Raw genomic sequence first — 456,123 nt, 5'->3', positions numbered from 1 at the left:
GCTGATCCCCGATGAAATCGACTTCAGCCTGCCACAACCCGATCCACCGCCGTTACCAGTACGACCCGGCCGGTGAACTGGTGCGTACCCTCGACAAGCTACGCGGCGAGATCAAGGACGAATACGAAGCCAACGGCCAGTTGCGCAGTCGCGATACCGGCTCGTTGATCGGCAGCGAGGAATTCCGCTACGACCCGGCAGCCAACCGCCTGGACTTCAATGCGCGGCAGTTCGACAAGGTCAAGGACAACCGGATCAAACAGTGGCGCGATCAGGAGTACCGCTACAACCCGTGGGGCAACCTGATCGAGAAGCGCTCGGGGCACAGCAAGCTGCAGCACTTCAGCTATGACTGTGAGAACCGGCTGGTTAAAGCTGAAACGTATGTCGGTGACAGACTGGAGAGCACCGGGCAGTACCGGTATGACAGCCTGGGACGGCGGGTGGCCAAACAGGCTGAAATCAAGGGCGAGGTCGAGCAGAAGCGCTTCCTGTGGCAAGGGCTGAGAATGCTGCGCGAGGAGACGCCTACGCAGAGCATCTTGTACTTGTACGAGCCGGGTCGCTATGCGCCGTTGGCGCGGGTTGATCAGGTTGAAGGGGAAGGGGAAGGGCAGAAGGTCTATTACTTCCATACTGACCAGATTGGTACACCGTTGGAGTTGACGGACAGCGACGGCAAGATCGTTTGGCAGGCGACCTATCGCTCTTGGGGGGGCGATAGAGCATCTACCTGTTAGTAAGGTTGAGCAGAACCTACGCTTCCAAGGCCAGTACTTTGATTATGAATCAGGCCTGCACTACAATACCTTTAGATATTATGATCCGGAAGCTGGGTGCTTTGCTACTCAAGACCCGATTGGATTAGCGGGTGGGCTAAATTTATATTTTTATACGCTCAATCCTATCAATTGGATTGATCCGTGGGGGTGGTCTGGTGTAGACGGTAGTGGCCGTCCGCTATCTGGTTCAAAATATAGCGTATGGACCAGTGTAGAGATGCTGCAAGAAATTCATAGTTTGAACAGGGGGCGCATTTCAAATATGCTAATGGAGAGCTATACAATCGTACGCTACAATACCCTGAGCTTAAGGCTGCTTTACCCGCTGAAGTAGTGGAGCATATTCAACCCGGACCCAGAGGAGGCTTCAGTGACAGAAGCCCACCAAACCACTCTTGGCACCATAATGCTCAGTCTCCTAAAGATATAGAGCTTATTCCGAGAGCGCAACACCAAGCGAAGGGACCGGTGCAAGCCAGTTCACACCCTAATCAAAAGGGTGGATTTAAGGCATTACAAAACACATCGTGCTGAGGTGGCTATGAGAGTTTATAGCATACGGGAAGTTCTAGAGAATCTGGATAAAATGCCGGACTCTTGGTTCTATTTACCAAATAGCAATTGGACCCTGGATACAAAGGGTGCGTTCTCATTAGATAGTCGTGACTTTCCCCCAGATTCGACTGATTATCTCCCGCCGCAGGTGGCTAATGAAGGATGGATCGAAACACTAGACACTCCAATGATACAGGATGTAATTAATTATACGGACCAGCAGCTTCCCTCGGCCACTGTTGAGGATTACTTTGAGGCTTTTAAATACTATATTGAAAATGACGCTTTTTTAGAATTCTAGATTGCAAAGTTTACTAAGGATTGTTTCTAGGCTCTGTACGAAGAGTCTTGAGACGCAGGTCAGGCAAGGCGAAAACAGCCGAGGAAGCGGAGTGTACTGGAGTACATGAGCATTCCGAGGCTGTTTTCAACGCAGCATGAACAAGTATCAAGGCTTTTCGTACAGAGCCTAGGGCAAGAAGTGGCAAAGAGCTTATGTTGAGCGCAAGCCCGACGGCGAAGTGCAGCGCATCAGCCACCCGGACGGCACCACGGAAACCTTCACCTACAACGTCTACGGTCAGGTACTCAGCCACACCGACGGCAAGGGCCAGACCACCCGTCTGATGCGCACGGCCCGCGGCCTGCCGAGCAGCCGCCAGGATGCCAAGGCCTACGGGTTCGGTACGAGTACGACAAGGCCATTCTCTTTACAGGTATGCTTCAAATTCACTTGGCTGGATTGATCCCCTCGGATTGAGCCCTTGTGGTATTAAGTATGGTGAGCTGGATAGCTTGGGTCGCCCAACAGGGGTTCAGGCACGATTAAATTCTAGTCATATTAATAGTGGTACCCATGCTAATCCTAATATTCAACCCCCAGGGTTCATTACCGGGGCGGGCTCTAATAGGGCAAGAGGTCACTTGCTAGGAAGGCATTGGGTGGGGCCGGTGATGACGCGCGAAACCTCATCACAATTCAACAGCGCCCGGCTAACACGCCTGTGATGAGTGCTGTGGAGGGCCGGATAAGAAAAGCTCTAGAGCAAGGTCAAGTCGTTGACGTAAATATTGTGCCAATTTACCATGGGCCTTGCAGGATTCCAGCTGGCATTACAATTAAGGCAGAAGGCTCGGGCGGATTATTTGAAAACCTCACTGTGCTAAGCCCCCAGGAATGTAGATATGGCTATTAATAATTTGACTGCACTAATGCCTTCCCCACAAAGCCCTGTAGACTCGGGAATGGGAAGAAAATGGCCTGAAATAGAGCAGGGTCTACCATTTCCATCCGATTATATTGATTTTATCAATTTTTATGGGGCAGGGCGAGTAGCGGATTTTATACTTATTTTCAATCCATTCAGCAATAACGAAAATATAAATTTTTTCGATCAGTTTAAGTTTGTGTTGGGTGATTTGAAGGAGCTAATAGAGTCCGATCCTGATTATTATAATTATTTAATTTACCCGGCTTCGGGTGGTTTGATTCCTGTGGGCGTGACTGATAATGGTGACTACATATTTTGGACGGTTGATTCTATAGAGGATAGTGACTCTTGGGGAACTGCCATCATTGCGTCTCGGTCTCCTGATGTTGAGTATTTTCAGTCAGACTTGACTACAACTTTGGCGGGTATTCTTTCTGGGGGTGTAAAACCAAATTTTTTCCCTGACTCATTCCCGCCTGGAATGGTTAAGTTTGATGTGTTTTAGTGGATTCAAGAATTATGGCTCTATAAGTTTAGCTGGATCTAAAATTGATTGGATAGCTTTTGTATTTCAAAGTTTCGTCAAGAAGCTACAGCAATATCTGGCTTGGTCAAAGTGGTAGTGTTTGCAGGCTTGTTCTTTAATATTTGATGCCTGAGGCGACTGCCAACATTGTCTCAGTCGTTTCAGTATGCTAACCCTAGGCCCAGGTCGAGCGTTATCAGGACTGCTCGGGCAAGAGCACGTACTACCGCTACGACGAGCGTCAGCACCTGGTGGCGGTGACCGATGCGCTGAACCAGACTACCAGCCTGGAGCGCAAGCCGGAAGGCGAAGTGCTGCGCATCAGCCACCCGGACAGCACCACGGAAACCTTTACCTACAACGTCTACGGTCAGGTGCTCAGCCACACCGACGGCAAGGGCCAGACCACTCGCCTAATGCGCACGGCCCGCGGCCTGCCGAGCAGCCGCCAGGACGCCAAGGGCCAACGGGTTCGCTACGAGTACGACAAGGCCATTCGCCTGACCGCGCTGGTCAACGAAAACAACGCCACATACAGCTTTGCCTACGACGCTTCGGACCGGCTGAGCGAAGAGGTGCGGGTGGATAACCTGACCCGACGTTTCAGCTACAACGTCGGTGGCCATCTCACACGACTGGATGAGATTGCTATGGCGAAAATGCCGAGCGGCCCGAGCGCCATACGCTGTTCGAGCGTGATGCCATTGGGCGTTTGGTTGCCAAGATCAACCGTGATGCGAGCCAGACATTCGCATACGACGACGGTGACCGGTTGCTGAGCATCGAGCGGCAACCGACCGGGATCGGCAAAAGCAGCTAAGATGAACGTGGTCCGATGGCTGAGGTTCTAAGCAGTTTCCATTCTAAGCATGAAAGGGTGGTGCACATATATTCTAACCAGTGGGAGAAAGTTGGGTAGGAAGTGATGGATTAAGACGTCTTTTTAACAGCGCGCCGCCAAGCATGAAGCGCGGTCCATTCAATACTTGGAAGAAATCTTATTGGAAAGCCAGAGCCTTGGATTTTTGAGGATATAAAATGAGCTATATAGATATTATAGAATCTGAAATCAACGCCAGCGGGGAAGAGCCTGCATGCGCAGGGGGGGCATCGGATGAAGCGATAGCAGGCTTTGAGAAAGCTCTTGGTGTTAATTTCCCATTATCATATAAATTGTTTTTGAAGAAATATGGTGCGCTGTCGTTTGCGGGTGATACTTACTATGGTATAACCAAGAGCGGTATTGGTGCAACGTCTGTTCCTAATGTGGTTTTTGCCACAAAAAGTGCTAGAGCTGATGGCGATGCAAATGAGTCGATGATTGTAGTGAAAGCTTCTGGCTATGGTCCGATTTATTCCATAGATGTCTCGACTCTCGGAGGTGCTGGAGAGCCGGTCATAGTTGAAACTCAGCTTTCGTTCAAGCGAACCAAGGAAAAAAATGTAATTTATCAAAGTTTTGAGGAGTTTTTTATTGGCTCGATAAGGCAAGCGATTAGGGAGCTTTGAGTTGTAGTGAATTCATTGTGGATTTTTGTTGGTGTATGTTGGTTGAAAGTTGTTGAATAAGTGGTATGTAATTGTATCGTTGTGCAATTTTTATGAGTTGGGGCAAGGTTTGCTATCTTAGGGCTTAGGGAAACTCCGAACAAGTTGCTCATCAGTCGAAAATGGGCGGCTTAGGGATGCCGAAAAGCCCGATTTTCAGTCGCTGATTATTGGATAACCAAGGCAAAGCCTTGGTTATCTGGACTCACGGCCGCACCTCTCCCGCAACAGGCAATAATTGCCGGCGCACCATCCACAGACTCGACAGGGCAAACAGCGTGGTCAGTTGCGTCGTGTTCTTGGCCAAGCCGCGAAAACGAGTCTTTACATAGCCGAACTGGCGTTTGATCACCCGGAACGGGTGCTCCACCTTCGCACGCACTTGCGCCTTGGCCTTTTCGATCTTTCGTTCGTTGCTGGGCGTTCACCAGCTGAACCGGACGCAGATTTGGCGGCCGGGTACAGCAGCCGTGGCGTAGTTAAAGTACTGACGGGGGCCGGCGGCGCATTGGCGTCCGGCACCCAGGCTTACCTAGATGCGACGGAGGCAAAAAGCATCTCGGAGTTCTTCCAGAAGTCAGCTTACACCCAGCCGACCAATGCATTGGCCGAGTGCGATCCATGAACCCCACCTTCTAAAAGATAGGGCCTCAGCTTACCGTGGTATCTCTGGCGAGCAGTTCCATGGCAGCAAGGCTTCGTAGTCTGAGACCGACGACGCATACGGCAGGCGCTCAAGTACGTGGCGCAGCCACGTATAGGGCTCCTGGCCGTTGACCTTGGCGGTCTCGACCAAGCTGTATATCTGCGCACTTGCCGTGGCGCCCTTGGGCGTGTCACTGAACAGCCAAGCCTTGCGCCCAATGACAAACGGTTTTATCGCACGCTCTGCCAGGTTGTTGTCGATTGGCAAATGGCCCGCTTCGACATACCGTTCCAGGCGGCTCCAGTTGTTTGCCAGGTAATGCACCGCCTTGCCCAATACGCTTTGCGGCGTCACCTGGGCGTACGTCTTGTCCAGCCAGCTTTTCAGCTGACCGAGGATCGGTAAGCTTCTTTCCTGGCGACCGATGAACCGCTGTTCGTCGCTGACCTCCTTGAGGTCGCGCTCGATGTCATACAGCTTATTGATCATCGTCAGCGCCACATCGGCTCGTCCGGTCTTACCCTTGGGCTGCACCTTTTGTGCTTCGACGAACTTGCGGCGCGCGTGAACCATGCATGCCAGTCGCTCGATACCGGGCTGCAACGCCAAAGCGTTGTAACCCGCATAATCGTCGGTCATCACATAGCCGCGATAGCCTTGCAACAGACGCAATGGTACTTCCTGCGCACGGCTGGTGGTGTAGTCGAACAGCACAACTTGTCGATCAGGCGGGCCACTGGCTTGCACCCACATCCAGGATTGGCTGGTCGGGTCTCGATCCGGTTCTTTCAACACCTGGACGCGGGTCTCATCGCAATGAATCACCGGACTTTCCAGCAGCCGATCACGCATCAGATTCAACAGCGGCTGGAAGTATTTACTGCACTGGATCACCCAACGCGCCAGGGTTTGTCGTGGAACCTCGATGCCGTGGCGGGACAGCACACTTTCAAACCTGTGTAGCGGCAAGCCATCGACGTACTTGGTCGTCAGCAGCATGGCCAGCACGCTTGGGCTGGCCATGCTTTTTTCGATTAACTGGGCGGGCTTGTCAGCAGTGACAGGAGCAGTCTCGCAACCACGGCAGCCATAGATCTTGCGCACGTGTTTGAGTACGCGGATCTGCATCGGCACGATATCGAGCTGCTCGCTGGTTTCTTCGCCGATGACATGCTTACGGCAACCGCAGGCGCAGGTCAGTTCGTGTTCGGGCAACTCATGGATAACTTCGATACGTGGCAGATTAGCCGCCAGTGGCTTGCGCTTGCCACGGCGCTTGACCGGGACAACGACTTCTTCATCGGCATCATCGACTACAGCCAGCAGAGGGTCATTTTCCGCTTCATCGAACATGGCCAGTTGCGGCGTTTTGGGATCGACGGTTTGCTCGGACTTGCGGCCAAAGAAACGGTCACGCCATAACTTGATTTGCTCTTTCAGATCGTCAATTTGGACGATGTGGGCCTGATTGACTTCCTGCTCGCGCAAACGGGCAGCATAGCTCTCAAGCAATAATTGCTTGAGCAGGGCAGGATCGTCTGGGAGATTGTCGGGCACGGAAATCATGCCGCGGATTATACCGGGTCAGGCGACGTAGCGCGGAGTCAAAACCTGATGGGGACGGTTGCGCCAAAGGTCGAAACCGTCGAGCAGCCAATTGAGTTCTTGGACGGTCAGGACAATCGCTTCGTCGCTGGGCTCAGGCGACATTTTGAAGCGCTCGGCTTCCAGGCGCTTGAGCCAGAGGCAGAAGCCGTTGCGCTCCCAGTACAACACTTTGATCCGATTACGCGCCTTGTTGAGGAAGACGAAGAGCACGGGGTCGAACACGGCGACTTTGATATCCAGTTCTACCAAGGCAGTAAGGCCGTCGATGGACTTTCGAAAGTCCACAGGCTTGGGGTAGAGGTAGACTTTTTCGACTTTGCTGTCGGGGCGCATCATGCAGGGCTGGCTCCAGAAGGAAATCGGGAGCACAGCATCGGGCATCAGGTAAGCGCTTTGAATGTGGGGTTCATGGAGCACTTACAGAAGCGCTACACCTACGTCACCCCAGTACCGTGAAACCGACTTCAACTTCGTCCAGCGCCTGCTGGAGGAGCTTGCGAAGTTCGGCCTGCTGGTCGTCGTCTTGCTGACGCTGCTCTTGGGGCTTGCTGTAGACCTTGATCCAGGCGTAGAGGCTGTGCACGGACATGCCCAAGCGCTGGGCGACATCGGCGACAGGTTTACCTTTCTCGGTCACTTGCTTGACCGCTTCGATCTTTAATTCTGCGGGGTAACGCTGACGACTCATGGCACCTCCTATTTGGGCCTCATTATGAGGCGTGGAAGTGTCTATGAAACCAGGGGCGATTCAGGTTGATCCCCAGCAGCGTGTTGACAGGGTAGTTTTTGCCGGTGTTTCCTTTGGGCAGTTCTGCCTGCCCGGCATTCGGGAATGTGAACCAGGTCGCATCAAGTTCGATGCATGGTGGCACTTTTCCTGGAGCAGGCCGTCGCATGATCCCGTACAGCTTGCGCGACACGCGCGTCTGCAGGATACGCCCGCACCATCAGAGTTGTAGCTGAGCACCGCGTTAGCGTGCTGGCCGTGTTTTCAAGGAGATTCGCATGATCATGGACCTCGCCTCCGCGCTGCTGTCGCCGCAGAACCGCCGCCTGTTCAAGGTCCACAACCTGGCCAATCCCGAGCGGCAACTGCTGCTAGAAACCTTCAAGGGCGTCGAGGGCCTGTCGCGGGCGTTCAACTACGAACTGGTGCTGGTCTGCGAAGACTCCGGCGTACCACTCAAATCCATGATGGGGCTGCACGTCAGCATCGAAATCGAGTTGTCCGAAGGCGACCCGCGCTACATCACCGGTTACCTCACACGCATCGCCAGCGACGGCGGCATGGCGCGCTACACCGCTACCCTCGACCCGTGGTTCTCGATGCTCAAGAACCGCTTCGACACGCGGATCTTCCAGGGCAACACGGTCGCGGAGGTGGTAACCGAAGTATTCGCCCTGTGCCCGGCGTTCGTCCGTCATGAGTTCCGCCTGACCCGCCCGCAGAAGCGCTATACCTACATTACCCAGTACCGCGAGACCGACTTCAACTTCGTCCAGCGCCTGCTGAAGGAAGAGGGGATGTTCTACTACTTCGAGCACACCGCCGAAGGCCACACCATGATCATCTGCGATGACTCCAGCACGCTGGTGGACATCCCCGAGCAGCCGCACCTTCGATTACCGCCAGCCCAGCATGGGAACATGAGGCTGTCGACCAGTTTAGGCATGTAGGGTCTGACTTGATTAGAGTAATTAAAGGAGTTGATTATGGTAATCAATAGCGGTTCATTGGCGGCGAATCTGGTTGGGTCGTCTGCTTATAGGGAGTTACTTGCGGAGCTAGTCGACGCTACAGGTATTGAGGTTGAGCCGGAATATGAAGAAGTATTCGCTCGTCTCGACTCTGCTAAGATTGTCAAGGCAAAGGTTGATATTGATGACTTGATGTCCATCTTGACAAATAAAATGGATCTTATAAAGCAGTATTCTCTTTCTAAGTTTCAAGCACTTTCAGATGAAGAGGATGAGGAAGGGTATCCCGTTGGCGCGTCGCCTTCTGGCGACGAAAGAAGTAAAACTCTTTCGGTTGGGAAATATTCACAAGGTTTTTTGTTGACCAATCTTATTGAGTTTGCATTGGCGATGTCTGGTCGTGAATGCCTGCTGGTATATATTAAGTTGTGTAGAATCCCACATGCCAAAAAATATACTGATCAAATAATCAAGTTGACAGGTCTTGGGTGGCGCTGACTGTCGCTATGGTTGGTTTTGTTTGAATTCGCTAATGTTGTATTTTTGCGGGCGTCCGTAGCTCTTTAATAACATGTTAGGTAATATTTCGGGGCGAAAGCCCCGATGTCTCTATAAATCCTTAATTCAGAAATTGCGTCTTTCATAGGCAGGGCGCCACCTCTTTGGCAGCACTGCTACAGGTCTGCACCGAAGGTGGCCACTACCGCTGGGAAACCCTCAGCGGCACACGGTGTTCGAGCGCGATACCATTGGCCGTTTGGTCGCCAAGATCAACAGCAATGCAACGCAGACATTTGCTTATGACGATGGCGACCGGTTGTTGAGTATCGAGCGGCAACCAACCGGGACTGGCAAGCAGCTCGGGATCATGGAAGAAAAGCTCGAGTACACTAATGAATAAAAGCGAACCTTGGGATATGGGCCATGAGCCAGGTTACGCGCATTAAAACATGTTAGAAGTACCGAAGAACGAGGCCTTCCCAGGAAAGAGTTTCTTGACGAATTCAATCAAGGCAGTCACTATGTGCAAGAGTTCCCTTTTTTTTGGGGGGGAATTAAATCTGAACTCTATTTTGGTCCATACATGACTATTCCGAGCGAGCAGTGTAAGGCAGTAGCTAGGCACGCCCTGAAAATTTTTGGGGGCGAACTTAAGGTTCAAGCTTATTATGATGATTCTAAAAGTATTTCGGTAGATTTGCTTACTACGCTTGACTCTTTGCATGTGGGTGTTAAGTCTATAGGTACGATAGGGCTGTCAGAAGTTCCACTATTTAGAAGCAGTGGCGAGGAATTTCCTACTCGTATAGAGCTCTGTGCCGGGGCGTTGACTGAAGAGGTTTTCTGGGAAAATGCTTTGGCTTCTGCTGCTTTTTCCATTATAAAACTTCAAAGCTCGGTAATGCCAGGGGATGTGATCGTTGATGTTTTCAAGGATTATATTAAATCGCCAAAAATGCCTCATGTTTATTTGACGGTCCCTTTTATGTGGAACGATGCTTACTTTCCGCAGCTTGAATTTGCTTCGCTTAAAGTGAATTGGTTGCAGTGTGTCGCCATTTATGAAGAAGAGCGCGCCTTCGTCGAAAAGTTCGGCGGAGATGCATTCGATGATTTATTGTCGGATCAAGAAATTAATACGCTTGATTATGATCGGTTGCCTGTTAATTTGACCCGGGTTAAATGATTTTAAGCAGCGTAAGACTAGTAAGCTTGCTATGCGGGATATTGGCTTCGACGCCTGGCATCAGCCGGGAAATCGGCATGCTTGGCCGCGCGCTTTACGAGTAGGGCAACATTGTTGGCTTGGATTTGGGCTCGCCTGGCAGTAAACGACTCAACGGCTAAGCTGGCCTGCGGGTCACCATTATCGACGCGACCTACAAGTCCAAGTACCTGTGGTGGAACGCCCTGGGCCAGGTGGAGCGATACCGGACTGCTCGGGCAAGAGCACGTATTAGCGCTATGACGAGCGCCAGCACCTGGTCGCGGTGACGGACGCGCTGAACCAGACCGCCACGCTGGAGCGCAAGCCCGACGGCGAGGTGCAGCGCATTAGTCACCCGGACGGTATCCCGGAAACATTCACCTACAACGTCTACGGTCGGGTACTCAGCCACACCGACGGCGTATCGCTACGATCCTTGGGGCAACCTGATCGAGCCGCCACTGGCGCAGGTCGATCAGGCTGAAGGGCAGCAGCAAAAGTTTTATTACTTCCATACCGATCAGATCGGTACGCCGCTCGAGCTGACCAATAGCGAGGGCGAGATCGTTTGGCAGGCGACTTATCAGTCTTGGGGAACGATTGAGCAGCTGGCGGTCAATGAAGTCGAGCAGAATCTGAGGTTTTAGTTGCAATACTTTGACGACGAGACCGGGCTGCACTACAACACGGTTCGGTAATACGATCCTGAGGTGGGGCGGTTTTTATCACAGGACCCGATTAGATTATTTGGAGGAAATAATCTTTACCAGTACGCGCCTAATATCTCTTAATAAATCCATGTGCCCAGAAGTGCGCTGATAAGGAGTAAGGTATGACGCCGGATAAAAAATTTGTGTTTGCTGTGTTTGATGAGTTGTATGGGAGTAACTTCGAGAGGTATAAGACGTCTCTAAGTAAACCAGTGAATGATGATGTGGACCCTTATGCGAGGGCGAGAAATTCTTTGGCTGTTTTGAGTGATGCTCAGAGGGCCGATGTGTTTGATTTTTTTAAAATTATTATCGCAGATAGTGCTTCGGTGGTGTTGGGTGCTCTCGACGGGGTGCACTTTCCAAATGATTTAGAGGGGGAGTTTGTTGTTACCTGTGATGGGGGGGAGATCCAAGGTGATTTTATGGATATTTTTATTGAGAAGGCTCAAGAAGAAAATATTTACGGCTAAATTTTTGAGCGATTTCCTCTTTTTCTAGCCTGTGTGAGCACTTTGCGGTACGTCTTTGCTTAGGTCGAGCTTTCCGCGACTGTTCGGGTAAATCAGGGTCTAACACAACTAGCGTCAGCATCTGGTGGCGGGACCGATGGGGGGATAACCTGCCCCGGCGTTTCAGCTACAACGAGGGCGGGCATCTGACCTGCGTTGATGAAATCGGTTATGGCGCAAATGGCGAGCAGCCGCTACGCGAGACGCTGTTCGAGCGCGATGCGGTTGGTCGACTGATTGCCGAGCTCAACCGCGGTTTGTTTAGAGATTTTGAAAAACAAATTGCAAAAGATGTGTTGGAAACTGGGCCGGCGGGACAAGGCCCACTAAGGCTCTCTATAATGTTTTTAAAAAGGGTGATCTAGTTGATGGAGAAATATTTAGCAACTAACTTGCGTGGTGATTTTCGAGATACGTTGTTAGGTTTTATGGCCGCCATGTGCGAGTGGGAGACGTTGGGCTACAAAAAAACTTTGGAAGCTTTTTCGGACGATTCATTAGGAGAAGCCCTTGATCGAAGCATGAAAAGTGATCTTTTGAAAATTTTTAAAAAATATCTCGTAGACGAAGGTCGCAACTATGATCGCGTGGAAAATATAGTATGTGGCAGATATCCTGAATATGATTTAGTTAATGATGAGGTTGAGGTGTGTGAGAGCAATGGAAGTACAGTGTCTGTTATTATCAGGAAGAAAACAGGGCTGTGTGCTTCCTTTAGGTTAACTTTTATCATGGACGGTGAGACATGCAAGGTCAGCAGGCGAGATCTGCAAAATGGGGAGAAGTGGCAGAGAACTTATGTTTAGTGGGCTGCGATAGAGTATCTGACTGTCGGTGAGGTGGAACAGAACCTTCGATTCCAGGGCCAGTACTTGGATAACGAAACGGAACTGCGCTATAACAAGTTTGGCTACTACGATCCGAAAGTCGGTAGATACATAAGTTGTCCAATCATGCAGCAATGCGGGCAGGGGAAGTGAATATTCATACACGAATACGGCAAAAAACGACTGGTCCAAAGCGGATTACCAAAAGGCTATCCACGGAGTCATGGTTGATGAGAGAAAGGGTCTGTGCGCAGGTTAAACGATGCTGAATAAAGGTTCTGTTAGAGGGTCAGATTGTGGCTAAAAACTTTATACTTTCCATTTCAGATGATTATCCTGAGAGTTATTGGCTGAAGATAAAGATGTTGTCAGGTGAAGAGTCTGGGGTTTTTAAAGATGGCGTGGCTGTTAGCAAGGATATAAAAGTCTGCTTCGAGGGATCAAAAAGGGTCAGTGTCTCCAAACTACTGAGCTATGATTTTTTTTACAGTGATGGGCCCAATTTGATTTCGCCACGGCTCTACGAATTAATGAAGGCAGAAAATATTTCTGGTGTTCAGTTTGTGGATGCGAATCTACTGATAGGTGAGGTTTCCTATGCTGGTTACAAAGTGTTAAATGTGACTGGTAAGTCTCCAGTTTTTAACTTGAAAGAGTCCGTTAGCGAACCCTTGCTTAGCTATCTTCCAGATGGTCCTAGATGGTTCAGCAAGATAGTTTTGGATGATGAGACAATACTTTCTAGTGATGTCGTTAGGGCTGAAGAGGAAAGCCCCGTAATTGTGGTGACTGCTCGCGTCAAGTCTATTTTTGAAAGTGCCTCGGTTCGCGGAGTGCAGTTTAAGAATTAGATATCTTGTCTTCGAGTTTTTCGAGAATTACTTTCTGCACAAATTTTGTTGTAAGCGTTTGGTGGCATAATCTTTAACGGTGAAGGATGGTTTTGATAGCGGGGTTTAATAGCGCCTCAGTTCAAGATATTGTTAATAATAAAAGCTGTAGAAATTGCCCTTCGGAACCAGGAGGGAACATGGAACGTTTCCTGTCTCTATAGCGTCGAAGGCAAAAGAATTTGGTTTTACCGCTAAAGAAATTAAGGGGGCGACGGCGCCGACTAGATATGTTACTTTTGTTGGTGTGACAGACAAACATGGTAGTCCTGTACCGGACGACCTGCACCATGATAGTAGAGCGGGAAGGCTGCTCCATAATAATTTAATTAAAGAATTGAATGGCGCGCAAAGCAAGGCCCAAGCGCTTAGCGTAATCGATCCAGATTACAGCAAGTCCATGAAGCCAGGAGCATGCTAAGTGAATTCTTATGATATTGAGCGGTATGAAAAAATTCATGTTTGGATAGGTGTAAATTTCTCTTCGGAGGATGACTACCTAAAGTATTTCGAGTTGGACTATTCTGTGGATTTGGATGATCCGGCATACAAGGTTTGTGGGTTTTGCAGAGATATTGGTGTGAGATGGTATGACGAGGATTTCATCGGGATCATCCCAAGGAAAGCGGAGGAGGTGAGTTTAGATGAAATCTTGATTGAATCTGCGGTTGACTCCAGTTGTATTGAGGATTTAAAGGCAGAGTGCTTGAGGCTTGGTGTTGCTAAGGCTAATGCAATTTTTTGGTACTCCGATGGCGGTACGAATATTTCCAAGCCCCTAAAGTCGAATTATAATGGCTTGAAGTATGCGGGATTATATGAAGGTGAATGATAAGCTCGACATAGGTGCCGAGGTGACAGCCTGGGACGGCGGGTGGCCAAGCGGGCTGAAATCAATGGTGAGGTTGAGCAGAAGCGCTTTCTCTGGCAAGGCATTGCGAATGCTACACGCAGAGACGCCTGGGCAGAACACCTGTACCTGTGCGAGCCGGGTAGCTATGGCCGTTGGCGCGGGTTGATCAGGCTGAAGGGTAAGAACAGAAGGTCTATTACTTCCATACGGATCAGATTGGTACGCCGTTGGAGTTGACGGACAGCAACGGCAAGATCGTTTGGCAGGCAACGTATCGGTCTTGGGGCGCGATAGAAAATTTGTCGATCAAACAGGTCAGACCAGAATCTGAGTTATCCAAGGCAGTACAATGAGGATGAATCCTGACTACATTATAATACCTTTCGGGACTATGACCCCGAGGTGGCGCTATTCATTACGCAAGATCCAATAGGCTTACTAGGTAGTTCAGACCTTTACAATAATGCGCCCAGTTCCTCGGGCTGGCTTGACCCATTAGGTTCGTGTGTCAGGACTAATGGTGTGACAGGGCCGGCAGGTCAACGCATAAAAGCAACCGCAATCATCACTTTAAACGATGTGAATCAAGGTGGTGGAGCAACTAACGCCACGTCCAGAGCGTGGGCTCGAATGATGTGGAACTCTGATGATGATACAGTGCATTTAATTGGCAGGCTTTTAGATGGGGCAGTGGTAATGACGGCGTGCACCCTCTGTTAAAGGGGGCTAATCGTAGCCAATCTAAAGTATTTGAAGCGCAAATTGCTAATGTCATTAAGAAAAAATGGCGTTGTGGATGTAGAGCTAAACTTCGTGTATGGTAATAGTGGCAAGCGATCGACTTTCATAACCTATGACGCACATCGTCAAGGTGAGAATATCCTTGAAGGTGTTTTAGGGAATTAACATGACCAAGGAAAATGTAGTGATGACCCCTCCTGGTGAACTGATAGCTTTCATGAGGGAAATGAACTGCTGGGAGATTGAGTTTTTTGATCAGCGTAAAAAAAATCTGGCTCAGGGAGTAGAAGATCTTGAGCTAAAAGATAAATACGCAAGAAAGCTTGAAGAAATACTTGATAGATATTCAGTCAAGGATAAATTTAACTACGGGCGCCTCATGGATCTTGGGTGCACTAAGCCTGCCACTTATGATCCTGCGACTGATGAGTTAGAGCTTCTGGGTGGTGATGAAAAAATGCTGACAGTTCAAGTGCAGCAAACTAAAGGTGCTGAAACGTGCTCCAAGATGTATTTAGTGTCTAAAGGTGGCTACTGGAAAATAAAGAAAAAAGAAGTTTTAAGCTTTGATGATAGATGGCGTCGTTCTCCGCTGTAAGGATTCGTGCTTTTGGTTTGAAAGAAGTTTTAATTGGTTTGTTTGTTATGTGGTTTCGTTTATGTAATCGCCTGGGGAGAACTATCATCTTCTTGCAAATTCTTATTTTGTATGTGATCTGACTAGCATAACTAATGCGCGTAATCAGACCACCCACGCTGGAGCGCAAGCCCGACGGCGAAGTGCAGCGCATCAGCCACCCGGACGACACCACGGAAACCTTTACCTGCAGCGTCTACAGAGTCGCTACGAGTACGACAGGGCCATTCGCCTGACCGCGTTGTTCAACGAGAACAATTGGTTGTCGATGATGTCGAACTGAACAGGAGAGTGCAATGAATTGGCAGGCATTAGAGAGCACGGCTTTAACCTTGGTGACAAAAGCTCTGCAAGATTTGAGTGTGGAACATCCGGATGAGCAGTTCTACGCTTGCGCGCTTTATACGGATAGTAGCGCTATGACCATGGCGGTTGCGGTTAATTCCGTTGAGGCACTCGAGGAGAAACTTAAGGGGGAAGGTGAAGAAGAGCGTGAAGAGTTGATGCCCTACTATAAGTGGGCTTCTTCAGAATGGAAATACGAGGGGTGGAAGGGGGAGTATTTCAAAGATATTTGTAAGGACCTGAGAGAGGCAAGTGCCCGAAGCGATATCTTACGTTTTAAAGAAAGGCTGCTCTCGCTCATGGTTAATGTTTTAAGCTCTCTGCGTAGGGAAGGTTTCTTTTCATCCTTTAAGATTCAGGAGCCGATGCTATTTGTCACTGTTACGGATGATGATGGTGCAAAAGAGCTTGAAAATAAAACAGCTGAACTGCTCAACTCTTCCGAAGAATATAACTATTTTATCAGAAGATTTGATGGGTGAGCGCTGTTGCTGGGGCGCTTAATGGCGGGCGGGCTACACAAAATCGCGAGCATAGTATCGGGCATCAACATTCGGCTTTGTATTTGGTGAGAGCGCTCACGGCCGGCTGAGCGCGGTGATCAACCGCAACGGCGACCCCGTGCGCAGCTTCAGCAACGCCGAGGGCCTGATGGCGACCCACAACGCCCTGGACCTGGGCTGGCATTATCGCTGGGAAACCCAAGGCGGAAATGCCGAGCGGCCGGAGCTCCACACGCTGTGCGAGCGTGGAACCTGCCGGATGGGCGCAAGGTCAATCAGCCGTACTATGGCAGCGGTCACTTGCACCAGCTGAACCTGGATGGGCAGGTGACCAGTGACATGGAGCGCGACGTCCTGCACCGGGAGGTGTACCTGTCCGAGCCGGGTAGCTATGCGCCGTTGGCGCGGGTTGATCAGGTTGAAGGGGGAAGGGCAGAAGGTCTATTACTTCCATACGGACCAGGTTGGTACGCCGCTGGAACTGACGGACAGAGACGGCACAATCGTTAAGGGCAGTATTTTGATAGTGAAATCAATCTTAACTATAATACTCTTCTTTATTATGGTCCTGAAACTGAGATGTTCATTACTTAGGAACCGATTGGGCTTGAAGGCGGTAGTAATTTTTATAAATATGGGCCGGAACCCACTGGGTGTGTTGATCCGCTAGGGCTGGTAAGCTGCAGGAAAGCCTTGCTGCCGCGCGCCATGACAGATTTGAGGGTTTAAAATGCTGGATTTTCAAAACCTGATTGATGAAATTGGGCGTGCGAACTTTTTTTCTAAGATGGGGGAGGTGGCTGATAAAGTTGAAAATGTTATATATATAGAGAGCGTGTTTAAGGTCTTTGTTGAACCGGTAGAGGCTGAATTTCTTGGTGCTTACGAAGACCTTGAGTGGTTACCGACCACTCCCACTCAAGATGATCCGTTCAAGTTTTTTCCGAAGCCGCCTAAGGATTTGCTTGATCTTAGGCTTGGAGTAAGTAAAGCTGTACTGAAGTCGGTAAGGAATGTTCCCAAAGATAAGTTTTTGTCGGGTGCGCATGACTTTAGTGTGGCTGCTAGAAACGCGGCTTGTTTTGCGTTTCGCCAGTATGTCTCTGAGTGCTACTATGGGGAAGACAGTGTCTGGTTGAAGATGGTTGAGTTATATTGTTCTGGCAGATGGCCCGTTGGATATTCAAAGGATAAATTGATTGTTATCTAGATTGGTTTTTGGAGCGGGCGTTTGTAATGGGGGCTTTAGGTTGCTGGTGTTGGGGTGGGGAACGTTTTCAATAGATACATCCAAGTGTCTATGTTGACCCGCTGGGCTTTCATTTGGATCCGGCAAGGGAACACATAATGCGATTGCAACTTTGTACGACAGCAGCGGCAATGTGAAAGGCCACTGGTGTTTGGCAACGTGGAAATATGACGCCAGATGAGGCAGCAGTAGGGGTTTCAAAGAACACCCTCGCTACTCATGCAGTATCTGGTTCTGGGGCGGTTAGGGATGTAGGGTTCTATGAATAATTTCGTCGCGTCAAGCATCGAGTGCTATGAAGAAAACGATGTTTTAGTGGTTGCTATTGGTGAGGGCGGTGTTGATCCTGTAAATTATCTGATAATGACTCGCTTAGATGATGAAGATAATTTGAGTGTTGATGATGGTATTGGGTTGCAAGTTTCGGGCGTAACCTATGAAATGGCGGGCGCTATAAAAAAATTAGTCTTGGAGGAAAGTGGTCTTAGGGTTGAGGTCAAGCCGCCGTTCATTGATAGCTTGGGTGGTTCAAGCATCCTTGTGAAATTTGATGAAGGAGTTTTAGAGCTGGCAGGGCGGATTTCTTCCTTGCGAGAAGCTTTGCAGGAACTTTTTAATGGTAGCGCAGTTGAGTTGGTTGTTTAGAATGGTTTGTCTTATGTGTTGAGCAACTAAATAGCGGTAAAATTTTGCTGTTAGGAGGTGGTCGTGATTCCTGATAAATTTAAGGATTTGCTTGGGATTTTAAAATCTAAGCTTGATATGGGGCTTTCTGAAAGTACAGGCATGCAGCGCATAACAAGCGAAGAAGTAAAATGGTCTAAGGGGCCAAGCCTTTCTATATTGCCTTATGGGTTGGAACTGGCGGGGGTGACTCCGTCTCCCATGCTAAGCGCTGAGCCAAAGAATAAAAAAAATTGCTTTAAGTTCTATTGTTCTGAACAGCATGGCTTTTATAAGTCTGATATATATGGTGTGAGCTCTACAGCAATAGAGACTGAGATATATCAGGTGGAGGGGCAGTCGACCTATTCAGTCCGCTTTGACGATGAAGGAAAGGCTATTAGGGCGTCTGGGGTCATATTTGAGAATCGAGTCCCAGATATATCATGCCGCCTGGAGGACGATGGTGAATATTGGTGCTATGAATATAGGTGTGAAGCAGCACGGATAGTATCAATGATTGCTTATGCAAGCAATAGTGCTCCTGGTACAGAAATATTCATTGAGCGAGATGGCGAAAGCGTGGTTGGCTTGTATTTTTACGACAAAAATTCAAAAGTGCACCTTTACAAAGTCTAGCTGTCGAATTTATGCGTGATTGTTTGTTGTGTCACAGGTGTAGAAGTGCCATGAAGAGGTTGCGGATGACGTCGCTTAAGGTTTATGAGTGGGAAGAAAGAATAAAAACAAGTTATAAAAAAATAAAAAGCGGGGATATATTTTGCTTCGCATTAGGCTCCAAAAAATATGGGGTTGGTCGCATTATGACCCCAAATAGCCTTGGCCATGTAGTGGAGATTTTTGACAAGGTTCTTAGTGTTCCTGTGGTTGATTCAGTTTCTTTCGAGCGCTTGGGTGACCCTGTCATATTAGATTCTTATTCGCTTTTTGATCGTAAGGCTGAGGGTGACTGGAGAATTGTTGCTTACGAATCGGATTATAGGCCGTCAAATCAAGAGTCGGTGAGGTATGTGTACGGCGTGGCTGATAATGTGAGGCTTGTTGATATTTTTGATAATGAGACCTCTTTGACGGGAAGTAAGCGTGACTACCCGTCCTATTCCCCGATGGGCGACAAAGACGTGAAAGAAATGTTTCGGTATTTTGGCTGAAGATTTAAGTTGGTCTTTAATGGTGTGTGTTCTTCTGACTCTACTGCCTTTAAGTGGGGGCAGCAGAAGCGTTTAATTAAGTCTGTTGAGGGCGCCGTTGTAGGCTTTGTACGAAAAGAGATTCTCCAGAATTTCCCTAATGGTATTTTCGAATGAATAATACTAAGCAACAAGTACCATCCCGGTTGTTCGCTTGAATTGAACAGCGGTAAACTCTCCAGCTGCCTCGGCGTTAACGTCGCTGCTGGTAGTCTATGCTTACGATTCGATCCATCGTCGTCACCAGTACGACCCGACGGATAATCGCAACCTCAACTACTTGTAATACGGCTGCGGGCATCTGCACCAGTTGAACCTGGGTGAACATCGTCCTACCCAATCATGCAAGCATTCACACCAATGCTTATAAGTAGATCGTCTGGACGATATAGATAAGAGTGGTGACTTCTTGAGCGTGTTGGATATGATCGATTCTGAAATTGCCCATGGAATATATTCTGGATTGGACAAAGCATGAATAACTTGAAAGATCTTGAAGGAAGATATTTAAAGATTGAATCTCGAGCAGAGGAGGTCCTGTCTTCTTGTTTGTCTGAGGCTTTATCCAGAGCGAGAAAAATAGTAATAAGCAAGGGGGCGTTATATAACGTCATTCCATATGAGATCGAGCGGGCCGGCTTTAAGAAAGGGAAAGTTTTAAAGAAAATTCCAGTTCATATTAAAAATACTCATCTGTATCATTTGGATGAGTATGACAAGGTGATCTTTGTTGAGATTTATGGGCAGTCTGAAAATATCATCAATAAGGAGTTCTATCGCTATAGTGGCGGATGTATTGAGCGGATCTGTTTTGCCAGTAGCGGAAAGCTCAGGAATGTTTCGACTTCATTGCTTGAAGAGGGCGCGGTGGTGAAAAGCATGAATTGGGGCCAGTACGGATGTAGTGAGTCAAATTATGTCTACGTTGATTCTCGCCTAGAAAAAATACATGTTCGGCAAAAAGAGCATGTTGAATCTGTATTTAGTGACTTCGACGTGAATTTCAAATATGAGTCCGGCGAGTTGGTTAGTATAATAAATGTCTTTCCTAATGGTTATGAAGAACAGCGATTTCCTTGATATAAATGCAAGGCCCAGACCTCACAGTTGCAGTGTACTTCGCGTGAGCAGCCGCCAGAACGCCAAGGGCCAGCGGCTTCGCTACGACTACGACAAGGCCTTGCGCCTGGCCGCACTGGTCAACGAGAACAACGCCACGTACAGCCTTGCCTACGACGCTTCGACCAGCTGAGCGAAGAAGTGCCGGTGGATAACCTGACCCGGCGTTTCAGTTTCAACGTCGGTGGACATCTCGCGCGGCTGTGTGCGCGACGCCTGGTGGAAAGCGCAGCGCCTTGCAACGGCCGCTGGATCAGGCGCCGGTGGAGCGGGTGTCGAGCTTGCACCTGAGCAGCTTGGCGACCACTGTGAGTGAAGTGCAGCGGGCCTTAGCACCATGAGTGCTTCTGCACGGGCCTTTTAACAGCACGAGGCTGCTCCAGACATGGCCACTCTTGGCGCTCGGCAGGGGGGGCGAGAGGTACGACCTGGAGTTCGTGTTTGTGTCGAGACCGGGCGCCGCCCCTGCGGCACTCAGTCTCAAACACATCCCACATCTCAAGCCATACGCTCGATCAGCGCCCACAACGCCGCATCATTGAAATCATCGACAACCAGTCTGGCTCCCGCTGCCAGCAACCGCTCCGGCGTCTGCGTCGTGGCCACGCCCACGGTAAAGATCCCCGCGCTACTGGCCGCGGCCGTCCCCGGCAATGAGTCCTCGAAGGCCAGCGCTTGCCCGGCCTCGGCACCCAGCCGCTGCAGGCCGGTGAGGTAGGGCAGCGGGTCCGGTTTGGGCCGTGCCAGCTCTTCGGCCACCAGCACATGTTCAAAGTGCTGGCCAAGGCCCATGGCGTTCAGCATGTGCTCGGCGTTCAGCCGCGGTGCGTTGGTCACCACACACATGCCGATGTCATGGGCCTGGGCATGCTCCAGCAGGCGCAACAGGCCCGGCATCGGTTCAAGCGACGGCGACATTGCGCGGAACAGCGCTTCCTTGCGGTCGGCCAACGCCTGGCACTGTTCGACACTGGCGCCGCTGAACAGCTCGGCGAACAGCTCGCCGTTGGCGCGGCCGCTGACCTGGGCATCGAACTGCGCCTGGCTCAGCTCGCGGCCATCGTGTTCACGCAGCAGTTGGCGAAAGGCCTGCAGGTGCAGGGTGTCAGTGTCGGTGAGGGTACCGTCAAGGTCGAACAGCAGGGCGGTCAGCATGGGATATCCAGATGAAAAAACACAAGCCAAGGGATCATAACCAAAGCTGACGACGAAGGGGGCTGTTCAGCGTGCTCCGAAAAGAGTACAAATGTGCTCCATGGACACTCTTACCCCCAAACGCCGCGCCATTTTCGAATTCATCCGTGAGCGCATTGCCGAGCATGGTCAGCCGCCGAGCCTGGCGGATATCGCCACGCGCTTCGGTTTTGCCTCGCGCAGCGTTGCACGCAAGCACATCACCGCCCTGTGCCAGGCCGGTTACATCGATGTCACGCCAAACCAGGCCCGGGGCATACGCCTGGCCGAACCACTGCGTCGACCAGAAATCCTCGAAGTACCCGTGCTGGGCCAGGTGGCGGCAGGTGCCCCCATCGGCCCGGACCTGGACATCCACGAGCAGTTGCTGCTCGACCCCAGCCTGTTCCGCCGTACCCCCGACTACCTGCTGAAGGTGCGGGGCGACTCGATGATCGGCGACGGCATCTTTGACGGTGACCTGGTCGGCATCCTGCAACAGGCCGACGCCCGCGACGGGCAAATCGTGGTTGCGCGCCTGGACGGCGAAGTGACCATCAAGCGCCTGCAACGCCAAGGCGGCACTTACCGGCTGTTGCCACGCAACCCAGCCTATGCGCCGATCGATGTGCAGCCCGAACAGGACTTTTTCATCGAAGGCGTGTTTTGCGGCTTGCTGAGGCGTGACTGATGGGCGCCGTGGTCGACCTCGACAGGCTGCTGGAACAGCGCCGGGTATGGCGCGGCCGGCAGGCCCAGGCGCGACCGCTCGGGCTGCAGCCCACCGGCCATGCGGCACTCGACGAACGTTTGCCGGAAGGTGGCTGGCCAGCGGCAGCACTGAGCGAGCTGTTGCTGGCCAACCCCGGCTGTGGCGAATTGCAGTTGCTGTGGCCAACCCTCGCCCGGCTGAGCGCAGAAGCCAGCAGAGTGGTGCTGGTGGCTCCACCTTTCATCCCCTATGCACCGGCCTGGCAGGCAGCGGGGGTGGACCTGCGCTGGCTGGTACAGGTGGATGCCGAGCCTGCCGATGCCCTGTGGGCTGCAGAGCAGTGCCTGCGCTCGGGCAGTTGCGCGGCGGTGCTGTGCTGGCCGGAGCGTGCCGATGACCGCGCCCTGCGGCGCTTGCAGGTAGCGGCCGAAACCGGGCAGGCACTGGCGTTCGCCTGCAGGCCGCAGCAGGCGTCGCACAACCCTTCACCCGCAGCGCTGCGCATTGCAGTCGACACACGCCCGGCGCAATGGCGCGTGCTGAAAAGCCGGGGTGGCATGCCTCCAGCGCTGCCTATTCCCTGCCCGGGGCGGGGCTGATGCACCATGCTCTGGGCCTGCATCCTGCTCCCGCAGCTTGCGCTGGACACCGTCCTGCGTGAGCGTGACGACCCTGACACGCCTTTGGTGCTGATTGGCGGGCCGACCCAGCGTCGCCTGTTGCAGGCAGTCAATCCGGCGGCCGCTGCACTGGGCCTGCGGGCCGGGCAAACCCTGACCGCAGCGCGTGCCTTGGCTGATGGCTTCACCTGTGTCGAAGCCGACCCCAAACGCATCGATCAGGTGCAGCAGCTGTTGGCGGCCTGGGCCTACCGCTTCAGCGCCCAGGTCAGCCTGCATTACCCACGGGCGCTGCTGCTGGAAGTGGGCTCCAGCCTGCAACTATTCGGGCCCTGGCCCTTGTTCGAGGCGCGTCTGCGTCAGGAGCTGGCAGAACTGGGCCTGCGTCAACGCATTGTCCTGGCCAGCAACCCGGTGGCTGCTCGCATGCTCGCCAATGGCCACGATGGCCTGGCCGTGGGCGATGTCGACGCCACCCGAGCGGCGCTGCTTGGCATGCCCATCACGCGCGTCGGCCTGCCGGCAGAGGCGGCCGAAGCGTTTGCCCGCATGGGCTTGCACCAGCTGGGCCAGGTTTTGGCCTTGCCGCGCGATACCTTGGCCAGGCGCTTTGCGGCCCAGGTGCAGCTGCACCTCGATCAGTTGCTCGGCCTGCGCAACCTGGGGCTGGATTTCTACCAGCCACCGGACCGTTTCGAAACCCGGCTGGAACTCAACTTTGACGTCGAGTCGCACCAGGCGCTGTTGTTCCCGCTGCGGCGCATGCTCAACGACCTTGCTGCCTTTCTGGCCGGGCGAGACTGTGGCGTGCAGCGCTTCTGCCTGCATCTGGAGCACGCCGAGGGGCCGGATACCCTGCTCAAGGTGGGCCTGCTGGCGGCGGAACGCGATGCTGCGATGCTGTTCGAGCTGGCCCGCGCGCGCCTTGAGCCGCTGCGCATACCCGCACCGGTGCGCAACCTGCGGCTGGTTGCCGAAGACTTGCCACCCTTCGTGCCACAGCATCAGGCGTTGTTCGACCCGCGGGCGCAACAGGCGCAACCCTGGGCGCAGTTGCGTGAGCGGCTGCGCGCCCGCCTGGGGGATGAGGCCGTCAAGGGGCTTGGCGCAGCAGCCGATCACCGCCCCGAATGCGCCTGGCACTTGGTAGAGCAGGGTGCCCAAGGCAACATGCCGGTTGCACCGGGCAGCCGCCCGGGCTGGCTGTTGTCGGCACCGATCGCGCTGGATGACGCCGCCTACCAGGTGCAGGGCTACGCCGAACGTATCGAATCAGGTTGGTGGGATGGCGGCGATGTGCGGCGCGACTACTACCGCATCGAAACCCGTGACGGCTTGCGCGGCTGGGCCTACCGCGACCTGAGCCAGGCCGGCCCGCTTTGGCTGCAGGGTTGGTTCGCATGAACACCCCGGGTTATGCCGAACTGCATTGCCTTTCCAACTTCAGCTTTCAGCGCGGTGCTTCGAGCGCCGACGAGCTGTTCCGGCGTGCGCGTGAGCAGGGCTACCAGGCGTTGGCGATCACTGACGAATGCACGCTGGCCGGTATCGTGCGCGCCTGGCAGGCAGCCAAGGTGCACCAGTTGCGGCTGATCGTTGGCAGCGAGGTGCAACTGTGCGACGGGCCCAAGCTGGTGCTGCTGGTCGAGAACCTGACCGGCTACCAGAACCTGTGCGCCCTGATCACCCGTGCCCGCCGGCGGGCAGAGAAGGGTGCGTACCAGCTGTTTCGTGAGGACCTGTTGCTGCACCACCAAGGCCTGCTGGCCCTGTGGGTGGCCGCTGACAGTGGCGATACCGCTACCGGCGCGTGGCTGCGCAGTGTGTTCGCTGAGCGCCTGTGGCTGGCCGTGCACCTGCACCGGGGCAGTGACGATGCCATGCGCCTGCAACGGTTGCAGGCGCTGGCGGCTGATGTAGGCATTCGCACCGTGGCCTGTGGCGACGTGCACATGCACGTGCGTGGCCGCCGTGCCTTGCAGGACTGCATGACCGCCATCCGCCAGCATTGCCAGGTGAGCGAGGCCGGGCGCTTTCTGTTTGCCAATGGTGAACGGCACCTGCGCAGCCAGGCGCAACTGGCCGAGCTGTATCCGCTCGACCTGCTGGCCGAGACCCTGGTCATTGCCCGGCGCTGCCAGTTTGACCTGAGCGAACTGAGCTACCAGTACCCACGCGAACTGGTGCCCGAGGGGCATACCCCGGCAAGCTGGCTGCGCGAATTGTGCGAGCAAGGCATGCCGCTGCGCTGGCCAGGCGGGCCAAGTGGCAAAGTGCGGGATGTGCTTGCCAAGGAACTGGGGCTGATCGAAGAGCTGGGCTACGAAAGTTACTTCCTGACAGTGCACGACATTGTCGCCTTCGCCCGCAGCCAGCGCATCCTATGCCAGGGCCGGGGGTCGGCAGCCAACTCGGTGGTGTGCTTCGTGCTGGGCATCACCGAGCTTGACCCCATGAAACACCACCTGCTGTTCGAGCGCTTCCTGTCGCGCGAGCGCAACGAGCCGCCGGACATCGACGTGGACTTCGAACACGACCGGCGCGAGGAGGTGATCCAGTATGTGTTCCGTCGCTATGGCCGGCACCGGGCGGCGCTCACTGCGGTAGTCAACACCTACCATGCCGCCGGTGCGGTGCGGGATGTGGCGCGGGTGCTGGGGCTACCCGCCGACCAGGTGGATGCCCTGGCCAAATGTTGTGGCCGCTGGAGCGATCGCATACCCGATGACCAGCGCCTGGCCGAAGCCGGTTTCGAAGCGGGCAGCCCTTCGTTGCGGCGGGTGCTGGTGCTGGCCGGCGAACTGATCGGCTTCCCTCGGCACCTGTCACAGCACCCGGGCGGTTTTGTCATCTCCCAGCAACCGCTCGACCAGCTGGTGCCGGTGGAGAATGCCGCGATGCCGGAGCGCACGGTGATCCAGTGGGACAAGGATGACCTGGACATGGTCGGCCTGCTCAAGGTCGACGTACTGGCGTTGGGCATGCTCAGCGCCTTGCGCCGCTGCTTCGACCTGCTGCAACACCACCGTGGCCGGCACCTGACCCTGGCGACCATCCCCAGCGAAGACCCGGCCACCTACGCCATGATCAGCCGTGCCGAGACCATGGGCGTGTTCCAGATCGAGTCACGCGCGCAAATGGCCATGTTGCCGCGGCTGCAGCCCCAAAAGTTCTACGACCTGGTCATCGAGGTCGCCATCGTCCGCCCCGGGCCGATTCAGGGTGACATGGTGCACCCGTACCTGCGCCGGCGCTTGAAGCAGGAGCCGGTGACGTATCCGTCGCCGCAACTGAAGGAAGTGTTCGAACGTACCTTGGGCGTGCCGCTGTTCCAGGAGCAGGTGATGGAACTGGCGATGGTCGCGGCCGACTATACCCCGGGCGAGGCTGACCAGTTGCGCCGCAGCATGGCAGCCTGGAAGCGCCACGGCGGGCTGGAACCGCACCGCGAACGGCTGGTGCAGGGCATGTTGCGCAATGGTTACACGCTGGCGTTTGCCGAGCGCATCTTCGAGCAGATCAAGGGGTTTGGCAGCTATGGCTTCCCTGAGTCGCATGCGGCCAGCTTTGCCTTGCTGTGCTATGCCAGCAGTTGGTTGAAGTGCCATGAGCCGGCGATTTTCACCTGTGCGTTGGTCAACAGTTGGCCGATGGGCTTCTACAGCCCTGATCAGCTGCTGCAAGAGGCTCGCCGCCAAGGTATCGAGGTACGGCCTGTTGATGTCTGCCACAGCGACTGGGACTGCACCCTGGAGCCTGATGCTGAAGGCACCCTGGCCATTCGCATGGGGCTGCGGCTGGTGCGTGGCCTGGCCGAAGCCGATGCCAGGCGCGTGCAGCAGGCGAGGGCGCAGCGGCCGTGGCGCAACGTCGAAGACCTGTGCCTGCGCGCCGGCCTGGACGCTCGGGCCCGTGCCCGCCTGGCTGATGGCGGGGCGCTGCGCGCTTTGGCCAGCGATCGGCATCAGGCGCGCTGGCAGGTGGCGGCGGTGCAGCCGCAGCTGCCGTTGTTCGCCGATGTGCAGGCCTTGCCTGAAGAACCGGTGCAATTGCCCGTGCCAACCGTGGGCGAGGACCTGATGGCCGATTATCAAACCCTCGGCACTACGCTTGGCCCACATCCACTGGCCCTGTTGCGCTCTCGTCTGAGGGCCCTGGGGTGTCGCAGCTCCAGTGAATTACAGGGTGTGGAGCATGGCGACAACATTGCCGTGGCCGGGCTGGTGGTGGGCCGGCAACGGCCTCAAACCGCCAGCGGTGTGACCTTCGTTACCCTGGAGGACGAGCATGGCATGGTCAACGTGGTGGTGTGGCGTGCGCTGGCCGAACGGCAGCGGCGGGCGCTGGTGGGTTCGCAGTTGCTCAAGGTCAGTGGGCGGCTGGAGCAGGAGAATGGGGTGCGGCACCTGATTGCTCGGCGGTTGGAGGATGTGAGTTCGCTGCTGCAAGGGCTGGATGTACGCAGCCGGGATTTCCACTGAAACCCCAACGCTCTGTACTTGCGCGGTCCCTGTGGGAGATCACCCAGCCCTTCCGGGCTGCGCTGTCGCGCAGCAAACATGAGGTGTACGGCTTTAGATCCGCAGCGACGCTGACATTTTGAAAAAGAAAAGGCGGTTGGCCCGGTAGGGCCAGCCGCCTTTTGCTTTGTTAGGGTTCGTGTGCGCGGGACAGAGATCGTAGCCAGCACTGGTGTGTGTCCGCACACCCGCGTGGGAGAGTGATCCGCACGGTATCGGCGTGAAGTCCCTGTAGGCATCAGCTGATTCAGCTGTGACCACGTATGAGAGAGTGAACCCTTTCGCCACCGTGTGCCCCGCGCGCCCTTTATCCTGCGAGGATTCATCATGGCGCGCAAGCCTTCCAAGCAACGCTTTACCGTCGTCCATCCCGATTGCGCAGCGATCGATGTCGGTGGTCGAGAGCATTTCGTGGCGGTCGATCCCCGGCACGAAAATCCCGTCCAGTCGTTCACGTCCTTTACTGACGACCTGCTCAAGATGGCTAACTGGCTTGAAAGCCTGGGGATCAAGGTCGTTGCCATGGAATCCACGGGGGTTTATTGGATTCCAATTTACGAGATTCTCAGCGAGCGCGGTTTTGAGGTTTATCTCGTCAATGCCAGAGCAACTCGGCAAATCACGGGCCGTAAATCAGATGTGCTGGATTGCCAGTGGATTTGGCAGCTGATGACTCATGGACTGCTCAGAGGCGCATTCCGCCCCGATGATCTGACCTGCTGCGTCCGGTCATTGGTCAGGCAGCGTGCTTCCAAAGTGAAAGACCAGGCGCAGACGCTGAACCGGATGCAAAAGGCCATGAGCCAAATGAACATCCAGCTGGCCAATGTCATCAGTGATATTTCCGGCGTAACTGGCATGAAGATTTTGCGAGCCATCTGCGCAGGTGAACGGGACCCAGTGCAACTGGCTGAACTGACCGACCGCCGCATCAAGGCAGGCAAGGAGGCTGTCGCTCGGAGTCTTCATGGCAATTGGCGGCGCGAGCATTTGCATGCGCTAACTCAGGAATTGGCTGCCTATGACTTCCTGGAGCAGCAAATTGCTGATTGTGACGACGCCATAAAAGCCGCGTTAGAGCAGTTGCCGGTGCTGCAAAACAAGCCAGAGCCATCCAATAAGCCTTTACGGAGCCCGCACCGAAACGGTGCCCAACAGACTGAACTGCATCAGACATTGTGGAAAGTTCTTGGCGTGGACCTAACCGCAATTCCAACCATTGGGGTGGACACTGCATTAGTGCTGACAGGGGAGATCGGTACAGATCTATCACGCTTCCCGTCCTCACAGCACTTCTGCTCTTGGTTGGGACTGGCTCCCCCTACTCGAATCTCCGGCGGTCATCGACTGGCAAGTGGTGGGCCAAAAATAGTCAATCGAGCAGCTCAAGCACTCAAGCAGGGATCGTGTCCCGGGAAGTGGTGTAACTGAACCAGCCGAAGGCGCCCTGCGGGCGAAAGAGGATGGTCATCGTGGTTCTTGGCTAACGTTGAGTTTGCGAAGACCAAACACTCACCAGAGAAACCACGATGACCAAGCCCACTATCGCATTGACCGAGTTGGTTGAGAAAGGGGCAGACGCTGATCTGCTCAAGCAAATGATCCAGTTCGTTGCCCAGCGCATGATGGAGTTCGACGTCGAAGGCCTGTGCGGCGCGGGCTTCGATGTCAAAAGCCCAGACCGGACAAATAGCCGTAATGGCTACCGCGATCGTCTTTGGCAAACCCGCGCAGGCGACGTCGACCTTAAGATTCCCAAGCTGCGCCAAGGCAGCTATTTCCCTGGTTTCCTTGAACCTCGACGCACCGCTGAGAAAGCCATGGCGGCAGTCATCCAGGAGGCCTACATCCAAGGCGTTTCAACACGCTCAGTGGACGAGCTGGTCAAAGCCATGGGCATGACCGGCATCTCCAAAAGCCAGGTCTCACGGCTAGCTGGTGAGATCGATGAGCGCGTTCACGCCTTCCTTGACCGCCCGCTTGAGGGCGACTGGCCCTATCTCTGGATCGATGCCACCTACGTCAAAGTGCGGGAGGCCGGACGCATCGTCTCGGTCGCCGTAATAATCGCCGTGGCCGTGAACACCGACGGTGGCCGCGAAGTCCTGGGCATGCGGGTTGGGCCGTCAGAGGCTGAGCCGTTCTGGACAGACTTCCTGCGCAGCCTCACGCGACGTGGCTTGCGGGGCGTGAAACTGGTCATCTCCGACGCCCACGAAGGGCTCAAGGCGGCTGTTTCCAAGGTCTTCAACGCGACCTGGCAGCGCTGCCGTGTGCATTTCATGCGTAATGCCATGGCCCACGTCGGCAAAGGTCAGCGCACCATGGTGGCGGCCCTACTGCGCACAGTCTTCGCCCAGGACAGCCGTGCCGAATGCCATCAGCAATGGCGTTTGGTCGCTGATCAGCTACGCGAAAAATACCCCAAGATCGCGACACTCATGGACGGCTGCGAGGATGAAGTGCTGGCTCACATGGCGTTTCCAAAAGCGCACCGACAGCAATTACACAGCACCAATCCACTGGAGCGGCTTAACGCGGAGATCAAACGCCGCACCGACGTCGTAGGCATCTTTCCCAACGATCCTGCAATCACACGGCTGGTAGGCGCGATGCTGCTGGAGCAGAACGACGAGTGGTGCCTGCAACGGCGTTACATGCAGTTGGAGGCCTTTGAGGCAGTCAGCGATAATCCACAGGCCAAGCTGTCGGCCGTGATCAACTAAACGGCGAACTCAGCGGCCAGAACCATGATGAGTTACACCACTTCCCGGGACACGATCCAAGCAGGCTGCATCCAATGCCCGTAACGACAAGGGTTTCATTGGTGCATCGCACCGAGCCAGACTGACTCGAATGGATACCAGCTGCGCCATCAAGGCCACTGCGCATCAGTTGGCACGTCTGGTGTACAACCTTTTAACCAAGAAGCAGGCTTATGTTGAAAAAGGTCTTGAGGAGTTCGAAACCAGAAGCCAGGACCGGCAGGTCCGGGCTTTGCTCCGCAAAGCCCGGAAACTGGGGTATCAGCTGGTGGCCGCTTGAGTGCTTAGAAAACAGTGGGTTGTATTTTGTTTGATGAGAGCGGGCGAGCCCGCGAAGCAGCCACCGCGTTGCAGGGCACCGGCCTTGCCGGTGTTCGCGGGCATGCCCGCTCCCACAAAGGTCGCGTCCTGGGCCAGATTGCGCTTGGCGAACGGCAGCGGCGGGTGGCGCAGTTGCTCAAGGCTTGCTCAACGCTCGGTACTTGCACGGCTACCTGTGGAAGCGGGCGAGCCCGAGCAGCAGCCACCGCGTTGCAGGGCACCGGCATTGCCGGTGTTCGCGGGCATGCCCGCGCCCACAGAGGCCATCTACTGGTCCAGCTTGTGCTCGCCGGTTACACCATCGCCAACCGTTGCTTGTGCGTCGGTGCAGGGAACGCCTTATCGATCGCCCGCAGGTCTTCGCTGGTCAAGGTCAGCGCTCCCGCTGCTGCATTGAGCCGCACGTGCTCGGGCGCCACCGCCTTGGGGATGGCGATCACGCCGTCATCGCGGGTCACCCAGGCCAGGCTGACCTGGGCCGGTGTGGCGCCATGACGCTCTGCGATTTCCGCCAGTACCGGGTGCTGCAACAAGCGCCCGGCCTGAGCCAGCGGGCAGTAGGCCATGGTCGGCAAGCCACGTTTTTCGCACCACGGTAGCAAGTCGAATTCGATGCCACGCTGGGCCGGGTTGTACAACACCTGGTTGGTTGCACAATCAGGGTTGTGCAGTTCGCGCAAGTCGTCGACATCGAAGTTGGACACGCCCCAACGCTTGATCTTGCCTTGCTCGCGCAAGCGCTCGAAGCCTTCGACGGTTTCCTCCAGCGGGTGCTGACCACGCCAGTGCAGCAGGTACAGGTCGATGCAGTCGGTGTCCAGCCGGGTGAGGCTGCGTTCGCAGGCAGCCGCCATGCCGCGCAGGCCGGCATTGTGCGGGTAGACCTTGCTGACCAGAAATACCTGGTCGCGGCGCCCGGCAATGGCTTGGCCAACGACCTCTTCTGCCCCACCTTCGGCATACATCTCGGCGGTGTCGATCAGGTTCAGGCCCAGCTCGATGCCCTGTTGCAGCGCCGCGACTTCGGCAGCCTTGCGACCTGGGTCTTCGCCCATGTACCAGGTGCCCTGGCCGATCGCTGGGACGCTCGTGCCTGCCAGTGTTACGTAACGCATGTCACCTCCGGGATGCGGGTATTGGAAAGAAGAACCTCAAGCAGTGCTTGCGCTGCGGTGGAAAGCTTGTGCTCGCTGAGGGCAATCACGCCGATGCGCCGCTCGACAGTGGGCTCGACCAAGGTTACGCAGCGGGCACCCAGTTCCTGCATCTGGTTGATGCACAGCGCCGGAACGGCACTGACCCCCAGGCCGCTGGCAACCATGCGGCCAATGGTCGTCAGCTGGTGGCTTTCGAACGCGACTGCCAGCTTGCCGTGGCGGGCCGCCACATTCTGCTCCATCAGCAGGCGCACCGCTGAAGGGCGCTGCAGGGCCACGAAATCTTCGGCCATCAGCTGTGCCCAGCTGACCTGGGGCAGCAGTGCCAAGGGTGAGTCGGCGGCCACTACCGCAACGAAGCGGTCCATGTACAACGGATGGAAGTCCAGCCCATCGATGTTATCCGGCTCGAAGCCGATGCCCAGTTCGACGCGACGATGGCGTACCAGTTCCTGTACCTGTTCGTTGATCACGTCGTGCACCGTGACGTTGACCTTGGGGTAGCGCTGGCGAAACACCTTGAGCGAGTGGGGCAACAGGTTGCCGGCAAAAGCCGGCATGGCCGCCACCGACACACGGCCCAATTGCAGGGTAAAGCGCTGGCGCAGCATCTCTTCGGTGTCGTCCCAGTCGGCCAGCAGGCGGCGTGCCAGCGGCAGCAGCACTTCGCCTTCGGCAGTCAGGCTGACGCTGCGCGTGGTGCGGCTGAGCAGGGCGCCGCCGAGGTTTTCTTCCAGCGCCTTGATGGTCAGGCTCAGTGCCGGTTGCGAAACGTGCAGGTGTTCACCGGCCTGGGCAAAGCTCTGGTACTTGGCCACGGCGACAAAGGCGCGCAGTTGTTTGACGTTCATGTCGGGCCTGTCGTTTGTTTTGTAAAAATTATCAATCGATGATGAAAACAAAATTAACAAATCAGTCGCTTGCGGTGAAGATGTCTGCACACGCTCACCGACAGCCTCGTCGGTTAAACAACTACAAAAGGCGGATCAGCATGGCAGGACTGGACAAGCGCGTTGCAACCTATGAACAGGCCCTCGAAGGCCTGAGCGACAACATGACGGTACTGGCCGGTGGTTTCGGCCTGTGCGGCATCCCGGAAAACCTTATCAGCGAAATCAAGCGGCGTGGCGTCAAGGGCCTGACCGTGGTTTCCAACAACTGCGGTGTCGACGGTTTTGGTCTGGGCGTGCTGCTGGAAGACCGACAGATTCGCAAGATGATCGCTTCCTATGTGGGCGAAAACGCCGAGTTCGAACGCCAGTTGCTCAGTGGCGAGCTGGAAGTGGAGCTGACCCCACAGGGCACCCTCGCCGAAAAAATGCGCGCAGGTGGTGCCGGCATCCCGGCGTTCTACACCGCCACTGGCTATGGCACCCCGGTTGCCGACGGCAAGGAAGTCCGCGAGTTCAAGGGCCGCAAGTACATCCTGGAAGAATCCATCACCGGTGACTTCGCCATCGTCAAGGGCTGGAAGGCCGACCACTACGGCAACGTGGTTTACCGCAACACTGCGCAAAACTTCAACCCGCTGGCGGCCACCGCCGGCAAGATCACCGTGGTCGAAGTGGAAGAAATCGTCGAGCCCGGCGTGCTGCTGCCAAGCGAAATCCACACCCCGGGCATCTACGTGGACCGTGTCATCGTCGGCACCTTCGAAAAGCGTATCGAAAAGCGCACCGTCAAGGCCTGAGCGCCATCCAACAGAACAACAAAGAGATCCTGACCATGGCACTGACCCGCGAACAGATGGCGCAACGCGTTGCTCGTGAACTGAAGGACGGTTACTACGTCAATCTGGGCATCGGCATCCCCACTTTGGTGGCCAACTATGTACCCGCCGACATGGATGTGATGCTGCAATCGGAAAACGGCCTGCTCGGCATGGGCGAGTTCCCGACCGAAAGCACCCTCGATGCCGACATGATCAACGCCGGCAAGCAAACTGTCACCGCCCGCCGCGGCGCCTCGATCTTCGATTCGGCACAATCGTTCGCCATGATCCGTGGCGGCCACGTCGACCTGACTGTACTGGGCGCTTTCGAGGTGGACGTGCAGGGCAATATCGCCTCGTGGATGATTCCGGGCAAGCTGGTCAAGGGCATGGGTGGGGCCATGGACCTGGTGGCCGGCGCCGAGAACATCATCGTCACCATGACCCACGCCTCCAAGGACGGCGAGTCCAAGTTGCTGCCGCAGTGCAGCCTGCCGCTGACCGGTGCTGGCTGCATCCGCAAGGTGTTGACCGACCTGGCCTACCTGGAAATCGAAGACGGCGCCTTCATCCTGCGCGAGACCGCACCTGGGGTCAGCGTCGAGGAAATTATCGAGAAAACCGCCGGCAAGCTGATCGTGCCGGATGATGTGAAGGAAATGACCTTCTAAGGCATGACGTGATCTCACCCTGTGGGAACGGGCTTACCCGCGAATGCGTCGGTACATAGACCGCCGCATTCGCGGGTAAGCCCGTTCCCACAGGTTTTTTGCGTTGCCTGGCAATACCGCTTCATCTCATAAAACCAATAAAAGGAATTCACCGTGGCCGCTGAAATTCAAGACAGCCGCTCCGCGCGCTTTGCCTTGCGCTGCTCCAACTGGGCTGAACGCTGGTTCCCCGACTCCTGGGTGTTCGCCGCGTTGGCGGTACTGCTGGTGTGTATTGGCGCACTGGCCATGGGCGCCAAACCGACCGACACCGCCAAGGCTTTTGGCGACGGTTTCTGGAGCCTGATACCGTTCACCATGCAGATGGCCTTCGTGGTCATCGGCGGTTATGTGGTGGCCAGCTCGCCGCCCGCCGCGAGGCTGATCGATCGCCTGGCGCGCATCCCCGGCAATGGGCGCTCGGCAGTGTGCTGGGTAGCACTGATCTCGATGCTGGCCTCCTTGCTCAACTGGGGGCTGTCGCTGGTGTTTGGAGGCTTGTTGGTACGCGCCCTGGCGAGGCGTACCGACCTGAAGATGGATTACCGCGCAGCGGGTGCGGCGGCTTATCTGGGCCTGGGTGCGGTGTGGGCGCTGGGCCTGTCATCCTCGGCGGCGCAGTTGCAGGCCAACCCGGCCAGCCTGCCACCTTCAATCCTGTCGATAACCGGGGTGATTCCGTTTACCGAAACCATCTTTCTCTGGCAGTCCGGCGTGATGCTGGCGGCGCTGGTGGTGGTCTCGCTGGTGATCGCCTACGCCACCGCGCCGGGCCCGAACAGCGCACGTAGCGCCGAAGACTGCGGTGTCGACCCCAGCTTCACAGCGCCACCCGCCACGCAACGCACGCGCCCGGGGGAGTGGCTGGAACACAGCCCGATCCTGATCCTGCTGTTGGTGGCCTTGGCTGCTGGCTGGCTCTATCAGGAGTTTGCGACAAAACCCGCGATTACCGCCATCTCGGGGCTCAACACCTACAACCTGTTGTTCATCATGCTCGGTGCTTTGCTGCACTGGCGCCCACGCAGCTTCCTTGACGCGGTGGCGCGTGCGGTACCGACCACCACCGGTGTGCTGATCCAGTTCCCGCTGTATGGTTCGATCGCCGCCATCCTCACCCAGGTGAAGGGCGTCGATGAACAGACGCTGGCCCACCATATTTCACTGTTCTTCACCCAGATTGCCACCCACGACACGTATGCCGTGCTGATGGGCGTGTATTCCGCGGTGCTGGGCTTCTTCATCCCTTCAGGCGGTGGCAAGTGGATCATCGAAGCCCCTTACGTGATGCTGGTGGCCAACGACCTGCAGTACCACCTGGGGTGGGCGGTGCAGATCTACAACGCGGCCGAAGCCTTGCCGAACCTGATCAACCCGTTCTACATGCTACCGCTGCTGGGCGTGCTGGGGCTCAAGGCGCGCGACCTGATCGGGTTCTCGTTCGTGCAATTGCTGGTGCATGTGCCGTTGGTGCTGGTGTTGCTGTGGGCGTTGGGTACAACGCTGCAGTACGTACCGCCAGTGATGCCTTGATTCAAGGCCTCTGCAGGCTTGGCGTCAGCTATTAGACGCGTATCATGGCTGCCTCAGCCTGGGAAACCCGCGTCACATGTCTATCCGATTGAAACTGCTGCGTAAGAAACTGGGGATGACCCTGGAAATGCTGGCCGAAAAGACTGGCATGACCAAAAGCTACCTGTCCAAGGTCGAGCGGGGCCTCAACACGCCCTCGATCGCTGCGGCGCTGAAACTGGCGAGGGCGCTGAACGTCAATGTCGAAGAGCTGTTCGCCGAAGAACAGGCCGGGCAGAGCCGCTACAGCCTGGTGCGCCATACCGAGCGCCAGGCCTTGGTTGGCGATGGACAAGGGCCGGGGTACGCGGCCCTCACCAGTCAGGTTGGCCAGCGCAGCCTGCTGCCGTTTCTGATCCAGCCGCCGTCCGAGTTCAGCGACCCCACGTTCAAGGAACACCAGGGCGAAGAGTTCCTGTTTGTTCACGCAGGCCAGGTGGAAGTGGATTTCATGAGCGAGCGGGTAATGCTGGAGCAGGGCGACGCCCTGCATTTCAATGCCCAGACGCCGCACCGGCTGCGCTCGGTAGGTGTTACTCCAGCGCAATTACTGGTCGTGGTTCACCACGCGGACGAATGAATACGTGGGGGGGCAGGTATGCCCCCGCGTATTCTCAGCTGTGAAACGCCAGATTCATCGCAGCAGCCCTCCCTTGCATAATCTGCATGTCGTTTTTTTGACGAAAGCACCCATCGCCCATTGAATTTTATTATGGTGTCGGATCATTGACGTAGTGTCATTGTGCCCATAAGCTCAAATCAACAACGAAACAACCCCGCAACACCGCGCCAATAACTAATTGATTTTCCTGTTTTTAGGAGGGGAGTATGCGCTCGACTCTGATAATCAAATCGATGTTCTTGCTGGTGATGCTAAGTGGTGCTGCCCGTGCGGCAGATTCGTATATCAATCAGAACAGTATCATTCCTGTTTCAACTGCAGGCTGGTTCTTTGCCTTTGCTGTCGTCGGTTTTGTTGCTGTTGCCAACCGCAGAAAGATCTGAACCGGACACCTTGTACCCGAAGTGACTGCCCATTGCCGAGAGGCCACAGGCATGGCTTGTGAATTCTCCAACCGTTGCTATATTCCCAGTAGCCCGTAAGGGCCAACGTTTACAGAACGTTGCAGCCCACGTCTACAGCGTCAAGGTAAGGGCCTCCAGGAAGGTCGAGGCCATCGCGGCAGCTGTGCGCCGTGAAGCGGAGCGAGAGTTGGTGTGTTGTTCTCATTCAGTGCTCTTTGTCGGGCCATTTGGCCGGAGGGACCCTCATGGTGCGTTCAATATTTGCCGCTTTGTGCATGCTGACGGTGGGGTCCGGCGCCGCTAACGCCGACCAGAGCGGTGCTCCCTACCTGCTTAGCCCCGGCGATGTGGTGATGGTTTCGGTGTGGCAGGAAGACAGCCTGCGTCAAGAAGCCACCGTACTGCCCGATGGCAGTATTACCTTCCCCCTGGCCGGGCGCATCAATGTTGCCGGGCTGGACGTGACGGCAGTCGAAAAGCAGGTCGCTGCCAAACTCGGAAAATTCCTCCCCGACCCTAACGTCAGCGTTGTCGTCAAAAGCATTGCCGGCAATATGGTCTATGTCCAAGGCAAAGTGATCAAGCCCGGGCCTGTGCAAATGGCAGGCCCCACTGCGGTATTGCAGGCGCTGAGCATGTCAGGTGGCCTGGACAAGTTTGCTGACGAAAGCGAAATCAAGGTGGTCCGCGGCACGGGTGCTTCCCAAAAGATCCTGCCCGTGCGATATAAGGACCTGGTGTCTGGCCGGGACATGTCCACCAACATCCAACTCCAGGCTGGCGATACGCTGGTCGTTCCTTGATCTTGCCTTTTAATAAGAACATTTAATGCCTCTTCTTAGAACAACTCGCATTGCAACGGCAATCTTGGTCTTGCCGTTTACGGACGCGGTACTGGCGGCAAATTGGCAGTCTACGGTGGTGGTACCGACATCCGTCGAATACGACAGCAACCCATTGCTGCTGACCTCGGGGGAAAAGGGCATAACGCGCACGATCATCGCGCCGGATTACACCCTGATCGGCACTTTTGACCGTGACGAATTGAGGTTGGGGCTTGGCATGCATGTGCTGCGCTCGTCCGATACGGATATCGTCGATGACCGTGAAGATCCTGATATCAGCCTGGGCTGGCAGCGCACCACCGAGCGGGGGCGTTTCGGCCTGGTGGCGCGCTACAACGAGAGCTCGACGTTGTCGGGGACAGTACTGGATACCGGGGTGATTACCACCGACGGTACGCAGAAGCTTTACACCTTGACTGGCAACTGGAGCCAGGCGGTGACCGAGCGCAGTACCTTGAGCAACGAAACCACCTACAACCGTGCCCGTTACGACATCAGCACGCTGACGGGCTACGACGAACTGGCGAACGTCTTTACCTGGACTTACGCCTGGAACGAGCGGGCTGATCTGTATACCCGTTTTGGTGCCCGGCGCTATGAGCCCGAACAGGACCTTACCGCGACCGCTTCCAACAGCTACACCCCGGCAGTCGGCGTCAAATACCAGCTTGCCGAAGGCTTTAGCGCCGATGCCCATATTGGCGTCAACCAAGTGTCAGGTGACGGCGGCGGCCGACGCGGGGAGGGTGGGGTTGCGTTGCTGTACACCGGCCCGCGTGCCGATGCCAGCCTCACAGCCGAGCGCAGCACGGTGGCCAGTGCCGAAGGCGGCTTCGCCGAGCTGGACCAGGTGCGGGGTGTGTGGAGCTATGCGTTGACCGAGTTGTCCCGGGTGGGCGCGGACGCCGCGTGGCAAGACAGCAAAGGGCAGTCGCCCAACACGCTGCAGACTTACAGCGTATGGGCCAGCCGCCAGTTTTCGCCTTACTGGGACCTGCGCCTGTCGCTGATGTACAAAGAACGGCAGCAGGACCATGTACCGGATGCGACCGCTACGATCGTTGGTTTGACGTTGACGTACAGGTACCCCGACATCTGAACTTCAAGGTGGCCCTATGAAGTCTGACTACGAGCTCTCCCTCAGAGATTACATCGCCATTATCAAGGACAGGGCCCTGGTGTTAGGGGTGAGTGCCGCAGTCATTCTCGCCGCGACCGTGGCCGTCGCGTTGATGGTGCCGCCGATCTACCAGTCGACCGGCACCATTCTGGTGGAGTCGCAGCAGATTTCACCCGAGCTGGTGTCGACCAACACCACCACTTTTGCCGATGAGCGCATCGAGGTGATCCGCCAACGGGTGATGACCCGCGAAAACCTGCTGCGCATCATCGGCAAGTATGACCTGTTCGCCGACAAGCGCTTCAGCGAAAGCGACAAGATCGACCAGATGCGCAACGCGATCGTGGTCCAAACCCTTACCACCTACGTGCGTGGACGTGGTGAAGCGACCGTGGCGTTCACTGTGTCGTTCGAGCACAAGCAGGCACAAGTGGCCAAGGAAGTCGCCGACGAACTGGTGACGCTGTTCCTCAACGAAAACCTCAAGCAGCGCACCGAGCGGGCCAACGAAACCACCGAATTCCTCACCCAGGAAGCCAACAAGCTGGGCGCCGAGCTGGCCAGCCTGGAAAACCAGTTGGCCGATTTCAAGCAGGCCCACGCCAATGCCTTGCCCGAGCACCAGACCCTGCGCATGAACATGCTGTCGCGTGCGGAGCTGGAATTCCGTGAGGTCGACCGTGACTACAAGGCTGCCCAGGAAGAGCTGCGCTACCTGGAGCTGGAACTGTCTGCGGCCAATGCAGGCCTTGCCACCAAGGCTGCCGAAGGCACCCGATCAACCCGTGCCGACCAGCCCGAGGACCTGCCAAGCCTGAAAGCCGAATACGCCCGGCTGCTGACCCGCTACAAGGACGCCCACCCGGATGTGGTGGCGATCAAACGCAAGATCCAGGCGCTCGAAGCCAGTGGTGGTCGCACTGCGGCAGCGTCCACGGTCAGCCTCGACGTGGCCCGTGTCCGTGCCAAGATGAGCGCCGCCCAGGTGCGTATCGCCTCGCTGGCAGAGCAAAAGCGCGAGCTGACCCGGAAAATGGAAGGGTACGAGGCCGAGATCCTCGAGGCGCCGCAGGTCGAGCGTGGCCTGGTGACCTTGATGCGTGACCACGACAACGCGCGCAAGAAATACGAAGAGATTCGTGCCAAGGAAATGGGCGCAAAAATTACCGAAAGCCTCGAGCAGGAAAACAAGGCTGAACGCTTTGTGCTGCTGGAGCCTCCGCTGTTGCCCGAGAAGCCGATCAAGCCCAACCGCAAGAAAATCGCCGCGCTGGGCCTGGTGCTGGCGCCAGCTGGTGGCGGTGCGCTGGTGATGCTGCTGGAAATGCTCAATCAGCGCGTGCGCGGCGTTGGCGCCCTGGAAAGCCTGCTGGGCAAACGGGTGCTGGTGGCACTGCCCTATATCGATACCCGAGCCGACGTGGCCCGACGCAAGCGCTGGCGCAATCGCCTGATCCTGGCGGCACTGGCGCTGGCAGCTATCATGATAGGGCTGGTGCACGTGTTCTACATGCCACTGGATGTGCTGTTGTACAAAGTCATGTCTCGGTTTGTATAGGGAAAGCAGTGATGGACAGGATCAAGCCGGCTGTTGGCAACAATATTCATCAGGTTACCCCAGGTACTCCCCAGGCACTGTCTCCCGCCCCCGGTACGGCGCTGGCAGAAGTGCCGGGTCAGTTCGATTACGTGAACACCAAGGTGGTACCGCTGCGTGCAGACCACCTGGAGCGCAACCGCATCGTCGCGTACAACAAGAACTCCAACATGAACGGGCCGATCGACCTGTTGCGTACGCAGGTGCTCAGGGCCATGGACGAGAACGGCTGGCGTACCTTGGCCATCACCTCGCCAACGCCTGAAGCGGGCAAGACAATGCTGGCGATCAACCTGGCCATGAGTATTGCCCACCACACCACCAAGACTGCGTTACTGGTGGACTTCGACCTGCGCCGGCCCAAGGTCGGCAGTTACCTGGGGCTGCCCATGGAGCAGGCACTGAACGAGTTTCTGACGGACAAGGCCGAGCTGCAGGACTGCCTGGTCAACCCGACCTTGCCGCGCTTTGTGGTGCTGCCGACGCGGGTACCCGTCCCCCTGTCGACCGAGATGCTGTCCTCGCCCAAGGTGAACAACCTGATTGGCGAGTTGCGCAACCGCTACGAGTCGCGCATCTGCATTTTCGATTTGCCACCGCTGCTCAGCTCGGACGATGCAATCACCGTGATGCCCAAGTTTGATTGTGTATTGCTGGTGGTGGCCAACGGGATGAACAACAAAAAGGAAATCGAGGATTGCCTGCATCACCTGGCCACGGTGAACCTGATCGGGACTGTGTTGAACAAGGCTGACGAACAGCCGCGGACCTATTACTGATACTGAGCCTTCTGGCCGTCCGCCTGTAGGTGCAGCCTTTTGCTGCGCCTACAGGGAGCGAAACCAACTCAGCGCTCCCAGGGATACTGCAACTCCCACTGCCACGCATGCCGCACAATCTCCTCCAGCGAAGCGAACGCCGGGCGCCAGCCCAGCACCTGGATGGCTTTGCTCGCATCCGCCACCAGCCGTGGCGGGTCGCCCGCGCGGCGCGGTGCGTCAAGGGTACTGATCTGCCGCCCGGTCACTGCCCGGGCCGTATCGATCACCTGCTGCACCGAAAAGCCCAGGCCATTGCCCAGGTTGAACGCGGCACGTTCGCCACCGGCCCGTAAATAATCCACCGCCAGCGCATGGGCCGCCGCCAGGTCTGCCACATGCACGTAGTCGCGTATGCAGGTGCCATCCGGTGTGTCGTAGTCACGACCGAACACTGTCACCGCCTCGCGCCGACCCGATGCAGCCTGCAGGATCAATGGGATCAGATGGGTTTCCGGGTCATGACGTTCCCCGAGCTGACCTTCTGGGTCAGCGCCCGCGGCATTGAAATAGCGCAGGCATACCGACTTCAAACCATAGGCCCGGTCAAAGTCCTCAAGAATCTGCTCGACCATCCATTTGCTCAACCCGTACGGGTTGATCGGTACCTTGGTGTGCGCTTCATCGATCGGCACGTACTGTGGGTTGCCATATACGGCGGCACTCGAAGAAAACACCAGGTGCCTGATGCCGGCATTGACCATGGCCTGCAGCAGGGCAAGGGTGGCTGCGACATTGTTCTGGTAGTACTTGCCAGGCGCGGTGACCGACTCGCCCACTTGAATGAACGAGGCGAAGTGAAACACTGCATCGAAGCGACAAACGCCAAACAGCACGTCCAGCGCGGCTTCGTCGGCGATATCGAGCCTGGCCCACTGGATGCCGGGGCCAGGTGAGACCAGGTCCGCCACCAGCACGTCATGGCCGGCGGCGAGCAGGTGCTTGACCATGTGTGAGCCAATGTAGCCCGCACCACCCACAACCAGATATTTCATCCCCACCTCCTGGAATCTGCTGTTTACAGACGCAGTGAACACTCCCTGACACGTGCAGGTGGGATGATCATCTACAGGTGACCTGAGCGTAGATGGCCCTATGCTCTATTTCAAGAATAGCCAGTTGGACATGTAGGTGCCGTCGAAGGTAATGGTGTATTGCCCATCCTTGTAGGCCACCGGCAGCGGTTTCAGCTGCACCTGTGCATCGCGGGCGAACAGTTTCAGGCCGGCAGGTGCCTTGATGTTCAGGCTGCCTTCAAGGGGCTCGACATTGAACGGCGTCTTGTCATCGGCCTTGGGCATCGCACGGGTGCCCAGAGACAGAAGAAGTTCGCGCGACTGGCCCAGTGGCTTACCGTCCAGGCTCTGGACCACCACGCTGGCGTAAGGCGTTTTCGTTTGTATCTGAATGGCACCCAGGTTGATCGGACGGCCACCCAGCCAGCCACTGGCGGCCTGGGTCAATGGCGTGTCGATGGTGTAGATGCCTTGTTGCCAATTGCGCCTGAGCTCGCCTGTATCGGTCACCGACTCGGTGGCATCGGCGGCCAGCAGCGCTTGCCCCGGGTCGTGCAGCACCTGCGCGCCTGCCGGGATGGTCGCGGGTTTTAGCCAGGGCAATTCCGGCGTGTGTGGCAGGGCGATCTGCAGCTGGCCCTTTTCCATGGCCGTGCGCAGCAGCGGTGAGTTACGCGGGGTGATTTCCTGGTTGTACAGAGTGGCAGGTGTCGGTGCGAACACGTAGCGAGTGGTGGCGGGCTTCACGTCGGCACGGCGATAGAGCAGGGCAGCGGCGGGCAGGGTGGCGATCATCGCCGGGTCGTTGTACGCGTGCCAGTTGTCCGCTGTGCGCCAACCCGGGTTGAACGCCTGTTGGCTGTAGGCATATTGCAGCATGGCGTCCCAGCCTTGGTGGCTGGCGGTGCCGGCGATGTAAATCGGCAGCGAGTGACGGTCCGGCAGCGGGAAGGGCTCGGCGTTCCACTCGGTGACAGTCAGCGGTTTGCCGACGACCTGGGCGGCAGCAATCCAGTCGATCATGCCGTCGCTGGTCAGCGGGTTCTTTTCCAGTTGGCCTGCGTCGCCGTAGCTGTGGGCGTCGATGACATCGCCAACGCTCAGTGCCGGAAGCGCGCTAAGCCCATTGCCGCCCCAGGTACTGGTGGTAGCAATGGGCACTTTCACGCCCACGCTGCGCAGGTGGGCGATCATGCCGGCATTGAAGCGCTGTTCCAGCTCGTTGAGCAACAGCTTCGACGGCCCATGCTCCCAGGCACGCCAGGTAAGGTCGACGGGGAGGTCAAACTGTTTGGCAAAGGCCTTGGCTGCGGCCATGTAGCGCGCACTGTGGCGCGGTACATCCTTGTTTGGCATCAGGGCGTTGCCGTAATGCTGGGTCAGGTCATTCTCGTTGGTGATCAGCACGGCGGCGATGGCCGGGTCGTCCTTGTAGGCCAGGCCCGTGTATTCGTTCACATGGGTCAGGTACTGCTCGGCGAAGCGTTTCATCGCTTGCTGGATACTGTCGTTCACGTAGGCGTAACCCTTCAGGTCGACGCGACCGTCCTTCTCGGGAAGCTCCTTGAAGTCTTCGATGTTGTCGTTGGCGGTGAACGCACGCTGCACATGCATGTCCAGCCAGATGTAGATGCCTTCGTCCTTGAGTGACTTGATCCACAGGTCGAGCTTGCGCAGCGATTCGGCGCTGAGCTGCTGGGTATCATGCACCAAGGTGCCGTCGCCAAAGACGTTGGGGCTGACCCAGGGCGAGTCGTGGTGATGCAGACGCACCAGGTTGAAGCCCAGCGCCGAAAGGCGTCTGGCCTGCAGGCGAATTTCTTCGTCAGGGGTTTTGAACAACGAGTAGGCCGACAAGTTGGTGCCCCAGAAGCGCACTGGAGTGTTGTCGGCGAACATCAACTGGTCGCCGACCGCCTTCACGAAGCCACGCTTGCCGGCGGGTTTCTCCGCTGCGTTGAGGAACGACAGGTCCACCGGCGAGGTGCGCCAGTCCAGTTGGTCATCAGGCCAGCTGGCAGGGTCTGCCAGGCCGAAGCGCTCGCTGGGGGTAGGGCCGAGTTCGATGTCGCCGGTCACGTTGAGCACGGCCTTGAGCTGCTGGCGGCCGGCGCTGATCGGGTCCTTGTAGAGGAATGCACGCAGCTCGGACGGGTTGCCGCGCTCGAAATAGACCTTGGCCAGTGGCGGGTCGAAGCGCATTTCGATGCGTCGCCCCTGGTCGGCCTTGCCCCAGGTCCAGCCGCGGTTGTCGGGCAGCAACTGCGGGGCGCCCATGTCGCCGGCGATTTGCGCCGGGTCGAACTGGAACACCAGGCCGCCACCCATGACACCGCTCTGGCGGCTGTGGGCGTCGAGGTCGAAGGCCCAGCTCAGGGTTTGCGCCTGTTCCTTGCGGATGTCAGCTTGCAGGTCGAAGTCCAGTTCCTTGTTCTTGCCCCGCAGCGTGTAGTGGTAAGGGCCATTGACCTTGAAGTCGGTATAGAAACCGGTCCAGCTCCAGTTGGCAGCCCAGAAATCGAATTTGGCCTTCATGACCGGGCCGCCGCCGTGTGTCACGGTAGGCAAGCCATTTTGCTCATCGACACTGACCTGCCAGTCTGAAGCCCAGCTGGCCAGCGGCAGAAGGGCCAGGCCGGCAATGGCCGAAAAGCGCACGTAATGACGCAGGGACAGCCTATTCATGAACATTACCTGGGTTGTAGGTCGGGTTCTGCCAGTTCCATCACCTGGCTGTTGTGCAGCCGGCGAACCATCTGGATGTAGGCCACGCCCAGACCTGCGATAGACCAGTACACCACCGGGATGAAGGTGATGCTGCTGACTGTGAAGATGATGACCAGAATGCCGATCAGCGTTGCCAGCAACACCCGGCCGAGCTGTCGTCGCTCATCATCCTTGTCGGCAAAACTGAGCATGGCCCTGCGGATACCCACCACCACCACGGCAAAGAACGCCACGAACAAGCCTAGCCCGACCAGGCCGGCCCGCAGCGCCAGGTTGATGTAGGTGTTGACGATGTCGATGATGCCTTCGCCCTGGATCATCGACTGCATTTCGGGTGTGTTGCGGAAGTCGAAAGAACCGAACAATGGGTTGCGCTGGATGACGATCCAGGAATTGTCCATCAGCCGCTCGCGGTAGGTGATGTTCTCTTTCTCGAGGTTGCCGATGAACGGCAGCAGGTCCAGCACCTTGTCGCCACCAGGCACGACGGTCAGCAAGGGCAACGCCAGCATGCCAGCCGCCCCCAGCAGTGCCAGGCGCTTGACGGCGCCTTTGCCCAGGGCAATGAACACCACCACGATGACCACGGCGCCGATCCACGGGCCGCGTGACAATGGCGCGAACAGCCCGGCGGCCAGCAGCAGGGCGCCCATGGCCCTGTGCAGCGGGCGTTGCACATAGCCTTGCACGAACAGGAACAGGCCGATGGCCACGCTCATCACGTAACCCAGCACAATCGCCTGGCCGGTGGTGACGCTCGCCCGCAGCGCACCACCGCGGCTCAGGTAGCCGGACATGCTCCATGGCACGCCCATGGCGTCGACCAGAGCGCTGTATAGCAGCCAGTGGCGTACATACTCGGCCACAGCGATCAGCGCCATGACGAAAGAGACAAGTACGAAGGCCAGCAGGGTGTCCTTGAAGTCGCTGATCTGACGCAGGCCACGGCTGGCCACGTAGTACGGCAGGAGTACGTCGACATACAGGTACAGCGCCTGGCGCAGCGTGTCGGTAGGGGTGGTTTCGCGCAAATAGAGCACGCTCAGCAGCAGCAGGCCGGCGGCCAGCAACTTATCGGCCCAGGTGCGGCCAAAGCGAAGGGTGTCACCTTGCCGGCGCAGGTGCAGCGCAGCCGGCAACAGCACGCACAGGCTCAGCAGGCGAATATGGTTCAGGTCGACCAGGTAATTGACCACGCCAAACCCGGGCACCTGGACCGACGCTGGCGGGATCAGGAACAGCAGCATGTAGAACAGCGCCATGGGGTTGTGCTCGCGGCGCCCGGCCAGCAAAAGGACGACCGCACCCACACCCAGATACAGCCAGAAGCTGTGCGAGAGAAAAGCCAGCAGGGTCAGCAGGAACCACAGATTACGCCGGCGCTTGTAGTCGCTGAGCGGAATCAGGTCGGTGGCAGGCCGCCGCGCCATCACGAAGACCACGCTCGCCAAAAACAGGATGACGATCAACGCTCGAAAATGTTCAGGCATCGGCTATGTACACCTTTCCTTCGGTGGGCAACGGCTAGCATCGTGGCTAATTGAAACTATAGTGACTTTTAGCCAATCAGTCAGAGATTGAAGTCATGCCGTCGATTGATGTGTCAGCCGCCGCGAGCCTGCGCAAGCGGGCCCTGAGAGCCGGGTCGTGGAACCTGGTCTCGCAGGTGGCTTCACAGGTGATGCGCCTGGGCGGCAATCTGATCATGGCCCGCTTGCTGCTGCCGGAAATGTTCGGGGTGATGGTCATTGCCACCACTGTTTCGATACTGCTGCATTTGCTTTCCGATGTCGGCCTGCGCCAGAACATCATCCAGAGCCACCGTGGTGACGATCCGGACTTTCTCAATACCGCCTGGACCGTGCAGATCATCCGCGGTTTCCTGCTGTTTGCGCTTACTCTGCTGCTGGCCCTGGGGGCTTGGTTGGCGCAACTGGCCGAGCTGTGGCCGGCAGACTCAACCTATGCCGCACCCATACTGCCGATGGTGCTGGCGGTGACCGGCCTGTCTGCGGCCATCTGGGGGTTCCAGTCCACCAAGATAGATGTGGCGGTACGAACTTTCCAACAAAAGCGCGTGGTGCTGGTCGACCTTGCCTCGCAGGTGGCCGGCCTGGTGGTGATGCTGGTGCTGGGCTTGCTGACCCATTCGATCTGGGCGCTAGTGTTATCAGGCCTGGTTTCGGCGGTGGTCTGGACAGTGCTGGGGCATACCGCCCTGCAGGGGCCCACCAACCACCTGCGCTGGGACCGTTCGGCGCTGACCGAGCTGATTGTGTTTGGCCGCTGGATCCTGCTGTCGTCGATGGTTGGTGTGCTGGCGATGTACGGCGACCGTATGTGGTTTGGCGCCAGCATGTCGGCGGCGCAACTGGGTGTGTATTCGATCGCCGTGCTGATCCTGGGTGCGGTGCAGACCGCGCTCATGAAAATTGTCGGCGCGGTGGCATTGCCTGCCTTCAGTGAAGCGGCCCGGGCCGACGACAAGCAGCGCCTGAAAGCGTTGTATTTCCGCTTTCGGCTGCTGGTCGACCTGCTGGTTCTGTTCATTTGTGGCGGGTTCCTGACCGCCAGCCCATTGCTGATTGGCTGGATGTATGACGATCGCTACCGCGAAGCAGGGCCGATGCTGGCGATTCTCTCGCTATCGTTCATCGTATTGCGCTATACCTTGGCTCATCAGGTGTGGATTGCCTTGGGCCTGACCAAGTACCAGGCCATGGACAACATCATCCGCCTGGTCTCGTTATGGGGACTATTGCCGCTGTTACTGGCGCTTGGCGGGGTGGAGTGGGCTATCTGGGGTGTCGCCCTGCATGCTTTGCCAACGCTGGTGCTGGTTGTGTATGTGAATTGCAAACTGGATATCTTCAGCCTCAAACGTGAGCTGGTGGTACTGCCGATGTTGCTGGTCGGGGCGCTGTGCGGGGCACTGCTGACGGCCTTCTTCAACTGGCTGTAACGCAGTTTGCCAGGTGTAACTTTCATGGCTACAGGTCACGGGATCATGGAGAAGCTCACTTTTTGTACTGCGCAGTTGGGTCGTAGAGGTTTTCTCCAGAGCTGTGTCTTGCTCGGCGTGGGGGGCGCAGTATTCGGCGCCTCGGCGGCCGTTGCTGGCAAGACGGCCGAAAAGCCCGGGTTCGTGATAATCAACGGTTGGGTATTGCCGTCCCGTTACTTCCGGAACGCGTCAGCATGATCAAGGACTTTCAGCAGCAGAAGGCGCTGCGCGACCACTACGATTTCTGCATCATCGGCGCCGGCCCGGCGGGTATAACCTTGGGCTTGCGCCTGGCTGCTGCCGGCTGGAGCGTAATGATCGCCGAAGGTGGGGGGCGCGAATATGCGTCGTACTCGCAAGACTTGTACGCGTGCTCATCCACCGGCCTGGAGCTGTATGCCGAGGAATCCCGCCTGCGTTACCTGGGGGGCACCTCCAATCACTGGGCTGGCCGGTGCCGGCCATTCACTCCTTCGGATTTTGCCGTCGCCCCGCAAGGCGACTTGCCGGGTTGGCCCATTCCCTATTCGGAGATCGAAGGCTTTCTACCGGCAGCGATGGAGATTGTCGATCTGGCGCCTGGCGCGGATTTTCGCGCGATGAATACCAGTCTCGATGGTGGTGACTTCGAGGCGGACCGCTTTCTGCTCAGCACGCCGACACGCTTTGCACAAAAGTACGCAACAGCACTGGAGCAGACCCCAGGCCTGGACGTATTCATCCACTGTAATTGCGTTGACCTGGAGTTCGACAAGGCTTCCGGCCACCTGGCTGCGGTGGTGTTGTCCGACTATCAACGCAATCGTCAGCGCCTGGTAGCAAGCAACTTCATTCTGGCCACGGGTGCCATCGAGAATGCCCGGCAGTTGCTGAACAGCGAGTCCCTGGTGGCCGCAGGTGTGGTGAGCAAGGAAGGGCTGGTGGGCGGGGGGTTCATGGAGCACCTGAACATCGAAATGGGCACTTTCATCCTCAAGTCCGGGCAGGACCCGGAGCCGCGCCAGTACTACACCACCGATGCTTTCATCGACGAGTACAAGGCCGGTAAAGGCAATGTCACCGCTGTTTTACTGGCCGATGTGCAAACCTACGGCCGCACTGCCGAGGTCAAGTATTTTCTCGAGAGCCTGGCCTGCGACATGGGGTTTGCCAGCAAGGTCGCCTTCGTTGCCAAGTTCAGCTGCCCCGGTGACGGCGTGCTCAGCACCATGATCGAGCAGTTCCCCAACCTGCACAGCCGCATTTCGCTGCTGGACGAGAAGGATGCATTGGGCGTGGCCAAGGTCAATGTCAATTGGGTGCTTAGTGCCGATGACCGGCACACCATCAAGTGCATTGGCAGCGAACTGGCCAAGCAGTTCGCTGACATGGGGCTGGGGTTCGTCAAGCTCAACGATTTCGTCTACGACACCTCGATTCCGCTGAAAATGGCACCCCATGCCCATCACATGGGTACCACGCGTATGGCCGCCTCGCCGCAGTTCGGTGTAGTCGATGCCAATTGCAAGGTGTTCGGTACCGAAAACCTGTATGTCGCCGGCAGCAGCATTTTTGCCAAGGGCGGCGCCTCCAACCCGACCATGCCGCTGTTGCAGTTTGCCTTGCGGCTGGCCGACCACCTCGATAACAAGATGAAAGCGGCCAGCAGCGCCGCAGCGTGATGCAGGTTGTACACGGGTGAGAGCGATGCGGTCAGCACCTAGAAGAACGAGACCGGAACGCCTCAGGACACTCCAGATTGTTCAGATCGCGAGGCCAGGCAGTATGAAGGGATGGATACGCAAGGCAGTGGCGCACTACGCCCATGCAACCGGGCGAGGGGGCAAATTCTACAGGAGGTTCTGCAACCCCTCTGGTCTTGAATGGGGGGCCTATCTGGCCCGATGGGGCAACTTTCACTCGGTCGGCAGCAATTTCTTCGTCAATACAGGCTGCAAGTTTCTCGACCCGTCGCTGGTACGTATCGGCAACAGCGTGGGCTTGTCCGACTGCACGTTGATCGGTCATGACGGGGTGGTACTGCTGATCGAGCATCGCTATGGCAAGCACCTGGATTCGGTCGGTTTCATCGACATCAAGGACAACTGCTTCATCGGCCATGGTGCGATCGTGATGCCTCGCGTGACCATCGGGCCTGAATCCATCGTGGCCGCAGGGGCGGTGGTGACCAAGGACGTGCCGCCAGGCACCGTCTATGGTGGCAACCCGGCCGTGTTCATCTGTACCACCGAGCAGTTGATCCAACGGGTCGAGGCACGTTGCGAAGCTTACCCTTGGATCGACCTGGTGAAACAGCGCAACGGGGCCTACGACCCGGAAGTTGAACCGCTGTTGATGGCGCAAAGACGCCAGTATTTCTTCGGGGACAGCTAAAATGGCTAGCAAACCTGTGGATGTCATGGTGGTGAACTTCAATACCGCTGGACTGCTGCAGCCAATGTTCGATGCACTGCGCCGGGCCGACAGCGAGCGGCTGGCCAGTTACCTGGTGGTGGACAATGCCTCGCGCGATGACTCGGTGCAGCGCATGGCCCAGGTGTGCCCCGAGGCACTGCTGCTGAGCAACAAGCAGAACGTGGGTTTCGGCCGGGCCAACAACCAGTTGTTGGCGCACCTCAAGGGCAAGTACGCCTTGCTGCTCAATACCGATGCCTTCGTTGCCGCCGACTCTCTGCAAAAAACACTCGACTACATGGAGGCCCACCCAGAGTGCGGCGTACTGGGGGTGCGCCTGGAGGGGCGCGATGGTGACCTGCAGCCCAGTTGCCGCTACTTCCCCACGCCGCTCAATGTGTTCGTCGGGCGTACCGGGCTGGGGCGGTTCTTCCCAGGGCTGAAGATGGTCGACGAAATGAACTGGGACCACGCCTCGGTGCGCGAGTGTGACTGGTTGCCTGGCTGCTTCTACCTGGTGCGCCGCGAAGTGCTCGACAAGGTGGGGTTGTTCGACCCGCGCTACTTCCTTTATTACGAAGAGGTGGACCACTGCAAGCGGGTTAAGGAAGCGGGCTGGAAAGTGGTGTTTTACCCGCATACCACGGTGGTGCATATCGGTGGCGAAAGCTCCAAGTCGGTGGCGGAACTGGAGGCTGCCAGCCGGCAGATCTCGTCCTACCAGATCGAAAGCGAGTTGCTGTACTTCCGCAAGCATCATGGCGTGACGGGGCTGGCCCTGCACATGCTGCTGGTCACGCTGGGCGACCTGGTGCTGGCACTCAAGGCGCTGTTGAAACGACGCGGCTGGGGCGCCATTCAGGCCTGCTGGCGTCATTGCCGGGCAACCTGGTCATTGCTGTTCAAGACCCGGTACGCCAGCCAACCAACAAGGTAGGTGGAGCCATGTTCGAGAATATTCGCGCCGACCTGAGGGCCCATGGCGGGGACTGGGGCGCCCAGGGCTTCTGGGTATTGCTGGTGTACCGCTTTGGCCGCTGGCGTTATACGTTGCGCCCGGCACTGCTGCGCAAACTGTGTTCGCTCATCTACAAGGTGCTGTTCAAATTCGTCCAGATCATCACCGGTATCGAACTGCCTTGCGAGGTGGTGATCGGGCGCAACTTCGTCATCGATCATTTCGGCGGCATTGTTGTCAGCGGTTATGCCCGCTTCGGCGATGACTGCCGTATCCGCAACGGCGTGGTGGTGGGCCTGAAGAATGTCGACGAGCCGATTGCCCCGGTGTTCGGCAATAACGTCGACATCGGCACCGGGGCCAAGGTGCTGGGCAGTATTCGCATCGGCAACAACGTGATCATCGGCGCCAATGCCGTCGTGCTGGTAGATGTACCTGACAATTCACTGGCAGTGGGGGTGCCGGCCATCATCAAGGCCCGGCAAGCGGCCGCCACGGCATCGGTCGAGTGAGGCCTATGGCAACGGTGATCGGCGTGGTGGTCATCGGCCGCAATGAAGGCCAGCGTCTCGAGCGCTGCCTTTGTTCGTTGGCGCACGGGGCGGACAAAGTCATGTACGTCGACTCGGGTTCCACCGATGGTTCGCTGCAGTTGGCCGCCAACCTTGGCGTGGACGTGCTGGCGCTGGACATGGGTATCCCGTTCACTGCCGCACGCGCCCGCAATGAAGGTTTTGCCGCCTTGCAGCGCCTGTTGCCATCGATGCAACTGGTACAGTTCGTCGATGGCGACTGCGAGGTGAATGCCAGCTGGCTGGCCACTGCGCAGGCTTTTCTTGAGCAGCACCCCGCCGTGGCAGTGGTGTGTGGTCGCCGGCGTGAGCGCTTCCCGCAGCGTTCGGTGTACAACTTGCTGTGCGACCTGGAGTGGGATACCCCGGTCGGTGAGGCCAAGGCCTGTGGCGGCGATGCACTGATGCGGGCAGACGCCTTTGCTGCTGTGGGTGGCTTCCGCCCTGACCTGATAGCCGGAGAAGAGCCCGAACTGTGCGTGCGTTTACGGGCCAACGGCTGGAAAGTCTGGCGACTGGCTGCCGAGATGACCCTGCACGATGCCGGCATGACCCGTTTCAGCCAATGGTGGCGGCGTAGCCTGCGCGCTGGGCATGCCTATGCCGAGGGCGCCTACCTGCATGGCCAGCCACCCGAGCGGCATTGGCTGCGTGAGTCACGTCGGGCCTGGTTGTGGGGCCTGGGCATACCCTTGGTGATCGCACTGGCCTGCCTGCTGCTGGGCGGCTGGGGCTTGCTCTTGCTGTTGATCTACCCATTGCAGGCCTTGCGCCTGGCTCGCCGCGGCAGCAAGTCGACGCGCGAGAACTGGCTGCAGGCTGTGTTTCTGGTGTTGGGCAAATTCCCGGAAATGCTCGGCCAGCTGAAGTTCCTGCGCCACCGCCTTGCGGCTGGCAAATCGGCTTTGATCGAGTACAAGTGAGAAAAACCCATGATGCTCGGCACCCTCGTGAAAAGCGTGTTTACCTTGCAACCGGGTTACTCGTTGCGGGCGATGCACAACAAGTACAAGTTGGCACGGCAGATCGCCAGGCAGTGGCCTGAGCTGAACGGGTTCATGCAGCGCATGACGGCGGCGCTGGGCCCGCATGGTTTGCAGCGGCTGGGTGTGGATTGTATCGGTGTCGTGCAATGGCCTTACATCAGCCGATGCTGGGAGGCGCCACAGCGTCTGGATGTGGTGGCTTCACACTTTGAACGGGTGGCTGGGCAGTTCCCGGCGTTGCTGCTGCTGGGACGCGACGAAAACCTGAGGCTGTGTGACCTGTCCAGCCATTCGCCGGGCTGCTGCCTGGTTCTGGATCGGCCAATCTGGTTCAAGCGCGAAGGCGAGCTGGTGTTGAACCTGTTCCAGGCCGACCTGCGTGTGGCATCCCTGGCCTTCACCCTGGGCCGCAGCCAGGGTGAGACCTGCCTGTTCATCGGTGCGGTGCAGGGCATCCACAAAGGTATCGACAGCGAAACCTCGCTGGCCATCTACCGTGACCTGACCAAGGACTTCGAAGGGCTGCGGCCACGCAGCCTGTTGCTCGAAGCGTTGAAATGCCTGGGCAGAACCCTGGGTGTAACGCAACTGTATGCCGTCAGCGACGCCTGCCGGCACCATCGCCATCCCTATTTTGGCAACGACAAGGGCCAGGACCTGGCGGCCAACTACGACGTTATCTGGCAAGAACACGGCGCCATAGCGTCTGACCGTGAGGATTTTTTTACCCTCCCGTTAGCGCCGGCACAACGGGCGGAAGCCGACATCCCGGCCAAAAAACGGGCGATGTACCGCCGCCGCCAGGCATTGCTTGACGATGTTTTCACCCGTTTGCAGGCAGCATTGCCAAGCAGCAATCACAACCTTGGACTACAAGGAAAACAGGGGGATGCATTTGCTGTGAGTGCATCGGCAGTAGACGGACCGCCCGTAGTCGACAGCCTGAAGTGAAGGTTGCCAGGGAAGGTTGGTCATCAAGCGGGTTTGGATCTGGATTCGTATGCGCATTGCTTACTTCATCAATCAGTACCCGAAAGTCAGCCACAGTTTCATCCGTCGCGAAATTCTGGCGCTGGAGCGTCAGGGGGTTGAGGTACAACGTATAGCCCTGCGTGGGTGGGACGCCGAGGTGCAGGATGCCGAGGACGCAACCGAACGGGGCAAGACCCGCTACGTATTGCAAGGTGGGCTCAAGGGGCTATTCGCACCGACGTGGCAGGTACTGCGTACGCAGCCGCGGCGGTTTTTCCAGGCGCTGTGGCTGGCCATGCGCCTTGGTCTGCGGGCCGACCGTGCCTGGCCCTATCATCTGGTCTACCTGGCCGAGGCCTGCCAAGTGCTGCAGTGGTTGCTGGCAGGGGATGCGACCCATGTGCACGCGCATTTCGGCACCAACTCTACTGAGGTGGTCATGCTGGCCAACGTCCTGGGCGGGCCGGCATACAGCTTTACCGTGCACGGCCCCGAAGAATTCGACAAACCACAGTTTCTGCATCTGGGTGAGAAGGTGCGGCGCGCCGCCTTTGTCGCGGCGGTGAGCTCGTACGGGCGCAGCCAGCTGTACCGTTGGGTGGCGCACGAGCACTGGGGCAAGGTGAAGGTGGTGCATTGTGGCCTGGAGCGTGGGTTTCATGAGGTGGCGCCGGTCAATGTGCCGCCGGCGCCACGGCTGGTGTGTGTCGGGCGCCTGTGCGAGCAGAAGGGCCAGCTGCTGTTGCTGGAAGCGGCGCGCTGTCTCGCTGCCCAATCGATCGCCTTCGAGCTGGTGCTGGCGGGTGACGGTGAAATGCGCGAGCAAATCGAGGCCTTGATTGCCCGGCACGGCTTGCAGCAGCAAGTGCATATCACCGGCTGGATCAGCAGTGCGCAGGTACGCAAGGAAATTCTGGCCGCCCGCGCGCTGGTGCTACCCAGTTTTGCCGAGGGCTTGCCAGTGGTCATCATGGAGGCCATGGCCTTGCGCAGGCCAGTGCTGACCACCTATGTAGCGGGTATCCCCGAGCTGGTGCGGCCTGGCGAGAACGGCTGGCTGTTCCCTGCCGGTGCCGTTGACGAGCTGGCAACAGCCATGGCCGACTGCCTGGCGCAACCGACCGAGGCACTGCAGCACATGGGCGAGGTGGCCTACCAGCGTGTAGTGCAACGGCATGACATCGACACCGAGGCGGCCAGGCTGGCCGGCTATTTCAAGGCATACGCATGATAAGTGTATTGGGTTGGTTACTGGGCCTGTTGGCGATCATCGTCCTGGTACCGGTGTTGGTCCTGGTGCTGCAAGTGTTGTTGGCGTGCCTGCCAGCGCGGGCGAGGCCCAACGGCATTGGTGAGCGCCCGCGAGTGGCGGTGTTGGTGCCCGCCCACGATGAGGCGTTGGTCATTCGTGCGATGCTGGCCAGCGTTACGCCGCAACTGCTGGACGGCGATCGCTTGCTGGTAGTGGCGGACAACTGCTCTGACGACACGGCCCAGTTGGCACACGAGGCTGGTGCCGAAGTGGTAGAGCGCCACGATACGCGGTTGCGCGGCAAAGGGTATGCATTGGACTTCGGCGTGCGCCACCTGGCTCAACGACCGCCCGAGGTTGTAATTGTGGTGGATGCCGACTGTCAGGTAGGCGAAGGGGCGATTGACTGCCTGGCGCGCCGCTGCCACGAACTTGCCCGCCCGGTACAGTCGCTGTACCTGATGCGTGCACCTGCAGGTGCCGGGTTGAAGGTGCAGGTTGCCGAGTTTGCCTGGCGGGTAAAGAACCTGGTGCGGCCGCGCGGTTGGGCGCGCTTGGGCCTGCCATGCCAGCTGATGGGCGCGGGCATGGCGTTCGCCTGGAACGATCTGAGCCTGATCAACCTGGCCAATGGTCATCTGGTCGAGGATGTGAAGCTGGGCTTGGACCTTTGCCAGCAGGGTAAGCCTCCTGCTTTCTGCCCCGAGGCACTTGTCACTAGCCAGTTCCCGCTCAGCGAGCAGGGCCTCAACAGCCAGCGCACCCGCTGGGAGCATGGCCATCTGGGCTTGATGCTCGCCGATGCACCCAAACGGGCGATGGCTGCAATCACCCAGCGCAATGCTAGCCTGGCGGCCTTGACCCTGGACTTGCTGGTGCCACCCCTGGCGTTGCTGGTGCTGGCCTTGCTCGGGCTTAATCTGGTGACCTGGCTGGCGTACCTGCTGTTCGGCCTGGCGGTGCCCGCGCGGCTCGCCTTTACCGGTTTGGCCTTGCTGGCCTTTGCCGTGGTGTTGGCCTGGGCGCGCTTCTGTCGTGAAGTGATACCGTTCTCGGTGTTGCTGTACGCGCCGTTTTACGCGGCCAGGAAGATTCCCTTGTACCTGAGCTTCCTGATCAAGCGCCAGGTTGAATGGGTGCGTTCAAAACGGGATGACGACTGATGGCTCAGTGGCAGAATCGCTGGAAGCGCGTGATCGACCAGATGGAAGTGATCGCTGACGCCGCCGCAGTGCAGCACCTGCTCGATCGCCTGGCTACACCGGATACGGGCACCGTGCTGGGCTTCGTCAATGCCCATGCCATGAACCTGGTGGTGCGCGATGGTGGCTACTGCCAGGCACTGTCGGCCGCAGATGTGCTGCTGCGCGATGGTGCCGGCATGGCGATCCTGTATCGCGGTCTGGGCCTGGAACCCGGGCTCAACATGAATGGCACTGACTTCATTCCCAGGCTCATGGCTACTTACCGAGGGCGCAAAGTCGCCTTCTGGGGCACCCGGCAACCCTACCTGGACCAGGCCGCGCAGCGCTGTAAAGCCGAGTTCGGCATTGTGCCAGTGTCCGTTCACGATGGCTTTGCCAGCGTAGAAACCTACTTACAATTGGCCCGCAGGGAGCAACCCGAGCTGATTGTACTGGGCATGGGCATGCCCAAGCAGGAAGCGGTGGCGGCAAAATTGGCAGCCATTGGCGGGCCATGCCTGATCGTGTGCGGAGGGGCGATCCTGGACTTTCTCGGCGGCAAGGTCAGCCGTGCCCCCGAATGGCTGCGGCGTTTGGGGGGCGAATGGCTGTACCGCCTGCTGCGCGAGCCCAAGCGCCTGTTCATGCGTTATGTGGTGGGCAATCCGCTATTCCTGTTGCGCACCCTGTTGTACCGGCGGTCAGCGGTTTCGGCCAGGCGGGCCCTATGAATCGGCCAAAAATCGCAAATGCGGTGATTCCGGGTACGCCAGCAGCGGGTGGCTGCTACAGTGATATCAATCGCTTGAGGGCGCCACGCGCCTGCTGCACGGTTTTTGCTTAAGTCTGTTTTCAAGGCTTGCTGTTTGATGGAAGGCACTTGCTACGCTCATCTTGATGAGGTCTGAAATGGTTTTCGAACCCAGAAGCAGTCGTTCCTTACTCCAGAGAAGAAGCAGTGTCAGTAACGCCATCCAGGCCGGCCTCGATGGTATTGCCGTCACCGGTATTGCCTGGTACCTGATCTACGACCAGTTCGGCTACATCACATCCGATTACGTGATCATGCTGCTGTTGCTGATTGGTGCACTGGCAGTCATTTATGATCATTACGCGATCTACCGCACCAACGTCGGGTTGTCGATCAAGGCGTTCCGCCTGTTCAAGGCCTGGTCGGCAACATTTTGCTTCCTGGTGGTCATGGCGTTCCTGACCAAACAGAGCGAAACCTATTCACGGCTATTGGTGGTGCAACTGTTCGTCATTGGTTATGTCGCCCAGTTATTCTTGCATTTTGCCGTGCGCGAACTGCAAAAACGCTTTAGCGCGCATGCGCGCCTGGACAATGCCCTGATCATCGGCAACGGTGACCTGGCCAACTTCCTGTATCAGAAAATCAGCAACAACCCATGGTTTGGCGAGCGTGTGCTGGGCTGCGTGCTGCTCGACAAAGGCGATGGGCAGGGGTTGGAGAGTGCCGAGGGCAAGCAGCGCCTGCCAGTGCTGGGGCATATTGGCGACCTCGACGAGCTGGTGGCCCAACACGGCATTCGTACGGTGTACCTGGTGACGCCACTGGGTGGCTCCGAGGTCATCAACGACGTGTATTTCAAGTTGCTCGACAAGTGCATTGCTGTGAACTGGGTGCCGGATATCTTCTCGTTGCGCCTGATCAACCACAGCGTGCGGGAAATTGCCGGCATTCCGGTGCTGACCTTGTCGGAGACACCCTTGACGGGCATGAGCCTGTTCTTGAAAAACCTTGAGGACCGGGTGCTGGCCGCGTTGATTTTGCTGTTTGCATCACCTTTATTGCTGGCTGTAGCGCTGGCCATCAAGATCGATAGCCGCGGGCCGGTGTTCTTCCGCCAGGAACGTACCGGCTGGACAGGCGAGTCGTTCCGTATCTGGAAGTTTCGCAGTATGCATGCTCACCAACCGGAAGAGGGCGTGGTCAAACAGGCGCAGAAGAATGACCCACGGCTGACCCGGGTCGGTGCCTTTATCCGGCGTACAAGCCTTGATGAACTGCCACAATTGTTCAACGTGCTGACCGGTGAAATGTCCCTGGTAGGGCCGCGGCCACACGCCCTGCAACATGACACCTTGTATTCGCAGGATATCGTTGACTACTTTGCCCGCCACAATATCAAGCCAGGCATGACAGGTTTGGCGCAGGTGCGCGGGTTCAGGGGGGAAACCAAGGATATCGAGCAAATGATCCAGCGGGTCGACTCGGACATCGAGTACATCAACAACTGGTCGTTGTGGCTGGACTTTGTGATTCTGGTGCGCACGCTTAATGCCTTTACGGGTAAGCAGGCTTATTGAGCAACGCACGCCCGCATCGACCGTGTACCGCCAGTCAGTCCTTGTTCAACGGATGCAATGCCCTGAACCCCCGCGCTTCTTCCACCAGCCAGTCATGCACCGCCCGCGCACCCGGCTGGTTCAAGCCGCCTGGCGGGTAATGCACCACATAACGCTTGTGGTTGGCGATCGGTACACCAAAGGGCACGATCAGTGCGCCGCGCTCCAGTTCGTCATTGAGCAGCGTGCGCCGGGCAATGGCCACGCCGATCCCGGCAATCGCCGCCTCGATGGTCAGGTGGTTGCGGTTGAAAGTGTGCCCGCGCCGCACATCCAGGCCGGCGGCGCCGATGCCTTCCAGGTAAAACTCCCACTCGGCATATTCCGAACTGCCACGCCAGGCGGTGATGTCATGCAGCAACGGGTAGTGCACCAGATCGCTTGGCCCGTGCAGGGGTGGGCGCCCACGCAGCAGGGCAGGTGAGCACACCGGGAAGATCTGCTCGTCCAGTAGCGGCGTCGAGAGCATGCCTGGGTAGCTGCCATCGTTCAGGTCGATGGCCAGGTCGAAGTCGCCCGGCGTCAGCGCCTGGGCACTGTCTTCAGCCACCAGGCGCAACTCGATGTCCGGGTAGCGTTGTTGAAAACGCGGCAAGCGCGGCGTGAGCCATTTAGCCAGGAACGAGGGGATCGAACGCACACGCAACGTGCCGCGGATTTCCCCTGCGTCCAGCCGCAGCAGCTCGGCCTCGATACTGCCATAGGCCTCGGCCACCGTCTGAGCCAGGCGTTGCCCCTCGGCGCTCAGCTCCACGCCGCGCGCCCGGCGCAGGAACAGCCGGTAGCCCAGGCGCTCTTCCAGCTGGCGCATCTGCTGGCTGACCGCGCCCGGGGTGATGTGCAGCTCTTCGGCACAGCGGGTGAAGGACAAGTGCCGGGCTGCGCAGGCAAATACGTGTAGCCAGACGAACATCTGACCATTGAGTTGTCGTCGCATCGTTTAGTACCACTAAAGCCTTGCTTAGGAAGTTTCGTTGGTCATCCGTGAGCCAGGGCGTCAGTATCGCGCAAAATCGCAATAACGCTCAATTTCTTCAGACAACCCTACCTTGGATGCATGTCAGGGTAGGGTCAGGCATTAGCATGGCTATCAGTGTTTTCGACCTTTTCAAAATTGGCATCGGGCCTTCCAGCTCCCACACCGTCGGCCCGATGCGGGCGGCGGCTACCTTTGCCCAGGCCCTGCGTGAGCAGGGGCTGCTGGCGCGGGTAACGCGTGTGGAAGTGCGGCTGTATGGCTCGCTGTCGGCTACCGGGGTTGGCCATGCCACCGACCGCGCGTGCCTGCTAGGCTTGATGGGCCAGTGGCCAGACCGTATCGACCCGGCCACTATCGAGTCGCGCATTGGCCAGGTGCTGCAGGAACACTGCCTGATGCTCGACGGTAGCCATCCGCTGGCCTTCGACTATGGCCGTGACATGCTGCTGCTCGACGAGAGCCTGCCTTATCACCCCAATGCCATGAGTCTGGAAGCCATCGACGGGCAGCACAGCCTGTTGAGCCAGACCTATTTTTCGGTGGGTGGCGGATTCATCGTCGAGCAAGCCGAAATCGATGCGCCGGCAAGCGAAACGAATGCCGTGATGCTGCCTTATGAATTCGACAGTGGTGTCCAACTGCTGGCCTTGTGCAAAGCCCACAACCTGAGCGTGGCGCAACTGATGATGGCCAACGAATGCGCCTGGCGCCCGGAGGCAGAGGTGCGCGAAGGCTTGCTGCGCATCTGGGCAGCCATGCGTGAGTGCGTAGCGAACGGCCTGCGCAACGAGGGCGTTCTACCGGGTGGCTTGCAGGTCAAGCGCCGCGCCGCGCGGTTGCACCGCAGCCTGCAGGAGTTGGGCAAGCCCAACGTGATCGGCTCAACCCTCAGCGCCATGGAGTGGGTGAACCTGTTCGCCTTGGCGGTCAATGAGGAGAACGCCGCGGGCGGGCGCATGGTTACCGCGCCCACCAACGGTGCCGCTGGCATTATCCCGGCTGTACTGCATTACTACATGAAGTTCAACCCGACCGTTTGCGATGCCGATGTCGTCGATTTCCTGCTGGCGGCTGCGGCGGTCGGTATTTTGTGCAAGAAAAATGCGTCGATCTCGGGGGCTGAGGTAGGCTGCCAGGGCGAGGTGGGTTCGGCCTGCTCGATGGCTGCCGCCGGCTTGGCCCAGGTGCTGGGGGCGACGCCACCGCAGCTGGAAAACGCGGCCGAGATTGCCCTGGAGCACAACCTCGGGCTCACTTGCGACCCCGTGGGTGGCCTGGTGCAGGTGCCCTGCATCGAGCGCAATGCAATTGCTGCGGTGAAAGCGATCAATGCCGTGCAGATGGCGCTGCGGGGGGATGGCGAGCACTTCATTTCGCTCGATCGGGTGATCCGCACCATGCGTGATACCGGGGCGGACATGCATACCAATTACAAGGAAACCTCGCGCGGCGGTTTGGCGGTCGCTTTTGTCGAGTGCTGATGTTAAACGCGATCAACTGGAGCGGCCTTGTGACTCGATGGGCCGCTCCTTCACCAGATCGCGTTGACCTGATGGGTCAGCGCTGACTCATCGGCCTTTCTGCTTCGCTGCCAGGAAGCTCGCACGCATGTCCTTGGCCCAGCCATCGAGCACCGGCTTGACGTCATTCAAGGTCAGCTTCTGCGTGTCGTTCTCCAGTTCCTGGCCCGCGCCCTTGCGGACCACCTGGGCCAGCACCTTCTGGCTGGCACCGTCCAGAAACGCTGCCTCCACACCGACATCCACGTCCTGGTCACGTCCACCCATGGCGGTATTCACACCTGCCGCAATTAGCGCGATAGGGATCACCTCGTAAGGCTTGAGGCCCTCGTTACTTGTGGACACTGCCGTGATCGCCGGGCGTACCACTATCACGCCCGGGCCAGGCCCCTTGGCCAGAGGCATCACGCTGCTCATTTCCCGGCGCAGGGCCTCGTTGAAGTAGCGGGTGATTTCCTGCAGCGTCTGCTGCGAGATAACCGCTGTGGGCTGCGGCTTGGGGTAGAACTGGCTTGGCTCGACGAATACCTGGCTGTACTGGTTGATATTGACCTTAGGATCGATCCAGCGCATCACCGGGTCACCCGAAGGGCTCTTGGCTTCTTGCAGCCGGCTGTAGTCTTTGAGGAAGCCGGAGTAATCCTTGGGGTCCACGCGGTTGCTGGAGCAGGCGGCCACGGCAAGCAGCGCGGCGCACAACAGGGTAATGCGAGGCAATGATTTCATGATGAAAAGGCATCCATGAGAGGTCGGCCTCAACAACGCTAGCAGGTACGAGGCGCTTGGCCAGTGGACGGGGCAATCCTCTTTGAAAAGTACAGAATGCGTGACCGGGACGTGCTCGCCCTGAGTGGCGCTGCAAACGTTGTTGCCCACTCAACCCAGGGCCTCACGCAAGCGGTACCACAACATGCCCAGTGCCAGCAGGGGTGAGCGCAGGGCCTTGCCGCCGGGGAAGGTCAGGTGCGGCACGGCACTGAACACATCCAGGCCCTGGCTATGGCCGAGGGCGATGCTTTCGGCCAGCAGTTTCGCCGTCCAGTGCGTCACGTTCAGCCCGTGCCCGGAATAGCCTTGGGCGTAATACACGTTGGGGTGCTGGCCAAGGCGCCCGACCTGGGGGAAACGGTTGGCGGTGATGCCGATCATGCCACCCCACTGGTAGTCGATGCGCACGTTGGCCAGTTGCGGGAACACCTTCAATACCTTCGGCCGCATGTACGCGCCGATGTCTTTAGGGTCACGCCCGGAATAGTGGCAGGCGCCACCGAACAGCAGGCGGCGGTCTGCAGTGAGACGGTAGTAGTCCAGGCCGACCTTCTGGTCGCACAGCGCCATGTTCTGCGGGATCAGGCTGCTGGCCAGCGCTTCGGGCAAGGGTTCGGTGGCCACCACATAGCTGCCGGCCGGGAGCACCTTGCCACTCAGGCGCGGCTCCAGTTCATCGAGGTGAGCGTTGCAGCCCAGCACCAGGCTGCTTGCACGCACCTTGCCGCGCGCCGTGTACAGCGTCAGCCTGGGCCCGTGCTCAATACGCAGCACCGGGCTTTGTTCGAAAATGCGCACGCCCAGGCTGTGGGCCGCGCGGGCTTCGCCCTGGACCAGATCCAGCGGGTGCAGGTGGCCCGAGCCCATGTCTACCAGGCCGCCAGCGTACTGGTCGCTGGCGACGATCTCGTTCAACTGCCCGGCGCCGACCAGGCGTGTTTCGTGGCGATAGCCCAGGGCGGCCAGGTCGTCCTGTTCATCCTTGAAGGCGGCGAACTGCGCCTCGGTGTTGGCCAGTTCGCAGAAGCCCCAGCGCAGATCGCAGGCAATGCCGTAGCGGGCGATACGGTCGGCCACCAGTTCCACTGAATCGATGCCGGCCTGTTTCAGGTAGCGCACACCTTCCTGGCCGACATGCCGGGCAAAGCCGCTGACATCATGGCCGATGCCGCGAATCAGTTGGCCGCCATTGCGCCCACTGGCGCCCCAGCCGATGCGACGGGCTTCCAGCAGCACCACCGAGAGGCCGCGCTCGGCCAGCTCCAGGGCGGTATTGACCCCGGTCAGCCCGCCGCCGATCACGCAAACGTCGGCCGTCAGTTCACTGTCCAGGCTGGGGTAGGGTGCCGCGTCGCGCGCTGTAGCGGCGTAGTACGAGGCGGTGTGTTGGGTATTGAAAGACATGAGCGTTCTCGACTCAGCGGTTGGATTTGATCTTGCTCCAGGAGCGGGTCATGACGCGCATGATTTTCGGGCTCGGGGTGCTGGAGATGTACAGCTTGTCCAGCACCTCCTGCGGTGGGTAGATCTCGGGGTTGTTCACCAGCGATGCATCCATGTAGGCCTTGGCGTCAGGGTTGGCATTGGCATAGCCGACCGTGGCGCTGACCTTGGCAATCACTTTGGGGTCGAGCAGGTAGTTGATGAACGCCAGGGCCTGCTCGGGGTTGTTGGCGTCCTTGGGGATGGCCAGCAGGTCGAACCACAGGTTGCTGCCTTCCTTGGGAATGCTGTAGGCGACCTTCACGCCGTTTTTCGCCTCTACGGCGCGGTTGGCGGCCTGGAACACGTCGCCAGAGTAGCCGAACGCTACGCAGACATTACCGTTCGCCAGGTCTGAAACGTACTTGGAGGAGTGGAAGTAGGTGATATAGGGGCGCAGTTCGAGCAGGCGGGCCTCAGCCTTGGCGTAATCGCCCGGTTTTTCGCTGCGCGGGTCCAGGCCCAGGTAGTTGAGCACGGCCGGGAACAGCTCGTCGGGTGAGTCCATGAATGCCACGCCGCACTGCTTGAGCTTTTTCAGGTTCTCGGGCTCGAACAGCACTGCCCACGAGTCGATATGGTCCACACCCAGTGCCGCCTTGACCTTGTCGACGTTGTAGCCGATGCCATTGGTGCCCCAGAGGTAAGGCACGGCGTACTGGTTGCCGGGGTCGTTCTGTTCAAGTTGCTTGAGCAGTTTGGGGTCCAGGTGCTGCCAGTTCGGCAGCTTGCTGCGGTCCAGCGGCAGGAAGGCCCCGGCCTGGGCCTGGCGGGCGAGGAAGTGGTTGGACGGTACCACCACGTCATAACCCGTGCGCCCGGCCAACAGCTTGCCTTCAAGGGTTTCGTTGGAGTCGAACACGTCATAGACCACCTTGATTCCGCTGCTGGCCTGGAAATCGGCCAGAGTGGTGTCACCGATGTAGTCGGTCCAGTTGTACACACTGACCGTGGGTGCGGCCTGGGTGGTGGTGGCGAACAGCAGGGTGAATGCAGCGGGGATCAGGGCTTGCAGATGACGCATGGGAACACCTCGTTGGTCTTGTTCTTCGAGTTCGGAGCAGGGTTGCCTGTGCATGGGGTGCAAAGCACCCCCGCGGTGGATCAGACACTCAGCATCAGGAATTCACGCTCCCACGAGCTGATGACGCGCTTGTAGTTCTCGTGTTCGGCGCGCTTGACCGCCACGTAGCCCTGGACGAATTGCTTACCCAGGTACTGCTGCACGGTTTCGCAGTCTTCCATGTGCTGCAGCGCATCTTCGATGGTGATCGGCAGGCGCAGGTTGCGTCGTTCATAGGCACGGCCCTGCACTGCTGCGCTAGGGTCGATCTGCTCGACCATGCCCAGGTAGCCGCACAGCAGGCTGGCAGCGATGGCCAGGTACGGGTTGGCATCGGCGCCCGGCAGGCGGTTTTCCACCCGCATCGCCTCCGGGCTGGACGTAGGCACGCGCAAGCCGGCGGTGCGGTTTTCTACACCCCACTCGACGTTGACCGGTGCCGAAGTATCCGGCAGGAAGCGGCGGAACGAGTTGACGTTGGGCGCGAACATCGGCAGCAGCTTGGGGATGTACTTCTGCAAGCCGCCGATGTGATGCAGGAACAGCGGGCTCATGCTGCCGTCTTCGTTGGCGAAGATCGGTTTGCCCGTAGCGATGTCGACCACGCTCTGGTGCAGGTGCATGGCACTGCCGGGTTCGTCGGTGATCGGCTTGGCCATGAACGTGGCGGCCACGTTGTGTTTGAGCGCTGCCTCGCGCATGGTGCGCTTGAACACGGTGATCTGGTCGGCAAGGTCCAGCGCGTCGCCGTGGCGGAAGTTGATCTCCATCTGCGCCGGGCCGTCTTCGTGGATCAGCGTATCCAGGTCCAGGCCCTGGATCTCGCACCAGTCGTAGACGTCTTCGAACAGCGGGTCGAATTCGTTGGCGGCATCGATCGAGAACGACTGTCGGCCACTTTCAGCACGGCCGGAACGCCCCAGTGGCACCTGCAGTGGCAAGTCCGGGTCTTCGCAGCGCTTGGTCAGGTAGAACTCCATCTCGGGCGCGACGATCGGCTGCCAGCCCTTGTCGGCGTACAGCTTGAGCACCTTCTTCAGCACGTTGCGTGGCGAAAGCTCGATAGGGTTGCCTTGCTTGTCGAAGGTGTCGTGGATCACGATCGCGGTTGGCTCGATCGCCCACGGGATCTGGTAAACGGCGGAGGGGTCGGGGCGGCAGACCATGTCGATGTCGGCGGCGTCGAGCAGGTTGTAATAGATGTCATCGTCGACGTAGTCGCCGGTGACCGTCTGCAGCAGCACGCTTTCTGGCAGGCGCATGCCTCGCTCATGGAGGAACTTGGCGGTGGGCGCAATCTTGCCGCGGGCGATGCCGGTCAAGTCGCTGATCACGCATTCGACTTCGGTGATCCGGTGTTCTTTCAGCCAGGTGGACAGCTGATCGAAGGGGGCGTTCATACAGACCTCTTGGTTGGGTTTTAGTGGGGGAGCGTGGGCGCTTGCGAAAACCGTTGAACAGTTGCGAAGGCGTTACGCTTCCCAGGTGACGCGCTGCAGACTATCTTGGGCGCAGCCCCCCGGGGCAATCTATCCACTTTCTTCAGTATCGAATGCACCAAAAGAGTGCATACAGGACGATGTGTGACAACCGCCAATGCGTTGAAGGTCCAGGCTTTCCACACCACTGACGTCACCGAGCAAGTGCGCGCCACCCCTGGCTGGCAGCAGCAGTACCGGCAGATGTCGCCCGGGTACTTCAGCGGTGAGCTGCGCTGCCTTGGGCTGGATGGCGTGGAGGTGTACGAAGAGCGCCTGAACACCCGGGTGGAACAGTTTTTCCGCGCGCCAAGCGGCGCGTTGGCGTTTTGCTTCGACCGCAGTGAGAACAGCCTGTACCTGCTGAACGAACAAAGCCGCAATATCTGGATTACGCCAGAGAACTACCACGAAGTGGCGGTCGTGTTCGACCAGGCGTTCCTGGCCCGCCATGGGCTAGACCCGCAGCGTCTGGAAGGGTTGTTCATGGTGCCATTGGGTAGCGGCCAGAATGCGCTGTTCGGCAGCTGGCTCAGCGCCACCTTGACCCGGTTGGGCGAGGAGGGTTGCCCGTCGCAAGGGCAGGCCCTGGCTGAGCAGTTGCTGGAGGACTGTCTGTTCATTCTCGACAACGCCAGTCAGCGTTTACAGGGCGTGGCCTTGGGGCGGCGGGACGAGGAAAGGGCGATCATGCACCGGGTCAGCGAATGGGCGGCCGACTGCCCGGAAGAGACCCTGAACCTGCTTGAGCTGGCAGACGTGGCTGGGGTTTCCCTGCGCCAGTTGCAGCAAGCGTTCAAGGCGTTTACCGGCATGCCGCCGGCGCACTGGCTGCGCCTGCGCCGGCTCAACGGTGCGCGGCGTGATCTGTTGCGCGGTGGCGGCGTGACCGTGGCCGAGGTGGCGATGCGCTGGTCTTTCTGGCATTTAGGAAGGTTTTCAGAGAGTTACCGGCAGTTGTTCAAGGAGTTTCCCAGTGAAACATTGAAGCGCTGCAGGGTTTGAGGTGGAGGCGGGGCTGCCGGCCTCTTCGCGGGCTCGCCCGCCCACAGCACCAGCATGGTTTCGTGAATCGCACGTTGCCTAGGGCGCGGGCGGTTCCGCGAAGCGGCCAGCCCAGGCAACACTGAACCCAGCATTCCACGCCAAAAGTTGCTATCGTGCCGCCCTGATTTCACCCGAGGTGCCGATGTTCTACCTGCCTTTGTCCAGCGACCAGGCTGACCGCCTCGCCAGCGCGGCTGTAACCGAATTCTTCACCACTGCCAGTGTGCTCGATGCCGCCGCCGTGCTGTTCGTGCAAAACCTGCCACGTCAGCCTGCCATCGCCTCGGCCGACGCGCAGGAGCGTCGTTTCGCCGAAATCGTGCGCATCGCCAACCAAGTCGAAGGTGTCGCCCCCGGGCGCTTCCAGGGCCAGGTAGCGCAGCACTTCGATCGCGAAGCATTCGCCATGGGCCTGGGCATGCTGGGCGAAAATGGCATTGCACTGCTGTCGGCCGAAGTGGAGTACCAGGCGGACGAGTTGCTGGATGACGAAGGCCAGTGGAACTTCCAGTTCGCCGACCGCTACCGCCAACGGGCCACTCCGCTGCACCCGGTGTACCTGCCATCGCTGGCCAGCGACTTGATGCTCAGCGACCAGCAAAACCGCCTGCTGCGTGAATTCCTCAGTGGCGTCGACGAGTCTGTGGCTGTGCAAGGTTTCGCCGGCACCGGCAAGACCTTCCTGATTCACCAGTTCGCCCGGCTGCTGGAGCCACAGCGCACATTGCTGCTGGCCTTGACTGAAGGCCAGTTGCGCGCGCTGCAGGCGCGGGTCAAGGACGCTGCCGCCTATACCGCGCTGACCTTCGGCCAACTGGCTGACGAACTGCTCAACCGCGACCTCACCAGCAACGGCTGGCGACTGCGCGATCCGTATCGCACCAAGCTGTCCTGGCGCCCCCAGGAAGCGCAAGTGGTGCGCTGGTTGGCCATCCCTGATATCGGCCCGCTCGCAGCGCGTGACGTGGTTGCCTTGTGCATCCGCGCCGTGCGCACGTTCTGCCACAGTGCCGATACCCAGCTTCAACTGCACCACTTGCCCTGGGCCGGGCCTGGCACCTCGCCGCTGGATCAGGAGGTGCTGCTGGAAAAGGCGCGCCTGTACTGGCAAGAGCTGATTCGCCCGTCGGCGCGGGACATTCAGCTGCCGGTGCGTGACTACCACCGGGTCAAGCTGCTGTCGCTGACCGAACATGTGATCGACAGCCGTTACACCCATGTCATCGTCGACGAGGCCCACGAGTTGTCGGCACCGATGCTGGCGGTACTCGATCGCAGTCCGCAGTCGATCATTACCCTGGGTGACGAACTGCAAAACCTCAACGGCCTCAGCCCGCACCATGGCAGCTTCATCCGCCAACGCTGCATTGACCACTCACTGCGCGCCGGGCCGGCAATGGACAATGTGCTCAACCCGCTGATCCAGGCGCACCCGGCCACGATCCAGGCAGCCTTCAGTGGCAATGCCGAGCACTACACCCGGGTCAGCTTCTTCGACACGGTGATGGTGCCGGAACAGCCCACGGCGCTTATCGTCGATGATGAATGGGGCCTGTTTGGCTGGTTCCAGCGCCTGACGCATCAGGGGGTGCCGTTCTTGTTGCTGAAAAGCGCTCGCAAGGACTTTGAACTGTTCGTCGAGGACTGCATCGAGCTGTACCGCTACGGCACGCGGCCGCGCCACCCGATGCTGTTCCGCTATGCCAGCTGGCAGGCGCTGGAGCAGGACAAGGGCGATGACAAAGCGTTCGTCGCCGTGGCCAACATGCTGCGCAAGGGCTACACGCCGGATCACTTTGCCAAGGCCAAGAGCCGTTACCGCTGGGACAAGGCGCCGAAGTTGTTCCTGGGGCGTGTACGGGATGTGAAGAACATGGAGTTTGCCCGGGTGATGGTGTCGCCGGAACTGATGGTAGCGCCACAGGTGGCGGGTAACCGCAATGAACGGGCGCGTATGTTGGCGGGGTTGTATACCGCCTGCTCGCGGGCAAGGCATGAATTGATCGTGCCGGGGGGGATGCTGGACTGGGTCAAGGACCAGGTTCGGGATTGACGCAGATGGGGCTGCAAAGCAGCCCCAGGGTCATGAATCAGTTACGGTCCAGCCACACCGTCTGGGCATTGGTGAACTCGCGCACCCCAAAGTGCGACAGTTCACGGCCGAAACCGCTCTTCTTCACGCCACCAAACGCCACGCGGGGGTCGGAAGCGCAGTAGCCGTTGATGAACACGCCACCGGTATCCAGTGCAGCGGTCATGCGTTCGGCAAGCGCATAGTCGGCTGTGTAGATGGTCGAGGCCAGGCCAAACTCGCTGTCGTTGGCCAGTTCCACGGCATGGTCGGCATCGCTTGCAGTGATGATCGCCGCGACAGGGCCGAACAGCTCCTGCTTGAACGCGGTCATGTCCGGGGTGACATTGGCAAACACGGTCGGCGCGTAGAAGTTGGCCACGCCTTCGACCTTGTTGCCGCCCAGCAGCAACGTGGCGCCTTCGGCCAACGTCGCCTGAACCTGGCCGTCCAACTCGTCGCGCAGGTCGTAGCGGGCCATCGGGCCAATATAGGTGTCGTCCTCCAGCGGGTTGCCGACTTTCAGCTGGCGAGTGGCTTCAACGAATTTGTGGGTGAACGCGTCGACGATGCTGGCTTCCACGATCAGGCGCTTGGCGGCGGCGCACACCTGGCCGGTATTCTGGTAGCGGCCTATCACCGCAGCCTGGACGGCGGCATCCAGGTCGGCGTCGGCCAGGACGATGAACGGGTCAGAGCCACCCAGCTCCAACACGCACTTCTTCAGCGCAGCACCGGCCTGGGCACCAATCGCCATGCCGGCACGCACGCTGCCGGTCAGGGTCACCGCAGCGATGCGCGGATCGTTGATGGCGCGGGTAACGCCATCCGGGGTCACGTTCAGTACTTCGAACACGCCTTCCGGCAGGCCGGCATCCTTGAACAGCTCACCCATCAGGTAGGCGCTGCCCATCACGTTCGGTGCGTGCTTGAGCACGTAGGTGTTACCCGCCAGAATCGCCGGCACGGCACCGCGCAGCACCTGCCAGACCGGGAAGTTCCACGGCATCACCGCCAGGATCGGGCCTAGCGGGCGGTATTCGATACGGGCTTTTTCGACCTGGGTCGGCTCGGCGGCGAGCATGGCCGGGCCGTGCTCGGCGTACCAGCGGCACAGGCCCACACACTTGCTGACTTCACCGCGAGCCTGGGCGATCGGCTTGCCAATTTCGCGGCTGATCATGTGCGCGAAAGCTTCAGCCTTGGCTTCGAGGGTGCCGGCCAGGGCCAGCAGGTACTCGCTGCGCTGACCCAGCGACACCTGGCGCCACTGGCGGTAGCCAACCTTGGCACGTTGCAGCGCCGCTTCCAGTGCGGCGTCGGTGTCGAACGGGTAGGCGCCGATCTGCTCGCCGCTGTATGGGTCGAGGGAGATGGCGTGGGTCAGGCTGCTGATCGCGCTCATGGCGGGACACTCTCGTTGTTGTTAATCAATGAGGCCAGACTAGTGGGCTATGGCTTTAATGAAAACTGAATAATAATGAGCGAAACATTCACGTTTGGAGAATGCCTGTGGACCTGGTGCAACTGGAGATCTTCAAGGCCGTGGCAGAGCAGGGCAGCATCAGCGCCGCCGCGCAGCACATCCATCGGGTGCCGTCGAACCTGACCACGCGCATCAAGCAACTGGAGGAGGACTTGGGGGTAGAGCTGTTCATTCGTGAGAAGAGCCGCCTGCGCCTGTCGCCTGCGGGTTGGAACTTCCTCGAATATACCCGGCGTATCCTCGACCTGGTCCATGAGGCGCGGCTGACCGTGGCGGGTGAAGACCCGCAGGGCACCTTTGCCCTCGGATCGCTGGAAAGCACGGCGGCGGTGCGCATCCCCGCGTTGCTGGCGGCCTATAACCAGCGCTACCCCAAGGTTGACCTTGACCTGTCCACCGGGCCCTCCGGGACCATGCTCGAAGGCGTGCTGTCTGGCCGCCTGGTGGCCGCGTTCGTCGACGGCCCGGTGCTGCACCCGACGCTGGAGGGCATACCGGTGTTCGAGGAAGAGATGATGGTCATTGCGCCGCTCAACCATACACCGGTAACCCGCGCCCAGGACGTGAACGGTGAAAGCATCTACGCCTTCCGCGCCAACTGTTCATACCGCCATCACTTCGAAAACTGGTTCGTAAAAGACCAGGCGGTACCGGGCAAGATCCACGAAATGGAGTCGTACCACGGCATGTTGGCATGCGTCAGCGCTGGCGCCGGCCTGGCCATGCTGCCGCGCAGCATGCTCGACAATATGCCCGGGTGCAGCACCGTCAGCGCCTGGCCAATGTCGGAGGACTTCCGTTACCTGAAAACCTGGCTGGTATGGCGACGGGGTACAGTCTCGCGCAGTTTGAGCATGTTCGTGAAATTGCTTGAAGAAGGTCGTGCAAGCTGATGTTTTCGCTCGATAACCTGATTATCTGAAGTGAATTCATCTACATGACCGGGTATCAGCACGAACACCCCTTCGCTGGGAGGATCAAATAACAGGTAAGCCATCCTCGAAAAGGAGGGTCGTACCATGCGTAACCATCACTATGCGCTCGGCGCTGCCTTGCTGATTACCCTGGCCTTGCCATGGACGCTGGCCGCTGCCGCCGACCTCAATGCCCCCATCGACATGCAGGCCGTGCAGTTGCAACCGCAAGAACAGAATGGCGTGCGCTACCTGCAGGGCGGTATCGGCCAGGACGAGGCCAATGCCCTGCGCAAGACCGCGGGTTATGACCTGCACGTAGAGCTTTCGACCGGTCCGGAAGGCAAGTTCCAGAGCGGGGCTTCGGTCGATATCCAGAATGCCCAGGGCCAGCCCGTACTCAGCGTCAGCGATGCCGGGCCACTGCTGTATGTGCAACTGCCTCCCGGCAAATACAAGGTCATTGGCAATGCCCAAGGTCAGTCGGTGCAGCAGTGGGCGGCCGTGACGGGCAAGGCCCCCACGACCGTTAACCTTAATTGGCGTTGATGAAGAGACGGGGAGGAGTACGGATGTACTCCTCCCTTGGTTAAGATCACGTCTCGCGAATTCCTGTGCCCGGCAGGCACATCTTTACCGAGTGTTTTAGTCAATAGTGGCAATACACTTCCAACTTTCTGATTATCTGGACAATAATCAGAAAAGTATTACTTCGCATGACCGGTCTGGATGCACCGGTCAGCGCATAACGTCGAGGGGCCCAAGCCCCCGCTTGCCGTGTAGACCATCAGGAGAGTCGTAGATGAAAACCCGTCTAGCAGCTTCGCTGGCCGTTGCAGTGCTGGCCTTTGCCGGGGCCGATCTGGTCCAGGCTGCGCAGATATCAGGCGCCGTGGGCGCAACTAGCCAAGGTGACATGACCTACCGTATCGGCATGTCGTTCGACTGGGACAAGAAATGGCTGGAAAGCAGCACCGGCCATGTGAGCGGGTACTGGGATGCGGCCTACACCTATTGGGAAGGTGGCGATGCCAGTGGTGCGCATTCGCTGTCGTTCAGCCCGGTGTTCACGTATGAGTTCAGCGGCTTTACCTACACGCCTTACATCGAGGCAGGTATTGGCCTGGCAGCGTTTTCAAAGACCGACGTAGGGGACCAGCGCCTGGGGTCGTCGGTCAACTTCGAAGACCGCATCGGCTTTGGCCTGAAGTTGCCGGGAGAACAGAAGGTAGGCATCCGTGCCATGCATTACTCCAACGCCGGGATAAAGCAGCCAAACGACGGCATCGAGTCGTACTCGCTGTTCTACAGCACAGCTTTCTGAAATTACGGGGCCGCTGCGCGGCCCCGGCAATTCAGAAGGTATAGGAAACACCGGCCTGCACCGTGCGCGGTGCGCCGGGGTATACGTAGCTGTTGAACGCCCCTTCGTCATACCCCTTGTTGAACACGTTTTTCACGTCCAGATTCAACCGCACATGCTCGTTGACCTTGTAGAAGCTCAACAGGTCGACCACGCTGTAGCGTTCCATCGTGTAAGTGGCTGCCGATGTCTGCCCCGCACGGTCGTCGACATACTTCACGCCTACGCCCAGGCCAAGGCCTTTGGCCAGGCCATCCTGGAACTCGTAGGTGTTCAGCAGGCTGAAGGTGTTGCGCGGGATATTGGCAAGGCGCGTTCCCTTGGGCAGGGTAGTGTCCTTGGTGACTTCGGCGTCCACGTAGGCATAGCCACCGATCACGCGCCATTCGGGGGTGAGGTTGCCGGCGATGTTGATGTCCAGGCCACGGCTGCGCACCTCGCCGGCCGCGATCTTGTAAGTACCAGTAAGGTCGCTCGGGTCGTTGGCCAGTACGTTTTCCTTGACGATGTGGTAGATCGCCGCGTCGACACTCAACTGGCGGTCGAGTGACTCCCATTTCACACCCAGCTCGTAGGACTTGCCTTTCTCTGGGTCGAAACCGCCGCCACTGGCCGGCGTGCCCGTATTGGGCTTGAACGAACGTGCGGTATTGGCGTAGACCGCCAGGGTATCGGTCAGGTCGTAGATCAAGCCAAGGCGGGGTGTAACGCCGTTTTCGCCCTTGCTGAAATCGCCGGCATTGTTCAGCTTGTTGTCATAGTCATGCTCGAAACGCTCGAAGCGCACACCCGCCAGCGCCTTCAATCGCTCGGTCAGCGCTACCTGGTCCTGAATGAAGAACGCCCACGTCTGCAGGTTTTCCTTGTCCCAGGTGGTGGTGCGGTCCAGTGCCGGGCGCGGCTGGCCCAGTACCGGGTTGTAGATGTCGATCGGGTAGGCTGCCGAGGAACGCTGGATGATCGAGTTGTAGTCGTAGTTCTCGTATTCGACACCGGTCAGCAAAGTGTGGCTGAGCGTACCGGTATCGAAATGCCCGGTCAGGTTCAATTGCCAGTCACGGTCGGTCCATTCCAGCTTGCGGTAGTTGAAGTTCCGCTGCAGGGTGCGGCCGTCTGGCAGTAAATTGCTCCCCTCGACTGCATTACCCTTGAGCGAACCATCAAGGAACTGGAACCCGCCTGCCAAAGTCCAGTCGTCATTGAGCAGGTGCTCGAAACGCAGCTGCGCCATGTTGTTGTCGTTATGCAGCAGGTTGTCGCTGCCTTTTTCCCAGATATAGGTATCGCGCGAGGCGCTGCCGGTCTGGGTGGGGTAGCGGGTCAGGCCGCGATCGAGGGGGTGGTTGTTGCGCATGAAATCGCCTTCGAAGGTGATCTTCGTGGCGTCATTGACCTGCCAGCTGATGACCGGGGCGACATCGTAGCGTTCGCTTTCGACATCGTCGCGGAAGCTGTCGCCACCTTCACCCAGTATGTTCAGGCGGTAGGCCAGCGAGCCGTCCTGGCTCAGCGGCCCGGTGGCATCGAGGGTGGCACGGTGCATGCCCTGGTCGTCGAACTGGCTGCCAAGGGTAACCTTGGACTCGGGCAACGGCTGCTTGCTGACCACGTTGAACGTACCGCCAGGGTCGCCACGGCCGTACAGGCTGCTGGCCGGGCCACGGATGACCTCCAGGCGCTCGACGGTGTTGGCATCCGGGGCATTGGGGTAGCCGCGGTTGATCGGAAAGCCGTTGCGGTAGAACTCACCGGTCGTGAAGCCACGCACGGTGAAGGTTGTCAGGCCCTGGCCGCCGAAGTTGTTGGCGCGGCCGACACCACCGGCGTAGTCCAGGCCGTCCTGCAGGCGCGTGGCGCCCGTGTCTACCAACACATCCTTGGGCACCACGCTGACCGATTGCGGGGTTTCGTGCAGCGCCGTGTCGGTGCGGGTGGCACTGGCCGAGCGGCTGGCCTTGTAACCTTCGACCGGGCCGTCCGCACGCTCACTGTCGGCAGTACTGGTGATGCTCAGGGCCTGGAGTTCGATCTGGGCAGGGTCGCTGAGCGGTTCAGGCTCGGCAAAGGCCAGCGGGGAGACAGCATGAAGCACACAAAGCGAAACGAACGTGCGGCGCATCGACGGTACGATCCTTGATTAGGGCGCTGAGGGGCTAGGTCGGTAAATGCCGCGAACATACTACGAATCATTATCAAATGCATTCATTTTTAGTGGCACTGGTGTACCAGAAACCAACGCAGATAACGCGTCAGTGACAACAGTGCCTGCAGGAACTGCGGAGGGGCCGACAGGTTATAAGCTGCTCCGTGGCTGGAAGTGCCTCTTCACATGTACAAGGTTATTCCTGCCCGGCCCCAAGGCAGGCTGCTGAAGCTCAGCGAACAGCCTTGATCGCCAACACATTGCACAGCGGGTGTTCCAGCACATGCGCTGTTGTCCCGCCCAGGAATGTCTGCATGGCGTCATGGCGATGACTGCCCATGACTATTACGTCCACTCGGTTGTGGCCGACGAACTGGGCAATGGCCCTGATCGCGGCCCCTTCGAGGAAGTGCCGGCGCTCCAGCGGAATTTGGTGGTGGTCGCCCAGGCGGTTGAACGCCGCCCGCTGCGCGGTTCGCACGCTGCCATCGAAGCCGGGCATGGTGACCGTACCGGCGCCGAAGTCGGCGATGTGGGTCTTGGCCGCGTCGCACACATGCAGCAGGTGCAGCTCGGCGTTGCACTGCAGGGCCAGGTCATGGGCGCAGTGGATGACCTGCTCGTCCAGGTGTTCGCCAGCGCCGTGGCTGTTCAGGTCCACTGCGGCGGCGATCTGCCGTGGCAGGGGCAGGCGAATGTCACTGACCAGGTGTACGGCGACCGGGCTGTCCTTGAGCAACTGCCAGTCCAGCGGCGTTACCAGCAGGCGTTTGAGTACGGGTTCGTGCTGTACGTCCTTGACCAGCAGGTCGCAGCCCAGCCGTTCGACCCGTTCCAGTACGCTGCCCAGCGGGTCGCGGGTCAACAACAGCTCGGTGGACACGTCCACGCCGGCATCGCTCAGTTGTTCCGCCTCATCCGCCAGCCATTGGCGGTTGTCGCTGAGCAGCCGCTCACGCTCACGACCATCGCTCATCAAGCCAAAGGTGTCGACGTCGTCGACGAACACATTGATATCCAGCAGGGCACCACTGGATTCCGCCAACGCCGCCGCGCGTTGCAGCGCAGGCGTATGACGCATTTGCGGGCCCAGCATGACGAACAGACGTTTGAACTGGCTCATCGCACACCTCCACGTGTGGCAGCCCCCCGGTAACCTGATCATGTTCAGTCTAGACTGCCGCAGCGTACACCGGGGCGATGTGTCGGGTATGATGCGTGCCCCATCATTGTCACGAGGCCCGTCCCATGTCCCTGAGTGCTGAACAGATCGTTGAGTATCGCGCCTTTGCCGAGCAAATGGCCGATGCTGCCGCTGCAGCGATCGCGCCGTACTTCCGCGCCAGCCTGGAAGTCGAGGACAAGGGCGGGCGTCTGTACGACCCGGTGACCGTGGCCGACAAGGCCGCCGAAGACGCCATGCGTGAGCTGATCCAGGCGCGTTATCCCGAACATGGCATTCTCGGTGAAGAGGCCGGTGTTGCAGTGGGCAGCAGTCCGCTGACCTGGGTGCTCGACCCGATCGACGGCACCCGGGCGTTCATTACCGGCTTGCCACTGTGGGGCACCTTGATTGCCCTGAATGACGGCACCCGCCCCGTGCTGGGCGTGATGAACCAGCCGTTCACCGGCGAACGTTTCGTGGGTACCCCGGCAGGCGCCTGGCGCAGTGGCACGCCCCTGAAGACGCGTGCCTGCGCCAGCCTGTCTGCCGCCACACTGATGTGCACCACGCCGGACATGTTCGACACCGCCGAGCGCAAGGCGGCATTCGAAGCGGTCGCCAGCAAGGCGCGGTTGATGCGTTATGGCGGTGATTGCTATGCCTACTGCATGCTGGCCTCGGGCTTTGTCGACGTGATTGTCGAAGCGAGCCTTCAGCCGTATGACGTACAGGCGCTGATGCCGATCATCGAAGGGGCGGGTGGCGTGATCACGGCCTGGGATGGCAGCTCGGCGCAGAATGGCGGGTGTGTGGTGGCCTGCGGTGACCCGGCGCTGCATGCGCAGGTGGTGGAGATGTTGCGCCACGCCATGTGATCCGGGTTCGTCGCTCCTAGCCTCTCGCGGGCGAGTCCCTTCTTGTGGGAGCGGGTTCACCCGCGAAGAGGCCGCCACAGGTTTTTTCCGTTCTCTCCAGCCACCGCACTTTTTCCCATTTTCGGGCTCTATGCTTGGCCAGGCCGCGCTGACTCCCGGCGCAGCCGCCGAATATCGACCCGGTGCCGATGGTTGCAAGCTACTCGAATTTCCTCCCCCGCCTGCTACTGACAGGTGCCCTGGCATGCCTGTGCGCCTGTACTCAGCAGCAAGGCCGTGACATCGTCGGCCAGTTCAGCGACGGCAAACCCAGCGAGCTGTTTCAAACCAGCGTCGACCGCCTGGCCACGCTGTCGATGCGCGACAACTTGCAAAGCCTGTACCTGCTGATGAACAAGCTGTACCTGCGCAACCCCAACCAGTGGAAGGTGTCTGGCTACCTTGATGCCGCCACCGCCGAGCGACAGATCCGCATTGCCATCGAACAACGCCGGCCGCTGCCACAACTGGGCAACCGCCGTGACCTGGCGGCATTGAGCTACGCCCTGAGCCCGGAGTTTCGCGGGGACCGGGTCGGCGCCTTCATCTACGCCATTGGCAGCATGCTGATCACCGCGCATGGCGGGCGTACCGAGTTCTACATGACCGATACCATCGACCCCCTGTTCATCAACAACGCTGCGCGCAATATCGAGAAGGCGACATGGATGCTCAGTCAGCGGCAAGATGCCAACGGGGTGCTGTTGCTGTTCTCGAACGAGATCTCGGAGGAGGGCAGCAACCTGAGTTTTGCCGTTGAGTTCGGCAAGATCGTCGCGCGGCTGGACTTGCTGGCCGAGTTGCTGGATGAGCGTTATCGGCGCATAGGCTTGAACTACGCGCAGAGCCTGTTGCTGATGAACTTCCTGCCGGTGCAGTGAATGACGGTCGTTGCAGGAGCGCTTGGTCCGCCGCCATGTGCAGGCCACGCGAGTACCGCAAGATACTGTTCGATTAACGAACAAGCATGACGCCGGACCTGTCCGCTATCCGCCCAGCCAATCCCATCGTTGCATTGCCCAACCCCCGCCTTTTTGCTGTAGTGTCCCCGTTTGCCGGCTGTCGCCTGCCCCTGCGACACGCAGCCAGCCCGATAGAATGACCGTGATGACCGCAACCACAGCCGACAAGACGGTAGGGCGCGGCGACCAGAACAATAACGATACCGAGTGCCTTGCCTATGGAAAGCCGCCTGCTGAGCGAGCGCAGTAGCGTGTTTCACCACGCCGACCCTTACGCTGTGTCCGATTATGTGAACCAGCATGTAGGCCAGCATTGCATCGGTCTGTCCCGTACCACCCACCCCCAGGCCAGCCTCAGCCATCGCAAGTTCGCCGAGCTCGACCTGTGCCGTATCAGCTATGGCGGCAGTGTTCGCGTGACGTCGCCCGCGCTGGAAACCATCTACCACCTGCAAGTCTTGCTCAATGGCAACTGCCTGTGGCGCGGGCACAAGCGCGAGCAGCACCTGGTACCGGGCGAGCTGCTGCTGATCAACCCAGACGACCCGGTTGACCTGACTTACTCGGAAGACTGCGAGAAGTTCATCCTCAAGGTGCCAACCCGGCTGCTGGATTCGATCTGCGATGAACAGCGCTGGCAGCGGCCTGATGGGGGCGTGCGGTTCTTGCGTAATCATTACCGGCTGGATGAGCTGGATGGCTTCGTGAACCTGCTGGCCATGGTTTGCCATGAGGCGGAAGTGGGCGATTCACTGCCCAGGGTGCAGGGCCATTACAGCCAGATTGTCGCCAGCAAGCTGCTGACCCTGATGAGCACCAATATTCGCCGTGAGAGCCTCAGCTCACCGGGTGCAAGCCTGGAGCGGATCATCGACTACATCGACCGCAACCTTAAGTTCGAACTGACAGCGGAGGCGCTGGCGGAGCAGGCGTGCATGAGCCTGCGCTCGTTGTATGCGCTGTTCGACCGGCACCTGCAGACCACACCCAAGCAGTACGTGCGACAACGCAAGCTGGAACAGGTGCGTGCCTGCCTGGGCGATGCCAGTTGTTCGGTACGTAGCGTGACCGAACTGGCCATGGACTATGGCTTCCTCCACCTCGGGCGCTTTTCCGAGGTGTATCGGCAGCAGTTTGGCGAATTGCCGTCCGAAACCTTGCGCAACCGGCGTTAAGCCGTACCGGTCTCTCGCGGGTGCGCCCGCGAAGAGGCGCTTGAACCTGTCACCTCAACCTGCACAAAACGGATAGCACCCCGCACAAACCGGATATTGCAACCCAATCCCAGCCTCTAACCTGACCAGGTCTAAACAATAACAAGGGAGACCCTGGCCATGTCCCTGGGATTCGACTACCTCAATGCCTTGCTCGAGGACGACCGTGAAAAGGGCATCTACCGCTGCAAGCGCGAGATGTTCACCGACCCACGGCTGTTCGACCTGGAGATGAAACACATCTTCGAGGGCAACTGGATCTACCTGGCCCACGAAAGCCAGATCCCCGAGAAGAATGACTTCCTCACCCTGACCATGGGGCGCCAGCCGATTTTCATCGCGCGCAACAAGGACGGTGAGCTCAATGCCTTCCTCAACGCCTGCAGCCACCGCGGTGCCATGCTGTGCCGGCACAAGCGCGGCAACCGTTCCAGCTATACCTGCCCGTTCCACGGCTGGACGTTCAACAACAGCGGCAAACTGCTGAAGGTGAAAGACCCCAGCAACGCCGGCTACCCCGACAGCTTCAACTGCGACGGCTCCCACGACCTGACCAAGGTGGCACGCTTCGAGTCGTACCGGGGCTTTTTGTTCGGCAGCCTGAACGCCGATGTGAAGCCGCTGGTCGAGCACCTTGGCGAGTCGGCGAAGATCATCGACATGATCGTCGATCAGTCGCCTGAAGGCCTGGAAGTGCTGCGCGGTGCCAGCTCGTACATTTACGAAGGCAACTGGAAGCTCACCGCCGAAAACGGCGCTGACGGCTACCACGTAAGCTCCGTGCACTGGAACTACGCTGCCACCCAGAACCAGCGCAAGCAGCGCGAGGCGGGTGACGAGATCAAGACCATGAGTGCTGGCGCCTGGGCCAAGCAGGGCGGCGGTTTCTATTCCTTCGACCACGGCCACCTGCTGCTGTGGACCCGTTGGGCCAACCCGGAAGACCGCCCGGCCTATGAACGCCGCGACCAATTGGCTGCCGACTTCGGCCAGGCGCGCGCCGACTGGATGATCGAAAATTCGCGCAACCTGTGCCTGTACCCCAACGTGTACCTGATGGATCAGTTCAGCTCGCAGATCCGCGTTGCCCGGCCGATTTCGGTGAACAAGACCGAAATCACCATCTACTGCATCGCGCCGAAAGGCGAGAGCGCCGATGCCCGTGCAAAGCGTATTCGCCAGTACGAAGACTTCTTCAACGTCAGCGGCATGGCCACCCCGGACGACCTGGAAGAATTCCGCTCGTGCCAGACCGGCTACGGCGGCGGTACCGGCTGGAACGACATGTCTCGCGGCGCCAAACACTGGGTCGAAGGTGCCGATGAGGCGGCCAAGGAGATTGAACTCGAACCCCTGCTGTCGGGCGTGCGCACCGAGGACGAAGGCCTGTTCGTGCTGCAGCACAAGTACTGGCAGGACACCATGATCCAGGCCCTCAAGGACGAGCAGCAGCTGATCCCCGTGGAGGCCGTGCAATGAGCCTGTATGAAACCGTGCGCGACTTCCTGTACCGCGAAGCGCGCTACCTGGACGATGCCCAGTGGGACCAGTGGCTGGAACTGTACGCCAGCGATGCCAGCTTCTGGATGCCGAGCTGGGACGATGACGACACCCTCACCGAAGACCCGCAAAGCGAAATCTCACTGATCTGGTACGGCAACCGTGGCGGCCTGGAAGACCGCGTGTTCCGCATCAAGACCGAGCGCTCCAGTGCGACCGTGCCCGACACCCGCACCTCGCACAACATCAGCAACATCGAGATCGTCGAGCAGGGCGAGGGTAGCTGCCAGGTGCGCTTCAACTGGCACACCCTCAGCTTCCGCTACAAGACCACCGACAGTTACTTCGGCACCAGCTTCTACACCCTCGACCTGCGCGGCGAGCAGCCGCTGATCAAGGCCAAGAAGGTGGTGCTGAAGAACGACTACGTCCGCCAGGTCATCGACATCTACCACATCTGATACAGGGTTTTGCGAGCATTGCCCGGTGCGTCTTGTGACGCGCCGTGGCCCGGCTCGCCTGCGAGGTGCAACATGAGCTACCAGATCGCACTGAATTTCGAAGACGGGGTTACCCGCTTCATTGAAGCCACCGGTCAAGAAACCGTGGCCGACGCCGCTTACCGCCAAGGCATAAACATTCCGCTGGACTGCCGTGACGGCGCTTGCGGGACCTGTAAGTGCAAGGCTGAGTCCGGTCGTTATGACCTTGGCGACAACTTCATCGAAGACGCCTTGAGCGAAGACGAAATCGCCGAAGGCTACGTGCTGACGTGCCAGATGCGCGCTGAAAGCGACTGCGTCATCCGCATCCCGGCTTCGTCGCAGTTGTGCAAGACCGAGCAGGCCAGTTTCGAGGCCGCCATCAGCGATGTCCGCCAGCTGTCGGTCAGCACCATTGCCCTGTCGATCAAGGGCGAGGCCCTGAGCCGTCTGGCCTTCCTGCCGGGGCAGTACGTCAACCTCAAGGTGCCGGGCAGCGAGCAGAGCCGGGCCTATTCGTTCAGCTCGCTGCAGAAGGACGGCGAAGTCAGCTTCCTGATCCGCAACGTACCGGGTGGGCTGATGAGCAGCTTCCTGACCAACCTTGCCAAGGCTGGCGACAGCCTGACCCTGGCCGGGCCGTTGGGCAGCTTTTACCTGCGGCCGATCCAGCGCCCGCTGTTGCTGCTGGCCGGTGGTACCGGGCTGGCGCCGTTCACTGCGATGCTGGAGAAGATCGCCGAGCAGGGCAGTGAGCATCCGCTGCACCTGATCTACGGCGTGACCAACGACTTCGACCTGGTCGAACTCGACCGTCTGCAAGCGCTGGCGGCACGTATCCCCAACTTCACCTACAGCGCCTGCGTCGCCAACCCGGACAGCCAGTACCCGCAGAAGGGCTATGTCACCCAGCACATCGAGCCACGCCACCTCAATGACGGCGATGTGGACGTATACCTGTGCGGGCCGCCACCCATGGTGGAAGCGGTCAGCCAGTACGTGCGCGAGCAGGGCATTACCCCGGCCAACTTCTACTACGAGAAGTTTGCGGCTGCGGCCTGACAGCCCCCTCTGATTCAAAGCAATACGCCGACCCTGTGGGAGCGGGCGAGCCCGCGAAGCAGGTTGCGCGGTGGATGGCACGGGCTTCGCCCGTGTTCGCGGGCAAGCCCGCTTCCACAGTGATCGCGCAGCCTTTCAGGCTTTGAGCAAGACAGTTGCAGCCGCAGGGTCTCTCGCGAACTGGAGATTTGCATATGAACAACAGATTCCAAGGCAAGGTCGCCCTGGTCACCGGTGCTGCACAAGGCATCGGCCGTGGCGTGTGCTGGCGGCTGAAGGCCGAAGGTGCGCAAGTGGTGGCCGTAGACCGTTCCGAACTGGTCCACGAGCTGGCGGGTGAAGGCATGCTTACCCTCACCGCCGACCTGGAGCAACACACCGACTGCGCCCGGGTCATGGCCAGCGCGGTGGAAGCCTTTGGGCGCCTCGACATTCTGGTCAACAACGTAGGTGGGACCATTTGGGCCAAGCCCTTCGAGCACTACGATGTCGAGCAGATCGAGGCCGAAGTGCGCCGTTCGCTGTTCCCGACACTGTGGTGCTGCCATGCCGCGCTGCCCTACATGCTTGAACGTGGCAGCGGCGTCATCGTCAACGTTTCTTCCATCGCCACCCGTGGCGTCAACCGTGTGCCCTATGGCGCGGCCAAAGGCGGCGTCAATGCGCTCACCGCCTGCCTGGCCTTCGAAACGGCTGGCCGTGGGATCCGTGTAAACGCCACCGCGCCCGGCGGCACCGAAGCGCCACCCCGGCGGGTACCGCGCAACAGTGCAGCGCAAACCGAGCAGGAAAAGCACTGGTACCAGCAGATCGTCGACCAGACCCTCGACAGCAGTCTGATGCACCGCTACGGCAGTATCGACGAGCAGGTGGGGGCCATTCTGTTCCTCGCGTCCGACGAAGCCTCGTACATCACCGGCGTGACCCTGCCGGTAGGGGGCGGCGATCTCGGCTGAACTGCAACCTCAAGGCAAAAGCTTTCTTTCACAACAAAAACAAGAGCGACAGATGCCATGCGAACCCTTGACGTACACCCGATCATCGACAATGCGCGCTTTACCTCGTTTCACTGGATGGTCATGGCCTGGTGCGGCCTGCTACTGATTTTCGACGGCTATGACCTGTTCATCTACGGTGTGGTACTGCCGGTCATCATGAAAGAGTGGGGGCTGACCCCGTTGCAGGCCGGTGCACTGGGCAGCTATGCGCTGTTCGGCATGATGTTCGGCGCCCTGGCCTTTGGCAGCCTGGCCGACCGTATCGGGCGCAAGAAGGGCATTGCCATCTGTTTCGCCTTGTTTTCGGGGGCGACTATCCTCAACGGCTTTGCCAGCAGCCCGAGCGAGTTTGGCATCTACCGCTTCATCGCCGGCCTGGGCTGTGGCGGCCTGATGCCCAACGCCGTGGCACTGATGAACGAATACGCGCCCAAGCGCCTGCGCAGCACGCTGGTGGCGATCATGTTCAGTGGCTATTCGCTAGGCGGCATGCTTTCGGCAGGTGTCGGCATTTTCATGCTGCCGCGTTTTGGCTGGGAGTCGATGTTCTTTGCCGCCGCTGTGCCACTGCTGCTGTTACCGGTGATTCTTTACTACCTGCCTGAATCCATCGGCTTCCTGGTGCGCCAAGGCCGTATCGAGGAAGCACGCACGCTACTCAAGCGGCTGGACCCGGACTGCGATGTCCAGGCCGATGATGTGCTTCAGGCGGCCGACCGCAAAGGCAGCAGCGCTTCGGTGCTGGAACTGTTCCGCAATGGCCTGGCGATTCGCACCCTGGCGCTGTGGGTTGCGTTCTTCTGCTGCCTGCTGATGGTCTACGCCCTGAGCTCCTGGCTGCCCAAGCTGATGGCCAACGCCGGCTACAGCCTGGGCTCAAGCCTGTCATTCCTGCTGGCACTGAACTTTGGCGGCATGGCCGGGGCAATCCTCGGCGGCTGGCTGGGCGACCGCTACAACCTGGTCAAGGTGAAGGTGGCGTTCTTCATTGCCGCCGCACTGTCGATCAGCCTGCTGGGCGTGAACAGCCCGATGCCGGTGCTGTACCTGCTGATCTTCATTGCCGGCGCCACCACCATTGGTACGCAGATTCTGCTGTATGCAGGCGCTGCGCAGATGTACGGCCTGTCGGTGCGCTCTACCGGTCTGGGCTGGGCCTCGGGCATCGGCCGTAATGGCGCCATCGTCGGCCCGCTGCTGGGCGGTGCGTTGATGGGCATCAACTTGCCACTGCAACTCAATTTCATTGCCTTTGCCATCCCTGGCGCCATCGCCGCGCTGGCCATGGCCGTGCACCTGGCCAGTGGTCGGCGCCACGCCCAGGCCCTGGCGGCGCAGGCCTGAACCGAACAGAACAAGACGAGGTAACCCCCATGACCGTGAACATTTCCCATACTGCCGAGATACAGCAGTTCTTCGAGGAGGCCGCAGGCTTTGGTAATGCGGCCGGCAACCCACGCCTCAAACGCATCGTGCAGCGCCTGCTGCAGGACACCGCGCGGCTGATCGAAGACCTGGACATCAGCGAAGACGAGTTCTGGCACGCCGTCGACTACCTCAACCGCCTGGGCGGTCGCGGCGAGGCCGGGCTGCTGGTGGCGGGGCTGGGCCTCGAACACTTCCTTGACCTGCTGCAGGATGCCAAGGACCACGAGGCAGGGCGGGTTGGCGGTACTCCACGCACCATCGAAGGCCCGTTGTACGTGGCTGGCGCACCGATTGCCCAAGGTGAAGTGCGCATGGACGACGGCAGCGAGGAGGGCGTCGCCACGGTGATGTTCCTGGAAGGCCAGGTGCTGGACCCGCACGGACACCCGCTACCGGGTGCCACGGTCGACCTGTGGCATGCCAACACCCGTGGTACCTATTCGTTCTTCGACCAAAGCCAGTCGGCGTACAACCTGCGTCGGCGCATCGTTACCGATGCTCAGGGGCGCTACCGCGCGCGCTCCATCGTGCCATCGGGCTATGGCTGCGACCCGCAGGGGCCAACCCAGGAATGCCTGGACCTGCTGGGCCGTCATGGCCAGCGCCCGGCGCATGTGCACTTCTTTATATCGGCGCCAGGGTACCGGCACCTGACCACGCAGATAAACCTGTCGGGGGACAAGTACCTGTGGGATGACTTTGCCTATGCCACACGGGACGGGCTGGTCGGGGAGGTGGTGTTCGTCGAAGGGCCGGAGGGTCGGCATGCCGAGCTGAAGTTCGACTTCCAGTTGCAGCAGGCCCAGGGCGGTGCCGATGAGCAGCGCAGCGGGCGGCCGCGGGCTTTGCAGGAGGCCTGATCCACCGAGTGGGCTGTTTCGCGGGCTTGCCCGCTCCCATAACGACTACACAGGCTTCACCTGTGGGAGCGGGCATGCCCGCGAAGCAGCCAACACCCAAACAAGAGCCCGCCACAAAGGCCGGCCGCTGCCTTGCGAGACGCTTCATGAAAACGCTGATCAAGGACTGCTCTGTATCGGCCATTGTCGCCGGCTGCATTGCCACCACGATCTCCTACGCCGGCCCGTTGGTGATCATTTTCCACGCCGCCGAAGCGGCCGGCCTGTCGCACCAGCAGTTGTCATCCTGGGTCTGGGCCGTGTCCATGGGCAGTGCGGTGCTCGGTGCGCTGCTCAGCCTGCGCTACCGCGTGCCGGTAGTGATCGCCTGGTCGATCCCGGGGTCGGCGCTGTTGGTCACCGCCTTGCCGCAACTGGGCCTGGCGCAGGCCGTGGGCGCCTACCTGGTGGCCAACCTGGTCCTGCTGCTGATCGGCATCAGCGGGGCCTTCGACCGCATCATCGCGCGCCTGCCGGGTTCTATCGCTGCCGGTATGCAGGCCGGGATCCTGTTCAGTTTTGGCATCGAGGTGTTCCGCGCCTTGCCGGTGCAACCGCTGCTGGTACTGGCGATGTTCGTCACCTACGTGCTGATGCGTCGGGTGCAGCCGCGCTATGCCGTGGCTGCGGTGCTGGGCGTGGGCATGCTGGTGACCGTGGCCAGCGGTACGTTGCGCAGCGAAGTACTGGTGCTGGAACTGGCCTCACCCCAGTGGATCACCCCCCAGTTCAGCCTGTCGGCGGTATTCAGTCTGGCGCTGCCGATGGTGCTGGTGGCGCTGACCGGGCAATTCATGCCGGGTATGGCGGTACTGCGCAACGCTGGCTACGTCACGCCGGCCAGCCCGCTGATCAGCGCCAGTGCCCTGGCTGGGGCGCTACTGGCGCCGTTCGGTTGCCACGGGCTGAACCTGGCGGCGGTTACCGCCAGCCTGTGCACCGGCCAGGAAGCCCATGAAAACCCCCAACGGCGTTATGTGGCAGCGGTGGCTGGCAGTGTGTTGTATCTGCTGCTGGGCATTGCCGGGGCCACCTTGATGTCGCTGTTCGCCGCCTTTCCCGCCGTACTGATCGCGGCCTTGGCCGGTTTGGCCCTGTATGGCGCCATCAGCGAAGCCTTGGTCCGCAGTCTGGCAGAACCGGCCGAGCGCGACGCCGGGCTGTTCACCTTCCTGGTCACCGCTTCGGGGGTGGCTTTCCTGGGCCTGTCGGCAGCGTTCTGGGGGCTGCTGTTCGGCCTGCTGGCGCACGCGCTGCTGAGGCTGCGCCAACCACGTGCCCGGGAGGTGCTGCGCCGTACCCCATGAACTGCCGTGTTTCCAACGCTTTACCCATAAAAACAAGATCAAGAGAGCTTCGGAATGAACCACACCCCTTGCGTTGCCCTGGGCCTGACATTGCTCAGCCAGCCACTGCTGGCTGCCGAAGGCGGCTTCTTCGAGGATTCGAAGGCCACCCTGAGTGCCCGTAACTACTACTTCAGCCGCGATTTCTCCGACATTGTCGGGGCCAACAAACAGTCCAAGGCCGAGGAGTGGGCCCAGGGTTTCATCCTCGACTTCAAAAGTGGCTACACCCCGGGCCCGGTCGGCTTTGGCGTGGACGCCATGGGCTTGCTGGGGATCAAGCTGGACAGCAGTCCAGACCGCGCCAATACCGGCCTGTTGCCGGTGCATGGCGACGGCCGTGCTGCCGATGAGTACAGCCGCCTGGCGCCGACCTTCAAGGCCCGGATATCAAAAACCGAACTGCGTGCAGGTGAACTGCAACCGAACCTGCCGGTGCTGACCTTCAGTGATATTCGCCTGTTGCCACCCACCTATCAGGGCGTGAGTTTGAGTTCGTCGGAAATCGACGGGCTGACCGTGCAGGCCGGGCACTTGAAAAGCACCCACCTGCGCAACGAAGGCGGCGACGGCAAGATGAACGCGATGCTTGGCCATGTGCCGATGCGGCAGGCCGAAAGCGACGCGTTCAACTATGTGGGTGGGGACTATGCGTTCAATGCCAACCAGAGCAGCCTCAGCCTTTGGTACGGTCAGCTGGAGGACATCTACCAACAAGGCTTCGTTGGCCTGAAGCACAGCAAACCCGTCGGGGACTGGGTACTCAGCGCCAACCTGGGTTATTTCACCGCGCGTGAGCAAGGCGATGCGCTGCTGGGCAACATCGACAACCAGGCGTTCTTCTCGCTGTTCACTGCCCGGCACGGCGGGCACAGCTTCCATGCCGGCTACCAGGGCATTTATGGCGATAGCCCGTTCCCACGGGTATTCGCCAACATCTCGCCGCTGGGCAACGAAGTGCCGACCTATGAGTTTGCCTACACCGACGAACGCTCGTACCAGGTGCGTTACGACTACAACTTCGCCGCCATGGGCGTGCCGGGCCTGACAGCGACCGTGCGCTACATAACCGGTAACAATGTCGATACCGGGCTGGGTTACGAGGGGCGTGATCGCGAGCGTGATCTGGATATCGGCTATGCGGTGCAGAGCGGGGCACTGAAAGGGTTGGGGATTCGGGTGAGGAATGCCATGGCGCGCTCCAACTACCGCAGTGATATCGACGAGAACCGCCTGACGCTGGTGTACACCTGGCAGCTGTTCTGAGCCATTCAGGAGAATTGCGCATCAGGGGTGTATGGGGGTAGCGTGCGGAAACGACTCTTTCAGGAATCCCCACCTTGGACTCCATCACCCAAGCCGTACTTGGCGCGGCGCTGCAAGGGACCGTGCTCGGGCGCATCCAGGGCCGACGCTCGCTGCTGTACGGTGCAGCACTGGGCACGCTGCCGGACCTGGATGTGATCATTCGCTATGCCGACCCGGTGTCGCAGATGACTTATCATCGCGGCTTCTCCCACTCGTTGTTCGTGCTCACCGGCCTGGCCTTGCTGTTGGCCTGGCTGGTCAACAAGCGCTGGCCCGGAAAGGGGTATACCTTGCCCAGGCTTTTTTTGGCGTTCTGGCTGGTATTGGTAACCCATCCGGTGCTCGACGCCTTCACGGTTTACGGCACGCAGTTGTTCTGGCCTTTGCACACCACCCCTGAAAGCTGGGCGGCGGTGTTCATTATCGACCCGGTCTACACCGTGCCGCTGCTGGCTGCGGTGGTCTTCACCCTCATGAAGGGCGTGACCCGCAGGGCTACCCGCCTGCTGACCATGGCCCTGGTGTTCAGTACCTGCTACCTGGGTTTCGGCCTGGCGGGGCGCATGGCTGCCGAGCAGCGTTTCCAGTCGGCACTGGACCAGCAAGGTATCGTCGTGAGCGAGGTGCGTGCCGTGCCGATGGCATTCAACAGCCTGGTCTGGCGGGTGTTGGCCAAGACCCCGGATGGTGATTATTACGAAGGCATCAGCAGCGTGCTCGACCAGCAACCCCCCGAAATGCAACGCTTGTCGCGCAATCTGGAACTGGCGCAAGCACTGAACAATGACCCTTTGCACCAGCGCTTGCGCTGGTTCACCGATGACTGGCTGCGTTATGACCAGATTGGCGACGCACTGGTGGTCACCGACCTGCGCATGGGTATCCCGGGGAATTACACCTTCCGTTTCAACATGGCTCAGCGCGATCATCAAGGGCAGTGGATGGTCGGTGTACCTTCGCCGTGGCGAGGCAGCGGGCCTGGCTCGCTGTTCAACGCTCAAGAGCTGATGCTTATCTGGCGACGCATTGTCGACCAGCAGCCGCCACTGCCGCTGGCTAACTGGACCGATCGCTACCTCGGGCAGACGGAAGCTGCAAGGCAGCCCCACTAGATCAGGAACCTTGCATTGCCTGAAATCGCACCCATCTATGGCGGTTCGATCAGCGTCAGGAAAACACCATGGAACCCAACCGCTTCGGCGACATCGCCGCTTTCGTCAGCGCCGCGAAGGCCGGCAGCTTCACAGCTGCGGCTGCCAGCCTGGGCCTGACGCGTTCAGCGGTGGGCAAGAGCATCGCCCGCCTGGAAGCCCGCATGGCGGTGCGCCTGCTCAACCGCACTACGCGCAAGCTGAGCCTGACCGATGAAGGCCTGGTGGCGTTCGAGCGCTGGCGGCAGATTCTGGATGACCTGGACGAGGTCGAAAGCACCATGGCCCTGCGCCGCGGCAAGCCCACTGGCACCCTGCGCCTGACCGCACCGCTGTCGCTCGGGCAGCGCCATGTATTGCCTATCCTCGACCAGTACCTCAAGCAATGGCCCGAACTGCGGGCGGATATCCGCTTCACCGACCGTTTCGTTGATCTGGTCGAAGAGGGCGTGGACGTGGCCGTGCGCATCGGTGCACCTAAGGAAGACTCGCAATTGCTGACGCGCACCGTCGCCTGGCAGCAGTTCGTGACCTGTGCATCGCCTGCGTATCTGGAGAAGCGCGGTGTGCCGCAGATGCCCGGCGACCTCTATGGCCATGACAAGATTGCCTTCCTGGCGGGCGAGAAGGCCATGCCCTGGCGCTTTCACACAGAAGCGGGGCTGCACCTGTGCGAAGATCCCGGGCGGCTGAACATCGACAGTTCCGAGGCCATGCTTGACGGCGCCCGGGCCGGTTTCGGTCTGATTCACCTGCCTACCTATATCACCGGTGACGACCTGCGCGCTGGCAATCTGGTGGAGGTACTGCACGCCTACCGCCCCCCGGCAGACCCCATTCGCATCGTCTACCCAAGCAAGCGCCACCTGTCCCCTCGGGTACGCGGCTTCATCGACTTGTTGGTGGCCAGCTGGGAGCCGGGCGTGCCTTGGGAATACTGATTGGGGAATGCCAGGCCCCTATGCCGGGCCTGAAACTGGGTTTATCGCTGGCGGCGCAGCATGGAAACTGGCAGCCATTGATAATCCCTCTGGAGACCCCATGACTGCACTGTCCGTACTGGATCTGGTCATGATCGGCGAAGGCAAGACCTTCGCCGATGCGATCGAAGAATCCCGCCAGCTGGCGCGGCATGTCGAGCAACAGCACTACAGCCGCTACTGGATCGCCGAGCACCATGACATGCCGGGCATTGGCTCGGCTGCCACTTCGCTGGTGATCAACGAAATCGCCAATGCCACCCGACACATTCGTGTTGGGGCTGGCGGCATCATGCTGCCCAACCATGCGCCGTTGGTGGTGGCCGAACAGTTTGGCACCCTCGATACATTGCACCCGGGCCGTATCGACCTGGGCCTGGGCCGTGCGCCAGGCACGTCCGGGCCGACCGTGCGTGCATTGCGCGGCGCCGCGCCAGAGCGAGATTTCAGCCAGGACATTGCCGAGCTGCGTGATTACCTGGCGGACAACGGCAAACGCCGGGTGCGAGGCGTACCGGGTGCGCACGATGTGCCGGTGTGGATCCTCGGTTCCAGCCTGTTCGGTGCTGACCTGGCGGCGAAGCTGGGCCTGCCTTATGCCTTCGCCTCGCACTTTGCCCCGCGTTACCTGCTGCAGGCCATTGCCCATTACCGCGCCAACTTCCAGCCTTCCGCGCAACTGGCCAAACCGTATGTGATGGTTGGCATGAACCTGTTCGCCGCTGCCAGCGATGCTGAGGCGGACTACCTGGCCAGCTCCCACCGCAAGTGGATGCTGGACCTGCATGTCGGGCGCTTTGGCTTGCTGCCCAAGCCGCAAGAGGGTTTCATCGAACGCTTGCCGGACCACGAGCGCGCCGTGCTCGAGCAGGTGATGGCCTGCACCGTAGCCGGAGGGCCTGAACGGGTGAGGGAAGGGCTGCGCTCGCTGATTGAGCAGACCGGGGCGGACGAGCTGATGATCGACTGCCGCATCCATGACCCGCTGGCGCGGCAGCGGTCACATGCCTATGCAGCGCAGGCGTTGGCTGAACTGGGCTGACACGAAAAAAAACGGGCGCCCGCAAGAGCGCCCGTTTTTGCATCAAGCCTGCTTCAGGAACGGATAATCCGTATACCCTTCAGGCCCATTGGCATAATCGAACTTCGCCCGGTGCTCATTCAACGGCGCTTGCAGCCGCAGACGCTCCACCAGGTCGGGGTTGGCAATGTAGGCGCGCCCGAACGCCACGGCATCGATCAAACCCCGCCCGATGAGGTCTTCGCCTTTCTCGGCGGTATAGGCACCGGCCGCAATGATCACCCCGGGGTAGGCGGCGCGAATGGCCTGGCGGAACTCGTCACGCAGTGGCTTGCCGCCGGCCCAGTCCGGCTCGGACAGGTGCAGGTAGGCGAGGTTGCGCTTGGCCAGTTCGCGGATCAGGTACAGGCCGGCGGCCTCCTGGTCTTCGCCATTGTCCACACCATTGAAACCACCCAACGGGAACACACGAATACCGACCCGGTCGGCGCTCCAGTTGGCAATGGCCGCGTCCACCGCCTCCAGCACAATGCGCGCACGGTTTTCAACGCTGCCGCCGTAGCGGTCTTCGCGCTGGTTGGCACTGGGGGTGAGGAACTGGTGCAGCAGGTAACCGTGGGCGGCGTGCAACTCGATGAAGTCGAAGCCGGCTTCACAGGCGTTGATCGCGGCCTGGCCAAAGTCGGCGACGATGCCAGCGATCTCCGCTTCGCTGAGTGCCCGGGGTGCGGAGGTTTCCACGCGCGTCAGGTTGCCTTGCGCATCACGCAGGGTGGTGCGTGCGTCCGCCGGCAGCGCCGAAGGGGCCACGGGGGCCTCGCCGCCAGGTTGCAGCGAGGTATGCGACACCCGCCCGGTGTGCCACACCTGCACGGCGCTGTGGCCGCCATCGGCATGGATGCCTTGGTTGATGTGCTTCCAGGCAGCGATCTGTTCGGCGCTGTGAATGCCGGGCGAGCCAGAATAGCCCTTGGCCTGGAAGGAGATTTGCGTGGCTTCAGTGATAATCAGGCCAGCACTGGCGCGCTGACGGTAGTACTCGGCCATCAGCGCGGTGGGTACATCACCCGGCTCCAGGCTGCGCAGGCGGGTGAGGGGGGCCATGAATACACGGTTGGGCAGGGTGAGGGGGCCGATTTGCAGCGGTTGCAAGAGTTTCATTGCAGCTCCAGAGGTGGAAAACCAATGGTGCGCACGATACCGAGGTGATTGGGGAAAGGGGGGACCGGGAGCCCGGCTCAGGGCTCCCCAATGCGTCAGCTGCGCGCCAGCCGCCCACTCACATAATGCGCCACGTCATTGAAGCCCGGCGTGGACGCATGCCCTGGCGTCACCAACGAATCGATGAACGCCTCATCCTCCGCGGTAATCTTCACCGCCAATGCGCCGCCATAGGTATCCCACTGTTCCTCGGTCCGCGGCCCGACAATCGCCGAACTGACCCATTGGTTATTCAACACCCAGGCAATGGCGAATTCGACAATACCCACCCCCTTGGCCTCTGCGTACGTCTGAATCTGCCGGGCAATGGTCAGCGACTCCTGGCGCCACTCCACTTCCATGATGCGTTTGTCCTGCCGCCCTGCGCGGCTGCCGGCGTCCGGCACCGCGCCCGGCGCATACTTGCCGCTGAGCACGCCCCGGGCCAGCGGGCTGAAGGGTACGACGCCCAGACCATGGGCGGCGGCGGCCGTGAGCTGTTCGGGCTCGGCCTGGCGGTTGACGATGTTGTACAGCGGCTGGCTGACTACCGGCCTGGGCACACCAAGGCGCTCGGCAACATGGCAGACCTCGGCAATGCGCCAACCACGGAAATTGGACACCCCCCAGTAGCGGATCTTGCCCTGGCGCAACAAGTCGCCAATGGCCTGCACGGTCTCCTCCAGCGGTACCTTGTGGTCTTCGCGGTGCAGGTAATAGATGTCCAGATAGTCCATGCCCATGCGGGTCAGTGTGGCATCCACGGCATTGAAGATGTGCTTGCGCGACAACCCGCTGCGGTTGGGCAGGCCGTCGGCCGGGCCGAAGCCGACCTTGCTGGCGATGACCCAGTCATGGCGATGGCGCGCCACGGCTTCACCGACGATTTCTTCCGAGCGCCCGGCGTTGTAAACGTCGGCGGTGTCGATGAAGTTGATGCCTTGGTCCCAGGCCTTGTCGATGATGCGCAGGGCATCCTCGGTACGGGTCTGCTCGCCGAACATCATGCTGCCCAGGGTAAGGGCGGAAACCTGCAGGCCACTGTGGCCGAGGGGGCGGTAGATCATGCGCGTGGGTCCTTATGCAGTCAGCTGACCTGCCTGTTTTACACACAACCTGGATGCATTGAAAGGCACCCCTTAGCCAATGAGCGCCAAAGCTTCCTGCAGGCTCAATGGGCGCTTCAGGCGTTGCGACAGCGTCGCCATGGCATCGGAGTAACCCTTGGCGATAACGGCCTCGACGCGTTCATCCACACACTGCAGGGCAACAAAATCGCCGTTTTCCGGCTCACCGACGAATTCGATCCGGTTCCAGTCCCTGGCATGGCCTAGCACTTCATAGGTACGGCCATGCTGGTAGGTCCAGAAAAACGGTACATCGGCATAACGGCGTTGTTCGCCAAGCATGTTGGCGGCGGCGATAACCCCGTGTTGCTGAGCCAGGCGCCAGTGCTCGATGCGCACCGGGCGCCCCGTGAGCGGGAAGGTGGCAATGTCACCTGCGGCCCACAAACCGTCAGCTGCGCGCATTTCAGCGTCGACCCTCACCGATTTGTCTTCGCCAAGCGGCACCCCTTGAAGGAAAGCGGTGGCGGGTTTTACCCCGGTGCCGAACAGCACCAAGGGGGTCTGCAGCCGTTCACCATTGGCCAGTTGCACCACTTCGACCTTGTCCAGGCCTTCGATCCGCTCGACCTCGGTGGGGCCGTGGAAGGTGATGCCTTTTCGTTCATGCAGCGCGCGAATGCAGCGCCCAATACGCTCGCCCAACTGTCGAGCCAGAGGGACTTCGTGGCGCGAGACCACGTGCACCTGCACGCCATACTTGCGCAATGCCGAGGCTGCCTCCAGGCCGATGAAGCCGTCACCGACGATGACCACCGGTTGGCCAGGCTCGGCTGCGTCGAGCAACTGTGCAGCATCTTCCAGTGAGCGGAGGGTGAACACCCCGGGCAGGTCGGCACCGGGAATGTCTGGGCGCAGTGCTTGACCGCCGGTTGCCAGCAGGCAGGCGTCGTAATCGATCTGCTGACCATCGGCGAGGGTGACCTGGCGCTTCTGGCTGTTCAAGGTGCGCACCTTGCCGTGCTTGCGCTGCAGTTGGCCCTTGCGCAGGGCGTCGGCTTCGAGCAGCGCGGGGACCTCATCGGGCGGCATCTGCCCGGCAATCACGAATTTGCTCAGTGCTGTGCGATCGTAGGCCGGCTGGCGCTCCTGATCGATCCATACCAGCCTGCCCGCGAAGCCATGAGCCAGCAGGGTGGCGACGGCGGCGCTGCCGGCGGCACCGGCGCCGACCACCACGAAACAGCGGGCATCGCTGTGCCTGGGCGGTTCGCTTGCCGGCAGGGGCTGGTCATCGACCCAGACTTCATCGCCCTTGATCCACGCCTTGTAGCGGCGCAGGTCGGCGAGTGCAGGCGGCTCACAAACCACGCCATCGTCAACGGCGAACGCAGCTTTGTGCCAAGGGCAGACCAGCAAACCCCCGCAAACCACGCCTTCATCAAGGGGGGCGCCTGCGTGGGGGCAGTTGCCCTGGTAGGCGTGTACCTGATCGCCCTGGCGGATGAGGATGAGTTCTTCGTTGCCGGCCTGGACGCGCAGGGGGCGGTGCTCGTCGAGCTGGGCCAAGCGGGCCACGGCGTACTGGGTCATGGGGCTTCTCCAAAGGGGCCTTTGGAACCATTTGACGCCTGGGGCGGGAAGGGGATGCGTTGAGCTGACGATCGGTGGCGGGTGTGGATTTGGTGCGGCTTGGGTGGGCCTCATTGCAGGCTTGCCCGCGCCCACAGGCTTGAAACTTGTGGGCGTGGGCAAGCCTGCGAATGCCTCAACTCACCCGTGCAGTACTCAGCGAACCCGCTCGCGTTACACGCAAGGCCACCAGGCTACCCAATACGATCAACGCCGCGAGCGAATACAGTGCGGCATCGGTTGAACCGGTCTGGTCCTTGATGAACCCGACCAGGTACGGGCTGAGAAACCCCGCCATCTGGCCTACCGAGTTGATGATCGCCAGACCTGCCACGGCGGCTCCGGCACTGAGCAGCGCAGTCGGCATTGGCCAGAACATCGGCAAACCGGTAAGCGCGCCCATGGTGGCGATCGACAAGCCAAGAATGGCAATGCTCGGGTTGCCGGCGAAGTTCACCGCAATCAGCAGGCCGACGGCGCCCATCAGCATTGGCACCACCAGGTGCCAGCGGCGCTCGTTGCGCAGGTCGGCCGAGCGCCCGCAAAGAATCATGAACACACCTGCCAGCAGGTACGGGATGGCGCTGAGCCAGCCGATCAGCAGCGGGTTGTCGAAGCCCATGCTCTTGATGATCGAGGGTAGCCAGAAGTTGATCGCGTATACGCCGCTCTGGATGCAGAAGTAGACAAAGCCGAAGGTCCAGATCAGCGGGTTGGTCAACACGGCCAGCACGCTGTCGCTGGTGGTGCTCGGTTTGCTTGCAGCATCGGCCTGCAGGTCGGCAGCGATCAGCTGACGTTCAGCCGGGCTCAGCCAGGCGGCTTTCTGGTAGCCGTCACTGAGCAGGAACACCGCCAGTACGCCCAAGGCCACGGTCGGCAGGCCCTGGATCAGGAACATCCACTGCCAGCCGGCCAGGCCGTGCTGGCCGGCGGCGAAATGTTCGAGGATCCAGCCGGAGAACGGCCCGCCAAGCAGGCCCGATACCGGGATCGCCGACATGAAAAGGGCCATGATGCGGCCGCGCCGGGCCGCCGGGAACCAGCGCGAGAGGTACAGCACCACACCCGGGAAGAAGCCGGCTTCGGCAGCGCCGGTGAGCAGGCGCAGGGTGTAGAACTCGGTAGGGGTGGTGACGAACAGCAGGCAGGTGGACAGGCTGCCCCAGGCGATCATCATTAGCGCGATCCAGCGCCGTGGGCCGAAGCGATTGAGGGCCAGGTTGCTTGGCAGGCCACACAGTACATAGCCGATGAAGAAGATGCCGGCGCCAAGGCCGTACACCGTTTCGCTGAATTTAAGGGCGTCGAGCATCTGCAGCTTGGCAAAGCCGACGTTGACGCGGTCCAGGTAGTTGAACAGGTAGCAGATGAAAATGAACGGAATCAGCCGCAAGGTGATGCGCCGGTACAGCGCGTTGCGGGTGGTGTCCGTGCCTTGGTCAGGGGCGGGGCTGTGTGCCATGATCGGGTTCTCTGTTGTTATGGTTTTCGCCGCGTCGCCTGTTCCGGCGCTCGCCCTGACGAGTCTCGGGGACTGCGGCTAGCCTGTCTTTGTGCTTTTGCACAGCGCTTGGCCCAGGCTGCTGTGCCCGAGCCCAAAAGCCAAACACCTAAAGGACCCCGCAATGTTCGAACTCGACCATGACCTGGCGCAGGATATCGTTGACCGGGCAATGGCCATCTTGCCTTGCAACGTCAATGTCATGGACAGCCAAGGGTTGATCCTGGGCAGTGGTGAGCCTGAGCGCATCAACACCCGTCACGAGGGGGCGCAGCTGGTCTTGGCCAATGGCCGGATCGTCGAGCTGGATACCGACGCGGCCAAGTGCCTGAAGGGCGTGCAGCCCGGTGTGAACCTGCCATTGATGCTCGATGGGCGGCTGATGGGCGTGTTGGGCCTGACCGGCGACCCGCAGCAGGTGCGCACCTATGGCGAGCTGGTGCGCATGACCGCCGAAATGCTGCTGGCCCAACGCAATTTACAGGCTGACCAGCAATGGCGAAGGCAGCGCTGTGACGACCTGCTGGCGCTATTGCTCGGCGGCAGCGGTAACGCCCCGCGCTTGCTGGACGAAGCCCGTCAGTTGGGCTTGAAACCTCAGCTGGCGCGGATACCGTGCCTGTTCGAGATTACTTCGGGGCCTCCTGCCGAGGCGCTGGCCGCATGGTTGATGAGCCGTTATCCGGATAGCTGGTGCGTCAGCCCGGCCCGCCAGTCGTTGCTGTGGTGCCGCCCGGCAGGCGTGGCACTGGATGAACTGCGCCTGCTGGAACGCCTGCAACGCCACGGCTGGGACATTGAGCGACTGGCCCTGGGCAGTGAAGCGCAGAGCCTGGAGCAGTTACGCCGTGGTTACCGCCGGGTGCGTGACTTGCTGGCCTATGGCCGCGAAGTATTGCCCCGCGAACGATTGCTCAGCCTGCAGCGCTACCGGCTGCCGGCGCTGCTGTGGCGCCACCGTAACGACGATGCGCTGGACGAGCTGCTGGAGCCGTTGCAGCGCATCCGCGCCAAGGACAGCAGTGGCCAGTTACTCACCACCCTGCGCGCCTGGTGTGCACATGACGGCCAAAGCCAGTCCTGTGCCGATGCCCTGGGCATCCACCGCAACAGCCTGCGCTATCGACTGGAGCGAATAGCCGAGCTGGGTGACGTCGACCCGCTGCGCCTGGAAGGGATGCTTAGCTTGTATCTGGGGTTGCAGCTGTTGCCAGCTGACTGAAGTATTCACTTGCCGGCGATTGGGCCAGAACAGGCAAAAAGGCATCTGCCCAAACAACCCGGCCGGCGTTTTGTGCATTTGACCGAGGCCACCTGGGCAGCCACCTGTCAGCATGCCGCTCATCAGGACAGGAGAAACCCCATGAAAATCGTGATTGCCCCCGACTCGTTCAAGGACAGCCTCGACGCTGCCGGTGTCGCCCGCGCCATCGCTGCGGGCCTGAGCGAAGCGTGGCCCGAGGCTGAACTGGTCGAGTGCCCAATGGCCGACGGTGGCGAAGGCACCATGGAGACGATCCTGGCCGCCAGCCAGGGTGAACTGCGCCGCCAGGCCGTGCGCGGGCCATTGGGGCAGCACGTCGAGGCCGGCTGGGGCTGGTTGCCGCAAAGTCGCACCGCAATCATCGAAATGGCCCAGGCCAGTGGCTTGCAACGGGTGCCAACCGGCCAGCGCGATGCTTGCCGCAGCAGCACCTGGGGGACCGGTGAGCTGATTGCCGCAGCCCTCGACGCCGGCGCTCAGCGTGTGGTGCTGGCCATCGGTGGCAGCGCCACCAACGATGCCGGCAGTGGCATGTTGCGAGCGCTTGGCCTGCGCCTGCTGGATGCTGACGGGCAAGCGCTGGAAGAGGGCGGCCTGGCCTTGGCCAAGCTGGCCCGTATCGACGCCAGCGGTCTCGACCCGCGCCTGGCCGGGGTGCAGTTTGAAGTCGCGGCGGATGTCGACAACCCATTGTGTGGCGCCAACGGCGCATCGGCGATCTTCGGCCCGCAGAAAGGTGCCAACCCGCAGCAAGTGGAGGCGCTGGACCACGCGCTGAATCATTTTGCCGACCATTGTGCGCTGCTGTTGGGCGCGGATGTGCGCGATTACCCTGGTTGTGGTGCGGCCGGTGGCATGGGCTTCGCTGCCCGGGCATTCATGGACGCGCAGTTCCGCCCTGGGGTGGAAGTCGTGGCTGAGCTGGCTGGCCTTGACGCCCTGGCACAAGGGGCAGATCTGGTGGTGACGGGCGAGGGGCGTTTCGATGCCCAGACACTGCGCGGCAAGACGCCGATGGGGGTGGCGCGGGTTGCCAAGCGCCATGGCGTGCCGGTGGTGGTACTGGCCGGGACCTTGGGGGAGGGGTATCAGCAGTTGTATGCCCATGGGGTCGACGCTGCATTTGCACTGGCCAATGGACCGATGAGCCTTGAGCAGGCGTGTGCAAATGCTGCCGAGCTGTTGCAGGCCAGGGCTTGTGATATCGGTCGGCTGTGGCGCTGCGCGAAGCGAGGCTGAACACCCTGTAGAAATGGCCTTATTGTTGTGTCTCGAACATGGCAATGAAGTTGGCCAGCGCTGGCGAAGCATTCTGGGCGTTCCATTTCATGTACAGCCCAAGCCCTGGGGGTGGCTGGTCATCGATAGGGCGGATGGGGCAAAACTGCACGCGTTCGCGCGGGGTCGAGCGAGCGAACGACTCCGGCACCAGGGCCACGCCAAAACCGCAGGCCACCAGGCCAAGCAAGGTATGGATCTGCGCCGCCTCCTGCACGACCTTGGGGTAGAACCCGGCGGATTGGCACAGCGTAACCAACTGCGCGTGGTAGCCGCCGCCCATTGCTTGCGGGGTGAACACGAAGTCCTCATCGGCAAACTCGCGCAAGTCGATGGCCTCGTGCTGCGCCTTGGGATGGCTGGCAGGCAGCGCCATGACGATCTGCTCGTCAAGCAGCAAGCGTGCCTCCAGGGTGCCGGCCGGCAGTGGCAGCCTGCGCATGAAGCCGATATCCGCCTCACCGGCCAGCAAGGCCTTGGCCTGGGAGGCGGATGGCATCTCGCGGATGGTCAGCTGCACGTTCGGATAAGTTTCCCGAAAGCGGCGCAAGCGGTTGAGCAGCGAGTCGTAATAGGCGATGGAAATGGCCGTGATGGTCAATTTGCCGCTGACCCCCGCAGAAACGTTGCGCGCGTACTCGATCCCCTGCTCCAGTTCAGCAAGCGTGCGGTAGGCGGTATCGAGAAACGCTGCACCCGCTGCGGTCAGACGCACTTCGCGCTTGTTACGCAAAAGCAGGCCAAAGCCGAGCTTTTCCTCAAGCCGGTTGATCGCCTGGCTCAGCGGCGGTTGCGCCATGTGCAGGCGCTGGGCGGCCTTGTGAAAGTGCAGCTCTTCGGCCACGGCGATGAACTGCCTGAGCAAACGTGTTTCGATCATCCAGCATTCCTGCAGCGCGGCGACTCGGCGCTGATACCCATGGCATATCAATATTGAACGCTTTTAATATTAAGTCATTGATTTTTTTGTTGATATCGTAAGAAAGGAGAATTGAAGGTAGCCAGAAATGCCCGTTACTCACCTGGCCGGTGCGCTGTGCCATCACACTCAAGAGAGCGATGGCCAGTACACCGCCACGCGGCTCAACAAAAACAGCGGCGTCAGCTACCCTCTTGACCTCGGCCGTGTGCAGGCCAGCGACCTGGCGCAGGTGGCCGAGCGCTGGAACCGCATCAAGGAATGCAATTACGTGCCGGTCAAAGTGGCCAACACGCGCGCGGACCTTGGTGAAAGCCTGGTCTGGGATGAACGCAGTGGCGTGCTGTACTTTGTCGATATCTCTGGCGGGCGCATCAACGGCCTGACACCCGATGGCGAAGTCGATTGCCTTTACGAGTCTGCCGCGCGTATTGGCGCCCTGGCGCTGACCGACCGGGGTAACCTGATTTTCACCGAGGATGCCAGCGTGGCCATCTTCGATGTGCCAACACGCAAGGTCAGCCAGCATTCGGCATCGGTCCATCCGCGCTCGACCTACCGCTTCAACGACGGCGCCTGCGACCCGCAGGGACGCTTCGTCACCGGCCTGATGGACGAGGCCCCCAGTGGCAATACCGGGGCGCTTTTTCGCTTTGACTGGCAATTGAGCGACCAGGTGATCCACGATGACCTGGCCTTGCCCACCGGCCTTGCCTGGTCGCAGGACGGCCACACGGTGTACTTCGTCGATTCGGCGGCGCGTGCGATCTACCGCGCCGAGTACCTCATCGAAGGCCGGCTGGGCGCTGTTACGCTGTTTGCCGAAACCCCCGCCGAACTGGGGCGGCCGGATGGCCTGGCGCTGGACCGCGAAGGCGGGCTGTGGGTGTGCCAGTACCATGGCAGTTGCCTGCTGCGCTACGACCGCCACGGGCACCTGACCGACCAGGTGTTGATGCCAGTACCGTGCCCCACCAGCTGCTGCTTTGGTGGGCCCGGAATGAACACCTTGTTCATCAGCACCGCGCGTTACGACATGACGCCAGAAGACCTGCACCATTATCCGGACGCTGGCGACCTGTATGCCATCCGCCCGGAAACGGGTGGCGTTGCCAGGCACAGCTTCAAGGAATAAGCGGTTGCACCTGACTGGCCGGTAGCACGGCCAGTTCGCCAAAGCGTCGCGCCGAGTCGATGTAGCGCAGCGCCGACTTGGCGTCTTTCCAGCCCGTATAGCACCGGTAAACCCGCCGTGGCGCTCAGTACACGCATGCCTTGTCCTCGACGCCGTTGAAAGGCGGGTAGTGGCACAGCTGCGCCGGCGACAGAGGCCGGCTGAAGTGGTAGCCCTGGGCGATATCGCATCCGGCCAGCTTCAGGTACACCACCTGTTCACGGGTTTCCACACCCTCGGCCACCACTTGCAGGCCCAGGCGCTTGGCCAGGATGATGGTGGAGGACACGATAGGGCTGTCGTCATGGCTGTTGGACAGCGCCGCGATCAGCGAGCGGTCGATCTTCAGCTTGCTCAACGGTAGCGAATGCAGGTGGGCAAAACCGGCGTAGCCACGGCCGAAATCGTCCAGGCTGATGCCCAGGCCCGCCCCGCGCAAGGCATGCAGATGCGTAACCGCCATGCCTTCAGGGTCGAGGATGGTGGTTTCTGTAATTTCCAGCTCCAGCCGCTGTGGTGCGATCCCGTGATGCTGCAACTTGCGCAGCAGCCGGGCAGCGAAGTCAGCCTGACGCAGCTGCAATGCGGAGACATTGACCGCCAGACGTGTTTCCCGACCAGAAGTATCCCAGCTCGACAAGGCTTCACAGGCCAGCCGTAGTACCTCCCAACCCAGTTCGACAATGAAGCCACTGCGCTCGGCCAGGTCGATGAAGCGGTCCGGGTATAGCAGGCCGAACTCGGGGTGGTCCCAGCGCACCAGCGCCTCGTAGCCGAGCACCTGATGGGTGTCGAGGCGAATCTGTGGCTGGTAGTGCAGCACGAACTGGCGTTCGGCCAAGGCGCTGCCGAACGCCTGTTCAAGGGTGAACGCCTGGATATCGGCCAGGTTCAGCGAGGGGTCGAAAAAGCGATACTGCGCGCGCCCTGCCTGCTTGGCTGAGTACATTGCCGCATCGGCACTGCGTATCAGGCTGTCGATGTCCTGGCCGTCGCGCGGGCAGATGCTCACCCCTACGCTGGGGCTGGTGTTGACCTCTTGGCCATCCAGGGCGTAGGTGGCTGACAGTTTCTGCACCAGTTCGTGGACCCAGGCGTTGATCTGCTCCTCGCTGCGCTCGCCGGCCAACAACACCACGAACTCGTCGCCGCCAAAACGCGAAGCCTCATCGCCCGGCTCCAGCAGGCGCTGGATACGCCCGGCCACAGCCTGTAGCAGCAGGTCACCAATCTTGTGCCCGAGCGAGTCGTTGATAGACTTGAAGCGGTCCATGTCGATGAACAGGATCGCCATCAGTCGGCGCTTGCCACGTTGCCGAGTCAACGCCTGGCTGGCCACCTCGACGAACTGGCGGCGGTTGTGCAGGCCGCTGAGGTGGTCGGTGGCGGCGGCGTGGCTGCTGCGCCGGTGTTCGTCCTCCAGGCGCACGATCAGCTGCTGATTGACCTGCTGGGCATGTTCCAGCGCGTCGAAGGCCTCCTGGCGCTTGCGCAGCAGGCGCAAGGTCCATAGCAGGCTGGCCAGGATCATCAGGGTCATGCTCAGGTTCAACCAGAATTGCCGGGAATAGGCCTGCGTCCAGGGTGCGAGGATTTCTGCCTGGCGCTGGCTGACCACCACGCTGAAGCCTCGCTCGGGTACACGGCGGTACAGGCTTTGGTAGGCATCACCCGCTACGTATTGGGTCAGCCTGCCCGCTTCGCTGTCGAATGCCGGCAGCGGGGGCTGCAATAGGTCGCCGGCAATCGCCACGCCGCGGGTATCGACGCGCAGCCGCTCCAGGCCGTCATCCTGCAGCAGACGCACCAGGCCACTGTTGCCCAGGTCGATATGTTGAAACAGCTCCGCCAGGTAGCCGATGTCCAGTTGCACCACCAGAATGGTGTCCATTTCCTGGCCGGTCGAGTTGGTCAACGGCAGCAGGAAGGTCAGGTGCCTGGTGGGCAGGGCCGAGGTTTGGCCAAGGGGCTGAATGCTGGGCAGGAAAGGTTTGAAACCGTAGCGGTCAATGTGCCGCTGCAGCTGGCGCAACCAGTCTGCCGGCAACTCGGCGGCCTCATCGGTATGGTTGGCCGACAGCAGCCGGCCTTGTCGGTCGTACAGGCTCGTGCGCTTGAACACCGGGTCTGCGGCCAGGCTGAAGTTGCCCTTGCGCAGCCCTTTCATATCGTCCTGGGTAACACGGCCCACCGCCTGGGCGCGGTCGACAAGCTGTCGCAGGCTTTCGCCCACGATGTTGGCCAGGTTCAGGTGCTCGGTGGCTTTGGCCAACAGTGCATCCTGGCGAGCGGCGGCTTTTTGCGTGACGTGCAGCCCCCAGAGAAAGGCCAGGGTCGCTGCACAGAGCATCAGGATCAGCACTCGCAGAAGGCTGGAGGAGGAAAGCGAACGGCGAATCACTGCTGATGGTTCCCGACCCTGGGTGATGCTCGAAAAATACGACAGCGAGATGACAGTCTGATGAATGATGGCTAATCGCCTTTAGGGGGTTCCCCTATTTGCCACCGGTGTCTGCAGGCGTGCCGTTTCTTCTTCGAGGTAGCTTATCAATGCGCTGACTTCGGCATCGCCCAAGCGCATGTTGGGCATGGCCAGGCGGTTGTATTGCTCGAACAGCAGCATGGCCAGGGGGTCTTTCTCGGCCAGCATCTGGTCGGGCGCTTTCAGCCAGCGGGTCAGCCAGTTTGCGTCACGCTGACGGGTCACGCCCAGCAGGTCGGGGCCGATGCCTGGCGGGCCTGGCTCGGTATTGCCCACGGTGTGGCAGGACGAGCAACGGGTGCGGAAGATCTGCTCGCCGCTGCTGGGTGCACGCATCTGCGGCGCTTGAGCGTAGTCATTGGTCATGGCGCTGGCCTGCTTCCAGTTGTGCAAGCTGTTGCCGAGGCGGTCGGCGAGGATGTACGGGCTTTCGAAAGGCGAGGCTTTCATCCAGCGGCCGGTGGCCTGGTTGCCGATAATGAGGCTCAGGTTGTGGTCTTTGGAGCGGCCGTTTTCCAGGCCATCGATCCACAGCCCCAGGCTGCGGCGTAGTTGCTCGATATCGTCAGGTTCGCCGGTCAGCAAGGTCCAGCCTGGGCCGATGCCGAACTTTTCGGCATAGCGCTTGAGGGTGGCGGGGGTATCGTTATAGGGGTCGATGCTGATGGAGTAGAGGAAGATATCCTTGCCGACCCGGCCACCGAGGATTTTCTGTACCTGGCGTAGGCGTGCGGTTTCCACTGGGCAGGAATCGGAGCAGCCGGTAAAGATGAAGTTGATGGCAACCACCTTGTCCTTGATAAGGTCGTCGAAGAAATGCACTTTTTCGCCATCCTGGGTGAGCAGGGGGATGTTGGGGAAGTAGTTGGCTCCCCAGGGAGTGGCAGCTGCTTCGGCCACCTTTTGTTGGGGGGGCAGTGGCCAGAACGGAATGCTGGCGGCGAACAACGCAAGTACCAGCAGGAAACGCCATGAGCCGGGCATGATGCGGTCCTCGTGGGTTGGCTGAGCGGGGCCGCATGGCGGCCCCCGCTTTGCACTCACTTGTATTTGACTGGCGCTGTCACCGTCTGGCCCAGTGCCGATTTCACCGTGACCGTTGCTGGCGTGGCAGGGCCAAAGCCGGTGGTGGTCACCGCTACCCGCCAACGGGCCCCCGAAGTCGTGGCAGTCAGCGTCGCGTTCCCCAGGCTTACCGGACCACCGGTGGTTGCTGCAGTCACGCTGATGCTGTTGCCCGTGGCCACCGTAGTAGTCCCCTGCACATCCCAGGTGAAACGGTTGCCGCTGCGTTCCTGCACCGTGGCACTGGTGACCTTGAGTTCGTCGGCCGCCGCTGCTGCGGTTACGGCGATGCTGACCGTGGCCGGGGCCAGCGACTCGGCACCCTTGGTATCACGCGCCGTGTAATTGAAGCTGGCCGTGAATGGCGTGGCGACCGCAGCGGGCGGGCTGTACGTTACGGCGGTACCGTCGGTGCTGACGGCACCCTGGCCGGAGTCCGGCTGGCTGAGGCCGGTTACCGTGAGCGGTACATTGCCGTCCGGGTCGCTGTCGTTGGCCAGCACGTTCAGGGTGATCGGCGTGCCAGCCGTCGTTGCGGCACTGTCATTGGCCGCGACGGGTGGTTTGTTGGCCGGGTCGTCATTGTCGTCGTGGGTTTTGGTGCGGAACGTTGGCAGGCCTACCGAGGCCATGTAATGCACACCATCCCATCCCGGCAGCGGGGTCGGCATCACCTGGAACTGCCCTGGGTGCTCAATATCCCAGCGCAGCAGCATCGAAGAGTCCTCGTGCTGTGTGTTGTGGCAGTGCTCCATGTAGGTGCCAGCAAACTCGCGGAAGCGGATGGCCATTTCCACCTCGATGGACGAATCAGTATCCGGCCCGATTCGGTACACATCCTTGCGCGCCCATTTTTCCCATTCTGGTGGGGCCTTGCCGTCGCGGCTAAGAATCACGCCTTCCTCGAAGTGCACGTGTACCGGGTGGCTCCAGCCATTGCCGCCGTTGACGATTTTCCACACTTCCAGGGTGCCGTCGCCGCTGAAACCAGCGTCGGTGGACTGGTTGGCCAGTTGCGGTGCTGCACTGATGCGGCGTGGGTCCATGCTGTAGCCAAAGCCGCCGTCGGTCTTGATGGTCCACGGGGTGGTGTCCGTACCGTCGGAGCGGCCAAAGATGAACTCGCGGTGGCGGGCATCCTTGAGCTTGGCCTGGTCGGCTGCGGCATCGCGGTCAATTGGCAGGGGCAGCATTTTCAGGCCTGCAGCCTTGCCTGGCTTGGCCGGCTCATAGGCTACCGGGTCCATGCTCAGGTCCTGGCCGGTGTACGGTTGCACCCACAGTTGCAGAAACTTGCCGACAGCCGGGTCGCCGTTGTCCCACTGCGGGCCTTTGCTGGTCTGCTTGATTACCGCCTTGTATTTTTCCGACAGCACGTCGGCCAACGGGATAGCTTGCTTCGGACCTTTGCCGGAGTCGTGCTCCATCAGGTTGACGAAGTACAGCTTGTCGCCTGCCTTGATGCCATTCCTGGCGAAGTTGATGATGATGTCGTAGCGCTCGGCAATGCCCTGCAGTGGCAGGATGCCGTTGTTGTCTTGCAGGTTGCCGTCACCATTGAGGTCCATCGTGCCGTCGAATGGCACCGCGTGTTCCATGATGTTGCCGTCGTTGGCGATCATGTGGAACGGCACCCGCGCATACGACACGTTGGAGCCGGACGGGCCTTTGAACTCGCCACTGTTACCGGCAATTTCCCGCACCACGGCGAACTTGAAGTAGCGTGAAACCGAACCGTTGAGGATACGAAAACGGTAACTGCGCGCACGCACCTTGAGCCTGGGCTGGTACTGCCAGTTGACCAGGATCTGGTCACCGAGGAAGCCGTCAGTGTTGAACGGGTTGAACCACAGCTGGCCGTTTGCATCCCAGGCCTTGTCGGCTATTACCAGGTTGACGTCATAGTCACGGTTACCCCAGGGCATGCCCGAACCGCTTGGGAAACGCAGGTTGACACCGTCCTGCAGGGCCTCGTTGCCGCGGTCCAGGGCGCTGTAGTAGTTCATCATCACGGCGTTGCCTTTGTAGACGTTCTGCGCTGTGAAATCCATCATGTGGTCGTGGAACCAGTGGGTACTCATGGTTTCGCGCCAGTCGCCACGAATCTTGATACTGCCGTTCTCGCAGGTTTTCAGGCCCGGTGTGCCATCGTTGACGAACAAGGTTTCACCCGGCGAGCAGGGGAAAGCTGCTCGCGGGTCCTGGGCACGGGTGTTGATGGTGTCGTAGCCGGCCAGCTGCACCGGCCAGCGGTAGTCGTAGTACTGGCCGGGGAAGAAGTACGCGTTGGCAAAGCCGTCGCTTTCGGCCGGGGAGTGGCCGTTGTGCTCGTGGGTCGAGATGGTATGCAGGCCAAAGCCGCCGTTGGCCGACGGGTCAATCGGCAGGGCGTTGTAATGGCGCATCAGGATTGGCTGGCCGTAGCGCACCATCAGCAGCTTGGGCGGGAAAGTGCCGTCGAAGGTCCACAACGATTTGTGGTTTTGCAGCGGCATGTTCGGGTGGAAGCGTATGTCGATACCCTTGGTGGTGCCCAGCGTGGTCGGAATGTCGGAGGTCTGGTAGTACAGGCCGCCCGGGGCAAATTCACCGACGGCATAGTTGTGCAGTTGCTTACGGTCGCGCAGGCCGAGGTTGATGCGCGCACCGGCCTGGGCGGTCTTGAACGCTGCCTGCGGGTAAAACTCGTTCCAGCGCTGGTGCGACCAGCCTTTTCCTGGTGGCCGGCCTTCAGCGGGCGAGCCGACCGGCTGGCGGTTGAGGAACATCTCGATCTGCGCCTTCCATGGGTTGCGGTCCAGCACGTTGGCGTACTGGGTCGGGAACGGGTACAGGCCGGGTTGCTTGAGGAACGCTTCCAGAGCGCTGCCACTGGGTCCGCTGCGTGCCACCACGTTGGGGTCTTGCGCGGGGGCCGCGCCGAGGGTGGGGACCGGGAAGGTCAGATCGGGCGCCGGCGTGGTCGGGTCGAGCTTCTCTGGCCCGAATTCTTCGAACAGCAACAGTTGCTGGGTGAAAGGTTGCGCCCCGAACAACGGGCTGGGTTTGCCGTTGGTAGGGTACTTGTCCGACGTTTGCAGGGCAGGCGGCAGCACGTTGTCGGTGCGTACCGTGCTGCGGTCGCCATACACGCCATCGGTCAGCTCCAACGAGCCTTCGTTGGCCTCCGGCAAGGTGTTCAGCTCAAGCAAGGCAGGGGTCGGGTCGTCCGGTTGGTCGGTGTAGGCCGACGGGTCGGTCGGCGGTGGCATGCTGTTGTCGTCGAGGGGGGATGCCATGGCCGTGATCAACCCGAGGCTGATCATCAGCGCAGTGACGGAGGACAGATGGAACGCGCGCCTGGACGCGTGGCTCATGGCGGATGTTTTCATTGGCTTAAGCCTCTTTTGCGGCCTTACGGCCTTAAGCCATCAATGGCGTTTTGCCCGTTAAATGGCCATCAGCAACAGCTATGCCAACAGATATTTCAGTAATGCTTTGACATACAAAACCTTGCAGCGCCTGGCGTGCACTAAATGATGGCGCGTCAAGAATGGGGACAGATGCCCATTAGCGGGTCACCATTGCCCACAGTTTGGGGAGCTGGACTAGTGACAGACGTGGCGCCCTCGGGTATACCTGAGCGCCACCAAGGGGAGCCCGGCAATGGGCTGAGAAACCGCTGAACGCTACAGCGCGGTGACCCTTCGAACCTGATCCGGATCATGCCGGCGAAGGGATGGGGCTTGTAACCTGCCTTTTTGCCGGCCTCACTGCGAGGCCAGTCCATGTCAATTGCCACGGTCTCGCTGTCACCCTCATCAAGGACAGCAACATGACCGAACGTTTCAGCCAGTCCCTGCGCCGCCAGTGCGAGCCGACCTGGTCGGCGGCCGTTGGCCACCGTTTCGTGACCCGATTGTGCGACGGCAGCCTGCCTGACCCGATCATGGTCGACTACCTGGTCCAGGACCACCGTTTCCTCGACAGCTTCCTGACCCTGCTGGGCGCGGCCATTGCCACCGCTGATACGTTTGAAGCCCGCCTGCGCTTCGGCCGCTTTGCCGGGATGATCTCCAGTGACGAGAACACCTATTTCCTGCGTGCCTTCGAGGCCCTGGGTGTCAGCCCGGCGCAACGCAGTGAACCGGCCGATACCGCGCCTACCGCAGGTTTCAAGGCGATCATGCGCGAAGCGGCAGCCACCCGTTCCTACGCAGCGGCACTGGCGGTGCTGAACGTCGCCGAAGGGCTGTATCTGGACTGGGCGCTCAAGGCGCCAAAACCGATGCCGGACAACTTCGTCCATGCCGAGTGGATTACCCTGCACGACAACCCGGCGTTCCAGGCATTCGTCGCTTTCCTGCAGGCCGAACTGGACCGCGTCGGCCCGCAGGAGGCCGCATTGGCCAGTGACTTCTACCAGCGCACCGTGGCGCTGGAGCTGGCTTTCTTCGATGCAGTGTATCCGGAGGGCAAATGAGCATGGATATCTTCGAGCGCCTCAAGGCCGCCGCCACGCCACAATGGAACAGCTACGTAGACCATGACTTCGTACGTCAGATGGGCGAGGGTACGCTGAGTGAGGAAGCGTTCCGGACCTACCTTGTGCAGGATTACCTGTTCCTGATCCAGTTCGCCCGCGCCTGGGCGCTGGCCGCCTACAAAAGCCGCCGCCCGGCCGACATTCGCGCGGCGCAGGCCGGGCTGGCGGCGATCCTGGATGAAACAGAGCTGCACTTGCGCCTGTGCGCACGCTGGGGCTTGACCCAGGCAGACATCGAAGCCGCGCCAGAGCACCAGGCCACCGTGGCATACACCCGTTACGTGCTGGACTGCGGCGCTGCCGGCGACCTGCTGGAGCTGCATGTGGCACTGGCACCTTGCGTGATCGGCTATGCCGAAATCGGCCGGACCCTGGCCGAGCGCATTGGTGACTTGAGCAATCACCCCTACCGCGAGTGGATTGGCGAGTATGCCGGGGAGGGCTACCAAGGGGTGGCAGCGGCAGCGCGCAAGCACTTGGATGAACTGGCGGCGCGCAGCATGACCGAGCAGCGGTTCGCCGAACTGGCAGGGATTTTTGGCCAGGCATCGAGCCTGGAGGCTGATTTCTGGCAGATGGGGCTGGACGGAGCTGTGTAAACCGCCGTGGGCTGGGTGATTACTACCCAGCCTGAGCCCGCTTTGGTGCATGAACGCCTCAAAATAAGTCGTCCCGCACACTCCCTATCGTCAGATTGCGGCTTTAATGTGCACAGTGCATATAGATTTCTGGGCGACCAGCCCGATTTTTCCGGGTGGCGGCGCAGTAAAAAAGCGGCCCGCATATTGCTCTTTCAGCTCCCAACTACAAACCCGGAGCCCCCGTGCAATGAGCTCACCCAGCGAATTCCCCCTCAGCGAAGCCCCGCAGTCCGCCCGTAGGGGCCTGTTGCCGATCGCGATGGTCTTGTTCAGCTTCACCTTCTTTACCGGCACGATGTTCGCCGGCGGCAAGCTGGGCATGGCATTCAGTTTTGTCGACATGCTGTGGGTGGCCACCCTCGGCAACAGCCTGCTTGCCTTGTATGCCGCAGTGCTGGCCTTCATCGCCTCGCGCAGCGGGCTGAACACCGTGCTGATGGGGCGCTTCTGTTTTGGTGAAGCGGGGAGCCGGCTCTCGGATTTTCTGCTGGGTTTTGCCGAACTGGGCTGGTATGCCTGGGGCACGGCCACGGTGGCCATCGTGCTGGTCAAGCTGCTGGGGCTGGCGGATGGCTTCGGCATGCCTTTGATGGTGCTGTTCGGGCTGGGTTTCAGCATTACGGCCATCATCGGTTTCAAGGGGCTGGATGTGTTGTCGCGGGTGTCGGTGCCATTGATGTTCGTGCTGCTGTTGGTGTCCATGTACATCGCCACCCGCGATGCCGGTGGCTTTGCCGGCCTGGCTGCCGTTGTACCGCATGAAACCATGACTTTTTCGGCGGCAGTCACCATGGTTTTCGGCACCTTCGCCAGTGGCGCCACCCAGGCCACCAACTGGACACGGCTGGCACGCAGTGGCCGGGTAGCGGTGACCGCCAGCGTGGTGGCATTCCTCCTTGGCAACGGCCTGATGGTGGTGGCCGGCGCGTGGTGCGCGATGGTTTACCAGCAGGCCGATATCGTCGACGTGATGATGCTGCAGGGGCTGTCGTTCGCGGCGGTGGTGATGCTGTGCCTGAACCTGTGGACCATTCAGGGTCCGACCATCTACAACGTGTCGGCCGCCGCCTGCCACTTGTTGCGCAGCGAGCGCCGGCGCACGGCAACGCTGGTGGCAGCCGGGGTTGGCATTGTGCTGGCGATGGGTGGCATGTACGAAATGCTGATCCCGTTCCTGGTGCTGCTGGGGTCGATCATTCCGCCGGTGGGTGGGGTAATCATGGCTGACTTCTGGTATCGCCACCGCGGCAAATACCCGGCGCTGGGTGCGGCAAACCTGCCACGCTACAACCTCACCGGGCTGCTTGCCTATGCCGTGGGCGCTGTACTGGCCTATGCCTCACCGTGGGTCGCGCCGCTGGTGGGCATCGCCGCCTCGGCAGTGTGCTACATCGTCATTCTGGAGCTGGGCGCACGCCGCCGGGCGCCAGGCCAGGCGGGTGTCGAGCCGTGAGCCTGGCGCTGGACGAGATCCTGCATTTGCCCGGCCTGCACGAAATGCATGTGCGGGCCGGGGCGCGCAACCTGCAACGGCGGGTACGCTGGCCTTACGTGGCGGAAAACGAGGGTATCGCTGAATGGGTGATGGGCGGTGAGCTGGTATTCGTCACCGGCATCAACCACCCGCGCGGCGAAGCCAACCTGCTGAGCCTGGTGGAGGATGGCGACGCTGTGGGCATTGCCGGCATGGTAATTCTCACCGGCGGCAGTTTCATCCAGAGCATCCCGGCGTCCGTAATCGCGCGCGCCGAGCAATTGGGCTTACCACTGATCGAGCAACCCTACGCGCTGAAGATGGTGGTGGTCACCCACCTGATCGGCACTGCACTGGTGCAGATGAGCCAGGTGCGCCGCTCGCGCAACGACATCCTTGGCCAACTGCTCACGGGCGACTACCCGAGCCTGGCGATTGCCCGGCAGCGTGCAGCGCACCTGCAACTCGCCCTGGACAAGCCGCAGCGCCTGCTGGCATTGCGCCTGACAGGCGTGGACGGCTTGTTCGAGCGCCACGGGCTCGCACACGGCGAGCGTACCTGGCAAGCCACCCGGCAGGCCCTGGAAGACCAGCTGGAAGCCTGGTGCCGCCAGCGGCCTGACAGTGTGACGGCGCAGCTGCCGGGCGACCTGTTCGTGGTGCTGCTGGCCGATACGCACGACTTACCCGAGACGTTGGGTGCACTGTACCGGCAGTTGCAAGCCGCGACAGGTGAACTGGGCCTTTACATGGGCCTGTCGAGCCTCGCTGACGATTGCGCGCACTACCGCCAGGCCCTCAACGAGGCACGCCAGGCGCTGGATGTGGCGCAGCATCTGCGCCCGGCCAACGGCTATTGCAACTTCAGCGAGCTCGGCGTGTTGCGCCTGCTGCAAGGTATTGTCGACCGCTCGCTGGTTGACGATTTCGTCAGCCGCACCCTCGGCCCGCTGATCGCCCCTGGGCGCAAACACGCCCATGCTTTGGTGCATACCCTCGACGCCTTGCTCATGGAAAATGGCAACGGGCTCAAGGCCGCACAGCGTCTGGGGCTGCACCGCAACACGATCAATCAGCGCATCCAGCGCATCGAACAACTGAGCGGGCAGTCGCTGGACGACCCGCTTTTTCGCATGAATGCTTCGGTCGCCATGCTGGTATGGCGCATGAGCGAAGCCCACGGCAAGGAGTAACAGCATGAACATCATCAACGCACGCCTGCGCGGCAAGCCTGGCCTGTTCCGCGTCGAACTGAACGGCGAGCGCATTGCCGCCATCGTGCCCCAGCCCGACGTCGTGACGCCCGCTACGGTCAATGATCTGGACGCCGGGCAAAACCTGGTGGTCGCGCCTTTTGTCGAGCCGCACATTCATCTTGATGCCACGCTGACCGCGGGCGAGCCGAAGTGGAACATGAGCGGCACGTTGTTCGAAGGCATTGAGCGCTGGTCCGAGCGCAAGGAAATCACCACCCACGACGACATCAAGACCCGTGCGAAAAAAACCATCGGCATGCTGGTGGACCACGGTATCCAGCATGTGCGCACCCACGTCGATGTGACCGACCCGAAACTCACTGCGCTCAAGGCCATGGTCGAGGTACGTGACGAGGTGCGTGAGCTGATCGACCTGCAGATTGTCGCCTTCCCGCAGGAGGGTATCGAGTCGTACGCCAACGGCCGGGCGCTGATGACTGAAGCCGTGGCGATTGGCGCCGACGTCGTCGGCGGCATTCCGCATTTCGAAAATACCCGCGACCAAGGGGTATCGTCGGTGAAGTTCCTGATGGACCTGGCCGAGCGTACCGGCTGCCTGGTGGACGTGCACTGCGACGAGACCGACGACCCGCAATCACGTTTCCTCGAAGTGTTGGCCGAAGAAGCGCGGGTACGCGGCATGGGGGCCCGGGTCACGGCCAGCCACACCGTGGCCATGGGCTCGTATGACAATGCGTATTGCTACAAGCTGTTCCGCCTGCTCAAGCTGTCGGGCATCAACTTTGTGTCGTGCCCGACCGAGAGCATTCACCTGCAAGGGCGCTTTGACAACTACCCGAAACGTCGTGGCGTTACCCGCGTCGCCGAGATCGACCGCGCCGGCATGAACGTGTGCTTCGGCCAGGACTCCATCGTCGACCCGTGGTACCCACTGGGCAATGGCAATATCCTGCGCATTCTCGAAGCCGGCCTGCACATCTGTCACATGCTCGGCTATGAAGACCTGCAGCGCTGCCTGGACCTGATTACCGACAACAGCGCCCGCACCCTGAACCTGGGCGAGCGCTATGGCATCGAGGTGGGTCGGCCGGCGAACCTGTTGCTGCTGTCGGCGCCGGATGATTACGAGATGGTGCGCAGCCAGGGGCACGCGTTGGTGTCGGTACGCAATGGCAAGGTGCTGATGCAGCGCACGCCAGCGCAGGTGCAACGTTTGCGCTGACGCTGTCGATGCCTCAGGTGCACAGGGCTGCCAAGGCGTAGCTTGCAACTTGTGCATCCTGCACTGCCACACCAGTCAGGTCCGCCAAGGTAATCTGGCTGTCGTGCTCACGCCCCTTGGCACGGCCAGCCAGCAGCGTACCCAGCTCGATCAGCTGGTGAGCGTCGATCTGGCCACTGCCGAGGGCATGGGCCACTTCGCCGTACTGGCTGCACTGCGCGATGGCGTCGACGATGATGCGGTCCGCCCTGGCCACCAGTGCCGGGTCCAGTTCCTGCTTGCCGGGCGCATCGGCACCGACGGCGGTGATATGCGTGCCCGGCTGGACCCAATCGCTGTGCAACAGCGCCTGGCGAGAAGGCGTGGTGCAGACGATCAGGTTTGCCGCGCCCGCAACCTCGGCAGCATCCTGCGTGCTGTGCACTGCGAAGCCCAGCTCGCGGGCAAATGCCGTATAGGCCGCAAGCCCGCGTTCATGCCGACCCCAGACAATCACCTGGCGACAATCAGTAACAGCGCGAAGCTGCTCAAGCTGCATCTGCGCCTGCATGCCGGTGCCGAGGATGCCAATGGCCTTGACCTGGGCCGGCGCCAGCAGCCGGGCAGCGATACGCCCGGCCAATGCGGTGCGCATGGCAGTCAGCCAGCCTTGGTCCTGCAGCAGTGCCAGCGGCTGACCGGTGTGTGCAGACAACACAAGCATCAGACCGTCATTGCTCGGCAGGCCCTTGGACGGGTTGTCGTAGAAGCCTGTCGAAAGCTTGACGGTGAAGGTCGGGCTGCCTTCGATGTAGGCCGACTTCACGCAACAGTCACCGTTCGCGCCCTTGAATGCGAAGCCCTGCACGGGCGGCACCTGCACCTTGCCTTCGGAATAGGCGATGAAGCCTTCCTCCAGTTGGCTGACCGCGAGCTCCGGGTTGAAGCGGGCGATGATCTGCGCCTTGCTGAAGACCTTCATTGAACGGCCTCGAGGAACTTTTCCAGCAGGATGTTACGGCCACACAGGATCACCGCGACACGCTTGCCCTGATAGCGCTCGGCGAGCTTTTGCATGCCGGCGACCGCAACCGCTGCAGCGCCTTCGATGATCCAGCGCTCACTGCTGGCGATGTCGCGCATGGCGCAGCGGATTTCGTCCTCGCTGACCAGCACAGTATCGGTGAGCAGCGCCTGGCAAAGCGGGAAGGTGATCGAGCCTGGCTCGACGCCGCCAGCCGTGCCGTCCGACAGCGTTTCGCAGGCATCCAATTCGATGATTTCACCAGCCTTGAGTGATTGCTGCAGCGTTGGGTCATTCGCCGGCCAGCAGCCGATGATCTCAGTGCCCGGCTTGAGGACGCGCAGGGCGGCGCCGATGCCGGAAATCATCCCGCCACCGCCCACGGCAACGAACACCGCGTCCAGGTCTGGCGCCTGCTCGAACAACTCCATGCCGATGGTGCCCTGGCCGGCAATGATTTGCAGGTCGTTGTAGGGGGACACGAAGGGTACGCCGTGGGCCTCGGCTTGCCTGGCTGCTTCCAGCTCTGCACTCAGCGGGTCGGTAGGCAGGCAGACCACTTCGGCGCCCAGCGCGCGCATTGCCTCTATTTTGTATGCCGATGCGCCCGTGGTGGTATAGACCTTCACTGGCACGCCAGCCATCTTGCCGGCCAAGGCCAGTGCCTGCCCATGGTTGCCGGAAGAGGCGGCTATCACCCCCTGCTTGCGCACCTCAGCCGGCAGCAGGCGCACCTTGTTGCTGGCACCGCGAAACTTGAATGAACCGGTGTGCTGCAGGTGTTCGCATTTGAGCAGCACTTCACAGCCGGTCAGTGCCGACAGACGGGCGCTGCGTGTCAGCGGCGTGATGCTGACGGCGGGGCGCAGCGCGCCGTGGGCTTCCCTTATGGACGTGTACAGTGCATCGAGGTATCGGGCATCGACAACGGTCGGTGAAACAGTAGCGACTGGCATGCTGCGCTCCTTGTGGAATATTTATCCACAGTAGAATATCAATCTACTCAAGGCAAGTGGGCGAGGACAATCGCTGGCAACACTCTGACAGGCTGCCAGTTCGGCCAAGCGGCGGGCAGTTAGCCCTTGAGCTCTTTCAGGTACTTGTAAACGGTGGCTCGACCCATGCTCAGAACGTTCGCGACATAGTCAGCACCACTTCGCCCTTCGAACGCGCCTTCAGCGTACAGCGCCTGCACGAGGCTGCGTTTATCCTTCATCTGTAAGGTCTGCAGCGACAAGCTGCGCTCTTGCAGCCAGGCATGCAGGAAGGTGTTGATACGTTCCTGCCAGTCATTGCGGAACAGCGAGTCAGGTTGCGGTACCAGCCGGCTCATCTGGAAGAACGCATCGAGCGCCACGCGGGCTTGCTCCAGTACCGACACGTTCAGATTGATGCACATCAGGTGCTCGGGTTCGCCCTGCGAGTTGCGCAGTACGGTACTGATGGAGCGGATCTTCTGGCCGTTCCAGTTGAGCTTCTCGTAAGGGCCCAGGTTGGTACCGCCAAGCACATCGTCCAGTTCGTGATCGATCGCCGAATCATCGCCCAGCTTGCGCCGGGAAAAGTTGTTGGCGATGTGCACGACCGTCTGGCTGTGCAGTTCATGGACGATGACTTCAGCGTGCGGATACAGCAGCAGGGCGATGCTGTCGGCGATTGCCTTGTAGTTTTCCAGGGTCATTTTCTGTCGGTGATCGGTGCTGGACTTCCATGGTGGCGGCAAAGCGTTACCGACACAAGGTGGCGAGCCTGCAGCTTCCGTTGCCGGTCATCACTTCAGCAATGCCGGTTTCGGTGGCTGCATCGACGGAATCATCGGAGTGTGGGTATGGCGCTGATTTCAACCATTGATGAGTTGTAGCACTTTAGCGGGCTCGAGTATCGGCAGCGGCAAAACGACAGATGCCCAGTAATAATAATGATCGTCCACAATGTCTCTCGCCAGCCAGACGGTAAAAGGGCTAGGTTGGTCAGCGGCAGGGGTGAAAACGCCACTTTTATCGATATTGCCATTCCCTGTGATTCTGACCCATTGGGTATTTTCCGCACTGACTTCAATCGGTTCATCGTGTTCGAAACTTGAGTAGAACAGGGTGAGTTTGACTTTTCCTGAAGAAAGGGATGCTTTAAAAAAGTGGGTCTCCCCGAACAAGGGTGTCAAGAACGTCGACGTCGCGTATTGACTGCCAACTTGCGCCTTGATTACATCGGCGACCAATGGGTATTCAGGCACTGTCGCCGACAACGCTGCGGGGACATTGGTTTTGTTGTTTACCTCAAGTATGACAGCAGGGTCAAGAGGGGCGGGTGGGTAGTAAAACCAGCTTCCGCTCTCTTGTTTCAGCTCACCCAGTGCCTCACCGTCAAAGGTGAATTGGCTATTGGGGGTTGCAGGCTCCAACGTGAGCGCCTGCTTTTCAGCACCCGCATACACTTCCTTCAGTAGTGGGTAGATTGACGCAGGCACTGCAGGTTCAGAGGCGCTATCTGTAGCCTCGAACGCGCTATTCAGCGCGAATTCGGCAGAATAAGCACCGCTCGCTGGATAGTAGGCGCCATTCATGAAATCTATCATTTCCTTCGGCGCGAACAATGACACAGCTGTGTCCCTGTCTCGGGGTGGGTGACCCTGCTTCAGCTCGGGGAAGGCGGTGTCCTGATAGATAATCCCAAACCCCACAGGTCCGGTTAGTCGTTCGCCGTTAACGCTCAAGGTGTCCGGGCTTGAGGGCGTCGAGGGCGCTGGAACCTGGAACAGCATGAGGGGGTCGCCGTCTGTGAACTGGCCGATGGTATCACCCAATAGTATCCCGGTGGGTGGCACGGCAGAGGGTAGTTTAATACCGCGCTCTTGTATGAGGTCGTCCACCATTTCTTTAGGGTAACCACTGCCGTTATGGTGAATTGTAGCCCCAGCGGGCAGCCTAAGCGTAAGGCTTCCTTCATTGTCGATTGTATACTTGAGTGGCGCTGACAAGGTCATCATCACGACAACGTCGGCGTCAGAATACCAAGCCTGATTGATTTCATAAATGCGCTGGGTGATGGTGCCTGAGCGTATTCTTGTGCGAAACCCCATGTACCTCAAGACGCGCTGAACGACCAGTAACAGGTCTTCGCCGAAGCGCATGAAGGCGGTGCCTAGATCGAGCGCTCCAAACTTGTAAATGCCGAAGCCGGCCTCCTCGTCATAGATGATTTTTTCGCTGAGGGTGTTGCGTTTGCGTGACGCATGGCGGTCCCAGTACTCGTTTAAATCTGGCTTGGACAATACCGTCATGATCGAGGGTTGACTCAAGTCCTTGGGGGGCATCGCGATTCACCACTGTTGTGTACTTGTAGCCGATTAACTCCCGAAAGTGGATTGCAGTAAACTGTTAGAAATGACAGTTGACCTGGGGGCATATTTGCGACCAAGGCACCAGGCGCGCACATGCAAAAAAGTGATTATGAGGCGGTAGGAATTATTTGCAGGTGCCATGCGTTATCTCCATAATTGGCATGTCATTACGTGGTACATAACATAGTACGAATTTTTAGGAGCACGCATGGCCCGGGGCGGTATCAACAAGGTGGTAGTGCAGCAAGCGCGTCAGGCGCTGATTGCCCGGGGCGAGAACCCCAGCATTGATGCCATACGTATCGAGCTGGGCAATACCGGTTCCAAGACCACGATTCACCGCTACCTGAAGGAACTGAACGGCCAGCAGCCGATGGCTTCCGAAGGGGGCGCCGCGCTCAGCGATGTGCTTAGTCGGCTGGTCGGGCAACTGGCAACCCAGCTGCAGGACGAGGCCGATCTGAAGATCGAACAGGCCGAGAGCACCTTCACGCAACAGCGCGAGACGCTTGAGGCGCAGCTGGAAATCTCCCAGCAGGCACGGGCTGCAGCGCACCAGCAACACAAGATCGATGCAGCAGCATTGGCTGCAGAGACAGAAAAACTGTTGTCCACGCAGAGCACGCTGCAAGCCGAACAGCTGCGCAGTGCCAGCCTCAACCAGTCGCTGGGTGAGTTGCAGGTGCGCCTGGCTGACAAGGACGAGCAGGTCAAATCGCTGGAAGACAAGCACCGCCATGCCCGTGACGCCTTGGAGCACTACCGCAATGCCAGCCGTGAACAGCGTGAGCAGGAACAGCGCCGCCACGAAGCGCAGTTGCAGCAGATGCAGGTGGAATTACGCCAGTTGCAGCAGGGCATGATCATCAAGCAGGACGAACTTACCCGCTTGCACCGTGACAATGAGCGGTTGCTGGGAGAGCATCGTCAGGCGGCCAGTGAATGCCGGGCGCAGGATGAGTTGCTGGAACAGCGCGATGCGCAGATCCAGGGCCTGCGCACGATCCTGGCCCAGGCACAAGGCGCCAGCGAAGAGATGCGCCGCCAGTTGGATGTGCAAGCCCAGAGTCTGGAAGCCAGACGGGACGTGTGCGCCGAGCAGGCGCGGCAGTTGCAGTGGCTCGAGGAACAGTTGAAGGCACGCGACGAGGCGTTGGCGCAGTGTCGGGCGCAATTGGGCTCGGTTGCAGATTAATCAAACTTTTCCTGGCGGGTGGTTTCTTCCTTAGACACTCACCGGAGACAACGCCATGCCTGGATCTCAACCACCACGTAAAGAGGGGCCTCACTCGACCGAGCAGGCCGATAAAAAGACAGACCTTGGTTTCGACCCCGACTCCCCGGATGTCGAAGACCCTCAAGTCGACCCGCAGGGCCCGGCCAAGCCGCCTAGAGACATTGAGAAAAAGCAGTGAACCACGGCCTTGATGACTGGCCTCATCGCCGGCAAGCCATGCGCTATCCCTCGGGGCGGGCTTGCTGGCGACAAGACCAGACCAGGTAAGTGTCAGCCCTCGGCGCGCCTGGCTGCCTCTACGCCTGCCGCCGACAGCTTGATCGGGTAGTGCACGCTGATCTGATGATCACTGCTTACCGCCACGCTACCGTCGTGAATCAGACCGGCTTCCTGCAGCGTCTTGAGCATGCCGGCCACCGCCTTTTCGCCGCGGTAGTTGTCCAGCACTTCCTTACCCAGCCCTTCGGGGTGGGCATGCAGCAGGCGGGTAAGTACTTCGGTCTTCAATGCATCGTTACTCATGAGGGGCCTCACTTGCCGTGCTGGGACTGAAGAGCCTTGGCCTGCTCCAGGTGCTGTTCGAGTTTGGGCAGCGTTTCGCTGGCAAAGGCTTTCAGCTCGGCCTTGTCGGACGAAGCAGCCTCCTTCTTGAACAGTTCCACCGCTTTTTCGTGAGCGTCGACCTGATTGTTGAGGTACGCCTTGTCGAAGGATTCATCGCGCCATTCCAGGATCATTTTCTTGACCTTGTCGGTCATTGCGGCCTCATCCGGCACGGAAATGTCCAGTTTGACGGCTATGTCGCTGAGTTTCTGGTTGGCCTGGGTGTGGTCGGTGACCATTTGCCGGGCGAATGTCTTGATCTCGGCGTTCTGGCTTTTCTCCTGAGCCAGCTTGCCAGTCACCACTTCGGCAATACCGGCCTCGGTGGCCGCTTCGACGAAATCATCGGAAGTCGCCGCCATTGCGTGTACCGATGCCAGGCCCAGCACCATGGAGAAACCAACGCGTCTGATGAAGAGACTATTCATGCTTCACTCCTTAAACCGTGGTGCGACCTCAGTGTCGCGTACGGTTGAGGGTGAAGGCGTGGCAAAGGTTTAATCTTTTTCGCTGCCGGTTTAGACCGCGCGACACTGAACTATAGGGTGAGAGGCGGCGAAACGCGCAGACGCATTGCACAACGCCCACTGTGACCGTGAGCATGCTCGCTCGCGAGGATGCTCTGGAGTCGTTCGCAAAGCCGGCTTTCCTGAAGCATCTCAAACCCGAAACGTGCATAGAACGGCGCATTCCAAGGCACATCCACAAAGGTGGTCAGTGTCAGCTCACGTACACCGGCGCAGCGCCCTGCATCGACCACTTGCTGCAGCAACTGGCGCCCGACACCTTGCCCTTGGGCCTCCTGGCGCACCGATATTTCATGAAGGTGCAATGCATGATCCGCCAGCCGGGCGCATGCAAAACCCACAATGCACCCAGCCCCGTCCTGCGCCACCCAACTACCACCTGCCTCGACGAAAGCCCTGTGCGCCGAACAGTCCATGACTTCGCCTTGCGCCAGCCAGGCCAGTGCCGGCCAACTGACAAATGCCTGGGCTGCCGAGCGCTCGACGTCCGGCAGCCACTCTATGTCCTGTTCAAGGGTAGGGCGGATAAGCATGAATCACTCCTGTCGTTCTAATCCGTCGCCAGCACCTGCGGCTTTAGTTGCCAGCGCACCGAGCTTACACCTTTCTCCAGGCTGACCCTGCTGACCAGGCGCTCCAGTTGCGCCGGCGCCTGCGCGGTGCCCAACAGCTCCGCGCGCACTTCCAGGCGCGCAGGGTTGTCCAGGTCCTGGCTCTGCAACGACTGCAGGCGCAGTTGTGGGTCGCCCAGGCTATGCAACATCAGGCTACGCACCTGGATCTCATCCTCGCCGCGACAGACGATACGGACTTCGAAATGCTGTTCCACCTCGTTGGCCGGCACCACATCCTGACGGTCGAGGCGCTGGGCGATATCACGCAACAAGATGTTGGCGCAGAGCACCACCAGGCTGCCCAGTGCCGCCTCCATCATCAGCCCGAGGCTGCACAGCACGCCGACCGCAGCCGTGCACCACAAGGTGGCCGCGGTGTTCAGGCCACGTACATTGAAGCCATCGCGCATGATGACACCACCGCCGAGAAAGCCGATGCCCGACACCACATAGGCTGCGACGCGCGACGCATCGGCAGGCGCCATGCCTGGCACCGCCTGGGTCATCAATACGAACAGGCAGGCACCGGTACTGACCAGCGCATTGGTGCGCAGGCCGGTCAGGCGCTGGCGCAATTGCCGCTCGGCACCGATCAGCGCCCCCAGCACCAAGGCAATGCTGACGCGCAGCAGAAATACTTTCCAATCCATAGCAAACCTCTTCCGCAGGCATACGCCCGCATGAACGCCATCAGTTGGCGCGGTTGAAAAACCGAAATTGCGCAGGACCACGAGGAGGGAAGGAGAAGCGGGGTTACAGGAAACCACCGTCTTGCCGGAGCGGCCAGACAGTGCAGAACACTGCCGGGCTAGCGCGCCACGCGGGCCTGTCGCAAGCGACTGGGGCTACTGTCCAAGGCAGGTCTCCTGTTGAGGAAGGCAAAATTGCGTCGCGGACCATACGCCGCGTGGCAGAGCAGGTCAAGGGCAAAAACATGACAATGGCTTCATCCGGGAACGGCCTGCAGCCGGTCACGCCCACATGGAAAAAAACCTGGGCAGCCGGTAACCTTGCGCCTCCCTTTGCCATCACCCGGACCGTTCCATGCTGTTCAATCTCGCCGTATTGTTCGGCACCCTGGTGGCCATGGAGGGCGTTGGTACGCTGGCTCACAAGTACATCATGCATGGCTGGGGCTGGTGGCTGCACCGCTCGCACCATGAGCCACACCTGGGCATGCTCGAAACCAACGACCTGTACCTGGTGGCCCTGGGGCTGATCGCCACGGCGCTGGTGGCACTGGGTAAAAGTGGGTATGCGCCTTTGCAGTGGGTGGGCGGTGGTGTGGCAGGCTATGGGGCGCTGTATGTGCTGGCCCACGACGGCTTCTTTCACCGGCATTGGCCGCGTAAGCCGCGGCCGGTCAATCGCTACCTGAAACGCTTGCACCGTGCGCACCGCTTGCATCATGCGATGAAGGGGCGCACGGGGGGTGTGTCGTTCGGTTTTTTCTATGCGCCGCCGCTGAAGGTGTTGAAGCAGCAACTGCGCAGCAGGCGCAGCCAATCGTGACGCATCCCTGACAGGCCCGGCACCTCCGGGCATTGAGTGACGTCAGTTCACTGGTTCACCCTTGGGGTCTGCCGCCACATGCCCGCGGCTCACCCACCAGCCAAAACCGGCCGCGGTAAAGAACATGATCAAGCTGTACAACGCAGCCGGCACCGCCATGGTCGCGTTGTTCAGCAGCGAAGGGCTCAACGCCAGGGCAATCGCCAAGGTCCCGTTATGGATGCCAATCTCCATACCAATGGCAATCGCCTGACGCTTGGGAATGTTCAACAGCCGCGGCACCCAATAGCCCACCGTCAGGCTCAGCAGGTTGAACAGCAGCGCCGCCAGGCCCACCACCGGTGCGTACTCGACCACCGTCTGCCAGTCCTTGGCCAATGCCAGGACGATGGTGAAGGCCAGGAACAGCGCCGCCACCAGCTTCATCGGTTTTTCCATGCGCGCAGCGAACGCCGGGGCGAAATGGCGAATCAGCATGCCCAGCGCCACCGGCAGCAAGACGATGGCGAACACCTGCATGACCTTGGCGAACTGCAGTGGAATAGCCTGGTCCGAGGCCATGAACCAGCTCAGCGACAGGTTCACCAGCAACGGCATCGTCAGGATCGCGATCAGCGAGTTGACTGCCGTCAGGGTAATGTTCAACGCCACGTCACCATGGGCCAGATGGCTGAACAGGTTGGCAGTGGTACCACCCGGTGAAGCGGCCAGCAGCATCAGCCCCACTGCCAGGGCAGATTCCAGGCCAAAGCCGTTGGCGATCAGGAAGCACACCAGCGGTAACAGCAGGATCTGGCACACCAGGCCCACCACCACGGGCTTTGGGTACTTCACTACGCGAGCGAAGTCAGCCAGGGTCAGTGACAAACCAAGGCCAAGCATGATGATGCCCAAGGCTAGCGGGAGAAACGCAGTAAGCAGGGGCGAGGCGGTCATGAGTGGACTCTCGGGCGAAGGATCTGCAGCAGTGTAGGTCGCCCTTGATTGATAGCTAATTGCAAAGGGCCAGCTCTTGGTAACCGTTTGTTACCAAGCACAGCGGCTGCCGAGGCTGCATGCCGCATTGCAGCAGGCATGCAGGCGAAGTAGCATTCCGCTTTTACCCTAGGATTAGCCTGATATGCCGTTCCAGCAAGGTCTGCTTGCCACCCCGGTGCCGGCCCACGCCCGTCACCTGTTCTTCACCCTGCAGTCGCCCGAGGCGTTGCCTGCCGCGCTGGATGCCTTGCTGCCGCAGGTCGATGGCGAACAACTGTTGCTCGGCATAGGCGCCCCCTTGGTCAAGGCTCTGGGCCGTGAAGTACCAGGCCTGCGCGCTTTCCCGCTGCTGGATGCCGCAGTGGAGAACCCCAGCACCCAACACGCCCTGTGGCTGTGGCTGCGTGGCGACGAACGTGGCGACCTGCTGCTGCGCGCCCAGGCCCTGGAGCAGGCGCTGGCACCCGCCCTGCAGTTGGCCGACAGCGTTGATGGCTTCCTGCACCGCGGTGGCCATGACCTTACCGGTTACGAAGACGGCACCGAAAACCCGGTGGACGAAGATGCCGTACAGGCGGCCATTGCCGCCGATGGTTCCAGCTTTGCCGCGTTCCAGCTGTGGAAGCACGACCTGGAATACTTCAAGTCGCTGCCCCAGGCTGACCAGGACAATATCATCGGCCGCCGCCTGAGCGACAACGAAGAGCTCGACGATGCCCCCGAGTCCGCGCACGTCAAGCGCACTGCCCAGGAAAGCTTTGAACCCGAAGCGTTCATGGTCCGTCGCTCGGTAGCCTGGGCCGACCAGCGCGGCGCCGGCCTGGCCTTCGTCGCCTTGGGCAAGAGTTTCGATGCATTCGAAGTGCAATTGCGGCGCATGAGTGGCCTGGAAGACGGCATCATCGACGGATTGTACCGCTTTAGCCGCCCGCTGACGGGTGGCTACTACTGGTGCCCGCCGATGGGCGAGACGGGGGTTGATCTGGGCCCATTGCTGCATGCCTGATCATTAAACATCCAGATACAGAAACACCCGCAGGCGAGTGACAGAGCGGCTAGCCTTGAAAGTTTCCGGTTCGTGACGGGAGATTTTCCGTGTACGCACGTCGTGATGTCCTACGCGCAGGTGCAGCTTTGGGGTTGCTGGCTGCCGCCAGCCCTTGGCTGCACGCTGCGGTGCCAGCGGGTTTGCTGGCCCGTAAAGTACCGTCCACCGGCGAAGCGTTGCCGGTGATCGGTGCCGGTACTTCCGGCAGTTTCGAGGTAGAAAGCGGCTCCCCCCAATATCTTCAGCTCAAAACCGTGCTGAAGGCGTTCTTCGAAGGCGGCGGCCGGGTGATCGACACCTCGCCCAACTACGGGGGCGCCGACAGCATTCTCGGCCAGTTGCTGGAAGAGGGCGGCTGGCACCGACAGTGCTTCCTTGCCACCAAGATCGCCGCCAATAGCCGGGCTGAAGCCCAGGCGCAGTGGGCCGGCAGCCTCAAGAGCCTGCGTACCGACAAGGTCGACTTGCTGCAGATTCACAACCTGCGTGACTGGCAGACGCAGCTGCCTTATGCCCGCGAGCTGAAGCAGCAGGGCGGGACACGTTATGTCGGCATCACCCATTACCTGAACAGCGGCCACGATGACGTCGCCCGTATCGTGCGCAGCGAGCCGCTTGACTTCATCCAGATCAACTACGCGGTCAACGCCCCCGCCGCCGCCCGTGAACTGCTGCCACTGTGTCAGGACAAGGGTGTTGCGGTACTGATCAACCGGGCCTTCGACGATGGCCGACTATTCGCCCGGGTCAAGGGCCAGGCCTTGCCGGGCTGGGCTGCCGAAGCAGGCATAGGCAGCTGGGCACAGCTATTTCTCAAGTTCGCCATCAGCCACCCGGCAGTGACCACGGTCATACCTGCTACCAGTCGGCCTGATCGCCAGCTCGATCAGCTCAAGGCGGGGCATGGGCCAATGCTCACCCAGGCGCAGCAACAGGCGCTGATCAAACAGTTTGCCTGACACCATGCAAGCCTGGCGGCGGCGCCTGGACCAAGCGCTGAACATCCAGCCTGAGGAGGGGCCGGCGGTAGTCGCCGGTTTGCTGCTGTTCTACCTGCTGTTCACCGGTTACTTCATGCTGCGCCCGGTCCGCGAAACCATGGGCGTTGCCGGTGGCGTGGAAAACCTGCAGTGGTTGTTCACCGGCACCTTCATTGCCACGTTGGCGTGCCTGCCGCTGTTTGGCTGGCTGGCATCCAAGGTGCAGCGCAGGCATATCCTGCCTTGGACCTATGGTTTTTTCGTCAGCAACCTGTTGCTGTTCGCGGCACTGTTGGCCGGTAACCCTGACGATCTCTGGACCGCCCGGGCTTTCTACATCTGGCTGTCGGTGTTCAATTTGCTGACGATCTCGCTGGCCTGGAGCGTGCTCGCCGATCTGTTTTCCACCGCCCAAGGCAAGCGGCTGTTCGGCCTGCTGGCAGCCGGGGCCAGCCTGGGCGGGCTCAGTGGCCCCGTGCTTGGCACCTTGCTGGTGGCGCCGCTCGGCCATGCCGGGTTGCTGGTGCTGGCGGCGCTATTGCTGCTGGGCAGTGTCGGCGCGACACTGTTTCTGCAACGTTGGCGAGCACGCCAGCCCATGCCGATGCAAACCCGGCACCAGGACTCGCGGCCGCTGGGCGGCAACCCGTTTACCGGCGCCACCGCCGTCCTGCGCTCGCCCTATCTGCTAGGCATCGCTTTGTTCGTGGTGTTGCTGGCCAGCGTCAGCACATTCTTGTACTTCGAGCAGGCGCGTATTGTCAGCGAAACCTTCACTGACCGCACCCGGCAGACACAGGTGTTCGGCCTGATCGACACAGTTGTGCAGGCCCTGGCCATCCTTACCCAGGTCTTTGTTACCGGGCGCCTGGCCCGTCGGCTGGGGGTCGGTGTGTTGCTGGTTGCAGTGCCGCTGGTGATGGCTGCCGGTTTCTTGTGGCTGGCACTGGCCCCGGTTTTCGCCCTGTTCGTGGTGGTAATGGTGGTGCGTCGGGCGGGTGAATACGCATTGGTACGGCCGGGGCGGGAGATGCTGTTCACCGTGCTGCCCGCCGAGGACAAGTACAAAGCCAAGAACTTCATCGACACGGTGGTCTACCGTGGCGGCGATGCCCTGAGCGGCTGGGTCAAGCGTGCGCTGGACGTGTTGGGCGAGCACCCGCAATTGGCGATGCTGATCGGTGCGCTGCTTGCCGTGGGCTGGGCCGCGACAGGTGGCTGGCTGGGTCGGCGCCAGGCGCGCATGGATAGCCCGCCGCACCACTGACACGCGCGCCAAATATGGCAATGTCGCTTATTTAATGCCACCGGTCCGAACCTCTCGTAATAAAGCGAATCTGCCGATATCGCCGAACTCCGAATCTGTGTACGGCAGCTTGCCGTGCATTCCGAAGTCATATGAGGTTTGAACACCATGGCCACTAAAGACAACAGCCGCACCGGCAATCAGCAAGGGAGCCAAGGCGGCAACAAGAACCCGGGCAATTTCGCCAATGACCGTGAAAAAGCTTCCGAAGCCGGTCGCAAGGGCGGCCAGTCCTCGGGCGGCAACATGCCCCACGACCGCGAGTCGGGGCACAAGGGCGGCCGTTCGTAACTGTGTTTGTAACTGACCGAGGCGCAGTGCCGGGGCGACCTGGCACTGCAATCATCGAAGGGGGTACCCATGCGACTGACTCCACTGATCATCCTGATGGGCTCGCTGAGCTTGGTCGGCGGCTGTTTCGACCGCGACAATGACCACCCCGGCAAAGATTCCGACCCCAGCAAACCTTCGCTGCAGATGCAGCAACCTGATTCCAAGCCTGCACCGCAGCCTGCGCCCGACCCCGAGCCGATGCCGGGCCAAAAGCCGAGCCAATAAGTAGACAAGGAGCACGGCATGACGGTGATGAACCGCAACACCGCAGGCGCTGCGCAAGTGGCCATCGAATCGACCAGCCTGCGACAACGCTACCAAGCAATGCTCGCAGGCCAGGATGCTGGCAGCGCCTCATGGCTGGAGGAGCAACTGGCGGGTGCAGCGAGCATGCCGGACGACTTGCCCGACACACCGTCCGAGTTGCCGGCCTGGAGCAGGATGCACACTGCCAAGGTTGCCAAGGCCTACACCCATTACCGGGCACAACGCCGTCAAGGCATGCCACGGCGCTACTTTTCCAACCGCGCCCACGCATTGTGGTTCCTGCAACAGGTTGCGCCGACCAAGGCCGTGGACGGCGCCTGGCTGCAGGGCACCCTGTATCACTGGCGCGATCCACGTTATCACGGGCTGATTCGCACCTATCTGGAAGAGCTCGGCAACGGTGATCCACGCTGCAACCATGTGCTGATCTATCAGCGCCTGCTTGGTCGCCTGGGTTGCGTAGAGGCCATGCCCCTGGATGACACACGTTATCTGCAAGGGGGCCTGCAACTTGCCTTGGGGCGGCACTGCGACACTTACCTGCCAGAGTTGGTTGGCTACAACCTCGGTTATGAGCAGCCACCGCTGCATTTGCTGATCACTACGTACGAACTGGCCGAACTGGGCATCGACGCGCAGTATTTTCAGCTGCATGTGACCATCGACAATGCCGCCAGCGGCCACGCCCGCCTGGCAATTCAGGCGCTGAACCAGCTAAGCCCCGCGCATGATACGCAGGCGTTCTACGCCAGGGCGCGCATAGGCTACCGCCTGAATGACCGGGGTATCGCCACGCCAGACCTCATCCGCCAGTTCGACCTGCAAGGCGAACTGTTTGCAGCCCTTGAGCGCAAGCGGGTCTATGGCCAGTTGATGCATGCCGACCATTGCCGCCTGCAGCAGCGCACGATCAATCAATGGCTGGCCGAACCCGGCGCCATGCCCGCATTCGTTGCCGCATTGCAGGCTCAGGGTTGGATCCGCAGAGGGCAGCCGCCAGCAAACAGTCGCTGGTGGACGCTGATCGACGGGCCGACCGCGGCGATGTTCGGGGTGTTCAACGCCTATGAAAAACAGCTATGGCATGATTGGATCGCCGACGATTGGCAGCCGTCCATCCGCCGCGTGTCCCCTGGCAGTTGGGGGCTGCCCGAGGTGCCTGAAGATATACCCAAGGACGCTTTGAATGTGCCCCCCAAGGCCTTGATCCAGAGGATGGCCGGCAACCACCACGCCACGCCGGACGGCTTGTGTGCCACGCGCGCCTACATGCGCGTAACCGGGCTGCGCCAGGAGGAACCACGTTGATGATGCTCGCTCACAGGCAAATCGAGGCAGACCAGGCGTTGCTACAACTGGGACAGCGCCTGCGCGCCGATGGATACCGCTTTACCTGCGTGACACCCGCCACTCACGCGCGCGTCAATGCCCGCGAGGGCTGCGTGCAGGCCAGCACCCTGCGCGATATATTCGGCTGGAGCCGACCTTTCGAGCCAGGTTTGCTGTCGGCAGATCAGTTACTGTTGCTCGAACGTGCGCAGGCGTTGGTTGCACAGGGTGAACGGCTGATCAGCACGGTACGCTGGTCCAGCCTGGATGAATTGCTGTTGCTGCATTCGGCGTATCCAACCGACGCCAGCGATGCCGTGTTCTTTGGCCCGGACAGTTACCGCTTTGCCCAGGTCATTCGCGATCACCTCCAGCACTGCACCGAGCGGGTCGAGCATGCAGTGGATATCGGTTGTGGTAGTGGGGTGGGCGCCTTGCTGATTGCCCGCGCCGCCCAGCACGCGCGGGTCAGCGCCGTTGACATCAACCCTCTGGCGCTGCGCTATACGGCAATCAATGCAGCCTTGGCGGGTGTGAGTAACCTTTCGGTCGAGCCCAGCGACTTGCTGGACGGTATCAGCGGTACGTTCGACCTGATCGTTGCCAACCCGCCCTACATGCTTGACCCCAACGCCCTCATCTACCGTCACGGTGGCGGCGCGCTAGGCGTCGACCTGTCACTGCGTATCGTGGAGCAGGCTCGCGAACGGCTGAGCCGCCACGGTACATTGCTGCTGTACACCGGCGTGGCCATTGTCGAAGGCCGCGACGCCCTGCTCGAAGCCATCCACCTGCGCCTGGCCGGTCCGGATTGGGCTTGGGTGTATCGGGAAATCGACCCCGACGTATTTGGCGAGCAACTGGCTGAGCCAGGCTACGAACAGGTCGAGCGCATCGCCGCCGTGGCGCTCACCGTTACCCGCAGCCGCTGAGGCAGCATGATACGGCCCTGCACGTGCTGCGTCATGGTACCCATGCCGCTCTGCCTGGCACAGGCCAGGGCAGACGGGCTTGGCAAAGGCCAGGCGTTAAGCGCCGTGGTGGCTGCCGGGACTTGCATTTAGCCCGGGTTGACCGACAATGGCCGCGCCCTTTGCAGCCACTCGGAAACACCTGCTCCATGATGCTGATCAAGCAATTCCCCGACATTTCCCTGGATGACACGCTGTTCGTCTTTGCCCTCGAGGCCGAGGCTGGCGATGTCTTTACCGAGGTGAACACCGTGTTCACCGGCATTGGCAAGGTCAATGCCGCTATCGCCCTGACCAAGGCGATCGCAACGCGCAGGCCCAAGCTTATCGTCAACCTGGGCTCGGCTGGCAGCCAGCGTCATGGCAAGGGCGAAGTCGTGTGCTGTAACCGCTTCGTACAACGCGACATGGATGTGACCGCGCTGGGCTTTGCCCGCTATGAAACGCCCTTGTCCGATACCCCGGTGGTACTCGAGCACGGGGCAATAATTCCCGCCCTGGCTGTGGAAACCTGTGGCAGCGGTGACAGCTTCGAGATCAACCATGGCGATGCGCCTTACGACGTGGTCGACATGGAAGCCTACGTGCTGGCATTGATCGCGCGTGACGAAGGTATTCCGTTCGTGTGCCTGAAATACATTTCCGATGATGCGGGCAGCGAAGCCGCGGGGGATTGGGCGGTACAGGTGCACCTGGCGGCCGAAGCGTTCAAGCGGGTGCTGTTCAGCCAGGCGTAACGGTTGCCGCAGGGCAGGGCAGCTAAACCTTTGTCGCCGGGCGCAGTCACTTCTGGTATCAGCAGGCAACCCTGGGAGCACCCTCATGGCTCGGGCAATCTGGAAAGGCGCCATCAGTTTTGGCCTTGTGCACATCCCCGTGGCACTCAATACCGCCGTGCGCACCGAGCGTGTGGATTTCGACTGGCTGGACAAGCGCAGCATGGAGCCGGTCGGCTACAAGCGGGTGAACAAGGTGACCGGCAAGGAAATCGACAAGGACAATATCGTCAAGGGCGTAGAGTTCGAGAAGGGCCGCTACGTGGTGATCAGTGAGGAGGAGATCCGTAAGGCCCGGCCCGAAGCGACCCAGACCATCGATATCTTTTCCTTTTTAGAAGCGGGCGACATTCCGCTGCAGCATTTCGATACGCCTTACTACCTGACACCGGACCGCCGTGGCGGCAAGGTGTATGCCTTGCTGCGCGAGACGCTGGAAAAGACCGGCAAGGTGGCCCTGGCCACCGTGGTATTGCACACCCGGCAGCACCTGGCGCTGCTGCGGCCCCTGGACGATGCGCTCGTGATGATCACCTTGCGCTGGCCTGAGGAGGTGCGAGGGCTGGAAACGCTGGAGCTGGACTCCAGCGTCACCGACAGTAAGGTGGAGAAGCGCGAGCTGGAGATGGCCAAGCGCCTGGTAGAGGACATGAGCGGGCCCTGGAAGCCTGAGGATTATCATGACGCCTTCCGCCAGACGATCATGGACCTGGTGGAAGAGAAAGCTAGCAAGGGCAAGATCGAGGCGGTGGAGAAGGGCGACGCAGGTGGGGCCGAGAAAGGTGCGGACATCCTCGACCTTACCGAACTGCTCAAGCGCAGCCTGGGTGGCAAGAAACCGGTGAAAAAAGCGCGCAAAGCTTCATGAACACTGCCGAAATCCCAGTGATTTCAGGACTGCGCCTGTAACCCGGCCAAATAATCCCCAAACCCCTCGCGGGCGCGGCTATCGCGCCGGCTGCTGGTGGCCACACTATGCCTGGCGGTCCAGACGATCTGGGCACCGCTGGCCTGCAGGTCGCTGACCAGTTGCACATCTTCATGCGCCGCCAGGGGCTGGAAGCCACCTACACGCTCATAAGCATCGGTACATACCCCCAGATTCGCGCCGTGCACATGCCGATGCCCTTCACACGCCTGGTAGCGGCTCTGGTACAGCTTGCGCAGCGCGGCGGTCTGCCAGGGTTGCCAGTAATCGACATGCACGGTGCCGCAAACCACCTCGGCGCTACAGGCCAGCTGCGACAGCAGCCAGTGCGCAGGGACTCGGCTGTCCGCATCAGTGCACGCCAGCCACGTGGCGCCACGCTCGACCATGTGCGCCGCCCCAACACGACGTGCCATGCCGACATTACCGGCATCCACCTCCAGCGTGTGTACACCGAAACGCCGCGCCACGGCGGCGCTGCCGTCGCTGCAGCGGTCCAGCACCACCAGCACTTCCACGCGCAGTCCCGCTTGCTGCGTCTGCCGGGCAGCCACCAGCACCGCCCGCAGGCATCGCCCAAGGCGGCGGGCTTCGTTATGCGCAGGGATGACAACGGCGATCATGGGCACGTCTCATCGAGATCGACAACGCTTGGCTGGCATGACCAGCACTCCAGCAAAAAGTCCGCCTCCTCATGCCGGAACTGCTGATGCAACGGCAAATGCCGGGTCAACATACGGTGCACCTCGCGACCATCCTGCGGGCAACCCGCGATAGGGTGCTTCCAGTGGCAGGCCAGTAGCGTGCCGTCGTAGCCAAGGCTGGCCACCGACTGTTCGATCACCTGCAGCCAGTCGGTGGGATCAAGGTAATAGCCGACCTCGCTGAGCACGATCAGGTCAAAGCGGCCGCCCGGCCAGTCCCCTGGTAGCCGGGCCCGCTCGACCGTAGCATTGTGCAGGTGCGCCAGGCGTTCCCGGGCCAGGCCTACGGCCGTCGGGTCCAGGTCCTGGCATAGCAGGTCAGCGCAGCGCTCGGCCAGCAGCGCACTGAGCTCGCCATTCGCGCAGGCTGGCTCGAACACACGCTGATAGCACTGCCGTGGCAAGCTGGCCATCACCAGCTCGCGTTTGCGCTTCTCATACCAGCGGGTGCGAAAGGCCCAAGGATCTTCATTGGTGGCGTATAGCTCGGCAAAATACTGAGGATCGAGGCTCATGACAGCTCCATTCAAAGGAACACCAGTTCGAAAGGTTGCAGAAGGCAATCCAACAGGTGCGGCGGTAGCACCGGCGGCTGCTCGCCGTCCGGCTGCAGCTGGCTGACGTGAGCGGCCAAAGCTTTGCGCTTGCGTGCCAAATGGCTTTCATCGAGCTGCAGACGGTGCGCACGGGGCCATGGCAGGCGCGGGTCGTCAGGCTCAGCCCAGTGCCAGGCCCAGACCGGTACCTCAGCCAATTGCACCCCACGGGCTGCAGCCGCCTGCGCAGCGGCGCGGCCGACGGCCTCGTGATCGCAATGGCCGTCACTGCGCCAGGTGGCCATCAGCAGATCATTGGGGCGAAGTAACTGCGTGAGGTGACTGGCCAGAAACGCTTCTTCGCGCGGCAACTGGCCGTCCTTCAGATGGAGCCTGCGCCAGTCCAGGCGCTCAAGGTCGAGGTCGAGCTGTTGCAGGGCCTGTCGGCTTTCCTGAGGGCGTTGGCGGCGCAAGCGATGCTCGGTCCAATGGCTGGAGCCGGGGTGGCTGCCTTCGCCGTCGGTGGCGGAGACCAGCACCAGCTCATCCTCGCGCCCTTTGAAGCCTGCCAGCAGGCCGCCGGCCATGAGAATTTCGTCATCCGGATGCGGCGCAATCAATACCAGCCGGCGCCCCGGCGGGCACAGTTGGCGTGCGTCGAGCCAGGTTGCACGCGCCAGGTGCGCGCTATGCTGCCAGGCTGTCCAGGGCGTGCCACCGGCGGACTGGATCAGGTTCTGGTTCATAGCTGCCATACCCCCGCTGGCAAATGGGCCAACTGCTGGCCCAGCATCGCCAGATCGCGCTCGGCATGGCTCTGGCGAAGGAACACCGGCAGGTCGGCGCTCAGCCGGGCAAAATGACTGCTGCGACAGAACGGCGTGGCCCCCAAGGCACGACCGACGTGGCTGATAACCTGCTCTACGGCCTGTTCTACCTGGGCGCGGGTGCGGCGAACTTCGAAACTGGCATCCACGCCGGGCTGTTGATCGATCCAGGCAGCACATTCACGCAGTGATGCACGGGCGCCATGCAACGCAGCGTCCACAGCCCCCAGATGCGCATCGGCATGTGGGTCTGGGCGGGGTTTGCGGCAATGCTCACGCAGGTAATCCGCCAGCGCCTCGGCCGCGCCGTACCAGCAAGCGGCGATACCCGCACCGCCTTGCCAGAAACCAGGACGCGAGAGGTATTGGCCTGGCGTGCCAATGAGCGTGCCTGGAGTATCGTTGAAAGCCACCTCGACACTGGCGGTGGTGGCCATGCCAACGGCCTGCCAGTGTTCGATGTTCAGCCCCTGGCTTGGCTGTGACAGCTCGATTGCCACCAATTGCGGCTGCTCGGCCTCATCCCAGGCGGTAATCAGCGCGCGATCGATCTGCAAGGCACCTGAACACCAGGCTTTGGTGCCGTTCAGGCGCACCTGGTCGCCTTCACGCGCAGTGATGTGGACACGTGCATCGGGCGGCTCTGCCGCCCACACGCCCCAAATGCCGTCGTTGGCGTGGTGCGCTGCGCCACATTCCGCCAGGATCGCCAGGGCATCGGTATGGCCCTCATAGAGCTTGGCCAGCGCCAGGTCGCAACCGGCCACCCGTGCCAAGGTCTGCCAGCGACGCAAGGTGTTGCCTTGCCCCGGCAGCGGCAGCAGGTCGAGGTGATCAGCTTGCAGCGCCTGGATCAGTTGCGGCAATTGGGTATCCAGATTGAGCGGTAACTGGCGTTCGCCAAAGGTGCGTAGAAGGCGGTCAAGGGTGGTCAGATTGAAGTCCTGAACGATGCTCATGGTCGGGCCTCCCGGGTCGTGTCCAATCGCTTGGTCGTCATCATTCGAGCCCTAGCTGCTTGCGCATGCGCGCGGTGATCGACTGGCGTACCTTGCCCATGTCGGCCCAAGGGTCGTCGACCTCCGCCAGGCGCTCGCGCAGGTTGGTGATGTTCCATTGGTTGGCGGCTTTGATGTGCGCCAGCTCATCACGCCAGATAGGCACCGATACAGGCAGCCCCTCACGGGCACGCAGTGAGTAGGCGCACGCCGTGGTGGCGCCCTTGCCGTTGCGCAGGTAGTCGATGAAGATGCGTCCCACGCGATTTTTCGGCCCCGACACCGCGCTCAGGCGCTCCGGAAACAGCTTGGCCAGGTTACCGACGATGGCGTGGCTGAAGTCTTTGACCTCGTCCCAGCCGGCTCGCCGGGTCAAGGGGACAACGACGTGAATACCCTTGCCACCACTGGTTTTCAGGAACACCTTCAGGCCCAGTTCGTCTAGCAGGGTGAGGGTCAGTTGGGTCGCCTCCACCATCGCCTTCCAGGGCAGCGCGGGGTCAGGGTCCAGGTCGAGCACGAAACGGTCCGGTTTGTCGAAATTCTTGTCCGTGGCGTTCCAGGTGTGCAGTTCCAGCATGTTCATTTGCACCGCGCCCAGCAGCGTGTCCGGGCGATTGATGACCATCGCCGCCTGGCCTGCCTCGTCCTTTTCGTAGCTGAGTACGTTGGGTATATGCAGCTGGCCCGCGTTTTTCTGGAAGAACAGCTCTCCGCCCAAGCCGTCCGGGGCGCGCACCAATGCCACCGGGCGGTGCTTGAGCTGGGGCAGGATCCACTGGCTGATGCCGGCGTAATACTCGGCAACCTCGCGCTTGGTCGCCCCAGTTGAAGGATCGATGACCCGGTCGGGGTGGGTCAGCCGCAGTTCACCCAAGTTTTCAGGCGCCTTGGCCTGCTTGTTGCGGTTGGATACAGTCTTGGCGGGCATGGCGCGCTCCAGGTCAATGGCGGTTGCTGCCTTGTCATCGCGCAGGCCGTGGAATACCGAATGGCGCACGATGCCGTCACGGGTCATTTGGGCATAGGCAACTTCGGCCAACAGCTGCGGCCGCAGCCAGTGCACACCACGCGCCTGGGCACCGGCGGGCGGCGAGGGCAGGGCTGGCTTGGCGATTTCCAGGGGCTTGAGCCGCGCGTGGATGCTGGCCAGTGTCGTGGAATTGAAGCCGGTGCCTACCTTCCCGGCATAGCGCAGCTCGCCACTGTCATTGTCGTGCAGGGCCAGCAGCAGGGCCCCAAAGCCGCTCCGGCTGCCTTTGGGGTCGGTGTAACCGACGATCACGAATTCCTGGCGTTGCTTGCACTTGAGCTTGATCCAGTCCGGGCTGCGGCGGCCGCTGTAAACACTGTCAGCACGCTTGCCGATCAGGCCTTCCAGCTTCAGCCGGCAGGCACTTTCGAGCAGTGACTCGACAGGTTCGTCGAAGTCGGCGGAATACTTGATGACGTCGGAATGGTTGTGCTCAAGCAGTTGGCGCAATGTATCGCGGCGATTTTGTAGCGTTAGCTGCCGCAGGTCCTGACCGCCCAGAAATGGCAGGTCGAACAGGTAATAGGTGATGTGTTCGTCGTGCTCGGTATCGAAGGCGTTCTGCAACGCCTGGAAGTCAGCCATGCCATTCTCATCAGCCACCACCATTTCACCGTCGAGCCAGGCCGAGTCGATACCGAGCGCGCGCAGGGCGGCAACCTGCCGGGGCATCTTGCTGCTCCAGTCATGGCCGTTGCGGGTGAACAGGCGGATGTCCTGGCCCTTGATGCGGGCCAGGATACGGTAGCCATCGAACTTGACTTCGTAGCGCCAGTCGCCGCTGGGTGGAGAATCCACTAGCGTGGCCAGCTGCGGCTGCAACTGCGCTGGCAACGGTGCAGTCTGAGCTTTGCCGGGGCGTTTACGACTACTGCGCGGTGTAGCGGCTTTTTTTGCAGCGGGTTTGCGTGGCACCAGCGTGCGCTCGCTGAGCACGCTGTCGGGCAGGGCCTCGACAATGCTGTACTCCGCTTCGCTGCGCGCCTGGGCATCGTGTGACTTGACCAGCATCCATTGCTCTTTCTTGCCGGCCAACTGGGTGCGGAATAGGTTCCACACGCCGCCAAGCTTCTCACCTTGCAGGCGGAAACGCAGCTTGCCTTTGGCGTAGGCTTCATGCGCATCGCCTTCAGGCTCCCAAATGCCACGGTCCCAGACGATCACATCGCCTGCACCATAGTGGCCTTCAGGGATATGCCCCTCGAAATCGGCGTAGTCCAACGGGTGGTCCTCCACATGCACTGCAAGGCGACGCACCTTGGGGTCCAGCGATGGGCCTTTGGGGATCGCCCAGCTTTTCAAGGTGCCATCGAGTTCCAGGCGGAAGTCGTAGTGCAAGTGGCTGGCGTCGTGTTTCTGGATGCAGAACTGCAGCGCATGAGCCCGCTTGCCCCGGATGCGTTTGCCGCTGGGCTCGGGTGTGGCGTTGAAGTTGCGCTTGCGCGTGTATTCCTGCAGGGGCTTGGCCATGGCGGGCTCCGGGCAGATCACAGTCTCTAAGGTGGGAGGCGTCGGCCGAGGCGGTAGTTCAAAAAACTCTGAATCTTCCGTGAGCTGGCGCAGTCGACCGAATGAAGCCAACTGATGGAGAACGCACATGGCCCGACCCGATGAACCTAAGCCGTACACACCCACCGAAATCGATGACACCGAAGACCGCATGGGCAGCGTGCATGAGCTGGATTTCGATGAACGCCTGGATGAGCGTGAAGGGCGTGTGGGCGACGAACGACCGGCCGCCGAAGTCGCCCGTGAGTTTCCCCCCCGACGCGTGGCGCAGAGTGGCATGACCGGCGGCGAGGCGCTGAGTGACAGCCTGCATGAGGACAATGTCACCTACGACGATTTGAGCCCGGACACGCTGCTGGACGAAACCGGTGCCCGCGATCCCCACGAGCCGGGCGGCAGAGGCGGCCCGACAGACCAACGCCTGCGGCAGGTGGATGCCGATGAGATTGGTGGCGGCATTGGCCTGGACGAGGCCGAACTGGCCCGATCCGCGCCGCTGGATGGGGTGCCCTGGACCGATGATGTGATTGACGACGAGGAGAGCAAGCCATGAACGATCAACGCTGCGCGTGCACGCACTGTTCCTGCACGGTGGATGCCAATGCCTTGGAGCGCGACGGCAAGGCATATTGCTGCGAGGCCTGCGCCACCGGCCACCGCAATGGTGAGCCATGCCGGATGCAGGACTGCCATTGTGGTGACAAGCCGGGCGAGAGCGCGGTGGACAATGCGCTGGATGAAACCTTCCCGGCGAGTGATCCGATCTCGCCCTGAAGCCGATAGGCGGACTGCCCTTCCAGGCGATCGCCCATCAGGGGACAAGGTGCTCTGGCACCGGCTTTGCCGGTGCCACGCAACGCGTCACATTTGCCCCAGGGCACATCAGGTCTGAGAGGTCTGAGCAGGCTTGTCGCGCCGGCGCATGGCCTTGGCGCGCTTTTCCAGGATCAGGTAGGTCACCACCGCCAACAGCAGCGGAATCAGGTAGTACAGCGTGCGGTAGCCGAGCAGGGCAGCCACCAGCGTGCCTTGGGCCATCTGCCCGTGCAGCAAGGCCAGAAACACCGCTTCCAGCACACCCAGCCCCGCCGGAATATGCGCCACCACGCCAGCGACGCAGCTGATCAGCAATATGCCCAGAATCGACGGGTAGAACGCTTCGCCCGGCAGCAACCAGAAGATCAGCAGCGCCATCAGTGCCCAGTTGCTGGCACCCAACGCCACCTGGCACAGCGCCAGTCGCAGCGAGGGCAGCGTCACTTCGTGATCGCGCCAGCTCCAGGTGCGCTTCTTGGCAACACCACAGGCTAGCAGGTAGCCGCCCGCAATTGCCAGCAACAGCAGCCCGATCAGGCGCAGGCCTGTAGTGCCTACCGCCCAGTTGCCGGGCATCTCGACCAGGCCCAGGGCAAATACGGTGCCGGCCAGCAGCATATAGCCCATCCAGTTGGTCAACAGCCCCAAGGTGAGGATTCGCGTAATGGTCGCGGTATCCAGGCCCAGTCGGCCATAGAGCCGGTAGCGCAAGGCGACCCCGCCTACCCAGGTTGTGAAGTTGAGGTTGAAGGCATAGCACACGAACGCGACTGGCAATACCTGTCGGGCAGGTAGTGTATGGCCGGTGTAAGCCCGGGCCAGCAGGTCGTAACTGGCGAACGCGAGATAGCTGCACAACGCGATCGCCAAGCCGATGGCCAGGGTGCCAGGTTTGTAGGCCAGCAAAGACTGGCGTACTTCATTCCAGTCCAGATTACGCGCCAGCAGGTACAACAGCACAGGGATCAGGATCAGGAACGCAAGCGTAAACAAGCGTTTGCCCCAGGTTTGCCAGCTTTTGCGCGCCATCAGGAGTTGCCCTCGTGCAGTTTGCCCTGGGGTTCGACCTCCGGCTGCACCGAGCGCAAACGCTGCCGGTGCGCAGGGAACCAGCCCGCAATGCGCGGGAAGTGGCGGATCACGTGGAAGCACGCGAAGATCAACGGTGCCCGCCACCAGTAGCCGCGAATCATGCGCTCCAAGGTGACCGGTTTGCATTGCTCGCTGGCCAGAGCCTGCAAATGCTGGTGCAGTTGCTGGTTGAAGGCCCGATCACGAATGAACAGGTTGGCCTCCAGGTTGAACGACAGGCTCAGAGGATCGAGGTTGCTGGAGCCAACGGTGACCCATTGGTCGTCCACCAGTGCCACCTTGCCGTGCAACGGCCGCTGGCAGTACTCATGAATCATCACGCCGTCGCGCAGCAGGTAGTTGTACAGCAGGCGCGACAATGCCCGTACCCAGCGCATGTCAGGCTGGCCCTGCAAGATCAAGTGAACCTCCACGCCACGCCGGGCCGCGTTACGCAACTCACGCATCAACCGATAGCCTGGAAAGAAGTACGCATTGGCGACCACGATGCGTTGCCTGGCCTTGCGAAAAGCCTGAAGGTAGTGCGCTTCTATATCGTTACTGCGCATCCCGTTGTCGCGCTCGATCAGCACAGCGTCGCTACCCCCGGCAGGCTCGGTAACCGGGCGTACAGCACTGGGGGGCTGCAGCACGGGGGACATCAGGCGCTTGCTGGAGGCATGTACCTGCGCGACCACCGGGCCGGTGACCTCCACGGCATAGTCCTGCTTGGCCATGGCACCAAAGTCGCCCAAATGGTCGGCGCTGTAGTTGATACCGCCGATGAAGGCCCGCTCACCATCGACCACCACGATCTTGCGGTGCAAACGGCGGAACAGGTTGGTGCGCATGCCCAATAACCGGGGTTGTGGATCGAACGCGTGAAAGCTTACGCCCGCGTCGGTCATCGCTGAAATGAAGGCCGCCGGCAGGTCGGCTGTGCCGTAACCGTCCGCGGCCACTTCCACGCGCACCCCGCGTCGGGCAGCGTCGATCAACACCTGCTGCAATTGCTGACCCACCTTGTCGTCGAAGATGATGAAGGTTTCCAGCAGTATTTCTTCCCGCGCCTTGGCCATGGCCTCGAATACGCGGGGGTAGTACTGTTCGCCGTTGATGAGCAACTGCACGCTGTTGCCTTCTACCCAAGGTCGGTTCACAAGTTGATCTCCGCAGCCAGTGGTACGTGGTCGGACAGATGCGACCACGGGTATTTGGACAGCACCTGAGCAGCGCCCGGTATGGCGTTACGCACGTAGATGCGGTCCAGGCGCAACAACGGCAGGCGCGCCGGGAAACTGCGCGCCGGGGTGCCGAAGGCCTCTGTCAGGTGTTCGCTCAGCACCGCGTCCGCCTTCAGCCGCCAGTCGTTGAAATCGCCGGCGATGATGACCGGTGCTTTGGGCGGCAGGCTGGCCAGCAGGTCCAGCATCAGCTTTACCTGGCTCTGCCGGTGGGCCTCCCGCAGGCCCAGGTGTACGCATACCGCATGCACCTCGTCATGGCCCGGCACCTCCAGCTGGCAATGCAGCAGGCCACGCTGTTCATTGCCCTGCACCGAGACATCCAGGTTGTCGAAGCGGCTGATGGGGAATTTTGACAGCAGCGCGTTGCCGTGATCGCCATGGGGATACACGGCATTGCGGCCATAGGCGAACTGCGGCCACATGCTGTCGGCCAGAAACTCGTATTGCGGCGTTTCTGGCCAGGCAGGGTGGCGCAGGGCATGCTGCTGATGACTGCCGTGCACCTCTTGCAAAAACACCAGGTCGGCGCCGGTGGCCCTTACGGCCTCGCGCAACTCGGGCAAGATGAAGCGCCGGTTGAAGAAGGTGAAGCCTTTGTGCACGTTCAGCGTCAACACATTGAGCCGGCGTACAGCGGTTACCTTGTCGATGATGCAGCGTGGGGTGGGCAGGGGCTTGTTCACAAGGCCACCTCCGGCACCATGCCAGGCTCGGTCATCAGCTCATGATCCAACGACAGCTTTTGCAGCAAGCGCCTGGCGTCGTATGGCGCGTGAGCCTTCTGGTCGTTGTCGAAGTAGCAGTATACATCCCGTGCCGCACGCCGAGGCGGCGGCCCCGGCACGACCAGGTGGGCATCGTCCGCCTGGGTACCTTCGCTCCATTGCTGGATACGCTGCTTCCAGCGCCGCAGCGCGCGTGCGGTATATCCGCTGCTGTACAACTCCACATCCCCGTGCAGGCGCATGTAGACGAAGTCGGCGGTCACGTCTTCGACACAGGGCCATTTGCCTGCGCTGTCGGCGACTACCAGCGCTACGCGATGCTTGCGTAAGAGCTTGATGAAGGCTTCGCAGAGGAAACTCTCGTGGCGGATTTCCACGGCGTGACGCAAGCGTGCATTGCCCTTGATGGCAAGGCTGCCATTGCCCTTGAGGCGTTCGGCGCAGCCTTGGGCGCGTTCACGGGCCGCTTTGCGGGTGTGAGGCAGCAGCTCGAAAAACCGGGCAAAACGGTCTTCATCGAACTTCATGCTGGGAGGGAACTGCCACAGGAATGGCCCGAGCTTTTCGCCCAACAGCAGCGGCCCGGAGGCAAAAAAGTTGGCTACTGGCTCTTCGATGTCCTTCAGCCGCCGCACATGGGTGATATAGCGCGGCCCCTTGACCGCGAACACGAAGCCGTCCGGTGTTTGTTCACGCCAGCCCAGATAACGCTCGGGCGTTTGCAGGCTGTAGAACGAGCCATTGATCTCGATGCTGTTCACCGCCCGTGAAGCGAATGCCAGTTCATCGTCCTGCTTCAGGCCTTTGGGGTAGAAATCCTTGCGCCAGGGGCCATAGCGCCACCCGGAGATACCGATGCGAATATCGCTCACGCTGCCGTCCTCACTGCCGGTTCCTTGTTCGGTCGCTCTGAAAGTGCGACCGGCAAGGGCCGGCAAGGGTTCACAACGCTTGACCAACGGAACTGCTGACGCCGAGTTGAACTTTGCGGCAACTGGCGTCTCCACCGCATACCCGCTTCATGGCAGGGTGCCAGGACCAAGTTCGACCGTTTCGCCTTCTGGCAAATGGCCGGGCAGGGTGACGATGTGCAGAAGAACAAGCAATGACCTGCCACCCCTGGAGGCAAGCATGGCCAGACATATCATCCACTTCACCGGACCGATCAATTCGTCCACCTGCGGCAACCTGATCAATACCTGCTCGCGAGCATTGCAACAGGGTGCCGAAACACTGCAACTGAACATCGCCACGATGGGCGGCGAGTGCAGCTATGGGTTTACCCTGTACAACTTTCTGCGGGCGTTACCCGTGGAGGTGCATACCCACAACCTGGGCACGGTGGAATCCATGGGCAATATCCTCTTCCTGGCCGGAGAGCGACGCACGGCTTGCAGTTTCAGCAAGTTTCTTTTCCACCCGTTTCATTGGACCTTGCATGGCTCGGTAGACCATTCGCGGATGTCCGAGTATGCAATGAGCCTGGATTACGACTTGCGTCTGTATGCGCAGATCGTGGCCGAGCGTACAAAAGGCGCGACCGAGGTACTGGATGTAACGCGGTATCTAATGGCCTATCCACGGATACTGGGGCCGCAGGAGGCGCTGGAAGCCGGGATGATCCATACAATCGATGAAATGCCGATCGAGACGGATGCAACTCAATGGAGTGTGCACGCTTAGTTTAACGAACTGACGCCGCAGTGCCCGGGTCACAAGCCAGCAAGGAGCGGATCAGGGACTTGATCTCGCCCTTTACCGTAGCCACCTGGTCCAAGTGAGCAAAGCGGCAATCGGAAATTTCATGCCGGGCCTTGGGTTGCGGTGCGTCGGCAAATTCCGCTGCGAACACGTAATGCATCCGCTCTGGCGTTTCGTGGCGCATCAGCAAAATCAGCGACTCAGCCTGCAGGCCGGTCTCTTCCAGCAACTCCCGCTCAGCGGCCTGCATTGGCGTCTCGCCGGCCTCGATCTTGCCGCCTGGAAGGGTCCAGGGCGCGTTGGGCTTTCTCACCCACAACCATTTATGGCGCTGCTTGCCATGTCGGCAAATGATGGTGGCGCGATGCTTGACTGGCTTCATTCCGGCTCCTGGGCAATTCCTTTATTGCATGAAGTTTCGGCCCTGGCTGGCAATAAACGTTGCGTTGAAGCTGACGAACGGTCACCTCCGTGACGCAAACATCTTGCCTGCGTGTTTTTCGTGCCATCGGTCAGCTGACTGCAAAGGCAATGAGCGCAACGAGGAGCTGGACTCTCGGAACCTAGGCAGGGCACACGTTCGGCCACTGGTACCAAAGGTTCGACAAAATTTTGAATCTTCTGGTCACGGCCCGATCAATCAGAATGTCATCCATGGAGAAGAGGAGGCCCCCTGCGATGCCTAGCCCACAGCTGTACATAATTGATTACAAACTGCATGGCCAGCCGCGCAGTTTCATTATTCGCCTGGAACGCCTGGATAATGCCGAGGCCTGGCATTGGGCAAGTTGTGATGCGGGCATCGGCATCATTCCCAAGTTCGGTCGCGAGAAGATCAGGAAAGTCAGTCGGCCGATGGCCGAGCGTTATGGCGTTACCGCCGTGAGTTGGCGGATTTCGGGGAGCAAGCCCAACCAGTCGGTGGGTGGTCCGGCGGCGGTGGTTTAATACCTCGCCTGCACTTGGAACAGGAAACTGCAGGAGCGGACGTGCCCGCTCCTGCAGGATACGATGATGCTCATGTTGTCATGCGCCGGACTCAGGGTCGCTGGCTGGGACGCCAGGGCGGTTTTCATCGTCATCCGTCACATTGGGGTCGGCATCAGGATCGTCTGCCCGATCGTTGCGTCTATCAGGCTCCAGCTCCGGCCAATCATCTTCAACATTGCCGCCGCCCATTCGCAGTAGGAAATCCATTGTGCAGTCCTCGTTCATGATCCTCATGAATTGTGATCGACAGGTGCACGCCAGAGATCCACTGGGCAATGGCAGTCGCTGACCAACGGTTTCAGTTGCCTGAGTACTTCACTACAACCACGTACGCGCACTTCCCAAGTGCCTTGGGCAGCTACTGGCCTCTTCGCGGGTGAACCCGCTCCTAAGAGGGCGCTGTGCAGTACCGGGCAAAGGCGGCTTGCCCGGGAAGAGGCCGGTAGCTTCAACCCATCATTCTGGCTTTTTCAGCACCAAGGTCAGGATGTCATAGCTGGCCACCAGTTCACCCAGCTGATTGGTTACCTCCACATCCCATGCCACCACCCCCTGCGGCTGCCCCAGCGGGCTGGTCTTGCCCTGGTCGATCTTGCGCTTGCAGGTCAGGCGCGCCTGGATGGTATCGCCAATGCCCACCGGGTTGATGAAGCGCAGGGTGTCCAGCCCATAGTTGGCCAGCACCGGGCCGGCGCCGGGCGACACGAACAGCCCGGCCGCTGCCGACAGTACGAAGTAACCATGGGCAATGCGTTTACCGAACTGCGAGGCCTTGGCGGCGATTTCGTCGAAGTGCATGTAGAAATGGTCGCCTGACAGGCAGCCGAAATTGACCAGGTCAGCTTCTGTCACGGTGCGGCGATGGGTGAGCAGCGACTCGCCGACACGCAGCTGCTCGAAGTAGCGACGGAACGGGTGCACTTCGGTTTCGATCACTTCGCCGCCGCGCACGTACTCGCCGGTGACCGCCGTGAGCATGCTCGGCGAGCCTTGTACTGCGGCGCGCTGCAGGTAGTGCTTGACCGCACGCAGGCCACCCAGCTCTTCACCACCACCGGCGCGGCCCGGGCCACCGTGCTTGAGCTGCGGCAGCGGCGAGCCGTGACCGGTGGACTCCTTGGCGGCCTGGCTATCGAGCACCAGCAGACGGCCATGCCAGGCAGCAGCCACCGGGATAGCCTTGGCGGCCACGCTGCGGTCGGCGGTGACCAGGGTCGCCACCAGGCTGCCTTTGCCACGGGCAGCCAGTGCCAAGGCTTCGTCGAGGTCGTCATAGGCCATCAGCGTACTGACCGGGCCGAACGCTTCGATGTCGTGGGCGCCGCCCTCGGCATGTGGGTCGCGGGCCTGCAACAAGGTCGGGGCAAAGAACGCGCCTTCAGCCACGCCTTCACCACGTGGGGCAAAGCCATCGCTGGCGCCAAACAGTTGATCACAACTCTGCAGCAGGCTGCGCACCCGCTCGCCAACGTCGCGCTGCTGGTCATGTGAGGCCAGGGCCCCCATGCGCACGCCTTCCAGCGACGGGTCGCCAACCACGACCTTGCTCAGGCGCTCGCGCAGGCGGGTGGCAACGGCATCCAGGTGCCTGGCCGGAACGATCGCGCGGCGGATGGCGGTGCATTTCTGCCCGGCTTTAGTGGTCATTTCACGCACCACTTCCTTGATGTACAGGTCGAACTCTTCGCTGTCCGGTGTCACGTCCGGGCCGAGGATGGCGCAGTTGAGCGAGTCGGCCTCGGCAGTGAACGGCACCGAGTTGCGAATCAGGTTGGGCGTCACGCGCAATTTGGCAGCGGTATCGGCAGAACCGGTGAAGGTCACCACGTCCTGGCCTTGCAGGCGATCAAGCAGATCGCCGGTGCTGCCTATCACAAGCTGCAGGCTGCCTTCGGGCAGCAGGCCGGAGGCATTCATCAGGCGCACCACGGCCTCGGTCAAATAGCTGGTCGAGGTCGCCGGCTTGACGATGCAGGGCATACCGGCGAGAAACGTCGGGGCAAACTTTTCCAGCATGCCCCAGATGGGGAAATTGAACGCGTTGATGTGCACCGCAACGCCTGCCCGTGGCACCAGGATGTGACTACCGGCGAAATGGCCTTGTTTGCCCAACGGTATGGCAGGCCCCTCGTGCACCAGGTTACCCGAAGGCAGCTCGCGACTGCCGATGCCGGCATAGGAGAACAGCGTGGCGTTGCCGCCTTCGATGTCGATCCAACTGTCGGCCCGGGTGGCGCCGCTGTGGTGCGACAGGGCGTAGAGCTGCTCCTTGTGCTCGGCCAGGTACAGGGCCAGGGCTTTGAGGCGTTGGGCACGTTGTTGGAAATCCATGCCCATCAGCGAGGCAAGACCGCGTGCACGCGAGTAGTCCACGGCTTCGGCGAAGTCAGGGCGCTCTTCATGGCTGTAGGCCAACACGTGGCCGTCGAGGGCGCTACGCAGGGCCTGGGCGCCGTGCTGGCCGAGCCAACGGCCGGCGATGAAACTTTGCAGAGTAGGGGCGGCAGACATGCTGTTCTCCATGCTGTTCAAAATGTGAGGGGCGCTGTTACCACAGCGCCAGGGTGTAGCCGATGATCAGGCGGTTTTCGTCCACGGCGTTGGTCAGGCCGTTGCCGGAGCGGAAGGTGACATTGCGCCAGCGCAGGCTGACGTCCTTGAGCGGACCGCTCTGAATGACATAAGCGATGTCGGTATCGCGCTCGCGCTCGCGGCCATTGGTCACGGTGGCAGTTTCGGCGTGGCGACCGTCGGTGTAGCGGGTCATGAAACTCAGGCCGGGGAGGCCCATGGCTACGAAGTCGTAGTCGTAGCGCACCTGCCAAGAGTCCAGCCCGGCCCGGGTGAAGGTGTTGTAGGTGACCAGGTTGACGGTGAACGGGTCGCCGCCGTTGACGAACGGGAAGGCGCTGTCACCGGACATCTGCTGCCAGGTGGCGGTGAACTTGTGCGCCCGCACGCCCAGGGTGAACATGGCGTTGAAGTTACGGTTGTCGATATTGCCGGCACGCTCGGCACCGTCGTTGCGGCTGTCGAAGTAGCGCAGGTCACTGCGCAGGCTCACACCTTCTGCCAGTGGGCGGGTATCGATCAGCCCGACAAACTGCTGACGGTAGATGTCCTGAAGCTTGGCGTAGTAATAGCTGACCGTGGTTTGCGGGGTGATGGCGTAGCTGCCACCACCAAAGTCCAGGTGGTCACTGCTGGCTGCGCCATAGCCGATATCATCGCGACCAGAGGAATCGCGCAGATTGGCCTTGGTCAGGCGTCCGGCATTGAAGGTGAGGCCATCAAGGTCCTGACTGGTGAGCAGCCCCCCCTGGAAGGTGGACGCCAGCAGGCGGGTGTCGTTGTACACCACCACCGGCAGGATCGGCTGCAAGGTGCCCAGGCGCAAGGTGCTCTTGGACACACGAACCTTGCCGGTCAGGCCCAGCTCACTGTAGTCGTCGACCGGTTCGTGGCTGTTCGGGCCAAACGGCAGCAGGCCGGTGTTACGACGGTCGCGGCTTGAGTCGAGCTTGATGCCCAACTGGCCCAAGGCGTCCACGCCAAGGCCGACCGGGCCCTCAGTGAAGCCCGACTCCAGCTTGGCGGTAAAGCCCTGGCCCCATTCCTCGGCCTTGGCCTGCGGTGCGTTGCTTTGGCGGAAGTCGCGGTTCAAGTAGTGGTTGCGCAGCTCCAGGCGAGCATGGCTGTCGCCGATGAAGTCGGCCAGCGCGGGCATGGGCAGGGCGAGGGTGGCCAGCCAGGCGGCTGACAGGAAGTGTGTGCGGTTCATTGTTGTTGTTTTACCCGACATGTCTGTTCGTCCTTGAAGTCAGTGTTTGCTGGCGCCAGCTGCGCCGATACCGGTCATGGAGCGGATGAACTGGCCCAGGTAGCGACCACGCTCTTCAACGGCACGTTCGGAGCTGTCGGTAACCGAGAATACCCAGGCACTGAGGAAAGCCAGGCTCATGGAGAACAGCGCCGGGTTGCTGTAGGGGAACAGCGCCGTTTCGTTGTGCAGCACGTTGACCCACACCGCCGGGCCCAGCACCACCAACAGCACCGCCGAGACCAGCCCGGCCATGCTGCCGCACACCGCGCCGCGAGTGGTCAGGCCTTTCCAGAACATCGAAAGGAGCAGCACCGGGAAGTTGACCGAAGCGGCCACCGCCAGTACCAGGCCGGAGAGGAAGGCAATGTTCTGCGACTCGAACATCAGGCCCAGGATCACTGCCAGCAGGCCGATGACCAGTGTGGCAATGCGCGACACGCGCATTTCCTCTTGCTCGGTAGCCTTGCCTTTGCGCATCACGCAGGCATACAGGTCGTGGGACACTGCCGAAGCCCCGGACAGCGCCAGGCCGGCGACCACCGCCAGAATGGTGGCGAAGGCCACGGCAGAGATGAAGCCGAGGAACAGGTTGCCACCCACGGCCTGGGCCAGGTGCACGGCGACCATGTTGCCGCCGCCGATGATTGCGCCGGTGGCGTCGCGGTAGGACGGCTCGGTGCCGACCATGACGATGGCGCCAAAGCCGACAACGATCAGCAGCAGGTAGAAGTAACCAATGAAACCGGTGGCGTAGAACACGCTCTTGCGTGCTTCCTTGGCATCACTGACAGTGAAGAAGCGCATCAGGATATGCGGCAGGCCAGCGGTACCGAACATCATGCCCAGCCCCAGTGAAATAGCGTCCACCGGGTTGGACAACAAGCCGCCTGGGGCCATGATCGCCTGGCCCTTGGCATGCACGGCCACGGCGCTGGCAAACATGGCCTCGGTGCTGAAGCCGAAGTGCTTGAGCACCATGAAAGCCATGAAACTGGTACCCGACAGCAGCAATACCGCCTTGATGATCTGCACCCAGGTGGTGGCGAGCATGCCACCGAAGGTGACATAGGCAACCATCAGCACGCCAACCAGCATCACGGCGTACAGGTAGCTGATGCCGAACAGCAACTCGATCAGCTTGCCGGCACCGACCATTTGCGCCACCAGGTACATCAGCGCCACAACCAGAGTGCCGAAAGCCGAGGTCAAGCGCACCGGGGTTTGCGCCAGCCGGTAGCTGACCACATCGGCAAAGGTGTACTTGCCCAGGTTGCGCAGGCGCTCGGCAATCAGGAACAGGATGATCGGCCAGCCTGCCAGGACACCGAGGGCATACAACAGGCCGTCGTAGCCGTTCATGAACATCATCGCGGAAATGCCCAGGAACGAAGCGGCACTGATCATGTCCCCAGCGATCGCCAGGCCGTTCTGCATGCCGGTCAGGCCGCCGCCGGCGGTGTAGAAGTCGCTGGCCGAGCGGGTACGCAGGGCAGCCCAGCGGGTGACCAGCAGGGTGAAGCAGACAAACACCATGAACATCGAAATGGCTGTCCAATTCATTGTGCGCACTCCTGCTTGACCTTGTCGTTGAGCGGGTCGAGCACGTTGTTGGCGCGGTGCACGTAGATGCCGGTCAGGGCAAAGGACAGCAGCACCATCAGCACGCCCACCAGCATGCCGACCGTGGTCACGCCGCCGCTGAGGGACTGGCCGAGGGTGCTGGGCGAGAACGCGACCAGCAGGACGAAGCCGTAGTAGACCACCAGCATGGCCAGGGTCAGGCTGCCGTTCAGGCGGCGTTTGCGTCGTACCAGGTGCTGGAAATCGGGGTGGTTGGCGATGCTTTCTATGCGTTCGGGTGTCATGGCAAGCGATCTCTTGGTTTTGTAATTGTTTTGTTGAGGTCACGCGGGGTATTGCGTTGTTGCTAAGGCCCTCTTCGCAGGTAGGATGCTGCCCCAAGGCCTTGCGCAGGCCTTGCAGGGGCGGGTTTACCCGCGAAGCAGTCGATTCGGTCTACAACTGGTCGAAGTCAAGCACCACCTTGTCGCTCACCGGGTAGGTCTGGCACGACAGCACATACCCGGCCGCCACTTCGTAATCTTCGAGGGCATGGTTGCTGTCCATCTCCACTTCGCCCTCGATCACCCGGCACTTGCAGGTGGAGCACACACCGGCCTTGCACGAGTACGGCAGCTCGGCGCCAATGGCGTTGCCGGCGTCCAGCACGTTCTGTGTGTTGCGCGGCAGGTCGAAGCTCAGTGCCCGGCCATCGCTGATCACGGTGATATGGCTAAGCGCCGAATCCGCCTGGCGTGCCGCCTCACGGGCTTCGCGGCGGGCCTCGCTGCCGGCGGCGGCGAACAGCTCGAAATGGATGCGTTCCTTGGCCATGCCGTTGGCCTGCAGGCTGTCACGCACGGTCTCGGTCATCGCCTGCGGGCCGCAGATGAATGCTGCGTCCAGGCCGGCAACGTCCAGCCAGCGCGAAAACAGCTGGCCGCATTTGTCGGCGTCGATGCGGCCGTTGTACAGGTCGACGTCCTGCTGTTCGCGGCTGAACACGAAAATCAGGTTCAAGCGGTCGAGGTAACGGTTCTTCAGGTCTTCGAGCTTGTCGCGGAACAGCGCACCCGAACTGGATCGGTTGCCGTACAGCAGGGTGAAACGGCTGCGCGGCTCGCTGGCCAGCGTGGTGGCGATGATCGACAGTATCGGGGTGATGCCGCTGCCGGCAGCCACCCCCAGATAATTGCCCTGGCGAGCCGGGTCCAGAGGCACGAAGAAGCTACCCGATGGCGGCATCACTTCCAGCTGCTGGCCGGCCTTGAGCACTTCATTGGCAAACGCCGAGAAGCGCCCGCCCGGCACGCGCTTGACGGCCACGCGCAGCTCGCCGTCCTGCACGGCGCTGCAGATGGAGTAGGAACGGCGGACTTCTTCGTTGTCCAGCTGGGTACGCATGACCAGGTATTGGCCCTGAGTGAAGCGGAACTGGTCCTGCAGGTGCTCGGGCACATCGAAGGCAATCGATACCGCATCACGGGTCTCATTGCGCACTTGCTTGATGGTCAGGCTGTGAAACTGGCTCATGGTGGTCTCCACGGCTCAAATGCATTTGAAATAGTCGAATGGCTCCAGGCACTCGCGGCAGCGGTACAGCGCCTTGCAGGCCGTGGAGCCGAACTGGCTGAGCAATTCGGTATGGGCGCTGCCGCATTGCGGGCAGCACACCTGGGGCGCTTCGCCGAGCAGGCTGCGCTTGCTGGCGCTGCCTTGCGGCGGCGCAATGCCATAAGCGCGCAGGCGCTCGCGGCCCAGTTCGGTGATCCAGTCAGTGCTCCAGGCCGGGGTCAGCCGGCGCTCCAGGTCTGGCGCGGTGAAACCGGCCTGCTCCAGCGCCTGGCGGATATCCCCTTCGATGACTTCGGTGGCCGGGCAGCCAGAGTAGGTCGGGGTAACCACCAAGTGCAGGTGGCCAGCGCGCCAATCGACATCGCGCACGATCCCCAGGTCGACCACGCTGACCACCGGCACTTCAGGGTCCATGACCTGGCCCAGTACCGCCCAGGCCCGGGTCAGGTCGTCACCTTGCTGTGCCCGCGCGCCGCGGTCACCGGCAATCAGTTCACCAGGTTGCATCGGGGTAGGCCCTTGGCAGGAACTGCATTTCGGCCAGCAGCAGGCCCAGATGCTCGGTGTGCAGGCCTTTGCGGCCATCCAGGTAGAAGTGGCTGGCGGCCTTGGGCAGCGGCAGTTCGACCGAAGCAAAGGTCTCCGTGACCTGCTTCAGCCAGGTGGCGCCGACGGTCGCTGGGTCGGCGGCGATACCGCATTCCGCCAGACGGACTTCGTTGTCGCTGCCAGCAGCGAGTTCGACGGTGAAGCGCCACAGTGCCGGGATAGCGGCGAGCATGCGCTGGCGGCTGACATCGGTACCACCGCCCAGCCGTTGTACCCACTCGCTGGACCGGCGCAGGTGGTAGGTGACTTCCTTCAGGGCCTTGGCGGCAATCCCCGCGATTCGCGCGTCGCTGGACTCGACCAACCCCTGCAGCACGGCGAAGTGCCACGCGTCGTAGAGGAACTGCTTGCTCATGGTCACGGCGAAATCACCGTTGGGTTGCTCGACCAGCAGCAGGTTGCGGTAGGCGCGCTCGTCACGGCGGAACGCCAGGGCATCGGCATCCCGGCCATCGTCGAGCAGCTCGGCGGCATACTCCAGCCAGTTGCGGGCCTGGCCGACCAGATCGAGGCCGACGTTCATCAGGGCCAGCTCTTCCTCGATGGCCGGGGCGCGGCCACACCACTCACAGAGGCGCTGGCCCTGGACCAGGGCGCTGTCGCCGAGCAACAGCAGATAGGGGATTAGGGCTTCTTTATGCATGTCCCACCTCACATGTGTCCGACTTCGTCGGGCAGCTCGTAGAAGCTGGCATGGCGATAGACCTTGTCGTCCGAGGGGGCGAACAGCGGGTCTTTCTCGTCGGGGGAGGAGGCGGTGATCAGCGCCGATGGCACCACCCACAGGCTCACACCTTCGCTACGGCGGGTGTAGAGCTCGCGGGCGTTCTCGATGGCCATGGCGGCATCGGCGGCGTGCACGCTGCCGACATGTTTGTGGTTAAGGCCGTGCTTGCTGCGCACGAACACTTCGTAGAGGGTCCAGACAGACATTTTCGATCTCCGCATCAATCGCCGCTCAGGCGGCGTTCTTGTTCTGTTGCTTGCGCGCATAGGCCACGGCGGCCTCGCGTACCCAGGCGCCATCCTCGATGGCCTTGCGCCGGGTGGCGACACGTTCCAGGTTGCACGGGCCATTGCCCTTGATCACTTCGTAGAACTCGTCCCACTGGATTTCACCGAAGTCGTAGTGGCCGCGCTCGGCGTTCCACTTCAGCTCAGGGTCAGGCGCAGTGCAGCCAAGCAGTTCCAGTTGCGGCACGGTCTGGTCGATGAAGCGCTGGCGCAGTTCGTCGTTGGTCTGGCGTTTGATCTTCCAGGCCATCGACTGGGCGCTGTTGGGCGAGTGTTCATCGCTAGGGCCGAACATCATCAGTGCCGGCCACCACAGGCGGTTGATGGCGTCCTGAACCATGTCGCGCTGGGCTTGGGTGCCCTGGCGCATCATGGTCAGGAGCATTTCGTAGCCCTGGCGCTGGTGGAAGCTCTCTTCCTTGCAAATACGGATCATCGCGCGGGAGTAGGGGCCGTAAGAGGTGCGCTGCAGTACCACCTGGTTGACGATGGCGGCGCCATCCACCAGCCAGCCCACAGCGCCCATGTCGGCCCAGCTGAGGGTGGGGTAGTTGAAGATGCTCGAGTACTTGGCCTTGCCGCTGTGCAGTTTGGCGATTTCTTCGTCGCGGTCAGCCCCCAGGGTTTCCATGGCGCTGTACAGGTACAGGCCATGGCCGGCTTCATCCTGGATCTTGGCCATCAGCTGCAGTTTGCGCTTGAGGCTGGGGGCACGGGTGACCCAGTTGCCTTCGGGCAGCATGCCGACGATTTCAGAGTGGGCGTGCTGGGAGATCTGCCGGATGAGGGTCTGGCGGTAGGCCTCGGGCATCCAGTTCTTGGCTTCGATCTTGATTTCGGCGTCGATCTTTTCCTGGAAGTTGCGTTCCTCGGGGGACATCTCTTCCAGCGACTTGATGCGCTTGACTCCGGTTTCCACTAGCTGTGCGTACATGTGCTGCGACTCCTGCTAAGGCATGAGTCATTTGTAAGCGATACAAAACATAACGTCAAACACATTTATGTGTATCAAGTAAGATTTATGTATCACATTGACAGCCAAGAGGGCTGTCGGGCAGCAGCGTGTGCCCAGCAGAACGCAGGCAAAAAAAAGGCCCCGGACAATGCCGGGGCCGAAAAGGCAGCCGAATGGGTCAGCTGGCCAACCGTCTGTCGAACACGTGGCACGCCTTGCCCTCGGAGCGCTTGAGCGTGCCGCAGGGCTGCAGATGAACCTGGGTGCTGATGCCGATGTAAGTCTTGATCTGTTTGCTCAGCTCGCCGATCACCAGCTTGCGCTGGCCCTCATCGAGGTGCTGACACTCGCCACGCAACTCCACATGCACCTCGACGCTATCCAGGTTGCCGTTGCGATACAGATGAATCTCATAAAGCTCAGATAGCTGTTTTATTTTTAGGACCTGTTCCTCGATCTGGGTCGGAAACACGTTGACCCCGCGAATGATCAGCATGTCGTCACTGCGGCCGGTGATCTTGCCGATCCGCCGCATCGGCCGAGCGGTGCCGGGCAGCAGCCGGGTGAGGTCGCGGGTGCGGTAGCGCACCATCGGCAATGCCTCTTTGCTCAGCGAGGTGAATACCAGCTCGCCCAGTTGGCCATCCGGCAGCACTTCACCGGTAGCAGGGTCGATGATCTCGGGATAGAAGTGGTCTTCCCAGATGGTCGGGCCGTCCTTGGTCTCGATGCACTCCATTGCCACCCCGGGCCCCATGATTTCCGAAAGGCCATAGATATCGAGGGCATCGATACCCAGGCGCTGCTCGATCGAGCGGCGCAGTTCATCAGTCCAGGGCTCGGCACCGAAAATCCCCAGTCGCAGCTTGAGGTGGTGTGGGTCGATGCCCTGGCGCTCGATTTCATCAGCCAGGTTGAGCATGTAGGACGGGGTGACCATGATGATGTCGGGCTGGAAGTCGCGAATCAGCTGCACCTGCTTTTCGGTCTGGCCACCGGACATGGGGATCACGGTGCAACCCAGGCGCTCGGCGCCGTAGTGCGCGCCGAGCCCGCCAGTGAACAGCCCATAGCCGTAGGACACATGCACCTTGTCGCCTTTGCGCCCGCCGGCCGCACGAATGGAACGGGCAACCACATTGGCCCAGGTGTCGATATCGTTCTGGGTGTAGCCGACCACCGTCGGCTTGCCGGTGGTGCCGCTGGAGGCATGCAGGCGTACCACCTCTTCCTGGGGCACGGCAAACATGCCGTAGGGGTAGTTGTCGCGCAGGTCGTTCTTGCCGGTGAAGGGGAACTTCGCCAGGTCTTCCAGGCACTTGAGGTCATCGGGGTGGGCGCCATACTCGGCAAAGCGCTGGCGGTACAGCGGCACATTGTCGTAGGCGTGCTTCAGGCTCCAGCGCAGGCGCTCCAGCTGGTGTTGGCGCAGGGCATCGACGCTGGCGGTTTCCATCGGGTCCAGCAGGGCACGATCGGCATCATGGTACATGTTCATGGCTTCACTCGAATTGTTCTTGTACGCCGCGCGCCAGCGGTTGCAGGCCACGCGGTGAGTGTCATGGAGGCAGCATATACGGCTGCGTTCAGTTCGGTAACAAGCGCAGGGCCTGAACCGCTCAGAGGCGCTCGATGATCATGGCGATGCCTTGGCCTACGCCAATGCACATGGTGCACAGGGCGTAGCGGCCGGCCGTTTCTTCAAGCTCGTGCAAGGCAGTGGTCACCAACCGGGCACCGCTCATGCCCAGTGGATGGCCCAGGGCAATGGCGCCGCCGTTGCGGTTGACTCGCGGGTCGTCGTCGGCCAGGCCCAGCTCGCGCAACACGGCCAGCCCTTGGGCGGCAAAGGCCTCATTGAGTTCGATGACATCCATGTCAGCCAGTGTCAGGCCGGTGAGTGCCAGCACCTTGCGGGTCGCAGGCACCGGACCGATGCCCATCAGCCTGGGCTCGACCCCGGCCACCGCCATGCCGACGATGCGCCCGCGCGCTTTCAAGCCATGGCGGCGGGCTGCGGCGCTGCTGGCCAGCAGCAGGGCGCAAGCGCCGTCATTCACGCCGGAGGCATTACCAGCCGTTACACTGCCGCCTTCACGAAACGGCGTGCCGAGCCGAGCCAACTGCTCCAGCGTGGTGTCGCCGCGTGGGTGCTCGTCATGCGCGACCACTTTGGCCGGGCCTTTGCGTTGCGGGATTTCGACCGGCACGATTTCCTGTGCCAGGCGGCCGCGGGCCTGAGCGGCTGCAGCCTTGTGCTGGCTGCGCAGGGCAAACGCATCCTGGTCGGCGCGCGAGATGCCGAACTGTTCGGCCACGTTTTCGGCGGTTTCCGGCATCGAATCGATGCCGTAGGCGGCCTTCATCAGCGGGTTGACGAAACGCCAGCCTATCGTGGTGTCGAACAGCTCGGCCGCACGGCCGAATGCCTGTTCCGACTTACCCATCACAAACGGTGCACGCGACATGGATTCCACGCCACCGGCCAGCATAAGCCCCGCTTCACCACAGCGCAGGGCGCGCGCCGCATTGCCGATGGCATCCAGGCCGGAACCGCACAGGCGGTTGATCGTGGTCCCTGGTACTTCGAGTGGTAGCCCGGCCAGCAGGCTCGCCATGTGAGCCACGTTGCGGTTGTCTTCGCCGGCCTGGTTGGCACAGCCGAAGATGACGTCATCAATGGCTTTCCAGTCCAGTTCGGGGTGGCGCTGGATCAAGGCTTTGAGCGGGATGGCCGCCAGGTCGTCGGCGCGCACGCTGCTCAGGGCCCCGGCATAGCGGCCAATGGGGGTGCGCACGGCGTCGATGATCAAGGCATCGGCGTGGGTCGGTTCATTCATCTTGCGTCTCCTGCGCCAGCACGGTGCCGCGCACTTTGTAGGATTTGCCATGGAACATCGCCACCAGCTCACCGCGCTGGTTGTCGATGCGCACGTCGTACAGGCCGGTGCGGCCTTTGCGGCTGACTTCGCTGGCGTGGGCGGTGAGCACGTCATCGCGCAGCGCCGGGGCCAGGTAGTCGATGCTGCACCCCAGCGCCACCGTGGCCTGGTCGTAGCTGTTACAGGCGAAGGCAAACGCCGAATCAGCCAAAGCGAACAGGAAACCGCCATGGCAGGTGCCATGGCCCTGGATCATGTCGGCACGCACCGGCATGCGCAGGCTGGCCCGGCCTGGGCCGGCATCCAGCAGGCTGATGCCCAGGCCCTGAGTGGCTGGGTCGCGGGCGTACATGGCGTCGGCACAGGCTTGTGCCAGTTGCACTTCAGTCATGAAGGGTGCCTCCTTTGGCTTCGCAGCGACGTAACAGCAGGGAAGGGCGATAGCGGCTTTCACCGTAGCTGCGCTGCAGGTTGTCGAGCACGCGCAGGGTATGGGCAATACCGATGTTCGCCGCCCACGCCAGCGGGCCGCAGGGGTAATTGACGCCGGCGCGCATGGCCAGGTCGATGTCGGCGGCGCTGCCGACGCCCTGAAGCACCGCATCGGCGGCCTCGTTGGCAAGCATTGCCACGGTACGCAGGACCACTAGGCCGGGCAGGTCGGCGATGCCGGTCACTTTCAGGCCGGCGCGCTGCAACAGGGCTACGGCCTGGTCACGGGCGCTGTCAGTGGTATCGGCGGACCAGCTGATGGCAAGGCGGGTGGCGCTGCTGTAGTCCAGCGCCAGGTCGAGCAGCACAAGGTTGCGCAGGCCGTCTTCGCGGGCGCGCTGGCTGGCCAGACGGCCATCGGACAGGGCCAGGGTGGCATCGCCCACCTGAATAAAGCCACTACCGGCGCGTTGGGTCACGGCAATGCCGCTTTGGCGCAGGCGCTCGACCAGCGGCTGCATCACCCCCAGGTTGCCCTCGACAACGCAGGCCTCTGCGCAGGCGGAGCTGTGCAGTTCGGCCGGCTGCGGACGCTCGACGCCTTCGGCATAGCGGTAGAAGCCTTGGCCGGTCTTGCGCCCCAGGCGACCGGCGTCCACCAGTTCCTTCTGCACCAGCGAAGGCTGGAAGCGGAAATCGCCATAGAAAGCATCGAATACGGAACAGGTGACCGCGTAATTGACGTCATGGCCAATCAGGTCGGTCAGCTCGAACGCCCCCATGCGAAAGCCGCCAGCGTCACGCATCAGCGCATCCAGGCTGGCGCAATCGGCGGCACCTTCCTGCATCAGGCGCAGGCTCTCGGCATAGAACGGCCGCGCTACCCGGTTGACGATGAAACCGGGTGTAGAGCGCGCATGGACCGGCTGCTTGCCCCAGGCCTGGGCAGTGGCGTAGATGCATGCGGCCACTGCCGGGTCGGTTGCCAGGCCCGACACCACCTCGACAAGCGCCATCAGCGGTGCCGGGTTGAAGAAGTGCATACCGACCACGTGCTGCGGGCGTTCAAGGCCAGCGGCGAGGCTGGTGATGGACAGTGACGAAGTGTTGCTGGCAAGGATACAGTCGGCTGCGCACAGGGTTTCGAGCTGGTTGAACAACGCCTGCTTCACCTGCAGGTTTTCGACGATGGCTTCAATCACCAGGCCGGCATCTGCCAAGGATTCGAGTGTATCGACCGGGCACAGGCGGGCATTGATCGTTTCGCGTTCAGCGGCCAGTAACTTTCCTTTGTCCACCAGTCGGGCCAGTTGCCGATCGATACCCGTCACCGCCTGGGCGGCAGCACCCGGGCGGTTGTCGTAGAGTTTGACGGGGTGGCCGGCCTGGGCCGCGACCTGGGCGATACCGGCGCCCATGGCGCCGGCACCGATCACCGCCACCTGCACATTGCTTGCGAGTGCGCCCATGTTCAGCGCCCCTTGAAGGCTGGCGTGCGTTTGTTCATGAAGGCGCTTACGCCTTCGCGGTAGTCCTCGCTGCGCCCGGCCAGGCGCTGCAGGTCGCGCTCCAGCTCCAGCTGCTCCTCGAACCCGTTGTCGAAACTGGCATTGAGGCTGCGCTTGATCAGTGCCAGGCCGTAGGTAGGCTGGGCGGCGAGCTGGCGGGCGAGAGTGAAGGCTTCGTCACGCAGCGCGGCATCATCCACCACACGATGGATCAGCCCCCATTGCTCGGCCTGTTCGGCGCCAAGGCGCTCGCCCAGCATGGCCAGCGCCTTGGCCCGGGCCATGCCGACCAAGCGCGGCAGCAGCCAGGTACCGCCGGAATCCGGCACCAGGCCAATCTTGCAGAAGGCCTGGATGAAACTGGCCGAGCGGGCGGCCAGCACCAGGTCGCAGGCCAACGGAATGTTGGCGCCGGCACCGGCCGCCACGCCGTTGACTGCGCAGATCACCGGCAAAGGCAGATCGCGCAGGGTGCGCACCAGCGGGTTGTAGAACTTGTCGATCGATTGGCCCAGGTCTGGCATTTCGGCGCCTGGGGCAACGTTGCGGTCGGACAGGTCCTGGCCGGCACAGAAACCGCGGCCTTCAGCCGTCAGCAGCAGTACCCGCGCTTCACTGCTCTGGCGCACTTGCCTGAGCGCTTCGCGCACCTCCAGGTGCATGGCCGTATTGAAGCTGTTCAGCTGCTCGGGGCGGTTCAATGAAAGGAAGGCAACGCCGTCCTCGATGGAAAACAGGATGTGCTGGAAAGTCATGACAGACTCGCTCCGTCAGTCGAGAGAATGATGATCAGCGCCCCTGGAAACGGGCCTGGCGCTTTTCCTGGAAGGCGCGGATGCCTTCATCGCGGTCGGCGGTGCCAGCCAGCAGGGTGAAAGCATGGCGCTCGAAGCGCAGGCCGCTGGCCAGGTCGGTATCACCGGCCTTCAGTAACGCCTCCTTGGCCAGGCGAACGGCCAGCGGCGCTTTGGCGGCGATGCTGCGGGCAACCTGCATGGCGCGTTCTACGGTGAGTTCGGGCTGGGTGATTTCGCTGACCAGGCCGGCCTGTTGGGCACGGTGGGCAGTGATGGCTTCCCCCGTCAGTACCATTTGCATGGCCAATGGCTTACCGACGGCACGCATCAAGCGCTGGGTGCCGCCAGCACCAGGGATGATGCCAAGGTTGATTTCCGGCTGGCCGAAACGGGCGTCGGTACTGGCGATGACGATGTCGGCGCACATTGCCAGTTCGCAGCCGCCACCCAGGGCATAGCCGTTGACTGCGGCAATCAGCGGTTTGGCGAATGCGGCGATGCTTTGCCAATGCGCTACGCGCGGGTCATTGAGGATGCCGACCAGGTCGCGATCAGCCATCTCGCGGATGTCGGCGCCTGCGGCGAATGCCTTGGCACTGCCCGTAATCACTACAGCTCGGACAGGCTCGTCGTCCCCGGCAGCCTGCAGCGCAGCAGCCAGTTCTGCCAGTAGCTCGGTGCACAGGGCATTCAAGGCCTCGGGCCGTTGCAGGGTAATGAGCTGAACGCCGTGTTCGGGCGCCTGCACATCGATATATCGCGGCATCTCGGGTTCCTCTGGCTGCACGCACGGCACATCGCGGGGCCGGCATTTCTTGGAATTGTTTGCAGGGGCGTAATGCGGGATCACGACCAGGTGAGGTCAGTATATGCCCCATGTGATACAGCTATGCAAGCCTAAATGCTATTTTACGTATCTCTTTTTCGTTTTCCTGTGATCACGACTCCAGTGCAGTAGTTGCAGAAGAATCGTTTAATCTAGGCGTTTTTGAGTATTTACAGAGGGTTTCTGCCTTACAGTATTGACTCGGCACAAGTGATACACGATTGACGACCAACTAGGTTCTGATACAAGATCGACTGACATTTCAAATCATTTCAAGAGTGTTGCCATGCCTTGCTATCGACTGGACGGCCTGACGCCTGTGGTTCACCCGACAGCCTACGTGCACCCCAGCGCAGTCCTGATCGGCGACGTCATCGTCGGCCCCCGCTGCTACATTGGCCCGCTGGCATCGCTCAGGGGCGATTTCGGCCGCATCGTGCTGGAGGAGGGCGCCAACTTGCAGGACACCTGCGTGATGCATGGTTTCCCGGGGGGCGACACCGTAGTGGAACGTAATGGGCATGTCGGCCATGGCGCCGTGCTGCACGGCTGTCGCGTGGGCGAAGATTCATTGATCGGCATGAACGCCGTGGTGATGGACGGCGCCCATGTAGCACCACGCAGCATCGTCGCGGCCACCGCCTTCGTCAAAGCTGGCTTCGAATGTGCGGCGCAGAGCCTGGTGATGGGGTCGCCAGCCCAGGTCAAACGCCCGCTGACCGATCAGGAACTGGCCTGGAAACAGCGCGGGACGGCGGAGTACCAGCACCTGGCGCAGCGCTGCATGAACAGCATGGTCGAATGTCCGCCGCTGACCGAGGCAGAGCCGGGACGCCCGCGCATGGAAGACACCGGGGTCAGGCCCAAGGGCCAGGCGAGCGCATGAGCCTGGCAGCGACACGCAATGGCCAGGCGGCCCACCGCACAGGTATAGTCGGTGCTTTATCCGCGCACAGTTCGCCCATGAGCAATCTCGCCCCACTGAACCACTTGATCACCCGCTTTCAGGAGCAGACGCCAATCCGCGCCAGCTCCCTGATCATCACGTTGTACGGCGATGCCATCGAGCCGCACGGCGGTACAGTCTGGCTCGGTAGCCTGATCAACCTGCTGGAACCGATAGGCATCAATGAACGGCTGATACGCACGTCGATCTTTCGCCTTACCAAAGAAGGTTGGCTCACTTCAGAAAAGGTGGGGCGGCGCAGTTATTACAGCCTGACAGGCACTGGCCGTCGGCGCTTCGAAAAAGCCTTCAAGCGCGTCTATAGCCCGAGCCAGCCAGCCTGGGACGGGGCCTGGACGCTGGTGTTGCTGTCGCAACTCGAGGCGGGTAAACGCAAGGCCGTGCGTGAAGAGCTGGAGTGGCAGGGCTTTGGTGTCATGGCGCCGAACCTGCTAGGTTGCCCGCGGGCAGACCGTGCCGACCTGGTGGCCACGCTGCGTGACCTTGAGGCCGGCGACGACAGCATCGTCTTCGAAACCCACACCCAGGAGGTACTCGCGTCCAAGGCCATGCGCGCCCAGGTGCGGGAAAGCTGGCGTATCGACGAACTGGGGCAGCAATACAGCGAGTTTATCCAGCTGTTCAGGCCACTGTGGCAAGGTTTGAAAGAGCAGCCGTTGCTTGATGCTCAAGATTGCTTCCTGGCGCGTACGCTGCTGATTCACGAATACCGCCGCCTGCTGCTGCGCGACCCGCAACTACCCGACGAGCTACTGCCAGGGGACTGGGAGGGAAGGGCAGCGCGACAGTTGTGCCGTAACCTCTACCGACTGGTGTTTGCCAAGGCCGAAGAATGGTTGAATGCAGCGCTGGAGACGGCAGACGGTCCATTGCCGGATGTGAGCGAGAGTTTCTACAAGCGTTTTGGCGGTTTGGCCTGAGGGGAGTGCTTGCGTGACAGCGCCGTGGCCAACATCTACGGCGTCGAACCGGGTGCCTTCAGGGGCCCTTGACCTCACATTCACCGCCGCCTTGTTCCAGTGCCATGAGTGCAGGCATATCGAGAATTTCCACCAACCTGCCATGCAGGTCGACGAGACCCAGCGCCCGCAGGTGCGCGATGGATCGGCACACGGTTTCCAGGCGTAATCCCAGGTACGAAGCCATGTCTTCTCGGGACATCCGCAACATGAAGCCATGGGCAGAATAACCGCGGCTGACGAAGCGCCTGGAGAGCCCCACCAGAAAGCTGGCCAGCCGCTGTTCTGCTGTGAGGTTGCACAGCATCAGTACACGCCCGTGCTCACGCACGATCTCCCGGCTCATCAAGCGATTGAGGCTTTGCTGCAGGACCGGAAAGTCACGCGCCAGGGTTTGCAAGCGGCGATAGGGGACTGGGCAGACTTCGCTGTCTTCCAGGGCAATGGCGTCGCAGACATGGTGCTCTGTGGCAATGGCATCGAGGCCGAGTACATCGCCCGGCATCCAGAAGTTGATCACCACGCCTTGCCCCTCAGCGGTGTTCAGGCTGGTCTTGAAACTGCCGCAGCGTACGGCATAGAGCATGGTCAGCGGATCGTTGGCGTTGAATAGCGCGGCGCCCTTGCGAATGCGTATGCGTGGGCCTATCAACGCGTCCAGACAGCTGTTGTCGTGAACCGGCAGGCCGGTGGGGAGGCACAGGCCGCTGACCCGGCAATCCATGCAGTGGGTCGCCAGCGGTTTCAGGTGAATAGGGTTTGCCTTGCACGATTCGTTGGACGAGTCGAGTAGTACGACCTTCAGCTGGCCAGGCATCTTCAGGCCTCCTTTGCACTTCGGAGGCCGCTTTGGGCCCCCGCGCCATTAAGCGCACCGTGCCCGGCGGCATCCCCGGTATGGGGCGACCAATCGGCCAGCATGTCACGCGAGTGGGGGGCATTGAGGCGGATTGTAAGTCGCTCGACAAACCGCTCGGCTTCGGCAGCCGTACTGAAACTCACCCGCCAGTGATCCATGCGCACCCAACAGCGTCCCTGCTCAGTGTTCTTCTCGACGTAAATGTTCATCAGGGCCTCCAAAGCATGTATCGATAGACAATGCAGAATGAAGGCGTCCCTGCCGGCAGCGGAGGTGAAGCTCAGGGCGTTATCGCCATGGCACGCCTGCGGCGCCTGAAGTTGTTGTTGATCTGGGTACAGGGTGCGCCAGCGAAGGGTCGAGACATTGATCTGCGTCAGGTTCTTGCGCCATGGGCAATGCCGTTTGTCAGAAGGCGCTCCAGTTGATAAACATCAAATTCGCAAGACCTGCGTGGCAGATGCTTGAGCTACATATCGCAACCTCAGAGGTGTGCCATGGAAACTCCGCAAAGACTGCTGCTGATTGCCTCCCCCCTGATGCGCCGAACCCCGGTCTATGACAGGGCTGCCGCGCTGGCCAAGGCCAAGGGGATGGCGCTGCACATTGTCGCTTTCGACTACGTGGAAGGGCTTGCAACGGCGGGCCTGGTGAATGACCAGGCGCTGGCAGTCATGCGCGAGGGGTATGTGCAGCAGCACCGCGAGTGGCTGGAAACCCAGGCGACATCGATGCGCCGCAGCGGTGTCATCGTCACAACCGAGGTGGTGTGGGTGCAGCACCCCTTGAACGAGATCCTGGTGCACTTGCGTGAGCAGCCGTTCGCCATGCTGATCAAGGCGTTCGAGCATGAGCCCTGGTGGATGCGCGCAATGTTCACCTCGCTGGATATCCAGTTGCTGCGTGAAACGCGAACCCCCTTGCACTTGGTACACAAGGCCAGCCACGCGTTGCCACGAAGGATTCTTGCGGCGGTGGACCTGTCCAGGCCTGAGGATCAGTTCGAAGGTTTCAACGACCAGATCATCAGCGAAGCGTTGAAACTGACATTGCAGTGCAATGCCCAGATCGAGCTGCTGTATGCCTACGACTTGGGTTCCATGTACCTGGACGCAGGCGGCAGCCGGGAACATTCGTTTCTGTTCGATTCGAACCACGCCCAGACCTTGCATGACGCTCAGAGTGCTGCCTTCCAGGAGCTTGCCGAACGCAACGGGATCGCCGCCGAGCACCGCCATATGCGCATAGGCGACCCGGCAAAGGCCCTGGCGATCTTCATGGATAACAATGATATCGACGTGCTGGTCATGGGCAGTTATCACCACCATGGCATCGGCTGGTTCATCGGCAGTACTGCCGAGCGGGTTTTGCATCGGTTGTCCAGCAGTGTGCTGGTGATTTCTCCGGAGCGCTCCAAAGGCTGAAGCACAAGGCCCGCAAGGGCCTAATGCCAGTCAGTTAAGGTTTCATCCTCATTAACTGGGGCCGCTTTGCGGCCCTTCGCGGGCAAGCCCGCTCCCACAGGTACAGCGCAAGCTTGAGATTTTGCGCAATCCTGTGGGAGCGGGCTTGCCCGCGAAGGGCTGCAAAGCAGCCCCATTTGGCTTAACTGACCGGCATTACGCAAGGGCCTTGTTTTTTCATGGCCGCAGGTCAAGTTCGTGCAGGATCTCGCTCACATCCCCGCCAGGGTATCTTGAAGTGAAGCCCAGAGCCTTGACCAGCCGGTGCATGGCATAGTTGCTGGCCAGATCCCTGGAGACCATGCACTGAAAGCCATTTCGTCGTGCGGCTTCAATCAGGTGTTGCATCAGGCGCTTGCCCAACCCCTTGCGCTGCCAGTCTTCGCTGACCGCTACTGCACATTCGCACCGCTGACTGCCAGGTATGCCTGCATAGCGGCTGACGCCGATTTGTTGCAATTGACCGTCTACATGAACCAAGGCGACATAGGCCATGCGCTGGTGATAGTCCACGGGCATGTCTTGCGTGTCCAAGCTAGGCAAGCCGCCGCTGAGCCCGGCAATGAAACGAAAACGCCGTGATTCATAAGCGATGGTGCTCAGAAAACGCTTGTCCCGTTCGCGGTCTTCTTCGCGCAGTGGGCGGATCAGCACCGCCGAACCGTCCTCGAGGTTTTCGACCCAGTGTTCGCAGGTCTGTGGCTGTGCTGTTTGCTGCCCGTTCATGACGCCTCCCGTTGCTTGATCAGTACCTGGTGCAGCCGTTTTAACGTGGCGGGCCGTTTCGGTTCTGACAATCATCAAGTTCAGCCTGGGTAGCGGTTTTCTGATCTGCATCAAGCAACATCGACCCTGCGCGCGGAACATCGTCAGCATCACATCCACTGACGCAAGCGCGGAGGTTCACCATGGGGCAATATCGACAATTGCTGGTGCTGCTGACCGAGGTAGATCCGCATTCCGCCGCTTTGCGCAGAGCCCTTGCCTTGGCGCATGTCAGCGGCGCCAGCGTGCATGTACTGGGTTTGTTCGAGCCGAGCGATCAGCACCTTCTGCGCGAAGAGCGGCTGAATGAGGCCGATATCAAGCGCCAGTACGAACACTATCGCGTTCAGTTGACGGGATTGGTCGAGCGGCATCGCGGCAGCGGTATAACGCTGACGGTCGACAGCCTGAATGCGGAGGATATCCGCAGCCAGGCGATCGATTACATCAGTGAACTGCAGCCCGATATGGTCATCAAGGACAGCGAGGCCGCATCGGCCCTGGCGCGCGTGTTCGGCACCCCACTGGATTGTGCGCTGATGCGAGGTTTCAAAGGCGTCAGCCATTTCGTGCCGGCGGGGGCCATCTCATTGCCGCGGCGTGTCCTGGTCGCAGTGGATACGGCGTTCAGCGAGACGCCTGCTGTGCAGGCGTGCTTCAACCGTGGACTGATTCGTGCTGCCCAGGCGTTGGCCTTGCAGTGTGACGCGCACCTGCATCTGCTATCGGCCTACAACCTGGCAGGGGTATTCGCCTCGGACATGAATGTCACCCAGGCGTGGATCGACGAGATGCGTGAGGCACTGCAGGAGCCTTTCGAGGCGCTGGCCGATGCCGAAGGCGTCGCGCCGGACCGCCGACATTTCATGGAAGGAGGCCCGGTACAGGTGATCCGTGAACAGGTCGCGGCCTTGGACATCGACGCGGTGGTGATGGGCGTGGTGCAGCCCAAAGGCCTGGACAAACTGTTGGGAGACACCACCGAGCGTATCGTCAGCCGCCCACCGTGCAGCGTGCTCGCAGTTCATCCCCAAATAGCCGAAAGTTGGGAGCCTTGGCCATGCAACTGACTTTTCTTGGCGGTACCGGCACCGTTACCGGCAGCAAATTCCTGTTGACCCGTGACAGCACGCGGATATTGGTCGACTGCGGACTCTTCCAGGGGTTCAAGCAACTGCGCCTGCGCAACTGGCAGCCACTGCCCCCGGCGTTGCGGGCACTCGATGCCGTGGTACTGACCCACGCCCACCTTGACCACAGTGGTTATCTGCCGGTGCTGGTTCGGGAAGGCTACCGCGGGCCGATCTACGCCACGCCGGCGACTTGCGCCCTGGCGGAAATCCTCTTGCTCGACAGTGCGCGGCTGCAGGAGGAGCAGGCCGACCATGCCAATCGCCACGGTTACTCCAAGCATGCACCGGCGCAACCGCTCTATACAGAGCAGGATGCCAAAAGGGTCCTGGCATTGTTTCACCCCGTAGAGTTGCATCAGGTGACCATGATCGCCGAGGGCATGGAGTTGCTGTTGCGTACCGCCGGGCATATTCTGGGGGCGGCCACGGTCCAGATCAGCGCCGAGGGGCAGACCGTGCTGTTTTCGGGTGATCTCGGGCGCCCTCAGGATCCGATCATGCGTGCGCCTGAGCTGGTCAGGACGGCCGACGTGCTGTTGATCGAATCTACCTATGGGGATCGCCAGCATCCCGCCGAATCGACCGAGCAGTATTTGGCCAAGATCATCAACGAAACGCTCCTGCGCCACGGCATTACCCTCGTGCCGTCATTCGCCGTCGGCCGTGCCCAACTGCTCATGTACTACCTGTACACGCTCAAGCGCGACCGGCTGATCCCTGATATCCCGGTCTACCTGAACAGCCCGATGGCCACCGACGCCACCGTCTTGTACCAGCAGTACCGCAGTGAACACCGGCTGACCGCAGCCGAGTGCGCCGCCATGTGCATAGGCACGCACATCATCCGGACGGTCGATGAGTCCAGGCACCTGGACCAACTGCGCGAGCCCGCAGTGATCATCGCCGCCAGTGGTATGGCGACCGGCGGACGGGTGCTTCACCACCTCAAGGCGCTGGCCCCCAACCCACGCAACAGCATTCTGTTCTCGGGCTTTCAAGCCGGGGGTACGCGGGGAGCCGATATTGTAGCGGGTGCCCACAGTGTGCGGTTGCACGGCGAGGATGTGCCCATCCGTGCACAGGTGCATGCGATGGAGAATCTTTCTGCGCACGCCGATGCCGACGAAATCATGGAATGGTTGCGCGGGTTCACCCGGCCGCCCCGTCAGACCTATGTCATTCATGGCGAGCCACACGCTGCCGATACCTTGCGGCGGCGGATCAGCCTCGAACTCGGCTGGCAGGTGTGCGTGCCTGAGTATCAGGAAACGGTTGCCATCGACCCAGTGCGCTAGGGGCTGCTTTCAACGCAGCATCAACGAGTTTCAAGGCTTCTCATACAGAGCCTGGGTCGGCGCGGGAGGTATTCATGAACACACAAGCAAGGGCAAAACTCAGAGCCTGGCTGCATCGTCCAAAGGGCAGCCTGGGTTGGATCGTGGCGATTCTGGTCTTGCTACTCGCCGCATCGGCCTACCACGGGCTGAGCCCGACCTGGCGCCTGCCCATGCACGATCCGGCCGTGATACTGGCCTTGCTGGCCCTGAGTGTGGCGCTAGGCTGGGCGGTGCAGCGAGGCGTGAAGCGCACTGTCGGCAGGGCCATTTTCAACGGCCAGGAGACAGGCTGGCAGGCCAGGCTGGCGTTCCTTCGCTCGGTGGCCCGGGAGTCGAACATCCTGCTGGTGGTGCTGTTGTGCCTGGGGCTGCTGGGCACAGGCGCCTTGTGGTTGGCAGGACGCTCAGTGACGCAGATCGTGGCGAACTGCGAGGCCAACCTGCAGGCTCAAGTGGACGTACCCGAATATGAAAAACTCTCCACACTTGTCGGCAAACCGGTGTGCACGTGTCTGGCACAGACCTTCATGAAGCGCAACGGGGTGCTACGCATGGCTTTGTTCGAAACGCCCATGCAGGAGGTGAGCGGCTTGAAGGTACTCACACCCGATGATGAGCAGCGCTGCCTCAAACAGTTCGACCTGTTGCCCGAGGAGCCTCAGGCAACCATGCCTTGAATCAGATGCTGGCCGCCGCGTCAGGACAAGTCATGCCGCGGCGGCTTTGGTTCAGCTCAGTACAAGCCGGTGGATTACCTGGCTCGGATCATCAGGGTCGGTGGTCGTGGTAAATCCTGCTGCCTTGGCCATGTCACGCATTGCCTGATTGGCGGCGGAATCGATCGAATACATCTGCCGAAATCCTTTTGCCCGTGCATGATCAGTCAGGTGCTTGAGCAGCAAGCGGCCGAGGCCATGGTGTTGCCAGCTGTCGAGGACCGTGACCGCACATTCGCATTCATCCTTGGCGTCACAGGCAGCGTAACGGGAAATGCCCACTTCTTGCAGTTCGCCGTCGACATGCGCGAGGGCGACGAAGGCCGCTTGTCGGTCCTGATCGACCGCCATCAACTGGTCGAGCATGGCTTCACCGGGCTCCTTGATCTGGCACAGGAAGCGAAAGTGCCGTGATTCAGGTGACAACCGTTCGATGAAGGCTCTTTCGCGCTGCCTGTCCTTGGCTTGCAACGGCCTGATCAGTACATGGGTACCATTGTCCAAAGCATCGATCCAATGCTCGCCGGCGGGCACCGGAAATGAGGTGGGGGCAGGTTGAGGGGAGGGGTTGACTGGAGCCATGGCGGTATCCTCACACGTCTGGAATGAACAGTGGAGATACAGTTTCGTTGCGTGGCCTTGCACCGACTTGATAGTTGTCAATTGCTCGGCTGACAACTGGATTTTGCTGTCAATTTGAGGGAAGAGCGGATGTTACCGGTTCGCACAGCCCAATTGGCCGATGGTAAACAGGCAGCCGGCTTGTGGTCACCGCCGCACCCGGTACTCCATTATTTGGCTTTCCAGTACTTCTGCATTTCCAGGAAGAGGAACGAAGCGGTCCAGGTGATCAACACCAGGCCGGTCAATGCCTGCAGGCCAGTAAGGTACTTGAGGTGCCCGCTCGGGGTGATGTCGCCGAAACCAATGGTGGTATAGGTGGTGAAGGAAAAGTACACGCAGTCCAGGAAACTCCCGTCGAAGTTGCCGCTGAGCGTGCCCCAGCCGTCGGCATGGGCCATCAGGTAATACACCAGGGCAAAGCACCAGACCTCAAGCGCATGGGCCAGTAGTGCGCCGAACACGCCCGCTACGATGCGAAACCGGCTCCAGAGTTTGAGCCGTGGTAGCCAGTCATTCAGGCGCAGCAGGCATTCGTAGTGAATGATCACCACCAGGATCACGACCAGCATGTTGATCAGCGTGACAGTGAGCATCGCAGGTACTCCTGCCCTGATTGGCGGTTCATTTCAAGTTGTCGACCAACGCATGGATGGTAGCTCATTGGCCTGCCGCAGCAACGGCAGGAACTCAGCACACGATTGACAAATGTCAGGCTGCTGCAGGCGGCGTTACCGATACTCAGGGTGACTTGGCACGCACGAGGGTATGGACATGCAACGCTATCTGCTTTTGGGGTTGACGAGCCTGTTACTGGCGACGGGGTCAGGCTGCAGCCCTTGGCACACCGAGGAATACGATGCGCGCCTGGCGTCAGCAGAGGACAATGCTGCCACTGCGCGGTTGCGTGCCGATCAGGTGTGCTACCGCATCGATCTGGTAGAGCAGACTGCCAACGAGGCACTGCGCAGGGCGACCCTGGCTCAGGACCAGGTTCAACAACTGCTGCAGCAGTCCAGACGCAAGTAGCCGCCATGGCACAGCGTTGGTTGAACTCCAGCCTGTTGTTGGTGTGTGTGCTGGCTTTGCTGACTGGCGGCTTGGCCTACCTGGCGCAACAGCCCGCTTGGGCGGCGCTGGCCTGGGCGACTGGCGGCGCCTTCATGGCACTGGTACTGGTGGTGGAAATGGCCAGACGCCTGGCCAGGGGGGAGGCGGGCATTGATCTGATAGCCCTGCTGTCGATAGGCGCAGCCTTGATCCTCGAGCAGATGCTGGTCGCCGCGCTGGTTGCGTTCATGCTGGCCACCGGCCGTGCGTTGGAAGCCTTCAGCTTGCGCCACGCCGAGCGCGAATTGCGCGCGCTGATCCAGCGTGCGCCCCAGCGTGCCTGGGTCCAGGAACACGATGGGCTGCGCGAGGTTGCGGTGGATCAGGTTCAGCCTGGGCAGACCCTGCTGGTGCGTCTGGGGGACATCGTGCCGGTCGACGGGCAGTTGAAAAGTGACCAGGCCATCCTGGACGAGGCCGCGCTGACCGGCGAATCGTTACCTGTAACGCGCCATGCTGGCGAACACGTAGCCAGCGGGGTGTGCAACGCCGGCGCGCCGATTTGGCTGCTGGCCACGCACACGGCGGCACAAAGCACTTATGCGGGCATCGTGCGCCTGGCCGAGGCGGCACGCCAGTCACGGGCACCTTTCGTGCGCCTGGCCGACCGCTACGCGCTGGCGCTCATTCCGCTGACGATGCTGGTCGCTGCGCTCGCCTGGTGGATCAGCGGCGACATCCAGCGGGTACTGGCCGTTCTGGTTGTCGCCACGCCATGCCCGCTGATTCTGGCGGTGCCGATTGCCATCTTGTCGGGTATCTCGCGTGCGGCACGGCGGAACATTCTGGTGCGCGATGGTGCAGTGCTGGAAGCGCTCGCCGGGGTTCGCCAGGTGTTTCTCGACAAGACCGGCACCCTGACCAGTGGCCATGCCCGACTGCAATCGATCGAGGTCAAGGGAGAGGGGGTACCGCTGCAGATTCTGCAGCGGGCCGCATCGTTGGCCCAGGCATCCACCCATCCAATTTCACAGGCCATCGTTGAGGCTGCCCGTTCGCGAGGCTTGCCACTATCAACGCCGGAAAACGTCCAGGAAAGCCCGGGCCAGGGGCTTGCCGGGCGAGTTCAGGGCAAAGCCGTGCGCGTGGGCGCGCTGGCTTATGTACAGGATGGCAAGGACGAGGAGGCGTGGGCACGGACACGCTTGCAACAATTGGACTATCTGGCCAGCAGCGGTAGTTTCGTGGCGGTGGACGGTGAATTGAAAGCGCTGTTGCGGCTGGCCGATGATGTGCGCCAGGAAACGCCTCAGACCCTGCGTCGGCTCCGTGCGCGTGGCATCGAGAAGATCGTGATGCTTACGGGCGATCGCCCACAAACGGCCGAAATGATCGCGCTGACGGCAGGCATCGACGAGCTGCATTCAGGCCTCTCGCCTGGGGACAAGATCCGGCTGGTGCAGCAGGGCTGCCGCGAAGGTCAGACCTTGATGGTTGGTGATGGCATCAATGATGCGCCTGCGCTGGCTGCTGCCGATGTCGGGGTTGCCATGGGTGCTGCCGGCGTCACCGCCTCGGCGCAGGCAGCCGGCGTAGTCTTGCTGGTTGACCGCCTGGACCGTTTGATCGAGGCGCTGGACATCGCCCGGCATGCGGTGCACATCGCCCGTCAGGGCGTATGGGTGGGCATGACCCTGTCGTTGCTGGCCATGCTGGCCGCTGCTGCAGGTTACTTGCCAGCGGTGATGGGAGCGCTACTGCAGGAAGGCATTGACTTGCTGGTCATCGTCAATGCGTTACGCGCCCTTGGCCCTTTGGCCGGGGACGGGCGAAACGGGCTTGGGGTAGCGAACCTGGAGCGCATGAGCGACGAACATCGGCAACTGCAGGGGCTTCTGACCGAACTGAGCCAGATGGCCGGGGATTTTTCCAGTCGACCCACCGTGCAGGCCCGGACCGACCTGAATCACCTCGTCGCCGCCCTGCATGAGCTACTGGAGCGTCACGAGCGGGATGATGAACAACGCTTGTATCCATTGTTGAGCCGCTACATGGCTGGTGATGACCCCCTTTCGGCAATGAGCCACTGCCACCGCGAAATTTTCCGTCAGATCCAGTTGCTGTCACGCATGAGCAAAGATTTTGTCCAGGCAGCGGCCAGCCCGAGCGCTGACGATATCCAGCACCAGCTCATCCGTCTGGACACACTTGCGCAATTGCACTTCGACCAGGAAGAAGCGTTGTATCGCTATCTGGACAAGCGCTGAATCAGTGCCTGTCGAAACAGCCCGGCGCGCTTGACGCCGCCCATGGCAATAGAGCAACGCTCAGCACTACCAGGTGCGAGGTGGCGTCTGGGAGCCTTGATATTTATCAAAAACGAACCTGCACCTGCTTCGATAATGACAATCGCATGCAACCCAACAGCCGCGCCGGGGAGGTGTCCCATGAAGCCGTATCGCCGGATTCTGCTAATCATGACCGAGGCCCGTGCCAATGCCGCGCTGCCCCGGGCCATGGCATTGTCTGCGGCGTCGGGGGCGAGCTTGCAAGTACTGGGTATCCACGAATCGGGTGAACTGCGCCTGCGTCATGAATTGCAGGAGGACTCGCTACCTTCGGTCTCATTCGTGCACTTCAGCACCGAACTCAAAGCGCTGCTGGATGAGCATCAATTCGTTGGGGCTCGGCCAGGTTTCGAGGCCGTAGAAACCTCCAATCCGCGCGATGAACTGCCAGCCTGCATTGCCCGCTACGCACCTGATCTGGTGATCAAGGACTGCCCGGGCCATTCCCTGCTCGACCAGATAGCCCGGACCTCGCTAGACCAAGTGTTGCTGCATGGAAGTGAGACGCCGTTGCTGTTCGTACCGGCGGATGCCCCAGCCATCCCCCAGAACATTCTGGTCGCAGTGGATGTCGCCAACCCGTCGCCACACAACGACGCCCTCAACCATGCCTTGGTCGCGGCAGGTCAGCAACTGGCGACTCAATGCAAGGGCCAGTTGCACTTGCTCTCGGCTTACGACCTGCCCATCGCCATGTTGGCCAACCCTGACCTTGCCGGCCCCTGGGCGAACCAGTTACGCGAGTCACTGCAGTTGCCTTTCGATGCGTTGGCCGATGCACATGGCGTTGCCCATACGCAACGGCATTTCAGCGAAGGCGCGCCCCTGCGCGTGATCAAGTCCTACATCGCCACGCTGAAGATCGATGTGGTGGTGGTCGGCGTTGTGCAGGCCAGGCGTTGGGCCAAGGTGATCGGCGATACCACCGAGCGGCTTGTAAGCCATGCACCGTGCAGTATCCTGACGATCAAGCCTGCGCCGGTCAGCTGACTTCATTGTCTCGCTTCTATCGTTTCCGCAGCAGGCTTGAACGCGGGCACCGCGTGCAGGGAAGTGTCATGAGGTCGTTCTCTAGCGTTAAGATGGAATCTGTTTTTGTCTCTAATTCGACAATGGAGCGCTGAGATGTTTGTTGATATGGCTGCCTTCACGCCGTGGTCGGCATTGGCAGGCGGGGCACTGATCGGTTTGGCCGCTGGGCTGTTCGCCGTTGCGAACGGGCGCATCGCGGGCATCAGCGGTTTGCTCGGTTCTCTCCTGCAAAGTGGCGGGGAAGGGCGGGGTGAAAAAGTGTGCTTCTTGTTGGGCCTCATTGCAGCGCCACTTTTATGGCAACTGTTCTCGGCAATGCCTCCGGCTCACTTCAGTATGGCGCCTTGGCTGCTTATAGTCGCGGGAGTTCTGGTAGGTCTCGGTACTCGCTATGGCGGTGGCTGCACCAGTGGCCATGGCGTTTGTGGCCTGTCACGCCTGTCGCCCCGTTCGGCAGTGGCGACTCTGTGCTTCATGGCCGCCGGCTTTGCCACGGTCTTTGTGGTCAGGCATCTTTTTTCAGGAGCGTGAAATGAAGCGGATCAGTGGCTTCATTGCAGGGTTGCTATTCGGCATGGGAATACTGCTATCCGGCATGGCAAACCCCGCCAAGGTGTTAGGTTTTCTCGACATTGCCGGGCAGTGGGACCCGTCGCTTGCACTGGTCATGGTGGGTGCGATAGGTGCCGCACTGTTGCCTATGACTTGGGCGCGGCGTCACACCACTGCTGTGCTGGGAGGTAAGATACAGCTGCCTGCCAGGCGTGACATCGACCGTCGACTTGTCGGCGGGAGCCTCGTCTTTGGCATAGGCTGGGGGCTTACCGGCGTTTGTCCGGGGCCAGCGCTGGTGTTGCTCGCCGGGGGGTACTGGCAAGCCTGGCTGTTCGTGATCGCGATGCTCGTCGGTATGGGGTTGTTCAATGTTGCGGAAAACTTTCGCAGTCGTCAGGGCAGGGTTTGACGATACACAAATTAGTCTTGATCGAACTCATTACCAGGCACTTACTGAGTGCAACTCTACTAAATGAATATTTAGTAGAGTTATTTCTTAAATTCATATTATAAGGGCAGGGTACCAGAGCTTATCCCGCTATGCTATGCGGCCGTTGGCTGTTGCTACCAGCCACAGCTCCAAGCGAAGGTCCACTTAAGACGCCATATGAAGGATGACGTCCCACTGCCCAATACTTGGGTTATAGAGGAAGCCCAGACATTTCTGCAGGCAGCTCAAGTGCTTGAGGTGAGAGCGAAAAGTTCCCCAGATAGAACGCGTTACTGGCCAGCTGTGAGGAATTCGGCGCTCGCTTGAGAGCTGTTTCTCAAGTCGCTTCTGGTTAAGGCTGACCCGCGTTCCCCAGATCTGAATATGATCCTGATGGGCACCTGCGACTGCGCCTGAAGCCACGTGGTAATGGACACTGCTTGTCTGATCTGTAAAACGCAATTCCTAGCGACCTAGCCAGCCAGTTTCGTGCGATTCACAGAGCCTGGCACCAGGCTTTGAGTTGGACAAATGAATAAGTACTGCGTCGAATCTGTTCTCTGGCACGCGGTATCCGTACGAAGCCGATTCAGTTCTAGGCGTAGACTTGGACGTGTTGAACCTCGCGTCGCAACTTGAGGTACTGGGTCAAATGACGCAACGTTGGCCGAAAAGCCAACGGCGACCGTAATTTCGGTGCCCGCGAAAATCGTAGTGCGATCTGGGCTCTGAAGTTTCACCGTGGATTTTTTCACCGTGAAAAACCACCGGCAGAGCTGTCTGCAGCGACTTACTTCGGAGCTGATGCGTGTTGCTGGTAGCAACACCTGAAGCCGGCTGAACTGGTCATTTTTTCGCGTCTGCGAAATTCGCACTGCGAACTGGCTTCCAATCTGGCCAACCCACGGCCCGGTAACTCCATACGCAGGTGCTCATAATGCATATTATGTTAAATAGTATGCCATGTCATAATTACTCACGTGTGTTGTCTGTCTCCACTAACCTACGCAGCTGCTTCCACAAACCCGCGAACCCTTTAAAAATCAGCACCCTCACAATCTCTCGCTCATTCATTCTGTCACCCGTCGTTTAACGCCCCCCCGACCAACCGCTACGAACTTCTTACTTAGTTGATGTCCATGTCGCTTCCTAGTGCAAGGCAGTCTTCCGCTGCCAGTAAAATCAAAAAAACAAACACTCTGCCTAGGCAGGTCTATCGGTCAGGCGGGCTTGCGCGGCGCACGCTTTTTACTCGGCACCGTGCGGGCGGTGCCGAGTTGCTGAGCCAGCGCGTCTGCTCGGGCCGTAGCCGCTGCTGACTGTTCCCGAGAGCTGAGTAAATCCTGCTGAGCCAGTTGCAACTGCTGTTGCAAAGCCTCGATGCGTTGAGTCAAGTCGTCCACTACATGTTGCCGCTGTTCCTGCTCACTCTGCAGGGCTTTAATTTGCGCTTGCGCCATGGCCCGCTGTTCGCGCGTTTCGGTCAGCTCAATCTGACCGGCCAGCAGGGTTTGCTGAAGGCCGTGCTGGCGCTGATTGAGGTCCTTGAGTTGGCCCGCGACCACCTTGTACTCCTCGCGCACCCGATCGATCTCGCGATAGGCTCGGTCCTCCACATCGCGGGTGTACCGCTGCTGCTCTATCCGCGCTTGCTCGGCCTGCTCCCGACTGTTGTGCAACTGCTGCCGGACCTCGACCAGATGCGCGTGGGATTCGTCACGCTGCGCCTGCAACTCGTCGCGTTGGGCGCGCAGATCGTCGATTTGCGCCTGGCGCTGAACCAGCAACTGCTCCAGATCGGCTAGACGGGTTTCCACGCGTTGCCGTGTGGTGACTGCCTCAGCGGTCTGCTGCTGTGCCTGGACTACCTCCAGACGGGCGCGGGCTTCCAGCGCTCCCAGTGCTTCGCGCTCCTCGGCCAGCACCTGCCGCTGGGTATCAAGAGCCTGCTCGGCGACACTTTGCGCCATCAGCGTGGCCTGCTGCCAGATGGCCACGAAGGCTTGCGCCACTTCCGCCGGCAAGCCGGGCAGGCGGGTTTCGCCGCGCAGGCGCCCGGCAAGCTGTTCCCACCACTGATCGAGCAAAGCACCGACCCGCGCCGGGCTGCCGCGCCCTAACTCCAGGCGTACCCGCTCCACCGTAGGCCGCTCTCCACGGGCAAGGACTGCGTCTGCCGCGGCAAAAACATCGTTTTCTGGTACGCCTACTGCCATGCCCTACTCTCCGCCCATTTAGGTCTGATAATTAAATCTTATCCGACCTAAATGGCCAGAAAATGAAATTATAATACGTTAAACGTATTAAATATTACAGTTTTAAGCATTTGCATGTGATAGCCTCACTGGTGCTGGTTTTATCGGCGAATAACCCGCCGTCCGGCCGCCGAGACGTTGGTCGCCACAGATTTTGCGTCGAATACACAAGCCGTCACCATGCGCGAAGGCAAGGTGCAGCCACTGCCATAGCGCCCCCACCAGTAGCCCCGCGACCATGAGTAACCCCGGGGCCGTACTGAAACGCACCGGAGGCACCGCCGAGACCGCTCGCCACAACAGTGGCGCCGCAATAATGCCCAGCAAGAGGAACAGCGTCTCTCCTCGCCCTTCTCCCGTGCGTTGCAACAGCGAGCCGAGCAGACCGCTGATACCGGCAATGCGCCCGTTCGCCACCACGTACAGTCGGGCGACTAGGCCGATCAGTGCGCCGAATTAATCTTAACGCTGTGTTTTACGTTCGATCGCCTGTCACACCCTCATTCCCGAACGCGGCGTCCCATCCTCCGCGCCCCCGGCAATGCACTTAAGCCGTGCAATACCACGCTGAGCAGGACGCACGCGATAGTGCTCGCGATGATCGTGCCACCCTCTTGCAACGGCGCATCCAGTATCAATATCGTGAACACGATGGACGCGAGGCCACGGGGGCCGAACCAGCCGATGAACAAGCGGCTCTCGGCGCTGAGTGTGCTCCCCGCCAGGCTGAGCCAAACAGGTAGCATCCGCACCAGCGACAGGCTCGAAAGTGCGTAGAACCAGACCGAGGGTGCCACTATCTGCGAAGCTTTGGGCGCCACGTAGGCTCCGAACACCACCCAGGTCAGCAGCGACAGCGCCTCACCGCTCGACTCGCCGGTGACGAGCAACGGCTGCGTTTCCCGGTTGAACAGGTAACCTGTCAGCAGCCCTGCGCAGAAGGCGGCGATAAAGCCGCTCCCCCCCAGTGCCTGGGCGCAGGCGAAGCTCAGCAATGCCAGCGCGGGCATTACCAATTGCTGCCAGGCCTCGATCTGCAGGCAATGGCGTTGTGACAGACGTAACAATCCGCCCACCAACAGCGCAAGCGCCGCCCCTGAGAGAACACCGATTCCCAGTTCTTCCAGGAAGAAATAGCCCGCCAAGGCAAAAGGCATCGTCGAGTGGGTCTCCATCAACAATGTCAACAGCAGGAGCAGTACCGGCACGCAAATGCCGTCGTTCAAGCCGCTTTCGACATTCAGGCTCTCGCGTACATTGGCCGGCACCTCGGGGTTGCTCACGACTGCCTTGCCAAGGGCGGCATCGGTCGGGGCCAGGATCGTCGCCAACAACGCCATCTCCAGCCTGGGCATCTGTGGGAACATCAGCCAGGCGGCAAGCCAGCCCGCAATCAATGTCAACGGCAGGCCTAGTGTCAGCAGGCGCAAGGGCAGGCTACGGGATTGCCGCAATTGGGCCAGATCGGCCTTGGCGGCATCATTGAACAGGACGATTGAAAGGGTAAGCTCGGCCAGAAAGCGAAGATCGTTGCGGTCCAGCGAAAGGTTCAACAATCCAAGCCCGGAGGGACCTGTTACCAGGCCCGCCAGCAGAAACAACAGCGGCCCGTTGATAGGTTTGGATTCAAGCGCGCCGGCCAGGCTGGCGTACAGCACCAGCAAGGCGGCCAGAACAGCCAGGTTCTGATACATGGCCACGCCTCGGGATGAAAAGCGTATATACGAACGCTATCACTGCGCGCGCAACGCGACGATCTGAAAGGCGGCAGAAGTTATCCTAGGTCAACAATGCAGGTAATAAAGATCTCACGTGCCGGCAACGGCCATGGCCTGCCTGCGTCTGAGGTGCTGCGCCATTACCGCCCTACCCGATCAAGGACAAGCGCTACGCGGATGACCTCAGCCTCCTGCATGCCCATACTCAACCCACCGAGAACCCTGAATCCGGTTCGTCGGGCACCTCCCGGCGCGGCTGTTGGTTGCCGTACGATTGGCATTATCGTAGCCGTTGCCGGTTCGTTCTTGATAAAAATCAAGGCCCCCAGGCGCCATCGCGGCACCCTACGCGTAAGCCGTCATTGCGACGGCCATCGCTGCGGAGGCCATCATGAACGCTTTGACGCGACTGCTACTCATCTGCCATCCGGACCTGCACCCCTCACCAGCCCTGGCGCGCGCGCAGGCGTTGGCCAAGGCCACAGGGGCCACCTTGCACCTGGTGGTGCTGAGCCAACTACCGTCACGCCTGACCACCCTTGACCAGGTACTGCGCAGCAGCGCCCGCAAACAAGACGCCGAGCATCGCAAGGCATGGCTGAATGAACAGGCACAGGCGCTTGGCAAGCAGGGCATTACCGCCTATGCCGAAACGCTGGATGACGATGATCCACTCAAGGACCTGATCCGCCTGGCGCAGTTACATCGCGTGGAAATGCTGATCAAGGACATCCGCCACGAAACTGTCGTCAGCCGTGCCCTTCTCACGCCGCTGGACTGGCAGTTGCTGCGCCGTTGCCCGATACCGTTACACTTGGTAGCTCAGGCTGAAGCGGCACTGCCTGCGCGGGTGCTGGCGGCCGTGGACCTCGTCGAGCACGACGCTGCGGTGCACAAATGCAACGACCATGTCCTGCAAGCTGCACAGGTGCTGGCGCAACGCTGCAAGGCACAACTGCATGTGCTCCAGGCCTATGAACCGAGCCCTAGCTTCATGGCCTACGCCGCCGCACCAGTGGCATGGACCGATGAGGTGATCGAAGAAGTGACAGGTAGAGCACGGGAACGCCTGACCCGCTTCGCGGACAACTACGGCATCAAGCCGGACCATTTGCACCTGATACGCGGGGCTGCCCGGAGTGTCATCAGCGAATACGCCAACCAGCATGGCTTCGATGTGGTTGTCATGGGCACCCTTTACCATGAAGGCTTGGCCAAGGTCATCGGCAGTACCACCGAGCAGACCTTGTACAAGGTGCAGTCGAGCATCCTGGCAATCCACGGCTGATTGGCCGCCGGTTTGCAATGCTCCGTGCCTTGCAAACCGGCGGCCCGTCTCAATCGCGATGCCAATCGACGCTCAGGTAGCGTTCACTGTCGCTGTAGCGATAGCTGCAGACGCCGTCATAAGCGGCTTCCAGTTCATGTCCAATGCGGTTGGCCAGGTGCGTGCCCGTGGTGGTCGCCAACAGTTCGTCGTCCTTGCAGTCGATGGCGATCAGCCGCTCGAGCACGTGGGTCTGGCGCTCTTGCTGTTCGGCATGCTGCATGAGCTGGCGAATCTCCTGCTCATGGGTCGTGACGAAACGGCCCGACACGCGCACCTGGCCCGCCGCGGCATGGTCCTCAATACGTCGACAGGCGGGGCATACAGTTGACTCCAGTGGCCCGAGGCCGTTTGCTCCGTGCGGGTGCCATTCACCCTCGTGATAGACCGCGCCACATTGCGGGCAAAGCGCGCTGCCGCCCGGGCGAAGGGGTATGGCGTAGGGGTCGAAGGGACGGGTTTTGAACAATTTGTCCTTGTGGCTTTTCTGATACTTGTCCATTGGCGTGCTCGCTATAAGGATTGTGAAAATCGCAGCCCTTGGCATGCGCTGACCTGCACAGTGTCCGTCCATGGGCCAAGCTGCACTTGATAATCGTCAAACCCAGCGCTGCCACGCCGCTTGTGCCATCTGCTGTTCTTCTGTGGCGCTCTCAAGGACGCCGGCGCCAGTCAGGTGACAGCGGTGACGCCCTATCTGTGCTATGAGCGCAAGGACCGCAAGGTGGAATTTCAGGACTCGACCATTACACGCCACGTGGCTCGCCTGATGGAAAGCTGCGGCATCGACCGGGTGGCGCCGGACATGGGCGGCATCAAGCGTGCCGAACAGTTTCGCCAGGCACTGGCCCAGCTGCTCGCGCGCCCGGTTGCCATGGCCATGGTGGAAAAGCACCGGCAACACACGCAGCTCAGCGGGGAGTGCCTGGTGGGTAATGTGGCTGGCAGCACGGTCGTGCTGTTTGACGACATCATCAGTACCGGCCAGACACTGTTGCGGGCCGCACAAGCCTGCCATGGCGCTGGCGCATCCCGCATTCTGGCTGCCGCCGCCCACGGTCTGTTCACCACTGCAGGAGCGCTGTTCGAAAGCGGGATGTTCGAACGCATCCTGGTCGCCGACAGCATCACGCCCTTTCGCCTGCCCGCCGCTTGCCGGGCTCAGCTGGACATCTTCGACACCAGCGCCCTGGTTGCTCAACGCCTTATGCCGTGACGTGGTCAGCCGTACAGCCCTACACCACCAGGATATTGCAAGGCACCTGGTACAACACATGCTCGGTGGTGCTGCCGAACAGACGGTCCAGCCCCCGTGCGATGGGCCGCCCCATGACCAGCACGTCTACCGGCTGTGATTCGACGTATTCGCTGAGCACCGCGACCGGACGGCCCAGCACGAAGTGGCGGCGTTCCGATGGCGCTCCGAAGCGATCGGCCAGTTTTTTGAAATCATCCTCCAACGCTTGGCGCAAAGGCCCGGCAATGTCCCCGATGGCCCAGGCGGCATACCCCATATCGCCCATATAGGCCATCGACAGATCGCAGGCGTGCAGGAGGTCCAGTTGCGCCCCGGTCTGCAAGGCCAATGCACTGGCCTGCTGGACGATACTGTCATTTCGGGCCTGCCCCTCATCCGAGGTATCAGCCACATCCACCGCCGCCACGACCTGGCGTGGCAACGCCGGCAGGCTGGCACCGAGCAAGTAGACCGGGACCGGACAGTGGCGCAACAGCTGCCAGTCAAGCGGGGTGAAGAAGGCGCGCTTGAGCGCAGGCTCATGCTCGACCTGCTTGAGCAGCAGGTTCGGTTGCATCTCCAGCACGTGCTGCAGAATGTCATCCTGCAGGTCGTTGCTCCAGGCCACCTCGGCCGTCACCTGCACGCCAGAGGCACGCAGCACGTTTGCCTGGGCTTCCAACTGTTCCTGCTGAGCCTGCCGGTAAGCCTCCCGCTCCGTTTGATGCTTACCGGACTCCAGCAACCAGAGTTTGTCCAATGATTCGAGCAAGGCGACGATGTGCAGGCTGGCCGATGCAGACCTTGCCAGTGCAACGGCCTGCTCCAGGGCGACCGCCTGGTGCAGCATTGGGCGCATGATCAGCAACAGGCGTTGATAGTGACTCATGATTGCCTCCAACGGTGGGTCGGCCTGATCACTCAGGCATTGGGGGTTGCATCAGGGGTGCGGTCTTTTCCGGGATATCGGTTATGGTGGCTTCGGTCAGCAGCAAAATGCTGGCGACCGAGACCGCATTTTCAAGTGCCAGGCGCACGAAGGGCGCCCGTGACTGGCGTGCCGCCTCGGCCAAGCTCACGATGCCGGCATAAGTGCTTTGTGCCGCAGTCTGCGTGGCCACCAGCACCATCGGCGCGCCAGCGTTGCACACCCCGCTGGCCACCGGCTCGCCGCAATGGCGCGTGACGGGTAACGACTCCCCGGTCAGTGCCGCCTCGTCCAGGGTGGCCTGGGGACTCTGCAGGCGTACCGGCACGGTCTGACCTGGCCTGACCTGATCCACCGCTACCTCGTGCAGCCCGTCTTGTTCCTGCACCCACGCACGTTGCGGCGCTCGGTCGATCAGCGCGCGCAGTTCGCGCTCGGCATGCCGCACGCTGAACGCTTCGAGGGCTCGTCCGGTGGCCAGCATCAGCGCGACCACCGCAGCCAATTGCTGCATCTCGTCCTGAGCCTGGGTTGCCCGTCGTAGCGCCTCGTTGGCGGTCTGCTCGACCAGGTCGATGCGGTAACACACTTGATCGGCGCGCAACCTTGCAGTGGCGGCATTGTTCTCCGCCGATTCCAGGCGCGCATCGTACTCCTCAGCGCGCCACGCCGTGCAGCCGGACGCGGTAATCAGCAGCAGGCTTGCCCACCCGCAAAGCACATAACGTCGCATTTCCATACCCTAGTGCATGCCCAAGACACGCTGAGTATCGATTGCGGCGTGCGCCGCAGCCTGACATTTGTCAACCGCAAGCGGCCTGTTCACCGGGTTTGGCCTTTATCAATCGCGCTGTGGGGTACACGTGTAGAAACAAGGACTCAGGGCACTTCAGCCCCTCCCCTGCCCGCTACCGGAGCCGATCATGAACGACCTTGACTTGCGAGACCTTGTGCTCGAAGAGCTGGAGTTCAAACCCGATATCACGCTGCCAGCATCGGTGTGACGGTGTAGTCACCCTCTCCGGGCACGTCAACAGCTACGCCCAGAAAGTCAGTGCCGAGCGCACGGTCAAGGCCATGAAAGGCGTGCGCGGCCTGGCCGAGGGAATAGAGGTACGCCTGAACAAACTCGAAAAGTGGTCGAGCGTGCGGCCTGGTCGGTGCCGGGCGTCAGCAAGGTCGAAGATTATCTGTTGATCGCCTAGCGCCGCCGCGCCAAGGGGCGATGGCCATGAACAAGGATCAGCCCTGGAAGCTCTACTTACTGGCAGTCGGCCTGGCGGTGCTCGCAGCCGTGCAGTTCGGCCTGTTCAGCCAGCCGGCCGTGCACGCCATCCTTTACAGCCAGTTCCTGCAGTTGCTCGATCAGCAGAAAGTCAGCGACCGGCCCGACCGCAAGGGCCGCCTGGCGATCCTGAAAGTCCACCTGCACAAGATCATCTACAAGAATGACCTGGACTGCGTGTATTTCTCCTTCACCACCTATACCACAATAGGCTTCGGCGACATCGCCCCCACCGGCCATCTCAAGTACCTGACCGGCCTGCAGGCCTTGACGGGCCTGGTACTGATCACCTGGACCGCGTCCTTCCTGTTCCTGGAAATGCAGAAGTACTGGAAGGCCAAGTAGCGCTTGGTCAGGCACCTAGGGGGGAAGTCCATCGCCATTGCGCAACTTCAGGCATGTCTTCGCCATGTTCGATGAGGTAGAGCTTGTGCTTCTCCATCGTTGCCCAATAGCGGGCTCGGGCCTGCTCGAGCTGAGGCTGCAAGCGTGGCACGCGCTCGAACACATCGAGCAGCAACTGGTAGCGGTCCAGGTTGTTGATGACTGCCATGTCGAACGGCGTGGTGGTTGCGCCCTCTTCGCGAAAGCCCCGCACATGAAACCGTTGCGGATTGGCGCGCTTGTAAATCAGGCGATGGATCAACGCCGGGTAGCCGTGGAAGGCGAAGATGACCGGTCGATCTTCGGTGAACAGCCCATTGAAGTCGCTGTCGGACAGCCCATGAGGGTGCTGTTGTGACAGTTGCAGCGCCATGAGGTCAACGACATTCACCACCCTCACGCGCACATCAGGAGCCTGCTCCTGCAGCAGTGTAACTGCCGCCAGCACCTCCAGGGTCGGCACATCGCCCGCGCAGGCAAGCACCACGTCGGGCATCTCGTCATCGTGGGAGGCCCAGCCCCAGCGTCCGATACCTGATTGGCAATGCACGGCGGCCGCTTCGCTATCGAGCCATTGCCACTCCATCTGCTTGCCGGCGACGATCACATTGATGTACCCACGGCTGCGCAGGCAATGCTCAGCCACCGACAGCAGGCAGTTGGCGTCAGGTGGCAGATAGATCCGCGCCAGATTGGCCTTCTTGTTTGCCAGCAGATCGAGCAGACCCGGGTCCTGGTGCGAGAAACCATTATGGTCCTGCCGCCAGACATGCGAAGTCAGGAGGATATTCAATGATGCGATCGGCTTGCGCCACGGCACCTCGGCAGCTGTCTTGAGCCATTTGGCATGTTGGTTGATCATCGAATCGACAATATGGATGAAGGCTTCGTAGCAGGAAAACAGGCCATGGCGACCCGTCAGCAGATACCCCTCCAGCCAGCCCTCGCAGATATGCTCACTGAGGATCTCCATGACTCGCCCTTGTGCCGAAAGGTGTCCATCATCGCTGGCGTGAGCATCCAGCCACACCTTGTCGGTAACCTCGAACACTGCATCCAGCCGGTTGGACGCCGTTTCGTCAGGGCCGAACAGGCGAAAATTCTGCGACGCAAGGCTGTTCTTCATCACATCGCGCACATACCCGCCCAGCACTCTGGTCGACTCGGCCCGCACCTGACCCGGGCCCGGCATCGGCACGCAGTAATCGGCGTAGTGCGGCAAGTCCAGTGCCCGCAACAATAGGCCGCCGTTGGCATGCGGGTTTGCGCTCATGCGCCGCCGGCCAGTCGGGGTCAGTGCGGCCAGCTCAGGCAGCAACGCGCCCTGTGCGTCAAAAAGCTCATGGGGACGGTAACTTTCCAGCCATTGTTGCAGCTGCAGCAGGTGCGGCGGTTTGCCAAGGTCCGACAACGGCAACTGATGGGACCGCCAGGTGCCCTCTACGCGTTGCCCATCCACGTACCTGGGCCCCGTCCACCCTTTTGGGGTACGAAGAATCAGCACCGGCCACAATGGCCTGTCGATCACCTGCGGGTCTTCGGCATGCCGCGCGAGGCGCTGGATCTGGCTGATCTTCTCGTAGATGACTTCCAGCGTCCTGGCCAACGCACGATGGACGTCCATCGGCTCGTCACCCTCGACAAAATAGGGATCATAACCATAGCCATACATGAGGCTGGTCAGTTCCTCCTCGCTGATCATCGACAGCACGCTGGGGTTGGCGATCTTGTAGCCGTTCAGATGCAGGATGGGCAGCACTGCGCCATCGCGGGCGGGGTTGAGGAACTTGTTGCAATGCCAGCTGGCAGCCAGTGGCCCGGTTTCGGCCTCACCATCACCAATGACGCACGCCACGATCAGATGCGGATTGTCCAGGGCGGCACCATAGGCATGGGCCAGCGAATAGCCCAGTTCGCCCCCTTCGTGAATGGAGCCAGGCACATGGGGGCCGACATGGCTGCCTATGCCATAGGGCCAGGAAAACTGCCGAAAGAGCCGGGCCATTCCAAGGGCGTTGCGCCCAACCGATGGGTTGAGCTCGGTGTATGTACCGTCCAGGTACGCCTGAGCGACCAGAGCAGGGCCGCCGTGGCCAGGGCCCGTGACGAACAGCACATCGAGGCTGTACTGGCGAATCAACCGGTTCAGATGGGTATAGATGAGGTTGAGCCCCGGCGAAGTCCCCCAGTGGCCCAGCAGCCGAGGTTTGACATCGGCCAAGGTCAACGGCCTGGTCAGCAAGGCATTGTCCTGCAGATAGATCTGGCCAACGGTGAGGTAGTTTGCCGCCCGCCAATAGGCGTCCAGGCTTTCGAGTTCTTCAGTACCCGGGACATCACTCATGCCAGCCTCCTTTCGTCATCGCGCACGCGGGCGCTCAAAGGTCTTCGCCGCGAAGATCTTCCTCCCGCCGGCTCTGTTGACGGATCAGCAGTGACAGTTCGTGCAGGTGGTCCGACAGCAGGCCCACCAGATCGTCCGCCGTGGCAATGCCGACCAGCAGACCGAAATCATCGACTACCGGAATACGTCGGATATTGGCGCGCCGCATGTTGAGGATGACATCGAACAGGTCCTCGTTCTGGTTCGCGGTGATCAGAGGCCGGGGCAGTACATCGACCGCCTGCAGGTCCTCCTGATCCGGTGGGTTGCGCGCAATGATCCGCAACGCTAGGTCGCGATCGGTGATCAGGCCGATGGGCCGACAACGCTCGCCGTCGACATGTTCGGCCAGCACAAGATCGCCGACATGGTACTGATTCATCATGCGCGCCGCGGCATAGATGGAGATACCGGGTGGTGCGGTGACCACGTCCCGGTTGCAGTATTTGCCAATGGACATCATGTTCTACCTCCACAGGCGGAGCCTCCTTGCTCCTCGATGCAGTGAGGGTGGGTGATCATTTACCGCTCTTGATCGGAATCACCTTTTCCGGATGGATGGCTTCGGCACGCTTGGGCAGGTGCACCAGCAGCACGCCCTTGTTGAACTGGGCGTCGATTTTCTCGGCGTCGACCCCACGGGGCAGCTGGAAAACCCGTTCGAAGCTGCCGTAATGGCGCTCGGACAGGTGATATTCCTTGCGTTTTTCGTCCACTTCCTCCTTTTTCTCGCCGCGGATCAACAGGTTGCCATTGACGAGCTTGATCTCGATATCCTTGGCATCCACGCCAGGCAACTCGGCGCTGATGCGGTACTCCTCGGCCAGCTCGCTGATGTCCATGGCCGGCATGCCGTGGGTGAACAGGTCACGCCGCCAGAACGGTTCGACATCGAACGGTGTGTGGCTGAACGGCATGCGCGTCGGCCGCCATCCAAAATCCTCGAACAGGCTGTCGATCTGACGGCGCAATTGCTGGAAGGGCCGCCACAGCTCTGAAGGTTCTACGCTGGGCGGCGAACCTTCGGTTGGCTGGCTGGCGACGGGGGTAACAGGCACTTTCTTGGCAACGTCTGACATGGAGTTCTCCTCGAATGGGTGAATGAGTATTGCCTCCCAGGGAGACGCCTCGATCATGCGCCGTGGGGCAGCACCCCATTTGATCTTTATCAACAAGGTGAAGTCCCTGCCGCCCGCTGGTTTGATCCTGGTCAAAGTGCCGGATTGGCGACGGCCTAGGCTGATTACAGCAAGCCATCATTACCGTGCGAGGCAGTCATGGACCGGGAGGGTGCCAGCGTCCGCGTGCTCCAGACATTGCCCGGCCTGGGTATCCAGCAATTCGTGCGCCTGGCCCTTTGCAGCCAGCCATGCAGCGAGGCAATGGCTGGCCAGTACTGCGTGCTCAGCGGTCGAACCGAGTGCTGGCCATGCAGTTACGTGACCCTACCTGGCGTGGCCGGGCAATTTATCGTCAGCACTCAGAGTGCGCAGCCCTTGGGACGGGCGGGGGAACTGTTCGACTATTCCGGGCCGCTTGGCAGCGCTTGGCCGTTGCCCCTGCAAAGTACAAGGTTGCTGGCCATCAGTCGCGCCGACGGCCTGCTGTCCTTACTGGGGGCGCTGGATGAGATTCGCTGTTGGCTGCCCTGGATACAATTGCAGCTGTCACATGACGGCATTGCGGCTGAACTGCTGCCAGACGATTGTCGAACCTGGCTGTCGGCTCTGTCGTTACTGCCGCGTGACAGCAGCAGTGGCTGGTGGCAAACCAGGCGCTTGCTGATCACCTTTCACCCGGACACGGTGTACTGTTGCGCACCGCCACAAGTGGCGCGCCAGGTAGCCCAGCTGTGCTGGCAAACAGGCGTAGCACCGCAGCGTATCTGGATACGCACGGATCATGTGCCACGCCCGATCTGGGTGGGGCACTCCGCCGAGAACTGGCCTGTGCAACGCTATGACCGGGTGCTTGCCGCGCTCAAGTGGGCTCCTCCAGATGGGTCAGGTTGACCAGGCCTTGCATGTCGATGAGCCTGACCTCACGCCCGGCGCACAGCACGAGACCTGCATGGACGAAACGGCTGAACAGGCGGCTGACCGTTTCCAGCGTAAGGTCCAGGTAGTTGGCGATATCACCACGGGACATGGGCAGGTTGAACACACCCGCCCGCAACCCCCGCGCCTGGTAACGCGCCGACATGCCCAGCAGGAAGATCGCCAGCCGCTGCTCGGCACGCCCATGGCAGCAGCGCAGGTGCTCGTCCTTGCCCTGGATCCCTAGGCTGAGCATGTGCAGCAACTGATAACGCAACCCCGGAATCTGGCCGGACAGGTCCACCAACTGATCCAGCCTGATGGAGCAGACCAGCGAGAGTTCCAGGACAACGGCAAAGCTTCGGTAATGACTGGCACCAATAGCGTCCAGCCCGAGCATTTCACCCGGCAGGAGGAAGCCGGTCACCCGCTCGGTGCCCTCGGCATCGAGCAGAAAACTCTTGATCGCCCCAGAGCGCAAGGCAAACACGTGCTCCATGGGTTCATTGGCCTTGAACAGGTACTCACCCCGCTTCAATGGCCGGTTACGGCGGACAATCCGCTCCAGTTTGTCCACTTCGTCGGCGCTGAGGCTGGCGGGCAGGCATAGCCGGCTCAACGAGCACGCAAGGCACTTCACATGGGGCCTTGCCCCCATTTCTGCAGAGCCTGACATGACGATGCCTCCGCTTTTTTTGCAGGCGGGCATCTATTCAAGTTAGCGGTCCCACAAAATGTTAGCGGTCTGTCCGACCAAGGGTTGGATGCCACCCAAGGTGACTTGATGAAGATCAAACCGCGCCTTGCGTGCGCCTGCATGCTCAAGCGTCGAACGCTTCGCAGAAGTCCGACTGTATGCCAGGCGCTCTCAGCCAAAAGGTGAAGATCATGGAAATCAGTAGCTTGCTTGTCCTTGCAGCCGACGAAGATCGATACGATCCAGCTATCGAACAGGCGATCGAGCTGGCGACGGCTGTCGGCGCCTTGGTGACCCTCGCCATCCACATAGCACCTGCTACCGAGGCCAGACATCTTGATACCCTGGGCAGACAGAAAGGCCTGGCGAAGGTCTTCCTCGACAGCGGCATCCACCTGGAGCCGGAGGTCATGCGAATCAAACCCACGGCGAAAGCACTGGTCAAACTGGCCAGGGCATGCGCCGCCGACCTGATAATTCTGCAGGCTCAAGCCGACGGGCGTGTCAGTTTCGGCCTCGAACTCATGCGGCTTGCGCCCTGCCCCGTGTTGTTCGCACGGGAACGTTCAGAGCCAGGTCAAGCCAAGCTGTTTGTAGCGGCGCCGGCCAGCTGCGAAGACCTGGACGACGGGGACGCGAATGCCGCAGTCGTCGAGGCCGCGAGGCTCATAACCCATGCGCGCAAGGCGAAGATGCATCTCTTCTGCGTTTATGACCAGGCCGCCCTCCTGCGTCACAGCGAGCACTACAGCCTAGCGGAAATCCCCTCGTATGAATCCGTCGCAAGCGCATTCAAACGCTTCGTCGCGCAACTGGGCATCCCTAACGCCCATCACCAGTTGATCGTCGGATCATGCGCGCACACCCTCTGCGCATACGCCAATCGCTGCGGCTACGACACCGTAGTGATCACCAGCCCTCACCGCGCCTGGCAGTTCGCGACCCTGGAATACCTGCTAAGCAGCCTGAAATGCAACTTGCTCGTGGTACCCGTAAAGCCACGCCAGCAGGAGTTGGCTATCCCTGAATCGGGGGAGCTTTATCTATCGGTTTGACAGCTCATGAGTGACGCATTTGACAACTGTCAAGTCGGCGCAGGGCCCACTGTCGACACTGAACTTCCTTGTTCATTCGACATAGAGGACATTGCCATGGCGCCCGCCGAAACTTCCCGTGTGCACACAACGCCTTCGTTCCCCAAACCTTCGGGTGAATACTGGATCGAAGCCCTTGAAAACGGCGTTCACGTGTTGATCAGGCCCTTGCAAGCCCAGGACCGAGCACGCGCCTTCATCGAACGGCTGTCGCCCGAATCGGGGTTCACCACCGTCGCTGACCCGGATGATGCTAGCCAGGTCATCCACCGGCTCTCCCTGATCTGAACCCTGGGCCGTCGCACCCTGACGGGTCAATGCGCGGCGGCCCGATTATGGGAGGCTCCCCATGAACGGCCCTTCGAAGAAATTGATGGAAAGACTCTACGGCAAGCAGTATCAGGTCGACACTGCCGATATTGCCCCGGTGCTTCATCAGTACGCCGAACCTTTGCCGAACCTCGATACGCCGGCATTCGCAGCGCTGTTCGATCGCTACGCTGACGCGCGCGTCATCCTGCTGGGCGAGGCAAGCCACGGCAGCAGCGAATTCTATCGCGCCCGAGCGGCGATCACCCGGCGCCTGATCGAACAGCATGGCTTCAACATCGTCGCCGTCGAGGCCGACTGGCCGGATGCCGGGCATGTCGATCAGTACGTCCGAGGCTTGGCGCACTCGGCGTGGAAGCGCCATATTTTCAGCCGTTTTCCAACCTGGATGTGGCGCAATAGCGAAGTCAAAGCCTTCGCCCAATGGCTGCACGGGCACAACCGACTGCTGCCCACCGACCACCGCGTGGAATTCCGCGGCCTGGATGTCTACAGCCTGCGCAATTCCATCCATGAAGTCCTGGTGTATCTGGACCGGGTCGATCCGCATCTGGCCCATGAATCCCGTCGCCGCTACGGTTGCCTGACACCTTGGCAGGACGACCCCGCGCTGTACGGGCACTTTGTCGAGCACGGTGGCGTCATGCCATGCGAGCAACCGGTGATCCAGCAACTGAATGCCATGCTCGCCGAGCAATTGTCAGGGCTTGTCCGCAATGACGAAGCTTTTTTCAACGCAACGCAGAATGCCCGTGTAATCATCGCCGCAGAGCAGTACTACCGCGCCATTTACCGAGGTTCGACGGCGTCCTGGAACCTGCGCGACCGGCACATGTTCGATACCTTGCGCGCGCTGCTGGAACACCGTGGCCCCCACGCCAAGGCGGTGGTCTGGGCTCACAACTCCCATATCGGCAATGCCGCAGCCACAGAAATGGGCTGGAAAGGCCAGTTCAACATCGGCCAGCTTTGCCGCAGCGCTTTCGGGCACGACGCGGTGTTGATCGGCATGGCCACCGACCGCGGCCAGGTGGCCGCCGCCGATGACTGGGACGGCGACATGCAGATCAAGGAAATCCGTCCTTCGCGCAGCGACAGCTGGGAGCACCAGTTCCGCCTCGCAGGCGTGCCAGCCTGCCTGAGCGACTGGCGCGACCCACAGCGCAAGGCGTTGCGCCATGTGTTGTCCACGGCGCTACTCGAACGCGCCATCGGCGTCATCTATCGCCCCGAGAGCGAACGGCTGAGCCACTACTTTGAGGCGGTGCTGGCCGAGCAGTTCGATGCGCTGCTCTGGTTCGAACAGACCCAGCCAGTGACTGCCCTGCCCTTGCCGAAACAACAGCATCTTGAGCCAGAGGACGAAACCTATCCATTTGGTGTATGAGCCTCGGCGAAGCCCCATCAGACGGATATGTGCTGCAGGTACTTCACGAACCAGTCACCGGCGAGCGCCGCGGCCTTCGCCAAGGTGCCAGGCTCTTCGAAAAGATGCGTAGCGCCTGGTACCACTTCAAGATGCCGCTCACAGCTCAGCAAGCGGTCCACCTGACGATTGAGCTCAAGGACCAGGACGTCGCAGCTACCTACGATGTGCAAGGTTGGCGCTTGTACACGGTCCAGCATCGGCCCAGCCAGGTCTGTTCTGCCGCCTCTGCTCACCACCGCCGCCACGCGCTCGGGGCGCTGCGCAGCCGCCCACAGGGCCGCAGCGGCCCCCGTGCTTGCACCGAACAAGCCAATGCGCAACGTGCCCAGCTGCGGATCGCTTGCAACCCAATCGATGACATCGATCAAGCGCTTGGCCAGCAAGGCAATGTCAAAGCGCAATTCTCCGGTCTCGTTATCGAGTCGTTGCTCAGCCTCGGTCAGCAGGTCGAAGATTATTGATCCCAGGCCACGTGCCGCGAGAGCGTCTGCTACGTATTGATTACGGGCGCTCAGGCGCCCGCTGCCGCTGCCATGGGCAAAGATGACCAAGGCGCAGGCGTTGGCCGGCTCACGCACGTCCGCGATGAGTTCGACGCCTGCCAGCTTCACCGTCTGTGTGCGAACTTCAACCCTGTGCTCAGTCATGGGGCGCACTCCGGTAAAGCGCTTGCTGATCGGCTTGCCCCATGAGCGTCATCACTTCCTCGTCTGATGTCTGCGGGAAATCCTGATACCAATAGCCAACCGAAACCATCCGCTCAGGCACCAGCGGGCACACCAGCTCATCCACTTCACCGTACAGCGCTTCGAGCGTTTCTGGCGGTGCGACCGGGACGGCGACGACGATCCGCGCCGGTGACTGGGCTCGCGCAGCCTGGATAGCCGCCCTCATCGTGGCGCCAGTCGCCAGGCCATCATCGATGAGAATCACCACCTGGTCCTTGAGCTGCAGGGCTGGCCGCCCTCTCCGGTAGGCCCGTTCGCGCCGCGCCAGCTCCTCGGTTTCCCTGGCAACCACGGCGTCGAACAACGCCGGTTCTACCGGGTAGGCCCGCAGCATGTCGTCATTGAGGACCGTAACGCCGCCGCTGGCTATCGCACCCATGGCGAACTCGGGGTGAAACGGCATGCCGAGCTTGCGCACCACCAGCAGGTCCAGGCGCACATTGAGGGCAGTCGCGACTTCGTAGGCCACTGGAACGCCACCACGCGGCAGTGCGAGCACGATCACGTCGGGCCTGCCGGCGTAGCGGGTCAGTGGCTCGACCAGGCGTCGTCCACCCTGGGTACGGTCGGCAAACAAGGTTGGCAAGGCAAGATCATGGGACATGAATACCTCCCGCGCCGTAATGGGCGCCTGTCATTGCAGAGTCCGATGGGGGCCATTGATCGCTTCAAGGCGTGACTGCACGCCCCTCCTCGGGCAACAGGTCGAACTGCGCGAGGCAATGCTGCTCATCAGCGGGCGTGAGCGCCTTCAGACCGCTCACTTCCTGGGTGGCGTAGATCGGCCCGCTGTAGCCCTCTTGCGCCAGCACCGGAAGATAACCGCTATGGATCTCAGCGCCTTAGCGACAAAGCCCTGACGGGCCTTGTACGGTTACCCCTGTGAATGCTCGGGCGAGATCACCAGCACACTGCTGGACAACCGGTGCATGACACGCTCGGCAGTGCTGCCAATGAACCAGCCGATACCATGGTGGTGATAACTGCCCATCACCAGCACGTCGATGTCATGGCTGTCCATGAACAATCCCAGGACCTTGGCTGGGTCGCCCATGTGCATGTGGCGATGCTCGCTGGCGATGCCATTGCGCTCGGCCAGTGCCTGGAAGGCCTCACTCTGGGCTTCGTGAAGTGTCTGGGCGAGGTTGGAGTCGAGTAAGAACGAATGCTCACGACTACTGCTGGCGTCCAGGTACATCGACCCCAGGTCGTAGACGTAGAGCAAGTCGATCTGGGCATTGCACTGCAAGGCCAGTTTCAGCGCCTCGCTGATGATCTGGTCATTGAAGCCTTCATACTGGTCTTCGGGCCTGGACAGGTCGACGGCCGCCAGTATCCTGCGCGGCAAGGCGTGGCTGGCTTTGTGTACCAGGTGCAACGGTATGCGCGTATCCCGCAACAGCTGGATATCCAGCGACGTGAACATGGCGCGCATCCACCAGGGCTCGTGCTCGAACTCCTTGATCAACATGGCAAACGGTTGCTCGCGCAAATGCACCAGGATCTCGTTCAGCGGATGCAGCACCCAGACCACTTCGGTGGTGACCGTGATGCCAGTGCGCCGCATCGGTAGCGCCTGGCTTTCCAGCCACTCGCGGTGCTGGCGCACATAACCATCGCGCATCACCGCCAGGGCCTGGTCATTGACCAGGCCCGCCGTGGCCAGCCCCTCGACATAGTCGAAAGCGACGATGTGCAACGCCATGCCCTTGGCTTTGGCCAATGCTGCAGCGCGATCATAGACCGGGGTTCGGCGCATCAGGGGCGACGCGATCAACAAGAGTCGTTGCGGGTTGGCCATGGCACACCTCTGTAGTTGGGAAGCGTGCCCCGATCATCTGCCACCGCCCTGCGCGCGACTTGATGTTTGTCAACTCACGCACCGTGCAGACGACCGGTAATTCGGACCGTGCGGAAAATTGACGCCGATCAAGGATCCATGGCGAATCTGACGCACCTAGATCAAGAACAATCACGCAGTGCCTCGGGAGACATGCCATGGCGCTCATGAAAGCGGCTGTTATCGTTGAGAATAACCGTATCGTGCTGGAGGACAAGCCTATCCCCGATATCGGTCCGCTAGATGCGCTGGTGCGCATCACCACCACGATCTGCGGCACCGGTTCGTGATACTCAGTGCTATGTGGTTAGGATTGCTCGCATAAGCTGTGCAGGATGGCCAAGGCTTCTAGTGGTAGATTTAAAGCTGGCAATGGAATTGATAACTGCCCTTTACGATCATGGATGTGGTCATTCCGAAATCTTCGTTATATTAGGTCTGATAAACCACAGGTTATCCGAAACTATTGCAGCGTTGAGCGAGATGAAATTGACAGAGCCGGTACAAATGCCCTCCTCCCAGCCGTTGGTGCTGGCGGAGCTAGCCGACAGCACCCGCGCCGCGGCCGAGGCATTCATCGCGGCAGGCACCGCAGCCAATACCGTGCGCAGCTACCAGAGCGCCCTCACCTACTGGTCTGCGTGGCTGCGATTGCGTTATTGCCGCTCGCTCGGCGACGGCGCGTTGCCTCCCGTGGTCGCCGTGCAATTCATCGTCGATCACTTGGCCAGGCCCGATACTGCTGGTAACTGGACACACCTGCTGCCGCCGGCAGTCGATGCCGCGCTGGTTGCAGCCAAGGTCAAGGGCAGGCCGGGGCCACTGTCGTTCAGCACAGTTAGCCATCGCTTGGCAGTTTTGGCGAAATGGCATCGCGTGCGAAGCTGGGATAACCCAAGTGAGGCTCCTGCGGTGAAGACTCTGCTTCGCGAGGCACGCAAGGCCCAGGCGCGCCAAGGCGTATCCGTGCGGAAGAAAACCGCAGTGGTGTTGGAGCCGCTGCAGGCGATGCTCGCCACCTGCACTGACGGCGTGCGTGGCGTGCGCGATCGCGCCCTGCTGTTGCTGGCCTGGAGCGGCGGTGGCCGGCGCCGCTCGGAAATCGTGGGTTTGCAGATCGAAGACCTGCGCCGTCTGGACGCCGACACCTGGCTATATGCACTTGGGGCAACCAAAACCGACAGTAGTGGCGTGCGTCGGGAAAAACCGCTGCAGGGGCCAGCGGCACAAGCACTTAACGCCTGGCTCGCTGTAGCACCGGCCAGCAACGGCCCCCTGTTTCGCCGTTTGTACAAAGGGGGGCGGGTCGCGACTGTTGGCCTGTCCGGCGACCAGATCGCGCGCATTGTCAAGCGTCGCGCGGCACTGGCAGGCCTCGACGGTGACTGGGCGGCGCACAGCCTCCGCTCGGGCTTCGTCACCGAAGCCGGACGCCAGGGTGTGCCTCTGGGCGAGGTAATGGCGATGACCGAGCACCGCAGTGTCAGCACGGTGATGGGCTACTTTCAGGCCGGTTCGCTGCTGGGCAGTCGTGTCAGCCAGTTATTGACCACTTCTTCACCGGAAAAAGACAACCCTGACGAGGCAGAGGACGGCTAACCCTTGCTTCTGAACACACCCTTGCCGTCATATTGTCGCTCTTCACTACTAAACAGAGATGCTCTATGCAAATAGCGTTCGGTATCACGGTCATGCTGGTCTTGGCCGTCGTTTTTTCTGCTCGGCCTAGCCGAAGCTAACCACATGCTGGTCTTCGGCTTGCTCCTCGCAGTCTTTTCCGCGCTGGTCATCATCGCCTTGGCCGCCACGGCAAAAATTCAGGCCATGCGGGCGACTTTTGTGCCAACGCCAGCGATCGCTGAGAACAAGTCATCCACCTTCACCAACATCACCCCCTGCAGCACTATGCAACCCCCGAGCATCGAGAACTACCGCGTTTCAGCGAGCCTCCCTGAAAACCCACATGCGCCTGTGCTTCGACAACATTCGCTACCACGAGGAAATTACCCTGCCCGCGCGCTGGCAGGTCAGGCCGGAGCCATCATCATCGCTGCTCTGCTGACAACGATCTGCGCCGATCGCCCATTTGACTCCAGCTTGCAGCCGGGCAGTAGGCAACGCCTTGCGCAGCAGTGCACAGACTTGCGCTTCCAGATATTCGGCACGAGTCCGAGCCATTTTCATTTTTACCGTCGGAGCGAGATCATCCAACAGTGCACGCATGCCCCCGTGAATGTGGCTAAGTACCAGATGCGGTATGGGCAGCAAGTACTCGTTCCCGGTATTGATGCACGGTGCCGACCAGATCGGGTTGCCCATAAAAAAGTGCGGGATGGCGTCGGCACTTAAGCTTTCAGGCATAAGTGACAGCTGGTCCAATACCCGCAGCACCATGTCCTTATCACGCCCTGAAACCAGCTCGATACGCTCTGGATCAGCCACCAACAGCCGGACCAGTTGCCGATTAGCGTGAGACCACAAAGCCGTGGCCACTTGTTCGCGACTGACAGAGTCTGGTAAATGCTGCAAAAATTCCTCTGGATCGCCCTCCGCAAAATCGTCCTCGCGATAAAATGCATGCACCATATCGTTCACGGTTTCGCAACGGAATACAGCGAAAAGCCGCTGCAAACGTGCAGAGCTGCGCTGCTCGACATCTACCAGTGCGGCTTTCGCAATGTCGATCACTCGGCAGCAATCTGCTTCTCCAGAGCTGTAATGGCCGCTTTGATCACCAGAGCACTGGAACTGCTTCGCTCAATCGCGATAGAAAGAGCTCCTTGGGATTCCGCAAGCTCTTGGATGTTCTTGGAAATGCTGAAGTCCAGGCGGTTGGCTATCGCGTCATAGCGGAATTCTTCGCTACCCGCCAGTGAGCCGGTATCGCGGCTACGTAACTGGCCGTTAGCTTCGGACTCATACATGATCTCACCTCGCAGCTTGTCGAGCGTGCGCACCAACTCACCGGCCGGGTCGTACTGATGGCGACGATGGATCGGGTTGACTGCTACCAGATACCGGCGCTCGTCGTAGCAGTAGAATCAGCCCAGTTTAAAATAAAATTCAATGAACCTATTAAAGTTACTCCACTGCGGGCGAAGTCGCCCCGCTTTGAAAGCTTCCAATCTCTCACCAAGGGAAATCTCAAGCACCTCTCCAGTCCTGGAATTATAGTAATATCCACTTTCACCCTCAAAGCTATCCAAGGGTATGTAATCAAGACTCAGACCTAGAGTGTCATGGGTGCGTTTCAGCGCAAGATCAAACTTGGTATTTTTAGAAAACCAACCAAGCTGATAGAGTTCATGCCCTCCCGAGGAAAATGTGGGGCCATCTTCAGCATGCAAGTAAAACTCAGCACAGTCCGACCCTATATCAATTCCTAATTTAACTAGTTCAGCCTCATAATCTGCGCTAGCATCATCATACCACCAGCCTTTTTGGCGGCAAAAATTTTTAACTTTATCCGATAGCATTTTTAAATCAGCCACAAGTTAATTTACTTGAACGAATATTTTTCCACCTGCGCTCTCGACATCCAATAACTTTCTCTGTCGCCATTAAAACACGCTCACAGTGCGCGTTTCCACTAAGCCCCGCTCTCGAAAAAGTCAACCACTTACCCATGGTCAACAGCCCTTCCGCCTTCGTTCGCCTTCCCAAATTTCCGTGCGGTCACCTCACGATGCATTTTGCAATGGTCGAGTCAGTTTCCGTCAACGGACGGGTAGATAGCAGAAATATTTCGTTGGTTGGCGCGTATTTTTGGCGACATCCGAACTAATCTGCAAGCTTGCTGTTGTATCACTTGGCTTTTATCAAGCCCACCTCAAGGGGCCCGGGTAGGCTCCCGGACACCGTTATCCAATAAGGAAAAACACCATGAAGCGCCCCGCTCCATCAAGAGTCCGTCTGTATGACGAACACGATCTGGACAGTGTGCTGCGCTCGATGGCCCGGCAGGCCATGGCTTGCCTGCCTACGTCTGAAGTGGCGCTGGTAGGCATTCAGCGGCGTGGTGAGCCGCTGGCGCAGCGCCTGCAACTGCACCTGCAAGCACTGACCGGCGCTGCGCCATTGCCGCTCTACCCGATCAAGGTCAAGCGCTATGCGGACGACCTGAGCCTCCTGCATGCCCATACTCAACTCACCGAGAGCCCTGAACTCGCCAAGCTCGACCTTGCCGAAACCACCTTGCTGGTGGTCGATGACGTGCTCTACGAAGGGCACTCTCTGCTGCGCACCTGCGCCTACCTCGCCGAACTGGGTGCGCGCCACCTCATCAGCGCTGTGCTCGTCGACCGCCACGTCTGCCGCCAACCGGTGCATGCCGATATCGTCGGCATTCATTTGCAGGTCGCGGCGCAAGATATCGTCGAATGTCATGTGCCTCCCTACGAAGGCCAATTCTGCGTGGAGGTGGTGCGCCATGGCCGAACAGGCGATACCGCGTGATTCAACTGCCAGGTAAAGACCTGATCGTCAGGATGCTGCACGGTGTATGGCTGACAAGCCGCTGTGAGGATCGCAGCCTTTGGCATGCGCTGACCTGCACAGTGTCTGCCCATGGCCCACGCTGTATTTGATAATCGTCAAACCCAGCGGTGCCAAGCCGCTTAAGTTGCCGGTAACCACCCAGGGAGCATCGCCCATGAACACCACAGCACCGTTGATGTTTGCATTGCAAGGCAGCGAGGGCTATGGCGATGCCGTTGCCCGACGCCTGGGCCTCTCCCTGTCGGCACATGTAGAGCGAGACTATGAGGACGGCGAGCACAAGTGCTGGCCCCAGGATGCGGTCGAGGGGCGAAACACCGCCGTGTTCCACTCGCTTTATGGCGATATGCACCACAGCGCCCACGACAAACTGTGCCGGCTGCTGTTCTTCTGTGGCGCGCTCAAGGACGCCGGCGCCAGCCAGGTGACAGCGGTGACGCCCTATCTATGCTATGGGCGCAAGGACCGCAAGGTGGAATTTCAGGATTCGACCATTACCCGCCACGTGGCTCGCCTGATGGAAAGCTGTGGCATCGACCGGGTGGTGGCGCTGGATGTGCATAATCCCAGCGCGTTCGACAACGCCTACCGGATACCAGCCTGGAACCTGGACTGCGCGCAGCTGTTTGCCCAGCGCCTGGCGCCGCTGCTTGTTGCGCAGGGCATCACGGTGGTGTCGCCGGACATGGGCGGCATCAAGCGCGCCGAACAGTTTCGCCAGGCACTGGCCCAGATACTGGCGCGCCCGGTCGCCATGGCCATGGTAGAAAAGCACCGGCAACACACGCAGCTCAGCGGTGAGTGTCTGGTGGGTAAGGTGGCGGGCAGCACGGTCGTGCTGTTCGACGACATGATCAGCACCGGCCAGACACTGCTGCGTGCCGCTCAAGCCTGCCATCGAGCCGGCGCTTCACGCATTCTGGCTGCCGCCACCCACGGACTGTTCACCAGCGCAGGGACGCTGTTCGAAAGCGGGATGTTCGAACGCATCCTGGTCGCCGACAGCATCATGCCCTTCCGCCTGCCCGCCCCTTGCCAGGCCCGGCTGGACATCGTCGACACCAGCGCACTGGTCGCTGAGCGCCTCCTGCTGTCGAGATCAAACGGGACTGCCAAGGGCGCCCAACCTGCAGCGTTTACGTAGTCAAGCATTGAACATTAGCCCCCTATTCGGCCACGCGTTGCACGTTGCCGGACCAAGGTTCAAAACATTGAACGCGGCAAGGAGTTTGCGATGGCTGATTCAAGCAAAAAAATGAGCCTGGTCGGGCTCACGACGCTGGTGACAGTCAACATGATGGGTTCGGGGATCATCATGTTGCCTACCAACATGGCTCAACTAGGCGCCGTCTCGCTGTTGTCGTGGCTTTTCACGGCGATCGGCTCGATGGCCATCGCTTATTGTTTTGCCCAGTGCGGCGTCTTCTGCTCACGCTCCGGCGGGTTGTCAGCCTACACAGAAGAAGCTCACGCGAAGTCAGGTTTTTTCCTCTGCTCGTACCTGTACTTCCTGTCTCTGGCCATCGCCAACGTAGCCGTGGCCATTTCTGCGGTGGGCTACATGACCGCCTTCTTGCCCTGGCTGGGTAGTGGTGCCATCCCGTTGTGCATAGGGACCGTCGGGCTAATCTGGCTGACCACCTTCGCCAACTTCGGCGGTCCCGGCATCACCGGCAAGATCGGTGCTTTCACGGTCTGGGGCGTGATCATTCCGGTAGCAGGCCTTTGCATCATCGGCTGGTTCTGGTTCAAGCCCGATGTACTGGTCGCCGCCTGGAACCCTAACGATCTGCCGATTTCCGAGTCCATCGCCAAAGCCATTCCTCTGACCCTGTGGGCGTTCCTGGGCATGGAGTCGGCGGCCCAAGCCACCGATGCCGTGGAAAACCCCAAGCGCAACGTGCCACTGGCCTGCCTGTTCGGCACCTTGGGGGCTGCCGGTGTCTATATACTGTCGACCACCGTCATCCAGGGCATCATTCCCAATGCCGATCTGGCCAAGTCCACGGCCCCCTTCGCGCTGGTCTACGCCACGATGTTCAATCCATTGGTAGGCCATATCGTCATGGCCCTGGCGGTCATGGCGTGTGTCGGCTCGCTGCTGGGGTGGCAATTTACCTTGGCGCAAACTGCCAAGATGACCGCCGACCAGAACCTGTTCCTCAAGTTCTTCAGCAAGGTCAACGCCATGAACGCCCCTGTCGTCGGCATGATCGTCTGTGGCGTGCTGCAAACCTTGATGGCCCTGTCGACCATTTCACCGGATGCCGCCGCCCAGTTCAGCAAGCTGGTCAACCTGGCGGCGGTGACTAACCTCATCCCATATTTAACCGCGCTGACCGGTCTGCTGGTCATCATGTACAAGGCCGGTGTCTCAACGACGATCTACGCGCGCAACCTGGTGGTGCTGCTGGTTGCGGTGACGTACTCCTTGTATGCCCTGTATGCCTGCGGCAAGGAGGCGGTGATGGGCGGCACCTTGGTGCTGGCCTTCGGCTACCTGCTCTATGGTTTCCTCGCGAAGCGTTTCACCGACACGCTGCCAGCCGAACAGGCCGGGGCCGGCAATCCTTAGGCGCGGCAGCCAGGACTGCACAGACATCTGCATACGGGGAAACCTGACATGAACGTACCATTTATCAAAACCACCCGTTTTTTGCTCGCTCTGGCTTTTTTGACGCTGCCTCTGATGGCCAGTGCCTCCACACTTGACCGCGTGCGCAGCAGCCACAGCTTCACCTTGGGCTACGTGCCAGACCTTGCGCCCTTCAGCACACAGGAAGGCGACAAAGCCAGCGGCTATGCCATCGAGCAGTGCCTTAAAGTTGCAGACAAGCTCAAGCGCGAGCTTGGCCTGCCGGACCTGCAAGTGCGCTACCAGCCGGTTACGGTTTACGAGCTGGTCAGTGCGGTCAGCCAGGGGAAAGTCGATATTCTCTGCACGCCGACTCCGCCCACTCTGGAACGGCGCAAGACGATCAGTTACGCCATACCGATCTACACCGCCGGTCTCTCTGTCGTGGTACGTAAGGATGCCCCCGAATCGCTGCTCAATGTACTCAATGGCAAAGTCGCCAATAGCGGACCGACCTGGCGAGCAAGCATCAACAACGGTCTGGCCAACCACACATACGCCACCATTGAGGGCGGTGTAACCGAAGACTGGATTCGCGAAAGGATGCGCCTGCTTGGTGTAATCGCTTCACTGGTTACCGTGGCCAACAACGATGAGGGCATCAAGCTGGTCGCCGACGGCAAGGCGGACGCATTCTTTGCCGAACGCATGTTGCTGAAAAACGATATAGCCAAGGAAGGGGCTCCCAAAAACCTGATGCTCCTGGACCGTATATTCGAGTACTCGCCGGTGGCGATGATGGTGGCGCGCAATGACGACGACTTCCGCTTGCTGGTCGATACGGCCCTGAGCGAAGCCTATCGCTCGGGCTCCATTGAAAAGGACTACGACAAATACTTGGGAGGGACCAACGATATCGTGAAGAAATTTTTCAGGGTGTATGCGTTGCCCGAGTGACATCAATCGCTACAGGCCGTCAGCGGGCAGCCTTCTAACCTTGGCCACAAGCACATACGAGAAACGCCATTTCCTGAGCGTGGCGAGTGTCTGGTAAACCAGGGTCGGCGTGGTGAGGCGACGCTTCTTATCGGTCTTGCCAGCGGTGATGATCAACTCGGCAAGACTCGCTAAAACGTCAGCACGACCTTCACGGACGAGTACGCATAGCGTTCGTGGTGGGACGAGCCGGCCTGGATACCATGCTTGCGGAGCTTGTCCCTGCTCTACCGTTCAGCGGCCTTAATTATTCAATGAGCGTTAGCGGACGCTCGGGTTTTCCAAAGCGAAAGCAACACGCCGCCAATCAGAAGGCCGATTGTTACGCTCAACGATATTTCGGCTGGCACTTTACCCACCACGTCATGAAGGAAAATTTTCGAGCCGATAAAGACAAGCACCAGAGCCAGCGCATATTTAAGGTAAATAAAGCGACTGATCATGGCAGCCAATGCAAAATAGAGCGCTCGCAAGCCGAGAATGGCAAAAATATTCGACGTATAAACGATGAACGGATCCTGTGTGATAGCAAAAATCGCAGGTACGCTGTCAACAGCAAATACCAAATCTGCACACTCAATCAAAATAAGTGCAAGGAAGAGCGGTGTCACCCATAGCATTCTTTTTCCTGACGCGTCAGGCAAGCGAACCAAAAAACGTTGACCGTGCAATTCCTTGGTGATGCGCAGGTGTCTACGTAGGTATTTGACGAAACGGTTGTTTTCCAGGTCAGGCGCATGATCGACGCGAGCGAAGAGCATCTTTACCCCGGTGAACACCAGGAAGGCGCCGAAGCAGTAAAGTATCCAACTGAACTGGGCGATGAGCGCAGCCCCAAGGCCGATCATGATAGCTCTCAAGACGATGACCCCCATGATCCCCCAAAACAATACTCGGTGCTGGAACTCCCGAGGAATGGCCAGGAAACTGAATATCAGGGCAATAACGAAAACGTTATCCATTGACAGGGATTTTTCAATCAAGAAACCCGTCACATAGTCCATGCTGGCATCGCTGCCTTTCTGGAAGTACACCCAGACCGCGAACAAAAGGCCCATACTGATGTAGCCCGCAGACAGCAACAAGCTCTCTTTAACTCCAATCTCCCGATTCCCGCGATGGAGCACACCTAAGTCAAGCGCCAACAGTGTTAGCACAACAGCGAAAAAGGAAAGCCAAAGCCAGAGGTCAGTACCAAGAACGTCTTGATAGAGATACGCACTAAGGGCAGACATGAGCCCCTCCTGTATAGTCGTAGTTGAACAACTATGACTCCGACATGGCGGTATAACCGTCAGAGGGGCCCGGCGTCACGAATAAAGAATTTATCGAGCGCGAGTAGGCTGCAAGTAGAAAACATTTACAAATCGTGTCCATGACAAGCCAAAAGGCTTGCAGTGAAAAACTAACTTCGAACACCTGATTGCACCAGCCTCATGGGTGCCCCGCACGTTATCAACGCCTTCATTGGAGCAAAGCGTCGCTCGCTCGCGTCGACCTGATGCAGCGCCTTCCGTCGCTCAGAAGGCACCCTCACACGCGCGGCAGGCCGAACAAAAGGGTAAACACTATAAAAAGGAGTTTCGCCATGACACCGGCAAAACCTTATACGTTACTGCTCACGCTGTGCCTGGGCTGCGCTTCACCACTTGCTTTGGCCGCCACAGACCTGAACCATCAGCACGCCCCAGGCATGCAATCGAACGACAATGGACAAATGCACGACCAAAGCGGTGCGACTGGCTCGGGAACGCCAGGCGATGGCATGGGTACGGGTGATGGCGGTACTGACGACAATGGTACGGACAATACCGGCGGTGACGGTACCGACAGCGGCTCGGGAACCGGCAGCAATGGCTCTGGTGATAGCGGCGCAAATGCGGGTAGTGGTAGCAATGGCTCAGCCGGAGGTGGATCAGGCGCAGGTTCCGGCAGTTAGCTGAAAGGGCCGATGGCAACGGATCACTTATCCATCGCCCGGTTCGTCGGTTCTACCCGGGTTCAAACCGTTCATGCAACCCACGCAGGAGTAAATACCATGCCACGCGGGGACAAAGACAAGTACACGGACGCGCAGAAACGCAAGGCCGAGCACAAACAAACAATCCGGTGGCGGTGAGAAGCACGGAGGCTCGGGAAGCAGGACATCGTCGCGGGCGAAGAAGACCGCACGCTCGGATTCGGCCAAACGCGCCGCTGAATCTCGCCAGGGGCATTCGCGGATGTCGCACGCGTCGCTGGAATCGCAAAGCAAGGAAAGCCTTATGAAAGAGGCACGCAGCAAAGACATCAAGGGGCGCTCGACCATGACCAAGGCCCAGTTGATTGACGCCCTGCAAAAACACGGGTGACGGCCAGATGTGATCGGCAACTTGGCAAGCGGGCTGAACGTTTAGTCAACCGGCCCGGTCGCACAACAGAGACGCAGCCGACTGCGCAAACCCTGACCGTGAGGACCTTCCATGAGCGCGATCTCTCCCAATGGGGTTGAAGAACACCCCATCTGCCTGACCCTGAATGGTCAGCGCCGAACATTGCAGGTGAATCCCTGGACCACCCTCCTCGACCTTTTGCGTGAGCAGTTGGACCTGGTTGGCACCAAGAAGGGTTGCGACCATGGCCAGTGCGGGGCCTGCACGGTGCTGCGCGATGGCAAGCGCGTCAATGCCTGCCTGACCTTGGCCATCATGTGCAATGGGGCCGAATTGGTGACCATCGAAGGGCTGGCCGTCGGCGACGTTCTGCACCCAATGCAGCGCGCATTCATCACCCACGATGCCTTCCAGTGCGGCTACTGCACCCCGGGGCAGATCTGCTCCGCAGTCGGGCTTGCCCGTGAAGGGCGTGCCGACACCCGCGAGGCCATTCGCGAACAGATGAGTGGCAACCTTTGCAGGTGTGGTGCATACGGCAACATCGTCGCTGCGGTAGAAGAAGCCCTACCGTTGATGACGGACCTGGCCCAGCCTCAACGAGGGCCGAATCCATGACGCCTTTCAGCTACCACAAGCCCGCATCCATCAGCGAAGCCGTGAGCCTGGCAGGCGCCAGCTCGCACTTCATTGCCGGCGGCACCAACCTCGTCGACCTGATGAAAGAAAACGTGGTTCGCCCCAAGCGCCTGATCGACATTTCCGGCCTTGGGCTGAACGGCATCCACCTCACGTTGAACGGTGGCTTGTTGATCGGCGCATTGGTGAGCAATGCCGACCTGGCCTGGCACCCGATGATCGAGCAGCACTATCCATTGCTGTCAGAAGCCATCCTGGCTGGGGCATCACCGCAGCTGAGGAACATGGCCAGCACCGGTGGCAACTTGCTGCAACGTACCCGGTGTTACTACTTCTACGACACCGGCACCCCCTGCAACAAACGTGAGCCCGGCAGCGGATGCCCGGCGCGTACAGGCTCGAACCGTATCCACGCGATTCTCGGCGCCAGTGATGCCTGTGTCGCGACCCATCCCTCGGATATGTGTGTGGCATTGGCAGCGCTCGAAGCCGTGGTGCATGTGCAGGGGCCGCGCGGAGAGCGCCAAATACCTTTTGCGGCGTTCCATCGTCTCCCCGAGGACACCCCGGAGCGAGACAATCAGCTGGCAGTCGATGAACTGGTGGTCGCCATCGAGCTGCCACCCCCGGAGTTCGAAAACCATTACCGTTATCTGAAAATACGCGACCGCGCCTCCTACGCGTTCGCGCTGGTGTCGGTCGCTGCAGCCTTGAAATTCGATGGTGAGGTGATCCAGCAAGCTCGCCTGGCGCTGGGCGGCGTTGCCCACAAGCCGTGGCGAGACCCGGTTGTGGAGCGCATGCTGGCCGGCCAAGCGCCTAGCGAAGCACTGTTCACCCGCGCCGCGCAAACGTTGCTGCAAGACGCAAAACCCCTGAGCCACAACGGGTTCAAGGTCACGCTGGCCCAACGTGCGATTGTGCGGGCACTGAATGACGCGGCCTACGGCGCCGCTTGCTGGAGGGCACGACCATGATCAACTCCACACCAGTAGTTGGCACGCCCCTGGACCGCGTGGACGGCATGGCGAAGGTCACCGGGCAGGCGCGCTACGCGGGCGAATACCCCGAGACAGGCCTGCTCCATGGCAGCGTCGTGTCCAGTACCATCGCCCGCGGTCGGGTACTCAACATCGACAGTGCGCAGGCAATGCGCGTGCCGGGGGTGATCGCCGTGCTCGACCATGCACATCGTCCGCATATTTCCAGTTATGACGACAACTACAGCGACGCCGACTCCGCGAAGGGGGCGCCGTTTAGGCCCTTGTTCAATGAACGAGTCCTCTACAATGGGCAACCGCTGGCGCTGGTGGTTGCCCAAACCCTCGAACTGGCCCGGTATGCGGGTTCGCTGATCAGGATCGAGTATGCCGAGGAGGCCCACCAGACCGACCTGGGCGCATGCCAACAGTCGCATGCAGCACTCACCGAGACACCGGCGCCGCGTGGTGACTTTGCCGCTCAGTTTGCCGGGGCCCCGGTGCAGGTGGATGCCACCTACCTGACAGCCAACGAGTACCACAACCCGATGGAGCCCCATGCGTCAACCGTACTCTACAAAGGCGACGGCACGCTGGAAATCCACGACAAGACCCAAGGCACACAAAACTGCCAGGACTACCTGCACAAGGTGTTTGGCCTGCCCAAGGCAAACATCCGCGTGCGCGCGGCATTCGTCGGCGGTGCCTTCGGCTCGGGCTTGCGTCCGCAGTACCAGTTGCCGCTGGCAGTGATGGCGGCGTTGCACCTGCAGCGTTCGGTGCGCGTCACGCTGACTCGCCAGCAGATGTTCACCTTTGGCTACCGGCCCCGCACCGAGCAGCGCCTGCGCCTGGGTGCTGACGCAAACGGGCAGTTGCTGGCGATCGCCCACGATGCGCTTGGCCAGACCTCCCGCTTCGAGGACTTCACCGAGCACGTGGTGGAATGGAGTGGCATGCTCTACCAGTGCGACAACGTTGCCCTCAGCTATCGCCTGGCCTCGCTCGATGTGTACACCCCGTTGGACATGCGAGCGCCTGGCGCCGCGTCGGGGATGATTGCCCTGGAATGCGCCATGGATGAGCTTGCCTGTGCAGCGCAGATTGACCCGCTCGAGCTGCGCCGCCGCAATTTTGCCGCCAGCAATGCCAACGAGGGCAAGCCCTACTCCAGCAAGGAACTGCTGGCGTGCTACCGGCAAGGTGCCGAACGTTTTGGCTGGCAAAACCGTAATCCGCAACCGCGCAGCATGCACCATGGCAACCAGCTGGTCGGTTGGGGGATGGCCGGCGGCGTCTGGGAAGCCATGCAGATGAAAGCCAGCGCCAAAGCGCGCTTCGATGCCAAAGGCCACCTCACCGTCTGCAGTGCCACCACCGATATCGGGACCGGCACTTATACCGTCATGACGCAGATCGCAGCCGACGCGGCTGGCGCCAGGGTGCAGGATGTCACCTTCGTGCTGGGTGATTCTTCACTGCCCACCGCACCCCTTCAGGGAGGATCGTTCACGGTGTCGTCAGTCGGCTCGGCCGTCCGCCAGGCCTGCCATATACTGCGCACCAAAGTGCTGGAACATGCGCGCAAGATGTACCCCCAAGTGGCCAGCACGGCCCGGGAGCAGATCGTGTTCGCCGATGGCTACCTGCACGCAGGCAGCCATCGCCTGGCCTTGGCGGACATCATCGCCAGCGCCCCCGAAGGTGAGTTCGAAGTGCAAGTCGACGCGGAGCCCGGCGCCAGGCGTGAACCGTTCTCCACCGCCACGCATTCGGCGGTGTTCGTGGAAGTCCACGTCGACGAGGACCTTGGCACGATCAAGGTAGTACGGGTGGTCAGCGCCGTGGCGGCGGGACGGGTAGTCAACCCGAAAACCGCGCGCAGCCAGATCTTGGGAGGCGTTGTGTGGGGCATGGGTATGGCCCTGCACGAAGCCGCGCTCACCGACCATCGGTTGGGTCGCATCGTCAACCACAACCTGGCGGAGTACCACATCCCGGTCAACGCAGACTGCGGGGATATCGAAGTCATCTTCGTTGAAGAGCACGACGACATCATCAATGAACTGGGATCCAAGGGCGTAGGTGAAATCGGCGTCGTCGGGGTGGCAGCCGCGGTAGCCAACGCGGTCTACCATGCCACGGGCAAGCGTGTGAGAGAGTTTCCGATCACGCTCGACAAGGTGCTGTGACTGGGCGAGGGGGCAAGCCCCCATCCCCATTCGAGCCGTCGAGATAACGATGGGAACTGAAGCACCAATCGCAACGCCTGCCCGAGCGTTCTGGAGCGAGTTGTCACTGCAGCGTTCCGGCCTGCACGTTGCTGGCCCCGTGCGGGTGGGGAAATCCTCCACCATCACTACCATTAAGGAGGGTGACCACCCTCCTCCCAATGCGCGATAGGTAGTTACTGCAGCACGGGCCGCCTCTGTTTGCGCGACCGCTCGTGAATCTGAAGCCCAACGCGCTTCAGGTCAGCGTCGATCTTATCCAATAGTTTTTTCTCCCGCGCCAGCAGCCTCAAGCGAAGCGGCTTCCCGCCTCTGCCTGCTCAAGAGTCAGGACGTGATTTGCAACCTGCCCTTATTGTTATGTTATAACTCAGCCAGTAATCTGAAACTGATTCATACCCCTTGCTGCCACGTGCAAGGCTCCCACCACTGGATATAAATGATGAGCTCAGCACTACCCGACGTTTCCGTCACCGACCTGGCCCCCAGCCTCAGCCCGCTGCAATGGGTCGGCATGCAGGGTATCGACCTGCCGGTAAGGATCCAGGAAGCGACCTACCAGCGTGAACTGCACGCCCGGGCGGATGTTCAGGTCGACCTGCCGGCACCGCACGTCAAAGGCATTCACATGTCCAGGCTGTATCGCCTGCTGGACGCATGGGGGCAGGCTGCGGCGGTGTCGCCGGCAAGCCTCTTTGCGCTGTTGCAGGAGATGATCGACAGCCATCAGGATTGCGAAAGCCGCAATGCCAGGTTGCGCCTGGATTTCGACTTGCTGGTTCGCCGCCCTGCACTGGTGACCGAGGGTCTCTCTGGATGGAAGTCGTACCCGGTTCACGTGCTCGCGACGAAGGTCGGCGGGGCGCTGAACCTGAATATTGAGGTCAGGATCGGCTACTCCTCGACCTGCCCATGCTCGGCCGCTCTCTCCCGGCAGTTGATTGAAGACAGCTTCCTGCGAACCTTCAAGGACCAGCCACTGCTTGAAGCCGGCGCCGTCGCGCAGTGGCTGCGCAGCAACGCGTCGCTGGCGACGCCTCACAGCCAACGTAGCGAAGCTCGGGTGCGCGTCGCGGTGCCTGCCGATGCTCCGGATCTCGGGTTGCTGGCCTTGATCGACCAAGTCGAAGGCGCTTTGCGCACGCCGGTTCAGACCGCCGTGAAACGGGCTGACGAACAGGCTTTCGCAGCGCTCAACGGGCAGAACCTGATGTTCGTCGAGGACGCTGCGCGGCGCATACAGGTATGCCTTAGCGCTTATCGCGACACCCAGGTGCACGTCCGCCACCTGGAAAGCCTGCATCCGCACGACGCCTCGGCCTGGTCTACTCCGCAGGCCCCTGGCTAAGCCGGTTTGTCGACGGTTTCGACGAAAGCGCTCGCAGCAATCGTCGTTGCCTGCGAACGCTCCTCGGCAGCTACCATCGGGGCAGCAGGCATCCGGTATTGGTTCTCCCACTTCGCCACAACCAGAGGCGCCAGTGCGTTGCCCAAGACATTCAGCGCCGTGATCGGCATGTCCATCAAGCGATAGACTCCGGCGATGAACGCAATACCTTCCACAGGCAGACCGGCACTGGTCAGCGTAGCGGTCAAGATCACGAACATGGCCCCCGGAACGCCGGCTGCGCCCTTGGAGGTCAGCACCATGATGATGATCAGCATCGCCTGGTCAGCCAGGCTCAGGGGAATTTCATAGAGCTGCGCGATGAACAGCGTGCCGATGCCCACGAAAAGCGATGCGCCATCCAGATTGAAGGAATAACCCGTAGGGATAACCAACGTAGCAATCGAACGCGGCGCACCGTAGGCCTCGACCTTTTCAATCAACTGGGGCATGACAGTCGCCGAGGCGGCAGTACTGAACGCCAGGATCAACTCATCCTTGATCGCCTTGATCAGGTCGAAGATGTTGATCCCTGCAACCTTCGCGATGCCGCCCAGCACGACCACGCCGAACAGAATGACCGCGATGTAGGTGACGGCAATCAGTTTTGCCAGAGGCAGCAATGCGGAAAGCCCGAAGTTGGCGACCGTCACGCCGATCAGGCCAAAAATCCCGATGGGTGAGTAATGCATCACGATATGCGTCACTTTGAACATCGTCGCGGAAATGGCATTGACTACCGCGATCAGCGGCATTTTCTTCTCTTTGTCCAGAGCACTTAGCCCAAAGCCGAACATGACCGAGAAGAACAGGACAGGCAGCAGCTTTCCTTGCGCCATTGCACCGACGATATTGTCCGGGATGATATTGAGGATGACTTGACCAAACCCTGTGCTCTCCGAGGCAGAGGGAAGCGAGAGCGTTTGGGTGTTTGCAAGGGTGGTCAAGTTGGCACCTACGCCCGGCTGCGCAAGATTGCCAACCAGCAGGCCACAAACAATTGCGATGCTGGTCACGACGAAGAAGTAGAACAGGGCTTTCACCCCTACCCGCCCTATCGCCTTGTTATCACCATTGCCTGCGATCGCGCCGACCATGCACGCGAACACGAGGGGTACGACAATCATCTTCATCATCTTGATGAAAATATCGCCGACGGGTTGCAAAAGGTTGCTGGTTATCCAAGCTTTGTACTCGGGAAAGAAATTGAGAAGTGCCCCCACTACAACCCCGAGCACAAGACCTGCAATAATTCTAGTCACTAGACTAGTCTTCGCCATACGTCCTCCAGTTATTATAATTTGGACTGTACATTGGCCGGCAAAAATGCCAAACACATCGTTGGAACCTGTTATTTTTATTGAGTGGCCACTTACCGATACACGCCTCTTACTTCATGCAGACAAAGCGGGGGAGCGTCCCGGACGTTTTTGCCAATCAGGTGGCAAAAACACCTTCAAAGTCCTTGAACCCTTTGATCTCGATCGGGTTGCCACTGGGGTCCAGGAAAAACATCGTTCGCTGCTCCCCAGGTTGGCCAGGGAATCGTACAACCGGCGGTATGTCGAACTGCACACCATGAAACGCCAGGCGGTCTGCCATCGCGAACCAGTCATCCAGATGCAGCACCAAGCCGATATGCGGCATCAGCACTTCATGATCGCCGACTTTGCCGGTACGGGTAGTGGGAAAAGGCACACCTTTGTGAAGCGAAATCTGGTGGCCGAAGAAGTCGTAATCCACATAAGTTTCACTCGTGCGGCCTTCTTTGCAGCCGAGAATGTTACCGTAGAAGTTACGCGATGCTTCGAGATCTGTAACATGATATGAAACATGAAATAACGATTTCATAACTACCCTATTTGGTTTCTGATAGAACTTTTGGGGAGGTTAGCGTAGCCTCGCGCAAGTGCTAAAGCGCATTTTTCCATCTCTCAGCGAAAGGAAATGTTTTGGACACTCGATTTCTCGAAAGCCTGATTGCGGTAATAGAAACTGGCTCGATTGCAGCGGCTGCTCGACGGGAAAACCTGACAGCACCTGCAGTCAGCCAACGTATACAAGCACTCGAGAAGTCACTGGCGTGCGAACTCCTGATCCGAAGCGCACACGCTGTCGAACCGACCGAGAAATGCCTGTCGTTGCTGCAGAAGATTCGAGATCTGATCCAGGGGGCAGCAGAGCTAAAGGAGGATCTGGACACCAGCAACCTGTCCGGGTATCTCAAGATTGGCGCGATTTCTACCGCGTTGACAGGCATATTGCCGGAGGCCATGAACCAGCTATCAACCATTGCTCCGCAATTGAGGCTACGCATCACCCCGGGGGACTCGCGCAGTCTTTACGAACACGTGGCTTCCGGAGAGCTTGATGCGGGAATCATGGTATGTCCGCCCTTCACCGTCCCCAAAACCTTGCGTATGCAGGTGCTTCGAGAAGAACCCCTGATGCTTTTGACCAAAGACCCCATTGACAAAAGCGACGTCCGCTCGACGATTCTTGGGCGAAACCTGATTCGATATGACTCAAATGCCTGGGGTGGGCAGATTGCACAGCAATACCTGAATGACAATGACCTGCAGCCCGATGTGCTGTGTAATCTGGATGCGCTAGATGCAATCCACATCATGGTCGCAAAAGGCATGGGGGCTTCTGTTGTCCCGTACTGGGCGGGATTGAAGACTGACGACGTGCATGCAACACCCGTGTCGGAGGCTGACAGCTACATGCGCCAGGTCGTCCTGCTTTACAAGTCCACCCCCAGAAGGCCTAAAGCTGTGGAGGTTTTGAAGGAACAGCTTATGAATAACTGCAACTTCCCCTAAGGGCCTACACTCTCGGCAAAAAGGAGGACTTCATGATAGCTCGCTGGCGTTGGTTGGCTACGAGAATTGCCAAGCGTCTCTGGTTCAGGGCAACGCTTTTCTCCCTGTTGGGGGTGGTTACGGCGTTGGTGGCCGTGGTGCTCAAGGATGCGGTTCCCGTCACCTTGCCTGCCCGTATCGGTGCAGATGCGGTTGACAAGATATTGGGTATCATCGCCTCGAGCATGCTGGCCGTCACAACGTTTTCGCTGAGTACAATGGTCTCGGCCTACAGTGCCGCCAGCAGTGGCGTAACCCCGCGCGCCACTTCGTTGGTCATGGAGGACGCCACGACCCAGAACGCTCTGGCGACCTTCATCGGGTCCTTTCTCTTCAGCCTCGTCGGTATCATTGCACTGAGCACCGGAGCCTACGGTACACAAGGTCGTGTAGTGCTTTTCACCGTGACGATTGCGGTTGTGGTCCTGATCATTTACACCTTGCTGCGCTGGATTGATCACCTCTCCAAACTAGGGCGCGTGGGCGAGACGATCGACCGTGTCGAAAAAGCTGTGATCAAAGCCATCGAGCAGCGTGTTGAACACCCCTATCTGGGCGGTGCAGCCTACCCGCCTGACCTCAAGCTTGCTGGGGCAGCCCATGAAGTGAAAAGCGGCCAGACAGGCTATGTACAGCACATCGATGTCCTTACGCTAAACAGGATTGCGACGGACACCAAGATTCGAATTTATCTCGAAGTCCTGCCTGGCACCTTTGTCCATGAGGGTATGGTGGTTGCGCGGGCCTTGGCCGTGAACGGTGAGCCGCTCGATGACAATGGCGCGCTGGACATCGATATTTTCGCTGCCTTGAGCATCGGCCTCAGGAGAACGTTCGAGCATGACCCGCGCTTCGGGCTTTCGGTGTTGTCCGAGATTGCCTCGCGAGCGCTGTCCCCTGCGGTAAATGATCCCGGTACAGCCATCGACATCATTGGGCGCGGCATTCGGTGCTTGACGTGTTGGGGGAAACTGCATCCCGTGGCGCAGAGTACGGATAACGAATGCGCGCAGGTCTATGTGCGTGCACTGGTGGCGGATGACCTGTTTGACGATTTCTTTGCACCGATCAGCCGGGACGGCGCAGCTTTGCACGAGGTCAATCTGCGCTTGATCAAAGCCCTTGTCAGCCTGGCGCACATCAACCCCCATGCATTTCGGCCCGCCTGCAGCCGGCATGCCGCGCGATTGCTTGCACACGCGGGCAGTGGGCTTGTGCTTCAACAGGACAAGGACGAACTCCGCGCGCTTGCTGCCGAACTCATAGGTGTCCACTAAGTCTCGTGCGCCTGTACCCGATTGAATATTCGCGCTTGAAAAGTCCCCCTGTTCAGATGCTTCAGAAGATGTAGAATCCGTCGCCAACTCCAAACCTGATCATTCCGTTGTCACGCCGAGTCCCGTCATGAAGCTGGCCCACCACACACGATCACAGGTCGCCTGGGTGCTGTATTTCAGCATCCTGTTCGGCTCGTTGTTGTGCGCCATGGGCCATGGGCAAATGGCCGGGTTGCGCCTGGCTGGCATGGATGATGCCGCTTGGTGCACGGCTGACAGCAGCGGCATGTACCAAGGTGAGCAAGACTTAAGCGATCCGGCCCTGCCTGCCGGCGGTGACTGCGTGATCGCCAGCCTGTTCAGCGCCACGCTGCTGGCCGTATTTTTTGGCCTGCTGACCTTGCTCGCCGGCGAGCCGGGCAGCCCCTTACCCAACCAACCTCCACCACGCCTGCCCAAGCAGCGTTGGCCACTGGTCAATCCCCGCGCCTCTCCTGCTTCGCTTCTCGCGTTCTGACATCGCCACGTCCCCGTGCCGCCTGATCGGCAGCGGGCGTGTGCTCACCGATTTCAGCCAGGAAGCCTTGCATGTTCCGCATGACCACTTTGGCGCTGCTCGTTGGCAGCGCAACCTGTGCCTGGGCGCAGGATGACACCCTGACCCTGCCGGCCAGCAATGTCACGGCCACAGCCAATCAACCCACGGAGGCAACCCGCCTTGACCTTGATCGCCCCATCGAAAGCGGCTCGCGGCTGAACCTCAGCGCCAGGGAGAACCCCGCTTCCGTCAGCGTTGCCGATCGCAAGACCATGGAGCGCATTGGCGCACGTAACTTCCAGGACGTCGCCAATGCACTGCCCGGGGTTAACGCCTCGGCTCCGCCCGGCTGGGGGGGGTATGTGTCGTACCGAGGGTTCAACGGTGCCCAGATCAGCCAGTTGTTCAATGGCATCAATTTGCAGTATGGCGGCGCGGCGCGCCCGGTGGGCGCCTGGATCTACGACCGCGTCGAATTGCTCGGCGGGCCATCCTCATTCCTCAACGGCAGCGGCGCTGTCGGTGGCAGCCTCAATTTCATCACCCGGCTGGCAAGCCGTGACGAAGACACCTTCGAAGGGCGCGTCAGTTATGCACGCTACGACACCATGGAAACGTCGGTCGCCTTCAACAAGGCGCTGAACACGGGCGACGGCCCGCGCCACTATGCGCGCCTCGACTACAGCCGCACCAGCACCAACGGCTATATCGATCGGCAGGAGAATGGGGCCGGCAATCTGGCTTTCTCGCTGCTTAGCGACATCAACGATCAGCTCTCGCACACGCTGGCCATCGAATACCTGGAAGAGCAAGAGGACAGCCCCTACTGGGGCACACCGGTATTGCAGCCACTGGTCGGTACCTTGCACATCGACAAGCACAACCGTTTCAACAACTACAACGTCGAAGACGGTCGCTACGAGCAGCGCACCCGGTGGCTGCGCTCGATCACCGACTACCGCTTCGACGACAACACCCAACTGCGTAACACCTTCTACCACTACAACGGCCAGCGCGATTACCGCAATCTCGAAGTGTATCGCTACAACGCCGACAACAGCGCCATCGCTCGCTCGGGCGGCTATCGCCAGCGGCACGACCAGGAGGTCAACGGCGACAGGCTTGAGCTGACCCACCAGGGCCAGTTGTTCGGCCTGGCCAGCGACTGGGCGTTCGGCATGGACTACAGCACCAACCAGCAAACCAACTACCCGCTGTCCAAGGGGGCGTTCGACACGGTTGACCCGAACGGCTTCGAACCCGGGCACTTCCTCGATATCCCCGGTATGGACGCGCCCATAACCAAGGGCAGAACCACCACCACCGACACCACCTCGGCCTTCGTCGAGAACCGTACCCGCCTGACCGATCAGCTGTCATTGATCACCGCACTGCGCTACGACCATATCGACTTCGACGTGGTCGACCATGTGGCGCGAGCCAGGCTCGACCGACGCTGGGACGCCATCACCGGTCGCCTGGGCCTGGTCTATGAGCTGACCTCCAACGTCAGCCTGTACACCCAATACAGTACCTCGGCCGAACCACCAGGCGGTACCCTGACCAGCGCCTCGATCAACCAGGTCGGCGACTTCGGCCTGAGCACCGGCCGTCAGGTCGAAGTAGGCAGCAAGTTCGACTTCCTCGACGGCCGCGGCTCGGCCACGGCAGCGGCGTATCGCATCGTGCGCAAGGATATCTCCGTGCCCTCCTCGACCGTGCCGAACACCACCGAGCAGGCGGGCCAGCAGACCTCCACCGGCATCGAGCTGGCAGCCTCGTTCAAGGTCACGCCCAAGCTGCTGGCGGCAGGCAACTTCAGTTGGGTAAATGCCGAATACGATGAGTTCAACGAGACCATCAGCGGCGTGGTGTACTCGCGCAAGGGCAAGAACCCGGTCAACATCCCCGAGCGCGTGGCCAACCTCTGGTTGACCTACGACCTGGCGCCCGGCTGGCAGGTCGGGGCCGATGCCCGCTACGTCTCATCGGTGTACGCCAACACCGCCAACACCGCATGGGTACCGTCCTACACCGTCTACGGGCTGTCCATGACCCACGACCTGGACAAACACGTGCAAGTCAGCGCGCGGCTGCGCAACCTCACCGACGAGGTATATGCCCGTTTCATCCACCAGACCAACACCCAGTACTACCTGGGTGAGCCGCGCAGCCTGGAAGTCGCTGTGCTGTGGCGCTACTGATGACACCGACCGGGCGCCTTTCGTGTTTGGCTGCGGCCTAAGCGATTGTCGCTGTTCTCTGAAAAACAAAAGCCGGGACGGTAATACGCCCCGGCTTTTGTTTGGCCCGATGAGAACCCTGCCAAGAGTAAAAGACCGGAAGGGATAACCACTCTCTTGGACGCTGCATTCCAACAAAAAACCTGAGCCGAACGTTCATGATGGCCGCCTGCATGCGCAGTCGTTGAGCCCTCAGCGTGGTACGCCCGCGACAAAATGGCGCACCACGGAACTTGTACAGCCGGCAACGGATGCGGCTTAATGCGCGCCATATTCGTTCGGGTGACTCATGCTTTCACGTGCTCGCGCACATCTTTGTCTGTTCGCCTGCTTCGCCCTGCTGTTCAACCTGCTGGCGATGCCGCTCGATCGTGCCTTGCAATCACCTCGCCTCGACAGCCAGTCGTTGATTCTCGGCAGTTTCTGCAGCATTCACGGTGCCCAGAGCCTGCCCAAGTCAGTGTTGACCCAGCTCAAGGCAGACCTGTCGCAACTCGACCATTCCCCTGAACCCAAGCACCAGAGTGGTGACTGCTGTTGTGGCCATGCCGGCCATGCCTTGGCAGGCGGTGATTACTACCGCCATCTGTTCCCCCGCTACTGGCCGGCCGACCTTCTACTGGGAGACCGTCATGCCTTGCCGCTGCCACGAGAACAGTGGCCTCGGCTGAACCCCCGCGCCTCACCCCTGGCCTGAACCGTCGCTGCTGTCTTGTGGTCATGGCGTGCGCTGCACGACGCCTGACCTTGCCCGACCGTTTTTGCCAGGAAACCACACATGCCTGCGTTCCGTTGTACCGCATGCGCCGTACTGCCCGTGCTCGCCTTGTTCGGCCTCAACCCGCTGTCACTTGCCATCGCTGAAACACTGCCTGCCGAAAACTCGGTACTCACCCTCGGCGCGGTCAATGTGACCGGCACCAATAGCGGCCCCTTGGCGACGACCAGCGTGCTCAGTTCGGTGGATATTCTGGGCGGTGACATCCTCGAGGAGATGCCGGTTGCCTACAGCTGGGAGCTGTTCCGCCGGGCACCGGGGGTGATGCTCACCGAGTTCAACCAAGGCACCACCTCCGGCAAGCTTTCGTTCCGCGGCTTCAATGGCGAAGGCGAGGTCAACGCCGTGAAACTGTTGATCGATGGTATTCCCAGCAATACCAATGACGGCAACATGCCCTTCATCGACTCGGTGTTCCCCATGGACATCGACAGCATCGAAGTGGTGCGCGGCACCAGCGACCCGCGCTATGGCCTGAACAACATCGCCGGTAACGTCAACATCAACACCCGCACCGGCGGCAACTACAACAAGGCGCGCCTGCGCTACGGCAGCTTCAACACCCGCGAGGTGCAACTGGCCAAGGGCATCGAGACCAGCAACTGGACGCAGAACTACTTCTTCGCCCGCCAGCAGGTCGACGGCTACCGCGACCATGCCGACACCGAACGCTACAGTTTCGGCGGCAAGTGGTTCTATACCCCTGACGATGGCAGCTACCGCCTTGGCCTGATCGCCCGCCACTACGAGTCCGAAGCCCAGGAGGCCGGCTACCTGACCGAGGATGACGCCCGCCATCATCCGCGCATGAGCAATGACTACAACGCCACGGACAAAGGCACGCGGCGAATGAACCAGGTCAGCGTGCACTTCGACACCGACCTGGCCGAAACGCTGTCCTGGTCAGCCAAGACCTACCTCAACACCTATGACGACCGTCGCTGGACGCAGTACTGGCGCACCAGTTCACAGCAGGAGCGCGATACCTACGAGGACCAGTACGGTGCCATCACCTCGCTGACCTGGCGGCCACAGGTGGACTGGCTGCACGCCTTTGCGCTGGAAGGTGGCAGCGATGTGCAGAAGCAACAGAACCGCAGCGAACGCTACCGCACCGTGGAGCGTGTACGCCAGGCGCAGACACGCGACCAGGACTTCGACTTCAACACGGTCGGTGCCTATGTGCAGGCGGAGATCGAGCCGTTCGAGTCGCTGAAGATCGTGCCGGCCTACCGGGTGGACAAAATCAGTGGTGACTTCACCAACAAGATGACCGGGCAGGACTCCGACATCAACGACTACGGGCTGATCAAGCAGCCCAAGCTCAGCATTGTCTATTCGCCGTGGAAGTTCGCCAGCGTTTACGCCAACTGGGGCCGCACCTTCCAGGTCGGGACGGGCGCCGCAGCCTACAAGGTGCCGCCGCGCAACGAGGACCTGGACCCTTCTATCAACGAAGGCTGGGAAACTGGCATCAAGTTCACCCCGGCCAGCTGGGTCGATGGCCGCGTGGCCTATTGGCGTCAGGACGCCTCTGGCGAAGTGAGCCGTCGCCTGAACGACCCCAGCGGCGAGTCGGACAACGTCGGCGAAACACGCCGCTGGGGCTACGACCTGCAGGTCAACCTGCACCCGGACGAACGCACCGAGGTGTGGATGTCCTACTCCTGGCAGTACTCCAAGATCCTTGAGCCCAGCAGCGCGTTACCAGGCAGCAAGGGCCAGGAAATCGATCACGTGCCACACCATCTGTGGAACACCGGCATCAGCTACCAGGCCACCCCTGCCCTGCAATTGACGGCCTGGATCAATGGCCAGACCAACTACTACCTGGAACGCGAGAATACCCAGGGCCGGTATGGCGGTTACGTGCTCACGAATCTTGGCGCGACCTACAAGGTCAACGAAACGATGAGTGTCGACCTGCAATTTAAGAACCTCACCAACCGCTACTACGAGTACGTGTGGTACGACCCGGATGGTGCGGATGCCTCCCTCCACTCCCCGGGTGACGGTCGTGCACTGTATGCCGGCGTGACGTTCGATTTTTGAAAGCCTGCACGTTGGTCGGCGCCAGTGGTTCGGGCAACGCCCTAAGCTGCCTTGGCTTGCTCGACCACTTGTTGGCCGTCGCGATCGATTGGCTTTCGAATTGCCGGAAAACAGGCTATGTTCGTGATACGGAACTTGCGAGGGAAACCTGGCCTTCGGCCAAGGAAGGGATCCGCGCAACGACATGAAATGCGGAAAACGTCGCAGGTGCCGTAGCCGTGGTGATAGCCAGTTCTGCACTGCCACTACCTACCGCAACGCTTTCTGAATCCAGCAATCAAACATGGCGAAGGGCATCACATGTGAACGCCAGGAGGCTTTTCCAGGGCGCCGTCAAAGTACCGGTATCCGCTACCGGTCACGAGTGGCGTCACCAGCCATGACAAACCTTGATCCCCGCGATGAAATAGCGCGCTCCGTACGGACGGATCGGCTCGAACAGCTGTTCGTCCAGTCGGCGCCTGCGGTGCTTGGCAGCTTCCTGGCCGCCATAATGCTGTGCTGGTTGGGCTGGGAGCGTTTCGACCAGCAAAGGGTCATCGTCTGGATGACGTTATTGGGCCTGTCGACCGGCGTGCGTGCCGCCATGTTCTTGGCCTATCTGCGAGCACCGGCCAACCTGCGTACGGCCGAACGCTGGGAGTGGCGTTACTGGGTCACGCTGATGCTTTCGGCGGCTATCTGGGGTTGGGGCGCATTTGCCGTAATGCCCGCCGACGACGCGCTGGGGCAGACGCTGATCATGCTGTTTGCCGTCGGGATGTCTGTCAGCGCGGTGTCGTGCTACTCCTCTTACCGCAACATGACCCTGGTGTCGATGGGCCTGGTCTTGCTGCCTTCTACGGGCTGGCTACTGCTGCAACCTTCCACGCTGCAACAAGGGATAGCCTTGGCGGTATTGGTATTCGCCTGGTTCGTGGTCAGCGCGACGCAAAGCCTGTCCTCTGCATTGACGACGGCCTGGCGCCTGAAACACGAAATGCAACGCGCGCATCGGCTGGCCATGGTGGCCTCGTGCACGGACGAACTGACTGGCCTGAACAACCGACGTGCTTTTTTCGACAACGCGTCGACGCAACACGCCCGGTGCAAGGACGCAGGTGCATTCATGGCCGTGTTGATGCTGGACGTCGACCATTTCAAACAGATCAACGACACGTTCGGGCATGCCGCAGGCGACCAGGTGCTGCAGCGCATCGGTGCAGTGATCAGTGCCAGCCTGCGTGACAACGACATTGCCGGCAGGCTGGGCGGCGAGGAGTTCGCCATCCTGCTGCCCAATACACCGTTAGCCACGGCCATCGAGGTTGCCGAGCGCCTGCGGGCCCTGATAGCCAAACTGCGTGTAAATGAGCAACACCCGGTCACCGCAAGCATAGGTTTAGCGTTCGCGAAGGCCCCTGCCACTGAGCTCAGCGCCTTGCTCAGCAGCGCAGACAGCGCCATGTACCTTTCCAAGGTATCGGGCCGTAACCGGGTCACGGTCGCCGAACCGGAGCAGGAAGCATTGCGCAAGCAGCACTAGCCTATCCAGGGAGTTGCTATGCAGGGTCCTGGGCCGCAGTCTCACCCGGCGCTGGGCGCAGCGTGCGCACGGCATCGTCGAACAGGTGCAGGTTGGCATGGGCCTGCAGCCGTTGCGGCAAGCGTGCGTTGGCAATCGAACCCCGCAAGTCGTGCCAATGCTGAACAAACTGTTGCGGTTATTGAAAAAATGTACCGAGACTGACTCCGCCTGCCCCGCGCGGTGAAATCCGATCGACCTGTAGCGCCTCTTTGACGTCCCAAGAAAGCACCTTGGCAAATCAACCCAGAGGCGAGGTACTCATGAACGACCGCATCATCGCGTTTTTCAGCGACACCACCGTATTTGGCATCTCCATTCTCAATCTGCTGGTGGCGCTGACAGTCGCCATCGTGACCTTCATGGTCGCCCGTGCCGCAATCAGTTTCCTGATACGCCGGATACGGCGGTGGTCCGAACACGAAGGCCCATTGAGCCAGGTAATGGCCAAGGTGCTTTCCGGCACCAGCAACTTTCTGTTGTTGCTGGCCTCATTGCTGGTGGGATTGAGCATGCTCGACCTGCCCGAGCGCTGGCTGAGCAGGGTCAGCAGCCTGTGGTTCGTGGTCGCGGCCCTGCAGATTGGCCTGTGGGCCAACCGCGCCATCGGCCTGGGCCTGAGCCGCTACTTCGCCCGCCACCGTACCGACGGCCTGAACCAGGGCAGCGCGCTGGCTACCCTTTCGGCCTGGGGCGCGCGGGTACTGCTGTGGTCTGTGGTGGTGCTGGCGATGCTGTCGAACCTGGGGGTGAACATCACCGCCTTCGTCGCCAGCCTTGGCGTGGGCGGCATCGCGGTGGCGCTGGCTGTGCAGAATATCCTCGGCGACCTGTTCGCTTCGTTGTCGATCGCCGTGGACAAGCCGTTCGAGATCGGTGACTTCATCGTCATTGGGCCCCTGGCGGGCACCGTTGAGCACGTCGGCCTCAAAACCACACGCATCCGCAGCCTTGGTGGCGAACAGATCGTCATGGCCAACGCCAGCATGATCAGCAGCACGATCCAGAATTACAAGCGCTTGCAAGAGCGTCGCATCGTGTTCGAGTTCGGGCTTTCCTACGACACGCCAACCGAGGCTGTGAAGAAAGCGCCAGGCATCGTAGAAGACGCCATCAAGGCCCAGGAGCAGGCGCGTTTCGATCGCGCTCACCTGCGCGGCTTCGGCAAAGAGGCGCTGGAGTTCGAGTGTGTCTACATCGTCCAGGACCCAGGCTACAACCTGTACATGGACATTCAGCAGGCGATCAACTTCAGGCTGCTGGAGCGGTTTTCGAAAATCGGCGCAAGGTTCGCCGTACCGGTGCGAGCGATCAAGGTCACGGCATTGCCAGAAGCATCCGGCCTGCATGGCCAGGCTCGCGAAGGCCTGGGCATCAGAGGGGCTTGAATCTGGCAAACTTGCCCAGAGCGCCAGACAGGCGCGACGCAGGGCGTGCTCATGGACACGCCCTGCTCGCCCTGAAACGCTATTTCAGCGCCGCGATGAAGCTGTCTTTCAGCACCTCGAGAAGAAAGTCCGCATTGGCCCGGCTGAAAATCATCGAGGGCCGCATTTTCAGCACGTTGTCATGCGGGCCTTCGGTGCCGATCAACACGCCACGCTCCCGGGCGCCATCCGCCACTTTTCTGGCCAGGGCCGTGGCTGGCGCCTTCGACTGGCGGTCGGTAACCAGCACGACGCCGAGAAACAGGCCCAACCCGCGCACATCACCAATCACCTCGAACTGCTGCTGAAGCGTGCGCAAACCATCGAGCAGGTAATGGCCGACATTCAAGGCGTTTTCTTTCAACTGGTCGCGCTCGATTGCATCCAGCACCGCCAGGCCTACCGCACATGACACTGGGTTACCGGCGAAGGTGTTGAAATACTCCATGCCGTTGTTGAAAGCATCGGCAACCTCGCGCGTGGTCACTACCGCCGACATCGGGTGGCCGTTACCAATGGGTTTGCCCATGCTGACGGCATCCGGGACCACGCCCTGGGTCTCGAATGCCCACCAGTGGCTGCCGACCCGGCCAAACCCGACCTGAACCTCATCGGCCAGGCACAGCCCACCTTCGGCTCGCACCATGGCGTACACCTCCTTGAGGTAGTGTTCGGGCAAAAACACCTGCCCCGCCACGCTCGGGATCGACTCGGCAATGAAAAAACCGGGGCGCTTGCCTGCCTTGCGCATGGCATCCAGCTGCTCTGCCACCGACTCGGCAAAGCGCTTGCCGTGCGCTTCCACGGGCCAGTGCTCGGGGGCGTAGTAGCTGTCCGGGACTACGGCCTCGTAAACATGCGCCGCCCTGCCCTTACCCGCCTTGCGCTTGTACTTGTAAGGGCTCAGATCAATCAGTTCCTGCGTGGTGCCGTGGTAGGCCCAGTCCAGCACGATCGCCTGATCACTGCCTGTGTAATTGCGCGCCATACGCAGCATCAGGCTGTTGGCCTCACTCCCCGAGCAGCCAAAGGACGCTACGCAAAGGCCCTTTGGCAAAGTGCCGGTCAGGCGTTCGGCGTATTCGACGATATTGTCGTGCAGGTAGCGGGTATTGGTGTTGAGCAGCGCAGCCTGGCGGGTCAGGGCCTCGACCACGTCGGGATGACTATGGCCCAGGTGGCAGACGTTGTTGAAGCAGTCCAGGTAGGCCCGCCCGAAGTTGTCGATCAGCCATACGCCATCCCCGCGCACGAACTTGATCGGATCGGTGTACGAAATGGACAGGTTAGGGAGCAGCAGTTCCTTGCGCCTGGTAATGATCTGGGCCTTGGTCATCCCCTGCTGGCTGTAGGTCTCTGGCGGGATACCGGCCAGGGCCGAAGCATCGGGGAACAGGTCGGCCCACGCGTCGCGGTACGCTGGCTCACCCACGCCAATGACCTCGTGCGCGCTCAGCCGGGTATCAGTGACCACCTGCAGATGCAGGTGGGGAATCCAGCCGCCGTTCTCGTGATCGCTGCCCATGTAGCCGACCAGGTCGCCAGCTTCAAGCTTGTCACCGGCCTTCAAACGGCTGAGCGCCTCGTGGGCCATGTGCCCCCACAGCGTCAAAAATGGCGGGCAACCGGGTGGGGTATGCTCGAGCATCACCAGGCCGCCATAACCCAGCGGGCCTGGCTCGACCTCGACGCTTCTGACGGTGCCGGCGATCGGTGCGTACAACGGGGTACCCGCTGGCATCACCAGGTCTACCCCGATATGCAGGGTACGGTGCTGCCCCTTGATGAAGCGAGACTCGAAGGCGCTGTCGGTATAGATGGCACGTATCTCGCCCCATGGTCCGATGGCCAGCGCCACCTTGTGCGCGGCAGAGAATTCATTCCACCACCGCGTCGCATCTGCCGGGCGCTGCTGGGCCGAGGCGATGGTCATCTCATGGCTGGCATCGCCAAACGGCGCGATCACCTTGTCGAGAATGGCCGCTGACGGGCGCACCAGGTCGGCAAACGACTTGTGGTTGTCGGCAATCCAGCGGCGGACCTCCCCCGCACCTTCGATGGCATCGAAACCACAGGCCTTGCGCAGAATGCCGGTGGCCAACCGTGGGTTCATCGAATCAAGCTGCTCCAGCAGGCGCCAGGCAGGCGCTTCACTGATCGCCAGGTAAGGGTTGTCGTCGGTCTGGTCCTGCCGGGAAGCGGAGAACGTGACGCTGATGACCAAGCGCATGGCTATCAGGTTGAACAACACATCAAGCTCTTGCGCTTGCAACGGGTACTTCTCATGGAAGCCGGCCACCAGCGCAGCCGCAGCGCCGATCGGGTCGTCCATGTCGAGAATGGCGTAGGCGCTGGCGATCGCTACCTCGGCAATCAGAACGGTGTGCACGGCATCGCCAAAATCGATGAAGCCAGTCACGTTACCGGCCGTTTCGGCATCGACCAGGATGTTCCAGTCGTTGGCGTCGTTGTGGATCACCTGGGCCCGAAGGGACGCCAGCTTCGGCTGTACAGCCTGTTCGAACCGGGCGATGAAGCGCTCGGCAATGGCCCGGCGATCAGGGTCCTTGATGCAGTGCAGCCGCGAGCGGGAACGCGCAGCGTGGCGTAAGTCCCAGTCCAGGTCGCGGACTGCGCCCGGGTGCATGAAGCCTTGCAGGGCACGGTCAAGTTCACCGAGTGCCTGGCCGAAGTTTCTCATCAGCGCCATGGAACGACTGGCCTTGGCAAGTGGCGTGCCGGCCAGCCAGCTGACCAGGCGCACGGCGTGCTTTTCACCGGTGCTGCTGGCCACAGACGGCAGGTAGTCGCCAGTCACGCTGGCCCGCAGGTGCGGCACGCCCAAATGCGCGCCATGCACGGCCAAGTGATCGAGTAGCGCGGTTTGAAACTCGCTTTCTACCCTGGGCTCGCTGGCATTGACGATTTTCAGTATCCAGCCTGCATCTACGCCCGTATCCAGCCGGTAATTGCGATCACGTTCCCCATCCAAGGGCGTTGCAGTGCCGGTGACATTGAAGAAATCTTTTGCAAGGCCCTCTGCATCGCTTGCCGAAAACCGAGGTGCCGGGTGGGAAAGGTCTGTCATATCATCAGGTTCCGAGCGCGCGAATTGTTTTTGCAATAGCTTGTCATGCACAGCCGAAACGGACACCCTGCATACGGTCGGGCGCAACAGGCATAATGCCGGTTCCGACCGGCATAATGACGGCAAGTTTATCAAGGGGGTGGAATGCGTGATCTGGACGCTAAAGATCGTGAGATTCTTGAGGTACTGTCAAAGGACGCGCGCATTGCGCTCAAGGCACTAGCCGGCCGCATAGGCCTTTCCAGAAGCGCCACCACCGAGCGGGTAGCCAACCTTGAACGCAGCGGAATCATTCGCGGTTATCGCGCTGACATCGGCGAAATAGACGCCAACGTCATACGCGCCATCTTGCTGGTGACGTTGCAGCGCACGCCTGCCATGGGGCTGCTCGACCAGTTGGCAACGGACGCGCGCGTGCGACGGGTTTCATCGGTGAGCGGTCAGCTTGACCTGGTGGTTGAAGTGGAGACCCGGACGATCGACGACCTCAACCAGGTACGCGACAACGTGGCACGTCACGAATCGGTGGATGACATCACCACGTCGGTAGTCCTGCGCCGTGACATCGACCGGCAGGGCGCCTGATACCTGCAAAGGCAGTATTCACCCCTGCCTCAGAGGTGTCGAAGCACGCCCTGAATCTCGCGAACGACCTGCCGCGTTGCCTCGTCGACAGTCCCTTCATTGCGGCACAGCACCCAGCCTTGCTCTGTAACTGCACGCTCGAACGCCTCGGTACAGGCAACCTGTTCATCCAGGTTATGGATCACCGTACTGCCCAGCCCACGTGTGCGCGCCGCGGCCCTTGCCCATGAGGTTTCAGGCGTTGTGACCACACCGACATGCAGATCGGGTACTTGCACGTTCCGTTCGAGGTTCAGGCGCAGGATCTTGTCAAACGGCACAGTGCGGCGAAACGCAGCGTCAGAGGGGTACCAGCGATCAATCAGGATGATGCTGTCAGCGGGCTGCCTGGGCAGTACATGCCGGGAAATCCAGGCGCGGCTTTCAGCGAAGCACTCGCAAACCTTGAACTCAAGGTCCTGGCAAGGGCTTCTGGAAAGCTGGTTGACCAAGGCCATGGTCTCGCCCCGGTGAGGGTCATTCTTTCTTTCGCAGAGGCGGATCACCTTGTTCCCCTCCAGCCGCAAGGCTTGAGTGACGGCCTCCAGCAGCGTGGTCTTGCCGGTACCCTTGGGCCCATCGATGGAAATAAACAGTGGGCGGTTCATCTTGCAATACCAGTTGGCTCAAGCGCGGGATGAGACCATTGATCGCAGCTTGCCTTCAAGCGATTCTCGACAAGAGCACATCTGTACTCCAAAGCTGACTCATCAGCAGCAGCGCACTGCCCTGGACTGGAGCGGCCCGCCATCCCCAAGGCGTGCAATGCCTGCTAGGCTGACGCACGATGGCGGACCTGCTGCCCGCCTCCCCTTACCCACAGGCACGGGCCAATGACCTACAACCCCCAAGTTAACCTGACCAACTGCGACCGGGAGCCCATCCAGATTCCCGGGAGCATCCAGCCCCATGGCTGCCTGCTGGCCTGTGATGCCTCAGCGACCGTGGTGCTGCGCCATTCGGTCAACGCCCCACAAGTGCTGGGTGTACCAAACGATATCAATGGTCAGAAACTGCACGCGGTGCTGGGCGACGAGGTCGCGCATACGCTTCGCAATGCACTAGCCCGTACCCGGGACGCCTCGCGGCCCGCGCTCAGTTTCGGCGTGACGCTGCCCAACGGCGAGGCCGTCGACATCGCCGCCCACTTGTACAAAGGCACGGCAATCCTCGAATTCGAGCCCGCTGGCGCGAGCATCGCCGAACCGATCGAGCTGGCGCGCACGCTGATTGCCCAACTACGCGAAATCGACCAGACCAGCAAGCTGTTCCGCGATGCCGCCCGTTTTGTCAGGGCGGTGCTCGGTTACGACCGGGTAATGATCTACCAGCTGGGAGCAGACGGCGCCGGCAAGGTGGTTGCCGAGGCCAAGCGTGGCGACCTCGAAAGCTTCATGGGCCAGTACTTCCCGGCCTCCGATATCCCCCAGCAAGCCCGCGCGCTCTACCTGCGCAACCCGATCCGGGTAATCTCCGACGCCCAGTTCAAAACGGTCGCCATCAACCCGGTGCTCGACCCCTCGGGCGAACCGCTCGACCTGTCCTACGCGCACCTGCGCAGTGTCTCGCCGATCCATTGCGAATACCTGTGCAACATGGGCGTGGGCGCCTCGATGTCGATTTCGGTCATCGTCAACGGCGAGCTGTGGGGAATGATTGCCTGCCATCACTACGCACCGCGCACGCTGGCCATGGGGCAACGTGTGGCCGCCGAAATGTTCGGTGAGTTCTTCTCCCTGCATATCGAGACCCTGCGTAGCCGGCAAAAACTCGAAGCCGCCGTGCGCATCCACAAAGCGCTGGACAGCATGCTGCGCGACGCCAACCAGGCTGCGGACATCGATGGGTTCTTCCATGCACGCCTGCCCCGGTTGATGTCGCTGATTCCCTGCGACGGCATCGGCATGTCACTGCTGGGCCGCTGGTCGTCCGCAGGGCTGGCGCCGCCCCAAACGGCCGTGCCTGATCTGCTGCGCCTGGCAGACATGGTCAGCGAAGGCCGAATCTGGGCGTCCAATCGCCTGTCGACAGTGATCCCGTCGGCCCAGGCGTATTTTAATGATGTGTCGGGTGTGCTGATCATCCCGATGTCGCAACACCCAAGGGATTACTTGATCTTCTTCCGCAAGGAGGTGGTCGAGACACTCGACTGGGCCGGGGACCCGAACAAAACCTATGACAGCGGCGCGTTGGGCGATCGCCTGACGCCACGCAAAAGCTTCGCCATCTGGAAAGAAACCGTTCACCAGCAGTCGCTACCCTGGACCGAGCAGGACCGCCAGTTTGGCGATGCCATCCGTACAGCTATCGTTGAAGTGGTGCTGCACAACAGCGAGCTGCTCGCCAGTGAACGCGCCAAGGCTGAAGTGCGCCAGCGCATGCTCAACGAAGAGCTCAACCACAGGGTCAAGAACATCCTGTCGCTGATTGGTGCGCTGGTTGCCCATCCGACCCCGGAGAGCCAGACCCTGCAGGACTATGTGGCAACGCTGAAAGGGCGTATCCAGGCATTGTCGTTGGCCCACGACCAGGTGGTGCGTGGTGACGGTGGCGGGCGCCTGACGAATCTGCTGGAGGCCGAGCTTTCGCCCTATCGCACGGCTGCCAGCGTGATCGAATTGCAGGGCCCGAACGTCATCCTCGATGCGCGCGCGTACTCGGTCATGGCGCTGGTGCTGCACGAACTGGCCACCAACGCGGCCAAGTATGGTGCGCTATCGCGGGCCGGCGGCAAGCTTTCGGTGAGCTGGGCAATCGACGCCACCCACGCCTGTGCCATCAGTTGGCGTGAAAGTGGTGGGCCAACGGTACGCCCGCCCAACCGCAGCGGCTTCGGCACGGTGCTGATCGACCGCAGCATCCCGTTCGACCTGGGTGGCACCAGCACGGTGGAATATCACCCCGAAGGCCTGCAAGGCTTTTTCAGAATCCCGGCCAAGCACCTTTCCGTAGCCGAAGCGGCAGAGACCGCTCTCCCGGCCACGCCTCTGGCCCATGCAAACGGTGCCTTTTCAGCGTGCTCGGGCTTGCGTGTGCTGATACTCGAGGATCAACTGGTGATTGCAGTAGGCCTGGAGCAAATCCTCAATGATGCGCAAATCAAGGACGTGATCACCGCCAGTTCCGAGGACCAAGCCATGCAACTGCTTGGCAGCCACAAACCGGACGCGGCAATACTGGATGTCAACCTGGGCACCGGAACCTCCATTTCCGTAGCGGATGAACTGGTTCGCCGGCAGGTCCCGTTCCTCTTTGCCACCGGCTATGGCGAAGGCATCAGCATTCCCGAGCATTTGCAGCATGTGCCCGTCGCGCGCAAGCCTTACGACGCCAATGCCATTCTGGCCAGCCTGCAAGGCCTGCTTGATCTGCGGTGAGTGGGATACAGAGGCAGCCTTGTGCCATGAAAAAGCCCGTAAAGCCGACATATCACTGTCAGCTATACGGGCCTCTTCGCAGCACAATGCCGCCCCTGAAAAAGGACGGCGCCGACCTGTCAGGGCTTACACCGCCAGCGCGCGCTCACGCAGCTCGCTGTTGAGGATGCGGTCGTTCTCGCTGTAATCGACCGGGCAGTCGATCACGTGCACGCCCGGGGTCTTGATGCAGTGCTCCAGCAGCGGCAGCAGCCCTTCGGCACTTTCCACGCGGTGGCCGTTGGCGCCGTAGGCTTCGGCATACTTGACGAAGTCCGGGTTGCCGTAGTCCAGGCCGAAATCGGTGAAGCCCATGTTGGCCTGCTTCCAGCGGATCATGCCGTAGCCGTCGTCACGCAGGATCACCACGGTGATGTGCATGCCCAGACGTACTGCAGTTTCCAGTTCCTGGCTGTTCATCATGAAGCCGCCGTCGCCGCACACCGAGATTACCGGGCGGTCCGGGTGCACCAGGTGCGCAGCCATTGCCGATGGCAGACCGGCGCCCATGGTCGCCAGGGCGTTGTCCAGCAGCACGGTGTTCGGCTTGTGCGCCTTGTAGTTGCGGGCGAACCAGATCTTGTAGATGCCGTTGTCCAGGGCGACGATGCCTTCGGATGGCAATACACGACGGATGTCAGCAACCATGCGCTGTGGGTAGACCGGGAAGCGGTCGTCGTCGGCGCCTTCGGCGATCTGTGCTTCGTTGGCTTCACGGATGGCCATCAGGCGGGTGAAGTCCCAGTGCGAAGTGTCATTCAGCGCTTCGCTGATCTGCCACACGGCATTGGCGATGTCGCCGATCACTTCCACCTGCGGGAAGTACACGGCATCGACTTCGGCAGAGCGGAAGCTGATGTGGATGACTTCGGTGCCGCCACGGACCATGAAGAACGGCGGCTTTTCGATAACGTCGTGGCCGATGTTGATGATCAGGTCAGCCGCTTCGATGGCGCGGTGAACGAAGTCACCGGACGACAGGGCAGCGTTACCCAAGAAGCGCGGGTGGCGCTCGTCGACCACACCTTTACCCATTTGGGTGGTGATGAACGGGATGCCGGTCTTGTCGATCAGTTGCTTGAGGACCTTGGCGGTCATCTTGCGGTTGGCGCCGGCACCGATCACCAGGATCGGGTTACGCGCGTTCTGCAGTTTTTCTACAGCGGCTTCGATGGCCACGTGCTCGGCCAGCGGGCGGCGGTGCAGGCTGCGCGGGATCGGCAGCGCGTCGGTCTGCTCGGCGGCGATGTCTTCCGGCAGCTCCAGGTGCACCGCACCCGGCTTTTCTTCTTCGGCCAGGCGGAAGGCTTCGCGCATGCGGGCCGGGATGTTGTCGGCCGAGGCGAACTGGTGGGTGTACTTGGTGATGGGGTCCATCATGCCGCACACGTCAATGATCTGGAAGCGACCCTGCTTGGACTTCTTGATCGGCTTCTGCCCGGTGATCATCATCATCGGCATGCCGCCCAGGTAGGCGTAGGCGCTGGCGGTCACGAGGTTGGTGGCACCAGGGCCGAGGGTCGACAGGCTGACGCCGGTCTTGCCGGTCAAGCGACCGTAGGTGGCAGCCATGAAACCTGCAGACTGCTCGTGACGGGTCAGTACCAGCTTGATCTTCGACTTGCGCAGGGATTCGAGCAGGTCGAGGTTTTCCTCGCCGGGGATGCCGAATACATACTCGACACCTTCATTTTCCAGGCATTGCACAACGACATCGGCGGCCTTGGCCATTTGGGGTACTACCTCAAAATCTTTGTGGGATTGCAGATTTATTAAACTGCGTGACTGAGATGTTGCAGGATGTCTCAGTGGCGCGCATCGTAGGCCCTCTGGTTAATAATAATAAATATATTGTTATGATGCTTAGCATCACAGTTCGTTATAAATGCATCTCGCATGAAAGGTAGCACCCCTCAATGAACCTCAAGGCATTGCGCTGCTGTGTCGAAATCGTCCGCCAAGGCAGCTTCACCAAGGCCGCGCAGCACCTGCACATCGCCCAGCCAGCGCTGAGCATGGCCGTTACCCGGCTGGAAGAAGAACTGGGGGTAACCCTGTTCAACCGCACCACGCGCAAAGTGATTCTCACGGCAGAGGGCGAGCAGTTCTTGCCGCGCATTGCCTCCGCCCTGCGCGAAATGGACATTGCCCGACAAGAACTGCGCGACATGGCCGACCTCAAGCGTGGTGAAGTACGCCTGGGTATTCCGCCGATGTTCGGCCTGCACTATGTCCCCGGGTTGATGAACGCCTTCCGCCAGCTGTACCCGGGCATTGCGATGACCGTGTTCGAAGGCAGTGCCGAGGACATTGGCCACCGCCTGGAGCAACGGGAAATCGACCTGGCGCTGCTGGAGTCCCGGCGTGTGCCGCCCGACAAGGAGTCGATCCTGCTGGGCAGCGACGAGATGCTGGCGTGCATGCACCCTGATCACCCCTATGCCGGCAAAGCCTTCCTCACCGCCGAAGACCTGCGCAATACCGACATGGTGGTGTTTGATCGCACCTTCGTTCAACGCCATCTTCTGGATGCGTTCTTCGCCGAACATGGCATCACTTATCAGGTGGCGCTACAGAGCAACTTCGTCTCGCTGGTGGTGCAGGCCGCGCTGGACAACATGGGGGTGGCGACCCTGCTGCGCTCGGTGCAGCAACGCACGCCAGGCATCGTCGGCGTGCCGTTCCGGCCAGCACAGCAGATGAGTTTCCGCTTGTGCTGGCGCTCGGGGGAATACCTGTCGCTGGCCAGCAAGCGGTTCATCGACTTTGCTGCACAGACGCATTACCTGGAACGCTAAGGGCCTGTCAGGGGCAGCGTCCTCGACGTTGCTGCCATCGATTGACTATCATCCCGCCTTGAACGTTTCAGCATGTTTCAATAGGGATACAGATGTCAGTCCAGGAACGCCCCCCGCTACCCAGTAAAAGCACCGTCGCCAAGATGGAAGCCGCCATGGCACTGGGCAGCTTTGCCATCGGCACCGGCGAATTCGCCATCATGGGCCTGATGCCCGACATTGCCAGCAATTTGCAGTTGAGCGAGCCGCAGGTGGGCCATGCCATCAGCGCCTATGCGCTGGGGGTGATGGTTGGCGCCCCGACGCTGGCCATTCTCGGTGCCAAACTGCTGCGCAAGCACATGCTGCTGCTGTTGATGCTGCTGTATGCCGTGGGCAACCTGGCCACTGCCTTTGCCCCCGCGTTCGGTGGCCTGGTCGCATTCCGCTTCATCAGCGGCCTGCCCCACGGCGCCTACTTCGGCATTGCCGCAGTGGTGGCCTCAAGCATGGTCGCCAAGGATCAGCGCGCGGGGGCCGTTGCCCGGGTGATGATGGGACTGACCTTGGCCATGTTGCTCGGCAACCCGGTTGCCACCTTCCTGGGCCAGTACTTCGGCTGGCGTTCGGCATTCGTGCTAGTCGGCGCGATCGCCCTGTGCACCATCGCCCTGGTCTGGCGTTTCGTGCCCCAGCGCCACGACGAAACTCGCAGCGACCCGCGCAAGGAGCTACAGGCCTTTGCCCTCCCACAGGTATGGATGGCGCTGGCCATCGCTTCGATCGGTTTTGCCGGCATGTTCTGCGTGTTCAGCTACCTGGCACCGACCATGCTGCAAGTGACCCAGGTGTCGCCACAGTGGATTCCGTTCGGGCTGGCGGCGTTCGGCATGGGCGGCATCGTTGGCAACATCGCAGGCGGCAAGCTGTTCGACCGCCTGCAGTTCCGCGCTGTGGGGCTGGTACTGATGTGGTCGATTGCCGTATTGCTGTTCTTTACCTTCGCCGCCCAGGCGCTGTGGAGCCTGCTGCTGGGCATCGGCCTGGTGGGCACCATGATCGCCCTGGCGGCACCGCTACAAATTCGCCTCATGGACATTGCCCATGAAGCGCCAAGCCTGGCAGCGGCGTCGAACCATGCGGCGTTCAACCTGGCCAATGCCCTGGGGCCATGGCTGGGAGGCATGGCGATTACTGCTGGTACGGGCTGGACCAGCACCGGGTACATCGGCGCCGCGACTGCGCTGGCTGGCCTGGGCATCTACCTGGTGGCGCGGCGGATGAAAGGCGGGCATTGAAGCCGGCCTGGTCATAAAGGGTTACCCTACCCCGTTATGCACCCGCCACTGCCGAGTCATTCATGTTCGATTGGGAAGACCTGCGCCATTTCTCCGCCTTCAGCTCGGCCGGCTCGCTGTCGGCCGCCGCCAAGACCCTGGGTGTCGACCACGCCACCGTGGCCCGGCGCATCGCCTCGCTCGAAGCGTCGCTCAAGCTCAAGCTGGTCGACCGGCGCCCCCGCGCCTATGTCCTCACCCACGAAGGCCAGCGTGTGGCGGAACTCGCCGAGCAGATGGCCATGTCCTCTTTTGCCCTGGAGCATTTCGCCAGCGCCGGCCAACAGGCAGTGGAAGGAGAAGTGGTGCTCTCGGCACCACCGGCGCTGCTGGGCAGTATCGTCGCCCGGCGCCTGGGCGAGCTCTACCAGCGCTACCCACAGCTGCGCCTGAAACTGGTAGGCAGCAAATCCAAGGCATCCCTGGCACGCCGCGAAGCGGACATCAGCATCGCCCTGGCCAGGCCGACAGAGCCAACTCTGGTGGTCAGCCTGCTGGGGCACCTGGATTACCGGCTGTACGCGTCGCCCGGTTACCTGGCCAGCGCAACGGCAAGGCGCTACATCGGCTACGACGAGTCCCAGGCCCGTTCACCACAACAGCTATGGCTCAACCTCCAGGCCGGCCAGCAGCCTTTCGCATTGCACAGCAATGACCTGCGCATCCAGGCCCAAGCCTGTGCCGGCGGCATCGGCATTGCCTGCCTGCCCGCGTTCATGGCACAGGAACACGGCCTGAAGGAAGCAGGCACCGCCGAACAGACCATGAGCATCGAAATCTGGCTGGCAGTGCATGAAGATGTGCGCGCCACACCACGGATCAAGGCGGTTACCGACTTCCTTCAGCAGCAGGTGCGGCCGATGCTACGCTTGTGAATTCTTGCAGATGGCGCCTGCATCAATACGGAATTTTCGCCCAAGCCTGCCAGCGTTAGGCTAACTCCATCACTCACGCCCTTGAAGGAGACGACGATGCAGTACGTAAAGCTGGGTAGCACCGGGCTGGACATTTCAAGGCTGTGCCTGGGCTGCATGACCTTCGGTGAACCCGACGCCGGCACTCACCCCTGGACCTTGGGCGAAGACGCCAGCCGGCCAATCATTCGCCACGCCGTCGAGCAAGGTATCAACTTCTTCGACACTGCCAACAGCTATTCCGCCGGCACTTCGGAAATCATCCTCGGCAAACTCCTGAAGGAGTTTACCCGCCGCGAAGAAACCGTGATCGCCACCAAGGTGTTCTTCCCTGCCAACATGTGGGAAGGCGCCAGCCGGCCCAATGAGCAAGGCTTGTCACGCAAGGCGATCATGGCCAACATCGACGCCAGCCTCAGCCGCCTGGGCACAGACTACGTCGACCTCTACCAGATCCACCGCTGGGACTACCACACCCCCATCGAGGAAACCATGGAAGCCCTGCATGATGTGGTCAAGGCCGGCAAGGCGCGCTACATCGGCGCATCGTCGATGTATGCCTGGCAGTTCGCCAAGGCGCAACAGGTAGCCGCCAGCCACGGCTGGAGCCGCTTTGTGTCGATGCAGAACTACCTCAACCTTATCTACCGCGAAGAAGAGCGAGAGATGATTCCGCTGTGCCTGGATCAAGGCGTCGGCCTGATGCCTTGGAGCCCCATGGCGCGCGGCCGCCTGACCCGGCCGCATGGGCAGCAGACCGAGCGCACGCGCACCGACGTGTCCGGGCAGTCGTTCTATGAAAAGACCGAGGTGGAGGACGGCCGGGTAATCGATGTGGTCGAGCAGATCGCCAGCGAACGGGGTGTGCCGATGGCCCAGGTTGCGCTGGCCTGGGTACTGGGTAAGGCCGGCGTTAGTGCCCCTATCGTCGGCGCCTCGAAGCCCGCCCACCTGGACGATGCCCTGGGCGCACTGTCACTGCAGCTGAGCGAGGACGAGGTGGCGCGCTTGCAGGCCCCTTACGTTCCCCACGCGGTCACCGGCTTCAAATAGCGCGGGCTTGCAGCAGTTGGTATGGGTCCGCGAGCTGGTCAGCCTCGCGGAAACCATTACAATGCGCGGCCCAACCTGAAATATGTTTTCCCCATGAAATCACTGCTTTACGCCATAACCTTATTATTTTCCTTTACCCTCCCCGCCTTGGCCAACCCGCCGGCCACCTTCACCGAAGCCAAAGTGGTGGCCAAGCAGAAGGTCTACCTGGACCAGGCCAGCAGTGCCCTCGGCGACCTGTACTGCGGGTGCAAATGGACCTGGGTGGGCAAGTCTGGCGGGCGCATCGATGCCGCCTCGTGTGGTTACCAGACGCGCAAGCAGCAGAACCGTGCAGAACGCACCGAGTGGGAACACATCGTGCCCGCCCACACCTTCGGCAACCAGCGCCAGTGCTGGAAGAACGGCGGCCGTGAGCACTGCGTGGACAACGACCCGGTGTTCCGCGCCATGGAGGCCGACCTGTTCAACCTTTACCCGGCCGTGGGTGAGGTCAACGGTGACCGCAGCAACTTCAACTACGGCATGGTCACTGGCAATGCCGGCGAATACGGCCAATGCACCACCAAGGTCGATTTCGTCCAGCGCACCGCTGAACCGCGTGACGAAGTCAAAGGCCTGGTGGCCCGCACCACCTTCTACATGTTCGACCGCTACAAGCTGAGCATGTCGCGCCAACAGCAACAGTTGCTGATGGCCTGGGACAAGCAACACCCGGTGTCGGTCTGGGAGAAAGAACGCGACCGGCGCATTGCCGCGATCATGGGCCATGCCAACCCGTTCGTAAGCGGCGAACGCAAGTGGACTGCCGGCTACAAGCCGGTTGGCAGCGGCGTGGTAGAGGCGGTGCCGGTAAACGCGGCCAAGCCAGAGGCCAAACCAAGCCTGGCCAGCGCCGGTTCGGTCGGCGCCGTGCTTGGCAACCGCAACAGCCACGTCTATCACCTGTCAGTCGGCTGCCCAGGCTACAACCAGGTTGCAGCGAAGAACCAGGTTTCCTTCGCTAACGAAGGTGAAGCGCAGGCAGCAGGCTATCGCAAGGCAGGTAACTGCCGCTGATCATTTCAAAGGCTGCGCGGCCCCCGTGGCAGGGGCGCGCGTCAGCCGTTGACCAGGTTTGCCGGCCGCTCACCGGCCAGCGCGCTGAGCAGGTTATCCACCGCGCAACGCGCCATGGCCTGGCGGGTTTCCTCGGTCGCCGAGCCGATATGCGGGGTCGCTACCACGTTATCGAGCTGCAACAGCGGCGAGTCGGCCGGCAGCGGCTCGTGCACGAACACGTCCAGCCCCGCACCGCGGATGCGCCTGGCCCGCAGCGCTTCGATCAGCGCCTGCTCATCCACCACACGCCCGCGTGAGATGTTCACCAGGATTGCCTCAGGCTTCATCAACGCAAGTTCCCGTGCGCCTATCAGGCCTTCGGTGCTGGCGCTCAACGGCACTGTCAGGCAAACGAAGTCTGCCTGCTGCAACAGCTCATCCAGGCTGCACTGGCATGCGGCATAGCGTGCTTCCACCTCGGGCTTGGCACGCTGGCTGTGATACAGCACGCGCATGCCAAAACCAGCGGCCGCGCGCCGGGCCAGGGCCTCGCCAATGCGGCCCATGCCGACGATGCCTAGCGTCTTGCCGTGCACATCACTGCCAAAATGCGCCGGCCCCAGGTTGGCCTGCCAGCGGCCGTCACGCACCCAGTTCGCCAGCTCCACCACCCGCCTGGCGGTAGCCAGGATCAAGGCAAAGCCTGTGTCGGCGGTGGTTTCAGTCAACACGTCGGGCGTGTTGGTGAGCATCACACCACGCCTGCTGAGTTCAGCAATGTCGTAGTTGTCCACGCCTACCGAAACGCTCGACACCACTTCCAGTTGCGGGGCAAGGTCGAGCAGGCTGGCATCCAGGCGCAGGCTGGCCCCCAGCAACCCGTGCGCCCCCGGCAACGCATCACGCAGGCGGGCCAGGCCATCGGGCCGGGAGGTATCCACCCAGGTCACCTCGACGCGATCTTGCAGGCGTGCCATCAAGTCGTCAGACAGGCGTTTATACAGGACGATTCGCTTCTTCATTGCAGGTTTCCTAATGGTTCATGGCCAGACGCGAGTTATCGCGCTTTGCCCGGCCTGACGTCTGGGAGGTATTGAGCGCAGCGGTTAGCGCCACTGCAGTCAGTAGCGCACCGCACATGAACAGATAAGAGGCACCGGGCCCGCCCGTAGCACCGTTGAGGTAGCCGACCAGCCACGAACCGCCGAACGAGCCCAGCGCACCCATGCTGTTGATCAGCGCCATGGCGCCGCCTGCGACGTTGGCCGGCAGGATCTCGGGCACGATCGCGAAGAACGGGCCATAGGGTGCGTACATGCAGGCGCCGGCGACCACCAGCAACGCATACGACAGCCAGAAATGCTCGCTGCCCAAGGCGTAAGAGCCATAGAACGCAACGGCGGCAATCAGCAGCGGCGGCCAGACGAAGCGCTTGCGCTTTTGCAGGCGGTCCGACGCCCAGGACACGCCCACCATCGCCAGCACCGCCGCCAGGTAGGGCACCGAGGCCAGCCAGCCGGCCTGCACGATATCGACGTTCGCCGCCTGCTTGAGAATCGATGGCAGCCACAGCACGAAGCCATACACGCCGATGCTCCAGCAGAAGTACTGCAGCGCCAGGATGATCACCTGCGGCGAGCGGAACGCTTCGCGGTAGTTCTTCACAGGCTTGATACCCTGCTGCTCGGCAGCCAGCGCCTGCGCCAGGGCGGCCTTCTCCTGCTCGCTCAGCCACTTCACCTGGGCCGGGCGGTCATCCACCAGGCGCCACCAGAAGAACGCCCAGATCACAGCGGGCAGGCCTTCGATGATGAACATCCAGCGCCAGTCGTAATGCTTGATCAGGTAACCCGACACCACCGACATCCACAGAATGGTCACCGGGTTGCCCAGCATCAGGAAGGTATTGGCGCGCGAGCGCTCGGCACGGGTGAACCAATGGCACAGGTACACCAGCATGGCCGGCATCACCGCAGCCTCCACCACCCCGAGCAGGAAGCGGATACCGATCAGCATGTAGACGTTGCTGACCATGCCCGTGAGTGTGGCAAGGCCGCCCCACAGGATCAGGCAGACGAAGATCAGCTTTCTGACGCTGCGCTTCTCGGCGTAGATGGCGCCAGGCACCTGGAAGAAGAAGTAACCGAGAAAGAACAGCGCCCCCAACAGCGATGACATCACCGGGGTGATGTGCAGGTCTTCAGCCATGCCGGAGGCGGCGGCGAAGCCATAATTGGCGCGGTCCAGGTACGCCAGGCTGTAGGTAACGAACACAATCGGGATGATGTACCACCAGCGGCGAGGTGCCAGGCTTTGGCTTTGCATGGTTTGTTTCTCCTGAGCTTGTTGTTTTTGTTGCAACAGGTGATTCGGGGTCGACTCATGCGCTTCTGCGCAGGTCATAGGCCTCCAGTTCATGACGCAGCGGCAGCCCTTCCATGTCACCTCGTGACTGCACGGCACGGCTGCCGCACCAGTTGCCGCGCGCTACCGCCTCGGCTACCGGACGGCCCTCCAGTAGCGCGCTGAGCACACCGACGGCAAACGCATCACCTGCACCGACGGTGTCCACCACGCGGCTGACTGGCACCGGGGCTACCTGCCCTTCGCCCTTGGCGCTGCGGAAGTAGGCGCCCGCGTCGCCCAGCTTGATCACCACCAGTTCCACCCCTTGGTCCAGGTAGAACGCGGCGATATCGGCCGGGGTGTGCTGACCGGTCAGCAACCGCCCCTCCTCCAGCCCCGGTAAAACCCAGTCGGCCTTCGCCGCCAAGGCATTGATTTCACGCACCATGCTGCTTTGATCGGGCCACAGCGAGGGACGCAGGTTGGGATCGAACGATATGCTCCGCCCGGCTGCGCGCATCCCGTCCAGCAGCGCGTGAGACAGCGCCCGACAGCTGTCCGACAACGCCAGCGGAATACCGGTAGCGTGTACGTGGCGAGCCTGCAGCCAAACGGGGCTCAACATCGCAGGAGACAGCCTGCTGGCCGCCGAACCTCGGCGAAAGTACTCCACTGCCGGGTCGCTGCCATCATCGCTGCGGGCCTTGAGCTGAAAACCCGTCGGGTAGTTGGCATCCACCTCAACGCCGGCACAGTCCAGGCCTTCGCCGCGCAAGCTCTCGAGCACGAAACGGCCCAGCGAATCGTCACCAACCCGGCTCAGCCAGCGTACCTTGAGACCCAGCCGCGCCAGGCCGATCGCCACGTTGCTGTCGGCGCCGGCGATGCGTTTGCCGAACTGCCCGACACCGGCCAGGTCACCGGCTTGCTCGGCAACGAACATGGCCATGGTCTCGCCGAAACACAGCACGTCATGTTCATGCATGGTCCAACTCCTGCACCGCGCCCAGTGCAGAAAGGTGACGCACCTGGGCCCGGGTCAGCGCCAGCAGGTCTTCGCCCACCAGGGGGTACTCGACGGCGCGCACCACGCCCGGCGCAAACTCGGCCATCAGCGCTGCCCACTCCTGCAGGTCCGCCGCTTGCGGCGGTATGGCAACCAGACGGCCATCGGCCCGACGCTGCACAGCCTTGCAATGCACATAGCGCACCCAACGGCCTAGCTGCCTTGCAGCTTGCCGCGCAGGCTCACCCTGCCACTGCCAGTTACCGATATCGAACGTCATGCCCAGGCGCAGCCCAAGCGGGTCGACGCGCTGGAAGAACTGCAGCATCGGTTCGAGCCTGCCACCTTGTGCGGTCTGATCGTTTTCCACGAGCAACAGAGGCCCCTGCGCAGGCAGCAGCGACGCCAGGGCCATCACATCGCAGTGCTCATCGAAGTGCCCCAGGGAAACCTTCAGCGCCACCGCGCCAAGCGCCCGGGCAATTTCCAGCTTCTGCACCAGTAGCGAGTCGGGCACGCCTTGCGCGGTCCACAGTTCAAGGGGGGTGGAGTACAGGCATTCCAGGCGCAGCGCGGCAATGACCCTACCCAGCGCAGCGGCGTCCGGTGCACTGGCGAACAATTCTTCGCGCAGTTCGACGCGGCTGACGCCAGCGGCGGCCAGCAGGTCCAGAAACTGCTCCTGGCCACGTTGGCGCACAAAGTCGGCGCCGTAGCTGGAGAGACTGATGGAAACGGGGTTCGCGTGCATTGTTTTTGTCCTTATGAAACCGGTTTCATTTTTTAATCAACAGCAGCAGGCGCAAACCTGCTGTTTCTTACTGGGGTTGGGTTGAACCGCGGATGATCAGGTTGGCCTTGAAGTCGATACGCCGTGCTGCGCCGCTGTCGCCGCGCAGGCGACCGAGCAGGCTTTCGAATGCCGCCACACCGATGCGCTCGGTGGGCTGGGCCAGTGCGGTGATGCCTTTGCCGACCAAGGGGTACCAGTCGAGGTCGTCGAGGGCAATCAGCCCGACATCGGCAACCAGGTTGCGCCCGGCCTCGAGCAGGGCCCGGGTCACCGCCAAGGTGGCAACGCCGTTGAAGGTGAAGATGGCTTGCGGACCATGGCCATTGTGGGCAAGAAACGAAGCCAATTGGCCCTGCAGCCCTGCGCTGATTTCAAGTACCTGCTGACGCATGCCTGGCCGGCGGCTGATCGACGCGCCGAACGCCTGCACCCGCTCCAGGCGTGAACTGGTGCCATCGAGGGGTTCGCTGACCGCCAGGATGTCGCGATAGCCCTGGGTTTGCAGGTGGTCAAGAGCCTGCTCGACTGCGTCGGCATTGTCCAGGCCGACAAGGTCCACATTCAGCTCGGGCAATTGGCGGTCGACCAGCACCATGGGGATGTCACGCCGCAGGTTGAGCAGTTCGCCGGGGTGGTGACCGAGCGTGTTCACGATCAACCCTTCGACGTTGTAGCTCTGCAGGGCCACCAGGTGGTGACGCTCCTGCTCGTCGTCGCGGTTGGTGTTGCACACCACCAGGCTGTAACCATGCTGACGGCAGGCGGTTTCCACGCCGTGCATCACGGCCACTGAATAGGGGTTGAGAATATCGGCCACCAGCATGCCGATCAGTCGCGTCTGGCCGCGCTTGAGGCCGCGAGCCATCTGGTTGGGGCGATAACCGAGGCGTTCGATGACCTCTTCCAGCCGCTTGGCCGTGGCTTCGGCCAGCAATTGGCGGTCGCCACCGATGTAACGGGAGACGGTGGCTTTGGAAACGCCAGCAACACGCGCCACTTCGCTGATGGTGACCCGTTCGCGGGTATGGGCAGGCGCGTCGGTCATGGGTTTTCCTTATGATTGTTTTAATAGTGATGAAACCGGTTTCAATACAGCAAAAATGCACGGGTTCGTCAACATGCCGTTGGTCGGGCACGAAGACCGTAAATGTTAAATCGCATTAATAATATTGCATACCTCATTGATTGTTATAGATTAATATCTGTGGAACAGGGCTTACCCTGGAATCTGATTACGTTAGGGGATAGCACGGGCCTCGCCCGTGTTCGCGGTTAAAACCGCTCCTACGGGCGAGGGCGCAGAAAAACACGTCAGCGAAGCGACTTCACGTCACCGGCCGTGACGGCGCTGCCTTGGTTACCCCAACTGCTGCGAATGAAATTCACCACCTCGGCAACCTCCTGGTCGCTCAGGCGCCAGCCGAAAGCCGGCATGGTGAAGTTCGACGGCGCAGTGTGCGTTGCCGGTACCGTGCCACCGGCAAGCACCACATGGATCAGCGACGTGGCATCCGTAGTCTGCACCACCGGGTTGCCGGCCAAGGCCGGGAACACGCGGGTGTAGCCCTGCCCGTCGGTGCGGTGGCAGGCCGCGCAGTTGTCGATGTACACCGCCGCCCCAGGCTTGCTGTCGTCACCCTTCCATAACGCATCGGCTATCTGCTTGTCGTACACATGCGGCTGGTCGTCCGGATTGCTCGGCGGCAGGGTTTTCAGATAGCGGGCGATAGCGGTCAAGTCGGCATCACTCATGTGCTGCATGCTGTGCTCGACCACATCGCTCATGCCGCCGAACACGGCGCTGCGATCACTGCGCCCAGTCTTGAGAAACTGCACCAACTGCGCTTCGCTCCAGCTGCCCAGGCCGTCTTTGTGATCGCCACGCAGGTTCTTGGCAACCCAGCCTTCCAGCGGCGCGCTGCCGGCCAGAAACTGCTCGCCATCGGCCGCGCTCAGGGCCTTTTCCTGCATGGTCAGTGCCCGCGGCGTATGACAAGCGCCACAATGCCCAAGGCCCTCGACCAGGTACGCCCCGCGGTTCACCACAGGGTCGGCTGTAGCTAATGCCTGCCAGGGCTTGGCCTCTGGGGCGAACAGGCCGCGCCAGATTGCCAGCGGCCAGCGCATGCTCAGCGGCCAGGGAATGTCAGAGGCCTTGTTCGCCTGCTCGACTGGGTCCACGCCCTTCATGAAATAGGCGTACAGCGCCTGCATGTCCTGCTCGCTGACCCGCGCATACGACGGGTATGGCATGGCCGGATAGAGCGTACTGCCGTCCTTGGCGATACCCCTGCGCACGGCCTGGTCGAAGTCTTCGAAGCTGTACTGGCCGATGCCACTGGCCGCCGGGGTGATGTTGGTGGAGTACACCGTGCCAATCGGCGTTTCCATCGGCAACCCGCCGGCAAAGGGCTTGCCGCCTTTGGCGGTATGGCAGGCCACGCAGTCACCGGCGCGGGCCAGGTACTCGCCCAGGCGCACCTGCGCATCGTCATTCGCTGCGGCCTGCAAAGCCGCGCCGGCACCCAGCACCAGAGTTGCGATCAACAGTGTCTTCATGCTCATCGCTCCTCAAGCCTGGACCAACGGACCGGGGTTTTTCAGATACTGCTCACGGATGGCACGGGCCGACCAGTAGGTGAGCGCGGCCACCAGCCCGGTCGGGTTGTAACCCAGCCCCTGCGGGAACGCCGAAGCCCCCGGAACGAACACGTTGTGTACGTCCCAGCTTTGCAGGTAGCGATTCAGTGCACTGGTTTTGGGGTCGGTGCCCATGATTGCCCCGCCGTTCAGGTGGGTGGTCTGGTAACTGGTGGTGTTGAAGTGGTCCTTGACCTGCTTGCCCAGCACGGCAATGGCCTTGGGGTTCATCGCTTGGGCGATCTTGCTCAGCTTGTCGACCATGAACTGGTTCATCTTGATGTCGTTTTCCTGCCAGTCGAACGTCATGCGCAGCAGCGGCTGGCCGTAGGCATCGCGGTAGGTGGGGTCCAGGTCCAGGTAATTGCCACGGTAGGACTGATGTGCGCCGTGGGCATCCATCGACACCTGGTGGGTGTAGTAGTCGGCCGTGGCCTTCTTCCAGGCACTGCCCCAGGCCGGCGTGCCCGGCGGGTTCGAGGTGCCGGCAATCGGCCGGCTGCCGGCCTGGTTCACCCACATTGGCGAACCGCCGACGAAGCCGTGCGGGCCATGGTCGAAGTTGTCGGCGTTGAAATCGTCGATGGCAATGCCATTGCCACCCGCGCCGATGAAGTTGTTGGTGTAGGTGTCCTTGTCGAAGAACGCCTTTACCGTACCCATGTTCTGATAGGCGAAGTTACGCCCGACCACACCTTCGTTCTTCACCGGGTCGTAAGGCTTGCCAATGCCGGAAAGCAGCATCAGACGCACGTTGTTGAACTGGAAAGCCGCCAGAATCACCAGCTCTGCCGGTTGCTCCACCTCGCGCCCCTGGGCATCAATGTAGGTCACGCCGGTAGCCTTGCGCTTGCGGTCGTCCAGGTTCACCCGCAGCACATGGGCATTGGGCCGCAACTCGAAGTTGGGCACCTGGCGCAGCGCCGGCAGGATGTTCACGTTGGGCGAGGCCTTGGAGTACATGTAGCACACGTAACCGCTGCAGAAACCGCAGAAGTTGCACGGCCCCATCTGCGCCCCGTAGGGGTTGGTGTATGGCCCGGAGGTGTTGGCCGACGGCAGGTTGTAGGGTTTGTAGCCCAGGCTGGTGGCAGCCTTTTCGAACAGCCTTGCCGATACAACGTTCTTCTGCGCGGGCAGCGGGAACGGGTTGGAGCGGTCCGGCGCATAGGGGTTGCCGCCCTTCCCTTCACCGACCACCTGGCCTCTGACGGTCCAGGCCTGGCCTGAAGTGCCAAAGACCTTTTCGGCAAAGTCAAAATAGGGCTCCAGTTCTTCATAACTGACGCCGAAGTCCTGAATAGTCATGCCTTCGGGAATGAACGTGCGCCCGTAGCGCTCTTCATAGTGGCTGCGCAGGCGCAACTCGACGGGGTCGACCCGGAAGTGCACACCCGACCAGTGCAGGCCCGCGCCCCCCACGCCCTTGCCCGGCAGGAATGCGCCCAGCTGGCGATTGGGCAATGCCACATCATTCACGCTATGGCGGACAGTGACGGTTTCTTTCGACACATCGACGAACAGCTTCTTGCGCACGCTGTAGGTCAGCTCATCGATCACCTGCGGGTAGCTGCCTTCGGGGTAGGTATCCTGCATTGGCCCCCGCTCCAGGGCTACCACGTGCAGCCCGGCCTCGGTCAGCTCTTTGGCCATGATCGCACCGGCCCAGCCGAAGCCGACGATCACCGCATCCACTTTGTTCAACACAGTCGCCATGCCTCAGGCCCTCTCACCACGAATCGATACAGCCGGGAACGGGTAAGGCTCGTTGCGCTCGACCCAGTCCATGAAGTCGGCGCGGGCGCCGGGGAAGCCGATCTGGGTCCAGCCGACCATGCCTTTATTGCCGCCATGAATCGGGTCGCAGAAGAACCCTTCGCGCGTGTTTTGCACCAGCAGGCTGAAGAACACCTTGGCCGGAACGGTTTCGAAAACCACCTCTCCTGCCTCCAACGTACTGAGAATGCGGTCCTGGGTAGCGCTATCTTGCGCAGCAAAAACCTGTCCGCCATTGGCTTTGCACCAGCCGTCCACGGCAGCGATGCCCAGGCGGTAGATTTGTTGCGGGCTGAGCTGCAACTGGTAGCCCAGCTCGGGCGGGGCGTCGGCGTTGAACGGCCCTTGCATGTACCACTGTGCGCCCGTCGCGTAGGGGGTGTTCATTTGCCTGTCGATAAATTCGGCGGCGCCCGCTTCGAGTGCCCCTGGGCCAAGCTCATCGGCCGGGATGATGCGGGAAACGGCAGCTTGTAGAAAAGCCCATTCTTCGGCGCTGAAGAATGTCGGTTGATAATTGCCCGCAGGCGGCGTAGCCGGCACTTTCGGTTGCTGATGCGGTTGCGGGGCCGCAAGCAGTTGGCTGGCGCCCACGCCAAGCCCTGTACTGGCCACTGTAACGACAGGGATCAGAGTCAAGGTCTTGCGCAGAAAATCCCTGCGCGGGTTGTCTGGGGCATGCTCAGGCATTGCGAATCCTCATCGGCTTTGGGGTGGCCTTGATAAGCGCCATCTGATTTTCAATAAAGAGTTGATCTTGATAGGCCATCAAGAAGACAGCCGAATAATCTAGCGCGTTCAGAAATGTTTTGAAACCGGTTTCATTCTTACCCTCTCACCCGGTTTGACCTCCACCGCACACCCATCAGCGAAAGGCTTTTTTCACACCCGCCTCACCCTCTGCCGACATTCCACTGCCTACAGTGCCGACGCTCTCGCATGGAGCAAACTGACTGGAGTGGCAAACATGCTGCACGACCTGATCGACGACTCCCCCGCTTCACGGCTTGGGCCGATACACCGATGGCCTTGGGGAGCAGCGCAATGGGTGGTGTTGTGCCTGCTGCTCTTGCTCGGCGTAGCGGCAGCCTGGGCCCAGCAGCGCGCGGCCACCCCCAACCTGGGCAATCCGCATCACCTGCAGCACAGTGGGCTGTATACCGATTGGGCAAAAGGCTCGGTGATTGTCGTACTGCGCCATGCCGAACGCTGCGACCGCTCCAGTGATGCGTGCCTGAACGACCCCAGCGGGATCACCGTCGCGGGCAGGCAGGCGGCCACCGATGTAGGCCTCGGGTTGCAACACCTTGGCTTGGGCGAAGCTGATGTCTGGACCAGCCCAGAGGTGCGAACCCGGCAGACCGCACAAGCCATGTTCGGTAAAACCATCGCCACACGAGACTGGCTTAATCAATGTGACAGCCACTTTGCCGAAAAGGCCTTTGCCCTCAAGCGAAGTGGCCACAACCTCGTGCTGGTCAGCCACAGCGGCTGCATGGATCAACTGGAGCAGGCGCTCAAAGCGCCTTCTAGCGCAACATCGAACAGCTATGCCAGCGCCCTGTTCATCACGCGTGGCAACGATGGCAAGACGAAGGTGCTGGGCCAAATGGCGGCCAGTGAATGGCACACACTCATTGATGCCAAGGAACTCTGAACATGCCCTCCCGCGCCACCTTCTACCGCAACAACCTGCTGCTGCCACTATTGCTGGCCGCCATTGTGTTCATGGCCTTCGACCTCACAGACTTAGATCGCTGGATCAGCAGCCTGCTGCTTGACCCGGCCACTGGCCAGTTCCCGCTGCTGCACAACCCGTTATTCGAGAAAGTCACCCACAAATGGCCACGCATCCTGCCGGACTGGACAGGTGAACTGGCCGTCATAGGCAGCTTGCTCTCGTTCATCTGGCCGCGCCTGGCTAGCCACCCACAACTGGGCCTTGCCCGGGTACTGGAAAAGGTCCGTATTGCACCGGTGCTACGCTTTACCACCCAATATCGGCGCGACCTGTTGTTCGTGGTGGTAGCGTTCGCACTGAGCACCACCGTGATTCACTACCTGAAAAGCCATACCAGCGTGTATTGCCCTGTGGAAACCACGCTGTATGGCGGTTCGCAAGCCCGGGTCGAATGGTTCGAAAACTTCTCTTTATGGAGCAAGCCCGGCGATGGCCGTTGCTGGCCGGGTGGCCATGCGTCCAGCGGGTTTACGCTGTTGGCGCTGTATTTCGTGGCCCTGCGCCACCGGTGGGCGCATGCTCGCAAGTTGCTGGTTGCCATCCTGCTGATCGGATTCGTGTATGGCACTACCCGAGTATTACAGGGCTGGCACTATATGTCTCATACGTTCTGGGCCGGAATCTTTGTCTGGCTTACAACTTGGGCAACTGCATTGCTCTTCTATGGACGCATCGCGCTGCAGGCGGCTGAACATAGCCCAGTCCTATCTGATGCTGCGCCGCAGCACTTGAAGACGTGTTCAGAACAGTCATGAGAAAAATCAGCCCTATATAAAACATCATTCATTTCTTGACAGAAATAATTAGACAACAACTTCCAAAGAAACTTCCTACAATGCTTTAGGAATTTTCAATCTCCCACAAAAATTGATTCCTAGTTACTCTTCAGGCTTTCGCAACTGCTAATGCCCGACCGCATGGACGCGGGGGCCATCGCGAGTGTTTGAGCTGCCAAGAGACGAGGTTCAAGGATGCCCAAAGAGTCCGACCGCACTGGCAAACCAGTGCCCACCCCCCAAAAGCCAATCCTGCTCGAAGACATAAACGAAACCCCACCGCCTCCTGACGGCGCGGGTCCTGAATACGCAACCGATCTACCCGGCTACCCGGCCGATCCAGACTTTCAGCTACGCGGCGGCTACGACAACCTCATGCTCGACGCGGCAAGCCAGCTGTTCGGCCTGGTCATTCGCCTGCGCACGCTGGATGACCTGCCCAACATCCAGTTCGTGCACAAGACCGTGCAAACGCAGATCGGTACTATCCGCGAGGAAATGCGACAGCACGGCTATTGCGCGGTCCATCAGGAAGTCTATTCCTACGCCTTGTGCCTGCACCTGGACGAGGCCGTGATGACCCGCCCCTGGGGCCAGAACTCATGCTGGAGCCACGAACCGCTGCTGAGCATCTTCCACGACGAAACCCAGGGCGGCGAAAAGATCTTCGTGCTGCTCGAGCGCATCATGCAATCGCCAAAGGAATTCCAGGATGTGCTGGAGTTCCTGTACTTCTGCTTTTGCCTGGGCCTGCAAGGCAAATACGCCCTTGACCCCAAGGGCGATGAAATCCTCAGCGCGCTGATCAGCCGGATGCACAAGGTCATTCGCCAACTGCGTGGCCCCACGCCGGATACAGTGAGCGACCCCTATAGCAACGTCGTCCATTGCCCCCACCGTATGCGCCGCTGGCAGTGGCCCTGGTGGACCCCACTGGTCATCTCGGTCATCGCCATGGTCTGCGCCTACAGCTACTACAGCTACCGCCTCGACCTGCTAACCGCCGAAGTCGTCGAATCGCTCAACGCCATTCTGCAGCAGTAACGGGGGACGCCACATGCCCAGCCAATCCGATTTGCGCTTCACTTTCCAGCCGCTGGTTGGCCGAAGCGAGTTTGAGGTGGTGTCCTTCGAACTGGACGAAGCCATCAGCTCACCGTTCCGGCTGCAGCTGGAGCTGATCAGCTTCGAAGACGATGTCGACTTCGGCCAGCTCCTCGACAAACCGGTGCTGTTCACCCTCTGGCAGGATGAGCGCCCGTTGCGCTACGTGCACGGCCTGGTCAGCACCTTCAGCCAGGGAGAAACAGGCTTCCATCGCACCCGTTACCGGGCACTGGTCGAGCCCGTGCTGGCCCGCGCCGGGCTGCGCTCGAACTGGCGCATCTTCCAGCAGAAAACCGTGCCGCAGATTCTCGAGATCATGCTCAAGCGCCAGGGCGTGAATGCCTACGAGCTCAAGTGTCTCGACCCGCATCAGGTGCGCGAATTTTGCGTGCAGGCCGGTGAAACAGACCTCGACTTCATGGCCCGCCTGGCCGCCGAGGAAGGCATTGTCTACCGCTTCGAACACACGCCGAAACAGCACTTGCTAATCATCACTGACCGGCTGCTGGCGCTGGGCCGGATCAGCCGGGGGGCCATCAAGACCGATGATGAGGATGAAGGGTTTCACAATGACGACGTGGGCCCCGATCAGGTGCTGTACCGATCCGTTGGAGGCGGCGATCAGGCCAGGCCTTGCCTGCGGCGCTTGCGTTACAGCGAACAGGTTCGAACAGCGCGGCAGGTGCAACGGGACTACACCTTCACTCATCCGCAATACCGTCAGGAACACCAAGCGTACGACAATAGCAACACCCATCAATCGCTGAACTATGAGCGCTTCGACTACCCCGGCCGATACAAGCGTGATGCGGTCGGGGTTCCGTTCACTGCCACCCGCCTCACAGCCCTGCGCCATGATGCACGCATTGCCGAAGTGGAAGGCGACGATGTGCGCCTGCAACCGGGGCTGAGCTTCACCCTCATCGAGCACCCGCGTGAAGACCTCAACGTGCACTGGCGCACGGTCAGCGTGCATCACGAAGGCACCCAGTTCACCAGCCTGCAGGAAGAGGCCGCCGGCTCGCAGCAAGGCACCCGTTACAAACAGGAAGCATTGCTGGTTCCCGGCAGGACCGAATGGCGCCCGGCACCCCTGCCCAAGCCACGCATCGACGGCCCGCACATGGCGACGGTGGTCGGGCCCAAGGGCGAGGAAATCTATTGCGACCGATGGGGCCGTGTGAAAGTGAGCTTTCCTTGGGACCGGGAAAGCGAAAACAACGAATTCAGCTCCTGCTGGGTGCGCGTGTCGCAAGGTTGGGCGGGAGGCAGTTGGGGTTCGATGGCCATCCCACGCATCGGCCAGGATGTGATCATCCAGTACGTCAACGCCGACCCGGACCAGCCGATGATCACCGGGCGCACCTATTGCGGTAACCAGTTGCCGCCCTATGACCTGCCCGAGCACAAGACGCGCATGACCATCAAGAGCCAGACCCATAAAGGCGAAGGCTTCAACGAGCTGCGCTTCGAGGATGAACTGGATCGGCAGGAGGTGTTCATTCATGCCGAGCGGGACCAGAACAACATCGTCAAGCACGACGAAACCACACGCGTGGGTAACGATCGTACCGAACGCGTCGAACGAGACGAGACGATTTCGATCGGTCAGGACCGTCGCGAAGACATTGCCCGTGACGAGTCTGTTGGCATCGGCCAGAACCGGGTACACGAAATCGGCAACGACGACAGCCTGAGCATCGGCCGCAACCACAGGATCACCACAGGCAAGGACCGAATCGAACAGGTAGGGAACCACAGGCAGGACATCACCAAGGCAAACCACACGGTAGAAATCGGCGGCCACCGCGAACAGGTGGTTGCCGGTCACAGCACGTTGCAAACGGGCGAAGCCATCCGGCACACCACCAAGGTTTATGACATCCAGGTCAGCGAAAGCCTGACGATCCGCAGCCCCGCGGGGCTTCTGAGGGTCGACGGCGCCGGTATCACGCTGGACGGCCTGGCGCTGGCCTTCAAAGGGCCTGTCAGCCAGCAGGCTACGGGTAGCAATCGCGTCACTTCAACGTCTGGCGTACCAGCGCCGGGCGAGCCCATTTGCCTCAGCTGCCTGCTCAAAGCGATCGCCGACGGCCACACCATCATTCGCATGGAAGGAGCAAGCTGATGCCCAGCCCATTTGTCAGAGCAATGGTCGATGTGCTGCGGGCATCCGATCACTATCGCCTCAGCGCCATCGTGGAAATGGCCAACTTGACACCCGAGGTGCAGGAACAACTGACCGGGCACTACACGGGCCGCTGCTGGCCACTGCTGCAGCAAGCCCAGTTCAGCAACCTGCGGACAGCAGGCCCTTGGTTGTTCGGTTCGCGCCTCGGTTCCGATGTCTCGGCCCAGTACGACTTCCAATGGCAACTTGAACAAGGTGCTGCTGGCGCCGTGTGCGGCTGGATAGTCAGCGCGCTTCCCGCTGCCCGGCTCGCCGGACACTTGAGCCACGCCAACATCGTCACGGGCACGGACGGCCACTCGTACCTGTTGCGCTTCCACACCGCCGCGGCTCTGCTAGTGCTGGATAGGCACCGTGAGCTGCCTGGGGTAAGCGAATGGTTGGCCCCCATCCATCACTGGTGGGCACCCGTGGCACACCCGAGCAAGCGGTTGTGGATGCAGATATCCGGGGGTGATCAGCCTCACTCAATGCACTGTCCGCCAATCACGTTGAACGAAGCGTGTTGGGCCGAACTGGCGGGTGACCCGCTGAGCTATCAACTTGCCGAGTTGCTCAAGAACGAGCAGTCCTGCCCGACCTTGCACGCTGCCTGCCACGGCACACGGGTTGGGTTGATTCAGCACTATCTGGATCAGGCGCGCGCGCAAGGCCTGGGACGTGAAGAAGACCTTATCAGCTATGTGCTGATGCTGGCTCGCGGTGGCGAACAGCTCAGTAGCTCACCAGCCTGGCAGGAGGCGATTGCCGCCACGCGCGAGCAGCAGACATCCCTGATGGACAACGTGCAGCGCTGCCTGCGCACCAAGGACTGAGGCACAACACAACCATGGACTCACTCAACGAAACCCTCGAACTGTGTAGGCGCATCACCTCCGGCTACCGCCCGGCCCTGCGCAACAGCCCCGTCGCCGACTGCACCCGCCGCTTCGAACTGCTGCCCCTGCGCTACGCCGCCGTCGGCGGCAACCCGGCACAACGTGCCCGCCTACCCAAATTGCCGGGCTATCTCAGCCCGTTCCATGAGGTCGGCGAGCTGACCCATTCCAGCTACGCCATCCGCCCTTTGCGCGAGGGCTTTCTCTACCTGCTGATCAAGCGCCATAGCGCGCCGGCCTACGAATGGCACAGCCAATACCGCGTGGCGCCCAATGGTTCGCTGCTGTACATCAGCAGCGACGCCCCCTGGGAGACTGCCCCCAGCGCCGGCAATCTGGATGAGATCATTCGCGGTTTCGGCTGGACCATCACCCTCTACGACCTGGATGACATCCAGGAGCTGCGCCCGTTGTTCAGCCCTTCCCCGCTGACCCCGCGCATGCTCGACAACTACCTCCTGCTCGACGAGGAATACCGCAGCAGCCTGCCCTCGATCGATATCGCCCGCTTCATCCAGCCTTCCGACGCCCCGCCACAGCCCCACGTCCTCAAGCATGACCAACTGAACTGGGTAGCCGACTTCAAGGCCCAGGACGATGCAGACCTGCAGGCACTGCTGGACCTGCAGCCGTTCAACAACGACCAGATCGTCTCGCCGCACGCATCACGCCAAGCGCTGGCACCGCTGGTGAACCACAGCAAACCCCGTGGCGCCGCCATCGTCATCGAAGACGCCATCGGGATCACCCAGGAGCTCAACGCCTGGCGCAACGCCGCTGTCGAGGATGTGAAGACCCAGTGGCTGGAGCGCACCGTGGAACCCGGGGTCGACAACGAACGCAAGCTGCTGGTCGCGCAGTCGTTCCTGGAAATCGAAAAACTCTACCCGCAGATGGTGGCCGAGCAGATCGTCAAGCGCGAAGTCATGGCCGAAAAAGTCCGCAACCAGCCCCACCTGCATCCCGAGATCTACTTGTTCTCCGAACGGGCCAGGCAACAGGCCGATGCCCATGATGAACGCATGAAGCCCCACTTGGCGCAGTTCGAGCGCGAGGTCCGCAGCAAAGTCCAGGCCCGTCAGGATGCCGGCGAGTTCCGCAAGCGGTTCGACCAGAAATACGGCCACCTGGTCGACCGCCAGGCCATGCACGATCAGCTCGACGGTTTCGAGCAGGCCATGCAACACGCCCAGCAAGCCGCCGAAGACCGCGCCAAGGACCATGCCCGCTGGGTGGTCAGCGAACGCTTGTTGCAGGCACTGGACCGCTACGACAACGCCGACCTCATCAACGGCCTGGCCTTTGCCGAACAGACCGGCCAGTGCGTGATCGGCATGGAGTTGAGTGAAGGGGGTACGAAGGTGCTGGACCACTGGTGGCGCAGCGACGTGGCAGGCCGGGGCAACCTGGCAATACGCGGCATCACCTACAATCAGGAGGACCTGCGGGAAGAACTGGCGGCGCTGCTGGAAGCCGCCAAGGCCGAACCGTCGTCAGCGTCATCCTTCGCCCTGCCGGAAGCGCTTGCCAGGCAAGCCCATGCCGCTGCCAATGCCTTTGGGCGCATCAACACCCTGTACGAACAGATGCAGGCACAGAGCAGCACGGCCAGCATCGGCCTGTATGCCTGGTACGTCGCGCTGGGGCGGCAAGTGCTGCGCACCGCGACACCCAACAGCATGGACCGCGCACTGCACCAGGGTTTGCGGCTGACCTTGTTCGCTTCTGTGCATGAAACGGCTGTCGATATTCGCCTGAGTGAAGCTGCACGTAGCGGGCAGCCCTTCAACCCACAACGCAGCGCAGGCCAGGTATCAAGGTACCTCGACCAGGCCTGGGCTGAAGGGTTGATGCAGGCCCGTAACAGTGACTTCTACAAAGTGCGTGTTTCCGGGCTGGTGTGCCTGCTGGAGGGGATGCTGATGGCCTTCAAAGCGCGCGAACTGCCTGACAGTGATGCGCGGGTGAAGACCGAACTCCTGGCGGCCGCGATGACTACCGCTGCGGCGGGCTTCGAAGTTGGAGCCAGTTATGTGGATCAGGTGGTCGCGCGGTACGGCGCGAACAGTGTGACCGGACGAGGAGCAGCGGCCGCTTTAGGCCGCTTGAAAATTTGGGGCGCCAGTTTAGCTGGGACAGGTGGTTTCATACTGGCATGGTGGGATTTTATGGATGGCGTGCAAAATTACTCTCAAGATAGCGCACTGACAAAGTCTCGTTTATTGAGCGGCGCATATTTCACCCGCGCAATGGCGACGTCAGCCTTGTCTTTAGCCGAGTTAGGTACTGCCATCGCAATAGCCCGCCCGCTTTTCGAGCATTTGGCACAAAACGGTAGACACCGACTTTTAAGGGCGCTAAGTCAGTCACTGAGCGTGCTCTCCAGTACATTAGGTACAGCAACTGCTCGCCTTATGTTAGCACGACTGGTCCTCGGCGCTTTCTGGCTAGGACTAGCACTAACGGTAACCATTATTATTTTCGAAGATGATGCCTTGGAGAAATGGTGCAAACGTAGCACTTATCGCATTGACAAAAAATCAAGCACATTCACCGAAGAAGAAGAACTGGCAAATCTCCACTCGGCCTTCAGTGAGGTGCTATAAATGTATCTAATAGAATGGGGGTTTTGGAAACTATCGACTCAAGAAAATGCGAATACCAAGCCAGCGGACAAGCCGACAGCTGATGATTTATATGAAAGCGAACTAAACGAGGATATCCACTTCAACTCAGTCAGCAGCACCCCACGCACACGCGGCCCCATATTCACCTTCAATGATACCTATATGGAAATGAGGTGCGGCGGCTCGGAAGAAAGGCGTGGAATTATTACATTAATGACCTTGGGCGGCTTGGGCCCGATGACTTATGCATGGCTATATATAACGCTTGGCTCAGTTTACAGCACTCTTACTCAGCCTGAATTTCTTTCCCCCACCTCGATCCTGTTTAGCATATACATGCTATCCATCGGTGGCATGACCTACTATTTATATGCAAAATATGGATTTCAGTTGACAAGACTGGAAATACTAACCAGTCGCCACCTACTTGTCCGCTTCAACCGGAACACCCAGCAAGTTCATCTGCATAGACCGCACTATTGCGGTGGAATCGTCACCTTCCCTTGGAAAACAACCGGGAGCACTGGCTTATATCCAGAAGATGACTCACTCAGCATGGGCATGCGACTAGGCCTGGTCTGGCACCCCAGCCGCACCGGCCTGCCTCACATGGAGATGGCCCTGCTGGGCAAACAAGGCCAAGGCGGCAGCGAACTGCGTGATGAGTGGGAATTCATCCGCCGTTACATGGAAGAAGGCCCACACGCCGTCCCTCGCCCCCGCCTGAGCACCCAGCTACCCTCACCCATCCAGGCATTCAGCGCCCAGTTCGAAGGCCTTGGGCGTTTCTTCCGCAAAAGCAGCTGGCTGTTCAAAATTGCGCTGCTGTTTGTCTGGCCCGCCTTCGTCATCATCGGCACCGGCCACTGGCTCAGCCTGCTGCTGTGCTGGCGACCGCGCTGGCCGAAGGTCATCCGCGAGGCCGGCCTGCCCGGCAAGCCAGTCCCACCCGTGACAACCCTGAGCGACTACCCACCCGCAATCCAGGCACGCCTGCTCGCCAACGCCGACCGCTGGCAGCTCAAGCCCGGCAAGCGGCCGGAGAAAAAGTCACGCAAACCACAAGGCTCCAGATCGCAAGAATAACCGGCCGCGCCTACTGCCTGATCCTGACTGCATTCAGAACTCGGCTCTGCATCGAAAACCGGGTTGAAATTACCGGCCCCCAATCCCCAACCTTGGGGGAACGCTGCCCACCGCCAGCGGCTTGCAAAATCCCCCGCGGATAGGCTCGCCCCCTTGCCCCCCAAGGCCTGCAGCGCAACTTTCAGATATTGGCACAGCTCTTGCCGATCTCCTCCCAGACGCCCCAAGTCCATGGGCCCGTTTGCAGGAGGAATTGACTCATGCACCGACCGATACCCCACCCGCTGGCAGTGGCGATTTTCGCCGGCATGCTCCAGCTCCCGGCGCAGGCCGCCTTGAACGCTGTCGACCCAGGCGCTTACGTTCCTGCCAACGGTGGCTTCCCCGCCTGGTACCAGGACAGCCACGGTCGTACCCTCGACCTGTGCCTGACCAAGGCGGTCAGCTCCCGGGTCGCCGGCGCGCCCGGCGCACCTTCATACATGTGCACGCTGCTGCCCACGCCTGGTGTGTTCGACGATACCCAACCCATCGTCTTCCCCACCAACTTCCCTGACGAAGCGTTCTGGTTCACTGCCGACGCTGCAATCGTCGACGCCGCCCGTGGCATCGACCTCAGCTACGGCACCGCGATCGAAGCGGCATTCGCCGCCGAGGAGCCTGTCGAGGGTGACCAGGTCAGCTTCGCGCGGGTCCGTATCCGGGTCGACGTACCCACCGCGGGCACCTACGTGGTCACCCACCCCTACGGGGTTGAAGTGTTCGATGTACCCGCTGCAGGACGCCGTGCGATCAACATGACCCGCGACATCGGCATCGCCGGCGCAGGCGACTTCACCGGCGCACTCAAGGGCGATGTCGGGCCGTTCCTGCGCAGTGTCAACGGCCCCTACACCGAAGGCAACGAGCGCTTCATCGGCGACCCGAACCTGGAAGAGCAGGTCACCGGCAGCCCATTCAACACCAACTACGTACGCATCGAAGGCCCTGGTGGCATCGACCTGCGCACCGAGCTGTTCGCTGTCTCCGGCAAGCTTTCCGAAGTGGCCCTGCCAACCCCGCTGATGCCACAACGCAGCACTTACTCACGCCATACCGAGAACGGCGACCTGATCGCCCAGCAAGACATCTTCGTAATGGCCCCGCCACCTCCGGCAACTGTCACCCTGACCAGTCAAACACCCAACCTGAACCTTACCGAAGCCGATGGCACTGGCGCCTGGTACGGCCAGTCAGCCCTCAACCCGGCGGCCGGAACCATCGTCACACTGTCCGCTGACAACAGCGTGGCCGTCCCAACCAGCAGCCTGGCCACTACTGACCTGCCACTGACCGACCTGGTCACCATCACGCAGGCCCAGTACCGCTTGTCCACTGGCGAGCTGACCCTGGTGGCCAGCACCAGTGACGAAACCACACCTCCAGTACTTACCGCACATACCGGCAACGGCACGTTGATCGGCAACCTGGGCGGTACCGGCGCCGTGAAGACGTTGAGCATGACCCTCTCGCCCATTCCGCCAGCCAAGGTGCAGGTCACCAGCGCCAACGGTGGTAGCGACACCGAAGACGTGGTGCTGGTGCCATGAACAGACAAAGGCTCAGCCTTCAAGGAGGCAGCATGAACACTTGGTCGCGCCGTGCGCTGTTGGCCGCCGGTTTCTCTCTTACCGTTACCAGCGCCGCATTCGCCGCGCTGTCTGATGTCGACCCGGGGCCCTACACCTTCGCCACAGGTGGCTATCCGATGTGGTACAAGGACAGCCTCGACCAATCCCTGGAGCTGTGCCAGTCACGTGCCACCAGCACCCGTGCGCCAGGCGCGCCAGGGGCGCCGGCCTACATGTGCACCTTGTTGCCCGAGCCCGGTGTCTATGACGATGCCCTGCCGCTGGTATTTCCAGATAACTGGCCACCGGAGATGTTCTGGTTCCTGGCCGAAACCTCGATACCACAAGCAGGTAACAGCGGTTATGAGCTGGAGGTCTACGTTGCCGGTATTGAGGCAGCCTTCGCTGCTGAAAACCCGGTAGACGGTGATCAGCAGAGTTTCGCGCGCATCCGTATCCGCGCTTCGGTCCCACGCACCGGCACCTACACCATCACGCACCCTTACGGGGTGGAGACGGTCAACGTCACCACGGCAGGACGTCGCGCGATCAACATCACGCGGGACATAGGCATTGGCGCTCCGGGCAACTTCCAGGGGGCGCTGGAGGGTGCGATCGGCCCTTGGCTGAAGGGGGTTGGCGGGCCGTATACAGAGGTCAACCCTGACACTGGTACCACCGAAACCTACATCGGCGACCCCAATATCACCGAAGCGGTAACCGGTAGCCCCTTCAATACCAACTTCGTGCGCATCGAAGGGCCCGCTGGCACCATTCAGACCAACACGTTCACAGTGTCTGGCAAGGTGCTGGACCAGCGGGCACAAACCCCGGTCACCCTGGAGCGCGCCACGTACTCGCGCAACGGCAGCGGCACCCGCGTGGAAGTGTTCGCCAAGGCCCCGAATGAGGCCAGCCTGTGTATGCGCAATGGCCTGGCACTGATCGGCACGCCGCCTTCGCCTTGTCAGTTCACCCTGACTTCGGACAACAACGGTTTGTTCTTCAGCCAGCAGTTCAACCAGTCGGCGCCGCCAGAGGTGGTGGTTGTCACCGCCAGCAACGCAGTCGGCGGCACCCAGCCGACTGCGCTCTCGAGCAAGCTGAGCGACGTGGTCAAAGTCAGCACCGCACGCTATGACTGGGCCAACAAACGCCTGTTGATCGAGGCCAGCTCCAGCGACGAAGTAGCGGTCCCCGACCTGCTCGCCCAAGGCTACGGCCGCATGTCGAAATCGGGCACGCTGCAAAGCATCACGGTCAACGACCTGGCGCAACCGCCCGCCACCGTTACGGTCAAGTCTGCCCGCGGCGGTAGTGATGTGGAGCCGGTGATCGTGGTTGGCAACGCCCCGGTCGAGGCCGCCAACCAGCCACCGCTGGCCCAGGCCGACATCGGCAACACCAGTGTCGGTGTACCGATCACACTCAACCTGCTGCTGAACGACAGCGACCCGGATGGCGACGTGCCGCTGACCATCAGCGACCTGACCCAACCCGGGACCGGCCTTGGCGGCGTCGTGATGAACGGCACCACCTCGGTGACCTACACGCCGCCGAGCGGGGCCACACAACCGCTGGTAGCCACCTTCAGCTACCGGGCGATGGATGCCAAGGGCCTGAAGTCGGAACCGGCCACCGTCACCATCAACGTAGCGCCTAACCAGGCACCGACTGCCAACCCGGAGACCGTCGCCACCCTGGGCGTGCCATTGACCATCAACGTGCTGGCCAACGACACCGATCCAGAAGGCAACGTGCCGCTGAGCGTGACCAACATCACCCAGCCGGCCGCCGGCCGCGGCACGGTCAGCACCGACGGCACGACCGTAACCTATACCCCACCGGCCACTGTAACCACAGCCTTCACCACCACCTTCACCTACCAGGCACGTGACTCGCTGGGGGGGCTGTCCACCCCAGGTACGGTCACCGTCAACGTGTCGCCTCGGCCTGCCGCTGAAACCTTCGCCGTCACGACAGCCACAGTCACGGCGCGCTCCAACAACCGTTACAACTGGGACATCAGTGGCACCTCCTCGGTGACTACCGGCAATACCGTGACCGTGCAGGTAACCACTACTACCGGTGTCCAGACCTTGGGTACGGCCACGGTAGCGCTGACCGGCCGCTGGCGCCTGGTGGTCAGCAATAGCACCACGATCATCCCGACTGCGGCACCGACGGCGACGATCACCACCAGCCAAGGCACCACACGCACCGTCAACGTAATCGTGCAGTAAAAGCCGGAGGCTTCGATGAAACGGCTGTACTCCCTGTTGCTCTGCCTGGCCCTGGTGGGCCAGGCCTGCTGGGCAGAGGACCTGATGGACAATGCCGACCTCGCACCCGGCAACGACCTCGGTGAACCAGTGATCATCCGCCTGCTGCCGGCCGGTGCCGGCCAGGCTGCGGTGATCGAGCAACAAGGGTCAGGCAACCGCGCCGCCCTCGACCAGAACGGTCAGGCCCTGCTGGGCCGTATCGTCCAGTCTGGCGGTGCCCAGGAAGCGTACATCTTGCAGGAAGGCAGTGACCTGATGGCCATCATCAGCCAACAGGGAAATGGCAACAGCGCGTCGATTCGCCAGAGCGGCAGCAGCAACAGCGCCGCCATCGAGCAGATCGGCAACGACAACAGCGCCAGCATCGTGCAGTCCGGCTCGGGGCTCAACAGCTCCGTGACCCAGGCTGGCAATGGCCAGCATGTTCAGATCACCCAATACCGATAGACCTGGAGGCACCACATGTACAAGCTCGCTCCGTTAAGTGCCGCTATCGTCCTGGCCCTCGCAGGTCAGGCCATGGCTGCTGACAGCACCTCGTCCCAGACCCAGGACGGCAAGGAAAACATCGCCGAAGTCTCTCAGAGCCAGGCATCCTTCGCCTCCGCCACCCAGACCCAGACTGGCAAGGGCCACAATCACCTCGCCGTGCAGGCCGAAAGCACCAGCGATATTCAACAGAGCGCCACCGGCCAGTACAACGCCGGCTACGCTGAGCAACTGTTCGAGAACGGCAGCCAGATCACCCAGCAGGCCGCAGGCAGCTACAACGATGCCTTCGCCAGCCAGTCGATAGGGTTGAACAACGAGTCGCTGCAAACCCAGCAAGGCGTCGGCAATAGATCCACCGTGTGGCAGGACAGCCAGGAAGGCAGCAAAGCCACCAGCTGGCAATCCGGCCAGCGCAATGAGGCGTTCATCGAGCAGACCTTCGGTGGCAGCAACAATCGCAGCACCGTCAACCAGACTGGCCATGACAACTTCGCCACCACCGAGCACCTGAACCATGTCGGTGGCGATATCCAGATCTACCAGGATGGCCACGACAACTGGGCCTATGGCGACCAGCGTGAAGGCACCGGTGGCACCATTGCCATTGGACAGTACGGAGGCGGCAACTCGGTGGAAGTGTGGCAGGACACTCAGGTGGGTAGCCAGGCCTCCGTGGTCCAGACCGGCCAGCTGAACGAAGGCTATATCGACCAGAGCTTCGGCGTCAGCAACAAGGTCAGCCTGTCGCAGCAAGGCAACGCCAACGCCAGTTGGTCGGACCAGTTCGAGACCAACAATTCAAACACCACCATCACCCAGACCGGCAACAACAACCTGCATTTCACCTATCAGAATGGTGAAAACCTCAACCTCACCATCAACACCCAAGGCAATGGCAACAGCATCACCGCCAGTAACTGGAAAGGCGCCAAGATGGGTGGCCAGTTCGGTACCAACCAGAACGCCACCATCAACCAGACCGGCAATGGCAACGGCGTCAATCTGACCCAGAAGGGCGCTGACCAGCTGGCCACGCTGACTCAGACGGGTAAAGGCAACCAGATGTCGACCAAGCAGGATGACGTCAGCAACGAGCTGTACTTCGAACAGAACGGCACTGACAACATTCTGATCGCCGACCAGCGTGGTACCGACAACTATGCCTACGGCAGCAGCCAGGGCACCGGCAATACCATCACCCTCGACCAGTCCGGCTATAGCAACCAGAGCTACACCAACCAACTTTACGGAAGCGGCAACGAAGCCACCATCAAACAGACTGACAACATCAACGTCGCCTACGTGACCCAGGGAGGCCAAGGCAACATGGCGTTCGTCGACCAGAGCGGTGTCGCCCAATCCGCCACCATCACCCAGCTGGGCAACGCGAACCTGGCCACTGTGACCCAGCAGTAAACCGCTCCCCCTTGAACCGCGGTGCTCCTCTCCCTGGTGCCGCGGTTCCTTTTTCTGTTGTCCCGCCCTCTGCAATGTTTCGATCCGGTCAGCATGTGCAAGCCCTTGGGTTGTATCTGTCGAGGTACAATGGCAAACCGATCGAAGATGTGCAGCCGCATGATCCAGTCCGACCTCGACCTGTTCGGCCCCCAGCCGCAACCCCTGGCCAGCCATACCGTGCTGCTGCCTGGCTTTGCCCTGGCCGAAACCGAGGCGCTGCTCGATGCCCTGCGTCCGGTGTTGCGTGCCGCGCCGTTCCGGCACATGTACACCCCAGGAGGCCTGCGCATGGCAGTAGGGCTGACCAACTGCGGTACGTTGGGTTGGGTGAGTGATCAACACGGCTACCGATACAGCCCCAACGACCCACTCAGTGGCCAGCCCTGGCCCGCCCTGCCCCCGGTTCTGCTCGCGTTGGCCTCCCGCGCGGCAGCCATGGCCGGGTTTGACGGTTTCGTGCCGGATGCCTGCCTGGTCAACCATTACCTGCCAGGCACACGCCTGAGCCTGCACCAGGACCGCGACGAGCAGGATTTCGGCCAGCCGATCGTGTCGGTGTCGCTGGGTTTGCCAGCCGTGTTCCTGTTTGGCGGCCTGCAGCGTGCCGACAAGGCTCAGCGCATTGCACTGAGCCACGGCGATGTGCTGGTCTGGGGCGGCGAAGACCGCTTGCGCTTCCACGGCGTGCTACCGATCAAGCCCGGTGTCCATCCGCGCCTGGGTGAACGGCGGATCAACCTGACCTTGCGCAAGGCGGGTGCCTGAACAGGGTCAGTCCTCTGCCGCCCAGCGCAAAACAAGATGAACCCACATGAAACACATTGAACATCTTGGCCAGGCAAGCTTCGAATGATAAGCCGCCTACTTTTGTCTGGAGCCTGCCATGCCAAACCTGCCTGGTTCTTCGAGCCGCTGCACCGGAGCCATGTACCGATGAAGATGCCTGGCCGCGCCCCCAATGCCTCGCTGCAGCTCGATTACGTACGCGACACCCTGTTCGGCCCCGTGGCGCAAAGTGTGGAATGCCAATGCCAGCTGGCCACCCTCAACCTGCAAGGCCTCCCAGGGCTGCGCTTGCACATTTGCCCCCCATTGCCCGACAAGATCGACCGCGCTCACAGTGTGGCCTTCGTCTGGGATGGACGGAGTTACCATGGCGTGGTCCGTGACAAGGGTAAGTGCGGAGACGGTGGCCTGAACCTGTTGCTGGAACTGCAATAAGCCGAACAGCGGCAACCGGGGCGGCGCTGAGGCTGCCAGCGCTGATATCTGCGCGCTCTAATCAGCAGCCAGAATGCAAGAGCCCGGGCCAGCCTGGGCTGCCCCGGGCACGACAGGTGCGCTCAGGCAATGGCCTTGAGTGACGTCGGGTGGCTGTCACGCAGCGCATGCAGCTGCTCCACCAGGTTGACCAGATCACGGCAACTGTTGAGATCTTGCAGGGCGACCCCACTGAGGGTCACCCCTTGATCGAGATCCTGGCCCTGACCCAGGCGGATGGTCAGGTTGACGCCGTCCGGGCAGCTGACTTCACAGCGATCTGGCAAGCAGGCCTGCTCGATCATTTGCCGCATTTCTAGTATCGAAACGCCTATCAACGACATGGTACGACCCTCTCTGCGGGATGGCCTGTTGTTTGGGAGTACGCCTTTGTCGGGCGGGGCGCCAATTGATATTGCACATGCTCGGCCAGCTTTCCATGCGCCCGGGCAATGAGCTTGCGAGGAATCCTTTAGCACCTTAGTGGAAGATTCTCTGCGTGCGCCGTATGTTCGAATGCAATTGCAGACTTGACGACGAGTGGTCTCGGACGACACCGCATTGGCCAGGATCCAGCCGGGTCGCTGGGGAGATGGCCTGCCAGCGAAAGGGCCGGGGCAGGCCACCCAATCAACAGGATCAGTGCGCGGCACCTCCCCTCTCATCCTGCATCTGCCCAAACCGCCCGGCATGGAAATCATCGAACGACTCGGCAATCTCCGCCTGACTGTTCATCACGAATGGGCCGTAGCCGACAATCGGCTCATCGATTGGCTCACCGCTGAGCAGCAGCACACTGGCGCCGTCCAGCGCCTCGACGGCTACGTCTACACCCTCCCGGTCGAGCAGCACCAGGCTGGACGGGCCTGCTTCGCGCTCGCTATTGATTCGAACGTTACCTCGCAACACCACCAGCGCCGCATTGCGACCGGCAGCAACCGGCAACTGCAGGGTCGCGCCGGCGTTGAGCCGCAAATCCCACACATCCATCGCCGTGAAGGTCCGCGCCGGCCCCTGGTGCCCATGGTAGTCACCAGCAATCACCCGCAAGCTCCCGGCATCACCGTCCATCGCTACCACCGGAATTTCGCCGGCCAGCAGCGTCTGGTAGCCGGCCGCTGCACGCTTGTCCCGCGCCGGCAGGTTCACCCATAACTGGACCATTTCCAATGTGCCACCACTGCGGGCAAAGCCAGGAGAATGAAACTCTTCATGGATGATGCCGTTGGCAGCCGTCATCCACTGCACGTCACCAGGGCCGATCAAGCCGCCAGCACCGGTAGAGTCACGGTGCTCCAGTTCACCCTGGTAGACGATGGTCACCGTCTCGAAGCCGCGATGCGGATGCTGGCCTACACCGCGTCGGGCCTGGGTCGGGGCGAAATCATGCGGACCGGCGTAGTCCAGCAGCAGGAACGGGCTTATCCGGCTGGCCAGGTTGTCGTAGGTGAACAGGCTGCGCACCGGAAAACCATCACCCACCCAATGGGCGTGAGGGCTGCGGTGAATACCCAGAATCTTTTTCATGAGAAGGCTCCTCTCTTGGTTGAGATAACCTTATCAATGATGCCAATCAAGCGGTAGCTGACTAAAATGGCATGCTTCGTCCCACCTGCAGAACAGTCAAACCTGCAAGAAACCGAGCACCTGCTCGGCCGCCATGGCCGGGTCTTCCTGCATGAAACAGTGCCCACCGGGAACTTGCCGTGCGGTCACATTGCGGTTTAGCAGCGCCAGGCGATTCACCGAATGTGGCACAAAGGGATAGGTGTCTTCGCCATACAACACTCGTGTCGGCGTCCTGATTGCAGCCAGACTGGCCCACAAGCGTTTAGGGAACGAGCTGAAGATTTCCACTTCACGGCTGGGCCGGCACTTGAGCACCACAGCCTCGCCACAATCCCCGATGGCATGCTCGACATAGGCCTGCAGTGCCGCATGTGTCCAGCCTTTGAAGATGCCGCGCCCTTCCAGCGAGGCCAACGCCGACTCGCGATCGGGCCAGTGGCTGCGGCGGCTGGCAGCCTTGCGGGCCAGGCCGTGGCGCTGATGCAGGCCGACCAGGGCTGCCGCCCCCATCACGCCGATCATGCGTCGGCTGAACAGTACCGGGTCGAGCAGCACGGCACGTGCGAACAGTTGCGGCTCACTGCCCAGGATCAGCCCTGTGAGCACGCCACCGAAGCTGTGACCTACGGCAAACCGCTGTACGTCGCCATATTCGCCACGCCCGCCCTGAAAGGCCTCCACCGCCAAGGCAGCGGAGCGGTTCCAGCCGCGAAACACCCCGCCATGGTCACTGTCGCCATGGCCTTGAACGTCGCAAAGCCACAGGTCGAAATGCTCGCCCAGGCGCATCAGCAGCGGTTGATAGGTCAGGCAACAGAAGCCGTTGCCATGCAGGAAATGCAGCAGCGGTTTGCCACTGGCCGGGGTTCGCCAGCCACGCAGGGTGAAACCTTCGGCGCATTCGTGGGACCAGGGGATCAACTGCATGGGCTTACTGTACTCTCGGGGTCAGGAAAACGCTGATTCTACAAACAGCAGCGGGTACAGTGAAATCACCAGCAACAGGGCCATCACGACATTGAACAGCATCAGCCAGCGCGAATGCTGCAACAGGTTGCGCAGGGCGCTGCCGAACATCACCCATACCCCCACGCTCGGCAGGTTGACCAAAGCGAACAAGGCCGCAATGACGATCACGTTGGTTACATAGCCTTGCGCGGGTGTGTAGGTGGTAATCGCCCCCACCGCCATCACCCAGGCCTTCGGGTTGACCCACTGGAACGCCGCTGCTCCCCAGAAGCCCAGCGGTTTGCGGGCACTGGACGAGGCCGTGCCGACCGGCCCGGAAGTGGCGATCTTCCAGGCCAGGTACAGCAGATAGGCGGCGCCAGTGTAGCGCAGCACTGTGTACAGTGGCGGCCAGGCCTTGAACACCTCGCCCAGCCCCAGGCCGACGGCCAGTACCATCACCATGAAACCAAAGCTGATACCCAAGGCGTGAGGGACCGAGCGGCGCACGCCGAAGTTTACCCCCGAGGCCAGCAACATGGTGTTGTTGGGGCCTGGCGTGATGGAAGACACGAAGGCAAACAGCACGAAGGCGGTCAGCAGGTCGGCAGAGGCAAGCATGGCGGGCATTCCACTTTCTTTATAGGTGCTGTCACACTACCGGAGTCGCCTTTCCCAGCGACTGGTACAGTTTGATTAAATTACGTAGATACACATCACTGTATCGCCAATCCGGACCAAGGAAGCCGTCACCATGAGCCTCACCATTCGCCCTGCCGTGCATACCGATGCCGAGCAGATCCTCACCTTCATCACCGAACTGGCCGAATACGAACGCGCTCGCCACGAGGTAGTCGCCACCCTTGCCGACATCGAGCACAGCCTGTTCGAAGAAGGCAGCACTGTGCACGCCCTGATGTGCGAGCGTGATGGCCGTGCAATCGGCTTTGCCGTGTACTTCTACAGCTACTCGACCTGGCTCGGGCGCAATGGCATCTATCTGGAAGACCTGTACGTAACCCCCGAACAACGCGGCGATGGCGCTGGCCGGCAGTTGTTGCAGCACATTGCCCGCGAAGCGGTGGCGAACAACTGCGGGCGCCTGGAATGGAGCGTGCTGGACTGGAACGAGCCAGCGATCGGCTTCTACCAGAAACTGGGGGCCGAGGCGCAGGATGAGTGGGTGCGTTACCGGCTGGATGGCGACAAGCTGGCGGCATTCGCCCGCGGGTGAACGCCCGGTTCCTGCACTTCTGCCTGCGGGCCTGAGCCTGTAGTACCTGCTGTTCGACAGCCTCGCGCTGTGTATGACATTGACGCCAAGCCCGCCCCATGCTCTCCTTATGCCTCGCGTTCAGGTGCCCCTCACGGGGTGAAACGGGAAACCGGTGCGTCCCAGGCCCTTCTGCAGGGCCGGACAATGCCGGTGCTGCCCCCGCAACGGTAAGCGAGTGAAGCGTCTGTACCACTGTGCCTTGTAGTACGGCATGGGAAGGTGACGCGTTCCAGGAGCCCAGCTCTTCCTCGCAAGCCCGGAGACCGGCCTGACGTTCATGAACACCCCGCGGTGGGCGGGCGCTGTTGCATTCCCTTGGGCGACCACGTCCGGGGCTGCCGCGCTCGCCCGTTGCCCACAAAAAAGCAGAGGATCGCGTCATGCCCGTCACCAGCGCCAAACAACACAGCCTTGCTACCCCCGTTACCCTCAGCCGGCGTGTAACTATCGCCGTCGGTGCCAGCTTGCTGGGTCTGTGCCTGGTCTACTTTGCCGGGTTCTCGCACATTGAGGCCGTGCACAACGCCGCCCACGACACCCGCCACAGCGCCGCCTTCCCCTGCCACTGAGTACGCCTGATGATCACGCGCATTGCCCGTACTGCGGGCTTCAGCGGGCTCCTTGCAGCCCTGTTGCTGACCTTGCTGCAAAGCTTCTGGGTTGCTCCGCTGATTCTGGAGGCGGAAACCTACGAGTCCTCGGCCCCGGCCGCACACCACGAACACGGTAGCGAAGTGGCCGCTCATGAACACAGCGCCGAAGCCTGGTCGCCGGAAGACGGCTGGCAGCGCGTGCTGTCCACCACAGGCGGCAACCTGGTGGTCGCGGTCGGCTTCGCCCTGATCCTCGCCGCCCTTTACAGCCTTCGCGAGCCCAAACGCGCCGCCACTGGCGCATTGTGGGGGTTGGCTGGCTTCGCCGTGTTCTGCCTGGCCCCAACCCTGGGCTTGCCACCAGAACTGCCAGGTACTGCGGCCGCCGACCTGGGGCAACGCCAGACCTGGTGGGTCGGTACAGCCAGTGCCACTGCGCTGGGCCTGGCCTTGCTGGTGTTTGCCCGCCACTGGCTGCTGAAGGCGCTGGGCGCCGTGCTGCTGGTCATGCCTCATGTCATCGGTGCGCCGCAACCGGAGGTGCACGAAAGCCTGGCCCCCGAAGCATTGGAAACCCAGTTCAAAGTCGCCTCCTGGCTGACCAACGCCGCCTTCTGGCTGGCCTTGGGCCTGCTCAGCGCCTGGCTGTTCCGCCGTTCCAGCCAGGCTTGATGCCTGCCTTCTACGCTGGTTTTGGCTGCCGCCGGGGTTGCCCGGCGGACACCTTGCATCGCTTGCTGCACCAGGCTCTGGACGACCAGGGCCTGGCGTTGGCTGACCTGCGCGGCATCGCAAGCATCAGCCTGAAGGCCGACGAGCCCGGGTTGTTGCAACTGGCAGAGCACCTAGGTTTGCCTTTGGTGCTGTACCATGTCGCGCAACTGCAACCCTATGAACCACTGCTCAGCCACCGGTCCGCCGCTGCCTACCGGCACAGCGGCTGCTGGGGCGTAGCCGAGAGCGCGGCACTGGCCCTGGCCAGCCAGCGGCAGGGTACAGCCAGCCTGCTACTGACGCGCCAGGTACTGGGCCCGGCGACGCTCGCCCTGGCCTGCTGAACGTTTCGTACCCTCTTTCTTGCCAGGACTTAGCATGACCATCTACTTTATCGGTGCCGGCCCCGGCGACCCGGAGCTGATCACGGTCAAGGGCCAACGGCTGATTCGTCAGTGCCCAGTGATCATTTATGCCGGTTCACTGGTGCCCGCCGCCGTGCTCGAAGGCCACCAGGCCGAAACCGTGATCAACAGCGCCGAACTGCATCTGGAACAGATCATCGCTGCCATGCGCAGCGCGCACGAACAAGGTCAGGATGTGGCCCGGGTGCATAGCGGCGACCCCAGCCTGTACGGCGCCATCGGTGAGCAGATCCGCCACCTGCAGGCGCTAGGCATCGATTACCAGGTCATCCCCGGCGTTACCGCCACGGCAGCGAGCGCCGCCCTGCTCGGCTGCGAGCTGACCTTGCCTGAAGTGGCGCAGACGGTGATCCTTACCCGTTATGGCGACAGTTCGCCCATGCCACCTGGTGAGCAATTGGGCGACCTGGCGCGCCATGGCAGCACCCTGGCAATTCATCTGGGGGTCAAGCACCTGTCGCGCATTGTCGATGAGTTGGTGCCGCACTATGGCGCGCACTGCCCGGTTGCGGTGGTGCATCGGGCCACCTGGCCAGACCAGGATTGGGTGCGCGGCAACCTCGGTGACATTGTCGAACGCGTAGCGGCCAAGGATTTCCGGCGCACGGCGCTGATCCTGGTAGGTCATGTACTGGGGGATACGCCGTTCGCCGAATCGACCTTGTACCGTGCCGGGCATGCCCACCTGTACCGCCCTGGCGACTGAACATTGCCAGCCTTGCCTCGGGCGTAGCAGACTCCGGGTTTACGCCTGCGAACAGGAGTCATGCCCATGCTGGAGTTACGCCCCAACTGCGAGTGTTGTGATGCCGACCTGCCGGGTGACAGCCCCGACGCTCTGATCTGCTCCTTCGAATGCACGTTCTGCCGTGCCTGTGCCGAAATCCGCTTCCAAGGCCGCTGCCCGAATTGTACCGGGCAGTTGGTAGCCCGCCCGACGCGGGTCGGGCAGGCATTGGCCAACAACCCTGCCTCCACACTGCGTATACACAAACCGCACGCAGCCTGCGCCTGAGCAACTGCAAAGAATCGGCATCACCGCTGTTTCAGGGTGATGTCTTTCCTGTTTCTTGTAGGATTTTTCAACAATAAGCACTGAGGATTTCAACACTTCTATACTCGGCATTACCAAACTTCGGGAATGGTCGTATCGTGCAGCGCTTCCGATAACCCCACTTGCAGACGTATTCCTGAGTGTTCCAGGAAGCGGACCACATCCCTACAGGAGTTTTCCTCATGACAACCGTGCTGATCGTCGACGACCACCCTATTGTCCGGCTGTCCTTGCGCCTACTGCTCGAGCGCGAGCGCTTCCATGTCGTCGGCGAGGTCGGCAATGGCAGTGAAGTGGCTCAGGTAGCCCGCGAACTGCGCCCGGACGTGGTCATCCTCGACATCGGCCTGCCTGGCCTGGACGGTATGGAAGTCATCAAGCGATTGCAGAGCCTGGAGCCGGTACCGAAGATCATGGTGCTGACCGGCCAGGCCACTGACCTGTATGTACGCCGCTGCCTGGATGCCGGGATAGGCGCCTTCGTCACCAAGGAAGAGGACCACGAGGCTCTGCTGTTCGCCCTCAAGGCCCTGACCAAGGGTTATTCGACCTTTCCGCAGATGTCGGTCAACAGCAACTCGCTGGAGAGCGAGCCAGTGCGCCTGGCCAGTCTCTCCAACCGGGAAATGGAAGTGCTGCGGCGCCTCGCGCGCGGCGAGAACAACAAGAACATCGGCACTTGCATGAACCTCAGCGCGAAGACAATCAGCACCTATCGGGGCCGTATCATGGAAAAGCTCAAGACCGAGTCGCTGGTGGAAATGGTCGACCTGGCCAAGCGCAACAACGTCTATTGAGCGCTCGGCTGCCATGAAACAGCTGCTGGCGAGCGTCCTTCTGGCTCTAGGTCTGGCCAACTCCATGGTGCTGCAGGCCAGCAGCGAACCACGCCATCTGCTGGCACGCTCAATCAGTGCCGCTGCCCCGCTGGCGTTATCCGGCGAGGACCGCAACTGGCTGAAACAACACCAACGCCTGGTACTGGGCAGTGCGCGCCCCGACTACCCCCCGTTCGAAATCAACGTGAGTCAGCATGACTATGAGGGGTTGAGTGCAGACTACGCCGGCATCATCGGCGAACAGCTTGACATACCCATTGAAGTACGCCGTTTTGACAGCCGTCACGAGGCCATCACTGCCCTGCGTGATGGCCGTATCGACTTGCTGGGTAGCTCCAACGCTTTCGAAGCGGCGGACGCCCAACTTAGCCTGAGCACCCCCTATGCCGACGACCTGCCAGTGATCGTCACCCTCGAGGGGCGCAGCTTGAAAAGCACGCCCAACCTTGCCGGCCTGCGCCTGGCGATGGTCGATCATTACCTGCCGGCCGCCAGCGTTCGCGCCCAGTACCCCAAGGCGCAACTGAGCCTGTACCGCTCGACCCTGGCCGGGCTCGCTGCCGTCGTGCTGGGCGAGGCAGACGCCTATCTGGGCGATGCCATCAGCACCGACTACATGATCGGCAAAAGTTTTCAGGGCACGTTGAAAATCGACCATTTCTCCCAACTGGCCCCAGAAGCTTTTGCCTTCGCCATCGCCAGCGACAACCCGCGCTTGCATCGGCTGGTGGACAAGGCGCTGTCACGTATAAGCGAAAGTGAACGTTTGAACATTCTGCGCCGTTGGAGCAGTGGTAACACCAGCCTGCTGCTGCAGCGCCACCTCACTGCCTTGAGCGAAGAAGAAGAATCCTGGATCACCGCCCACCCCACGATCAGCGTACTGGTCAATACCTCGCTGGCACCTTTGACGTTCAATGATGCTCAGCACCGCCCTAGCGGTATCACCCTGGACCTGCTCAAGCAGATCTCATTGCGCACGGGGCTGCAGTTCAAACCGGTCGAGAGTGCTTCATCGCAGGTCATGATCGACCGCCTGGTCCACGGCGAGGCACAGATGATCGGCGCGCTGGGCTATGGCGCCGACCGCTTGAAGCAACTGCGCTACACCCGCCCCTACCTGGTCAGCCCGCGCGTGCTCGTCACCCGTGACGACGGCGAATCATCTGCACAGGCCAAGAACCTGGATGGCAAGCGCATCGCCTTGGTGCGCGGTTCCCCCCAGGAGGCCGTTTTGCAACAGCGATACCCACAGGCCGAGCTGGTCGAAGTTGACAACCCCCTCGCCCAGATGGAGGCCGTGGCCAACGGTGTTGCCGACGTGGCCCTGAGCAGCCATATCAATGCTACCTATTACATCAGCCATGTGTTCAAGGAACGTTTGCGCATCGCCGGCGTGCTCGACGATGCCCCGGCCATTGCCGCTTTTGCCGTAGCCGCCGACCAGCCCCAGTTGCAGGCCATTCTCGACAAGGCGCTGCTAAGCATTCCGCCTGAAGAACTCGACCAACTGATCAACCGCTGGCGTACCAGCACACTGGTGAGCGACAGCCCATGGCGCGACTACCGCACCCTGGCCTTGCAGGTGCTCGTACTGTCGGCCCTGCTGCTGGCCGGGGTGGTGTTCTGGAACAGCTACCTGCGCAAGCTGATCAACCAGCGAACCGAGGCACAGCACGCGCTGCAGGCACAGCTTGCGCTGAGCCGCGGGCTGCTGGAGCAGTTACGCCAGGCCAAGGACGACGCTGAACAGGCCAGCCAGACCAAAAGCACCTTCCTGGCCACCATGAGCCATGAAATCCGTACCCCGATGAATGCCGTGATCGGTCTGCTGGAACTGGCCCTGGAAGATAGCCGCAGCGGCCGCAGCGACTCCCAGACCTTGCAGACCGCCCATGATTCGGCCATTGGCCTGCTTGAGCTGATTGGCGATATTCTCGATATTTCTCGCATCGAATCCGGGCACATCAGCCTGCAGCCGGTGCCTACCAATCTGGTCGAGCTGGTGCGCGCCACGCTGCGGGTGTTCGAAGGCAATGCCCGGGCCAAAGGGTTGCATCTGCAGGGCGAGCTGCCGGCAGAACCGGTATGGGTGCTGGCTGACCCACTGCGACTCAAACAAATTCTGTCCAACCTGATCAGCAACGCCATCAAGTTCACCGACCGTGGTGAAGTCCAGGCATGTCTGCTGCTACCCAAAGTTGCCGGCCACGGCAATCTGGCAATCGAGCTGAATGTGCGCGACACCGGCATCGGCATCCGTCCCGCCGACCAGGCCAGGCTGTTCAATGCCTTCGTTCAGGTCGATGGGCCCAGGGCACGTCAAGGGGCTGGCTTGGGGTTGGTCATCAGCCGTACCCTGGCCGAACTGATGGGCGGCTCCTTGAGCCTTCAGAGCGTCGAGGGCGTTGGCACCCGGGTGCAAGTCAACCTGCAGTTGCCCGTCTGCGCAGCACCGGCACAAGCGCAAGAGCAACTCACGGCGCCTGAAAGCAGCAGCGGCCCGCTCAATATCCTGGTGGTCGACGACTACCCGGCCAACCTGCTATTGCTGGAACGGCAACTGCAAACCCTGGGGCACCACGTGACACTGGCGGAAAATGGCGAAATCGCCCTCGCACGCTGGCAGGACGCGAGTTTCGACCTGGTGATTACCGATTGCAGCATGCCGGTCATGGACGGGCATGAACTCACCCGGCGCATTCGCAGCCTGGAGGTCGAGCGCGGCCTGCCGGCAGGCCGTATTCTTGGGGTAACCGCCAACGCCCAGGCCGAGGAGCGTACTCGCTGCCTGGCCAGCGGCATGGACGAATGCCTGTTCAAGCCGATTGGCTTGCGCACACTCAAGACCCATCTGCCCCTGGTGCACCCTCAGCAGCCGTCGCCGGCCCCCTGCCATAGTGGGTTCGACCTGGCCGAATTGCGCCACCTGACCCAGGACGACGAACAGTTGACGCGGCATTTGCTGGAGCAATTGTCGATCAGTGTCGGTGAAGACCTGGCCGCCCTGCGCGCCTTGGCAACAGACGCCCCTGATGACGCAGTGCGTGCCTTGGCCCACCGCATCAAGGGTGGCGCCAAAATGATCAGGGTGCGCACCGTGGTCAAAGACTGTGAAGCTATCGAACACGCACACGCACTAGGGCTGCCGACCGCCGAACAACGCGCGCAACTGCAAGTCAGCCTGCAGGCACTGCTTGACGAGATGCGCGAGGCGCTCAGTGCAATTGCAGCGTCGAGCTGATCTGGCTGATGGCATCCACGACGTGCCGTGAGCCTTGCTGGATTTCCATGATCACCGTGCCCGCCTCATTGGCCAACGCCACGCCGTGACCGGTGCGGTTGAGGCTCGATTGCATGCTGGCCACTGCCAATAGCGACAGGTCGTGGTTCTGCCGCACCACATCGACAATTTCCAGGGTGGCCTTGCTGGTTCGCGCGGCCAGGTTGCGCACCTCATCGGCCACCACGGCAAAGCCGCGCCCGTGCTCGCCGGCACGTGCAGCCTCGATGGCTGCGTTAAGGGCCAACAGGTTGGTCTGGTCGGCAATGCCACGGATGGTCAGCACAATCTGCCCGATCACATCCGACTGCTTGTTCACCGCATCGATGCTGCGCGCTGCGTCGTTAAGCTCCTGGGAAATCTGCTCGATTACCTGCACCGCCTGTTGCACCACCTCGGTACCTTTGCGCGCGCAGGCATCGGTCTGCACCGAACTGGCATGAGCGGCATGGGCGGCGCTTTGCTGGGTGCAGACCTGCTGGGTGATGTCGCTGGCAAACTTGACCACTTTGCACAGGCGGCCCTTGCTGTCGAAGATCGGGTTGTAGGAGGCCTCCAGGAAGACGGTCTGGCCTTGCTTGTTGACGCGTTCGAAGCGATGTGAATGGTACTCGCCACGGTTCAGAGAAGCCCAGAACTCGCGGTACTGGGCCGATTCGCGTTCATGCGCCAGGCAGAACAGCCCGTGGTGGCGGCCAACCACATCATCGAGGCGGTAGCCCATGGTGTCGAGAAAATTCTGGTTGGCCTTGATCACCCGGCCTTGTGGGGTGAACTCGATCACCGCCATGGAGCGGCTGATGGCCTTTAGCAGGCTTTCGCTCTCGTGCTCCAGCACCACCCGCTGGGTGATGTCAGATGCCACCTTGATTACGCTGGTGACTTGCCGTTGCTCGTCCAGCACTGGCATGTAGCTGGCTTCCAGCCAGACTTCGCGCCCCGCCTTGTCGATGCGCTCGAACGTACCGCTGATTGCCTTGCCCTGCCCCAACTCGCGCCACAGTTGCTGGTATTCGGCGCTTTTTGCATAGTCCGGCTCACAGAACAGCCGGTGGTGCTTACCTCGCAGCTCCTCGGCGCTGTAGCCCATGGCCTGGCAGAAGCGCTCGTTAGCGTCGAGAATAGTACCGTCAGGGGCGAACTCGATCATCGCCATGGAACGGCTGATAGCAGCCAGTTTGGCTTGCGCATCGGCCAGCGCCTGGCGGCTGCGCTGGATTTCTGCCAAATCAGACTTGCGATGGAAATCGAACATGACGCGGGGCTCCCTATGCGCGGTTTCTTGAGCATAGAACGCCGTTGGCAAGTCGTGGCATTTGTGGCATTTGTGGCGCCTCAGAGAGCCAGCGCCGCCCGCGCGGCGCATCGCGAGCAAGCTCGCTCCTACATTTGTTTCGGGCCAGTATCGCCTGTGCCTGCGCGCGCGACCGCCCTGTTTGTCCCCACGATATCGAGGTGAGCGCCAAGGGGACGTGCGCGTCTGCCCCAGGAATAATTGGCCCGAAACAAATGTAGGAGCGAGCTTGCTCGCGATGCGCCGCGCGGGCGGCGCTGGATCTACGCATCACCGTAAAAACCAAGGCAGGCACCTTGCCGCCCTGACACAAACTGTGCCTGCGCGCGCGACCGCCCTGTTTGTTCCCCACGATATCGAGGTGAGCGCCAAGGGGACGTGCGCGTCTGCCCCAGGAATAACTGGCCCGAAACAAATGTAGGAGCGAGCTTGCTCGCGATGCGCCGCGCGGGCGGCGCTGGATCTACGCATCACCGTAAAAACCAAGGCAGGCACCTTGCCGCCCTGACACAAACTGTGCCTGCGCACGCGACCGCCCTGTTTGTTCCCCGCGATATCGAGGTGAGCGCCAAGGGGACGTGCGCGTCTGCCCCAGGAATAATTGGCCCGAAACAAATGTAGGAGCGAGCTTGCTCGCGATGCGCCGCGCGGGCGGCGCTGGATCTACGCATCACCGTAAAAACCAAGGCAGGCACCTTGCCGCCCTGACACAAACTGTGCCTGCGCACGCGACCGCCCTGTTTGTCCCCACGATATCGAGGTGAGCGCCAAGGGGACGTGCGCGTCTGCCCCAGGAATAATTGGCCCGAAACAAATGTAGGAGCGAGCTTGCTCGCGATGCGCCGCGCGGGCGGCGCTGGATCTACGCATCACCGTAAAAACCAAGGCAGGCACCTTGCCGCCCTGACACAAACGGGTATGGAACACCTCAGAAAAGCTTGACCGCCAACAGAGAATCTAAATCTACAGCGCCTGTCTTGAGGACGCGCCGACGCCTTGACGGTCGCTCTCAGGAGCTCTCGCGCACCATCAGCTCAAAGCCCAGATCCTGCTGCGCGTTCGTCACCCGCTTGCCATCCAGCAACGCCAGCAGCGCTTGCGCTGCGCCCCGCCCCACCGCAGCCCGTGGTGTGCGAATCGAGGTCAGCCGCGGCACCATATGCGCCGATGCCGGCAAATCGTTGAAACCGACCATCGCCACCTGACGTGGCACCTCCACCCCTTGACGCAAGGCCTGCAGCACCGCGCCTTGGGCCAGGTCGTCGTTACAGAAGAAAATGCCGTCGACATCCGGCGCCTGCTGCATCAGCTGGCTGAACAGCGCGCTGCCCAGGGCAATCGACGATGGCTCCGGGGCCAACACCTCCAGCTCGGCGGCCTGCAAACCGGCCTCTGCCAATGCCTGACGGAATCCCTCGGCACGCTGCATCACCCTCGGGTCCAGCTGCGCGGCAATGAATGCAAGGCGCTTGCGCCCGCGTTCGATCAGGTGCCGTGCAGCAGCACGTCCGGCCTGATGCTGCGAGAAACCGACCGACAAAGCCCCTGGCTCGCCATTGAGCTCCATCATGTGCACACACGGCACGCCGCTGGCAGCCAGCATCTGCCGCGCAGCATCGCTACGCTCGAAACCGGTCAACAAAATGCCGCAGGGCTGATAGGCCAGATAATTGCGGATCAAGTTCTCTTCTTCGGCAAGGTCGTAGTGATAGTTGCCGATCAGCACCTCGAGCCCGCGCGGGCGCATGACCTCGTGAATGGCCTCCAGGGTGTCGATGAACAGTTGGTTGGACAACGACGGGATCAACACCACCACCGACTGGCTGCGCGCCGAGGCCAGCGCCCGGGCCGCCGGGTTGGCCACATAGCCGAGGCTAGCCGCCGCCGCGATGACCTTTTCCACCAGGTCAGGCGCAACCGTGCTGACCCCACGCAAGGCGCGCGAAGCGGTAATCGGGGAAACCCCGGAAAGCCTGGCAACTTCAGCCAGGGTGGGACGACCTGTAGTACGGGAGCCGGTGCGGGACATGAATGTTGTAATTTTACTACTTGCAAGGATAGGGAACGGCCACTAAGGTAGCGCTGTCTCAGGATGCAGGCAATGTAATCTTTGGTAGCAGCCACCACGCGCTTGCCACCAGGCGTCCATACTGCGTAAGGACAAGACCAATAACACCGGGGAGGTGTCTGTTCGTCAATGGCGAGACAGCGCTATCTCACCCGCAGGAGGTACTGATGAATTCTCCCCTGTCTGCCATTGTGGTGATGGGCGTGGCCGGTTGCGGCAAAAGCTGCATCGGCGCCGCCATCGCTGCCAAAAGCGGCGGCCGCCTGATCGAAGGCGACGCTTTCCACCCTGCCGAAAACATCCGCAAGATGAGTGCTGGCATCCCGCTGGATGACAGTGACCGTGCCGGCTGGCTGGTCCGCCTTGGTGAAGAGTTGCAAACCACCACCCAAGCCGGGGAACGCCCGATCCTGACCTGCTCGGCACTCAAGCGCCGCTACCGCGATACCCTGCGCGATGCCATGCCCGGGCTGGTGTTCGTGTTCCTCGAACTGTCGCCTGCCGAGGCTGAAAAACGCGTGCTGGCTCGCCCAGGACACTTCATGCCGGCCAGCCTCATCGACAGCCAGTTCGCTGCCCTGGAATCGCCACGTGGCGAGCCCCTGACACTTGCTCTGGACGCCACCCAACCGATCGAAGCACTGGCCGAAGCGGTGGACCGCTGGCTAAAGCGCTGCGGTGAGCCGGGCCTGGCGCAAACCGCCTGACCTCGGTGGTTTTTCCGTCTCACCCAAGACAGCGCTACCCCGACCCGTAAAGCGGGCAAAGACTCCAAAAAGCTACGCCCAAAACAACGATAAGACCGAGGCCTTCAAACCATGTTCGGACTGGCTACTGATACTTTACTGCTGCTCGACGCGATGGTTACCATCGTCGGACTGATCCTGCTGATCACCCACTTCAAGGTTCACCCCTTCGTCGCCCTCACCCTCGCGGCCGGCTTCCTGGGCCTGACCTCCGGCATGCCGGTGGCCAAGGTCATGAAATCGTTCCAGGATGGTTTTGGCGGCGTACTCGGCTTCGTCGGTATCGTGCTTGCCCTGGGCACCATGCTCGGCAAGCTGATGGCCGACTCCGGGGGTGCCGACCAGATCGCGCAAACCCTCATCCGCGCCTTCGGCAAGAAGAACGTGCATTGGGCGATGATGTTCGCCGCCTTTCTGGTGGGCATCCCGCTGTTCTTCGAAATCGGCTTTGTGCTGCTGATTCCACTGGTATTCATCGTCGCCCGGCGCTCCGGCGTATCGCTGGTGAAAATCGGCATTCCGCTGCTGGCCGGCCTGTCGGTGGTGCACGGTCTGGTGCCACCACACCCGGGCCCCTTGCTGGCAATCGGCATTTTCCATGCTGACATTGGCAAGACCATCTTCTATGGTCTGCTCGTCGCACTACCCACCGCGATCATCGCCGGCCCTCTGTTCGGTAACTTCATCTCCCGCTACATCCCGGGCAACCCGTCCCAGGAACTGATGGACCAGATCGCCAAGGAGTCCGACCAGGGCAACCTGCCAAGCTTCAGCATCACCCTGATCACCGTGCTGCTACCAGTCGCGTTGATGCTGCTGAAAACGTTCGCCGACGTGGTGCTGCCTGCCGAGCACATCGTGCGCCAGTGGATGGACCTGATCGGCCACCCGATCACCGCCCTGCTCGCCGCCCTGCTGCTGGCCTTCTACACCTTCGGCTCGGCTCGCGGCTTCAATCGCCAGCAGATCATGAAGATGCTCGACCAGAGCCTGGCACCGACTGCAGCCATCGTGCTGATCGTCGGCGCTGGCGGTGGCTTCAAGCAAATGCTGGTGGACACCGGTGTGGGTAGCGTGATCGGGCAAATGGCCGTGCAGGCGGAAATTTCGCCGATCATGCTGGCTTGGCTGGTGGCGGCGGTGATCCGCATCGCGACCGGCTCCGCCACCGTCGCCACCATTACCGGCGCGGGGATCGTGGCGCCGGTGATCGATCTGGTGCCGGGGGTGAACCGTGAGCTGTTGGTACTGGCCACCGGTGCCGGCTCGCTGATCCTGTCCCATGTGAATGACGCCGGCTTCTGGCTGGTGAAACAGTACTTCAACATGACCGTGGCAGAAACCTTCAAGACCTGGAGCATGATGGAGACGATCCTGTCCATCGTCGGCATCATTTTCATCATGTTGCTGTCGCTGGTGGTGTGACCGTTGATCGGGGTAATGGCACCTTCACGTTTCGGGTAAGGCCAAAGGGAAGTATGAGCCCTACCCGTATAGCAAAGGAGCCTGCCATGCCCCGCTCAATCATCCTGTCGATTGCCCTGCTCGCCTCGCCGCTGGCTTTTGCTGTCGGCACAGGCCCGACCTACCCCGACGATCCGCACAATACAGCGCCACAGCCAGGCGTGGACAGCACCCTCAACCCGATCGAGAAGCCCTTGCCGCGGGATACCGACCCGCGCATACAGGGCAACGAACCACAAAGCCCGCCAGCCATGCAGAATGACAACCGCAATCTGCCGGGGATGGATGGCAGTGGGTCGGAAGGTACCGGCCGGCAAGGAGAAGGCAGCTCGGGCACAGGTAACCGTTGACTACCACTGACGCTTGTCGGGCCGGGTCAGCCCCAGTTTTTCGATCCGGTAACGCAGCATATCCCGCGACAACCCCAGCATCCGCGCTGACTTGGTCACGTTCCAGTCGGTACGGTCCAAGGTCTTGCAGACAAGGTCACGCTCCATGTCAGGCAGGCTTGTACCCGGTTCTGGCTCGTGCCGCGGCATTTCGAACATGGCCGCCATCGGCTGCTGCGCCAACGGCTCGTCAACCAAGGTCATGCACAGGTTCAACTGATGCGCCTGCACGACTTCGTTCGGCGCCAGCAACACGGTCTGCTCCAGCATGTTGCGCAATTCGCGCACATTGCCAGGCCAGCTATAACCGAGCATCAGGTTTTCGGCCTCGGCAGAAAAGCGCAGGTTCGGCTTGCCATAACGGCGGCTATGGTGGGCAAGGAAATGCCGCGCCAGTAGCAGTATGTCCTGGCCACGCGAATACAGGCGCGGCACCTTCAAGGCGATAATGCGAAGGCGGAAGAACAGGTCACGGCGGAACTTGCCCTGCTGCACCATTTGTTCCAGGTTACAGTTGGTGGCGCTGATCACCCGCAGATCGACCTTGCGCTCCTTTACAGCACCAATCCGGCGGATGCTGCGGTCTTCCAGCAACTTGAGCAGCTTGGCCTGCAGCACCAGGTCCATTTCGCCGATCTCGTCAAGGAACAAGGTGCCGCCATCGGCAGCCTCCACCAACCCCACCCGGCGCTCCTTGGCATCGGTGAACGCGCCCTTCTCGTGGCCAAACAGTTCGGCCTCAAGCAGGTTGGCAGGGATCGAAGCGCAATTGAACTCGATGAACGGCCCTTTACTGCGCGAACCATCAAAATGCAGGGCACGGGCCACCAGCTCCTTGCCGGTACCGGTCTCGCCTTCGATCAGCACCGGTGGCAGGTCGTCACTGGCCATGCGCCGCTCGGCATCGAGCACTTGGCGCAGGGTGTGCTTGAGGGTGAGCATCACCGGCGACTCGCCGATCAATGCCTGCAACCCGGACTTCTGCGCCTCGCGCTCCTGGTAGAACGACAGCGTGCGTTCCATACGCTCGGTAGCCAGGGCCTTGTCCAGGGTCAGTTTGAGCTCGGCCAAAACCACCGGCTTGGTCAGGTAATGAAAGGCGCCCTCCTTCATCGCCTGCACGGCATCTTCTACATTGCCGTAGCCGGTCATCATGATCACTTTCAGGCCTGGCGCCTGGGCCACCAGGGTACGCAACAGGTCGTGCCCGCTCATGCCTGGCAACGAGTTGTCGGTCAGCACCGCGTCAGGCTGCGCCCGCTTGATCTGCTCCAGCGCCAGCTCTGCGCTGTGGCACACGATGACTTCGTAGCCCTTGAGGCTGAGGTAAGTGCGAATGTTGTCGGCAAGGATTTCATCATCCTCGACGACCAGGATGCTGTGCTCCATGTTCCCCTCCCGCTGCAATATTGAATGTAAGGCTGACGCGGGTTCCTTCCTCTTCGCGGCTGCTCAGGCTGACCGAGCCGCCAAAACGTTCCATGATGCGCTTGACCAGGGCCAGGCCTACGCCGAGGCCACCCTGTTTGGTCGTGAAGAACGGTTTGAACACCATCCGTTCCTGCTGTTGACTCATGCCTTTGCCGGTGTCGGTCAGCACGAACTCGGCACGCAGGCCTTCTTGCACATTGACCTGGGCATTGAGCATCCCGCCAGCGGGCATGGCCTCCAGGGCGTTGGAGAACAGGCTGTTGAGAATCTGCGTGAGCTGCAGCGGCTGGCTGACCACCCACTGCACGTCAGGCCCTTCGAAATGGAAGCGCACGCCATTGCGTTCGATCTGCTGAGCGAAGGCCAGGTGGGTGTCCTCGATGGCCGCCACCAGGTCCACGGCCTCGGGTTCATCACTGGCCGGGCGCAACGACACCAGCAAGTCGCGCACCCAGCGCGACATGCGGTCGACCTGGCTGATGATGTCAGTGATGTTCTTCTGCGCAGCAGGGTTGGCGGTCTCCTGGGCAAGTTCGGCGCTGGAGAGGATATTGGCCAGCGGATTGCGCATGCTGTGAGCCACTGCCGACGACATTTCACCCAGCGCCACATAGGTTTCGCTCGCCACCAGCCGCTCTTGCTGCAGGCGCAGCATGTGCGCCGCCCGGCGCACGATCCAGAACAGCCCGAAGTAGATCAACGCCCCGCCCACCAAGGTAGAGGCCCAGATCAGCAAATAGCCGCGCTGGATGCGCCGGATCAGATCCTGCGGCTCCTTGTAGATTTCCACCATGGCCAGTACCTGCTCGCCCTGGCTGTCGAACAGCGGGATGTAATTCTCGATGAACAGGTAACGCGGTGCGCGCTGGAACTTCTGCTCTTCGCGATCCTCGGCGGCCTTGTGATAACTGGCCGACACCGCCTTGCGCGAGTGAAAAGCGCGCTCAAGATCACCATCATCCCCTATCCGCTTACCGATCAGCTCGACGTTGGTGGACCAGACAATGGTGCGGTCGCGGGCGTAGACATTGGCCAGCAAGGTATCCGGCAGGTGTTTGACATGATCGAGGAACTCGGCCCGGGTCGCTTCGGCCAACGCCGGGGTGAACTGCAGGTGCTGCAGGTCCAGCTGCGGGTCCAGCAACTCGCCCATGGTGGTGCCCGGCGGCAATTGCGAATGGCGCACTTCGGCCTGGGCCATTGCCTGAATGAACTGCGCGGTGAGCATGGCATCGCGCTGCACGCTGTCGCGCACCACGAAGCGCGTCGAGACGTAACCCAGCCCACCGGCCACCGTGGTGATGATCAACAGGCTGATCACCGAAAACCAGCGCAGCAGGTTGAATTCACGCAAGGGTACGGCCAGCCCGCTGGCGGTCGCATTGGCCTTTTCGGGCGCTTCGTTTTCCAGCATCTGCATCGCGTAGTTCCCACGCAGGGCGTACGTTCAGAACTGCACCAAGGCCAATGGCAGTAGCCAATGGTTAGCAATCCACCCGGCAGTCGCAGCTGCCCTTTGTCGTGTGTCGCGCTTCACAAATTACGCTGCAAAAACTCAGCCAGCAGGACTATTACCTATTAAAACTGTTATTTATCAGTAAGTTGAAATAACTTTCTAGATTAATTTTGAGGAGTCTTCCCCACATTTGGGTGATTTTGACCCAAAACGCTATTACCTTTTATATCAACATCTTACATCCCTTTATTAATGTGTCTTGGTGCTTTCAGGTCAGTCGGAAACTTAACGAAACCCTCGTGCCATGGCCCTCGCTGCTGCTGAGCCGAACCGTACCGCCGAAGCGTTCCATGATGCGCTTCACCAGCACCAGCCCCACCCCCAGCCCACCTGGTTTGGTCGTGAAGAATGGTCGGAAGGCCATTCGCTGCTGCTCGTCGTTCATGCCATTGCCATTGTCGGACAGGCGCAAGGTCAGGCTGCGCCGGTTGTGACGTACCACTTCGATACGCAACCGCCCGCCCTGCTCCATCGCTTCCAAGGCATTGGCGATCAGGCTACTGAATACCTGGCGCAGTAATACCGGGTGCCCCAACACCTGCACGGCCGGTAAGGGTTGCAGGTCCAGGCTTACTCCGCTGCGCGCCAGCGGCACAGCGTAGGTCTGCAGGGCCTCCTCCAGCGCCTGCGGCAAGTCCACCGCCAACGCCTCGTCGTTCAGCGGGCGCAGTGACTGCAGCATCTGGCGGATCCACTGCGACATGCGATCGACCTGGCTGATGATGTCGTTGACCTGGCTCTGCGCCGGGCCTTCGTCGAACGCCTGGGCCAGTTCGGCACTTGAGCGGATGCTGGCCAGCGGGTTGCGCAGGCTATGGGCCACTGCCGACGACACCTCACCCAGTGCCACGTAGGTTTCGCTGCTGATCAGCCGCTTTTGCTGCACCGCCAGCAGCCGCGCGGCGCGGTGCATGATGCCGTACAGGCCGACATAGACCAGAGCAGCGCCGACGGTGATGGCCAACCAGATCAGGATCAGGCCACGCTCGATGCGTACGATCAGGTCATGGGGTTCCTTGTAAATCTCGACCATCGCTGTGACCTGATCGCCATCGGCATCGAACAGCGGAATGTAGTTCTCGATGAATAGCTGCTTGGGCGGGGTGATGAACTTCTGCTCGGTGCGGGCCTGTTCGAAATTGTGGTAGCTGGCCGAAACCCGCATCTTGTACTCGAAAGCCCGATTCAAGTCTTCGTCGCCTTCAATCAGCTTGCCGATCAGTGCCGGGTTGGTGGACCAGATCACTGTATGGTCCAAAGCATAAATATTGGCCAGCAGAATATCGGGCAGGTGAGCGATATGGTCAAGGAACTCGCCACGGGCCATGCGCCGGGCTTCCGGGTCGACCTCGGGCAAGTTGTTGCGGTCGGTGCGCGGATCGAGCAGTTCGCCCATGGTCCGCACATTGGGGATCGACACATGGCGCACTTCGGCATCGGCGATGGAGGTGATGAACTGTGCGGTGAGTAACGCATCACGCTCGACACTCTCGTCGATGATGAAGCGGCTGGAAATCAGCCCCAGCCCGGCCGCCACCGAGAGAATGATGGCTAGACTGACCCAGGCATACCAGCGCAGCAGGTTGAACGGCTTGCGCGGGACGGCCAACTCGCTACCGGCAGGCACGTCAATAGTGTCGGAACGAGGGGCGACGTCCATAACGGACACCTCAGTTGGGCACCTTTAGAAGGTTATAGCCCAGACTTGGGGAATCCATGGCATTAAATTGATGGCATCCGCCGAAGGGTATTGATCCTCTCCTCACTTCACCCTACCCGATACAGCCGAAGGTGGCGCTGCCCCTGTGGAATACGGGAGCTGCAAGCCAGGTGTTACAAGGGGGAATCATCAGTCAACCCTTGCAACTTGCGATATTCGCGCAGCACCGTGGGCACATAGCGCCGGGTCTCGGCAAACGGCGGCACGGCACCGCGCCGCAATACAGCATCCGGGCCGGCGTTGTAGGCCGCCACAGCCAAGGTGATGTCATTGTCGAACAGGGTAAGCATTTGCTTGAGGTAGCGTGCCCCGCCTTGCACATTGTCTTCAGGGTCCAGCCGGTCTTGCACCCCCATCTCGCGGGCGGTATCCGGCATCAGTTGCATCAACCCCACTGCCCCCGCCCGCGAACGGGCTTTGGGGTTGTAGCCGGACTCGGCCTTGATCACCGCGTGCAGCAGCGCCGGCGGCACGTTGTGGATGCGCGCAGCCGTGGCGACGACCTCGGCGTAAGGGCGGCCAGTGATCATCTGCGCCTTGACCGGCCCCCCCTGGGACAGCGGCTCGTTGATCACCTTCTCATAGTGGCGCCCTGGTCGATGGACATTGGTCAGCACGTAGCCACCCTTGGCATCGATTGAGATGTACACATCGGCCTGGGCAGCACCTGCCGCCAGCCAGATCAAACCGAGGATGAGTCCACGCATGCCGGTCGCCTCTTCGTCGTGGCCCCGATGTGGGGGAAATGCCCCGGAAAACCCGAGGACAGTCACCACGACGCAAGCACTGTGCCGCTTCCTGTGCCCCATGGCGCAAGGCCCCGGGGCAGACGTGCACGGCTGTTGCATGGTGCATGTCAACGCTTGTCCCCATAGCAGTGGAGGGCTTCACCATGCAGCGCAGAACCAACCCGCAACGTGGCTTCACTCTGCTTGAACTCCTGGTGGTACTGGTGGTACTCGGCCTGCTGGCCGGCATCGTCGCGCCCAAGTACTTCAGTCAGCTAGGCCGCTCCGAGGCCAAGGTTGCGCGGGCGCAGATTGAGGGGCTGAGCAAGGCCCTGGACCTGTACCGCCTGGAGGTCGGCCACTACCCCAACAGCGAACAAGGCTTGCAGGCACTGGTGGTCGCCCCCAGTGGCGAGGCTCGCTGGACCGGCCCGTACCTGCAGAAGGCCGTGCCGCAAGACCCGTGGGGCCGCCCGTATATCTACCGGCAACCCGGCGAGAACGGCGGTGAGTACGACCTGCTGTCGATGGGCAAGGACGGCCAGCCGGGTGGCGATGGGGAAAACGCCGAAATTACCAGCTGGCAGTAAGGAGAGCGGCCATGCGCTACAGCCTCAAGGCCCTGGGTAGGCAGGGCGTGGTGCAGTTGCAGATCGATGCCGAGGACGCGGACCAGGCCCGCCGCCAGGCCGAAGACCAAGGCCTGCGTGTGCTCAGCCTGCGCAGCAGCGGCGGCGCCTTGCGCGGCATGGCCTGGCGGCGTGAAGCGGCGTTCGACCTGGTGCTGTTCAGCCAGGAACTGTCAACCTTGCTCAATGCCGGCCTGCCGCTGATCGACGCACTGGAAAGCCTGGCGGAGAAGAGCCCGGCAGCAACAGCGCGCAAGGTGCTCGCCGAGCTGGTACGCCAGTTGTACGAGGGCCGCTCGCTGTCCCAGGCACTGGGCCAGCAACCGCGTGTATTCCCGCCGTTGTATGTGGCGCTGGTGCAGTCCAGTGAACGCACCGGCGCCCTGGGCGATGCCCTCACCCGCTATATCAGCTATCGCCAGCGCCTGGACCTGGTCCGACAGAAGCTGGTGGGTGCCTCGGTCTACCCGTTGCTGCTGTTGCTGGTGGGGGGTGGGGTGGTGCTGTTCCTGCTCGGCTATGTGGTGCCGCGTTTCAGCCAAGTGTTCGAGGGCATGGGCACCGAACTACCCTGGTTGTCACGGGTACTGATGCAGGTCGGCCTGTTTCTGCATGCCCAGCAAGCGCCCCTGGCGCTGGGCAGCGTCGGTGGGGTCGCGGCGCTTTGGCTGCTGCGTAGGCACCCGCGTGTACGGTACTGGGCCTCCTGCCAACTGCGGCGCCTGCCAGCACTGCACCAGCGCCTGATGATGTACGAGCTGGCGCGTTTCTATCGCTCGCTGGGCATCCTGCTGCAAGGCGGCATTCCCATCCTCACCGCCATGGGCATGGCCCGCGGCCTGCTCGGCAACGCAGCAGCGCAGGGCCTGGAGCAGGCCTGCCAGCGGGTGGGTGAAGGGCTGCCGCTCTCCGATGCACTGGCGGCCGGGCACCTGGTGACGCCGGTTTCACTGCGCCTGCTCAGGGCTGGCGAGCAGTCCGGCAACCTGGGCGAGATGCTGGAGCGCTGCGCCGATTTCCATGACCAGGAAATCGGCCGCTGGGTGGAATGGTTCGTCAAACTGTTCGAGCCGTTGCTGATGACCTTCATCGGCCTGCTGATCGGCCTGATCGTGATCCTCATGTACATGCCGATTTTCGAGCTGGCCTCAAGCATTCACTGAATGGCCAGGCCCAGGTTTTCGCGTAAAGGGATGCCTGCACAGGCAGTGCGCTTCGCCCAACCATGGCCGCCATCGATAATTGATCCCCACCTATCATTCAGCGTGATATTAACCTTCGCCCCGTTCGATTCGTACCTCACGCGCAACACACTCACACTCCGCCCACTACTAATACATTGGCGGAGTTCTCCATGGAACAATCACTCAAACCCTTGCGCTTCCCCCTCGCTGCCCTGGCAGTGGTGGTGATCAGCGCTTGCGGTCGAACCCCCGACGCCGTGCAGGCGCCCGCCGCGCCGAAGGTAAGCGTGGCCAAGGTGATCGAGCAACCGATCACCGAATGGGACGAGTTCACCGGCCGCCTCGAAGCCCCGGAAACCGTCGAAGTGCGCCCGCGGGTCTCCGGCCAGATCGACCGGGTGGCCTTCACTGAAGGCGCACAGGTCAAAAAAGGCGACCTGCTGTTCCAGATCGACCCGCGCCCGTTCCAGGCAGAAGTACGCCGCCTCGAAGCCCAGTTGCAACAGGCCAAGGCCACCGCCATCCGCAGCGCCAACGAAGCCCGCCGTGGCGAGCGCCTGCGTGACAGCAACGCCATCTCCGCCGAACTGGCCGAATCGCGCAGCAGTGCTGCCGCCGAAGCCCGTGCCGGCGTCGATGCGATCCAGGCCCAGCTCGACCTGGCGCGCCTGAACCTCAGCTTTACCCGCGTCACTGCGCCCATCAGCGGCCGTGTCAGCCGCGCCGAGTTCACCGCCGGCAACATCGTCACCGCCGATGTCACCCCGCTGACCAGCGTGGTATCCACCGACAAAGTCTACGCCTACTTCGACGCCGACGAGCGCGTGTACCTCAAGTACACCCAGCTGGCCCGTGAAGGCCAGCGTGGCCAGAGCACCCCGGTATACCTGGGGCTGACCAACGAAAGCGGCAACCCGCACCTGGGCCACATGAACTTCGTCGACAACCAGGTCAATCCGCGCACTGGCACCATCCGGGGTCGCGCGGTATTCGACAACAGCGACGGCGAGTTCACACCAGGCTTGTATGCGCGTCTGAAACTGGTCGGCAGCGCCCAGTACGACGCCATGCTGATCAACGACGAAGCCGTGGGTACCGACCTTGGCAAGAAGTTCGTGCTGGTGATGGGCAAGGACAACAAAGCCACCTACCGCACCGTGGAACTGGGGCCGAAACTTGAAGGCTTGCGCATCGTCCGCAGCGGCCTGGACAAGGGCGAACGCATCGTGGTGAAGGGCCTGCAGCGCGTGCGCCCTGGTTCGCCGGTAACCCCGGAGGAAACACCGATGGCCAGCGAGCAAACCCTCGCCGCCCTCGCACGGCAGCGTCAGGCCCTGGAGGCCAGTAACCCGGCGCCGAAAATGGCGGGCAATAACGTGAAAGTCGCCGGCGCCCAGGCGCCACGCGGTTAAGGGACCCTACCGATGAACTTCTCGAAATTCTTCATTACCCGGCCGATCTTCGCCGCGGTGCTGTCGCTGGTGCTGCTGATTGCGGGTTCTATCTCGCTGTTCCAGCTGCCGATCAGCGAATACCCCGAAGTGGTTCCGCCCACCGTGGTGGTGCGCGCCAACTTCCCAGGCGCCAACCCCAAGGTCATCGGCGAAACCGTTGCCGCGCCGCTGGAGCAGGCCATTACCGGAGTGGAGAACATGCTGTACATGTCCTCCCAGTCCACTGCCGATGGCAAGCTGACGCTGACCATCACCTTCGCCCTGGGTACCGACCTGGACAACGCCCAGGTGCAGGTGCAGAACCGCGTCACCCGTACCCAGCCAAAGCTGCCCGAGGAAGTGACCCGTATCGGTATCACCGTCGACAAGGCCTCGCCTGACCTGACCATGGTCGTGCACCTGACCTCGCCGGACAACCGCTACGACATGCTCTATCTGTCCAACTACGCCATCCTCAACATCAAGGACGAGCTGGCGCGCCTGGGCGGCGTAGGTGACGTGCAGCTGTTCGGCATGGGCGACTACTCGCTGCGCGTATGGCTGGACCCGAACAAGACCGCTTCGCGCAACCTGACAGCCAGTGATGTGGTAGCCGCAATCCGCGAGCAGAACCGCCAGGTGGCCGCCGGCCAGCTGGGCGCACCGCCTGCCCCAGGCTCGACCAGCTTCCAGCTGTCGATCAATACCCAGGGCCGCCTGGTCAACGAGGAAGAGTTCGAAAACATCATCATCCGCGCCGGTGCCGATGGCGAAATCACCCGCCTGAAGGACATCGCCCGGGTGGAACTCGGCTCCAGCCAGTACGCCCTGCGCTCGCTGCTGAACAACCAGCCGGCGGTGGCCATCCCGATCTTCCAGCGCCCAGGCTCCAATGCCATCGAGATCTCCGACGAAGTGCGGGCGAAAATGGCCGAGCTGAAAAAGGACTTCCCGGAAGGGATGGACTACAGCATCGTCTATGACCCGACCATCTTCGTGCGCGGCTCCATCGAAGCGGTGGTGCACACCCTGTTCGAAGCCCTGGTGCTGGTGGTGCTGGTGGTGATCCTGTTCCTGCAGACCTGGCGCGCCTCGATCATCCCGCTGCTGGCTGTGCCGGTCTCGCTGATCGGTACCTTCGCGGTCATGCACCTGTTCGGCTTTTCACTCAACGCGCTGTCGTTGTTCGGGCTGGTGCTCGCCATCGGTATCGTGGTGGACGATGCCATCGTCGTGGTGGAGAACGTCGAACGTAACATCGGGCTGGGCCTGAAGCCGCTGGAAGCCACGCAAAAAGCCATGAGCGAAGTGACCGGGCCGATCATCGCCACCGCCCTGGTACTGTGCGCGGTATTCGTACCTGCAGCGTTCATTTCCGGCCTGACCGGGCAGTTCTACAAGCAGTTCGCCCTGACCATCGCTATTTCGACCGTCATTTCCGCATTCAACTCGCTGACCCTGTCGCCAGCCCTGGCTGCGGTGCTGCTCAAGGAGCACCACGCACCCAAGGACCGTTTCTCGCGGTTCCTCGACAAACTGCTGGGCAGCTGGCTGTTCTCCCCGTTCAACCGTTTCTTCGACCGTGCGTCCAACCGCTACGTCGGTGGCGTGCGCCGGGTCATCCGCTCCAGTGGCATCGCCCTGTTCGTGTATGCCGGCCTGATGGGCCTGACCTACCTGGGCTTCTCGTCCACCCCGACCGGTTTCGTGCCGGCCCAGGACAAGCAGTACCTGGTGGCCTTCGCCCAACTGCCGGACGCGGCCAGCCTCGACCGTACCGAAGCGGTGATCAAGCGCATGAGCGAAATCGCCCTCAAGCAGCCTGGCGTGGCCGACTCGGTGGCCTTCCCGGGCCTGTCTATTAATGGTTTCACCAACAGCCCGAACAGCGGCATCGTGTTCACCCCGCTCAAGCCATTCGATGAGCGCAAGGACCCGAGCCAGTCAGCGGCAGCCATCGCAGCCGCGCTGAATGCCCAGTTCGCCGACATCCAGGACGCCTACATCGCGATCTTCCCGCCACCGCCGGTACAAGGCCTGGGCACGATTGGCGGCTTCCGTCTGCAAATCGAAGACCGTGGCAACCTGGGTTACGAGGCGCTGTATAAAGAAACCCAGAACATCATTGCCAAGAGCCACAACGTCCCAGAGCTGGCCGGCCTGTTCACCAGCTATCAGGTCAACGTGCCACAAGTCGATGCCGCCATCGACCGGGAAAAGGCCAAGACCCACGGGGTGGCGATCACCGACATCTTCGACACCCTGCAGGTCTACCTGGGCTCGTTGTACACCAACGACTTCAACCGCTTCGGCCGTACCTATCAGGTCAACGTCCAGGCGGAGCAGCAGTTCCGCCTTGATGCCGAGCAGATCGGCCAACTTAAGGTGCGCAACAACCTTGGCGAGATGATCCCGCTGGCGACCTTCCTCAAGGTCAGCGATACCTCGGGGCCGGACCGGGTCATGCACTACAACGGCTTCATCACTGCCGAGATCAACGGTGCCGCCGCACCGGGCTACAGCTCTGGTCAGGCGGAAGCTGCAATCGAGAAGCTGCTGAAAGAGGAATTGCCCAACGGCATGACCTTCGAGTGGACCGACCTGACCTACCAGCAGATCCTCTCGGGCAATACCGCGCTGCTGGTGTTCCCGCTGTGCGTGCTGCTGGCGTTCCTGGTGCTGGCCGCCCAGTACGAAAGCTGGAGCCTGCCGCTGGCGGTGATCCTGATCGTGCCAATGACCCTGCTGTCGGCCATCACCGGTGTGATCGTATCGGGTGGCGACAACAACATCTTCACCCAGATCGGCCTGATCGTACTGGTGGGCCTGGCGTGCAAGAACGCGATCCTGATCGTCGAATTCGCCAAGGATGAACAGGCCAAGGGCCTCGACCCGCTGGCTGCGGTGCTGGAAGCCTGCCGCCTGCGTCTGCGGCCGATCCTGATGACCTCGATCGCCTTCATCATGGGCGTGGTGCCCCTGGTGTTCAGCTCCGGTGCAGGTTCGGAAATGCGCCATGCCATGGGTGTGGCGGTGTTCTCGGGGATGATCGGCGTAACCGTGTTCGGCCTGTTCCTGACCCCGGTGTTCTTCTTCCTGATCCGCCGTTTCGTCGAGCGTCGCCAGGCCCGCAAGGCTGAACACGCTCAAGTGCTGGAGAACCACGCATGAACCTGCTCAAACCCCTGACCCCAAGCCTGCTCGCACTGGCCCTGGCGGCCTGTGCGGTAGGCCCGGACTACCAGGCGCCAGCTACCGAACCTGCACAACTGGGCAGCGATGTGCAGGCCAAGGCCTACGACCGAAGCCGCTTCGAGAGCCTGTGGTGGAAGCAGTTCGACGACCCGGTGCTGAACCAGCTGGTGCAGGCTTCGCTGGACGGCAACCGTGACTTGCGCGTTGCCTTCGCCCGCCTGAAATCGGCCCGCTCGATCCGCGAAGACGCCGAGAACGACCCGTTTCCGGTGGTCACCAGCCGTGCCAGCAGCGATCTCGGCAAGGGCCAGATCCCCGGCCAGACCACGCAGCGGGTGAACAGTGAGCGCTACGACCTGGGCCTGGACATGGCCTGGGAACTTGACCTGTTCGGCCGCATCCAGCGCCAGATCGAAGCCAGCGAAGCCCAGGAAGCGGCGGCCGCCGCCGACCTGCAACAGCTGCAGGTCAGCCTGATCGCCGAACTGGTCGATGCCTACGGGCAACTGCGCGGTGCCCAGTTGCGCGAAAAGATTGCCCTGGCCAACCTGAAGACCCAGCAGGAATCACGCACCATTACCGAAACCCTGCGCGATGCCGGCGTGGGCAATGACCTCGACGTGGTGCGTGCCGATGCGCGCCTGGCCGGGGTCGAAGCCACCGTACCGCAACTGCAAGCCGAACAGGCTCGGGCTCGGCACCGCATCGCCACCCTGCTCGGCCAGCGCCCTGACGCGCTCAGCGTAGACCTGTCGCCCAAGGCACTGCCGGCCATCGCCAAGGCGTTGCCGGTGGGTGACCCGGGTGAGTTGCTGCGCCGTCGCCCGGACATCCGCAGCGCTGAACGCCAACTGGCGGCCGCCACCGCCAACGTTGGCGTGGCCACCGCCGACCTGTTCCCCCGTGTCAGCCTCAGTGGCTTCCTCGGCTTTACCGCCGCCCGCGGCTCGCAGATCGGCTCTTCGGCGGCCAACGCCTGGGCGCTGGGCCCGAGCATTACCTGGGCAGCCTTCGACCTGGGCAGCGTGCGGGCCCGCCTGCGCGGCGCCAAGGCCGATGCCGAAGGGGCACTGGCCAACTACGAACAGCAGGTGCTGCTGGCCTTGGAGGAGTCGGCCAATGCCTTCAGCGATTACGACAAGACCCAGCAGCGTCTGCTGTCGCTGATGCGCCAGAGCGATGCCAGCCGCAAGGCAGCAGAACTGGCCTCGATTCGATATCGCGAGGGCACCGTGGACTACCTGGTACTGCTCGATGCCGAGCGCGAGCGGCTAAGTGCTGAAGATGCGCAAGCCCAGGGTGAAGTCGAGCTGTACCGCGGCATCGTCTCGATCTACAAGGCCCTGGGCGGCGGCTGGCAACCAGAGACGGTGGCCAGCGCACACTGACACACCCCGTTTCAACGGCTCCTTTGGTTGGCTCCTCCCGCAACCGCTTGCCCCGCAGGCCATGGTCTGCGGGGCTTTTTTACGTTTGCCATTTATTTACAACAATACACAATGCATGGAATGCCAGCGCAGGCTTGGCTCATGGCAAGCGCCTTGGCCGGCTCGGTTGCATTTACCCCCCGGCTGGCCCAAGCTCAGCCCTTCCCGCCGCCACGGATCGTCCGATGCCCAGACGCAACCGCTACCTGATCGCCCTGCTGTTGTTGGTTCTGGTATCGGCCCTGTTCGGCTACCTGTGGCGCGACGCCCCGCCAACCCCGCCGAACTTGCCAGCACACAGCTACGCCAAGGCGCTACGCCTGGCCCACGACGGCCAGCCCGGTGCCGCACGGGTGCTGTACCAGCAATTGCAGCGTAACGACCTGCCTGCCATCCGCCGGGCGGCGCTCTACGCCGAATTGCCCAACTACCCCTCGCCACAGGCATTGAAACTGGCCAGACAGGACCTGGAACAGGCCGACCCGCTGGTGCGTCGAGCGGCCATTGCCAGTATCCGCCGCCTGTTACCGCCTGCACAGCGCAGCCTGGTACTCGGCCCGCTGCTGGACGACGGTGAGCAAAGCGTGCGCTTTGCCGCCGTGGATGCCCTGCTGGGCCTCGATCCCGACGCCATCGGCCTCTATTTCGGCCCGCTGCAGTCAGCACTGGAACAATACCAACAGGCCCTGGAGCAACAACCCGAAGATGCCGACGCCCAGGTGCACCTGGCGCGCCTTTACCTGCACGAAAACGACTACACGCACGCCGCGGCGGCCCTGCACCGTGCGCTCGCGGTCGCACCCGGCAACCTTGAAGCCTTGGCGACTCAGGTACGTCTGCTCGAGCGCCAGGGCCATCACGATGCCTCCCGCCAGGTCCTGGGTAAAGCCCTTGCGCTGAGCCCCGACTCGGCCTTTCTGCAGTATGAGCTAGGGCTTTGGCTCAATCGTCACGAACAGCGTGAGTATGCCTTGCTGGCGTTGTCCCGCGCCGTGGAACTGGACCCGGACAACGCCGACTACCGCTACACACTGGCGGTCACCCTGCATCAGCTGGACCAGCTCGACGCCGCCCAGAAGCAACTGGAAACCATACTCAATCGCCAGCCAGCCAATCGCCGGGCACGGGTGCTGCTGATCCAGTACTGGAAAGAGTCCGGCCAACTGCAGAACGTGCAAGTATCGCTAGCCGAGCTGGAGCGCCAAAACCCGGACGACCCTGCACTGCAACAAGGCCTGTAGGCAGAACCTGGATTCAGTTGAACCCTGAGGTTGTAGCAAGGTCCAGTGGGTATCAGGCCACCCTAAAGGAGAGTCGTTTTGGCCAGTTCGTTGGCGCTGGATGAACGTGCCTTGATCCTCGCACCGCCAGAACTGGCGGCGGACACCTCGCGTCTGCTGACTTCCGCGGGCATCAACAGCCTCTGCGCGGTCGACCTGGCCAACCTGCAGGCGCGTCTGGCCGAAGGCGCAGGCTTGGCGATCATTGCCGAGCAGGTGTTCAACCAAGGCCCAAGTGCCTTGCTACAGGCATTCATCGACCAGCAACCGAGCTGGTCGGATTTGCCCATCGTGCTGGTGACCCAGGGTGCCTGGTCGGCAGCTGGCGTGAGTCATCATCCGGTGGGCAATCTTCTATGGCTGGTCGCGCCTTTCGAGAATGCCCAATTGTTGCACATGACCCGGTCCGCGCTACGCAACCGCCGGCGACAGTACGTCACCCGTGACCAGCTCTATGGCATGCAGCAGCGCCTGGACAGCCGGCCTTCAACGCCGGAAAAAGAGCAGGACCGCAGTGAATTCGCCCGCTGCCAGGCACGCAAGATGGAGGCCATCGGCCAACTGGCCGGCGGCGTCGCCCATGACTTCAACAACCTGCTCACCAGCATCAGCGGCAGTTTCGAACTTGTGCAGCGGCGACTGCGCCAAGGCCGCAGCGACGGCCTGGATGGCGTTCTGTGCATGGGCCGCGAGGCCGTTTCGCGCGCTGCCCGCCTGACCCACCGCCTGCTTGCCTTCTCTTCCCGCCAATCGCTGCACAGCCAACGTATAGACCTGCCTACCTTGCTCGATGTAAAGCGCCTGAAGGCTTGCCTGAGCCCGGCAATAACCCTGCAAGTGCACGCGGCCAAAAACCTGTGGCCCGTGGAGGCGGATGACCAGCAGTTGCAAGAAGCCCTCGACAACCTGCTGCTCAATGCCAGCGAGGCCATGCCCAACGGTGGCCCGCTACGCATCGAGGCAAGCAATCATCGCATCTCCACCGAGCAGTTCGGTGACGGCGCTTTGCGCACCGGCGACTATGTGCGCCTGCGAATCATCGACAGCGGCCAAGGCATGGCGCAAAGCACGCTGGAGCACGCCTTCGAGCCGTTCTTCAGCACCAAGGCGACCGGCCAGGGCATTGGCCTGGGGTTGTCGATGGTGTACGGCTTCAGCAAGCAGTCCCACGGGCATATCACCCTCAGCAGCGAGATTGGCCAGGGAACCCAGGTGGAGCTGTATTTGCCACGCCATGTCGACCAGGCCCTGCCCTCCAGCGAGCCTGTGCCCCCCAGGCAAGACGGCTGCAGCCGACAGGTGCTGATTGTCGAGGACGATCCCCATGTGCGCCAATTGCTCTGCCAGGCGCTGCGCGAAAACGGCTTCCCCTGCCAAAGCGCAGCCGACGCCAACGAGGGCCTGAAGGTGCTGCGCTCGGCACAACCGGTGGATTTGCTGGTCACTGATGTGGGCTTGCCCGGCATGAACGGCCGGCAACTGGCAGAAATTGCCCGCAGCCTGCGCCCACAATTACCGGTGCTGTTCATCACCGGTTACGCGGAAACAGCCATGGCCCGTGAAGGCTTCCTGGGCGCGGGCATGCACCTGATCTGCAAGCCGTTCGAGTTGCAGCAGTTGCAGGCTCAAGTGACACAGATTCTAGGCAAACCTTGAAACGCTACGCGTCAAGCATGCGTAGCGCCTCATCGGCAAGGTGTGCCAGCGAAAACGGCTTGTTCAATAATGCCGTGCCAGGCTGATCGAGCAATCGCGCTTCGATAGACTGGTCCGCATAACCGGTGATAAACAAAATTTTCTGTTGTGCAAGCTGCATGCGCATGGCCTTGGCCACTTGCCGGCCACTGAATCCACCTGGCAAACCGATATCGGTTATGACCAGATCGAAAGGGCCGCCATTGCGGAAGCGCTCCAGTGCGGTATTGGCATCGCCCACATCCGTGACATCAAAACCACGCTCAGTCAGGTACTCGCGCATGACCGCGCGCAGATCAAATTCATCATCCACCAGCAGCAGGCGCTCGCCCCGTGCCATGCGCTGCGAAAAGGCTACTGGCAAAGGCTCATCGGGAACCGGCTCATGGCTCCTCGGGAAAAGCATGGAAACCTTGGTGCCCTGTTCCGGCGTCGACTCGATCCAGGCATAGCCGCCTGACTGACGGACAAAGCCATACACCATCGACAGACCAAGCCCGGCCCCACGACCGAGCGGCTTGGTGGTGTAGAACGGTTCAAAAGCCCTGGCGATATCCACTGCTGACATGCCATGGCCATCGTCCTCGACATGCACGGCCACGTAGTCGCCTGGCGGCAAGCCACCTTCATCCGGAAAGAAGGCTGTCAGCCGTTCGTTGACGCTGCTGATGGTGACATTGCCCTGTTCCAGGCACGCTTCACGCGCATTGGCACACAAGTTGATCAAGGCATTCTCGAGTTGGCGCACATCCAGGCTCACAGCCCAAGGCGTAACATCCAGTTGCCAGTGCAAACGCATCTCTGCCCCCAAGGCTCGCAGCAACAGAGGTTCGCTAAGAGGTAATTGCCGATTGAAGTCCAGTGGCCGAGGGGCCAATGGCTGAGGACGGGAAAATGCGATCAACCGATGGGTCAGGTCCATGGCCCGCTGCACCGCGTCGCGCGCAACGTCCACGTAGGCCCCAGCACGCTCCAGCCGCCCCTCCTGCAGGCGCCGTTGCAGCAGTTCGAGGCTGCCACCGATACCGGACAGCAAGTTGTTCATTTCATGGCCCATGCCACCTGCCAACTGGCCAACCACCTCCATGCGCTCGTTGTTGCGCATCAGCGCCTCTGCCTGGCGCGCCGCCTCTTCACGGTCTGCGGTGATGTCCCGGCCAACCGCAGTCAGCAGGCTGCCGTCAAACCGCGCGCTCCAGCGAAACCAGTGGTAGTGGCCATCGCGGTGTCGCAGGCGGATCTCCAACTGCTCCGCCTGGCTGCATTGCAGCAGCCCGGACATTGCCAATTGGACTTCGGCACGCTCTGTCGGGTGCACCAGTTCCATCACCGACATTTCCTGCACCTGCTCTTGTGTCCAGCCCAGAATGCGGTACCAGGCCGGGTTGGCGGCATGCAGTTTCAATTCAGGGGTGAGCATCATCATCGCTTCGCGCGACAGCAACCAGAACTGCTCTCGCTCGGCCACATGGCGCTCGACCTGGCGCTCAAAGTTCTGCACCTGATCACGCCAATGGCGGTGCACCTCGACGCTGGCTGTGGTCTCGATCACCGTATGCAGAAACCCGGCCACGTTACCGAGCTCATCGTGCAGGGGTGCATAACCGAATGCACACCATAGCGGTTCGGTGCCCTCACTGCGGACGATGCGCAGGGGTGGGTCTTCGACAAAATTCGAGTGGCCTTCCAGTGCCTTGAACACCCAGGGCCCCACTGCTGGCCAGATATCATTCCACAGGGTATCGAACGCCATACCCAGCGCATCCGGTAATGCCCGCAACGCCCGGTAGCCGTCGTTATGCACCACACACAGGTCTGGCCCCCAGACCACCGCACACGGGAAGGGCGACAAGTGCATCATGTCCACGGCAATGCGCAACGAGGCAGGCCAGCGCGACAATGGCCCAAGCGAGGTACGCCACCAGTCGAACTGGGCTATCCGCTCGCCCATCGGCTCGATCGATGGCAAAGCAGGCGAATGCAGGATGACCTGCGGTGCAGGCTCGCGTGGCGTACCGTTTGCGACCAATATCGTGACTCCAGCAATGCTCAGGGTTGACCACAGTGTCGCCAGGCCCAAGGCTCGCCCGTGGAATCTGTTCAAGTTAGCACAGCATATACTGCATGCCATGGCGTACTTGCAGGTGACAGCTATGCTATTTAGGTTTTCCCTCGGGCCAAGGAACACAGGCCCATTCAGGTTGCCGACGGGAGCAGGGTCATGAGCAAGAAAATTCTGGTGGTGTTGACCAATACAGCGAAGTATCCAACCCTCAAACGGGCGACCGGGTTGTGGCTGGGTGAAGCCGTTCACTTTGTCGAGAAAGTCGAAAAAGCCGGCTACACGGTCGATTATGTCAGCCCGCAGGGCGGCTACGTTCCCGTCGACCCGCACAGCCTACAGATGGCCCCTGACCTGGACTGGCAGTGGTACGACAACAAGCGCTTCATGACGCGCCTGGGCAGTACCCTGGCCCCAGGGCAGGTGAAGGCTGACGAATACAGCGTCATCTACTACACCGGTGGGCATGGGGTGATGTACGACTTCGCTGAAAACCAGCCGTTGCAGGAATTGGCACGTAAAATCTACGAAAAAGGTGGCATTGTCGCAGCAGTCTGTCACGGCGTTGTCGGCCTGCTGAACATCAAGCTGAGTAACAACTGCCTGCTCCTCAAAGACCGCAAGGTGACCGGCTTTTCCAACATAGAGGAAAAACTGGCCGAACTGGATGACAAAGTGCCGTTCCTGACGGAGACCGAACTTGGGGCTCGCGGCGGTGAGTACAGCAAACATGATGATCCGTGGAAGCCGTACGTGGTCGACGATGATCGGCTGATCACCGGGCAGAACCCCGCTTCCACTGCCTTGCTGGCCGAAGCAGTCCTTAAAAAGCTCAACGGCAGTTAGCTACATCAAAGCGCTCGATTTCCTACCGTTTCAACTGCAGCCGGACTACAGCAGCCCGGACAGCAAATACATAGGCTCAGGGCTCAACTGTTCACCACGAACAGTTTCAGAGCGGAGAACTATTAGCCTATGTCGAAAATCATGCACGCAGGGCGCAGCATGGTGGAGCTGCTGCTGCTCATTGCAGTAGCGCTGGTGCCTGTGGTTTCCGGTTTGCTGGTAATGGCTTTCCAGCTGGAAGCGAAACTTGCGGAAAACGCCAGCATTTCCGTTCAGGAGGCGGTTTTCAGCGTCGATAATGCACTGGACAGAATGCACGAGACAGCCCTACGCACCCTGCCCTTTGCAGGGGAATCTTGCGATAGCGTCAAAAGTGCCTTGCAGGACCAGGTTGCCATTCGCTCCATGGTCAGGTCATTGACCTTACTCAAAGACAATCAACCTTACTGCAGCACGGCTTCAGGTTCGCTGGAGCATTATTCATCGTTCGCGTTGTCCGGCCAGCGGGTCGCACTGTCCTACGGCCCTCCTGACACGCGCCAGAAGCTGCTGGTCGACTTTCATCAAAAAGGCAAGAACAATGGCGTGATCGTGACAGCCTATGCCATGCAGATTCGCAACGAACTGGATGGCTTTCAGGATGGGCTGACACTGCTGGTCGAGTTTGGCGACCGCTACATATGGAGCAATGGTGACAGCCGCAGCCTTGAACGCCCTTCACAGGCCGAGTTTTTTACCAGCGCAATGTCGGCCAGATATGGCTACACGGTCAAAGGTGGCTACCCGGAGGGCTTCACCGCTCAGGAAATCCGCCAGTCGGTGCTGCAGATCGCGCCCTCGCTGATGCTGGTGGGGATCGTGACCGGCTCGATCGTTTATCTGGCCCTGTTCAGGGCACGTGCAAACAGGCGGGGTACCGCCGCCGAACGAGCATGACGACGACGGTACTCCAAGGCGGTCAGTCTGTGCTCAGCACGCCACGGCGTACCTGGTCACGTTCGATGGATTCGAACAGCGCCTTGAAGTTGCCCTCACCAAAGCCATCGTCACCTTTGCGCTGGATGAACTCGAAAAAGACCGGGCCAAGCAGGGTTTCCGAGAAAATCTGCAGCAGCAGGCGCTTGTCTTCGGGTTGCGAGGCGCCATCGAGCAGGATGCCACGCGCTTGCAGCTGGTCGACCGGCTCACCATGGCCAGGCAAGCGCTCTTCGAGCATTTCGTAGTAGGTTTGCGGTGGCGGGGTCATGAAGCGCATGCCCAGCCCCTTCAGGGCATCCCAGGTCTTGAGCAGGTCATCGGTCAGGAAGGCCACGTGCTGAATACCTTCACCGTTGAACTGCATCAGGAACTCTTCGATCTGCCCCGCGCCCTTGGACGACTCTTCGTTGAGCGGGATGCGGATCATGCCATCAGGAGCAGTCATGGCCTTGGAAGTGAGGCCGGTGTATTCGCCCTTGATGTCGAAGTAGCGGATTTCACGGAAGTTGAACAGCTTCTCGTAGAACCCGGCCCAGTAGGCCATACGCCCGCGGTAAACATTATGGGTGAGGTGGTCGATGATTTTCAGGCCAGCCCCCACCGGGTTGCGATCCACGCCTTCGATAAAGTTGAAGTCGATATCGTAGATCGAGCTGCCTTCCTCGAAGCGGTCGATCAGGTAGAGCGGTGCCCCCCCGATACCCTTGATCGCCGGCAGGCGCAGTTCCATCGGGCCGGTTTCGATTTCTACCGGCTGGGCGCCCAGTTCCAGGGCGCGGGCATAAGCCTCATGGGCATTGCGCACGCGGAAGGCCATGCCACACACCGACGGGCCATGTTCAGCGGCGAAGTACGAGGCGATGCTTTTAGGTTCATTGTTCAGGATCAGGTTGATGTCACCCTGGCGATACAGGTGCACATCCTTGGAACGGTGGGTGGCCACTTTGGTGAAGCCCAGTATCTGGAATACAGGCTCAAGTACGCCCGGGGTCGGCGAAGCCAGTTCGATGAATTCGAAGCCCATCAGGCCCATTGGATTTTCGAAGATATCAGCCATGTTCATGTTCTCATCTGCAGCGAAAATTATTGATTGCGTGGGATGTGGAACAGGAACGGCGGTGAGCACGGAATGCCCCGCACACTACGGGCGAGGTAGTCACCTATGATCAGCTTGAACCCATGGTATGTCATATGGACCCATTCTCGGCGGGCTTGATCCTTCGGAAGTGAAGGACCTTATTGTTGTATTCGTAAATCGATTCTACATTGCGTAAAATGGTTTGTCGCGTTTTAGTTACTCGTACGCGCCGACAAACGGCTATCCTCTCGTTTTACTTCATGATAGTCAGGTCAGCATGCCCCTTACCGTCAAACGCCGCGCCGCCCTCAGCTGGCGCACGCTGTTGCCCTGGGTCGTCGGCGTGCTGCCGGTCATGTGCGGCCTGGCCGTGATGAACTGGCAGGTCGAGCGTGAAATGCAGGCCAGCAGCCAGGCCACCACCCGCCAGGCACTGGAGCACGTCGAACACATTCTCGACGACCTGTCCCGTGCCGCCAATTCGCTGCTTCCACTGACTGACAGCCCATGCGAGCAGGTCAAGCTTATGCTACGGGCCCAGGTTACCCGCAATGCCTTCGTGCGCTCGACCAACCTGTTCAGGCACAACAACCTTTATTGCACTTCGCTGTTCGGCGAGTTCGAAGAACCGGTCAATCCTGGCGATTACGTCGACGGCAAGTTATGGCTGATGGACGGCAACTCGGTTACGCCGGGCCACCCGCTGCTGGTCTACCGTGCCAGCGACGGCGACCACGGTGCAATCACCACGGTGGATGGCGACCACCTGCTGACTGCACTACGCCTGATCGGCCCCGATGAAGAACTGCAGATCCGCGTGGGCGACGCCTGGATGGGCAAGGACGGGGTGGTACACAAAGGCGTCTCCCCCGCAGCACCCAGTGCCAACGTGCTGATTGGCTCAACCCGCTACCCTTTCAGCGTGCAGGGCGGCTACGGTGCCGACAAGCAAGGCCAACTGTTACGCAGCCACTACCCTGGCCTGCTCAGTCTGCTGCTGGTGCTGGGTGCCCTGGCGGCGCTGGTATGCCGCTGGCAGATTCGCCGCGCCACCTCACCGCGTGCCGAACTGGAGCGTGCCCTGCAGGCCGATGAATTCCTGCCGTATTTTCAGCCGGTGGTGCGCAAGGGCGATTACCGCTGGGCTGGCGCGGAAGTGCTGATGCGCTGGCACCACCCGCGAGAGGGCCTGGTTCGCCCCGACCTGTTCATCCCCTATGCCGAACACAGCGGGCAGATTGTCGCCATGACCCGCGCGCTGCTGACACATACCGCGCAAAGCCTGGCGCCCTATGCCGGCCTGTTGGAAGACGGCTTCCATATTGGTGTCAACATCACCGCTGACCACTGCCGCGACCTCAGCCTGCTGGATGACTGCCGCACATTCCTGCAGCACTTTCCGCCCGGTCGGGTGGTGCTGACCCTGGAGCTGACAGAGCGCAAGCTGATCGAGCCCACGCCGGTCACCCTTGAACTGTTCGAAAAGCTGCATGCCATGGGCGTGATGATCGCCCTCGACGACTTCGGCACCGGCCAGTCGAGCCTCAACTACCTGCGGCAATTCAAGGTCGACTACCTGAAGATAGACCAGAGCTTTGTTGCCATGATCGGCGCCGATGCGCTGTCAGTACACATTCTCGAGACCATCATCGAGCTATCAGGAAAGCTGGACCTGGGTATCGTCGCCGAGGGTGTGGAAACCGCCATGCAGCGCGACTACCTGGCCGCGCACGGGGTGGACTTCCAGCAGGGTTACCTGTTCGCCAGGCCCATGCCGGCCGCCCAGTTCCTCGAAGCCCTGGCCACTCGCCCGGGCGCAACGCAGTTGCCGCAAGGCGCGCCCCCTGAGATCATGCGCGGCTGATCAACCCGCTCAATTCCCTTATTCGAGGCATTCGTGTCAAAAGGCATTGTTTCATCGGTCATGGCGTCCTGTTTGTTCGCTGTGATGTACTTCTATACCTCCCTGCTCAAGCCACTCGATGGCGAAGAAATCTTTGGCTGGCGTACCCTGCTGACACTGCCCTGCCTCACCTTGTTCATGCTTGTCTCGAAAGACTGGAAGCGGGTGGGCGAACTGATGGGGCGGGTGAAACGCACACCGGTGCTGTTGCTCGGCATGGTCGGCACGTCCTGGTTGATGGGGGTGCAGCTGTGGCTGTTTTTATGGGCGCCCCTGCATGGGCGCAGCCTGGAAGTGTCGATGGGTTACTTCCTGCTGCCACTGGCCATGGTCCTGACCGGGCGACTGGTATATGGCGAGCGCCTGTCACGCCTGCAGACGGTAGCCGTGGCCTGCGCCGCGCTGGGCGTGGGCCACGAGCTGTACCAAAATGGCAGTTTTGCCTGGGAAACCCTGCTGGTCACGATGGGCTACCCGATCTACTTCGTGCTGCGCCGACGCTGCCGCACCGACCATCTGGGTGGTCTGTGGTGCGACATGTGCCTGCTGCTGCCGTGGGCGCTGTACTTCGTGATCCAGAGCCCACTGTCCAGCGCGGATCTGCAAGCACACCCGGGGCTCTACGTGTTGATCCCGATCCTTGGCGCGATCAGCGCTTCGGCGCTGATCGCCTACGTGCTGGCCAGCCGCATGCTGCCATTCAGCCTGTTCGGCCTGCTCAGCTACGTCGAACCCGTGCTGCTGGTGGGCGTGGCGTTGCTGCTGGGCGAAACCATCGGCCCGGATCAGTGGCTGACCTACCTGCCAATCTGGGCCGCGGTACTGGTGCTGGTGCTTGAAGGCTTCAAGCACCTGCTACGTCAGCGTCGCCGTTCGGTGTAAGCCGAACCTGGCGCACTCGTCGCTCTTCAACCGCCTCTACGGTCAGCATCCAGCCATTCCAGGCCAGCCGGTCACCGACCATCGGTAGACGGTCGAGCAAGCTCATCACCAGGCCCGCAAGGGTCTGGTAATCCTCGGTAGCACGGGCACTGAAGCCAGTACGCGCCTGCACCTGGCTGAGGTTCAGCGCACCGCTGACCACAAAGCCTTCACCCTCCTGAACGATGCCCGGGCCTTCAACTTCGCTGGCATCCGGCAGCTCCCCGGCAATCGACTCAAGGATGTCGGTCATGGTCAACAGCCCGGTGAAGTCACCGAATTCGTTGACCACAAAGGCAATATGCGTCGACTGACCGCGCATTTGCTCCAAGGCATTGAGGATGCTGAAGCTCTCCAGCAGGTTCAACGGCGCCCGGGCCATGTTTTCCAGGTCGGGCTGGCTACCCGAAAGCAGCTCTTTGAGCAGTTCCTTCTTGTGCACAAAGCCCAAGGGCTCGTCCACACGGCCATCGCGGATCAGCGGCAGGCGCGAGTACGGCGAATTGGCCAGGGCCTGGGCAATGGCATCAGCCGGTTGCGCCAGGTCGATCACATCAACCTCGGCACGGGCAGTCATCACCGTACGAATCGGTCGCTCGGCCAGGTTCAGCACGCCGCTGATCATGACCCGCTCACGCCGGTCGAACAGCACCTGTTCCCCGCCGCCCTCGACCAGGTCGGCAATTTCCTCGCCTACCTCGTCAGCCTCGACCCGGCGGCCGCCCAGCAGGCGCAGCACGGCATGGGCAGTCCGTTCGCGCAACGGCCGATGCTGTTGCAAGCTGCGCTTGCGGCGGGCACGGGCCAGTTGGTTGAACATCTCGATCAGGATCGAGAAGCCGATGGCCGCGTACAAGTAGCCTTTCGGGATATGGAAACCCAGGCCTTCTGCGGTGAGGCTGAAACCGATCATCATCAGGAAGCCCAGGCACAGCATGATCACCGTGGGGTGGGCGTTGACGAAGCGGGTCAGCGGCTTGCTGGCAACGATCATGATACCGATCGAGAAGATCACCGCGATCATCATCACGGACAGCTCATCGACCATGCCCACCGCCGTGATCACGGCATCCAGCGAGAATACCGCGTCCAGTACCACGATCTGGGCAACGATCGGCCAGAATGCGGCATGGCGCAGTGTGCCACTTGCCTGGGTCACGTGACCTTCCAGGCGTTCATGCAGCTCCATGGTGGCCTTGAACAGCAGGAACACACCACCAAACAGCATGATCAGGTCACGGCCAGAGAAGCTCTTGCCGAACACTTCGAACAGCGGTGCGGTCAGGGTGACCATCCACGAAATGCTGGCCAACAGGCCCAGGCGCATGATGAGCGCCAGGCTCAGGCCAATGACCCGCGCGCGGTCGCGCTGGTGGGGCGGCAACTTGTCGGCGAGGATGGCGATGAACACCAGGTTGTCGATACCCAGCACCAGCTCGAGGACGATAAGCGTCAGCAGGCCTAGCCAGGCCGTGGGGTCGGCTAGCCATTCCATTAGCGGGTACTCACGAGGGAAACGTCACACGGACGGGGGAAGGATGGCCAGAAAAGCCGAAAACTGGGGGGCTCCGCGAAGGTGCTCATATAGACCTTGATAACAAATTGGGAGGACGATGCTACAAGCACAGCAGGTTTCTGTAGTAGCGCAAAACTATTACAAAACCTGTCCCCCTGCATCGCCATCAGCCCAGCAGGCGCGAGTTGTGCGCAGGTACTTTTGTTCAATACATCAGAACGCCAGCCACGCGAGGATAACGCCTCCCTAAACACCCGGATCTTCCTCATGAGCCTGTACTTGTCCATGGCCGCCTTCGCGCTTGCGGCTTCGATCTCCCCCGGCCCGGTCAACATCGTCGCACTTGGCAGTGGTGCCCGCCATGGCCTGCGCGCCAGCGTGGCACATGTAGCCGGCGCCACGCTGGGCTTCTGCCTGTTGCTGGTGCTGGTAGGGCTGGGCCTGCATCAACTGCTGTTGCGTTGGCCCCTGTTGGGCCTGATGTTGCACTGGGGCGGTGTGGCGTTTCTGCTGTACATGGCGTGGAAACTGGCCAGTGACGACGGTAACCTGAACAACGCACAGCCTACCCATGCCCCTTCAGCCTGGCACGGCGCAGCGATGCAGTGGCTTAACCCCAAAGCCTGGTTGGCAGCCGTTGCCGGGGTGGGAGCCTACACCGGCGGTGAACAGCACTTGCTGTGGCTGTTTACCTGGATCTACGGCCCAATCTGTTTCATCTCGGTGGCCTGCTGGGCCTGGGCCGGCAGCGTTATTCGCCAGTACCTGGACAACCCACGTCACCTGCGCATGCTCAATCGGAGCCTGGCCGTGTTACTGGTCGCCAGCGCGGTTTACCTGATCCTTTAAGGCTTGCCCGGCTCCTGCAGGAGCGCCCAGGCTAGCGACGGCGTTTCTGTAATGCCCCGGTGTCGCCGCCAGGTGCTGTTTGAATGCCCGCTGCAGGTGCGCCTGATCAGCAAACCCGGCGTCCTGCGCAACTTCAGCAATTGAGCGGCCCTGGCGCAACTGCGCCCGGGCCAGTTGCACGCGCTGGTCCAGCAGGTAGCCATGCGGCGTCAGGCCAAAGCGTTGGCGAAAGGCACGAATCAGGTAGGACCGAGACAGGCCACAAGCCCCGCAGATATCCTCGAGGCTGAGCGGGTCACTGCGATGGGCGCGTATGAACGCTGCCGCTGCATCCAGCCGTGGATTGCCCTCGCCACCCTCGCTGGCATTACCGCCAAGCATGCCCGGCAACTCGTGAAACAGGGCCGCCAGGCGGGCTTCGCGATCAGGCAGCCTGGCGTCGAACAGGTCGGCAAATGCCTGCAACAGCCGCCGATACAACACAGGCGAGCGACTCCAGGTCTGCGTGGGCAGGGTAAAACCCACTGCCTGCAACCAAGGCTGATCGACGAACAGCATCAGGTAAGACCAGGGTTCCCCGGCAATAGGGTTGCAGGTATGCACCACGCCTGGGTTCATCAACACCGTGGTACCCGCCCCAACCTCAATGCACTGGTCACTGTTGATGTAAGTGCTACGCCCCCCCGTGATGACACCGATGGAGAAGCTCTCGTGGGAGTGCGCGGCGTAGCACACCTTGCGCCCGTCCCCTACCCGTCGGGCTTCGACGAACGGCAAGGCAGGGTCGCGCCAAAACCGTGATACCTCGATCATCCTCTACTGCCCTGCCCGCCGCTGATCCATGCACGGATACTACACACTTATCGTGGGAACAGATCCAGCGTGCGCTCCACCTCGCCAATATCAATCCTGAAACCATCACCTTCCGGCAGGCCAACCACAAAGCCGAAATGCTGGTGATCACGATCCGTCAGGTACTTGTAGTAGCTGACGAAACGGTTCGGCGGCTGCAAAGTCAGCAGGCAGCCTCCAGCCTGCAGTACGTTCACGCCATGCACCAACTGGCTACCCTCCACCCCGATGACCACTTTAGCCCCGGCGCAAGCCGCGACAATACTCGGTACATCGGACTTCAGCGGGTTGACGATGCGAAAACCGCGGGTCGTGCGCAGGTGTTCGGCAAGCTCCAGCTCGTTGCGCAACAGGCGCAGGTCACCATCACCGCCCCGCAACAGGAAAACCCCCGGGTGCTGCGTGTACGACACATGCGACAGCAGTTTGTCACCCATGGCTCGGTAGCGAGCATGCCGGCTGCGGTTGTTGCTCTGGTCATCGAACAGCACCAGCTCGCGAAAGAACGCACTGCGCAGGCGCAAAGGTTTCATGTCCAGCCAGTCTTCATAGGCCGGTGCCTGGGTAAACAGCGGATACCTGGCAGAGGGGGCGGTGGTCACCGGGATGCCTTCGTTGCAGGCCAGCGCATAGGTCGGGCAATCTTCCATCAGCCAGGTGCCGAACCAGGCGTTACCGTTTTGTGTGCAATAGATCGCGGCGCGGTCGATTTCATTGTCGATGAGGATGGTCGGGAAGGTATTCGGCTTCTGTGACAGCCAATGGCTGGCCTTGCCCTTGTACAACGCCCCATCGACCAGCCACACATCCTTGATCAGGTAGCCGCGGGTTGGTCCTTGCAACGCATTGACGCCTCCCGCCATGGTCTGCGCCGGGTGCACGTAGGGGTAAAACCGCTTGCCTTCCCAGCCCGTCACCCGCTCCAGCTGGCCGGGCAGGAAAATGGCCGGCGGCGAAACCGTGGCTTCGCCCGGGGCGATGTCCCAGCTCTTGGTGGCGAGGTTCTTGATGTCGATCGCCGCTCTTCTGCCAAGTCGTTTGCGCAGCATGTAGCGGTAGGCGGCCAAGGTCCAGGTGTGTTGCCTGGCTGCGGGCGATGCACTGAACTGCGAGATGTCGCTTCCCATGAAGCGTCCTCCCCTGATGACGAAGTCTGGACCCCGGCGCCAGGCGCCAGATCAATGCATCCCTGGCTGTCACTCAATCACTCGTGACTCTTTCCATGGTGGGCGGTGATTGCAAGTTGGCGTAACGGCTGCGCAACGTTTCCACGAACGGTTCGCCAGCCCCGCTGCCTCCATAGAGATAAATCTTGTGCAGGCCACCAAACACCATTTCGTGATAGCGGCTGGCAACTTCCTCATCGCTTGGGCCATCCGGCAGCCCCAGATGCAACGTCAGCTTGTCGCCTTCGACCGCGAACATCGGCGTATCCCACAGGAACTTTGCCGTACCGGTCTTGGGCAGACGGACAAACAGGTACGCATGGTTACCCAGCGAGTCGATATCACCACCGCGGCGGCGCTTCCACTTCAGCAGGCCGTCGTCCGGGCGCGCCAGACACAGGCCGATATCGTAATAATCGAAGCCCTGCTCCAATGCCCATTCGAGCGCCATGAAGGTGGTGATCGAGTTCACCTCGCGCAATTTCTTCGCATCGGAAAACACCGCTTCACAATAACCAAAGCGCAACGTGCTCCAGTAACGCTTGCCGCCGCGCACCACTTCACACCCCAGGTGGCAGCCAATCACCTCATCGCCCAGCATGATCAAGTCAAGCCGGCCGACACTCTTGGCAATACGGAACACCTCTTCGGTAGGAAACTGCGCGGCATGAATGCCCTGCCGGGCCGAAGCATAAGGGCGCAGCAGATCCCGGTCGGCCATGGCGATTTCTTCGTCCGAAAGGGTTTGGCGCATGTGATAGAGCGGCCGGTTCTTGCGAATGCTGCGCCGCAGTTCGCTGTCGTAACGGGCAGTGATGTCTTTCAGCGAGCGCCCCAACGGCACCACGGCGCTCAGGTAATGCGGCACCGACAACGCCCCCGACGTGGGCATTTCGCTGATGACCACTACGTGGCTGGCAGCCGCCGTGGCATTTGCACCGTCTACGATCGATGCGCTGCCTTGGCCCTTGCCACCGATCAGCAGCTTGGCCATCTCCCGTTGCTGCTTGCGGCCGATGTAGAGGATTTCGTACGGGCTCTCCTGTTGCGGGCGAAACCTGGCAACTTCCCAACGCCAGAGACAGGCACGCGCCAACATTTCTCGCACTTTGCTGGACAGCAGCCTGATTTCGTAGCGCGTGGAGGGCGACAGGAGCTTGCGCGCCACAGTCGTCAAGGTCTTTTTCATTTCTTCTTCGACGTCCTTTTGAAGTGCACTATTGGCCAATCGGAACAAGAGAAAAAACCCGCAATAACACTTAACACTTTGATTTTTATTGTTTTACTTGAAACTTAATTATCACATTCAGTAACAATTTAAGATGCCTGCAAACGCTTTGGCAAGCGGCTTCTGGCTGACTTTAGATCAAGTTTCATGGCGTCAAATTCCCCGCATCAAACCGATGCTCAGCAGCACTTTTGCTATAACCGTGCCCATCAAGCGTCCGCCGCCCACTTTGCTATCAATGAATAACCTTTGGCGCCTTCTCTAGCATAAACGACCGTCAGGCCGCCGACTGCTTGCCGGTAGGCATGGGCGGCCATGTTGAGCCAGACTGGTGTTTTTCCGGCAGCCAGTGCATGCTCTGGCTGAAACGATTCAACTGACTTGAAAACCGCCCTTTGATGTGAGGTGCAGTACCCATGGACCGTTTGCTCGATTCACTCTTCCCCAGCGCCGAGAACATCCCGGAAACCTGGCGCCTGGGAGCCCCACTGGAACAACGCGACTACCTGGTCAACGGTGAACTCAGGCGCTGGGACGGCCCGTTGGCCACGGTGCGCAGCCCGGTGTGGATCAAACAAGGCAACGAAGAGCATCAGGTCATATTGGGCAGCGCCCCGCTGCTGGATGCCGATACCGCGTTGACCGCCCTCGATGCCGCCGTGCAGGCCTATGACAAAGGCCGTGGCGCCTGGCCGAACATGCGCGTGGCCGAACGTATCCAGCATGTCGAAACCTTCCTTGCACGCATGCGTGAACAGCGCCAGGCCGTGGTCAAGCTGCTGATGTGGGAGATCGGCAAGAACCTGAAGGATTCGGAGAAGGAATTCGACCGCACCTGCGACTACATCGTCGACACCATCAACGCCCTCAAGGACCTGGACCGACACTCCAGCCGCTTCGAACTGGAACAAGGCACCCTCGGCCAGATCCGTCGCGTCCCGCTGGGCGTGGCACTGTGCATGGGGCCCTACAACTACCCCCTGAACGAGACCTTTACCACACTGATCCCGGCGCTGATCATGGGCAACACTGTGGTGTTCAAGCCGGCCAAGTTTGGCGTACTGCTGATTCGCCCCTTGCTTGAAGCGTTCCGCGACAGCTTCCCGGCAGGCGTGATCAATGTCATCTATGGACGCGGCCGGGAAACGGTTAGCGCGCTGATGGCCAGCGGCAAGGTCGATGTATTCGCCTTCATCGGCACGCACAAGGCCGCCAGCGACCTTAAGAAACTGCACCCCCGCCCGCATCGCCTGCGCGCCGCACTGGGCCTTGACGCCAAGAACCCGGGCATCGTGCTGCCCCAGGTCGACCTCGACAACGCTGTCGAAGAGGCCGTCACCGGGGCGCTGTCGTTCAACGGCCAGCGCTGCACAGCGCTGAAGATACTGTTCGTGCACGAGGATGTGGTCGAGGCCTTCCTCGACAAGTTCCAGCGCAAACTGGCCGCGCTCAAGCCCGGCATGCCGTGGGAGCCTGGCGTGGCACTGACGCCGTTGCCCGAGCCTGGCAAGGTTGACTACCTCGATGGCCTGGTAGCCGATGCGGCGGCCAAGGGTGCACGCGTGCTCAACGAAAATGGCGGGCAAAGCCGTGGCTCATTCTTCTACCCGGCCTTGCTGTACCCGGTCAGCCGGGAAATGCGCGTGTACCACGAGGAGCAGTTCGGCCCGCTGGTACCGGTGGTGCCCTACCGCGACCTGCAGACGGTGATCGACTATGTGCTGGACTCCGACTACGGCCAGCAACTGAGCCTGTTCGGCAACGACCCGGCCACCATCGGCAGCCTCGTCGACATCTTCGCCAACCAGGTCGGGCGCATCAACATCAACGCTCAGTGCCAACGCGGGCCGGACACCTACCCGTTCAATGGCCGCAAGAACAGCGCCGAGGGCACGCTGTCCGTGCATGACGCTTTGCGTGTGTTCTCCATTCGGACGCTGGTCGCCACACGCTTCCAGGAGGCCAACAAAGCGCTGATCAGCGAGATCATTCGCAACCGCCAGTCGAGCTTCCTGACCACCGACTACATCTTCTGACCGCCGCACTTATAGACAATCGATCTAGCGTCACTGTCGATTTTCCATCTGGGCGAACGACTCTAAGCAACAGGGCGCCCTTCGGCGCCCATTGCACAGGAGAGTCGAACATGGCAGTCAAACCCATCCCCGAAGGCCAGCGCAGCATCACGCCCTACCTGGCCATCAACGACGCCGCCAAGGCCATCGAATTCTACAAGCAAGCTTTTGGTGCGAAGGAAATGTTCCGCCTCGATGCCCCGGGCGGTCGCGTTGGCCATGCCGAACTGAGAATCGGCGACTCTTCGCTGATGCTGGGCGACCCCTGCGACATGGAAGGCGGGCTCACCGCCAGCCAGAAACTCAGCGGTGCGGGTGTAGGTCTGCACTTGTATGTTGAAGACTGCGACAAGGTCTACGCCCAGGCCTTGGCCGCCGGGGGCATCCAGTTACATCCCTTGACCGACCAGTTTTACGGTGACCGCAGTGGCACCCTGAAAGATCCGTTTGGCAACATCTGGTTCGTTTCCACCCACAAAGAGGACCTGACCCCCGATGAGATTCGCGCCCGCGCCGCGAAGATGTTCGGCGGAAGCCAAGCGGCGAGTTGAAAGCCGCGCGACTTTGCTTGAAGCTTGAGGCTCGTAGCTTGGAGCTGCTTCATGCGAATCATCGACAAAACCGCCACTCAGGTGCGCAGCCTGACCCCTGCCGAAGAGGAACTGCTGGTCGGCTTTGCCACCGGCAGCCTCGCCGGCCCGCGCCTGCTACAGGCCAACCAGCTACTGATGAAAGTACGCAACGCCAACCAGTGGCTGGCTTGCGACTGCCGCAACGATGCCTTGCCGGTGCTCAATGTCACCCTCAACGGCAGCACCGGCACACTTTTCCTCAAGAACAACCCGGGCACCGCCGAGCACGCGCCTGGCTGCCCGTTCACCAAGGACGAGCGGGAAGCCGCCGAACGTGAAAACGACCCCGCACCACCCGCCGCCTGGCTGCCACCCGATACACCCTTGCGCCTGATCAGCGACTTCCGTGCTGGCCCGGCCGGTGGCGCCGGCGATGGCAACGACAAACGCGAACAGCAGCGCTTGCTGTCACTGCTGCTGACCTGGATTGAAACCAGCGGGCTCAACCTTTACGCCACCCACCTGAAAAAAGACCTGACCACACAGTTTGCCGAGTTGCGCAGCGTGGCCAGCCGCTATCCGCTGCTGGAGCGGGTGCCCGCCAGCAACTACCTGGAAACCCGCCTGGACATGAAGCACATGATGATGCTCAAGTCCCGTCTGCGCGAAGCCTCTGTGTTTGGCAACCATCGCCGCCACGGCCTGCTGCTGGACTGCGTCGACCAGATCAAAGGGCGCAAGCTGCTCAACAACCGCAGCGAGGAAGGCTTCGACTTCCAGGGGCATCACCTGTACTGGGGCGGAAGCCGCACCACCGGGCCGTTGCTGGCGCTGATGATCTACTCGCCGACCAGCGCCGGTAGCCATTTCTATGAGTTGATCCATGTGGCCAGTGTGCCCGTGCTGTCGCGCGCGCACCTGTTCCCGGTGTACCGCGATGAAGAGCGCGAACCGCTCAAGGCACTGGTGTCGCTGATCGACTGGATGGCCAGTAAAGGCGTGAAAGTGCAGATGCGTCGCCCCGTTATCGGTGGGCAGGTGATGGATGAGCTGGTGCTGACCTCGGACCAGGACCGGGTGTTGTCAGTGTCGCTGCTGGAACAACCCATCGGCCCCGAGCCGGATACCGAGAACTTCAAGCGCTACGCCGACTTCAAAAGCCTGGAAACGTTCCGCAAGTTCGTTGCCGGCTTTTTCATGCGCGAGCGCTGAAACCCGTTCGTTGGCTCACGCAGCCCCTTGCAGGAGACCGCCCCGCCCTTTTTGGGGGGCGGCCACTCAGCAGACAAAGGCGGCAAGCCTTGCATTGGCCACACAGGTACGTCAGCCTAGAAACAGCTTGTACGCCGGGTTGTCAGTCTCGTCCCAATACTGATACCCCATTTCATCCAGCGTCAACGGCAAGCCCGCCAGCTCGTCCGCTGGCACTTCCAAAGCGGCGAACACCCGCGCCTGCGCCGCACCATGGTTGCGGTAATGGAACAGGCTGATGTTCCAGCGCTTGCCCAACCGCTCCAGAAACCCCAGCAACGCCCCCGGCCGTTCGGGGAACTCGAAGCGCATTACCCGCTCATCAGCCCCTGGCGCGGCATGCCCGCCCACGGTATGGCGTACATGTAGCTTCGCCAGCTCGTTGTCGGTCAGGTCCAGCACGCTGTACCCCTGCTCCCGCAAGCTGGCCAGCAACTGCTCACGTGGGTCGTGCACCGGGTGGGTCTGCACGCCCACGAACAGGCGCGCCTCCTTGCCGGGGTAGAAGCGGTAGTTGAATTCGGTGATCTGCCGCTTGCCCAGTGCCTGGCAAAAGGCCCGGAAGCTGCCCGGCTGTTCCGGAATTGTCACGGCGATGATCGCCTCACGCTGCTCACCCAGCTCGGCCCGCTCGGCCACATGGCGCAAGCGGTCGAAATTGACGTTGGCGCCAGAGTCGATGGCCACCAGGGTCTGCCCCTGCACACCCTCACGCGCCACGTACTTCTTGATACCTGCCACAGCCAAGGCCCCGGACGGCTCGGTGATCGAACGGGTGTCGTCGTAGATATCCTTGATCGCCGCGCACAGCTCGTCACTGCTCACTGTCACCACCTCGTCGACGAAGTGGCGGCACAGCTCGAAGCAATGGGCACCGATTTGCGCCACCGCCACGCCATCGGCAAAGGTGCCGACCTGCGGCAGGATCACGCGTTCGCCGACGGCCATGGCAGCCTGCAGGCAGTTGGAATCCACCGGCTCGACGCCGATCACCTTCACTTCTGGACGCAGGTACTTCACATAGGCGGCGATACCGGCGATCAAGCCCCCACCGCCCACGGGCACGAAGATAGCGTCCAGCGCCCCCGGGCGCTGGCGGAGAATTTCCATGGCAACGGTACCCTGCCCGGCGATCACATCCGGGTCATCGAACGGTGGCACGAAGGTAGCGCCTTCGCTGTCGGCCAGCTCCAGTGCGTGGGCCAGCGCATGCGGGAAGCTCTCGCCATGCAGCACCACATGCCCACCGCGCGAACGCACGCCTTCCACTTTCAACGATGGCGTGGTGGTGGGCATGACGATGGTTGCCTTGATACCCAGATGCGATGCCGCCAAGGCCACGCCCTGGGCATGGTTGCCCGCCGAAGCGGTGATCACGCCGCGCTGACGCTGCACATCGGTCAGACGGGACAGGCGGGTATAGGCCCCCCGAATCTTGAACGAAAACGTAGGCTGCAGGTCTTCGCGCTTGAGCAACACCTGGTTGCCCAGGGTGGCAGACAAGGCCGGAGCCGCTTGCAGGGGCGTTTCGATGGCCAGATCGTACACCGGCGCGGCAAGAATGCGCCGCACCTGCTCCGACAGCAGTTGCTGAGGGGTGACGGTAGTACGAGGGACACTGAAGCTGGTCATCGATGACTCCTTGGCTATTTTCACGTTGCCCAGGAGTCAGAGAGAACAAACCCGCCTCCAGGGCGGGTTCGGTGCACGTACGCGCTATCCCGCCAAGCTGATAATGGCGGTAATAATAATGGCGTTCACGTGCGGGAATGTATTCATGGTGCTGGAACTTAGCCTGCCTCGCGGCCGAAAGTCAACACTTGGCCTGCTGCGCCGAAAGCGGCACATCGAACACCTTGTCGAAGCCCCACTGGAAGACAAAGGCGTAAACGAAGAAGAACACGAACAGCGCCAGGTTGGTCAGCAGTGCCGCCCACAGGCTCACATCCAGCCAGTACGCCACCAGTGGCAGCAGAATCACCACCAGCCCACCCTCGAAGCCCAGCGCATGCAGCAGGCGCCGCAAGAAGGTGCGCTCACGCTTGTGCTGACGCGCTTCCCAACGTTCGAACACCCAGTTGTAGCCCATGTTCCAGCTCATCGCGATGCCCGACATCAGCACCGACAACACGGTCGACTGCGCCATGCCGGCCCCGAACGCCAGCTCCAGCGCAGGCGCCACGCAGGCGACGGCGATGGCCTCATAGAGAATGGCCTGGACGATCTTGCGGGCCTTGCCTTGCATGTTCAGCTCCCTGAATGAACGACCTGTAAAGCTACAAGATGTAGCTCGCAAGAAAAAGCCCGAAATTTGGACAATCCTACGTTCGGCTGCTTGTATCTATTCCGTACCTGACAGTGACATCTCCTGCAACTTCGTCGAAGGAACGAGCGAGGAAAAGACGATGGCCCACTCTGCCCTGTCGGTGGCTGACACATGAGCCTGGTATTTATCGATTTTCTCACTTACGTGCTGTTCGGCCTGAAGCTCCTGGCGATCACCCTCGCCTCGCTGATGTTTCTGCTGGGCCTGGACGACCTGTTCATTGATCTGTGCTATTGGGGGCGCAAGCTGATCCGGCGTTTTCGCATCTACGACAAGTTCGAAAAGGCCGATGAGAAGCGCTTGTACGAAGCCCCGGAAAAACCTTTGGCCATCATGGTCCCTGCCTGGAACGAAGTCGGCGTGGTCGGTGAAATGGCCCGCCTGGCCGCTTCGACGATCGACTACGAGAACTACCAGATCTTTGTTGGCACCTACCCCAACGACCCGCAAACCCAGGCCGACGTGGACGCGGTGTGCCTGCACTACCCCAACGTGCATAAAGTGGTCTGCGCCCGCCCCGGTCCCACCAGTAAGGCCGACTGTCTGAACAACATCATCGACGCGCTGCTGCGCTTCCAGCAGGACGCTGGCATTGAGTTCGCCGGCTTCATCCTGCATGACGCCGAAGACGTGATCTCGCCCATGGAGCTGCGCCTGTTCAACTACCTGCTGCCGAACAAGGACATGATCCAGATCCCGGTGTATCCCTACGCACCGGAGTGGAAGGGCTTTACTGCCGGCCACTATGTCGACGAGTTTGCCGAAAACCACGGCAAGGACGTGATCGTGCGCGAAGCGCTGACCGGCCAGGTGCCCAGTGCCGGCGTCGGCACCTGCTTCAGCCGCCGCGCCATCAGCGCACTGCTCGAGGACGGTGACGGCATCGCCTTTGACGTACAGAGCCTGACCGAAGACTACGACATCGGCTTTCGCCTGAAGCAAAAGGGCATGAAGTGCATTTTCGCCCGCTATTCCATCACCGACCCAGCGCTGACACTGAAGCAGGAATGGCGCCCGGGCATGAGCCGCGAATTCTCCCAGGTGATTTGCGTGCGCGAGCACTTCCCGCGTGACTGGCAGCATGCCATCCGACAGAAGTCGCGCTGGATCGTCGGCATCGTGTTCCAGGGCACCAGCAATCTCGGCTGGAGCCGAAAAGGTGCGCTCAACTACTTCCTCTGGCGTGACCGCCGCGGGCTGTTTGCCTACCTGCTGAGCTTCCTGGTCAACCTGTTACTGCTGGTGTTGCTGGCCATGTGGCTAGTCACGGTGCTTGCGCCGGAGTCCTGGCGCTTCATGTCGATCCTCAGCGACAGCTGGTTGCTGTCGAACCTGCTGTGGCTGAACGGCCTGTTGCTGCTCAACCGGCTATTCCAGCGCGCCTGGTTCGTCACCCGTTTCTATGGCATCGGCGAGGGCTTGCTGTCGGCGCCGCGGATGATGTGGAGCAACTTCGTCAACTTCTTTGCCAACCTGCGTGCCCTGCGCCAGGTAATGGAAATGGGAGATTCGCGGCGCGTGGCCTGGGACAAGACCACCCACGAGTTCCCCGCCATCGCCGCCCCGGCTCGCACACCACTGGGCCAGCGCCTGGTGGCCAAGGGCCTGATAACCGACGAACAGCTGCAGCAGGCGATCACCAGCCCGGTTCGTCGGCGACTGGGCCGCGAATTGCTACTGCGTGGCTGGCTGAACAGCGAGCAGTTGGTGGCCACCCTGGCCGAGCAACTGGATCTGCCCTGGGCACCGCTGAACCCCTTCAAACTCGACCCGCAACTGATCGCCAAACTGCCACGCAAGCTGGCCACCCATTATGGCGTACTGCCAGTGGACGAAGACGGCGACACGCTGATCCTGGCCAGTGAAAGCCCGGTCAGTCAGGTGTCGCTGGGCGTGATCAGCCGCCAGCTGAAGCGCCCGGTCAAGGCACGCCTGGCTCCCCAGGGCCGGGTAACGCTAGGCCTTCGCTACCACTACCCAAGCCGCTGGCAGCATCAAGAAACCCGAGACATGCTGGCCGTGCTTGAACGCCATCAGGACGACGAAGCGCTGCTGGAACGGGTCTGCCATCATCAAGTGATGCTAGGCGCGCTACTGCAGGTGCGCGGCATGGTCCCTGTCACCCTGTTCAACCAGGCGTTGATCGACTTCGACCCCGAACACCAAAGCCTCGGCGAGCACCTGATCGCCCGCGGCATCATCACCAGACAGGTGCTGGAGCAGGCCCTGATCGAACAGGCCAGTGAACAGCAAGTAGCGATTGATCTGACCCGGGAGGTGGCATGAAGCCGCGTTTTTCCCTCACCTTTACTGGCCTGCTGCTATGCTCCGCCGCACTGCCCGTTGCCGCTTCGGCGCCGATGACCGACTTCCAGCGGTTCACCAGCTTTCCGTTCATGGACCGCAGTTATCGCGAGGCCAGGAAAGACAACTGGGCTGAAGTCGAGCGCCTGACCCGCCATGTGCTGGGCCGGGTGCCGAACAACGACGAAGCCCGCGCCCTGCTGGTCGAAGCGCTGGCCCACCAGCGCCGTTACAAGGAGGCCCAAGCGCTGGCCGAGCAGCTAGGCAACAGCCCCGAATACGCTGACGCCCTGCTGGAGCTGCGCCTGACCTGGATCGAGCAGGACCCGCCTTCGGCCAGCCAGGTGGAGCAATGGCTGGGCGCCAGCGACGGCAGCCACCGGATACGCCTGTGGCAGGCCTACAGCCTGAGCCTGGCCAAGTTTGGAGGCGCTGCCAAAGCACTGGAATGGCTCAACCAGCTGCCGCCCGGGGAGGACGGCCAGGTACTGCGCCTGGCCCGGGCCAACTTTGCCGAACAGTTGCGCAACTGGAAAGAAACCATCGAGCAACTGCAGCCGCTGGCCGACACAGGCCAGTTACCTGCCGAAGACTGGCAACGCCTGGCCAATGCCTATATCCAGCAAGTCGACGAGAAGGGCCTGACTGCGCTGCTGGCCCACGCCCCCTCCGCCGCAGCGGCCAACCAGGCGCGGCTGGCCATGGCCAACCGCGCCATTGCCGTCGGCCACCATCAACAGGCCCAACGCTGGCTGCAGTCGCTACCGCCTGATCAGCTGCAGCACCCCGAACAGCGCCAACAACTCTGGCAACTGGCCCGCGAAGGCGACGATGCGCCGCTGGTACGGCGCCTGAGCAACGATCTGCAGCGCCCCTGCCTTGAAACGGTCGACTGGCTGTCACATCAAGACCCGGACCTGGCCCGGGACCAGTTCAAGGGCTGCTCCGCCAGTACCGACCCAAGGGCTTATGCCGTGCTCAGGCAGCGCCTGTATGGCGCCCCACCACCACCCCCGCGGCCGCGCACCGCCGCAGAATGGGAACAACGCTATCGGCAGACCGGCGACCTCGCCGCACTGGAGCAAGCCACCTTCCTGTTGACCGAGCAGGGCTACGGCGATCACGCACGGCAATTGCTGGAGCAGGCCTACGACCGCCACCTGGGCCGCCTCGACCCATCGCTGCTACAGCGTCTGGGCAACCTGTATGCCCGCAGTGACGGCCCACTGGACAGCCGCCGCATGCTCGGCCTGATACCCCGGGTAAACGCCAACACCCGCGCCCAGTTGCTCGGACGGCTGGCCGAGGCCGGCCAGTGCGATGCCGTGCGCCAGGCAGTGCCGGCCAGCCCGAGCGAACCGGGCCAGTACCGCGCCCTGGGCCGTTGCGCCATGCCCGACCAGCCGGGTGAGGCGGTGGTCTACTACCAGGCTGCCGAGCGCCTGGGCGGTCCTGGCAATCGTCTGCCGCTGGCCTACGCACTCGAAGCGGCCGGCGACTCCGAAACCGCCCGGCCCATCTGGCGCAGCCTGCCAGACAGCGCCTTTACCGATAATGCCCGCCTCACCGCCGCACGCGGCGCGCTGAATGCAGGCGACGCGGATGCAGCGCGCCGCTACTGGGATGCTGCCGCGCACCAAAGCGCCGACGACTGGGCGTTGGGCGCCGCCATCGCCCAGCGCCAAGGTGACCCGCAGACCGCGCTGGGCTTCCAGCGCCAGGCCCTGGCGCACAACCCGCGCGCCGATCACTACTACGCCGCATCCAGCACCGCGCAACTGGCCGGCAAAAGTGCGCAGAGCACCGCCTGGCTAGCCGAAGCCGTGCGCCTGGCTCCCGACCAGCCGCGCTATCGCGCCGACTACGGCATGCGCCTGGCTGGCTCGACGGACAAGGCTCAGCGCATGCAGTCGATCCCCTACCTTGAGCGCGCCACTCGCGACTTCCCCGAGGACTACCGCCTTGGCGAAACACTTGCCTTGCGCTACGACGAACATGCAGACAGCGCTGCGGCACGCCGCGAACTGCGCCGCATCCTCGACGTAGAGCAGAACCTGGTCGACGGTGATGACGAATACGGCAGCCTGGAGGCCCGCAAGTACCGCCAGCGCCGCGCCCACGAGAGCCTGTCGCGTCGCGACACCATTACCCTGGCCAGCACCTGGTCGCCGGCCGGCACCTCGACCAACGACAAATTTCTCGACAACGGCCAGCGCAGCGGCAGCTCGCGCCGGGCGCAATCGCAGAACGTGCAGTTGGCCATGTGGGACCATGCTCTGGGCGAGGAGCCCAGCCGCAATGGCAGCACCCTGTCAGTGTATGGCCGGGTACTGTTCGGTGGCCAAAGCCGCACCGACTATGCCCAGAGCATGGGTACCGGTGTCGGCCTGCGCTACAAACCGCTCGGCCAGGCCAACCTCAACCTGTATGCCGAGCTTTACCACCAGCGGCAGATCGACGAAACCCACTACCGCGGCCTCAGCCTTGGCCAGTTGCTGAGCCCGGCCAAGGTCGGCGGCAACTGGGGCGATTTGCGCCACCACGCCGAATCGAGCAATGACCTGCTGCTACGCGCCACCGCCTCGTTCCTCGACCAGGGAGGCTGGCGCAACGACTGGCGCATCGATGAGGACGACTGGAACGAACGGTTCCTCTACCTTGATGCTGCCTGGTGGACCCGTGCCGGCGATCATGCCTGGCTGTCGCGCTACCAGCAGGGCCACGCCTGGAAGCTGCCGGGCAGCTCGCCGCAAACCCTCATGCCCTACGGCTTTGTCGAGTTCTCCAGCCAGGACCCCAGCAACGACTGGCGCCAGGACGCCCGCGCCGGGGTTGGCGTGCGCTGGCAATGGTGGTTCGACGACGACCGCTACAACGCCTACCGCGGCTCGCTGAAAGTGCGTGCCGAGTATCAGCAATCGTTGGGCGGCAACCTTTACGAGCGCGCCAACGGCGCGCTGGTCGGTGCGGAGATGACCTTCTGATGCGTGCGCTCATCACCTTCTGCCTGCTGGCCCTGTGCCTACCGGCCACAGCTGACCAGCGCCTGTTCTACCAACCCCTGAACCGCGATGCCAGCGTCACGCCCGCCCAGTGGCAGCACCTGTGGCAAGCCACCGCGGCCCAAGGTGGCAAAACCCTGATCGTGCAATGGAGTGCCTATGGCGACAGCGATTTCGGCGGAGCCAAAGGTTGGCTGGCCAACAGCCTGCGCACGGCGCGTGCCGAAGGCCTGCAGTTGGTGCTGGGGCTGTACATGGACCCGGCCTACTACCAGCGCCTCGACGAGCTGGATGGCGAAGGCCTGAACAGCTACTGGAAAGCGCAGCTGGGGCGCTCGCTCAGCCAGTACCAGCAACTGCGCCAGGCCTGGCAGTTGCCAGTGGATGGCTGGTACCTGCCCATGGAACTGGACGACCAGCATCTACGCGAGGCCGAACGGCGTGATGCGCTGTACAGCCAGCTACAGGCCTTCAACCGCCAGTTGGACAAACCGTTGCATATCAGCGCCTTCAGCACAGGCAAGCTGTCGCCGCGGGTCAATGCCGTCTGGCTGGATCAACTGGCCGGCTTGGGCTTGACTGTGTGGTGGCAGGATGGCGCCGGCACCGGGCGTTTGCCGGTGTTGGTACGTCAGGGCTATGAGCAGGCCCTACCGTGCCGGGTGGGAGTGGTGCGCGAGGCGTTCCGCCAGGTGAGCGCACCGGATCAGGCGTTTCGGGCAGAGCCTGCCGAGCCCCGGCTGGGTAGCGGGTGCCATACCGAGGCAGTGTTTGCCTTGCGCTACCGGCCCTGGGCCCAAGGTGTCTTGCCACAGCAATGAGTCGCCAGGGCCGGCCTCTTCGCGGGTGAACCCACAGGCCCCCAAACCGTACGTTCCCTGTAACAGCGGGTTTGCCCGCGAAAGGTCCAGGCCTGAAAAAGTAGTAGCCTCAGGAGCCCCCGATGCTCAAGACCATCGAAGCACACGTACGCCAGCAGGTCGCGCCTGCGGCGCTGCGCGCCGAGTTCCGCCAGCACGAATTCGAGTCCATGCGCTCGTTCTGCCTGCTGGTGTTCTGCATCAGCGTCCTGATCTGGCTGGTCTTCGACCTGATCGTCAGCTTCCTCGGCGGCCAAGGCTTCACCTGGCTGTCCTTTCTGTTCATCACCCTGCTCGGCGGCCTGATCGTGGTGCTGCGTTTCACCCGCCGCAGCCATCACTTCGACGTGCTCAACCTGCTGTTCATTACCGTCATCACCCTGGGCATGCGCCTGGTGATCGAAGGCATCCCGATAGCCCTGCGCCCGGTGTGGTTGGTGCTTGGGGTATCCACCGTGCTGTATGCCATGTCGGTGCTGCCGGTGCGGCGTTGGTCATTCTTCTGCGCCATGGTCATCACCTGGGTGGTGCTTTGTCCGTTCTACCACACCCGCATAGCGCCCGACGGGCTCGAAGGCGCCATGCTGATCAGCTATGCTGTGTTTCTAAGCGGCCTGGTCAGCTACAGCTACCTGCAGATCCGCAAAACCAAGCTGCACAATTTCTACCTGTCCAAGGTGTTGCTGGAGCAAGCCTACGTCGATGCCCTGACCAACATTCCCAACCGCCGCTCGTTCATGGCCCAGGCCGACCGCCAACTGCGGATGGCGACGTCCGGGCAGTTCCTGGCGATGATCGATATCGACAATTTCAAGCGGGTCAATGACCGCTTCGGCCATGACGTGGGCGATGAAGTGCTCAAGCGCGTGGCCCTGCATATCAAGGCGAGCATGGCCGATCAAGCGTTTGCCCGGCTGGGGGGTGAAGAGTTTGCGATCTTCTTTGAAGGGCTGGATCAGCAAGGAGCCGAGCAGCGAGTGGCAGCGCTGTGCCAGCGCGTGCGCGAGGACGTTGGCGAGCACCCGGTCACCATCAGCATTGGTCTGGCCAGGGTTGACCGGGGAGAGAGCCTGACTACAGCACTGGTCCGCGCCGACCAGGCGCTATATGAAGCCAAACACACCGGCAAGGATCGCTTTGTATTGTGGTCCAGCCAACTGGCAGAGCAGGATTAGCAGGCCCGGTCTCTTCGCGGGTGCAGCCAACCTATCATCCAGCGGGCAAACGAATCCTGAACTGCGCCCCACCCAGCGCCGACTGCGCCAGAGTCAAGGTGCCACCCTGCCCCTCGATCGCCCGCCGGCTGATTGCCAACCCAAGGCCAAAACCACCGGTGTTGCGATCGCGGCTGCGGTCCAGGCGATAGAACGGCTGGAACACCCGCTCGCGCTCCTCCACAGGCACGCCAATCCCGTCATCCTCCACCGTCAGCAGGCAGGCGCCGTCGGCTTCCAGGCGCAAGCGCAGCAACAGGCTTTCATCGCAATAGCGCATGGCATTGCGCACCAGGTTCTGCACCGCGCGCGCCGTCAGCCGCGGGTCCAGTACAAAGCGCGGCAACTCACCCTCGGCCCGCACTTCCCACTGGATACCCCGGCCATCGAGTTCCTCGGCGAAGCCGCCAAGCACACTGTCGACCAGTTCCAGCAGCGATACCTCCACCCGCTCCCGCGCCTGGTCGGCGTTGTACAACCGGCTGTAGGACAGCAGTTCCAGCACCAGCTCATCCAGCTCGCGCACATGCCCGACCAGCTCCAGCAGGCGCTTGCGGCTGGCTGGCGGCACTTCGTCGAACAGCAGCACCAGGCCGAAATCCAGCCGGGTCAGTGGCGTGCGCAACTCGTGCGATACCGCATTGAGCAGCTCACGCTGCTGGTTGACGTGGCGTTCAAGGTCACTGGCCATGGTGTCGAATACCCCGGCCAGTTCACCAATGTTGGAGTGAGGCGAAATGTGCGTGCGCTCGGCCATCTGCCCCTGGCCCAGGCGCCGAGCGGTCTCTTTGAGGCGCTCCAGATCACGCCAGTGCGGCCAAACCCACAGCAGCAGGCAGCCTAACATGGCTGCACCGATCAATACGGTTACACCCCACGACAGCACGTTGATGTCCAGCGGGTCTGGCGGGGAATGCAGGCGTACCAGCCACTCCCTGTCCAGCGGCGCCAGCACCGTTTCGTAATAGCCCCACTCAGCAATGCGCACTGCGTGCAGACCATGCTCCAGTCGCGCCTGCTCTTCATCGCTCAAACCGGCCTGGTCCATGCGCAGCAGCTGCAGTTGCAGCGGCGCGAAATCACTGGCCAGCTCTTGCTCCACCGCTGGCCACTGCTCACGCGGGGCCTGGCGGAACTGGCGCACGATCAACGCTTGTACACCCTTGGCCTGGTCCAGGTTGTAGGCCATGAACCGGTCGCGGAACAGGCCGACGATGGTGTCAGGGATGAACAGCAACGCGCCGGCGTAGGCGACGATGATCACCAGGTACAGCCGCACCAGGATCTTGAGCATGGCCGGTCAGCACTCCCACTCGACACGGCTGAACAGGTAGCCCTTGCCCCACACGGTCTTGATCTTGCGCGCTTCGCCGGCGTTGTCGTCGAACTTGCGCCGCAGTTTGGAAATGGCCACATCAACGGAGCGATCGGTGCCATTGAACTCTATGCCACGCAACTGTTGCAGGATACGGTCGCGGTTCATCACCTCACCGGCATTGCGCGCCAGCACCACCAGCAGGTTGTACTCGCCGCTGGACAGCTCCACCTCTTCGCCGCGCCAGCTCACCGTACGCTCAGCCAGGTCGATGCGCAGGCCACCGATCAGGATCAGGTCGTTTTCCAGGCGCGGCTCGTGGACACTGCTGCGGCGCAGCAACGTGCGCACGCGGGCCAGCAGCACGCGTGGCTCACAGGGTTTGGTCACGTAGTCGTCGGCCCCCATTTCCAGGCCAAGCACCTGGTCATGGCTGTCGTCGCGGGCCGTCAGCATAAGGATTGGCAGGGTCTGCGACTCCTGGCGCAGCAGCCTGCACAGCTGCAGGCCATCGATGCCCGGCAGCATCAGGTCAAGGATGACCAGGTCAGGCCTTTGCCGACGGTACTCGTCCAGCACATGATCGCCCCGGGCGATCACCTGGACATGGAAGTCGTTGCGTTGCAGGTAGCTGGCGATCAGCTCGGACAGGGCGCTGTCGTCTTCGACCAGGAAAATGTTCGGCATAGGTGCTTGAGAGTCTGGGTTGAAATAAGCCTGTGCAGAATATAGAACCCGACCACTCGACAGGATCATTCTTCACACTTTTTCACACTCGCCCTACAGGTATTAACAGCCGCCCAGGCAGCGTCTGCCTTAGCATATACACGGTCATCATCGGAAGATCCGCATGCCTACTACCCTCTCCCCGTGCCTGCGCCCGTTGGCGCTCATGGCATTGCTGAGCCTGTCCCTGGCCGGTTGCAGCGACAGCGCCGAACCAGACGAACAGGCTCCCACTGCGCAGGTGCGCGTGGAAACCCTGCAACTGCAGCCACTGGCCATCAGCAGTGAACTCAGCGGCCGTATCCTCGCGCCACGCACCGCCGAAGTGCGTGCGCGGGTCGCAGGTGTGGTGCTCAAGCGGGTGTACCGCGAAGGCAGCGACGTCAAGCAGGGTGATGTACTGTTCCTGATCGACCCGGCGCCGTTCAAGGCCGACCACGACAGCGCCCGCGCCACGCTGGCCAAGGCCGAGGCCACCCGGTACCAGGCGCGCCTGCAAGAACAGCGCTACCGCGAACTGGTCGACGACAAAGCCGTCAGCCGCCAGGAGTACGACAACGCCAAGGCCAGTTTCCTGCAGGCCGATGCCGAAGTGGCCGAAGCCAGGGCGGCGCTGGAGCGCGCCCGGTTGAACCTCGGCTATGCCACCGTGACCGCGCCGATTTCCGGCCGTATCGGCCGCGCCCAGGTCACCGAAGGCGCGCTGGTCGGGCAAAACGAAACCACCCCGCTGGCGACCATCCAGCAGCTGGACCCGATCCATGCCGATGTCACCCAGTCTACCCGTGAGCTCAACGCGCTGCGCCGCGCCCTGCGCGCTGGCGAATTGCAACAGGTGGGCGACGGCCAGGCACGCGCCACGCTGATCCAGGATGACGGCAGCGCCTACCCGCTGCCGGGCAAGCTGCTGTTCTCCGACATCAGCGTCGACCCCAGCACCAACCAGATCACCCTGCGCAGCGAGTTCCCCAACCCGGACCTCGACCTGCTGCCTGGCAGCTACGTGCGGGTACGCCTGGAGCAAGCGGTGCAACCCAAGGGGCTGAGCGTGCCGCAACGCGCCATCCTGCGCGACAGCGCCGGTGTGCCCAAGGTGCTGGTGGTAGACCCGCAAGCCCGGGTCAGCGACCGCCAGGTTGTACTGGGCAGCGCCCAAGGCGACCGCTGGATCGTCAGCGAGGGCCTGGCGGCCGGCGAGCGGGTGGTGGTCGAGGGCCTGCAGCACGTCAAGGCCGGTGACCAGGTGCAGGTCGACAATACGCCCGCTGCCCCACCCATCGCACAGCATACCGGCCAGTGAGGGCCTGATTCATGCCGCAATTCTTCATCGATCGCCCGGTATTCGCCTGGGTGGTCGCACTGTTCATCCTGCTGGCCGGCGCGCTGGCCATCCCGCAACTGCCGGTGGCCCAGTACCCCAACGTGGCACCGCCGCAGGTGGAAATCTACGCCGTGTACCCAGGTGCCTCGGCGGCGACCATGGACGAAAGCGTGGTCAGCCTGATCGAACAGGAGCTCAACGGCGCCGACAACCTGCTGTACTTCGAGTCGCAGAGCAGCCTGGGCAGCGCCACCATCACCGCCACCTTCGCCCCGGGTACCCACCCGGACCTGGCCCAGGTCGACGTGCAGAACCGCCTGAAAGTGGTCGAGTCGCGCCTGCCGCGCCCGGTCACCCAGCAGGGCCTGCAGGTGGAGAAAGTGTCCACCGGCTTCCTGCTGTTGGCGACCCTCACCTCCGAAGACGGCAAGCTCGATGAAACAGCGCTGTCGGACATCCTTGCACGTAACGTGATGGACGAGATCCGTCGCCTCAAGGGCGTCGGCAAGGCCCAGTTGTATGGCTCCGAACGGGCCATGCGCATCTGGATCGACCCGCGCAAGCTGATCGGTTTCAACCTCACGCCCAACGATGTAGCCGAAGCCATCGCTGCGCAGAACGCCCAGGTCGCCCCTGGCAGCATCGGCGATCTGCCCAGCCGCAGCACTCAGGAGATCACCGCCAACGTGGTGGTCAAAGGCCAGTTGAGCAGCCCCGAAGAGTTTGCTGCCATTGTCCTGCGCGCCAACCCGGACGGCTCCACGGTCACCATCGGGGATGTCGCCCGAGTTGAAATCGGTGCCCAGGAATACCAGTACGGCACGCGCCTGAACGGCAAACCGGCCACGGCCTTCAGCGTGCAGTTGTCGCCCGGCGCCAACGCCATGGAAACCGCTACCCTGGTACGGGCGAAGATGCAGGACCTGGCGCGCTACTTCCCGGAAGGCGTCAAGTACGACATCCCCTACGACACCTCGCCGTTCGTCAAGGTGTCGATCGAGCAGGTCATCAACACCCTGTTCGAGGCCATGCTGCTGGTGTTCGCAGTCATGTTCCTGTTCCTGCAGAACCTGCGCTACACGCTGATCCCGACCCTGGTCGTGCCGGTAGCATTGATGGGCACCTTCGCCGTGATGCTGGCCTTGGGCTTCTCGGTCAATGTGCTGACACTGTTCGGGATGGTGCTGGCCATCGGCATTCTGGTCGACGATGCCATCGTGGTGGTAGAGAACGTCGAGCGCATCATGGCCGAAGAAGGCTTGCCCCCCAAGCAAGCCACGCGCAAGGCCATGAGCCAGATTAGCGGTGCAATCGTCGGCATCACACTGGTGCTGGTGGCGGTATTCCTGCCCATGGCCTTCATGCAAGGCTCGGTGGGGGTGATCTACCAGCAGTTCTCGCTGTCGATGGCGGTGTCGATCCTGTTCTCGGCGTTTCTCGCCCTCAGCCTGACCCCGGCATTGTGCGCCACCCTGCTCAAGCCCGTGGCCAAGGGCGAGCACCATGAACGCAAAGGCTTCTTCGGCTGGTTCAATCGCCGCTTCGAAAGCATGAGCAACGGCTACCAGCGCTGGGTGGTGCAGGCGCTCAAGCGCAGCGGCCGCTACCTGCTGGTGTACGCGGTACTGCTGGCGGTGCTGGGCTACGGCTTCAGCCAGCTGCCTACGGCGTTCCTGCCCACTGAAGACCAGGGCTACACCATCACCGACATTCAACTGCCGCCGGGCGCCAGCCGCATGCGCACCGAACAGGTAGCCGCGCAGATCGAGGCGCATAACACCGAAGAACCGGGCGTGGGCAACACCACCTTGATCCTGGGCTTCAGCTTCTCCGGTAGCGGGCAGAACGCGGCGCTGGCCTTCACCACCCTCAAGGACTGGTCCGAGCGCAGCGCCGACGACAGCGCTCAGTCGATCGCCGATCGCGCGACCATGGCCTTCACCCAGCTCAAGGACGCGATAGCCTACTCGGTACTGCCGCCGCCCATCGACGGCCTCGGTGAGTCGACCGGTTTCGAATTTCGCCTTCAGGACCGTGGCGGCATAGGCCACGCCGAGCTGATGGCTGCCCGTGACCAGTTGCTCGAAAGCGCCAGCAAAAGCAAGGTGCTGACCAACGTGCGCGAAGCGTCGCTGGCGGAAAGCCCGCAGGTACAACTGGAAATCGACCGCCGCCAGGCTAACGCACTGGGGGTGTCGTTTGCCGATATCGGCACGGTGCTGGACGTGGCCGTGGGCTCCAGCTACGTCAACGATTTCCCAAACCAGGGCCGTATGCAGCGGGTGGTGGTGCAAGCCGAAGGTGACCAGCGCAGCCAGGTCGAAGACTTGCTGAACATTCACGTGCGCAACGACAGCGGCAAGATGGTGCCACTGGGCGCGTTCGTTCAGGCCCGGTGGGTCAGCGGCCCGGTGCAGCTGACCCGCTACAACGGTTACCCGGCGGTGTCGATCTCAGGCGAGCCAGCCGCCGGCTACAGCTCGGGCGAGGCCATGGCCGAAGTCGAGCGGCTGGTGGCGCAGCTACCGGCCGGTACCGGCCTGGAATGGACCGGCCTGTCACTGCAGGAGCGGCTGTCCGGTAGCCAGGCCCCCCTGCTGATGGCGCTGTCGCTGCTGGTGGTGTTCCTGTGCCTGGCTGCGCTGTACGAAAGCTGGTCGATCCCGACTGCGGTGCTGCTGGTCGTTCCGCTCGGTGTGCTCGGTGCGGTGCTGGCGGTGACCTTGCGCGGCATGCCCAACGACGTGTTCTTCAAGGTTGGCCTGATCACCCTGATCGGCCTGTCGGCGAAGAACGCCATCCTGATCATCGAGTTCGCCAAGCATCTGGTAGACCAGGGCGTGGACGCCGCCGACGCCGCCGTGCAAGCGGCCCGCCTGCGCCTGCGGCCGATCGTGATGACTTCGCTGGCGTTCATCCTCGGCGTGGTACCTCTGGCCATCGCCAGCGGCGCAAGCTCTGCCAGCCAGCAGGCGATTGGCACCGGGGTGATCGGCGGCATGCTCAGCGCCACGCTGGCGGTGGTGTTCGTGCCGGTGTTCTTCGTGGTGGTGATGCGCCTGTCACAGCGACGCCAGGCGCATGACAGCGACGGGCAACCCGTGCCCCGCGAAAGCTGACTGGACAAGCCCCGCGTGAAATGGGAGGGTTCCCGGCAATGACTGCCCGGAACCCTTTTTCATGCCTGACGCACTCCCCCCCTGCTCCATCCTCATTCTCGCCGGTGGCCGCGGCCAGCGCATGGGCGGCCGTGACAAGGGCCTGGTGGACTGGCAAGGCGAGCCGTTGATTGCACATGTTCATCGAGTGGTGCGGCCACTGAGCGACGACCTGGTGATTTCCTGCAATCGTAACCAGGCGGCTTACCGGCCATACGCCGACCGGTTGGTGGGCGATGCAGAAGCCGACTTCCCCGGGCCGCTGGCGGGGGTGATTGCCGGGCTCAGGGTGGCGCGTCATGGGTGGGTGGTGGTGCTGGCCTGCGATGCGCCGCTGGTTGATCGCGAATTGATCGAGGGCCTGCTGCGGCTGGCAGTGACCGGTAACAGCGCGGCAATGGTGCGTCAGGATGGTTTCTGGCAGCCGATGTTCAGCGTACTGCCCAAGCGGGTGTTGCCGGTGTTGGAGCAGGCCTGGGCAGCAGGTGAGCGAAGTTTGCAGAAGGCCCTGCTGCGCGAGGCGGTGCAAGGGCTGGAGTGCGCCGAGAGTGATCGCCGGCTAAGCAACTTCAACAGCCCGGACCGGCTGCAAGACTGAGGGCATGACATCGCCCCAACAGGTAATCCACAACACTTAAGGACTGTGTTGCCTTCAGCTTGCGCACGTAAAAGGTCATCTGGAAGACAGCTCTTCGACACTAATCTCGCGCATCCGGAATTTCTGCACCTTGCCCGTAACCGTCATCGGGAACGCGTCGACAAAACGGAAATACCGGGGCACCTTGAAGTGTGCAATCCTTGCCCTCGCCCACTCACGCAACGCTTCTTCACTAGCAGTATGCCCCGGGTGCAGCCGCACCCAGGCCACGATCTCTTCACCGTACTTGCTGCACGGCACGCCAATCACCTGCACATCGGCCACCGCCGGGTGGGTGAAGAAGAACTCCTCCAGCTCGCGCGGGTAAATGTTCTCGCCGCCGCGAATGATCATGTCCTTGCTGCGCCCGACAATACACACATAGCCATGCTCGTCCATCATCGCCAGGTCGCCGGTGTGCATCCAGCCGTCTACGTCGATGCTCTCGGCGGTGGCTTTGGGGTTGTTCCAGTAACCCAGCATCACGCTGTAGCCGCGAGTGCACAGTTCGCCGATCTCGCCACGCGGGACAGTGTTGCCTTCGGTGTCCACCACCTTGCTCTCCAGCCGGGGCTGGGTGCGACCGACGCTAGTCACGCGACGCTCCAGGTCGTCAGCGGCACCGGTCTGCAAGGACACCGGGCTGGTCTCGGTCATGCCATAGGCAATCTGCACTTCGGCCATGTGCATCTCGCCAATCACTCGGCGCATCACCTCGATCGGGCAGGTCGCGCCGGCCATGATCCCGGTGCGCAGGCTCGACAGGTCGAATTCACTACGCTGCGGATGGTCCAGTTCGGCAATGAACATGGTCGGCACGCCATACAGCGCAGTGGCTTTTTCCTGCGCCACTGCCCGCAACGTGGCTAGCGGGTCGAAGGCATCGCTGGGGTAAATCAATGCGCTGCCGTGGGTCATGCAGCCGAGGTTGGCCATGACCATGCCGAAGCAGTGATACAGCGGCACCGGCACCACCAGCCGATCGTGCTCGGTGAGGCCCAGGCTTTCGCCGACCATGTACCCGTTGTTGAGGATATTGCTGTGGCTAAGGGTGGCTCCCTTGGGGAAACCGGTGGTGCCTGAGGTGTACTGGATGTTGATCGGGTCGTCGCAATGCAGTTGTGCCTGGCGTGCGGCCAGGGCCTCCCCGCTGACAACCTCGGCACGGGCCTGCAATGCGTTCCAGGCCAGAAACCCGGGCGGTGGCGACAGCGCCAGGCTGACCACGCCACGCAGCTCGGGGAAGCGCTCACAGATCAGCGCGCCCGGTTGGCTGCTGGCCAGGCCCGGGAGCAGGCCCTGCAGCATGGCGTGGTAATCGGAGGTCTTGAAGGCGTCGGCACAGATCACCCAGCGGCAGCCGGACTGGCCAAGGGCGTAGTCCAGTTCGCTGGAACGGTAGGCCGGGTTGATGTTGACCAGGATCGCGCCAACCTTGGCGCTGGCGAACTGGGTAATGCACCACTCGGCGCAGTTGGGTGCCCAGATGCCAAGACGGTCACCGGGCTGCACGCCCAGGGCCAGCAGCGCGCGGGCATGCTGGTCGACGGCGTCGCCCAGTTGCCGCCACGTGTAGCGCAGGGCCTGATGGTGCACCACCAGCGCCTCACGGTCGGGGAAGCGGGCCACGGTGGCGTCGAAGGCGTCGCCGATGCATTGGGTCAGCAGGGGCTTGTCCTGGTTGCCCTGGGTGTAGCTTGGCTGGGGCATGGGCGTTCTCTTGTTGTTCTTGTGTTTTCTGTGCTGGCTTCTTCGCGGGTGAACCCGCTCCTACAAAAAGCTGCACCGGCCTCAAATGTGGCGCCGTCCTTTGTAGGTTTACCCGCGAAGAAGCACACACCGTTTTAGCGAACGAACACCTGCGGCGTCGTGGTAGACATGTCACCACCCGGCAGCTTGATGTTCTTCACCTTTTCCAGCGTATCCGGGTTGAACACCGCCAGGTCATTGAAGGTGCCACCCAGGTAAAGCTTGTCGCCCTTCTTGTCGAACGTCACGCAGTAGTAGGTGTGCTCCAGATTAGCCGCCTTGATCAGCTTGCGCTGTTTGATGTCGTACTTGGCCAGGCGGTTGAGCACGCCGTAGATCTGGTTCGGGTCCTTGGGCGAGCGCAGGCCGGTGAAGTACAGCTCGGTCAGGTCGGCGAACTCCTGGGTGTGGGTCTTACCGGTCTTAAGGTCGATGCTCAGGTAGCCATACAGCGGTTCGGCGGTGGCCGGGTCCTGCTTGTCATCCTTGAACTTGGCAATGGTGTACAGCATGGTGAACTCATGGCGCGGGCTCTGGTGCGGCCAGAAGTACAGCACATCCGGGGCGCTGTAACCTTTGCGGTTCCAGTTGCGCAACGGCAGGGCCACCGTGTATTTGCCGGTCTTCACGTCCATCTTGTAAATATCCGGCCCGGCAACGTACAGGCTGCCATCGTCGGAGGCGCGCATCAGATACACCTGGCGCGGCATCGGGAAGGTGCGTACGGGCTTGGCCTGAAGGCCATCAGCGGTGCTGAACACCTCCAGCCGCGGTGGTTTGACCACGTAATGGTCGTTCAGCATCTGGGTCGGGTTGACCGTGGCGTACACCTCTTTGCCATCGGGGCTGATGGCGAACGAGTATATCGACCGGCCAACTTCACCGGCTACGCTGGACAGGTTGGCGTGGAAGGTGTTCTTGCAGGTGTCCAGGTCAATGCCGTAGATGTCGCCGTAATGGTTGTTGAGCACGTAGGCGGTGCGGTTGTCCGGCGCCATCATTGCGGTGCCAGGGCCGAACTTGTCGGGCATCCGGCAGCTTTTGAAGACCGTGTCACTGGCCACATCGACCACATGCAGGTTGTTTGGGTAGTTGGTCACGATCATGTATTCGTGGCCAGCCTTCAGTGCCGGGCCAGTATCGTCGGCCTGTGCCAGCCCGGCGCAAGCCATGGCGGCGATGGTGAGCGCCAATGGCGCGCAGCGTCCAGCTTTCATGCGGTTTCCCCTTGTCATTCTTGTTGGGCCGTCACTTGTCTTTCGGGAACACGGTGCCGAGGTTGCGCCAGTCCTCTGCCGAGTTGGTCGCCTGGGCGTTCCAGTCCTGGTAGGTGCTCATCATGTCCGGCACCTGGGCCGGCCACCAGCAAGGGTCGGAACAACCATAAAGGTCAGCCTCCATCGGCTGGCACAGCGAGCTCACGCCGCCAAAGGCGTCCACCTCCCAGCCCGGGTCGGTAGTGGCCGTGCAGCCTGCCACCGCGCTCATTGCCATCACTTCTTCGACACGGTCTTCGGCGGCGGCCTGCTCCAGGATGCGCGCCTTGTTGTTCAGGGGCTTCAAGTGCTTCATGTCAATGCGCCTTCCGCGGGGTGATGTAGCGATCGATGAAGGCCGGGTTGACGGCCATGATGCGGCTGTAGACTTCAATGCCGAAGTCCACCCAGTCGCGCATCAGTTCGCAGTAGTGGTAAGTCGGGTGCTGCGGGTCGCCGTAGCGCGCATAGCTTTCGTGGTAGCAGCCGCCGGAGCACAGGTTGCGAATACGGCAGCTTTCACAGCCGGTGTTGCTGCGGTCCAGGCGCTGCGACAGGAAGTCGTTGAGCTGCGCCTGCTTCACGCCCTGGTGCACGTTACCGAAGGTGGGCAGGCTGGAGCCGGTGAAGCGGTGGCACAGGTTCAGCTCACCTTCGTGGTCCACCGCCAGCATCTTCAACCCGGCGCCACACGGCAGGGCCTTCTTGTGGCCTTCGTGGATGTCGGTGATCAACTGGTGCAGGTTGGAGAAGCCGATGTTGCGGTGCTCCAGTGCCGCCTCCAGGTAGCGCCGGCCGAGTGCCTTCATGTTGGCGAAGACCTGCACCAGCTCTTCGCCAGTCAGGTTGAAGTCGGCCATGTCGCCGGAGGTAACCGGGGCAAAGCCAACCTCGGCGAATCCCATTTCGTTGAACAGGTGGTTCCAGATGGTTTCAACGTCGGTAATGCCACGGGTCAGCGTAACCCGCGCCCCCACCGGCCGGCTGGTGTAGCGCGACAGCAGCAGGTCGGCCTTGCGCCGCACCACGTCATAGGTGCCCTGCCCGCCCACGGTAATACGGTTGCGGTCGTGCACGGTCTTGGGGCCATCGATGCTGATCGACAGGCCAAAGCGGTGGGCGTTGAGCCAATCGATGATTTCTTCGGTCAGCAAGGTAGCGTTGGTGGTCATGATGAATTCCACCTGCTTGCCTGCCTCGGCGAATCGCCGCTCGCAGTAAGCCACCATGTGCTCGATCAACGGCCGGTTGGACAGCGGTTCGCCACCGAAGAACACCACGCTGTAGCGCTGCTCGTCAGGTGATTCCTTGAGCAGCATCTCCACCGAGGCTTCGGCGGTGGCGGTGCTCATCTTTTTGCCGGCGGAAGGCTTGTCCAGGTCTTCCTTGTAGCAATAGGTGCAGCTGAGGTTGCAGCCGGTGTTGACGTTGAGCACCACGGTGTTCAGCGCGGTGCGCTCGACCTGCCTGAGGGCGATTTCCGGGGTCAGCGGCGAGCCGTCGCTGACCAGCTCCAGCGCGATCAGCTCGCGCAGGGTGTCCTGGATATCGTCTCCGGCAAACTGCTGGCCAAGGCGCTGCATCAGCTCCTCGGCCGAGCAGCCTTGCTGGCGCAAGGTGTCGATGATGCCGCCGGTCACCGCATCAGCGGTGAACAGCGAACTGCTGGGGATGTGGAACAGCATGCGGTCGGCATCAACCTGTACTTCGTGCAGGTTGCGTTCGACCAGGTTCAGTAGTACGCCCATGGCGACCTCCCGATAATCGATCCGTTGGAAAACCGTTGCAGCCTGCCGTTATGGCAGCGGCGGGTTGTTCCAGCGCTGTACGGTGACGATCATGTGCCCTTCGCCGGTCTGGCCACCGTCGGCCAGCGTGGCGATGACCTTGAGGTTACCGGCGTTGTTGGTCATCATCTTGCGCTCCGGGTTGGGCCCGGCACCGCCTGGCACGAACACGCCATCGGCCTGCATCTGCCCGGCGAACTTGACGTCTTCATCCTCGACAGCACGCTCGTTGAACGGCTCGACCTTCCAACTGGCCGGCAGGTAACCGATACGCAATGGCTGGCCATCGGCATCCTTGCCCCAGGCTTCAGCCTCGAAACGCCCCTGCACTTTCGGCACGGAGGCGCCGTTCTCGCCAATGCGCGCGATGGAGAACGCCGGCACGACCTTCACTTCGTCGACTTTGTCGTAAACCGCCAGGTTCACGCCCTTGAGCGCACCTACCGCCACCTCGCGCAGGCCTGGCCTGGCATCGGCCGCGGCGCGGGCCTTGACCCTTACCAAGGTCGGGGTCTGCTCCAGCACTTCGGTCACTTCCACCCCGGCGCCCAGGTCCGGCTTGCCAGACAGGCCGCTGCCAACCAGGGTAATTTCGCTTTCGCCGCCGGCCTTGATGAACGCCGGTTGCACCGCCAGCAACTGCGCTTTGCCTTCCTTCACGGCGCTGAAGTCCAGGCCGCGCTCATCGTGATCGGCTTCGAACATACGGCCTTTCATTTCGCCATCCAGCGCAGCGAACACCTGACGCAGGTTGGTATCGCCAACCTTCACATTGCCGCGCCATTCATAACCGTTGTACAGGATGGCCGAGCCGCTGCCGTTGAACGGTGTACCGTCGGCGTAAGCACCCTTGACCTCGACCTTGAAGGTATCGCCCTCTCCGGCCGTGACGCTCATCACCCCACGTACATCGCCCTTGGCCAGCATATGGCCGCTGAATGCCCACTGCCCCGGCAGTACGTCCGCCTTGGGTTTGGCCTTCTGCCATTCGGCCCAGGCGGTGCTTTCCATCGGGTAACGCTTGGCAAGGTCCGGCACCACTTGCTGCAGGGCGATCGGCAGCCAGTCGCGGTCACGCGCCTGGGCCTGGTATTCAAGGGACGGCCATTGGCCAAGGTGGAAGTTGACCAAGTGTTCCCACTCCTTGGCCGGACGCCGTTGCAAGGCAACACGAGCACCCGAGTGGCAACGGCCACAGGTCTCGCTGAGCTGGGTGTCGAAGTGCTCGACGGTATTGAGCCGGCGCTCCATGGCGTAACGCACGCCATCGGTTTCGCTAGGCGCCAGGCCCTGCTTGTCGGCCAGGTATTTGACCAGCGTGCGACGGTCGTCGTCGCTGATCTGGAGGCCATGCATCACCTGCATGCGGGCGATGCTCATCAGCCAGCCTTCCGGCGTCTTGCGCTGGTGGCTGATGCGGCTATAGGTGTCGTTGCCTTCGGGGATATGGCACCCCATGCACTTGTTCTGCAACAGGCTCGGGCCCTGCTCGGCCGCCATGGCCTGGGTGCTCAGCAGCGCGGCGGCGACCAGCGCCAGTTTGCCCGCATGCCGCCGGAGTCGAGTCGTCTTCAAGGTCAGACCTCCACGGTTGTTGTTCTTATCGTTTTCGCACGCTTTGGTACAGCAGGTGTGCATGTGACGGTTGTGATACAGGAACTGTGCCAGTTGCGGTAAAAACGTTTCCTTTCAACCTTTTAAGCGGTTTTCGAGGTTTGGCCAGCAGCCGGGATGGCCATTTGCAGCGTGCCATTTCGCGACAGGGTGTTTCATGTTGAGACAGGGCCCGCGAAGACGCCGAACAGCCACTGTTTCACCACCGTCTCACATCGTCTCAATGTGCAACAGGGCAACCCGGCAATCGCAGCCTTGCGCTCAGGCAAAACCCAACGCCCACAACGCTTTGCGGCCATCTGCCCACGTTGGCACGGCCATTGCGCCAGTGCCCGTCACATCCAATGACAAGAGGCACAGCCCCATGCTTTCCGAACTGCCCATCCTGCCTGCCACCCGCGCCTTTCTCGAACGCAAGCTGAAGATGCGCATCGGTGCCGACTGGCAGGACGCCGCCAGCGGTCGAACCCTGTCGTTCCGCAACCCGGCCACCGGCGAGGTGCTGGGTGAAGTGCCGGCCGCCGAGGCCGAAGATGTCGACCGCGCCGTGCGCGCTGCGCGCCAGGCCTTCGACGACTCGCCCTGGAGCCGCATGCGCCCACGCGAGCGGCAGAACCTGCTGTGGCGCCTGGCCGACCTGATGGAGCGCGATGCGCGTCAGCTGGCCGAACTGGAATGCCTGAACAATGGCAAGAGCGCCGCCGTGGCCCAGGTGATGGACGTGCAACTGGCCATCGACTTTCTGCGCTATATGGCGGGCTGGGCCACCAAGATCGAGGGTAGCACCGTCGAAGCCTCCATGCCGTTGATGCCCAACGACCAGTTCCACGGCTTCGTACGCCGCGAGGCAGTGGGCGTGGTTGGCGCCATCGTCGCCTGGAACTTCCCGCTGCTGCTGGCTTGCTGGAAGCTCGGCCCGGCACTGGCCACCGGCTGCACCGTGGTGCTCAAGCCTGCCGATGAAACCCCACTGAGCGTGCTCAAGCTGGCCGAACTGGTCGACGAGGCCGGCTACCCGGCCGGTGTGTTCAACGTGGTTACCGGTACCGGCCTGAACGCCGGCGCCGCGCTCAGCCGCCACCCCGGCGTAGACAAACTGACCTTCACCGGCTCCACCGAGGTCGGCAAGCTGATCGGCAAGGCGGCCATGGACAACATGACCCGCGTCACCCTGGAACTGGGCGGCAAGTCGCCGACCATCGTCATGCCCGACGCCAACCTGCAGGAAGCCGCAGCCGGTGCGGCCACGGCGATCTTCTTCAACCAGGGCCAGGTGTGCTGCGCAGGCTCGCGGCTGTATGTGCACCGCAAGCACTTCGACAACGTGGTGGCCGATATCGCCGGGATCGCCAATGCCATGAAGCTGGGCAACGGGCTGGACCCGTCGGTGCAGATGGGCCCGTTGATTTCAGCCAAGCAGCAGGACCGCGTTACCGGCTACATCGAGCTTGGCCGCGAACTGGGCGCCACCATCGCCTGCGGGGGGGAAGGTTTCGGGCCTGGTTACTTCGTCAAGCCGACGGTGATTGTCGATGTGGACCAACGTCACCGCCTGGTACAGGAAGAGATCTTCGGGCCGGTGCTGGTGGCGATGCCATTCGATGACATCGACGAAGTGATCGGCATGGCCAACGACAACCCCTACGGCCTGGGTGCAAGCATCTGGTCCAACGACCTGGCCGCGGTGCACCGCATGATCCCGCGCATCAAGTCCGGCTCGGTGTGGGTCAACTGCCACAGCGCGCTCGACCCGGCACTGCCGTTTGGTGGCTACAAGATGTCTGGCGTTGGTCGTGAGATGGGTTCAGCGGCCATCGAGCATTACACGGAGCTGAAATCGGTGTTGATCAAGCTCTGATCTTTTTCCTGTACCGGCCTCTTCGCGGGTAAACCCGCTCCTACACCAGGTATCACATGCCCTGTAGGAGCGGGTTCACCCGCGAAGAGGCCGGCACAGGCAACAAAAAAACAACAATAAAAACCATGGAGCAAACCCATGAGGCACACACTCGCCTGCACATTGGCCCTGCTGTTAACCGCACCCGCCACCCAAGCCTACGAGCTGTACAACCACGATGGCACCAGCCTCAACGCCGACCTCGAAGCCCTGTTCGGCGTCTTCCATAGCGACGAAAGCTTCAACCAGGCCGGCAACCGCCAACCCGGCAGCACCGCCTGGCAGGAAGGCTACGTAAAATACGGCCTCAGCGGCAGCCAGACCCTGGCCGATAGCGGCACCCTCTACGGGGCCTTCAGCCTGCTCAGTTCCGCCACCTGGGGCGATGGCGACGCCGCCGGCCTGACCTTGGGCGACGAACGTCGCACCGCCATCGAAGACCTGTACCTGGGCTGGCGCTCGGCCAACCTGTTTCCGGTGCTGGGTGAAGATGGCGTCGACATTTCCGGTGGCCGCCAGGTCGTCACCCTGGGCGATGGTTTCCTGATCCAGGGTGACCCGGTCAACCTTGGCAAGGTCGACCTGGGGGCCAACTTCGATCGCGGCGGTGCCTACTACCTTGCTGCACGCAAGGCCTTCGACCGCACCGCCGTGCTGCGCCTGGGCGGTAACCAGGGCTGGCGCGGTGACCTGATGTGGTTGAAGTCCGACAACCACTACCAGGCCGACACTTCCCTGGCGGTAGCCAACCTGGAGCACGTCACCGACACCGGTACCGTCGGCCTGAGCTGGATCCGCGGCCTCGACGTGGACCAGCGCTATGCGCAGATCATGGGCCTGGAACACCGCGACGGCATGGACACCGCCAGCCTGCGCGGGCGCGGCAACCTGGGCGTCAAAGACCTGGAGCTGGCCGCCGAGTACGTGACCCAGGACAAGAGCGGCGGGCGCGAGAATGCCTGGTACCTGGAGGGCAACTGGACCTTCTCCCAATTGCCCTGGTCACCTACGGCCACCTACCGCTACAGCCGCTTCTCCGAAGGCTTCGACCCGCTGTTCTATGGCCTGAGCCGGGGTTACGGCACCTGGTTCCAGGGTGAAGTGGCAGCCAACTATGCCGGGCCGTTCAACAAGAACAGCCAGGTGCACCATGTAGCGCTGAAGGGCAAGCCACGGGACAACCTGACCGTCGGCGCGCTGTACTTCGACTTCGACACGCTGGACACCGACCAGGGCAACCTTGGCGGGCGCGAGCTGGACCTGTATGTGGAATGGATGGTCAACGACCACCTGCTGATCAGCCCGGTGGTGGGGTTCTACAAGCCGGAGCGCAGTGCGGCCAATGGCGGCACGCAGCTGGGTGGGCGGGATACCGGGACTTACATGCAACTGGTCGTCGGTACCTTCTTCTGATCCGACATCCTGGGGCTGCTTCGCAGCCCCGACAATCTCAAACCAACCCCTGCTCCCCCAGCCACCGCCGCACCATCCTCTGCTGTTCACCCGCAAGCCCTGACAACACCGCCTCAACAGGCCGGCCACTGCGTATTTTTTGCACCACAGGTGCCAGTTCCACCCCCTGCAAATGCCACACCCCCAACGGCTGATCCGCTGTCACCACCACCTCTGCTGCATCCACCAGCCCATCACGCAGTACAGGCCGTCGCTCAACCCGCACCGCTTGCCAATCAGCCGCCTGATGCAGGGGGTGCGCATCCGGCCAACCCTGGCGCCGGGCCCAGAACGGTTGCCCCACCCGGCGTTGTTCCTGGGCATAGAAATCCCGGCCAATGCGGGCAAAACGCAGGAACAGCTGCTCGACCCGCTGCTGGTGAAACTGCCGCGCCAGCTCAGCCCGCTCAGGCCTGCGCAGCAACGTATTGATCACCACCGGCGCCTGCAATGCCGAAGAGAGCGACTGAAAAATCCCGTTGCCCGACAGCGGGTCAACGGCCATCGCGGCATCCCCCACCCGGATCCAGTCCTGCCCGACACATTCACCTGCCAGAATGGCGGTACTGCTGCGTGCATGCACCTGTGCCGGGATCAATGCCTGACCGTCGAACAGCTCGGCTACCAACGCGCTGCGGCCCCGCAACGCCACGCAGTAAGCTGCCAACCCAGCTTTCCCCGGCAGCCCGGCAGCCTCCTGGGTGACTTGCCAGTAACAGCGGCCATCTTCCAGCCGTGCCATCCACGCCCAACCATCCTCCAGGCTCTCCACCGCCGACGCAGGCGCACCGGGGCTACCCTGCCAGACATTGAGCAAGCTGACCGTTTCCGGCCCACGCAGGCGGTCTGCGGCCAGGGGAGCCTGTCGGCCTCGGGCCTCAACCAGGAAATCAGCGGTCAGCACCTGCCCATCGTCCAGGCGCACATGATGACCGCCCCCCTTCACGACCTCACGCACCCGCCCCTCGACCACACGTACACCTGCGCGCTGAAGGTCTTCGCGCAACGCCTGGTCAAAGCGTTGCCGGTCGAGCAAAAACTCCTGGTTCATGTGCAGGTGCTGGCCGTTCCAGTGCACCTGGCGGGTGGCCGGCATGGCCGCTTGGCTCAAGGCCCCGCCAAGCCCTGCGTGCCGCAAGCCCTCCAGCACCCGCAGCGAAACGCCTTCAACTGCCGCGAAACGGCGCCACTCCGACACCACTGTCACGGTGTGACCCAGCCGCCGCAAGCCAATGGCCGTGGCTGCACCCGCAGGGCCGGCCCCCAGCACCACAATGCGCGGCTCAACCATGGCTGGGCCCTCGACGCTCTGGGCCGATGAAAGCCGCGTGATCGCGCAACCAGTCATGGACCTGCTGGCGATCCCTGCCCGGCTCGTCACGCAGCAAAGCCGCAATCCTTCCGCTCAAAGCCGCACAGCCCAAGCTCGCACCCGCTCGGCCGCCCGCTCCCACATAACCGCCAAAGTCCGCCTGCCGGGTGCCAAGCCAGGACCACTGGCCGGGCGCACAACGCGCATCACCGGTCAGTCGAATCACCCCCGGGTAGATGGCCGGGTATACCGGCCCACCCTGTGCCGGGCTGGATGCACACAACAGCACGCCAGCCGCCAGCGCCTCGGCACAAGCCTGATGCAGCACGGGCCGGTCCTGCTGCAAGCCCAGGCTGAGATTGACCAGCGTGGCCCCCGATTCCACCAGCCACAGCAATGCGGCAGCCACCTGCAACGCACTGGTGCTGGCCTGGGCGCTGAACACCTGGGCCACCAGCACCGACACCGGACCGGCCTCGTGTTGCAAGCTGGCGAGCACCGCACTGCCGTGCCCAAGTTGGTCGGGGAGCATTTCACCTTCGCGCAACTGGCCGTCCTCCAGCCAGAAACGGCGGGCGCCCAGCAAACCGTTGGCCTGCGCCGGCGAGCAGCCGCTGTCGATGATGCCAACACGTATGTCAGTGCCCATGTTTGATCACCTCCTGCGCCAGATTCTGCAACTGGCCGTCATGCAGTTGCAGGTGCAGGTCGGCATCGGCCAGGGTCGAAGCCCGGTGGCTGATCAGAATACGCGTGCGGCCAGCGAACAACTGGTCGATGGCCGCGATCACTTCACGCTCGGTGGCTTCGTCCACCGCCGAAGTGGCCTCGTCCAGCACCAGGATCGCCGGGGCCTGCAATACCGCGCGGGCGATGGCAATACGTTGCTTCTGCCCGCCAGACAACTGCTGGCCACGCTCGCCCAGCAGGCCGTCCAGGCCCAATGGCAGGCTGTCGACCAGGCTGTCCAGCCGCGCCAGGCGCACCACCCGCTCCAGTTCGTCACGGCTGGCCTCGGGCACGCCATAAGCCAGGTTCTGCGCCAGGGTGCCACGGAACAACACGATGTCCTGGCTGACCACAGCGATTTGCCTGCGCAATGCAACAAGGTCGAGGTCGCGCAGGTCGACGCCGTCCAGCAGGATGCGCCCCGCGTCCGGGTCGTAGAACCGCTGCAGCAGGTCGATCAGGGTTGACTTGCCCACCCCGGAGGCACCGCTGATGGCGACTTTCAGGCCACCCGGGATGCTCACCTGCACGTTTTTCAGTACCGCACCCTGGCGCCCCTCATGGGCAAAGCTCAGCGCCTCGAGGCGTAACTCGCCGGGGCCAACGGGGATGGGCTGCGGGTTGGCGGTCTGATGTACCGCTACCGCTTCCTGCTTCAATTCCATCACCCTTCCCAGGCTGACAGCCATGCGCTGCACCGCCACGTACAAGCCCAACAGGCTCTGCACCGGCCCAACCGCCATCCCCATGTAAGTAGAAAAAGCGATCAGCGCGCCCAACTGCCAGGTGCCTTGGATAACCCACCAACCACCCACCAGGAACGCGCAGGCGCGGCACCACGAGGTCAATGTGCCGGGGATGGCCTGGGTGAAGAATTCGGTCACCTGCACCTTCAGCAACTGGCGCATGTAACCTTGCCCAAGCTGGTCCAGGCGCCCTGCTTCCCGGCCTTGCTGGCCGGCCGCCTGGATGAACTTCATCGCCGGCAGGGTCTCGACCAGAAAAGACGACACATCCGCCGAGCGCTCACGCAAGTTGCGCACTTCGCGCTCCACCTTGCGCCGCATCCAGCGCAGCCACAGCACCTCGATCGGCACCAGCAGCGCCAGCAACAGCGACAACTGCCACGACAGCATCAGCATCAACGCCACCGCACCCACCAGGCCGATCACCGCCGACACCGCCGAGAACAGCGAGTCCACGGCAAAGCGCTGGATCTCTGCCACATCGCCATCCAGCCGCGAAAGAATGTCGCCGATACGCCGCCGCCCGTAGAAGGTTGGCGACAACTGCTGCAGATGGCGGTAAAGATCGTCGCGCAAGGCGAACAGGATGCGCCCCGACAGGCGCGTATGCAGGTAGCGGTTGACGCCGGCCAGCACCGTGCCCAGCAGGCCCGCGCCGATCATGATTGCCGCCATGTGCCAAAGCGTTTGGTAATCCTTGGCCAGCAGCCCTTCGTCGATCAGAGTCTTGACCAGCCAGGGTTGCGCCAGCGCCAGCAGTGATGCACCCAGCGACAAACCGAGCAACAGGCCGATGGCACGCCGGTGTGGGCGCACGAAACCATACAGCCAGGCCAACGCCTGGCGCATGAGTACAGGGTCGCTGGAGTCCACCAGCCTTGCGAACAGGCCGCCCACGTCAGCCGCGCAACTGCTTGAGCTTGCGGTACAGCGTCGCCCGGCTGATACCCAGCGTCTCGGCGGCGGCCGAGACGTTGCCCTGGTGGCGTGCCAGAGCACCGCGGATCTGCTCCAGTTCATTGTCCTTGAGGCTGCCGGAGGGCGCTGTGCTGCTCGCCAGCTCGTCCAACAGGCAGTCGGTAAGGTGATCGAGGGTCAGCACCTGCTCGCCATCCTCGCGCATGGCCAGGGCGGTGCGCACCACCATTTCCAGCTGGCGGATGTTGCCTGGCCAGTCGAAGCCTTCGAGCAACGCGGTCAACGCCGGGTCAAGGGTTACGCCACGCGCATCGGCCTTGTCCAGCAGGCCCTGGATGATCGCCGCCAGGTCATCACGTTCGCGCAGGGCCGGCAGGCGCAACGACACACCGTTCACCCGGTAGTAAAGGTCTTCACGGAAGTGTTGTTCCTGGACCAGGCGCTTGAGGTCGCGGTGGGTGGCGCAGATCAGCGCCACGTCAATGTCCTGCTCGTCGCCCGCCCCCAATGGTGCTACGCGGCGCTCCTGCAATACCCGCAGCAGGCGTGCTTGCAGGGCCAGCGGCATGTCGCCGATTTCGTCGAGAAACAGCGTGCCGCCATGGGCCTGCATCAGCCGTCCGACCATGCCGCCCCGGCGCGAACCGGTGAAGGCGCCCTCACGGTAGCCGAACAGCTCGGACTCGATCAGCCCTTCGGGAATGGCCGCGCAGTTGACTGCCACAAACGGTTTGTCGGCACGCGGGCTGGCCTGGTGCAAGGCGCGAGCGACCACTTCCTTGCCGGTACCGGTCTCGCCCAGCAGCAGCACCGGCAGGCCATTGCCCAGCCCCTGGCGGGCCATGCGCAAGTTGCGCGCCAGCCGTGGATCACCACCGGCCAGGGCGTCGAGTGCCGGCGACTGCTTGCCCAGCACCGGCTTGCTTGCCGGCGTGCTGCCATTGACCCGGCCATGGCGTGGCAACTGCAAGGCACGGAAGTGGAACTCGCCCTTGGCCGTCTGCACACTGCTCACACCGCCCTGCCACAGGCGCGCAATGAACGCAGGTGACCGTTCACCGAGCAGGTCAGTGCTGCGCCGGCCAATCAGCTCATGGCGCGGCACCTGCAACAACTGGCAGGCACTGTCGTTGGCGGCCAGCACTTCACCGTCCAGGCTCAGGGCCAACAGGCCGTGCCAGGCACTGTTGAGGTACTGCGGGCGGCTGTGGAAGGCAAGCACCAGCTGCTCTGGGTGGCACAGGCCAAACAGGCGGCTTTCAATGTTGCCGGCCGCCAGCATCAGGGTCGACAGGCTGTCCTGCGGTTGCGCCATCACCCCTTCGCGGGTGATGTCGAGCACGCCGATCACCTCGCCGCGCGGGTCGCGCAAGGGTACGGAAGTACAGGAGAACGGGCTCAGACGGTCAAGGTAATGTTCGCCGCAGTTGATCAGCGTCGGCCGGCCTTCGACCACGGCCGTGCCGATGGCGTTGGTGCCACGCAGCGATTCGCTCCAGCAACTGCCCGGGTGCAGATCGCGCAGGCCCTCGCGCTGCAGCACGTGCTTCTGGCCTTCGATGGCCAGCACGTTGGCCTGGGCGTCGCCGAGGATGACGATGCCAGCCTTGCCCTGGCGCGCGACCAGGTAGTCAAGTTCTGGGGTGACGGCATCGATCAGCAGGCGGTTGCGCTCCAGCAGCAGGCGCAGGTCATGGCCCTGTTCCAAACCCAGGCCGACCTGTTCGCCCTGCAGGCAGTCCAGGCCGTGGCCCAGGCTTCGGCGCCAGGAGGCGTCGATCTCATCACGCAGCATGCCCAGCGGTAGTTCGCCTTCGCTGGCCAGCTTCAACCGGGCCTCGCGGGATTCGTGCAACGGGTCGTGGGCGTTTGTTATTAGTTGTCGCGCCATTTTCTACTCCGGCTGTGCCCCGCAATGTGACGGGGTACGGGCTTGGGAATTTTCCGCAGTGTGCGGGAGAAATGGCTGGCCGTCATCTGGTTGATGGTTCGGGGGGTGGGACCAAAATCTTGGGTAGGAGCAACTGTCTTGCTCAATTTCTAAAAGCTGGCGCCATCCCTGTGGGAGCGGGCTTGCCCGCGAACAAGGGCGAAGCCCGTGCCATCCACGACGGCGACGGCAGGAATACTGCGACGATGAAGGTGCTCCTCGCCAAGACCCCGCCTTTCCTGATTTCGGACACGGATCTGAAAGACGTGGTAATCCAGCGTGTTTCCACCGGCCTGGAGCATCTGCGTGTGAAACGCCAATTTTACCCTTGGGCAGATTCGTGAAAGCCAGCCAGGGCCAGAAGCGGGCGCTACTGGCCGGTAACTGCTGATTAATGAAGCTCTGGAGGCTAATCGCTTACCAACTGGATAACCGTCTTGCCCCTGCCACGACCTTCCGCGACCTGTCGGAATGCGTCGTTGACCTCGTCCAGTGCAAACTGGTGCGGGTCCACCCGGATCGTCAGTTGCCTGGCATCGGCCAGAACAGCTGCTTCGCGCAGGATACTTCCGTGGTGTTCGCGCCCCTTCCCGGTCAGTAGCGGTGCCAGGGTGAATACACCCGAGTAGGTGGCACTTTTGAAGGATAAAGGCGCGAGACTGTGCTGGCCCCAACCGAGGCAGCTGAGTACGTGCCCGGTATACGGTTTTACTGCCTTGAATGACGCATCCAACGTGCTGCCGCCGACGGTGTCATAAACGATGTCGAAACCTTCTCCAGCCGTATATTGTTCGACATAGGCCTCTACACCCTGCGCCTGATAGTCAATCGCCGTGGCCCCCAGCGAGCGGATGAAGTCTAGACTGCTCGCGGAGCCGGTGGCGTAGACTTCGGCACCGCGAGCCTTGGCCAATTGCACCGCAACTTGGCCGACGCCACCTGCGCCGCCATGAATCAGCACCCGCTGACCACTATGAACATTGGCCCGATCAACCAGACCTTCCCAGGCGGTGATGAAAACCAACGGCAACGCGGCAGCCTCACGCATGCCGAGCGCATGCGGCTTTGATGCAATCAGCCTGGCATCCACGGCGATGTATTCGGCCAGGGTGCCTTGGGCGCCCCCGATGCCGCCGGCCATGCCGAAGACCTCCTGGCCAGGCGTGAAACCATCAACCGCCTCGCCCAGTTCAACGACCGTACCAGCGAGATCCAGGCCGAGCACGGCCGGCAGCGCCTGGCGGGCATGAGCGCCTGCACCGACAGCGATCTTGGTGTCGAGCGGGTTGACCCCTGCGGCGTGAATCCGCACCAGGACCTGCCCCTTGCCGGGCACAGGACGGGCGATGTGGCGCACGGCCAGCGGGGTCTGGGCGGATTCGGCGATAGCGGCAAGCATGGTCTGATTCATGACGGGAACCTCTGAATGAGTGGACGCTTACAGGTTGCACCGTCTTCCTCATTCCGATAAGAAACTAAATTTGCATATTACTTATTCCCCCAAGAGGCCCAATAGCGATGGATTTGTTCGACAGCATGCGCATCTTCGTGCGCGTCGTGGAGCGTGGCTCGTTTTCGGCAGTGGCTCGGGAGCTGAACATGGGGCAGCCGGCAGTCAGCAAGCAGGTCCGTGCGTTGGAGCAGTACCTGGGCGGAGCCGTGTTCGCCCGCAGCACCCGGCACCTCGCCCTCACCGATCAAGGGCAACGTTTCTACAGCCACTGCCAGGAAATTCTCAGCCAGCTAGAGCATGCCACGCGCAGCTTCGCCAGCGGCCAGGAGCAGATCGCCGGCCCCCTGCGAATTGCCGCACCGGTCAGCTATGGGAGGCTATGCATAGCGCCCCTGATCGGGGCTTTTCTACAGCGACATCCCGATGTGCAGATCGACCTGCGCCTGAACGATTACAACGAAGACCTGCTCATGGAAAACATCGACCTGGCCATCCGCATTGGCGTGGTGAAGAGCGAGGGACTGGTGGCTGTGCCCCTGGGCACCAGCACACGGCGAGTCTATGCTGCACCGGCCTATCTCGATCGCCATGGCCAGCCACGCGAGCCCGCCGAACTGGCAGGCCACAACTGCATCGCCTTCACCTTGCTTGAGCATTACGACCGCTGGCACTTCACCCGTCGTGGCGAAGCACTTGAGGTTGCAATCAAAGGCAATGTCACCAGCAACAACAGCGAGGCCATTCGTGAAATGGTCCTCGGTGGCCTGGGCATCTCCCTGTCTCCGCAATGGCTGTTTGCTGCGGACTTCGAGCAGGGTGGCGTGTGTAGCCTGCTCGACGAATACCAGACGACCGCGCTGCCGGTCAGCGCCGCGTTCAGCCGTGAGCGGCGACGCTCGGCAAGGACGATGGCGTTCATCGATTTTCTTCGGGAGAACGTATAAGCCACCCTGTTGGGGCACGGGACCTCGCTCATTGCCTCGCGCGCAAATCTGTCGAGCAGGCGTTATACCGCATCCTGCTGCAGCCATTGCGTCGGGCTTGCGCCCACCTTGCGGCGAAAGGTTCGGGCCAGCGCAGAAGGGCTTTCGTAGCCGACCTCATCGGCGATCAGGGCAATGGGGCGCCCTTCGCGAAGGCGTTTCTGCGTCAGGCTGATGCGCCAGTTCGCCAGGTAGTCCGCGGGGGTGATACCCACGATCTCGCGAAAGTGCGCGGCAAAGCTCGCCCGCGACATGCCCGAAAGATTCGCCAGTTCCGCCACGGACCAATTGCGCTGCGGCTCATCGTGGATCCCCACAAGCGCGCGGGACAGCTGAGTGTTGGCCAACCCGGCCATCATTCCCGAGGCGATGCTGCGGGTGGCGATGAGGTGGCGAAGCAGTTGAATGATCATCAGCTCGAACAAGCGATTGAGAATGACATCACGACCACACTCATCTCCAAAGGCTTCTTCGAACAGCCAGTGAAGGGTGCCATCAAGGCCTTGCAATTCGCCGAGGGGCTTGATGATGAAGTCCGGCAAAGCCAGGGTCAGCGGGTTGTTGGCGCCGCCATCGAAATGCAGGGTGGCGCAAACCAATTCCGCCTCATCGGCTTCGGTGGCCAGCAAGTGGTGCTCCTGCGGGCGCACCGCCAGAATCAGGCTGGGTTCGGTCAACTCGATCAGCTGGCCACGCTTGCCCCTGAAGGCCAGACGCCCCGAGCGCAGCAGGTGGGCGTGGCCGACACTGTGTTGCCCATAAAGGTGGGTTGTTCCGCAGAACCCACCCTGGTGAAACGTGGATGCGTGCAGGTTGAAGTGCTTGAGCAGTGTCGATAGTCGGTCCATAGCGCGCTCAGATTTAGACGATCTGTTGCATACCTTCGACGATCTGAAGCCGAAAGAAAAGTCTGCCTCCCTAGTATGGACTCCAGGCTTGATAGACAAGCCGTTTGATCAACCTAGTGGAGAACTACCATGACTCGCATCGCTACTCTCTCGCTGGACCAGGCCCCTACTGGCTCGCGCGCAGCCCTCGAAGGCATTCAGAAAGGTCTCGGCTTCATCCCCAATGCATTCAAGACCCTGGCTCACTCTCCGGTCGCACTCAACGGTTACCTGGGCCTCGCCCAGGCCTTGGGTAAAGGCTCACTGAGCGCCGTCGAGCGTGAAGTCGTTGCCCTCGCCACCTCGCAAATCAACGGTTGCGACTACTGCCTGGCGGCACACACCTTCTTTGGCGGCAAGGCTGGGTTGAGCGATGAGGCCGTCAGGCAAGCCCGAGCCGGCACACTCAGCGCGGTTGCCGCGCTGGCCCAGCAGATCACCGCAAGTCGCGGCCAGTTGAGTGACGAGCAGATCGCTGCAGCGCGTGAGGCGGGCCTTACGGATAGCAAGATCGTGGAGGTAGTGGCGCAGGTCACGCTGTTAACCCTGACCAACTACCTGAACAACATCGCCGCTACCGATATCGACTTTCCGCCATCGGCAAGCTAGGAAGGTAACCACCATGAGCCACGTGACGATCTACACCACCCAGCACTGCCCTTACTGCGTGAGCGCCAAGCGACTGCTGTCGAGCAAGGGCATTACCCCTGACGAAATCGACGTTGAACAGTCACCCCGGCACTTGGCGGAAATGATGCAGCGATCCCAACGCCGAACCGTCCCACAGATATTTGTTGGCAAGGTGCATGTCGGCGGCTTCGATGACTTGGCGAGTCTGGATCGCAAGGGGCAGCTCGAAGCATTGCTTAGCGCTTGAAGTGTAAAGACAAGTCGTGGACGCCAAGCCTGACCCTGTTTGCCCTCCGCTCTTGCGTGTGCCTACGTGCCGATGCTGCTGGCAGTAACGCCACAGTGGCCAAGGCCTGGCCTGCCTCAGGGACAGGGCGCAACGGCAGATGACACCGGGTCAAGGAAGATCAGTTGCAAGGGCTCCGCCAACAACTGTTCGGCCTGCTCGGCAAACCGCTGGAAGTGAGCGGTGGTCAGGTGCGCGTCCAGGGCCTGCTGGTGGTCGAACGCCTCGCGCATGTAGAACGTCCCGGGCTCGTCGCTGCGTTCGAACAGCATGTAGTCGCGGTTGCCGGGCTCCGCCCGAGTCGGTTCGATCAAGGCCAGCAAGGCCGCTTTCAGCTTTGCTCTCTGGTCTGGCTTGGCCTTGAGGATGGCGAGGGAAACGAGGGGGTAATCTTGTTGGTTCATATCAAGCTCCTGGTCAGTTGCAAGGCGCAGGCGCGGTACTGCCTGCTTCAAGGTGTGCATGCGTTTCGCCGGGCGTGGCGCCGTGAGTAAGCGCGGCGCAGAAAAACACGGTTCGTTTAACCCTGCTTGTTCCTGGCGGGCCGGATCGGCCGGTCCGCCGTGGTCTGTCATACGGGTTTCAGAAGCCCTCCAGGACGATCTTGCCGCGCGCCTTGCCACTCTCGACCAGCGCATGGGCACGGCGCATGTTGGCGGCATTGATGGCGCCGAAATGCTCGCCCAGGGTGGTACGCAGGATGCCCTGGTCGATCAGCCCGGCCACGCGCTCGAGCAACGCGTGCTGGCGCACCATGTCGTCGGTTTCGTACAGCGAACGGGTGAACATCAACTCCCAGTGCAGCGACAGCGACTTGCGCTTGAGCGGCATGACGTCCAAGGTTTGCGGGTCATCGATCACGCCCAGGCAACCTTGTGGTCGCAGCACTTCAACCAGTTGCGCAAAGTGCTGATCGGTATGGGTAAGGCTGGCGACATGGCTGACTGACTCGATCCCCAAAGCCCGCAGTTGCCCTTGCAGCGGCGCACTGTGGTCGATGACGTGATGGGCGCCCAGTTCGCGCACCCAGTTGGCTGTCTCGGCGCGGGAGGCCGTACCGATAACCGTCAGGCGGGTCAGTTGCCGGGCCAACTGCACCAGCATCGAACCGACGCCGCCGGCGGCGCCAACGATCAGCAGGGCATCACCCTCCCCACCGTCCTCCACGATACCCAGGCGATCGAACAGCAGTTCCCAGGCGGTGATGGCCGTCAGCGGCAGCGCTGCTGCCTGCGCTGCCCCCAGGCTGCGCGGTTGATGCCCGACGATACGTTCGTCAACCAGATGATATTCACTGTAGCTGCCGGGCCTGGCGATGGAGCCGGCGTAATACACCTGATCTCCGGGCTTGAACAGGGTCACCTGGGCCCCGACTTCGCGGACGATTCCGGCCGCGTCCCAGCCGAGGATTTTCGGCTCTCCCGTGAAAGTTCCGGCGCGTACCTTAGTGTCGACAGGGTTGACCGACACGGCTTTGACCTCGACCAGAAGGTCCCGGGTCCCAGGGCTGGGTTTGGGCATAAAGATGTCTTGAAGAGACGCAGGGTCTTCGATAGGCAAGCCTTTTTGGATGTAACTGATCGCTCTCATAGGCACTCACTGCTGAATGTGGTTTGATTTGGCATTGAGTCTGGCGTGCCAGGCGGCCGGAAAAAACGGGCCCTGCCCGTCAACACTTTCATTGCAGGAGTGATAATGATCCGTCTCGACGACCTGGGCATCTTCGTTCGCAGTGCCGCGCTGGGCAGCTTTACCGCGGCGGCCCATGAGGCCGACCTGCTGCCCGGCCAGGCAGCCGAGGCAGTCAAGCGCCTGGAGCGTGAACTGGATGTGCGATTGTTTGCCCGCACCACACGCAGCTTGCGCCTGACAGCCGAGGGCGAGCAGTACCTTCCCTCGGCCCTTGTCGCCCTGGAAGCCCTCAGGCACGGGCGCGACAACCTGCGTCAGGAAAGCGCCCAGCTCAGCGGAACCTTGCAGGTGGCCGCGCCCTCCGATCTGGGACGCAACGTGTTGTTGCCCTGGCTCACGGCGTTTCGCCGAGAGCATCCACAGTTGAACCTGCGCTTGTTTCTCTCCGACCAGATCGCCGATCTTTTTCGCGATCCGGTAGATATCGCCATCCGCTATGGCCTGAACGCCGACGCCAACTATATAGCCCTGCCACTGGCGCCCTGGAACCGCAAGGTACTGGTGGCCTCGCCCGAGTACCTGGCGCAGCAAGGCAACCTGCAAGCCCCTGAAGACCTGCTCGAACACCAGTGCTTGCTGTACATGCAGCAGGGCCGGGTCTACGACAAATGGCAACTGGGAACGCAGACCGTCCAGGTGCGTGGCGCCCTGCTCTGCGATGACGCCGATATCGCCCGGCGCTGGGCCGTGGCCGGCGAAGGAATAACCTACAAGTCCTGGCTGGATGTGAGCGACGATGTACTGGCAGGAAGGCTTGTCGTGCTATTGCAGGATCACCCCGGGCCGGCCATGCCGCTGAGTCTGGTGTGCCCACACCGCAAGCAGTTGTCGCCTGCGGTGAGGCACCTTCACGCCTGGCTGTCCAGCCGCTTCGCCGAACTGGAGCGCGACTGATCAGCGGGAAGCCAACCCCCCCTGATCGAAAGCATTCCGGCGCCCCGCTTGCGCGCAATCGAATAATTTCAAGAGATGCTTGACCAGGGAGAACGGTCGTTCTACTCTGACTACATGGATAAGCCAATGACCGACACACGCGAAAAAATCCTGGCGACTGCCGAGAAGCTTATTTACGAAAACGGGATTCATGCCACGGGCATGGACCTCTTGGTAAAGACCTCTGGCGTAGCACGTAAAAGTATTTATCGTTATTTTGCGAATAAAGACGACGTAGCCGCAGCGGCACTCAATGCACGCGATATACGCTGGATGAAGTGGTTTAGAAGTGAATGCGAAAAAGCGCAAACGCCAGAAGCGCGCATCCTTGGAATTTTTGATGTACTCAAAAGTTGGTTCGAGTCTGACGGTTTTCGCGGATGTGCGTTCATCAACACAGCCGGAGAGGTTGGTGACGCAGACGATCCTGTTCGGCAGATCGCAAAACTGCATAAACAAAAGCTGCTGGACTACACGCTAGAGCTGACCAGCGCATTACGGATTAACGATCCGGCTGGCTTGGCCAAGCAACTTTTTTTGATGATAGAGGGCACGATAACCGTGGCCCACGTCATGGGTGACTACACCGTTCTCGATAGTGCAAGAGAAATCGCAAAGATATTACTCAAGGACGTACAGCACGCAAGCGTTTGACGTTAAAGCAACACCCACTCAACTTAACCATCCAGAAGATTGGAGGCACCACCATGTCCAACGAACACACTCGTCCGCCACTTCCTCCTTTCACTCGCGAATCGGCGATTGAAAAAGTCCGACTCGCCGAGGATGGTTGGAATACTCGCGAACCCGAAAAGATTGCACTGGCCTATACGCCGAACACCCAATGGCGTAACCGTACCGAGTTTGCAAACAATCGTGAAGAAGCTCAGGGCTTCCTCACTCGCAAGTGGAAGAAAGAGCTGGACTACCGCTTGATCAAAGAGCTCTGGGCCTTCACCGACAACCGCATCGCCGTCCGTTACGCCTACGAGTGGCACGACGATTCGGGCAACTGGTTCCGCTCCTACGGCAACGAAAACTGGGAGTTTGAAGCCGATGGCTTGATGCACCGCCGTTTCGCCTGCATCAACGACATGCCCATCAAGGAAAGCGAGCGCAAGTTCCATTGGCCCCTGGGTCGCCGGCCGGATGATCACCCAGGCCTGACTGAACTGGGCCTGTAGGTCCTGCTAAACCTGATTCTTTTACATAGAGGATCAGGTTTTTTTGTTTGCCAGAAGCCCATCTTGCTCAGGCCGTCCTCAACCGCGACCTCAGCCCTGACCGCGCCGAGCGACGGTATCAGTTCCAGCACGAAGACCCATGGCCTCGACGATCACCGGGTTAATCGTAGTAGTGGAGATCGCGTTGTACCTACGCGGCCTCACGCCTAAAGATCGCTGGATACTTCTTTAACCAGCTCGATGAACACGCGCACGGCTGCGCTCAAAAAGGCCTCTTTTCGCCGCATGAGTACGGCCGTTCGCTGCAAGCGTTCTGGCTCCAGCGTGATGGCCACCAGATCGTCATGGGCCAAGGCAATTCTGGCAGGCAATAAAGTCGACAGCGTCGTCCGGCGAATGATTTCAATCACTGCGCCAAGGGCATTGACCTCCATCTGCACTTGCGGGCGAATTTCGTGTTTGCGGAAGTAGCGGTCAATTTGTTCGCGAGTGGCAAACTCTGGACTGAGCAGAACCATAGACTCAGCACTCAGCGCCTGCGATGCAATGGACCGCTCCTCGGCCAGGCGGTGTCTGCGGCTCACCACTAAAGCGAGGGTTTCGCTCAGTAAGGAAACGGCCTCGATGTCCGGAGAATTTATTTCATCGAACGCAATACCTACGTCCAGTTCTCCCGCCAAAAGCAGCTCCTCGATGCGCTCCTGAGAGATCTCTTTCAGGTTGAGGGTGATGTTTGGATACCGGAAGTGAAACGCCTCGATCAGCGGCCCCACCAGATAGGTCGTGAATGTCGGCGTGACGGCTACGCGCAATGAGCCGCGGCTGAGGTCGCTCACGTCATGGATGGCACTTTTACCCTCCCGCAGTTCCTGCTGAGCACGGCGCGCATAGTGAAGATAGACGTCTCCGGCATCCGTCAAACGTGTTGCGCGGCCTGAGCGGTCGAACAACTGGGCGCCAAGACTTTCTTCCAACTGCCTTACCTGCTGGGAAAGCGCTGGCTGAGATACGTGCAGCGCCGCTGCAGCCTTGGTGAAACTGAGGTGCTCCGCCACCGCAAGAAAGTACTGGATATGTCGAGCGAGCATGGCCTTACCCATAAGATTATCTGATTGTATGCATAATAAATGAGACTTTTACCTTATGTCATGCGCTGCTTAATCTTTGTCTCACACCCAGCGACATCGAGACAGCCACCATGAAAGCGATCATCGACGGTTTTCTGAAATTTCAGCAAAACGCCTTCCCGGAGCGGGTCAAACTGTTCAAGGACCTGGCCACCCAACAAAGCCCAAAGGCACTGTTCATCTCTTGCTCGGACAGCCGGCTGGTGCCTGAACTGGTTACCCAGCGCGAACCAGGCGATCTGTTTGTAATCCGCAACGCCGGCAACATCGTGCCTTCCTATGGCCCGGAACCGGGCGGCGTTTCGGCCTCGGTCGAATACGCGGTGGCCGGCCTCAACGTCGCAGACATCGTGATCTGCGGCCACTCGGACTGCGGCGCGATGACCGCCATTGCCACCTGCAAGTGCCTGGACCACATGCCTGCCGTAGCCGGCTGGTTGCGGTACGCAGACTCGGCCAAGGTGGTCAACGAAGCCCGCCAGCACCCGGACAAGCCAAGCAAAGTCGCTGCCATGGTGCGCGAAAACGTCATCGCGCAGCTGGCCAACATCCAGACCCACCCATCCGTGCGTCTGGCGCTCGAAGAAGGCCGCGTGACCCTGCATGGCTGGATTTATGACATCGAGACCGGATGCATCGACGCCTTTGATGGCAGTACCGGGACCTTCGTGTCTCTCGCAGCAAACCCGGAAGTCCACGCCGTTTCCCAGCAAGCCAGGCACGTTGCCTGAAACCTTACCTGTACCTTTGCCTACCCAGGAGATTCACCATGATCCAGACTCAAGCTACCCGCACTGCTCGCCAGGAACTGACCGAAACCATCATTTTGGCCAAGGCCCGCAAAGACCTCTCCTTCGCCGAAATCGTTGAAGGCACCGGCCTGTCCGAAGCTTTCGTTACAGCAGCGCTGCTCGGCCAGCATCCGCTGCCTGAAAGCGCCGCGAAGGTCGTAGGCGAGAAACTCGGCCTCGATGCTGATCAAGTCGCGCTGCTGCAATCGATGCCTATCCGCGGCAGCTTCTTCGACGGCGTGCCGAGCGACCCGACCATCTACCGTTTCTACGAAATGATGTCGGTATACGGCACCACCCTCAAAGCACTGGTGCACGAGAAGTTCGGCGACGGCATCATCAGCGCCATCAACTTCAAGCTGGACATCAAGAAAGTCGAAGACCCGGACGGTGGCCACCGCGCTGTGATCACCCTGGACGGCAAGTACCTGCCTACCAAGCCTTTCTGATGCAATTCAGCCCGGCGTCAGACGGCGCCGGGCTACATCCAACCTTGTTTGACAGGGAATGACGCTGTACTTAGGCATATTTCTTAGCCCCGTAAACGCAGATGACAGCACCCAGCGTCACGAGCAGCATCGTCCAGCTGACATGCTCGTGCAGAAGCAACGCTGCCAGCCCAAGCCCCATGAACGGCTGAAAGAGTTGCAGTTGGCCCACAGCCGCAATCCCCCCCTGGACGAGCCCTCGGTACCAGAACACAAACCCGATCAGCATGCTGAACAGTGAAACGTAGCCAAAGCTGAGCCACGCAGGGGCACTTACCCTGGCAAAGTCATCAGGGGCTGGAAGATTGACCACCGTCAGCAGCAGCATGAACGGCAACGCTACCAGCAATGCCCAGCTGATCACCTGCCATCCCCCCAATGTCCGCGACAGACGCGCGCCTTCGGCATAACCCAACCCACAGACCGCAACCGCAGCCAACATCAGCAGATCGCCCACCGCCGATGCCTCACCTCCGTTCATCAAGGCATAGCCAGCGACCAACCCGGCACCTGTCAACGAGAACAGCCAGAACAATGGCCGAGGTCGTTCACCGCCCCGCAGAACGGCAAAGCCTGCGGTACACAATGGCAGGAGCCCGACAAAGACAATGGAGTGAGCAGAGCTGATGTGCTGAAGGGCAAATGCTGTCAGTAGCGGGAAACCGATAACAACGCCGAGCGCTGTTACGGCCAAGGGCGACAAGTCCTCCCGTTTGGGTCGAGGCTGGCGTAGCACGATCAGAAAAAGCGCGCCCAGCATGGCGGCAATGGTTGCCCGGGCACAGGTGAGGAACGTCGGTTCGAAGTCGGCCACTGCCACTCGGGTTGCCGGCAACGAACCCGCAAAGATGGCGACGCCTATGAAGCCGTTGATCCACCCGCTTGCTGATTTTTCCATCGGTAAGTCCTCGATAAGCCAAGGCTCAGTACATCACCGACAGGATCACCCAGGCCATGTACAATCCAATACACTTAAACCAAACTGTTATGCATATGACTCCAGCACAGTTGAGGGCGCGATGAAACGGGACGGAACTCGAATTCGAGCTGTCATGGGTGAAATCCAGTCGCGGATCGCCTCTCGAACCTACACACCAGGCGCGAGAATTCCCTCGGTCCGCGCTATGGCGCAGACCATGCAAGTGTCGGTTTCTACGGTTCTTGAGGCCTATGAAAGGTTGATGGCAGAGGGTGTACTCAATTCTCGCCCTGGCTCCGGCTTTTACGTAGCCGGACCAGTGGCGCCCTTGGTACTCACCGAACTCGGCCCCAGGCTTGATCGTGAAGTGGACCCGCTGTGGATCTCCCGCCAGTCGCTTGAAACCGCTAGCGATGCGTTGAAACCGGGGTGCGGGTGGCTACCTCCCTCCTGGATGTTCGAAGCGGGCTTGCGGAAAGCGCTTCGAACCGTTGCCCGTTCTGACACGCTGAAACTGACTGAGTACGCCTCACCGCTTGGGCATCTGCCACTCAGGCACTTCTTGTCACGAAGGCTGACAGGCATCGGGATCGAAGCCCCTCTCGAGCAGATCATGCTCACGGAGTCCGGCACCCACGCCATCGACCTGATCTGCCGTTTTCTGCTGGAACCGGGGGACACCGTGCTGGTCGACGATCCCTGCTATTTCAATTTTCACGCACTGCTCAAAGCGCACAGGGTGAACATCGTAGGCGTACCCTATACGGCAACGGGCCCGGACATCGATGCTTTTGGCGCTGCCCTGCTAGCGCATGCTCCCCGGTTGTACATAACAAATGCAGGCATCCATAACCCAACCGGCGCCACCCTGTCTCCGGTCACGGCGCACAGGCTGCTGAAGCTGGCTGACAACTCCAGCCTGGTGATTGTAGAGGACGACATCTTCGGGGATTTCGAGAATGCACCAGCGCCACGGCTGTCTGCCTTCGATGGCCTCTCTCGTGTCATCCAGATAGGCAGCTTTTCCAAGACCATCTCCGCGTCGATTCGATGCGGCTACATCGCGGCTCGCAGTGACTGGATCCAGAGCCTGGTCGATCTCAAGATTGCGACTACATTCGGGGGTGGCCGCCTGGCCGCGGACATCATCCATCTGGCGATTACCGATAGCGGGTACCGCAAACACATGGAAAGCGTTCGCCTCAGGCTGGCCGAGGCCATGGAGAGAACGGTAGCGAAACTAAGGGCCGTTGGTATCAAGCCCTGGATAACGCCCCATTCAGGCATGTATGTCTGGTGCCAACTCCCTCAAGGCACGGATGCAGCCACGCTGGCCCGGGCTTGCTTGAATGAAGGTGTAGTGCTGGCGCCCGGAAATGCGTTTAGCCAGTCCATGACTGCGGGTGATTTCATCCGTTTCAACGTTGCCCAATCGGCTGATGCCAGGATTTACGAAGTGTTGAAACGAGTGCTGAGCGCCTGATAGCGAGCCTCATGGACTTTCATGATGGGGCAAGCGGTAACCAGATGCAGACTTCAAACCCATCCTGTCGACCTGTTGCCGGGGAGACCAATTTCATTCGCGCGTTTACTCCCTGCACGATGGTTTTGGCAATCGCCAAGCCCAGCCCCGAACCACTGATCTCACTGTGACCGCGCACAAAACGCTCGGTCAGGTGCTCTAATACAGACTGCGGCACTGCCGGGCCACTATTGACTACCCGCAGCTGTGCCTGCTCGGTGAGGCTGACTTCGACCGGCTGGTCCGTTGCACCATACTTCAGCGCATTCTCAATCAGGTTGCGCAGCAGGATGCCAAAGGCGTCCGGGTCAATGATCGAATACACGCTGGTCTGGCTTGGCAACCGCAACTCGATGCGCCGCCCGCTGCGTTGGTTCCACTCGTCCACGCCATGGGCAAGCAACGGGATCAGGTCTTGTGGCGTTTCGGACAACAGCCCGCCGCCCTCGGCTTTGGCCAACTGCATGAGCTTTTCTGAAAGCCTTGAAAGCTCGTGCAACGCGTGTTCGATCTTCTGTGCACGTACTCGCAGCGGCCCCTCCGGCGCTTCGTGGTGTAACCGCTGGATCTGCGCCAGGGTCGAGGCCAATGGTGTGCGTAGTTCGTGGGCGCTGTTGGCGGTAAAGCTGCGCTCGGCCTCAAGGGCGTTGCGTAAGCGCTCCAGCAGGTGATTGACCGCCTCAGCCAACGGATCGATTTCTGCAGGCAGGTGCTCCACCTTGATCGGAGACAGGTCACCCACACCGCGCGCTTCAATGGCACGACGGTAAGCCAGCACGCTGCGCAGGCTGAAACGCACCAATAACCAGGTACCCACCAGGCTGACAGGAATCAACACCATGAGGGGCAACAACAACGCAAACAAGGCCTCCCGCGCAGCTTCACGACGATGACCAAGCGGTTCGGCCACCTCGATGAACAGCGTCTGACGCAATGCGCTAGCGCCATACAATCGGTACTTTTCAGAAGTGGAGAAGCCTTCAGTTGGTTGTCGGTTGAAAATCTGCGGGTTGGCGTCGTGAGATTGCATCAGAATCTTGCCCTTGGCATCGCGCACCAGGTAAGTCAGGTATTCCTTGTGCATCTTCAGTGTCGCGACGTGTTGTGCTGTCCGGGATTCTTCCCGGTTGCTGATTTCCAGCACGGCCAAGGGCAGAATGCGTTGTGCAGTTTCTTCCAACGCGCTATCGAACGCTTCGTTCAACTCATGCCGCACCACTAGCCAGGCACCCACTGTCGCCACCAGCCAGAGTAAAGTCATACCAAGCGTCAGCCCTAGACCGAGACGTATTTGCAGGCTCGAAGAAGGCTTCATGCGGACATTAACCGATAGCCCATGCCTCGCACGGTTTCGATCAGCTCGCGTCCGAGTTTTTTACGCAGACGGCTGATGTATACCTCGATGGTATTGCTCTCGATTTCGGCGCCAAAAGCATACAGCCGCTCTTCGAGCTGCGACTTGGACAGTAGCGCGCCGGGGCGTTGCACAAACGCCTCGAACAGCGCCCACTCCCGCGCCGTGAGGTCCACCGTCGCACTGCCCCGTTGCACCGTGCGGGCACTCATGTCGACCTGCAAATCACCGAGTTTGATCTGTGGATTGGGATTGCCGCTATAACGCCGCCCCACCGCTGCCACGCGGGCCGAGAGTTCAAACAGGTCGAACGGTTTGACCAGGTAGTCATCGGCACCGGCGTTGAGGCCGGCGATACGATCGGAAATCTGATCCTGGGCGGTCAGGATAATCACCGGGGTCACGTCTCCTGCCGAGCGTTGTTGACGCAGAAAATCCAACCCGCGCCCGTCCGGGAGCATCAGGTCCAGCAAGATCAAGTCGTAAGGCGTGCTGCGGACGCTGTTGCGCGCGTGGTCCAAGCGCTGTACCCAATCGACGGCGTGGCCATCATCGGCAATCTGCTCGCGCACCGCTTCACCCAGGCCAGGAGCGTCCTCGACCAGTAGAACCCGCATCTGACACCTCCTGTGATGGTTGTCTTGCAGCACCTTAATCGCCTTGCCTGACGTGAATCTGAAAATTCAGCTGGCTGTCAGGAAGGCCCTTTAGGTTATGCCACAGACGCCGCCCTCGACAGGAGACAAGTCATGAAATCAGGTTTTATTGCCAATGCCACGCTGATGGGCTTGCTGCTCAGCGGTTACGCCCTGGCCGGTGACGACTGCAGCGACCCGGTCAGCGACTGGCAACCTCGTGAAACCCTGCGTCAGCAGGTAGAGCGCCAATACGGCTGGCGGGTGCAGCGCATCAAGGTCGACGATGGCTGTTACGAACTCAAGGGCCAGGACCGCAAAGGCAATGACATCGAAGCCAGCTACTCCCCGGCATCGCTGCACCTGAGGACACTCGAGGTCCATTTCCGCAATGACGGCGATGCCAGGGACTATCTCGGCAGCCCGCTCGCCGAATGACAACTCACCTGTCTATGAATTTTCCTGTCGTTCAGGTTGCTGTCAGCCGGCAGGTCCAGGCTCTCGACCTAACGATCAAGAGGACACGCTCATGAAAAAGATCATCGCAGCAACCTGCCTCATCGGCGCCATTACCCTGCCGGCGCTGGCCCAGGCCCGTGAAGTGACCTTGACCACGCAGCTCAAGGACTACAGCGGCAATGATGCCTACCTGGCGATCTACGTCACCGACGCCAATGGCCAGTACCAGAAAACCCTCTGGGTGGCCGGCAAGAAGGCCAAATATTACAAGCACCTGGCCGACTGGGCCCGTGGCAGCGGGATGAACCCGAGCGAGTTCGACGGGGTCAGCGGCGCCAGCGTCGGCAGTGGGCGCACGCTGAAAGTCAGCGTAGAACTGGCGGACACCCTGATTGATGCCGGGTATCAGATCCGCATCGACAGCGCCGTCGAGGACAAACGCGACGCCCGCGGCGATGTCAGCGTGCCGCTGACATCCAAGGGTGCAGGCAAGCCCGCGACCGGCAGTGGCTACGTCGACTCCTTTACTTACGATCTGTAGCACCCGCCACCTCCGGAGGCTGAACATGCTTCGTCAGTTCCATTCCCTTCCTGGCCTGATCGCCGCCCTGTTGGTCATGGTATTGGCCATCAGCGGCGCGATCCTGTCTGTCGAGCCGGCGCTGGAACGTCTGCACAATACGTCCACTTCTGCCGGGCAACTGAACGTCGGCCAACTTGCCGGGCGCGTTGCCAGCCACTTTACGGGGGTGGAGCAGATCCAGCGCTCAGCGTCCGGCACGGTGATCGTCTACTACAACCAGAACGGCAAGGCCGGGGCGGAGAAGGTCGACCCACTGACCGGCCAAGGGCTCGCCCCTTACGAGCCATCCGCGTTCACCCGCTGGGTGAAAGACCTGCACCGCTCGCTGTTCCTTGGCACGCCGGGCCATGGCGTATCGGGTGTTGGTGCCCTGCTCATGCTGGCGCTGTCAGTGTCCGGCGCGCTATTGCTGGCCCGACGCCTGGGTGGCTGGCGCAACCTGCTGCGGCCGCTGCGGGGCACTTTCAGCCAGCGCTGGCATGCTGAAGTCGGGCGACTGGCCTTGCTCGGGCTGTTGTTGTCGGCACTGAGCGGGGCCTACATGTCCGCCACCACGTTTGGTTTTATCGCCGACGGCAGTCAAGGTGAACCCGCCTTCCCTGCGCACGTCAGCGCCGGTCCGGCCTTGCCGGTGGCGAAGCTGCAGGCCTTGCAGGCCACCGACTTGAACGACTTGCGCGAGCTGGTCTACCCGAGCCCCGGCAACCCCCGCGATGTGTTCTCCCTGCGCACAGCACAGGGCGACGGTTACGTGGATCAGGCCAGCGGCGCCTTGCTGTCCTATCAAGCTCACGACCCAATGCTCAACCTCTATGAATTGGTCTACCAGTTGCACACTGGCGAAGGCCTCTGGTGGCTGGGCCTGTTGCTCGGGCTCTGCGCCCTCTGCGTGCCGTTGATGAGCGTGACCGGCATTCTGTTATGGTGGCGCCGCCGCAAGGCTGGCCCGAGCCTCCGCCACAACAGCCCTGCGCATGCCGCCGACAGCGTGATTCTGGTGGGCAGTGAAAACAACAGCACCTGGGGTTTTGCCAAAACCTTGCATGACGCCTTGCACCAGAGCGGCCATCAGGTGCACAGCGCGGCGATGAATGACTGGTTGGGCGATTACCGTAGTGCCCAACGGGTGTTCATCCTCACCGCGACCCACGGTGACGGCGATGCGCCGGCCTCGGCTTCGCAGTTCCTGGCACGGCTGGCCAATACCGGCATCAAGCCCGGCCTACCCTTTGCGGTGCTGGGCCTGGGCGACCGCCAGTTTGCGCAGTTCTGTCAGTACGCCCATCAAGTGCAGGACGCCATGTTGCAGGCCGGTGGCTCGCCATTGCTGGGGCTGGAAACCGTCAACCGCCAGTCCCCTCAGGAGTTTGCGCGCTGGGGCCACGCGTTGGGCGACGTGTTGGGGCACGCGCTGGCGCTGGTTCATACCCCGCAGCGGCCGCGTACCCATTCACTAGAGCTGACAGAGCGGATTGCCTATGGCGAACAGGTAAATGCACCGACCCATGTCCTGCGCTTCAAAGCGCGCGGCGGACTGCCGAGCTTTCTGGCCGGCGACCTGGTCGGGATTCTGCCCCCGGGCAGCCCAATCCCGCGCTTCTACTCGCTGGCCAGCGGTTCCCAGGACGGCGTGCTGGAGATCTGTGTGCGTAAACACAACGGGGGCATGTGCTCGGAGTTTCTTCACGGCCTGGACATTGGCGCCCAGATTGACGCCTTCATTCAGCCCAACCCGCAATTTCGTCCGGCATCGGGCACGCACCCGGTAATCCTGATCGGCGCCGGTACCGGTATCGGTCCTTTGGCCGGCTTTATCCGCAACAACAGGGCCCGACACCCGATGCACTTGTATTGGGGCGGGCGCAACCCGGCCTCGGACTTTCTCTACGAACCGGAACTCAACCAATACTTGTCGGACCGCCGCCTTACGCAATTGCACGCCGCCTTTTCTCAGGTCCCGGAGCGCAGCTACGTACAAGACCGACTGATCAGTGATGCCCTCGCCTTGCGCCGGCTGATTGAAAAAGGTGCCCAAGTACTGGTGTGTGGCAGTCGCGAAATGGCCAAAGGCGTGATGCAGGCCCTGGATGAAGTCTTGGCGCCCCTCAACCTCAGCGTGCTGACCCTCAAGGCACAAGGACGCTACCGTGAAGATGTCTACTGAGTTGCAGCGTTACAGCCTGAACGGCGAAACCATGGGCACCCGCTACACTGCCCTGTTTTATGCCGGGGCCGGGCTTGATACCGACGAAATTGGCCAGCAACTGGCCCGCGCCGTGGCCCGGGTGGACCAGCAAATGTCCACCTGGAAACCCGACTCGGACCTTAACCGCCTCAATGCCGCCCCCGAGCAGCAATGGGTGTCGGTACCCAACGAACTGGCCACGGTGCTGTCTGCTGCATTGCGCGTCAGCCGGCAATCCGGCGGCGCCTTCGACATCGCTGTTGGTGACCTGGTGAACGCGTGGGGCTTCGGCCCAGCGGCGCGGCAGGTCACAGCGCAGGGGACCGGCACAATTGCGCCGCGCTCCCGGCTGTCAGCCGACGCCGCATTGGAGGTTGAGCCACAACGCAATCAGGTGCGCAAGCGCGCGCCGGCGAACCTTGACTTGAGTGGGATTGCCAAAGGTTTTGGCGTGGATGAACTGGCCCGTTGCCTGGAAGGTTCAGGTATCACTCGCTACCTGGTCGGTATCGATGGCGAAATGCGCGCCCGGGGCGTCAAACCTGACGGACAATGCTGGGTCGTGGCCCTGGAAAAGCCCAAAAGGGGCGTGCGTGAGGTCATGGGTGTGATGGAACTAAGCGATACCTCAATCGCGACCTCCGGGGACTACCGACAGTGGGTCGACGTGGCCGGTCAGTCCTATGCTCACACCATGAACCCGGCCACCGGCGCGCCACTGCGCAACTCGCTCGCCGCCGTCACCGTGGTGGCGGCCTCGTGCATGCTCGCCGATGCCTGGGCCACGGCGCTGATGGTCCTGGGCGAAACCGAAGGCCCTCGTCTGGCTCAGGAGCGCGGGATGGACGCGCTGTTCGTGCTGCGCGAGGGCGAACAGTTCAAAGAAATATCCATTGTCGGCGGACAGTTGCAGGCGCAAATTGAAACCCGCTGACGCCGGCTGCAGGCGCGCTCGGCACCCGTGCAACTTGAACCGCCTGATGACAGGGAGCCCGTTAAACAGTGAAATTCATGCACAGACACACCGAGGCACACAGAAGCGATCGTATCGGCTGGCTGCGCGCCGCTGTCCTGGGTGCCAACGACGGCATTGTCTCTACCGCCAGCCTGCTGATAGGCGTCGCGGCCGCCGACGCCAGCCATGCCACGTTGCTGGTCACCGGAATGGCGGGGCTGATGGCCGGGGCCATGTCCATGGCCGCTGGCGAGTACATTTCGGTACATTCCCAGGCCGATACCGAACGGGCGGACTTGTCCCGCGAACGGGCAGAACTGGCCAGCGACCCGAAAGCTGAGCACATCGAACTCGCCAACATCTACATACATCGCGGGGTAGCACCCGAGCTGGCGCATCAAGTGGCCGATCAACTGATGGCTCATGACGCATTGGGCGCCCACGCGCGGGACGAACTGGGCATCAGCGCCACGCTTGCCGCCAAACCCTTGCAAGCCGCCCTGGCGTCCGCCGCCAGTTTCGTGGTGGGCGCCGCCTTGCCACTGGCGGTGACTTTTGTCGCGCCGGAGCACAGCGTGGTGCCTTGGATATCGGGCATGTCATTGGTATTTCTCGGGTCATTGGGGGCTATTGCCGCCAAGACTGGCGGGGCCAGCATCATGACGGGCGCCTGTCGGGTGACCGTCTGGGGGGCGCTGGCCATGGGCGTCACGGCTCTGGTGGGTCGCTTGTTTGGCGCGGTGGTCTAGCGTAAGAAGCGGACCTCAGGCCGTGCAGTCGGCGGCCTATGAATCGATCCGCCCTGGTGCAGTTCGGCCAGGGCGCTATACATCAGGTTTAAAGCGGTTTGAAAAGGCACATCATGCAACTGCATTTCCGACCTCTCAGCGACGCCTCCATCGCTGACATCATCGCGCTCAACAACAATCCCGATGTCTTACGCCAAATGCCCTTGGGTCGTCCCGACTTTGACGAAAGCAAGTGCAAGGTGTGGGTCGCCCAAAAAGAGGCCCAATGGGCACTGAATGGCTATGGTCCCTGGGCTTTTTTCGTTGAAGATGAATTCGCCGGCTGGGGTGGCCTGCAGCAGGAAGACGGTGACGCTGATCTTGCCTTGGTACTTCATCCAGACTACTGGGGGCTTGGCAGAGTGATTTTCGATGAGATCGTACGGCGCGCTTTTCAGGAGATGGGGCTTGAGTCGATCACCCTGTTGCTTCCACCAACCAGAACACGAATCAAAGGTATTCTTCGCCTGGGGTTTCGCCTTGACGGAGAGGTGGATATCGACGGCACGCCCTTCTCGCGCTATCGGCTACTCGCCACGGCCAAGCATTGACTTGTTGGCTGGATCGCCGGGGCACGCCCCTGCCCTTTTTGGATTGCGGTATACCCATCCGTCAGCCGCATGACGCGCTGGGTGGCGATACACCCAAGCGCTATGCTTGCTCAGGCAGGAGGGCCGCGCATGTGTGGAAGGTTGAGCCAGTACCGAGGCATACACGATTTTGTCGAAACCCTGAGCCTGCCAGAGGCCTGGCGGAACAACGTCGGCGACCAGCCACTTGGCCGGTACAACGTCGCGCCGACCACGCCGGTGGCAGTGCTGCGAATGGATGAGGCGGGCCCGCGGGCGGACCTGGTGAGATGGGGATGGCGGCCCCATTGGGCGACCGACCGTGCTGCGCCGATCAACGCCAGGGTCGAAAAGGTGACACACGGCCCCTTCTTCCGGGCAATCTGGCCGCACCGAGGCATAACGCCGATCGACGGCTGGTATGAATGGGTCGATGAAGGCGGACCGAAGAAACAGCCGTACTACATCCGACGCCGCGACGGGCGCCCTTCCCTTTGCGCCAGCATCGGCCAGTTCGCTGGCGGCGAGCATGATGGGTTCGTCATCATTACGGCCGATGCCCAGGGCGGAATGGTAGATGTGCACGACCGCAGGCCAGTGGTTTTGGCCCCAGACCTTGCGCGTGAGTGGATGCAAACCACGACGCCGGGCGAACAGGCCGAGCAGATGGCGCTCAACCTGGGCGAGCCAGCCGAGGCCTTCGAGTGGTATCGAGTGAGCACAGCCATTGGCAATGTGCGCAACCAAGGTGCCGAACTGATACAGCCGCTTCAGTGATGCGGTAGTAAGTTCTTCCGGCTCGAGTACCGGCAGCGCAACATCACCGAACGGATGTTTGGCTGGCTGAAAGAGAGGCGCCCTCACGAAAACGCATCAGTTGGTTCGCGAATTGGTCCGAAGGGCTTCGCCCAGCGCCTATGCCGCTCCGGCATAACATGCTCCACGCAGGTGCATGCTCTGCCGGCAGATTGTAGCGTCAATCATCCAAAGACCTGGTTGAGCGCCTAAATCTCGAATGTGAAAACATGGGCGCTGTCATTGAATCAAGCTGGATACAATTGATCATCTATCGAGACTGTAAGTGGCGAACGTTCTCCGCCGGTATGGAGTGTGGTATCCGTTTCAATCAACATGACCGCACATTCATCTTCGGCGATAGGTTTGTGTCGCACCCGTTTGGGAATAATGCAAAACTCCCCTGCATTCAAGACAATGGTGCGATCTTCGAGCTGAATGCAAAGCGTGCCATAGATTACTGAAAACATCTCGTCTTCATGTTCGTGCGCATGCCAAACAAATTCTCCTTTCAGTTTTGCAATTTTGACGAACTGGTTATTGACGCGACCGAGGACTCGGGGCTTCCAGTATTCTGTGAGCGTATCCAGTTCATTTCGTAGGTTGATGCTATCCAAGGTGTTGATCATTCTTGCTCATGTCCATGTGTCAGTCTGTGCCTTGCAATCTAAAGAGGAGCGTGAACTTTGAGTAGCGACGAATTATAATGCCGCTATTAACACTGCTAATGGCTTGACATGAACAAAACTCACAACCTTGATCTGGCACTGCTCAGAGCCTTCGTCGAGGTGGCGGATACTGGGAGCATGAGCGTTGCGTCAGTCAACCTGCACCTGACACAAGGTGCTGTTAGCCAGCGAATCAAACGTCTGGAGGCATTCCTCGACTGCCAGTTATTGCTGCGTGATACACAGGGCAGTCGTCTGACGGGTAAGGGAAAATCGCTGCTGCCAGACGCCCGTCGTCTGCTACGAATGCATGACGCTTTCTGTGCCTCCATTGGTGGAAGGGAATCAGCAGCCTCGGTGCGCCTTGGGCTCCCCTTCGATATGGCCGGAGCCCCGCTTGCCCACTTGCTCAAAGCTTTTAGTAATGCCTTTCCGAGGGTCGAGGTAAAGATCTTCAGTGCTTCTTCGACGGATCTCGACCAAGCGTTCACCAACGGCAAACTCGATCTGGTGATCAGTCAAGGCCCGACCAACGTCGAATTGGGCGAACGGTTGGCTGTGGATCAACTGGTATGGTTGGGCAACGAGGTAACAGCAGCACAGCGGCCATTGGCACTGTGCTTTCTGACTGCGAATTGTGCCTTTCGCGATACCGTTTTCCAGCGTCTGGACGAAGAAGGTATTGTTGGAAAGATGGTGTTCGAAAATGCATCAGCCGATACCACATTGACCATGGTTCGCAATGGGCTTGCGGTTACGCCTTGGCTGCAACGCCTAGCGCCCGAAGATATCATCCTGCCATTGCCGGATTGTGGGCTACCGACACTGCCCGAATTCGCGGTACGGTTGCAGTCGTTGGATGATGCTACTCGTCCTGTTTCTGATCTTGCCGATCTTATCAGGGATCATTTCAAGCGCTCAGATATCTCACTCTCCGAAGAAATGGTAGGCATTAGTTAAAGCGCCCCACATGCGTTGAGTTCGGTGGGGGCCTTGAGGTGTTCATCATGAGATTTTTGGCGCCTGCCAGATCGAGCGCCGCCCGCGCGGCGCATCGCGAGCTGCGCTCGCTCCTACGTTTGTTTCGGGCCAGTCATGCCTGTGACAGGCGCGCGCGACCGCCTGGTTTGTACCACGCGCTACTGAGCCATGCGCCAAGGCGTTCGCGCGCAAAATCCTCAGGAACAATTGGCCCGTAACAAACGTAGGAGCGAGCGCAGCTCGCGATGCGCCGCGCGGGCGGCGCTCGATCTGGCAGGCGCCAAAAACCTCATGACGAACAATTCCAGGCCCCACCGAACCCAACGCCATGATCGGGGGTCCGCATCTCGCCAACATTGCAGCGGTAGAAGTGGTGTCATTCCGACAGGTCACTGCCGCGCACATAGCCCAACGTCAGCAACACCTCGTCTCGCGCTGCCTCATTGCGATGCTCTAAAACCTCGACCAGCACATCGATCTCAGGCTTGGCTGCAAGTTGCGGCACAGCCGTGCTGCCTACATGGTGAATGGCGAGAAGCTCATCGCCGAACACCGAGGCGAGCAGAACGTTGACCGCCTCATACCGCTGCGGCCATGCAGGGTCGTAAGCCGTGATCTTGCTGGTCAGCGCCATGGGGCCTCCTTGGGCAAGTGAAAACGTTCCGATGCGCCTACACGGCAGGCACCTGCCGCCAATCAAGCGCGGTCTGGCATCTAACGGCCTTGCACAACCTGATCAGGCTGAGTGCCCATACTCGCGAGAAAAACATCGGTATCCCGATTGGTTCGTAGGCAGACCACGCGACAGCCCGACGGGGCCGTCGCCACGAATCGCTTTATCGCCTCCCGAGACGAGGTTTTCGTCCGCCACATGAACCTGAAAAACTCCGGAAGGTTGGCCAGCAACTCCGGGCAATTGTCCGGCAAGTCAGGCCGGGATCGACCCCGGTTCAACACCGTTCTGAGGAGCACGCGCCAGAATCGAAGCGGAGCCGAGCGATCAATCCATATCAACATGTCAGCGCGGGCCAGCCGGTTGTTCCATGTGGTCGAATGCCCGCCTTCGAAGATCCAGCGTTCACGGGCCTCGACCTCATGACAAAGACGCGTCTTCTCGTCCCGGCTCCGCTCGACCCACCCTGGCTGCCAATGAATCGTGTCGATGTGCACGACCGGCAAGCCAGTGCGCTCGCCAAGCTTGCGCGCCAGGGTACTTTTCCCAGCCCCTGGCTGACCAATAATCATCACCCGCTGCATTCAAGCTCCCTCTCGCCATGCCTGCTGAATTTTGGGCGCGCGATTCTACGGCAATGGGCGACGCGGTCAACTGCAAGCGCACTCATGCTCTGGGCGTCCTTCACAAGTCGGCAGCTGATCACTGCTCAAGTGGTGTAACTCATCATGGCGCTGGCCACTGAGTTCGCCGTTTGGGTGATCACGGCCGACAGCTTGGCTTGAGGATTATCGCTGACCGTCTCGAAAGCCTTCAATTGCATGTAGCGTCTTTGCAGGCGCCACGCGTCGTTCTGCACGCGGATCGCCGCAGAGAGACTGCCTGGGGCCTGGTAGTCGGCCCTGTCAGCCGCAATTGAGCGTGAAGGCCGTTGGTGTCACCAAAAGTCGGTATGGAGTTGGCAAGGGATACGGAAAACGGTGGTTCAGAGGACTGATGGGGGGCATCCCACTGCTCGTAGATACGTTCAAAATCTGGTTGCATGAGTTCGACCCATACCCCCCCGCTATAGGGCTCATCACGCTGCAATACGGGAAGAGGTAGCGTTGCCCGGACAAAGAATCGTTCGGCGGAAAACAAGCTCAATGTCATCGCTGGCGTGTTCCTTTCCGCACTCATTGCAGATCATCTCAAAAGCTCCCGTTGCATCTACCGGTTTAATGCCTTGTACAACGTTAGGGACAATGGCTGCGGTTGCCAGCGACGGCTGGATCCATCTGGACACCTTTGGCCTGTGGCTACTGGAATGACGATTCTGATCCAGATGAGAGAACACTGTGAGTCACTACGGAGCCGCTGTGCGGGCCGACTGGCTTCACTTTCTTAGTACTTTGGGCGTCGCCTGTGGCGGTCCAAAGAGCAACCCTTACCCGGGCAGAGCCCGGAGGATGGACAAATGCACGTACTGACTTTTAGCCAGGCACGCGCCGAACTGAAGCAGACAATGGATGATGTTTGCCGGGACCATGAGCCCGCCGTAATCACGCGACAGCGTGGCGAACCCGTAGTGATAATGTCCCTGGAGGACTACAACGGGATGAACGAGACCATTCACCTGTTGGGATCGTCCAAAAACGCTTCGCGCTTGCGCTCATCCATCGATCAGCTCCGGGACGGCCAGGCCTTGGCGAAGGAGCTGGACCTCAATGAGCAAGAACCAGAAGCAGCGGAACAAGGATGAAGCCCGCGACAAGGTAAGCGTGAAGTTCACCAAAGAGGGCTGGGAGGATTACTGTCACTGGCAGAGTGCCGACCTCACCATACTTGGCAACGTCAACCGCCTGATTGACGTGTGTCTACGCACCCCCTTCACGGGTATTGGCAAGCCTGAGCCGCTGAAAGGCGATTTATCTGGCGTGTGGTCCCGTCGCATCACCCGTGAGCACCGTCTGGTCTACTTCTTCGAGGCCGGTATGCTCACCGTTCTGCAATGCCGCTACCACTAAAACGACTAAAGCACTGTACTGTGCTGTGCGCGAGCTGCCTCCGCCACTGTTACAAGGGCGGTCGGTGAACGAAATCACACGCGCGGTCGTTTGGCGCTGGGTGTCCAGTTCTTAGGGATAGGCTATCCGCAGGCTCACGCAGAGGTGCACTACCGCGCTGCACGGGAATCGCCGTTCCTCTTGCCGCCCGGTAATAATGGGGAGCACGTCAAGCAGATGTCGGACCTGCACCACCAGTAGCGGCCAATCCTGAAAGGTTTGGGCATCAGGTACCGCCCCCGTATAACTGCCGCCACACCTATGCGACAATATGCTCAATGTCTGGTCTCAACCCCGCATTTATCGCCCAACAGCTCGGGCAAGGCGTGCAGATGCTCTTATCGACTTATGCGCGCTGGATTAACTCGTCTAACGACTGGCAGGAGCTGGATAAGCTCCAAATTGGTCCGTAGCTGCGAAGAAGCCACGTAAGTTATTGATAGGTAAGCTCCTTGATCTCCACCGCTAACATCACCATGCAGTTCGGCTCCAAGCCACTGTTCGAAAACGTTTCCGTCAAATTCAACAACGGCAACCGCTACGGCCTGATCGGCGCCAACGGTTGCGGCAAGTCGACCTTCATGAAAATCCTCGGCGGCGATCTGGAGCCGTCCGCAGGCCAGGTCATGCTCGAGCCGAATACCCGCCTGGGCAAGCTGCGCCAGGACCAGTTCGCCTACGAGGAATTCACCGTGATCGACACGGTGATCATGGGCCACGGCCAGCTGTGGAAAGTCAAAGCCGAGCGTGACCGTATCTACTCGCTGCCGGAAATGACCGAAGAAGACGGCATGGCCGTCGCCGAGCTGGAAACCGAATTCGCCGAAATGGACGGCTACACCGCCGAGTCCCGCGCCGGTGAACTGCTGCTGGGCCTGGGTATTCCACTGGACCAGCACTTCGGCCCGATGAGCGAAGTGGCACCGGGCTGGAAGCTGCGTGTACTGCTGGCCCAGGCGCTGTTCTCGGACCCGGACGTGCTGCTGCTCGACGAACCGACCAACCACCTGGACATCAACACCATCCGCTGGCTCGAAACGATCCTCACGGCGCGTAACAGCACCATGATCATCATTTCCCACGACCGGCACTTCCTCAACAGCGTCTGCACCCACATGGCTGACCTGGATTACGGTGAGCTGCGCCTGTTCCCGGGCAACTATGACGAGTACATGACCGCAGCCACCCAGTCGCGTGAGCAGCTGCTGTCGGACAACGCCAAGAAGAAAGCCCAGATCGCCGAGCTGCAAACCTTCGTCAGCCGCTTCTCGGCCAACGCCTCCAAAGCCAAGCAGGCCACTTCACGTGCCAAGCAGATCGACAAGATCCAGCTGGCCGAGGTCAAGCCGTCCAGCCGCGTCAGCCCGTTCATTCGCTTCGAACAGACGAAAAAACTGCACCGCCAGGCCGTAGTCGTCGAGAAAATGGCCAAAGCCTTCGACGACAAGGTGCTGTTCAAGAACTTCGACATCACCGTCGAGGCGGGCGAGCGCGTTGCGATCATCGGCCCCAACGGTATTGGCAAGACCACCCTGCTGCGCACCCTGGTCGGCGAGATGACCCCGGATGCCGGCTCGGTAAAGTGGACCGACAGCGCCGAAGTGGGCTACTACGCCCAGGACCACGCCCACGACTTCGAAGACGACATGAGCCTGTTCGACTGGATGGGCCAGTGGACGTCTGGCGAGCAGGTGATCCGCGGCACCCTGGGGCGCATGCTGTTCTCCAACGACGAGATCCTCAAGTCGGTGAAGGTGATTTCCGGTGGTGAACAAGGTCGCATGCTGTTCGGCAAGCTGATCCTGCAGAAGCCGAACGTGCTGGTGATGGACGAGCCGACCAACCACCTGGACATGGAATCGATCGAAGCGCTGAACCTGGCGCTGGAAAACTACCCGGGTACCCTGCTGTTCGTCAGCCACGACCGTGAGTTCGTGTCGTCGCTGGCCACGCGCATCATCGAGCTGTCGGCCGATGGTGTGGTGGACTTCAGCGGTACTTACGATGACTACCTGCGTAGCCAGGGTGTGCTGGTCTGATTGAAGGCCAAGGCCTGGCCACCTTGTGTGGCTGGGCCTCTTCGCGGGCTTGCCCGCGAAGCCCCCTCCCACCGACTGACACTACCCGACGAATAATTCGTTAGCCTGCTTTCTTTTCCTTCGCGCACCAGCCATGATGGGTCCACGCCCAACCGCCCGCCCGCGAAAGAGCCCATGACCGCGCAACAACCTGCCCCCGCCAGTAACACGCTGCACATCACCCTGCAGATCCTGTCGATCGTTTTCTATACCTTCATTGCCTTCCTATGCATCGGCCTGCCGATTGCGGTACTGCCCAGCTATGTGCACGACCAACTCGGCTTTGGCGCAGTAATCGCCGGTGTAACGATTGGCCTGCAGTATCTGGCCACGCTGCTGAGCCGCCCGTTTGCAGGGAGGGTGGCGGACACCTTGGGAGGGAAACAGGCCATCCGCTTTGGCCTGCTGGGGATTGCCGGTTGTGGGGTGTTGACGTTGCTGTCAGCCTGGACCCTCACCTTACCGCTGCTGAGCCTGGCACTGCTGCTCGGTGGACGTTTGCTGCTGGGCATCGCCCAAGGGCTGATCGGCGTGGCCACCTTGAGCTGGGGCATCAGCCAGGTCGGCCCCGAGCACACTGCCAGGGTCATCTCGTGGAACGGTATCGCCTCCTATGGCGCGATCGCCATCGGTGCGCCAATGGGCGTGCTGGCCGTGGACGGGCTGGACTTCAGCGTGCTGGGGCCGGCTTTGCTGGTGCTGGCAACCCTTGCCCTGCTGGTGCTTCGCAAGCGCCCCGACGTGGTCGTGGTACGCGGCGAGCGCCTGCCCTTCTGGTCGGCGTTCGGCCGGGTTGCCCCGTGCGGCCTGGGTTTGACCCTGGCCTCGATCGGCTACGGCACCTTGACCACCTTCGTCACCCTGTATTACCTCGAGCGCGGCTGGGCTGGCGCGGCCTGGTGCCTGAGTGCGTTTGGTGTGTGCTTCATCATTTCGCGGCTGCTGTTCGTCAACGCGGTCAACCGCTTCGGTGGCTACAACGTGGCGGTCGCCTGCATGGCCACCGAAGTGCTTGGCCTGAGCCTTCTGTGGCTGGCGCCGTCGCCGCCCTGGGCGCTGGTTGGCGCCGGGCTGACCGGTTTCGGGCTGTCGCTGGTGTACCCGGCATTGGGCGTGGAGGCGATCAGGCAAGTCCCCAGCAGCAGCCGCGGCGCGGGGCTGGGTGCCTATGCAGTGTTCTTCGACATGGCCTTGGCCATTGCCGGCCCAGTGATGGGGGCCGTCGCTGCGCACCTGGGGTATGCCTCGATCTTCTGCGTGGCTGCCCTGCTCGCCTTGGCCGGGGTCGGCCTAACGTTGTTGCTGGCGCGGCGCGCCCGTCGCAGCTGAACGCTCAGCCGGCGCTGGCGCACCCAGCGCCTGGCTGAAGAACGCCGCCGTTTCTCGCTGCAGCGAGCGATGGATATGCCGGCGGTCGACGCCATCGGCATCCTTGCACAGCGCTGCCATCCGCGCGTACTGCTCGGCATCGCAACGGGCCATGAATACGAAGTGCCCGGCACCGGCCAACAGGCGGTAGTCCGGTGTGACCGGCAGTTTGCGGGCCAGGGCCTCGGCATTACGGTCCACAGCCACAAGCTGATCGCTGTCGCCACTGTAGATCAGCACGGGTACCTGTACCCCGGCCAAGGCATGGCGCCCGAACAACAGGCTCAGCGGCGCCATCAACATGACCGCCCCCACTCGCGGGTCGGTCTCAGGCGCCAGTTCGCTGCGGTCGGCAATCAGTATGCCGTGGGTTTTGCAGGCGTCTGCGTCCTTCGGGCGCTCCAGGCAGTACTGACGCAGACGGTCCAGATCGGGGCGTGCACCAGACAGGATCAACGCGGTTTCTCCGCCGGCCGAGTAGCCGATAACCCCCACCTTGCCTTCGTTCAGATAAGGCCCGACCACCCTATCAGCGCGCGCTGCGGTGATCGCCGCGCTGAGTTGTAGCGGCCGTCCATAAAGGTTGCTCAGGGTGCCAAGGCGACTGTGGTCGCGCACGTTGTCCCCCGGGTGCACAACCGCCACCACCACGAACCCTTGCCGCGCCAGCGACGTGGCCAGGTAATGCAAGGCCAATGGGCTGCCCGTATTGCCGTGAGACAGCACCAGCAACGGGAATCGGCCCATGGCGACGGGCGCCTCTTCGGCCACATCGACGGGATACCCGTCTATTCGGCTGCGACGGGTCTTGCCAATGGCCGGGTAGAACGCAAGCGCTTGCATTGGGCGGCTATCGACCGGGTCGGTCAAGGTCATAAGGTGCAGGCCGGCAACCCACGGCGCGGCCTCGGCGCGGACCAACAGGCCGCCGAGCAAGACCAGCGCCAACACGCAGCGTGCAATGGTCATCGGCCAGCGGTTCCTTGCAGGACGAGGAGATAGCTCAGCATAAAGACGGCCGGGCTCGTGCCGGATGAAAACTGGATGAAACCGCCGTCATGCATGTTGCGCCGGCGCCCCGTGCATTTGCGTATCGCATCGAACCCGTGGCATAGATGCAGGTCCACGTTGTTACGTGACGTTTTCGCGCCATTGAAGGAGATTCATGCATGAGCAAGCCTGCCTACGTGCCACCCAAAGTCTGGCGCAACGACGCAGCCTCCGGCGGCCAGTTCGCCAGCATCAACCGCCCGGTAGCCGGCCCGACTCACGACAAGGACCTGCCGCTGGGCAAGCACCCGCTGCAGCTGTATTCCCTGGCCACGCCCAATGGCGTCAAGGTCACCATTGCCCTTGAGGAGCTGCTTGCCCTGGGTCACGCCGGTGCCGAATACGATGCCTGGCTGATTCGCATCGGCGAGGGTGATCAGTTTTCCAGTGGCTTCGTCCAGGTCAACCCCAACTCGAAGATTCCTGCCCTGCTCGACCGTAGCGTGGAGCCGCCGGTGCGGGTGTTCGAATCAGGCTCGATCCTGCTGTACCTGGCTGAGAAGTTCGGAGCTTTGCTGCCAAAATCGCCGGCTGCGCGCACCGAAAGCCTGAACTGGTTGTTCTGGCAGATGGGTGCGGCGCCTTACCTGGGCGGTGGCTTTGGCCACTTCTACGTGTATGCACCAGAAAAGTTCGAGTACGCCATCAACCGCTTCACCATGGAGGCCAAACGTCAGCTGGACGTACTTGATCGTCGCTTGGCCGAAAGCCGTTATCTGGGCGGCGAGGAATACAGTATTGCCGATATTGCCGTGTGGCCTTGGTATGGCCAACTGGTACGCGGCAACCTGTATGACGCCGCGCAGTTCCTGGCGGTTGACGAGTACCCGAACGTACAGCGCTGGGCCGAGGAAATTGCCCTGCGCCCTGCGGTGCAGCGCGGTACACGGGTGAACCGTACCTGGGGAGATGAAGACAGCCAGGTGCCGGAGCGCCATAGCGCCGCAGACCTGGCAGGTTGACGCAGACCATGTGGGAGCGGCCCTTTGGCAACAAAAGGCCGCCCCAACAAAGGGCCGCGTAATGCCTGTGAATGCCCCCGACAATGCTCCCCTGCATCAAACCATTTGCCCCCGCGCAAACCTGCGTCCGCCAAGCCCTTCTTGTACACTCCTCGCATTAGCCCCCACTTGCACATTTTTTGGTGAACGCATGATCGAGGTAACCGAGGTTTCCATTGCCGAGCTGCGCGACGCGCTCGAGTCGGGCCGCACGACGGCGGTCGAGCTGGTCAAGGCCTACCTGGCACGTATCGACGCCTACGATGGCGCCGACACCGCCACTGCCCTCAACGCCGTAGTGGTACGCAACCCGGAGGCGCTGAAAGAAGCCGAGGCCTCCGACGCTCGCCGTGCCAAGGGCCAGGTGCTTAGCCCGCTGGACGGTATCCCCTACACCGCCAAGGACAGCTACCTGGTCAAAGGTTTGACTGCCGCCTCCGGCAGCCCTGCCTTCAAGGACCTGGTCGCCCAGCGCGACGCCTTCACCATCGAGCGCCTGCGCGCCGCCGGAGCCGTGTGCCTGGGCAAGACCAACATGCCGCCCATGGCTAACGGTGGCATGCAGCGCGGCGTCTATGGCCGCGCCGAAAGCCCGTACAACGCCAACTACCTGACCGCGCCCTTCGCCTCGGGCTCGTCCAACGGTGCCGGTACCGCCACCGCCGCCAGCTTCAGCGCCTTCGGCCTGGCCGAAGAAACCTGGTCCAGCGGCCGTGGCCCGGCGTCCAACAACGGCCTGTGTGCCTACACCCCGTCGCGCGGGGTGATTTCGGTGCGTGGCAACTGGCCGCTGACGCCGACCATGGACGTGGTGGTGCCCTATGCCCGCACCATGGCCGACCTGCTGGAAATCCTCGACGTGGTGGTCGCCGATGACGCCGACAAGCGCGGCGACCTGTGGCGCCTGCAGCCGTGGGTGCCGATCCCGGCTGCCTCGACGGTACGTCCGGCGTCGTACCTTGAGCTGGCGGTGGATGCCAGCGCGCTCAAGGGCAAGCGCTTTGGCGTACCACGCATGTATATAAATGCCGACCCCGAAGCAGGCACCTCCGAAAAACCGGGCATCGGCGGGCCGACCGGCCAACGCATCAACACCCGCGCTACGGTGATCGACCTGTGGCAACAAGCACGCCAGGCCTTGGAAGCAGCGGGTGCCGAAGTACTGGAAGTGGACTTCCCGCTGGTGTCCAACTGTGAAGGTGACCGCCCAGGCGCGCCGACCGTGTACAACCGTGGCATCGTCAGCAAAGCGTTCCTGCATGACGAACTGTGGGAACTGTCGGGCTGGGCCTTTGACGACTTCCTGCGCGCCAACGATGACCCCAAGCTTAACCGCCTGGCCGATGTCGACGGGCTGAAGATCTTCCCGCACGACCCGGGCACCTTGCCCAACCGTGAAGACGACCTGGCTGCCGGCATGGACGAGTACGTCAACATGGCCAAACGCGGTCTGAAGACCTGGGACCAGATCGAAACACTGCCCGACGGCCTGCGCGGCCTGGAGCAGACCCGCAAGCTGGACCTGGAAGACTGGATGGACAAGCTGGGCCTGGACGCGGTGCTGTTCCCCACCGTAGCTGACGTTGGCCCGGCCGATGCCGATATCAGCCCGGTATCGGCGGACATCGCCTGGAGCAACGGTATCTGGGTAGCCAACGGCAACCTGGCAATCCGTCACCTGGGCGTGCCGACCGTGACCGTGCCGATGGGCGTGATGGCCGATATCGGTATGCCGGTGGGGCTGACCTTTGCCGGGAAGGCCTATAGCGACAACGCGCTGCTGAGTTTTGCTGCCGCCTTCGAGTCGACCGGCTCGCGCCGGATGATCCCGCCGCGCACGCCGGCGCTTGGCTGAGTCTTACAGGGCCCCTAAAAGCAGATCGCGAATTTCAACCATATGTGTAAAAATACACAAACAGTTGATTTTGCGATCTGCCATGCCTATCACCCCCAGCGAAGAACGCCAACTCACCCTCACCGTGCTCAAGGCCGCCATCCAGGCCCTGGGCAGCGTTGCCGCGCGCAACATGGAAATTCTCCTGCACGACCTTGACCACCCCGAGCACTCGGTGGTGGCGATCGTCAATGGTCATCTTTCCGGCCGCAGCCTGGGCAGCCCGATCCTCGCCGCACCGGAGCAGGACCAGGGTTTCAAGGCACTGATGCAGGCCTCGGCCGACCAGCACGGCTGTGAGCCGGTGGTGCTGCCCGATTACCCCACTACGCTCAAAGGCCGCACGCTACGAAGTGCCACGGCAATTTTCCGTGACAGCAGCGGCCACCCGTTCGCCAGCCTGTGCGTCAACACCGACGTCACCGGCCTCGATGCTGCCATGAGCTTTCTCCAGCAGTTGCAGCCGCTGGGGGCCATACCGGCGGTCAACGAACCAGCCGACATGGAGCTGCTGATGAGCGAGATCATCCAGGCCGCCCTGCATCGCAGCGGCCAGGGGCGAATGAACAAACAGGCCAAGGTCGAGGCCGTGCGCGTCATGCAGGAACGCGGCCTGTTCATCGTCAAGGGCGGCGTCGAGAAGGCTGCCAGCGCCCTCGGCGTGACGCGCTACACCATTTACAACTACCTCGAGCAACTACGCGGAGCCAGCCAATGACCTTGCACATTCATACACCCCTGATCGAATCGCGCCCGCTGTCGTTGGCTGCCGGCCGTAATATCTGGCTCAAGCTCGACGCCCTGCAACCCTGCGGTTCGTTCAAACTGCGCGGTGTAGGCCACGCCTGCGAGGTACACCAGGCGCTCGGTGCCCGGCACTTTGTGTCCTCGTCAGGCGGCAATGCCGGTTTGGCAGTCGCCTACGCCGGACGCAAGCTGGGGGTGCCGGTGACCGTGGTGGTACCCGAAACCACCACCGAACGGGCCAAGGAGCTGCTGCACCTGGAAAACGCCAAGGTGGTGGTGCACGGCAGTTCCTGGCAAGAGGCCAACGCCCTGGCACAGACACTAGTAGGCCCGAACGATGCCTTCATCCACCCATTCGACGACCCACTGCTGTGGGCCGGGCATGCCAGCCTGGTGGATGAAGTGGCCGAAGCCGGCCTGAAGCCGGACGCGGTGGTGTTGTCAGTCGGCGGTGGCGGCTTGCTCAGCGGCGTGGTGGAGGGCCTGAAGCGCAATGGCTGGGGCGACGTGCCGGTGCTGGCGGTAGAAACCGAGGGCGCGGCGTCGCTGCATGCGGCCATGCAGGCCGGCCATTCGGTGGAGCTGGAGCGTATCGCCTCGGTGGCGACGTCGCTGGGGGCCAAGCGTGTGGCTGATCAGGCGCTGATATGCGTGCAGCAGCATCCGGTGCACAGCCACCTGGTCAGCGATCGCGCAGCGCTGGAGGCCTGTGAGCGGTTCCTGCTGGACCACCGTGTGCTGGTCGAGCCCGCGTGCGGGGCGGCGCTGGCAGTGGCCTATGATGCCAAGGCACTGGGCGCCTTGCGCAATGTACTGGTGGTGGTCTGTGGCGGCGCTACCGCAACACTGGAGCAGATCAGGGCGTGGCTGCAGCAGGCAGACTGAAGCTGCCATCTGTCGGGGGTGATTACGACAGTCACATGCACCTGATCTACTAGGCTCGCCGCAACCGAAAAGCCCTCGCAATCGCGTCAACCCTGACGAAATGCGTATCCCGCCCTTTCGGTCTGCGGCAAGTGAAGGCACAATGCGTGTCCTTTTTTTGGCCGGCCTGGCCGGGGGCCTTTAAATGATCAAGACGCCGTATTACCTCATCGATAAAACCAAGCTGCTCAGCAACATGGAGAAGATCGCCTACGTGCGCGAACACTCCGGTGCCAAGGCGCTGCTCGCCCTCAAGTGCTTCGCCACCTGGTCGGTGTTCGACCTGATGCAGCAGTACATGGACGGCACCACCTCGTCCTCCCTGTTCGAGCTCAAGCTCGGCCGCCAGAAGTTCGCCGGCGAAACCCATGCCTATAGCGTGGCCTGGGCCGACGACGAGGTCGAGGAGATGCTTGAGAACTGCGACAAGATCATCTTCAACTCGATCGGCCAGCTGCAGCGCTTTGCCGAACAGTCCGAAGGCAAAGTGCGTGGTCTGCGCGTCAACCCGCAGGTCAGCAGCTCCGACTACCTGCTGGCCGACCCGGCCCGCCCGTTCAGCCGCCTGGGCGAATGGGACCCGGCCAAGATCGAGCAGGTGATCGAACAGATCTCCGGCTTCATGTTCCACAACAACTGCGAGAACGGTGACTTCGGCCTGTTCGACAAGATGCTCACGCACATCGAAGAGCGTTTCGGCCACCTGCTGCACAAGGTCGAGTGGGTCAGCCTTGGTGGCGGCATTCACTTCACCGGTGAAGACTATGCAGTGGACGCCTTCTGCGCGCGCCTGAAGGCGTTCTCGGAAAAATACGGCGTGCAGGTATACCTGGAGCCCGGCGAAGCAGCCATCACCAACAGCGCCTCGCTGGAAGTGACCGTGCTCGATACCCTGTACAACGGCAAGCACCTGGCCGTGGTCGACAGCTCGATCGAAGCGCACCTGCTCGACCTGCTGATCTACCGCCTCAACGCCAAGATGGCCCCCAATGACGGCGAGCATACCTACATGGTCTGCGGCAAGTCATGCCTGGCCGGTGATATCTTCGGCGAGTACCAATTCGACCGTCCGCTGGCCATTGGCGATCGCCTGTCGTTCATCGACACGGCGGGTTACACCATGGTCAAGAAAAACTGGTTCAACGGGCTGAAGATGCCTTCCATCGTGGTCAAGCAGCTCGACGGCAGCGTCGAAGTCGTCCGCGAGTTCGGTTTCGAAGACTACGTTTCCAGCCTGTCGTAAGACCGGCTTTCAAGTAAGGAGCAAAAGGTAAATTGAAGAAGAACGTTCTTATCATTGGTGCAGGAGGTGTCGCCAAGGTGGTGGCCCACAAGTGCGCGCAGCATAACGACGAACTGGGTCGTATCGCTATCGCGTCACGGAACATCTCCAAATGCCAGGCCATCATCGACAGCGTCAAGGCCAAGGGTAGCCTCAAGGTGCCCGCCGACATCCAGGCCTTCTCGCTCAATGCCCTCGATGTCGAGGCAACCAAGGCACTGATCCGCGAAACCGAATCGCAGATCGTGATCAATGTGGGTTCCGCCTTCCTCAACATGTCGGTGCTGCGTGCCTGCATCGATACGGGTGTCGCCTATCTGGACACCGCCATCCACGAAGAGCCGGGCAAGATCTGCGAGACTCCGCCGTGGTACGGCAACTACGAGTGGAAACACCTCGAAGAGTGCCAGGCCAAGAACATTACCGCCATTCTCGGCGTCGGATTCGACCCGGGTGTGGTGAACAGCTACGCCAAGCTGGCGCAGCAGCAATATTTCGACAGCATTGATTCGATCGATATTCTCGACGTCAATGCCGGTTCCCATGGCAAGTACTTTGCCACCAACTTCGACCCGGAAATCAACTTCCGCGAGTTCACCGGACAAGTGTGGAGCTGGCAGAACAGCCAGTGGACCAGCAACACCATGTTCGAGGTCAAGCGTACCGACGACCTGCCAGTGGTAGGCTCGCAAAACCTGTACCTGACCGGCCATGATGAAGTTCACTCGATTTCGAAGAACCTCAATGTACCGAACGTGCGCTTCTGGATGAGCTTCGGCGAGCACTACATCAACGTGTTCACTGTTCTGAAAAACCTGGGCCTGCTCAGCGAGCAGCCGGTGAAAACCGCCGAAGGCCTGGAAGTGGTGCCGCTGAAAGTGGTCAAGGCCGTACTGCCAGACCCAGCCTCGCTGGCCCCTGGCTACACCGGCAAGACCTGCATCGGTGACCTGGTCAAAGGCACCAAGGATGGCCAGCCGCGCGAAGTGTTCATCTACAACGTGGCTGACCACGAAGAAGCCTACGCCGAGACCGACAGCCAGGGCATTTCCTACACCGCCGGCGTACCACCAGTGGCTGCCGCCCTGCTGGTTGCCCGTGGCGAGTGGGATGCCAAGCGCATGGTCAACGTCGAGGAGTTGCCAGCCGAGCCGTTCCTCAAGGCGCTGGACGTGATGGGCCTGCCGACCCGCGTCAAAGATGAAAAAGGCGATCGTCCTTGGGACGCTGAAGCCTAAGCAACAAACAGAAGGGGCGCCACATGGCGCCCCTTCTGCTTTCCAGGTCCAGGATCGTCACAGGCCTGAAACAAGCACGTAACCTGTGGGAGCGGGCAAGCCCGCGAAGAGGCCGGCGCAGGCTTACCTCTACTTGCGGGCCTCCAGAATCAGGTTGAACGGCGTCTGCGTCGCCCGGCGGAACCTGCTGAACCCCGCCTCCTCGAAGACGGCCCGCAAGCGCGCTTCTCCGGCCTGTGCGCCCAGCCCGAGGCCCACCTCCTGCGACAGCGAATTCGGCGTGCAGATGAAGGTAGACGCGGCATAGAACAACCGTCCGACCGGTGTCAGGTTACCCTCCAGCGAGTCCTCGGCATAAGGCTCTACCAGCATGACCGTGCCATCCGCCTTCAAAGCACGGTAGGCATGCCGGGCTGCCCCGACCGGGTCACCCATGTCGTGCAGGCAATCGAAGAAACACACCAGGTCATGGTCATGCCCCGGATAGTCCTTGGCGCTGGCCTGCTGGAAGCTCACCCGCGCCTCCAGCCCCGCTTCACGTGCACGCTCGTTGGCGGTTGCGATCGAAGGCTCATGATAGTCGTACCCCACGAAGGTCGACGCCGGAAACGCCTGCGCCATCACCAGCGTCGAGGCACCATGACCGCACCCCACGTCCGCCACCTTGGCGCCCGCCTGCAGCTTGGCCACCACACCCTCCAGCGCCGGCAGCCAATCCGCCACCAGAAAGGTGCGATACCCCGGCCGGAAAAACCGCTCGGTACCACTGAACATGCACGGGTGGTGATCGCCCCAGGCCAGCCCGCCATCGCCACGCATGGCGGCTACCAGCTTGTCCTTGTCATGGAACAGCGCTGCCACCACTGCCGCGCCGCCGGCCATGTAGGCCGGGGAGTCCTCCAGCGCCAGGGCCATGGCCTGTTCCTCAGGCAGCACGAAATGGCCCTTCTCATGGACCATGTAACCCGAGGCCGCCTGGGCATTCAACCATTCGCGCACCAGCCGCGGGTGGCAGCCGGTCTTTTCCGCCAGTTGCTCCGGGGTGACCGCCTGGCTGTCCGCCAAGGCCCGGTACAGCCCCAGTTCATCGCCGAGGATGACGTTGGCCAGCGTCGCCGCTGCGCCCATGTCGCTCACCAGCTTGCCCATGAAATCGTGAAGCTTTGCCTCGTCCATGACCTGCCCTCCTCTGCAAGAAGGCCATCGCCAGCGAGGGACGTCCACTCCGGGGAGGCGGTGGTCGGTTCAAGGGTGTCGGTTCGCGGTACGATTCGCTACCGCGAGCTGTCAGTAAGTTTAGATGCTCTGCCTGGGCACCGTGGAATAACGGCCTCATGGCCCACGAAACATCCTTCAGGTAACAATTCCTAAACAACGATGTGACATTTTTTTTCAGCTTTCTTATCAAGGAGCTGTCAAATGAAGGTCACGGTTTTCGGAACCGGCTACGTCGGCCTGACCCAGGCGGTGTGTCTGGCCCAGGTGGGCCATTCGGTGCTGTGCATGGATGTCGATGCCGATCGGGTTGCCAGCCTGAGTGAAGGACATTGCCCGATCTTCGAGCCCGGCCTTGCGCCGCTGCTGAAGAAGAACCTCGCCTGCGGTCGCCTGTCCTTCACCACCGACGCCGCAGCGGCCGCCAACTATGCCAGGTTGCAGTTCATTGCCGTCGGAACCCCGCCGCAAGCCGACGGCAGCGCCGACCTGAAGCATGTTTTTGCCGTGGTCGACAGCATCCTCGAACATGCCGACGGGCCCAAAGTGATCGTCAACAAGTCCACCGTGCCGGTGGGTACGGTACACCGCATCAAGGCTCGCATCGCCCAGGCCGTGGCCGATACCAGCCGCTTCCAGGTGATCAGCAACCCGGAGTTTCTCAAGGAAGGCTCTGCGGTGGATGACTGCATGCGCCCCGAACGCATCATCATCGGCGGCGCAGAGGCGCCCGAAGTGGAGTTGCTACGCGAGCTTTACCTGCCGTTCAGCCGCAACCGCGAAAAGCTTATGGTCATGGACGCGCGCAGCGCCGAGCTGACAAAGTACGCGGCCAACTGCATGCTGGCCACCAAGATTTCCTTCATCAACGAAATCGCCAACCTGGCCGAGCACCTGGGGGCCGACATCGAAATGGTGCGCCGTGGCATCGGCTCGGACCCGCGCATCGGTTATGACTTCATCTACGCCGGCTGCGGTTTTGGCGGTTCTTGCTTCCCCAAAGACCTGCAAGCTCTGCGCCACAGTGCCGAGGCAGAAGGCTTCGAGACACAGTTGCTGCGCGCAGTAGAGTCGGTCAACGAGCAGCAGAAGGGCCGGCTGTTCAGCAAGATCCAGCGCCACTACCCCGGCGGCCTGCGGGGCAAGGTGTTTGCCCTGTGGGGGTTGTCGTTCAAGCCCAATACCAATGATATCCGCGAAGCCTCCAGCCGGGTCTTGCTGGAAGCGTTGTGGGCCGCGGGTGCGCGGGTCCAGGCCCACGACCCTCAGGCCATGGAAGAAATCCGGCGCCACTACGGCCCGCGTGCCGACTTGCAACTGGTGCCCTGCAAGGACGATGCATTAAAGGGCGCAGATGCCTTGGTGATCGTCACCGAGTGGCAGGACTACCGCGTACTCAATCTGGACAAGGTGCCGCAGCAGTTGACCGACCGGGTGGTGTTCGACGGGCGCAACCTGTTCGAGCCCGAGCACATGGCCGCCGCCGGCCTGACTTATTACGGGATCGGCCGTGGCCAGGTGCAGCCAGTATGCCCGTACTGATTACCGGTGTGGCAGGTTTCATTGGCTACCACGTGGCGCGGCGCCTGTGCGAGGCCGGCATCGAAGTGGTCGGTATCGACAACCTTAATGCCTACTACAGCGTCGAGCTCAAGCGGGCGCGCCTGCAGGCGTTGTTCGGTTTTTCCAGCTTCCACTTCCATACCCTCGACATCGCCAACCCTGCCGATTTGCAACCGCTGTTCGCCAGGCAGGCGTTCAGCGAGGTGATCCACCTGGCGGCCCAGGCCGGCGTGCGCTATTCACTGGACAACCCGGGTGCCTACGGCCAGGCAAACCTGGTTGGTTTCCTCAATGTTCTAGAGGCCTGCCGAGCGCAGCCACCACGCCACTTGATCTACGCCTCCAGCAGCTCCGTGTACGGGGCCAATGCCAAGCTGCCGTTCAGCATCGACGACCCGGTCGAGCAGCCAGTGTCGCTCTATGCCGCCAGCAAGCGCGCCAATGAACTGATGGCGCACAGCTACGCGCACCTGTACCGCCTGCCGACCACCGGCCTGCGTTTTTTTACCGTCTATGGCCCCTGGGGCCGCCCCGACATGGCGCTGTTCAAGTTCACCCGCGCCATGCTCGAAGGCCGGCCGATAGCGCTTTACAACAACGGCCTGATGGGCCGCGACTTCACCTACATCGACGACATCGTCGAGAGCATCGTGCGCCTGCGCCTGAAACCGCCCCGCCCGGTCGAAGGGAAACCACCCTGCCAACTGTTCAATATCGGCCGCGGTCAGCCGGTAAGGCTGCTGCACTTTGTCGACTGCCTGGAGGACGCCTTGGGTATCAAGGCCCAGCGCGACTACCTACCGCTGCAAGCGGGGGACGTACTGGAAACCTGGGCCGACGTAAGCTCACTGACACGCTGGATCGACTTCTCCCCTGGCACGTCGCTGGAACATGGCGTCAACGCCTTCGTTGGTTGGTACCGGGGTTTCTACCGGGTTTGATCCACGCACTCACAACACGATCACAGGTAGCCTCATGAGCGATCCACTTGACCTCTCGGTACTCATCCCCGCCAAGAACGAGGTCGACAACCTGCCGTCACTGCTGATGGAGATTCGTGCTGCACTCACGGCCGAAGACTACGAAGTGTTGGTGGTCGACGACGGCAGCAGCGACGGCACCCTAAACGTACTGCAACAACTGAAAAGCCAGGGCTACAGGCAATTGCGCATCCTGCGTCACGACCGTTCGCTGGGCCAGAGCACCTCGCTGTGGCATGCCGCCCAGGTGGCCCGTGGCCACTGGCTGGCGACCCTGGATGGCGACGGCCAGAACGACCCGGCAGACATCCCCGGCATGCTAGCCCTGGTGCGCGCCAGCCAGAACCTGGCCGGCGGCGTCAAGTTGGTGGCAGGGCACCGGGTCAACCGGCGTGACAGCGCCAGCAAGCGCTGGGCCTCGCGCTTTGCCAACGGCCTACGCAGCCGCCTGCTCAAGGATGCCACGCCCGACACCGGCTGCGGGCTGAAGCTGATCGAGCGGGCAGCCTTCCTGCACCTGCCCTACTTCGACCACATGCACCGCTACATTCCGGCACTGATCCTGCGCCACAACGGCCGCATGCTGGTGCACCCGGTCAACCACCGGCCACGCCACGCCGGTGTCTCCAAGTACGGCAACCTGGACCGCGCCCTGGTCGGCATCCTCGACTTGTTCGGGGTGTGGTGGCTAATCCGCCGCACCCGCCTGCACAGCCGCCCGCAGGAGCTTGAAGGATGACCCGCGAAACCCTCTGGCTGATCATCGGCTTCGCGGGTCAGGCCGTTTTCACCGGGCGCTTCGTGCTGCAGTGGCTGTACAGCGAACTCAAACGCCGTAGCGTGATCCCGGTGGGCTTCTGGTACCTGAGCATGCTCGGCAGCGCGCTACTGCTGACTTACGCCATCTACCGCCAGGACCCGGTCTTCATTATCGGCCAAAGCTTCGGCTTTCTGGTCTACCTGCGCAACCTGCAACTGATTGCCCGTCACCAGCACCTGAAGGAATAGCCCTTTGCCTAAGTTCAAGACAATCGGGGCCGAACGCCTGGCCCTGATCGCCCTCGCCGTGTTGCTGGTGGGCGCGGGAATCGGCTGGCGTCAGCCGATGAATGTCGATGAAGAACGCTTCCTCGGCGTGGCCCTGGAAATGCTGCAGAGTGGCGACTGGTTCATTCCGCACCGGGCAGCGGAGATCTATGGCGACAAGCCACCGCTGTTCATGTGGACCGTGGCGCTGTTCAGCTACCTGACCGGCGCACCCAAAGTTGCTCTCTACCTGCCAGGGCTGCTGTCGGCGGCGACCATAACCTGGGTACTGCATGACCTCGGGCGGCGCCTGTGGAACCGGCGCACCGGCGTGATCGCTGCCTTGTTGTTCCTGGCCACCTACCAGAGCTACAGCATCCTGCGCACCGGGCAGATCGACAGTTTCCTGTGCCTTTGGGTTGCGCTGGGCCTCTACGGCATGCTGCGCCACCTGCTACTGGGGCCCGCCTGGGGCTGGTTCTACCTGGCTTGCGCATCCATGGGCCTGGGCATTATCAGCAAGGGAGTGGGTTTTGTTCCGGCGCTGATATTGCTGCCTTATGCCTGGGCGGTGCGCCATCGCTGGCGCGGCGTAGTCGCCATGCCCGGCCAGGGATGGCGCTGGAGCCTGGGGCTGCTGTGGTTACTCGCCGGTTGCGCCGTGTGGCTGCTGCCATTGTTGGTGTCGATCGCCCATGGCGGCGGCGCCGCAGAGCTGGCCTACCTGAAGGAAATCCTGCTGCGTCAGACCGCCAGCCGCTACGCCAATGCCTGGGACCATCGCGAGCCGTTCTGGTACTTCTTCGTCAAGGTCATCCCCAAGTACTGGCTACCTCTGATCCTGGCCCTGCCCTGGCTGATACCGGCCTGGCGCCGGCAACTGCAAAAGCGCGATGGCCGCTTCCTGCTACTGCTTGGCTGGGTGGCATTGGTGCTGCTGTTCTTCAGCCTCAGTACCGGCAAGCGCAAGCTGTACATTTTCCCGGCGCTGCCTGGCTTGATTCTGGCGATGGCGCCGCTCGTGCCGTGGCTGCTCAAGCGCTGGTGGCAGCGCCGGCCGGGCTGGCGCAAGGCGTTTACCACAGTAGCCTTGGTATGGTTCGCCCTGTGGTTCGCGCGTGGTTTCGTCGAGCCCGCCAAGGAGGGCCGCAACCCGCATGAGACGCTGATGAGCGACGCCGCACAGGCCACTGCCGGTGCCGAACTGGTGCTGGTCAACTGGCGCGAGGGGCATTGGCTGTTTGCCCGGCAACCCATCGTGCACTTCGGTTTCACCGGCCAATCCAAAGTGGATGCAGCGGTCTACTGGCTGCGCCAGCACCCCACCGCCTTCGCCTTGGTTCCTGCCAACCAACTGGGCCAGTGCTTTAGCGCCGACAAGGCCCGCAAGCTGGGTGAGACCTCGCGGGCCGAATGGTATGTAGTCGGTGCAGATGCCGACAACGGCCAGTGTCAGGCCAGTGCCCCCAACAACGTCTACCACTTCGCCTGGGCCGACACGGGGCACAGCCCGCCGGCGGTTGAGGAACGGACCGGGCATTGACCAGCCGGCCCCTGCCGAGTGGGTGTTCTGGCGAATGACGACTCAAGGTCGAACTCGCGCTCCCCCGCCCATGACGCTTGCAATCCATCAAATCTCAAAATACTGTATGAATATTCAGTATAGCGAGACACCGCCATGCAACTCATCGCCAAACTCGGCATCCTGGCAGACGCCGCCAAGTACGACGCTTCCTGCGCCAGCAGCGGCGCGCCCAAGCGTAACTCGCGTGGTGCTGACGGCCTGGGTGCTACCAATGGCATGGGTATCTGTCATAGCTACACACCTGACGGTCGCTGCGTATCTCTGCTCAAGGTACTGCTGACCAACTTCTGCCTGTATGACTGCCAGTACTGCGTCAACCGCCGCTCCAGCAACGTGCCACGCGCGCGCTTCAGCCCCGAGGAAGTGGTACGCCTGACCCTGGACTTCTACCGGCGCAACTGCATCAGCGGCCTGTTCCTCAGCTCCGGCATCATCCGCTCAGCGGACTACACCATGGAGCAGCTGATCCGTGTGGCCCGGCTGTTGCGCGAAGAGCACAGCTTCCGCGGCTACATCCACCTCAAGGCCATCCCCGATGCCGACCCGCTGCTGATCGAAGAGGCCGGGCGCCTGGCCGATCGCCTCAGCGTCAACATCGAACTGCCCACCGAGGCCAGCCTCAAGCGCCTGGCGCCGGAAAAGCAAGGGCGCACCATTCGCCAGGCCATGGGCGTGATTCATCAGGGCCAGCAGGCCGTGGCCAACGAGCCCAGGGCGCCGCGCTTTACCCCGGCCGGTCAAAGCACTCAGGTCATCGTCGGCGCCGACAGCACCGACGACAGCACCTTGCTGCGCAATGCCGAATCGCTGTACCAAGGCTACGGCCTCAAGCGCGTGTACTATTCCGCCTTCAGCCCGATCCCCGACAGCCCCGGCAGCGTGCCCCTCGCCGCACCACCGCTGCTGCGCGAACACCGCCTGTATCAAGCCGACTTCCTGCTGCGTGGCTATGGCTACAAGGCTGGCGAGCTGCTGGGCCACAGCGGTAACCTGGCACTGGACATCGACCCCAAACTGGCTTGGGCACTGGCCAACCGCGACGTGTTCCCACTGGACGTGAACCGCGCCGAACCGGCGTTACTGGCGCGTATCCCCGGCATCGGCCTGCGCAGCGTACAGCGCCTGGTCGCCCTGCGGCGGGAGCGGCGCATCCGTTATGACGACCTGATCCAGCTGCGCTGCGTGCTGGACAAGGCACGTCCATTCATCGTCACCAGCGACTACCGCCCCGCCCAGGCCGAACTGCGCAGCGGCTTGCTGCGAGCGCGCTTGAGTGAGCCGCCAGCGCCCGTGCAGATGGGGTTATGGGGGTGATCGCGCTCGACTGCGACGACCTGTTCGCCACCTGGCGCGATCAGGCCCGGGGCTTGTTGGGGCATGGCATCGACCCATCGGAAGTCACCTGGTCGCAAGGCCCGATGGCGGACCTGCTGGCCGTGCCGGCAGCGCCGCCTGAAGGGCCTGGCCCTTTCCGGGCCAAAGTCCCGGCCGCACTGCTGAGCCAGTTGGAGCAGGCCTCTCGCTACCGTGGCGAACAGCGCTGGAACCTGCTGTATGAAGTGCTGTGGCGCGTCGCCCATGGCGACCGCACGGCAATGTTGGCGGGTGACCGGCTGGGCAGTGAGCTGCAACGGCGCATCAAGCAGGTAACCCGCGAGGCGCATCACTTGCACGCGTTTGTACGCTTCGTGCCGCTGCCTGAGGAACTGGCTGAGCACTTGCAGCTCGACTTGGTGGCCTATCACGAGCCTGCACACGACATTCTGCAAAGTGCCAGCGCGCACTTCGCCGACCGCCTGGGGCGTTTGCGCTGGTTGATTGCCACGCCACAGGATGGCATTCGCTTCGACGGCCAGGCGTTCGACTACCAGCGCCATTGCCCCGAGCCCTGGCGCCAGTGGGCCCGCAACGCCGAAGACCCCGGCGCCGAACTCTGGCGCACCTATTACCGCCACACCTTCAACCCGGCCCGCCTCAACCCGGACGCCTTGCGCCTGCACATGCCAGGGCGGTTCTGGCGGCATTTGCCGGAAGGCATGCTGATACCGCAGCTTGAAGGCCTGGCGCGCCAAGGCAAACAGCGGGACGGCCAAGCCCTTGAGGTAGCCTCGCAAACCGGCAAGACCATCAGCAAGCCTGCGCGCTCGGTGTAGCCGCGGAGCCTGTTGCGGCCCCGTCGAGACACAAGGCCGCAGCTACAGCGAAAACATCATGCTCAACTGAAGAGCCTGGCCAGGCAGGCCAGCTTCTTTTTGTACGAACGCCGCGCCTCCAGTGCCTGCTCCAGGCTCACCGGCAGGAACCGCGCCTGCTGGTTGGGCTGCATCTGCCCGATCAGGTCGAGGTCGGCACTGATCACCGTGCCGATCATGGCGTAGCCGCCCCCCGACACTGCATCGCGATGCAGGATGATCGGTTCCAACCCTGCCGGCACCTGGATCGATCCGATCGGGTAGCAGCTGTCGACGATATTGGACGGGTCCGACCCCGCACCGAACGGCTGCTCGCGCGGTTGGAAACTCAAGGCGCTGCCGCCTTTGTAGCGATAGCCGATACGGTCCGCTTCGGAGCCAACCGTCCAGGCGTCGGTGAAGAAACGTTGCGCTGCAGCTTCGGTCAGGCGGTGGAAGTACAGCCCAGGCACCACCCGCAACACCACCTCGCCCCCCAGGGCCTGACGCAGGGCCATGGGCAAGCTTGCACCGGCACGGGTCTTGCCGCTGGGCACGCCCACCGGCAGCAGGTCGCCCGCCATCAGTTTGCGCCCATGAAAGCCACCCAACGCGCCCAGCACGTAGGTGGACCGGCTACCCAGTACCTCGGGCACATCGATGCCTCCGGCCACTGCCAGGTAGGCCCGGGCGCCCGCTGTTGGAAACCCGAAACGCAACACTTGCCCCGCCCGCACGGCAAACGCAGTGTCCGGGCGCTGCTCGCGGCCATCGAGCAACGCTGGCATCTGCGCACCGCACACAGCGACCAGTGCGTCCTGCTGGAACTCCAGCTCCGGCCCCACCAGCGCACACTCCAGGCCCGCAGCGCCGGCCGGGTTGCCCACCAGGTGATTGGCTGCGCTCAAGGCGTACTGGTCGAGTGCGCCGGACGGAGGGATACCCAGGTGGTAGTAACCTTCGCGGCCCAGGTCCTGTACAGAAGTGGCCAGCCCCGGTTTGAGTACCTTGATCATGCCAGCACCTCCTGCAACGATTTGGGGTAGCCGACCGGGTCGGCGAGAAAGGCGTCCAGGAAAAACTCCACGGGACGAATGCGCAGGTCAAAACGGCCCTCCTCCACATCCGCCACCGCCTGGTCATAGGCACGGCGGTCGATGGGTTTGAACTGCACGATGTCACCCGGGCGGAAGAACACCATGTGCTCCTTGAGGTAGTTCAAGGTCTGTTGCGGGTCGTAGATCGGTGCCGGGGTGACGCCGAACATCTGGTAGCCGCCAGCCCCGCGCACCGAGTAGATGCAACCAAAGCAGCCGCCATGGCCCAGGGTGAGCTTGGGCGTGTCGGTACGGGGGCGCAGGTATTTGGGCACCTGCAGCTGCCGCTCGCGCTCGACCATCTGGAACATGAACGGCAGGCCGGCGACAAAGCCCACCATCGACACGAACCATGGCGCGCCACTGTGGGCGGCGATGAATGCCTCGACATCGGCCAGGCCGTTGATGCGCGCGGCGTACTCCAGGTCTGTGCTGGTCGGGTCCTGGTGGCGATCCCGAAAGCGCATCAGGGTTTCATGGGTCCAGGGGTCGTTGTACAGCACCGGGATCTCGATGATCCGCGTCTGCAACGAACGCTCGGCCACCGCCTGCGCCTCGGCGCCGCGCACGGCTTCAAGCAGTGCCTCGGGGGCGATACGGTCCGGGTCGAAGCGGATCTGGAAAGACGCGTTGGCCAGGCATACATCAAGCACGCCATCCAGGGCCAGCCGCTCCACCGCCCGGGTGACGGCCATACCCTTGAAAAAGGCCTCCAGCGACATGCTTTCGCTGACTTCGGCAAACAGGTGCTCGTCGGCGCCGAAGCTATAACGAATCGGGGTTGTAGCAAGCGGTTCGGCCATGACAGTTCCTTTTCTTGGAATCTTTATAGAAAGGCAGGCGAAAACAAAATGCACGGGCTCCGGCTTGTGTGTTTGCCGGATACCTGACGGGTTCAGCGCGGTGCACGCACCACGATGCCAGCCGTATCCAGGGCCTTGCGCGTGGCCTCGACCAGGTCCAGCGCGCCCGGGGTGTCACTGTGCAGGCAGATGGAGTCGAATTCGATGGCCAGGTCCTGGCCTTCGACCGTGCGCACCACGCCTTGGCGGCAAGCGCGCAGCACCCGCTCAGCGACCGCCTGGGGCTCGTAGCCCCGCACATTACGGGTAAACACGATCGACCCGCTCAGGTCGTACTCGCGGTCGGCGTAGAACTCACGAACTACCGGCTGGCCCAGTGCCTGGGCAATGCGACAGATCACCGAACCTGGCATGCAGAACAGCAGCAGTTCCGGCTCGATCACCCGCAGGTTTTCCACCAGCAAATGTGCGGCTTCTTCGTCACGCGCCAGGTGCATGTACAACGCCCCGTGCGGTTTGATGTGCTGCAGACGCACGCCCTGGGCACGGGCTATTTCGCGCAGCGCGCCCAGTTGGTAGAGCATGTCGTCGACCAGCTCCTGCGCCGGTGCATTGATGTGCCGGCGGCCAAAGCCGACCAGGTCACGGAACCCCGGGTGTGCACCCACCGCAACGCCCAGCGCCTTGGCGCGCTCGACGGTGCGGCGCATGGTGCCGGGGTCACCGGCATGGAAACCAGTGGCGATGTTGGCGCTGCTGATGTACCCCATCAGCTCATTGTCGACGCCATCGCCAATGGTCCACGGGCCAAAGCCCTCGCCCATGTCCGAGTTGAAGTCTACTGCTTGCATGACGGCATCTCCTGGCACTTGTGACTGCATGCAAGCCACGTTAGATTCTCCGCACCCCCTTGGGAAGATCTATAAACAGATGGGGTGTCTTCTGAAAATAAGATACTCCGGGAGCCTACCGTGTCACTCACCCTGCGCCAGGTCCGCTACTTCGTTGCCACCGCTGAAATCGGCCAGATCTCCCAAGCGGCGATCCACCTGAACATCTCCCAGTCGGCAGTGACCACGGCCATCAAGGAGCTGGAAGCGATGCTCGGTGTGCTGTTGTTCCAGCGCTCGGCCCAAGGCATGAGCCTGACCGAGGCCGGCCGGCACTTTTTGAACCGTGCCTACGTCATCCTGCGCAGTGTCGACGATGCGTTGAACAGCCCGCTTCCGGACGTGCGCGCCAGTGGCCTGTTGCGCCTGGCGGCAAGTTACACGGTGATCGGCTACTTCCTGCCGCACCACCTGCAACGCCTGGAGCACTGGCATCCGGGGGTGACCCTGGAGCTGTACGAGCAGGAGCGCAGCGCCATCGAACAAGGGCTGCTGGAGGGGCGTTTCGACATGGCGGTGGTGCTCACCGCCAACCTCACCCACCCCGACATCGTCTCAGAAACCCTGTTCAACTCCGAGCGCCGGCTGTGGTTGCCCGCACACCACCCGCTGTGCGAACGCTCGGCGGTGAGCCTGGCCGATGTGGCCTGTGAGCCGTTCATCCTGTTGACCGTGGATGAGGCCGAGCAAAGTGCCATGCGTTACTGGGAGCAGGCCGGGCAGCGCCCGGGCGTAAGGGTGCGTACCAGCTCGGTGGAGGCCGTGCGCAGCATGGTGGCCAATGGCAGTGGCGTGGCAATCCTGTCGGACCTGGTGCACCGGCCGTGGTCGCTGGAGGGCAAGCGCATCGAGACGGTGACCATCAGCGACCCGGTGACGCCAATGAGCGTAGGGTTGGCCTGGCACCGGGAACGGGCATTCAGCCCGGCGATGCAGGCGGTGCGCAATTACTTCCATGATGCGTTTCTGGCGCCGCAGCAGTTGTCGGCCCGGCGCTGAGCCTGCCTTTGCAGGCCCGGCCTCTTCGCGGGCGCGCCCGCTCCCACAGGTGCAGCGCAAATCTTCAGCGGTATGGGAGCCTGTGAGAGCGGGCAAGCCCGCGAAGGAACCAACCCCCCATCTCGATCCGAACGTTCAGGCCGCAATGCCGTCATAATCTGAGCCGGTGCCGACACGCAAAGAGGACGCGAAATGACCCAGCCTGACCCGTCATACGTCAAATGGCTCGAAGACCGCGCCATGCTCAAGGCCTCCCAGGACCGCGCCAGCCTGTACTCAGGCCAGTCGCGCCTGTGGCAACAACCCTACGCCGAGGCCCAGCCCCGCCGCGCCACGGAAATCGCCTCGGTGTGGCTCACCGTCTACCCCGACGCCATCATCGCCCCTGAGGGCTGCTCGGTGCTCGGTGCCCTGGCCCACGAAGCATTGTGGAAGCGCCTGTCAGAAATCGGCGTGCAGGGCCTGCACACCGGCCCGATCAAGCTGTCCGGCGGCATTCGCGGCCGCGAGCTTACCCCCAGCGTGGACGGCAACTTCGACCGCATCAGCTTCGACATCGACCCGCTGTACGGCAGCGAGCAGGAGCTGATCCAGATGAGCCGCATGGCCGCAGCGCACAATGCCGTGACCATCGACGACCTGATCCCCTCGCACACCGGCAAGGGCGCCGACTTCCGCCTGGCCGAGATCGCCCATGGCCCTTACCCTGGGCTGTACCACATGGTCGAGATCCGCGAAGAAGACTGGCCGCTGCTGCCCGAGGTGCCCGCCGGACGCGATGCGGTCAACCTGCTGCCCGCGCAGTGTGACGAGCTGAAGGCGCGCCATTACATCGTTGGCCAGCTGCAACGGGTGATCTTCTTCGAGCCGGGCGTGAAGGAAACCGACTGGAGCGCCACGCCACCGGTCACGGGCGTGGACGGCAAGACCCGCCGCTGGGTGTACCTGCACTACTTCAAAGAGGGCCAGCCGTCGCTGAACTGGCTGGACCCGACCTTCGCCGCCCAACAAATGATCATTGGTGATGCGTTGCACGCCCTGGACTGCCTCGGTGCCCGCGGCCTGCGCCTGGACGCCAACGGCTTTCTCGGCGTGGAAACCCGCGCCAGCGGCACCGCCTGGTCGGAAAGCCACCCGCTGTCGATCGTCGGCAACCAGTTGATCGGCGGCATGATCCGCAAGGCCGGCGGTTTCAGCTTCCAGGAGCTGAACCTGACCCTCGATGACATTGCGCAGATGTCCAGGGGCGGTGCCGACCTGTCCTACGATTTCATTACCCGGCCGGCCTACCAGCATGCGCTGCTGACCGGCGACACCGAGTTCCTGCGCCTGATGCTCAAGGAGATGCACGCCTTCGGCATCGACCCGGCCTCGCTGATCCATGCCTTGCAAAACCATGACGAACTGACCGTGGAGCTGGTGCACTTCTGGACACTGCACGCGCACGACATGTACCTGTACAAAGGCCAGACCCTGCCTGGCAGCATCCTGCGCGAACATATCCGCGAAGAGATCTACGAACGGCTGTCGGGAGAGCATGCCCCGTACAACCTGCGTTTCGTGACCAACGGCATTGCCTGCACCACCGCCAGCCTGATCGCCGCTGCACTGGGTATTCGCGACCTCGAACAGATTGGCGCAGCGGATATCGAATTGATCAAGAAGGTGCACCTGCTGCTGGTCATGTACAACGCCATGCAGCCGGGGGTAGTCGCCTTGTCCGGTTGGGATCTGGTCGGCGCCCTGCCCCTGCCCGCCGAAGCGGTTGCCGAACGCATGCTCGATGGCGATACGCGATGGATTCACCGGGGCGGCTATGACCTCGCCGGGCTCGACCCGCAGGCAGAGGCTTCAGTGCGTGGCATGCCGCGCGCCAGGGCGCTGTACGGCAGCCTCGACAGCCAGCTGGACGAGGGTGATTCATTTGCCTGCAAGGTGAAGAAACTGCTGGCTGTGCGCCAGGCTTACGGCATCGCTACCAGCCGTCAGGTGCTGGTACCTGAGGTGAGCAGCCCGGGGCTGCTGGTGATGGTGCATGAGCTGCCAGCCGGGCGTGGTATCCAGATCAGTGCGCTGAACTTCGGCCAGGACGCGATTGCCGAGGAACTGCTGTTGACGGGGTTCACACCTGGGCCGGTGGTCGACATGATCAACGAGACGGTTGAAGGCGATTTGACCGAGGACGGGCGCCTGATGGTGAACCTGGACCCGTACGAGGCACTGTGCCTGCGGATCGTCAACAGCAGCGGGCATGTTTGAATCTGGTGTGGCCCTGCCGTCGGCAAACAGGTTTCGCCCACAAGCACGCCGCCTGCCCAACGCTGGCGCCGGACCCGCAAGCCGGCTTGCCAACCAAGAAGCCGGTCTTGCATTTACTGCGCTACGGGCATAGCGTTCGGAAGTTTTCTTTTCCGTGCCCAGGAGCAACACCATGTACACCGGCATCGTCCAGGCCGTCCGCCCTCTGCTTGATGTGACCACCTATCCGGGCCACAACCAGTTCACCATCGACCTCACCCCGGAATTGCTCGACGAGCTGAAAATCGGTGCCAGCGTCAGTGTCGAAGGTACCTGCCTGTCCGTGACCGAAATCGACGGCAGCCAAGTCAGGTTCGACGCCATGACCGCTACCCTCGAGCGCACCAATCTGCGCAACTTCAAGCCCGGCCAGCACGTGAACATCGAACGTTCAGCGAAGATGAACGCCGAAGTCGGCGGTCACCTGATGGCCGGCCACATCGCCACCACCGCCGAAATCGTCGAGCTGTCGATCAAGGAAACCGGCGCCTTCATCAAGTTCCGCATGCCGCCGCAATGGGGCAAGTACGTGTTTCCCCGCGGTTTCATCGGGGTCAATGGCTGCAGCCTGACGGTCGCTGACGTGGAGGACAACGTGATCACCATCAATTTGATCCCGGAAACCCTGCGCCAGACCACCTTCGCCAGCTACCGTGCCGGTGAGCTGCTCAATATCGAGGTCGACCACCAGACCATGGTGCTGGTCGACGTGGTGGAGCGCACCATCAAAGGTACTCTGGCCCGCGAAAACCTGCTGCCCTGAGGCCTGCGCATGCTCCCTAACGCCCTCCCCGCGCGCACAGCCAGGCGTTTGCGCCTGCAGGTAATGCGTGGTCGCGTCGGCCTCGGCCTGGTCGCCGCCCTGTCGGTGCTGGCCGGCATGACCGATGCCATCGGCTTGCTGGCACTGGGCGATTTCGTCTCGTTCATGAGTGGCAACACCACACGCCTGGCGGTGGCCATCAGTGAAGCAGACCTGGCCCTGGTACTGCGCCTCAGTGGCGCCGTACTGGGCTTTGTCGCGGGCAATGCGCTGGGCGTGCTGCTGGCTCACGGATTGCGCCGTCGAGCCTGGCCGGTGCTGCTGGTGGTTGCCGCACTGCTGGCTTTCGCGGCAGCGTGGCCGTTACCAGCCACCTTCCCCGCGCTGTTGGCCGCCACGCTGGCCATGGGCATGATCAATGCGGTAGTCGAGCAGGTGAATGGCCTGCCCATCGGCCTGACTTACGTGACTGGCGCCCTTTCGCGTTTCGGCCGCGGCCTGGGGCGCTGGCTGCTGGGCGAGCGGCGCAATGGCTGGCGGGTGCAGTTGGTGCCTTGGGCAGGCATGCTGCTGGGCGCCGCACTCGGCGCCTGGTTGCAACAACACCTGGGCCTGCAGGCGCTGGCCGGCAGCTGCGCGCTGGCCTGCGTGCTGGCGCTGGTATCGCGGTTCATCCCGCGTTCCTGGCAGCGTGGCTACATGCCGCGCTGATCATTCGATACGCGGGTGCTGCAGGGCCAGTTTCTCGCGTTTGGCTTCCAGCTCGGCGATCTGCGCATCGATGTCCTCGATTTTCTGCTCGATGTTGTCGTGGTGCTCCTGCAGCAGTTCACGCGCCTCTTCGATGTCCGATGCCGCGGGTGCCGCGCCGCGCAGGGGCTTGTTGGCAGTTTCCTTCATGGTCAGGCCGGTGACCAGCCCGACAGCGGCGATCACCATCAGGTAATAGGCCGGCATGTACAGGTCGCCTGTGCTCTCCACCAGCCACGCAGCGAGGGTCGGGGTAAGGCCGGCGATCAGCACCGAGATGTTGAAGGCGCTGGCCAGGGCACTGTAGCGGATGTGCGTGGGGAACATGGCCGGCAGCGTCGAGGCCATCACGCCGATGAAGAAATTCAGCAGCACGGCAATGATCAGCAGGCCGGCGAAAATAAGCCCGAGCACACCACTGTTGATCAGCATGAACGCCGGAATGGCCAAGGCCAACAGGCCGACACTGCCGACGATGATGAACGGCCGTCGGCCGAACTTGTCGCTGAGCAGGCCGATCATCGGCTGCACGAACAGCATGCCGACCATGATCGCGATGATGATCAGCACGCCATGGTCTTCGCTGTAGTGCAGGTTGTGCGACAGGTAGCTTGGCATGTAGGTAAGCAGCATGTAGTAGGTGACGTTGGTGGCAATCACCACGCCGATGCAGGTCACCAGGCTGCGCCAGTGCTGGGTGGCCACTTCCTTGAACGACACCTTGGGCCCGGAGGCCAGGCCTTCACGATCGCCCTGCTCCAGCTTGTCGACGTGCTGCTGGAACGCAGGTGTTTCTTCCAGTGCATGGCGCAGGTAGAGGCCGATGATGCCCAATGGCAGGGCTAGGAAGAACGGCAGGCGCCAGCCCCATTCGAGGAACTGTTCTTCACCCAGCACCGTGGAAATGAGCACCACCACCCCTGCGCCCAGCACAAAGCCGGCAATCGAACCGAAATCCAGCCAGCTGCCGAGAAAACCGCGCTTGCGGTCAGGTGCGTACTCGGCAACGAAGATTGAGGCGCCGGTGTATTCACCGCCCACCGAAAAGCCTTGGGCCATCTTGGCCAGCAACAACAGGATCGGCGCCCAGATACCAATGCTCGCGTAGGACGGTATCAGGCCGATGGCGAAGGTGCTGAGGGACATGATCACGATGGTCGCGGCGAGGATTTTCTGCCGCCCGAACCTGTCGCCCAAGGCACCGAAGAACAGCCCGCCAAGAGGCCGGATCAGGAACGGCACCGAGAAGGTGGCCAGGGCCGCGATCATTTGCACGCCGGGGTCGGCGTTGGGGAAGAACACCTTGCCCAAGGCATAAGCGACGAAGCCGTATACGCCAAAGTCGAACCACTCCATGGCGTTGCCCAGCGCGGCGGCTGTGATCGCCTTCTTCATCTTGGCGTCGTCGACGATGGTGATGTCCTTCAGGCCGATTGGCTGGACGCTTTTCTTGCGAGGTTTCATACCCGTATCCCTGTCGATGAATGCTCTAAGGGATCAGATACAACAGGACACTAAATAATTCAGCGCTTACTGTTTTTTTGTGCGTTTGCGGCACCACCAAACGGCGCCCAAAGAAAAGCCGCTGCAATGGCAGCGGCTTTCATGCCGAAGGCCTGGCTTCAGATACCTTCGCGCGCCAGGTCCATGGCGAAGTAGGTCAGGATCAGGTCGGCACCGGCACGCTTGATTGCGCCAATGCTTTCGCGCACCACCCGGCCTTCGTCGATGGCACCGGCCAGGCCGCCGAACTTGATCATCGCATACTCGCCGCTCACCTGGTACGCCGCCAGTGGCAGGCGCGAAGCGGCGCGGATGTCGGCGATCACATCAAGGTAGGCACCGGCCGGCTTGACCATCAGCACGTCCGCCCCTTCCTGCTCGTCGAGCAGCGACTCGCGCACCGCTTCGCGGCGGTTCATCGGGTTCATCTGGTAGCTTTTGCGGTCGCCCTTCAGGGCGGTGCCACCGGCCTCACGGAACGGGCCATACAACGACGAGGCGAACTTGGTGGAGTAGGCCATGATCGCGGTGTCGTGGAAACCGGCACCGTCCAGGGCGCTGCGGATTGCCTGCACCTGGCCGTCCATCGCCGCCGAAGGGGCAATGAAGTCGGCACCGGCAGCGGCGGCGATGACAGCCTGCTTGCCCAGGTTGGCCAGGGTGGCGTCGTTGTCCACGCCATGGTCATGCAGCACGCCGCAGTGGCCGTGGCTGGTGTATTCGCAGAAGCAGGTGTCGGACATCACCACCATTTCCGGCACGGTGTCCTTGCAGATACGCGACATGCGCGCAACCAGGCCGTTTTCGTTCCAGGTGTCGCTGCCATCGGCATCCAGGTGGTGCGATACGCCAAAGGTCATCACCGACTTGATACCGGCGCGGGCATAGCGCTCGATTTCCTGGGCCAACAGCTTCTCGGGGATACGATTGACACCGGGCATGCTGGTGATCGGCACGAAATCATCGATGCCCTCTTCGACGAAGATCGGCAGGATCAGGTCTTCAAGGCGGAACTCGGTTTCCTGGAAGATCGTGCGTAGGGACTCGTTCTGGCGCAGGCGGCGGGGACGAACGGACGGGAATTGGTTGGACATGACAGCTCCAGGGAATTTGAACGGCGTATACCTTATGCCTGTCGCGCGCCAGTGAAAAGGCTAAATGACGAGATTGTGTCTTGCGTCAATGGCAACGCCCGGGGTTTGCCTGTGTTGGCCTCTTCGCGGGTAAACCCGCGCCTGCAAATCCCGTAGGAACGGGTTTACCCGCGAAGCGGCCGGCACAGGCACTGAATTACTGCAGCCAGGGCGGCGTCACCTCCTCTGCCTTGGCCGGCCCATGCTCAGCTTCGGCGCGTGCTGCACGGCGGCGAGCGTCGTCCATCCGGGCGGCGTCGATCTCGCGCATCACCCCGGTTACGTCAGCCTCATGTTCATCATCCTCGAACACCCCGGTCAACGGGCTGTCGGGCAGCAACTCGCCGGCCTCGTACAACGCCCACATCTCCTGCGCATAGCGGGTGCTTTTCAGCTCCGGGGCAAAGCGCCCGAAATAATGGGCCATGTTGTCCACATCGCGCTGCAGCATGCTGAAGGCGTGGTTGTTGGCGGCGGCATCCACTGCCTGCGGCAGGTCGATGATCACCGGCCCGTCCGGGCCGAGCAGCACGTTGAACTCGGACAAATCGCCATGCACCATTCCGGCGCACAGCATCAACACGATCTGGCGAATGACGAAGGCATGGAACGCGCGGGCATCTTCAACTTCCAGGTGTACGTCGTTCAGGCGCGGGGCCGCATCGCCATCGGCATCGGTCACCAGTTCCATCAGTAGCACGCCGTCCTGGAAGTCGTAAGGCTTGGGCACCCGTACACCCGCACCGGCCAAACGGAACAGCGCAGCCACTTCGGCGTTCTGCCAAGCATCCTCGGCTTCTTTGCGGCCGTACTTGCTGCCCTTGGCCATGGCCCGGGCCTGACGGCTGTTGCGTACCTTGCGGCCTTCCTGGTATTCGGCGGCCTGGCGGAAGCTGCGCTTGTTGGCTTCTTTGTAGACCTTGGCGCAGCGTACCTCGCTGCCACAGCGCACCACGTACACAGCGGCTTCCTTGCCACTCATCAACGGCCGTAGTACTTCGTCGACAAGGCCGTCTTCGATCAACGGTTCGATTCTTTTAGGTGTCTTCATCAGGCTGCGTTCAGGGTCCTGGCTTTGTTGGCGGACATCCTCTCACAGCCTGATGCGACTTGCTCGTCTGTCTTCAGGCCAGACGAATCAGGCGCGCTGCCCTACGCCAGCAACCGCCGCCCCGCGCGCCCGGCGTCGGGTCACCAGCACCCCCGAGCACACCACCAACACCGCCAGCACCATCGTCGAGACCACTTCCAGGCGATGATCCGGGCGGAACAGCATCAATACCAGTACGCCGCTGATGAACAGGATCACGCCCCAGGTCAGCCACGGGAACAGCCACATGCGGTAACCGAGCGTCTTGCCCTGTGCCGTCAGGCGCTGGCGCAAGCGCAACTGGGAAATGGCGATGACCAGATACACCAGCAGGGCGATGGCGCCGGAGCTTGCCATGAGGAAGCCAAACACCTTGGCCGGCACCAGGTAGTTGGCGATCACCGCCAGGAATGCAGCCCCCGTCGACAACAACACGGCCACCACGGGTGTACCACTGCGGCTGGTTATCTGGGCACAGGCCGGGGCATCACCACGACGGCTAAGCGAATAGACCATGCGCGAGGCGGTGTACAGCGACGAGTTGAGGCAACTGGTCACCGAGGTCAGCACCACGAAGTCGATGATGGCCTTGGCATTTGGCACGCCCAGGGTGTCCAGCACCGTGACATAAGAGCCTTCGGTAGCTAGGCGTGGGTCAGTCCACGGTACCAGTGCGATGACGATGAAGATCGACAGGATGTAGAACAGCGTTATCCGCCAGATCACCGAATTGGTGGCCTTGGAAATATGCTTGCCCGCCTCGTCGGATTCAGCCGCAGCAATGGTCACCACCTCGGCCCCGAGGAACGAGAACATGGTGATCAGCATGGCGCTCAGCACCGCACCAAAGCCGTTGGGCATGAAACCACCGGTATCCCACAGGCGCGAGACGCCGCTGACGCCGGACCCAGGCAACAGGCCGAAAATGGCGCAAACACCCAGGGCGATGAAGCAGACGATGGCCACCACCTTGACCAGTGCCAACCAGAACTCGAACTCACCGTAGTTCTTCACGCTGAACAGGTTGGTGGCCGTTAGCAGCAACGTGATCACCAACGACAGCACCCAGATCTCCAGCTGCGGGACCCAGGAGTTGATGATGGTAGCGGCGATATTGGCCTCGATCGGGATGATCAGTACCCAGAACCACCAGTACAGCCAACCGATGGTGTATCCGGCCCATTTGCCGATGGCGAGGTCGGCGTAGGTTGAGAACGAGCCGGTGTCCGGAGAGGCAACGGCCATTTCGGCCAGCATGCGCATCACCAGCACCACCAGGCCGCCCGCCAGGATATAGGCCAGGATGGTGGCCGGCCCCGCTTCGGCGATGGCGCGGCCAGAGCCGACAAACAGCCCGGCGCCGATCACGCCGGCAATGGACAGCATGGTGACATGCCGTGATTTCAATCCATGACTCAAATTGTTCTTGTGGGTTTGCATGGCGCTACCTTGTTGTTTTTGTCATGCCCACGCAGGGGCCGCCGGCTGCACGTCACCGACGCAGGCGCGAAAAAGCCCGCCCTGCCCTGAATGGTGAGCAGGGCAGTACGGGTTGAGTAAAACGAAACCGCAGAAGGTGTTACCGGGCTGTCAGCTGGCAGCCCTCTGGCTGGCCGATAGGTCGGCCTTGGGGAAGTTGCCGCCCTGCAGGCCGACCTGCTCGCACACTTTCTCGACGATGTAGGCGCCGATCGGTATGGCCGAGGTAGCGGCTGGTGACGGTGCGTTGCACACGTTGACACTGCGTGCAGTGTTGACGAACAGGAAATCGTCGATCAGCTTGCCGTCGCGCGACACCGCCTGGGCACGCACGCCGGCCGGGTAAGGCGTGAGGTCGGCTTTGGTAATGCTCGGGCAGTACTTCTGCACCTGCTTGAGGTACCCGCCCTTGAACAGCGAGTTCTTCATCTCGATCAGGCCCGGGCGGAAGTTCTTCGCCAGCACCTTGAGGATGCCGGGCGTGGTCAGGGTCTGGAACAGGTCGCTGGGGCTGACATCGGTCTTGCGGTAGCCCTCGCGCTTCATCGCCAGGACGGCGTTGGGGCCTACGGTGACGGTGCCGTCGATCATGCGGGTAAGGTGCACCCCCAGGAAGGGCATCGACGGGTCGGGAATCGGGTAGATCAGGTGGTTGACGATCTGATTGTGCTGCTTGGGCAACAGGTAGTATTCGCCACGGAACGGGCAGATCACGAACTCGGTACGCAGCCCGAGCATGCCCACCACGCGGTCGGCCATCAGCCCCGAGCAGGTCACCAGGAAACGGCTGCGCAGTTCATCACGCTGAGTGCGCACGATCACTTCATTTGCCTGTTCCTGCAGGCCGACCACTTCTGCGCCATAGCGGATTTCGCCACCGGCACGCTGGAACTCTGCGGCCATCGCAGCGGTTACCTGGGCGTAATTGACGATGCCGCTGGACGGTACGAAGATGCCCCCCATACCAACGATGTTGGGCTCACGCTCGCGCAACTCCTCAGCCGACAGCCAGTAGCGCTCCAGGCCATTGGCCGCCGTGCGCTCCCACAGCGCCTTCATGCGCTGCATTTCCAGATCGTTGGTGGCGACCAGCAACTTGCCGCACTCATCGAAGCGGATGCCATGTTGGGTGCAGAAGGCTTTGGTCGCCTTGTTGCCTTCAAGGCAGAAGCGCGCCTTGAGGCTGCCGGGGGTGTAATACACGCCGGCGTGGATCACGCCGCTGTTATGGCCGGTCTGATGGCGGGCCGGGCCAGACTCTTTCTCCAGCAGGAGCATCTTCGCATCCGGGTAGACCTTGATCAGGTGCATGGCCGTGGACATGCCCACAATCCCGCCGCCAATAATGATGAAATCGTACACAGCCTTACCTCACACGCAGGCATTGCCTGGCAGGCTCACCAAGGCCCGCACGGGGCCTGGTGGCATTGTTATGTGCAAAAACGCGTGGGCGGGCGCCCGCCCCGCGCCCTGTCATTATTGCCCGCGCTGGTACAGCGGCTTGGGGAAGGCGACGTAACCACGCTGGCGCATCAGTTCGCGGCGCAGGCCCTCGTGCGGGGTGAAGCGATCGCGGCCATGCAGCCAGAACAGGTTGTTGATCAGCAGGAAACTGCCTACGCCAACCGGCACCGAGACTTTCTTGCCGCTGCCTTCCAGCGACTCGGACAAGGCATTCAGCCAGATACCTTCCTCGTAGTTTTCCGGCTGCACGAACTGGTCAATGTAGCGCATGGTCGGCCGGCCTTCGGCATCGGTGTCGAATACCGAATGGAACACATCTTCGGCAACCTTTTTGCTCGGTGGTGCGGTCCAGCGCATTTCGCGGCGGGCCATCGGGTGACGGAAGAACGCCTCGCACTCCTCCCAGTCGTCCAGGTGCAGCAGCAGCGAGTTGCCCCCTTCCATGTTCTTTTCGTCGATCTTCAGCATCAGCACGTAGTCGGTGATCTGGTTCACGAACGTGCCGTCGTTGTGCAGCTCCATGACCCGGTGCGGCTGGCGCAGGTAGCTGTCGGAGTTGTCGCTGTTGACCACCACGAAGCGCGCATAGAACTGGCCACTCATGGCGTCATAGTTGGAACGGCCGATCAGGTGGGCGCAGGCGGTGGTGAACTTGACCATGTCTTCGGCCTGGCTCACATCATCCAGGCCGATCGGGGTAATCAGCATGCCACCTGTGGCGCGGTCGAGGATGGTGTTGAGCAGCACCGGGCGCAGCGTGCCCTGGCACAGCTCGTCAAGGATCTCGCCTACGCGAAAACGCAGGAACGACTTGTACTCCAATGCCTGCACCGGCCATTGGGCAACGGCCTGCATGAACGCTTCGACGGTTTCCCGGGCAAAGGTCAGTTCCAGCAGGCGCGGCGACTGTTTCGAGGGGGCGATGGTATAGCCCTGCGGTTCGAGTGGCAGCGGCATGACAAGTTCGTCGATCTGCGTAAAAGCGTTCATGGCAATGTCCTGGCTAAAAAAGTAGGTGGCGCCGTCCGGTCATGACCTGGATCAGTGCGGGCGAGGTAAAAATATCGTCACTAGATTAAAATGTCTACATTTTTATGTTTCGGCGACACTGCTTGCTTTTGTCCATTGTTTTTCGTGGGCAGAGGGTTTCGGTATGATCGGCAAAACGTTTTGAGGAACAGGATCTTGGAAGCGCTCGCCCCCCGACAAAACTCAGCATTCAGCGGGTATGAGAGGCTCAAACAGGACATCATCCGCGGGGTGTTCAAGCCCGGTGAAAAATTGCTGATGAGCGCCCTCAAGGAACGCTACGACCTGGGTGTGGGCCCGCTGCGCGAAGCGCTGTCGCAACTGGTGGCCGAGCACCTGGTCAACGCGATCAGCCAGAAAGGCTACCGGGTAGCGCCCATGTCGCTGGATGAGATGAACGACATCTACGACGCCCGCGCCAACCTGGAAGCGATGATCATTGCCCTGGCCATCGAGCGCGGCGACGACGCCTGGGAGGCGTCGGTGCTGGCCCACTCGCATACCCTGGCCAAGGTGGTGGAAGTGAAAACCCGCGAGCAGCGGCTGGATGTGTGGGACGAGCGGCACAAGGCGTTCCATACTGCCATTGCCTCGGGCTGCGGCTCCAAGCACCTGCTGCAGGCACGCACCTACCTGTTCGACCAGGCCGAGCGCTACCGCCACCTGTGGCTGACGCAGACTGTGTTTTCCGAACAGGCGCTGGCACTAAAGCGCCAGGAGCATGCGGCACTGGTCGAGGTGATCCTCGCCCGTGATGCCAAACGCGCCAGTGCCATGATGCGTTCACACCTGATGACACCGGTGCCAATCATCGCGCAGATCATGCATGCCGAAGGCATTGGCGCACGCTAGATGAATTTTTCTTAAATCGCCGGTTGTCTATTCTTTGGCACAATCAAATCTCCATTAGATGCCCGGGAACCAGCATGCCTCGCGTACTGACCATCGAAGACGACGCCGTCACCGGCCAGGAAATCGTCGCCGAACTTACCAGCCACGGCCTGGAGGTGGATTGGGCCGACAATGGCCGTGAAGGCCTGGCCAAGGCCATTGCCGGCGGCTACGACCTGATCACCCTGGACCGTATGCTGCCCGAGGTCGACGGCCTGACCATCGTCACTACCCTGCGCAACCTCAAGATCGCTACGCCGATCCTGATGATCAGCGCCCTCTCCGACGTCGATGAGCGGGTGCGCGGCCTGCGTGCCGGCGGAGACGACTACCTGACCAAGCCGTTCGCCTCCGACGAAATGGCCGCGCGAGTCGAGGTATTGCTGCGCCGCAACAGCGTGCCCATGACCCAGACCCGCTTGCAGGTTGCCGACCTGCAGCTGGACCTGATCAGCCACGAGGCGCGCCGCGGTGACAATACCCTCAACCTGCTGCCCACCGAGTACAAGCTGCTGGAGTACCTGATGCGCCACAGTGGCCAGGTGATCACACGGATGATGATTTTCGAGGAAGTCTGGGGCTATCACTTCGACCCGGGCACCAACCTGATCGACGTGCACATCGGCCGCCTGCGCAAGAAGATCGACTCCCCCGGCCAGTCGCCGCTGATCCGTACGGTACGGGGCTCCGGCTATGCCATTGCTGAACCCGTCTAAGGGCTGGAGCTCCTCTACCAGCCGCCTGCTGGCACTCTACAGCTTTCTGTTCGTGGCCTGGAGCAGCATCCTCATGGGGGTGCTGTATTTCGAAGTGTCCAGCTACCTGAGCAAACTCACCCGTCACTCCATGCTGCAGCGCCAGCACCTGTTCGCACACATGAGCGGCAAGCAGCTGGACGATGCCCTGATTGCCAGCCAGGCCTTCGAGGAGCGCAGCTTTGACGCCTACGGCCTGTTCGACCCCCAGCTCAACCCGATTGGCGGCAGCGTGCGAGCCTTGCCCCCAGAGCTCAGGCTGGACGGCAAGATCCATGAGTTGAAACGCTGCCTGGATGCCGACGATCCTCGCATGCCTCGCGACAGCTGCGACGCAGTGGCAATCAAGGTACAGGATGGCCGGTGGCTGGTGCTGGTGCGTGACAACGGCTCGCTGTTCGTGGTTACCCGAATCATCCTGCACGCCCTGCTCTGGGGCATCTCGCTAACTCTGATACCGGGTTTTGCCGGTTGGTACCTGCTAAGGCGCAGGCCGCTCAAACGTATACGTGCGATCCAGGCCCAGGCCGAACTGATCGTCGCCGGCGACCTGACCCACCGCCTGCCTCTGTCGGCCCGCCGTGACGAGCTGGACATGCTTGCGGCGATCGTCAATGCCATGCTCGACCGTATCGAACGACTGATGCACGAGGTCAAGGGTGTGTGCGACAACATTGCCCATGACCTGCGCACACCGCTGACCCGCCTGCGCGCCCAGCTGTACCGTATTCGCCAGCAAAGCGCCGTGGATTCTGCGCAAGCCGAAGCACTGGACCAGGCCATCGGCGAAACCGACACCTTGATGGCGCGTTTTCGCGGGTTGTTGCGCATCAGCGAGCTGGAAGACCGCCAGCGCCGCGCCGGCTTCGTCCAGCTTGACCCGCATGAACTGCTGGTAGAACTGTACGATTTTTACCTGCCGTTGGCCGAGGATGGCGGCATTCACCTGCAATTGCACCAACCTGCGCAGCTACCGGCACTGCACGGCGACCGCGAACTGCTGTTCGAGGCCTTGGCGAATCTGGTGGGCAACGCGATCAAGTTCACACCCGAGGGGGGTCGTGTGCGCATAAGCGCTACGCTGGATGACAACGGCGTGCACATGGCGATCGAGGATAGCGGGCCTGGAATTCCCGAAGCAGAGCGAACGGCCGTACTGAAACGGTTCTATCGCAGCGATGAAGGCCACCGCCATGCCGGCTTCGGGCTGGGGCTGTCGATCGTGGCGGCGATCGTCGACCTGCATGGGTTCGGGCTGGAGATTGGCGAGAGCGAATTGGGTGGGGCCAGGCTGGTACTGCACTGCCCGCTTGCGGGTCTAGCGAAGTAAAAGCAGGGGCCGCTTTGCGGCCCTTCGCGGACACGCCCGCTCCCACAGGGATAGCGCACACTTGAAATGTCGCGCCAACCTGTGGGAGCGGGCGTGCCCGCGAAGGGCTGCAACGCAGCCCCAGTTACTTCAGTCAGCCAGACGCCAGGTAGTCGTGCCCTTGCTGTCTTCCAGCACTACACCCATGGCGGTCAGCTGATCGCGAATGCGGTCGGACTCGGCCCAGTTCTTGTCCGCACGTGCCTGCAGGCGCGCCTGGATCAAGCCCTCGACTTCAGCCGCATCGACCTTGCCTTCGGCACCGGCACGCAGGAAGTCATCGGCCTCCAGCTGCAGCACACCCAGCACATCCCCCAGTTCACGCAGTCGACCGGCCAGACCGGCAGCCGCTTCCGGGTCGCTGTCACGCAGGCGGTTGATCTCGCGCACCAGGTCGAACAGAACGGCACAGGCTTCGGGGGTGCCGAAGTCGTCGTTCATCGCCACGCTGAAGCGCTCGACAAAGGCTTCGCCACCCTTGGCCGCCACCCGTGGCAGGCCGCGCAGGGCGTGGTAGAAGCGCTCCAGTGCGCCCTTGGCATCCCGCAGGCTGTCTTCCGAGTAGTTGATCGCGCTGCGGTAGTGGCTGGCCACCAGCAGGTAGCGCACCACCTCCGGGTGGTACTTCTCGAGCACGTCGCGGATGGTGAAGAAGTTGTTCAACGACTTGGACATCTTCTCGCCGTTGATACGGATCATGCCGCAATGCATCCAGGCGTTGGCGTACTGCTTGCCAGTGGCCGCCTCGCTCTGGGCAATCTCGTTTTCGTGGTGCGGGAACTCCAGGTCGCTGCCGCCACCGTGAATGTCGAAACTCTCGCCCAGGCAGCAGGTGGACATCACCGAGCACTCGATGTGCCAGCCCGGGCGACCCGGGCCCCATGGCGATTCCCAGCTCGGCTCGCCCGGCTTGACGCCCTTCCACAGTACGAAGTCGAGCGGGTCCTGCTTGGCTTCGTCGACCTCGATGCGTGCACCGATACGCAGGTCTTCGATCTTCTTGCGCGACAGCTTGCCGTAACCGACGAACTTGCCGACGCGGTAGTACACGTCGCCATTGCCTGGCGCGTAGGCGTACCCCTTGTCGATCAGGGTCTGGATCATCGCGTGCATGCCGGCGATATGGTCGGTGGCACGCGGTTCCTGGTCTGGCGGCAGGATGTTCAGGCGGCGTTCGTCTTCGTGCATCGCGTCGATCATGCGAGCAGTCAGGGCGTCGAAACTTTCGCCGTTCTCGTTGGCCCGGTTGATGATCTTGTCATCGATGTCGGTGATGTTGCGCACGTAGGTGAGCTCATAGCCACTCTTGCGCAGCCAGCGGGTGACCAGGTCGAAGGCCACCATGCTGCGGCCATGGCCCAGGTGGCAGTAGTCGTACACGGTCATGCCGCACACGTACATGCGCACCTTGTTGCCATCCAGCGGCTTGAAGGTTTCTTTCGCTTTGCTCAGGGTGTTGTAGATGGTAAGCACGGCGGTTCCTCAGCTGCCCCAGGAGTCACGCAGGGTGACAGTGCGGTTGAACACCGGGCGGCCCGGCTGGCTGTCTTTCAGGTCAGCGCAGAAGTAGCCTTCGCGCTCGAACTGGAAGCGGTCCTCGGGCTGCGCCTGGGCCAGCGACGGCTCGGCACGGCAACCGCTGAGCACTTGCAGCGAAGCAGGGTTGATGTTGTCCAGGAAGCTGCCGCCCTCCTCGGTCTTTTCCGGGTTCGGCGAGCGGAACAGGCGGTCGTACAGGCGCACTTCGCACTCGACGCTGCCCTCGGCCGGCACCCAGTGGATCACGCCCTTGACCTTGCGGCCTTCAGGGTTCTTGCCCAGGGTGTCCGGGTCGTACGAGCAACGCAGTTCGACGATATTGCCGTCTGCGTCCTTGACCGCCTCGTCAGCACGAATCACGTAGCTGCCGCGCAGGCGCACTTCACCGGCCGGTTCCAGGCGCTTGTAGCCCTTGGGCGGTTCTTCCATGAAGTCGTCGCGGTCGATGTACAGCTCGCGGGAAAACGGCAGCACACGCACGCCCATGTCTTCCTTCGGGTGACGTGGCAGCTCAAGCTGCTCGACCTGGCCTTCCGGGTAGTTGGTGATGACCACTTTCAGCGGGCGCAGCACGCACATGGCGCGTGGCGCGGTGCGGTCCAGGTCGTCACGGATGCTGAACTCGAGCATCGACATGTCGACCACACCGTCGGAACGGTTGGTGCCGATCATTTCGCAGAAGTTGCGGATCGAAGCCGGCGTGTAGCCACGGCGACGGAAGCCGGACAGGGTCGACATGCGTGGGTCGTCCCAGGCGTCGACATGCTTCTCGTCCACAAGCTGCTTGAGCTTGCGCTTGGAGGTGATGGTGTAGTTCAGGTTCAGGCGGCTGAACTCGTACTGGCGCGGGTGTGCCGGCACCGGCAGGTTGTCGAGGAACCAGTCGTACAGCGGACGATGCCCTTCGAACTCCAGGGTGCAGATCGAGTGGGTAATGCCCTCGATGGCGTCCGACTGGCCGTGGGTAAAGTCGTAGTTGGGGTAGATGCACCACTTGTCGCCGGTCTGGTGGTGGTGGGCATGGCGAATGCGGTACAGGATAGGGTCGCGCAGGTTCATGTTTGGCGAGGCCATGTCGATCTTGGCCCGCAGCACGCGCTCGCCGTCCTTGAACTCGCCGGCCTTCATGCGGGCGAACAGGTCGAGGTTTTCTTCCACGCTGCGCTCGCGGAACGGGCTGTTCTTGCCCGGCTCCTTGAGGTTGCCGCGGTATTCCTTGGCTTGCTCAGGGGTGAGGTCGCAGACATAGGCCTTGCCACGCTTGATCAACTCGACCGCCCAGTCGTGCAACTGGTCGAAGTAGTCGGAGGCATAGCGCACGTCGCCGCCCCACTCGAAGCCCAGCCATTTGACATCGCTCTGGATGGCGTCGATGTACTCCTGGTCTTCCTTGGCCGGGTTGGTATCGTCGAAACGCAGGTGGCAGACGCCGCCGAACTCCTTGGCCAGGCCGAAGTTGACGCAGATCGACTTGGCGTGGCCGATGTGCAGGTAACCATTGGGCTCCGGCGGGAAACGGGTGACGATGCTGCTGTGCTTGCCCGAGTCCAGGTCGGCCTGGATGATCGGCCGCAGGAAGTTCGCAGGGACAGCGGGGGCGCCTTTGGCAGCGGCGTTGGGCGCGTTGTCGGCAGTGGGCTTGCTCATAGGATCCTTGAATGCGTGTGTCCAGCCTGGGTAGGCCGATTGAATCAAAGGGCCTATCATAGCCGAAGCAGTCAAGCTGCTGACAGCCGCGCCCGGACAAACTGATGTGATTTATCACGGCTTTTTGCCGCAGCCTGGCAAAATGGCCGGTGCGCGCCATGTGTCGCGATCGCCTGATCCTGCGTCTGGTGATAACCCGCGCCCTGCGCACCCTATTTCTGATTGCCTTGAAAGAGCGAGTTTCAGCATGTCCAAAGTCAAACTGACCACCAACCACGGCGACATCGTCCTGCAACTGGACGCCGAGAAAGCGCCGCTGACTACCGAAAACTTCGTTCAGTACGTCAAGGACGGCCACTACAATGGCACCGTATTCCACCGTGTGATCAAAGGCTTCATGATTCAGGGCGGCGGCTTCGAAGCCGGCATGAACCAGAAGAAAACCCGCGCCAGCATCCAGAACGAAGCCGACAACGGCCTGAAGAACAAGAAGTACAGCATCGCCATGGCCCGCACCATGGAGCCGCACTCTGCCTCGGCGCAGTTCTTCATCAACGCCTCCGACAACGACTTCCTCAACCACAGCGGCAAGAACGTGCAAGGCTGGGGCTACGCCGTATTCGGCGAAGTGATCGAAGGCCGTGAAGTGGTCGACGCCATCGAAAAGGTCGCCACCGGTTCCAAAGCTGGCCACCAGGACGTACCGGCAGACGACGTGATCATCGAGAAAGCCGAGATCATTGAGTGATTCTGCTGATCTCTGATCTGCACCTGCAAGAAGAACGCCCGGATATCTCCCGGGCGTTTCTTGATCTGCTCGATGGCCGCGCCCGCCACGCCAAGGCCCTGTACATCCTTGGTGACTTCTTCGAAGCGTGGATTGGCGACGATGCCATGACGCCCTTCCAGCAGTCGATCTGCCAGGCCATGCGCCGGCTGAGCGACAGTGGCACGGCCATCTACCTGATGCATGGCAACCGTGACTTCCTGATTGGCCAGGCCTTTTGCGAAGCTGCGGGCTGCACGCTGTTGAACGACCCCAGCGTGATCGAGCTGGGTGGTGAGCAGGTGCTGCTGATGCATGGCGACACCCTGTGCACCCGCGACCTGGGCTACATGAAGATGCGCCGCCTGCTGCGCAATCCGCTGAGCTTGTGGATCCTGCGCCACCTGCCGCTGTCGGCCCGCTACAAGCTGGCACGCAAGCTGCGCAGCGAAAGCCGCACGCAAGTGCGGATGAAGTCCACCGAAATCGTCGACGTCACGCCAGAAGAAGTACCCAAGGCGATGGCGGCGCATGGCGTGCGCACCCTGGTGCATGGCCATACCCATCGGCCGGCGATTCACAAGCTGGTGGTCGACGGGCAACCGGCACGGCGTATCGTACTGGGCGACTGGGATCGCCGCGGTTGGGCCTTGCAGGTTGACGAACAGGGCTTCCAGCTGGCTCCGTTCGAGTTTTCCTGACATTACAGGGGCTCGCGGGCAAGCCCGCAGGCCCCTGTAGGAGCAGGTTTACCCGCGAATGGGCCGGCGCAGGCTGACGCCTCAGGGCTGGCTGACTACCGCCCCTTTGTCCCGCTCACTGATCACCACTTCCCGATACTCCGGGTCTGCCTTGATCTGCGCCTCGGTAAACGGAATCACCGCCAATTGCTTGGCCGCAAATGCCTTGGTCTGGTCACTGGCATGCGCCGAAGCCTTCTCACTCGACTGGGAAAACGCCAGCAGGCCACGGGCTTCTGGCCCCTTGTCGGTAAAGCTGACCAGTTGCAGGTAGCTGGTGCCACTCACCACCAGCCGCTTGCCCTGCCCATGCGGCACGCTGTAGATCGCGTTGTACACCCCTAGCGCCTGCGGGCCGCCCGGTACCGGCGTGCCATCAAGGGACTGTTGCACCTGTCCCCAACGTGCCTCTCCGGCAACGCCACTTTCACTGACCTGCTTGAGCGACGCCAGTGCTGCCTGATGTACCCGCCTGCTCACTACCGCCTGCTCGACAGCCAGGCCGCGCGGGGTGTGTTGCGGGTCGGCCGGGTTGAATGCCACTCGCCAGCTTTCCGGGTCCTCAGCCAGCGTATTGAAGAGGTTCTGGAAGTGCACGAGGCCCATACCACTGTCGAGGTCGGCCTTGCCGTTCCAGGCGGCCAGGCTGCTGCACACTGGCTGCACCTCTGCACTGGCACCCTTGCACCATTGCAGCAGGTCTGGCAACACCAGGCTGGCCAGGTACACCTCGTCATCGGTGACCATGCGCTGCAATTCATCTACCCCTAGCCGGGCTTTGCCTTGCAGGCGCTGCAGGGCAAAGCGACCACGCATGCCCAGCGGCTGGTCACTGCGGCTGACCAGTGGCGAATAGCCAGTCAGCGGCTGCGCCGGGTTGGCCATCCAGGCCGGGTCGTTGGAGTTCTGCACGAAGTCGTCTCGCTCCAGGCTTGGCAGCAGCCGCGCCGGGAAGATGCCCGGTTGCGCCGCCTGCGCGTCAACTTTCCACTGGCATGCACTGCGCGAGCCATCCAGCACCACCAGCTGCCCTTGCGCCTGCGGGTTGCTGCAAGCATCCAGCAAGTGCTGGTCGACGTAGGGCACCACCGACTGGTTCAGGTACAAGGCCCGCCCCCCTTCGTCCACCGCCAGCGTGTTGACCCATGGGATACCCTGCAACTGCTCGACCGATCCCCTCAATGCCGCCAGGTTGTCGGCTCGGTTGATCTGGTACCACTGCTGCAACACCCGCGAATTCTCAAGGTTGGCGTCTCGCACGCTGTAGGCCGCCCGCGCATCCCAGTCCAGGCGACCTGGCCATTGCACCACCGGGCCGAACTGCGAACTGTAGACCGGCCGCTCAATCTGGCTCAGGCGGCCATCCGCGCCCTTGACCGCAACACGGAGGGTTTGCCGGGCCATCGGCAGCGACTTGCCATCAAGCATATAGCGCGTCGGGTCTTTGGGGTCGAGTTGCAGGCGATAAAGCGTGAAGTGCTTGGAAGTGTCGACGGTGTGCGTCCACGCCAGGTGTTGGTTGAAACCAATGTTGACCACCGGCAGGCCCGGTAGCGCCGCGCCCATCACATCGAGCTGGCCAGGAATGGTCAGTTGCATCTGGTAGAAGCGCATGCCGCCCATCCACGGGAAGTGCGGGTTGGCCAGCAACAGGCCGCGGCCATTGGCTGAACGCTGTGCGCCTACTGCCACTGCATTGCTGCCGCGCTCTGCGGCGAACCGCGCCTGACGCGCCAAAGCGGCGGCAAAGCCCGCTGACGATTGCTGGCTGGTCAGCGTTGGCGGTTGCGCCCCCGCCAACGCCTCGACGAACTGCCCGACACCGCCCTCGGCCAGTAAACGGCGGGTCAGTTTGACCAGATCCTGGCTGCTGATGGGCCGCACCCACTCACCATCGCCACACTCGGCGGGCAGCCCTTGACGACGGCGTTCGGCCAACGCCCGGTTGTAGCCGCTGGCATAACCCGCCAGCAACGCCTGCACCGGCGCGGGTTGCGCCTGCAGGAAGGCATCGACCGCCGCTGAGCTATTGAGCCAGGTGAAGAACAGGTCGCTGGTCAGGTTGTCACGCTGCTCCAGGGTCTTGCCCTTGGCGCCGAAATAGCGTGAGCGCTCGCCGCTTACGGTCAGCACTTCATTGGCGAGCAGGCACAGGTTGTCCTGGGCGTAGGCATAGCCGACGCCATAGCCCAGGCCACGCTCATCCTTGGCCACGATATGCGGTACGCCGTAACGGGTGTAACGGATCTGGGCACTGGCGTCGGCTGGCGCGGGCTGCGCCTGCACACCGACGCTGAAGGCCACCAGGGCAGCGGCCAGGCCGGCGCAAGTCATGGGACGGCAAAATGGAAACACGGGCACTCCTCGGGTTCGGGGGTCATCCCGATCAGACGAATGGCCAGATGAATATTTTACGTATTACAAGGCGATGGAACGTCTTGATGAGAAACAGGCTTTTTTTTCACGAATGGGTTGCAGTTTTTGCGTTCTCATTCGTCCTAGTAAGTGAGCCACCCACATTTCGGGTTCGTCCACGAAAAGGAGCATTCGCATGCACAACCCGCAAACCTCGATCCAGGCCGGGCGCGCGCCAGGCAAAGCGTCCAAGGGACAGGACGTATTTGCTGAAGAACGAATCGGCAACGAACAGATCCGCGAGCTGTTACGCACCTTCGGCCTGCGCACCAGCCTGATCCGCCTCAAGGTTATCGACGCCTTGCACGCCGCCGACCGCAATGGCCGCAGTATTGGCGTGCGCGGGGTGCACGCACAACTGGAACAACTGGATATCCCGCTGTCGTTCCTCAGTGTGCGCGAAGTGCTCAAGCGCCTGTGCACCGAAGGTGTCATACAACTGGGTAGCGACAAATGTTACAGGCTCAACCCCCAGGCGCGCGCCGTACTGGAGCAAACACCCTCGCGCTGAGCGAATGGCCGGCCATGCCTGGCCGGCCCGCGCAGATCAGGGCTTGACCTTGCGCCGCAGAATGCCGTTGATAACCACGACCACCACGGCAATGGCGATGGCCAGCATCTGGAAGGTCTGCTCACTGATCGTGCCCTGCTTCTGCAGGTGGGACAGGCCCAGCATCAGGCCCAGTACCACCAGGATGATCAGAAGTGAATATTTGAGGCGCTGCACATGTGTCATCGAATGTTCCTTGCAACATCAGGGGCAAATGGCTCGCAACGAGCCGCGCAATGATACAACGGTCACCGCCCCCGGCGCTGGATTTCCTGCTGGGTGGGGTGACGTCAGCCTGAAAGCATGGGGCTTCCTAGCACCCACGCCGGAGGCACCATGTACAAACCCCTGTTGTTCGCATCGCTGTTACTGACCCCGCTCTCCCTTCATGCACTGGACACCCAGCAGACGCCGGCCGAACACCTGCTCGAACTGGGCCGCGAGTTGGCCACCCATGCCGGTGCCAGCCAATGGCAACAACTGTGGCAGCGCGTACGCCAGGCCGGCTACCTGCAGCCCGATGCTGCACCGGTACATTTCAGCGTGCCCACTACCCGCTTGCCCGACCTGGCCCGACTGACACTGGCACAGGCCGACCAGGCACAGCCACTGCGTCAGACCCAGGTACTGTACCGCCGCCACTTTGCCGACCAGGTCATCGGCCAGCGCAACGGCCAGCCATTGCACGCGCTGTGCCTGCTGGTCGATTGGCGCACGCTGCCAACGGGCATGCGCGCCACCCCTCAAGCCTATCTGGGTAGCGCCAGCTTGCTGAGCAGCTACCCGTGCGATTGAGGGGTACCGCACCCACTGCGCGTCATTGCGAGTGACCCGACAGGAAACCAGGCGGCACAGACAGATGTCGACGCCATTTCCTACAGCGCCAGATATCGCTGCCTGCAAATCCTGTTCACCGAAACTACAACCCCCAACCCCTATGCCGCCTAGCGACGCGCCTCGGCTGTCGCACAGAATTTGCTCACACCTTCGACATAACGCCGCGGGTGATCGGGTCGCACATCCCATCTACCCCGAAGGAGCGCCATATGCAAAAGCCAGATTTGAGCCAGATCGATATCAGCCAACTGCCCCACTCGCTGCAGGCCCTGATCGACTGTATAGGCATCGAAAACGCCTACCAACTGACCTGCGCCTACGGTGGCAGGCCCAAGTACATCCCCAAGCACCGCGAGCGCACCAAGCTCGCTGACGTGCTGCCGGCCGAAGCGCTCGACGCACTGATCAAGCGCTTTGCCGGGGTCGCCCTGGAGATCCCCAAGGCTGACCACTTTCTGCGTCAGCTGCGCAACCAGCAGATCCAGAAGGAAAGCGCCAACGGTTTGTCCCGCAGCCTGCTGGCCAACAAGTACGGCCTGAGCCTGCGGCAGATCGGCAACATCCGGCGCCAGGAGCTTTGCACGCGCTGACGCCCGAACACCTTGGCTGCTATTTGCGGCTGACTTACCCCACTAGAGTGAGCTTCTCGATATGTCGTTAGATAACAGCCTTATAGGCTCCGTGATCAATGCCCTGCCGATGGACCGCATGATCGCCGGTCCCTTGCAGGCCATGGTCCAGGCGCAGGTAACCGCCAGCAAATCGTACGCCGACTTCCTGATGCAGGTATGCGTTCAGGATGGCAAGGCAGTCGCCATCCAGTTCGACTACGACGAAACCATCGTCGACGAACAGGGCGAATACAAAGGCGTGGTCAGCAAGACCATGAAAGTGCCGCTGATGGCGGCCATTACCCACCCGAACATTTCCATCGAAGAGGGTAATGTAGAGTTCGAGCTGGTTATCAACCAGATGTCGGAAGATGTTTCCAGCAAGGACATGAATGCAGAAGCTACCGGCTCACTGGGATGGGGGCCGTTCAGGCTGAACGTGAAAGGCAGCGTGAGCCACAAATCCACGCAAACCCGCAAAACAGATACCCGCGCCCGCTATGCCTTCAACACGACCCTGAAACGTCAGGAACCGCCCGAAGCGATGATGAGGGTAATCGAGTTCCTCACTGACGCCGCAACCAAGCCAACCGTTGTCCGAACCGCCGAACTGGAATGCCCGGACGAAATCTCCCAGGCGGATACCTTGAAACGACCTGCGCCTGCAAACCTGCCGACCCCGTAAACCGCTGGCGCTTGACCCGATTGCCCCTCCTGCCGGTTTTGGGAGGGGCACACCCTGGCCTGAGGAGTCGAATCGTTGCAAAAGCCCCCCGCCCCCATGACCTCCATTGACCTGCGTGAAATTACCCGTGGCCTGCAAGAAGCCGCCAGTGCCACCAATAGCCTGATTGCCCAGCAGTACATCAACCTGTTTGACCAGTTTTTCGAATGCGACACTGAAGCACTGGGCGCCCCCATGAAAGCCAAGATGGTCGAGGTGGCCATGGATGGGCAGCACATCATGCGCGTCCCCTTGTTTGCGCTGGTGTCACCGAAAGGCCTGGCCCTGGAGCGCATGCAGGTCGACCTGTCGGTAAGGGTCAAAGGCACCGAGGCGCAGCAGGCACTGCTGACCGCAAGCGAGAGCAAGACCGCAAGCTTCAAGGTCACCATTGGCGGCCAAGGCCGTCAGGGCGAAAACCGAGACCCGGACGAAGTGCAGATCCGCATGCAGTTCCAGGCAAGCGAACCGCCAGAGGCTCTGAACCGGTTGATCGAGGAATACACCAACCTGATCGTCCCGGTACGCGCCACCACTCCACCACCCTCACCCGACACCAACGAGTTCATCGAGGCGGCCACCGTCCGTTGATGGCCGCCACGCTGCGGGCTTAGAAGTCGCGTTTGTAGAAGATGTCCAGTGAGCTTGCCAGCCCACTGGCGGCCTCGAGGTAGACCTTCTTGCTTAGCTTGTAGCGCAACGCGATCGTGTTGGCCGGCTCGAACACCCCCACCCCGTAACGAAGGCTCAGCTTCTCGGTGATGTTACCGCTGGCGACCACGCTGGTGCTGTTGCCGGAACCTTCGGTATCCAGTTGAAAGTCGTCAATTCCCAGGCTCGACGCCAGGCTGCCGGTGATGCCGGCGCTCCCGGCAAGGCCCAGGCCCAGCGCTGCCTCGGCGAGCATGTTGTTATCTTCACCGGTATTGCCCAATGGCCGCCCCAATACCAGGTACGAAAGCGCCTGCTCCTGGCTCATGGCCGGCTCCGAGAACACTTTGGTCGTCGGCTGTTCGGCGCTGCCACTCAGGCGGATACCGGCTATCACATCGTCAACCTTGCGGATCGCTTCGATGTCCAGGTACGGCTGGTCGATCGGTCCGGCGAACAGCAGTCGCGCCCGCCGTATGGTGAGGCGCTGGCCGTAGGCACGGTAGCGGCCGTCCGCCAGGCTCAGTTCACCACGGGTATCGAGGTTATCGCCGATGTGCACATGGCCAAGCAGGTTGGCAGTAAGCCCGAAGCCGCTGAATGACAGCTTTTCGCGGCCCACTTCGACATCGATGTCCATGGCCATTGCCATGGGTGGTTTGCCTTCCTCGGTCTGGTGACCGACGATTACCGTGTCATCCGACACCTTGACCGTGGACGGCGGCAGCTCACGCACAGTGATCTTGCCCTTGGGCACCTGCACCTTGCCGGTCACCGCCAGCTTGTCATCGATCAGGCGCAACGTCAGGTCCGGGGCAACTTCCAGTGTGGCGTAGGGCTCGACCGCGACCGGCAGTTGCTGACCTTGCAGACGCACGTCCATGCCCAGTGCCTGCCCCCAGGTGAGGTTGCCGCTCAACTGGCCACGTCCCGCCTCGCCACTGCGCCAATTGCCGTTGAGCTGCACCTGCTCGCCGGCAATCAGCGCCTGCAATGACAGGTCCTGAAGGCTGGCCGGCAGCTCGGCACCACTGACTTCGCCACCGCTGAGCATCAGGTTGCCGTTGACCTGTGGTGCCAGCAAGGTGCCTGAAAGCCGACCACTGCCATTGAGCTGCCCGGCCAGGCGTTCGACCATGGGCACGAACGGACGGGCCACCGACAAGTCCAGCCCGGCCAGGCGGAAATCACCCGACAACGGTTTGTTCTTGCCCAGCGGATCGAGCCGGGCGTTGACGTTCAGCTCACCCAGGCGCTCACCGCGAAACGCCAGGCGCGTATCGATGCGCCGCGGTGCCAGCGTGCTGTCCAGGCGCAGGGCCTGATAAGGGAAATCGATCCAGCGGCCTTTGTCGCGCACGCGCAGGGTGCCGCCACTGGCATCGACAACGACAGTGCCCTTGGGGCCGCTGGCCGGGATGTCCAGGTTGATATCGGCATTGAGCAGGCCTTGCCAGGCAAAGTCCTTCGGCAGCCACTGGGCCAGGCTGCCCAGCGGGAACTGCTTGAGGTGGTAGCGCAGGCGCGGTTCGGGGGCGAGCCGCTGATCATCGCCACACAGGCTTGCCTGGCCGGAGCGCCAGCAGTGGGCCCCGAAGTCGAGCTGGCCGCTGGCCAGCCGCTGCAGACGTGCAGGCGCCTGCAACTGCCAGTCCTGGCCGCCGGCCTGGATTCGGCCACTGGCCAGGCGCCCGCGCCAGTCACCTTTGTTCAACTGGCCATCCAAACCAAGGTCGAGCTTGAGCTGCGGGCCGTCCAGCGCCAGGGTCAAGGCCTGCTGGCGAATGTCGCCTTTGCCGTTGGCCTGCAACGTGCCCAAGGCTGTGTCACCCAGGTGGATACCGGTTGCCTTGAGCTCGAGTACACCGCGCTGGGCGCTGTCCAGGCGCGCATCCAGGTCCAGCTGCTGCAGACGGTTTTCGGCCTGGGCCAAGCGCTGGCCCTGCAGGCTCAGCGTACCTTGCGGGGCCTGCAAGGTGCCGGCGACATCCAGCCGACCCTTGACCCGGCCTTGCAACCTTGGCCACAGCTGGCCCAGGCGCGGCAGGTCGAGGTCGATTCGCCCCGCCAGGCGCTGTTGCAGACTGCCACTGCCGTTGATGCGGTTGTCACCCAGCTGGATAGCCAGTGCGCCCAGGGTCCAGCTCTGCCCTGCCCCTTGGGCCTCGGCCTTGAGCATGGCTGGCTGGCCACGCAGGCGGCCTTTGAGGTCAAGCTGGGCGTCGAGGGTAAGCGCATCGCCTTTCAGTTCGCCTTTGCTGCGCAGTGGCCCCGCCAAGGTACCGGGCAGTTCGGCCAGCCAATAGGCCGGGTCGAGCGCGGACAGCTGCAGGTCGACCTCCCAGGCCAGGGTGTCGGCAAAACGTAAGGCGACACTCCCGGCTGCCTTGCCCTGGCCGGCGGTCAGCGCCAACTGTGGCAGTTTCACCTGGGTGAGGTCACCTTCGAACGGGCTGGTTATGCTGAATGCTCCCGCCGGGCCATCCAGGTCACCCATGAAGGTGCCCTGGTAATTGCCATCGCGATAATGCACTTGGGTATTGAAGCGCTTGAGCGTGACCTCGGGGGGTGTTTCCAGTGGATACAGGCGCAACCACGGGAAGTCCTGCCAGTCCAGCTGCGCATCGGCGCTCAGGCCTTGCTGCCAGTCAGCCGTGGCTTGCAGCTTGACCCGTTGGCTGTCGCTGGCGGTCAGGTCGAGGGCATCGAGCCTGGCCCCTTTACTGTTGACCAGTCCGGACAGGACCAAGGCGATGGGTGACTGCTCGGCCGGCAGGCTGGCCCTGCCAGACAGTTGATAGCCATCGAGCAGATCGCCCTTGGCATCGAGCTCGAGCGCGTTCAATTGCATGGTGTCAGGCAACGCACCAGCCGGTTTGAACGCCTCGGAGCGGATGCTCAAGGTCGCCGGCAGGTGCTCGGCCAATGCCTGCAACTGCCCACTCAATGTGGCATCGAGGTAACCACTGCTGGTGCCGGCGAGTTCCAACGTCTTCTGCAATTGGCCATTGGCCGTCAGCGCCAGTTGCCAGGGTTTTTCGTCTACCGCAGGCAACTGCAACTGCGCCTGCAATTGCACCGGCCAGTCGCCTTCGGGTTGCAGGTCACCCTGCAGGCTCAATTGCAGGTCGTCGCGCAGCAGCCGCAGGCTGTCGATGCGTATCCCGCTGTGGGTCCAGTGCGCAGCCAGTTGCAAGTCGCCAAGCAGGTCACTGCCATCCAGGCGCAACTGCCCGACCTTGACCTCGCCCAGTTCGATGGCCACCGGCAACCGCAGCGTCGGCAATTGCAGCGGACCGCTCTCGGCCGGTTCGGTGCTTGGCGCAAAGGCCATGTCAATGCGGTCTGCCTGCAACCGGTCAATGCACAAGGTAGCGCGCAGCAAACAAGCCGGCGACCAGGCCAGCAACGGCGCTTGTAACTCTACCTTGCTGCCGGCGTCGGCCCAGCTCAGCCGGCTGGCCTGCCAACTGCCCGCCAGGCGCCCCTGGAAGTCGGCCACTTCAAGCCCAGGCACCTTGCCCAGTGCCCAGCGGCTGCCAGCCTGGGTACCCAGCAGCAAGCCGAGCACCAGGCCCACGCTCGCGACGACCCCAAGCAGGCCCAGTGAAATATGTTTGATCACGCGTTTCACAGCTCGGGCCCCATGGAAAAGTGCAGGCGAATGCCCCCTTCGTCATCCAGCGCCTTGGCCAGGTCCAGGCGCAGCGGCCCGACCGGCGATACCCAGCGCACACCAAAGCCGACACCGGTCTTGAGGCTGGGCAGCTCCAGGTCGTTGAACGAGTTGCCTTGGTCGACGAACGTCGCGACCCGCCATTTTTCGGTCAGCGAATACTGGTACTCGACACTGCCTGCCACCAGATAGCGCCCACCAATACGGTCACCGTCGCTGTTCTTCGGCGACAGGGTCTGGTAGTCATAACCGCGCACACTCTGGTCGCCACCCGCGAAGAACCGCAGCGACGGCGGAATGTTGTTCTTGAAGCCATTGGTCGCACTGCCGCCAAACTGTACGCGCCCGAGAAAGCGGTGGTTGTGGCCGAGCGTGGTCAGGCCTTTGAGCAATACGTTGCCGTGTAGCAGGTTGGTGTCGGAAACCAGCCCTTCCTTGGCGACTTGAACATCGAACTGCAGGCGATAGCCGTTGTGCGGATCGATGCGGTTGTCACTGCGCAGGAAGGAATAGCTGACGCCCGGCATCAGCAGGTTGCTCAAACCGGAGTCGTCACCCAGGCGATATTCTTCGCGTTGGTACTTGAGCGAAATCACCCGCTGCCAGCCACTGGGCAGCTTGCTGTGCCACTCGGGGCCGACTGTCAACAGCTTGCTGAGCGAGTCGGTACCGGCAAGCTCCTCATTCTGGTAGCCACCGGCAAAGCGCAGCTTGTCGGTCAGCGGCGGGTCGAGCGGAATGTCGTACCACAGGCCGACGTTCTGGCGCGGTGCCGACAGTTCGGTTTCCCAGCCATAGCTGTGGCCTTGCGGGTTGACCCAGTGGCGGGTCCAGTTGGCCTTGCCACGCGGCCCGACGTCGGTCGAGAAGCCCAGGCCAAGGCCCATGGTGCGAGGTTTACGGGTTTCCAGGTGAACATCCACCGGGATGTCTTCGCCCACAGCAGCAGTGGGCGCCGCATCAACACGCACGCCTTCGAAATAGCCGCTCGATTGCAGGTCGTTGTTCAGTTCTGCGATCAGTTCCGAGTCGTAAGGGGTGCCCGGCTGGAACGAAACCATACGCTGCAGCAGGTCCTCGTCCAGCGGCGTGTCGCCACCGAACGTGACGGCGCCCAGGCGATAACGTGGGCCACTCTGATAGACCAGGTCGATATCGGCCACACCGGCTTGCGGGTCGACGGCCAGGCGCTGGCTACTGAAGCGCCCACTGAAGAAGCCATAGCGCGACGCCTGGTTCTGGATCAACCGCTTGGCATCCTCGTAATGGCCGTGATTGAGTTGTTCACCCGCCCGCAGCGCCTTGCTGTCAGGCACGCGGAAGGCCTTCATCTCGCTGGCTGGGCCCTCGATGCGCACGGTCACGTTACGCAGGCGAATCGGTTCGCCCGGGTTGATGCTGATGATCAGTTGTGGGGGATGGTCTGCGTCGCTGGCGGGCTTGACCTCGGTATCGATCTGCGCCTGATAGTAGCCAAGTGCCTGCGCCGCTTTGCGCGCCTGCTCCTCTGCCCCGCGACTGAAGCGCAAAAGTGCTTCTTCGTCGCGGTCACCCAATGTGCCTATATAGCCTTCGACATTGGCCTTGAGCGCCTTGTTGGCCGGCTTCACCTTCACCAACAACTCGCTCTGGCCCCATGCTGCGAAACTGGCGACCCAGAAAACCAGGCCCCAGGTCAATCTTCCTGAATACGTCATGCGGCGCATGCTACCAGAGCCGGGCGCTCAAGGGAGCCGCCTGGCGGCCTGTTCAGGCAAAAGCGGGTTTTGAAGAGACTGGATTAGGATGAAAGAACACCCTCTCTCGGATCGGTCCTACAGCTACTTCGCCAATTTCCTCATAACCCTGACGCTGGTAAAAAGCCAGGTAGTGCTCGTTACCAGTGTCCAGCACCACCCCTTGGGTGCCTGGGTCTTCCGCGCACCAGTCGTGCACGGCTTGTAACAATTGCTCGCCGTAGTGCTTGCCCTGAAACTGCGGATGCACCCCCAGCAAAGGCAGCACATGCACCTGGTCAGTGGGCAGACAGCTGGCCAACGCAGCCTGGTAGTCCATGTAGCGCCGCGTACAGCGCAGGCCGGTACCCAGCATCATGCGCAGGCGCCAGGCCCAGCTGTCGGCCACGCCCAGCCGGCGCTGCGGCGGCACGATCAGGGCCAGGGCAATCAGGCGGTCCTCGACCAGCAGGCCAATGGCGGGCAGTTGCAGGTAGAAGTGCTGGCGCACCCATTCGCGCACCATCACCCGCAGGCGCCGCTCATACCCCGGGCGCTGGGCTTCGAAGATATAGGCGAAGGTGGGCTCGTGGCGGTAGGCGTTGTACAGCAGCGAACGTGCCTCGCGGCTGTAACCATCGTCGAGCAGGCAGACACGGGCCGGGGCGGCTGTGGTTTCGGGCATTGCGGAAAGACCTCCTGGAATGGGCGTTCAGTGCCTTGGAGGTGCCCCAGCGCGCTTCGTTCACCCCCAACAGCACGTTAGCAGCAGGCTCGCCTGGCCGCCATGCTGGTGATGCAGGTCGATGTCGGCTAGCATCGCGCCTTTTACCGGGATTGTCTTTCCATGAAGATCGTCTGTTTCAACATCAACGGCCTGCGGGCCCGCCCGCATCAGCTGGCGGCGCTGATCGAAAAGCACCAGCCGGACGTGATCGGCCTGCAGGAAACCAAGGTCAGCGACGATCAGTTCCCGCTGGCCGACGTGCAGGCACTGGGTTACCACGTGCACTACCATGGCCAGAAAGGCCACTACGGCGTGGCCCTGCTGTCGCGCCAGGCGCCGCTGAGCCTGCACAAGGGCTTTGCCACCGACGAAGAAGATGCCCAGCGCCGCTTCATCTGGGGTACCTTCGCCGATGCTGACGGCAGCCCGATCACCATCATGAACGGCTATTTCCCCCAGGGTGAAAGCCGCGACCACCCCACCAAGTTCCCAGCCAAGCAGCGCTTCTACAGTGACCTGCAGGCACTGCTGGAAAGCCAGTTCCGCAACGACCATCCAGTGCTGGTGATGGGCGACATGAACATCTCGCCGCAAGACTGTGATATCGGCATTGGCCCGGACAACGCCAAACGCTGGCTGAAGACCGGCAAGTGCAGCTTCCTGCCGGAAGAGCGTGAGTGGATGGAACGTTTGAAAGGCTGGGGGTTGGTAGACAGCTTCCGCCACCTGTACCCGGACGTGACCGACCGTTTCAGCTGGTTCGACTACCGAAGCCGCGGCTTCGAGGACGAGCCCAAGCGCGGCCTGCGCATCGACCTGATCATGGCCTCGCAACCGCTGGTGCCGCGCATCAAGGCAGCGGGGGTGGACTATGAACTGCGCGGGATGGAAAAGCCGTCGGACCATGCGCCGATCTGGCTGGAACTGAGCTGATTCTGGTGGTGGGCCCTCGTTGCACACCTTGGGCCCACACTTACAACCCCAGCCTCAACGCCTCCCCCACCCCCGCTCCACGCACATCGTCCGCTGCGCTGACCAAGGCAAAGTTATAAGCCCCATGCGACCAGTACCGCGCCTCCAACTGGCCATCGACCCGTTGCCCGTCCGGCATGCGCCGATAAAGGTCGCCCGGCGAGCGCAGGAACAGGCTGATGCGCTGGCCCTTGCCATCCTCGAACACCAACAGCGCCGCCGGCCCTTGCTCGTTGCTGAGCAAGCGCGCGCCCACTGGCTTGAAGCCGTAGCCGGCCAGGTCCGGTAACTGGCCCACCCGGCTGAAATGGCGCCCCAGCCAGTCGCGCAGCTGCCCAGGATCACTGGCCTGGATATCCAGTGCTTCACTGCTGGCGAACAAACGGTGTGCCTGAACAGCATCAGCCATGGGCAGGTCGGCTCGTGCAAGGGTTGCATCGCGCGCTTGCCAGCCGCCCAAGCCCCCCACACCCAACGCCAGCATCACCACCGCCGCCGCAGCCCAGCGTCGCTGCCGACGCTGGCGCAGTTGCCGACGCAACTGGCCAAGGTCCAACTGCGCCGCGCCGGGCAGTTCGCCCAATCCGGCCAGCGCTGTGCGCAGCCTTCGGGCATCGGCGCGCCAGCCTTCCACCCGTGCCGCAGCTTGCGGGTTGGCCGCCAGCCAGGCCTGCACCTCGGCCCGGCGCACAGGTTCCAGGCGCTCATCGACGTAAGCGTGCAATTCATCATCGCTGGGGATCAGGCGCGTCATTTCAGTCTCCGCAAGGCCGGGGGCTGGGGGTTGTCCTCGGTCAGTTCGCGCAAGGCATTGCGCGCGCGCGAAAGGCGCGACATCACAGTGCCGATGGGGATGCCCAAAGCCTGGGCGGCCTCCTTGTAACTCAAGCCTTCGATGCTGACCAGCAGCAACAAGGCACGCTGCTCCGCCGACAGCCGGGCAAAGGCCTGTAGGTCAGCCTGGGCCAGGACGATGGCTTCGATGTTGTCACCCGCCGGCTCTTCGTCGCGCTCGTTGCGGCCGAACCAGGACAGCCAGCGCGCATGCAAGCGCTCGCGACGCTTACCGTCGAGGAACTGTCGATAAAGGATGGTGAACAGCCAGGCACGCAGAGCATCAGCGTCGCGCTGCTGGTCGCGGCGGCTCAGGGCCCGCTCGACCGTCGCCTGCACCAGGTCGTCGGCGCTGCCCGGCTCGCGGGTCAGCCACACGGCAAAGCGGCGCAGGCGGGCCAGCAGCTCGCGCCACTGGTGGTCGTCCAAATCGTGCATGGTCAGGTACCGGCCTCTGGGGTTGTCAGTGTAAAGGGCAGACGCCTCTGAACAAATTCTATTCCCGATGAGGGAATAACTTTTTCCCTGCCCCGTCGTACTGGCACCTTCACTGAACCGGACAATGACCATGAACACACCCTTGCACGGCCCGGCCAAAGCCTTGCGCCTGGCCGCCATTGGCGGCGTGATGCTGGCCGCAGGTGCCGGCTTTGCCTATGCCGCCGGCTGGCTCGGCGAACCCCGACTGACGCCACAGCGCATCATCGACACCTTCGAAGCCCAGGCCGGGCATTACCCCGGCTATCGCAAGAACCACGCCAAGGGCTTGTGCGTGAGCGGCTACTTCCAGGCCAGCGGGCAGGCCGCCAACCTGTCCACGGCGCGCGCCTTCAGCCAGCAACGGGTGCCGGTGGTGGGCCGTTTTGCCATCGGCGGTGCCAACCCGTTCGCCCCGGATACCGCTATACCCGTTCGCAGCCTGGCGATTCAGCTAAGCACCGACGACGGTCAGGTCTGGCGGACGGGCATGAACAACCCACCGGTGCTGGCAGTCAGCACGCCGCAAGCTTTCTACCAGCAAGTACTGGCGAGCACACCAGACCCGGCTACCGGCAAACCGGACCCTGGCAAGCTGCAGGCGTTCTTTGCCGCCCACCCGGAAAGCGCGGCGTTTCGCCAATGGGCGGCGGGCTACAAACCCAGCGACAGCTTCGCCAACACGCAATACCACAGTATCAATGCCTTCCGCCTGATCGACGCAGCTGGCGCGGCCCACCCGGTGCGTTGGCAGCTTGAGCCACAAACTGCATTTGCGGCATTGCCCACCCAGGTTGATGACAAGCAATTCCTGCAACACGACTTGCAGCAACGCCTTGCCCAAGGCCCGTTGCGCTGGAAGCTGCGTCTGGTGCTGGCCGAACCGGGCGACGCCGTGGACGACCCTGCCCGGCCGTGGCCCACCGAGCGGCGTAGCGTGGACGCCGGCACCCTGGTGCTGGAACAGGTAGACGCCCCCGAGCAAGGGGCCTGCCGCGACCTCAACTTCGACCCGCTGATCCTGCCGCGCGGTATAGAGGCATCGGCCGATCCGATCCTCGCCGCCCGCTCGGCCGCCTATTCGGAATCGTTCAACCGCCGTAGCCGCGAATCGCTCAGCACCGGAGCCAAGCCATGAAACCTGAAGCCTTCCACCCTTTTGCCCGTTTGCTGCATTGGCTGATGGCCGTGCTGATACTGGCCATGTTGTTCATCGGTGTGAGCATGGTCGCCGACCTGTCGCTACGCCACCCGGTGCTGATCAGCCTGCACAAGGCCACCGGCCTGGCCCTGCTGGTGCTGGTGGTGCTGCGCATTGCTGCGCGCCTGACCCTACCTCATCCGCCCCTGCCGAACGACCTGCCAAAACTGCAGCGCTGGACCGCCGGAGCCTCGCATCTGCTGCTCTATGGCCTGATGCTGGCCATGCCGCTGCTGGGCTGGGCCATGCTGTCGGCCGGCGATTACCCGCGCCCGCTCGGCTTGCCCGCCATTGCCCCCCACAACCTTCAACTGTATGCCGTGTTGCGCCAGGCCCATGGCTGGGCGGGCTACCTGCTGTTCGCCACGGTGCTGGTGCATGTGGGTGCAGCCTTGATGCACGCGTGGGTGCGCCGCGACGGTGTGTTGCGTAGCATGTGGCCTGGCCCCCTGCGCCGCAGTGATTGAGCTGCAGCAGCCCAGGGATTCGACACTCGATAATAGTTCTTAATAATATCGGCTTTTATTTGCCGCACTGCCCTGGACCGCTCATGAACGTCGCAAAGGATCCTGCAACCCTTCTGCCTGCCAGCACCCTGGACTTGCGCCCGCTGCTGCTGGCCAACATGGCCTGCACCATGTCGATGATGGCCTTCGTTGCCCTGATCGGCCCGATAGCCCGCCAGCTTGGCATGGCCACCTGGCAAGCCGGCGCCGCCATAACCGTGGCCGGCGTGGTCTGGGTGCTGCTGGCCCGGCCCTGGGGCCGCGCGGCAGACCGCCTGGGCCGCCGGCGCATCCTGCTGCTGGGCAGCGCCGGCTTTACCCTGGCTTACTGGCTGCTGTGCCTGTTCGTCGAAGGCGCACTGCGCTGGCTGCCGGGGGCAACCTTGGCGTTCATCGGCCTGATGATCGCGCGCGGTTGCATCGGCGCCTTCTATGCCGCCATCCCGGTAGGCTGCAATGCGCTGATCGCCGACCATGTCGAGCCGCAACGCCGAGCGCGGGCCATGGCCTCACTGGGGGCGGCCAACGCCGTCGGCCTGGTGGTCGGGCCAGCACTGGCCGCACTGCTGGCGCGTCACAGCCTGAGCCTGCCGTTCCATATCATGTCGCTGCTGCCGGCCACTGCCTTCCTCGTGCTGTTTTTTACCCTCAAACCACAGGCGCTGCCGCACAGCCACGCCCCCAGTCCGGTGCGGCTGAACGACCCGCGCCTGCGCCGGCCGCTGCTGGTGGCATTCAGCGCCATGCTCAGTGTGACCGTGTCGCAGATCATCGTCGGTTTCTTTGCCCTTGACCGCTTGCATCTGGGCCCTGCCGAAGCCGCCCAGGCGGCTGGCATCGCCCTGACCACCGTGGGTGTGGCACTGATGCTGGCACAGGTGATCCTGCGCCAACTGGAGTGGCCACCGCTGAAGATGATCCGGGTGGGTGCCACGGTATCGGCACTGGGCTTTGCCTGTGGCTCACTGGCCACCACGGCCCCCTGGCTGTGGGCTTGCTATTTTGTTGCGGCAGCGGGCATGGGCTTCGTGTTCCCGGCGTTTTCGGCACTGGCGGCCAATGCCATGCAGGCCTCCGAACAAGGCGCCACAGCCGGCTCCATTGGCGCCGCCCAAGGCATGGGCGCGGTGATCGGGCCGCTCGCCGGTACCTTGGTGTATGCCCTTGATCCACGCTTGCCATTCTTGGCCGTGGCCGTGCTGTTGCTGCTGGTCGGGCTGTGGCCAATGCCGCGTGAGCAGCGGGTTTGAGAAGCACAGCGCGCAAGGGCGCAGAGTGTGTTTTAATGCGCATCGCTCATTATTATTGACACCTCTGATTACAAGGCGGCTATGGACACGGGGACGCGACTCAAACTGGTGCGTGAACGCAACAACCTCTCCCAACGGGAATTGGCCCGCCGCAGCGGGCTGACCAATTCGACGATCTCGCAGATCGAGCAGAATCGCGTCAGCCCTTCGGTCAGCTCCCTGAAAAAACTGCTCGAGGGCATTCCCATGAGCCTGGCGGAGTTTTTCAGCTTCGACGAGCCGGTGCGTGAGGAACGCTACGTATTCCGTGGTGGCGAACAACCCGACCTGGGCCGCAATGGCCTGCGCATGCTGCTGGTCGGCGCCAGCGTCGAAGGCCGGCAGATGCGCATGCTGCGTGAGCTGTACGCACCCGGCGCCGACTCTGGCGAGCCGATCGTGCATGCTGAAGGCGAAGAATGCGGGCTGGTCACCCGTGGTACCGTCGAGCTGTGGGTCGACGGCCAGGTCAGCGTGCTCAACTCGGGCGACGGTTACTACATCCCCACGACCCTGCCGCACAGTTTCAAGAACATCGGCCCGGATGAGGCCGAGATCATCAGCGCCAACACGCCGGCGAATTTCTGATCTTGATCCACAGACGTTCACTGAGCGCCCGGGATGTCTACCAGTGCCTGCGCAATGTGGCGCTTGGCGTGCATCACCTTGAGGTGGTTGCACGCCGCGAGGGCGGCTTGGTCGATGTCGGTATCCAGGGCTGGCAACTGACATTGGCCCTGGATACTGAGGGCTTGGCGCATTGCGTTCATTGCCAAGCCCCCGGCGGCGAACAGGCCGGGCTCGAGCACTGGCAGCGCTATGGCACCAACCCCACCGACCTGCTCAGCCTGTGGGAGCGCACTCAGCTGGAGAGGCTGTTGGCGCTCTGACGCAGCGCCTCCTCGACAAAGTCCAGGCGGTCCTGGCCGAAGAACATCCCATCACCGACAAAACAGGTGGGCGCGCCAAACACCCCGCGCGCCACAGCGGCCTCGGTCGCCTGCTTTAGCGCGGCTTTTACTTCGCTGTCAGCGGCCAGGGCATGAAAAACCTGCGGGTCGAAGCCTGCCTGCGCGAGTGTTTCATTCAGCACAGCGCTGTCGCTCAGGTTGCGGCGCTGTACCCACAGCCCGGTGAACAGCACCATTAGCAATGCCTCGAACCGATCCGGTGAATGCAACTGGGTACCCGTCACGCCACGCATCAAAGTCAGGGTATTGACCGGGAAGCCCGGCGGCATCCCGAACGGCACTCCATAGCGTTCGGCAAAGCGGGCCAGGTCGGTGAACATGTAGCGCCCTTTGGCCGGGATCATGGCCGGCGAAGCATTGCCGGTAGCCTGGAAAACCCCGCCAAGCAGCATTGGCCGGTAGTGCAGCGCGGCCCCCTGGCGGGCGCACAGGTTCGGCAGTTGGGTCCAGGCCAGGTAGCTGGCTGGGCTGCCCAGGTCAAAAAAGAAATCGACAGACGTGTGCATGGTTACGGTCCTTGCGAGTTAACGGGGGTTTACCAGCGTTCCATCCAGGGGCGCAGGTCCAGCTCGAAGGTCCAGGCGTCGCGGGGCTGGGCGTGCAGGAACCAGTAACTGTCGGCAATGTGCGCCGGGTCAAGGATGCCATCCTGGTCCTTGAGGGCATAGCGCTCGGGGAAGCTGTCGCGGATGAAGACCGTGTCGATGGCACCGTCCACCACCACATGGGCGACATGGATGTTGCGTGGCCCCAACTCGCGCGCCATGCTCTGTGCCAAGGCACGCAAGCCATGCTTGGCCCCGGCGAAAGCGGCAAAACCGGCTGCACCGCGAGTGCCGGCTGTAGCACCGGTGAACAGGAGGGTGCCACGCTCACGCTGAACCATGCGCCGGGCCACCGCCTGCGCGGTGAGGAAACCGGCAAAGCAGGCCATTTCCCAGATCTTGAAGTACTTGCGCGGGGTTTCCTCGAGGATGCTGCACGGTACATTCGCACCGATATTGAAGACAAATGCCTCAATCGGGCCTATATCACGCTCGATAGTCTCCACCAGCGCGGCCACCTCCTCTTCCTTGCGCGCATCAGAGCCAAAACCGTAGGCCCGGCCGCCAGCGGCCTGTATTTCCTCCAGCAGCGGCTGCAGTTTGTCGGCCTGGCGCCGGGTTACGCAGGCAATGTAACCCTCACGCGCAAAGCGCTTGGCGATTTCGCCCCCAGTGGCGTCGCCCGCCCCGATCACCAGCACGACTTTTTGTTGTTCTGACATGCCTGCCTCCATGGGTAAATGATCGTTTAGTAAACGAACGCTATGCTATGATCGCGGTCATCGTCAAGCCTGTCTGTCGAGGCATGTGAATGCGCTATTCCAACGAACACAAACAGCAAACCCGCGAACGGCTGCTGGCCAGCAGCGGCGCGCTGGCCAAGCGCGGGGGGTTTGCCAGTACCGGCGTGGCCGGGCTGATGAAAGCGATCGGCCTGACCGGCGGTGCCTTCTACAACCACTTCCCGTCCAAGGACGACCTGTTTACCGAGGTGGTACGCCAGGAGCTGAGCAACAGCCCCCTGATACGCCTGGCCTGCCAGGGCGCCAACCGCGAACGCCTTGGCCGCTGCCTGCAGCAGTACCTGAGCCTGGCCCACCTGCGCAATGCCGAAGGTGGATGCCCATTGCCGCCGTTGGGTGTGGAAATCGCCCGGGCCGACACACCGGTGCGTGAAGTGGCGGAGCACTGGCTGGTAGAACTGCACCAGGCCTGGAGCACAACCCTGGAGGATGAGCAACTGGCCTGGGTGCTGATCAGCCAGTGCGTAGGGGCATTGCTGGTCGGGCGCATGCTGGCCAGTGAAAGCGTGCAAGCGCAAGTACTGGGCGCCAGCCGCCAGTTTGTCGAACAGGCCCTGCATGAGGCGGATTAGTGCGCTGCTGGGGTTGCTGCTGGCCCTGCCAGCGCATGCCGAACAGGCCTGCCCGCCCGGGCAGTATCAGGTGTGCCTGATGGGCTGTTTCTGCGCCCCGATCGACCCAGGCCAGGCCGGGCAGATCCTCAAGGATGTGGAGGTCATGGCCTCGTCCAGCCTGACCTACGCCTTGCGCCAGGCCCGTGACGAAGCCACGGCCAGCGGTGTGCAGCCGATTCCGTTGCATATCCGGGCGCAGCTTGAACCTTGGTATGACTTTGCCGTGCTCGACGCGGCGCGCTTTCGGGTGGGGGATGAGCAACAAATGAGCGCAGCCAATGCGCTATTGCAGAACCCCGATGTGAACGCCGTTACACTGATCGACACGATCATCTTCCGCCGGGCCGCCGATGCCGAGGACAACGTTGCCTTGTGGGCGCACGAGCTCAAGCATGTGCAGCAGTATCAGGAACTGGGCGTGGAGGAGTTTGCCCGACGCTATACGCGCAACTTCGACGACCTGGAGGGGCCGGCCTACAAGATCGAGGCCGAAGTCGGCAAGGCGCTGCGCGAGCGTCGTTCAGGCCAGGCCCGCTGATCGCTGCCATTGCGCTCCTGCATGGGAGCGCGAAGGCGTTCAGGACACCGCCGAGGCTTCCACCGCCTGGTCACGGCTGGCATAGCGCTGCGCCAGCACAGCACACACCATCAGCTGTATCTGGTGGAACAGCATTAGCGGCAAGATCATCGCGCCAATGCCACTGCCCACGAACAACACCTGGGCCATGGGCACCCCCGTGGCCAGGCTTTTCTTGGAGCCGGCAAACAGGATGGTGATGCGATCCTCAAGGTCGAAGCCCAGCGCCTTGCCAAGCATGCGTGTGCCAAACAGCACCACTGCCAGCAGAATTGCGCACACCACGAACAACCCCGCCAGGTGCTGCGGCGATACGGTGTGCCACAGCCCGGTAACCACGGCCTCACTGAAGGCGGTGTACACCACCAGCAGGATCGAACCCTGGTCCACCACCTTGAGCCAGCGCGCATTGCGCTTGACCCAGGCACCGATCCAGCGCCGCGCGATCTGCCCGGCAACGAACGGCACCAGCAGCTGCAAAGTGATCTTCAATACCGCATCCAGACCGGACCCCGTATCACCACTGGCACCCAGCAACAACATCACCAGCAACGGTGTGAGGAAGATACCCAGCAGGCTGGAGGCCGCCGCGCTGCAGATGGCCGCTGGCACGTTACCGCGGGCCAGCGAAGTAAAGGCAATGGCCGACTGCACGGTGGCAGGCAAGGCACACAGGTACAGGATGCCAAGGTAAAGCTCGTTACCCACCAGCGGTACGAACAGAGGTTTGAACGCCAGGCCCAGCAGTGGGAACAATACGAAAGTACAGGAGAACACCAGTAGGTGCAGGCGCCAGTGCCCGGCACCGGTAATGATGGCTTCACGCGACAGTTTGGCGCCATGCAGGAAGAACAACAGGCCAATGGCCAGGTTGGTCAGCCAGCCGAAATATACCGCGCCATCGCCCGAGCAAGGCAGCACGGTGGCGATGAGTACCACACCGAGCAAGGCCAGGGTGAAATTGTCAAATAACATGCGCAAATACTTCATCACTGTATCCATCTTGTCATGGTGGCTGGGCAGACGATAAGTTCTTTGGCTCTCCGTCGCTAACGCCGGAACCCCGAGTGATATCGCTCAACGGACACGCTCCACAAAAGGACCCACCATGTTCCGCCCACGTCTGGCTGTACTTGCAGCCGCCATCACCCTCGCTTTTGGCCATACCAGCGCCCAGGCCGACGACCAGTTACAGGCCAAGGTCGACCAGATCATCCGCCCGCTCATGCAGGAACAAGGCATCACCGGCATGGCTGTGGCCATCTATGCACGCGACCACGCGCATTACTTCAGCTACGGCGTGGCCAGCAAGGCCGACAACGTACCGGTGAGCCGCGATACGCTGTTCGAGATTGGTTCGCTGAGCAAGACCTACACTGCCACACTGGCCGCGCTTGCCAGCGCCGAGGGCAAGCTTGACCTCCAGGCCCCGGCCAAGCGCTACCACCCGGCACTGGCCGGCGCCCCCATCGGCGACGCAACGGTGCTGGAACTGGGCGCCTATAGCGCCGACTGCCTGCCACTGCAGTTCCCCGAATCTGTGCAAACGCCGCAACAGGTAGTCGATTTCTTCCGCCACTGGCAACCTCGCGCCAAACCCGGCACCCAGCGCTGCTACTCGAACCCCAGCCTGGGCTTGTTCGGTGACCTTGCCGCCCGTGCGCAGCACCAACCGTTTTCCACGCTGATGAATGAGGGCCTGCTGACGAAGATGGGCCTGAAAAATACCTACCTTCAGGTTCCGGCCAGCGCCCAGGGCCTTTATGCCCAAGGGTATGACGCCGCCGACAAGCCGGTGCGCATGGGTCCGGGCCCTTACGCCGACGAGGCCTACGGCATCAAAACCAGCGCCAGCGACCTGCTGCGCTATGTGCGCCTGCACATGCAGCCGCAGGGCCTGCCGCCGGCCTTGGTGAAAGCCACCGCCATTACCCAGCAAGGCTATTTCCAGGTCGGCGCCATGACGCAAGGCCTGGGCTGGGAACGCTACCCCTACCCGGTCACGCTGCGCACACTGATCGATGGCAACAGCTCGCTGCTGATCCGTGAACCGCAGGCAACCACTCGCTTGCAGCCGGCCCTGCCCGCGCTACCGGCAGCCTGGTACAACAAGACTGGTTCCACCAATGGCTTCGGCGCGTATGCCGCGTTTGTACCCGCAGAACAGCTGGCAGTCGTGTTGCTGGCCAATCGGAATTACCCCAACCAAGCGCGGGTGCAAGCCGCCTTCGACATCCTTTCCGGCTTGTGACGCGAGCTGTGATTGTCGGACAAAACGACAGAATGTAGTGAGCAAAAAAAATCACTACAAAACGGTTGACGCCGTTCATCGCCCTTGGGCATGATGAAGCCGTCTCCCCGATCGGGAGCGGTGGCAAGGGTGTTCCAGACGGCCTGCGCGGTAACGCAGGCCGTCCGTGGAGAGGGAAACTGTCCAAAAGGCAGCGTGAGAAAGCCCCTGTTGCGATGCTGCTGTAGCAGCCTTGGTAGTGCGCTACACCGTGATAGCGCCAACTGTGAAAATCACCTATGAATGGGTAATGGGGGCTTTATGATGAACTTGAACAACAATCCGACTATCGACCAATTGGCCCAGCTGTTTGCCGTGCGCAAGGACAGCCTTGACGACCATCTGCTGTGGGTTAGCCAAACCGGTGAAGTGCGCCTCGACCGCCTGCCACCGAACACCGTCGAAGATGAATTTGAAGAGCACCTGCCCAGCATGCGTGCCCGCTTCAAGGTCTACCGCCGTGGCCAAGGCTACGTCGGCAAGAAAGCCGCCGCAGACACCGAATTCGTCGGCCGCGTGCTGCAGACCCTGCAACAAGAATGGCCCGCTGCCCGTGAGCAGCAGGCAGTCAAGGTGATCGAACCGCTGAATTGAGGGTTCGCACCCTTACCAAAGCCCGGCCCGCACAGGCCGGGCTTTTTCATGCCTGGCGCCGCTGCAAGCGGGTTTCCGGCAAAGGCAAGGCGCCCGTTGCCATCGCCCTGGCGCGGTCGACACCCCACACCAGCGCACGGGTCATGGTCTCGCCCGGCAGCGCCGGGTAATACTCTTCCAGCACCGCCCGCCCATCCCCGGCGTACACCCCCAGAAACAACTGCGTCGCCCCCAGGCGCGACAAGCGCACCTGCACGTCCAGTGTGGTGCCGTCGCTGAGTGCTTCGTCGTGGCAGCGGCTGTGCAACTGTGCGTCGGCCCACTGCCAATAGGTTTCTTCCCTGACTCGCATGAGCATTCAATCCTCCGTCGCTGGAATGCCGCGCCAGAAAACCACAGGCCGGGCCATCCGGCGAGCGCTACCGGGCAATACCATGAGGCGGATCAACGAATGGCAATAAAAACCCCGCCGTTGGGCGGGGGGCGTGTGCAGGCGCGGGCTCACTTCTTGATCGGTACCCGCGGCATGAAGCGGCCTTTTTTGCTGCGCTGCAAATGTGCAGGCTGGAGCTGTTCGGAATCATCCAGCGTCATGTGGGCGAAACCCAGGCGAAATGCCGCCTGGCCGCAACGCACCTGGCTGTTGATAGGGAACGCATCGTTCAGGTCTTCGAAAAAGGATTCGCTCATGCCCAGTGTCCCTCCGGTGGCGGTCGCGCCGGCAACCAGACAAGTTGCCCAGGAAACGCGGCCTGTGAGAGTGAGACTAGCTGGTCATTTGCGGACCGACCGGACAAGAACCTTGTAGCCGACCAGTGGCAGAAGGCTTTACCTCAGGCGTACTGCTGTGCCGGTAGCAAATACCACGACCATGCCACCCTGTACCGACGGCATGCTGATCTCAAAGTCCACCCCCACTACCGCATCGGCTTGCAACTGTCGTGCCCGGGCCTTGAGTTCTTCAGTGGCCTGCTCCCGGGCCTCGCGCAACGCGCTTTCCAGGGTTTGCGAACGACCGCCGAAGAAGTCGCGAAACCGTGTAAAGAAATCGCGCACGAAGTTGATGCCCTGCACCGATTCGGAACTGACCACGCCCAGGTATTCGGCAATCGGGCGGCCTTCGAGCTGGCTGGTGGTGGAAATGATCATGGATGCGCTCCGTTGGCCTGACAAAAAGAGGCCGATTCTAACAGAGCGCAGCTCAGCAGATTTAAGCGCCTACGCGTTGGCAGCTCGCAAGCGCTGACCGATGCGCGCACCGAATACATTCACCAGCAGCCCGGCCATCACCAGCAATGCGCCCCAGCCCTGAGTGGCGGTCAGGCGCTCTCCCAGCAGCAAAGCCGACGAACTCAGGCCAATCACCGGTACCAGCAGCGAGAACGGCGCCACCTTGCCTGCCGGGTGACGCGACAGCAACTTGCTCCACAGGCTGTAGCCGAGCATGGTGGCCACAAAGGCCAGATACGCCAGGGCCAGCACCGAACTCCAACTGATATTGGCCAAGGCATGGCCAATGCGGTCGGGGCCTTCCAGCCACCAGGACAGTGCCAGGAATGGCAGTGGCGGTATCAGCCCACCCCAGATCACCAACGCGACCAGGTCGACCGAGCCGAACCGCCGGGTAATGATGTTCCCCAGGCCCCACATTGCACCGCCACACAGGGTCAGCACCAACGCCAGCATGGGCACATGGCCGCCGTCTTCGCTGCCGATCAGTGCCAGGCCGCCGGCCGCCACCAGCAGCCCCAGCACGCTGGCCAGGCGCAGCCGCTCACCGAGAAACAACGCAGCAAAACCGAGGGTGAAGAAAGCTTGCGACTGCAGGATCAACGAAGCCAACCCTGGCGGCATGCCGCTGTACATGGCCTGAAACAGGAACGCGAACTGGCCCAGTGAAATGGTCGCACCGTAAGCGATCAGCCAGCGCCATGGCAGTTTGGGCCGTCTGACCAGCAAGATCGCCGGGAACGCCACCAGCAAGAAACGCAATGCCCCCAGCAGCATCGGCGGCAGCCCGTCGAGGCCAACCTTGATGACCACAAAGTTGACTCCCCAGGCGACAATCACCACCAGGGCGATAAGCAGGTCCTTGAGTGGCATTGCGACTTCCTTCTGCAGGCTTTTTTAGACATATTTCGTTACAGCATAAAGGCATTCCATAAAAACGGACCAGCACAGTTGAAACCAATGGTTGCACTACAGTGACTGTTCCGTCCGCCCACTGTCGGCTGGACGTCAACGTTGCCAAATCAAAGAACAGGTTCAATCCTGATAACCAGGTGCCACCTTTTCCAGCATTCGCAACAATGCCGCCCACGCCAATTGCAGCGCATCCGGGTCGGTCAGTTCCCCCTGCTTCAAGCCTCTCCCCGGCGCGTTGAACTGCCGCTCGGTATGCCTGCACACTTCAGTCGACGGCAATATCAGTTGCCCAGCACTCTGCGCCGCCAATTGGATCTCGCAAGCCTTTTCCAGGTAGTACATGCGCAGGAAGGCTTCAGCCACACTGCGTCCCGTGGTCAACAGCCCATGGTTGCGCAGAATCATCACCGGCTTGTTGCCCAGGTCAGCCACCAGCCGTTGCTGTTCATCCATGTCCAGCGCAATGCCCTCGTAGCCGTGGTAAGCCACATTGCCGTAAAACTCCATGGACATCTGGTTGATCGGCAGCAAGCCACACTCCAGTGCGGCCACCGCGCAACCTGCTCGGGTGTGGGTGTGCAGCACGCACCGGGCATCCTCGCGGGCAGCGTGAATGGCACTGTGAATGACGAACCCGGCCGGGTTGACTGGATGACGGGCAGCGCCCACCGGCCGCCCTTGCAGGTCGATCTTCACCAGACTGGAAGCTGTAATCTCATCGAAGAGCAGGCCATAAGGGTTGATCAGGAAATGGTGCTCCGGCCCAGGCAGACGCAGGGAGATATGCGTGAAGATCAGATCGCTCATGCGAAAATGCGCGATCAGCCGGTAGCAGGCAGCCAGCTCCCGACGCAGGCTTTGTTCCGTTGCAGTCATCTTGTTTTCCTTTACCGAACGCTATTTGCTGGCCCAGGCGTTGAAGCGCTGCTCCAGTTCTTCGCCATGATCGACCCAGAATTCCACGTTCATGGCCAGCGCCCCTTGCAGGTTCTGTGGCGAAGTGGGTACCCAGTTGGCCAGCGCCGGGTCAAGCCTGGCTGCGGCCTGGGTATTGGTCGGCCCATAGGGTATCTGCTGCACATACCGCACCTGGGTATCCGGCTGATTGGCATAGGCAATCAGCCGCTTGGCCTGGTCGACATGCCGCGAGCCTTTGATGATCGCCCAATAGTCCATACCGTACAGGCTGCCAGGCCATACCACAGCCAACGGGCTGCCCTGCTGCGCCGCCACCGCAATTCGTCCGCTGTAGGTGGAGGTCATCACCACGTCGCCGGCTGCCAGCCATTGCGCGGGTTGAGCGCCGGCGTCCCACCACTGGATATGGGGCTTGAGTTCGCTGAGTTTGGCGAAGGCCCGCTCGACACCCGCCGGCGTGGACAGCACGCGGTAAACGTCCTCGACCTTGACCCCGTCAGCCAACAGCGCGAATTCCAGGTTGTACACCGCACGCTTGCGCAGGCCGCGCTTGCCTGGGTACTTGTTGATGTCCCAGAAATCGGCCCACGAGGCCGGCGCCTGGGCCAGCTTGTTGCGGTCATAGGCAATAGCCACGCTCCAGACCAGCGCGGCCGAACCACAATCCTGTGCGGCTTCCGGGATCAGTTCGGCTGCATGGCCCAGGCGCTGCCAGTCCAGGTGCTCGTATATCCCCTCGTCGCAGCCGCGCATCAAGTCAGGCCCTTCGATCTGCACCACGTCCCAATCGACGTGGCCGGTGTCAGCCATGACCTGGATCCGTGCCATTTCGCCGTTGTATTCACCCTGGATCAGCTGGCTGCCGTCCTGGGCAATGAAGGGCTTGAAAATTGCCTCATCCTGGGCCTTCTGGCCCGCGCCGCCATAACCGACCACAACCATCTGCTGCGCAGCTTGCGCAGTGCCCAGGCCAAGGGCCAGCAAGGCTGCACAAAGGCCGGTCACTCCTGGAAATAGCTGCATCGTAGTTTCCTCCTGCCGGTGCCCGACGGGCCCGTTTTCTTGTTGTTCTGAGGTCACACCCTCGCCATGCGAGTGAGGAAAACCTAGACAGACGCCAGTAAAAAAACAAGTTGATTTTTTACTATTGCTACACTTTTATAAGGAAAAATAACAACCCTGTACCGGAGCCACGTGATGCAGACCGCCTTCCCTCATCTGTTCGAGCCCTTGCAGATTCGCGGCAAACGTTTGAAGAACCGCATCATGTCCACCGGGCACGACACCTGCCTACCCACCGACAACCTGGTCAACGACAAACTGATCGCCTACCAGCGCGACCGTGCTGCCGGTGGCGTCGGCTTGATCGTGCTGCAGGTCGCCGGGGTGCACGACAGTGCCCGTTACACCTCGCATGTGCTAATGGCCACTGACGATGCCTGCATCGACGGCTACCGCCAGCTTGCCGAGGCCTGCCATGCGCACGGCACCGTGGTGCTGTCGCAACTGTTTCACCCCGGGCGGGAGATCATGGAGTCGGCAGACGGCCTGTTGGCGGTAGCCTACTCGGCCTCTGCGGTGCCCAATGAGCGCTTCCGGGTGATGCCGCGCGCGCTGGACCAGGCAATGATCGACGAAATCGTCCAGGGCTACGCCAGCGCCGCCCGCCGCCTGCACCAGGCCGGGCTGGATGGCGTCGAGGTGGTGGCCAGTCATGGCTACCTGCCCGCGCAGTTTCTCAACCCGCGGGTAAACGTACGCAGTGATGGCTACAACGGCGATCTGGATCAGCGCCTGAGGTTCTTGCGCGAAGTGCTGGCCGCGGTACGTGCCGCCACCGATGAGCAGTTCATCATTGGCCTGCGCATCAGCGCTGACGAGCGTGACAGCCAAGGCCTGAGCGAAGACGAGTCACTGGCTGCTGCCGTGGCCTTGCAGGGCCAGCTCGACTACCTGCATGTCGTCGCCGGCACCTCGGCCTCGCTGGGTGGCGCGGTCCATATCGTCCCGCCAATGGCTATCGAACCCGCGTACCTGGCCCGCGAGGCTGGCACCTTCAAGCGACAGCTGGCTATCCCCCTGTTCGTCACCGGGCGCATCAACCAGCCTCAGGAAGCCGAGCTGATCCTGGCTCGCGGCCAGGCTGATGTGTGCGGCATGACCCGGGCGCTGATCTGCGACCCGTTGATGCCAGTCAAAACCAAACGCGGCCAGGTCGAAGACGTGCGCGCCTGCATCGCCTGCAACCAGGCATGCATCGGCCATTTCCATCGTGGCTTGCCCATTTCCTGCATCCAGCACCCGGAAACCGGCCGAGAGTTACAGTACGGGCACCTTACGCCCACTTCCTCACCCAAGCGCATAATGGTCGCCGGCGGTGGGCCTGCAGGCATGAAGGCCGCGGCCGTGGCCGCTGCGCGCGGGCACCAGGTCACTCTGTACGAGGCGGGTCCGCAGCTCGGTGGGCAGGTGCTGCTCGCCCAGCTGCTGCCACGGCGCAGCGAGTTCGGGGGTGCCAGCACCAACCTGCAACGGGAAATGGCCTTGGCGGGGGTACAAGTGGTGCGCAACACCCGGGTCGACCGCGCACTGGTCGAACGTGAGCGCCCTGATCTGGTCATCGCTGCTACCGGCGCCATCCCCTACTGGCCTGCGTTCGAGCGTACCGGCGAACTTCAGATAGTGGACGCCTGGCAAGTGTTGCGCAACGAGGCGAAACCCGGGCGTTCGGTGCTGGTGATCGACTGGCGCTGTGACTGGATCGGCCCCGGTATCGCCGAACGCCTGGTGCGCGAAGGCCATCAGGTTCAGTTGGCGGTCAACGGCACTCATTGCGGCGAGAGCCTGCCGCTTTATGTACGTGACCAACTGGCCGGCGAGCTGCATCGCCTGGGTATCCCTGTCACCCCATACGCACGCCTTTATGGCTGCGACGACAACACGGTATACCTGCAGCACACCGCCAGCGGCGATCCGATGATCTTCGAAGATATCGACACCCTGGTGCTGTGCATGGGGCATCAACCTCAAGACCGCCTGGCCACTGAACTGGCTGGTGTGGTGGACGTGCGGCGGATTGGCGACTGCCTGGCGCCGCGCACGGCCGAAGAAGCGATTCACGATGGTCTGACGGTTGCCTGGGCACTCTGAGGCTGTACATACTGCGGCTTTTGCGATGGACCGACGTGCATGAGCCAACCCTCCCAGCCTCCCGCCAGCGAACCCGGGGGCGCCGCGCCGCAGTTCCTCGGCACCCGCATCCGCGGCCTGCGCAAGCGCCGCGGCATGACCCTGGCGGAGCTGGCCGCACACAGTGAACTGACCGCAGGCTACATCAGCCAGCTGGAGCGCAACCTCTCCTACCCGTCGATCCCGGCGCTGTTCAACATCGCCCGCAGCCTGGGCGTGACCATCCAGTGGTTCTTCGCCAGCGAGGCCACCACCGCGCCCGAAGACCAAGGCTATGTGGTGCGGCGCAACAGCCGCCTGAGCGTGCATTACGAAGATGGCATCGTCGATCAACTGCTCACCCCCCAGCCGAATCGCCAGCTGGAGATGCTGCACTCACGTTTCCCTCCGGGTACCTACAGCCAGCAAAGTTACAGCCACGACGGTGAAGAAGCCGGTTACCTGCTCAGCGGCACGTTTGAGCTGTGGGTAGGCGAGCGGCATTTCCAACTGAGTGAAGGCGACAGCTTCAGCTTCTCGAGCCAGGAACCTCATCGCTACGGCAACCCCGGTGAAGTAGATGCCGTGGTGATCTGGGTGATCACGCCGCCAACATTCTGAAGCACTCCAGCAAGCACTGGTAACACCGTTGACCGGCAACACGGTCTACCTTGTCCACCGAACTTCTAAGGAGCACAACCATGAAGCAGATCCTGATCATTGGTGCGGGCTTTGCCGGCCTGTGGAGCGCGCTCAGCGCCATCCGCCAGCTTGACCTCAACGCCAGCAAGGACGTCGAGGTCACCTTGCTCGCACCCCAGGCTGAACTGCATGTGCGTCCGCGCTTCTACGAGCCAGACGTGCATACCATGGCCGCACCACTGCAGGCACTGCTCGATGTTGTAAATGTCCGCTTCGTGCCGGGCACGGCATTCCATATCGATGAAGCGGCCCGCCGCGTGGGCTATCGCACCCGCAGTGGCACTCGGTGCGCCCTGCCCTACGACCGCCTGATCATGGCCTGCGGCAGTGTGCTCGATCGCCCTGACATGGTTGGCATCGAGCATGTCTTCGATGTCGACAAGCTCGACAGTGCCGCACGCCTGGAAAACCACCTGAAGTCGCTGGCCAGCCTGCCGAACACGCCGGCGCGCAATACCGTGGTGGTAGCCGGGGGCGGTTTTACCGGCATCGAAACGGCCACCGAACTGCCGGCCCGCTTGCGCGCGATACTGGGCGAAGACGCCGCGTTGCGCGTAGTGGTAATCGACCGCGGCGCCAGGATTGGCGCAGCCCTGGGTGACGGCATCCGCCCAGCCATCGAGCAGGCGTGCGAGGCCCTGGGCGTGGAGTGGGTTTGCGGTGCCACGGTGGTTTCGGTAGACCCTGCCGGTGTACAGCTGGACAACGGCCAGCGTATCGACGCCAGCACGGTGGTCTGGACTGTTGGCTTCAAGGCCAACCCGCTCACCGAACAGATCAGCGGCGAGCGCGACAACCGCGGCCGTTTGCATGTCGATGGCAACCTGAAGGTCAAGGGCAATGAGGCCGTGTATGCAGCTGGAGACGTGGCTTACGCCACCTGTGACGCGCTTGGCAATCATGCCGTGATGTCGTGCCAGCATGCGATTCCGCTGGGGCGCCATGCGGGCAACAATGCCGCTGCCGAGTTGCTGGGCGTGGCACCGATGGCTTACAGCCAGCCCAAGTACGTGACGTGCCTGGACCTGGGGGCCTGGGGCGCGGTGTACACCGAAGGATGGGACCGTGTGGTTTCGCCACCGGAGGACAAGACCGAAGCCAAGGCGCTGAAGCGCCAGATCAATTCAGTGTGGATTTATCCGCCAGCGGCTGACCGGGCAGCGGCCCTGGCGGCAGCTGATCCGCTTATCCCGGTGGCCTGAACGCTTCTACAGGTTGGAGTGGCCTTGTGCTTCGACAAGGCCACGCCTGCAACCAACCGCTCCCTTGATCAGGCAGCAGCAAACAGCTCGTTGGCGATCTGCGCCTGTGCAGCATCGATCGCCTGGCTGCGCTGCTCCGGGCCATAGGCCAGGCCGTGGGCGCGGACAATTTCCAGGTCGGTAATCCCAATGAAGCCCAGGAACACTTTCAGGAAGTCTTCATGCCCGGCGCCGGTCGGCTGGCCAGCGTGCAGGCCACCCGCGGTGGAAACCAGCACCACTTTCTTGTTGCCGCACAGGCCTTCCGGGCCTGCTTCAGTGTAACGGAATGTCTTGCCGGCGACGGCCACACGGTCAATCCAGGCTTTTAGCTGGGTCGGCACGGTGAAGTTGTACATTGGCGCGCCAATTACCACGGCATCGGCAGCCAGGAACTCTTCGAGCGTCTCTGCGCTGAGCTTGGCTTCGAAAGCCTGGGCCGCGTCGCGTACGTCTTCAGGGGTGCCTGCAGCCACCAGGGTGGCGGCGGAGAAGTGGGCAATGGCATCGGCAGCCAGGTCGCGGTAAATCACTTCAACGCTCGGGTCTGCAGCCTTCCAGGCTTCGACCACTTCACGGCTCAACTGGCGCGAGGCGGAATTGTCGCCCAGGATGCTCGAATCGATGTGCAACAGTTTCATGGGACTCTCCTGTGATTGAAGACCGCATCTGTGGGCGATCACGATGGGGTAGATCCTACCGAAGTGACCAATAGCTGATAAGTAAGCGAAAATGCGTTAGTTTGTCCCACAGATGGAACAGTGAGACATTCCCATGCAAGACCTCAACGACCTCTTCTATTTCGCGCGCGTCGTCGAAGCCGGCGGATTCGCCGCCGCCGGGCGCCAGCTGGGTATCCCCAAGTCGCGCCTGTCGCGGCGTATCGCCGAGCTTGAAGAGCGCCTTGGCACACGTCTGTTGCAGCGCACCACACGGCAACTCAAGCTCACCGCAGTAGGTGAACGTTACTTGCATCATTGTCAGGCCATGCTGCTGGAGGCCGAAGCCGCCGACGAAACCGTGGCCAGCATGAGCAGTGAGCCGCGCGGGCGTTTACGGGTTTCCTGCCCGGTGGCACTGGCACACGCCTTCCTGCCGGATGTGATCAGCCGCTTTCTTGAGCAGTACCCGCTGGTGCAACTGGACATGGTATTGCTCAACCGCCGGGTCGACCTGATTTCCGAAGGCATTGACGTAGCGTTGCGCGTACGCGACCTGGGCGACGAAGACCCGGCCCTGGTTACCCGCCGCCTGCGCCAGGCACAGATGCAACTGGTGGCCGCGCCCGGCTTTGCCGACCACATTCGCGAACCGGGCGAGTTGGCATCATTGCCAGTGCTGGGCGCAGCCGAAGCAGACCGACTGGTACACTTTCGCTTGATCGGCCCCCATGGCAAGCAGCAGGAAATAGCGCTGGAGCCGCGCTTGGCGATCGATGATTTCGTAGTACGTAATGCAGCTGTACGTGCCGGTCTGGGGTTCACTGCGCTGCCCAGCATGTTTTGTGAAGAGGAACTGGAACGCGGCGAACTGGTGCGCTTGCTGCCAGACTGGTCGCTGCCGGGTGGCTACCTGCAGGCGGTTTACCCACACCGGCGGGGCCTACTGCCTGCGGTCCGGGTGTGGATCGATCACCTGGCGGCGTCATTCGAGGCTTGTGGAGAGCGGTATGTCTGAACGGAAAATGAGCGAAGCCCAGGTGGCGGCATTTTGCCTGAGCCTGCCGGGTGCGCGGGAAGACTACAAATGGGGCGGCATCCGAGTGTTTTCGGTGGCAGAAAACAAGATGTTCGCGGTGCTCGACCTGGCGAGTGCCGGGTTGTCGTTCAAGGTGGCCGACGAGCTGTTTCTGGGTTATTGCGATCGCCCCGGGATACGGCCGGCACCCTACCTGGCGCGGGCGCGATGGGTCAGCATGGCGTCGCCCTACCCCATGGGGCGTGATGAACTGTGTGACCTGTTGCAGCACTCGCACCAGCTGGTAGTGCGTCGGTTGCCCAAGCGATTGCAGACGGGGTTGGTCATGTGATCTGGCTGTACCGGCCCTTTCGCGGCATTACCCGCGAAGAGGCCGGCACAACTGCACATCAACCAAAGGGCAGATAACGCCCCTCAAGAAACAGCCAGTCTGCCCAGAACACCTGATGCACCAGCACAATCCCCCAGCACACCAACTGGAACGAGACCTTGCGGGTCTTGTGCCGAAACAGTTGCTGCGCCAATAACGCCCCCGGCCAACCACCGAGCAGCTCACTGGCATGCAGCACTTTCTCGGGTGTACGCCAGGCCTGCGTACGTGCCTGCTGCTTGTCCTGCCAATACAGCAACAGGCTGATCAGGCTCATGGCCGGGTACAACGCCAACGGCCACCAGGTCTGATCGTTCCAGGCCATGCGCGCCGCCCCCCAACCGGGCAACAGGCAAAGCACGCCCAACAGCAGCAGCTTCAGGCGCACATTGCGCACGCCTTCAGCCCGTTGCCCGCGCATTGCCTCAGCCATGAGCTGTGGACCAGTCAACCCAACCAAACTGCCAGGTCGCCAGAATGAGCAAGCCGAACACAATGCGATACCAGGCAAATGCCGCGTAGCTATGGTTGGCAATGAACTTGAGCAACGCCCGTACGGCGATCATGGCGAAGATGAACGAGGTCACGAAGCCGATCGCAAACACCGGCAGATCGCCGGGCTGGAACAGGTCGCGGTACTTGTAGCCCGAATACACCGCCGCACCGACCATGGTCGGCATTGCCAGGAAGAACGAGAACTCGGTCGCTGCCTTGCGCGACAGGCCGAACAGCAGGCCACCGATAATGGTCGAACCGGAGCGCGACGTGCCCGGGATCATCGCCAGGCACTGGACGAAGCCGATTTTCAGCGCATGGCTCCAGCGCATGTCGTCCACATGGTCTACCTGCACGCGGTGCTCACGGCGCTCGGCCCAGAGCATGATGACGCCACCCACCACCAGTGCCGCCGCCACGGTGACGGGGTTGAACAGGTATTCGTGAATAAGGTCAGCAAAAAGCACACCCAGTACCACCGCCGGCATGAACGCCAACAGCAGGTTGCCCGTGAAGCGGCGCGCCTTGGGCTGGTGGGTCAGGCCGAAGACCACTTCGAAAATCTTGCTGCGAAACTCCCACACCACCGCCAGGATCGCCGCCAACTGAATGATGATATTAAAAGCCATGGCCCGTTCGCCGCCAAAACCGATCAGGTCGGCGACGATAATCTGATGGCCCGTACTGGAGATCGGCAGAAACTCCGTCAGCCCTTCGACCACGCCTAAGATGATTGCCTGGAAGGCAGTCCAAAAATCCATCATTCCCCCGGATGAAGCGCTGCTTGTTGCAGGCCCCTTGTTCTTGATTTGCTTGAGATTGCCGTACATGGCCCGGCTGTTTTACAGCGACTGTTGGGCGCAACGCCAGTGGAAAAGTTCACGCCTGTTAAAGGTTTCATCTTGCGCGGCCGAAATCCTGACAGAGCCCCTTTGCAATCGCTTTACGCGACCTGCGGCAGACTATCACCAACATAGCACTTAGCCATTAGTCGGGTGGGGGCTCGCTGCAAAGCATGCTTCGATGCACCTCAATAAAAAGAACAATGCGGGAGCTGATGGATGAACACTCTGAGATCGATGTCAATCAGTCGGCGCCTGTGGCTGATCCTTGTAGTAGCGGTAGCCATGCTGGTGGTACTGGGCCTGCTGATGCTGCGGCAGATCCATGGTGACCTGTACCAGGCCAAGGCGGAGAAAACCCGCCATGTGGTGCAGACCGCCGCAGGTGTGTTGGCCTATTACCAAGGCCTGGAAGCTGCCGGCACGCTCAGCCGCGAAGCCGCCCAGCAACAGGCACTGCAGGTCGTGCGCGCGCTGCGCTACGACCATGACGACTATTTCTGGATCAACGACCTGGGGCCGAAGATGATCATGCATCCGGCCAACCCCAAGCTCGACGGCCAGGACCTTTCAGCCATCCGCGATCCCGATGGTTTCGCCGTGTTCAACGAAATGGTCGCCCTCGCCCGTCAGCAGGACGCCGGCCCCGTCAACTATCGCTGGCCCAAGCCCGGCGCCAGTGAGCCGGTAGCCAAGACTTCCTATATTCAGCTGTTCAAGCCGTGGGGCTGGATCATCGGTTCGGGCGTGTATGTGGATGATGTGCAGGCCGAATTTGCTCGCCAGTTGCGCGACGCTTCGCTGGTCGGCGTCGGCATTGCCCTGCTGATGGCGCTGGTGGTCATGCTGATTGCCCGCAGCATCGCCCGCCCGCTGCAGGAAGCGGTGCAGGCCATGGGCAACATCGCCAGCGGCGAAAGCGACCTGACCCGGCGCCTGGACACCCATGGCAGCGACGAAATCACCCACCTGGGCGAGCACTTCAACCGTTTCAACGGAAAACTCCAAGGCGTAGTCGGCCAACTGCAAGGCGCGGCCCACGCGCTGGCCCAGTCCGCCGGGCACGTCGGTGACAATGCGGGTGCCGCACAACAGCGCAGTGCCCAGCAATCGCTACAGATGGACCAGGTGGCCACTGCAGTCAATGAGGTGACCTACGCCGTGCAGGACGTGGCCAAGACCGCTGAACAGGCCGCCGGAGAGATGCGCACGGCACAACAACAAGTGACCCACGGCCAGCAGGCCATCCACGGCAGCCTGGCGCAGATCGACCGCCTGTCGCTGACCATCGATCAGGCCGTACAGGTGATTCGCGACCTGGCCGGGCACAGCACACGCATTGGCGGCGTGCTGGACGTGATTCGTTCCATTGCCGAACAGACCAACCTGCTGGCGCTGAATGCCGCCATCGAGGCGGCGCGGGCCGGCGAGCAAGGCCGAGGCTTTGCCGTAGTCGCCGACGAAGTGCGACTGCTGGCCCAGCGTACAGCCCAATCGACGGCCGAGATTCATACCATGATCGAGCACCTGCAGAGCCAGTCGGACGCTGCGGTCAAGGCCATCGATACCAGCAGCGAGGCATCGCGCCAGACCGTCGAACAGGCACGCGAGGCCGGCGCCAGCCTGGACGCCATCAACCAGGTACTTAACAACCTCACCGCATTGAATGCCTCCATCGCCAGCGCCACCTTGCAGCAGTCGCATGTGGTCGAAGAGATCAACCGCAATGTACTGGATACCGCCGGGTTGTCGCAGCAGACCGCCGATGCGGCGCGCCAGTCCAGCGATGCCGGGGTGGCGCTGGGGCAGTTGAGCGTGGAACTGGAGCAGTTGTTGCGCCAGTTCCGGGTCTGAGAACAAGCCCTTGTTGGGAGCGGGCATGCCTGCTCCTGCAGGTATCGAGTGACCTTGAGGCCTGCGCTGCGCCTGTGGGAGCGGGCATGCCCGCGAAGGAAGCAACGCGGTGGGCGGCACCGGCGCTGCCGGTGTTCGCGGGTGAACCCGCTCCTACCAGGGGGCATCCCGCCGCTGCGCCCTACACCTTCCGCGGCCGACCCGCTACAATCGCGCCCCTCCCCCGTAGCCTCCAAGGATCGCCGATGTCCGGCCTTGAACTCATTGCCGCCGTCCTCGGCGTAACCGCTGTCTGGCTCACGGTCAAGCAGAACGCCTGGTGCTGGCCTATCGGCCTGGTCATGGTGCTGATCTATGGTTGGCTGTTCTACGAGGTAAAGCTGTATTCGGGCATGTTGCTGCAAGTGGCCTACGCCATCCTGCAACTGTACGGCTGGTGGCAGTGGAAACGCCCCGACCACGCTGAAGACGCCCGCCAGGTCTCCCGCCTGCAACGCCCGGCATTGTTCACCGGCCTGACCGCCGGGGTGCTGCTGAGCGCCGCCCTGGGCGCAGCCATGGCCAACTGGACCGATGCCGCCCTGCCCTGGCTGGACGCCACCCTGACCGGCTTCAGCCTGGTGGCGCAACTGTGGATGGCACAGAAACGCCTGCAGTGCTGGCCACTGTGGGTCGTGGTCGACATCATCTATGTGGGCCAATACCTGCATCAGCAGCTGTATTTCACCGCAGGCTTCTTTGCCGTGCTCACCTTGATTGCTGTACGCGGCTGGCTGGAATGGCGCCGCGACCCGGCGCTGGTACAGCCATGAGTACGCAACAAGCCATGAAAGTGCTGGTACTGTGCGGCCCGGAATCCAGTGGCAAAAGCTGGCTTAGCGGGGTGATCCAGGCACATTTTGGTGGCGTGGTGGTGGGCGAGTACGTGCGCCACTTCATCGACCAGCAATGCCGTGACACCTGCTATGCCGATATTCCCGCCATCGCCCGCGGGCAATTGGCATGGGAGGACCGTGCGCGCGAGCAGGCGCCACCGCTGCTAATTCTCGACACCCACCTGCTGAGCAACATGCTTTGGAGCCGCGCGCTGTTCGACGACTGCCCAACCTGGCTGGAAGAAGCCCTGCTGGCACGGCGTTATGACCTGCACCTGTTGCTCAGCCCGCAAGGGGTGGACTGGATTGCCGATGGCCAGCGTTGCCAACCCGACCTCAGCGATCGTCAACGCTTTTTCGACGACAGCCTGGCCTGGCTGAAGCGGCATAACCAGCCGCGCCAAATCCTTAATGGCAATTGGCCGCAGCGCCAATTGCTGGCCTTGCAAGCGGTTGCTACGCTGCTTGGTGGCGATGCGCCAGCCTTCCCGACCGAGTGTTAAACCACTGATACATACCGCTGGGGCAAACCCCCCGAAATTGCGGGGTTCCCCCCCCGCCCAGGGCCAGTGTCAAGCGCGTGAAACACACTTGCAAAAACCCTTCCAATCAAGGCCGCTGCTGCCTTTGCCGGCAACGCTCAAGGCAGGCTGTTTCACTAATGAGACATGCAAGCGCCGTATTTTGTCAGCCTCTTGCCCTAACTATCTGACCTGAAAAGGATTCTAAAAAGCGGCACACCTTCTGCTCTGTCGTTCGCATTGCTGACCAGGGCCAAAGAAGGAGTTGCCGCCGTGAGGAAAAGTGACAAACGCCTCTATCACCTATTACTGGTGGGTTGTGTACTGGGGTCACTAAGCCTGACGGCTCAGGCGGACAAGGGGATCATCATCATCAAGCGCGATGTGCAGGTGCGCAACGCAACCATTCCCCCCCTGATCCCAGACCCAAGCCCTACCACCGTCAATGCCAACCCGTCGGCCTACGTGCTCAAGCAAACCAGCGAGCTGAGTGATGGCGACTTCGCCAGCGTCAGCAGTGGCGCAGGCATCAGCAACATGATCACCCAGCAGACCAACAACCTGGGTGGCAACCTCGGCAACCAGAACCAGCTTCCCAACTTGGCGGGCGGACGCGGTACGGGGTCGGGTAACGGTATCTCGAACATGGTCAACTCAAGCGTGCAGCGTGGCCTCGCGCCGCTGCAGATTCTGACCGGCGGGGGCAAGTGAGATGAAGCGCACATTGCTGATGCTGGCCGCCCTTTGCACTGCACCGGCCTTCGCGCAATCCCTGGTTCCCGTCATCAATAACGCCTATATCGACAGCTCCGGCAGCCGCTATCAGGGCAACCTCTCTGTCAACCAGGCCGCTGGCGACAAACAGCAGCAGGTCAATGCGCGTGCCATCGCCGTCGGCCCCGAAGCCCATGCAAGTACCCAGATCCGGCAACGGCTCAACACGCCCGCCGACCCCGCAATGGACGCCCGCTCGACCATCCAGGGCACCGCGTTCAGCAACGGCAGCGGCGCCCTGGGGGTCAACCAGAGTGCAGGCGCCAACACCCAGCAAGCCAACGCACTGAACATCAGCATTGGTGCGCAGCCGCAAAGCATCGACGACAGCGTCCTCATGCAACAGAACGTGGCGCTGATCAACAACTCCGGAGCAACTGACATTCCAGCAGGCTATCGCCAGGTCACCACCAGTGACCAGGCCTTCACCGGTAGCCGGGGGGTGATCCAGTTGAACCAGAGTGCCGGGGTGGGAAACCGAATGGCCAACACCTTGAGCATCCGGGTCGCGGATTGACCCTGCAGTTAAGAACGACACTTAACCTAATAGCGTACGGAGAATCACCATGAAACCCTCGATGGCAATCAAGCCTCTGGTTTTCGCAATTGCTGCGGTCATGGCTGTTGCTGTACAAGCTGGGCAAAATGATCGGCGTAATGACCACCATAACGGCCACCATAACAATGGTCATCACACGCCTCCACCCACCAAGATCCCTGTGTATGCAACGGCCAATGCCTGGGATACCCAGACCAGCACGCGTAACCGCATCACCAACCAAGGCACCATCAACGATGCCGAGATGAGTGACTCTGGCACCGGCTCCAGCGGCAACGTTGGCATAAACGTGGCGGCCGGTAACGGCAACCAGCAAGATAACGCCGCCGCCATTGCCAACGCAGGCTCCGACTCGAGCCTGGACAACAGCTTCGTGTTCGGCATGGCCAGTGCCACGGCTGACGTTGTGCAAACCAGCAGAAACAACCGGGTCGACAACTATTCGACCCAGTCTTCGGCTGTGATGAGCGGTTCAGCCAGCGGGGCTGAGGGCAACATTGGCATCAACATTGCCGGTGGCGACCTCAACCAGCAGAAAAACACCATGGCCATCGCCAACACCGGCGCCCCGTTGGGTAACGCCACCGCCACCGCTTCGGCCAATCAGGACGGCCCAGGCCTGATTGTAAACAACAGCGCTGACCGCACCTACCGTGTGGATACGATTACCATCACCAAGTCGGCCAGCGGTTCAAGCTCGCGTGATGGCTCGTTCAACTCGTCCGACGACCGCAGCTCGTCCTCGAGCTTCCGCCTTGCCGGTGCGCATAGCGCCAGCTCCAGCGGCTCCAGTGGCTGGAACTCCAGCGGCTCGCAATCCAGCAACGCCAGCGGCTCCCACAACTCGAGCGCAAGTGGCTCGAGCGGCTGGGGTGCCAGTGGCTCTGCCAGCGGCAGCCACAGCGCGTCGAGCAGCGCCAGCCTGTCAGCTTCGCTGGACGCTGCAGCCAACGCCACGAGTACCCATACCACCGACTATGGCCGTTACGAGCGCAGCCACACCAACTCCTTCGATGGTTCGCTGAGTGCGTCGCTGGATGCATCGGTCGACAAGTCGCACGAAAGTGCATACGACTCGTCGTTCGAGAAAGCATTCGACTCCAACTACGACAAGTCGCATCAATCGGCGTATGACAAGTCGAAAGACTCTTCGTATTCCAAGTCTCACGACTCTTCGTACGAGAATGCTTCAGCGTCCGATTTCTCGAAGTCTGGCGAGCAATCGAAACAATCCTCGAACGACGTTTCGAAGAGCTACAGCGAAAGCAGCGCTTACGACTTGAGCAATACTGTGTCCTTCCAAGTGCTGACCCCGACCGGCTGGGCCAACCCAGTTACCAACACTGCAACCCTTAGCGGTTCGGTGAATGGTGGCAGCGGTAACCTGGGCGTGAACGTAGCAGCCGGTGTGGGCAACCAGCAAAGCAACTCGCTGGCCATCTCCAACACCTCGTTCTGACCGCTGTGCTTGAGGCCCCCTTCGGGGGGCCTTTCTTCAACACACCGTAAGGCACCCGATCATGCGTATTTTCGCCTTGGCGTTTTTGCTGTGCCTGGCCAGCGTGAGCGAAGCTGCACAAATGCCCCTGTCCGTCCTGCCGGGCGGCGCCGTGGTGTTCAAACCGATCCAGAGCTTGCGTGAACGCAAGTTCGCTGACCTGGTGCAACAAAAGACCGACTTCAGCTGCGGCGCCGCCGCGCTGGCAACCATCCTGCGCCAGGCCTACTGGCTGGATGTGGACGAACATCAGATCATCGAAGGCATGCTGGCCCACGCCGACCAGGACCTTGTGCGCACGCAAGGCTTCTCGATGCTCGACATGAAGCACTACGTCGAAAGCCTGGGGATGCGTGCCCGCGGTTACCGGGTGGCGCCCGAAACCCTGCACAGCGTGCGCATTCCCGTCGTGGTATTGATGGATGTGCGCGGCTACAAGCACTTCGTGGTCATGCAGAAAGTCGACAAAGGCTGGGTGTACATCGGTGATCCGGTGCTGGGCCACAAACGATACAAGGTCGATGATTTCCTCAAGGGCTGGAACGGCATCATCTTCGCGGTGATCGGCCAGGGTTACGACAAGAACAACATCCTGCTCGACCCGCCCATGCCACTGACCGCCAAGGGCCGGGTGAACAACTTCACCCCCGTGCAGGACTCAGAGTTGCTGGACTTCGGCTTCATCAGAAGCGACTTCTTCTAACGACTGTTCTAATGACAAGGAGCATGATGCTCCAGGGAGCATTTCATGAAGACTTCATTGTGGTTGGCCATGGCCTGTCTGGCAGCCAGCCTGCCCAGTCACGCAGAGGCATTCAAACCCATCGAACTGAAGGACCAGGAGCTGGCGAACCTGCGGGGCCGCTATGTGATGCCCGGACGAATCGTGAGCTTCGGTATCATCATGTCCAGCACCTGGCAAAATGCCAAAGGGGATGTGATCGGGGCAACGTCCACGCTGCAGGTTCAGCAATCGACCATCAAGCCCCAGTTCTATGTATCGATGATTGATAAAAAAGGCGCAGGTACGGCACCGAACAGCGCTTCTGCTGCCGGGACTGGCGTGGTAACGGGCGGCAACGGCCTGACCACCACCGAAGGTGTGACCCAGGTGGTGCGTGCAGCCGGTGAC

Annotated in this window: 415 protein-coding genes, 26 pseudogenes and 2 riboswitches (2 of these 443 cut by a window edge); of the genes and pseudogenes, 268 read left to right on the top strand and 173 right to left on the bottom strand. The window is 61.3% G+C overall.

Annotated features, from left to right (window positions below):
* The 6 genes and pseudogenes from QCL51_RS13470 to QCL51_RS13445 form a co-directional block, all read left to right on the top strand.
* Positions 1-76, top strand: the 3' end of a protein-coding gene (locus tag QCL51_RS13470; protein WP_274150149.1) for a hypothetical protein. 134 nt of this gene lie to the left of the window's left edge; the window shows 76 of its 210 coding nt (coding positions 135-210); the start codon falls outside the window, past its left edge; the stop codon is at positions 74-76.
* Positions 33-933 (top strand): annotated as a pseudogene (locus QCL51_RS13465) (RHS repeat-associated core domain-containing protein); the annotation flags it as partial. The gene QCL51_RS13470 and the pseudogene QCL51_RS13465, both read left to right, overlap by 44 nt.
* A 925-nt stretch (positions 934-1,858) precedes the next feature.
* The gene (locus QCL51_RS13460; protein ID WP_223271160.1) at positions 1,859-2,083 is read left to right on the top strand and encodes a hypothetical protein; all 225 of its coding nucleotides are present in this window, start codon (positions 1,859-1,861) and stop codon (positions 2,081-2,083) included.
* Positions 2,084-2,522: 439 nt separating this feature from the next.
* The gene (locus tag QCL51_RS13455; RefSeq protein WP_338443436.1) at positions 2,523-3,053 is read left to right on the top strand and encodes an SMI1/KNR4 family protein; all 531 of its coding nucleotides are present in this window, start codon (positions 2,523-2,525) and stop codon (positions 3,051-3,053) included.
* A gap of 332 nt (positions 3,054-3,385) precedes the next feature.
* Positions 3,386-3,885: pseudogene (locus QCL51_RS13450) on the top strand (sugar-binding protein); the annotation flags it as partial.
* Between the two features lie 227 nt (positions 3,886-4,112).
* Positions 4,113-4,583 (top strand): SMI1/KNR4 family protein, encoded by a 471-nt coding sequence (locus QCL51_RS13445; protein ID WP_021785697.1) that lies wholly within the window; start codon positions 4,113-4,115, stop codon positions 4,581-4,583.
* Positions 4,584-4,827: 244 nt separating this feature from the next.
* On the opposite strand, the pseudogene QCL51_RS13440 reads toward QCL51_RS13445, so the two are convergent.
* The 4 genes and pseudogenes from QCL51_RS13440 to QCL51_RS13425 all read right to left on the bottom strand — a co-directional run.
* Positions 4,828-5,034 (bottom strand): annotated as a pseudogene (locus QCL51_RS13440) (transposase); the annotation flags it as partial.
* Positions 5,035-5,277: 243 nt separating this feature from the next.
* Positions 5,278-6,834: an IS66 family transposase gene (locus QCL51_RS13435; protein WP_232893739.1), complete on the bottom strand. Its 1,557-nt coding sequence runs from the start codon at positions 6,832-6,834 to the stop codon at positions 5,278-5,280.
* Between the two features lie 18 nt (positions 6,835-6,852).
* Positions 6,853-7,212, bottom strand: coding sequence for an IS66 family insertion sequence element accessory protein TnpB (gene tnpB / locus QCL51_RS13430; protein WP_019437365.1), 360 nt, complete (start codon positions 7,210-7,212; stop codon positions 6,853-6,855).
* 124 nt (positions 7,213-7,336) lie between these two features.
* Positions 7,337-7,564, bottom strand: a pseudogene (locus tag QCL51_RS13425) (transposase); the annotation flags it as partial.
* Positions 7,565-7,881: 317 nt separating this feature from the next.
* On the opposite strand from QCL51_RS13425, the pseudogene vgrG reads away from it, so the two are divergent.
* The 22 genes and pseudogenes from vgrG to QCL51_RS13315 form a co-directional block, all read left to right on the top strand.
* Positions 7,882-8,499: pseudogene (vgrG, locus tag QCL51_RS13420) on the top strand (type VI secretion system tip protein VgrG); the annotation flags it as partial.
* Positions 8,500-8,589: 90 nt separating this feature from the next.
* Positions 8,590-9,072, top strand: coding sequence for a hypothetical protein (locus QCL51_RS13415; RefSeq protein WP_338443426.1), 483 nt, complete (start codon positions 8,590-8,592; stop codon positions 9,070-9,072).
* A 586-nt stretch (positions 9,073-9,658) separates the two neighbouring features.
* Positions 9,659-10,261: a suppressor of fused domain protein gene (locus QCL51_RS13410; RefSeq protein ID WP_338443424.1), complete on the top strand. Its 603-nt coding sequence runs from the start codon at positions 9,659-9,661 to the stop codon at positions 10,259-10,261.
* Between the two features lie 304 nt (positions 10,262-10,565).
* Positions 10,566-10,766 carry a hypothetical protein gene (locus QCL51_RS13405; RefSeq protein ID WP_338443423.1) on the top strand — a complete coding sequence of 67 codons (201 nt, stop codon included), beginning with the start codon at positions 10,566-10,568 and terminating at the stop codon, positions 10,764-10,766.
* Positions 10,741-11,064 (top strand): annotated as a pseudogene (locus tag QCL51_RS13400) (RHS repeat-associated core domain-containing protein); the annotation flags it as partial. The gene QCL51_RS13405 and the pseudogene QCL51_RS13400, both read left to right, overlap by 26 nt.
* A gap of 50 nt (positions 11,065-11,114) precedes the next feature.
* Positions 11,115-11,465 carry a hypothetical protein gene (locus QCL51_RS13395; RefSeq protein ID WP_338443421.1) on the top strand — a complete coding sequence of 117 codons (351 nt, stop codon included), beginning with the start codon at positions 11,115-11,117 and terminating at the stop codon, positions 11,463-11,465.
* Positions 11,466-11,872: 407 nt separating this feature from the next.
* Positions 11,873-12,310: an NTF2 fold immunity protein gene (locus QCL51_RS13390; protein WP_330507967.1), complete on the top strand. Its 438-nt coding sequence runs from the start codon at positions 11,873-11,875 to the stop codon at positions 12,308-12,310.
* Positions 12,311-12,343: 33 nt separating this feature from the next.
* Entirely contained in the window at positions 12,344-12,484 is a 141-nt protein-coding gene (locus QCL51_RS13385; RefSeq protein ID WP_230849503.1) for an RHS repeat-associated core domain-containing protein, read from the top strand.
* 143 nt (positions 12,485-12,627) lie between these two features.
* Positions 12,628-13,182 (top strand): hypothetical protein, encoded by a 555-nt coding sequence (locus QCL51_RS13380; protein WP_338443419.1) that lies wholly within the window; start codon positions 12,628-12,630, stop codon positions 13,180-13,182.
* A gap of 460 nt (positions 13,183-13,642) precedes the next feature.
* Entirely contained in the window at positions 13,643-14,053 is a 411-nt protein-coding gene (locus QCL51_RS13375; RefSeq protein WP_274150053.1) for an immunity 22 family protein, read from the top strand.
* A gap of 18 nt (positions 14,054-14,071) precedes the next feature.
* Positions 14,072-14,575: pseudogene (locus tag QCL51_RS13370) on the top strand (RHS domain-containing protein); the annotation flags it as partial.
* 406 nt (positions 14,576-14,981) lie between these two features.
* Entirely contained in the window at positions 14,982-15,413 is a 432-nt protein-coding gene (locus QCL51_RS13365) for an NTF2 fold immunity protein (protein WP_223271128.1), read from the top strand.
* A gap of 335 nt (positions 15,414-15,748) precedes the next feature.
* Positions 15,749-16,279, top strand: a complete 531-nt coding sequence (locus QCL51_RS13360; RefSeq protein WP_338443416.1) for a DUF4303 domain-containing protein — start codon at positions 15,749-15,751, stop codon at positions 16,277-16,279.
* A 115-nt stretch (positions 16,280-16,394) separates the two neighbouring features.
* Positions 16,395-16,613 carry a hypothetical protein gene (locus QCL51_RS13355; protein ID WP_021785043.1) on the top strand — a complete coding sequence of 73 codons (219 nt, stop codon included), beginning with the start codon at positions 16,395-16,397 and terminating at the stop codon, positions 16,611-16,613.
* Between the two features lie 53 nt (positions 16,614-16,666).
* A pseudogene (locus tag QCL51_RS13350) lies at positions 16,667-16,972 on the top strand (RHS repeat-associated core domain-containing protein); the annotation flags it as partial.
* 58 nt (positions 16,973-17,030) lie between these two features.
* The gene (locus tag QCL51_RS13345) at positions 17,031-17,510 is read left to right on the top strand and encodes a hypothetical protein (protein ID WP_338443415.1); all 480 of its coding nucleotides are present in this window, start codon (positions 17,031-17,033) and stop codon (positions 17,508-17,510) included.
* A 300-nt stretch (positions 17,511-17,810) separates the two neighbouring features.
* Positions 17,811-18,194 (top strand): hypothetical protein, encoded by a 384-nt coding sequence (locus QCL51_RS13340; RefSeq protein WP_274150041.1) that lies wholly within the window; start codon positions 17,811-17,813, stop codon positions 18,192-18,194.
* Between the two features lie 63 nt (positions 18,195-18,257).
* A complete protein-coding gene (locus QCL51_RS13335) occupies positions 18,258-18,851 on the top strand; it encodes a hypothetical protein (protein WP_330507965.1) in 594 nt (197 codons plus the stop codon).
* A gap of 65 nt (positions 18,852-18,916) precedes the next feature.
* The gene (locus tag QCL51_RS13330) at positions 18,917-19,384 is read left to right on the top strand and encodes an Imm26 family immunity protein (protein ID WP_330507964.1); all 468 of its coding nucleotides are present in this window, start codon (positions 18,917-18,919) and stop codon (positions 19,382-19,384) included.
* A gap of 513 nt (positions 19,385-19,897) precedes the next feature.
* A complete protein-coding gene (locus tag QCL51_RS13325) occupies positions 19,898-20,503 on the top strand; it encodes a hypothetical protein (protein ID WP_330507963.1) in 606 nt (201 codons plus the stop codon).
* Positions 20,504-20,546: 43 nt separating this feature from the next.
* Complete coding sequence (locus QCL51_RS13320; RefSeq protein ID WP_330507962.1) at positions 20,547-20,675, top strand: hypothetical protein; 129 nt, start codon at positions 20,547-20,549, stop codon at positions 20,673-20,675.
* 100 nt (positions 20,676-20,775) lie between these two features.
* Positions 20,776-20,883: pseudogene (locus QCL51_RS13315) on the top strand (IclR family transcriptional regulator); the annotation flags it as partial.
* A gap of 157 nt (positions 20,884-21,040) precedes the next feature.
* Here the strand turns inward: QCL51_RS13315 and QCL51_RS13310 are convergent.
* The gene (locus QCL51_RS13310) at positions 21,041-21,697 is read right to left on the bottom strand and encodes an HAD family phosphatase (RefSeq protein WP_021785052.1); all 657 of its coding nucleotides are present in this window, start codon (positions 21,695-21,697) and stop codon (positions 21,041-21,043) included.
* A gap of 91 nt (positions 21,698-21,788) precedes the next feature.
* Here QCL51_RS13310 and lexA point away from each other — a divergent pair, with 91 nt between their 5' ends.
* From lexA to QCL51_RS13275, 7 genes and pseudogenes are all read left to right on the top strand, one after another.
* A complete protein-coding gene (gene lexA / locus QCL51_RS13305) occupies positions 21,789-22,406 on the top strand; it encodes a transcriptional repressor LexA (protein WP_021785053.1) in 618 nt (205 codons plus the stop codon).
* A complete protein-coding gene (gene imuA / locus QCL51_RS13300) occupies positions 22,406-23,026 on the top strand; it encodes a translesion DNA synthesis-associated protein ImuA (protein ID WP_021785054.1) in 621 nt (206 codons plus the stop codon). The genes lexA and imuA overlap by 1 nt, the downstream gene beginning before the upstream one ends.
* Positions 23,027-23,032: 6 nt before the next feature.
* The gene (locus tag QCL51_RS13295) at positions 23,033-24,451 is read left to right on the top strand and encodes a DNA polymerase Y family protein (protein WP_021785055.1); all 1,419 of its coding nucleotides are present in this window, start codon (positions 23,033-23,035) and stop codon (positions 24,449-24,451) included.
* Positions 24,448-27,528 carry an error-prone DNA polymerase gene (locus QCL51_RS13290; protein WP_338443409.1) on the top strand — a complete coding sequence of 1,027 codons (3,081 nt, stop codon included), beginning with the start codon at positions 24,448-24,450 and terminating at the stop codon, positions 27,526-27,528. The genes QCL51_RS13295 and QCL51_RS13290 overlap by 4 nt, the downstream gene beginning before the upstream one ends.
* A 366-nt stretch (positions 27,529-27,894) precedes the next feature.
* Positions 27,895-28,968: pseudogene (locus QCL51_RS13285) on the top strand (IS110-like element ISPpu9 family transposase); the annotation flags it as partial.
* Positions 28,969-29,096: 128 nt separating this feature from the next.
* Entirely contained in the window at positions 29,097-30,293 is a 1,197-nt protein-coding gene (locus QCL51_RS13280; RefSeq protein WP_004575957.1) for an IS256 family transposase, read from the top strand.
* Positions 30,294-30,351: 58 nt separating this feature from the next.
* Positions 30,352-30,612 (top strand): annotated as a pseudogene (locus QCL51_RS13275) (IS110 family transposase); the annotation flags it as partial.
* A 334-nt stretch (positions 30,613-30,946) separates the two neighbouring features.
* On the opposite strand, the gene QCL51_RS13270 reads toward QCL51_RS13275, so the two are convergent.
* Both QCL51_RS13270 and QCL51_RS13265 read right to left on the bottom strand, forming a co-directional pair.
* On the bottom strand, positions 30,947-31,768 hold the full coding sequence (locus tag QCL51_RS13270; RefSeq protein ID WP_338443407.1) for an aldo/keto reductase: 822 nt from the start codon (positions 31,766-31,768) through the stop codon (positions 30,947-30,949).
* Complete coding sequence (locus QCL51_RS13265; RefSeq protein WP_010954013.1) at positions 31,756-32,661, bottom strand: LysR family transcriptional regulator; 906 nt, start codon at positions 32,659-32,661, stop codon at positions 31,756-31,758. Before QCL51_RS13265 ends, QCL51_RS13270 begins: the two co-directional genes overlap by 13 nt.
* A 140-nt stretch (positions 32,662-32,801) precedes the next feature.
* Here QCL51_RS13265 and QCL51_RS13260 point away from each other — a divergent pair, with 140 nt between their 5' ends.
* The 9 genes from QCL51_RS13260 (at position 32,802) to QCL51_RS13220 (ending at position 41,170) form a co-directional block, all read left to right on the top strand.
* The gene (locus QCL51_RS13260) at positions 32,802-33,500 is read left to right on the top strand and encodes a CoA transferase subunit A (RefSeq protein WP_020192902.1); all 699 of its coding nucleotides are present in this window, start codon (positions 32,802-32,804) and stop codon (positions 33,498-33,500) included.
* A 35-nt stretch (positions 33,501-33,535) separates the two neighbouring features.
* Positions 33,536-34,192: a CoA transferase subunit B gene (locus QCL51_RS13255; protein ID WP_021785059.1), complete on the top strand. Its 657-nt coding sequence runs from the start codon at positions 33,536-33,538 to the stop codon at positions 34,190-34,192.
* Positions 34,193-34,345: 153 nt separating this feature from the next.
* Complete coding sequence (locus QCL51_RS13250) at positions 34,346-35,764, top strand: TIGR00366 family protein (protein ID WP_021785060.1); 1,419 nt, start codon at positions 34,346-34,348, stop codon at positions 35,762-35,764.
* A gap of 76 nt (positions 35,765-35,840) precedes the next feature.
* Positions 35,841-36,383, top strand: coding sequence for an XRE family transcriptional regulator (locus QCL51_RS13245; protein ID WP_021785061.1), 543 nt, complete (start codon positions 35,841-35,843; stop codon positions 36,381-36,383).
* A gap of 248 nt (positions 36,384-36,631) precedes the next feature.
* A complete protein-coding gene (locus tag QCL51_RS13240; RefSeq protein ID WP_021785062.1) occupies positions 36,632-36,808 on the top strand; it encodes a hypothetical protein in 177 nt (58 codons plus the stop codon).
* 266 nt (positions 36,809-37,074) lie between these two features.
* Positions 37,075-37,632: a polysaccharide biosynthesis/export family protein gene (locus QCL51_RS13235; protein WP_338443400.1), complete on the top strand. Its 558-nt coding sequence runs from the start codon at positions 37,075-37,077 to the stop codon at positions 37,630-37,632.
* 25 nt (positions 37,633-37,657) lie between these two features.
* Positions 37,658-38,773 (top strand): hypothetical protein, encoded by a 1,116-nt coding sequence (locus QCL51_RS13230; RefSeq protein WP_021785064.1) that lies wholly within the window; start codon positions 37,658-37,660, stop codon positions 38,771-38,773.
* Between the two features lie 16 nt (positions 38,774-38,789).
* Entirely contained in the window at positions 38,790-40,352 is a 1,563-nt protein-coding gene (locus tag QCL51_RS13225) for a Wzz/FepE/Etk N-terminal domain-containing protein (protein WP_021785065.1), read from the top strand.
* 11 nt (positions 40,353-40,363) lie between these two features.
* Entirely contained in the window at positions 40,364-41,170 is an 807-nt protein-coding gene (locus tag QCL51_RS13220) for a CpsD/CapB family tyrosine-protein kinase (protein WP_021785066.1), read from the top strand.
* A gap of 68 nt (positions 41,171-41,238) precedes the next feature.
* Here the strand turns inward: QCL51_RS13220 and galE are convergent, their stop codons facing one another.
* From galE to QCL51_RS13205, 3 genes are all read right to left on the bottom strand, one after another.
* Positions 41,239-42,204 carry a UDP-glucose 4-epimerase GalE gene (galE, locus tag QCL51_RS13215; protein WP_021785067.1) on the bottom strand — a complete coding sequence of 322 codons (966 nt, stop codon included), beginning with the start codon at positions 42,202-42,204 and terminating at the stop codon, positions 41,239-41,241.
* Positions 42,205-42,309: 105 nt separating this feature from the next.
* Positions 42,310-44,910, bottom strand: a complete 2,601-nt coding sequence (locus QCL51_RS13210) for a glycosyl hydrolase family 5 (RefSeq protein ID WP_103463141.1) — start codon at positions 44,908-44,910, stop codon at positions 42,310-42,312.
* A 5-nt stretch (positions 44,911-44,915) separates the two neighbouring features.
* Positions 44,916-46,442, bottom strand: a complete 1,527-nt coding sequence (locus tag QCL51_RS13205; protein ID WP_021785069.1) for an O-antigen ligase family protein — start codon at positions 46,440-46,442, stop codon at positions 44,916-44,918.
* A gap of 95 nt (positions 46,443-46,537) precedes the next feature.
* On the opposite strand from QCL51_RS13205, the gene QCL51_RS13200 reads away from it, so the two are divergent.
* The 11 genes from QCL51_RS13200 to QCL51_RS13150 all read left to right on the top strand — a co-directional run bounded on the left by QCL51_RS13200 (position 46,538) and on the right by QCL51_RS13150 (position 58,605).
* Positions 46,538-47,914, top strand: a complete 1,377-nt coding sequence (locus QCL51_RS13200; RefSeq protein ID WP_021785070.1) for an oligosaccharide flippase family protein — start codon at positions 46,538-46,540, stop codon at positions 47,912-47,914.
* Between the two features lie 236 nt (positions 47,915-48,150).
* Complete coding sequence (locus tag QCL51_RS13195; RefSeq protein ID WP_101196778.1) at positions 48,151-49,617, top strand: GMC family oxidoreductase; 1,467 nt, start codon at positions 48,151-48,153, stop codon at positions 49,615-49,617.
* A 103-nt stretch (positions 49,618-49,720) separates the two neighbouring features.
* Entirely contained in the window at positions 49,721-50,329 is a 609-nt protein-coding gene (locus tag QCL51_RS13190; protein WP_028697450.1) for an acyltransferase, read from the top strand.
* Between the two features lies 1 nt (position 50,330).
* On the top strand, positions 50,331-51,287 hold the full coding sequence (locus QCL51_RS13185; RefSeq protein ID WP_021785073.1) for a glycosyltransferase family 2 protein: 957 nt from the start codon (positions 50,331-50,333) through the stop codon (positions 51,285-51,287).
* Between the two features lie 8 nt (positions 51,288-51,295).
* The gene (locus QCL51_RS13180) at positions 51,296-51,820 is read left to right on the top strand and encodes a serine acetyltransferase (RefSeq protein ID WP_021785074.1); all 525 of its coding nucleotides are present in this window, start codon (positions 51,296-51,298) and stop codon (positions 51,818-51,820) included.
* A 5-nt stretch (positions 51,821-51,825) separates the two neighbouring features.
* On the top strand, positions 51,826-52,803 hold the full coding sequence (locus QCL51_RS13175) for a glycosyltransferase (RefSeq protein WP_103444370.1): 978 nt from the start codon (positions 51,826-51,828) through the stop codon (positions 52,801-52,803).
* Between the two features lie 9 nt (positions 52,804-52,812).
* The gene (locus tag QCL51_RS13170; protein WP_028697449.1) at positions 52,813-53,817 is read left to right on the top strand and encodes a VirK/YbjX family protein; all 1,005 of its coding nucleotides are present in this window, start codon (positions 52,813-52,815) and stop codon (positions 53,815-53,817) included.
* A 49-nt stretch (positions 53,818-53,866) separates the two neighbouring features.
* Positions 53,867-55,069: a glycosyltransferase gene (locus QCL51_RS13165; RefSeq protein WP_021785077.1), complete on the top strand. Its 1,203-nt coding sequence runs from the start codon at positions 53,867-53,869 to the stop codon at positions 55,067-55,069.
* The gene (locus QCL51_RS13160) at positions 55,066-56,253 is read left to right on the top strand and encodes a glycosyltransferase family 2 protein (RefSeq protein WP_021785078.1); all 1,188 of its coding nucleotides are present in this window, start codon (positions 55,066-55,068) and stop codon (positions 56,251-56,253) included. The genes QCL51_RS13165 and QCL51_RS13160 overlap by 4 nt, the downstream gene beginning before the upstream one ends.
* Positions 56,253-57,005, top strand: coding sequence for a WecB/TagA/CpsF family glycosyltransferase (locus QCL51_RS13155; RefSeq protein WP_274148250.1), 753 nt, complete (start codon positions 56,253-56,255; stop codon positions 57,003-57,005). Before QCL51_RS13160 ends, QCL51_RS13155 begins: the two co-directional genes overlap by 1 nt.
* Before the next feature lie 178 nt (positions 57,006-57,183).
* On the top strand, positions 57,184-58,605 hold the full coding sequence (locus QCL51_RS13150) for an undecaprenyl-phosphate glucose phosphotransferase (RefSeq protein ID WP_338443386.1): 1,422 nt from the start codon (positions 57,184-57,186) through the stop codon (positions 58,603-58,605).
* 34 nt (positions 58,606-58,639) lie between these two features.
* On the opposite strand, the gene QCL51_RS13145 is transcribed toward QCL51_RS13150, so the two are convergent.
* Positions 58,640-59,581, bottom strand: a complete 942-nt coding sequence (locus tag QCL51_RS13145; RefSeq protein ID WP_021785081.1) for a LysR substrate-binding domain-containing protein — start codon at positions 59,579-59,581, stop codon at positions 58,640-58,642.
* Positions 59,582-59,727: 146 nt separating this feature from the next.
* Here QCL51_RS13145 and QCL51_RS13140 point away from each other — a divergent pair, with 146 nt between their 5' ends.
* Positions 59,728-61,104: an L-serine ammonia-lyase gene (locus QCL51_RS13140; protein ID WP_338443385.1), complete on the top strand. Its 1,377-nt coding sequence runs from the start codon at positions 59,728-59,730 to the stop codon at positions 61,102-61,104.
* A gap of 87 nt (positions 61,105-61,191) precedes the next feature.
* On the opposite strand, the gene QCL51_RS13135 is transcribed toward QCL51_RS13140, so the two are convergent.
* The 4 genes from QCL51_RS13135 to QCL51_RS13120 form a co-directional block, all read right to left on the bottom strand.
* A complete protein-coding gene (locus QCL51_RS13135) occupies positions 61,192-61,869 on the bottom strand; it encodes a DUF3313 domain-containing protein (RefSeq protein ID WP_021785083.1) in 678 nt (225 codons plus the stop codon).
* Positions 61,870-62,019: 150 nt separating this feature from the next.
* Complete coding sequence (locus tag QCL51_RS13130; RefSeq protein ID WP_021785084.1) at positions 62,020-63,315, bottom strand: FAD-binding oxidoreductase; 1,296 nt, start codon at positions 63,313-63,315, stop codon at positions 62,020-62,022.
* Positions 63,316-63,328: 13 nt separating this feature from the next.
* Positions 63,329-64,417 carry a polyamine ABC transporter substrate-binding protein gene (locus QCL51_RS13125; protein ID WP_028697446.1) on the bottom strand — a complete coding sequence of 363 codons (1,089 nt, stop codon included), beginning with the start codon at positions 64,415-64,417 and terminating at the stop codon, positions 63,329-63,331.
* A gap of 80 nt (positions 64,418-64,497) precedes the next feature.
* The gene (locus tag QCL51_RS13120) at positions 64,498-65,856 is read right to left on the bottom strand and encodes a glutamine synthetase family protein (protein WP_103444373.1); all 1,359 of its coding nucleotides are present in this window, start codon (positions 65,854-65,856) and stop codon (positions 64,498-64,500) included.
* A 183-nt stretch (positions 65,857-66,039) separates the two neighbouring features.
* On the opposite strand from QCL51_RS13120, the gene QCL51_RS13115 reads away from it, so the two are divergent.
* On the top strand, positions 66,040-66,939 hold the full coding sequence (locus QCL51_RS13115) for a helix-turn-helix domain-containing protein (protein WP_021785087.1): 900 nt from the start codon (positions 66,040-66,042) through the stop codon (positions 66,937-66,939).
* A 184-nt stretch (positions 66,940-67,123) separates the two neighbouring features.
* A complete protein-coding gene (locus QCL51_RS13110; protein ID WP_338443382.1) occupies positions 67,124-69,034 on the top strand; it encodes an AAA family ATPase in 1,911 nt (636 codons plus the stop codon).
* Positions 69,035-69,071: 37 nt separating this feature from the next.
* Here the strand turns inward: QCL51_RS13110 and QCL51_RS13105 are convergent, their stop codons facing one another.
* A complete protein-coding gene (locus tag QCL51_RS13105; RefSeq protein WP_338443381.1) occupies positions 69,072-70,457 on the bottom strand; it encodes an aldehyde dehydrogenase family protein in 1,386 nt (461 codons plus the stop codon).
* A gap of 107 nt (positions 70,458-70,564) precedes the next feature.
* On the opposite strand from QCL51_RS13105, the gene QCL51_RS13100 reads away from it, so the two are divergent.
* The 3 genes from QCL51_RS13100 (at position 70,565) to QCL51_RS13090 (ending at position 72,776) form a co-directional block, all read left to right on the top strand.
* Positions 70,565-71,431 (top strand): LysR family transcriptional regulator, encoded by an 867-nt coding sequence (locus tag QCL51_RS13100; RefSeq protein WP_028697444.1) that lies wholly within the window; start codon positions 70,565-70,567, stop codon positions 71,429-71,431.
* Between the two features lie 126 nt (positions 71,432-71,557).
* Positions 71,558-72,001 carry a hypothetical protein gene (locus QCL51_RS13095; RefSeq protein ID WP_021785091.1) on the top strand — a complete coding sequence of 148 codons (444 nt, stop codon included), beginning with the start codon at positions 71,558-71,560 and terminating at the stop codon, positions 71,999-72,001.
* Positions 72,002-72,254: 253 nt separating this feature from the next.
* On the top strand, positions 72,255-72,776 hold the full coding sequence (locus QCL51_RS13090) for an acyloxyacyl hydrolase (RefSeq protein ID WP_021785092.1): 522 nt from the start codon (positions 72,255-72,257) through the stop codon (positions 72,774-72,776).
* Positions 72,777-72,807: 31 nt separating this feature from the next.
* On the opposite strand, the gene QCL51_RS13085 is transcribed toward QCL51_RS13090, so the two are convergent.
* Positions 72,808-74,934 carry a TonB-dependent siderophore receptor gene (locus tag QCL51_RS13085; protein WP_021785093.1) on the bottom strand — a complete coding sequence of 709 codons (2,127 nt, stop codon included), beginning with the start codon at positions 74,932-74,934 and terminating at the stop codon, positions 72,808-72,810.
* 256 nt (positions 74,935-75,190) lie between these two features.
* Complete coding sequence (locus QCL51_RS13080) at positions 75,191-76,081, bottom strand: universal stress protein (protein ID WP_021785094.1); 891 nt, start codon at positions 76,079-76,081, stop codon at positions 75,191-75,193.
* Between the two features lie 125 nt (positions 76,082-76,206).
* Between QCL51_RS13080 and hisN the strand changes: the two genes are divergently transcribed.
* The 14 genes from hisN (at position 76,207) to QCL51_RS13010 (ending at position 91,409) form a co-directional block, all read left to right on the top strand.
* On the top strand, positions 76,207-76,998 hold the full coding sequence (gene hisN / locus QCL51_RS13075) for a histidinol-phosphatase (RefSeq protein WP_103444375.1): 792 nt from the start codon (positions 76,207-76,209) through the stop codon (positions 76,996-76,998).
* A gap of 188 nt (positions 76,999-77,186) precedes the next feature.
* On the top strand, positions 77,187-77,918 hold the full coding sequence (locus QCL51_RS13070; protein ID WP_021785096.1) for a hypothetical protein: 732 nt from the start codon (positions 77,187-77,189) through the stop codon (positions 77,916-77,918).
* A gap of 299 nt (positions 77,919-78,217) precedes the next feature.
* Complete coding sequence (locus QCL51_RS13065) at positions 78,218-79,174, top strand: AraC family transcriptional regulator (protein ID WP_103444376.1); 957 nt, start codon at positions 78,218-78,220, stop codon at positions 79,172-79,174.
* A gap of 159 nt (positions 79,175-79,333) precedes the next feature.
* Positions 79,334-80,692, top strand: coding sequence for a benzoate 1,2-dioxygenase large subunit (benA, locus tag QCL51_RS13060; RefSeq protein ID WP_103444377.1), 1,359 nt, complete (start codon positions 79,334-79,336; stop codon positions 80,690-80,692).
* Positions 80,689-81,174 (top strand): benzoate 1,2-dioxygenase small subunit, encoded by a 486-nt coding sequence (gene benB / locus QCL51_RS13055; protein WP_004374327.1) that lies wholly within the window; start codon positions 80,689-80,691, stop codon positions 81,172-81,174. Before benA ends, benB begins: the two co-directional genes overlap by 4 nt.
* 72 nt (positions 81,175-81,246) lie before the next feature.
* On the top strand, positions 81,247-82,257 hold the full coding sequence (benC, locus tag QCL51_RS13050; protein ID WP_021785099.1) for a benzoate 1,2-dioxygenase electron transfer component BenC: 1,011 nt from the start codon (positions 81,247-81,249) through the stop codon (positions 82,255-82,257).
* Positions 82,258-82,451: 194 nt separating this feature from the next.
* On the top strand, positions 82,452-83,213 hold the full coding sequence (locus tag QCL51_RS13045) for a 1,6-dihydroxycyclohexa-2,4-diene-1-carboxylate dehydrogenase (RefSeq protein ID WP_021785100.1): 762 nt from the start codon (positions 82,452-82,454) through the stop codon (positions 83,211-83,213).
* Positions 83,214-83,270: 57 nt separating this feature from the next.
* Positions 83,271-84,599: an aromatic acid/H+ symport family MFS transporter gene (locus tag QCL51_RS13040; protein ID WP_021785101.1), complete on the top strand. Its 1,329-nt coding sequence runs from the start codon at positions 83,271-83,273 to the stop codon at positions 84,597-84,599.
* A 29-nt stretch (positions 84,600-84,628) separates the two neighbouring features.
* Positions 84,629-85,543: a catechol 1,2-dioxygenase gene (gene catA, locus QCL51_RS13035; RefSeq protein WP_021785102.1), complete on the top strand. Its 915-nt coding sequence runs from the start codon at positions 84,629-84,631 to the stop codon at positions 85,541-85,543.
* Positions 85,544-85,689: 146 nt separating this feature from the next.
* The gene (locus tag QCL51_RS13030) at positions 85,690-86,889 is read left to right on the top strand and encodes a benzoate/H(+) symporter BenE family transporter (protein ID WP_021785103.1); all 1,200 of its coding nucleotides are present in this window, start codon (positions 85,690-85,692) and stop codon (positions 86,887-86,889) included.
* Positions 86,890-86,943: 54 nt separating this feature from the next.
* Positions 86,944-88,194 (top strand): OprD family porin, encoded by a 1,251-nt coding sequence (locus tag QCL51_RS13025; RefSeq protein WP_338443379.1) that lies wholly within the window; start codon positions 86,944-86,946, stop codon positions 88,192-88,194.
* Between the two features lie 74 nt (positions 88,195-88,268).
* Complete coding sequence (locus QCL51_RS13020; protein WP_021785105.1) at positions 88,269-89,348, top strand: metal-dependent hydrolase; 1,080 nt, start codon at positions 88,269-88,271, stop codon at positions 89,346-89,348.
* 68 nt (positions 89,349-89,416) lie between these two features.
* Positions 89,417-90,328, top strand: coding sequence for a LysR family transcriptional regulator (locus tag QCL51_RS13015; RefSeq protein WP_004374343.1), 912 nt, complete (start codon positions 89,417-89,419; stop codon positions 90,326-90,328).
* A gap of 100 nt (positions 90,329-90,428) precedes the next feature.
* Positions 90,429-91,409, top strand: a complete 981-nt coding sequence (locus tag QCL51_RS13010; RefSeq protein ID WP_338443378.1) for an LLM class flavin-dependent oxidoreductase — start codon at positions 90,429-90,431, stop codon at positions 91,407-91,409.
* Positions 91,410-91,451: 42 nt separating this feature from the next.
* Here QCL51_RS13010 and QCL51_RS13005 read toward each other — a convergent pair whose 3' ends face one another.
* The 4 genes from QCL51_RS13005 to QCL51_RS12990 form a co-directional block, all read right to left on the bottom strand.
* Complete coding sequence (locus tag QCL51_RS13005) at positions 91,452-92,549, bottom strand: alkene reductase (protein ID WP_004374351.1); 1,098 nt, start codon at positions 92,547-92,549, stop codon at positions 91,452-91,454.
* Between the two features lie 95 nt (positions 92,550-92,644).
* Positions 92,645-93,655 carry an aldo/keto reductase gene (locus tag QCL51_RS13000; protein ID WP_021785107.1) on the bottom strand — a complete coding sequence of 337 codons (1,011 nt, stop codon included), beginning with the start codon at positions 93,653-93,655 and terminating at the stop codon, positions 92,645-92,647.
* 72 nt (positions 93,656-93,727) lie between these two features.
* On the bottom strand, positions 93,728-95,248 hold the full coding sequence (locus QCL51_RS12995; RefSeq protein WP_021785108.1) for an FAD-dependent oxidoreductase: 1,521 nt from the start codon (positions 95,246-95,248) through the stop codon (positions 93,728-93,730).
* Positions 95,249-95,423: 175 nt separating this feature from the next.
* Positions 95,424-96,752: an MFS transporter gene (locus QCL51_RS12990; protein WP_004374354.1), complete on the bottom strand. Its 1,329-nt coding sequence runs from the start codon at positions 96,750-96,752 to the stop codon at positions 95,424-95,426.
* 163 nt (positions 96,753-96,915) lie between these two features.
* Here QCL51_RS12990 and QCL51_RS12985 point away from each other — a divergent pair, with 163 nt between their 5' ends.
* Both QCL51_RS12985 and QCL51_RS12980 read left to right on the top strand, forming a co-directional pair.
* The gene (locus QCL51_RS12985) at positions 96,916-98,013 is read left to right on the top strand and encodes a sugar diacid recognition domain-containing protein (RefSeq protein WP_021785109.1); all 1,098 of its coding nucleotides are present in this window, start codon (positions 96,916-96,918) and stop codon (positions 98,011-98,013) included.
* Positions 98,014-98,154: 141 nt separating this feature from the next.
* Complete coding sequence (locus tag QCL51_RS12980; protein WP_021785110.1) at positions 98,155-99,294, top strand: glycerate kinase; 1,140 nt, start codon at positions 98,155-98,157, stop codon at positions 99,292-99,294.
* A gap of 19 nt (positions 99,295-99,313) precedes the next feature.
* Here QCL51_RS12980 and QCL51_RS12975 read toward each other — a convergent pair whose 3' ends face one another.
* Complete coding sequence (locus tag QCL51_RS12975; protein ID WP_338443375.1) at positions 99,314-100,213, bottom strand: LysR substrate-binding domain-containing protein; 900 nt, start codon at positions 100,211-100,213, stop codon at positions 99,314-99,316.
* A 127-nt stretch (positions 100,214-100,340) separates the two neighbouring features.
* Between QCL51_RS12975 and QCL51_RS12970 the strand changes: the two genes are divergently transcribed.
* Complete coding sequence (locus QCL51_RS12970; protein WP_338443374.1) at positions 100,341-101,387, top strand: SMP-30/gluconolactonase/LRE family protein; 1,047 nt, start codon at positions 100,341-100,343, stop codon at positions 101,385-101,387.
* A gap of 124 nt (positions 101,388-101,511) precedes the next feature.
* Here the strand turns inward: QCL51_RS12970 and QCL51_RS12965 are convergent, their stop codons facing one another.
* The 3 genes from QCL51_RS12965 to QCL51_RS12955 form a co-directional block, all read right to left on the bottom strand.
* Positions 101,512-103,827, bottom strand: a complete 2,316-nt coding sequence (locus tag QCL51_RS12965; protein ID WP_021785112.1) for an EAL domain-containing protein — start codon at positions 103,825-103,827, stop codon at positions 101,512-101,514.
* An 81-nt stretch (positions 103,828-103,908) separates the two neighbouring features.
* Positions 103,909-104,892, bottom strand: coding sequence for an SCO family protein (locus QCL51_RS12960; protein ID WP_021785113.1), 984 nt, complete (start codon positions 104,890-104,892; stop codon positions 103,909-103,911).
* A gap of 56 nt (positions 104,893-104,948) precedes the next feature.
* Entirely contained in the window at positions 104,949-108,344 is a 3,396-nt protein-coding gene (locus tag QCL51_RS12955) for an Ig-like domain-containing protein (protein ID WP_321141934.1), read from the bottom strand.
* Between the two features lie 250 nt (positions 108,345-108,594).
* Positions 108,595-108,709, top strand: a riboswitch (TPP riboswitch).
* A 78-nt stretch (positions 108,710-108,787) separates the two neighbouring features.
* Between QCL51_RS12955 and QCL51_RS12950 the strand changes: the two genes are divergently transcribed.
* The 5 genes from QCL51_RS12950 to codA all read left to right on the top strand — a co-directional run bounded on the left by QCL51_RS12950 (position 108,788) and on the right by codA (position 114,052).
* Positions 108,788-109,435, top strand: a complete 648-nt coding sequence (locus tag QCL51_RS12950) for a TenA family protein (RefSeq protein ID WP_021785115.1) — start codon at positions 108,788-108,790, stop codon at positions 109,433-109,435.
* The gene (gene tenA / locus QCL51_RS12945) at positions 109,432-110,097 is read left to right on the top strand and encodes a thiaminase II (protein ID WP_021785116.1); all 666 of its coding nucleotides are present in this window, start codon (positions 109,432-109,434) and stop codon (positions 110,095-110,097) included. Before QCL51_RS12950 ends, tenA begins: the two co-directional genes overlap by 4 nt.
* A 229-nt stretch (positions 110,098-110,326) precedes the next feature.
* Complete coding sequence (gene codB, locus QCL51_RS12940; RefSeq protein ID WP_103462517.1) at positions 110,327-111,592, top strand: cytosine permease; 1,266 nt, start codon at positions 110,327-110,329, stop codon at positions 111,590-111,592.
* The gene (locus QCL51_RS12935; protein WP_103462516.1) at positions 111,589-112,806 is read left to right on the top strand and encodes a PucR family transcriptional regulator; all 1,218 of its coding nucleotides are present in this window, start codon (positions 111,589-111,591) and stop codon (positions 112,804-112,806) included. Before codB ends, QCL51_RS12935 begins: the two co-directional genes overlap by 4 nt.
* A 4-nt stretch (positions 112,807-112,810) precedes the next feature.
* The gene (gene codA / locus QCL51_RS12930; protein WP_103462515.1) at positions 112,811-114,052 is read left to right on the top strand and encodes a cytosine deaminase; all 1,242 of its coding nucleotides are present in this window, start codon (positions 112,811-112,813) and stop codon (positions 114,050-114,052) included.
* 13 nt (positions 114,053-114,065) lie between these two features.
* On the opposite strand, the gene QCL51_RS12925 is transcribed toward codA, so the two are convergent.
* The 4 genes from QCL51_RS12925 to QCL51_RS12910 all read right to left on the bottom strand — a co-directional run bounded on the left by QCL51_RS12925 (position 114,066) and on the right by QCL51_RS12910 (position 118,368).
* Positions 114,066-115,013 carry an ornithine cyclodeaminase family protein gene (locus tag QCL51_RS12925; protein ID WP_103462514.1) on the bottom strand — a complete coding sequence of 316 codons (948 nt, stop codon included), beginning with the start codon at positions 115,011-115,013 and terminating at the stop codon, positions 114,066-114,068.
* Entirely contained in the window at positions 115,010-116,011 is a 1,002-nt protein-coding gene (locus tag QCL51_RS12920) for a threonine/serine dehydratase (protein WP_275966895.1), read from the bottom strand. The genes QCL51_RS12925 and QCL51_RS12920 overlap by 4 nt, the downstream gene beginning before the upstream one ends.
* A 119-nt stretch (positions 116,012-116,130) precedes the next feature.
* Positions 116,131-116,736: a PAS domain-containing protein gene (locus tag QCL51_RS12915; RefSeq protein WP_103470327.1), complete on the bottom strand. Its 606-nt coding sequence runs from the start codon at positions 116,734-116,736 to the stop codon at positions 116,131-116,133.
* 159 nt (positions 116,737-116,895) lie between these two features.
* Positions 116,896-118,368, bottom strand: coding sequence for a hypothetical protein (locus tag QCL51_RS12910; RefSeq protein WP_338443365.1), 1,473 nt, complete (start codon positions 118,366-118,368; stop codon positions 116,896-116,898).
* A gap of 235 nt (positions 118,369-118,603) precedes the next feature.
* On the opposite strand from QCL51_RS12910, the gene QCL51_RS12905 reads away from it, so the two are divergent.
* Complete coding sequence (locus QCL51_RS12905; protein ID WP_275966894.1) at positions 118,604-119,590, top strand: DNA-binding protein; 987 nt, start codon at positions 118,604-118,606, stop codon at positions 119,588-119,590.
* 55 nt (positions 119,591-119,645) lie between these two features.
* A complete protein-coding gene (locus tag QCL51_RS12900) occupies positions 119,646-119,810 on the top strand; it encodes a DUF6021 family protein (protein WP_172402784.1) in 165 nt (54 codons plus the stop codon).
* A 92-nt stretch (positions 119,811-119,902) separates the two neighbouring features.
* Here QCL51_RS12900 and QCL51_RS12895 read toward each other — a convergent pair whose 3' ends face one another.
* The 4 genes from QCL51_RS12895 to QCL51_RS12880 all read right to left on the bottom strand — a co-directional run bounded on the left by QCL51_RS12895 (position 119,903) and on the right by QCL51_RS12880 (position 122,026).
* Positions 119,903-120,154, bottom strand: a complete 252-nt coding sequence (locus tag QCL51_RS12895) for a hypothetical protein (protein WP_004374436.1) — start codon at positions 120,152-120,154, stop codon at positions 119,903-119,905.
* A gap of 8 nt (positions 120,155-120,162) precedes the next feature.
* Complete coding sequence (locus QCL51_RS12890; RefSeq protein ID WP_275966893.1) at positions 120,163-120,663, bottom strand: DUF4142 domain-containing protein; 501 nt, start codon at positions 120,661-120,663, stop codon at positions 120,163-120,165.
* Positions 120,664-120,773: 110 nt separating this feature from the next.
* Positions 120,774-121,295: a GNAT family N-acetyltransferase gene (locus QCL51_RS12885; RefSeq protein WP_021784736.1), complete on the bottom strand. Its 522-nt coding sequence runs from the start codon at positions 121,293-121,295 to the stop codon at positions 120,774-120,776.
* A 17-nt stretch (positions 121,296-121,312) separates the two neighbouring features.
* Positions 121,313-122,026, bottom strand: coding sequence for an MgtC/SapB family protein (locus QCL51_RS12880; RefSeq protein WP_021784735.1), 714 nt, complete (start codon positions 122,024-122,026; stop codon positions 121,313-121,315).
* 394 nt (positions 122,027-122,420) lie between these two features.
* On the opposite strand from QCL51_RS12880, the gene QCL51_RS12875 reads away from it, so the two are divergent.
* Complete coding sequence (locus QCL51_RS12875) at positions 122,421-122,888, top strand: sterol desaturase family protein (RefSeq protein WP_275966892.1); 468 nt, start codon at positions 122,421-122,423, stop codon at positions 122,886-122,888.
* 42 nt (positions 122,889-122,930) lie between these two features.
* Here QCL51_RS12875 and QCL51_RS12870 read toward each other — a convergent pair whose 3' ends face one another.
* Complete coding sequence (locus QCL51_RS12870) at positions 122,931-123,824, bottom strand: bile acid:sodium symporter family protein (protein WP_021784733.1); 894 nt, start codon at positions 123,822-123,824, stop codon at positions 122,931-122,933.
* A 184-nt stretch (positions 123,825-124,008) separates the two neighbouring features.
* Between QCL51_RS12870 and QCL51_RS12865 the strand changes: the two genes are divergently transcribed.
* The 10 genes and pseudogenes from QCL51_RS12865 to QCL51_RS12820 all read left to right on the top strand — a co-directional run bounded on the left by QCL51_RS12865 (position 124,009) and on the right by QCL51_RS12820 (position 131,744).
* Entirely contained in the window at positions 124,009-124,872 is an 864-nt protein-coding gene (locus QCL51_RS12865) for a Dyp-type peroxidase (protein ID WP_021784732.1), read from the top strand.
* Between the two features lie 89 nt (positions 124,873-124,961).
* Complete coding sequence (locus QCL51_RS12860; protein WP_275966891.1) at positions 124,962-125,873, top strand: aldo/keto reductase; 912 nt, start codon at positions 124,962-124,964, stop codon at positions 125,871-125,873.
* A gap of 4 nt (positions 125,874-125,877) precedes the next feature.
* Entirely contained in the window at positions 125,878-127,161 is a 1,284-nt protein-coding gene (locus QCL51_RS12855; protein ID WP_103444391.1) for an MFS transporter, read from the top strand.
* 147 nt (positions 127,162-127,308) lie between these two features.
* A complete protein-coding gene (locus tag QCL51_RS12850; RefSeq protein ID WP_004374456.1) occupies positions 127,309-127,491 on the top strand; it encodes a KGG domain-containing protein in 183 nt (60 codons plus the stop codon).
* A 69-nt stretch (positions 127,492-127,560) separates the two neighbouring features.
* The gene (locus QCL51_RS12845; RefSeq protein WP_021784729.1) at positions 127,561-127,758 is read left to right on the top strand and encodes a hypothetical protein; all 198 of its coding nucleotides are present in this window, start codon (positions 127,561-127,563) and stop codon (positions 127,756-127,758) included.
* Between the two features lie 18 nt (positions 127,759-127,776).
* A complete protein-coding gene (locus tag QCL51_RS12840; RefSeq protein ID WP_323600923.1) occupies positions 127,777-129,108 on the top strand; it encodes an iron-containing redox enzyme family protein in 1,332 nt (443 codons plus the stop codon).
* Positions 129,108-130,061: a class I SAM-dependent methyltransferase gene (locus QCL51_RS12835; protein WP_323600922.1), complete on the top strand. Its 954-nt coding sequence runs from the start codon at positions 129,108-129,110 to the stop codon at positions 130,059-130,061. The genes QCL51_RS12840 and QCL51_RS12835 overlap by 1 nt, the downstream gene beginning before the upstream one ends.
* Positions 130,062-130,075: 14 nt before the next feature.
* A pseudogene (locus QCL51_RS12830) lies at positions 130,076-130,193 on the top strand (carboxylate-amine ligase); the annotation flags it as partial.
* 56 nt (positions 130,194-130,249) lie between these two features.
* On the top strand, positions 130,250-130,837 hold the full coding sequence (locus QCL51_RS12825) for a nucleosidase (protein WP_323600921.1): 588 nt from the start codon (positions 130,250-130,252) through the stop codon (positions 130,835-130,837).
* 85 nt (positions 130,838-130,922) lie between these two features.
* Positions 130,923-131,744 (top strand): Ku protein, encoded by an 822-nt coding sequence (locus tag QCL51_RS12820; RefSeq protein WP_323600920.1) that lies wholly within the window; start codon positions 130,923-130,925, stop codon positions 131,742-131,744.
* Between the two features lie 23 nt (positions 131,745-131,767).
* Here the strand turns inward: QCL51_RS12820 and QCL51_RS12815 are convergent, their stop codons facing one another.
* The 5 genes from QCL51_RS12815 to ligD are packed head-to-tail and all read right to left on the bottom strand — an operon-like array spanning position 131,768 to position 137,372.
* The gene (locus QCL51_RS12815) at positions 131,768-132,427 is read right to left on the bottom strand and encodes a glycosyltransferase (protein ID WP_275966888.1); all 660 of its coding nucleotides are present in this window, start codon (positions 132,425-132,427) and stop codon (positions 131,768-131,770) included.
* Positions 132,424-133,023 carry a class I SAM-dependent methyltransferase gene (locus tag QCL51_RS12810; protein WP_021784723.1) on the bottom strand — a complete coding sequence of 200 codons (600 nt, stop codon included), beginning with the start codon at positions 133,021-133,023 and terminating at the stop codon, positions 132,424-132,426. Before QCL51_RS12810 ends, QCL51_RS12815 begins: the two co-directional genes overlap by 4 nt.
* Positions 133,024-133,034: 11 nt before the next feature.
* The gene (locus tag QCL51_RS12805) at positions 133,035-133,790 is read right to left on the bottom strand and encodes a PIG-L family deacetylase (protein WP_103444393.1); all 756 of its coding nucleotides are present in this window, start codon (positions 133,788-133,790) and stop codon (positions 133,035-133,037) included.
* Entirely contained in the window at positions 133,787-134,830 is a 1,044-nt protein-coding gene (locus QCL51_RS12800) for an acyl-CoA dehydrogenase family protein (RefSeq protein WP_103444394.1), read from the bottom strand. The genes QCL51_RS12805 and QCL51_RS12800 overlap by 4 nt, the downstream gene beginning before the upstream one ends.
* 40 nt (positions 134,831-134,870) lie before the next feature.
* A complete protein-coding gene (gene ligD, locus QCL51_RS12795; protein ID WP_274118762.1) occupies positions 134,871-137,372 on the bottom strand; it encodes a DNA ligase D in 2,502 nt (833 codons plus the stop codon).
* Between the two features lie 127 nt (positions 137,373-137,499).
* On the opposite strand from ligD, the gene QCL51_RS12790 reads away from it, so the two are divergent.
* Complete coding sequence (locus tag QCL51_RS12790) at positions 137,500-137,964, top strand: hypothetical protein (RefSeq protein ID WP_021784719.1); 465 nt, start codon at positions 137,500-137,502, stop codon at positions 137,962-137,964.
* Entirely contained in the window at positions 137,961-138,185 is a 225-nt protein-coding gene (locus QCL51_RS12785; RefSeq protein WP_021784718.1) for a metallothionein, read from the top strand. Before QCL51_RS12790 ends, QCL51_RS12785 begins: the two co-directional genes overlap by 4 nt.
* A gap of 108 nt (positions 138,186-138,293) precedes the next feature.
* On the opposite strand, the gene QCL51_RS12780 is transcribed toward QCL51_RS12785, so the two are convergent.
* The 4 genes from QCL51_RS12780 to QCL51_RS12765 are packed head-to-tail and all read right to left on the bottom strand — an operon-like array spanning position 138,294 to position 142,277.
* Entirely contained in the window at positions 138,294-139,256 is a 963-nt protein-coding gene (locus QCL51_RS12780; RefSeq protein ID WP_021784717.1) for a lysylphosphatidylglycerol synthase domain-containing protein, read from the bottom strand.
* Positions 139,256-140,458 (bottom strand): cardiolipin synthase ClsB, encoded by a 1,203-nt coding sequence (gene clsB, locus QCL51_RS12775; RefSeq protein WP_021784716.1) that lies wholly within the window; start codon positions 140,456-140,458, stop codon positions 139,256-139,258. Before clsB ends, QCL51_RS12780 begins: the two co-directional genes overlap by 1 nt.
* Complete coding sequence (locus tag QCL51_RS12770; RefSeq protein ID WP_252461365.1) at positions 140,455-141,228, bottom strand: endonuclease/exonuclease/phosphatase family protein; 774 nt, start codon at positions 141,226-141,228, stop codon at positions 140,455-140,457. Before QCL51_RS12770 ends, clsB begins: the two co-directional genes overlap by 4 nt.
* Positions 141,225-142,277: a DUF72 domain-containing protein gene (locus QCL51_RS12765; protein ID WP_103444400.1), complete on the bottom strand. Its 1,053-nt coding sequence runs from the start codon at positions 142,275-142,277 to the stop codon at positions 141,225-141,227. Before QCL51_RS12765 ends, QCL51_RS12770 begins: the two co-directional genes overlap by 4 nt.
* A 124-nt stretch (positions 142,278-142,401) precedes the next feature.
* On the opposite strand from QCL51_RS12765, the gene QCL51_RS12760 reads away from it, so the two are divergent.
* The gene (locus tag QCL51_RS12760; protein ID WP_021784713.1) at positions 142,402-142,953 is read left to right on the top strand and encodes an ATP-dependent Clp protease proteolytic subunit; all 552 of its coding nucleotides are present in this window, start codon (positions 142,402-142,404) and stop codon (positions 142,951-142,953) included.
* A gap of 1 nt (position 142,954) precedes the next feature.
* On the opposite strand, the gene QCL51_RS12755 is transcribed toward QCL51_RS12760, so the two are convergent.
* Positions 142,955-143,353, bottom strand: a complete 399-nt coding sequence (locus tag QCL51_RS12755; protein WP_021784712.1) for an NUDIX hydrolase — start codon at positions 143,351-143,353, stop codon at positions 142,955-142,957.
* Between the two features lie 296 nt (positions 143,354-143,649).
* Between QCL51_RS12755 and QCL51_RS12750 the strand changes: the two genes are divergently transcribed.
* Positions 143,650-143,919: a DUF6555 family protein gene (locus QCL51_RS12750; RefSeq protein WP_021784711.1), complete on the top strand. Its 270-nt coding sequence runs from the start codon at positions 143,650-143,652 to the stop codon at positions 143,917-143,919.
* A gap of 78 nt (positions 143,920-143,997) precedes the next feature.
* On the opposite strand, the gene QCL51_RS12745 is transcribed toward QCL51_RS12750, so the two are convergent.
* The 16 genes and pseudogenes from QCL51_RS12745 to paaF all read right to left on the bottom strand — a co-directional run bounded on the left by QCL51_RS12745 (position 143,998) and on the right by paaF (position 159,882).
* Positions 143,998-144,168 carry a hypothetical protein gene (locus QCL51_RS12745; protein ID WP_153811166.1) on the bottom strand — a complete coding sequence of 57 codons (171 nt, stop codon included), beginning with the start codon at positions 144,166-144,168 and terminating at the stop codon, positions 143,998-144,000.
* 249 nt (positions 144,169-144,417) lie between these two features.
* Entirely contained in the window at positions 144,418-146,472 is a 2,055-nt protein-coding gene (gene paaZ, locus QCL51_RS12740) for a phenylacetic acid degradation bifunctional protein PaaZ (protein WP_274118761.1), read from the bottom strand.
* A gap of 37 nt (positions 146,473-146,509) precedes the next feature.
* A complete protein-coding gene (locus QCL51_RS12735) occupies positions 146,510-147,742 on the bottom strand; it encodes an OprD family porin (protein ID WP_021784708.1) in 1,233 nt (410 codons plus the stop codon).
* A gap of 39 nt (positions 147,743-147,781) precedes the next feature.
* Positions 147,782-149,344 (bottom strand): annotated as a pseudogene (locus QCL51_RS12730) (cation acetate symporter); the annotation flags it as partial.
* Positions 149,341-149,649, bottom strand: a complete 309-nt coding sequence (locus QCL51_RS12725; protein ID WP_004374508.1) for a DUF485 domain-containing protein — start codon at positions 149,647-149,649, stop codon at positions 149,341-149,343. The gene QCL51_RS12725 and the pseudogene QCL51_RS12730, both read right to left, overlap by 4 nt.
* Before the next feature lie 151 nt (positions 149,650-149,800).
* Positions 149,801-150,877, bottom strand: a complete 1,077-nt coding sequence (gene paaE / locus QCL51_RS12720) for a 1,2-phenylacetyl-CoA epoxidase subunit PaaE (RefSeq protein ID WP_021784706.1) — start codon at positions 150,875-150,877, stop codon at positions 149,801-149,803.
* A gap of 15 nt (positions 150,878-150,892) precedes the next feature.
* Positions 150,893-151,426 (bottom strand): 1,2-phenylacetyl-CoA epoxidase subunit PaaD, encoded by a 534-nt coding sequence (gene paaD / locus QCL51_RS12715; RefSeq protein ID WP_021784705.1) that lies wholly within the window; start codon positions 151,424-151,426, stop codon positions 150,893-150,895.
* A complete protein-coding gene (gene paaC / locus QCL51_RS12710) occupies positions 151,413-152,171 on the bottom strand; it encodes a 1,2-phenylacetyl-CoA epoxidase subunit PaaC (protein WP_021784704.1) in 759 nt (252 codons plus the stop codon). The genes paaD and paaC overlap by 14 nt, the downstream gene beginning before the upstream one ends.
* Before the next feature lie 8 nt (positions 152,172-152,179).
* Entirely contained in the window at positions 152,180-152,461 is a 282-nt protein-coding gene (paaB, locus tag QCL51_RS12705) for a 1,2-phenylacetyl-CoA epoxidase subunit PaaB (RefSeq protein ID WP_004374528.1), read from the bottom strand.
* Between the two features lie 25 nt (positions 152,462-152,486).
* Positions 152,487-153,476, bottom strand: coding sequence for a 1,2-phenylacetyl-CoA epoxidase subunit PaaA (gene paaA / locus QCL51_RS12700; RefSeq protein WP_010954157.1), 990 nt, complete (start codon positions 153,474-153,476; stop codon positions 152,487-152,489).
* Positions 153,477-153,675: 199 nt separating this feature from the next.
* A complete protein-coding gene (gene paaK, locus QCL51_RS12695; protein ID WP_028697434.1) occupies positions 153,676-154,995 on the bottom strand; it encodes a phenylacetate--CoA ligase PaaK in 1,320 nt (439 codons plus the stop codon).
* A 121-nt stretch (positions 154,996-155,116) separates the two neighbouring features.
* On the bottom strand, positions 155,117-156,337 hold the full coding sequence (gene pcaF / locus QCL51_RS12690) for a 3-oxoadipyl-CoA thiolase (protein WP_323600917.1): 1,221 nt from the start codon (positions 156,335-156,337) through the stop codon (positions 155,117-155,119).
* Positions 156,330-156,770: a hydroxyphenylacetyl-CoA thioesterase PaaI gene (gene paaI / locus QCL51_RS12685; protein WP_021784700.1), complete on the bottom strand. Its 441-nt coding sequence runs from the start codon at positions 156,768-156,770 to the stop codon at positions 156,330-156,332. The genes pcaF and paaI overlap by 8 nt, the downstream gene beginning before the upstream one ends.
* Positions 156,763-158,280 (bottom strand): 3-hydroxyacyl-CoA dehydrogenase PaaH, encoded by a 1,518-nt coding sequence (gene paaH / locus QCL51_RS12680; RefSeq protein ID WP_323600916.1) that lies wholly within the window; start codon positions 158,278-158,280, stop codon positions 156,763-156,765. Before paaH ends, paaI begins: the two co-directional genes overlap by 8 nt.
* A 2-nt stretch (positions 158,281-158,282) precedes the next feature.
* Positions 158,283-159,074, bottom strand: a complete 792-nt coding sequence (paaG, locus tag QCL51_RS12675) for a 2-(1,2-epoxy-1,2-dihydrophenyl)acetyl-CoA isomerase PaaG (RefSeq protein WP_101196790.1) — start codon at positions 159,072-159,074, stop codon at positions 158,283-158,285.
* A gap of 34 nt (positions 159,075-159,108) precedes the next feature.
* Positions 159,109-159,882, bottom strand: a complete 774-nt coding sequence (paaF, locus tag QCL51_RS12670) for a 2,3-dehydroadipyl-CoA hydratase PaaF (protein WP_021784697.1) — start codon at positions 159,880-159,882, stop codon at positions 159,109-159,111.
* Between the two features lie 346 nt (positions 159,883-160,228).
* On the opposite strand from paaF, the gene paaY reads away from it, so the two are divergent.
* Positions 160,229-160,828 (top strand): phenylacetic acid degradation protein PaaY, encoded by a 600-nt coding sequence (gene paaY / locus QCL51_RS12665; RefSeq protein ID WP_021784696.1) that lies wholly within the window; start codon positions 160,229-160,231, stop codon positions 160,826-160,828.
* A 77-nt stretch (positions 160,829-160,905) separates the two neighbouring features.
* Positions 160,906-161,829: a phenylacetic acid degradation operon negative regulatory protein PaaX gene (gene paaX, locus QCL51_RS12660; protein ID WP_181004846.1), complete on the top strand. Its 924-nt coding sequence runs from the start codon at positions 160,906-160,908 to the stop codon at positions 161,827-161,829.
* A gap of 58 nt (positions 161,830-161,887) precedes the next feature.
* Here the strand turns inward: paaX and QCL51_RS12655 are convergent, their stop codons facing one another.
* Positions 161,888-162,685, bottom strand: a complete 798-nt coding sequence (locus QCL51_RS12655; RefSeq protein WP_021784694.1) for a helix-turn-helix domain-containing protein — start codon at positions 162,683-162,685, stop codon at positions 161,888-161,890.
* A 2-nt stretch (positions 162,686-162,687) separates the two neighbouring features.
* Positions 162,688-162,936, bottom strand: a complete 249-nt coding sequence (locus tag QCL51_RS12650; protein ID WP_021784693.1) for a hypothetical protein — start codon at positions 162,934-162,936, stop codon at positions 162,688-162,690.
* Positions 162,937-163,224: 288 nt separating this feature from the next.
* Here QCL51_RS12650 and QCL51_RS12645 point away from each other — a divergent pair, with 288 nt between their 5' ends.
* A complete protein-coding gene (locus QCL51_RS12645; protein ID WP_021784692.1) occupies positions 163,225-164,151 on the top strand; it encodes a universal stress protein in 927 nt (308 codons plus the stop codon).
* A 216-nt stretch (positions 164,152-164,367) separates the two neighbouring features.
* Here QCL51_RS12645 and QCL51_RS12640 read toward each other — a convergent pair whose 3' ends face one another.
* The gene (locus tag QCL51_RS12640; RefSeq protein WP_004374560.1) at positions 164,368-164,916 is read right to left on the bottom strand and encodes a GNAT family N-acetyltransferase; all 549 of its coding nucleotides are present in this window, start codon (positions 164,914-164,916) and stop codon (positions 164,368-164,370) included.
* A gap of 182 nt (positions 164,917-165,098) precedes the next feature.
* On the opposite strand from QCL51_RS12640, the gene QCL51_RS12635 reads away from it, so the two are divergent.
* The 3 genes from QCL51_RS12635 (at position 165,099) to QCL51_RS12625 (ending at position 168,102) form a co-directional block, all read left to right on the top strand.
* On the top strand, positions 165,099-166,025 hold the full coding sequence (locus QCL51_RS12635; RefSeq protein ID WP_021784691.1) for a universal stress protein: 927 nt from the start codon (positions 165,099-165,101) through the stop codon (positions 166,023-166,025).
* Positions 166,016-167,383, top strand: coding sequence for an MBL fold metallo-hydrolase (locus QCL51_RS12630; protein WP_021784690.1), 1,368 nt, complete (start codon positions 166,016-166,018; stop codon positions 167,381-167,383). Before QCL51_RS12635 ends, QCL51_RS12630 begins: the two co-directional genes overlap by 10 nt.
* A 74-nt stretch (positions 167,384-167,457) precedes the next feature.
* A complete protein-coding gene (locus QCL51_RS12625; protein ID WP_274148209.1) occupies positions 167,458-168,102 on the top strand; it encodes a hypothetical protein in 645 nt (214 codons plus the stop codon).
* A 51-nt stretch (positions 168,103-168,153) separates the two neighbouring features.
* On the opposite strand, the gene QCL51_RS12620 is transcribed toward QCL51_RS12625, so the two are convergent.
* Entirely contained in the window at positions 168,154-168,723 is a 570-nt protein-coding gene (locus QCL51_RS12620; protein WP_021784688.1) for a GNAT family N-acetyltransferase, read from the bottom strand.
* A 209-nt stretch (positions 168,724-168,932) separates the two neighbouring features.
* Positions 168,933-169,358, bottom strand: coding sequence for a potassium channel family protein (locus tag QCL51_RS12615; RefSeq protein WP_021784687.1), 426 nt, complete (start codon positions 169,356-169,358; stop codon positions 168,933-168,935).
* A 178-nt stretch (positions 169,359-169,536) separates the two neighbouring features.
* Here QCL51_RS12615 and QCL51_RS12610 point away from each other — a divergent pair, with 178 nt between their 5' ends.
* The 5 genes from QCL51_RS12610 (at position 169,537) to QCL51_RS12590 (ending at position 174,156) form a co-directional block, all read left to right on the top strand.
* Entirely contained in the window at positions 169,537-169,791 is a 255-nt protein-coding gene (locus QCL51_RS12610; protein WP_028697431.1) for a hypothetical protein, read from the top strand.
* Between the two features lie 5 nt (positions 169,792-169,796).
* Positions 169,797-172,079, top strand: coding sequence for a heavy metal translocating P-type ATPase (locus tag QCL51_RS12605; protein ID WP_021784685.1), 2,283 nt, complete (start codon positions 169,797-169,799; stop codon positions 172,077-172,079).
* A 180-nt stretch (positions 172,080-172,259) separates the two neighbouring features.
* A complete protein-coding gene (locus QCL51_RS12600) occupies positions 172,260-173,150 on the top strand; it encodes a universal stress protein (RefSeq protein WP_021784684.1) in 891 nt (296 codons plus the stop codon).
* A gap of 135 nt (positions 173,151-173,285) precedes the next feature.
* Complete coding sequence (locus tag QCL51_RS12595) at positions 173,286-173,723, top strand: YeeE/YedE family protein (RefSeq protein WP_021784683.1); 438 nt, start codon at positions 173,286-173,288, stop codon at positions 173,721-173,723.
* Position 173,724: 1 nt separating this feature from the next.
* Entirely contained in the window at positions 173,725-174,156 is a 432-nt protein-coding gene (locus QCL51_RS12590; RefSeq protein ID WP_021784682.1) for a DUF6691 family protein, read from the top strand.
* A gap of 1,241 nt (positions 174,157-175,397) precedes the next feature.
* Here QCL51_RS12590 and QCL51_RS12585 read toward each other — a convergent pair.
* From QCL51_RS12585 to QCL51_RS12575, 3 genes and pseudogenes are all read right to left on the bottom strand, one after another.
* Positions 175,398-176,393 (bottom strand): DNA-binding protein, encoded by a 996-nt coding sequence (locus QCL51_RS12585; protein ID WP_028697429.1) that lies wholly within the window; start codon positions 176,391-176,393, stop codon positions 175,398-175,400.
* Between the two features lie 255 nt (positions 176,394-176,648).
* Positions 176,649-176,879: pseudogene (locus QCL51_RS12580) on the bottom strand (YeeE/YedE family protein); the annotation flags it as partial.
* A 53-nt stretch (positions 176,880-176,932) separates the two neighbouring features.
* Positions 176,933-178,126 (bottom strand): cation:proton antiporter, encoded by a 1,194-nt coding sequence (locus QCL51_RS12575; protein ID WP_021784680.1) that lies wholly within the window; start codon positions 178,124-178,126, stop codon positions 176,933-176,935.
* 146 nt (positions 178,127-178,272) lie between these two features.
* Between QCL51_RS12575 and QCL51_RS12570 the strand changes: the two are divergent.
* Both QCL51_RS12570 and QCL51_RS12565 read left to right on the top strand, forming a co-directional pair.
* Positions 178,273-178,377, top strand: a pseudogene (locus tag QCL51_RS12570) (phosphoribosyltransferase); the annotation flags it as partial.
* Between the two features lie 164 nt (positions 178,378-178,541).
* Complete coding sequence (locus QCL51_RS12565; RefSeq protein ID WP_021784679.1) at positions 178,542-179,438, top strand: universal stress protein; 897 nt, start codon at positions 178,542-178,544, stop codon at positions 179,436-179,438.
* A 49-nt stretch (positions 179,439-179,487) separates the two neighbouring features.
* Here QCL51_RS12565 and QCL51_RS12560 read toward each other — a convergent pair whose 3' ends face one another.
* Entirely contained in the window at positions 179,488-179,979 is a 492-nt protein-coding gene (locus QCL51_RS12560) for a BCAM0308 family protein (protein WP_028697428.1), read from the bottom strand.
* 117 nt (positions 179,980-180,096) lie between these two features.
* Between QCL51_RS12560 and QCL51_RS12555 the strand changes: the two are divergent.
* A pseudogene (locus QCL51_RS12555) lies at positions 180,097-180,693 on the top strand (ribose-phosphate pyrophosphokinase-like domain-containing protein); the annotation flags it as partial.
* 19 nt (positions 180,694-180,712) lie between these two features.
* Here the strand turns inward: QCL51_RS12555 and QCL51_RS12550 are convergent.
* The 3 genes and pseudogenes from QCL51_RS12550 to QCL51_RS12540 all read right to left on the bottom strand — a co-directional run.
* On the bottom strand, positions 180,713-181,603 hold the full coding sequence (locus tag QCL51_RS12550) for a universal stress protein (RefSeq protein ID WP_021784676.1): 891 nt from the start codon (positions 181,601-181,603) through the stop codon (positions 180,713-180,715).
* A gap of 97 nt (positions 181,604-181,700) precedes the next feature.
* Positions 181,701-182,147, bottom strand: a pseudogene (locus tag QCL51_RS12545) (heavy metal translocating P-type ATPase); the annotation flags it as partial.
* A pseudogene (locus QCL51_RS12540) lies at positions 182,145-182,375 on the bottom strand (outer membrane lipoprotein OprI); the annotation flags it as partial. The pseudogenes QCL51_RS12540 and QCL51_RS12545, both read right to left, overlap by 3 nt.
* A gap of 190 nt (positions 182,376-182,565) precedes the next feature.
* Between QCL51_RS12540 and QCL51_RS12535 the strand changes: the two are divergent.
* Positions 182,566-182,776: pseudogene (locus QCL51_RS12535) on the top strand (BON domain-containing protein); the annotation flags it as partial.
* Positions 182,777-182,873: 97 nt separating this feature from the next.
* Positions 182,874-183,272, top strand: a complete 399-nt coding sequence (locus QCL51_RS12530; RefSeq protein WP_021784674.1) for an ion channel — start codon at positions 182,874-182,876, stop codon at positions 183,270-183,272.
* A 7-nt stretch (positions 183,273-183,279) separates the two neighbouring features.
* Here QCL51_RS12530 and QCL51_RS12525 read toward each other — a convergent pair whose 3' ends face one another.
* From QCL51_RS12525 to QCL51_RS12515, 3 genes are read right to left on the bottom strand one after another with little or no spacing between them, the layout of a single operon-like run.
* Positions 183,280-185,655: a phosphoketolase family protein gene (locus tag QCL51_RS12525; protein WP_021784673.1), complete on the bottom strand. Its 2,376-nt coding sequence runs from the start codon at positions 185,653-185,655 to the stop codon at positions 183,280-183,282.
* 34 nt (positions 185,656-185,689) lie between these two features.
* A complete protein-coding gene (locus tag QCL51_RS12520; RefSeq protein WP_033730612.1) occupies positions 185,690-186,154 on the bottom strand; it encodes a CBS domain-containing protein in 465 nt (154 codons plus the stop codon).
* A gap of 58 nt (positions 186,155-186,212) precedes the next feature.
* Positions 186,213-186,773 carry an Hsp20/alpha crystallin family protein gene (locus QCL51_RS12515; protein WP_021784672.1) on the bottom strand — a complete coding sequence of 187 codons (561 nt, stop codon included), beginning with the start codon at positions 186,771-186,773 and terminating at the stop codon, positions 186,213-186,215.
* Between the two features lie 198 nt (positions 186,774-186,971).
* Between QCL51_RS12515 and QCL51_RS12510 the strand changes: the two genes are divergently transcribed.
* The gene (locus QCL51_RS12510) at positions 186,972-187,706 is read left to right on the top strand and encodes a hypothetical protein (RefSeq protein ID WP_021784671.1); all 735 of its coding nucleotides are present in this window, start codon (positions 186,972-186,974) and stop codon (positions 187,704-187,706) included.
* On the opposite strand, the gene fnrB is transcribed toward QCL51_RS12510, so the two are convergent.
* Positions 187,675-188,406, bottom strand: coding sequence for a Crp/Fnr family transcriptional regulator FnrB (fnrB, locus tag QCL51_RS12505; protein ID WP_033730605.1), 732 nt, complete (start codon positions 188,404-188,406; stop codon positions 187,675-187,677). The two genes, QCL51_RS12510 and fnrB, sit on opposite strands and share 32 nt — an antisense overlap.
* A gap of 212 nt (positions 188,407-188,618) precedes the next feature.
* On the opposite strand from fnrB, the gene QCL51_RS12500 reads away from it, so the two are divergent.
* The 3 genes and pseudogenes from QCL51_RS12500 (at position 188,619) to QCL51_RS12490 (ending at position 191,238) form a co-directional block, all read left to right on the top strand.
* Complete coding sequence (locus tag QCL51_RS12500) at positions 188,619-189,482, top strand: universal stress protein (RefSeq protein WP_031322612.1); 864 nt, start codon at positions 188,619-188,621, stop codon at positions 189,480-189,482.
* Between the two features lie 96 nt (positions 189,483-189,578).
* Positions 189,579-189,743: pseudogene (locus tag QCL51_RS12495) on the top strand (GNAT family N-acetyltransferase); the annotation flags it as partial.
* 127 nt (positions 189,744-189,870) lie between these two features.
* Entirely contained in the window at positions 189,871-191,238 is a 1,368-nt protein-coding gene (locus QCL51_RS12490; RefSeq protein WP_021784667.1) for an erythromycin esterase family protein, read from the top strand.
* A gap of 17 nt (positions 191,239-191,255) precedes the next feature.
* Here the strand turns inward: QCL51_RS12490 and QCL51_RS12485 are convergent, their stop codons facing one another.
* From QCL51_RS12485 to QCL51_RS12470, 4 genes are all read right to left on the bottom strand, one after another.
* Positions 191,256-191,927 carry a prolyl oligopeptidase family serine peptidase gene (locus QCL51_RS12485; protein WP_021784666.1) on the bottom strand — a complete coding sequence of 224 codons (672 nt, stop codon included), beginning with the start codon at positions 191,925-191,927 and terminating at the stop codon, positions 191,256-191,258.
* Positions 191,920-192,612 (bottom strand): phosphoribosyltransferase, encoded by a 693-nt coding sequence (locus tag QCL51_RS12480; protein ID WP_103470312.1) that lies wholly within the window; start codon positions 192,610-192,612, stop codon positions 191,920-191,922. Before QCL51_RS12480 ends, QCL51_RS12485 begins: the two co-directional genes overlap by 8 nt.
* 64 nt (positions 192,613-192,676) lie before the next feature.
* A complete protein-coding gene (locus tag QCL51_RS12475; protein WP_153811165.1) occupies positions 192,677-192,820 on the bottom strand; it encodes a hypothetical protein in 144 nt (47 codons plus the stop codon).
* A gap of 62 nt (positions 192,821-192,882) precedes the next feature.
* Positions 192,883-193,809 carry a universal stress protein gene (locus tag QCL51_RS12470; protein WP_021784663.1) on the bottom strand — a complete coding sequence of 309 codons (927 nt, stop codon included), beginning with the start codon at positions 193,807-193,809 and terminating at the stop codon, positions 192,883-192,885.
* A 197-nt stretch (positions 193,810-194,006) separates the two neighbouring features.
* Between QCL51_RS12470 and QCL51_RS12465 the strand changes: the two are divergent.
* Both QCL51_RS12465 and QCL51_RS12460 read left to right on the top strand, forming a co-directional pair.
* A pseudogene (locus QCL51_RS12465) lies at positions 194,007-194,129 on the top strand (NAD(P)-dependent alcohol dehydrogenase); the annotation flags it as partial.
* A gap of 226 nt (positions 194,130-194,355) precedes the next feature.
* Positions 194,356-195,447, top strand: a complete 1,092-nt coding sequence (locus tag QCL51_RS12460) for a site-specific integrase (RefSeq protein WP_021784661.1) — start codon at positions 194,356-194,358, stop codon at positions 195,445-195,447.
* Between the two features lie 390 nt (positions 195,448-195,837).
* On the opposite strand, the gene QCL51_RS12455 is transcribed toward QCL51_RS12460, so the two are convergent.
* The 3 genes from QCL51_RS12455 to QCL51_RS12445 form a co-directional block, all read right to left on the bottom strand.
* The gene (locus tag QCL51_RS12455; protein WP_021784659.1) at positions 195,838-196,536 is read right to left on the bottom strand and encodes a hypothetical protein; all 699 of its coding nucleotides are present in this window, start codon (positions 196,534-196,536) and stop codon (positions 195,838-195,840) included.
* Positions 196,533-196,772: a hypothetical protein gene (locus QCL51_RS12450; protein ID WP_232786984.1), complete on the bottom strand. Its 240-nt coding sequence runs from the start codon at positions 196,770-196,772 to the stop codon at positions 196,533-196,535. The genes QCL51_RS12455 and QCL51_RS12450 overlap by 4 nt, the downstream gene beginning before the upstream one ends.
* A gap of 117 nt (positions 196,773-196,889) precedes the next feature.
* Positions 196,890-197,339 (bottom strand): hypothetical protein, encoded by a 450-nt coding sequence (locus tag QCL51_RS12445; RefSeq protein ID WP_230849505.1) that lies wholly within the window; start codon positions 197,337-197,339, stop codon positions 196,890-196,892.
* 391 nt (positions 197,340-197,730) lie between these two features.
* Here QCL51_RS12445 and QCL51_RS12440 point away from each other — a divergent pair, with 391 nt between their 5' ends.
* The 4 genes from QCL51_RS12440 to QCL51_RS12425 all read left to right on the top strand — a co-directional run bounded on the left by QCL51_RS12440 (position 197,731) and on the right by QCL51_RS12425 (position 201,877).
* Positions 197,731-198,303: a phosphoribosyltransferase family protein gene (locus QCL51_RS12440; protein WP_021784657.1), complete on the top strand. Its 573-nt coding sequence runs from the start codon at positions 197,731-197,733 to the stop codon at positions 198,301-198,303.
* A gap of 196 nt (positions 198,304-198,499) precedes the next feature.
* Positions 198,500-199,489, top strand: a complete 990-nt coding sequence (gene prs / locus QCL51_RS12435; RefSeq protein WP_103444414.1) for a ribose-phosphate diphosphokinase — start codon at positions 198,500-198,502, stop codon at positions 199,487-199,489.
* 90 nt (positions 199,490-199,579) lie between these two features.
* Positions 199,580-200,920 (top strand): putrescine-ornithine antiporter, encoded by a 1,341-nt coding sequence (gene potE / locus QCL51_RS12430; protein ID WP_338444881.1) that lies wholly within the window; start codon positions 199,580-199,582, stop codon positions 200,918-200,920.
* A gap of 48 nt (positions 200,921-200,968) precedes the next feature.
* Positions 200,969-201,877 carry an amino acid ABC transporter substrate-binding protein gene (locus tag QCL51_RS12425; RefSeq protein WP_021784654.1) on the top strand — a complete coding sequence of 303 codons (909 nt, stop codon included), beginning with the start codon at positions 200,969-200,971 and terminating at the stop codon, positions 201,875-201,877.
* 87 nt (positions 201,878-201,964) lie between these two features.
* On the opposite strand, the pseudogene QCL51_RS12420 reads toward QCL51_RS12425, so the two are convergent.
* Together QCL51_RS12420 and QCL51_RS12415 are read right to left on the bottom strand one after the other, a co-directional pair.
* A pseudogene (locus QCL51_RS12420) lies at positions 201,965-202,069 on the bottom strand (aminoacyl-tRNA hydrolase); the annotation flags it as partial.
* A 98-nt stretch (positions 202,070-202,167) separates the two neighbouring features.
* Complete coding sequence (locus tag QCL51_RS12415) at positions 202,168-203,151, bottom strand: TerC family protein (protein ID WP_021784653.1); 984 nt, start codon at positions 203,149-203,151, stop codon at positions 202,168-202,170.
* A 353-nt stretch (positions 203,152-203,504) separates the two neighbouring features.
* On the opposite strand from QCL51_RS12415, the gene QCL51_RS12410 reads away from it, so the two are divergent.
* The 6 genes and pseudogenes from QCL51_RS12410 (at position 203,505) to folE2 (ending at position 209,486) form a co-directional block, all read left to right on the top strand.
* Positions 203,505-203,855 (top strand): hypothetical protein, encoded by a 351-nt coding sequence (locus QCL51_RS12410; RefSeq protein ID WP_080671146.1) that lies wholly within the window; start codon positions 203,505-203,507, stop codon positions 203,853-203,855.
* 99 nt (positions 203,856-203,954) lie between these two features.
* Positions 203,955-204,267 (top strand): annotated as a pseudogene (locus QCL51_RS12405) (termination factor Rho).
* 111 nt (positions 204,268-204,378) lie between these two features.
* The gene (locus QCL51_RS12400; protein ID WP_021784651.1) at positions 204,379-204,906 is read left to right on the top strand and encodes a (2Fe-2S)-binding protein; all 528 of its coding nucleotides are present in this window, start codon (positions 204,379-204,381) and stop codon (positions 204,904-204,906) included.
* Positions 204,903-205,904, top strand: a complete 1,002-nt coding sequence (locus QCL51_RS12395) for a xanthine dehydrogenase family protein subunit M (RefSeq protein WP_330509346.1) — start codon at positions 204,903-204,905, stop codon at positions 205,902-205,904. Before QCL51_RS12400 ends, QCL51_RS12395 begins: the two co-directional genes overlap by 4 nt.
* Positions 205,901-208,099 carry a xanthine dehydrogenase family protein molybdopterin-binding subunit gene (locus QCL51_RS12390; RefSeq protein WP_338444880.1) on the top strand — a complete coding sequence of 733 codons (2,199 nt, stop codon included), beginning with the start codon at positions 205,901-205,903 and terminating at the stop codon, positions 208,097-208,099. The genes QCL51_RS12395 and QCL51_RS12390 overlap by 4 nt, the downstream gene beginning before the upstream one ends.
* Before the next feature lie 481 nt (positions 208,100-208,580).
* On the top strand, positions 208,581-209,486 hold the full coding sequence (gene folE2, locus QCL51_RS12385; RefSeq protein WP_021784647.1) for a GTP cyclohydrolase FolE2: 906 nt from the start codon (positions 208,581-208,583) through the stop codon (positions 209,484-209,486).
* Here folE2 and QCL51_RS12380 read toward each other — a convergent pair.
* Together QCL51_RS12380 and QCL51_RS12375 are read right to left on the bottom strand one after the other, a co-directional pair.
* Positions 209,483-210,805 carry a cation:dicarboxylase symporter family transporter gene (locus tag QCL51_RS12380; protein WP_021784646.1) on the bottom strand — a complete coding sequence of 441 codons (1,323 nt, stop codon included), beginning with the start codon at positions 210,803-210,805 and terminating at the stop codon, positions 209,483-209,485. The genes folE2 and QCL51_RS12380 overlap by 4 nt on opposite strands.
* A gap of 157 nt (positions 210,806-210,962) precedes the next feature.
* On the bottom strand, positions 210,963-211,376 hold the full coding sequence (locus tag QCL51_RS12375) for a VOC family protein (protein ID WP_103444420.1): 414 nt from the start codon (positions 211,374-211,376) through the stop codon (positions 210,963-210,965).
* Between the two features lie 101 nt (positions 211,377-211,477).
* On the opposite strand from QCL51_RS12375, the gene QCL51_RS12370 reads away from it, so the two are divergent.
* The 7 genes from QCL51_RS12370 (at position 211,478) to QCL51_RS12340 (ending at position 220,802) form a co-directional block, all read left to right on the top strand.
* Positions 211,478-212,350, top strand: coding sequence for a LysR family transcriptional regulator (locus tag QCL51_RS12370; RefSeq protein WP_338444879.1), 873 nt, complete (start codon positions 211,478-211,480; stop codon positions 212,348-212,350).
* A gap of 32 nt (positions 212,351-212,382) precedes the next feature.
* Entirely contained in the window at positions 212,383-213,666 is a 1,284-nt protein-coding gene (locus tag QCL51_RS12365; RefSeq protein WP_274103048.1) for a DUF2254 domain-containing protein, read from the top strand.
* 127 nt (positions 213,667-213,793) lie between these two features.
* Positions 213,794-214,183, top strand: coding sequence for a DUF2946 family protein (locus QCL51_RS12360; protein WP_176684179.1), 390 nt, complete (start codon positions 213,794-213,796; stop codon positions 214,181-214,183).
* Between the two features lie 71 nt (positions 214,184-214,254).
* Positions 214,255-216,408, top strand: coding sequence for a TonB-dependent receptor (locus QCL51_RS12355; RefSeq protein WP_338444878.1), 2,154 nt, complete (start codon positions 214,255-214,257; stop codon positions 216,406-216,408).
* A gap of 328 nt (positions 216,409-216,736) precedes the next feature.
* Complete coding sequence (locus QCL51_RS12350) at positions 216,737-217,144, top strand: DUF2946 family protein (RefSeq protein ID WP_021784640.1); 408 nt, start codon at positions 216,737-216,739, stop codon at positions 217,142-217,144.
* 81 nt (positions 217,145-217,225) lie between these two features.
* Positions 217,226-219,277: a TonB-dependent receptor gene (locus tag QCL51_RS12345; RefSeq protein WP_021784639.1), complete on the top strand. Its 2,052-nt coding sequence runs from the start codon at positions 217,226-217,228 to the stop codon at positions 219,275-219,277.
* Between the two features lie 466 nt (positions 219,278-219,743).
* The gene (locus QCL51_RS12340) at positions 219,744-220,802 is read left to right on the top strand and encodes a GGDEF domain-containing protein (protein WP_028697422.1); all 1,059 of its coding nucleotides are present in this window, start codon (positions 219,744-219,746) and stop codon (positions 220,800-220,802) included.
* Between the two features lie 16 nt (positions 220,803-220,818).
* Here QCL51_RS12340 and QCL51_RS12335 read toward each other — a convergent pair whose 3' ends face one another.
* Positions 220,819-220,950, bottom strand: a complete 132-nt coding sequence (locus QCL51_RS12335; RefSeq protein WP_021784637.1) for a hypothetical protein — start codon at positions 220,948-220,950, stop codon at positions 220,819-220,821.
* Positions 220,951-221,104: 154 nt separating this feature from the next.
* Between QCL51_RS12335 and QCL51_RS12330 the strand changes: the two genes are divergently transcribed.
* Positions 221,105-222,229, top strand: coding sequence for a mechanosensitive ion channel family protein (locus QCL51_RS12330; RefSeq protein WP_021784636.1), 1,125 nt, complete (start codon positions 221,105-221,107; stop codon positions 222,227-222,229).
* Positions 222,230-222,308: 79 nt separating this feature from the next.
* On the opposite strand, the gene QCL51_RS12325 is transcribed toward QCL51_RS12330, so the two are convergent.
* Complete coding sequence (locus QCL51_RS12325; RefSeq protein WP_028697421.1) at positions 222,309-225,356, bottom strand: aminotransferase class III-fold pyridoxal phosphate-dependent enzyme; 3,048 nt, start codon at positions 225,354-225,356, stop codon at positions 222,309-222,311.
* A gap of 144 nt (positions 225,357-225,500) precedes the next feature.
* Between QCL51_RS12325 and QCL51_RS12320 the strand changes: the two genes are divergently transcribed.
* On the top strand, positions 225,501-225,941 hold the full coding sequence (locus QCL51_RS12320; protein ID WP_021784634.1) for an Lrp/AsnC family transcriptional regulator: 441 nt from the start codon (positions 225,501-225,503) through the stop codon (positions 225,939-225,941).
* Positions 225,942-225,970: 29 nt separating this feature from the next.
* Here QCL51_RS12320 and QCL51_RS12315 read toward each other — a convergent pair whose 3' ends face one another.
* On the bottom strand, positions 225,971-226,588 hold the full coding sequence (locus QCL51_RS12315) for a dTMP kinase (RefSeq protein ID WP_338444877.1): 618 nt from the start codon (positions 226,586-226,588) through the stop codon (positions 225,971-225,973).
* A 225-nt stretch (positions 226,589-226,813) separates the two neighbouring features.
* Here QCL51_RS12315 and QCL51_RS12310 point away from each other — a divergent pair, with 225 nt between their 5' ends.
* A complete protein-coding gene (locus QCL51_RS12310) occupies positions 226,814-229,357 on the top strand; it encodes an HWE histidine kinase domain-containing protein (RefSeq protein ID WP_274119434.1) in 2,544 nt (847 codons plus the stop codon).
* Between the two features lie 126 nt (positions 229,358-229,483).
* On the opposite strand, the gene QCL51_RS12305 is transcribed toward QCL51_RS12310, so the two are convergent.
* Positions 229,484-231,127: an acetolactate synthase large subunit gene (locus QCL51_RS12305; RefSeq protein ID WP_084850271.1), complete on the bottom strand. Its 1,644-nt coding sequence runs from the start codon at positions 231,125-231,127 to the stop codon at positions 229,484-229,486.
* Positions 231,128-231,312: 185 nt separating this feature from the next.
* On the opposite strand from QCL51_RS12305, the gene QCL51_RS12300 reads away from it, so the two are divergent.
* The 5 genes from QCL51_RS12300 (at position 231,313) to QCL51_RS12280 (ending at position 236,536) form a co-directional block, all read left to right on the top strand.
* On the top strand, positions 231,313-232,194 hold the full coding sequence (locus tag QCL51_RS12300; RefSeq protein ID WP_021783794.1) for a LysR family transcriptional regulator: 882 nt from the start codon (positions 231,313-231,315) through the stop codon (positions 232,192-232,194).
* Between the two features lie 92 nt (positions 232,195-232,286).
* Positions 232,287-233,471 (top strand): MFS transporter, encoded by a 1,185-nt coding sequence (locus tag QCL51_RS12295; RefSeq protein WP_103444438.1) that lies wholly within the window; start codon positions 232,287-232,289, stop codon positions 233,469-233,471.
* Positions 233,472-233,533: 62 nt separating this feature from the next.
* Entirely contained in the window at positions 233,534-234,385 is an 852-nt protein-coding gene (locus tag QCL51_RS12290; protein WP_103470404.1) for a LysR family transcriptional regulator, read from the top strand.
* A gap of 96 nt (positions 234,386-234,481) precedes the next feature.
* The gene (locus tag QCL51_RS12285) at positions 234,482-235,477 is read left to right on the top strand and encodes an aldo/keto reductase (RefSeq protein ID WP_021783797.1); all 996 of its coding nucleotides are present in this window, start codon (positions 234,482-234,484) and stop codon (positions 235,475-235,477) included.
* Between the two features lie 93 nt (positions 235,478-235,570).
* A complete protein-coding gene (locus tag QCL51_RS12280) occupies positions 235,571-236,536 on the top strand; it encodes an endonuclease (RefSeq protein WP_330509341.1) in 966 nt (321 codons plus the stop codon).
* 41 nt (positions 236,537-236,577) lie between these two features.
* Here the strand turns inward: QCL51_RS12280 and QCL51_RS12275 are convergent, their stop codons facing one another.
* The 8 genes from QCL51_RS12275 to QCL51_RS12240 form a co-directional block, all read right to left on the bottom strand.
* Entirely contained in the window at positions 236,578-237,540 is a 963-nt protein-coding gene (locus QCL51_RS12275) for a D-glycerate dehydrogenase (RefSeq protein ID WP_103444442.1), read from the bottom strand.
* A gap of 10 nt (positions 237,541-237,550) precedes the next feature.
* Entirely contained in the window at positions 237,551-238,843 is a 1,293-nt protein-coding gene (locus QCL51_RS12270; protein ID WP_021783800.1) for an MFS transporter, read from the bottom strand.
* Positions 238,844-238,898: 55 nt separating this feature from the next.
* Positions 238,899-239,849 (bottom strand): sugar kinase, encoded by a 951-nt coding sequence (locus tag QCL51_RS12265; protein ID WP_021783801.1) that lies wholly within the window; start codon positions 239,847-239,849, stop codon positions 238,899-238,901.
* Entirely contained in the window at positions 239,842-240,621 is a 780-nt protein-coding gene (locus tag QCL51_RS12260) for a TIM barrel protein (protein ID WP_021783802.1), read from the bottom strand. Before QCL51_RS12260 ends, QCL51_RS12265 begins: the two co-directional genes overlap by 8 nt.
* 67 nt (positions 240,622-240,688) lie before the next feature.
* A complete protein-coding gene (gene ptxS, locus QCL51_RS12255; RefSeq protein ID WP_021783803.1) occupies positions 240,689-241,708 on the bottom strand; it encodes a transcriptional regulator PtxS in 1,020 nt (339 codons plus the stop codon).
* Positions 241,709-241,974: 266 nt separating this feature from the next.
* Entirely contained in the window at positions 241,975-243,222 is a 1,248-nt protein-coding gene (locus QCL51_RS12250) for a cytochrome c (protein ID WP_021783804.1), read from the bottom strand.
* Between the two features lie 12 nt (positions 243,223-243,234).
* The gene (locus QCL51_RS12245) at positions 243,235-245,019 is read right to left on the bottom strand and encodes a GMC family oxidoreductase (protein WP_021783805.1); all 1,785 of its coding nucleotides are present in this window, start codon (positions 245,017-245,019) and stop codon (positions 243,235-243,237) included.
* A gap of 3 nt (positions 245,020-245,022) precedes the next feature.
* Entirely contained in the window at positions 245,023-245,769 is a 747-nt protein-coding gene (locus QCL51_RS12240; RefSeq protein ID WP_103444449.1) for a gluconate 2-dehydrogenase subunit 3 family protein, read from the bottom strand.
* Positions 245,770-246,046: 277 nt separating this feature from the next.
* On the opposite strand from QCL51_RS12240, the gene QCL51_RS12235 reads away from it, so the two are divergent.
* From QCL51_RS12235 to QCL51_RS12175, 13 genes are all read left to right on the top strand, one after another.
* A complete protein-coding gene (locus QCL51_RS12235) occupies positions 246,047-246,736 on the top strand; it encodes a histidine phosphatase family protein (RefSeq protein ID WP_021783807.1) in 690 nt (229 codons plus the stop codon).
* 2 nt (positions 246,737-246,738) lie between these two features.
* Positions 246,739-247,575: a phosphatase PAP2 family protein gene (locus QCL51_RS12230; protein ID WP_021783808.1), complete on the top strand. Its 837-nt coding sequence runs from the start codon at positions 246,739-246,741 to the stop codon at positions 247,573-247,575.
* A gap of 216 nt (positions 247,576-247,791) precedes the next feature.
* Complete coding sequence (gene icmH / locus QCL51_RS12225; RefSeq protein ID WP_021783809.1) at positions 247,792-248,640, top strand: type IVB secretion system protein IcmH/DotU; 849 nt, start codon at positions 247,792-247,794, stop codon at positions 248,638-248,640.
* Between the two features lie 13 nt (positions 248,641-248,653).
* Complete coding sequence (gene tssI / locus QCL51_RS12220) at positions 248,654-250,831, top strand: type VI secretion system tip protein TssI/VgrG (RefSeq protein WP_028698263.1); 2,178 nt, start codon at positions 248,654-248,656, stop codon at positions 250,829-250,831.
* Positions 250,831-251,709: a DUF4123 domain-containing protein gene (locus tag QCL51_RS12215; protein WP_028698264.1), complete on the top strand. Its 879-nt coding sequence runs from the start codon at positions 250,831-250,833 to the stop codon at positions 251,707-251,709. Before tssI ends, QCL51_RS12215 begins: the two co-directional genes overlap by 1 nt.
* Before the next feature lie 14 nt (positions 251,710-251,723).
* Entirely contained in the window at positions 251,724-254,378 is a 2,655-nt protein-coding gene (locus tag QCL51_RS12210; RefSeq protein WP_028698265.1) for a T6SS effector BTH_I2691 family protein, read from the top strand.
* The gene (locus tag QCL51_RS12205) at positions 254,379-255,485 is read left to right on the top strand and encodes a DUF6708 domain-containing protein (RefSeq protein WP_028698266.1); all 1,107 of its coding nucleotides are present in this window, start codon (positions 254,379-254,381) and stop codon (positions 255,483-255,485) included. It abuts the gene before it with no gap.
* 260 nt (positions 255,486-255,745) lie between these two features.
* Positions 255,746-257,074 (top strand): hypothetical protein, encoded by a 1,329-nt coding sequence (locus QCL51_RS12200; protein WP_021783812.1) that lies wholly within the window; start codon positions 255,746-255,748, stop codon positions 257,072-257,074.
* 32 nt (positions 257,075-257,106) lie between these two features.
* Entirely contained in the window at positions 257,107-259,338 is a 2,232-nt protein-coding gene (locus tag QCL51_RS12195; RefSeq protein ID WP_021783813.1) for an Ig-like domain-containing protein, read from the top strand.
* Between the two features lie 15 nt (positions 259,339-259,353).
* On the top strand, positions 259,354-259,827 hold the full coding sequence (locus QCL51_RS12190; protein WP_021783814.1) for a curlin: 474 nt from the start codon (positions 259,354-259,356) through the stop codon (positions 259,825-259,827).
* Between the two features lie 15 nt (positions 259,828-259,842).
* Positions 259,843-261,288: a curlin gene (locus QCL51_RS12185; RefSeq protein ID WP_021783815.1), complete on the top strand. Its 1,446-nt coding sequence runs from the start codon at positions 259,843-259,845 to the stop codon at positions 261,286-261,288.
* Between the two features lie 159 nt (positions 261,289-261,447).
* A complete protein-coding gene (gene alkB, locus QCL51_RS12180) occupies positions 261,448-262,095 on the top strand; it encodes a DNA oxidative demethylase AlkB (protein WP_028698267.1) in 648 nt (215 codons plus the stop codon).
* 168 nt (positions 262,096-262,263) lie between these two features.
* Positions 262,264-262,551 (top strand): hypothetical protein, encoded by a 288-nt coding sequence (locus tag QCL51_RS12175; protein ID WP_021783817.1) that lies wholly within the window; start codon positions 262,264-262,266, stop codon positions 262,549-262,551.
* A 122-nt stretch (positions 262,552-262,673) separates the two neighbouring features.
* On the opposite strand, the gene QCL51_RS12170 is transcribed toward QCL51_RS12175, so the two are convergent.
* From QCL51_RS12170 to QCL51_RS12155, 4 genes are all read right to left on the bottom strand, one after another.
* The gene (locus QCL51_RS12170; RefSeq protein ID WP_103444459.1) at positions 262,674-262,934 is read right to left on the bottom strand and encodes a DUF1652 domain-containing protein; all 261 of its coding nucleotides are present in this window, start codon (positions 262,932-262,934) and stop codon (positions 262,674-262,676) included.
* 295 nt (positions 262,935-263,229) lie between these two features.
* A complete protein-coding gene (locus QCL51_RS12165) occupies positions 263,230-264,117 on the bottom strand; it encodes a pirin family protein (protein ID WP_021783819.1) in 888 nt (295 codons plus the stop codon).
* A gap of 96 nt (positions 264,118-264,213) precedes the next feature.
* Complete coding sequence (locus QCL51_RS12160; RefSeq protein ID WP_021783820.1) at positions 264,214-265,086, bottom strand: alpha/beta hydrolase; 873 nt, start codon at positions 265,084-265,086, stop codon at positions 264,214-264,216.
* Between the two features lie 21 nt (positions 265,087-265,107).
* A complete protein-coding gene (locus tag QCL51_RS12155; RefSeq protein ID WP_021783821.1) occupies positions 265,108-265,737 on the bottom strand; it encodes a LysE family translocator in 630 nt (209 codons plus the stop codon).
* Positions 265,738-265,861: 124 nt separating this feature from the next.
* Between QCL51_RS12155 and QCL51_RS12150 the strand changes: the two genes are divergently transcribed.
* From QCL51_RS12150 to QCL51_RS12115, 8 genes are all read left to right on the top strand, one after another.
* A complete protein-coding gene (locus QCL51_RS12150; RefSeq protein WP_274119357.1) occupies positions 265,862-266,341 on the top strand; it encodes a GNAT family N-acetyltransferase in 480 nt (159 codons plus the stop codon).
* 105 nt (positions 266,342-266,446) lie between these two features.
* A riboswitch (cobalamin riboswitch) is annotated at positions 266,447-266,670 on the top strand.
* A 93-nt stretch (positions 266,671-266,763) separates the two neighbouring features.
* Positions 266,764-266,952, top strand: coding sequence for a CbtB domain-containing protein (locus QCL51_RS12145; protein ID WP_021783823.1), 189 nt, complete (start codon positions 266,764-266,766; stop codon positions 266,950-266,952).
* Positions 266,953-266,961: 9 nt separating this feature from the next.
* A complete protein-coding gene (locus QCL51_RS12140) occupies positions 266,962-267,648 on the top strand; it encodes a CbtA family protein (protein ID WP_021783824.1) in 687 nt (228 codons plus the stop codon).
* Entirely contained in the window at positions 267,648-268,034 is a 387-nt protein-coding gene (locus QCL51_RS12135; RefSeq protein ID WP_103462457.1) for a cobalamin biosynthesis protein, read from the top strand. Before QCL51_RS12140 ends, QCL51_RS12135 begins: the two co-directional genes overlap by 1 nt.
* A 34-nt stretch (positions 268,035-268,068) precedes the next feature.
* Entirely contained in the window at positions 268,069-268,821 is a 753-nt protein-coding gene (gene cobM, locus QCL51_RS12130; RefSeq protein WP_021783826.1) for a precorrin-4 C(11)-methyltransferase, read from the top strand.
* A gap of 66 nt (positions 268,822-268,887) precedes the next feature.
* The gene (locus QCL51_RS12125) at positions 268,888-269,130 is read left to right on the top strand and encodes a DUF1272 domain-containing protein (RefSeq protein ID WP_338444876.1); all 243 of its coding nucleotides are present in this window, start codon (positions 268,888-268,890) and stop codon (positions 269,128-269,130) included.
* A 221-nt stretch (positions 269,131-269,351) separates the two neighbouring features.
* Positions 269,352-269,966, top strand: a complete 615-nt coding sequence (locus QCL51_RS12120; protein ID WP_021783828.1) for a response regulator transcription factor — start codon at positions 269,352-269,354, stop codon at positions 269,964-269,966.
* Between the two features lie 13 nt (positions 269,967-269,979).
* Complete coding sequence (locus tag QCL51_RS12115; protein ID WP_021783829.1) at positions 269,980-273,252, top strand: transporter substrate-binding domain-containing protein; 3,273 nt, start codon at positions 269,980-269,982, stop codon at positions 273,250-273,252.
* On the opposite strand, the gene QCL51_RS12110 is transcribed toward QCL51_RS12115, so the two are convergent.
* On the bottom strand, positions 273,227-274,546 hold the full coding sequence (locus tag QCL51_RS12110) for a PAS domain-containing methyl-accepting chemotaxis protein (protein ID WP_021783830.1): 1,320 nt from the start codon (positions 274,544-274,546) through the stop codon (positions 273,227-273,229). The genes QCL51_RS12115 and QCL51_RS12110 overlap by 26 nt on opposite strands.
* 1,048 nt (positions 274,547-275,594) lie before the next feature.
* On the bottom strand, positions 275,595-276,614 hold the full coding sequence (locus QCL51_RS12105; RefSeq protein WP_021782988.1) for a LacI family DNA-binding transcriptional regulator: 1,020 nt from the start codon (positions 276,612-276,614) through the stop codon (positions 275,595-275,597).
* A gap of 206 nt (positions 276,615-276,820) precedes the next feature.
* Between QCL51_RS12105 and QCL51_RS12100 the strand changes: the two genes are divergently transcribed.
* The 3 genes from QCL51_RS12100 (at position 276,821) to QCL51_RS12090 (ending at position 279,213) form a co-directional block, all read left to right on the top strand.
* Positions 276,821-277,360, top strand: a complete 540-nt coding sequence (locus QCL51_RS12100; RefSeq protein ID WP_021782987.1) for a gluconokinase — start codon at positions 276,821-276,823, stop codon at positions 277,358-277,360.
* A gap of 111 nt (positions 277,361-277,471) precedes the next feature.
* Entirely contained in the window at positions 277,472-278,824 is a 1,353-nt protein-coding gene (locus QCL51_RS12095; protein ID WP_338444875.1) for a GntP family permease, read from the top strand.
* Positions 278,825-278,910: 86 nt separating this feature from the next.
* Positions 278,911-279,213, top strand: a complete 303-nt coding sequence (locus QCL51_RS12090) for a hypothetical protein (RefSeq protein WP_021782985.1) — start codon at positions 278,911-278,913, stop codon at positions 279,211-279,213.
* Here QCL51_RS12090 and QCL51_RS12085 read toward each other — a convergent pair whose 3' ends face one another.
* From QCL51_RS12085 to QCL51_RS12070, 4 genes are all read right to left on the bottom strand, one after another.
* On the bottom strand, positions 279,214-280,641 hold the full coding sequence (locus QCL51_RS12085; protein WP_338444874.1) for a sigma-54 dependent transcriptional regulator: 1,428 nt from the start codon (positions 280,639-280,641) through the stop codon (positions 279,214-279,216).
* Positions 280,610-282,103: a HAMP domain-containing sensor histidine kinase gene (locus QCL51_RS12080; RefSeq protein WP_338444873.1), complete on the bottom strand. Its 1,494-nt coding sequence runs from the start codon at positions 282,101-282,103 to the stop codon at positions 280,610-280,612. The genes QCL51_RS12085 and QCL51_RS12080 overlap by 32 nt, the downstream gene beginning before the upstream one ends.
* 304 nt (positions 282,104-282,407) lie before the next feature.
* Positions 282,408-283,859, bottom strand: a complete 1,452-nt coding sequence (locus QCL51_RS12075) for a HAMP domain-containing sensor histidine kinase (RefSeq protein ID WP_021782982.1) — start codon at positions 283,857-283,859, stop codon at positions 282,408-282,410.
* 173 nt (positions 283,860-284,032) lie between these two features.
* Entirely contained in the window at positions 284,033-284,626 is a 594-nt protein-coding gene (locus tag QCL51_RS12070; RefSeq protein ID WP_021782981.1) for a lytic transglycosylase domain-containing protein, read from the bottom strand.
* 185 nt (positions 284,627-284,811) lie between these two features.
* Here QCL51_RS12070 and gspG point away from each other — a divergent pair, with 185 nt between their 5' ends.
* From gspG to QCL51_RS12035, 7 genes are all read left to right on the top strand, one after another.
* Complete coding sequence (gspG, locus tag QCL51_RS12065; RefSeq protein WP_003253843.1) at positions 284,812-285,237, top strand: type II secretion system major pseudopilin GspG; 426 nt, start codon at positions 284,812-284,814, stop codon at positions 285,235-285,237.
* Between the two features lie 11 nt (positions 285,238-285,248).
* Positions 285,249-286,439, top strand: coding sequence for a type II secretion system F family protein (locus tag QCL51_RS12060; RefSeq protein WP_021782980.1), 1,191 nt, complete (start codon positions 285,249-285,251; stop codon positions 286,437-286,439).
* A gap of 191 nt (positions 286,440-286,630) precedes the next feature.
* Positions 286,631-287,872 (top strand): efflux RND transporter periplasmic adaptor subunit, encoded by a 1,242-nt coding sequence (locus QCL51_RS12055; protein ID WP_021782979.1) that lies wholly within the window; start codon positions 286,631-286,633, stop codon positions 287,870-287,872.
* Between the two features lie 12 nt (positions 287,873-287,884).
* On the top strand, positions 287,885-291,064 hold the full coding sequence (locus tag QCL51_RS12050) for an efflux RND transporter permease subunit (RefSeq protein ID WP_021782978.1): 3,180 nt from the start codon (positions 287,885-287,887) through the stop codon (positions 291,062-291,064).
* Entirely contained in the window at positions 291,061-292,476 is a 1,416-nt protein-coding gene (locus QCL51_RS12045; RefSeq protein WP_103444471.1) for a TolC family protein, read from the top strand. Before QCL51_RS12050 ends, QCL51_RS12045 begins: the two co-directional genes overlap by 4 nt.
* A 224-nt stretch (positions 292,477-292,700) precedes the next feature.
* Positions 292,701-293,756, top strand: a complete 1,056-nt coding sequence (locus QCL51_RS12040; protein WP_021782976.1) for a HEAT repeat domain-containing protein — start codon at positions 292,701-292,703, stop codon at positions 293,754-293,756.
* A gap of 78 nt (positions 293,757-293,834) precedes the next feature.
* Positions 293,835-295,451 (top strand): response regulator, encoded by a 1,617-nt coding sequence (locus tag QCL51_RS12035; RefSeq protein ID WP_338444872.1) that lies wholly within the window; start codon positions 293,835-293,837, stop codon positions 295,449-295,451.
* A 4-nt stretch (positions 295,452-295,455) separates the two neighbouring features.
* Here QCL51_RS12035 and QCL51_RS12030 read toward each other — a convergent pair whose 3' ends face one another.
* On the bottom strand, positions 295,456-297,519 hold the full coding sequence (locus QCL51_RS12030) for an ATP-binding protein (protein WP_338444871.1): 2,064 nt from the start codon (positions 297,517-297,519) through the stop codon (positions 295,456-295,458).
* Between the two features lie 192 nt (positions 297,520-297,711).
* Here QCL51_RS12030 and QCL51_RS12025 point away from each other — a divergent pair, with 192 nt between their 5' ends.
* Complete coding sequence (locus tag QCL51_RS12025; RefSeq protein WP_021782973.1) at positions 297,712-298,398, top strand: type 1 glutamine amidotransferase domain-containing protein; 687 nt, start codon at positions 297,712-297,714, stop codon at positions 298,396-298,398.
* Between the two features lie 129 nt (positions 298,399-298,527).
* Positions 298,528-299,334, top strand: coding sequence for a CSS-motif domain-containing protein (locus QCL51_RS12020; RefSeq protein WP_021782972.1), 807 nt, complete (start codon positions 298,528-298,530; stop codon positions 299,332-299,334).
* Positions 299,335-299,356: 22 nt separating this feature from the next.
* On the opposite strand, the gene hppD is transcribed toward QCL51_RS12020, so the two are convergent.
* Complete coding sequence (gene hppD / locus QCL51_RS12015; protein WP_028697182.1) at positions 299,357-300,433, bottom strand: 4-hydroxyphenylpyruvate dioxygenase; 1,077 nt, start codon at positions 300,431-300,433, stop codon at positions 299,357-299,359.
* A 298-nt stretch (positions 300,434-300,731) separates the two neighbouring features.
* Here hppD and QCL51_RS12010 point away from each other — a divergent pair, with 298 nt between their 5' ends.
* Positions 300,732-302,318 (top strand): EAL domain-containing protein, encoded by a 1,587-nt coding sequence (locus tag QCL51_RS12010; protein ID WP_021782970.1) that lies wholly within the window; start codon positions 300,732-300,734, stop codon positions 302,316-302,318.
* A 33-nt stretch (positions 302,319-302,351) separates the two neighbouring features.
* Positions 302,352-303,239 carry an EamA family transporter RarD gene (rarD, locus tag QCL51_RS12005; RefSeq protein WP_028697183.1) on the top strand — a complete coding sequence of 296 codons (888 nt, stop codon included), beginning with the start codon at positions 302,352-302,354 and terminating at the stop codon, positions 303,237-303,239.
* Here the strand turns inward: rarD and QCL51_RS12000 are convergent.
* Positions 303,202-304,773: a TerC family protein gene (locus QCL51_RS12000; protein ID WP_021782968.1), complete on the bottom strand. Its 1,572-nt coding sequence runs from the start codon at positions 304,771-304,773 to the stop codon at positions 303,202-303,204. The two genes, rarD and QCL51_RS12000, sit on opposite strands and share 38 nt — an antisense overlap.
* A 288-nt stretch (positions 304,774-305,061) precedes the next feature.
* Between QCL51_RS12000 and QCL51_RS11995 the strand changes: the two genes are divergently transcribed.
* A complete protein-coding gene (locus QCL51_RS11995) occupies positions 305,062-305,643 on the top strand; it encodes a LysE family translocator (RefSeq protein WP_021782967.1) in 582 nt (193 codons plus the stop codon).
* Here QCL51_RS11995 and QCL51_RS11990 read toward each other — a convergent pair.
* From QCL51_RS11990 to QCL51_RS11980, 3 genes are all read right to left on the bottom strand, one after another.
* Positions 305,608-306,456 (bottom strand): AraC family transcriptional regulator, encoded by an 849-nt coding sequence (locus QCL51_RS11990; protein ID WP_021782966.1) that lies wholly within the window; start codon positions 306,454-306,456, stop codon positions 305,608-305,610. The two genes, QCL51_RS11995 and QCL51_RS11990, sit on opposite strands and share 36 nt — an antisense overlap.
* Positions 306,457-306,503: 47 nt before the next feature.
* Positions 306,504-307,622 carry a glycosyltransferase 61 family protein gene (locus QCL51_RS11985; RefSeq protein ID WP_021782965.1) on the bottom strand — a complete coding sequence of 373 codons (1,119 nt, stop codon included), beginning with the start codon at positions 307,620-307,622 and terminating at the stop codon, positions 306,504-306,506.
* A gap of 73 nt (positions 307,623-307,695) precedes the next feature.
* Positions 307,696-308,850 carry a hypothetical protein gene (locus tag QCL51_RS11980; protein WP_338444870.1) on the bottom strand — a complete coding sequence of 385 codons (1,155 nt, stop codon included), beginning with the start codon at positions 308,848-308,850 and terminating at the stop codon, positions 307,696-307,698.
* A 455-nt stretch (positions 308,851-309,305) separates the two neighbouring features.
* Between QCL51_RS11980 and QCL51_RS11975 the strand changes: the two genes are divergently transcribed.
* The 3 genes from QCL51_RS11975 to QCL51_RS11965 all read left to right on the top strand — a co-directional run bounded on the left by QCL51_RS11975 (position 309,306) and on the right by QCL51_RS11965 (position 312,748).
* Positions 309,306-310,925 (top strand): NADP-dependent glyceraldehyde-3-phosphate dehydrogenase, encoded by a 1,620-nt coding sequence (locus QCL51_RS11975; protein ID WP_021782963.1) that lies wholly within the window; start codon positions 309,306-309,308, stop codon positions 310,923-310,925.
* Positions 310,926-311,035: 110 nt separating this feature from the next.
* Positions 311,036-311,515 (top strand): VOC family protein, encoded by a 480-nt coding sequence (locus QCL51_RS11970; RefSeq protein ID WP_021782962.1) that lies wholly within the window; start codon positions 311,036-311,038, stop codon positions 311,513-311,515.
* A gap of 51 nt (positions 311,516-311,566) precedes the next feature.
* The gene (locus tag QCL51_RS11965; protein ID WP_103469723.1) at positions 311,567-312,748 is read left to right on the top strand and encodes a hypothetical protein; all 1,182 of its coding nucleotides are present in this window, start codon (positions 311,567-311,569) and stop codon (positions 312,746-312,748) included.
* 111 nt (positions 312,749-312,859) lie between these two features.
* On the opposite strand, the gene ilvA is transcribed toward QCL51_RS11965, so the two are convergent.
* Together ilvA and QCL51_RS11955 are read right to left on the bottom strand one after the other, a co-directional pair.
* On the bottom strand, positions 312,860-314,419 hold the full coding sequence (ilvA, locus tag QCL51_RS11960) for a threonine ammonia-lyase, biosynthetic (protein WP_338444869.1): 1,560 nt from the start codon (positions 314,417-314,419) through the stop codon (positions 312,860-312,862).
* A 181-nt stretch (positions 314,420-314,600) separates the two neighbouring features.
* On the bottom strand, positions 314,601-315,032 hold the full coding sequence (locus QCL51_RS11955) for a PACE efflux transporter (protein WP_003253887.1): 432 nt from the start codon (positions 315,030-315,032) through the stop codon (positions 314,601-314,603).
* Between the two features lie 192 nt (positions 315,033-315,224).
* Here QCL51_RS11955 and nrfB point away from each other — a divergent pair, with 192 nt between their 5' ends.
* The 4 genes from nrfB to QCL51_RS11935 all read left to right on the top strand — a co-directional run bounded on the left by nrfB (position 315,225) and on the right by QCL51_RS11935 (position 322,454).
* Positions 315,225-317,399: a cyclic di-3',5'-guanylate-activated glycosyltransferase NrfB gene (gene nrfB, locus QCL51_RS11950; RefSeq protein WP_021782959.1), complete on the top strand. Its 2,175-nt coding sequence runs from the start codon at positions 315,225-315,227 to the stop codon at positions 317,397-317,399.
* Positions 317,396-320,401, top strand: coding sequence for a phage receptor (locus tag QCL51_RS11945; protein WP_338444868.1), 3,006 nt, complete (start codon positions 317,396-317,398; stop codon positions 320,399-320,401). Before nrfB ends, QCL51_RS11945 begins: the two co-directional genes overlap by 4 nt.
* Positions 320,401-321,240, top strand: coding sequence for a DUF4434 family protein (locus QCL51_RS11940; RefSeq protein WP_021782957.1), 840 nt, complete (start codon positions 320,401-320,403; stop codon positions 321,238-321,240). Before QCL51_RS11945 ends, QCL51_RS11940 begins: the two co-directional genes overlap by 1 nt.
* A gap of 122 nt (positions 321,241-321,362) precedes the next feature.
* The gene (locus QCL51_RS11935; protein ID WP_021782956.1) at positions 321,363-322,454 is read left to right on the top strand and encodes a GGDEF domain-containing protein; all 1,092 of its coding nucleotides are present in this window, start codon (positions 321,363-321,365) and stop codon (positions 322,452-322,454) included.
* Positions 322,455-322,488: 34 nt separating this feature from the next.
* Here the strand turns inward: QCL51_RS11935 and QCL51_RS11930 are convergent, their stop codons facing one another.
* Complete coding sequence (locus QCL51_RS11930) at positions 322,489-323,787, bottom strand: ATP-binding protein (protein WP_021782955.1); 1,299 nt, start codon at positions 323,785-323,787, stop codon at positions 322,489-322,491.
* Positions 323,788-323,793: 6 nt separating this feature from the next.
* The gene (locus tag QCL51_RS11925; RefSeq protein WP_021782954.1) at positions 323,794-324,495 is read right to left on the bottom strand and encodes a response regulator transcription factor; all 702 of its coding nucleotides are present in this window, start codon (positions 324,493-324,495) and stop codon (positions 323,794-323,796) included.
* A 163-nt stretch (positions 324,496-324,658) separates the two neighbouring features.
* Here QCL51_RS11925 and QCL51_RS11920 point away from each other — a divergent pair, with 163 nt between their 5' ends.
* From QCL51_RS11920 to mobA, 3 genes are all read left to right on the top strand, one after another.
* Positions 324,659-325,834, top strand: a complete 1,176-nt coding sequence (locus QCL51_RS11920) for an efflux RND transporter periplasmic adaptor subunit (RefSeq protein WP_028697189.1) — start codon at positions 324,659-324,661, stop codon at positions 325,832-325,834.
* 11 nt (positions 325,835-325,845) lie between these two features.
* Positions 325,846-328,974 (top strand): efflux RND transporter permease subunit, encoded by a 3,129-nt coding sequence (locus tag QCL51_RS11915; RefSeq protein WP_021782952.1) that lies wholly within the window; start codon positions 325,846-325,848, stop codon positions 328,972-328,974.
* A gap of 61 nt (positions 328,975-329,035) precedes the next feature.
* Entirely contained in the window at positions 329,036-329,611 is a 576-nt protein-coding gene (gene mobA / locus QCL51_RS11910; protein WP_323600600.1) for a molybdenum cofactor guanylyltransferase MobA, read from the top strand.
* 75 nt (positions 329,612-329,686) lie between these two features.
* Here the strand turns inward: mobA and QCL51_RS11905 are convergent, their stop codons facing one another.
* From QCL51_RS11905 to peaA, 5 genes are all read right to left on the bottom strand, one after another.
* Entirely contained in the window at positions 329,687-331,360 is a 1,674-nt protein-coding gene (locus QCL51_RS11905) for a fatty acid CoA ligase family protein (protein ID WP_021782950.1), read from the bottom strand.
* A 134-nt stretch (positions 331,361-331,494) separates the two neighbouring features.
* Positions 331,495-332,616, bottom strand: coding sequence for a quinohemoprotein amine dehydrogenase subunit beta (peaD, locus tag QCL51_RS11900; RefSeq protein ID WP_021782949.1), 1,122 nt, complete (start codon positions 332,614-332,616; stop codon positions 331,495-331,497).
* A gap of 31 nt (positions 332,617-332,647) precedes the next feature.
* Positions 332,648-332,971: a quinohemoprotein amine dehydrogenase subunit gamma gene (qhpC, locus tag QCL51_RS11895; protein WP_014590799.1), complete on the bottom strand. Its 324-nt coding sequence runs from the start codon at positions 332,969-332,971 to the stop codon at positions 332,648-332,650.
* A gap of 1 nt (position 332,972) precedes the next feature.
* Positions 332,973-334,403, bottom strand: a complete 1,431-nt coding sequence (gene peaB / locus QCL51_RS11890) for a quinohemoprotein amine dehydrogenase maturation protein (RefSeq protein WP_021782948.1) — start codon at positions 334,401-334,403, stop codon at positions 332,973-332,975.
* A 48-nt stretch (positions 334,404-334,451) separates the two neighbouring features.
* A complete protein-coding gene (gene peaA, locus QCL51_RS11885) occupies positions 334,452-336,017 on the bottom strand; it encodes a quinohemoprotein amine dehydrogenase subunit alpha (RefSeq protein WP_031322210.1) in 1,566 nt (521 codons plus the stop codon).
* Positions 336,018-336,420: 403 nt separating this feature from the next.
* Here peaA and QCL51_RS11880 point away from each other — a divergent pair, with 403 nt between their 5' ends.
* Both QCL51_RS11880 and QCL51_RS11875 read left to right on the top strand, forming a co-directional pair.
* Positions 336,421-337,914 (top strand): aldehyde dehydrogenase family protein, encoded by a 1,494-nt coding sequence (locus tag QCL51_RS11880; protein ID WP_338444867.1) that lies wholly within the window; start codon positions 336,421-336,423, stop codon positions 337,912-337,914.
* A gap of 138 nt (positions 337,915-338,052) precedes the next feature.
* On the top strand, positions 338,053-339,366 hold the full coding sequence (locus tag QCL51_RS11875) for a hypothetical protein (protein ID WP_338444866.1): 1,314 nt from the start codon (positions 338,053-338,055) through the stop codon (positions 339,364-339,366).
* A 37-nt stretch (positions 339,367-339,403) separates the two neighbouring features.
* Here the strand turns inward: QCL51_RS11875 and QCL51_RS11870 are convergent, their stop codons facing one another.
* Genes QCL51_RS11870 through QCL51_RS11855 form a run of 4 tightly spaced genes read right to left on the bottom strand, consistent with a single transcriptional unit; the run spans position 339,404 to position 345,001 of the window.
* A complete protein-coding gene (locus QCL51_RS11870) occupies positions 339,404-340,696 on the bottom strand; it encodes a tryptophan 7-halogenase (protein ID WP_103469734.1) in 1,293 nt (430 codons plus the stop codon).
* Complete coding sequence (locus QCL51_RS11865) at positions 340,689-341,366, bottom strand: peptidase S8 and S53 subtilisin kexin sedolisin (RefSeq protein WP_338444865.1); 678 nt, start codon at positions 341,364-341,366, stop codon at positions 340,689-340,691. Before QCL51_RS11865 ends, QCL51_RS11870 begins: the two co-directional genes overlap by 8 nt.
* Positions 341,356-343,089, bottom strand: coding sequence for an ABC transporter ATP-binding protein (locus QCL51_RS11860; RefSeq protein ID WP_021782936.1), 1,734 nt, complete (start codon positions 343,087-343,089; stop codon positions 341,356-341,358). Before QCL51_RS11860 ends, QCL51_RS11865 begins: the two co-directional genes overlap by 11 nt.
* A 1-nt stretch (position 343,090) precedes the next feature.
* Positions 343,091-345,001, bottom strand: a complete 1,911-nt coding sequence (locus tag QCL51_RS11855; protein ID WP_021782935.1) for a sigma-54-dependent Fis family transcriptional regulator — start codon at positions 344,999-345,001, stop codon at positions 343,091-343,093.
* 182 nt (positions 345,002-345,183) lie between these two features.
* Here QCL51_RS11855 and QCL51_RS11850 point away from each other — a divergent pair, with 182 nt between their 5' ends.
* Entirely contained in the window at positions 345,184-345,384 is a 201-nt protein-coding gene (locus tag QCL51_RS11850; protein ID WP_135192629.1) for a hypothetical protein, read from the top strand.
* 65 nt (positions 345,385-345,449) lie between these two features.
* Here QCL51_RS11850 and QCL51_RS11845 read toward each other — a convergent pair whose 3' ends face one another.
* Entirely contained in the window at positions 345,450-346,451 is a 1,002-nt protein-coding gene (locus QCL51_RS11845) for a zinc-dependent alcohol dehydrogenase family protein (RefSeq protein ID WP_338444864.1), read from the bottom strand.
* A gap of 107 nt (positions 346,452-346,558) precedes the next feature.
* Here QCL51_RS11845 and QCL51_RS11840 point away from each other — a divergent pair, with 107 nt between their 5' ends.
* Complete coding sequence (locus QCL51_RS11840; RefSeq protein WP_338444863.1) at positions 346,559-347,437, top strand: LysR family transcriptional regulator; 879 nt, start codon at positions 346,559-346,561, stop codon at positions 347,435-347,437.
* 62 nt (positions 347,438-347,499) lie between these two features.
* Here the strand turns inward: QCL51_RS11840 and QCL51_RS11835 are convergent, their stop codons facing one another.
* Entirely contained in the window at positions 347,500-348,324 is an 825-nt protein-coding gene (locus QCL51_RS11835) for an AraC family transcriptional regulator (protein ID WP_338444862.1), read from the bottom strand.
* Positions 348,325-348,453: 129 nt separating this feature from the next.
* Between QCL51_RS11835 and QCL51_RS11830 the strand changes: the two genes are divergently transcribed.
* Positions 348,454-348,972: a peroxidase-related enzyme gene (locus tag QCL51_RS11830; RefSeq protein ID WP_252460878.1), complete on the top strand. Its 519-nt coding sequence runs from the start codon at positions 348,454-348,456 to the stop codon at positions 348,970-348,972.
* Between the two features lie 13 nt (positions 348,973-348,985).
* The gene (gene grxC / locus QCL51_RS11825) at positions 348,986-349,240 is read left to right on the top strand and encodes a glutaredoxin 3 (protein ID WP_021782929.1); all 255 of its coding nucleotides are present in this window, start codon (positions 348,986-348,988) and stop codon (positions 349,238-349,240) included.
* Between the two features lie 116 nt (positions 349,241-349,356).
* Here grxC and QCL51_RS11820 read toward each other — a convergent pair whose 3' ends face one another.
* Positions 349,357-349,683, bottom strand: a complete 327-nt coding sequence (locus QCL51_RS11820) for a putative quinol monooxygenase (protein WP_028697196.1) — start codon at positions 349,681-349,683, stop codon at positions 349,357-349,359.
* A 178-nt stretch (positions 349,684-349,861) separates the two neighbouring features.
* Positions 349,862-350,869, bottom strand: a complete 1,008-nt coding sequence (locus QCL51_RS11815; protein WP_338444861.1) for a zinc-binding alcohol dehydrogenase family protein — start codon at positions 350,867-350,869, stop codon at positions 349,862-349,864.
* A 105-nt stretch (positions 350,870-350,974) separates the two neighbouring features.
* On the opposite strand from QCL51_RS11815, the gene QCL51_RS11810 reads away from it, so the two are divergent.
* From QCL51_RS11810 to QCL51_RS11800, 3 genes are all read left to right on the top strand, one after another.
* Positions 350,975-351,865, top strand: a complete 891-nt coding sequence (locus QCL51_RS11810) for a LysR family transcriptional regulator (protein WP_101196012.1) — start codon at positions 350,975-350,977, stop codon at positions 351,863-351,865.
* 126 nt (positions 351,866-351,991) lie between these two features.
* Positions 351,992-352,558: a TetR family transcriptional regulator gene (locus QCL51_RS11805; RefSeq protein ID WP_202962486.1), complete on the top strand. Its 567-nt coding sequence runs from the start codon at positions 351,992-351,994 to the stop codon at positions 352,556-352,558.
* A gap of 53 nt (positions 352,559-352,611) precedes the next feature.
* The gene (locus QCL51_RS11800) at positions 352,612-353,088 is read left to right on the top strand and encodes a nuclear transport factor 2 family protein (RefSeq protein ID WP_274147618.1); all 477 of its coding nucleotides are present in this window, start codon (positions 352,612-352,614) and stop codon (positions 353,086-353,088) included.
* A 206-nt stretch (positions 353,089-353,294) separates the two neighbouring features.
* Here the strand turns inward: QCL51_RS11800 and cynR are convergent, their stop codons facing one another.
* On the bottom strand, positions 353,295-354,176 hold the full coding sequence (gene cynR, locus QCL51_RS11795; protein ID WP_028697198.1) for a transcriptional regulator CynR: 882 nt from the start codon (positions 354,174-354,176) through the stop codon (positions 353,295-353,297).
* A gap of 110 nt (positions 354,177-354,286) precedes the next feature.
* On the opposite strand from cynR, the gene QCL51_RS11790 reads away from it, so the two are divergent.
* Together QCL51_RS11790 and cynS are read left to right on the top strand one after the other, a co-directional pair.
* Positions 354,287-354,946, top strand: coding sequence for a carbonic anhydrase (locus QCL51_RS11790; protein WP_252460871.1), 660 nt, complete (start codon positions 354,287-354,289; stop codon positions 354,944-354,946).
* A gap of 38 nt (positions 354,947-354,984) precedes the next feature.
* Positions 354,985-355,455, top strand: a complete 471-nt coding sequence (gene cynS / locus QCL51_RS11785) for a cyanase (RefSeq protein ID WP_252460869.1) — start codon at positions 354,985-354,987, stop codon at positions 355,453-355,455.
* A gap of 70 nt (positions 355,456-355,525) precedes the next feature.
* On the opposite strand, the gene QCL51_RS11780 is transcribed toward cynS, so the two are convergent.
* Positions 355,526-356,392 carry a DMT family transporter gene (locus QCL51_RS11780; protein WP_101196010.1) on the bottom strand — a complete coding sequence of 289 codons (867 nt, stop codon included), beginning with the start codon at positions 356,390-356,392 and terminating at the stop codon, positions 355,526-355,528.
* A 121-nt stretch (positions 356,393-356,513) separates the two neighbouring features.
* Here QCL51_RS11780 and QCL51_RS11775 point away from each other — a divergent pair, with 121 nt between their 5' ends.
* Entirely contained in the window at positions 356,514-357,896 is a 1,383-nt protein-coding gene (locus QCL51_RS11775; RefSeq protein ID WP_103444490.1) for a PLP-dependent aminotransferase family protein, read from the top strand.
* 19 nt (positions 357,897-357,915) lie between these two features.
* On the opposite strand, the gene QCL51_RS11770 is transcribed toward QCL51_RS11775, so the two are convergent.
* Complete coding sequence (locus QCL51_RS11770; protein WP_103444491.1) at positions 357,916-359,250, bottom strand: ATP-binding protein; 1,335 nt, start codon at positions 359,248-359,250, stop codon at positions 357,916-357,918.
* Complete coding sequence (locus QCL51_RS11765; protein WP_021782917.1) at positions 359,247-359,906, bottom strand: response regulator transcription factor; 660 nt, start codon at positions 359,904-359,906, stop codon at positions 359,247-359,249. Before QCL51_RS11765 ends, QCL51_RS11770 begins: the two co-directional genes overlap by 4 nt.
* A 132-nt stretch (positions 359,907-360,038) precedes the next feature.
* Between QCL51_RS11765 and QCL51_RS11760 the strand changes: the two genes are divergently transcribed.
* The 7 genes from QCL51_RS11760 to QCL51_RS11730 all read left to right on the top strand — a co-directional run bounded on the left by QCL51_RS11760 (position 360,039) and on the right by QCL51_RS11730 (position 366,240).
* Complete coding sequence (locus QCL51_RS11760; RefSeq protein WP_101196008.1) at positions 360,039-360,362, top strand: PepSY domain-containing protein; 324 nt, start codon at positions 360,039-360,041, stop codon at positions 360,360-360,362.
* A 91-nt stretch (positions 360,363-360,453) separates the two neighbouring features.
* Positions 360,454-360,924 (top strand): DUF2271 domain-containing protein, encoded by a 471-nt coding sequence (locus QCL51_RS11755; protein WP_021782915.1) that lies wholly within the window; start codon positions 360,454-360,456, stop codon positions 360,922-360,924.
* 25 nt (positions 360,925-360,949) lie between these two features.
* The gene (locus QCL51_RS11750; protein WP_338444860.1) at positions 360,950-363,130 is read left to right on the top strand and encodes a PepSY domain-containing protein; all 2,181 of its coding nucleotides are present in this window, start codon (positions 360,950-360,952) and stop codon (positions 363,128-363,130) included.
* The gene (locus QCL51_RS11745) at positions 363,120-364,085 is read left to right on the top strand and encodes an FAD:protein FMN transferase (RefSeq protein WP_338444889.1); all 966 of its coding nucleotides are present in this window, start codon (positions 363,120-363,122) and stop codon (positions 364,083-364,085) included. Before QCL51_RS11750 ends, QCL51_RS11745 begins: the two co-directional genes overlap by 11 nt.
* A 68-nt stretch (positions 364,086-364,153) precedes the next feature.
* The gene (locus QCL51_RS11740) at positions 364,154-364,855 is read left to right on the top strand and encodes a VIT family protein (RefSeq protein ID WP_084850716.1); all 702 of its coding nucleotides are present in this window, start codon (positions 364,154-364,156) and stop codon (positions 364,853-364,855) included.
* A gap of 113 nt (positions 364,856-364,968) precedes the next feature.
* Entirely contained in the window at positions 364,969-365,445 is a 477-nt protein-coding gene (locus QCL51_RS11735) for a GNAT family N-acetyltransferase (RefSeq protein WP_021782911.1), read from the top strand.
* A gap of 129 nt (positions 365,446-365,574) precedes the next feature.
* Positions 365,575-366,240, top strand: coding sequence for an SOS response-associated peptidase family protein (locus QCL51_RS11730; RefSeq protein WP_021782910.1), 666 nt, complete (start codon positions 365,575-365,577; stop codon positions 366,238-366,240).
* 266 nt (positions 366,241-366,506) lie between these two features.
* Here the strand turns inward: QCL51_RS11730 and QCL51_RS11725 are convergent, their stop codons facing one another.
* The gene (locus QCL51_RS11725; RefSeq protein WP_021782909.1) at positions 366,507-366,887 is read right to left on the bottom strand and encodes a cupin domain-containing protein; all 381 of its coding nucleotides are present in this window, start codon (positions 366,885-366,887) and stop codon (positions 366,507-366,509) included.
* Between the two features lie 108 nt (positions 366,888-366,995).
* Between QCL51_RS11725 and QCL51_RS11720 the strand changes: the two genes are divergently transcribed.
* Positions 366,996-367,886: a LysR family transcriptional regulator gene (locus QCL51_RS11720; protein ID WP_103444494.1), complete on the top strand. Its 891-nt coding sequence runs from the start codon at positions 366,996-366,998 to the stop codon at positions 367,884-367,886.
* 400 nt (positions 367,887-368,286) lie between these two features.
* Here QCL51_RS11720 and QCL51_RS11715 read toward each other — a convergent pair.
* The 3 genes and pseudogenes from QCL51_RS11715 to QCL51_RS11705 form a co-directional block, all read right to left on the bottom strand.
* Positions 368,287-368,541: pseudogene (locus QCL51_RS11715) on the bottom strand (GrpB family protein); the annotation flags it as partial.
* Positions 368,542-368,621: 80 nt separating this feature from the next.
* Positions 368,622-369,164 (bottom strand): AAA family ATPase, encoded by a 543-nt coding sequence (locus QCL51_RS11710; RefSeq protein WP_103444495.1) that lies wholly within the window; start codon positions 369,162-369,164, stop codon positions 368,622-368,624.
* Positions 369,165-369,289: 125 nt separating this feature from the next.
* Positions 369,290-369,436 (bottom strand): annotated as a pseudogene (locus QCL51_RS11705) (IS256 family transposase); the annotation flags it as partial.
* 600 nt (positions 369,437-370,036) lie between these two features.
* Here QCL51_RS11705 and QCL51_RS11700 point away from each other — a divergent pair.
* From QCL51_RS11700 to QCL51_RS11680, 5 genes and pseudogenes are all read left to right on the top strand, one after another.
* Positions 370,037-370,321 (top strand): type II toxin-antitoxin system prevent-host-death family antitoxin, encoded by a 285-nt coding sequence (locus QCL51_RS11700; RefSeq protein ID WP_028697205.1) that lies wholly within the window; start codon positions 370,037-370,039, stop codon positions 370,319-370,321.
* Positions 370,287-370,586 (top strand): Txe/YoeB family addiction module toxin, encoded by a 300-nt coding sequence (locus QCL51_RS11695; protein WP_028697206.1) that lies wholly within the window; start codon positions 370,287-370,289, stop codon positions 370,584-370,586. Before QCL51_RS11700 ends, QCL51_RS11695 begins: the two co-directional genes overlap by 35 nt.
* Before the next feature lie 165 nt (positions 370,587-370,751).
* Positions 370,752-371,038, top strand: a pseudogene (locus tag QCL51_RS11690) (site-specific integrase); the annotation flags it as partial.
* Between the two features lie 39 nt (positions 371,039-371,077).
* Positions 371,078-372,664, top strand: coding sequence for an ABC-F family ATPase (locus QCL51_RS11685; RefSeq protein ID WP_003248141.1), 1,587 nt, complete (start codon positions 371,078-371,080; stop codon positions 372,662-372,664).
* Between the two features lie 174 nt (positions 372,665-372,838).
* A complete protein-coding gene (locus QCL51_RS11680; protein WP_021782421.1) occupies positions 372,839-374,032 on the top strand; it encodes an MFS transporter in 1,194 nt (397 codons plus the stop codon).
* On the opposite strand, the gene QCL51_RS11675 is transcribed toward QCL51_RS11680, so the two are convergent.
* Positions 373,994-375,040, bottom strand: coding sequence for a hypothetical protein (locus tag QCL51_RS11675; protein ID WP_021782420.1), 1,047 nt, complete (start codon positions 375,038-375,040; stop codon positions 373,994-373,996). The genes QCL51_RS11680 and QCL51_RS11675 overlap by 39 nt on opposite strands.
* A 200-nt stretch (positions 375,041-375,240) precedes the next feature.
* Here QCL51_RS11675 and yghU point away from each other — a divergent pair, with 200 nt between their 5' ends.
* The 6 genes from yghU (at position 375,241) to QCL51_RS11645 (ending at position 382,207) form a co-directional block, all read left to right on the top strand.
* Complete coding sequence (yghU, locus tag QCL51_RS11670) at positions 375,241-376,083, top strand: glutathione-dependent disulfide-bond oxidoreductase (protein WP_338444859.1); 843 nt, start codon at positions 375,241-375,243, stop codon at positions 376,081-376,083.
* Between the two features lie 190 nt (positions 376,084-376,273).
* Positions 376,274-377,977: an amidase gene (locus tag QCL51_RS11665; RefSeq protein WP_338444858.1), complete on the top strand. Its 1,704-nt coding sequence runs from the start codon at positions 376,274-376,276 to the stop codon at positions 377,975-377,977.
* Between the two features lie 82 nt (positions 377,978-378,059).
* Positions 378,060-378,734, top strand: coding sequence for a PAS domain-containing protein (locus tag QCL51_RS11660; protein ID WP_021782417.1), 675 nt, complete (start codon positions 378,060-378,062; stop codon positions 378,732-378,734).
* A complete protein-coding gene (locus QCL51_RS11655; RefSeq protein ID WP_275966969.1) occupies positions 378,731-379,648 on the top strand; it encodes a pyridoxal-phosphate dependent enzyme in 918 nt (305 codons plus the stop codon). The genes QCL51_RS11660 and QCL51_RS11655 overlap by 4 nt, the downstream gene beginning before the upstream one ends.
* Positions 379,649-379,832: 184 nt before the next feature.
* Positions 379,833-380,930, top strand: coding sequence for a carboxynorspermidine decarboxylase (gene nspC / locus QCL51_RS11650; RefSeq protein ID WP_003248125.1), 1,098 nt, complete (start codon positions 379,833-379,835; stop codon positions 380,928-380,930).
* Between the two features lie 32 nt (positions 380,931-380,962).
* A complete protein-coding gene (locus QCL51_RS11645; protein ID WP_003248123.1) occupies positions 380,963-382,207 on the top strand; it encodes a saccharopine dehydrogenase family protein in 1,245 nt (414 codons plus the stop codon).
* A gap of 129 nt (positions 382,208-382,336) precedes the next feature.
* Here the strand turns inward: QCL51_RS11645 and QCL51_RS11640 are convergent, their stop codons facing one another.
* Positions 382,337-383,383: a class I SAM-dependent methyltransferase gene (locus QCL51_RS11640; protein ID WP_021782414.1), complete on the bottom strand. Its 1,047-nt coding sequence runs from the start codon at positions 383,381-383,383 to the stop codon at positions 382,337-382,339.
* 243 nt (positions 383,384-383,626) lie between these two features.
* On the opposite strand from QCL51_RS11640, the gene QCL51_RS11635 reads away from it, so the two are divergent.
* The 7 genes from QCL51_RS11635 (at position 383,627) to QCL51_RS11605 (ending at position 390,729) form a co-directional block, all read left to right on the top strand.
* Positions 383,627-384,964: a UDP-glucose/GDP-mannose dehydrogenase family protein gene (locus tag QCL51_RS11635; protein WP_021782413.1), complete on the top strand. Its 1,338-nt coding sequence runs from the start codon at positions 383,627-383,629 to the stop codon at positions 384,962-384,964.
* Positions 384,952-385,926, top strand: a complete 975-nt coding sequence (locus QCL51_RS11630; RefSeq protein ID WP_021782412.1) for an NAD-dependent epimerase/dehydratase family protein — start codon at positions 384,952-384,954, stop codon at positions 385,924-385,926. Before QCL51_RS11635 ends, QCL51_RS11630 begins: the two co-directional genes overlap by 13 nt.
* Positions 385,927-385,960: 34 nt before the next feature.
* Complete coding sequence (locus tag QCL51_RS11625; protein ID WP_021782411.1) at positions 385,961-386,704, top strand: glycosyltransferase family 2 protein; 744 nt, start codon at positions 385,961-385,963, stop codon at positions 386,702-386,704.
* A complete protein-coding gene (locus QCL51_RS11620; RefSeq protein ID WP_021782410.1) occupies positions 386,701-386,973 on the top strand; it encodes a lipid-A-disaccharide synthase N-terminal domain-containing protein in 273 nt (90 codons plus the stop codon). Before QCL51_RS11625 ends, QCL51_RS11620 begins: the two co-directional genes overlap by 4 nt.
* Positions 386,974-386,977: 4 nt before the next feature.
* Positions 386,978-388,534, top strand: a complete 1,557-nt coding sequence (locus tag QCL51_RS11615) for a glycosyltransferase family 39 protein (RefSeq protein ID WP_274118739.1) — start codon at positions 386,978-386,980, stop codon at positions 388,532-388,534.
* 135 nt (positions 388,535-388,669) lie between these two features.
* The gene (locus QCL51_RS11610; protein ID WP_021782408.1) at positions 388,670-389,890 is read left to right on the top strand and encodes a putative DNA modification/repair radical SAM protein; all 1,221 of its coding nucleotides are present in this window, start codon (positions 388,670-388,672) and stop codon (positions 389,888-389,890) included.
* A complete protein-coding gene (locus QCL51_RS11605; RefSeq protein ID WP_021782407.1) occupies positions 389,881-390,729 on the top strand; it encodes a TIGR03915 family putative DNA repair protein in 849 nt (282 codons plus the stop codon). The genes QCL51_RS11610 and QCL51_RS11605 overlap by 10 nt, the downstream gene beginning before the upstream one ends.
* 62 nt (positions 390,730-390,791) lie before the next feature.
* Here QCL51_RS11605 and QCL51_RS11600 read toward each other — a convergent pair whose 3' ends face one another.
* The 3 genes from QCL51_RS11600 to QCL51_RS11590 all read right to left on the bottom strand — a co-directional run bounded on the left by QCL51_RS11600 (position 390,792) and on the right by QCL51_RS11590 (position 393,498).
* Positions 390,792-391,763: a biotin-dependent carboxyltransferase family protein gene (locus QCL51_RS11600; RefSeq protein WP_021782406.1), complete on the bottom strand. Its 972-nt coding sequence runs from the start codon at positions 391,761-391,763 to the stop codon at positions 390,792-390,794.
* Positions 391,760-392,647: an allophanate hydrolase subunit 1 gene (locus QCL51_RS11595; RefSeq protein WP_021782405.1), complete on the bottom strand. Its 888-nt coding sequence runs from the start codon at positions 392,645-392,647 to the stop codon at positions 391,760-391,762. The genes QCL51_RS11600 and QCL51_RS11595 overlap by 4 nt, the downstream gene beginning before the upstream one ends.
* A 92-nt stretch (positions 392,648-392,739) precedes the next feature.
* Entirely contained in the window at positions 392,740-393,498 is a 759-nt protein-coding gene (locus QCL51_RS11590) for a 5-oxoprolinase subunit PxpA (RefSeq protein ID WP_021782404.1), read from the bottom strand.
* Between the two features lie 120 nt (positions 393,499-393,618).
* Between QCL51_RS11590 and QCL51_RS11585 the strand changes: the two genes are divergently transcribed.
* The 4 genes from QCL51_RS11585 (at position 393,619) to QCL51_RS11570 (ending at position 398,308) form a co-directional block, all read left to right on the top strand.
* Positions 393,619-394,536 carry a LysR family transcriptional regulator gene (locus QCL51_RS11585; RefSeq protein ID WP_021782403.1) on the top strand — a complete coding sequence of 306 codons (918 nt, stop codon included), beginning with the start codon at positions 393,619-393,621 and terminating at the stop codon, positions 394,534-394,536.
* Positions 394,537-394,728: 192 nt separating this feature from the next.
* Positions 394,729-396,795: a maltose alpha-D-glucosyltransferase gene (treS, locus tag QCL51_RS11580; RefSeq protein WP_021782402.1), complete on the top strand. Its 2,067-nt coding sequence runs from the start codon at positions 394,729-394,731 to the stop codon at positions 396,793-396,795.
* Between the two features lie 172 nt (positions 396,796-396,967).
* Positions 396,968-397,597, top strand: coding sequence for a riboflavin synthase (locus tag QCL51_RS11575; protein WP_021782401.1), 630 nt, complete (start codon positions 396,968-396,970; stop codon positions 397,595-397,597).
* A gap of 9 nt (positions 397,598-397,606) precedes the next feature.
* Positions 397,607-398,308 (top strand): YoaK family protein, encoded by a 702-nt coding sequence (locus QCL51_RS11570; protein WP_028697209.1) that lies wholly within the window; start codon positions 397,607-397,609, stop codon positions 398,306-398,308.
* Here the strand turns inward: QCL51_RS11570 and proP are convergent, their stop codons facing one another.
* From proP to glaH, 6 genes are all read right to left on the bottom strand, one after another.
* Positions 398,309-399,811 (bottom strand): glycine betaine/L-proline transporter ProP, encoded by a 1,503-nt coding sequence (proP, locus tag QCL51_RS11565; RefSeq protein ID WP_021782399.1) that lies wholly within the window; start codon positions 399,809-399,811, stop codon positions 398,309-398,311.
* 158 nt (positions 399,812-399,969) lie between these two features.
* Positions 399,970-400,944: a porphobilinogen synthase gene (gene hemB / locus QCL51_RS11560; protein WP_010953815.1), complete on the bottom strand. Its 975-nt coding sequence runs from the start codon at positions 400,942-400,944 to the stop codon at positions 399,970-399,972.
* Between the two features lie 196 nt (positions 400,945-401,140).
* Positions 401,141-402,034, bottom strand: coding sequence for a PA4780 family RIO1-like protein kinase (locus QCL51_RS11555; protein ID WP_021782398.1), 894 nt, complete (start codon positions 402,032-402,034; stop codon positions 401,141-401,143).
* A gap of 87 nt (positions 402,035-402,121) precedes the next feature.
* Entirely contained in the window at positions 402,122-403,513 is a 1,392-nt protein-coding gene (gene gabP / locus QCL51_RS11550) for a GABA permease (protein ID WP_103444505.1), read from the bottom strand.
* 150 nt (positions 403,514-403,663) lie between these two features.
* Positions 403,664-404,914, bottom strand: a complete 1,251-nt coding sequence (gene lhgO, locus QCL51_RS11545) for an L-2-hydroxyglutarate oxidase (RefSeq protein ID WP_021782396.1) — start codon at positions 404,912-404,914, stop codon at positions 403,664-403,666.
* Positions 404,915-405,028: 114 nt separating this feature from the next.
* Entirely contained in the window at positions 405,029-406,006 is a 978-nt protein-coding gene (gene glaH / locus QCL51_RS11540) for a glutarate dioxygenase GlaH (protein ID WP_021782395.1), read from the bottom strand.
* 195 nt (positions 406,007-406,201) lie between these two features.
* Here glaH and csiR point away from each other — a divergent pair, with 195 nt between their 5' ends.
* The 3 genes from csiR to QCL51_RS11525 all read left to right on the top strand — a co-directional run bounded on the left by csiR (position 406,202) and on the right by QCL51_RS11525 (position 409,021).
* On the top strand, positions 406,202-406,897 hold the full coding sequence (csiR, locus tag QCL51_RS11535) for a DNA-binding transcriptional regulator CsiR (protein ID WP_021782394.1): 696 nt from the start codon (positions 406,202-406,204) through the stop codon (positions 406,895-406,897).
* Between the two features lie 74 nt (positions 406,898-406,971).
* Entirely contained in the window at positions 406,972-407,652 is a 681-nt protein-coding gene (locus QCL51_RS11530; protein WP_003248078.1) for a response regulator transcription factor, read from the top strand.
* Positions 407,630-409,021 (top strand): HAMP domain-containing sensor histidine kinase, encoded by a 1,392-nt coding sequence (locus QCL51_RS11525; RefSeq protein ID WP_274101615.1) that lies wholly within the window; start codon positions 407,630-407,632, stop codon positions 409,019-409,021. Before QCL51_RS11530 ends, QCL51_RS11525 begins: the two co-directional genes overlap by 23 nt.
* Positions 409,022-409,150: 129 nt before the next feature.
* On the opposite strand, the gene cysS is transcribed toward QCL51_RS11525, so the two are convergent.
* Both cysS and QCL51_RS11515 read right to left on the bottom strand, forming a co-directional pair.
* Entirely contained in the window at positions 409,151-410,533 is a 1,383-nt protein-coding gene (gene cysS, locus QCL51_RS11520; RefSeq protein WP_103444506.1) for a cysteine--tRNA ligase, read from the bottom strand.
* A gap of 9 nt (positions 410,534-410,542) precedes the next feature.
* Positions 410,543-412,246: a glutamine--tRNA ligase/YqeY domain fusion protein gene (locus QCL51_RS11515; protein WP_021782391.1), complete on the bottom strand. Its 1,704-nt coding sequence runs from the start codon at positions 412,244-412,246 to the stop codon at positions 410,543-410,545.
* A gap of 247 nt (positions 412,247-412,493) precedes the next feature.
* Here QCL51_RS11515 and QCL51_RS11510 point away from each other — a divergent pair, with 247 nt between their 5' ends.
* Both QCL51_RS11510 and QCL51_RS11505 read left to right on the top strand, forming a co-directional pair.
* On the top strand, positions 412,494-412,994 hold the full coding sequence (locus QCL51_RS11510) for a peptidylprolyl isomerase (RefSeq protein ID WP_021782390.1): 501 nt from the start codon (positions 412,494-412,496) through the stop codon (positions 412,992-412,994).
* The gene (locus QCL51_RS11505; protein WP_338444857.1) at positions 412,991-413,713 is read left to right on the top strand and encodes a UDP-2,3-diacylglucosamine diphosphatase; all 723 of its coding nucleotides are present in this window, start codon (positions 412,991-412,993) and stop codon (positions 413,711-413,713) included. The genes QCL51_RS11510 and QCL51_RS11505 overlap by 4 nt, the downstream gene beginning before the upstream one ends.
* An 81-nt stretch (positions 413,714-413,794) precedes the next feature.
* Here QCL51_RS11505 and QCL51_RS11500 read toward each other — a convergent pair whose 3' ends face one another.
* Positions 413,795-416,107, bottom strand: a complete 2,313-nt coding sequence (locus QCL51_RS11500; RefSeq protein WP_338444856.1) for an acylase — start codon at positions 416,105-416,107, stop codon at positions 413,795-413,797.
* A 196-nt stretch (positions 416,108-416,303) separates the two neighbouring features.
* Here QCL51_RS11500 and QCL51_RS11495 point away from each other — a divergent pair, with 196 nt between their 5' ends.
* Positions 416,304-416,678: a fe2+ zn2+ uptake regulation protein gene (locus tag QCL51_RS11495; protein ID WP_021782387.1), complete on the top strand. Its 375-nt coding sequence runs from the start codon at positions 416,304-416,306 to the stop codon at positions 416,676-416,678.
* A 36-nt stretch (positions 416,679-416,714) separates the two neighbouring features.
* On the opposite strand, the gene QCL51_RS11490 is transcribed toward QCL51_RS11495, so the two are convergent.
* On the bottom strand, positions 416,715-416,903 hold the full coding sequence (locus QCL51_RS11490; RefSeq protein WP_003248064.1) for a hypothetical protein: 189 nt from the start codon (positions 416,901-416,903) through the stop codon (positions 416,715-416,717).
* 150 nt (positions 416,904-417,053) lie between these two features.
* Between QCL51_RS11490 and QCL51_RS11485 the strand changes: the two genes are divergently transcribed.
* From QCL51_RS11485 to QCL51_RS11470, 4 genes are all read left to right on the top strand, one after another.
* Positions 417,054-417,512, top strand: coding sequence for a hypothetical protein (locus QCL51_RS11485; RefSeq protein WP_103444508.1), 459 nt, complete (start codon positions 417,054-417,056; stop codon positions 417,510-417,512).
* Positions 417,513-417,763: 251 nt separating this feature from the next.
* Positions 417,764-418,144 (top strand): Mor transcription activator family protein, encoded by a 381-nt coding sequence (locus tag QCL51_RS11480; protein WP_021782385.1) that lies wholly within the window; start codon positions 417,764-417,766, stop codon positions 418,142-418,144.
* A 61-nt stretch (positions 418,145-418,205) separates the two neighbouring features.
* Positions 418,206-418,850 (top strand): DUF2589 domain-containing protein, encoded by a 645-nt coding sequence (locus QCL51_RS11475; protein ID WP_021782384.1) that lies wholly within the window; start codon positions 418,206-418,208, stop codon positions 418,848-418,850.
* A 75-nt stretch (positions 418,851-418,925) separates the two neighbouring features.
* Entirely contained in the window at positions 418,926-419,480 is a 555-nt protein-coding gene (locus QCL51_RS11470) for a DUF2589 domain-containing protein (protein ID WP_021782383.1), read from the top strand.
* A gap of 19 nt (positions 419,481-419,499) precedes the next feature.
* On the opposite strand, the gene QCL51_RS11465 is transcribed toward QCL51_RS11470, so the two are convergent.
* From QCL51_RS11465 to QCL51_RS11455, 3 genes are read right to left on the bottom strand one after another with little or no spacing between them, the layout of a single operon-like run.
* A complete protein-coding gene (locus QCL51_RS11465) occupies positions 419,500-423,174 on the bottom strand; it encodes a translocation/assembly module TamB domain-containing protein (RefSeq protein WP_275966975.1) in 3,675 nt (1,224 codons plus the stop codon).
* A complete protein-coding gene (locus QCL51_RS11460) occupies positions 423,171-424,913 on the bottom strand; it encodes an autotransporter assembly complex family protein (protein WP_031322093.1) in 1,743 nt (580 codons plus the stop codon). Before QCL51_RS11460 ends, QCL51_RS11465 begins: the two co-directional genes overlap by 4 nt.
* Before the next feature lie 52 nt (positions 424,914-424,965).
* Positions 424,966-425,616, bottom strand: coding sequence for a GNAT family N-acetyltransferase (locus QCL51_RS11455; protein ID WP_004576713.1), 651 nt, complete (start codon positions 425,614-425,616; stop codon positions 424,966-424,968).
* Positions 425,617-425,778: 162 nt separating this feature from the next.
* Between QCL51_RS11455 and xthA the strand changes: the two genes are divergently transcribed.
* On the top strand, positions 425,779-426,591 hold the full coding sequence (gene xthA / locus QCL51_RS11450; protein WP_020192971.1) for an exodeoxyribonuclease III: 813 nt from the start codon (positions 425,779-425,781) through the stop codon (positions 426,589-426,591).
* A 40-nt stretch (positions 426,592-426,631) separates the two neighbouring features.
* On the opposite strand, the gene QCL51_RS11445 is transcribed toward xthA, so the two are convergent.
* Positions 426,632-427,384 (bottom strand): anti-sigma factor, encoded by a 753-nt coding sequence (locus tag QCL51_RS11445; RefSeq protein ID WP_275966977.1) that lies wholly within the window; start codon positions 427,382-427,384, stop codon positions 426,632-426,634.
* Complete coding sequence (locus QCL51_RS11440; RefSeq protein WP_275966978.1) at positions 427,381-427,902, bottom strand: sigma-70 family RNA polymerase sigma factor; 522 nt, start codon at positions 427,900-427,902, stop codon at positions 427,381-427,383. Before QCL51_RS11440 ends, QCL51_RS11445 begins: the two co-directional genes overlap by 4 nt.
* Positions 427,903-428,026: 124 nt before the next feature.
* On the opposite strand from QCL51_RS11440, the gene QCL51_RS11435 reads away from it, so the two are divergent.
* From QCL51_RS11435 to QCL51_RS11415, 5 genes are all read left to right on the top strand, one after another.
* Positions 428,027-429,079: a catalase family peroxidase gene (locus QCL51_RS11435; RefSeq protein WP_103462420.1), complete on the top strand. Its 1,053-nt coding sequence runs from the start codon at positions 428,027-428,029 to the stop codon at positions 429,077-429,079.
* Positions 429,076-429,609 carry a cytochrome b gene (locus QCL51_RS11430; protein ID WP_021782375.1) on the top strand — a complete coding sequence of 178 codons (534 nt, stop codon included), beginning with the start codon at positions 429,076-429,078 and terminating at the stop codon, positions 429,607-429,609. The genes QCL51_RS11435 and QCL51_RS11430 overlap by 4 nt, the downstream gene beginning before the upstream one ends.
* An 83-nt stretch (positions 429,610-429,692) precedes the next feature.
* The gene (locus tag QCL51_RS11425; RefSeq protein WP_103462419.1) at positions 429,693-430,898 is read left to right on the top strand and encodes an MFS transporter; all 1,206 of its coding nucleotides are present in this window, start codon (positions 429,693-429,695) and stop codon (positions 430,896-430,898) included.
* 81 nt (positions 430,899-430,979) lie between these two features.
* Complete coding sequence (locus tag QCL51_RS11420) at positions 430,980-431,525, top strand: cupin domain-containing protein (RefSeq protein WP_003248033.1); 546 nt, start codon at positions 430,980-430,982, stop codon at positions 431,523-431,525.
* A 2-nt stretch (positions 431,526-431,527) separates the two neighbouring features.
* Positions 431,528-431,827 (top strand): hypothetical protein, encoded by a 300-nt coding sequence (locus QCL51_RS11415; protein WP_230849508.1) that lies wholly within the window; start codon positions 431,528-431,530, stop codon positions 431,825-431,827.
* Here QCL51_RS11415 and QCL51_RS11410 read toward each other — a convergent pair.
* Positions 431,800-432,414 (bottom strand): 2-hydroxychromene-2-carboxylate isomerase, encoded by a 615-nt coding sequence (locus tag QCL51_RS11410; RefSeq protein ID WP_103444512.1) that lies wholly within the window; start codon positions 432,412-432,414, stop codon positions 431,800-431,802. The two genes, QCL51_RS11415 and QCL51_RS11410, sit on opposite strands and share 28 nt — an antisense overlap.
* A 29-nt stretch (positions 432,415-432,443) precedes the next feature.
* On the bottom strand, positions 432,444-433,175 hold the full coding sequence (locus QCL51_RS11405; protein ID WP_021782371.1) for an SDR family oxidoreductase: 732 nt from the start codon (positions 433,173-433,175) through the stop codon (positions 432,444-432,446).
* 89 nt (positions 433,176-433,264) lie between these two features.
* Between QCL51_RS11405 and QCL51_RS11400 the strand changes: the two genes are divergently transcribed.
* Positions 433,265-433,828 (top strand): TetR/AcrR family transcriptional regulator, encoded by a 564-nt coding sequence (locus tag QCL51_RS11400; protein WP_021782370.1) that lies wholly within the window; start codon positions 433,265-433,267, stop codon positions 433,826-433,828.
* Positions 433,815-434,408: a DUF4157 domain-containing protein gene (locus QCL51_RS11395; RefSeq protein WP_021782369.1), complete on the top strand. Its 594-nt coding sequence runs from the start codon at positions 433,815-433,817 to the stop codon at positions 434,406-434,408. The genes QCL51_RS11400 and QCL51_RS11395 overlap by 14 nt, the downstream gene beginning before the upstream one ends.
* A gap of 39 nt (positions 434,409-434,447) precedes the next feature.
* On the opposite strand, the gene QCL51_RS11390 is transcribed toward QCL51_RS11395, so the two are convergent.
* A complete protein-coding gene (locus QCL51_RS11390; protein WP_021782368.1) occupies positions 434,448-435,449 on the bottom strand; it encodes a bile acid:sodium symporter family protein in 1,002 nt (333 codons plus the stop codon).
* Positions 435,450-435,555: 106 nt separating this feature from the next.
* Between QCL51_RS11390 and ampC the strand changes: the two genes are divergently transcribed.
* Together ampC and QCL51_RS11380 are read left to right on the top strand one after the other, a co-directional pair.
* On the top strand, positions 435,556-436,698 hold the full coding sequence (ampC, locus tag QCL51_RS11385; RefSeq protein WP_021782367.1) for a class C beta-lactamase: 1,143 nt from the start codon (positions 435,556-435,558) through the stop codon (positions 436,696-436,698).
* Between the two features lie 300 nt (positions 436,699-436,998).
* Positions 436,999-437,331: a hypothetical protein gene (locus QCL51_RS11380; RefSeq protein WP_003253895.1), complete on the top strand. Its 333-nt coding sequence runs from the start codon at positions 436,999-437,001 to the stop codon at positions 437,329-437,331.
* A 46-nt stretch (positions 437,332-437,377) separates the two neighbouring features.
* Here QCL51_RS11380 and QCL51_RS11375 read toward each other — a convergent pair whose 3' ends face one another.
* The 6 genes from QCL51_RS11375 to QCL51_RS11350 form a co-directional block, all read right to left on the bottom strand.
* Complete coding sequence (locus QCL51_RS11375) at positions 437,378-437,689, bottom strand: hypothetical protein (RefSeq protein WP_021782366.1); 312 nt, start codon at positions 437,687-437,689, stop codon at positions 437,378-437,380.
* 143 nt (positions 437,690-437,832) lie between these two features.
* The gene (locus QCL51_RS11370; RefSeq protein WP_021782365.1) at positions 437,833-438,021 is read right to left on the bottom strand and encodes a hypothetical protein; all 189 of its coding nucleotides are present in this window, start codon (positions 438,019-438,021) and stop codon (positions 437,833-437,835) included.
* Positions 438,022-438,159: 138 nt separating this feature from the next.
* On the bottom strand, positions 438,160-438,480 hold the full coding sequence (locus QCL51_RS11365) for a YbjQ family protein (RefSeq protein ID WP_021782364.1): 321 nt from the start codon (positions 438,478-438,480) through the stop codon (positions 438,160-438,162).
* 69 nt (positions 438,481-438,549) lie between these two features.
* Positions 438,550-439,434: an EamA family transporter gene (locus QCL51_RS11360; RefSeq protein WP_021782363.1), complete on the bottom strand. Its 885-nt coding sequence runs from the start codon at positions 439,432-439,434 to the stop codon at positions 438,550-438,552.
* A 162-nt stretch (positions 439,435-439,596) separates the two neighbouring features.
* Positions 439,597-440,352, bottom strand: a complete 756-nt coding sequence (locus QCL51_RS11355) for a class II aldolase/adducin family protein (protein ID WP_084850762.1) — start codon at positions 440,350-440,352, stop codon at positions 439,597-439,599.
* 21 nt (positions 440,353-440,373) lie between these two features.
* Positions 440,374-441,417 carry an ABC transporter substrate-binding protein gene (locus tag QCL51_RS11350; RefSeq protein WP_028697217.1) on the bottom strand — a complete coding sequence of 348 codons (1,044 nt, stop codon included), beginning with the start codon at positions 441,415-441,417 and terminating at the stop codon, positions 440,374-440,376.
* A 174-nt stretch (positions 441,418-441,591) separates the two neighbouring features.
* On the opposite strand from QCL51_RS11350, the gene QCL51_RS11345 reads away from it, so the two are divergent.
* The 3 genes from QCL51_RS11345 (at position 441,592) to QCL51_RS11335 (ending at position 445,466) form a co-directional block, all read left to right on the top strand.
* Positions 441,592-443,544 carry an FAD-dependent oxidoreductase gene (locus QCL51_RS11345; RefSeq protein ID WP_053870399.1) on the top strand — a complete coding sequence of 651 codons (1,953 nt, stop codon included), beginning with the start codon at positions 441,592-441,594 and terminating at the stop codon, positions 443,542-443,544.
* A 39-nt stretch (positions 443,545-443,583) separates the two neighbouring features.
* Positions 443,584-444,183, top strand: a complete 600-nt coding sequence (locus QCL51_RS11340; protein ID WP_017147667.1) for a cupin domain-containing protein — start codon at positions 443,584-443,586, stop codon at positions 444,181-444,183.
* Positions 444,184-444,263: 80 nt separating this feature from the next.
* Positions 444,264-445,466: an FAD-dependent oxidoreductase gene (locus QCL51_RS11335; protein ID WP_028697219.1), complete on the top strand. Its 1,203-nt coding sequence runs from the start codon at positions 444,264-444,266 to the stop codon at positions 445,464-445,466.
* A 68-nt stretch (positions 445,467-445,534) separates the two neighbouring features.
* Here the strand turns inward: QCL51_RS11335 and QCL51_RS11330 are convergent, their stop codons facing one another.
* Complete coding sequence (locus QCL51_RS11330) at positions 445,535-446,146, bottom strand: FMN-dependent NADH-azoreductase (RefSeq protein ID WP_021782358.1); 612 nt, start codon at positions 446,144-446,146, stop codon at positions 445,535-445,537.
* 133 nt (positions 446,147-446,279) lie between these two features.
* Between QCL51_RS11330 and QCL51_RS11325 the strand changes: the two genes are divergently transcribed.
* Positions 446,280-447,182, top strand: coding sequence for a LysR substrate-binding domain-containing protein (locus tag QCL51_RS11325; protein ID WP_021782357.1), 903 nt, complete (start codon positions 446,280-446,282; stop codon positions 447,180-447,182).
* The gene (locus tag QCL51_RS11320) at positions 447,175-447,534 is read left to right on the top strand and encodes an MmcQ/YjbR family DNA-binding protein (RefSeq protein WP_338444855.1); all 360 of its coding nucleotides are present in this window, start codon (positions 447,175-447,177) and stop codon (positions 447,532-447,534) included. The genes QCL51_RS11325 and QCL51_RS11320 overlap by 8 nt, the downstream gene beginning before the upstream one ends.
* A 58-nt stretch (positions 447,535-447,592) precedes the next feature.
* Here QCL51_RS11320 and QCL51_RS11315 read toward each other — a convergent pair whose 3' ends face one another.
* Positions 447,593-448,006, bottom strand: a complete 414-nt coding sequence (locus QCL51_RS11315; RefSeq protein WP_021782355.1) for a DUF1294 domain-containing protein — start codon at positions 448,004-448,006, stop codon at positions 447,593-447,595.
* Entirely contained in the window at positions 447,999-448,829 is an 831-nt protein-coding gene (locus QCL51_RS11310) for an undecaprenyl-diphosphate phosphatase (protein ID WP_028697222.1), read from the bottom strand. The genes QCL51_RS11315 and QCL51_RS11310 overlap by 8 nt, the downstream gene beginning before the upstream one ends.
* 300 nt (positions 448,830-449,129) lie before the next feature.
* Between QCL51_RS11310 and mcpP the strand changes: the two genes are divergently transcribed.
* The 8 genes from mcpP to QCL51_RS11270 form a co-directional block, all read left to right on the top strand.
* Positions 449,130-450,764: a methyl-accepting chemotaxis protein McpP gene (gene mcpP, locus QCL51_RS11305; protein WP_021782353.1), complete on the top strand. Its 1,635-nt coding sequence runs from the start codon at positions 449,130-449,132 to the stop codon at positions 450,762-450,764.
* 245 nt (positions 450,765-451,009) lie between these two features.
* Positions 451,010-451,576 carry a nicotinamide riboside transporter PnuC gene (pnuC, locus tag QCL51_RS11300; protein ID WP_021782352.1) on the top strand — a complete coding sequence of 189 codons (567 nt, stop codon included), beginning with the start codon at positions 451,010-451,012 and terminating at the stop codon, positions 451,574-451,576.
* Positions 451,573-452,142, top strand: coding sequence for an AAA family ATPase (locus QCL51_RS11295; RefSeq protein ID WP_021782351.1), 570 nt, complete (start codon positions 451,573-451,575; stop codon positions 452,140-452,142). Before pnuC ends, QCL51_RS11295 begins: the two co-directional genes overlap by 4 nt.
* A gap of 291 nt (positions 452,143-452,433) precedes the next feature.
* Positions 452,434-452,871: a hypothetical protein gene (locus QCL51_RS11290; protein WP_021782350.1), complete on the top strand. Its 438-nt coding sequence runs from the start codon at positions 452,434-452,436 to the stop codon at positions 452,869-452,871.
* A 1-nt stretch (position 452,872) separates the two neighbouring features.
* Positions 452,873-453,451: an adhesin gene (locus QCL51_RS11285; protein WP_103444514.1), complete on the top strand. Its 579-nt coding sequence runs from the start codon at positions 452,873-452,875 to the stop codon at positions 453,449-453,451.
* A 49-nt stretch (positions 453,452-453,500) separates the two neighbouring features.
* Positions 453,501-454,952, top strand: a complete 1,452-nt coding sequence (locus QCL51_RS11280; RefSeq protein WP_103444515.1) for a heme utilization protein — start codon at positions 453,501-453,503, stop codon at positions 454,950-454,952.
* Between the two features lie 61 nt (positions 454,953-455,013).
* Positions 455,014-455,694 (top strand): C39 family peptidase, encoded by a 681-nt coding sequence (locus QCL51_RS11275; RefSeq protein ID WP_021782347.1) that lies wholly within the window; start codon positions 455,014-455,016, stop codon positions 455,692-455,694.
* Between the two features lie 45 nt (positions 455,695-455,739).
* On the top strand, positions 455,740-456,123 hold the 5' portion of the coding sequence (locus QCL51_RS11270) for a hypothetical protein (RefSeq protein WP_021782346.1). 369 nt of this gene lie beyond the right edge of the window; the window shows 384 of its 753 coding nt (coding positions 1-384); it begins with the start codon at positions 455,740-455,742; the stop codon falls past the right edge of the window.

It is taken from the genome of Pseudomonas sp. LTR0 (assembly GCF_036630035.1).
GTDB lineage: Bacteria > Pseudomonadota > Gammaproteobacteria > Pseudomonadales > Pseudomonadaceae > Aquipseudomonas > Aquipseudomonas putida_Y.
This window is presented reverse-complemented; position numbering and strand designations above follow the sequence as displayed.

What these genes read in the sequence shown, in the direction of transcription:
- QCL51_RS11390 (WP_021782368.1), bottom strand. Translation starts at nt 435,449, where the DNA reads ATGGATACAGTGATGAAGTATTTGCGCATGTTATTTGACAATTTCACC.
- QCL51_RS13325 (WP_330507963.1), top strand. Translation starts at nt 19,898, where the DNA reads ATGAATAACTTGAAAGATCTTGAAGGAAGATATTTAAAGATTGAATCT.
- QCL51_RS11845 (WP_338444864.1), bottom strand. Translation starts at nt 346,451, where the DNA reads ATGAATCAGACCATGCTTGCCGCTATCGCCGAATCCGCCCAGACCCCG.
- QCL51_RS13395 (WP_338443421.1), top strand. Translation starts at nt 11,115, where the DNA reads ATGACGCCGGATAAAAAATTTGTGTTTGCTGTGTTTGATGAGTTGTAT.
- paaX (WP_181004846.1), top strand. Translation starts at nt 160,906, where the DNA reads ATGAGCAATCTCGCCCCACTGAACCACTTGATCACCCGCTTTCAGGAG.
- QCL51_RS12900 (WP_172402784.1), top strand. Translation starts at nt 119,646, where the DNA reads ATGCCTGGATCTCAACCACCACGTAAAGAGGGGCCTCACTCGACCGAG.
- QCL51_RS11855 (WP_021782935.1), bottom strand. Translation starts at nt 345,001, where the DNA reads ATGGCGCGACAACTAATAACAAACGCCCACGACCCGTTGCACGAATCC.
- QCL51_RS12725 (WP_004374508.1), bottom strand. Translation starts at nt 149,649, where the DNA reads ATGACACCCGAACGCATAGAAAGCATCGCCAACCACCCCGATTTCCAG.
- QCL51_RS11605 (WP_021782407.1), top strand. Translation starts at nt 389,881, where the DNA reads ATGGGGGTGATCGCGCTCGACTGCGACGACCTGTTCGCCACCTGGCGC.
- QCL51_RS12170 (WP_103444459.1), bottom strand. Translation starts at nt 262,934, where the DNA reads ATGTCGTTGATAGGCGTTTCGATACTAGAAATGCGGCAAATGATCGAG.
- QCL51_RS12510 (WP_021784671.1), top strand. Translation starts at nt 186,972, where the DNA reads ATGGACCGGGAGGGTGCCAGCGTCCGCGTGCTCCAGACATTGCCCGGC.
- QCL51_RS11485 (WP_103444508.1), top strand. Translation starts at nt 417,054, where the DNA reads ATGTACAAACCCCTGTTGTTCGCATCGCTGTTACTGACCCCGCTCTCC.
- QCL51_RS13310 (WP_021785052.1), bottom strand. Translation starts at nt 21,697, where the DNA reads ATGCTGACCGCCCTGCTGTTCGACCTTGACGGTACCCTCACCGACACT.
- QCL51_RS11325 (WP_021782357.1), top strand. Translation starts at nt 446,280, where the DNA reads ATGCAAGACCTCAACGACCTCTTCTATTTCGCGCGCGTCGTCGAAGCC.
- paaA (WP_010954157.1), bottom strand. Translation starts at nt 153,476, where the DNA reads ATGTACGCACAGCTAGTGGAAACCGGAGTCAAGCGCATCAAGTCGCTG.
- QCL51_RS11870 (WP_103469734.1), bottom strand. Translation starts at nt 340,696, where the DNA reads ATGGTTGAGCCGCGCATTGTGGTGCTGGGGGCCGGCCCTGCGGGTGCA.
- QCL51_RS11340 (WP_017147667.1), top strand. Translation starts at nt 443,584, where the DNA reads ATGAGCCAACCCTCCCAGCCTCCCGCCAGCGAACCCGGGGGCGCCGCG.
- QCL51_RS13005 (WP_004374351.1), bottom strand. Translation starts at nt 92,549, where the DNA reads ATGAAACTCTTGCAACCGCTGCAAATCGGCCCCCTCACCCTGCCCAAC.
- QCL51_RS11440 (WP_275966978.1), bottom strand. Translation starts at nt 427,902, where the DNA reads ATGCACGATTTGGACGACCACCAGTGGCGCGAGCTGCTGGCCCGCCTG.
- QCL51_RS13205 (WP_021785069.1), bottom strand. Translation starts at nt 46,442, where the DNA reads ATGCCTGAACATTTTCGAGCGTTGATCGTCATCCTGTTTTTGGCGAGC.
- QCL51_RS11460 (WP_031322093.1), bottom strand. Translation starts at nt 424,913, where the DNA reads ATGACGTATTCAGGAAGATTGACCTGGGGCCTGGTTTTCTGGGTCGCC.
- QCL51_RS12250 (WP_021783804.1), bottom strand. Translation starts at nt 243,222, where the DNA reads ATGAAGACACTGTTGATCGCAACTCTGGTGCTGGGTGCCGGCGCGGCT.
- QCL51_RS12500 (WP_031322612.1), top strand. Translation starts at nt 188,619, where the DNA reads ATGGAAATCAGTAGCTTGCTTGTCCTTGCAGCCGACGAAGATCGATAC.
- QCL51_RS13010 (WP_338443378.1), top strand. Translation starts at nt 90,429, where the DNA reads ATGACTGCACTGTCCGTACTGGATCTGGTCATGATCGGCGAAGGCAAG.
- QCL51_RS12655 (WP_021784694.1), bottom strand. Translation starts at nt 162,685, where the DNA reads ATGCCTGGCCAGCTGAAGGTCGTACTACTCGACTCGTCCAACGAATCG.
- tenA (WP_021785116.1), top strand. Translation starts at nt 109,432, where the DNA reads ATGAGCATGGATATCTTCGAGCGCCTCAAGGCCGCCGCCACGCCACAA.
- QCL51_RS11980 (WP_338444870.1), bottom strand. Translation starts at nt 308,850, where the DNA reads ATGAAAAAGACCTTGACGACTGTGGCGCGCAAGCTCCTGTCGCCCTCC.
- QCL51_RS12985 (WP_021785109.1), top strand. Translation starts at nt 96,916, where the DNA reads ATGTTCGAACTCGACCATGACCTGGCGCAGGATATCGTTGACCGGGCA.
- QCL51_RS11680 (WP_021782421.1), top strand. Translation starts at nt 372,839, where the DNA reads ATGACCGCGCAACAACCTGCCCCCGCCAGTAACACGCTGCACATCACC.
- QCL51_RS11630 (WP_021782412.1), top strand. Translation starts at nt 384,952, where the DNA reads ATGCCCGTACTGATTACCGGTGTGGCAGGTTTCATTGGCTACCACGTG.
- ptxS (WP_021783803.1), bottom strand. Translation starts at nt 241,708, where the DNA reads ATGACCGACGCGCCTGCCCATACCCGCGAACGGGTCACCATCAGCGAA.
- QCL51_RS11800 (WP_274147618.1), top strand. Translation starts at nt 352,612, where the DNA reads ATGTCCAACGAACACACTCGTCCGCCACTTCCTCCTTTCACTCGCGAA.
- QCL51_RS13410 (WP_338443424.1), top strand. Translation starts at nt 9,659, where the DNA reads ATGACTATTCCGAGCGAGCAGTGTAAGGCAGTAGCTAGGCACGCCCTG.
- QCL51_RS13290 (WP_338443409.1), top strand. Translation starts at nt 24,448, where the DNA reads ATGAACACCCCGGGTTATGCCGAACTGCATTGCCTTTCCAACTTCAGC.
- QCL51_RS11410 (WP_103444512.1), bottom strand. Translation starts at nt 432,414, where the DNA reads ATGCACACGTCTGTCGATTTCTTTTTTGACCTGGGCAGCCCAGCCAGC.
- QCL51_RS12050 (WP_021782978.1), top strand. Translation starts at nt 287,885, where the DNA reads ATGAACTTCTCGAAATTCTTCATTACCCGGCCGATCTTCGCCGCGGTG.
- mcpP (WP_021782353.1), top strand. Translation starts at nt 449,130, where the DNA reads ATGAACACTCTGAGATCGATGTCAATCAGTCGGCGCCTGTGGCTGATC.
- QCL51_RS12095 (WP_338444875.1), top strand. Translation starts at nt 277,472, where the DNA reads ATGTTCGGACTGGCTACTGATACTTTACTGCTGCTCGACGCGATGGTT.
- QCL51_RS11425 (WP_103462419.1), top strand. Translation starts at nt 429,693, where the DNA reads ATGAACGTCGCAAAGGATCCTGCAACCCTTCTGCCTGCCAGCACCCTG.
- QCL51_RS12990 (WP_004374354.1), bottom strand. Translation starts at nt 96,752, where the DNA reads ATGGCACACAGCCCCGCCCCTGACCAAGGCACGGACACCACCCGCAAC.
- QCL51_RS13030 (WP_021785103.1), top strand. Translation starts at nt 85,690, where the DNA reads ATGAAAACGCTGATCAAGGACTGCTCTGTATCGGCCATTGTCGCCGGC.
- QCL51_RS12400 (WP_021784651.1), top strand. Translation starts at nt 204,379, where the DNA reads ATGAGCGCGATCTCTCCCAATGGGGTTGAAGAACACCCCATCTGCCTG.
- gabP (WP_103444505.1), bottom strand. Translation starts at nt 403,513, where the DNA reads ATGCAAACCCACAAGAACAATTTGAGTCATGGATTGAAATCACGGCAT.
- QCL51_RS11285 (WP_103444514.1), top strand. Translation starts at nt 452,873, where the DNA reads ATGAAGCGCACATTGCTGATGCTGGCCGCCCTTTGCACTGCACCGGCC.
- QCL51_RS13000 (WP_021785107.1), bottom strand. Translation starts at nt 93,655, where the DNA reads ATGATCTACCGCCCCCTCGGCCACAGTGGCCTGCAGGTTTCCGCCCTT.
- QCL51_RS12975 (WP_338443375.1), bottom strand. Translation starts at nt 100,213, where the DNA reads ATGATCGAAACACGTTTGCTCAGGCAGTTCATCGCCGTGGCCGAAGAG.
- QCL51_RS12490 (WP_021784667.1), top strand. Translation starts at nt 189,871, where the DNA reads ATGAACGGCCCTTCGAAGAAATTGATGGAAAGACTCTACGGCAAGCAG.
- QCL51_RS12165 (WP_021783819.1), bottom strand. Translation starts at nt 264,117, where the DNA reads ATGAAAAAGATTCTGGGTATTCACCGCAGCCCTCACGCCCATTGGGTG.
- QCL51_RS12440 (WP_021784657.1), top strand. Translation starts at nt 197,731, where the DNA reads ATGAAGCGCCCCGCTCCATCAAGAGTCCGTCTGTATGACGAACACGAT.
- QCL51_RS12295 (WP_103444438.1), top strand. Translation starts at nt 232,287, where the DNA reads ATGTCAGTCCAGGAACGCCCCCCGCTACCCAGTAAAAGCACCGTCGCC.
- QCL51_RS12070 (WP_021782981.1), bottom strand. Translation starts at nt 284,626, where the DNA reads ATGCGTGGACTCATCCTCGGTTTGATCTGGCTGGCGGCAGGTGCTGCC.
- QCL51_RS13105 (WP_338443381.1), bottom strand. Translation starts at nt 70,457, where the DNA reads ATGAGCGCGATCAGCAGCCTGACCCACGCCATCTCCCTCGACCCATAC.
- paaZ (WP_274118761.1), bottom strand. Translation starts at nt 146,472, where the DNA reads ATGTCTGCCGCCCCTACTCTGCAAAGTTTCATCGCCGGCCGTTGGCTC.
- QCL51_RS12365 (WP_274103048.1), top strand. Translation starts at nt 212,383, where the DNA reads ATGATAGCTCGCTGGCGTTGGTTGGCTACGAGAATTGCCAAGCGTCTC.
- QCL51_RS12970 (WP_338443374.1), top strand. Translation starts at nt 100,341, where the DNA reads ATGCCCGTTACTCACCTGGCCGGTGCGCTGTGCCATCACACTCAAGAG.
- QCL51_RS11995 (WP_021782967.1), top strand. Translation starts at nt 305,062, where the DNA reads ATGAGCCTGTACTTGTCCATGGCCGCCTTCGCGCTTGCGGCTTCGATC.
- QCL51_RS13090 (WP_021785092.1), top strand. Translation starts at nt 72,255, where the DNA reads ATGAAAACCCGTCTAGCAGCTTCGCTGGCCGTTGCAGTGCTGGCCTTT.
- QCL51_RS11930 (WP_021782955.1), bottom strand. Translation starts at nt 323,787, where the DNA reads ATGCTCAAGATCCTGGTGCGGCTGTACCTGGTGATCATCGTCGCCTAC.
- QCL51_RS12320 (WP_021784634.1), top strand. Translation starts at nt 225,501, where the DNA reads ATGCGTGATCTGGACGCTAAAGATCGTGAGATTCTTGAGGTACTGTCA.
- QCL51_RS13360 (WP_338443416.1), top strand. Translation starts at nt 15,749, where the DNA reads ATGAATTGGCAGGCATTAGAGAGCACGGCTTTAACCTTGGTGACAAAA.
- QCL51_RS12620 (WP_021784688.1), bottom strand. Translation starts at nt 168,723, where the DNA reads ATGGCTCCAGTCAACCCCTCCCCTCAACCTGCCCCCACCTCATTTCCG.
- QCL51_RS13210 (WP_103463141.1), bottom strand. Translation starts at nt 44,910, where the DNA reads ATGAATAGGCTGTCCCTGCGTCATTACGTGCGCTTTTCGGCCATTGCC.
- QCL51_RS11975 (WP_021782963.1), top strand. Translation starts at nt 309,306, where the DNA reads ATGGACCGTTTGCTCGATTCACTCTTCCCCAGCGCCGAGAACATCCCG.
- QCL51_RS11530 (WP_003248078.1), top strand. Translation starts at nt 406,972, where the DNA reads ATGCCTCGCGTACTGACCATCGAAGACGACGCCGTCACCGGCCAGGAA.
- QCL51_RS11940 (WP_021782957.1), top strand. Translation starts at nt 320,401, where the DNA reads ATGCGTGCGCTCATCACCTTCTGCCTGCTGGCCCTGTGCCTACCGGCC.
- QCL51_RS11295 (WP_021782351.1), top strand. Translation starts at nt 451,573, where the DNA reads ATGAGTACGCAACAAGCCATGAAAGTGCTGGTACTGTGCGGCCCGGAA.
- QCL51_RS12920 (WP_275966895.1), bottom strand. Translation starts at nt 116,011, where the DNA reads ATGCCAGTCGCTACTGTTTCACCGACCGTTGTCGATGCCCGATACCTC.
- QCL51_RS12190 (WP_021783814.1), top strand. Translation starts at nt 259,354, where the DNA reads ATGAAACGGCTGTACTCCCTGTTGCTCTGCCTGGCCCTGGTGGGCCAG.
- QCL51_RS12950 (WP_021785115.1), top strand. Translation starts at nt 108,788, where the DNA reads ATGACCGAACGTTTCAGCCAGTCCCTGCGCCGCCAGTGCGAGCCGACC.
- QCL51_RS11455 (WP_004576713.1), bottom strand. Translation starts at nt 425,616, where the DNA reads ATGCCCGAAACCACAGCCGCCCCGGCCCGTGTCTGCCTGCTCGACGAT.
- hemB (WP_010953815.1), bottom strand. Translation starts at nt 400,944, where the DNA reads ATGTCCAACCAATTCCCGTCCGTTCGTCCCCGCCGCCTGCGCCAGAAC.
- QCL51_RS11755 (WP_021782915.1), top strand. Translation starts at nt 360,454, where the DNA reads ATGAAAAAGATCATCGCAGCAACCTGCCTCATCGGCGCCATTACCCTG.
- mobA (WP_323600600.1), top strand. Translation starts at nt 329,036, where the DNA reads ATGCCTGACGCACTCCCCCCCTGCTCCATCCTCATTCTCGCCGGTGGC.
- QCL51_RS13195 (WP_101196778.1), top strand. Translation starts at nt 48,151, where the DNA reads ATGATCAAGGACTTTCAGCAGCAGAAGGCGCTGCGCGACCACTACGAT.
- QCL51_RS12910 (WP_338443365.1), bottom strand. Translation starts at nt 118,368, where the DNA reads ATGCCCCCCAAGGACTTGAGTCAACCCTCGATCATGACGGTATTGTCC.
- xthA (WP_020192971.1), top strand. Translation starts at nt 425,779, where the DNA reads ATGAAGATCGTCTGTTTCAACATCAACGGCCTGCGGGCCCGCCCGCAT.
- QCL51_RS11600 (WP_021782406.1), bottom strand. Translation starts at nt 391,763, where the DNA reads ATGATCAAGGTACTCAAACCGGGGCTGGCCACTTCTGTACAGGACCTG.
- QCL51_RS11375 (WP_021782366.1), bottom strand. Translation starts at nt 437,689, where the DNA reads ATGCTCATGCGAGTCAGGGAAGAAACCTATTGGCAGTGGGCCGACGCA.
- QCL51_RS12315 (WP_338444877.1), bottom strand. Translation starts at nt 226,588, where the DNA reads ATGAACCGCCCACTGTTTATTTCCATCGATGGGCCCAAGGGTACCGGC.
- QCL51_RS12020 (WP_021782972.1), top strand. Translation starts at nt 298,528, where the DNA reads ATGTCGAAAATCATGCACGCAGGGCGCAGCATGGTGGAGCTGCTGCTG.
- paaI (WP_021784700.1), bottom strand. Translation starts at nt 156,770, where the DNA reads ATGACTGAAGTGCAACTGGCACAAGCCTGTGCCGACGCCATGTACGCC.
- paaB (WP_004374528.1), bottom strand. Translation starts at nt 152,461, where the DNA reads ATGTCTGTCTGGACCCTCTACGAAGTGTTCGTGCGCAGCAAGCACGGC.
- QCL51_RS13260 (WP_020192902.1), top strand. Translation starts at nt 32,802, where the DNA reads ATGGCAGGACTGGACAAGCGCGTTGCAACCTATGAACAGGCCCTCGAA.
- QCL51_RS12230 (WP_021783808.1), top strand. Translation starts at nt 246,739, where the DNA reads ATGCCCTCCCGCGCCACCTTCTACCGCAACAACCTGCTGCTGCCACTA.
- QCL51_RS12805 (WP_103444393.1), bottom strand. Translation starts at nt 133,790, where the DNA reads ATGAACCAGAACCTGATCCAGTCCGCCGGTGGCACGCCCTGGACAGCC.
- QCL51_RS13080 (WP_021785094.1), bottom strand. Translation starts at nt 76,081, where the DNA reads ATGAGCCAGTTCAAACGTCTGTTCGTCATGCTGGGCCCGCAAATGCGT.
- QCL51_RS12865 (WP_021784732.1), top strand. Translation starts at nt 124,009, where the DNA reads ATGCCGTTCCAGCAAGGTCTGCTTGCCACCCCGGTGCCGGCCCACGCC.
- QCL51_RS11725 (WP_021782909.1), bottom strand. Translation starts at nt 366,887, where the DNA reads ATGATCAACACCTTGGATAGCATCAACCTACGAAATGAACTGGATACG.
- QCL51_RS12615 (WP_021784687.1), bottom strand. Translation starts at nt 169,358, where the DNA reads ATGCTCACTGTCACGCTGATCAACATGCTGGTCGTGATCCTGGTGGTG.
- QCL51_RS12610 (WP_028697431.1), top strand. Translation starts at nt 169,537, where the DNA reads ATGCAACGCTATCTGCTTTTGGGGTTGACGAGCCTGTTACTGGCGACG.
- QCL51_RS12205 (WP_028698266.1), top strand. Translation starts at nt 254,379, where the DNA reads ATGTATCTAATAGAATGGGGGTTTTGGAAACTATCGACTCAAGAAAAT.
- cynS (WP_252460869.1), top strand. Translation starts at nt 354,985, where the DNA reads ATGATCCAGACTCAAGCTACCCGCACTGCTCGCCAGGAACTGACCGAA.
- QCL51_RS12235 (WP_021783807.1), top strand. Translation starts at nt 246,047, where the DNA reads ATGCTGCACGACCTGATCGACGACTCCCCCGCTTCACGGCTTGGGCCG.
- QCL51_RS11750 (WP_338444860.1), top strand. Translation starts at nt 360,950, where the DNA reads ATGCTTCGTCAGTTCCATTCCCTTCCTGGCCTGATCGCCGCCCTGTTG.
- QCL51_RS13365 (WP_223271128.1), top strand. Translation starts at nt 14,982, where the DNA reads ATGACCAAGGAAAATGTAGTGATGACCCCTCCTGGTGAACTGATAGCT.
- QCL51_RS12635 (WP_021784691.1), top strand. Translation starts at nt 165,099, where the DNA reads ATGGGGCAATATCGACAATTGCTGGTGCTGCTGACCGAGGTAGATCCG.
- codA (WP_103462515.1), top strand. Translation starts at nt 112,811, where the DNA reads ATGAACATCATCAACGCACGCCTGCGCGGCAAGCCTGGCCTGTTCCGC.
- alkB (WP_028698267.1), top strand. Translation starts at nt 261,448, where the DNA reads ATGATCCAGTCCGACCTCGACCTGTTCGGCCCCCAGCCGCAACCCCTG.
- QCL51_RS11445 (WP_275966977.1), bottom strand. Translation starts at nt 427,384, where the DNA reads ATGACGCGCCTGATCCCCAGCGATGATGAATTGCACGCTTACGTCGAT.
- QCL51_RS12325 (WP_028697421.1), bottom strand. Translation starts at nt 225,356, where the DNA reads ATGACAGACCTTTCCCACCCGGCACCTCGGTTTTCGGCAAGCGATGCA.
- QCL51_RS12485 (WP_021784666.1), bottom strand. Translation starts at nt 191,927, where the DNA reads ATGACTGAGCACAGGGTTGAAGTTCGCACACAGACGGTGAAGCTGGCA.
- QCL51_RS12905 (WP_275966894.1), top strand. Translation starts at nt 118,604, where the DNA reads ATGGCCCGGGGCGGTATCAACAAGGTGGTAGTGCAGCAAGCGCGTCAG.
- benA (WP_103444377.1), top strand. Translation starts at nt 79,334, where the DNA reads ATGTCCCTGGGATTCGACTACCTCAATGCCTTGCTCGAGGACGACCGT.
- QCL51_RS12195 (WP_021783813.1), top strand. Translation starts at nt 257,107, where the DNA reads ATGAACACTTGGTCGCGCCGTGCGCTGTTGGCCGCCGGTTTCTCTCTT.
- QCL51_RS13040 (WP_021785101.1), top strand. Translation starts at nt 83,271, where the DNA reads ATGCGAACCCTTGACGTACACCCGATCATCGACAATGCGCGCTTTACC.
- QCL51_RS12200 (WP_021783812.1), top strand. Translation starts at nt 255,746, where the DNA reads ATGCACCGACCGATACCCCACCCGCTGGCAGTGGCGATTTTCGCCGGC.
- QCL51_RS13185 (WP_021785073.1), top strand. Translation starts at nt 50,331, where the DNA reads ATGGCTAGCAAACCTGTGGATGTCATGGTGGTGAACTTCAATACCGCT.
- QCL51_RS12850 (WP_004374456.1), top strand. Translation starts at nt 127,309, where the DNA reads ATGGCCACTAAAGACAACAGCCGCACCGGCAATCAGCAAGGGAGCCAA.
- QCL51_RS12215 (WP_028698264.1), top strand. Translation starts at nt 250,831, where the DNA reads ATGCCCAGCCCATTTGTCAGAGCAATGGTCGATGTGCTGCGGGCATCC.
- QCL51_RS11405 (WP_021782371.1), bottom strand. Translation starts at nt 433,175, where the DNA reads ATGTCAGAACAACAAAAAGTCGTGCTGGTGATCGGGGCGGGCGACGCC.
- QCL51_RS12755 (WP_021784712.1), bottom strand. Translation starts at nt 143,353, where the DNA reads ATGAAGCCAGTCAAGCATCGCGCCACCATCATTTGCCGACATGGCAAG.
- QCL51_RS11880 (WP_338444867.1), top strand. Translation starts at nt 336,421, where the DNA reads ATGCTTTCCGAACTGCCCATCCTGCCTGCCACCCGCGCCTTTCTCGAA.
- QCL51_RS11915 (WP_021782952.1), top strand. Translation starts at nt 325,846, where the DNA reads ATGCCGCAATTCTTCATCGATCGCCCGGTATTCGCCTGGGTGGTCGCA.
- QCL51_RS12785 (WP_021784718.1), top strand. Translation starts at nt 137,961, where the DNA reads ATGAACGATCAACGCTGCGCGTGCACGCACTGTTCCTGCACGGTGGAT.
- QCL51_RS12100 (WP_021782987.1), top strand. Translation starts at nt 276,821, where the DNA reads ATGAATTCTCCCCTGTCTGCCATTGTGGTGATGGGCGTGGCCGGTTGC.
- QCL51_RS13095 (WP_021785091.1), top strand. Translation starts at nt 71,558, where the DNA reads ATGCGTAACCATCACTATGCGCTCGGCGCTGCCTTGCTGATTACCCTG.
- QCL51_RS13270 (WP_338443407.1), bottom strand. Translation starts at nt 31,768, where the DNA reads ATGCGTTACGTAACACTGGCAGGCACGAGCGTCCCAGCGATCGGCCAG.
- QCL51_RS12575 (WP_021784680.1), bottom strand. Translation starts at nt 178,126, where the DNA reads ATGTATCAGAACCTGGCTGTTCTGGCCGCCTTGCTGGTGCTGTACGCC.
- QCL51_RS12525 (WP_021784673.1), bottom strand. Translation starts at nt 185,655, where the DNA reads ATGAGTGATGTCCCGGGTACTGAAGAACTCGAAAGCCTGGACGCCTAT.
- yghU (WP_338444859.1), top strand. Translation starts at nt 375,241, where the DNA reads ATGAGCAAGCCTGCCTACGTGCCACCCAAAGTCTGGCGCAACGACGCA.
- QCL51_RS11380 (WP_003253895.1), top strand. Translation starts at nt 436,999, where the DNA reads ATGATGAACTTGAACAACAATCCGACTATCGACCAATTGGCCCAGCTG.
- QCL51_RS12210 (WP_028698265.1), top strand. Translation starts at nt 251,724, where the DNA reads ATGGACTCACTCAACGAAACCCTCGAACTGTGTAGGCGCATCACCTCC.
- QCL51_RS13070 (WP_021785096.1), top strand. Translation starts at nt 77,187, where the DNA reads ATGGTTGCAAGCTACTCGAATTTCCTCCCCCGCCTGCTACTGACAGGT.
- QCL51_RS13135 (WP_021785083.1), bottom strand. Translation starts at nt 61,869, where the DNA reads ATGAAATCATTGCCTCGCATTACCCTGTTGTGCGCCGCGCTGCTTGCC.
- QCL51_RS11420 (WP_003248033.1), top strand. Translation starts at nt 430,980, where the DNA reads ATGGACACGGGGACGCGACTCAAACTGGTGCGTGAACGCAACAACCTC.
- QCL51_RS12895 (WP_004374436.1), bottom strand. Translation starts at nt 120,154, where the DNA reads ATGAGTAACGATGCATTGAAGACCGAAGTACTTACCCGCCTGCTGCAT.
- qhpC (WP_014590799.1), bottom strand. Translation starts at nt 332,971, where the DNA reads ATGAAGCACTTGAAGCCCCTGAACAACAAGGCGCGCATCCTGGAGCAG.
- QCL51_RS11315 (WP_021782355.1), bottom strand. Translation starts at nt 448,006, where the DNA reads ATGGCTGAGGCAATGCGCGGGCAACGGGCTGAAGGCGTGCGCAATGTG.
- QCL51_RS12090 (WP_021782985.1), top strand. Translation starts at nt 278,911, where the DNA reads ATGCCCCGCTCAATCATCCTGTCGATTGCCCTGCTCGCCTCGCCGCTG.
- QCL51_RS13240 (WP_021785062.1), top strand. Translation starts at nt 36,632, where the DNA reads ATGCGCTCGACTCTGATAATCAAATCGATGTTCTTGCTGGTGATGCTA.
- QCL51_RS12450 (WP_232786984.1), bottom strand. Translation starts at nt 196,772, where the DNA reads ATGTATGAGTCCGAAGCTAACGGCCAGTTACGTAGCCGCGATACCGGC.
- QCL51_RS11830 (WP_252460878.1), top strand. Translation starts at nt 348,454, where the DNA reads ATGACTCGCATCGCTACTCTCTCGCTGGACCAGGCCCCTACTGGCTCG.
- QCL51_RS12080 (WP_338444873.1), bottom strand. Translation starts at nt 282,103, where the DNA reads ATGCAGATGCTGGAAAACGAAGCGCCCGAAAAGGCCAATGCGACCGCC.
- paaD (WP_021784705.1), bottom strand. Translation starts at nt 151,426, where the DNA reads ATGCAACCTGGTGAACTGATTGCCGGTGACCGCGGCGCGCGGGCACAG.
- QCL51_RS12010 (WP_021782970.1), top strand. Translation starts at nt 300,732, where the DNA reads ATGCCCCTTACCGTCAAACGCCGCGCCGCCCTCAGCTGGCGCACGCTG.
- QCL51_RS11595 (WP_021782405.1), bottom strand. Translation starts at nt 392,647, where the DNA reads ATGGCCGAACCGCTTGCTACAACCCCGATTCGTTATAGCTTCGGCGCC.
- QCL51_RS13165 (WP_021785077.1), top strand. Translation starts at nt 53,867, where the DNA reads ATGCGCATTGCTTACTTCATCAATCAGTACCCGAAAGTCAGCCACAGT.
- QCL51_RS11310 (WP_028697222.1), bottom strand. Translation starts at nt 448,829, where the DNA reads ATGGATTTTTGGACTGCCTTCCAGGCAATCATCTTAGGCGTGGTCGAA.
- QCL51_RS13065 (WP_103444376.1), top strand. Translation starts at nt 78,218, where the DNA reads ATGGAAAGCCGCCTGCTGAGCGAGCGCAGTAGCGTGTTTCACCACGCC.
- QCL51_RS12380 (WP_021784646.1), bottom strand. Translation starts at nt 210,805, where the DNA reads ATGGCGAAGACTAGTCTAGTGACTAGAATTATTGCAGGTCTTGTGCTC.
- QCL51_RS13435 (WP_232893739.1), bottom strand. Translation starts at nt 6,834, where the DNA reads ATGATTTCCGTGCCCGACAATCTCCCAGACGATCCTGCCCTGCTCAAG.
- QCL51_RS12640 (WP_004374560.1), bottom strand. Translation starts at nt 164,916, where the DNA reads ATGAACGGGCAGCAAACAGCACAGCCACAGACCTGCGAACACTGGGTC.
- QCL51_RS11610 (WP_021782408.1), top strand. Translation starts at nt 388,670, where the DNA reads ATGCAACTCATCGCCAAACTCGGCATCCTGGCAGACGCCGCCAAGTAC.
- QCL51_RS12415 (WP_021784653.1), bottom strand. Translation starts at nt 203,151, where the DNA reads ATGTCTGCCCTTAGTGCGTATCTCTATCAAGACGTTCTTGGTACTGAC.
- QCL51_RS12520 (WP_033730612.1), bottom strand. Translation starts at nt 186,154, where the DNA reads ATGTCCATTGGCAAATACTGCAACCGGGACGTGGTCACCGCACCACCC.
- QCL51_RS12565 (WP_021784679.1), top strand. Translation starts at nt 178,542, where the DNA reads ATGAACGCTTTGACGCGACTGCTACTCATCTGCCATCCGGACCTGCAC.
- QCL51_RS11365 (WP_021782364.1), bottom strand. Translation starts at nt 438,480, where the DNA reads ATGATCATTTCCACCACCAGCCAGCTCGAAGGCCGCCCGATTGCCGAA.
- QCL51_RS12600 (WP_021784684.1), top strand. Translation starts at nt 172,260, where the DNA reads ATGAAGCCGTATCGCCGGATTCTGCTAATCATGACCGAGGCCCGTGCC.
- QCL51_RS12820 (WP_323600920.1), top strand. Translation starts at nt 130,923, where the DNA reads ATGGCTCGGGCAATCTGGAAAGGCGCCATCAGTTTTGGCCTTGTGCAC.
- QCL51_RS12145 (WP_021783823.1), top strand. Translation starts at nt 266,764, where the DNA reads ATGCCCGTCACCAGCGCCAAACAACACAGCCTTGCTACCCCCGTTACC.
- QCL51_RS12470 (WP_021784663.1), bottom strand. Translation starts at nt 193,809, where the DNA reads ATGGCCAACCCGCAACGACTCTTGTTGATCGCGTCGCCCCTGATGCGC.
- QCL51_RS13230 (WP_021785064.1), top strand. Translation starts at nt 37,658, where the DNA reads ATGCCTCTTCTTAGAACAACTCGCATTGCAACGGCAATCTTGGTCTTG.
- QCL51_RS13155 (WP_274148250.1), top strand. Translation starts at nt 56,253, where the DNA reads ATGGCTCAGTGGCAGAATCGCTGGAAGCGCGTGATCGACCAGATGGAA.
- QCL51_RS13120 (WP_103444373.1), bottom strand. Translation starts at nt 65,856, where the DNA reads ATGAACGCCCCCTTCGATCAGCTGTCCACCTGGCTGAAAGAACACCGG.
- potE (WP_338444881.1), top strand. Translation starts at nt 199,580, where the DNA reads ATGGCTGATTCAAGCAAAAAAATGAGCCTGGTCGGGCTCACGACGCTG.
- QCL51_RS12870 (WP_021784733.1), bottom strand. Translation starts at nt 123,824, where the DNA reads ATGACCGCCTCGCCCCTGCTTACTGCGTTTCTCCCGCTAGCCTTGGGC.
- paaY (WP_021784696.1), top strand. Translation starts at nt 160,229, where the DNA reads ATGCCTTGCTATCGACTGGACGGCCTGACGCCTGTGGTTCACCCGACA.
- QCL51_RS12815 (WP_275966888.1), bottom strand. Translation starts at nt 132,427, where the DNA reads ATGATCGCCGTTGTCATCCCTGCGCATAACGAAGCCCGCCGCCTTGGG.
- QCL51_RS11815 (WP_338444861.1), bottom strand. Translation starts at nt 350,869, where the DNA reads ATGAGAGCGATCAGTTACATCCAAAAAGGCTTGCCTATCGAAGACCCT.
- QCL51_RS12605 (WP_021784685.1), top strand. Translation starts at nt 169,797, where the DNA reads ATGGCACAGCGTTGGTTGAACTCCAGCCTGTTGTTGGTGTGTGTGCTG.
- QCL51_RS12055 (WP_021782979.1), top strand. Translation starts at nt 286,631, where the DNA reads ATGGAACAATCACTCAAACCCTTGCGCTTCCCCCTCGCTGCCCTGGCA.
- QCL51_RS13445 (WP_021785697.1), top strand. Translation starts at nt 4,113, where the DNA reads ATGAGCTATATAGATATTATAGAATCTGAAATCAACGCCAGCGGGGAA.
- QCL51_RS12240 (WP_103444449.1), bottom strand. Translation starts at nt 245,769, where the DNA reads ATGCCTGAGCATGCCCCAGACAACCCGCGCAGGGATTTTCTGCGCAAG.
- QCL51_RS11335 (WP_028697219.1), top strand. Translation starts at nt 444,264, where the DNA reads ATGAAGCAGATCCTGATCATTGGTGCGGGCTTTGCCGGCCTGTGGAGC.
- QCL51_RS12560 (WP_028697428.1), bottom strand. Translation starts at nt 179,979, where the DNA reads ATGGACAAGTATCAGAAAAGCCACAAGGACAAATTGTTCAAAACCCGT.
- gspG (WP_003253843.1), top strand. Translation starts at nt 284,812, where the DNA reads ATGCAGCGCAGAACCAACCCGCAACGTGGCTTCACTCTGCTTGAACTC.
- QCL51_RS13330 (WP_330507964.1), top strand. Translation starts at nt 18,917, where the DNA reads ATGACGTCGCTTAAGGTTTATGAGTGGGAAGAAAGAATAAAAACAAGT.
- QCL51_RS13110 (WP_338443382.1), top strand. Translation starts at nt 67,124, where the DNA reads ATGTTCTACCTGCCTTTGTCCAGCGACCAGGCTGACCGCCTCGCCAGC.
- QCL51_RS13175 (WP_103444370.1), top strand. Translation starts at nt 51,826, where the DNA reads ATGGCAACGGTGATCGGCGTGGTGGTCATCGGCCGCAATGAAGGCCAG.
- QCL51_RS11570 (WP_028697209.1), top strand. Translation starts at nt 397,607, where the DNA reads ATGCTCCCTAACGCCCTCCCCGCGCGCACAGCCAGGCGTTTGCGCCTG.
- QCL51_RS12915 (WP_103470327.1), bottom strand. Translation starts at nt 116,736, where the DNA reads ATGACCCTGGAAAACTACAAGGCAATCGCCGACAGCATCGCCCTGCTG.
- QCL51_RS12280 (WP_330509341.1), top strand. Translation starts at nt 235,571, where the DNA reads ATGAAATCACTGCTTTACGCCATAACCTTATTATTTTCCTTTACCCTC.
- QCL51_RS12735 (WP_021784708.1), bottom strand. Translation starts at nt 147,742, where the DNA reads ATGAACCGCACACACTTCCTGTCAGCCGCCTGGCTGGCCACCCTCGCC.
- QCL51_RS11710 (WP_103444495.1), bottom strand. Translation starts at nt 369,164, where the DNA reads ATGCAGCGGGTGATGATTATTGGTCAGCCAGGGGCTGGGAAAAGTACC.
- pcaF (WP_323600917.1), bottom strand. Translation starts at nt 156,337, where the DNA reads ATGAATGAACCGACCCACGCCGATGCCTTGATCATCGACGCCGTGCGC.
- QCL51_RS12245 (WP_021783805.1), bottom strand. Translation starts at nt 245,019, where the DNA reads ATGGCGACTGTGTTGAACAAAGTGGATGCGGTGATCGTCGGCTTCGGC.
- glaH (WP_021782395.1), bottom strand. Translation starts at nt 406,006, where the DNA reads ATGAACGCTTTTACGCAGATCGACGAACTTGTCATGCCGCTGCCACTC.
- treS (WP_021782402.1), top strand. Translation starts at nt 394,729, where the DNA reads ATGACCCAGCCTGACCCGTCATACGTCAAATGGCTCGAAGACCGCGCC.
- QCL51_RS12810 (WP_021784723.1), bottom strand. Translation starts at nt 133,023, where the DNA reads ATGAGCCTCGATCCTCAGTATTTTGCCGAGCTATACGCCACCAATGAA.
- QCL51_RS12585 (WP_028697429.1), bottom strand. Translation starts at nt 176,393, where the DNA reads ATGGCAGTAGGCGTACCAGAAAACGATGTTTTTGCCGCGGCAGACGCA.
- QCL51_RS13225 (WP_021785065.1), top strand. Translation starts at nt 38,790, where the DNA reads ATGAAGTCTGACTACGAGCTCTCCCTCAGAGATTACATCGCCATTATC.
- QCL51_RS12075 (WP_021782982.1), bottom strand. Translation starts at nt 283,859, where the DNA reads ATGGACGTCGCCCCTCGTTCCGACACTATTGACGTGCCTGCCGGTAGC.
- QCL51_RS12645 (WP_021784692.1), top strand. Translation starts at nt 163,225, where the DNA reads ATGGAAACTCCGCAAAGACTGCTGCTGATTGCCTCCCCCCTGATGCGC.
- QCL51_RS13045 (WP_021785100.1), top strand. Translation starts at nt 82,452, where the DNA reads ATGAACAACAGATTCCAAGGCAAGGTCGCCCTGGTCACCGGTGCTGCA.
- cynR (WP_028697198.1), bottom strand. Translation starts at nt 354,176, where the DNA reads ATGCTCGCTCGACATATCCAGTACTTTCTTGCGGTGGCGGAGCACCTC.
- QCL51_RS12630 (WP_021784690.1), top strand. Translation starts at nt 166,016, where the DNA reads ATGCAACTGACTTTTCTTGGCGGTACCGGCACCGTTACCGGCAGCAAA.
- QCL51_RS13220 (WP_021785066.1), top strand. Translation starts at nt 40,364, where the DNA reads ATGGACAGGATCAAGCCGGCTGTTGGCAACAATATTCATCAGGTTACC.
- QCL51_RS12460 (WP_021784661.1), top strand. Translation starts at nt 194,356, where the DNA reads ATGCCCTCCTCCCAGCCGTTGGTGCTGGCGGAGCTAGCCGACAGCACC.
- ligD (WP_274118762.1), bottom strand. Translation starts at nt 137,372, where the DNA reads ATGGCCAAGCCCCTGCAGGAATACACGCGCAAGCGCAACTTCAACGCC.
- QCL51_RS11370 (WP_021782365.1), bottom strand. Translation starts at nt 438,021, where the DNA reads ATGAGCGAATCCTTTTTCGAAGACCTGAACGATGCGTTCCCTATCAAC.
- hppD (WP_028697182.1), bottom strand. Translation starts at nt 300,433, where the DNA reads ATGGCTGATATCTTCGAAAATCCAATGGGCCTGATGGGCTTCGAATTC.
- QCL51_RS12260 (WP_021783802.1), bottom strand. Translation starts at nt 240,621, where the DNA reads ATGCACGCGAACCCCGTTTCCATCAGTCTCTCCAGCTACGGCGCCGAC.
- paaH (WP_323600916.1), bottom strand. Translation starts at nt 158,280, where the DNA reads ATGGGCGCACTCGCAAGCAATGTGCAGGTGGCGGTGATCGGTGCCGGC.
- QCL51_RS13085 (WP_021785093.1), bottom strand. Translation starts at nt 74,934, where the DNA reads ATGCGCCGCACGTTCGTTTCGCTTTGTGTGCTTCATGCTGTCTCCCCG.
- QCL51_RS11820 (WP_028697196.1), bottom strand. Translation starts at nt 349,683, where the DNA reads ATGAACCAACAAGATTACCCCCTCGTTTCCCTCGCCATCCTCAAGGCC.
- QCL51_RS13235 (WP_338443400.1), top strand. Translation starts at nt 37,075, where the DNA reads ATGGTGCGTTCAATATTTGCCGCTTTGTGCATGCTGACGGTGGGGTCC.
- QCL51_RS12355 (WP_338444878.1), top strand. Translation starts at nt 214,255, where the DNA reads ATGTTCCGCATGACCACTTTGGCGCTGCTCGTTGGCAGCGCAACCTGT.
- QCL51_RS13130 (WP_021785084.1), bottom strand. Translation starts at nt 63,315, where the DNA reads ATGTCTTTCAATACCCAACACACCGCCTCGTACTACGCCGCTACAGCG.
- QCL51_RS12880 (WP_021784735.1), bottom strand. Translation starts at nt 122,026, where the DNA reads ATGGATTGGAAAGTATTTCTGCTGCGCGTCAGCATTGCCTTGGTGCTG.
- QCL51_RS12360 (WP_176684179.1), top strand. Translation starts at nt 213,794, where the DNA reads ATGAAGCTGGCCCACCACACACGATCACAGGTCGCCTGGGTGCTGTAT.
- QCL51_RS11905 (WP_021782950.1), bottom strand. Translation starts at nt 331,360, where the DNA reads ATGCCCCAGCCAAGCTACACCCAGGGCAACCAGGACAAGCCCCTGCTG.
- QCL51_RS11840 (WP_338444863.1), top strand. Translation starts at nt 346,559, where the DNA reads ATGGATTTGTTCGACAGCATGCGCATCTTCGTGCGCGTCGTGGAGCGT.
- QCL51_RS11655 (WP_275966969.1), top strand. Translation starts at nt 378,731, where the DNA reads ATGACCTTGCACATTCATACACCCCTGATCGAATCGCGCCCGCTGTCG.
- QCL51_RS12115 (WP_021783829.1), top strand. Translation starts at nt 269,980, where the DNA reads ATGAAACAGCTGCTGGCGAGCGTCCTTCTGGCTCTAGGTCTGGCCAAC.
- nrfB (WP_021782959.1), top strand. Translation starts at nt 315,225, where the DNA reads ATGAGCCTGGTATTTATCGATTTTCTCACTTACGTGCTGTTCGGCCTG.
- nspC (WP_003248125.1), top strand. Translation starts at nt 379,833, where the DNA reads ATGATCAAGACGCCGTATTACCTCATCGATAAAACCAAGCTGCTCAGC.
- QCL51_RS11965 (WP_103469723.1), top strand. Translation starts at nt 311,567, where the DNA reads ATGCGAATCATCGACAAAACCGCCACTCAGGTGCGCAGCCTGACCCCT.
- QCL51_RS11735 (WP_021782911.1), top strand. Translation starts at nt 364,969, where the DNA reads ATGCAACTGCATTTCCGACCTCTCAGCGACGCCTCCATCGCTGACATC.
- QCL51_RS11695 (WP_028697206.1), top strand. Translation starts at nt 370,287, where the DNA reads ATGAGCAAGAACCAGAAGCAGCGGAACAAGGATGAAGCCCGCGACAAG.
- QCL51_RS13140 (WP_338443385.1), top strand. Translation starts at nt 59,728, where the DNA reads ATGGCTATCAGTGTTTTCGACCTTTTCAAAATTGGCATCGGGCCTTCC.
- tnpB (WP_019437365.1), bottom strand. Translation starts at nt 7,212, where the DNA reads ATGATGCGCCCCGACAGCAAAGTCGAAAAAGTCTACCTCTACCCCAAG.
- QCL51_RS12045 (WP_103444471.1), top strand. Translation starts at nt 291,061, where the DNA reads ATGAACCTGCTCAAACCCCTGACCCCAAGCCTGCTCGCACTGGCCCTG.
- QCL51_RS12855 (WP_103444391.1), top strand. Translation starts at nt 125,878, where the DNA reads ATGCAAGCCTGGCGGCGGCGCCTGGACCAAGCGCTGAACATCCAGCCT.
- QCL51_RS13345 (WP_338443415.1), top strand. Translation starts at nt 17,031, where the DNA reads ATGCTGGATTTTCAAAACCTGATTGATGAAATTGGGCGTGCGAACTTT.
- prs (WP_103444414.1), top strand. Translation starts at nt 198,500, where the DNA reads ATGAACACCACAGCACCGTTGATGTTTGCATTGCAAGGCAGCGAGGGC.
- QCL51_RS12395 (WP_330509346.1), top strand. Translation starts at nt 204,903, where the DNA reads ATGACGCCTTTCAGCTACCACAAGCCCGCATCCATCAGCGAAGCCGTG.
- QCL51_RS11490 (WP_003248064.1), bottom strand. Translation starts at nt 416,903, where the DNA reads ATGACACATGTGCAGCGCCTCAAATATTCACTTCTGATCATCCTGGTG.
- QCL51_RS12105 (WP_021782988.1), bottom strand. Translation starts at nt 276,614, where the DNA reads ATGTCCCGCACCGGCTCCCGTACTACAGGTCGTCCCACCCTGGCTGAA.
- QCL51_RS11355 (WP_084850762.1), bottom strand. Translation starts at nt 440,352, where the DNA reads ATGACTGCAACGGAACAAAGCCTGCGTCGGGAGCTGGCTGCCTGCTAC.
- benB (WP_004374327.1), top strand. Translation starts at nt 80,689, where the DNA reads ATGAGCCTGTATGAAACCGTGCGCGACTTCCTGTACCGCGAAGCGCGC.
- QCL51_RS11730 (WP_021782910.1), top strand. Translation starts at nt 365,575, where the DNA reads ATGTGTGGAAGGTTGAGCCAGTACCGAGGCATACACGATTTTGTCGAA.
- QCL51_RS11775 (WP_103444490.1), top strand. Translation starts at nt 356,514, where the DNA reads ATGAAACGGGACGGAACTCGAATTCGAGCTGTCATGGGTGAAATCCAG.
- paaK (WP_028697434.1), bottom strand. Translation starts at nt 154,995, where the DNA reads ATGAACATGTACCATGATGCCGATCGTGCCCTGCTGGACCCGATGGAA.
- QCL51_RS13190 (WP_028697450.1), top strand. Translation starts at nt 49,721, where the DNA reads ATGAAGGGATGGATACGCAAGGCAGTGGCGCACTACGCCCATGCAACC.
- QCL51_RS12290 (WP_103470404.1), top strand. Translation starts at nt 233,534, where the DNA reads ATGTTCGATTGGGAAGACCTGCGCCATTTCTCCGCCTTCAGCTCGGCC.
- QCL51_RS11640 (WP_021782414.1), bottom strand. Translation starts at nt 383,383, where the DNA reads ATGGACGAGGCAAAGCTTCACGATTTCATGGGCAAGCTGGTGAGCGAC.
- QCL51_RS12595 (WP_021784683.1), top strand. Translation starts at nt 173,286, where the DNA reads ATGTTTGTTGATATGGCTGCCTTCACGCCGTGGTCGGCATTGGCAGGC.
- QCL51_RS13125 (WP_028697446.1), bottom strand. Translation starts at nt 64,417, where the DNA reads ATGCGTCATCTGCAAGCCCTGATCCCCGCTGCATTCACCCTGCTGTTC.
- QCL51_RS13150 (WP_338443386.1), top strand. Translation starts at nt 57,184, where the DNA reads ATGGTTTTCGAACCCAGAAGCAGTCGTTCCTTACTCCAGAGAAGAAGC.
- QCL51_RS13015 (WP_004374343.1), top strand. Translation starts at nt 89,417, where the DNA reads ATGGAACCCAACCGCTTCGGCGACATCGCCGCTTTCGTCAGCGCCGCG.
- QCL51_RS12625 (WP_274148209.1), top strand. Translation starts at nt 167,458, where the DNA reads ATGAACACACAAGCAAGGGCAAAACTCAGAGCCTGGCTGCATCGTCCA.
- QCL51_RS11660 (WP_021782417.1), top strand. Translation starts at nt 378,060, where the DNA reads ATGCCTATCACCCCCAGCGAAGAACGCCAACTCACCCTCACCGTGCTC.
- QCL51_RS11625 (WP_021782411.1), top strand. Translation starts at nt 385,961, where the DNA reads ATGAGCGATCCACTTGACCTCTCGGTACTCATCCCCGCCAAGAACGAG.
- QCL51_RS11810 (WP_101196012.1), top strand. Translation starts at nt 350,975, where the DNA reads ATGATCCGTCTCGACGACCTGGGCATCTTCGTTCGCAGTGCCGCGCTG.
- QCL51_RS11665 (WP_338444858.1), top strand. Translation starts at nt 376,274, where the DNA reads ATGATCGAGGTAACCGAGGTTTCCATTGCCGAGCTGCGCGACGCGCTC.
- QCL51_RS11835 (WP_338444862.1), bottom strand. Translation starts at nt 348,324, where the DNA reads ATGGACCGACTATCGACACTGCTCAAGCACTTCAACCTGCACGCATCC.
- QCL51_RS11805 (WP_202962486.1), top strand. Translation starts at nt 351,992, where the DNA reads ATGACCGACACACGCGAAAAAATCCTGGCGACTGCCGAGAAGCTTATT.
- QCL51_RS12750 (WP_021784711.1), top strand. Translation starts at nt 143,650, where the DNA reads ATGCCTAGCCCACAGCTGTACATAATTGATTACAAACTGCATGGCCAG.
- QCL51_RS12000 (WP_021782968.1), bottom strand. Translation starts at nt 304,773, where the DNA reads ATGGAATGGCTAGCCGACCCCACGGCCTGGCTAGGCCTGCTGACGCTT.
- QCL51_RS11515 (WP_021782391.1), bottom strand. Translation starts at nt 412,246, where the DNA reads ATGAGCAAGCCCACTGCCGACAACGCGCCCAACGCCGCTGCCAAAGGC.
- QCL51_RS12390 (WP_338444880.1), top strand. Translation starts at nt 205,901, where the DNA reads ATGATCAACTCCACACCAGTAGTTGGCACGCCCCTGGACCGCGTGGAC.
- QCL51_RS13160 (WP_021785078.1), top strand. Translation starts at nt 55,066, where the DNA reads ATGATAAGTGTATTGGGTTGGTTACTGGGCCTGTTGGCGATCATCGTC.
- QCL51_RS11760 (WP_101196008.1), top strand. Translation starts at nt 360,039, where the DNA reads ATGAAATCAGGTTTTATTGCCAATGCCACGCTGATGGGCTTGCTGCTC.
- QCL51_RS12550 (WP_021784676.1), bottom strand. Translation starts at nt 181,603, where the DNA reads ATGAGTCACTATCAACGCCTGTTGCTGATCATGCGCCCAATGCTGCAC.
- QCL51_RS12790 (WP_021784719.1), top strand. Translation starts at nt 137,500, where the DNA reads ATGGCCCGACCCGATGAACCTAAGCCGTACACACCCACCGAAATCGAT.
- QCL51_RS11935 (WP_021782956.1), top strand. Translation starts at nt 321,363, where the DNA reads ATGCTCAAGACCATCGAAGCACACGTACGCCAGCAGGTCGCGCCTGCG.
- QCL51_RS11525 (WP_274101615.1), top strand. Translation starts at nt 407,630, where the DNA reads ATGCCATTGCTGAACCCGTCTAAGGGCTGGAGCTCCTCTACCAGCCGC.
- QCL51_RS11395 (WP_021782369.1), top strand. Translation starts at nt 433,815, where the DNA reads ATGAGGCGGATTAGTGCGCTGCTGGGGTTGCTGCTGGCCCTGCCAGCG.
- grxC (WP_021782929.1), top strand. Translation starts at nt 348,986, where the DNA reads ATGAGCCACGTGACGATCTACACCACCCAGCACTGCCCTTACTGCGTG.
- QCL51_RS13200 (WP_021785070.1), top strand. Translation starts at nt 46,538, where the DNA reads ATGCCGTCGATTGATGTGTCAGCCGCCGCGAGCCTGCGCAAGCGGGCC.
- benC (WP_021785099.1), top strand. Translation starts at nt 81,247, where the DNA reads ATGAGCTACCAGATCGCACTGAATTTCGAAGACGGGGTTACCCGCTTC.
- QCL51_RS12270 (WP_021783800.1), bottom strand. Translation starts at nt 238,843, where the DNA reads ATGCAAAGCCAAAGCCTGGCACCTCGCCGCTGGTGGTACATCATCCCG.
- QCL51_RS11275 (WP_021782347.1), top strand. Translation starts at nt 455,014, where the DNA reads ATGCGTATTTTCGCCTTGGCGTTTTTGCTGTGCCTGGCCAGCGTGAGC.
- cobM (WP_021783826.1), top strand. Translation starts at nt 268,069, where the DNA reads ATGACCATCTACTTTATCGGTGCCGGCCCCGGCGACCCGGAGCTGATC.
- QCL51_RS12150 (WP_274119357.1), top strand. Translation starts at nt 265,862, where the DNA reads ATGAGCCTCACCATTCGCCCTGCCGTGCATACCGATGCCGAGCAGATC.
- QCL51_RS12845 (WP_021784729.1), top strand. Translation starts at nt 127,561, where the DNA reads ATGCGACTGACTCCACTGATCATCCTGATGGGCTCGCTGAGCTTGGTC.
- QCL51_RS12155 (WP_021783821.1), bottom strand. Translation starts at nt 265,737, where the DNA reads ATGCCCGCCATGCTTGCCTCTGCCGACCTGCTGACCGCCTTCGTGCTG.
- QCL51_RS12875 (WP_275966892.1), top strand. Translation starts at nt 122,421, where the DNA reads ATGCTGTTCAATCTCGCCGTATTGTTCGGCACCCTGGTGGCCATGGAG.
- QCL51_RS12310 (WP_274119434.1), top strand. Translation starts at nt 226,814, where the DNA reads ATGACCTACAACCCCCAAGTTAACCTGACCAACTGCGACCGGGAGCCC.
- QCL51_RS12330 (WP_021784636.1), top strand. Translation starts at nt 221,105, where the DNA reads ATGAACGACCGCATCATCGCGTTTTTCAGCGACACCACCGTATTTGGC.
- QCL51_RS11330 (WP_021782358.1), bottom strand. Translation starts at nt 446,146, where the DNA reads ATGAAACTGTTGCACATCGATTCGAGCATCCTGGGCGACAATTCCGCC.
- QCL51_RS11945 (WP_338444868.1), top strand. Translation starts at nt 317,396, where the DNA reads ATGAAGCCGCGTTTTTCCCTCACCTTTACTGGCCTGCTGCTATGCTCC.
- QCL51_RS11985 (WP_021782965.1), bottom strand. Translation starts at nt 307,622, where the DNA reads ATGGGAAGCGACATCTCGCAGTTCAGTGCATCGCCCGCAGCCAGGCAA.
- QCL51_RS12515 (WP_021784672.1), bottom strand. Translation starts at nt 186,773, where the DNA reads ATGTCAGACGTTGCCAAGAAAGTGCCTGTTACCCCCGTCGCCAGCCAG.
- QCL51_RS12345 (WP_021784639.1), top strand. Translation starts at nt 217,226, where the DNA reads ATGCCTGCGTTCCGTTGTACCGCATGCGCCGTACTGCCCGTGCTCGCC.
- QCL51_RS11635 (WP_021782413.1), top strand. Translation starts at nt 383,627, where the DNA reads ATGAAGGTCACGGTTTTCGGAACCGGCTACGTCGGCCTGACCCAGGCG.
- paaF (WP_021784697.1), bottom strand. Translation starts at nt 159,882, where the DNA reads ATGCCGCGATATATCGATGTGCAGGCGCCCGAACACGGCGTTCAGCTC.
- folE2 (WP_021784647.1), top strand. Translation starts at nt 208,581, where the DNA reads ATGAGCTCAGCACTACCCGACGTTTCCGTCACCGACCTGGCCCCCAGC.
- QCL51_RS12350 (WP_021784640.1), top strand. Translation starts at nt 216,737, where the DNA reads ATGCTTTCACGTGCTCGCGCACATCTTTGTCTGTTCGCCTGCTTCGCC.
- QCL51_RS11350 (WP_028697217.1), bottom strand. Translation starts at nt 441,417, where the DNA reads ATGCAGCTATTTCCAGGAGTGACCGGCCTTTGTGCAGCCTTGCTGGCC.
- QCL51_RS13170 (WP_028697449.1), top strand. Translation starts at nt 52,813, where the DNA reads ATGATGCTCGGCACCCTCGTGAAAAGCGTGTTTACCTTGCAACCGGGT.
- QCL51_RS12980 (WP_021785110.1), top strand. Translation starts at nt 98,155, where the DNA reads ATGAAAATCGTGATTGCCCCCGACTCGTTCAAGGACAGCCTCGACGCT.
- QCL51_RS12745 (WP_153811166.1), bottom strand. Translation starts at nt 144,168, where the DNA reads ATGGATTTCCTACTGCGAATGGGCGGCGGCAATGTTGAAGATGATTGG.
- QCL51_RS12135 (WP_103462457.1), top strand. Translation starts at nt 267,648, where the DNA reads ATGCCTGCCTTCTACGCTGGTTTTGGCTGCCGCCGGGGTTGCCCGGCG.
- QCL51_RS11400 (WP_021782370.1), top strand. Translation starts at nt 433,265, where the DNA reads ATGCGCTATTCCAACGAACACAAACAGCAAACCCGCGAACGGCTGCTG.
- QCL51_RS12125 (WP_338444876.1), top strand. Translation starts at nt 268,888, where the DNA reads ATGCTGGAGTTACGCCCCAACTGCGAGTGTTGTGATGCCGACCTGCCG.
- peaB (WP_021782948.1), bottom strand. Translation starts at nt 334,403, where the DNA reads ATGGGCGTACTACTGAACCTGGTCGAACGCAACCTGCACGAAGTACAG.
- QCL51_RS12110 (WP_021783830.1), bottom strand. Translation starts at nt 274,546, where the DNA reads ATGTTCGATTTCCATCGCAAGTCTGATTTGGCAGAAATCCAGCGCAGC.
- QCL51_RS12425 (WP_021784654.1), top strand. Translation starts at nt 200,969, where the DNA reads ATGAACGTACCATTTATCAAAACCACCCGTTTTTTGCTCGCTCTGGCT.
- QCL51_RS11790 (WP_252460871.1), top strand. Translation starts at nt 354,287, where the DNA reads ATGAAAGCGATCATCGACGGTTTTCTGAAATTTCAGCAAAACGCCTTC.
- QCL51_RS12955 (WP_321141934.1), bottom strand. Translation starts at nt 108,344, where the DNA reads ATGAAAACATCCGCCATGAGCCACGCGTCCAGGCGCGCGTTCCATCTG.
- QCL51_RS12885 (WP_021784736.1), bottom strand. Translation starts at nt 121,295, where the DNA reads ATGCTTATCCGCCCTACCCTTGAACAGGACATAGAGTGGCTGCCGGAC.
- codB (WP_103462517.1), top strand. Translation starts at nt 110,327, where the DNA reads ATGAGCTCACCCAGCGAATTCCCCCTCAGCGAAGCCCCGCAGTCCGCC.
- QCL51_RS12040 (WP_021782976.1), top strand. Translation starts at nt 292,701, where the DNA reads ATGCCCAGACGCAACCGCTACCTGATCGCCCTGCTGTTGTTGGTTCTG.
- imuA (WP_021785054.1), top strand. Translation starts at nt 22,406, where the DNA reads ATGGGCGCCGTGGTCGACCTCGACAGGCTGCTGGAACAGCGCCGGGTA.
- QCL51_RS12480 (WP_103470312.1), bottom strand. Translation starts at nt 192,612, where the DNA reads ATGTCCCATGATCTTGCCTTGCCAACCTTGTTTGCCGACCGTACCCAG.
- fnrB (WP_033730605.1), bottom strand. Translation starts at nt 188,406, where the DNA reads ATGTCAGGCTCTGCAGAAATGGGGGCAAGGCCCCATGTGAAGTGCCTT.
- QCL51_RS12825 (WP_323600921.1), top strand. Translation starts at nt 130,250, where the DNA reads ATGATGCTGATCAAGCAATTCCCCGACATTTCCCTGGATGACACGCTG.
- QCL51_RS11920 (WP_028697189.1), top strand. Translation starts at nt 324,659, where the DNA reads ATGCCTACTACCCTCTCCCCGTGCCTGCGCCCGTTGGCGCTCATGGCA.
- QCL51_RS13180 (WP_021785074.1), top strand. Translation starts at nt 51,296, where the DNA reads ATGTTCGAGAATATTCGCGCCGACCTGAGGGCCCATGGCGGGGACTGG.
- ampC (WP_021782367.1), top strand. Translation starts at nt 435,556, where the DNA reads ATGTTCCGCCCACGTCTGGCTGTACTTGCAGCCGCCATCACCCTCGCT.
- QCL51_RS11495 (WP_021782387.1), top strand. Translation starts at nt 416,304, where the DNA reads ATGCACAACCCGCAAACCTCGATCCAGGCCGGGCGCGCGCCAGGCAAA.
- QCL51_RS11970 (WP_021782962.1), top strand. Translation starts at nt 311,036, where the DNA reads ATGGCAGTCAAACCCATCCCCGAAGGCCAGCGCAGCATCACGCCCTAC.
- QCL51_RS11765 (WP_021782917.1), bottom strand. Translation starts at nt 359,906, where the DNA reads ATGCGGGTTCTACTGGTCGAGGACGCTCCTGGCCTGGGTGAAGCGGTG.
- QCL51_RS12410 (WP_080671146.1), top strand. Translation starts at nt 203,505, where the DNA reads ATGACACCGGCAAAACCTTATACGTTACTGCTCACGCTGTGCCTGGGC.
- QCL51_RS13245 (WP_021785061.1), top strand. Translation starts at nt 35,841, where the DNA reads ATGTCTATCCGATTGAAACTGCTGCGTAAGAAACTGGGGATGACCCTG.
- QCL51_RS11955 (WP_003253887.1), bottom strand. Translation starts at nt 315,032, where the DNA reads ATGCAAGGCAAGGCCCGCAAGATCGTCCAGGCCATTCTCTATGAGGCC.
- QCL51_RS13415 (WP_338443426.1), top strand. Translation starts at nt 8,590, where the DNA reads ATGGTAATCAATAGCGGTTCATTGGCGGCGAATCTGGTTGGGTCGTCT.
- paaE (WP_021784706.1), bottom strand. Translation starts at nt 150,877, where the DNA reads ATGAGCCAGTTTCACAGCCTGACCATCAAGCAAGTGCGCAATGAGACC.
- QCL51_RS12060 (WP_021782980.1), top strand. Translation starts at nt 285,249, where the DNA reads ATGCGCTACAGCCTCAAGGCCCTGGGTAGGCAGGGCGTGGTGCAGTTG.
- QCL51_RS11510 (WP_021782390.1), top strand. Translation starts at nt 412,494, where the DNA reads ATGTCCAAAGTCAAACTGACCACCAACCACGGCGACATCGTCCTGCAA.
- QCL51_RS12025 (WP_021782973.1), top strand. Translation starts at nt 297,712, where the DNA reads ATGAGCAAGAAAATTCTGGTGGTGTTGACCAATACAGCGAAGTATCCA.
- galE (WP_021785067.1), bottom strand. Translation starts at nt 42,204, where the DNA reads ATGAAATATCTGGTTGTGGGTGGTGCGGGCTACATTGGCTCACACATG.
- QCL51_RS12140 (WP_021783824.1), top strand. Translation starts at nt 266,962, where the DNA reads ATGATCACGCGCATTGCCCGTACTGCGGGCTTCAGCGGGCTCCTTGCA.
- QCL51_RS11700 (WP_028697205.1), top strand. Translation starts at nt 370,037, where the DNA reads ATGCACGTACTGACTTTTAGCCAGGCACGCGCCGAACTGAAGCAGACA.
- hisN (WP_103444375.1), top strand. Translation starts at nt 76,207, where the DNA reads ATGTCCCTGAGTGCTGAACAGATCGTTGAGTATCGCGCCTTTGCCGAG.
- pnuC (WP_021782352.1), top strand. Translation starts at nt 451,010, where the DNA reads ATGTCCGGCCTTGAACTCATTGCCGCCGTCCTCGGCGTAACCGCTGTC.
- QCL51_RS12305 (WP_084850271.1), bottom strand. Translation starts at nt 231,127, where the DNA reads ATGGCCAAGGCCGCCGATGTCGTTGTGCAATGCCTGGAAAATGAAGGT.
- QCL51_RS11320 (WP_338444855.1), top strand. Translation starts at nt 447,175, where the DNA reads ATGTCTGAACGGAAAATGAGCGAAGCCCAGGTGGCGGCATTTTGCCTG.
- QCL51_RS12265 (WP_021783801.1), bottom strand. Translation starts at nt 239,849, where the DNA reads ATGCATGAACATGACGTGCTGTGTTTCGGCGAGACCATGGCCATGTTC.
- QCL51_RS12960 (WP_021785113.1), bottom strand. Translation starts at nt 104,892, where the DNA reads ATGCCCGGCTCATGGCGTTTCCTGCTGGTACTTGCGTTGTTCGCCGCC.
- QCL51_RS13280 (WP_004575957.1), top strand. Translation starts at nt 29,097, where the DNA reads ATGACCAAGCCCACTATCGCATTGACCGAGTTGGTTGAGAAAGGGGCA.
- QCL51_RS13025 (WP_338443379.1), top strand. Translation starts at nt 86,944, where the DNA reads ATGAACCACACCCCTTGCGTTGCCCTGGGCCTGACATTGCTCAGCCAG.
- QCL51_RS13340 (WP_274150041.1), top strand. Translation starts at nt 17,811, where the DNA reads ATGAATAATTTCGTCGCGTCAAGCATCGAGTGCTATGAAGAAAACGAT.
- QCL51_RS12375 (WP_103444420.1), bottom strand. Translation starts at nt 211,376, where the DNA reads ATGAAATCGTTATTTCATGTTTCATATCATGTTACAGATCTCGAAGCA.
- QCL51_RS13255 (WP_021785059.1), top strand. Translation starts at nt 33,536, where the DNA reads ATGGCACTGACCCGCGAACAGATGGCGCAACGCGTTGCTCGTGAACTG.
- catA (WP_021785102.1), top strand. Translation starts at nt 84,629, where the DNA reads ATGACCGTGAACATTTCCCATACTGCCGAGATACAGCAGTTCTTCGAG.
- QCL51_RS13145 (WP_021785081.1), bottom strand. Translation starts at nt 59,581, where the DNA reads ATGCGACGACAACTCAATGGTCAGATGTTCGTCTGGCTACACGTATTT.
- ilvA (WP_338444869.1), bottom strand. Translation starts at nt 314,419, where the DNA reads ATGACCAGCTTCAGTGTCCCTCGTACTACCGTCACCCCTCAGCAACTG.
- QCL51_RS13295 (WP_021785055.1), top strand. Translation starts at nt 23,033, where the DNA reads ATGCTCTGGGCCTGCATCCTGCTCCCGCAGCTTGCGCTGGACACCGTC.
- QCL51_RS13455 (WP_338443436.1), top strand. Translation starts at nt 2,523, where the DNA reads ATGGCTATTAATAATTTGACTGCACTAATGCCTTCCCCACAAAGCCCT.
- QCL51_RS11745 (WP_338444889.1), top strand. Translation starts at nt 363,120, where the DNA reads ATGTCTACTGAGTTGCAGCGTTACAGCCTGAACGGCGAAACCATGGGC.
- QCL51_RS12835 (WP_323600922.1), top strand. Translation starts at nt 129,108, where the DNA reads ATGATGCTCGCTCACAGGCAAATCGAGGCAGACCAGGCGTTGCTACAA.
- tssI (WP_028698263.1), top strand. Translation starts at nt 248,654, where the DNA reads ATGCCCAGCCAATCCGATTTGCGCTTCACTTTCCAGCCGCTGGTTGGC.
- QCL51_RS11590 (WP_021782404.1), bottom strand. Translation starts at nt 393,498, where the DNA reads ATGCAAGCAGTAGACTTCAACTCGGACATGGGCGAGGGCTTTGGCCCG.
- QCL51_RS11575 (WP_021782401.1), top strand. Translation starts at nt 396,968, where the DNA reads ATGTACACCGGCATCGTCCAGGCCGTCCGCCCTCTGCTTGATGTGACC.
- QCL51_RS12275 (WP_103444442.1), bottom strand. Translation starts at nt 237,540, where the DNA reads ATGAAGAAGCGAATCGTCCTGTATAAACGCCTGTCTGACGACTTGATG.
- QCL51_RS11280 (WP_103444515.1), top strand. Translation starts at nt 453,501, where the DNA reads ATGAAACCCTCGATGGCAATCAAGCCTCTGGTTTTCGCAATTGCTGCG.
- QCL51_RS11865 (WP_338444865.1), bottom strand. Translation starts at nt 341,366, where the DNA reads ATGGGCACTGACATACGTGTTGGCATCATCGACAGCGGCTGCTCGCCG.
- QCL51_RS12995 (WP_021785108.1), bottom strand. Translation starts at nt 95,248, where the DNA reads ATGACCCAGTACGCCGTGGCCCGCTTGGCCCAGCTCGACGAGCACCGC.
- paaG (WP_101196790.1), bottom strand. Translation starts at nt 159,074, where the DNA reads ATGACTTTCCAGCACATCCTGTTTTCCATCGAGGACGGCGTTGCCTTC.
- QCL51_RS11770 (WP_103444491.1), bottom strand. Translation starts at nt 359,250, where the DNA reads ATGAAGCCTTCTTCGAGCCTGCAAATACGTCTCGGTCTAGGGCTGACG.
- lexA (WP_021785053.1), top strand. Translation starts at nt 21,789, where the DNA reads ATGTGCTCCATGGACACTCTTACCCCCAAACGCCGCGCCATTTTCGAA.
- QCL51_RS12120 (WP_021783828.1), top strand. Translation starts at nt 269,352, where the DNA reads ATGACAACCGTGCTGATCGTCGACGACCACCCTATTGTCCGGCTGTCC.
- QCL51_RS11345 (WP_053870399.1), top strand. Translation starts at nt 441,592, where the DNA reads ATGCAGACCGCCTTCCCTCATCTGTTCGAGCCCTTGCAGATTCGCGGC.
- icmH (WP_021783809.1), top strand. Translation starts at nt 247,792, where the DNA reads ATGCCCAAAGAGTCCGACCGCACTGGCAAACCAGTGCCCACCCCCCAA.
- proP (WP_021782399.1), bottom strand. Translation starts at nt 399,811, where the DNA reads ATGAAACCTCGCAAGAAAAGCGTCCAGCCAATCGGCCTGAAGGACATC.
- QCL51_RS12760 (WP_021784713.1), top strand. Translation starts at nt 142,402, where the DNA reads ATGGCCAGACATATCATCCACTTCACCGGACCGATCAATTCGTCCACC.
- QCL51_RS11720 (WP_103444494.1), top strand. Translation starts at nt 366,996, where the DNA reads ATGAACAAAACTCACAACCTTGATCTGGCACTGCTCAGAGCCTTCGTC.
- QCL51_RS12590 (WP_021784682.1), top strand. Translation starts at nt 173,725, where the DNA reads ATGAAGCGGATCAGTGGCTTCATTGCAGGGTTGCTATTCGGCATGGGA.
- QCL51_RS11430 (WP_021782375.1), top strand. Translation starts at nt 429,076, where the DNA reads ATGAAACCTGAAGCCTTCCACCCTTTTGCCCGTTTGCTGCATTGGCTG.
- peaD (WP_021782949.1), bottom strand. Translation starts at nt 332,616, where the DNA reads ATGAAAGCTGGACGCTGCGCGCCATTGGCGCTCACCATCGCCGCCATG.
- QCL51_RS11475 (WP_021782384.1), top strand. Translation starts at nt 418,206, where the DNA reads ATGTCGTTAGATAACAGCCTTATAGGCTCCGTGATCAATGCCCTGCCG.
- QCL51_RS12300 (WP_021783794.1), top strand. Translation starts at nt 231,313, where the DNA reads ATGAACCTCAAGGCATTGCGCTGCTGTGTCGAAATCGTCCGCCAAGGC.
- QCL51_RS11675 (WP_021782420.1), bottom strand. Translation starts at nt 375,040, where the DNA reads ATGACCATTGCACGCTGCGTGTTGGCGCTGGTCTTGCTCGGCGGCCTG.
- QCL51_RS11480 (WP_021782385.1), top strand. Translation starts at nt 417,764, where the DNA reads ATGCAAAAGCCAGATTTGAGCCAGATCGATATCAGCCAACTGCCCCAC.
- QCL51_RS12160 (WP_021783820.1), bottom strand. Translation starts at nt 265,086, where the DNA reads ATGCAGTTGATCCCCTGGTCCCACGAATGCGCCGAAGGTTTCACCCTG.
- QCL51_RS13390 (WP_330507967.1), top strand. Translation starts at nt 11,873, where the DNA reads ATGGAGAAATATTTAGCAACTAACTTGCGTGGTGATTTTCGAGATACG.
- QCL51_RS11555 (WP_021782398.1), bottom strand. Translation starts at nt 402,034, where the DNA reads ATGAAGACACCTAAAAGAATCGAACCGTTGATCGAAGACGGCCTTGTC.
- QCL51_RS12840 (WP_323600923.1), top strand. Translation starts at nt 127,777, where the DNA reads ATGACGGTGATGAACCGCAACACCGCAGGCGCTGCGCAAGTGGCCATC.
- QCL51_RS11780 (WP_101196010.1), bottom strand. Translation starts at nt 356,392, where the DNA reads ATGGAAAAATCAGCAAGCGGGTGGATCAACGGCTTCATAGGCGTCGCC.
- QCL51_RS12800 (WP_103444394.1), bottom strand. Translation starts at nt 134,830, where the DNA reads ATGAGCATCGTTCAGGACTTCAATCTGACCACCCTTGACCGCCTTCTA.
- QCL51_RS11435 (WP_103462420.1), top strand. Translation starts at nt 428,027, where the DNA reads ATGACCATGAACACACCCTTGCACGGCCCGGCCAAAGCCTTGCGCCTG.
- QCL51_RS12085 (WP_338444874.1), bottom strand. Translation starts at nt 280,641, where the DNA reads ATGGAGCACAGCATCCTGGTCGTCGAGGATGATGAAATCCTTGCCGAC.
- QCL51_RS11360 (WP_021782363.1), bottom strand. Translation starts at nt 439,434, where the DNA reads ATGCCACTCAAGGACCTGCTTATCGCCCTGGTGGTGATTGTCGCCTGG.
- QCL51_RS11620 (WP_021782410.1), top strand. Translation starts at nt 386,701, where the DNA reads ATGACCCGCGAAACCCTCTGGCTGATCATCGGCTTCGCGGGTCAGGCC.
- paaC (WP_021784704.1), bottom strand. Translation starts at nt 152,171, where the DNA reads ATGCATAAAGAAGCCCTAATCCCCTATCTGCTGTTGCTCGGCGACAGC.
- QCL51_RS12925 (WP_103462514.1), bottom strand. Translation starts at nt 115,013, where the DNA reads ATGAAGGTCTTCAGCAAGGCGCAGATCATCGCCCGCTTCAACCCGGAG.
- QCL51_RS11875 (WP_338444866.1), top strand. Translation starts at nt 338,053, where the DNA reads ATGAGGCACACACTCGCCTGCACATTGGCCCTGCTGTTAACCGCACCC.
- QCL51_RS12890 (WP_275966893.1), bottom strand. Translation starts at nt 120,663, where the DNA reads ATGAATAGTCTCTTCATCAGACGCGTTGGTTTCTCCATGGTGCTGGGC.
- QCL51_RS12780 (WP_021784717.1), bottom strand. Translation starts at nt 139,256, where the DNA reads ATGGCGCGCAAAAGCTGGCAAACCTGGGGCAAACGCTTGTTTACGCTT.
- QCL51_RS12185 (WP_021783815.1), top strand. Translation starts at nt 259,843, where the DNA reads ATGTACAAGCTCGCTCCGTTAAGTGCCGCTATCGTCCTGGCCCTCGCA.
- QCL51_RS11990 (WP_021782966.1), bottom strand. Translation starts at nt 306,456, where the DNA reads ATGATCGAGGTATCACGGTTTTGGCGCGACCCTGCCTTGCCGTTCGTC.
- QCL51_RS12530 (WP_021784674.1), top strand. Translation starts at nt 182,874, where the DNA reads ATGAACAAGGATCAGCCCTGGAAGCTCTACTTACTGGCAGTCGGCCTG.
- QCL51_RS13265 (WP_010954013.1), bottom strand. Translation starts at nt 32,661, where the DNA reads ATGAACGTCAAACAACTGCGCGCCTTTGTCGCCGTGGCCAAGTACCAG.
- QCL51_RS11925 (WP_021782954.1), bottom strand. Translation starts at nt 324,495, where the DNA reads ATGCCGAACATTTTCCTGGTCGAAGACGACAGCGCCCTGTCCGAGCTG.
- QCL51_RS12650 (WP_021784693.1), bottom strand. Translation starts at nt 162,936, where the DNA reads ATGAACATTTACGTCGAGAAGAACACTGAGCAGGGACGCTGTTGGGTG.
- QCL51_RS12285 (WP_021783797.1), top strand. Translation starts at nt 234,482, where the DNA reads ATGCAGTACGTAAAGCTGGGTAGCACCGGGCTGGACATTTCAAGGCTG.
- QCL51_RS12175 (WP_021783817.1), top strand. Translation starts at nt 262,264, where the DNA reads ATGAAGATGCCTGGCCGCGCCCCCAATGCCTCGCTGCAGCTCGATTAC.